The organism is Pantoea sp. V106_11, assembly GCF_029967885.1.
In the GTDB taxonomy this organism is placed as follows: Bacteria; Pseudomonadota; Gammaproteobacteria; order Enterobacterales; family Enterobacteriaceae; genus Pantoea; species Pantoea ananatis.
This window is the reverse complement of sequence record NZ_JASCAK010000037.1, coordinates 114289-575661: the sequence shown is the minus strand read 5'-3', so window position 1 is coordinate 575661 and position 461373 is coordinate 114289. Positions and strand designations below refer to the sequence as shown.

408 protein-coding genes, 5 tRNA genes, 12 pseudogenes and 1 riboswitch (2 of these 426 cut by a window edge) are annotated in these 461373 nt (G+C 53.1%); of the genes and pseudogenes, 181 read left to right on the top strand and 244 right to left on the bottom strand.

Annotated features, from left to right (window positions below; translation table 11 throughout):
* On the top strand, positions 1-292 hold the 3' portion of the coding sequence (locus QLG08_RS21495; protein ID WP_014605970.1) for a DUF6515 family protein. Its footprint begins 107 nt before the window's first position; 292 of the gene's 399 nt are visible here — the last part of the coding sequence; its start codon lies off the left edge, out of view; its stop codon occupies positions 290-292.
* Positions 293-347: 55 nt separating this feature from the next.
* Here QLG08_RS21495 and osmE read toward each other — a convergent pair whose 3' ends face one another.
* Positions 348-683 (bottom strand): osmotically-inducible lipoprotein OsmE, encoded by a 336-nt coding sequence (gene osmE, locus QLG08_RS21490; protein ID WP_013025567.1) that lies wholly within the window; start codon positions 681-683, stop codon positions 348-350.
* A 226-nt stretch (positions 684-909) separates the two neighbouring features.
* Between osmE and QLG08_RS21485 the strand changes: the two genes are divergently transcribed.
* A complete protein-coding gene (locus tag QLG08_RS21485; protein ID WP_105078586.1) occupies positions 910-2112 on the top strand; it encodes a multidrug effflux MFS transporter in 1203 nt (400 codons plus the stop codon).
* Between the two features lie 117 nt (positions 2113-2229).
* Entirely contained in the window at positions 2230-3054 is an 825-nt protein-coding gene (gene nadE, locus QLG08_RS21480; RefSeq protein ID WP_014605972.1) for an ammonia-dependent NAD(+) synthetase, read from the top strand.
* Positions 3055-3130: 76 nt separating this feature from the next.
* Here the strand turns inward: nadE and QLG08_RS21475 are convergent, their stop codons facing one another.
* On the bottom strand, positions 3131-4786 hold the full coding sequence (locus tag QLG08_RS21475) for a methyl-accepting chemotaxis protein (RefSeq protein ID WP_015700432.1): 1656 nt from the start codon (positions 4784-4786) through the stop codon (positions 3131-3133).
* A gap of 536 nt (positions 4787-5322) precedes the next feature.
* On the opposite strand from QLG08_RS21475, the gene yddG reads away from it, so the two are divergent.
* On the top strand, positions 5323-6213 hold the full coding sequence (gene yddG, locus QLG08_RS21470; RefSeq protein ID WP_014605974.1) for an aromatic amino acid DMT transporter YddG: 891 nt from the start codon (positions 5323-5325) through the stop codon (positions 6211-6213).
* Between the two features lie 66 nt (positions 6214-6279).
* The gene (gene cho / locus QLG08_RS21465; protein WP_105088116.1) at positions 6280-7143 is read left to right on the top strand and encodes an excinuclease Cho; all 864 of its coding nucleotides are present in this window, start codon (positions 6280-6282) and stop codon (positions 7141-7143) included.
* An 81-nt stretch (positions 7144-7224) separates the two neighbouring features.
* On the opposite strand, the gene spy is transcribed toward cho, so the two are convergent.
* The 6 genes from spy to QLG08_RS21435 all read right to left on the bottom strand — a co-directional run bounded on the left by spy (position 7225) and on the right by QLG08_RS21435 (position 14080).
* Positions 7225-7716: an ATP-independent periplasmic protein-refolding chaperone Spy gene (gene spy / locus QLG08_RS21460; protein ID WP_019105326.1), complete on the bottom strand. Its 492-nt coding sequence runs from the start codon at positions 7714-7716 to the stop codon at positions 7225-7227.
* A 282-nt stretch (positions 7717-7998) separates the two neighbouring features.
* Entirely contained in the window at positions 7999-8994 is a 996-nt protein-coding gene (gene astE, locus QLG08_RS21455; protein WP_282473169.1) for a succinylglutamate desuccinylase, read from the bottom strand.
* Between the two features lie 49 nt (positions 8995-9043).
* Positions 9044-10369 (bottom strand): N-succinylarginine dihydrolase, encoded by a 1326-nt coding sequence (astB, locus tag QLG08_RS21450; protein WP_042677203.1) that lies wholly within the window; start codon positions 10367-10369, stop codon positions 9044-9046.
* Positions 10369-11835 (bottom strand): succinylglutamate-semialdehyde dehydrogenase, encoded by a 1467-nt coding sequence (gene astD, locus QLG08_RS21445; protein WP_282473168.1) that lies wholly within the window; start codon positions 11833-11835, stop codon positions 10369-10371. The genes astB and astD overlap by 1 nt, the downstream gene beginning before the upstream one ends.
* Positions 11832-12863 (bottom strand): arginine N-succinyltransferase, encoded by a 1032-nt coding sequence (gene astA, locus QLG08_RS21440; protein ID WP_042677204.1) that lies wholly within the window; start codon positions 12861-12863, stop codon positions 11832-11834. Before astA ends, astD begins: the two co-directional genes overlap by 4 nt.
* Positions 12860-14080: an aspartate aminotransferase family protein gene (locus QLG08_RS21435; RefSeq protein WP_013025556.1), complete on the bottom strand. Its 1221-nt coding sequence runs from the start codon at positions 14078-14080 to the stop codon at positions 12860-12862. Before QLG08_RS21435 ends, astA begins: the two co-directional genes overlap by 4 nt.
* A gap of 887 nt (positions 14081-14967) precedes the next feature.
* Between QLG08_RS21435 and QLG08_RS21430 the strand changes: the two genes are divergently transcribed.
* Positions 14968-16047: a porin OmpC gene (locus QLG08_RS21430; protein ID WP_014593579.1), complete on the top strand. Its 1080-nt coding sequence runs from the start codon at positions 14968-14970 to the stop codon at positions 16045-16047.
* A 426-nt stretch (positions 16048-16473) separates the two neighbouring features.
* On the opposite strand, the gene QLG08_RS21425 is transcribed toward QLG08_RS21430, so the two are convergent.
* From QLG08_RS21425 to QLG08_RS21395, 7 genes are all read right to left on the bottom strand, one after another.
* The gene (locus tag QLG08_RS21425; RefSeq protein ID WP_042678173.1) at positions 16474-17946 is read right to left on the bottom strand and encodes a YchO/YchP family invasin; all 1473 of its coding nucleotides are present in this window, start codon (positions 17944-17946) and stop codon (positions 16474-16476) included.
* Between the two features lie 138 nt (positions 17947-18084).
* On the bottom strand, positions 18085-18879 hold the full coding sequence (locus QLG08_RS21420) for a glucose 1-dehydrogenase (RefSeq protein ID WP_013025553.1): 795 nt from the start codon (positions 18877-18879) through the stop codon (positions 18085-18087).
* Positions 18880-18891: 12 nt separating this feature from the next.
* Positions 18892-19959 (bottom strand): ABC transporter permease, encoded by a 1068-nt coding sequence (locus QLG08_RS21415; RefSeq protein ID WP_014593577.1) that lies wholly within the window; start codon positions 19957-19959, stop codon positions 18892-18894.
* Positions 19960-19976: 17 nt separating this feature from the next.
* On the bottom strand, positions 19977-21503 hold the full coding sequence (locus QLG08_RS21410) for a sugar ABC transporter ATP-binding protein (protein WP_019105331.1): 1527 nt from the start codon (positions 21501-21503) through the stop codon (positions 19977-19979).
* A gap of 10 nt (positions 21504-21513) precedes the next feature.
* On the bottom strand, positions 21514-22125 hold the full coding sequence (locus QLG08_RS21405; protein WP_013025550.1) for a DUF2291 domain-containing protein: 612 nt from the start codon (positions 22123-22125) through the stop codon (positions 21514-21516).
* A gap of 45 nt (positions 22126-22170) precedes the next feature.
* Positions 22171-23106, bottom strand: a complete 936-nt coding sequence (locus QLG08_RS21400) for a D-ribose ABC transporter substrate-binding protein (RefSeq protein WP_014593574.1) — start codon at positions 23104-23106, stop codon at positions 22171-22173.
* Positions 23107-23160: 54 nt separating this feature from the next.
* Positions 23161-23955, bottom strand: a complete 795-nt coding sequence (locus QLG08_RS21395) for a GolD/DthD family dehydrogenase (RefSeq protein WP_013025548.1) — start codon at positions 23953-23955, stop codon at positions 23161-23163.
* 342 nt (positions 23956-24297) lie between these two features.
* Here QLG08_RS21395 and QLG08_RS21390 point away from each other — a divergent pair, with 342 nt between their 5' ends.
* Positions 24298-25110, top strand: a complete 813-nt coding sequence (locus tag QLG08_RS21390; protein WP_013025547.1) for a DeoR/GlpR family DNA-binding transcription regulator — start codon at positions 24298-24300, stop codon at positions 25108-25110.
* Between the two features lie 30 nt (positions 25111-25140).
* On the opposite strand, the gene cobA is transcribed toward QLG08_RS21390, so the two are convergent.
* From cobA to QLG08_RS21355, 7 genes are all read right to left on the bottom strand, one after another.
* Positions 25141-25962, bottom strand: a complete 822-nt coding sequence (cobA, locus tag QLG08_RS21385; RefSeq protein WP_028715064.1) for a uroporphyrinogen-III C-methyltransferase — start codon at positions 25960-25962, stop codon at positions 25141-25143.
* On the bottom strand, positions 25959-28580 hold the full coding sequence (locus QLG08_RS21380) for a nitrate reductase (protein ID WP_028715063.1): 2622 nt from the start codon (positions 28578-28580) through the stop codon (positions 25959-25961). Before QLG08_RS21380 ends, cobA begins: the two co-directional genes overlap by 4 nt.
* Complete coding sequence (gene nirB, locus QLG08_RS21375; RefSeq protein ID WP_282473167.1) at positions 28577-32650, bottom strand: nitrite reductase large subunit NirB; 4074 nt, start codon at positions 32648-32650, stop codon at positions 28577-28579. Before nirB ends, QLG08_RS21380 begins: the two co-directional genes overlap by 4 nt.
* A gap of 10 nt (positions 32651-32660) precedes the next feature.
* Complete coding sequence (locus QLG08_RS21370; RefSeq protein WP_072138710.1) at positions 32661-33449, bottom strand: ABC transporter ATP-binding protein; 789 nt, start codon at positions 33447-33449, stop codon at positions 32661-32663.
* Between the two features lie 10 nt (positions 33450-33459).
* Positions 33460-34332, bottom strand: a complete 873-nt coding sequence (gene ntrB / locus QLG08_RS21365; protein WP_014605988.1) for a nitrate ABC transporter permease — start codon at positions 34330-34332, stop codon at positions 33460-33462.
* A gap of 11 nt (positions 34333-34343) precedes the next feature.
* Entirely contained in the window at positions 34344-35594 is a 1251-nt protein-coding gene (locus tag QLG08_RS21360; protein ID WP_015700444.1) for a CmpA/NrtA family ABC transporter substrate-binding protein, read from the bottom strand.
* A 257-nt stretch (positions 35595-35851) separates the two neighbouring features.
* Complete coding sequence (locus QLG08_RS21355) at positions 35852-37075, bottom strand: nitrate regulatory protein (RefSeq protein ID WP_064373651.1); 1224 nt, start codon at positions 37073-37075, stop codon at positions 35852-35854.
* Between the two features lie 487 nt (positions 37076-37562).
* On the opposite strand from QLG08_RS21355, the gene QLG08_RS21350 reads away from it, so the two are divergent.
* The 8 genes from QLG08_RS21350 (at position 37563) to QLG08_RS21315 (ending at position 46512) form a co-directional block, all read left to right on the top strand.
* Positions 37563-38051: an SH3 domain-containing protein gene (locus QLG08_RS21350; RefSeq protein WP_015700446.1), complete on the top strand. Its 489-nt coding sequence runs from the start codon at positions 37563-37565 to the stop codon at positions 38049-38051.
* Positions 38052-38121: 70 nt separating this feature from the next.
* The gene (gene icmH, locus QLG08_RS21345) at positions 38122-39339 is read left to right on the top strand and encodes a type IVB secretion system protein IcmH/DotU (RefSeq protein WP_014593565.1); all 1218 of its coding nucleotides are present in this window, start codon (positions 38122-38124) and stop codon (positions 39337-39339) included.
* Complete coding sequence (tssM, locus tag QLG08_RS21340) at positions 39339-41447, top strand: type VI secretion system membrane subunit TssM (RefSeq protein ID WP_014593564.1); 2109 nt, start codon at positions 39339-39341, stop codon at positions 41445-41447. Before icmH ends, tssM begins: the two co-directional genes overlap by 1 nt.
* A gap of 13 nt (positions 41448-41460) precedes the next feature.
* Positions 41461-42159: a type VI secretion system-associated protein TagF gene (gene tagF / locus QLG08_RS21335; RefSeq protein WP_014593563.1), complete on the top strand. Its 699-nt coding sequence runs from the start codon at positions 41461-41463 to the stop codon at positions 42157-42159.
* A gap of 34 nt (positions 42160-42193) precedes the next feature.
* Entirely contained in the window at positions 42194-43321 is a 1128-nt protein-coding gene (gene tagH, locus QLG08_RS21330) for a type VI secretion system-associated FHA domain protein TagH (RefSeq protein ID WP_013025535.1), read from the top strand.
* Positions 43318-44094, top strand: a complete 777-nt coding sequence (locus tag QLG08_RS21325; protein ID WP_013025534.1) for a PP2C family serine/threonine-protein phosphatase — start codon at positions 43318-43320, stop codon at positions 44092-44094. The genes tagH and QLG08_RS21325 overlap by 4 nt, the downstream gene beginning before the upstream one ends.
* Positions 44095-44107: 13 nt before the next feature.
* Positions 44108-45055 (top strand): hypothetical protein, encoded by a 948-nt coding sequence (locus QLG08_RS21320; RefSeq protein ID WP_014593562.1) that lies wholly within the window; start codon positions 44108-44110, stop codon positions 45053-45055.
* A gap of 44 nt (positions 45056-45099) precedes the next feature.
* Positions 45100-46512 carry a serine/threonine-protein kinase gene (locus tag QLG08_RS21315; RefSeq protein ID WP_013025532.1) on the top strand — a complete coding sequence of 471 codons (1413 nt, stop codon included), beginning with the start codon at positions 45100-45102 and terminating at the stop codon, positions 46510-46512.
* Between the two features lie 60 nt (positions 46513-46572).
* Here QLG08_RS21315 and QLG08_RS21310 read toward each other — a convergent pair whose 3' ends face one another.
* Both QLG08_RS21310 and chaB read right to left on the bottom strand, forming a co-directional pair.
* Positions 46573-47247, bottom strand: coding sequence for a gamma-glutamylcyclotransferase (locus tag QLG08_RS21310; RefSeq protein ID WP_024472169.1), 675 nt, complete (start codon positions 47245-47247; stop codon positions 46573-46575).
* Positions 47248-47699: 452 nt separating this feature from the next.
* Positions 47700-47930: a putative cation transport regulator ChaB gene (gene chaB / locus QLG08_RS21305; RefSeq protein ID WP_014605995.1), complete on the bottom strand. Its 231-nt coding sequence runs from the start codon at positions 47928-47930 to the stop codon at positions 47700-47702.
* A gap of 365 nt (positions 47931-48295) precedes the next feature.
* Between chaB and chaA the strand changes: the two genes are divergently transcribed.
* The gene (chaA, locus tag QLG08_RS21300; RefSeq protein WP_013025529.1) at positions 48296-49387 is read left to right on the top strand and encodes a sodium-potassium/proton antiporter ChaA; all 1092 of its coding nucleotides are present in this window, start codon (positions 48296-48298) and stop codon (positions 49385-49387) included.
* Positions 49388-49453: 66 nt separating this feature from the next.
* On the opposite strand, the gene kdsA is transcribed toward chaA, so the two are convergent.
* From kdsA to hemA, 6 genes are read right to left on the bottom strand one after another with little or no spacing between them, the layout of a single operon-like run.
* The gene (gene kdsA / locus QLG08_RS21295) at positions 49454-50308 is read right to left on the bottom strand and encodes a 3-deoxy-8-phosphooctulonate synthase (RefSeq protein WP_013025528.1); all 855 of its coding nucleotides are present in this window, start codon (positions 50306-50308) and stop codon (positions 49454-49456) included.
* A gap of 25 nt (positions 50309-50333) precedes the next feature.
* On the bottom strand, positions 50334-51143 hold the full coding sequence (gene sirB1 / locus QLG08_RS21290) for an invasion regulator SirB1 (protein WP_014593560.1): 810 nt from the start codon (positions 51141-51143) through the stop codon (positions 50334-50336).
* Complete coding sequence (locus QLG08_RS21285; RefSeq protein ID WP_013025526.1) at positions 51140-51538, bottom strand: SirB2 family protein; 399 nt, start codon at positions 51536-51538, stop codon at positions 51140-51142. The genes sirB1 and QLG08_RS21285 overlap by 4 nt, the downstream gene beginning before the upstream one ends.
* A 41-nt stretch (positions 51539-51579) precedes the next feature.
* Positions 51580-52422 (bottom strand): peptide chain release factor N(5)-glutamine methyltransferase, encoded by an 843-nt coding sequence (gene prmC, locus QLG08_RS21280; protein ID WP_105083108.1) that lies wholly within the window; start codon positions 52420-52422, stop codon positions 51580-51582.
* Positions 52422-53504, bottom strand: coding sequence for a peptide chain release factor 1 (prfA, locus tag QLG08_RS21275; protein WP_013025524.1), 1083 nt, complete (start codon positions 53502-53504; stop codon positions 52422-52424). The genes prmC and prfA overlap by 1 nt, the downstream gene beginning before the upstream one ends.
* Positions 53505-53546: 42 nt before the next feature.
* Positions 53547-54803: a glutamyl-tRNA reductase gene (hemA, locus tag QLG08_RS21270; protein ID WP_014605998.1), complete on the bottom strand. Its 1257-nt coding sequence runs from the start codon at positions 54801-54803 to the stop codon at positions 53547-53549.
* Between the two features lie 217 nt (positions 54804-55020).
* Between hemA and lolB the strand changes: the two genes are divergently transcribed.
* The 4 genes from lolB (at position 55021) to QLG08_RS21250 (ending at position 58957) form a co-directional block, all read left to right on the top strand.
* Positions 55021-55644: a lipoprotein insertase outer membrane protein LolB gene (gene lolB / locus QLG08_RS21265; RefSeq protein ID WP_019105342.1), complete on the top strand. Its 624-nt coding sequence runs from the start codon at positions 55021-55023 to the stop codon at positions 55642-55644.
* Positions 55641-56498 (top strand): 4-(cytidine 5'-diphospho)-2-C-methyl-D-erythritol kinase, encoded by an 858-nt coding sequence (ispE, locus tag QLG08_RS21260; protein WP_013025521.1) that lies wholly within the window; start codon positions 55641-55643, stop codon positions 56496-56498. Before lolB ends, ispE begins: the two co-directional genes overlap by 4 nt.
* A 136-nt stretch (positions 56499-56634) precedes the next feature.
* Positions 56635-57582, top strand: coding sequence for a ribose-phosphate diphosphokinase (gene prs / locus QLG08_RS21255; RefSeq protein ID WP_006118899.1), 948 nt, complete (start codon positions 56635-56637; stop codon positions 57580-57582).
* Between the two features lie 220 nt (positions 57583-57802).
* The gene (locus tag QLG08_RS21250; protein WP_029569919.1) at positions 57803-58957 is read left to right on the top strand and encodes a GGDEF domain-containing protein; all 1155 of its coding nucleotides are present in this window, start codon (positions 57803-57805) and stop codon (positions 58955-58957) included.
* Here the strand turns inward: QLG08_RS21250 and ychH are convergent.
* Entirely contained in the window at positions 58949-59227 is a 279-nt protein-coding gene (gene ychH / locus QLG08_RS21245; RefSeq protein WP_013025519.1) for a stress-induced protein YchH, read from the bottom strand. The genes QLG08_RS21250 and ychH overlap by 9 nt on opposite strands.
* Before the next feature lie 260 nt (positions 59228-59487).
* On the opposite strand from ychH, the gene pth reads away from it, so the two are divergent.
* The 3 genes and pseudogenes from pth to QLG08_RS21230 form a co-directional block, all read left to right on the top strand.
* Entirely contained in the window at positions 59488-60075 is a 588-nt protein-coding gene (pth, locus tag QLG08_RS21240; protein ID WP_014606001.1) for an aminoacyl-tRNA hydrolase, read from the top strand.
* Between the two features lie 106 nt (positions 60076-60181).
* Positions 60182-61273, top strand: coding sequence for a redox-regulated ATPase YchF (ychF, locus tag QLG08_RS21235; RefSeq protein WP_013025517.1), 1092 nt, complete (start codon positions 60182-60184; stop codon positions 61271-61273).
* Positions 61274-61468: 195 nt separating this feature from the next.
* Positions 61469-62519, top strand: a pseudogene (locus QLG08_RS21230) (integrase arm-type DNA-binding domain-containing protein); the annotation flags it as partial.
* A 105-nt stretch (positions 62520-62624) separates the two neighbouring features.
* On the opposite strand, the pseudogene QLG08_RS22730 reads toward QLG08_RS21230, so the two are convergent.
* The 12 genes and pseudogenes from QLG08_RS22730 to QLG08_RS21175 all read right to left on the bottom strand — a co-directional run.
* Positions 62625-62753: pseudogene (locus tag QLG08_RS22730) on the bottom strand (IS3 family transposase); the annotation flags it as partial.
* A gap of 81 nt (positions 62754-62834) precedes the next feature.
* Complete coding sequence (locus QLG08_RS21225) at positions 62835-63983, bottom strand: PD-(D/E)XK nuclease family protein (RefSeq protein ID WP_282473166.1); 1149 nt, start codon at positions 63981-63983, stop codon at positions 62835-62837.
* A 7-nt stretch (positions 63984-63990) separates the two neighbouring features.
* Positions 63991-69939 carry a DEAD/DEAH box helicase gene (locus tag QLG08_RS21220; protein WP_282473165.1) on the bottom strand — a complete coding sequence of 1983 codons (5949 nt, stop codon included), beginning with the start codon at positions 69937-69939 and terminating at the stop codon, positions 63991-63993.
* Positions 69940-69953: 14 nt separating this feature from the next.
* A complete protein-coding gene (locus QLG08_RS21215) occupies positions 69954-72734 on the bottom strand; it encodes a kinetochore protein (protein WP_238493313.1) in 2781 nt (926 codons plus the stop codon).
* Positions 72735-72769: 35 nt separating this feature from the next.
* A complete protein-coding gene (locus QLG08_RS21210) occupies positions 72770-75535 on the bottom strand; it encodes a hypothetical protein (RefSeq protein WP_238493312.1) in 2766 nt (921 codons plus the stop codon).
* A 9-nt stretch (positions 75536-75544) separates the two neighbouring features.
* Complete coding sequence (locus QLG08_RS21205; RefSeq protein WP_257793785.1) at positions 75545-76630, bottom strand: DNA cytosine methyltransferase; 1086 nt, start codon at positions 76628-76630, stop codon at positions 75545-75547.
* Positions 76631-76739: 109 nt separating this feature from the next.
* A pseudogene (locus tag QLG08_RS21200) lies at positions 76740-77132 on the bottom strand (hypothetical protein); the annotation flags it as partial.
* A gap of 89 nt (positions 77133-77221) precedes the next feature.
* Positions 77222-77419, bottom strand: a pseudogene (locus QLG08_RS21195) (integrase core domain-containing protein); the annotation flags it as partial.
* A 37-nt stretch (positions 77420-77456) separates the two neighbouring features.
* Positions 77457-78422, bottom strand: a complete 966-nt coding sequence (locus tag QLG08_RS21190; protein WP_238493310.1) for a hypothetical protein — start codon at positions 78420-78422, stop codon at positions 77457-77459.
* Between the two features lie 3 nt (positions 78423-78425).
* Positions 78426-80003 (bottom strand): AAA family ATPase, encoded by a 1578-nt coding sequence (locus QLG08_RS21185; RefSeq protein ID WP_238493309.1) that lies wholly within the window; start codon positions 80001-80003, stop codon positions 78426-78428.
* 1527 nt (positions 80004-81530) lie between these two features.
* Positions 81531-81920: a hypothetical protein gene (locus QLG08_RS21180; RefSeq protein ID WP_238493308.1), complete on the bottom strand. Its 390-nt coding sequence runs from the start codon at positions 81918-81920 to the stop codon at positions 81531-81533.
* Positions 81921-82049: 129 nt separating this feature from the next.
* The gene (locus tag QLG08_RS21175) at positions 82050-83069 is read right to left on the bottom strand and encodes a magnesium transporter (RefSeq protein WP_105080179.1); all 1020 of its coding nucleotides are present in this window, start codon (positions 83067-83069) and stop codon (positions 82050-82052) included.
* 73 nt (positions 83070-83142) lie between these two features.
* A riboswitch (M-box (ykoK) riboswitch) is annotated at positions 83143-83316 on the bottom strand.
* A 570-nt stretch (positions 83317-83886) separates the two neighbouring features.
* Here QLG08_RS21175 and QLG08_RS21170 point away from each other — a divergent pair.
* Positions 83887-84438: a GNAT family N-acetyltransferase gene (locus QLG08_RS21170; protein ID WP_238493307.1), complete on the top strand. Its 552-nt coding sequence runs from the start codon at positions 83887-83889 to the stop codon at positions 84436-84438.
* 111 nt (positions 84439-84549) lie between these two features.
* Positions 84550-85974 (top strand): trehalose-6-phosphate synthase, encoded by a 1425-nt coding sequence (locus QLG08_RS21165; RefSeq protein WP_238493306.1) that lies wholly within the window; start codon positions 84550-84552, stop codon positions 85972-85974.
* A 173-nt stretch (positions 85975-86147) separates the two neighbouring features.
* Here QLG08_RS21165 and QLG08_RS21160 read toward each other — a convergent pair whose 3' ends face one another.
* Positions 86148-88112 carry a methyl-accepting chemotaxis protein gene (locus QLG08_RS21160; protein WP_238493305.1) on the bottom strand — a complete coding sequence of 655 codons (1965 nt, stop codon included), beginning with the start codon at positions 88110-88112 and terminating at the stop codon, positions 86148-86150.
* 358 nt (positions 88113-88470) lie between these two features.
* On the opposite strand from QLG08_RS21160, the gene QLG08_RS21155 reads away from it, so the two are divergent.
* Positions 88471-88767: a hypothetical protein gene (locus QLG08_RS21155; RefSeq protein WP_041457599.1), complete on the top strand. Its 297-nt coding sequence runs from the start codon at positions 88471-88473 to the stop codon at positions 88765-88767.
* Positions 88768-88962: 195 nt separating this feature from the next.
* Here QLG08_RS21155 and QLG08_RS21150 read toward each other — a convergent pair.
* The 6 genes and pseudogenes from QLG08_RS21150 to QLG08_RS21125 all read right to left on the bottom strand — a co-directional run.
* Positions 88963-89375 (bottom strand): annotated as a pseudogene (locus tag QLG08_RS21150) (IS30 family transposase); the annotation flags it as partial.
* 8 nt (positions 89376-89383) lie between these two features.
* On the bottom strand, positions 89384-90562 hold the full coding sequence (locus QLG08_RS21145) for a Gfo/Idh/MocA family oxidoreductase (RefSeq protein WP_207806308.1): 1179 nt from the start codon (positions 90560-90562) through the stop codon (positions 89384-89386).
* A gap of 14 nt (positions 90563-90576) precedes the next feature.
* Entirely contained in the window at positions 90577-91500 is a 924-nt protein-coding gene (locus QLG08_RS21140) for a TIM barrel protein (protein WP_282473164.1), read from the bottom strand.
* A gap of 18 nt (positions 91501-91518) precedes the next feature.
* On the bottom strand, positions 91519-92964 hold the full coding sequence (locus QLG08_RS21135) for a sugar porter family MFS transporter (protein ID WP_014593545.1): 1446 nt from the start codon (positions 92962-92964) through the stop codon (positions 91519-91521).
* Between the two features lie 195 nt (positions 92965-93159).
* A pseudogene (locus QLG08_RS21130) lies at positions 93160-93595 on the bottom strand (hypothetical protein).
* Between the two features lie 163 nt (positions 93596-93758).
* Positions 93759-93920 (bottom strand): hypothetical protein, encoded by a 162-nt coding sequence (locus tag QLG08_RS21125; protein ID WP_233255847.1) that lies wholly within the window; start codon positions 93918-93920, stop codon positions 93759-93761.
* 403 nt (positions 93921-94323) lie between these two features.
* Here QLG08_RS21125 and QLG08_RS21120 point away from each other — a divergent pair.
* A pseudogene (locus QLG08_RS21120) lies at positions 94324-94506 on the top strand (hypothetical protein); the annotation flags it as partial.
* A 90-nt stretch (positions 94507-94596) separates the two neighbouring features.
* Positions 94597-95775, top strand: a complete 1179-nt coding sequence (locus QLG08_RS21115) for an MFS transporter (RefSeq protein WP_041457594.1) — start codon at positions 94597-94599, stop codon at positions 95773-95775.
* Between the two features lie 200 nt (positions 95776-95975).
* Here the strand turns inward: QLG08_RS21115 and QLG08_RS21110 are convergent, their stop codons facing one another.
* Genes QLG08_RS21110 through QLG08_RS21100 form a run of 3 tightly spaced genes read right to left on the bottom strand, consistent with a single transcriptional unit; the run spans position 95976 to position 98236 of the window.
* Positions 95976-96203 carry a non-oxidative hydroxyarylic acid decarboxylases subunit D gene (locus tag QLG08_RS21110; RefSeq protein WP_013025504.1) on the bottom strand — a complete coding sequence of 76 codons (228 nt, stop codon included), beginning with the start codon at positions 96201-96203 and terminating at the stop codon, positions 95976-95978.
* Between the two features lie 9 nt (positions 96204-96212).
* On the bottom strand, positions 96213-97640 hold the full coding sequence (locus tag QLG08_RS21105) for a non-oxidative hydroxyarylic acid decarboxylases subunit C (RefSeq protein WP_015700477.1): 1428 nt from the start codon (positions 97638-97640) through the stop codon (positions 96213-96215).
* Complete coding sequence (locus tag QLG08_RS21100; protein ID WP_014606031.1) at positions 97640-98236, bottom strand: non-oxidative hydroxyarylic acid decarboxylases subunit B; 597 nt, start codon at positions 98234-98236, stop codon at positions 97640-97642. Before QLG08_RS21100 ends, QLG08_RS21105 begins: the two co-directional genes overlap by 1 nt.
* A 195-nt stretch (positions 98237-98431) precedes the next feature.
* Here QLG08_RS21100 and QLG08_RS21095 point away from each other — a divergent pair, with 195 nt between their 5' ends.
* The 3 genes and pseudogenes from QLG08_RS21095 (at position 98432) to QLG08_RS21085 (ending at position 100053) form a co-directional block, all read left to right on the top strand.
* Positions 98432-98854 carry a MarR family transcriptional regulator gene (locus QLG08_RS21095; RefSeq protein WP_013025501.1) on the top strand — a complete coding sequence of 141 codons (423 nt, stop codon included), beginning with the start codon at positions 98432-98434 and terminating at the stop codon, positions 98852-98854.
* 201 nt (positions 98855-99055) lie between these two features.
* A complete protein-coding gene (locus tag QLG08_RS21090) occupies positions 99056-99538 on the top strand; it encodes a glutathione peroxidase (protein ID WP_028715045.1) in 483 nt (160 codons plus the stop codon).
* A 304-nt stretch (positions 99539-99842) separates the two neighbouring features.
* Positions 99843-100053, top strand: a pseudogene (locus QLG08_RS21085) (DUF6434 domain-containing protein).
* A 228-nt stretch (positions 100054-100281) separates the two neighbouring features.
* Here the strand turns inward: QLG08_RS21085 and QLG08_RS21080 are convergent.
* From QLG08_RS21080 to yajD, 3 genes are all read right to left on the bottom strand, one after another.
* On the bottom strand, positions 100282-101313 hold the full coding sequence (locus tag QLG08_RS21080) for a methionine synthase (protein ID WP_013025498.1): 1032 nt from the start codon (positions 101311-101313) through the stop codon (positions 100282-100284).
* Between the two features lie 25 nt (positions 101314-101338).
* Positions 101339-102322, bottom strand: coding sequence for a DUF1852 domain-containing protein (locus QLG08_RS21075; protein ID WP_013025497.1), 984 nt, complete (start codon positions 102320-102322; stop codon positions 101339-101341).
* A gap of 388 nt (positions 102323-102710) precedes the next feature.
* Positions 102711-103058 carry an HNH nuclease YajD gene (gene yajD / locus QLG08_RS21070; protein WP_013025496.1) on the bottom strand — a complete coding sequence of 116 codons (348 nt, stop codon included), beginning with the start codon at positions 103056-103058 and terminating at the stop codon, positions 102711-102713.
* Positions 103059-103498: 440 nt separating this feature from the next.
* Between yajD and QLG08_RS21065 the strand changes: the two genes are divergently transcribed.
* From QLG08_RS21065 to QLG08_RS21055, 3 genes are all read left to right on the top strand, one after another.
* Positions 103499-103894 (top strand): VOC family protein, encoded by a 396-nt coding sequence (locus QLG08_RS21065; protein ID WP_282473162.1) that lies wholly within the window; start codon positions 103499-103501, stop codon positions 103892-103894.
* Between the two features lie 145 nt (positions 103895-104039).
* Positions 104040-104516, top strand: a complete 477-nt coding sequence (locus QLG08_RS21060) for a bifunctional diaminohydroxyphosphoribosylaminopyrimidine deaminase/5-amino-6-(5-phosphoribosylamino)uracil reductase RibD (RefSeq protein ID WP_015700482.1) — start codon at positions 104040-104042, stop codon at positions 104514-104516.
* Positions 104517-104826: 310 nt separating this feature from the next.
* On the top strand, positions 104827-105075 hold the full coding sequence (locus QLG08_RS21055; protein ID WP_282473161.1) for a DUF2543 family protein: 249 nt from the start codon (positions 104827-104829) through the stop codon (positions 105073-105075).
* Between the two features lie 59 nt (positions 105076-105134).
* Here QLG08_RS21055 and QLG08_RS21050 read toward each other — a convergent pair whose 3' ends face one another.
* The 3 genes from QLG08_RS21050 to QLG08_RS21040 all read right to left on the bottom strand — a co-directional run bounded on the left by QLG08_RS21050 (position 105135) and on the right by QLG08_RS21040 (position 108742).
* Positions 105135-106718 carry an APC family permease gene (locus QLG08_RS21050; RefSeq protein ID WP_282473160.1) on the bottom strand — a complete coding sequence of 528 codons (1584 nt, stop codon included), beginning with the start codon at positions 106716-106718 and terminating at the stop codon, positions 105135-105137.
* Between the two features lie 717 nt (positions 106719-107435).
* A complete protein-coding gene (locus tag QLG08_RS21045) occupies positions 107436-107765 on the bottom strand; it encodes a DHCW motif cupin fold protein (RefSeq protein WP_013025491.1) in 330 nt (109 codons plus the stop codon).
* On the bottom strand, positions 107762-108742 hold the full coding sequence (locus QLG08_RS21040) for a D-2-hydroxyacid dehydrogenase family protein (protein ID WP_282473159.1): 981 nt from the start codon (positions 108740-108742) through the stop codon (positions 107762-107764). The genes QLG08_RS21045 and QLG08_RS21040 overlap by 4 nt, the downstream gene beginning before the upstream one ends.
* Before the next feature lie 297 nt (positions 108743-109039).
* Between QLG08_RS21040 and QLG08_RS21035 the strand changes: the two genes are divergently transcribed.
* Genes QLG08_RS21035 through QLG08_RS21020 form a run of 4 tightly spaced genes read left to right on the top strand, consistent with a single transcriptional unit; the run spans position 109040 to position 111536 of the window.
* A complete protein-coding gene (locus QLG08_RS21035; RefSeq protein ID WP_013025489.1) occupies positions 109040-109618 on the top strand; it encodes a cytochrome b/b6 domain-containing protein in 579 nt (192 codons plus the stop codon).
* Positions 109619-109631: 13 nt separating this feature from the next.
* On the top strand, positions 109632-110183 hold the full coding sequence (locus QLG08_RS21030) for a tetratricopeptide repeat protein (RefSeq protein ID WP_089517411.1): 552 nt from the start codon (positions 109632-109634) through the stop codon (positions 110181-110183).
* The gene (locus QLG08_RS21025; RefSeq protein WP_014606046.1) at positions 110164-110721 is read left to right on the top strand and encodes a sigma-70 family RNA polymerase sigma factor; all 558 of its coding nucleotides are present in this window, start codon (positions 110164-110166) and stop codon (positions 110719-110721) included. The genes QLG08_RS21030 and QLG08_RS21025 overlap by 20 nt, the downstream gene beginning before the upstream one ends.
* Positions 110718-111536, top strand: coding sequence for a membrane protein (locus tag QLG08_RS21020; protein ID WP_015700487.1), 819 nt, complete (start codon positions 110718-110720; stop codon positions 111534-111536). Before QLG08_RS21025 ends, QLG08_RS21020 begins: the two co-directional genes overlap by 4 nt.
* A gap of 15 nt (positions 111537-111551) precedes the next feature.
* Here QLG08_RS21020 and QLG08_RS21015 read toward each other — a convergent pair whose 3' ends face one another.
* Positions 111552-112127, bottom strand: a complete 576-nt coding sequence (locus QLG08_RS21015) for a YceI family protein (RefSeq protein WP_014606048.1) — start codon at positions 112125-112127, stop codon at positions 111552-111554.
* Between the two features lie 549 nt (positions 112128-112676).
* Between QLG08_RS21015 and QLG08_RS21010 the strand changes: the two genes are divergently transcribed.
* Positions 112677-113114: a VOC family protein gene (locus tag QLG08_RS21010; RefSeq protein ID WP_064352626.1), complete on the top strand. Its 438-nt coding sequence runs from the start codon at positions 112677-112679 to the stop codon at positions 113112-113114.
* A gap of 189 nt (positions 113115-113303) precedes the next feature.
* Here the strand turns inward: QLG08_RS21010 and QLG08_RS21005 are convergent, their stop codons facing one another.
* From QLG08_RS21005 to QLG08_RS20980, 6 genes are all read right to left on the bottom strand, one after another.
* Positions 113304-113822, bottom strand: a complete 519-nt coding sequence (locus tag QLG08_RS21005) for a GNAT family N-acetyltransferase (protein ID WP_014606774.1) — start codon at positions 113820-113822, stop codon at positions 113304-113306.
* Between the two features lie 150 nt (positions 113823-113972).
* The gene (locus tag QLG08_RS21000; protein WP_014606775.1) at positions 113973-114266 is read right to left on the bottom strand and encodes a YciI family protein; all 294 of its coding nucleotides are present in this window, start codon (positions 114264-114266) and stop codon (positions 113973-113975) included.
* A 219-nt stretch (positions 114267-114485) separates the two neighbouring features.
* Positions 114486-115169, bottom strand: a complete 684-nt coding sequence (locus QLG08_RS20995; RefSeq protein ID WP_019105809.1) for an O-methyltransferase — start codon at positions 115167-115169, stop codon at positions 114486-114488.
* Positions 115170-115194: 25 nt separating this feature from the next.
* Positions 115195-115935: an SDR family oxidoreductase gene (locus QLG08_RS20990; protein ID WP_026021006.1), complete on the bottom strand. Its 741-nt coding sequence runs from the start codon at positions 115933-115935 to the stop codon at positions 115195-115197.
* 185 nt (positions 115936-116120) lie between these two features.
* Entirely contained in the window at positions 116121-116363 is a 243-nt protein-coding gene (locus tag QLG08_RS20985; protein WP_014606058.1) for a hypothetical protein, read from the bottom strand.
* 312 nt (positions 116364-116675) lie between these two features.
* Positions 116676-117395: a hypothetical protein gene (locus tag QLG08_RS20980; RefSeq protein ID WP_014606059.1), complete on the bottom strand. Its 720-nt coding sequence runs from the start codon at positions 117393-117395 to the stop codon at positions 116676-116678.
* Positions 117396-117731: 336 nt separating this feature from the next.
* Here QLG08_RS20980 and QLG08_RS20975 point away from each other — a divergent pair.
* Positions 117732-117935 (top strand): annotated as a pseudogene (locus QLG08_RS20975) (steryl acetyl hydrolase); the annotation flags it as partial.
* 278 nt (positions 117936-118213) lie between these two features.
* On the opposite strand, the gene QLG08_RS20970 reads toward QLG08_RS20975, so the two are convergent.
* Both QLG08_RS20970 and QLG08_RS20965 read right to left on the bottom strand, forming a co-directional pair.
* Positions 118214-118747, bottom strand: coding sequence for a GNAT family N-acetyltransferase (locus QLG08_RS20970; protein WP_013025476.1), 534 nt, complete (start codon positions 118745-118747; stop codon positions 118214-118216).
* A 199-nt stretch (positions 118748-118946) separates the two neighbouring features.
* Complete coding sequence (locus QLG08_RS20965; protein ID WP_015701127.1) at positions 118947-119549, bottom strand: site-specific integrase; 603 nt, start codon at positions 119547-119549, stop codon at positions 118947-118949.
* A 459-nt stretch (positions 119550-120008) separates the two neighbouring features.
* Here QLG08_RS20965 and QLG08_RS20960 point away from each other — a divergent pair, with 459 nt between their 5' ends.
* From QLG08_RS20960 to QLG08_RS20945, 4 genes are all read left to right on the top strand, one after another.
* Entirely contained in the window at positions 120009-121661 is a 1653-nt protein-coding gene (locus QLG08_RS20960; protein ID WP_014606060.1) for a methyl-accepting chemotaxis protein, read from the top strand.
* A 553-nt stretch (positions 121662-122214) separates the two neighbouring features.
* Positions 122215-122682, top strand: coding sequence for a GNAT family N-acetyltransferase (locus QLG08_RS20955; RefSeq protein WP_015701122.1), 468 nt, complete (start codon positions 122215-122217; stop codon positions 122680-122682).
* Positions 122683-123204: 522 nt separating this feature from the next.
* Positions 123205-125142, top strand: coding sequence for a methyl-accepting chemotaxis protein (locus tag QLG08_RS20950; RefSeq protein WP_015700497.1), 1938 nt, complete (start codon positions 123205-123207; stop codon positions 125140-125142).
* 964 nt (positions 125143-126106) lie between these two features.
* A complete protein-coding gene (locus QLG08_RS20945) occupies positions 126107-126379 on the top strand; it encodes a hypothetical protein (protein ID WP_029568683.1) in 273 nt (90 codons plus the stop codon).
* Positions 126380-126768: 389 nt separating this feature from the next.
* On the opposite strand, the gene QLG08_RS20940 is transcribed toward QLG08_RS20945, so the two are convergent.
* On the bottom strand, positions 126769-127341 hold the full coding sequence (locus QLG08_RS20940; protein WP_105088946.1) for a TetR/AcrR family transcriptional regulator: 573 nt from the start codon (positions 127339-127341) through the stop codon (positions 126769-126771).
* Between the two features lie 128 nt (positions 127342-127469).
* Between QLG08_RS20940 and QLG08_RS20935 the strand changes: the two genes are divergently transcribed.
* From QLG08_RS20935 to QLG08_RS20925, 3 genes are all read left to right on the top strand, one after another.
* The gene (locus QLG08_RS20935) at positions 127470-128879 is read left to right on the top strand and encodes an amidase (RefSeq protein ID WP_013025472.1); all 1410 of its coding nucleotides are present in this window, start codon (positions 127470-127472) and stop codon (positions 128877-128879) included.
* Between the two features lie 438 nt (positions 128880-129317).
* On the top strand, positions 129318-129680 hold the full coding sequence (locus QLG08_RS20930) for a dihydroxy-acid dehydratase (protein WP_348996725.1): 363 nt from the start codon (positions 129318-129320) through the stop codon (positions 129678-129680).
* Positions 129652-129837, top strand: coding sequence for a dihydroxy-acid dehydratase (locus QLG08_RS20925; RefSeq protein ID WP_282473183.1), 186 nt, complete (start codon positions 129652-129654; stop codon positions 129835-129837). The genes QLG08_RS20930 and QLG08_RS20925 overlap by 29 nt, the downstream gene beginning before the upstream one ends.
* Before the next feature lie 138 nt (positions 129838-129975).
* Here QLG08_RS20925 and QLG08_RS20920 read toward each other — a convergent pair whose 3' ends face one another.
* Positions 129976-130356 (bottom strand): hypothetical protein, encoded by a 381-nt coding sequence (locus QLG08_RS20920; RefSeq protein WP_019105370.1) that lies wholly within the window; start codon positions 130354-130356, stop codon positions 129976-129978.
* Positions 130357-130571: 215 nt separating this feature from the next.
* Between QLG08_RS20920 and QLG08_RS20915 the strand changes: the two genes are divergently transcribed.
* Together QLG08_RS20915 and fhuA are read left to right on the top strand one after the other, a co-directional pair.
* Positions 130572-131420 (top strand): helix-turn-helix transcriptional regulator, encoded by an 849-nt coding sequence (locus QLG08_RS20915; protein ID WP_014593501.1) that lies wholly within the window; start codon positions 130572-130574, stop codon positions 131418-131420.
* A gap of 850 nt (positions 131421-132270) precedes the next feature.
* Positions 132271-134445, top strand: a complete 2175-nt coding sequence (gene fhuA, locus QLG08_RS20910) for a ferrichrome porin FhuA (protein WP_282473182.1) — start codon at positions 132271-132273, stop codon at positions 134443-134445.
* A 181-nt stretch (positions 134446-134626) separates the two neighbouring features.
* Here the strand turns inward: fhuA and QLG08_RS20905 are convergent.
* Positions 134627-134746 (bottom strand): annotated as a pseudogene (locus tag QLG08_RS20905) (IS30 family transposase); the annotation flags it as partial.
* A gap of 172 nt (positions 134747-134918) precedes the next feature.
* Here QLG08_RS20905 and QLG08_RS22725 point away from each other — a divergent pair.
* Positions 134919-135222, top strand: a pseudogene (locus QLG08_RS22725) (hypothetical protein); the annotation flags it as partial.
* Positions 135223-136116 (top strand): dihydrodipicolinate synthase family protein, encoded by an 894-nt coding sequence (locus QLG08_RS20900; RefSeq protein ID WP_110287063.1) that lies wholly within the window; start codon positions 135223-135225, stop codon positions 136114-136116.
* A 239-nt stretch (positions 136117-136355) separates the two neighbouring features.
* Here QLG08_RS20900 and QLG08_RS20895 read toward each other — a convergent pair whose 3' ends face one another.
* Complete coding sequence (locus tag QLG08_RS20895) at positions 136356-137051, bottom strand: DJ-1/PfpI family protein (RefSeq protein WP_029569894.1); 696 nt, start codon at positions 137049-137051, stop codon at positions 136356-136358.
* 730 nt (positions 137052-137781) lie between these two features.
* On the opposite strand from QLG08_RS20895, the gene QLG08_RS20890 reads away from it, so the two are divergent.
* The 5 genes from QLG08_RS20890 (at position 137782) to QLG08_RS20870 (ending at position 142362) form a co-directional block, all read left to right on the top strand.
* Positions 137782-138852: an amidohydrolase family protein gene (locus QLG08_RS20890; RefSeq protein WP_105087506.1), complete on the top strand. Its 1071-nt coding sequence runs from the start codon at positions 137782-137784 to the stop codon at positions 138850-138852.
* Complete coding sequence (locus tag QLG08_RS20885) at positions 138827-140101, top strand: MFS transporter (RefSeq protein ID WP_105087505.1); 1275 nt, start codon at positions 138827-138829, stop codon at positions 140099-140101. The genes QLG08_RS20890 and QLG08_RS20885 overlap by 26 nt, the downstream gene beginning before the upstream one ends.
* Before the next feature lie 602 nt (positions 140102-140703).
* Positions 140704-141036: a hypothetical protein gene (locus QLG08_RS20880; RefSeq protein ID WP_282473158.1), complete on the top strand. Its 333-nt coding sequence runs from the start codon at positions 140704-140706 to the stop codon at positions 141034-141036.
* The gene (locus QLG08_RS20875) at positions 141036-141290 is read left to right on the top strand and encodes a hypothetical protein (protein WP_048887481.1); all 255 of its coding nucleotides are present in this window, start codon (positions 141036-141038) and stop codon (positions 141288-141290) included. Before QLG08_RS20880 ends, QLG08_RS20875 begins: the two co-directional genes overlap by 1 nt.
* A gap of 610 nt (positions 141291-141900) precedes the next feature.
* Positions 141901-142362, top strand: coding sequence for a GNAT family N-acetyltransferase (locus QLG08_RS20870; RefSeq protein ID WP_282473157.1), 462 nt, complete (start codon positions 141901-141903; stop codon positions 142360-142362).
* Positions 142363-142443: 81 nt separating this feature from the next.
* Here QLG08_RS20870 and QLG08_RS20865 read toward each other — a convergent pair.
* Positions 142444-143600: pseudogene (locus QLG08_RS20865) on the bottom strand (IS30 family transposase).
* A gap of 231 nt (positions 143601-143831) precedes the next feature.
* Here QLG08_RS20865 and QLG08_RS20860 point away from each other — a divergent pair.
* Entirely contained in the window at positions 143832-145382 is a 1551-nt protein-coding gene (locus QLG08_RS20860; RefSeq protein ID WP_282473156.1) for a hypothetical protein, read from the top strand.
* 258 nt (positions 145383-145640) lie between these two features.
* On the opposite strand, the gene QLG08_RS20855 is transcribed toward QLG08_RS20860, so the two are convergent.
* Complete coding sequence (locus QLG08_RS20855; RefSeq protein WP_282473155.1) at positions 145641-146183, bottom strand: GNAT family N-acetyltransferase; 543 nt, start codon at positions 146181-146183, stop codon at positions 145641-145643.
* Between the two features lie 371 nt (positions 146184-146554).
* Here QLG08_RS20855 and QLG08_RS20850 point away from each other — a divergent pair, with 371 nt between their 5' ends.
* From QLG08_RS20850 to QLG08_RS20830, 5 genes are all read left to right on the top strand, one after another.
* Positions 146555-147085, top strand: coding sequence for a hypothetical protein (locus QLG08_RS20850; RefSeq protein ID WP_282473154.1), 531 nt, complete (start codon positions 146555-146557; stop codon positions 147083-147085).
* Positions 147086-147147: 62 nt separating this feature from the next.
* A complete protein-coding gene (locus QLG08_RS20845; RefSeq protein WP_282473153.1) occupies positions 147148-147645 on the top strand; it encodes a hypothetical protein in 498 nt (165 codons plus the stop codon).
* A gap of 10 nt (positions 147646-147655) precedes the next feature.
* The gene (locus tag QLG08_RS20840; RefSeq protein ID WP_282473152.1) at positions 147656-148942 is read left to right on the top strand and encodes a hypothetical protein; all 1287 of its coding nucleotides are present in this window, start codon (positions 147656-147658) and stop codon (positions 148940-148942) included.
* Positions 148939-149586, top strand: a complete 648-nt coding sequence (locus QLG08_RS20835) for a hypothetical protein (RefSeq protein ID WP_282473151.1) — start codon at positions 148939-148941, stop codon at positions 149584-149586. The genes QLG08_RS20840 and QLG08_RS20835 overlap by 4 nt, the downstream gene beginning before the upstream one ends.
* 254 nt (positions 149587-149840) lie before the next feature.
* Entirely contained in the window at positions 149841-150320 is a 480-nt protein-coding gene (locus tag QLG08_RS20830; RefSeq protein ID WP_014593493.1) for a GNAT family N-acetyltransferase, read from the top strand.
* Positions 150321-150550: 230 nt separating this feature from the next.
* Here the strand turns inward: QLG08_RS20830 and QLG08_RS20825 are convergent, their stop codons facing one another.
* The 4 genes from QLG08_RS20825 to QLG08_RS20810 form a co-directional block, all read right to left on the bottom strand.
* On the bottom strand, positions 150551-150865 hold the full coding sequence (locus QLG08_RS20825) for a helix-turn-helix transcriptional regulator (protein ID WP_014606072.1): 315 nt from the start codon (positions 150863-150865) through the stop codon (positions 150551-150553).
* Positions 150866-150879: 14 nt separating this feature from the next.
* Complete coding sequence (locus tag QLG08_RS20820; RefSeq protein ID WP_110015040.1) at positions 150880-151998, bottom strand: alkene reductase; 1119 nt, start codon at positions 151996-151998, stop codon at positions 150880-150882.
* A gap of 611 nt (positions 151999-152609) precedes the next feature.
* Positions 152610-155147: a DUF2309 domain-containing protein gene (locus tag QLG08_RS20815; RefSeq protein WP_282473150.1), complete on the bottom strand. Its 2538-nt coding sequence runs from the start codon at positions 155145-155147 to the stop codon at positions 152610-152612.
* Positions 155148-155176: 29 nt separating this feature from the next.
* Entirely contained in the window at positions 155177-156742 is a 1566-nt protein-coding gene (locus QLG08_RS20810; RefSeq protein WP_019105063.1) for an NADH-quinone oxidoreductase subunit L, read from the bottom strand.
* Between the two features lie 12 nt (positions 156743-156754).
* Between QLG08_RS20810 and QLG08_RS20805 the strand changes: the two genes are divergently transcribed.
* The 6 genes from QLG08_RS20805 to QLG08_RS20780 all read left to right on the top strand — a co-directional run bounded on the left by QLG08_RS20805 (position 156755) and on the right by QLG08_RS20780 (position 164237).
* A complete protein-coding gene (locus QLG08_RS20805; RefSeq protein WP_019105062.1) occupies positions 156755-157741 on the top strand; it encodes a LysR family transcriptional regulator in 987 nt (328 codons plus the stop codon).
* 354 nt (positions 157742-158095) lie between these two features.
* Positions 158096-158950, top strand: a complete 855-nt coding sequence (locus tag QLG08_RS20800) for a PRD domain-containing protein (protein WP_014593490.1) — start codon at positions 158096-158098, stop codon at positions 158948-158950.
* Between the two features lie 122 nt (positions 158951-159072).
* The gene (locus tag QLG08_RS20795) at positions 159073-160920 is read left to right on the top strand and encodes a beta-glucoside-specific PTS transporter subunit IIABC (protein WP_282473149.1); all 1848 of its coding nucleotides are present in this window, start codon (positions 159073-159075) and stop codon (positions 160918-160920) included.
* A 10-nt stretch (positions 160921-160930) separates the two neighbouring features.
* Positions 160931-162403 carry a glycoside hydrolase family 1 protein gene (locus QLG08_RS20790; RefSeq protein ID WP_014593488.1) on the top strand — a complete coding sequence of 491 codons (1473 nt, stop codon included), beginning with the start codon at positions 160931-160933 and terminating at the stop codon, positions 162401-162403.
* A gap of 124 nt (positions 162404-162527) precedes the next feature.
* The gene (locus QLG08_RS20785; RefSeq protein ID WP_019105060.1) at positions 162528-163490 is read left to right on the top strand and encodes an alpha/beta hydrolase; all 963 of its coding nucleotides are present in this window, start codon (positions 162528-162530) and stop codon (positions 163488-163490) included.
* A 57-nt stretch (positions 163491-163547) separates the two neighbouring features.
* A complete protein-coding gene (locus tag QLG08_RS20780; RefSeq protein ID WP_019105059.1) occupies positions 163548-164237 on the top strand; it encodes a DUF4440 domain-containing protein in 690 nt (229 codons plus the stop codon).
* Positions 164238-164372: 135 nt separating this feature from the next.
* On the opposite strand, the gene QLG08_RS20775 is transcribed toward QLG08_RS20780, so the two are convergent.
* From QLG08_RS20775 to QLG08_RS20765, 3 genes are all read right to left on the bottom strand, one after another.
* Complete coding sequence (locus QLG08_RS20775; RefSeq protein ID WP_014606080.1) at positions 164373-165581, bottom strand: cupin domain-containing protein; 1209 nt, start codon at positions 165579-165581, stop codon at positions 164373-164375.
* Positions 165582-166048: 467 nt separating this feature from the next.
* Positions 166049-166240, bottom strand: coding sequence for a hypothetical protein (locus QLG08_RS20770; protein ID WP_014606081.1), 192 nt, complete (start codon positions 166238-166240; stop codon positions 166049-166051).
* Between the two features lie 176 nt (positions 166241-166416).
* Positions 166417-167937, bottom strand: coding sequence for an aldehyde dehydrogenase family protein (locus QLG08_RS20765; protein WP_014606082.1), 1521 nt, complete (start codon positions 167935-167937; stop codon positions 166417-166419).
* 235 nt (positions 167938-168172) lie between these two features.
* Between QLG08_RS20765 and QLG08_RS20760 the strand changes: the two genes are divergently transcribed.
* Positions 168173-168736 carry a methyltransferase gene (locus tag QLG08_RS20760; protein WP_019105667.1) on the top strand — a complete coding sequence of 188 codons (564 nt, stop codon included), beginning with the start codon at positions 168173-168175 and terminating at the stop codon, positions 168734-168736.
* On the opposite strand, the gene QLG08_RS20755 is transcribed toward QLG08_RS20760, so the two are convergent.
* Entirely contained in the window at positions 168724-169446 is a 723-nt protein-coding gene (locus tag QLG08_RS20755; protein ID WP_014593482.1) for a glutamine amidotransferase, read from the bottom strand. The two genes, QLG08_RS20760 and QLG08_RS20755, sit on opposite strands and share 13 nt — an antisense overlap.
* Before the next feature lie 189 nt (positions 169447-169635).
* Between QLG08_RS20755 and QLG08_RS20750 the strand changes: the two genes are divergently transcribed.
* Positions 169636-170520: an EamA family transporter gene (locus QLG08_RS20750; protein WP_014606084.1), complete on the top strand. Its 885-nt coding sequence runs from the start codon at positions 169636-169638 to the stop codon at positions 170518-170520.
* A gap of 47 nt (positions 170521-170567) precedes the next feature.
* Entirely contained in the window at positions 170568-171929 is a 1362-nt protein-coding gene (locus QLG08_RS20745) for a CoA transferase (RefSeq protein ID WP_019105669.1), read from the top strand.
* A gap of 1 nt (position 171930) precedes the next feature.
* Here QLG08_RS20745 and QLG08_RS20740 read toward each other — a convergent pair whose 3' ends face one another.
* The 3 genes from QLG08_RS20740 to ghrA are packed head-to-tail and all read right to left on the bottom strand — an operon-like array spanning position 171931 to position 174244.
* Positions 171931-172500, bottom strand: a complete 570-nt coding sequence (locus tag QLG08_RS20740) for a molecular chaperone (RefSeq protein WP_013025440.1) — start codon at positions 172498-172500, stop codon at positions 171931-171933.
* Positions 172501-172527: 27 nt separating this feature from the next.
* Entirely contained in the window at positions 172528-173265 is a 738-nt protein-coding gene (locus tag QLG08_RS20735; protein WP_014593478.1) for a phosphatase, read from the bottom strand.
* Positions 173266-173302: 37 nt separating this feature from the next.
* The gene (gene ghrA, locus QLG08_RS20730; RefSeq protein WP_019105670.1) at positions 173303-174244 is read right to left on the bottom strand and encodes a glyoxylate/hydroxypyruvate reductase GhrA; all 942 of its coding nucleotides are present in this window, start codon (positions 174242-174244) and stop codon (positions 173303-173305) included.
* 211 nt (positions 174245-174455) lie between these two features.
* Between ghrA and treA the strand changes: the two genes are divergently transcribed.
* Positions 174456-176141 (top strand): alpha,alpha-trehalase TreA, encoded by a 1686-nt coding sequence (gene treA, locus QLG08_RS20725; protein WP_282473148.1) that lies wholly within the window; start codon positions 174456-174458, stop codon positions 176139-176141.
* A gap of 72 nt (positions 176142-176213) precedes the next feature.
* Here treA and QLG08_RS20720 read toward each other — a convergent pair whose 3' ends face one another.
* Complete coding sequence (locus QLG08_RS20720) at positions 176214-176462, bottom strand: GlsB/YeaQ/YmgE family stress response membrane protein (RefSeq protein WP_013025436.1); 249 nt, start codon at positions 176460-176462, stop codon at positions 176214-176216.
* Between the two features lie 211 nt (positions 176463-176673).
* On the opposite strand from QLG08_RS20720, the gene QLG08_RS20715 reads away from it, so the two are divergent.
* Both QLG08_RS20715 and QLG08_RS20710 read left to right on the top strand, forming a co-directional pair.
* Positions 176674-177408: a flagellar brake protein gene (locus QLG08_RS20715; RefSeq protein ID WP_014606088.1), complete on the top strand. Its 735-nt coding sequence runs from the start codon at positions 176674-176676 to the stop codon at positions 177406-177408.
* 97 nt (positions 177409-177505) lie between these two features.
* Positions 177506-178639 (top strand): mechanosensitive ion channel family protein, encoded by a 1134-nt coding sequence (locus QLG08_RS20710; protein WP_019105673.1) that lies wholly within the window; start codon positions 177506-177508, stop codon positions 178637-178639.
* Between the two features lie 52 nt (positions 178640-178691).
* On the opposite strand, the gene QLG08_RS20705 is transcribed toward QLG08_RS20710, so the two are convergent.
* Genes QLG08_RS20705 through QLG08_RS20695 form a run of 3 tightly spaced genes read right to left on the bottom strand, consistent with a single transcriptional unit; the run spans position 178692 to position 181949 of the window.
* A complete protein-coding gene (locus tag QLG08_RS20705; protein WP_019105674.1) occupies positions 178692-180179 on the bottom strand; it encodes an FGGY family carbohydrate kinase in 1488 nt (495 codons plus the stop codon).
* 2 nt (positions 180180-180181) lie between these two features.
* Positions 180182-181126 carry a transketolase C-terminal domain-containing protein gene (locus QLG08_RS20700; protein ID WP_019106809.1) on the bottom strand — a complete coding sequence of 315 codons (945 nt, stop codon included), beginning with the start codon at positions 181124-181126 and terminating at the stop codon, positions 180182-180184.
* Positions 181119-181949, bottom strand: a complete 831-nt coding sequence (locus QLG08_RS20695) for a transketolase (RefSeq protein ID WP_019105675.1) — start codon at positions 181947-181949, stop codon at positions 181119-181121. Before QLG08_RS20695 ends, QLG08_RS20700 begins: the two co-directional genes overlap by 8 nt.
* Positions 181950-182249: 300 nt before the next feature.
* On the opposite strand from QLG08_RS20695, the gene QLG08_RS20690 reads away from it, so the two are divergent.
* Entirely contained in the window at positions 182250-183197 is a 948-nt protein-coding gene (locus tag QLG08_RS20690) for a sugar-binding transcriptional regulator (protein ID WP_014606091.1), read from the top strand.
* Positions 183198-183247: 50 nt separating this feature from the next.
* Here QLG08_RS20690 and emtA read toward each other — a convergent pair whose 3' ends face one another.
* Positions 183248-183880, bottom strand: coding sequence for a membrane-bound lytic murein transglycosylase EmtA (emtA, locus tag QLG08_RS20685; RefSeq protein ID WP_013025429.1), 633 nt, complete (start codon positions 183878-183880; stop codon positions 183248-183250).
* 155 nt (positions 183881-184035) lie between these two features.
* Here emtA and ldcA point away from each other — a divergent pair, with 155 nt between their 5' ends.
* Both ldcA and QLG08_RS20675 read left to right on the top strand, forming a co-directional pair.
* Positions 184036-184959 carry a muramoyltetrapeptide carboxypeptidase gene (ldcA, locus tag QLG08_RS20680; RefSeq protein ID WP_014593471.1) on the top strand — a complete coding sequence of 308 codons (924 nt, stop codon included), beginning with the start codon at positions 184036-184038 and terminating at the stop codon, positions 184957-184959.
* 22 nt (positions 184960-184981) lie between these two features.
* On the top strand, positions 184982-185641 hold the full coding sequence (locus tag QLG08_RS20675; RefSeq protein WP_013025427.1) for an MBL fold metallo-hydrolase: 660 nt from the start codon (positions 184982-184984) through the stop codon (positions 185639-185641).
* On the opposite strand, the gene QLG08_RS20670 is transcribed toward QLG08_RS20675, so the two are convergent.
* From QLG08_RS20670 to QLG08_RS20660, 3 genes are all read right to left on the bottom strand, one after another.
* Entirely contained in the window at positions 185642-186055 is a 414-nt protein-coding gene (locus tag QLG08_RS20670; RefSeq protein ID WP_019105676.1) for a GNAT family N-acetyltransferase, read from the bottom strand.
* A gap of 22 nt (positions 186056-186077) precedes the next feature.
* Positions 186078-186461, bottom strand: a complete 384-nt coding sequence (locus QLG08_RS20665) for a hypothetical protein (protein WP_014606096.1) — start codon at positions 186459-186461, stop codon at positions 186078-186080.
* A gap of 188 nt (positions 186462-186649) precedes the next feature.
* The gene (locus QLG08_RS20660; protein ID WP_033765874.1) at positions 186650-186829 is read right to left on the bottom strand and encodes a hypothetical protein; all 180 of its coding nucleotides are present in this window, start codon (positions 186827-186829) and stop codon (positions 186650-186652) included.
* Positions 186830-187037: 208 nt separating this feature from the next.
* Here QLG08_RS20660 and QLG08_RS20655 point away from each other — a divergent pair, with 208 nt between their 5' ends.
* The 3 genes from QLG08_RS20655 to QLG08_RS20645 all read left to right on the top strand — a co-directional run bounded on the left by QLG08_RS20655 (position 187038) and on the right by QLG08_RS20645 (position 188475).
* Complete coding sequence (locus QLG08_RS20655; RefSeq protein WP_015700529.1) at positions 187038-187367, top strand: hypothetical protein; 330 nt, start codon at positions 187038-187040, stop codon at positions 187365-187367.
* Between the two features lie 65 nt (positions 187368-187432).
* Positions 187433-187999, top strand: a complete 567-nt coding sequence (locus tag QLG08_RS20650) for a hypothetical protein (protein ID WP_014593469.1) — start codon at positions 187433-187435, stop codon at positions 187997-187999.
* Between the two features lie 227 nt (positions 188000-188226).
* The gene (locus QLG08_RS20645; RefSeq protein WP_013025421.1) at positions 188227-188475 is read left to right on the top strand and encodes a DUF883 family protein; all 249 of its coding nucleotides are present in this window, start codon (positions 188227-188229) and stop codon (positions 188473-188475) included.
* 35 nt (positions 188476-188510) lie between these two features.
* On the opposite strand, the gene QLG08_RS20640 is transcribed toward QLG08_RS20645, so the two are convergent.
* Entirely contained in the window at positions 188511-189797 is a 1287-nt protein-coding gene (locus tag QLG08_RS20640) for an MFS transporter (RefSeq protein ID WP_019105678.1), read from the bottom strand.
* 98 nt (positions 189798-189895) lie between these two features.
* On the opposite strand from QLG08_RS20640, the gene QLG08_RS20635 reads away from it, so the two are divergent.
* Complete coding sequence (locus QLG08_RS20635) at positions 189896-190639, top strand: GntR family transcriptional regulator (RefSeq protein WP_014593467.1); 744 nt, start codon at positions 189896-189898, stop codon at positions 190637-190639.
* On the opposite strand, the gene QLG08_RS20630 is transcribed toward QLG08_RS20635, so the two are convergent.
* Genes QLG08_RS20630 through QLG08_RS20620 form a run of 3 tightly spaced genes read right to left on the bottom strand, consistent with a single transcriptional unit; the run spans position 190626 to position 193900 of the window.
* The gene (locus tag QLG08_RS20630) at positions 190626-191606 is read right to left on the bottom strand and encodes a PfkB family carbohydrate kinase (RefSeq protein ID WP_019105679.1); all 981 of its coding nucleotides are present in this window, start codon (positions 191604-191606) and stop codon (positions 190626-190628) included. The genes QLG08_RS20635 and QLG08_RS20630 overlap by 14 nt on opposite strands.
* Positions 191599-192615: an ADP-ribosylglycohydrolase family protein gene (locus tag QLG08_RS20625; protein ID WP_019105680.1), complete on the bottom strand. Its 1017-nt coding sequence runs from the start codon at positions 192613-192615 to the stop codon at positions 191599-191601. The genes QLG08_RS20630 and QLG08_RS20625 overlap by 8 nt, the downstream gene beginning before the upstream one ends.
* Before the next feature lie 10 nt (positions 192616-192625).
* A complete protein-coding gene (locus QLG08_RS20620; protein WP_019105681.1) occupies positions 192626-193900 on the bottom strand; it encodes a nucleoside permease in 1275 nt (424 codons plus the stop codon).
* A gap of 711 nt (positions 193901-194611) precedes the next feature.
* Between QLG08_RS20620 and QLG08_RS20615 the strand changes: the two genes are divergently transcribed.
* From QLG08_RS20615 to QLG08_RS20600, 4 genes are all read left to right on the top strand, one after another.
* Positions 194612-195760 carry an efflux RND transporter periplasmic adaptor subunit gene (locus QLG08_RS20615; protein ID WP_019105682.1) on the top strand — a complete coding sequence of 383 codons (1149 nt, stop codon included), beginning with the start codon at positions 194612-194614 and terminating at the stop codon, positions 195758-195760.
* A 1-nt stretch (position 195761) separates the two neighbouring features.
* Positions 195762-198923 (top strand): efflux RND transporter permease subunit, encoded by a 3162-nt coding sequence (locus QLG08_RS20610; protein ID WP_019105683.1) that lies wholly within the window; start codon positions 195762-195764, stop codon positions 198921-198923.
* Positions 198923-200362: an efflux transporter outer membrane subunit gene (locus tag QLG08_RS20605; RefSeq protein ID WP_019105684.1), complete on the top strand. Its 1440-nt coding sequence runs from the start codon at positions 198923-198925 to the stop codon at positions 200360-200362. Before QLG08_RS20610 ends, QLG08_RS20605 begins: the two co-directional genes overlap by 1 nt.
* A gap of 217 nt (positions 200363-200579) precedes the next feature.
* Positions 200580-201158 (top strand): TetR/AcrR family transcriptional regulator, encoded by a 579-nt coding sequence (locus QLG08_RS20600; RefSeq protein WP_014606105.1) that lies wholly within the window; start codon positions 200580-200582, stop codon positions 201156-201158.
* Between the two features lie 4 nt (positions 201159-201162).
* Here the strand turns inward: QLG08_RS20600 and QLG08_RS20595 are convergent, their stop codons facing one another.
* The 3 genes from QLG08_RS20595 to QLG08_RS20585 all read right to left on the bottom strand — a co-directional run bounded on the left by QLG08_RS20595 (position 201163) and on the right by QLG08_RS20585 (position 203483).
* Positions 201163-201726, bottom strand: a complete 564-nt coding sequence (locus QLG08_RS20595) for a TetR/AcrR family transcriptional regulator (protein ID WP_013025411.1) — start codon at positions 201724-201726, stop codon at positions 201163-201165.
* Positions 201727-201894: 168 nt separating this feature from the next.
* The gene (locus QLG08_RS20590) at positions 201895-203097 is read right to left on the bottom strand and encodes an FAD-dependent oxidoreductase (protein WP_014593458.1); all 1203 of its coding nucleotides are present in this window, start codon (positions 203095-203097) and stop codon (positions 201895-201897) included.
* 122 nt (positions 203098-203219) lie between these two features.
* A complete protein-coding gene (locus QLG08_RS20585; RefSeq protein ID WP_019105685.1) occupies positions 203220-203483 on the bottom strand; it encodes a hypothetical protein in 264 nt (87 codons plus the stop codon).
* Positions 203484-204142: 659 nt separating this feature from the next.
* On the opposite strand from QLG08_RS20585, the gene QLG08_RS20580 reads away from it, so the two are divergent.
* The 6 genes from QLG08_RS20580 to QLG08_RS20555 are packed head-to-tail and all read left to right on the top strand — an operon-like array spanning position 204143 to position 210907.
* A complete protein-coding gene (locus QLG08_RS20580; protein ID WP_028715019.1) occupies positions 204143-204964 on the top strand; it encodes a hypothetical protein in 822 nt (273 codons plus the stop codon).
* 21 nt (positions 204965-204985) lie between these two features.
* Positions 204986-205528, top strand: coding sequence for a fimbrial protein (locus QLG08_RS20575; RefSeq protein ID WP_014593456.1), 543 nt, complete (start codon positions 204986-204988; stop codon positions 205526-205528).
* 57 nt (positions 205529-205585) lie between these two features.
* Positions 205586-206347, top strand: a complete 762-nt coding sequence (locus QLG08_RS20570; RefSeq protein ID WP_013025406.1) for a fimbria/pilus periplasmic chaperone — start codon at positions 205586-205588, stop codon at positions 206345-206347.
* A complete protein-coding gene (locus QLG08_RS20565) occupies positions 206343-208880 on the top strand; it encodes a fimbrial outer membrane usher protein (protein WP_227008741.1) in 2538 nt (845 codons plus the stop codon). Before QLG08_RS20570 ends, QLG08_RS20565 begins: the two co-directional genes overlap by 5 nt.
* A 37-nt stretch (positions 208881-208917) precedes the next feature.
* Complete coding sequence (gene stbD, locus QLG08_RS20560) at positions 208918-210213, top strand: fimbrial usher protein StbD (protein ID WP_029571410.1); 1296 nt, start codon at positions 208918-208920, stop codon at positions 210211-210213.
* Complete coding sequence (locus tag QLG08_RS20555; RefSeq protein WP_019105689.1) at positions 210179-210907, top strand: fimbrial assembly chaperone; 729 nt, start codon at positions 210179-210181, stop codon at positions 210905-210907. The genes stbD and QLG08_RS20555 overlap by 35 nt, the downstream gene beginning before the upstream one ends.
* 498 nt (positions 210908-211405) lie before the next feature.
* Here the strand turns inward: QLG08_RS20555 and QLG08_RS20550 are convergent, their stop codons facing one another.
* Positions 211406-212485 (bottom strand): glycosyltransferase family 9 protein, encoded by a 1080-nt coding sequence (locus QLG08_RS20550; protein ID WP_019105691.1) that lies wholly within the window; start codon positions 212483-212485, stop codon positions 211406-211408.
* Between the two features lie 698 nt (positions 212486-213183).
* Positions 213184-214434 carry an NADP-dependent isocitrate dehydrogenase gene (icd, locus tag QLG08_RS20545; protein WP_013025401.1) on the bottom strand — a complete coding sequence of 417 codons (1251 nt, stop codon included), beginning with the start codon at positions 214432-214434 and terminating at the stop codon, positions 213184-213186.
* A 110-nt stretch (positions 214435-214544) separates the two neighbouring features.
* On the opposite strand from icd, the gene rluE reads away from it, so the two are divergent.
* The 8 genes from rluE to QLG08_RS20505 all read left to right on the top strand — a co-directional run bounded on the left by rluE (position 214545) and on the right by QLG08_RS20505 (position 222394).
* Positions 214545-215204 (top strand): 23S rRNA pseudouridine(2457) synthase RluE, encoded by a 660-nt coding sequence (gene rluE / locus QLG08_RS20540; protein ID WP_014593450.1) that lies wholly within the window; start codon positions 214545-214547, stop codon positions 215202-215204.
* A 48-nt stretch (positions 215205-215252) separates the two neighbouring features.
* Positions 215253-215726, top strand: coding sequence for an NUDIX hydrolase (locus QLG08_RS20535; protein WP_013025399.1), 474 nt, complete (start codon positions 215253-215255; stop codon positions 215724-215726).
* Positions 215727-215765: 39 nt separating this feature from the next.
* Entirely contained in the window at positions 215766-216878 is a 1113-nt protein-coding gene (gene mnmA / locus QLG08_RS20530) for a tRNA 2-thiouridine(34) synthase MnmA (RefSeq protein ID WP_014606115.1), read from the top strand.
* 34 nt (positions 216879-216912) lie between these two features.
* On the top strand, positions 216913-217554 hold the full coding sequence (gene hflD / locus QLG08_RS20525; protein WP_014606116.1) for a high frequency lysogenization protein HflD: 642 nt from the start codon (positions 216913-216915) through the stop codon (positions 217552-217554).
* 42 nt (positions 217555-217596) lie between these two features.
* Entirely contained in the window at positions 217597-218967 is a 1371-nt protein-coding gene (purB, locus tag QLG08_RS20520; RefSeq protein ID WP_024470961.1) for an adenylosuccinate lyase, read from the top strand.
* Positions 218968-219074: 107 nt separating this feature from the next.
* Positions 219075-219743 (top strand): two-component system response regulator PhoP, encoded by a 669-nt coding sequence (phoP, locus tag QLG08_RS20515; protein ID WP_013025395.1) that lies wholly within the window; start codon positions 219075-219077, stop codon positions 219741-219743.
* Positions 219744-219745: 2 nt separating this feature from the next.
* Positions 219746-221212, top strand: coding sequence for a two-component system sensor histidine kinase PhoQ (phoQ, locus tag QLG08_RS20510; protein ID WP_033765901.1), 1467 nt, complete (start codon positions 219746-219748; stop codon positions 221210-221212).
* Positions 221213-221269: 57 nt separating this feature from the next.
* Positions 221270-222394 carry a cupin domain-containing protein gene (locus QLG08_RS20505; RefSeq protein ID WP_013025393.1) on the top strand — a complete coding sequence of 375 codons (1125 nt, stop codon included), beginning with the start codon at positions 221270-221272 and terminating at the stop codon, positions 222392-222394.
* A gap of 64 nt (positions 222395-222458) precedes the next feature.
* Here QLG08_RS20505 and pepT read toward each other — a convergent pair whose 3' ends face one another.
* From pepT to lolC, 5 genes are all read right to left on the bottom strand, one after another.
* Positions 222459-223688, bottom strand: a complete 1230-nt coding sequence (gene pepT, locus QLG08_RS20500; protein WP_072138680.1) for a peptidase T — start codon at positions 223686-223688, stop codon at positions 222459-222461.
* A 390-nt stretch (positions 223689-224078) separates the two neighbouring features.
* Positions 224079-224912 carry a Sir2 family NAD+-dependent deacetylase gene (gene cobB, locus QLG08_RS20495; RefSeq protein WP_014606118.1) on the bottom strand — a complete coding sequence of 278 codons (834 nt, stop codon included), beginning with the start codon at positions 224910-224912 and terminating at the stop codon, positions 224079-224081.
* 122 nt (positions 224913-225034) lie between these two features.
* Positions 225035-226279 (bottom strand): lipoprotein-releasing ABC transporter permease subunit LolE, encoded by a 1245-nt coding sequence (lolE, locus tag QLG08_RS20490; protein WP_014606119.1) that lies wholly within the window; start codon positions 226277-226279, stop codon positions 225035-225037.
* A complete protein-coding gene (lolD, locus tag QLG08_RS20485) occupies positions 226279-226983 on the bottom strand; it encodes a lipoprotein-releasing ABC transporter ATP-binding protein LolD (RefSeq protein WP_014606120.1) in 705 nt (234 codons plus the stop codon). The genes lolE and lolD overlap by 1 nt, the downstream gene beginning before the upstream one ends.
* Complete coding sequence (gene lolC / locus QLG08_RS20480; protein ID WP_014593442.1) at positions 226976-228175, bottom strand: lipoprotein-releasing ABC transporter permease subunit LolC; 1200 nt, start codon at positions 228173-228175, stop codon at positions 226976-226978. The genes lolD and lolC overlap by 8 nt, the downstream gene beginning before the upstream one ends.
* 217 nt (positions 228176-228392) lie before the next feature.
* Here lolC and QLG08_RS20475 point away from each other — a divergent pair, with 217 nt between their 5' ends.
* Together QLG08_RS20475 and mfd are read left to right on the top strand one after the other, a co-directional pair.
* Positions 228393-228560, top strand: a complete 168-nt coding sequence (locus tag QLG08_RS20475; RefSeq protein ID WP_162471031.1) for a hypothetical protein — start codon at positions 228393-228395, stop codon at positions 228558-228560.
* Between the two features lie 23 nt (positions 228561-228583).
* The gene (gene mfd, locus QLG08_RS20470) at positions 228584-232033 is read left to right on the top strand and encodes a transcription-repair coupling factor (RefSeq protein WP_112900057.1); all 3450 of its coding nucleotides are present in this window, start codon (positions 228584-228586) and stop codon (positions 232031-232033) included.
* A 114-nt stretch (positions 232034-232147) separates the two neighbouring features.
* Here mfd and QLG08_RS20465 read toward each other — a convergent pair whose 3' ends face one another.
* Positions 232148-232615, bottom strand: coding sequence for a carboxymuconolactone decarboxylase family protein (locus QLG08_RS20465; protein WP_041457567.1), 468 nt, complete (start codon positions 232613-232615; stop codon positions 232148-232150).
* Between the two features lie 108 nt (positions 232616-232723).
* Here QLG08_RS20465 and QLG08_RS20460 point away from each other — a divergent pair, with 108 nt between their 5' ends.
* On the top strand, positions 232724-233155 hold the full coding sequence (locus QLG08_RS20460) for a MarR family transcriptional regulator (protein WP_227008725.1): 432 nt from the start codon (positions 232724-232726) through the stop codon (positions 233153-233155).
* A 203-nt stretch (positions 233156-233358) separates the two neighbouring features.
* Here QLG08_RS20460 and QLG08_RS20455 read toward each other — a convergent pair whose 3' ends face one another.
* The 8 genes from QLG08_RS20455 to hinT all read right to left on the bottom strand — a co-directional run bounded on the left by QLG08_RS20455 (position 233359) and on the right by hinT (position 239505).
* Positions 233359-233901 carry a glycine zipper 2TM domain-containing protein gene (locus tag QLG08_RS20455; RefSeq protein WP_013025383.1) on the bottom strand — a complete coding sequence of 181 codons (543 nt, stop codon included), beginning with the start codon at positions 233899-233901 and terminating at the stop codon, positions 233359-233361.
* Positions 233902-234189: 288 nt separating this feature from the next.
* Complete coding sequence (locus tag QLG08_RS20450; protein ID WP_282473147.1) at positions 234190-235494, bottom strand: NAD(P)/FAD-dependent oxidoreductase; 1305 nt, start codon at positions 235492-235494, stop codon at positions 234190-234192.
* A 212-nt stretch (positions 235495-235706) separates the two neighbouring features.
* Positions 235707-236249, bottom strand: coding sequence for an alpha/beta hydrolase YcfP (gene ycfP / locus QLG08_RS20445; RefSeq protein ID WP_014606124.1), 543 nt, complete (start codon positions 236247-236249; stop codon positions 235707-235709).
* 38 nt (positions 236250-236287) lie between these two features.
* Positions 236288-237328, bottom strand: a complete 1041-nt coding sequence (nagZ, locus tag QLG08_RS20440; RefSeq protein WP_014593437.1) for a beta-N-acetylhexosaminidase — start codon at positions 237326-237328, stop codon at positions 236288-236290.
* Positions 237329-237359: 31 nt separating this feature from the next.
* The gene (gene thiK, locus QLG08_RS20435; protein ID WP_028715012.1) at positions 237360-238196 is read right to left on the bottom strand and encodes a thiamine kinase; all 837 of its coding nucleotides are present in this window, start codon (positions 238194-238196) and stop codon (positions 237360-237362) included.
* Positions 238156-238752 carry a penicillin-binding protein activator LpoB gene (gene lpoB / locus QLG08_RS20430; protein ID WP_013025378.1) on the bottom strand — a complete coding sequence of 199 codons (597 nt, stop codon included), beginning with the start codon at positions 238750-238752 and terminating at the stop codon, positions 238156-238158. Before lpoB ends, thiK begins: the two co-directional genes overlap by 41 nt.
* A 10-nt stretch (positions 238753-238762) precedes the next feature.
* Positions 238763-239134, bottom strand: coding sequence for a DUF1425 domain-containing protein (locus tag QLG08_RS20425; protein ID WP_013025377.1), 372 nt, complete (start codon positions 239132-239134; stop codon positions 238763-238765).
* A 20-nt stretch (positions 239135-239154) separates the two neighbouring features.
* Positions 239155-239505, bottom strand: a complete 351-nt coding sequence (gene hinT, locus QLG08_RS20420) for a purine nucleoside phosphoramidase (RefSeq protein ID WP_013025376.1) — start codon at positions 239503-239505, stop codon at positions 239155-239157.
* Positions 239506-239925: 420 nt separating this feature from the next.
* On the opposite strand from hinT, the gene QLG08_RS20415 reads away from it, so the two are divergent.
* Complete coding sequence (locus QLG08_RS20415; protein ID WP_019105705.1) at positions 239926-241500, top strand: methyl-accepting chemotaxis protein; 1575 nt, start codon at positions 239926-239928, stop codon at positions 241498-241500.
* Positions 241501-241603: 103 nt separating this feature from the next.
* Here QLG08_RS20415 and ptsG read toward each other — a convergent pair whose 3' ends face one another.
* From ptsG to yceD, 14 genes are all read right to left on the bottom strand, one after another.
* Positions 241604-243043, bottom strand: coding sequence for a PTS glucose transporter subunit IIBC (ptsG, locus tag QLG08_RS20410; protein WP_013025374.1), 1440 nt, complete (start codon positions 243041-243043; stop codon positions 241604-241606).
* Between the two features lie 289 nt (positions 243044-243332).
* On the bottom strand, positions 243333-244124 hold the full coding sequence (locus tag QLG08_RS20405) for a metal-dependent hydrolase (RefSeq protein WP_026020996.1): 792 nt from the start codon (positions 244122-244124) through the stop codon (positions 243333-243335).
* 15 nt (positions 244125-244139) lie between these two features.
* Positions 244140-245129: a DNA polymerase III subunit delta' gene (gene holB / locus QLG08_RS20400; protein ID WP_013025372.1), complete on the bottom strand. Its 990-nt coding sequence runs from the start codon at positions 245127-245129 to the stop codon at positions 244140-244142.
* A complete protein-coding gene (gene tmk / locus QLG08_RS20395; protein ID WP_014593431.1) occupies positions 245126-245761 on the bottom strand; it encodes a dTMP kinase in 636 nt (211 codons plus the stop codon). The genes holB and tmk overlap by 4 nt, the downstream gene beginning before the upstream one ends.
* Complete coding sequence (gene yceG / locus QLG08_RS20390) at positions 245751-246770, bottom strand: cell division protein YceG (RefSeq protein WP_282473146.1); 1020 nt, start codon at positions 246768-246770, stop codon at positions 245751-245753. The genes tmk and yceG overlap by 11 nt, the downstream gene beginning before the upstream one ends.
* Positions 246767-247582: an aminodeoxychorismate lyase gene (gene pabC / locus QLG08_RS20385; protein WP_282473181.1), complete on the bottom strand. Its 816-nt coding sequence runs from the start codon at positions 247580-247582 to the stop codon at positions 246767-246769. The genes yceG and pabC overlap by 4 nt, the downstream gene beginning before the upstream one ends.
* A 122-nt stretch (positions 247583-247704) precedes the next feature.
* Positions 247705-248946 carry a beta-ketoacyl-ACP synthase II gene (gene fabF / locus QLG08_RS20380; protein ID WP_013025368.1) on the bottom strand — a complete coding sequence of 414 codons (1242 nt, stop codon included), beginning with the start codon at positions 248944-248946 and terminating at the stop codon, positions 247705-247707.
* A gap of 85 nt (positions 248947-249031) precedes the next feature.
* The gene (gene acpP, locus QLG08_RS20375; protein WP_003849865.1) at positions 249032-249268 is read right to left on the bottom strand and encodes an acyl carrier protein; all 237 of its coding nucleotides are present in this window, start codon (positions 249266-249268) and stop codon (positions 249032-249034) included.
* Positions 249269-249421: 153 nt separating this feature from the next.
* Positions 249422-250156 (bottom strand): 3-oxoacyl-ACP reductase FabG, encoded by a 735-nt coding sequence (gene fabG, locus QLG08_RS20370; protein ID WP_014593428.1) that lies wholly within the window; start codon positions 250154-250156, stop codon positions 249422-249424.
* Positions 250157-250166: 10 nt separating this feature from the next.
* Positions 250167-251099 (bottom strand): ACP S-malonyltransferase, encoded by a 933-nt coding sequence (fabD, locus tag QLG08_RS20365; protein ID WP_105079221.1) that lies wholly within the window; start codon positions 251097-251099, stop codon positions 250167-250169.
* 16 nt (positions 251100-251115) lie between these two features.
* Positions 251116-252069 carry a beta-ketoacyl-ACP synthase III gene (locus QLG08_RS20360; protein WP_282473145.1) on the bottom strand — a complete coding sequence of 318 codons (954 nt, stop codon included), beginning with the start codon at positions 252067-252069 and terminating at the stop codon, positions 251116-251118.
* Positions 252070-253110, bottom strand: coding sequence for a phosphate acyltransferase PlsX (gene plsX / locus QLG08_RS20355; protein ID WP_013025363.1), 1041 nt, complete (start codon positions 253108-253110; stop codon positions 252070-252072). It lies immediately after the preceding gene.
* A 25-nt stretch (positions 253111-253135) separates the two neighbouring features.
* Positions 253136-253306 (bottom strand): 50S ribosomal protein L32, encoded by a 171-nt coding sequence (gene rpmF / locus QLG08_RS20350; RefSeq protein WP_013025362.1) that lies wholly within the window; start codon positions 253304-253306, stop codon positions 253136-253138.
* A 14-nt stretch (positions 253307-253320) separates the two neighbouring features.
* Complete coding sequence (yceD, locus tag QLG08_RS20345; protein ID WP_014593425.1) at positions 253321-253842, bottom strand: 23S rRNA accumulation protein YceD; 522 nt, start codon at positions 253840-253842, stop codon at positions 253321-253323.
* A 140-nt stretch (positions 253843-253982) separates the two neighbouring features.
* Between yceD and QLG08_RS20340 the strand changes: the two genes are divergently transcribed.
* Entirely contained in the window at positions 253983-254570 is a 588-nt protein-coding gene (locus QLG08_RS20340; protein ID WP_013025360.1) for a nucleoside triphosphate pyrophosphatase, read from the top strand.
* A gap of 11 nt (positions 254571-254581) precedes the next feature.
* Here QLG08_RS20340 and rluC read toward each other — a convergent pair whose 3' ends face one another.
* A complete protein-coding gene (gene rluC, locus QLG08_RS20335) occupies positions 254582-255538 on the bottom strand; it encodes a 23S rRNA pseudouridine(955/2504/2580) synthase RluC (RefSeq protein ID WP_013025359.1) in 957 nt (318 codons plus the stop codon).
* Between the two features lie 571 nt (positions 255539-256109).
* On the opposite strand from rluC, the gene rne reads away from it, so the two are divergent.
* Positions 256110-259412: a ribonuclease E gene (gene rne, locus QLG08_RS20330; protein ID WP_282473144.1), complete on the top strand. Its 3303-nt coding sequence runs from the start codon at positions 256110-256112 to the stop codon at positions 259410-259412.
* Between the two features lie 282 nt (positions 259413-259694).
* On the opposite strand, the gene flgL is transcribed toward rne, so the two are convergent.
* The 11 genes from flgL to flgB all read right to left on the bottom strand — a co-directional run bounded on the left by flgL (position 259695) and on the right by flgB (position 269627).
* Positions 259695-260657 carry a flagellar hook-associated protein FlgL gene (flgL, locus tag QLG08_RS20325; RefSeq protein ID WP_013025357.1) on the bottom strand — a complete coding sequence of 321 codons (963 nt, stop codon included), beginning with the start codon at positions 260655-260657 and terminating at the stop codon, positions 259695-259697.
* Between the two features lie 14 nt (positions 260658-260671).
* Positions 260672-262312 carry a flagellar hook-associated protein FlgK gene (gene flgK / locus QLG08_RS20320; RefSeq protein ID WP_072136625.1) on the bottom strand — a complete coding sequence of 547 codons (1641 nt, stop codon included), beginning with the start codon at positions 262310-262312 and terminating at the stop codon, positions 260672-260674.
* A 124-nt stretch (positions 262313-262436) separates the two neighbouring features.
* Positions 262437-263381, bottom strand: coding sequence for a flagellar assembly peptidoglycan hydrolase FlgJ (gene flgJ, locus QLG08_RS20315; protein ID WP_013025355.1), 945 nt, complete (start codon positions 263379-263381; stop codon positions 262437-262439).
* Entirely contained in the window at positions 263381-264490 is a 1110-nt protein-coding gene (locus QLG08_RS20310) for a flagellar basal body P-ring protein FlgI (RefSeq protein ID WP_014606133.1), read from the bottom strand. The genes flgJ and QLG08_RS20310 overlap by 1 nt, the downstream gene beginning before the upstream one ends.
* 9 nt (positions 264491-264499) lie before the next feature.
* On the bottom strand, positions 264500-265204 hold the full coding sequence (locus tag QLG08_RS20305; protein ID WP_014593420.1) for a flagellar basal body L-ring protein FlgH: 705 nt from the start codon (positions 265202-265204) through the stop codon (positions 264500-264502).
* 65 nt (positions 265205-265269) lie between these two features.
* Positions 265270-266052, bottom strand: a complete 783-nt coding sequence (gene flgG / locus QLG08_RS20300) for a flagellar basal-body rod protein FlgG (RefSeq protein WP_013025352.1) — start codon at positions 266050-266052, stop codon at positions 265270-265272.
* A gap of 17 nt (positions 266053-266069) precedes the next feature.
* Positions 266070-266828 carry a flagellar basal body rod protein FlgF gene (locus QLG08_RS20295; protein WP_014593419.1) on the bottom strand — a complete coding sequence of 253 codons (759 nt, stop codon included), beginning with the start codon at positions 266826-266828 and terminating at the stop codon, positions 266070-266072.
* A gap of 20 nt (positions 266829-266848) precedes the next feature.
* Entirely contained in the window at positions 266849-268096 is a 1248-nt protein-coding gene (flgE, locus tag QLG08_RS20290; protein ID WP_014606134.1) for a flagellar hook protein FlgE, read from the bottom strand.
* 26 nt (positions 268097-268122) lie between these two features.
* Positions 268123-268794, bottom strand: a complete 672-nt coding sequence (gene flgD, locus QLG08_RS20285; RefSeq protein ID WP_013025349.1) for a flagellar hook assembly protein FlgD — start codon at positions 268792-268794, stop codon at positions 268123-268125.
* A gap of 12 nt (positions 268795-268806) precedes the next feature.
* On the bottom strand, positions 268807-269211 hold the full coding sequence (gene flgC, locus QLG08_RS20280) for a flagellar basal body rod protein FlgC (protein WP_013025348.1): 405 nt from the start codon (positions 269209-269211) through the stop codon (positions 268807-268809).
* A gap of 2 nt (positions 269212-269213) precedes the next feature.
* On the bottom strand, positions 269214-269627 hold the full coding sequence (flgB, locus tag QLG08_RS20275) for a flagellar basal body rod protein FlgB (protein ID WP_015700561.1): 414 nt from the start codon (positions 269625-269627) through the stop codon (positions 269214-269216).
* 153 nt (positions 269628-269780) lie between these two features.
* On the opposite strand from flgB, the gene flgA reads away from it, so the two are divergent.
* From flgA to flgN, 3 genes are all read left to right on the top strand, one after another.
* Entirely contained in the window at positions 269781-270440 is a 660-nt protein-coding gene (gene flgA, locus QLG08_RS20270; RefSeq protein ID WP_013025346.1) for a flagellar basal body P-ring formation chaperone FlgA, read from the top strand.
* 103 nt (positions 270441-270543) lie between these two features.
* Entirely contained in the window at positions 270544-270846 is a 303-nt protein-coding gene (flgM, locus tag QLG08_RS20265; RefSeq protein ID WP_013025345.1) for a flagellar biosynthesis anti-sigma factor FlgM, read from the top strand.
* A gap of 5 nt (positions 270847-270851) precedes the next feature.
* On the top strand, positions 270852-271283 hold the full coding sequence (gene flgN / locus QLG08_RS20260; protein ID WP_013025344.1) for a flagellar export chaperone FlgN: 432 nt from the start codon (positions 270852-270854) through the stop codon (positions 271281-271283).
* Positions 271284-271653: 370 nt separating this feature from the next.
* On the opposite strand, the gene QLG08_RS20255 is transcribed toward flgN, so the two are convergent.
* The 5 genes from QLG08_RS20255 to rimJ all read right to left on the bottom strand — a co-directional run bounded on the left by QLG08_RS20255 (position 271654) and on the right by rimJ (position 277529).
* Complete coding sequence (locus QLG08_RS20255; protein WP_019105711.1) at positions 271654-273345, bottom strand: methyl-accepting chemotaxis protein; 1692 nt, start codon at positions 273343-273345, stop codon at positions 271654-271656.
* Between the two features lie 356 nt (positions 273346-273701).
* Positions 273702-275240: a murein biosynthesis integral membrane protein MurJ gene (murJ, locus tag QLG08_RS20250; protein WP_019105712.1), complete on the bottom strand. Its 1539-nt coding sequence runs from the start codon at positions 275238-275240 to the stop codon at positions 273702-273704.
* Between the two features lie 120 nt (positions 275241-275360).
* Entirely contained in the window at positions 275361-276281 is a 921-nt protein-coding gene (locus QLG08_RS20245) for a Gfo/Idh/MocA family oxidoreductase (protein WP_014606139.1), read from the bottom strand.
* Entirely contained in the window at positions 276282-276923 is a 642-nt protein-coding gene (locus QLG08_RS20240) for a DUF480 domain-containing protein (protein WP_013025340.1), read from the bottom strand.
* A gap of 15 nt (positions 276924-276938) precedes the next feature.
* The gene (gene rimJ / locus QLG08_RS20235) at positions 276939-277529 is read right to left on the bottom strand and encodes a ribosomal protein S5-alanine N-acetyltransferase (RefSeq protein WP_014606141.1); all 591 of its coding nucleotides are present in this window, start codon (positions 277527-277529) and stop codon (positions 276939-276941) included.
* Between the two features lie 432 nt (positions 277530-277961).
* Here rimJ and QLG08_RS20230 point away from each other — a divergent pair, with 432 nt between their 5' ends.
* From QLG08_RS20230 to QLG08_RS20195, 8 genes are all read left to right on the top strand, one after another.
* Positions 277962-278525 carry a lipoprotein gene (locus QLG08_RS20230; RefSeq protein WP_014593411.1) on the top strand — a complete coding sequence of 188 codons (564 nt, stop codon included), beginning with the start codon at positions 277962-277964 and terminating at the stop codon, positions 278523-278525.
* Between the two features lie 156 nt (positions 278526-278681).
* Positions 278682-279725 carry a dihydroorotase gene (pyrC, locus tag QLG08_RS20225; RefSeq protein WP_013025337.1) on the top strand — a complete coding sequence of 348 codons (1044 nt, stop codon included), beginning with the start codon at positions 278682-278684 and terminating at the stop codon, positions 279723-279725.
* Positions 279726-279787: 62 nt separating this feature from the next.
* Complete coding sequence (dinI, locus tag QLG08_RS20220; RefSeq protein ID WP_013025336.1) at positions 279788-280033, top strand: DNA damage-inducible protein I; 246 nt, start codon at positions 279788-279790, stop codon at positions 280031-280033.
* Positions 280034-280178: 145 nt separating this feature from the next.
* Positions 280179-280451 carry a hypothetical protein gene (locus QLG08_RS20215; RefSeq protein ID WP_014606143.1) on the top strand — a complete coding sequence of 91 codons (273 nt, stop codon included), beginning with the start codon at positions 280179-280181 and terminating at the stop codon, positions 280449-280451.
* Between the two features lie 247 nt (positions 280452-280698).
* On the top strand, positions 280699-280953 hold the full coding sequence (bssS, locus tag QLG08_RS20210; protein WP_013025334.1) for a biofilm formation regulator BssS: 255 nt from the start codon (positions 280699-280701) through the stop codon (positions 280951-280953).
* A gap of 96 nt (positions 280954-281049) precedes the next feature.
* Positions 281050-282165: an N-methyl-L-tryptophan oxidase gene (solA, locus tag QLG08_RS20205; protein WP_282473143.1), complete on the top strand. Its 1116-nt coding sequence runs from the start codon at positions 281050-281052 to the stop codon at positions 282163-282165.
* A 295-nt stretch (positions 282166-282460) separates the two neighbouring features.
* Positions 282461-283036 carry a cytochrome b gene (locus QLG08_RS20200; protein ID WP_014593409.1) on the top strand — a complete coding sequence of 192 codons (576 nt, stop codon included), beginning with the start codon at positions 282461-282463 and terminating at the stop codon, positions 283034-283036.
* Between the two features lies 1 nt (position 283037).
* Positions 283038-283613, top strand: coding sequence for a YceI family protein (locus tag QLG08_RS20195; RefSeq protein ID WP_013025331.1), 576 nt, complete (start codon positions 283038-283040; stop codon positions 283611-283613).
* A 38-nt stretch (positions 283614-283651) separates the two neighbouring features.
* On the opposite strand, the gene QLG08_RS20190 is transcribed toward QLG08_RS20195, so the two are convergent.
* A complete protein-coding gene (locus QLG08_RS20190; protein ID WP_028715005.1) occupies positions 283652-284701 on the bottom strand; it encodes a rhodanese-related sulfurtransferase in 1050 nt (349 codons plus the stop codon).
* 260 nt (positions 284702-284961) lie between these two features.
* Here QLG08_RS20190 and QLG08_RS20185 point away from each other — a divergent pair, with 260 nt between their 5' ends.
* Complete coding sequence (locus QLG08_RS20185; protein ID WP_013025329.1) at positions 284962-285885, top strand: Kdo(2)-lipid IV(A) acyltransferase; 924 nt, start codon at positions 284962-284964, stop codon at positions 285883-285885.
* A 26-nt stretch (positions 285886-285911) separates the two neighbouring features.
* On the opposite strand, the gene QLG08_RS20180 is transcribed toward QLG08_RS20185, so the two are convergent.
* Positions 285912-286520 (bottom strand): TetR family transcriptional regulator, encoded by a 609-nt coding sequence (locus QLG08_RS20180; RefSeq protein WP_029569856.1) that lies wholly within the window; start codon positions 286518-286520, stop codon positions 285912-285914.
* 114 nt (positions 286521-286634) lie between these two features.
* Here QLG08_RS20180 and QLG08_RS20175 point away from each other — a divergent pair, with 114 nt between their 5' ends.
* The 3 genes from QLG08_RS20175 (at position 286635) to QLG08_RS20165 (ending at position 289182) form a co-directional block, all read left to right on the top strand.
* The gene (locus QLG08_RS20175; RefSeq protein WP_282473142.1) at positions 286635-288122 is read left to right on the top strand and encodes an MFS transporter; all 1488 of its coding nucleotides are present in this window, start codon (positions 286635-286637) and stop codon (positions 288120-288122) included.
* Positions 288123-288266: 144 nt separating this feature from the next.
* Positions 288267-288617 (top strand): DUF3147 family protein, encoded by a 351-nt coding sequence (locus tag QLG08_RS20170; RefSeq protein WP_013025326.1) that lies wholly within the window; start codon positions 288267-288269, stop codon positions 288615-288617.
* A gap of 163 nt (positions 288618-288780) precedes the next feature.
* A complete protein-coding gene (locus tag QLG08_RS20165; protein WP_013025325.1) occupies positions 288781-289182 on the top strand; it encodes a MysB family protein in 402 nt (133 codons plus the stop codon).
* Here the strand turns inward: QLG08_RS20165 and QLG08_RS20160 are convergent.
* From QLG08_RS20160 to QLG08_RS20150, 3 genes are all read right to left on the bottom strand, one after another.
* Positions 289173-289412 carry a YceK/YidQ family lipoprotein gene (locus QLG08_RS20160; protein ID WP_013025324.1) on the bottom strand — a complete coding sequence of 80 codons (240 nt, stop codon included), beginning with the start codon at positions 289410-289412 and terminating at the stop codon, positions 289173-289175. The genes QLG08_RS20165 and QLG08_RS20160 overlap by 10 nt on opposite strands.
* Before the next feature lie 147 nt (positions 289413-289559).
* Positions 289560-292112 carry a glucans biosynthesis glucosyltransferase MdoH gene (gene mdoH, locus QLG08_RS20155; protein WP_013025323.1) on the bottom strand — a complete coding sequence of 851 codons (2553 nt, stop codon included), beginning with the start codon at positions 292110-292112 and terminating at the stop codon, positions 289560-289562.
* Positions 292105-293643 (bottom strand): glucan biosynthesis protein G, encoded by a 1539-nt coding sequence (locus QLG08_RS20150; RefSeq protein WP_041457564.1) that lies wholly within the window; start codon positions 293641-293643, stop codon positions 292105-292107. Before QLG08_RS20150 ends, mdoH begins: the two co-directional genes overlap by 8 nt.
* A 281-nt stretch (positions 293644-293924) precedes the next feature.
* On the opposite strand from QLG08_RS20150, the gene mdoC reads away from it, so the two are divergent.
* On the top strand, positions 293925-295049 hold the full coding sequence (mdoC, locus tag QLG08_RS20145) for a glucans biosynthesis protein MdoC (RefSeq protein ID WP_014593404.1): 1125 nt from the start codon (positions 293925-293927) through the stop codon (positions 295047-295049).
* A 31-nt stretch (positions 295050-295080) separates the two neighbouring features.
* Here mdoC and QLG08_RS20140 read toward each other — a convergent pair whose 3' ends face one another.
* Complete coding sequence (locus tag QLG08_RS20140) at positions 295081-296541, bottom strand: phospholipase D family protein (RefSeq protein WP_019105718.1); 1461 nt, start codon at positions 296539-296541, stop codon at positions 295081-295083.
* Between the two features lie 156 nt (positions 296542-296697).
* Here QLG08_RS20140 and QLG08_RS20135 point away from each other — a divergent pair, with 156 nt between their 5' ends.
* Positions 296698-297858 carry a beta-glucosidase gene (locus QLG08_RS20135; protein ID WP_105079228.1) on the top strand — a complete coding sequence of 387 codons (1161 nt, stop codon included), beginning with the start codon at positions 296698-296700 and terminating at the stop codon, positions 297856-297858.
* Here QLG08_RS20135 and QLG08_RS20130 read toward each other — a convergent pair.
* The 6 genes from QLG08_RS20130 to QLG08_RS20105 all read right to left on the bottom strand — a co-directional run bounded on the left by QLG08_RS20130 (position 297849) and on the right by QLG08_RS20105 (position 302945).
* Positions 297849-298022, bottom strand: a complete 174-nt coding sequence (locus QLG08_RS20130; RefSeq protein WP_014606151.1) for a hypothetical protein — start codon at positions 298020-298022, stop codon at positions 297849-297851. The genes QLG08_RS20135 and QLG08_RS20130 overlap by 10 nt on opposite strands.
* 32 nt (positions 298023-298054) lie before the next feature.
* The gene (locus QLG08_RS20125; protein ID WP_014606152.1) at positions 298055-298198 is read right to left on the bottom strand and encodes a hypothetical protein; all 144 of its coding nucleotides are present in this window, start codon (positions 298196-298198) and stop codon (positions 298055-298057) included.
* 157 nt (positions 298199-298355) lie between these two features.
* Positions 298356-299735 carry an efflux transporter outer membrane subunit gene (locus QLG08_RS20120; RefSeq protein WP_013025316.1) on the bottom strand — a complete coding sequence of 460 codons (1380 nt, stop codon included), beginning with the start codon at positions 299733-299735 and terminating at the stop codon, positions 298356-298358.
* Positions 299732-300832, bottom strand: a complete 1101-nt coding sequence (locus QLG08_RS20115) for an HlyD family secretion protein (protein WP_013025315.1) — start codon at positions 300830-300832, stop codon at positions 299732-299734. The genes QLG08_RS20120 and QLG08_RS20115 overlap by 4 nt, the downstream gene beginning before the upstream one ends.
* Positions 300829-302514: an MFS transporter gene (locus tag QLG08_RS20110; protein WP_105083382.1), complete on the bottom strand. Its 1686-nt coding sequence runs from the start codon at positions 302512-302514 to the stop codon at positions 300829-300831. Before QLG08_RS20110 ends, QLG08_RS20115 begins: the two co-directional genes overlap by 4 nt.
* A 2-nt stretch (positions 302515-302516) precedes the next feature.
* Positions 302517-302945 carry a MarR family transcriptional regulator gene (locus tag QLG08_RS20105; RefSeq protein ID WP_013025313.1) on the bottom strand — a complete coding sequence of 143 codons (429 nt, stop codon included), beginning with the start codon at positions 302943-302945 and terminating at the stop codon, positions 302517-302519.
* 154 nt (positions 302946-303099) lie between these two features.
* Between QLG08_RS20105 and QLG08_RS20100 the strand changes: the two genes are divergently transcribed.
* From QLG08_RS20100 to QLG08_RS20085, 4 genes are all read left to right on the top strand, one after another.
* Positions 303100-303945, top strand: coding sequence for an AraC family transcriptional regulator (locus QLG08_RS20100; RefSeq protein WP_014606156.1), 846 nt, complete (start codon positions 303100-303102; stop codon positions 303943-303945).
* Between the two features lie 42 nt (positions 303946-303987).
* Positions 303988-304395, top strand: a complete 408-nt coding sequence (locus QLG08_RS20095; protein WP_165836181.1) for a DUF2000 domain-containing protein — start codon at positions 303988-303990, stop codon at positions 304393-304395.
* A gap of 370 nt (positions 304396-304765) precedes the next feature.
* Positions 304766-305026: a biofilm/acid-resistance regulator YmgB/AriR gene (locus tag QLG08_RS20090; protein WP_013025310.1), complete on the top strand. Its 261-nt coding sequence runs from the start codon at positions 304766-304768 to the stop codon at positions 305024-305026.
* 134 nt (positions 305027-305160) lie between these two features.
* Positions 305161-306666, top strand: a complete 1506-nt coding sequence (locus tag QLG08_RS20085; RefSeq protein ID WP_014593397.1) for a SulP family inorganic anion transporter — start codon at positions 305161-305163, stop codon at positions 306664-306666.
* Positions 306667-306702: 36 nt separating this feature from the next.
* Here QLG08_RS20085 and QLG08_RS20080 read toward each other — a convergent pair whose 3' ends face one another.
* The 3 genes from QLG08_RS20080 to QLG08_RS20070 form a co-directional block, all read right to left on the bottom strand.
* Positions 306703-306900 carry a DUF6404 family protein gene (locus QLG08_RS20080; RefSeq protein ID WP_013025308.1) on the bottom strand — a complete coding sequence of 66 codons (198 nt, stop codon included), beginning with the start codon at positions 306898-306900 and terminating at the stop codon, positions 306703-306705.
* Positions 306901-307142: 242 nt separating this feature from the next.
* A complete protein-coding gene (locus QLG08_RS20075; protein ID WP_015700582.1) occupies positions 307143-307322 on the bottom strand; it encodes a hypothetical protein in 180 nt (59 codons plus the stop codon).
* Between the two features lie 109 nt (positions 307323-307431).
* On the bottom strand, positions 307432-307728 hold the full coding sequence (locus QLG08_RS20070) for a YrhK family protein (RefSeq protein ID WP_238493069.1): 297 nt from the start codon (positions 307726-307728) through the stop codon (positions 307432-307434).
* 1620 nt (positions 307729-309348) lie between these two features.
* On the opposite strand from QLG08_RS20070, the gene QLG08_RS20065 reads away from it, so the two are divergent.
* On the top strand, positions 309349-310467 hold the full coding sequence (locus QLG08_RS20065; RefSeq protein WP_064352663.1) for an acyltransferase: 1119 nt from the start codon (positions 309349-309351) through the stop codon (positions 310465-310467).
* A gap of 391 nt (positions 310468-310858) precedes the next feature.
* Here the strand turns inward: QLG08_RS20065 and QLG08_RS20060 are convergent, their stop codons facing one another.
* The 8 genes from QLG08_RS20060 to uvrY all read right to left on the bottom strand — a co-directional run bounded on the left by QLG08_RS20060 (position 310859) and on the right by uvrY (position 316468).
* Positions 310859-311260, bottom strand: a complete 402-nt coding sequence (locus QLG08_RS20060) for a hypothetical protein (RefSeq protein ID WP_014606160.1) — start codon at positions 311258-311260, stop codon at positions 310859-310861.
* A gap of 988 nt (positions 311261-312248) precedes the next feature.
* A complete protein-coding gene (locus QLG08_RS20055; RefSeq protein WP_064373495.1) occupies positions 312249-312455 on the bottom strand; it encodes a hypothetical protein in 207 nt (68 codons plus the stop codon).
* Between the two features lie 433 nt (positions 312456-312888).
* Positions 312889-312975, bottom strand: a tRNA-Leu gene (locus tag QLG08_RS20050).
* Positions 312976-312985: 10 nt separating this feature from the next.
* A tRNA-Cys gene (locus QLG08_RS20045) sits at positions 312986-313059 on the bottom strand.
* A gap of 40 nt (positions 313060-313099) precedes the next feature.
* Positions 313100-313175 (bottom strand) — tRNA-Gly (locus QLG08_RS20040).
* 191 nt (positions 313176-313366) lie between these two features.
* Entirely contained in the window at positions 313367-313915 is a 549-nt protein-coding gene (gene pgsA / locus QLG08_RS20035; protein WP_105087670.1) for a CDP-diacylglycerol--glycerol-3-phosphate 3-phosphatidyltransferase, read from the bottom strand.
* 68 nt (positions 313916-313983) lie between these two features.
* Positions 313984-315816 (bottom strand): excinuclease ABC subunit UvrC, encoded by a 1833-nt coding sequence (gene uvrC, locus QLG08_RS20030; RefSeq protein WP_013025304.1) that lies wholly within the window; start codon positions 315814-315816, stop codon positions 313984-313986.
* On the bottom strand, positions 315809-316468 hold the full coding sequence (uvrY, locus tag QLG08_RS20025; RefSeq protein ID WP_013025303.1) for a UvrY/SirA/GacA family response regulator transcription factor: 660 nt from the start codon (positions 316466-316468) through the stop codon (positions 315809-315811). Before uvrY ends, uvrC begins: the two co-directional genes overlap by 8 nt.
* A 428-nt stretch (positions 316469-316896) precedes the next feature.
* On the opposite strand from uvrY, the gene QLG08_RS20020 reads away from it, so the two are divergent.
* Positions 316897-317121 carry a DUF2594 family protein gene (locus tag QLG08_RS20020; protein WP_013025302.1) on the top strand — a complete coding sequence of 75 codons (225 nt, stop codon included), beginning with the start codon at positions 316897-316899 and terminating at the stop codon, positions 317119-317121.
* Positions 317122-317154: 33 nt separating this feature from the next.
* On the opposite strand, the gene QLG08_RS20015 is transcribed toward QLG08_RS20020, so the two are convergent.
* From QLG08_RS20015 to QLG08_RS20005, 3 genes are all read right to left on the bottom strand, one after another.
* On the bottom strand, positions 317155-317766 hold the full coding sequence (locus tag QLG08_RS20015; RefSeq protein ID WP_019106211.1) for an acyl-homoserine-lactone synthase: 612 nt from the start codon (positions 317764-317766) through the stop codon (positions 317155-317157).
* A gap of 122 nt (positions 317767-317888) precedes the next feature.
* A complete protein-coding gene (gene sdiA / locus QLG08_RS20010; RefSeq protein ID WP_013025300.1) occupies positions 317889-318611 on the bottom strand; it encodes a transcriptional regulator SdiA in 723 nt (240 codons plus the stop codon).
* 922 nt (positions 318612-319533) lie between these two features.
* The gene (locus tag QLG08_RS20005; protein ID WP_014593363.1) at positions 319534-320229 is read right to left on the bottom strand and encodes an extensin family protein; all 696 of its coding nucleotides are present in this window, start codon (positions 320227-320229) and stop codon (positions 319534-319536) included.
* 284 nt (positions 320230-320513) lie between these two features.
* Between QLG08_RS20005 and cycA the strand changes: the two genes are divergently transcribed.
* Positions 320514-321905: a D-serine/D-alanine/glycine transporter gene (cycA, locus tag QLG08_RS20000; protein ID WP_238493071.1), complete on the top strand. Its 1392-nt coding sequence runs from the start codon at positions 320514-320516 to the stop codon at positions 321903-321905.
* A 39-nt stretch (positions 321906-321944) separates the two neighbouring features.
* On the opposite strand, the gene QLG08_RS19995 is transcribed toward cycA, so the two are convergent.
* The 3 genes from QLG08_RS19995 to QLG08_RS19985 all read right to left on the bottom strand — a co-directional run bounded on the left by QLG08_RS19995 (position 321945) and on the right by QLG08_RS19985 (position 324686).
* Positions 321945-322919: a metal-dependent hydrolase gene (locus QLG08_RS19995; RefSeq protein WP_238493072.1), complete on the bottom strand. Its 975-nt coding sequence runs from the start codon at positions 322917-322919 to the stop codon at positions 321945-321947.
* Between the two features lie 47 nt (positions 322920-322966).
* Entirely contained in the window at positions 322967-323602 is a 636-nt protein-coding gene (gene rutR / locus QLG08_RS19990; protein WP_014593360.1) for an HTH-type transcriptional regulator RutR, read from the bottom strand.
* 169 nt (positions 323603-323771) lie between these two features.
* A complete protein-coding gene (locus QLG08_RS19985) occupies positions 323772-324686 on the bottom strand; it encodes a DMT family transporter (protein ID WP_015700632.1) in 915 nt (304 codons plus the stop codon).
* Positions 324687-325231: 545 nt separating this feature from the next.
* Here QLG08_RS19985 and wrbA point away from each other — a divergent pair.
* Genes wrbA through QLG08_RS19970 form a run of 3 tightly spaced genes read left to right on the top strand, consistent with a single transcriptional unit; the run spans position 325232 to position 327520 of the window.
* The gene (gene wrbA / locus QLG08_RS19980; RefSeq protein ID WP_013025294.1) at positions 325232-325831 is read left to right on the top strand and encodes an NAD(P)H:quinone oxidoreductase; all 600 of its coding nucleotides are present in this window, start codon (positions 325232-325234) and stop codon (positions 325829-325831) included.
* 20 nt (positions 325832-325851) lie between these two features.
* Complete coding sequence (locus tag QLG08_RS19975) at positions 325852-326082, top strand: YccJ family protein (RefSeq protein ID WP_013025293.1); 231 nt, start codon at positions 325852-325854, stop codon at positions 326080-326082.
* 55 nt (positions 326083-326137) lie between these two features.
* Positions 326138-327520, top strand: a complete 1383-nt coding sequence (locus QLG08_RS19970) for an NAD-dependent succinate-semialdehyde dehydrogenase (protein ID WP_024470944.1) — start codon at positions 326138-326140, stop codon at positions 327518-327520.
* 60 nt (positions 327521-327580) lie between these two features.
* Here the strand turns inward: QLG08_RS19970 and agp are convergent, their stop codons facing one another.
* The 3 genes from agp to QLG08_RS19955 form a co-directional block, all read right to left on the bottom strand.
* Entirely contained in the window at positions 327581-329218 is a 1638-nt protein-coding gene (gene agp / locus QLG08_RS19965; protein WP_238493074.1) for a bifunctional glucose-1-phosphatase/inositol phosphatase, read from the bottom strand.
* A 263-nt stretch (positions 329219-329481) separates the two neighbouring features.
* A tRNA-Ser gene (locus tag QLG08_RS19960) sits at positions 329482-329569 on the bottom strand.
* Between the two features lie 72 nt (positions 329570-329641).
* Positions 329642-329729: transfer RNA gene (locus tag QLG08_RS19955), tRNA-Ser, on the bottom strand.
* A 221-nt stretch (positions 329730-329950) separates the two neighbouring features.
* Between QLG08_RS19955 and yccA the strand changes: the two genes are divergently transcribed.
* Complete coding sequence (gene yccA / locus QLG08_RS19950) at positions 329951-330607, top strand: FtsH protease modulator YccA (RefSeq protein ID WP_014606165.1); 657 nt, start codon at positions 329951-329953, stop codon at positions 330605-330607.
* A gap of 103 nt (positions 330608-330710) precedes the next feature.
* The gene (tusE, locus tag QLG08_RS19945; RefSeq protein ID WP_013025289.1) at positions 330711-331037 is read left to right on the top strand and encodes a sulfurtransferase TusE; all 327 of its coding nucleotides are present in this window, start codon (positions 330711-330713) and stop codon (positions 331035-331037) included.
* Here tusE and yccX read toward each other — a convergent pair whose 3' ends face one another.
* Complete coding sequence (gene yccX / locus QLG08_RS19940; RefSeq protein WP_013025288.1) at positions 331038-331316, bottom strand: acylphosphatase; 279 nt, start codon at positions 331314-331316, stop codon at positions 331038-331040.
* A gap of 82 nt (positions 331317-331398) precedes the next feature.
* Here yccX and rlmI point away from each other — a divergent pair, with 82 nt between their 5' ends.
* Together rlmI and hspQ are read left to right on the top strand one after the other, a co-directional pair.
* Positions 331399-332589, top strand: a complete 1191-nt coding sequence (gene rlmI, locus QLG08_RS19935; protein WP_013025287.1) for a 23S rRNA (cytosine(1962)-C(5))-methyltransferase RlmI — start codon at positions 331399-331401, stop codon at positions 332587-332589.
* 59 nt (positions 332590-332648) lie between these two features.
* A complete protein-coding gene (gene hspQ, locus QLG08_RS19930; RefSeq protein WP_014606167.1) occupies positions 332649-332966 on the top strand; it encodes a heat shock protein HspQ in 318 nt (105 codons plus the stop codon).
* A 33-nt stretch (positions 332967-332999) separates the two neighbouring features.
* Here hspQ and QLG08_RS19925 read toward each other — a convergent pair whose 3' ends face one another.
* Positions 333000-333413, bottom strand: a complete 414-nt coding sequence (locus QLG08_RS19925; protein ID WP_013025285.1) for a CoA-binding protein — start codon at positions 333411-333413, stop codon at positions 333000-333002.
* A 166-nt stretch (positions 333414-333579) separates the two neighbouring features.
* Here QLG08_RS19925 and QLG08_RS19920 point away from each other — a divergent pair, with 166 nt between their 5' ends.
* Positions 333580-334218, top strand: coding sequence for a DUF2057 family protein (locus tag QLG08_RS19920; protein WP_014593357.1), 639 nt, complete (start codon positions 333580-333582; stop codon positions 334216-334218).
* Positions 334219-334286: 68 nt separating this feature from the next.
* Entirely contained in the window at positions 334287-334745 is a 459-nt protein-coding gene (gene mgsA, locus QLG08_RS19915) for a methylglyoxal synthase (RefSeq protein ID WP_014606169.1), read from the top strand.
* A 1-nt stretch (position 334746) separates the two neighbouring features.
* Here mgsA and helD read toward each other — a convergent pair whose 3' ends face one another.
* Entirely contained in the window at positions 334747-336801 is a 2055-nt protein-coding gene (gene helD / locus QLG08_RS19910) for a DNA helicase IV (RefSeq protein WP_013025282.1), read from the bottom strand.
* Between the two features lie 120 nt (positions 336802-336921).
* Here helD and QLG08_RS19905 point away from each other — a divergent pair, with 120 nt between their 5' ends.
* Positions 336922-337365 (top strand): YccF domain-containing protein, encoded by a 444-nt coding sequence (locus QLG08_RS19905; RefSeq protein WP_014606171.1) that lies wholly within the window; start codon positions 336922-336924, stop codon positions 337363-337365.
* Positions 337346-339493: a YccS family putative transporter gene (gene yccS, locus QLG08_RS19900; protein WP_105087672.1), complete on the top strand. Its 2148-nt coding sequence runs from the start codon at positions 337346-337348 to the stop codon at positions 339491-339493. Before QLG08_RS19905 ends, yccS begins: the two co-directional genes overlap by 20 nt.
* Here the strand turns inward: yccS and QLG08_RS19895 are convergent.
* Positions 339490-340116: a TfoX/Sxy family DNA transformation protein gene (locus tag QLG08_RS19895; RefSeq protein ID WP_014593353.1), complete on the bottom strand. Its 627-nt coding sequence runs from the start codon at positions 340114-340116 to the stop codon at positions 339490-339492. The genes yccS and QLG08_RS19895 overlap by 4 nt on opposite strands.
* Positions 340117-340326: 210 nt before the next feature.
* On the opposite strand from QLG08_RS19895, the gene sulA reads away from it, so the two are divergent.
* On the top strand, positions 340327-340818 hold the full coding sequence (sulA, locus tag QLG08_RS19890; protein ID WP_013025278.1) for an SOS-induced cell division inhibitor SulA: 492 nt from the start codon (positions 340327-340329) through the stop codon (positions 340816-340818).
* Positions 340819-341169: 351 nt separating this feature from the next.
* The gene (ompA, locus tag QLG08_RS19885; RefSeq protein WP_015700636.1) at positions 341170-342243 is read left to right on the top strand and encodes a porin OmpA; all 1074 of its coding nucleotides are present in this window, start codon (positions 341170-341172) and stop codon (positions 342241-342243) included.
* Between the two features lie 110 nt (positions 342244-342353).
* Here ompA and matP read toward each other — a convergent pair whose 3' ends face one another.
* A complete protein-coding gene (gene matP, locus QLG08_RS19880; RefSeq protein ID WP_014606174.1) occupies positions 342354-342824 on the bottom strand; it encodes a macrodomain Ter protein MatP in 471 nt (156 codons plus the stop codon).
* A gap of 95 nt (positions 342825-342919) precedes the next feature.
* Here matP and QLG08_RS19875 point away from each other — a divergent pair, with 95 nt between their 5' ends.
* Both QLG08_RS19875 and fabA read left to right on the top strand, forming a co-directional pair.
* Positions 342920-344746, top strand: coding sequence for a Lon protease family protein (locus QLG08_RS19875; protein WP_013025275.1), 1827 nt, complete (start codon positions 342920-342922; stop codon positions 344744-344746).
* 68 nt (positions 344747-344814) lie between these two features.
* Complete coding sequence (gene fabA, locus QLG08_RS19870; protein WP_008925876.1) at positions 344815-345333, top strand: bifunctional 3-hydroxydecanoyl-ACP dehydratase/trans-2-decenoyl-ACP isomerase; 519 nt, start codon at positions 344815-344817, stop codon at positions 345331-345333.
* A gap of 65 nt (positions 345334-345398) precedes the next feature.
* On the opposite strand, the gene rmf is transcribed toward fabA, so the two are convergent.
* From rmf to rlmKL, 6 genes are all read right to left on the bottom strand, one after another.
* Positions 345399-345566: a ribosome modulation factor gene (gene rmf / locus QLG08_RS19865; protein WP_006118662.1), complete on the bottom strand. Its 168-nt coding sequence runs from the start codon at positions 345564-345566 to the stop codon at positions 345399-345401.
* A gap of 258 nt (positions 345567-345824) precedes the next feature.
* Positions 345825-346409: a membrane integrity-associated transporter subunit PqiC gene (gene pqiC / locus QLG08_RS19860; RefSeq protein ID WP_238493075.1), complete on the bottom strand. Its 585-nt coding sequence runs from the start codon at positions 346407-346409 to the stop codon at positions 345825-345827.
* Positions 346406-348049 carry an intermembrane transport protein PqiB gene (gene pqiB, locus QLG08_RS19855; protein WP_028714997.1) on the bottom strand — a complete coding sequence of 548 codons (1644 nt, stop codon included), beginning with the start codon at positions 348047-348049 and terminating at the stop codon, positions 346406-346408. Before pqiB ends, pqiC begins: the two co-directional genes overlap by 4 nt.
* Positions 348036-349304, bottom strand: a complete 1269-nt coding sequence (gene pqiA, locus QLG08_RS19850) for a membrane integrity-associated transporter subunit PqiA (RefSeq protein ID WP_014593348.1) — start codon at positions 349302-349304, stop codon at positions 348036-348038. Before pqiA ends, pqiB begins: the two co-directional genes overlap by 14 nt.
* Before the next feature lie 16 nt (positions 349305-349320).
* Positions 349321-351240 carry an ABC transporter ATP-binding protein gene (locus QLG08_RS19845; RefSeq protein ID WP_013025271.1) on the bottom strand — a complete coding sequence of 640 codons (1920 nt, stop codon included), beginning with the start codon at positions 351238-351240 and terminating at the stop codon, positions 349321-349323.
* Between the two features lie 5 nt (positions 351241-351245).
* Positions 351246-353360 carry a bifunctional 23S rRNA (guanine(2069)-N(7))-methyltransferase RlmK/23S rRNA (guanine(2445)-N(2))-methyltransferase RlmL gene (gene rlmKL / locus QLG08_RS19840; RefSeq protein ID WP_105077326.1) on the bottom strand — a complete coding sequence of 705 codons (2115 nt, stop codon included), beginning with the start codon at positions 353358-353360 and terminating at the stop codon, positions 351246-351248.
* A gap of 109 nt (positions 353361-353469) precedes the next feature.
* Here rlmKL and QLG08_RS19835 point away from each other — a divergent pair, with 109 nt between their 5' ends.
* The gene (locus tag QLG08_RS19835; protein WP_238493077.1) at positions 353470-354579 is read left to right on the top strand and encodes a YcbX family protein; all 1110 of its coding nucleotides are present in this window, start codon (positions 353470-353472) and stop codon (positions 354577-354579) included.
* A 1-nt stretch (position 354580) separates the two neighbouring features.
* On the opposite strand, the gene QLG08_RS19830 is transcribed toward QLG08_RS19835, so the two are convergent.
* The 4 genes from QLG08_RS19830 to QLG08_RS19815 all read right to left on the bottom strand — a co-directional run bounded on the left by QLG08_RS19830 (position 354581) and on the right by QLG08_RS19815 (position 358775).
* The gene (locus tag QLG08_RS19830; RefSeq protein ID WP_015700640.1) at positions 354581-355123 is read right to left on the bottom strand and encodes a cell division protein ZapC; all 543 of its coding nucleotides are present in this window, start codon (positions 355121-355123) and stop codon (positions 354581-354583) included.
* 141 nt (positions 355124-355264) lie between these two features.
* Positions 355265-356275, bottom strand: coding sequence for a quinone-dependent dihydroorotate dehydrogenase (pyrD, locus tag QLG08_RS19825; RefSeq protein ID WP_013025267.1), 1011 nt, complete (start codon positions 356273-356275; stop codon positions 355265-355267).
* Between the two features lie 134 nt (positions 356276-356409).
* Positions 356410-357711, bottom strand: coding sequence for a flippase (locus QLG08_RS19820; protein WP_013025266.1), 1302 nt, complete (start codon positions 357709-357711; stop codon positions 356410-356412).
* A gap of 83 nt (positions 357712-357794) precedes the next feature.
* On the bottom strand, positions 357795-358775 hold the full coding sequence (locus QLG08_RS19815; RefSeq protein WP_014606180.1) for a glycosyltransferase: 981 nt from the start codon (positions 358773-358775) through the stop codon (positions 357795-357797).
* A 753-nt stretch (positions 358776-359528) separates the two neighbouring features.
* Between QLG08_RS19815 and ssuE the strand changes: the two genes are divergently transcribed.
* From ssuE to ssuB, 5 genes are read left to right on the top strand one after another with little or no spacing between them, the layout of a single operon-like run.
* Positions 359529-360080, top strand: coding sequence for an NADPH-dependent FMN reductase (ssuE, locus tag QLG08_RS19810; protein ID WP_013025264.1), 552 nt, complete (start codon positions 359529-359531; stop codon positions 360078-360080).
* 10 nt (positions 360081-360090) lie between these two features.
* Complete coding sequence (locus QLG08_RS19805; protein WP_014606181.1) at positions 360091-361044, top strand: sulfonate ABC transporter substrate-binding protein; 954 nt, start codon at positions 360091-360093, stop codon at positions 361042-361044.
* 10 nt (positions 361045-361054) lie between these two features.
* Positions 361055-362203 carry an FMNH2-dependent alkanesulfonate monooxygenase gene (gene ssuD, locus QLG08_RS19800; protein ID WP_014593339.1) on the top strand — a complete coding sequence of 383 codons (1149 nt, stop codon included), beginning with the start codon at positions 361055-361057 and terminating at the stop codon, positions 362201-362203.
* A 10-nt stretch (positions 362204-362213) separates the two neighbouring features.
* Positions 362214-363005: an aliphatic sulfonate ABC transporter permease SsuC gene (ssuC, locus tag QLG08_RS19795; protein WP_014606182.1), complete on the top strand. Its 792-nt coding sequence runs from the start codon at positions 362214-362216 to the stop codon at positions 363003-363005.
* Positions 363002-363790, top strand: coding sequence for an aliphatic sulfonates ABC transporter ATP-binding protein (gene ssuB, locus QLG08_RS19790; RefSeq protein ID WP_015700642.1), 789 nt, complete (start codon positions 363002-363004; stop codon positions 363788-363790). Before ssuC ends, ssuB begins: the two co-directional genes overlap by 4 nt.
* A 33-nt stretch (positions 363791-363823) precedes the next feature.
* Here the strand turns inward: ssuB and pepN are convergent, their stop codons facing one another.
* Positions 363824-366439, bottom strand: a complete 2616-nt coding sequence (gene pepN, locus QLG08_RS19785; protein ID WP_014606183.1) for an aminopeptidase N — start codon at positions 366437-366439, stop codon at positions 363824-363826.
* A gap of 284 nt (positions 366440-366723) precedes the next feature.
* On the opposite strand from pepN, the gene pncB reads away from it, so the two are divergent.
* From pncB to QLG08_RS19765, 4 genes are all read left to right on the top strand, one after another.
* Positions 366724-367929 carry a nicotinate phosphoribosyltransferase gene (pncB, locus tag QLG08_RS19780; RefSeq protein WP_024470935.1) on the top strand — a complete coding sequence of 402 codons (1206 nt, stop codon included), beginning with the start codon at positions 366724-366726 and terminating at the stop codon, positions 367927-367929.
* Positions 367930-368085: 156 nt separating this feature from the next.
* Positions 368086-369486: an asparagine--tRNA ligase gene (gene asnS, locus QLG08_RS19775; RefSeq protein WP_072137920.1), complete on the top strand. Its 1401-nt coding sequence runs from the start codon at positions 368086-368088 to the stop codon at positions 369484-369486.
* 300 nt (positions 369487-369786) lie between these two features.
* The gene (gene ompF, locus QLG08_RS19770; protein WP_047715533.1) at positions 369787-370920 is read left to right on the top strand and encodes a porin OmpF; all 1134 of its coding nucleotides are present in this window, start codon (positions 369787-369789) and stop codon (positions 370918-370920) included.
* Between the two features lie 211 nt (positions 370921-371131).
* The gene (locus QLG08_RS19765) at positions 371132-372322 is read left to right on the top strand and encodes an amino acid aminotransferase (protein ID WP_013025256.1); all 1191 of its coding nucleotides are present in this window, start codon (positions 371132-371134) and stop codon (positions 372320-372322) included.
* 42 nt (positions 372323-372364) lie between these two features.
* Here QLG08_RS19765 and QLG08_RS19760 read toward each other — a convergent pair whose 3' ends face one another.
* The 7 genes from QLG08_RS19760 to cmoM all read right to left on the bottom strand — a co-directional run bounded on the left by QLG08_RS19760 (position 372365) and on the right by cmoM (position 383028).
* Positions 372365-372994, bottom strand: coding sequence for an MBL fold metallo-hydrolase (locus tag QLG08_RS19760; protein WP_014593331.1), 630 nt, complete (start codon positions 372992-372994; stop codon positions 372365-372367).
* Positions 372995-373033: 39 nt separating this feature from the next.
* Entirely contained in the window at positions 373034-373582 is a 549-nt protein-coding gene (locus QLG08_RS19755) for a YcbK family protein (protein WP_013025254.1), read from the bottom strand.
* A gap of 185 nt (positions 373583-373767) precedes the next feature.
* Positions 373768-375585, bottom strand: a complete 1818-nt coding sequence (ldtD, locus tag QLG08_RS19750; protein WP_089517458.1) for a L,D-transpeptidase — start codon at positions 375583-375585, stop codon at positions 373768-373770.
* A 169-nt stretch (positions 375586-375754) separates the two neighbouring features.
* Positions 375755-380221 carry a chromosome partition protein MukB gene (mukB, locus tag QLG08_RS19745; RefSeq protein ID WP_022623636.1) on the bottom strand — a complete coding sequence of 1489 codons (4467 nt, stop codon included), beginning with the start codon at positions 380219-380221 and terminating at the stop codon, positions 375755-375757.
* A complete protein-coding gene (mukE, locus tag QLG08_RS19740) occupies positions 380218-380943 on the bottom strand; it encodes a chromosome partition protein MukE (protein ID WP_014606188.1) in 726 nt (241 codons plus the stop codon). Before mukE ends, mukB begins: the two co-directional genes overlap by 4 nt.
* Entirely contained in the window at positions 380924-382246 is a 1323-nt protein-coding gene (mukF, locus tag QLG08_RS19735) for a chromosome partition protein MukF (protein WP_013025250.1), read from the bottom strand. The genes mukE and mukF overlap by 20 nt, the downstream gene beginning before the upstream one ends.
* Positions 382243-383028 carry a tRNA uridine 5-oxyacetic acid(34) methyltransferase CmoM gene (gene cmoM / locus QLG08_RS19730; protein WP_014606189.1) on the bottom strand — a complete coding sequence of 262 codons (786 nt, stop codon included), beginning with the start codon at positions 383026-383028 and terminating at the stop codon, positions 382243-382245. The genes mukF and cmoM overlap by 4 nt, the downstream gene beginning before the upstream one ends.
* 125 nt (positions 383029-383153) lie before the next feature.
* Between cmoM and elyC the strand changes: the two genes are divergently transcribed.
* Positions 383154-383930, top strand: a complete 777-nt coding sequence (gene elyC / locus QLG08_RS19725) for an envelope biogenesis factor ElyC (protein ID WP_072137916.1) — start codon at positions 383154-383156, stop codon at positions 383928-383930.
* 97 nt (positions 383931-384027) lie between these two features.
* On the opposite strand, the gene kdsB is transcribed toward elyC, so the two are convergent.
* The 11 genes from kdsB to serC form a co-directional block, all read right to left on the bottom strand.
* On the bottom strand, positions 384028-384777 hold the full coding sequence (gene kdsB / locus QLG08_RS19720; RefSeq protein WP_013025247.1) for a 3-deoxy-manno-octulosonate cytidylyltransferase: 750 nt from the start codon (positions 384775-384777) through the stop codon (positions 384028-384030).
* Positions 384774-384956 (bottom strand): Trm112 family protein, encoded by a 183-nt coding sequence (locus QLG08_RS19715; RefSeq protein WP_013025246.1) that lies wholly within the window; start codon positions 384954-384956, stop codon positions 384774-384776. Before QLG08_RS19715 ends, kdsB begins: the two co-directional genes overlap by 4 nt.
* Positions 384957-385041: 85 nt before the next feature.
* Complete coding sequence (locus QLG08_RS19710) at positions 385042-386259, bottom strand: winged helix-turn-helix domain-containing protein (RefSeq protein ID WP_210449827.1); 1218 nt, start codon at positions 386257-386259, stop codon at positions 385042-385044.
* 24 nt (positions 386260-386283) lie between these two features.
* Positions 386284-387285 carry a tetraacyldisaccharide 4'-kinase gene (lpxK, locus tag QLG08_RS19705; protein ID WP_028714989.1) on the bottom strand — a complete coding sequence of 334 codons (1002 nt, stop codon included), beginning with the start codon at positions 387283-387285 and terminating at the stop codon, positions 386284-386286.
* Positions 387282-389030, bottom strand: coding sequence for a lipid A ABC transporter ATP-binding protein/permease MsbA (gene msbA / locus QLG08_RS19700; RefSeq protein WP_210449829.1), 1749 nt, complete (start codon positions 389028-389030; stop codon positions 387282-387284). The genes lpxK and msbA overlap by 4 nt, the downstream gene beginning before the upstream one ends.
* A gap of 34 nt (positions 389031-389064) precedes the next feature.
* Positions 389065-391320 (bottom strand): DNA internalization-related competence protein ComEC/Rec2, encoded by a 2256-nt coding sequence (locus QLG08_RS19695; protein ID WP_282473141.1) that lies wholly within the window; start codon positions 391318-391320, stop codon positions 389065-389067.
* Positions 391321-391522: 202 nt separating this feature from the next.
* Positions 391523-391807, bottom strand: a complete 285-nt coding sequence (ihfB, locus tag QLG08_RS19690) for an integration host factor subunit beta (RefSeq protein WP_003849360.1) — start codon at positions 391805-391807, stop codon at positions 391523-391525.
* A gap of 82 nt (positions 391808-391889) precedes the next feature.
* Positions 391890-393563 carry a 30S ribosomal protein S1 gene (gene rpsA, locus QLG08_RS19685; RefSeq protein WP_026021040.1) on the bottom strand — a complete coding sequence of 558 codons (1674 nt, stop codon included), beginning with the start codon at positions 393561-393563 and terminating at the stop codon, positions 391890-391892.
* Between the two features lie 122 nt (positions 393564-393685).
* Complete coding sequence (cmk, locus tag QLG08_RS19680) at positions 393686-394366, bottom strand: (d)CMP kinase (RefSeq protein WP_282473140.1); 681 nt, start codon at positions 394364-394366, stop codon at positions 393686-393688.
* Between the two features lie 191 nt (positions 394367-394557).
* Positions 394558-395844: a 3-phosphoshikimate 1-carboxyvinyltransferase gene (gene aroA / locus QLG08_RS19675; protein WP_238493080.1), complete on the bottom strand. Its 1287-nt coding sequence runs from the start codon at positions 395842-395844 to the stop codon at positions 394558-394560.
* An 81-nt stretch (positions 395845-395925) separates the two neighbouring features.
* Positions 395926-397011 carry a 3-phosphoserine/phosphohydroxythreonine transaminase gene (gene serC, locus QLG08_RS19670; protein WP_015700652.1) on the bottom strand — a complete coding sequence of 362 codons (1086 nt, stop codon included), beginning with the start codon at positions 397009-397011 and terminating at the stop codon, positions 395926-395928.
* Between the two features lie 309 nt (positions 397012-397320).
* On the opposite strand from serC, the gene ycaO reads away from it, so the two are divergent.
* The 4 genes from ycaO (at position 397321) to pflA (ending at position 403586) form a co-directional block, all read left to right on the top strand.
* A complete protein-coding gene (gene ycaO / locus QLG08_RS19665) occupies positions 397321-399084 on the top strand; it encodes a 30S ribosomal protein S12 methylthiotransferase accessory factor YcaO (protein WP_282473139.1) in 1764 nt (587 codons plus the stop codon).
* 378 nt (positions 399085-399462) lie between these two features.
* Positions 399463-400323 (top strand): formate transporter FocA, encoded by an 861-nt coding sequence (gene focA / locus QLG08_RS19660; protein WP_013025235.1) that lies wholly within the window; start codon positions 399463-399465, stop codon positions 400321-400323.
* A 72-nt stretch (positions 400324-400395) separates the two neighbouring features.
* On the top strand, positions 400396-402678 hold the full coding sequence (gene pflB, locus QLG08_RS19655) for a formate C-acetyltransferase (protein ID WP_013025234.1): 2283 nt from the start codon (positions 400396-400398) through the stop codon (positions 402676-402678).
* Between the two features lie 167 nt (positions 402679-402845).
* The gene (gene pflA, locus QLG08_RS19650; RefSeq protein ID WP_014606197.1) at positions 402846-403586 is read left to right on the top strand and encodes a pyruvate formate lyase 1-activating protein; all 741 of its coding nucleotides are present in this window, start codon (positions 402846-402848) and stop codon (positions 403584-403586) included.
* Positions 403587-403687: 101 nt separating this feature from the next.
* Here pflA and QLG08_RS19645 read toward each other — a convergent pair whose 3' ends face one another.
* The 6 genes from QLG08_RS19645 to lrp form a co-directional block, all read right to left on the bottom strand.
* The gene (locus QLG08_RS19645) at positions 403688-404842 is read right to left on the bottom strand and encodes an MFS transporter (RefSeq protein WP_282473138.1); all 1155 of its coding nucleotides are present in this window, start codon (positions 404840-404842) and stop codon (positions 403688-403690) included.
* Positions 404843-405165: 323 nt separating this feature from the next.
* Entirely contained in the window at positions 405166-406458 is a 1293-nt protein-coding gene (gene serS, locus QLG08_RS19640) for a serine--tRNA ligase (protein WP_013025231.1), read from the bottom strand.
* A 90-nt stretch (positions 406459-406548) separates the two neighbouring features.
* Entirely contained in the window at positions 406549-407892 is a 1344-nt protein-coding gene (locus QLG08_RS19635; protein WP_026021039.1) for a replication-associated recombination protein A, read from the bottom strand.
* 7 nt (positions 407893-407899) lie between these two features.
* Entirely contained in the window at positions 407900-408511 is a 612-nt protein-coding gene (gene lolA / locus QLG08_RS19630) for an outer membrane lipoprotein chaperone LolA (protein WP_014593314.1), read from the bottom strand.
* A 182-nt stretch (positions 408512-408693) separates the two neighbouring features.
* On the bottom strand, positions 408694-412143 hold the full coding sequence (locus QLG08_RS19625; protein WP_282473137.1) for a DNA translocase FtsK 4TM domain-containing protein: 3450 nt from the start codon (positions 412141-412143) through the stop codon (positions 408694-408696).
* A gap of 118 nt (positions 412144-412261) precedes the next feature.
* Entirely contained in the window at positions 412262-412756 is a 495-nt protein-coding gene (gene lrp / locus QLG08_RS19620) for a leucine-responsive transcriptional regulator Lrp (RefSeq protein ID WP_006118610.1), read from the bottom strand.
* 525 nt (positions 412757-413281) lie between these two features.
* On the opposite strand from lrp, the gene trxB reads away from it, so the two are divergent.
* The 5 genes from trxB to infA all read left to right on the top strand — a co-directional run bounded on the left by trxB (position 413282) and on the right by infA (position 419170).
* A complete protein-coding gene (trxB, locus tag QLG08_RS19615; RefSeq protein ID WP_014606200.1) occupies positions 413282-414247 on the top strand; it encodes a thioredoxin-disulfide reductase in 966 nt (321 codons plus the stop codon).
* Positions 414248-414383: 136 nt separating this feature from the next.
* Positions 414384-416153, top strand: coding sequence for a cysteine/glutathione ABC transporter permease/ATP-binding protein CydD (gene cydD / locus QLG08_RS19610; RefSeq protein WP_238493082.1), 1770 nt, complete (start codon positions 414384-414386; stop codon positions 416151-416153).
* Positions 416153-417883, top strand: coding sequence for a cysteine/glutathione ABC transporter ATP-binding protein/permease CydC (gene cydC / locus QLG08_RS19605; RefSeq protein ID WP_238493083.1), 1731 nt, complete (start codon positions 416153-416155; stop codon positions 417881-417883). The genes cydD and cydC overlap by 1 nt, the downstream gene beginning before the upstream one ends.
* Before the next feature lie 31 nt (positions 417884-417914).
* Positions 417915-418607, top strand: coding sequence for a leucyl/phenylalanyl-tRNA--protein transferase (aat, locus tag QLG08_RS19600; protein WP_014606203.1), 693 nt, complete (start codon positions 417915-417917; stop codon positions 418605-418607).
* A gap of 344 nt (positions 418608-418951) precedes the next feature.
* Positions 418952-419170, top strand: coding sequence for a translation initiation factor IF-1 (gene infA, locus QLG08_RS19595; protein WP_002211347.1), 219 nt, complete (start codon positions 418952-418954; stop codon positions 419168-419170).
* A 92-nt stretch (positions 419171-419262) separates the two neighbouring features.
* Here the strand turns inward: infA and clpA are convergent, their stop codons facing one another.
* Both clpA and clpS read right to left on the bottom strand, forming a co-directional pair.
* Complete coding sequence (clpA, locus tag QLG08_RS19590; RefSeq protein WP_013025222.1) at positions 419263-421539, bottom strand: ATP-dependent Clp protease ATP-binding subunit ClpA; 2277 nt, start codon at positions 421537-421539, stop codon at positions 419263-419265.
* A gap of 53 nt (positions 421540-421592) precedes the next feature.
* Positions 421593-421913 (bottom strand): ATP-dependent Clp protease adapter ClpS, encoded by a 321-nt coding sequence (clpS, locus tag QLG08_RS19585; protein WP_013025221.1) that lies wholly within the window; start codon positions 421911-421913, stop codon positions 421593-421595.
* Positions 421914-422229: 316 nt separating this feature from the next.
* Here clpS and cspD point away from each other — a divergent pair, with 316 nt between their 5' ends.
* Positions 422230-422454 (top strand): cold shock-like protein CspD, encoded by a 225-nt coding sequence (gene cspD, locus QLG08_RS19580; protein ID WP_006118603.1) that lies wholly within the window; start codon positions 422230-422232, stop codon positions 422452-422454.
* Positions 422455-422525: 71 nt separating this feature from the next.
* Here cspD and QLG08_RS19575 read toward each other — a convergent pair whose 3' ends face one another.
* Entirely contained in the window at positions 422526-424175 is a 1650-nt protein-coding gene (locus QLG08_RS19575) for an ATP-dependent endonuclease (protein WP_282473136.1), read from the bottom strand.
* A 136-nt stretch (positions 424176-424311) separates the two neighbouring features.
* Between QLG08_RS19575 and QLG08_RS19570 the strand changes: the two genes are divergently transcribed.
* From QLG08_RS19570 to ltaE, 3 genes are all read left to right on the top strand, one after another.
* Positions 424312-425211, top strand: a complete 900-nt coding sequence (locus QLG08_RS19570; protein WP_024470921.1) for a lysine exporter LysO family protein — start codon at positions 424312-424314, stop codon at positions 425209-425211.
* A 123-nt stretch (positions 425212-425334) separates the two neighbouring features.
* Entirely contained in the window at positions 425335-427056 is a 1722-nt protein-coding gene (poxB, locus tag QLG08_RS19565; RefSeq protein ID WP_072137911.1) for a ubiquinone-dependent pyruvate dehydrogenase, read from the top strand.
* A 63-nt stretch (positions 427057-427119) separates the two neighbouring features.
* Entirely contained in the window at positions 427120-428181 is a 1062-nt protein-coding gene (gene ltaE, locus QLG08_RS19560) for a low-specificity L-threonine aldolase (protein ID WP_227008653.1), read from the top strand.
* 23 nt (positions 428182-428204) lie between these two features.
* Here the strand turns inward: ltaE and QLG08_RS19555 are convergent, their stop codons facing one another.
* Complete coding sequence (locus QLG08_RS19555; protein ID WP_126843061.1) at positions 428205-429029, bottom strand: N-acetylmuramoyl-L-alanine amidase; 825 nt, start codon at positions 429027-429029, stop codon at positions 428205-428207.
* Positions 429026-429346, bottom strand: coding sequence for a heavy metal-binding domain-containing protein (locus QLG08_RS19550; protein ID WP_013025214.1), 321 nt, complete (start codon positions 429344-429346; stop codon positions 429026-429028). The genes QLG08_RS19555 and QLG08_RS19550 overlap by 4 nt, the downstream gene beginning before the upstream one ends.
* Positions 429347-429451: 105 nt before the next feature.
* Here QLG08_RS19550 and QLG08_RS19545 point away from each other — a divergent pair, with 105 nt between their 5' ends.
* From QLG08_RS19545 to artJ (QLG08_RS19520), 6 genes are all read left to right on the top strand, one after another.
* The gene (locus QLG08_RS19545; RefSeq protein WP_014593303.1) at positions 429452-429991 is read left to right on the top strand and encodes a lipoprotein; all 540 of its coding nucleotides are present in this window, start codon (positions 429452-429454) and stop codon (positions 429989-429991) included.
* A gap of 222 nt (positions 429992-430213) precedes the next feature.
* Positions 430214-430942, top strand: a complete 729-nt coding sequence (gene artP, locus QLG08_RS19540; RefSeq protein WP_014606209.1) for an arginine ABC transporter ATP-binding protein ArtP — start codon at positions 430214-430216, stop codon at positions 430940-430942.
* A 15-nt stretch (positions 430943-430957) separates the two neighbouring features.
* The gene (gene artJ, locus QLG08_RS19535) at positions 430958-431689 is read left to right on the top strand and encodes an arginine ABC transporter substrate-binding protein (RefSeq protein ID WP_014606210.1); all 732 of its coding nucleotides are present in this window, start codon (positions 430958-430960) and stop codon (positions 431687-431689) included.
* Between the two features lie 6 nt (positions 431690-431695).
* A complete protein-coding gene (gene artQ, locus QLG08_RS19530; protein WP_015700667.1) occupies positions 431696-432412 on the top strand; it encodes an arginine ABC transporter permease ArtQ in 717 nt (238 codons plus the stop codon).
* Positions 432412-433080 (top strand): arginine ABC transporter permease ArtM, encoded by a 669-nt coding sequence (gene artM / locus QLG08_RS19525; RefSeq protein ID WP_013025209.1) that lies wholly within the window; start codon positions 432412-432414, stop codon positions 433078-433080. The genes artQ and artM overlap by 1 nt, the downstream gene beginning before the upstream one ends.
* Before the next feature lie 122 nt (positions 433081-433202).
* The gene (gene artJ / locus QLG08_RS19520) at positions 433203-433934 is read left to right on the top strand and encodes an arginine ABC transporter substrate-binding protein (RefSeq protein ID WP_015700668.1); all 732 of its coding nucleotides are present in this window, start codon (positions 433203-433205) and stop codon (positions 433932-433934) included.
* Positions 433935-433996: 62 nt separating this feature from the next.
* Here the strand turns inward: artJ (QLG08_RS19520) and rlmC are convergent, their stop codons facing one another.
* From rlmC to QLG08_RS19470, 10 genes are all read right to left on the bottom strand, one after another.
* Entirely contained in the window at positions 433997-435139 is a 1143-nt protein-coding gene (rlmC, locus tag QLG08_RS19515) for a 23S rRNA (uracil(747)-C(5))-methyltransferase RlmC (RefSeq protein WP_019106178.1), read from the bottom strand.
* 48 nt (positions 435140-435187) lie between these two features.
* The gene (locus QLG08_RS19510) at positions 435188-435655 is read right to left on the bottom strand and encodes a YbjO family protein (RefSeq protein ID WP_014593297.1); all 468 of its coding nucleotides are present in this window, start codon (positions 435653-435655) and stop codon (positions 435188-435190) included.
* Between the two features lie 74 nt (positions 435656-435729).
* A complete protein-coding gene (gene potI / locus QLG08_RS19505; protein WP_013025205.1) occupies positions 435730-436575 on the bottom strand; it encodes a putrescine ABC transporter permease PotI in 846 nt (281 codons plus the stop codon).
* Positions 436572-437534 (bottom strand): putrescine ABC transporter permease PotH, encoded by a 963-nt coding sequence (gene potH, locus QLG08_RS19500; RefSeq protein ID WP_238493084.1) that lies wholly within the window; start codon positions 437532-437534, stop codon positions 436572-436574. The genes potI and potH overlap by 4 nt, the downstream gene beginning before the upstream one ends.
* Before the next feature lie 9 nt (positions 437535-437543).
* Complete coding sequence (gene potG, locus QLG08_RS19495) at positions 437544-438677, bottom strand: putrescine ABC transporter ATP-binding subunit PotG (RefSeq protein WP_014606214.1); 1134 nt, start codon at positions 438675-438677, stop codon at positions 437544-437546.
* A 114-nt stretch (positions 438678-438791) separates the two neighbouring features.
* A complete protein-coding gene (gene potF, locus QLG08_RS19490) occupies positions 438792-439901 on the bottom strand; it encodes a spermidine/putrescine ABC transporter substrate-binding protein PotF (RefSeq protein ID WP_014593294.1) in 1110 nt (369 codons plus the stop codon).
* 493 nt (positions 439902-440394) lie between these two features.
* A complete protein-coding gene (locus tag QLG08_RS19485; RefSeq protein ID WP_014593293.1) occupies positions 440395-440874 on the bottom strand; it encodes a YbjN domain-containing protein in 480 nt (159 codons plus the stop codon).
* A gap of 86 nt (positions 440875-440960) precedes the next feature.
* Complete coding sequence (gene rimK, locus QLG08_RS19480) at positions 440961-441863, bottom strand: 30S ribosomal protein S6--L-glutamate ligase (protein WP_014593292.1); 903 nt, start codon at positions 441861-441863, stop codon at positions 440961-440963.
* A 22-nt stretch (positions 441864-441885) separates the two neighbouring features.
* Positions 441886-442608 carry an oxygen-insensitive NADPH nitroreductase gene (nfsA, locus tag QLG08_RS19475; protein ID WP_029568556.1) on the bottom strand — a complete coding sequence of 241 codons (723 nt, stop codon included), beginning with the start codon at positions 442606-442608 and terminating at the stop codon, positions 441886-441888.
* Between the two features lie 11 nt (positions 442609-442619).
* Entirely contained in the window at positions 442620-442877 is a 258-nt protein-coding gene (locus QLG08_RS19470; RefSeq protein ID WP_014593290.1) for a DUF1418 family protein, read from the bottom strand.
* A gap of 246 nt (positions 442878-443123) precedes the next feature.
* Between QLG08_RS19470 and QLG08_RS19465 the strand changes: the two genes are divergently transcribed.
* A complete protein-coding gene (locus QLG08_RS19465) occupies positions 443124-443387 on the top strand; it encodes a GrxA family glutaredoxin (RefSeq protein WP_013025197.1) in 264 nt (87 codons plus the stop codon).
* A gap of 132 nt (positions 443388-443519) precedes the next feature.
* Here QLG08_RS19465 and ybjM read toward each other — a convergent pair whose 3' ends face one another.
* Positions 443520-443885, bottom strand: a complete 366-nt coding sequence (gene ybjM, locus QLG08_RS19460) for an inner membrane protein YbjM (RefSeq protein ID WP_014606215.1) — start codon at positions 443883-443885, stop codon at positions 443520-443522.
* Between the two features lie 253 nt (positions 443886-444138).
* Between ybjM and QLG08_RS19455 the strand changes: the two genes are divergently transcribed.
* Together QLG08_RS19455 and ybjG are read left to right on the top strand one after the other, a co-directional pair.
* Positions 444139-445827, top strand: a complete 1689-nt coding sequence (locus QLG08_RS19455) for an aspartate:alanine antiporter (protein ID WP_238493147.1) — start codon at positions 444139-444141, stop codon at positions 445825-445827.
* A gap of 369 nt (positions 445828-446196) precedes the next feature.
* Complete coding sequence (gene ybjG / locus QLG08_RS19450) at positions 446197-446802, top strand: undecaprenyl-diphosphate phosphatase (protein WP_013025194.1); 606 nt, start codon at positions 446197-446199, stop codon at positions 446800-446802.
* A 30-nt stretch (positions 446803-446832) separates the two neighbouring features.
* On the opposite strand, the gene QLG08_RS19445 is transcribed toward ybjG, so the two are convergent.
* A complete protein-coding gene (locus QLG08_RS19445; RefSeq protein ID WP_013025193.1) occupies positions 446833-448035 on the bottom strand; it encodes a serine hydrolase in 1203 nt (400 codons plus the stop codon).
* 272 nt (positions 448036-448307) lie between these two features.
* On the opposite strand from QLG08_RS19445, the gene QLG08_RS19440 reads away from it, so the two are divergent.
* On the top strand, positions 448308-448964 hold the full coding sequence (locus tag QLG08_RS19440) for an HAD family hydrolase (RefSeq protein WP_014593287.1): 657 nt from the start codon (positions 448308-448310) through the stop codon (positions 448962-448964).
* A gap of 1 nt (position 448965) precedes the next feature.
* On the opposite strand, the gene QLG08_RS19435 is transcribed toward QLG08_RS19440, so the two are convergent.
* On the bottom strand, positions 448966-450102 hold the full coding sequence (locus QLG08_RS19435; protein WP_013025191.1) for a PQQ-dependent sugar dehydrogenase: 1137 nt from the start codon (positions 450100-450102) through the stop codon (positions 448966-448968).
* A gap of 223 nt (positions 450103-450325) precedes the next feature.
* Positions 450326-450961, bottom strand: a complete 636-nt coding sequence (locus tag QLG08_RS19430) for a carbonic anhydrase (protein WP_013025190.1) — start codon at positions 450959-450961, stop codon at positions 450326-450328.
* 376 nt (positions 450962-451337) lie between these two features.
* On the opposite strand from QLG08_RS19430, the gene rimO reads away from it, so the two are divergent.
* The gene (rimO, locus tag QLG08_RS19425) at positions 451338-452666 is read left to right on the top strand and encodes a 30S ribosomal protein S12 methylthiotransferase RimO (protein ID WP_013025189.1); all 1329 of its coding nucleotides are present in this window, start codon (positions 451338-451340) and stop codon (positions 452664-452666) included.
* Here rimO and QLG08_RS19420 read toward each other — a convergent pair.
* From QLG08_RS19420 to QLG08_RS19395, 6 genes are all read right to left on the bottom strand, one after another.
* A complete protein-coding gene (locus QLG08_RS19420; protein WP_014593286.1) occupies positions 452663-453112 on the bottom strand; it encodes a DUF4385 domain-containing protein in 450 nt (149 codons plus the stop codon). The two genes, rimO and QLG08_RS19420, sit on opposite strands and share 4 nt — an antisense overlap.
* Entirely contained in the window at positions 453109-454014 is a 906-nt protein-coding gene (gsiD, locus tag QLG08_RS19415; protein ID WP_013025187.1) for a glutathione ABC transporter permease GsiD, read from the bottom strand. The genes QLG08_RS19420 and gsiD overlap by 4 nt, the downstream gene beginning before the upstream one ends.
* Positions 454014-454940 carry a glutathione ABC transporter permease GsiC gene (gsiC, locus tag QLG08_RS19410; RefSeq protein WP_014606229.1) on the bottom strand — a complete coding sequence of 309 codons (927 nt, stop codon included), beginning with the start codon at positions 454938-454940 and terminating at the stop codon, positions 454014-454016. The genes gsiD and gsiC overlap by 1 nt, the downstream gene beginning before the upstream one ends.
* A 143-nt stretch (positions 454941-455083) precedes the next feature.
* Positions 455084-456619, bottom strand: a complete 1536-nt coding sequence (gene gsiB, locus QLG08_RS19405; protein ID WP_282473135.1) for a glutathione ABC transporter substrate-binding protein GsiB — start codon at positions 456617-456619, stop codon at positions 455084-455086.
* Between the two features lie 51 nt (positions 456620-456670).
* Positions 456671-458593, bottom strand: a complete 1923-nt coding sequence (locus QLG08_RS19400) for a dipeptide ABC transporter ATP-binding protein (protein ID WP_237734470.1) — start codon at positions 458591-458593, stop codon at positions 456671-456673.
* A complete protein-coding gene (locus QLG08_RS19395; protein ID WP_013025183.1) occupies positions 458544-459503 on the bottom strand; it encodes an isoaspartyl peptidase/L-asparaginase in 960 nt (319 codons plus the stop codon). The genes QLG08_RS19400 and QLG08_RS19395 overlap by 50 nt, the downstream gene beginning before the upstream one ends.
* Before the next feature lie 218 nt (positions 459504-459721).
* On the opposite strand from QLG08_RS19395, the gene moeA reads away from it, so the two are divergent.
* Together moeA and moeB are read left to right on the top strand one after the other, a co-directional pair.
* Positions 459722-460957 (top strand): molybdopterin molybdotransferase MoeA, encoded by a 1236-nt coding sequence (gene moeA / locus QLG08_RS19390; protein ID WP_014606232.1) that lies wholly within the window; start codon positions 459722-459724, stop codon positions 460955-460957.
* Positions 460958-461373, top strand: the 5' portion of a protein-coding gene (moeB, locus tag QLG08_RS19385; RefSeq protein ID WP_013025181.1) for a molybdopterin-synthase adenylyltransferase MoeB. It continues 343 nt past the right edge of the window; 416 of the gene's 759 nt are visible here — the first part of the coding sequence; it begins with the start codon at positions 460958-460960; its stop codon lies off the right edge, out of view.

The following is a 461373-nucleotide window of genomic DNA, read 5'->3' as shown; positions in this document are numbered from 1 at the left end:
AGGTTGGCATGGTCCGGCACCGCGCTGGCACGGCCCCGATCACTTCCATGTTCTGCCGCTGGCCGCAACGGCGGTATTGATTGGCGGATTAACGTATTACCTGCTTAACGGCAGTTATTATCAGCGTCACGGAGAAGAGTACGTGGTGGTTGAGCCGCCTGTGCAAACCTACGAAACGGGCATGAGAGTGCTGGATTTTAACGGCAGGCGCTTTTATGTGCAGGACGGGCACTACTATCAGCGGGAAATTAACGGCAGCTACATTGAAGTGCCCCGACCGGCAGGATTGTAGCTATAAAAAAAACGGCTCACCCAATGGCGAGCCGTTTCTTATTTAAAGCGGCTAATTACTGCTTAACCTGCGGGTCAGTGTCGTATTCAGCACAGCTCTGGAAGCCGTAGTTCATCACGCGGCCTACATCGTTGTAGCTGACGAAATAGGTTTGGGCTTTACCGTCACGCTCGCCGATAACGTAGGTCTGGCAGGTACCACGTGCATGCACCATGGTGATTTCAGTGGAAGCTGGGCCAGCAATCTGGCGTACCTGCTCGCGGGTCATGCCTTTTTTGACGTCCTTAACCACCGGCTTAGTCACGTAGCTTTCGGCACGATCGTAAGTCGTACAACCAGAGAGCGCAGCCAGCGTCAGCGCCGCAGCGATACATCCCATCACTTTATTCATCTTGTTGTTCCTCGTTTTTTGTCCATGTGCTGAAAAGCCTGGAACATAAAACGGTTTTTTTCAAGTTAATGACAGACTTAAACTCAACTCGCTCAGGATGCTTTGATAACATGCCCCGAGATGACCTTTGCGCAGCCGCCAATAAGTGAGACAGCACGCTTGCCGGGCTTGCCCTGGCAACAACCCTTAAAAGTGACAATGTCACATTTTTACTTACAGAGGATACATGAAGCTTTCATCACCAAACCGCCTGGTTTATGCCATTACACTGGGATTGCTCGCCGCACTGGGGCCGTTGTGCATTGACCTGTACCTGCCCGCGCTGCCCCAGTTGGCAACGGATCTTCAGACATCGACCTCAACGGCACAGCTCAGCCTGACGGCCGGGCTGCTCGGTCTGGGAGCCGGGCAGCTGTTTTTCGGGCCGATGAGCGATAAATTTGGCCGCCTGCGCCCACTGACGTTGTCCCTGGTGCTGCTGTTTATTGCCTCGGTGGGCTGCGCGCTGGCGCAGGACATTAACCAGTTGCTACTGGCTCGCCTGTTTCAGGGACTGGCAGGCGCAGGCGGTGCGGTGCTCTCACGGGCAATTGCTCGTGACATGTACAGTGGTCATGAACTTACCCGCTTTTTTGCCCTGTTAATGCTGGTAAACGGCCTGGCACCTGTCGCTGCACCTGTACTGGGCGGCGCACTCATGACCTTTCTGAACTGGCGCGGTATCTTTGTGGTGCTGGGCTGTATCGCGGTTTTACTTATCCTGCTGGCGCGCGGAAAGCTGCATGAAAGTCTGCCCGCCGGGCGACGCAGTCAGGGATCGGTCTTTTCTGCCTATGCGGCGCTGGGCCAGGTTATTACCCATCGCCCTTTTATGGGATTTTGTCTGACGCAGGGGCTGATGATGTCGGGCATGTTTGCCTATATTGGCGCCTCGCCGTTTGTTCTGCAGGAACGTTATGGCCTGTCACCGCAGGCGTTCAGCCTTTGCTTTGCCGCAAACGGTTTCGGGCTAATCATCGCCTCTCAGACCAGCGCCCGGCTCTGTCCACTGTGGGGGGAGTTTCGGGTGCTAAAAGGCGGGCTGACGTTGGCAGGCGTGGCATCCAGCCTGTTGCTGATCGCGGGAATAAGTCATGCTCCCCTGCCGCTGTTACTGCTGGCCCTGTTCTTTACCGTTGCCAGTAACGGCGTGATTTCCACGACGGCGGCCTCACTGGCGATGCAAAGCCAGGGGCAGCGCGCCGGTAGCGCTTCAGCCGTGATTGGCGTGACGATGTTTACCCTGGGGGCCATTGCCATACCGGTGACGGGCATCGGAGGAACATCAGTAATCAGTATGACGCTGACCGTTTTTGGCTGCTACATGCTGGCTATAATGACGTTTATGGCTTTGGCGAAAAAACCGGCATCTGGTGCAAAAACCCTGTGATTCCGCCTGCCCTGATAAAAACAGCTGTCGCTTTGGCTTGTTGTTTACAGGGATGCGCGTTAGCGTTAAAACAGGCGTTGTATTGTGCCAATGAGCGACAGACTTGAGGAGATGTTGATGTCACTGCAGCAGGAAATCATTACCGCACTCGGCGTTAAGCCGACTATCGATCCACAACAGGAAATCCGCACTAGCGTTGATTTCCTAAAAGCGTACTTAACCCGTCACAGCGGCGTTAAGACGTTGGTACTCGGTATCAGCGGCGGACAGGATTCAACCCTGACCGGCAAACTGGCCCAAATGGCAATAACGGAACTTCGGCAAGAAACGGGCGATAAGGACTATACCTTTATCGCGGTGCGCCTGCCTTATGGCGTGCAGGCCGATGAGCAGGACTGTCAGGATGCACTGGCCTTTATCCAGCCGGATCGCTCGCTGGTGGTCAACATTAAAGAAGCGGTGCTGGCCAGCGAGCGGGCGCTGAAAGACGCGGGCATCGTCCTGTCCGATTTTATCCGCGGTAATGAAAAAGCCCGCGAACGTATGAAAGCGCAGTACAGCATTGCCGGCATGACCAAAGGTGTGGTGGTCGGTACCGACCACGGCGCAGAAGCCGTTACCGGTTTCTTCACCAAATATGGCGACGGCGGGAGTGACATCAACCCAATCTTCCGCCTGAATAAACGTCAGGGAAAACAGTTGCTGAAAACCCTGGGCTGTCCCGAGCATCTCTATCTGAAAAAACCCACCGCCGACCTTGAAGACGATCGTCCTGGCCTGCAGGATGAAGTCGCGCTGGGTGTGACATACGACATGATCGATGACTATCTGGAAGGCAAAACCATTGCGCCGGAAAGCGCGAAGATCATTGAAGGCTGGTACCTGAAAACCGAGCACAAGCGTCGTCCGCCTGTGACCGTTTTCGACGATTTCTGGAAATAATCCCCCTCGTCTTTATCCGTTAACATCGCGCCCGGTCAGCTCAGTAGCCGGGCGCTGCCATGTAATAGGTTCCCGATTAAAAACGCTGCCAGTCAGCGTCACCCGCCGCTGCCATCGCGTTGCGGGCAGGAAGTGGCACGCGGTCTGCACGTCCGACCCTGCTGCTTTGGATCGGTGCCTGGCGCTGCGTTTTGGCGAGCGTGAAGGTAGCAACCAGCTGGTTGAGGGTTGAGGCCTGATCCATTAATGAACGGGATGCAGAAGACGCTTCTTCAACCAGAGAGGCATTTTGCTGCGTCACATCATCCATCTGGTTTACGGCCAGGTGCACCTGATTAATCCCTTGAGACTGTTCGTTTGCAGCAACCGAAATCTCATCGACTAAATCGGTCACCTGACGGACCGCGTCTGTCATGCGCGTAATATTGTTACCCACGCCTTCTGCCTGATTCGAGCCGGCTTCCACATGGAGCATAGAAGCTTCAATAAGCGCTTTGATCTCCCTGGCAGAAGAAGACGATCGCTGAGCCAGATTGCGCACTTCCCCTGCCACCACGGCAAAACCACGCCCCTGTTCGCCTGCCCGCGCCGCTTCAACCGCCGCGTTAAGCGCCAGGATATTGGTCTGGAATGCAATACCTTCAATCAACGCGATAATATCGGTAATTTTTGTCGAGCTCGTCCGGATATCGCCCATGGTCATCAGCATCGCCTTCACGCGTGACGCACTGTCTTCAGAGATATCACGCGCGTTTTGGGCAAGCTGGCTGGCAAGTCGTGTATTTTCTGCCGTCTGACGCACTGTTTCACTCAACTCAGACATGCTGGCAGCCGTCTGTTCCAGGGAGGCAGCCTGCTCTTCCGTACGGGAGGAGAGATCTTCGTTGCCCGCAGAAATTTGTGCGGAAGCCGTGCTGACCGACTGCGCCGCGCTTTCTACTGCGCTGAGGGACAGGGCAACGTTTTCCACCAAATGGTTAAATGCCTTTGCCGTCAGGCCGATTTCATCTCTGCGAGCGTCATCTGCACGTAATGTCAGATCCAGATTTTCGCTCGCGGCTTCCATTGTGTGGCGCATCGCGTTGAGCTGACGACGAATAGCAAAAATGGTTTTAAGCGTAAAAAAGCCCAAAAGCAGTATGGCTGAAGCTGAGCCGGCAATCAGAATGAGTAAAGTATGACGATAGGTGCTGTCATTTTCTTTACGGAGTTGATTACCAATATCCACATTGAGTTGCAGCTGTTTCTGATAATCGTTAATCAGCTGTCGGGTTACCGCACCGATACCGCTATTACCCTGCAGCATCGACAAAGAAACCGCATCGTTCTGTGCGCGTGAGGCGGTGAGAAAAGCAGGCAGATCCGCCTCAATTTTTTTAATGGTGACAAATGCCTTTTCGGTCATCTGTCGATCTTCCTCACTGGAAATATCGTTCTTAAGGTAATTCTGGTTGAGCAGCGAAATATGGTTTAAGACACCGTTGATTTCTTTCTCAATCTGCATCTGCTTAGCGGGATCGGTCATGCTCTGATGATGGTAGAGCGCGATGATAATGGCGTTGCTGCCGTCAACCATTTTGGCGATATCAGTAATAGAAGGAAGGGTATTTTCCTGCACATACTGGAAACGGTATTGAAAACCGTCCGCCACAGAAACCGCCACGATAACCATGGTTATCAGCGCCATGCAGAGAAGAGAAAAGGTCAGTAAAAGCCGCTGTGTTATAGTCATATTTTTCACCTGGTTGTAATTAAAACAGTTAATTCGTCTAAAAAATTCAGACGCAGACCTTAACTATCGACATAAAAAGGTGATAACAGCGCCCAAAACAGGCATTGTTTATTAAGCATTTAACGTGGATGAATTATTTGAAAAACAATAAGTTATTATTATGATGACGTATAAAAAAACACATCGTTACGCACTGTAATAAATCCTTAACCAATTCTTAACGCTCCACCCTGTTTTGGCGCTCGCGGACGGAAATCTATGAAACCTAATCCTGTGGTCATCCCCCTTTGCCTGCACGGGGTTGATGCGCTTGCGAGGCTCGTCAATAGAGGGAAAGCCCCAAAGGTTGGATTGCGATCGCGTTATGCAACCTGTTAATCAGGCCATTCATGAAGGGCGTTGAGGGAAAAACGTTGCTCCGCACAGGGCCTGTTACAGGTTCCCCTGGCGGAATACCTGATGGACAGGCTACATGCTTACCGTTAGCATACTTCGCGCTCGCTGCCCGCTGGCGGCTCCTTTAGACGTTGAGTTTTATGCCTGCTAACTTATCACGCGCAACCTTAATCGGTTTGAGTGCGATTCTGCTCTGGAGCACCACCCTTGGCCTGTTGCGCAGCGTCAGTGAGGCGTTTGGCCCGACCGGCGGCGCCGCGCTGATTTATTCCACGACAGCGATTTTACTGTGCCTCACGCGCGGCATCCCCCATCCGCGCTCCCTGCCAGGGCGCTATCTGCTTGTGGGCGGCACCCTGTTTGTCGGCTATGAAATTTGCCTGGCGCTGGCGATTGGTCTCGCCAGCAACCGTCAACAGTCGCTGGAACTGGGGATGATCAACTATCTCTGGCCATGTCTGACCATCCTGCTGGCCATTCCGCTTAATCAACAGCGTTTTCGCCTGTGGCTATGGCCCGGACTGCTGCTTTCCCTGTGCGGAATCATCTGGGTGATGAAGGGCGCCAACGAAGATGTACTGGGCCAGATGACGCAGAATATGACCCGCAATCCCACAGCCTACCTGCTGGCGTTTATTGCGGCATTAACGTGGGCACTCTACAACAACATCACGCGCCGCTTTGCACGTGGCAGCAACGGCGTCACCCTGTTTTTTGTGGTGACGGCTCTGGCGCTGTGGCTCAAATTCGCGTTGTTCACCCCTCAGGAAACCATGCAGTTTAGCCTGACTGCTGCTGCAGAAGTGCTGTTTATGGGCGCATCGACGGCGCTTGCCTATTCGGCCTGGAACTATGGTATCCAGCATGGCAACCTGACGCTGCTGGCGACCGCATCCTACTTCACGCCGGTGCTCTCGGCGCTGCTGGCCTCGCTGTGGCTGGACCTGGTGCCGGCGGTGAGTTTCTGGCAGGGCGTCGCCCTGATTACCGCCGGGTCGCTACTTTGCTGGCTGGCGACCCGACGTTTATAAATCTCAGACTGGCGAACGTTTAACCTGCCTGTTACACTGTATGGACAACCAGTACAGGAGTCCGTTTTGGTAAGACGTGCAGCGACCCATCGCCTCGAATTTGACGCGGCAACCATTTATGAATACCCGGACCATTTGCGTGAATGGCTGGAAGGCCTGCCCAATCAGCCCGGCGTTTATACCTTTCATGGCGACAGCGAGACCTTGCCGTTGTACATCGGCAAAAGTGTGAATCTGCGTTCGCGTGTGATGTCCCATTTTCGTACGCCAGACGAAGCAAAGATGTTGCGACAGTCGCGGCGCGTCAGTTGGATCCCTACGGCGGGCGCTCTCGGTGCGCTGTTGCTGGAAGCGCAGATGATCAAAACGCAGCAGCCCCTGTTTAATAAACGTCTGCGCAAAAACCGCCAGCTCTGTTCGCTGCGCATTACTCCAGAGGGTAAACCGGACGTCGTCTATGCCCGTGACGTCGATTTTAGTCAGTCACCGAATCTGTTTGGGCTTTACCGCAGTCGTTTTGCCGCGCTGGAACGCCTGAAACAGCTCGCCGATGAATATCAGCTCTGCCACGGTTTACTCGGTCTGGAAGCGGTGAGTGCCAGCCGGGGCTGTTTCCGCTCTGCCCTGCGCCGTTGTGCCGGGGCCTGCTGTGGCAAGGAGCCCGTCAGCGATCATCAGGACAGGCTGCTGTCTGCGCTGGAGAGCGTGCGGGTATTCTGCTGGCCGTGGCAGGGTGCCGTGGCGCTGGTGGAGGAAGGCAAACACATGACGCAGATCCACGTTATCGATCACTGGTTTTATCTGGGCTCGGTAAACACGATCGAAGAGGCAAAAGCCCTTAAACGTGGCAAAGGTGGATTCGATCATGACGGCTACAAAATTCTCTGCAGCCCGGTGCTGTCTGGCAACTACCCTGTTATTCCCCTCTAACATAAAAAAACCGCCGACACTGCCCACATCACATGGACAAGGCCGGCGGTCTTCAACCGTGTTTACTGATTAACGTGCAGCTTATTGCGCGGGTGCAGGTGCGGGTGCCATCTTGCCGTGCATCGGACGTTTTTCAGTCAGGTGCTTTTCAAAATTGGCGTTGTACTGTTTTTTCTGCTCCGGCGTCAGCACGTTATACAGCTTATTCTGCGTTTCCATCATGGCAACCGCGTTTGCTTTCGCGTTGGCCGTCATTTTGTCTGCCTGGGCTTCAGCCTGGGCTTTATCAAAGCTGTCAGAGGCGATGATGGCATGGGTTGCACGACGCTCATCCAGTGACGGACGCTGCATTTCACCACGGCGCTCTTTCATAATTTCATGCATTTTGGTTTTTTGATCGGCGGTCAGATTCAGACCGCCGAACATCATATCCATACCGTGCCGCATTGGTTTATGCATCGGCTTTTCCGTGCCTGCCGGTGGCGGTGTCAGATTATCTGCCTCAGCATGAACAACCGATGCCGCGCCAAATGCCAGAGTAGAAGCCAGTAACAGAGAAGTTAATTTACGCATCACAGTGTCCTTTTTATTCACTTGTTCAGTTTAGTAACGACAGCACTCTGTCGCGTCTTCGGAAACAAGCATACGACGCTGAACGTCAATTACTGCGAGCGAGAGTAAAAGCGTGAAAGCGCAAAAGCCACAATTCAGGCAATCATGGAGGGATTAAGAAGAAAGCGGTGAGAAATTGAAAAAGAGTATGAATAATCAGGAGATTTCGGATAAATCGTGGAGAATTGTAATGCCTTTAGCAGTAAAGCGGAAGGTGTCTTCCGCCTTTTTATTTGGATAAGGTCAGAGAGGCAATGCCTGGGTTTGTTCGCTTTCTTCAACCAACATCAGGCCCGCCCGCAGCCCCAGCGCAACACGCGGGTTAGGAAACAATACATACTCCCGCGCCTGCTGCACGAAATAGCGTTTTTCCCCGTCTTCAGCCAGTAAGGCCCCCTGCGGGAAGGCGGTGAAGTTTTTGGTGTCATCACTCATATGAAGCTGAAAGTTCTCGCTGTGGCAGGTGATCTGCTGGCTTACCCGATAGCGGCGCGGAACGGATTGCGCTTCCGGTAAGGTCTCGCCATACAACAATGCTGCCAGAGCCTGGGCAGCCGCGCTAAACTGGGTTAAATCGTTTTCGCCAAAGGGCCGGGCCTGCCCCAACTCCAGCGTACAGCTGGCTGCGCCGAAATGCTCACAGCTGAAATGGGTGAAGGTGCCCGCTGGCGAGCGGTGGAAAACCAGCGCCTCCAGTCCGGCTACCGCCAGCCAGTGCAAAAACGCTGCCGGCCATGGCCGATCGTTTCTGGGCATTACGCCAAAACGCGTGTGATAAGAACCGCGCAGGGCCGTATGCATGTCGAGGTGCCAGCGGGTTTCATCACACTCGCCCAGTTGCCAGAAATTCTCCAGCGTTTGTTCCAGCCGCAGCACTCGCCGCGCCTCATCCCCGTCATCAATCTGCTGCCAGCGTCCGCCGAACAGTCGGTTAATGTCGTAGGCCACATAGCGTTTTCCTGCGCGCAGCGCCGAGGGATTACCCAATACCACCAGCATGCGCTGCTGAAGCGGCTTCTCGCCCTGAAGTAAGGGCGTGATGAGTTGGTTAAGCATTTCTACAGGGGCAGTCTCATTGCCGTGAACCCCTGCAGAAAGCACCAGCGCCTGTTTAACCGGCGTTTTGGGCTCCATGAGAAGAATACCGTGATACAACCACTGCCAGCGAAGATGCGCCGTCTCACCTTTACGCTTACGCGGTGCTTCACCAGACAGCGTCTGCTGTAAAAAGTCCTGCATCGTTCCTCCTTAAAACCGGAAGCGGGCAGCCCTCATGGCAGCGCCTGCTTCACTGCTGAAATGCATACACATTTCCTAAGTCTAGCAGTCTGGTCAATTCATCAAGGGCAACCCGCCCTTCTTGCAGCAATTGCGGATCGGTTAAATCGTCTTGCGTTAGCCTGTCGCGGTAGTGACGGTCGACCCACTGGTTGAGCATGGTGAACAGGCGATCGTTCATCAGTACCGCAGGATTCACCGCCCGTTGCTCATCTGGCGTTAACACCACGCGCAGACGCAGGCAGGCCGGTCCACCGCCATTATGCATGCTTTCCCGCAAATCAAATACCTGTAATGACTGCAACGGTCCATCGCCTTCTACCTGCTCGCTCAGGTAGCGCCATACGCCAGGATGCTGGCGGGACTCTTCGGGCAGCACTAGCATCATGCTGCCGTCGGCACGGGTCAGAAGCTGGCTGTTAAACAGGTAGGTGCTCACCGCATCCTGCACGGAAACCCGGGAGGTTGGCACTTCAAGCGCGACAAACCCCGGAACACATTCGTGCAAACGACGCAGCAAAGCGGGCTGATCGACAAATGCCTGCTGATGGCAGAACAGCATTTGCTGATTGCTGACCGCAATAACATCGTTGTGGAAAACGCCCTGATCGATGACCTCAGGATTTTGCTGAGCAAAGATTACCTTGTCGGAGGCAAGCTGATGAAGACGGGCGACGGCTTCGCTGGCCTCGCGGGTTTGCCGGGCAGGATAACGCTGCGGGGCCGAGCCAGACTGGTTATCACGACCGTAAATAAACAGTTGTACGCCAGCATCACCATAATCGCCCCCCAGACGATTATGGTTGGCGGCGCCTTCATCGCCAAACAGCGCGACCTGAGGCAGCGCATCATGCACGGAAAAATGGGCCGGATCGCGAAATATGGCCCGCAACAGCGCCGCCGTTTCCGGGGCTTCAATCGCGCGATGAAATTTATTATTGAGGTTGGCAACGGTAAAATGCACACGACGATCGGCGCTGTCGGCAGAAGGCGAAACCGTGGCGGCATTTGCCACCCACATCGCCGAGGCTGAACTCGCTGCGGATAGCAGCGCCGGTGCGGTTTTCCCTGCTTTTTCCAGCACCTGTGCGTCGCTGCCGCTAAAGCCCAACTGACGCAGCACGGCGATATTAGGCCGCTCATGGGGCGGTATCACGCCCTGAACGAATCCCATATCGGCCAGGGCTTTCATTTTCAACAAGCCCTGCTTTGCCGCCAGGCGCGGGTTCGACGGCTGTCGCTGGTGACGCGTGGAGGCTTCGTTGCCAAATGACAAGCCCGCATAATGGTGGGTCAGTCCGACCAGACCGTCGAAATTCGCTTCAATGGCTTTCATTAACGGGCTCCTTGCGGCGAAAAGTCGAGGCCCGGCGATAAGGCTTCAGGAAGGCTAAGCTCAGGTGATTCAAGCGAGGCCATCGGCCAGGCACAGTAATCCGCCGCATACCACGCGCTGGCACGGTGGTTGCCTGATGCACCAATACCGCCAAAAGGTGCCGTACTGGCGGCGCCCGTCAGAGGTTTATTCCAGTTCACGATCCCGGCCCGCGCTTCCAGCAGCAGTTGTTCAAACTGTGCACGCGAGGGCGAAATCAAGCCGCATGACAGACCATAGCGCGTCTGGTTGGCCAGACGAATTGCCTGAGGATAATCGTCATAACGGATCACGCCCAGCAGCGGCCCGAACACTTCCTCATCAGGCAGACCGTCCACCGCCGTCAGATCAATAATCCCCGGGGTTAATAATGCCTGTTGGCGATCGGGCCAGCGCATCGTCAGCAGCACCTTGCCGCCCGCCGCGACGCGCTGCTGCCATTCGGCATAAATTTTTTCGGCGGCGGCGCAGGAGATGACGCTGCCCATAAAAGGTTGGGGACTGGCGTTCCAGGCGCCCGGCTGCAGCCTTCCTGCCACCTCGATCAGCCGCTGCAGGAAGGCATCGCCTGCGGCACCGCGCCTGACCAGCAAACGTCGGGCGCATGTACAGCGCTGACCTGCGGTAATAAACGCCGACTGAATCGCAACATGCACCGCGCCCTCAATATCCGCCGGATCTTCAACGATCAGTGCATTGTTACCGCCCATTTCCAACGCCAGCATTTTTTCCGGCTGCCCGGCAAACTGGCGATGTAACTGATAACCGGTATGCGCGCTGCCGGTAAACAGCAGCCCGTCAATCTCCTGTTCCGCCGCCAGCGCCTGACCGGTTTCACGGCCGCCCTGGACCAGCCCGATGACGCCGGCAGGCACGCCCGCCGCCTGCCACAGCTGCACTGTTTTTTCTGCGGTCGCAGGCGTAAGTTCGCTGGGTTTAAACACGACACAGTTTCCCGCCAGCAAGGCCGGCACGATGTGCCCGTTGGGCAAATGTCCCGGAAAGTTATAGGGGCCAAATACCGCCAGCACGCCATGAGGACGATGACACAAGGCGCTGTCGCCCTGCTGCTGTTCCCCGGTGCGCTGATGATAGGCCTTCACTGAAATACCAATTTTATTGATCATTGCGGTGACTTCGGTCAGGGCTTCCCAGCGCGGCTTGCCCGTTTCCTGCGCGATACACTCGGCCAGGGCCGTTTTATGTGCCTCAAGCTCTGCCGCAAAGCGTTCGACCAGGGCCTGACGCGCGGCAAACGGCTGTCTCGCCCATGCCGGAAATGCCGCCCGCGCCGCCTGGCAGGCCGCGCTCACCTGCGCCGTTGAGGCCGCTGAACCTTGCCACAGGATTTCACCGCTGACCGGATCCTGTTTGGAAAAATGCACTGACTCGCCGTTGAGCCAGTGTCCGTTAATCAGGTGCGTCATGCTTTTTTCTCCTCGCTCCACAGCGTCACGACGCGCAGGCTGTCGCCAGGCTGGCAGTGTAACGCCTGCAGCTGTTCATCATTGAGCTGAACACTTTTCGCCATGGGTTCGACAGGTAAAAGTGCAACACGAAACTGGTGATAATTGCTATTCGCGACTAAACAGAGCGGCGCATCCTGTGACGCATCCCCCCGTTGAGCCGTCAGTACCCGGCTTTCGCGCACCGCACGAATGTCATCGATATCGCACTCCAGCGTGGGGCCACCATCGAAGATGTCGATATACTGGCGATAGCGAAAGCCTTCGGCTTCCAGCACCGCACGCGCGGGGGCCGTTTTGGGATGTACCTGACCAATAACGGCCTGCGCTTCTGGCGTCAGATAGTGCAGATAAAGCGGGTGCTTGGGCATCAGTTCGGCGATAAAGGCTTTTTGCCCGGTGCCACTCAGAAAATCGGCTTTGCGAAATTCCATTGAAAAGAAGTGAATGCCCACGCTGTCCCAGAACGGTGAATGCCCCTGCTCATCACTGACGCCGCGCATTTCGGCAACCACCCGCTCCATAAAGTATTCGCGGAAGTTCGCCATAAACAGAAAACGGGATTTCGACAGGAGATAACCGTTCTTGCCATCGCGGTAATCGGCATCGAGGAACAGCGTGCAGAGTTCGCTGCTGCCGGTATGATCGTTACTCAGCGATAAGGTCGGTAAGGCGGCGTAAACGTTCAGCTCTTTCGAGGCGTGCACCTGTGTTCCCACACGAAAGTTATACCAGGGTTCCTGCAGCCCAACCGCAACCTCAATGGCGCAGATCCCCACCGCACGATTATCCTGGCTGTCGGCCAGTACAAACACATAGCCCTGCTCGGCCCGCGGCAAACTGCCCTGCCAGGTTTGCAGCGATCGCTCAATTCGGGCCTGTAAGGTGGCGCTGTCAACCGGCAACGAGGTCAGCCCGCCGCCCGTTTTCGCCGCCAGTTCCATCAGTTGGCTGAGATCGTCCCGTTCGACCGGACGGATCACCATCATGATGTCTTTCCTTGTAGCAGGTGTTCACACGCCTGGGCAAAACGCGCCATGCCGGTCTTCACTTCCTGCTCGCTGATGTTGAGCGCAGGCGCGAAGCGCACCACGTTGGCTCCGGCAATCAGCACCATGACGCCATATTCCGCGGCGATAAGGTTGATCTGTTTCGCCTTGCCCGCAAAGTCGTCGCTGAGCACGGCCCCGATCAGTAACCCCAGCCCGCGCACCTCTTTAAACAGGTGCAGACGCTGATTAAGGTCGTTTAGCGCCGCGACAATCCAGTCATGACGTTGCGTGACACCGGCCATCACTTCAGGCTGGTTAATCAGTTCCATGACTTTTCCGGCCACTGCGCCCGCCAGCGGATTGCCGCCATAGGTCGTGCCGTGGGTACCTACGCCCATGACCTGAGCCAGATCCTCGCGCGTCAGCATCGCCCCTATAGGAAACCCGCCGCCCAGCGCTTTAGCACTGGTTAGCACATCCGGCGTCACGCCATAGTGCATATAAGCGTAAAGCGCGCCGGTCCGGCCCACGCCGCTCTGCACTTCGTCGAAAATTAACAGCGCGTCATGTTTATCGCACAGTTCACGCAGCCCACGCAGGAAGGCGGGTTCGGCGGGCACGACGCCGCCTTCCCCCTGAATGGGCTCGACAATCACGGCGCAGGTGCTGTCGTTAATCAGGTCTGCCGCAGAGGCAAGATCATTAAAGGCGGCGTGCTGAATGTCCGCAGGGAGCGGCGCAAAATCCCGCGAATAGGCGGGCTGGCCACCCGCTGAGACCGTAAACAGCGTACGGCCATGAAAGGCATTCTTAAACGCCACGATGCCGCTTTTATGCTGCCCGACTCTGTCATGGGCCACTTTACGGGCCAGCTTAAGCGCCGCCTCGTTAGCCTCGGCACCGGAGTTACAAAAGAAAACCCGATCGGCAAAGGTGGCATCAATCAACTGCTTCGCCAGGCGTAAAACGGGTTCATTGGTGTAGCCGTTGCCCGTGTGCCAGAGGCGTGAGGCTTGATCCTGAAGTGCCTGCTGGAGAGCGGGATGCGCATGCCCGAGCGCATTAACGGCAATGCCCCCGGCAAAATCGATATAGTCTTTTCCCTGCTGATCCCAGAGGGTTGAACCTTCAGCACGGACGGGTACAAAGCTGGCGGGTGCATAAACGGGCATCATCCATTGATCAAAATCCTGACGCGAAACCTGCAGTGACATAGCCCTTCTCCTGTTCCCCAGCGGGTAACGTATTTGTATGTTAATTGTTAAAAATATAATAAATCTCGCCCTACTCTAGTTTGCAGATAGCGTGCCAGCCAAGGACTAAAATGCATAAAACAAGCTGGATTAAGGAATATCAATAGGTTACGAAAGGTCGCCATTCACTTATTTTGCATAAATAGTGAATAGTTATCTGACAAAGGCGGGATGGCAGAGCTTTTTAAAGCAGAATTATGCATTCGCGGGATGAAATATCGCTTTTGTGATCGCTGATAAACTATCTGCTCAAAATAGTGCAGCAACCGCCTTAAATCAGGGCAGTTGCACGGCTGTCGTGCAGAGGAGGATAAGTATTAGAGATAACGTTAATGCGACAGACATGATTTTTATCGGCGTAATTTAAAAAAGTGATAAAAAAATACTCACCCTCTCAATTTAAATATATTTATATGAAACTGGTAATATTGTTTCGCAGGTTATCATCAGAGCGTTAATAAATTACCGATCGCCGATTTAATTATCACTAAGCAACCTAATGGTTAACCATCAAACCTGTTTTGTTCATTTATTGCACGAGGTGTGTTGATTATTTAGACAGAAAGGCTAGCAATATCATTTTTTTGCCATATTGCATTTCCCCTTTCTATAAAAATCACTAATCATCTGTTTTATATGCTTTTCTTGCATTTACATTGCTGGCAGGGTCATAAGAAAAAGCACTGACAGGTAGCACCATCGCCGCCAGACTGGCTTGATTGGGATTTAGTTCCTTAAAATACACAATTAGTTACACTTATTGCGCTAGGCTGAATTAACAATTTGTGTCATTTTCTTTTCACCCCAACAGAGGGGAAATAATAATATAACCACAGGGTAAATAATAAATGATGAAGCGCACATTAGTGGCGGCATTAATGCCGTTACTGATCGGTCTGTCTACTGCTCAGGCCGCACAGATTTATAATAAAGACGGGAATAAGCTGGATATTCAAGGCAAGGTTAACGTATTGCGTTATTTTTCCGACGATAATAGCAACAACGGTGACGCCAGTTATGCACGTTTAGGTTTTAAAGGTGAAACCGCGATTACCGATCAACTCACTGGTTACGGTTTCTGGCAGTACCAATACAGCCTGAAAAACTCTGAAGGTAGTGATGCTAACAACGGTAACAAAACCCGTCTGGGCTACGCCGGTCTGAAATTCGGCCAACTGGGTTCGGTGGACTACGGCCGTAACTACGGCCTGGTTTATGACGCACTGGGTTATACCGATATGCTGCCTGTGTTTGGCGGTGATTCAGCGAACTCTGATGCGTTTTTAAGCCTGCGTTCGGGCGGCCTGCTGACCTGGCGTAATAAAGACTTCTTTGGTCTGGTTAAAGGCTGGAACGTTGCGGCGCAGTATGAAGGCAAAAACGATCGCACCAGCACCACTGATACAGGCCTGGAAGTGCGTCGCTCTAACGGCGATGGCTTTGCCCTGTCTACGTCCTATGACTTTGATTTTGGCCTGAGCTTTGTGGGCTCCTATGCCAGCCTGAATCGTATTGCGGCGCAAAACACTGCAGCCTTCGGTCGGGGTGATAAAGCACAACTGTGGGCAACAGCAGCCAAATATGACGCCAATCAGATCTATCTGGCAGCCATGTACGGTGAAACCCTCAACGCGACTCCAATTAACGGTGGTTTTGCGAATAAAACGCAAAACATGGAAGTTGTGGCACAGTACCAGTTCCTGAACGGCTTCCGACCCTCTATTGGCTACGTCGCCTCGAAAGCGAAAGATCTTGAAGGAATTGGCGAGGCTGATCTGTACAAGTATACGGCAGTTGGTGCGACCTATTACTTTAATAAAAATATGTCAGTGTATGCTGAGTACAAAATTAACCTGCTGAAGAAAAACAACCCGCTGGGTCTGGCAACAGACGACATTACGGGCGTAGGTATGACCTACCAGTTCTAATCGTTTACCCTCATTGCAAAACGGCCCGGCCTGTGTCTGACGGGCCGTTTTTTCATCCGCCAGCCTAAGCCCGATCTTCCCACTCACACTTCAAACCCCTTTAACAGCGCCAACGCTGGGAGTGAGAAATCACGTCGACGTTCAACAGCCTGCGGGTTCAATAATCACCCGCGCTGTCAGTTCGCGGATAAGATTTTCGATGATGTCAGCGCGTGCACTTCCGTCTGAAGATATCGCCACAATCCCGAACGGGATCGGTAAAAGACACAAAATGTCGCCTCGTGTCTGACCCGAGAAGGTGAATACGTCTGCGCATCCAGGCTGGCAGCAAGAAGAAGCAAAGCAACCCGGTGATCGCCATTTTTAAAAGATCGCAGGCACTTTCCCGCACGACAACATACTCTCTCTCTCGCTCTGTAATCTTGCTTATTCGCTAAAACTCAGGCTGTTACTGGACGAGGGCATCTGGACAGCACCGTCAACCGCGGGCTCATCCATCGACAATGGCGCTTGCACTTTCAGGGTGATCCAGTTTGAAGTGACGCGCTGCTGTTTACTGTCTTCCACCGTGACCGACAGACGGTACTCATTGCTGGCGCCCGGCGTGCTGTCCCAGGGGGGAACAATCACGCTCCAGCCATCAATGGCATTATTGTTCGGCGGTGATGTCAGGCTCAGTGCCTGAGTATCGCCCTGCCAGCTCAGCGCCTTAATGCTATGACTAGCGCGCAGTTGCAGCTTGAGCGGTACGCTCTCACCGGGATTAAGCTGCCACGGCGGCGTCGCCAGGAATACAGATAGCGTTTTACGCTGCCTGTAGGCCATCACCGGGTTTTGGCTGCGCGTCACCGTGTCGTAGCGGCTGCCCCGTAAGGAGCGCGCTTCCGCGACGTTATTGGCATCCAGCTGCTTGCTCAGCGCGACCCCAAAGCGGTAATTGAGTTTGAGGCCAAGCTGATCCTGGCTCTCTCCGGCACTGCTGGTTTTGTGGCTGGCCGAAATGGTCACCAGCGGCACGGGCGTATAAGACAGCCCCAGCGAGAGCGCCGCCGGGTTATGGTAACGGTTGCCGCTGTTAAACAGGTCAACCTTTTCCCCCAGATATTGCTGATAGCTGAATGATACGCCCAGCTGACGATAGAACGGCAAATAGCTTTGGGTGGTGATGTCGTAACCTTCGGCCATGCGGGACTGCTGGCTGTCACCACGATTACGCCATCCGGACAAGGGATGATAGTAGTTAGCAGAAAAGCGCAGATTGTTGCTCCAGGCCTCAGTGCCCACCGAGGCGCGCTGAAGTCCAGTGCGAAAGCTACGATCGATAAAACTGTTGTAACCCAACAGCCAGTTGCCTGCGTCCCAGCGCTGACCCAGCCCGGCATTACCTACCACGCCTTCAACAGAGTCGTGCAGCCCAAGCTGACTGAATGTAAGGTAGCGATTCTCATCAGCCAGCGGGCTGAACAGATTGCCGCCGGTGCCGTCAAAGTTGCCGGCCATGTCCACGTTTAAGTTGAACTCGGCGTTGCCATAAGGCGACAGTAAAGACTGCCCTTCACTCTCAACCCGCGTCGCCACTTCGTCGCGCAGTCGGTCAAAAGCCCACTGCCCGGCCTGCTCGCCCAGGGTCAGATCACTGCTGCTTTCATTGGCTTCCGCAATACTTTTGGCCGCCTTCGCCAGCTTTTTGCTCCAGTCATGGTTATCTTCGACGTTGCCAAGAGAAGGAAGATCGTTCAGTGACTGGCGAAAACGCGTGGGATCGCTAAAAGGGGTTTCCGACACCTGATGATCCGTTTGCAGCGCACCGGCGGGCAGCGCCAGAAGCGCTGTCAGAGCAGCGAGAGAGAAAGTCACAGGTCTAAACATCAAATCATTACGTCCGGGCATAAAAATCATCAGGTGGTTTCTCAACGAGAGTGATAAAACCAGCGCTAATTATTTTAGCATAATGTGACCCAGATTCATGACTTAACTCGATATTTGTGCATCTGCGAGCCGCCTGGCCGCATGTCGCGGCCAGGCAAGCCGCTTGTTTCAGGAAAAAATTAGCCCGCCATCAACATTAACGGTTTGTCCGGTAATGTAGCGCGCATCATCCGATGCCAGAAAGGCGACCAGCCCGGCAACGTCCTGTGGCTGCCCGGCACGTTTAAGGGGAATGTTCTCTACCCATTCCGCCATCAGCTCGCCTTTACCATAGGTTTTTTGTTGCGTGCTCAGAATTTCGCCCCAGACGCGATCGTTGTAATCCCACATTTCGCTTTCGATGATGCCAGGGCAAAACGCATTAACCGTGATATTCCAGCGGGCCAGCTCCAGCGCCAGACTTTGCGTAATGCCAATGACGCCCATTTTGCTGGCAGCATAGTGCGGCGTGTAGATAAATCCTTTACGCCCCTGCCCTGAAGACGTGTTAATCAGGCTGCCGCCGTTTTGCTGCACCATGTATTTAGCGGCTTCACGACAGCACAGCCAGACGCCCGTGGTATTCACCGCCAGCACGCGTTCGAAATCGCTTTTGGGCATATTCCCGAAGGTATCAATCGTGATAATGCCCGCGTTCTGAACCGAAACGTCAATGCGGCCAAAGCGCTCAAATGCCTGCTGATACACCTGCTGCACATCGTTCTCATCGGTTACATCGGCCTGCAGGGCCAGAATCGCGTTGGCGATGGGCCGCAGGCTGTCCGCCGTGGCAAAAACACGTTCAGAATTGGATACCATCACCAGGTTTGCGCCGTCCTGGGCAAACCTGGCGGCAATGCCTGCGCCAATACCGCGACAGGCGCCGGTGATGACGACCGTTTTCCCACTAAAATCCCGGTTCATTGTGTTCTCCTGTTATCCATGACGAATGTCAGCATGGGGCACCGCCGGCGGCTGCTTATCATGGCGGCGCAGTAGTATCACTTTGCTTTGTAAACGCTGCTGGAACTGGTCAATCACCACGGCGGTGACAATCACCACGCCCTTGATCACCATCTGCCAGAAATCACTGACGCCCATCATCACCATGCCATCGGCCAGAAAAACAATCACGAAGGCACCGATAATGGAACCGGACACGCGGCCACGGCCGCCTGCCAACGCCGTGCCACCCAGCACCGTGGCACCGATGGCATCCATCTCAAACATGTTGCCTGTCATGGGGTGCGCGGTCTGCAGCTGAGAAGCCACCACCAGCCCAACTAATCCGGCACACAGCCCGGAAAAAGCGTAAACAAACACTTTGACTTTGATGATGGGCACCCCCGCCAGCCGCGCGGCCGACTCATTGCCGCCGGTGGCATAGATATAGCGCCCAAGCGGCGTTTTCCGTGTCAGGTACAGGCCAAGGAGTAAAAAGCCGATCATCAGCCAGATGGGAATAAAAACCCCCAGTACGGTGCCGGAACCCAGCAGTGCGAAACCGGTATTGCCCAGCGCGGGCATGCCAACCAGATTGGCGTAGGTGGCGCCATCGTTAAACAGCAGCGCTGCGCCACGGGCCACATACATCATGCCCAGCGTACAGATAAAAGGGGCAACGCCGAGGCGAGTAATTATCGTGCCGTTGACGATGCCCACCAGCGTGCCAAACAGCGCGACCGTGAGGATCACCTCCGGCACATTAAGAAACAGTCGCGCGCCATTCCACAGCGGCACGCCCGACGTCAGTAACGCGCCCGCCACCATGCCGCAGATCCCGGCGACGGCACCGACAGACAGATCGATACCTCCGGTCAGGATCACCAGGGTCATGCCGATAGCCAGGAGCCCGGTAATCGCCACGTGCTGGGTCATAATCAGCATGTTCGACGGCGTCAGGAAATTAGGCACCATCACGCTAAAAAAGCCGACCACGATCAGCAGCGCAATAAAGGTACGCGCCTTGAGTAAGTACATGTACAGCAGATATTTTTGATTCATCTTATTCTCCGGCAACCTCAGGCTTGCGGGGTGGATGCACTAATCAGTTTTTCGCGCGTGGCAGCGGCACGGGGCAAATCGGCAGTAATACGGCCATCGGCCATGACCAGAATCCGATCGGCGAGCGCCATGACCTCATCCAGTTCGGACGACGAAAACATCACCGCCAGCCCCTGCTGCGCCAGTTTGCCAATCAGGTGATACACATCGGTTTTGGCCCCGACATCAATGCCGCGGGTGGGCTCATCCAGCAACACCACCGCAGGTCCGGTCATCAGCGCTTTTCCCAGCACCACCTTCTGCTGATTTCCGCCGCTTAATGCGCTGATAGGCAACTCGCTGTCGCTGACTTTAATCGCCAGGTGCTGAATCATTTCATTGACACGCTGCCGTTCTTTGTCAGGGTGCACGATGCCCAGCGCCCGGCGAAAGCCGCGCAGGCTGAGATTCGACAAGGTCATATTGGCGCTAATCGACATCAGCTCGATCACGCCTTCACCTTTACGATCCTCCGGCACCAGCGTGATGCCGCGCTTCAGTCGCTGCTGGAAACTGCAGTTGTCCAGCCGCTGTCCACCTAACTGAATCTCCCCACGCTGACAAGGCAGTAACCCGGTTAATCCCTTAAACAGCTCTGTTCGTCCGGCGCCCAGCAGGCCATAAATACCAATCACTTCGCCTTTGCGCAGGCTGAAACTCACCGCATTGAGCCGGTAGCCACCGTTCTGATGCAGTGCGGTGAGCCCCGCCACCTGCAGCACCGTCTCCCCCTGCGGCGCGGGTTGATAGTCGAAGTGCTTTTTCTTGTCGCCAACCATTTGTTCAATAATCCAGGGCACGCTGACGTCGCGCACCTCACGCGCGGCGATGAAACGCCCGTCCCGGAAAACCGTAATGTGGTCGCCGATCTCCATTAGCTCTTCCAGCCGATGGGAGATATAGATAATGGTGACGCCGCGTCGCTTGAGCTGTTCAATGACGTTGAACAGCACTTTAACTTCCGACTGACTCAGGGCGCTGGTCGGTTCATCCATAATCAGCACGCGCGTATCCTTCGACAGCGCGCGGGCGATCTCGACCAGCTGTTGATGACCAATGCCCAGCGCATCCAGCGCAGCATAGGGATCGACGTCCAGTTCCAGCCGTTCCAGCAGTGCTTTGGCCAGCTGATACTGATACTTTTCGTTGATGACGCCGCGCTGGAAGAACTCATTGGCGATAAAGATGTTGTCCATCACGTTCATATTCGGGAACAGGTTCAGCTCCTGAAAGATAATGCTGATGCCCAATTTTTCGGCCTGTTGGGTGGAGTGAAGCGTCACAGGTTTGCCATCCAGCAGAATCACGCCTGACGATGGGGTTTCCACCCCGGCCAGCATCTTCATCATGGTGGATTTGCCGGCACCGTTTTCCCCGATGAGCACATTGACCTTGTTGCGATAAACCCGGTAGTTAACCTGATCCAGGGCGGTCACGCCGGGATAAACCCGCGACAGGCCGCGCGTCTCAATAATGACGTCGTCTTGCTGTTCAGTAACATGCATGATCACCTCCTCACTGACGCGTGATCTGGGCGGGCGTAATATCGGGTAGCGCGTGGGGAATGTCCCAGCTGCTAAAAACGCCGACCACGTCAACCCGGTCGCCCGGTTTTACGGCGGCGTTATGTATCATGGTGACCGCCTGCTGATTGATGGCTTTACCAAAGTCGCTAAACATCACCTGATCGTTAAAATCCTGATAGCTGGCCCCTTTGTAAGCATCCCGCAGCGCCGTCCCACGAATGATGGGCCCGATCTGAATAGTGACAGTGTCACCTGATGCCGCTTTAACTTTCATTTTGCCGTTGCGTGAGGTGGTATCCAGCGCCGTGACTTCCCCACTCACGCTGACGCTGAATATGCAGGGATTCTCGCTCTGCGCCCGGTAGCCCAGGGCGCGACAGGCGCTGTCCAGATCCTTCTCTGACTGCAGGCGCTGAGTGAGCTCGCCCAACGGCTTTGCCTGCGCCACGATCTGTGGCACCAGCTTCTGCTGCCAGAGTTGCCCGATATTGGCCATGTGAGGATTCGGGGGATTCTTGAGGTCGGCCAGTTCCTGCTGCGACACAATACGACAGCTACCCAGTGCCATCACGATCGGTATCAGCCAGAGTCGGTTGTACATGACATTCTCCCTGGCGCCCGTCAGTACGGGCGCGACAACAATGGATTACGACTTGTAGTTAAAGTCCTGTACGTTTTTTGCATTGTCCGGTGTGATCAAAATGCCGCGAAACATCACGCGCTGCTTCTCAGGCTTCACGCCTTTCTGAATGTAATTATCAAGATCGGTTACGCCCTGAGCGGCAATGGCCTGCGCCTGGAGCATCACGGTGGCTTTTAACGTTCCGGCCTGCACCGCATCGCGTTCATCGTTACTGCCATCAATGCCGACGACCACGACATCATTGCGTCCGGCCGCTTTCAGGGCGGCAATGGCGCCTAACGCCACCGGGCCGTTACCACAGATAACGCCTTTTACATCCGGGTGAGCCTGCAGAATACTGTCCATGATGCGCTTGCCGTCGATCAGCGTGCCTTTGGCATCCTGACGCGCGACGCTTTGCATATCCGGATACTGTTCCAGCACCTGATGGAAGGATTTCGAACGGGTGACGCAGTTATTGTCGGCGAGGTTGCAGGTCAGCTCGGCGTATTTCCCTTTTTCTCCCATTTTCTCAACAAACACGTTGGCCACATCAGAGCCCGCCTGGAAGTTATTGTGGGTAATCTGTTCCAGCGCCACGTCATCTACCGGAATTTCACGGTTGATCAGCACCACCGGAATACCGGCCTGTTTGGCTTTTTGGATGGCCGCCACACTGGCCGTGGAGTCTGCGTTGTCCAGGATAATGCCCTGCACTTTTTTGCCGATAGCCGCATCAATCAGCTCGTTCTGCTTCTTAACGTCTTCACCGTGAGAGAGCACCGAGGTTTTGTAGCCCAGCGCCTGAGCTTTCACGTTGGCGCCCTTGGCCTCCGAGGCGTAATAAGGGTTATCCAGTGAGTTAACCAAAATCATAATGGTGCCTTTTTCAACCGCCAGCGCGGTGTGAGAAAACAAACAGGCGGCAAGCGTGGTGCAGAGCAACGTCGTTTTTTTCATGGTGTGTCTCGCTATTAGGGTGTTGGCAGAGGAAAACGAAGCCTGGCGGTGGCCTTACCAGATGGTAAAGCCACCGTCGATCATCAGGTCGGCCCCGGTAATCATGTCGCTGCCGTTGCTGGCAAAAAACAGCACGGCGGCGGCGATCTCGTCGGTGTAGGCAAAGCGGCCTAACGGGATCAGTTTTTTCATTTCGGTGCCCTTCTCACCGCGCCAGGCTTTTTCCCCCATCGGGGTCAGCACCACAGTGGGCGACAGGGTGTTCACGTTAATGCGGTGCGGAGCAAACTCTTTCGCCATCACTTTGGTCATGCCCAGTAACCCGGCTTTGGCGGAGGTATAAGCAACGTGGTTGTCGATAGCGATGGACGCCGCCTGAGAGGCGATATTGATGATCTTGCCGCCGTTGCCCGCCTTGACCATCTGCTTGCCCGCAGCCTGTGAGCACAGAAAAGGCCCGGTCAGGTTCACGGCGATCTGCTTTTGCCACTCGGCAAAATCGGTTTCCAGCACGGGCTGAAGCATCACGTAGCCGGCACAGTTCACCAGAATGTCGATATGACCGTAGTGATCAACAATGGCGTCGAACGCCTGCTCAACGTCGGCAGGATCGGTTACATCGCAGCAAATAAACTGCACCTGTCCGGCCAGGGCTGCGCGCGCACTGTCGACCTTATCCGCTTCAAAGGGCGGATAAAGCAGCGCCAGGCTCGCCCCTTTCTCCAGCAGCATCTGATTACTGGCCATGGCGATGCCGCCCAGCCCGCCCGTCACCACGGCCACTTTGCCGCTCAGATTCATTGTGGTGTCTACGCCATAGCGCAGGTTAACGTCATATTCACCGCTCATCCGACTGTCCTCTCTGGTATTTTATTTGCCGCATTCATTTTCGAACAAAAATATAAGCTATCGAATTGATGGTTAATGTGGCTAAGATCAAATTTCACAACACTGCGTGCCTGGCGGCGTGATTCGCTTCAAAGCGCGTGATCCCGGTTGCAAACCGCCTGAGTAATATGGATTGTGTTGCTGTCGCGAAGGTGAAAGAGATAAAGCATGGCGCATATTGACTTTCGAACGAAAATAAACATCTTTTCATGCTGACTCGCAAAGGCGAAATCTGCGGGTTAAACTCTGCGACAACGCGTTATCGCTATAAGCCCGATGCGATTAAAAGAGGGAGCGTTTCGATTGAAAAGCAAGACTGAGCAGCTAGCTGAAATGCAGCAGCGTCGTGACAAGATCCTGGAGATGATTCGGGAGGACGGGACGGTGACGGTGAAAGCGCTGACGAAAACGTTCGGGCTGACCGAGGCCACGCTGCGAACCGACCTGCGGATGTTGCAAAAACAGGGTTTCGTGCAGCGCTACCACGGCGGCGCGACCCTGATGACCGGCAAACAGAATACCGGCCTGCTGCAGCTGGAACGTCAGACCCACATGGAAGAAAAAGACGCGATTGGGCGCCTGGCTGCCCAGCATATCGAAAACGGTGATACGGTGATTTTCGATTCTGGCACCACCACCACGGCTATCGCGGATGCCATCAGCCACATCCGGCGTTTATCGGTAGTGACCACCGCCGTGAATATCGCCCTGAAGTTGGGTGGCGAGCCCGGGATCAATGTGCTGCTGACGGGCGGGACCTTTAAATTTCCGACGCTTTCAACGTCCGGAGACAAGGCCGCCAGCTTCTTTGAAAACGTGCTGTCAGAAAAACTGTTTCTCGCCACCGCCTGTATCTCGCCACGGCTCGGCCTGAGCTTTCCCAGCGAAACCGACATCAAAGTAAAAATGGCGATGATCAAATCCGCCAGCACCGTCTACGTCGTGGCCGACTCCAGCAAGATTGATAAGGTCTCGATGTTTGCGCTACCCTGCGACTGGAGCCACATCCACTACCTGATTACCGATAGCGGGATCAGCCAGGCGCACATCTCCGCGTTTGAGGCATTGGGCGTTAAGGTGCTGGTTGCGCCCTTACCCGCTCGCCGCGCCCCCTGATGTTAACGCGTGGCCTTGGCGACATGATTATCACGCCTGGCAAATGGCCGCCTCTGCGCCCAGCCTGACAAGCAGGTCGGCTCGATAGTAGCGAACCACGTCTCCGACGATCAGCAACGACGGCGACACCGGTTTATGCTGCGCGATCGTCTCTGGCAGCCCTGCCAGCGTGGTCACTAACACCCGCTGATCCTGGCGCGTGCCGTTTTCGATAATGGCGACCGGCGTATCCTCCCTGCGGCCATACTCACGCAGACGGCTGCTAATGACGCTGCTCCAGCTCAGCCCCATGTAAAACACCAGCGTCTGATTACTGGCTGCCAGCGCGGCGGCATCCAACTGAGGCTCACCGCTGCGCCCGTGTCCGGTAATAAAGCGCAGGGACTGGGCGCAATCCCGGTGCGTCAGCGGAATCCCGCTTGCGGCGGCACAGCCGACGGCAGCCGTAATGCCGGGCACGACCTCACAGACAATGTCAGCCTGCTGCAGGCTCACCATCTCTTCGCCACCGCGACCAAAGATAAAGGGATCGCCGCCTTTCAGGCGCACGACGTTGCGCCCGCTGAGCGCCAGATCCACCAGCAGTTGATTGATCTGCGCCTGTTTCAGGCCGTGGTGACCGGGCCGTTTACCCACGTCGATGCAGAGCGCGCTGTCCGGCACTTCCGCCATGACCGCCTCACTCACCAGGCGATCGTAAACCACCACTTCAGCGCCGTGCAGTAAACGCAGCGCTTTTATCGTCAGCAGGTCGACATCGCCCGGCCCGGCGCCCACTAACCAGACGCGGCCGGGGCGGGACGCGTTTTCGGGCGCCAGCAGTTTATCTAAGGTGTGAATAGCCAGCGTCATAATTCCTCCGGGACAGAGACGGAAAGCAGAAGGTGTTTTAGCTCCGGCAGGCAGGAGCCACAGTTGGTGCCACATCTGAGCGCTTTGCCCAGTGCCTGGGTGCTGTGGCAGCCCTGACGAATAGCATCAAGAATCGTTTGTTCGCCCACGCCATAGCAACTACAGATAATGCGTCCGGTCGCCGGGGCCTGCGCCGCCTGGCCTGCCAGCAGCGCGTGGCGTTCAGCGGCGTCCGCCGGTGCCTGACGAAAGGCCTGAGCGACCCTGTCGTGCTGGATTTCAGGTAAACGCTGGTCAGCATAAAAGGCCAGCTGCAGTTCACCGTCCCGCCATGCCAGGAGTCGATAGCTGTGGCCGCCATCGCTGGCGGTTTGCAGTTGCAATCCTTCAACGCTGAACTGAGACGCCAGCCAGCGCTGCGGCTGGTCCTCTCCGGCCAGCGCAAAGCGATGCGCGCCCTCATGCGGGGTGCGCGCCCAGTAACGCAGCCCGGCCGGTGGCGCACTGTTTCTCTGCCAGAGCCAGCCCTGCCAGCGGGGTTGTAATAACTGAATTCGCACCGCTGTCTGTTTAAAGGCGGGCTGAGCCGAAACCGGGCAGCGGGTCGCGGCCACTAAACCCCCGACGTTACCCTGCAGGCTGAACTGACGGTTCCAGTGCATCGGCACAAACAGCTCGCCGCGCCGCAGACCGCTGTCCAGCGTCACGCGCACCACCATCCATCCCCATTCAGACTGTACGCGCGCCAGCGCGCCGGCAAACAGGCCATAACGGCGCGCCTCTTCCGGATGCAAGGCGGCAAAAGGCTCGTCACAGTGCTGCATCAGGCGAGGCACCAGGCCGGTGCGCGTCATGGTGTGCCACTGATCGCGTACGCGCCCGCTGTTCATCAGTAAGGGATAACGGGCACTGCGCTCTAAAGGCGGCGGCGTGGCCGGTGGCAGCAGCCGTGCCTTGCCATCCGGATGATAAAAACGCCGGTCGCTGAACAGCCGGGCACAGCCTTGTGGGTGACGGGCATTGACGGGCCACTGAACAGGCGTCAGCGCATCCCACTCGGCATCGCTGAGCTGTGCCAGGCCGCTGATATCAAAAGCGCGTTCGCCCGCGTTCTCAAAGCCGGACAGCGCCGCATGCTCGCGGAAGATCGCCGCCGGATGGGTCCAGTTAAATGCCTGACCGAACCCCAGCCGCTGCGCCACCTGCGCCAGCAGCCACCAGTCGGGTTTGGCTTCCCCGGCGGGCGCAACAAACGCACGCTGACGGGAAATACGGCGTTCAGAATTGGTCACGGTGCCGTTTTTTTCGCCCCAGCCCTGGGCGGGGAGCAGAATATGGGCAAAGGCTGTGGTATCCGTGTGCGCCAGCACGTCGGAGACGATCACCAGCGGACAGTTGGCCAGCGCCCGGGCCACGCGATTGCCTTCCGGCATTGACACAGCCGGATTGGTGCCCATGATCCAGACGGCTTTAACCTCTCCCCGATCGATGGCGTCAAACAGCGCCACGGCGGTTAGTCCGGGCTGGCGGGCAATGGTCGGGCTGTGCCAGAAACGCTGTAAACGATCGCAGTCCGCTTCGTTAAAGCTCATGTGTGCCGCCAGCTGGTTGGCTAAGCCGCCCACTTCACGTCCGCCCATGGCATTGGGCTGGCCGGTGAGTGAAAACGGCCCACAGCCGGGACGGCCTATTTTTCCGCTGAGAAGATGCGCATTAATTATCGCATTATTGTTATCACTGCCGCTCTGTGACTGGTTGATGCCCATGCACCACAAGGTCAGGACCCGATCACGCTGGGCAAACAGCTGATAAAAGGCCACCACCTGCGCATCGCTGAGATCGCAGTGTTCCGCAACTTCAGCTATTCCCCACTGGCTGGCTGCCTGCAGGGTGGCTTCAACGCCGTCCAGGTGCGGCAGCATTGTCGCCTCAATGCCCTGATTCTGGGCCAGCCAGCGCAGCAGGCCTGAAAACAGAGCCGGATCGCTGCCCGGCCGCACCGCCAGGTGGAGATCGGCGATATCACAGCTGGCGGTGCGGCGCGGATCGATCACCACCACCTGCATCTCCGGCCGCTGCTGTTTCGCCTGTCTGAGTCGCTGAAAGATGACCGGATGGGCCCAGGCCGCGTTGGAGCCGACCATCACAATCAGATCCGCCTGCTCCAGATCCTCATAGCAGCAGGGTACCGCATCCGCCCCGAGCGCCCGCTTATAGCCCACCACCGCTGAAGCCATGCAGAGGCGCGAGTTGGTATCGATATTGGCGACGCCAAGAAAGCCTTTCATCAGCTTGTTGGCTACGTAGTAATCCTCCGTGAGCAACTGGCCTGAGCCATAAAAGGCCACGGCCTCAGGGCCGTGCTCTGCGATAATCTTTCGAAGCCCGTCAGCGGCGGCATCCAGCGCCGCCGCCATGCTGACCTGCTGTTGATGAATACAGGGATGCAGCAGGCGTCCCGTCCGGGTCAGTGTTTCCCCCAGCGCGGCCCCTTTAACGCACAGTCGCCCGCCGTTGGCCGGATGCAGCGGATCGCCATTCACCTGTGCAGATTCGCTGTGTTGCAGGGTCACCTCGACGCCACAGCCCACGCCGCAATAGGCACAGGTGGTTTTCATGATGCCTGCGCCATCAGGTTAATCGGACGGTTAGCGACCCAGACCTGGCCATCCTCCAGCTTCACCGGCCAGCAGCGCAGCTGATACTGCGGATCATCCAGACTTTGGCCGTCGCGCAGGCGCACGCGCTGTTTGTAGAGCGGTGAAATAACGACGGGTTCACCGGCCACATCGCCGAGGATGCCTCGCGACAGCACGCTGGCGTCGCTGCCCGGCTCGCGATCTTCCAGTGCATAACAGTCGTCGCCGAAACGGAACAGCGCAATGCGCACGCTGCCGAGGCGCGCACCGATCCCCGCTTCGGCCGGAATGGCATCCAGCGAACAGACTTCGCTCCAGGTTTCGGCGGGCAGGTGCATCAGCGGAATACTGCTGGCGGTGTGCGGCTGACGCTGACCGCGTACGCGCGCATAGTGCAGCGTTTCATCCGGCTGATCGCTGTTCACCGTGGCGGTAAACAGCGCACGGCGCGATGGCTCTGCCAGCGTGGTCTGCCATTCACACTGATACGTTTCCACAACCTGCTGCATTTCCTGCTCCAGCACTGCGGCAATACCGAGGCTGTCATTGATCACGACGTCGCGCAGGTAATCCAGGCCGCCTTCCATGTTATCCATCCAGACGCTGGTGCGCTGTAAGCGCTCCGCCGTGCGCACGTAGAACATCAGAATGCGATCGACATAGCGGATCAGGGTTTCATCATCCAGATCGCTGGCAAACAGCTCGGCATGGCGCGGTTTCATGCCGCCATTGCCGCACACGTACAGGTTCCAGCCCTTTTCTGTGGCGATCACCCCAATATCTTTGCTCTGCGCTTCCGCACATTCGCGGGTACAACCCGAGACGGCCATTTTGATTTTGTGCGGCGCGCGCAGGCCTTTGTAGCGATTCTCCAGATCGATGGCGAAGGCGGTGGAATCCTGCACGCCGTAGCGACACCAGGTCGAGCCCACACAGGATTTCACCGTACGCAGCGACTTTCCGTAGGCATGGCCGGTTTCAAAGCCTGCTGCCAGCAGGGTTTCCCAGATCTCAGGCAGTTGATCCAGCCGTGCGCCAAACAGGTCGATGCGCTGACCGCCGGTAATCTTGGTGTAGAGATCGTAACGTGCTGCCACTTCGCCAATGGCGATCAGCCCCTGCGGCGTGATCTCCCCGCCCGGCACGCGCGGCACGACGGAATAGGTGCCGTCTTTCTGGATATTGGCAAAGTAGCGATCGTTGGTATCCTGAAGCGGCAGATGGGCCGGTTTCAGCAAATAGTCATTCCAGCACGAGGCCAGCAGAGAACCGACCAGCGGTTTACAAATCTCGCAGCCGCAGCCGCGCCCGTGGCGCGCCAGCAGGTCATCAAAAGTTTTGATTTCATGGATGCGAATCAGGTGGTAGAGCGCCTGACGTGAATAGGCAAAATGTTCGCAGATATCTTTTTTCACCTCAACGCCCAGGTTTTCCAACTGACATTCCATCACCTGTTTTACCAGTGCCGAGCAGCCGCCACAGCCCGTCGCGGCTTTGGTGCAGCTTTTAATGCTGGCCATATCGCCACAGCCACTCTGCACCGCCTGGCAGATATCGCCTTTGCTGACGTTGTGGCAGGAGCAGATCTGAGCGCTGTCGGGCAGCATGGCAACGCCCAGACCTTTGGCTGGCGCACCCTGCAGCGCAGGCAGAATCAGCCCTTCCGGCGCCTCGGGCAGCGGCATCGCGTTTAACATCATCTGCAGCAGCGTGGCATAGTCGCTGCTGTCACCGACCAGCACGCCGCCCAGCAACCGCTTACCGTCAGCGCTGACCACAATTTTCTTATAAATGCCTTTCGGACCGTCGGCCCAGAAGTAGCTCAGGCTGCCTGCCGTTTTCGCGTGCGCATCACCAAAAGAGGCCACTTCCACGCCCAGCAGCTTCAGTTTGGTGCTCATATCGGCCCCGCTGAACCGGGCTGGCTCGGCGGCCAGATGCCCGGCCAGCACGCGCGCCATCTGATAGCCCGGCGCCACCAGGCCAAAAATTTGTCCGTTCCACAGGGCACATTCGCCGATAGCGTAGATATCGTCATCGCTGGTCTGGCAGACGTCATTGATCGTAATGCCGCCGCGTGGGCCAACGCTGATATCGGCGGTGCGGGCCAGCTCGTCACGCGGCCGGATGCCCGCAGAGAACAGCACCAGATCGGTGGCCAGTTCGCCACCATCGGCAAAGTGCAGCACCAGGCTTCCGTCTGGCTGGGTCGCAATCTGTTCAGTCTGCCTGGAGGTGTGAACCGTCACGCCCAGTGAATCAATTTTCTGCCGCAGCATCAGCGCGCCGCCTTCGTCCAGTTGCACGGCCATTAGGCGCGGCGCAAACTCAACGACGTGAGTTTCCAACCCCAACTGCTTCAGCGCATTGGCGGCTTCCAGCCCCAACAGGCCACCGCCGATGACCACACCGCGCTGGCTTTTACCGGCACAGGCGGCGATCGCATCCAGATCGTCCAGCGTGCGGTACACAAAGCAGCGTTCGCCCTCATGTCCCGGCACCGGAGGCACAAACGCGCGCGAACCGGTCGCCAGCACCAGTTTATCCCAGCACAGTGCTCTGCCGTCGCTGTCGTGCAGACTACGCTGCTGACGATCGATCGCCTCCACCCGACAGCCGCTGCGCAGTTCAATGCCGTGTTGGGCAAAAAAGTCCTCGCCAACCAGCGAGAGCTGCGCGGCCTCTTTGCCGGTGAAGTACTCAGACAGGTGCACGCGATCGTAGGCCGGATGGCGCTCTTCGCCGTACACCACGACGTGATACTGCTGATGCAGATCACGCGCTACCAGCTGTTCCAGAAAATGGTGGCTGACCATGCCGTGACCCACGACGGCTAATACAGGTTTAGAGTGATTCATCACGGGGTTTCCTGCAGCCTGCGGCTGCGTTTCAGGTTCATCAAGGCCAAACAGCGTATTGACAGAAACCTGCCTGGCGTTATGCAGTTGGTTCAGCAACGCGGCACCCTGCTGGCAGTCGCCATACAGCAGCACACCGTTGAGCCGCCCCTGTTTGAGAAAAAGACGTCGATAGTGACCGGAAAGCGGATCGAAACTGGTGACGGAAGGGGCTTCACGGATATCACCCGCGCTGAACAGCGCGATCCCGCTCACCTTAAGACGCGTGCCGGTGGCTTCACTGTAGAAATCAGCCTGAGGACATCCCGCCAGTTGGGCGGCCAGCACCGCCGCCTGCGCCAGGCAAGGCGCAACCAGGCCAAAGGTTTCTCCGCTGATTTCACAGCATTCGCCGACCGCATAAATCCCGGCTTGGGCGGTGCGTAACTGCCGATCCACCAGAACGCCGCGCTGACAGGGAATGCCTGAGGCCTGGGCCAGGGCGATGTCTGGCTGCACGCCCGTTGCGATAACGACCTGCGCCGCCGCCAGCTGTCGGCCATCGTTGAGAGTCAGTGACTGCGGGCCGATTTCTGCGACGCTGCAATTCAGTTCACAGCGGATACCGCGTGCGCTGAGCTGGGCAAGCAGTAATTCCCCTGCCATGGCGTCCAGTTGCCGGTCCAGTAAGCGCGACTGACGATGTACCAGCGTGACATCGCGCCCTTGCGCCTGAAGGGCTGCCGCGGCCTCAATGCCCAGAAAACCGCCGCCGGCGACCACGACCGGCCCGCTACCGGCCAGCAGTAAATCCACATCCTCCAGCGTGCGGAAAGCCGTTACGTGCGGCAGATCGATGCCTGCCACCTGCGGCATGCGCGGTTGCGATCCGGTCGCCAGAATCAGACGATCCCAGTGCAGCAGGCGCTGGCAGGTGCGCAACGTGCGCGCCGCCACGTCGATCTGCTCAGCCGTTTCCCCGGCCAGCAAGGTGATGCCCTGGCGCGCGTACCAGTCACGATCGTGAATCTGGATTTGCTCCACGGTTTTTTCGCCAGCCAGCAGCGGCGACAACAGCACGCGGTTGTAGTTACCGTGTGGTTCACGGCCAATGACCGTAATGTCATAACGCTCCGGCGCCAGCTGCAACAGCGTTTCCACGGTGTGCATGCCCGCCATCCCGTTACCGACCACCAGCAGCCGTTGTCTCATGGTGTTTTCCTTACGCCGCCGAGGTCTGTTTTTCGTAGAGAAAATGCAGCACTTTTTGGCGCAGCTGGTGATAGCGCGCATCCTCAGCCAGCGCCACGCGCGAACGCGGTCGGGGTAAATCGACGGTAAGTATGTCCCCCACCTGGGCGGCGGGGCCGTTGGTCATCATCAGGACCCGATCAGAAAGCAGCACGGCCTCATCCACGTCGTGGGTGATCAGCACAATGGTGGTATTTAACTCCTGCTGAATACGCATCACGCTGTCCTGCAGGTGCGCGCGGGTTAACGCATCCAGCGCGCCGAACGGCTCGTCGAGCAGTAAAACGCGCGGCTTCATTGCCAGGGCGCGGGCGATGCCGACGCGCTGCTTCATCCCGCCAGAGAGCTCGCCGGGACGCTTGTGCAGGGCATGGCTCATTTGCACCCGGTTGAGGTTGTGCTCGATCCAGTCGTGCATCTCCGCCTTGTTCATCTTGCCTTTAAAAACCTGCTGCACCGCCAGTTCGACATTCTGAAACGCCGTCAGCCACGGCAGCAGAGAGTGGTTTTGAAACACCACCGCCCGCTCAGGGCCGGGACCGGTGACCTCGCGGTTATCGCACAGCAGCACGCCGCTGGTGGGTCGGGTCAGGCCGGCAATCAGGTTAAGCAGCGTGGATTTACCGCAGCCGGAGTGACCGATCAGACTCAGGGTTTCGCCCTGATGAATATCGAAACTGACGTTGTCCAGCGCCAGAAAATCGCCGCCCGAGGTGGTAAAGCGCTGGCTGACCTGTTGTACGCGAATGATAGGTTGCATGATGTTCCCCTTATTTATCCCAGCTAAAACGACGCGCCAGCAGCATCAGTCCCTGCTCAAGCAGCAGGCCGACCACACCAATCAGCAGAATGGCAATCAGGATGTTTTCAACGTTCAGGTTGTTCCATTCGTTCCAGATCCAGAAGCCAATGCCCAGACCGCCCGTCAGCATTTCAGCCGCGACAATCACCAGCCAGGCGATGCCAATCGAGAGGCGCACCCCGGTGAGGACGGCAGGCAGCACGGCGGGAAACAGGATGCGGCGCATAATGGTCCATTCAGAGAGCTGCAGCACGCGCGCCACGTTGAGGTAATCCTGCGGGATGCGCTGCACGCCTTCTGCGGTGTTGATGATCATCGGCCAGATCGAACAGATAAAAATGGTCCAGCTTGAGGCCGGTTCCGCCCGCTGGAACAGCAGCAGACCGATAGGTAACCAGGCCAGCGGACTGACCGGACGCAGCAAGGCGATAATGGGATTGAACATGCGCGCCACAAAGGTGAAACGCCCCAACAGAAAGCCGGCGGGAATACCCACCAGCGCCGCCAGACCGAACCCGATGGCCACGCGCTGCAGCGAGGCCAGAACGTTCCAGCCAATGCCCTGATCGTTAGGGCCGTTGTTATAAAACGGATCGGCAAACAGGACTTTCGCCGCCGCCCAGGTCGCGTAAGGCCCCGGAAAGCCCTGGCTGTACAGCGCCGCGATCTGCCATACCAGAAGCAGGAGCAGGACACCGCACAGCGCCGGAATACAGCGCTGTAGCAGCGGACGCAGGCGCGCAGGCGGGCGCACTTTTTTAGGCGTGACCTGGAGGGAAACCACCGTTGCCTGAGTGGGCGTATTGACCGGCTGCGCCAGTGGACGAGTCTGGGTTTTCATCAGGGCCTCTCTTAACGTTTGATCGCGAAGCTGGCGGCGTAGGCGGCGGGATCGGTGCCATCCCATACTTTGCCGTCCAGTAAAGTGCTGCTGCGCATGTCGCTGCCGGGCAGCGTGACGTTGCCGACCGCGCTGGCAGCCTGTTTGTAGATATCAATACGGTTAATCTGCCTGGCGACTGCCAGATAATCGGGATCGCTGGTGAGCATGCCCCAACGCTTAAGCTGGGTCAGGAACCACATGCCATCGGAGAGATAAGGGAAGCTGACGCTGCCGTCGTGAAAGAAACGCATCGCATGGGGATCCTGCCATTTTTGACCCAGTCCGTTTTCGTACTGGCCCAGCATGCGCCCTTCCAGCGTCTCGGGTTTGGTGTTGATCCAGGCGCGTCCGGACAGTACCTGCGCCGTTTCACGTCGGTTATCGTCTGACGCATCGATCCAGCGCGCGGCTTCCAGCACCGCAGACGTGAGCGCGCGGGCCGTATTCGGGTTCTCTTTGACCCACTCTGCGCGGGTGCCCAGAATTTTTTCCGGATGATCCGGCCAAATCTGCTGGCTGGTGGCGGCGGTGAAACCAATATTGTCGCTGATCGCCCGCTGGTTCCACGGCTCTCCCACGCAGAAGCCGCTCATGTTACCAATCTTCATATTCATCACCATTTGCGGTGGCGGAACCACGACGGTGCGCACGTCCTCAAACGGGTTGATACCAGCGTTAGCCAGCCAGTAATAGAGCCACATGGCATGGGTGCTGGTCGGAAAGGTATGCGCGAAGGTCATGCTGCCCTTCGCCTGGCTGTCGATAGACTTTTTCAGGCTGGCGCCATCGGTCACCTTCTGCGCCTTGAGCTGGTTTGACAGTGAGATGGCCTGACCGTTGTTGTTTAACGTCATCAGGTTCGCCATATCGTGCTGAGGACCGGCGACGCCCAGCTGCAGGCCATAGATCAGGCTGTAAAGTACGTGTGCTGCATCCAGTTCACCCGAGGTGAGTTTATCGCGTACCGCCGCCCAACTTGCTTCTTTGCTGGCCTGCAGCGTCAGGCCGTATTTCTTGTCAAACCCCTTTACCGAGGCCATAACCACCGGCGCGCAGTCGGTCAGTGGAATAAAGCCGACGCGCACGGTCGGTTTTTCTGGCGCGTCGGAACCTGCCGCCCATACCGCGTTGCGCAATCCCGGCAGCAGCCAGAGTCCACCGACGGCGGCGCCGGATAACAGCAGTTGACGACGAGAGAGTGAAACTGGCGATTTGCTCATCTTTACCACCCTGAAGAAATAAAAAAAGGCGTCCTCCCCACTGCTCTCGCAAGGGGACGGACGCCTTTATCCAAAGCACTCGCTCTACCGCCGTTGGCAAAGCAAATACGTACACTCTTTAAGGTAAAGCAAACCGCGTGCCAGAATTATTTGCCGTCACGTCTGCCCTGCGCGGCGAGAGGTGGCGGATTTTTAATCGTTTTTGCACGTTGGTGACGCAGGTCACGCACAAGCGTTGTGCAGCTAACCCTTTCGGGTTAGCGCTTCACTGTGGCCGCGACCGTCACGATCGCCTGGGCGATTTCCGGCAGCCGTTTGTTTTGATCCATCGCGCTTTTGCGCAGCGTCTGCCAGGCCTTTTCTTCGCTCAGGCCATGCTGCTGCATCAGCCAGTTTTTAGCCTGATCGAGCAGCTTGCGCTCTTCGAGCGTGGCGCGCATGGCGGCCAGCTCATTGGCCTGGCGCTGCAGATGCTGAGACTGCTCACCAATCAGCGACAGTAACGATCGCCCCAGCTGTGGGGCGAGGCCTTCGCTGTTAAGCGCGGTGGGCCGGGTAGCCAGCCAGTCTGCGCCAGACACATAGAGCGTGAAGTCACAGCCTGACGGCGTCACGCTCAGGGGCGCGCCAGCCTGATGCTGCGCCAGGGCGATAGCGTCCCGGCAGTGCGCCATCAGCACGGCAGACAGTTGGTCCTCCAGCGACTTCATTTGATCGATGCGCTCAGATAGCAGCGAGAACCAGTGCAGCGCCCCGCTGTCGTCGCGCCTGCCGTCGGTACAGGCGATGCGCCTCAGCCGCTCAATTTCCCGGCTGGGCTGCGCCAGCGGCTGCCAGTTGCGCAGCACGGTCTCATCGGCAAACTGCTGAAAGGTATTAAAGCTCTGTTCCTGCGCCTCAATAAGCGCCACCATCGTGCTACGCTGTTCGGCCGTAAACTCCCCGGCCGCAAATCCGGCCGCGCCCTGGGCCCGCTCCTGTCCCGTCAGCTCTTTGCCCTGCATAAAGCTGAACAGGGCGATAAGTGCCCGGGTAATTTCCGGATGGCTGGCGGTGTCGGCCGCTTCAAACACCAGATTAAGCAGGCTACGAATAATCGCATTGAACGCCGCCATCGCCTGCGCATGTGTGACGTCCTGACGGGCGATCTTCTGGCGCAGAACCGGCAAGTCTGCCAGTGCCTGTAACGCTGTCGCGATCAGGTTGCAAAAACGGCTGTATCCGGGTTGAGCCTCCGCTCTGGGTAATGCCCGGCTGAACGCAAGCTGGCTCCGGCTGACATCCTGCTCACTTGCACTGCGCTCGTCGCCATACAGCCGCCCTTGCGAACAGATCCACAGGTTGCTGGCCCCCCGTTCGCGCTGCAGCTGATGAACCAGCTCGCTGACCGTAGTAATTAATTTACCGGTCTGCCGAAGTCGCTCCAGACTGGCAATATCGCTTTGCCGTGAGGCCTGCAACCAGCTCAGTGCGTCATCCATTGCTCAACCCTCTGAATGCAAAAAAAGAGTCAAGCAAAAGCCGTGCCGCTTCCGATCGCAGGGCCATAAGGATGAGGGTGCCTGAACAATGACCGCCAGGATCGCAGCCCAGGCAATGCGTGCTGTTAAATTGTTATTGGCGCTTAGGCTTTTTTTTGCCTGTCATCTGACTGTGCCACTATCCAGCCCGACGTGTCTGGCTGGCCTCGGCATGTCTGCTTTTCCCTGTGCGCGGCAAGGTGAAACCGACGCGACAACGCGGTGTGAGAAGAAGGTGATGAACGCGCTTTACCATGCTATATCATTGGGTGCAATGGTTTGAATTCTCAAAAGTCTTAGGTAGACTGAGCGCTGTACAGGATAAATGTCATTTACCGCATTATCTTAACGGCTTACCTACCCGACTGCGCTTCCTCCCCAGTGAAGGTGAACAGCCGTGTTCTGATAAACAACATGCAGGTATATTGATAATATCGTGAGGAAAAAGGTGAAAAAAAATTTAGCGTTTATCCTGTTAGCGGGACTTTTATTGTCCGGCTGTAAAACGCCACCGCCTGCGGTGAATGATGACACCCTGGTCACCAGTGATGTGAACGGTGTGAAACTGGTACACCGTCATGCCGTGGCGGCACCAACAACCTTTACGCCCATAAATCAAACCTGGCGCGCCCTGTACAAGGCGTCGGTGATGACCCAACCCGATTACGGCGGCAAGGTTGTTCGTTACCTGGAGGCGGGAAAGTCTTTTGAGGTTCTTGGCAGCGTTGAGAACCACTGGCTGGCCATTGCTGATAAGCCGGATGGCATGTTAACCGGTTACGTGCCGCTGAAGGCGGGCGTAGAAAGTCATCGTTATGATGACACGTTACGCAATGACCGTCCGCGTCCGCGAAAAACTAAACAAGTGTGCGTTGACGTCGGAGGCGACAGCAAAGCCTGTCGTAATACCGCGACGGCGACCTGGATTCTGAACTAATGAAATTAACTACCTGCCGTGCTGGTCACGTTGCCAGAAACGCTATCTGTCGCGGGAAGAACACACAGTAATGAGCGTGGAATCCTCACCGCGAGAGGTCACGACCTCGGGTACCGAAAATCTTTTGCTTAAAGCGGCCGCGCCACTGCTGAATGCGGTGGTGCAGATTCGTCAGGCCGCCACGCACGACGATCCTGCGGGTTTACGTCAGTCACTGATTGATGAAGTGCGCGTCTTTGAACAACGCTGCAAGCAGGCGGGTTTGCCGTTTGAAATGATCATTGGCGCACGTTACTGCGTCTGTAGCGCGCTGGATGAGGCGGCCGCGCAAACGCCCTGGGGCACGCGCGGCGTCTGGTCCGGTAACGGCATGCTGGTCACCTTTCACAATGAAAGCTGGGGCGGTGAAAAATTCTTTCAGCTGCTGTCTCGCATCTCGCAAAGCCCTCAGCAACATCTCTGGCTGCTGGAAATCATCCATTACTGTCTGTTACTGGGTTATGAAGGTCGTTATCGGGGCAGTGAAAAAGGCCGGGCGCAGTGCGACAGCCTGCGGGCACGACTCAAGGCCCTGATTGATGAAACCCGCGCTCAGCAGAGTACCGATTCCGCCCCGCTGGTGCAGGTGCATCCGCTGGTCAGCACGCTCGCGCGGCCGATGGTGCCGCTCTGGGCCTGTGCGATGCTCGTCGCCCTGATCGGCTGTCTGATTTACAGCGGGCTGAACTGGCGACTGGGCAATGCGGCCGAACCGCTGCTGCGCAGCCTCTACAACATGCCGCTGCCGCAAATCACGGTAAATCGCCGCCCTTCCTCGCCGCAGGCCCTGCTGGATTTACGCCAGCGGCTCAATGACGTGATCGCCGCCGGTCAGCTGGAGGTCAGTGATGGCGCGTTTGGCAGCAAGGTGATTATTCCTGCTGACAAGCTGTTTGCCGAGCAGGGAACGGTCATCAACCCGGTTGGACGGGCCATCCTGGCGCGGGTTTCCAGCGCGATGAAAGATGTGAAGGGCACGATTCTGGTGTCGGTGTTTACCGACGACAAGCCCGTGGACGGCAGCCGCTTTGCCTCCAGCTACGAATTTTCTTTTGCCCGGGCGCGTTCCGTCAGCCAACTGCTGCAGGTGCAGCTCGCTGACACCCACGTTATCCGCTCTGAAGGACGCGGTGACAGCGATCCCCTGCTGCCGAACGACAGCAGCGAGAACCGAACCCGCAACCGCCGTGTTGAAATTACGCTGTTCGCCGCACCTGAAACACTGAGCACTCACCAAGGAACACACTGATGCGCGCTTCTTTTCGCTTATTTTTAACGCATCGACTGCTGTGGAGCTTTATCGGTGTAACAGCACTGAGTTGCCTGATGTGGATGCTGGGGCCGCTTATCACCTGGAATGAAACCCGTCCGCTTGAACCCGCCCTGCACCGCGAAATCGCCGTGAGCACGCTTTATCTGCTTTGGATCGTGCTTCAGTTAATCCCTGCGGTTTACCGTGCCTGGTATAACAGTCGTCTGCTGGATCGGCTGCAGGTGGTTGAAAGCGACGATCCCGCCGAGCGTCAGGCGACGGAAGCCCTGCTGAGTCAGCGTTTTAGCGAAGCGGCCATGCGCCTGAAACGCACCCATTTTGGCCGGCGTCAGGGCAGCCTGTGGGCACGCATCAACGCGAATTATCTTTACCAGCTTCCCTGGTACCTGATGATTGGCGCGCCGGGTGCCGGTAAAACCACCGCGTTGCTGAACGCCGGACTGAAGTTTCCCCTTACCGATACTTTTGGTAACGAGGCTGTGCGCGGCGTCGGCGGAACACGCAACTGCGACTGGTGGTTCACCGACAGTGCGGTATTGATCGACACAGCCGGACGTTATGCGTTACAGGAGAGTCAACGCGCCCGTGATGCCAGCGAGTGGCAGAGCTTTATTAATTTGCTGAAGCGCTATCGTGCCCGACAGCCGATCAATGGCGTTATCATGAGCATCAGCGTCGCAGATTTGCTGAGCGACTCGGCCGAGGCGCGTTTTGAGCAGGCTAATGCCCTGCGCGACCGCCTGAACGAACTGCATCAGCACACCGGTATTCACTTCCCCGTGTATATCATGGTGACCAAGACCGACCTGCTGAAAGGCTTTATGAGCTATCACGGCTCGCTGGATAAAGCCCGACGCGATGCCATCTGGGGATTCACCTTTCCCTGGGATGCCGGTAAGCCCAATAAGCAGGACTGGCATCCGCACTTTGACCTGCAGTTTACCCAGTTAGAGCAGAAGCTGCAGCTACAGCTGGCCGATCAGATGACCCACGAGCGCGATCTCAATGAGCGGGCAGAGTGTTTCCTGTTTCCTCAGGAGTTCTCGTCTCTGCGCCCGCTGCTCAGCGAATACCTGGACATTGTGTTTTCACCCCGCGCTGAAACCGTCGCCTGGAATCCGCGCGGGCTGTTCTTTACCAGCGGCACCCAGGAGGGCTTACCTTTCGACAGAGTAATGGGTGAGCTCAGCCGCAAACTGCAACTGCGCCAGGCCGGTTCCCATTCGATTGCAGCCTGGGACCGCGTGAACCGCAGCAGCCCGATTCCCGGAAATAAAGGCCAGAGCTTTTTTATTCGCGATCTGCTGAGCAATCTGGTGTTCAGGGAGAGTGGTCTGGCGGGCAGCAACCGTCGCTGGGAGTACCGCAATCAGCTGCTGCACTGGATTGGCTACGGCATGCTGGCCGGCGCGCTGGTGATCATGAGCGGCTTATGGCTGACGAGTTACTATCAGAACCAACACTATCTGCAGCAGGTTACGGCGCGATTGCCGGTTATCTCACAACAAAGTCAGCAGGTGATACATCAGCCCGCTGATAATATTTTTGATCTGCTACCCTTTCTGAATAACCTGGTGAAGTTACCCGTGTCCGACCAGTTTTCTCTCGATAATCCGCCGCTTACTATGCGAGCCGGTTTATATCGTGGAAACCAGGTCAGCGATGCAGCCTGGGCGCTTTATCAAAATGCGCTTAAGTCTTTATTGCTGCCCCGCGTGGCGCAACAGATCACCAACCTGCTGCGTAATGACCCGGGGGATGATAACGAGTACAGCCGAAATGCGCTGCGTGCTTATCAGATGCTGTATCAGCCGAGAAATTATGATGGGGAATTCCTCCGCGCCTGGCTGCTGCAGAATCTGCAGCATTCGTTACCGGAGAAGGTCAGCGCCCGGGATTTGCAGCAGCTGGACTGGCACCTGAGTCAGTTGCTCGATCAGCAAATTCAGTCGTCACCCTATGCTCGCGACAATGCGCTGATGATGCGCAAGCTGGCTGATAACTTAAATAATGCGGGTCGCGACAGTACCCTGCTGGCCACTGCGCCGCGCAAAGCTCAGCGCCTGACGACGCATAACCCATAATAGCGAGGTGAACATGCCTGTCTCTCTGGCCCCTGGCTGGTACGGTAAATTACCCTCCACGGGGGACTTTTTGCATCATCGGTTAACCGAGCAGCTGATTGCGCCCTGGAACCACTGGTTTCAGCAAGGTCTGGTGCACTGGCATCATCAGGATGATGCGGTGAGCGCCGACTTCCTGCGCGCCCCGGTCTGGAATTTTGTGTTACCGATCACCCCAATACGCAATCAGGTGCAAATGGGTTGCCTGCTGCCCTCCTGCGATCGGGTAGGCCGTGCCTGGCCACTGCTGGCGCTGCTGAGTTTCCCCCTGGCCCAGTGGCATCCGGCACAGTTAACGATTTCGGGCGACTGGTATCGGGATCTGGGCGCGACACTGTTGAACGCCGTGACGCAGCAGCAGAGTCCGGCACAGCTGGAACAGGCGATCCAGACCATGACGCCGCTGATGATCCCGGTACAGCAGCACTCCGATATCATGGATGTAATCGGTTTCCAGGATTTACCTTGCACCCTGAGCTGGCAGGACGTTGCTGAACGTTTCGACCCTCAGCAACATATTAGTTACTGGTGGAGCAATCGCAGTGACGGTTTCGTTCATGCCACGCACAAGCATAGCGGCAACCTCACCCCCGAACTGTTCTCATTACTGTTTAATCCGGCGGCAGGTGCACAGCCGGGTCGCAATGGCCTCTATCCACCGATGTTTGAGTGAGGCGTTGCTACTGTCCTCACTGACGGGATAACTCATGCAATTTACCATCGTTCAATGCACGTCTGATGTTCCGGTGAAAACCGTCACCTTTCATCCTCCCGGCGGCACGATTGGCCGCAGCCAGGATAACGACCTGGTGCTACCGGATGAAGCCCGTTCTATTTCCCGCCTGCAGGCGCTGGTGCACCTGTCAGGCGAAGGCGAATGCCGTCTGACCAATCAGGGCAGCGTCACGCCTGTTGAACATAACGGTGTGGCGCTGAAGCGTGGCGTGCAGGTGCGCCTGAAGCACGGCGACGCCCTGCGCATTGGTGACTACGCCATCGACGTGCGCGATCCGGCAGTTCACGGCGTAAACAGCGATCCCCTGGCGTTTTTTACCGACGCTGCGACGCGAACGAATCCGCTGGATATTCCCGACCATGCCGACGTAGAGGAAGTGGTGGAAGAGCCTGTAGTGAAGCGGCCGGAACGGCGCGGCGACGCGAGGCTGGCCATTGATCCCCAGACCAGCGAAACTTTTCACGTACCCTTCGCCGCTGGAGTGGAGCAGGACAAACTGGTGGCGGCCCTGCTCGACGGCATGGGCCTTAATAACGGCCATAATACGGCTATCAGCGAAGAGCAAATGCGCACCACGGGCAGAATGTTGAGCCTGTTCTCGCAGGGGACGGTTGCCCTGCTGTCATCACGTTCCATTCTGAAACGTGGCGTGAAAGCCGAAATGACGATGATCCTGAACGAGGCAAATAATCCGTTCAAAATCCTGCCTTCAGGCAAAACGGTTCTGATGCAGATGTACCAGAGCCAGATGCCCGGTTTTATGCAGCCCGAGCAGGCCGTGCGCGATGCGCTGGTCGATCTGCAGGCGCACCAGCTGGGCATGATTGCCGGGATCCGCGCGATTATCGCCGCGATGCTGCAGTCGTTTAATCCTCAGGGACTGGAGGAGCAGGCGCGCGCTGACGGTGCCGTATCCAAAACCCCGTTCTCGTCCTTTAAGAAAGCCGCCCTGTGGGACTATTTTACTCGTCGCTACCAGCGCACCGCCGGCGAGATCGAAGACGATTTTCATACGCTCTTTGGGGAAGCCTTCCTGCATGCCTACGACATGGAGGTCAATCAGTATAAAGACTCCCAGACGCGCACGGACGACGCATGAATATTGCCTTTGCCAGTCATTGTCAGCAGGGGCTGCGCGATGAGAATCAGGATCGAACCGGTGTGATACTGGATGCGCGCAAAGCCTGCTTTGTCGTGTGTGACGGCGTGGCTGGCCTGCCCGGCGGCGATCAGGCCGCACAGCTGGTATGCGATGTGCTGATTGAACAATTGCAGGATTGCGAGCAGGTTACCCCCGCCGTGACGCATCAGGCGGTGGAAAAGTGCCGTTCAATACTTGAAATGGCCCAGGGTAATAATCCGAATTTTTCCACCATGTGCACCACGCTTGCGGGCCTGTTTATCGACCGCACCCGACAGCGCGCATGGTGGGCGCACGCAGGTGACAGCAGGGTTTACCACTTTCGTCACGGGGTGCTGAATGAGGTGACCCGCGACCACAGCCTGGCGCAAAAGTTGAGCGATGCGGGCTATGAAAATACCGGAATTAACAGTAATTTACTCTATAATGCGCTCGGCATAGAACCCGCTCATCCTGTGACCTTCGCTGACGAAATTTTGCTGGAAGATGGGGATGCGTTTTTAGTCTGTAGCGACGGTTTCTGGCTGAATCTGACCACCACGGAAATGGAACAGGCTTTGCGCATGGTCAATGACTGTGATGAGTGGCTGACGTTAATGGCGCAGGCGGTGAGCCGCGACGTAAAGAAAGACAACCTTAGCGCCCTGGCGGTGTGGATCGGTGAGCCGCAGGATGCCACCCTGCTCTACACGCTGGCTGACTCAGCACGTTTTCTGCCCTCAGGCTATTGATTAAAGGAACTCTATGAAATTGTGGTTGCCCGCTATAGCCACGTTGTTTATGGCCTTTGCTGCGCAGGCGGAAAATTATCGTGTGGTGTATTCACCCAGTCTTGAACTGGAAGTGTACATTGACAATGTTGCGGGCAAAACGCCTGATGACTGGTGCCAGGAAACGCTACCGATCCGTATCGTATCGGGCAAAGACCAGGATTCAGCGATTTTAAAATCCTTTCTGCCGCGCGTGGGCACGCTATTAGCCAACCAGTGTAACGAGCTGGACGTCTTGCCCTGGCAGATGATGGACGGTGAGGGCAAGGTGCTGGCGACCGGCAGCGCCAGCAAGCTGCAGAACTGGCGAATGATCGTGAATACCGATGCAGCCGCCCCGGCACCACGGGCCAGCGCAGCCAGTCCGTCGCGTCCGGCAGACAACACGCCGCTGCAGCATTTCGCTTTACCGAACGGCTGCCGTTTCCGCACCGCGTGGGACGAGCGTGGACTGTCGATATTTGTGCCCGACAAAGGTAAACAGCAGTGCTCATCGGAGGGCTGGCTGGAAGGCAAAAGTGAAATAACCCTGAGCGGTGGCGCGCAGTCACAGACGGTTGCGGTCAGTTTTTACCAGGGTTATCCCCTTGCCAACCTGACGCTCACCGACCAACGCCTGCAAATTGTGGATGTGAATAAACAGCGTATGATTCTGGCCCGATCCGATGCGCCAGACAGCTGGATTGTATTGCCCTTTGATGAACAGCAGCATCTGTGGCGCTTTGACGGAACCTTATTGATCAAAGCCGATCAGGCGACGACACAGCAGGATACTACCGCGCTGGCCTCGCGCATCAGCACCCTGCGCAGCCGCTGGGCAACCAGTTTTACGTCGTCGCAAAAAGTGAATGTGTTACTTGTCGATGCCTTGCGCGCGGATCGGGTCGATCCTGGCGCAGGTGCATGGCGTAACATCAATTAATTACCGCGTAGCCTGACAAGCAGGCCCCGTTCAGAGAGTCTATTATGTCGGCTAATGACAGTCAGAAAACAATACCGAATGCCTTACCTGACGGATATCGTTTTAACGAGTTCGAAATTAAAGAGGTGATTGGCGGCGGCGGTTTCGGCATTGTCTATCGCGCATGGGATCATCAACTTGAACGCACCATTGCGATCAAAGAGTACATGCCTGTATCGCTGGCGGTCAGAACACAAGACTTATCGCTGGAGCTGCGCGGTGAACGCTTTCAAAAGCTGTTTAACGCCGGTCTGAACAGTTTTATTCAGGAAGCCCGACTGCTGGCGCGCTTTAACCATCCCGGCCTGCTGCACGTTCTGCGTTTCTGGGAACAGAACGGCACCGCCTATATGGGAACGCTCTACTACAACGGCATGACGTTGAAAGAGTGGCAGATCACCAGCCATGAGGCGATTTCAGAAGCCTGGATTCGCCGCCTGCTGCCGCCGCTGTTAGGGGCGATTAACACCATTCATCAGGCTGGCTATCTGCATCGCGATATCTCGCTGGACAACATCCAGATTCAGGAAAATCAGCTGCCGGTCCTGCTCGACTTTGGCTCCGCCCGTAAAGAAATTGGCAACCTGTCCGACGAAACCGAAATCATGCTCAAGCCGGGGTTTGCACCGATTGAGCAGTACAGCGAAGAAGGTGAAAGCGAACAAGGGCCGTGGACGGATATTTATGCCCTGGGCGCCGTATTACATACGCTGATTACAGGTGCCCCGCCGCCGGTCAGCGTGGTGCGCTGCATTGAAGATAACTACCTGCCGCTGGTCACGCGCAAACCGGCAGGTTACTCGCTGCCGCTGCTGCACGCGATTGACTGCGCGCTGATGATGAAGCCCCACGATCGCCCGCAGAATATCGATGAGTTTGCCGCGTTAATTGATTTGCCGGTTAGCGACGTTGAGGCGGTGGTGAACAGCCTGCAACAGCGTAACGACGAGCAGAATAACAGCGAGGCCGCCTCAGCCGATACCGCGCCACCGGTCGTGTTAGCAATGAATCATGGTGCCACGGCGGCAGAACCCGTGACCGGACGTAACGTCCGTCGTCTGTCTCCAGGATTAGTGGCACTGGCCGCTGTGGCGCTGATTGCGGTTGCGGTGGTGGTCTGGATTGAGAATTCGCGCGCGCCTGCGGCGTCCCTCGTCAATAAGGGCCCGTCATCATCGGGCGCCGTAACGGGCACGGTGCCTGCCGGGCTGGCGATGGTTTACCTTAAGCTCACCAACGACGAGCAGGTGGTACTGAACGGCCAGCCCGTTGCAGTACGTGCCAGCAGCAACGGTTTTGCGGTGCTAAACCTGGCCGCCGGGCAGTACCGCATTGACGTACGCGCCGGTAACAGGCTGCGCAGTCAGTCACTGGTGATCGATAAACCCGGCACCTGGCTGATTAATCCCACCAATTAGTGCGCGGCAATACAGGATAAGGGCAGCCTGGCTACCCGTTTTGCTCAAGGATTTACTGTCTCAGGCCTGTTTCAGCCAGTCTTGTTGCAACGCACGTACCTGGTGCGCCAGACGGATCAGGTCTTCCTCCTCCATCCCGCGCCGGGTCAGCTCGGCTTCCAGCGAGAACAAATACTGGGCATTCGACCCCAACGGCCCGGTAGCCGCGGCAATCAATGGCGCAACGGCCTGCGGACAGGTGTCATCCTCATACAGCGGGTGACGCGGATCCATAATAAACACCAGCGCGGTCACGCGGCGGCCGTCTTCCAGTGAAAGTTCACACCAGGTCGGCAGGTAGCAGCCGGTAATCATTTCTCGCTTCCACAGCAGCGCCAGCTCGTCGTGCAGGCGCGCTTCCGGCAGACGAAAGGCCAGCCCTTGGGTCATTCCGCCCTCTTTCAGCGCCAGCATGCGGCCCGGATGTGCAGCCGTGCCGCGTCCTGCGGTGAGGCGTAAACAGAATGCCCGATGCCAGCCGTCCAGTGACGCCGATGCCACCTCGTCTGCCTCAAATACCGGGTTCCACATCAGCGAACCGTAGCCGAAGATCCATACCGGGCTGTGATCGGGCCGACACGCCAGGGTTGCTGCCAGCGATGCTGCACGCTGTTCACAACTCCACAGGAGTGTTTCCTCGATATCACCAAATGACGTTTTACAATCTGCTTTTAATAAGAATTCCCGGGTTAGCAATGCGACCTCCTCAACGTTCACCACATCCTATGCAAGTGGCTCCTCTGCTCTGTGACGTTCAACATTCACTGGTTCACGCTCTGTTCATTTAACTGACATTAATTATTAACACAATGAGTTGCAAGCAAGAGTCGGAGTAGAAAGTAAAAATCTACTTATATTGCGGTATTAAAAGAAAGGTTAATTACATACCAAAATCTTATTTTAAAAAAATGCTAAGATGTAACAGCTCGTTATCGCGGATTATGGACACGATAATAACGGCTTTTTATTAATAACAAATACGAAACAACTGCGACAGGTCGTTAATATCAGATTGGGCGCATGAGGGACAACGGCGGAGGCTGCCGCGCCCGCGTTGGCAGGCGACATCATTATTGGGGCAGGCGTTGAAGCAGAAACACAGCATCCCGTTCGGGGCGGGATGGGTGAGCGCGTCGGCTGAGCGGATGTTATTTTTTAGGATGCCATTTATCATCATCCCCTTTTTGATATTCATGCTTTACCGCTGCCCAGGCCACCTTATGTGCAACCTCTTCACGGGATTCATCCCCACGGCGATCGTCAGGGTCTTTGTACTCTGTCCATGCGTGGTTAAAAGCCTGCTGGTAGATGTCCTGCGCGTGGGCAGGCAGAACACGTTTAACAGGCTCCGGAAGATCGCTTCGCTTATCGTAGGGCATAGCCACTCCTCAGTTAACAGGGGAATGAATAAGCCTGGCGCAGATGGCCATAAATGCAAACCGGGTTTTATTGTGCCTTCCGCGATTTTTCTCTTCAATGGCAGGTTAATGCCCCCCTTTCACTACCTTTTATGGGGCTAAATGCCAGGATAACCCTGGTAATTGCATCTTCTTCCGCCTGATTTCACAGAGGAAACGTGCGATAAGCGAAAGTTATTCGCCCTTCAAACAAAAAAAGCCTGAAAGTAAAAAGCGGTAAATTTTCACATTCATTGTGATTGAAAAGTTAAACTGCGTAACCTATAAGTTTCAATGTAATGATGGGTAAATGAATTACCCCTTTTATTCAGCAGAGAGGATGGTGAATGCCTTCACATGAAAAAACACGTCACAAAGAGTTTTCACTAATACTTCCCCTTATTGCCCTGGGCATACTCTATTTTTTTAGCGCACAAACCTCACTGCCTGTTGTGGTCGGTATTAACTTACTGGCGCTGTTGGCGATCCTCAGCAGCGCCTTCAGCGTCGTGCGCCATGCGGACGTTCTGGCTCACCGTCTGGGTGAACCCTATGGCTCGCTGATTCTCAGTCTTTCTGTGGTGATCCTCGAGGTCAGCCTGATTTCGGCGCTGATGGCCACCGGCGATGCGGCACCGGCGCTGATGCGCGATACGCTTTATTCCATCATCATGATTGTGACCGGCGGTCTGGTGGGCTTCGCGCTGTTGCTGGGTGGAAATAAATTTGCCACTCAGTATGTGAATCTGGCTGGGGTAAAACAGTATCTGATTGCCATTTTCCCGTTGGCGATTCTGGTTCTGGTGTTTCCGAATGCTCTGCCGGGTGGAAACTTCACTACGGCGCAGGCGCTGCTGATCGCTGCGATTTCTGCCGCAATGTATGGCGTTTTCTTGTTGATTCAGACTAAAACGCACCAGAGCCTGTTTATCTACGAGCACGAAGATGAAAGCGATGATGGCGATCCCCATCACGGTAAGCCTTCTGCCCACAGCAGCGTCTGGCACGCTATCTGGCTGATTATCCATCTGATTGCGGTCATTGCCGTAACCAAGATGAATGCCAACCCGCTGGAGCATTTGCTGAGCGAGATGAACGCACCTAAGCAGTTCACCGGTTTCCTGGTAGCCTTATTGATTCTTTCGCCGGAAGGGCTGGGCGCGATAAGGGCTGTATTGATGAATCAGGTTCAGCGCGCCATGAACCTGTTCTTTGGCTCGGTGCTGGCGACCATTTCACTGACGGTGCCCGCCGTCTCCATCATCGCCACCCTGACCGGACAGGAACTGATCTTTGGCCTGGAGCCGCCGCAGATGGTGATTATGATTGCGTCACTGATTCTGTGCCAGATCAGCTTCTCAACCGGCAGGACCAACGTACTGAATGGCGCGGCCCATCTGGCACTGTTTATTGGTTACCTGATGACGATAATGCTGTAATCCGCTGATCCAAGACAAAAAAAAAGAGCGACTATTCGCTCTTTTTTCTTATCGGCAGCCGCTGGCTTAGTTGCTGGTATCCAGCGCCGGGAAGCTTTTGACCAAATCATCAATCGCTTTCATCTGCACCAGGAAAGGCTCCAGCTTGTCCAGTGGCAACGCCGACGGGCCATCGCACTTAGCACTGTTGGGTTCCGGATGCGCTTCGATAAACAGACCCGCAATGCCCACGGCCATACCGGCACGGGCCAGCTCTGCCACCTGAGCACGGCGCCCGCCCGAGGCGGCACCAAAAGGATCGCGGGTTTGCAGCGCGTGCGTCACGTCGAAAATGACCGGAGAGTTATTGGTCACCTTCTTCATCACGTTGAAACCCAGCATATCCACAACCAGGTTATCGTAGCCGAAGTTACTGCCGCGATCGCAGAGAATGACTTTGTCATTTCCGCCTTCGGCAAACTTATCCACGATATTGCCCATCTGGCCGGGGCTGACAAACTGCGGCTTCTTGACGTTAATCACTGCGCCGGTTTTTGCCATCGCTTCGACCAGATCGGTCTGACGCGCCAGGAAAGCCGGCAGCTGAATCACATCCACGACGTCGGCAACCGGCTGGGCCTGGGATGCTTCGTGAACGTCGGTAATGATTTTCACGCCAAACGCCTGCTTCAGCGCCTGAAAAATCTTCATGCCTTCTTCCAGGCCGGGACCACGGTAAGAGTGAATTGAGGAACGGTTGGCTTTGTCAAAAGACGCTTTGAACACGTAAGGAATGCCGAGTTTGTCGGTCACTTTTACATAGTGCTCGCAGATGCGCATGGCGAGATCGTAAGATTCCAGCACGTTCATGCCGCCGAAGAGAACAAATGGCAGATCGTTTGCGACCTTGATATCACCGATACTGACGACTTTCTGTGTCATGCCCTTTCCTTATCTGGGGTGACGCTTAATGCAGCGTCACGCGTTTTTGTTCGATTGCGTGAATCTGAACTTTGATCATCTCGCTGACCGGGTCTTCAGGACACTGTTCAACGAAGTAGGTTAAGTCATTTAACGCGATATGTTCGCACTCAAGCTGAGCGTAAATTAAACCACGATCGCGAATTTCATAGGGATCGTCCGGATCAATTCGCAGAAGTACCTGACTGACGTTCAGGGCCAGCTCCATCTGCTTCTCTTCCATCAGGGCCGCTTTCAGCGTATCCAGCATCTTGCGCATGACGCTCTCGGTTTTGGCTTCGTCCAGATCGTCATCATACAGACGCGCCAGCGGACTGATATTGCCCTTCAGCCACACTTCCAGCGTGTGCGTGTCCAGGGTTTCCCCGTTAAAGGGATTAATCAGCCACTTGTCGCCGTCGAGCCAGTCGGCACGCAGAATCAGCTGCGTCGGGAAAATCACCGGCATCAGGGGTAATTCCAGTTCAGCCGCGATATGCAGCAGGATCACGCCCAGCGACACCGCCGTGCCCTGACGGGTTTTCAACACTTTATCCAGCCAGAGCGCATCTGACAGGTTATAGACGCCGCTGGCACCGCCAAATTTCCACTGCTTGTAAAACAGCTCCAGCAGCTTTTCGAGCTTTAAATCGGCATCCTGTTCATGACTGACGTAGTCACGGGCTTCAGCCACTAACGCAGCTAACTGTTCTTCAACCGACAACGCCGGGAAATCAGTGCGGATGGCCATCGTGGCACCAATCACTGCCTCACACAGCGGTGTCTCACTGTAATCGAGTTGTTCGGTGGAGCTCATACTATCCCCAGTAACGGCATTTTACTCAGTGCCAGCTTAATGATCGTCACCAGCGCAATCAATGCCACGATAAAGGCGATCCAGCGGGTGCGGTCAGAACGTGGGCGGCGGCTTAACGCAACCGACCCAAGGGCAATATAGATAATAACGCCTAACAGCTTCTCAGTCAGCCAGCTTCCCTGAGGCGAAAACGGATAGAAATGGGTGATCATCACCAGCGATGCACCGCTCAGCAGCAACAGCGTGTCATTGACATGAGGCAGGATGCGTACCCAGCGGCGTTGCAGCATCGCAGAGCCTGTGCGCTGCCAGTAAAATCGCAGCAAAAACAGCAAAATAGTTACTGCCACGGTCAGCAGGTGCAGATTCTTGATTAGCGGATAGTAAGCAAACATCGTTCATCCATGTTGTTCTTGAGTATTCTTCAATAGCGCGCTCAGGCCGGGTGCGGGGCTGCCTGCCCAAACGTGACCCGGGGGTTACCACCATAATCATTCGCCGTCGCCACCGACAGGTAATGATGCTGCTGCATCAAGTGGCGCACGGCTTCGTCCTGCTGCCAGCCATGCTCCAGCAGCAGCCAGCCGCCTGGCTGTAACCAGTTTATCGCCTGCTCGATCAGCAGCCGTAAATCCGCCAGGCCCGCCTCTTCCGCCACCAGCGCACTGCGTGGCTCAAAACGCACATCGCCCTCGTTAAGGTGGCGATCGTTCGCGTCGATATAGGGCGGATTACTGACAATCAGGTCGAATCTGGCTGGCGCAATCTGCGCAAACCAGTGGCTTTGTATGAAGGTGGCGTTAGGTATGGCCAGATGCGCGGCGTTGCGCTGAGCCAGCGCGACCGCGGCAGGAATGCGATCGACACCGATGACGTCGCAATCCGGACGTTCGCTGGCAATCGCCAGGGCTATCGCCCCGCTTCCGGTGCCCATATCCAGGACGCGTGCGGGTGACTCAGGCAGATGCGCCAGCGCCTGCTCCACCAGTATTTCGGTGTCAGGACGGGGGATCAGCGTCGCGTCGTTCACCTGCAGCGGCAGCGACCAGAACTCCCGCTCGCCGATCAGATGCGCAACAGGTTCGCCCCGGGCGCGACGCGCCAGCAGCACGTCTAACTGTTGCAGCTGCGCTTCCGTCAGGAGAGTTTCATCAAACGCCACCAGCCAGCTGCGGGATTTGCCGGTCACAAACCCCAGCAAAATCTCTGCGTCTCGTTTCGGACTGTCGCCCCCACACAAGGTGGCGACCGCCTGTTTAAGCCAGTGACGGATATCCATCAATCCTGACCGGCCAGCGCGGCCAGTTGGTCAGCCTGATATTCCTGCACAATAGGTTCAATCAGACTGTCCAGCTTGCCTTCCATGGTTTCATCCAGACGGTAGATCGTCAGGTTGATACGATGGTCGGTGACGCGGCCCTGCGGGAAGTTATAGGTCCGAATACGGTCAGAACGGTCGCCGCTGCCCAGCAGGTTGCGGCGCGTACTGGCCTCAGCTTCGTGGCGTTTTGCCATTTCGGCCGCATGGATACGCGCGCCCAGTACGGACAGGGCTTTGGCTTTGTTTTTGTGCTGAGAACGTTCGTCCTGGCACTCCACCACAATACCGGTTGGCAGGTGGGTAATACGAATCGCAGAGTCGGTGGTGTTGACGTGCTGACCACCGGCCCCTGAGGAGCGGAACGTATCAATTTTCAAATCAGACGGGTTGATTTCCGGCAGCTCGGCCTCCGGCAGTTCCGGCATCACCGCCACCGTACAGGCGGAAGTGTGGATGCGTCCCTGGGATTCGGTTTCTGGCACACGCTGAACGCGATGGCCGCCTGATTCGAATTTAAAGCGGCCGTAGGCGCCTTCACCCATCACGCGGGCGATCACTTCTTTGTAGCCGCCATGTTCGCCCTCGTTGGCGCTGACGATTTCAACGCGCCAGCGACGTGACTCGGCGTAACGGCTGTACATCCGGAACAGATCGCCGGCAAAAATTGCCGCTTCGTCGCCGCCGGTGCCGGCCCGCACTTCCACAAAGCAGTCGCGCTCATCGTCTGGATCTTTCGGCAGCAGTAACAGCTGCAGCTGTTGCTCCAGGGACTCACTTTTTTCCCGTGCTTCCAGAAGCTCTTCCTGCGCCATATCGCGCATCTCAGGATCGTCGAGCAACATTTTGGCGGTTTCGATATCGTCCTGGTTCTGCTGCCAGTCGCGGAAGCAGCGCGTGACATCGGTCAACTGAGCATATTCACGCGACAAAGCACGAAAGCGGTCCTGATCGGCAATCACGCCGGCATCGCCCAGCATCGCTTCCACTTCTTCGTGGCGCTCCTGCAGCGCTTCCAGTTTAGCAACAATAGAGGTTTTCATTTAACTGTGGGATTCCCGTAACAGATGACGACAGCAGTGTGCCTAATCGAGACCCAGGCTGTCGCGTAAAATCTGCAGGCGTTCGCTATCGCCGTCGCGGGCGGCCTGCTGAAGAGATTTGGTTGGAGCATGAATCAAACGGTTGGTCAGCTTATGGGCCAGTTCCTGCATGACTTTCTGCGGATCTGCCCCCTGCTGCAGCGCCTGGAGCGCACGGCCTTCCAGCTCAGCGCGAATATCGTCTGCCTGCGAGCGGTACTCACGAATGGAGTTAACCGCGCCTTGCGAACGCAGCCAGGCCATAAAATCACTGCATTCCTGCACCACAATGCTTTCGGCCTGCACCGCAGCGGCTTTGCGCTGGGCAAGGTTTTGCTCAATGATGGCCTGCAGATCGTCAACGCTGTAAAGATAGGCGTTGGCTAATTTGCCCACTTCCGGCTCCACATCGCGAGGAACCGCAATATCCACCAGCAGCATCGGCTGATTACGACGCGCTTTTAACGCGCGCTCCATCATGCCTTTACCGATGATCGGCAGCGGGCTGGAGGTGGAGGTAATCACGATGTCGGCATCGGCCAGGCGGGAATCAATATCGGCCAGGCTAATCACTTCCGCACCGACTTCGTTAGCCAGCAGTTCCGCACGTTCACGGGTACGGTTCGCAATGATCAGCTTTTTCACCTGATGCTCGCTGAGATGACGGGCCACCAGTTCGATGGTTTCGCCCGCGCCCACCAGCAGCACGTTCACCGTGGACAGCGACTCGAAGATTTGACGAGCCAGCGTACAGGCGGCAAAGGCCACGGAGACAGCATTGGCGCCAATATCGGTTTCGGTACGAACGCGTTTGGCCACCGAGAAGGTTTTCTGGAACATGCGTTCCAGCTCGCTGCTCAGCGCATGACCACGCTGAGAGTCGGCAAAGGCTTTTTTGACCTGCCCCAGAATCTGGGGTTCACCCAACACCAGCGAGTCCAGCCCGCTGGCTACGCGCATCAGGTGGCTGACCGCCTCATTATCCTGATGCCAGTAGAGGCTGTTGCGCACGTCCGCTTCATCAAGCTGATGGTATTCACACAGCCAGCGCACCAGACGTTCCTGAAGATCGACCTGTTGCTCTACACTGAGGTACAGCTCGGTTCGGTTACAGGTAGAGAGCACGACGCCGCTCTGCACCATAGGCTGGGATAACAGGCTGTTTAAGGCCTGCTCCAGCGACTCCGGCCCGAACGCAACGCGTTCGCGCAGAGCAATGGGTGCAGTTTTGTGATTGATTCCGAGTGCGAGCAGCGTCATAGCGTTTTAGGTTGGGTTATCCCAATAAATGTCAGGGTTTTGTGAAGCGCATTCTACAAGATGCAGCAGATCAAGAAAAGCCATACAAAGGCTATGACTGTAATAAGATTAAGCCGATCATAGCGTTTTTGCCGTATAAGAGCATTGACGGTTAAAACGCGGATGGTTAGCGTTACCTGTTATCAATTAAAAATGTGTCCGAGGAGATGACCACTTGATGCTGACTTCTACACGCAACCTGTTGCGCCTTTTACCCCTTGCCAGTGTTCTGCTGGCTGCCTGTAGCATCAATAAACCACAAGGTCCTGGCCCAAGCGTCACCGCGCCACAGTGGCAACAGCATCAGCAAGCCGTCAGCCACGTTACCCAGTATCAGACGCGCGGCGCGTTCGCCTATCTGTCGGATAAACAAAAAGTCTATGCCCGCTTTAACTGGCAGCAGACCGCGGCCGACCGCTATCGCCTGCTGTTAACCAACCCGTTAGGCAGCACCGAGCTTCAGCTGGATGCTCAGGGTTCAGTGGTGCAGATTGTGGACAACAAGGGCAAACGTTATGTCAGCAACGATGCGCAGAAGATGATTTCGCAGCTGACCGGCATGGATATCCCGCTGACCAACCTGCGCCAGTGGATGATGGGCCTGCCGGGCGATGCGACCGATTACCAGCTCAACGATCAGTTCCAGCTAAGCAGCCTGACCTACAAGCATGACGGCCAGACCTGGCAGGTGACCATTGCTGACTATGACAACAAGGTCAATCCACCGCTTCCGGCCAGCCTGGAGTTAAAAGAAGGCGATCAGCGTATTAAATTACGTATGGATAACTGGACGCTGAAATGATGACCACCTGGCCTGCTCCGGCAAAACTGAATCTGTTTTTGTACATCACCGGTCGTCGGCCTGATGGTTACCATAATCTGCAAACCCTGTTTCAGTTTCTTGATTATGGCGACAGCCTGACAATCACGCCCGACACGAGCGATGAGATCAGGCTGTTAACGCCGGTGCCTGGCGTGCCGGATGCGCAAAACCTGATTGTCCGGGCGGCAGAGAGCCTCAAGTCGGCGGCGCGTGAAAACGGCAGCCTGCCTGCCAGGGCCGGTGCGCGCATTGCCATTGAAAAGCGTTTGCCCATGGGCGGCGGGCTGGGCGGCGGCTCGTCGAATGCCGCAACCGTGCTGGTTGCGCTAAACCACCTGTGGCAGACCGGCTTTTCCCCTGAGGCGCTGGCGGAGCTGGGCGTAAAACTGGGTGCCGACGTCCCGGTTTTTGTTAAAGGCTATGCCGCCTTTGCCGAAGGCGTCGGTGAGGTGCTTTCTCCAGCATCGCCTGCAGAAAAATGGTATCTTGTTGCCCATCCAGGCGTCAGCGTGGCCACGCCGGTGGTCTTCAACGATCCGGCGCTTACCCGTGACACGCCCGTGCGCAGTTTATCAGCACTTTTACAGGCTCCGTTCGTCAACGATTGCGAATCAGTAGTAAGAAAACGTTTTCGTGAGGTTGATGAGCTTGTTTCATGGCTGCTAGAATACGCGCCGTCGCGCCTGACGGGGACAGGTGCTTGTGTGTTTGCTGAATTTGACACCGAGCATGCTGCTCGCCAGGTGCTGGAACTTGCCCCACCATGGGTGCGCGGTTTTGTAGCTCGAGGCCTTAACGTCTCGCCGTTACAGCGTACTCTGCAAGGCGATTAGCGATAGCGTGACTGTGTCACCCTGTTCCAGACACAGCACGTTTCGCACTCACATACCCGTGTGAACGTTCACGACAGTATTCGCCGGTTACTGTCATGACGTTCATTCTCTGGACGCAAAGCCTGAGGTTCTTCTCGTGCCTGATATGAAGCTTTTTGCTGGTAACGCCACCCCGGAACTAGCACAACGTATTGCCAACCGCCTTTACACCAGCCTGGGAGACGCCGCCGTTGGCCGTTTCAGTGATGGCGAAGTAAGCGTACAGATTAATGAAAATGTACGCGGTGGTGATATTTTCATCATCCAGTCCACCTGTGCTCCAACCAATGATAATTTGATGGAACTGGTCGTGATGGTCGACGCGCTGCGTCGTGCTTCAGCTGGTCGTATTACCGCTGTTATCCCCTACTTTGGTTATGCCCGCCAGGACCGCCGCGTGCGCTCCGCCCGCGTGCCTATTACGGCTAAAGTAGTGGCTGACTTCCTTTCCAGCGTCGGTGTTGACCGTGTTCTGACGGTTGACCTGCACGCCGAGCAGATCCAGGGCTTCTTTGACGTCCCGGTTGATAACGTATTCGGCAGCCCGATTCTGCTGGAAGATATGTTACAAATCGGTCTGGAAAACCCGATTGTTGTGTCTCCGGACATTGGCGGCGTAGTGCGCGCTCGTGCCATTGCCAAACTGCTGAACGACACCGATATGGCAATCATCGATAAACGTCGCCCACGTGCGAACGTTTCTCAGGTCATGCATATCATTGGTGACGTTGCGGGCCGTGACTGTGTGCTGGTCGACGACATGATCGACACCGGCGGCACACTGTGCAAAGCCGCAGAAGCGTTAAAAGAGCGCGGTGCCAAGCGCGTGTTCGCTTACGCTACGCACCCTATCTTCTCTGGCAATGCGGTGGAAAACCTGCGTAAATCTGTTATCGATCAGGTTATCGTCTGTGACACCATTCCGTTATCAGAAGAGATGAAGTCGCTGCCAAACGTCCGTACCCTGACGCTGTCAGGTATGCTGGCCGAAGCGATTCGCCGCATCAGTAACGAAGAGTCCATTTCGGCAATGTTCGAACATTAATCTTCGCAGGCCGGGCATTATGCCCGGCCTTTTCTTTTGTCTCCTGTTTATTCCCTCCGACAAAGCTGCTTGGTTTTCAGAAATTTTCATTATGAGTGACCTCAGTTATTGTCACGATCACTACGAAAAACTCTTTCGCTGAAATTATGTTATCTGGCCTTTTGCCTTTTTGAGTTGAGTGGTAATTTGCCCGCACTTTTTATTGCGATCGCCGCCCACTATGAACCTCGACGTCTTTACGTTATTTATTTGCGAACTCTACGTACTGGGGTTTATGAGCCTGATTATGATCTTTGCCTGGGTCGGATCTCACTATGACCGCATTTTGGGCTATGTCTGTGTCGCCATCGTGCTCACGCTTGTTGCCTTTTTTCTCAGCAGTTTGCGCAGCAGGGGCGACCAGTTCTTGCCGGTGGCCGTAAGCAACGTATTAGTGATGCTGGCCTACGGGGGGTTATTTAGCGCTTTTCGCACATTCTGTGGTAAATCCCCAGGCATGACCGGCTTAGCAGGGGCGGCACTGTGGTCTCTGCTCTGCCTGTTTCCGACCTTTTATTACAGCTTATCACTGCGTGTTTTGGTGCTCTGCCTGCTTTGCATCGCCTATACCGCCGCACTCATTTATCTGCTCTGGCTGGCACGCCGTGATATGAATACCACCTTTTGGCCCGCACAATTATTGCTCTGGACTCACCTGCTTTTTCACGTCGCCCGGTTATTTCTGGATAACACCCGTCCTGTTGGCATACAGGGGGCGATCAGCGGTTCTGACTTTTCGATCTACGTGATTCTGGAATCCATGCTTTTCGTGATTGGCTTCACCGTCACCATATTAGCTATGGTGAATGAACGCACCCGTAATGCACTTAAGGACGCCTCGCTTCATGACCCGCTAACCAATATCTGGAATCGTCGTGCACTGTTTTCCGGGGCGGACGCTATGATCCGGTTTTGCCTGAAGCAAAACAGAGCGCTGACGGTCGTGTTATTCGACCTTGATCATTTTAAAGGGATCAATGACCGCTACGGGCACCAGCAAGGGGATCGGGTGTTAATTGATTTTTGTAACAGGGTCTCGGGAACGCTGCCACAGGATGGCCGCTTTGCAAGACTGGGCGGTGAGGAGTTTGCAGCACTGCTGCCGCTCCGCTTTGAGCAAGCCCGAGTGTGGTGCGAACAGGTACGCCAGACCGTTCAGCATTCGCGTCCCGGCCAGATCGCCTATTCAGTCAGTATCGGTTTTGCGACTGCAGATAACGGCGAAATAGATTTTGGTCAACTGATGGCTCTGGCGGATAAAGCACTCTATCGCGCCAAAGCCAAGGGCAGAAATCGGACAGAACCTTACCTGGTTATGTCAGAAAATCTAATGTGACGAATGATGGGTGCGGCGACAGCGTTTATCGCCATAATGGCGCACCCAGTAATAGCGATCTTCTACTTTTTCACGACCGCTAATACAGGCGCCTACCAGCCATAACAGTGCGCCAAAGAAAATGCCGAACATCGCGCCCTGAGCCAGCATCTGTGGTAAATCAAGCGAAGGCAGCTGGTTGATAATCGAAAAACCGATGCCGAGAAGCATGGTCACGAGTCCAATTCCCATCAAGGCATTACCTGCCATGCGTGAGTGATGACGTTTCATCTTTCACCTCCTTTATGCGCGGTCGGATGAGCGCACACAATGTTAAACTGATAGTAGTGTAGGCAATGCCCTCAGGCTAATTTGTGCACTAACTCACATAAAGGCCAGATGATTTGTGACCAATACGTTATTCCAGTTTATTGATTTAGATGAAAAATAATTAATCACTGACACTAATAATTTCCCCTGCGCGGTCTTTGTGATCCGCGTCGCGGCACAGTAAACTATCGCCCTTGAGTTATTACAGCAGGATATTCTTTGTGAGCAGCATAAAACTGATTGTGGGCCTGGCGAATCCCGGCGCGGAATATGCCGCCACGCGCCACAATGCGGGTGCCTGGTATCTGGACTTGCTGGCTGAGCGTCACAATCAGTCGTTGAAAGAAGAAGCCAAATTTTATGGCTATACGGCACGACTGGCTTTAGCCGGTGAAGACGTGCGCTTGCTGGTGCCGACCACGTTTATGAACCTCAGCGGCAAAGCCGTGGCAGCCATGGCGACCTTCTATCGCATCGCGCCGGAAGAGATCCTGGTGGCCCATGATGAACTGGACCTTCCCCCTGGCATCGCCAAATTTAAACAAGGCGGCGGACATGGCGGGCATAACGGCCTGAAAGACATTATCAGCAAGCTCGGCAACAACAATAACTTTCACCGCCTGCGGATTGGCATCGGCCATCCCGGCGATCGCAATAAGGTCACCGGCTTTGTTTTAGGCAAGCCCCCAGCCAGCGAGCAAAAACTGATTGATGATGCCATTGATGAGGCGGCGCGCTGCACCGAACTGTGGCTAAAGGAAGACCGCATCAAGGCGATGAACCGCCTGCATGCCTTTAAGCCTGTCTAATCGCCCAGATTGTCGCGAATCTGTGTATAATGCGCGAAAATTATCTTACGTTTCCGGCGGAGCCTGCTAATGGCTCTGCCCATACAGCTATAAAGGGTACTAAACCATGGGATTCAAATGCGGTATCGTGGGCCTGCCAAATGTCGGTAAATCCACTCTTTTTAACGCGCTGACTAAAGCGGGTATTGAAGCGGCTAACTTCCCCTTCTGCACGATTGAACCCAATACTGGCGTCGTCCCTATGCCAGACCTGCGTCTGGATCAGCTGTCTGAGATCGTTAAGCCGCAGCGCGTAGTGCCCACCACCATGGAATTCGTTGATATCGCCGGCCTGGTGAAAGGCGCCTCCAAAGGTGAAGGCCTGGGCAACCAGTTCCTGACCAACATCCGTGAGACCGAAGCGATTGGTCACGTGGTGCGCTGCTTCGAGAACGACAATATCATTCACGTGAATAACAAAGTCGATCCGGCTGATGATATTGAAACCATCAACACCGAGCTGGCGCTGGCGGATCTGGACACCTGTGAACGTGCTCTGCAGCGTGTACAGAAGAAAGCCAAAGGCGGCGATAAAGACGCTAAAGCTGAACAGGCCGCACTGGAAAAATGCCTGCCGCATTTAGAAAATGCGGGCATGCTGCGCGCGCTGGATCTAACGGAAGAAGACAAGGCCGCCCTGCGCTACCTGAGTTTCCTGACGCTGAAGCCCACCATGTACATCGCCAACGTCAACGAAGACGGTTTTGAGAACAACCCCTACCTGGATAAAGTGCGCGAAATCGCGGCCAAAGAAGGTTCTGTTGTGGTGCCCGTCTGCGCCGCCGTTGAGTCCGACATCGCCGAGCTGGAAGATGAAGATCGTGATGAGTTTATGGCCGAGTTGGGCATTGAAGAGCCAGGCCTGAACCGCGTGATCCGCGCCGGTTACTCCCTGCTAAACCTGCAAACCTATTTCACCGCTGGCGTGAAAGAAGTTCGCGCATGGACTATCCCTGTCGGTGCCACCGCGCCACAGGCCGCCGGTAAAATCCATACCGACTTCGAGAAGGGCTTTATCCGTGCACAAACTATCGCGTTTGAAGACTTTATTGCCTATAAGGGCGAGCAAGGCGCGAAAGAAGCCGGAAAAATGCGTTCAGAAGGTAAAGAATACATCGTTAAAGATGGCGACGTGATGAACTTCTTGTTTAACGTCTAAATAAAATGTGTTGTCTCATGAGGTTTCATTGAATCTCATGAGCTTCACAAAAACTGATTAAATCCACGCAGTTGCGTGGATTTTTTCATTTCATAACGTCTCAAATGATTTCGTAGAAGCGCAGTCAAAAATGAGTAGATGGATGAGTACAACATTCTTCCATTTTCCTTTTTAAGTGAATACAGAAACGGTGTAATAAATAAACTAGGCCCCGTTACGCTCACCAATACGCAATGTCGCACTGCCAGGCCGAAAGAAAAACTCTATCGACTTAATGATTTCAACGGTCTCTACCTCGAAGTGAAACCCAATGGCAAAAAGGCATAATGCTATCGGTTTAAACTCAGGGTAAATCAAGCATGTTTGCGTTGGGTGAGTATCTGGCGATAAAGCTCGCCGAAGCTCGCGAGAAATACGAGCAAGCGCGAAAACAGTCGCAGATGGCGTTAGCCCGACACAGGCTCGTTAGTGAGATAAGATCCGCAAGGTCAATGACGCTTCTAATAACTTTGAGCTGATCGCCAAAGAGTGGTTGCAGATGAAAGACTGGGCCGAAATCACCAAAACGCGGCGACTGGATATGCTTGAACGTGTGGTTTTCCCTGCAATCGGTAAGCTCCCAGTCAGAGAGATCACCCCACATCACATTCTGAAAATTCTTCAGGAAACGGCTAAGCGCGGCGCTCCGACCGGTGCCACTGAAGCCCGCCGCACCTTTTCATCCGTTTTTGAGCTGGCGGTGGCGACGCTTAGAGCAGATAGCGATCCTGTCTGGCCGGTGCATAAGGCGATTCCGGCGAATAATACACAGCACAAACAAGCACTGAATCCTAAGCAAATCGGAAAGTTATTAAGCTGTTTTGACAATAGTCGTTGCTCGTATCAGGTCAACTATTGCATGTGGCTTATGTGGTGGACATTGGCGCGTCCTGCAGAAGCCACCGAAGCAGAATGGACAGAATTCGATCTTGATAACGCCCTGTGGACCATTCCAGCAGCGCGAATGAAAGCCCGCAGAGAACATGTTATTCGCCTTCCCTATCAAGCTGTCAACATGCTCAGAACACTACAGGGATTAACCGGGCATCGACAGCCCTTTTCCGGGCAGGGATAATCCGCCAGGTCTAATGACAACGCACTCTCTGCGCCAGCTACTTAAAAGCTGGAACGCACATATAGCCTACATGCAACCCGAACCACAGGAAGTACCCGCTTAAACGAAATGGGCTATCGGCCTGATGCTATTGTGACCTGCTCCCCGTTGAATAACACACCGCGATGTCAGTAATGTCTTTTAATTGACTCTATATGTGCGCTACGTGCCCGTGCCATATGCAGAAATTAAGTATCAATCAAAAAAAAGCAGCTCATGGGCAGAGGCAGCGATACCAATACGCTCAGCCAGTTTCAGGGCTTCATCGAGGAATTAGGGTGTGTACTGCTTATGGGCCATTTTGCTGGTCGATGCTGGTTTTGTCATGAGTAATTACCGCTGGCTGAGCGTCAATATATGACGGGTAAGATCATCGAGCTTTGTTTAAGGTAAGCGTTTTCCCCAGGTCTAATTCTCTCCTTCACTCTGCCAGTGAAACTGAAACGCCGATCTTCTTGTATCCTGCATATTGATGACGTAGAAGTTGCGGGGAAAATACTCTGTTGATGTCTCGCTGAAGGTGTTTAATCCGTATAGTGCGATTTTTTTTCCTGTTATTTCCGTTAGTTCTGGGATGGTGCTGGAAGGCACGCGAAAGACCTTAACAACTGAGCTATTAGGTAGCAGGATCTTCAGCGTAAGAAGATGATCGTCACTTTGCACGTCAAGTAACTGACCGCTGATATCGATTCCGCCATGCTGATGATCAGAATGAGACGGTTGCATCTGCCTGCGTAGCTTTTCTATCCAGGCCGGGCACGAGCAACGGCAGGAACAATGGGAGCAGTGCATGCCAGGACAAGCCAGTTCATATACTGAAAGTGGGATATTCCGTGGCAAAAGTCGATTAATATTTTTGATAATCATAGTGACCCGTTCAATCAGGTCTGCATTTAGTGTCCCTTCCCAGCTATCACGGCTCCCCGTCAAAACTAACCCAATATCCATATCAGGTACCTGCTCTTTTACCATTATGCCATAGGCCGCAACCTGCAACAGGCTTGCTTCTTTCGGCTGGTTTTGTTCGTCTGTTACCTTTCCGGTTTTCAAATCAACTATGTTTAACCGATCGGGCCGCTCCTGATATATGAAGTCGGCTCGCCCATGCATGTCGAAATCACCGCTGACCAACATTACCTCCCGGCCAACGGGTAATGTTTTTTCGTGTGCAGGAACCCCTTTTATGAAAACAGGCGGCTGAAGCGATCTGACGTAGCGGATCTGGGTAACAAGCATTTGGCGCGACACCAGCCCTGCAACGCCGTGACGATCATATATCCAGTTAACCACCGGCCCGGCGCGTCGATTGGCTGTCAACGCGGCCTTAAAATCATTTTCCAATTGCCTGAGGGTATAATTCTCGGGAGCAGCCTCCCGGTGTTTCACTGAATTGACGCGTTGATGTATTACCTGCCCCAGAATCACTCCCGGATGCAGCGGTAAACGTGCGTAAGAATGAGCTTCACTTTCCAGCAGGTATTTCGCCGGACAAACGACGAAGCTCCCCAACAGAGAAGGAAGCACCGGACGAGTACGCGATAGTGCCATTTCATTCATTGCATTATCACTCCTGAGATGAGGACGCATGAGTCCGTAATTTTGCCATTTCAGTCCCCATGCGCCGTGACAATGCAAAAGTATTCGTAGTGTCTACGTCCATCTCATATGAAAATGCCTCAAGTTCCGGGTTTGCAGCAAATGCAGCATCGGGATCCCAAAATGGATGTAATACGGCGGCCCATCGCCCGGCCCCGATGCGTATCAAGGGTATATTCCCCATCACTTTTACGTCACTGTCGCTGTATAGCGAAGCGGCCTCTTTGGCTAATCGTAGGGCATTTACCGGCCAGTCAGCCACACCCGGAGAGGTAAAATCACCGTTCAGCCCGGCGTTATAGGTTTGATCCAGAAGAAGTTGAATAACATCCAGACCTAGACGCCAGTCCAGCAATCCGTGATACGGCTGGTTTCCGTACCTGTGCAGACAGTGATAACACCCCTGAAAGCAGCGTTCGCGATGATCGGGTTGCAGAAACTCAGCTAGTGGGTAGGCCGTTTTGTTATTTAAAATCTTCTTCATGATCTCAAGGATAATGAGAGAACCGGATGATCCCTTCTGCTGTAGCCGTTCACATAACCCTGACCCATTAACCAGACGATCGGCCATTTGCAGAACCGGTACAGACTTACCGTTTTTTAGCATTTGAACGCGGGGTTCCAGAATTTCGATTTCTTCAGGATCAATATCCAGCAGCTCTTTTGATGCATAGTTAACAATGATAAAAGACGCCGAGAGCGCAGCAGCCCTGAATGCCGGGGTTAGCGTGGGATACTGTAGTCGGAGACTCGGCGGGGTTTGGGCAACCCTTAGCGCCAGTAGATCAGTCACTTTAGGCGCGGCAAGATAAAATGTGTTTCGGTTTTCCCCCTGATCGGTAAAACGGTTTTTAACTAACGGATCGGTCTCAATGATTTGACTATCCATCCAAACCCGGTTCGCCCAAAGCGGCTGGTAAGTCCCTTGTTTTATAAAAGGGACCGATAAGCTTCCCTGTGTTGCACTGAAACCACGCCATGTTTTATCGGTATAAATTCCCCGATTCAGGCGGTGCAGACATGTCTGCGGTTGAAGCTGTATCGCCACATTAACGTCAGGCTCTGGCATTGCAGAAAAAGTGTAGGCTTCTGCAATTGATACACGACTGGCCGTAGTCAGGATCTGATCAAAATCCTCTTTGGCCGATTTTGGTTCCAGCGTAGTGATAAATCCATAAGGAACATAGCATTGATAGCGTTCCGCGTTATCCATAACGGCGCCGCAGATAGTACATTCTGTAGCCAGTGTGTTTGCAGGAGCCCAGACGTTGCACACCGGACAGGCGGTCATTGTTCTGAGTTCACCTGGTTCGCAGGCATTTGAATAAAATGATCGTGGATTTTTTCTGCTCTGCTTAAGCATTCCACTATAACCTGCCGTAAAGTAGCGTCGTTTGTCCTGAACCAGAATTTTTCCGGGGGCAAATTCCTGTATCGCAATATCCAGATCGCGATCCATGCTGGCAAATTCGATTTCTTTTTCGCCTGTGCTGACGGGCCTTGTCAGCAACAGGCGTGATCGGGACGGCATGCCATACATTGGAAATTTACCGTGTTCCGCCAGCGCTTCTGCCAGACCTTTCGCCTCCATTGCACTGTCGTTCAGTACGGCGTTAATATCCTGAATCAGTTGTTCCGGCGTCAAAGGCTGAATAATTTTCTGGAATAAATGGTGGTCTTGCTGCGTGCAAGTCCGGGCAAATTCATCGCGTGCCAGGATGGTTGCTTCGATGGCCCGCCGGATTTTTGGCAGCCATTCTGCCTGGTTTTCTTTCAGCCAGTGTACCGGGAAAAACTCACCGTGGTTATCAGGGGTGTATGCGTAGTCGTCAACCGGCCATGGGTGATCTGCTTTTTCCGTTTTCTGCCTTAACCATTTGAATGCCGACACCAGCCAGATTTTTCGTACCAGTCTCTGGCAGATCATCTCCAGCTTTGTGGTCAAAAACGGTGGCGGAGGGAGATCGCCGGTAATTTTTTCCGGATAGCGGAAGTAAAACAGATCGTGACTCTTGCTGCGACACGCGGTTAATACGAATGAAAACGCCTGTCCGCGTCGTCCGGCACGTCCCACACGCTGTTGATAATTAAAGCGTTGTGGAGGCATGTTAGCCTGAAAGACCGCGCGTAAATCACCGATATCCACTCCCACTTCCATGGTTGTAGTTACGGAAAGCACATCGACCACGCGAGCTGCCCGGTCAAGGTCTCGATCGGGCGCAAAATCTTTCATTCCCTCCGGTAAAATATCATCGTCGTCGGCAATCAGAATACCTTTAAACCGGCGTAGCCTTGCCGCCGAGTTTTCGGTCATTCCAGTCAGTTCCTCTGAGCGCATCCGGTGAATACCAGAAGAATGTGAGAGGCGTTTGCCAAGATAATGTTGCATCTGGAGCGTTTTTGCCTCGCTGCACGGCGTTTCTGGTAAAGGAGAGTAGCAGCGAGTACAGATTCCCGCGCCGGTGTGCATGTGTATACGCCCACAACGGGAGCAGCGCCAGACGCGATCGGTAGGTTCCGCCAGGCGAAAGTGCATTTTGCCAATATCAATAATACCGCCCTGATGACCCGCCAGCTCAAGTCGCCGGAGAAAATTATCAATTAAAGATAAAGGCTCGCCTCCTAAACGCTGGCATATCTCCTGCGTAAAGCGGTACAGGCGGTTTCTACGATTGACATCGCGCGCTGAACTCCATGGGGTTTCTGGCTTTGTATATTGTGAAGGGGTAACCCGGTACGCGTCAGCCAACACACGAAACATTGCGTCATAAATCGCGAGATGTTCACGTGAGTCGTTTCCGATAATTGGAAGGCAGGGATAACCCCAACCGGACTCTTCAAGCGCGAAGTAGGTTTTACTGAATACGCTTTCCCCCACCAGCCGTTTCAGATCGCGTGAAATCTCCTTTCGTGCCACAAGCAGGTTGTCTTCATAGGATGGAAGCGCCTTCCAGCACCACGCCCCTTGCGCGTTCTTTTCAAAGAGTTGTTGCCATGCAAAGGTTAGCGTGCCTTCTTCATGTTTTTCAGGATCGGGAACAGGCGCGATGCCAGTACGATCGGAAGGGTGAATACCTGCATCTACCTGCGCCCTTAACAGCAGGCCAAGCGGTTGACCTGCATCCGGTGATTCAGGTTCGAGGATTTCACGCAGAGGTATGCTGTCAGCTTCAGGCTTTGATAATAACCCTCTGATTTTCTTTCGTTCATCAGCAAGATGATCCAATTCATCCTCTTCCTCATCCGACCTTACGTTGAGGTTAATCAGTGTTTTGTTCCGGTTCTCTATCTCTGCCTGGCGTATTTTTAGTTGGTTATGGGACGGTTTATCAGCCGCAATGGACTGTAGCGAATGTACAACAATTTCTCGTCTGACGTCGTCATGATGACCCGATTCCAGATCGAGCGCCGCCCTTGCGGCATCTTGACGACTATCTGAAAACGTTACAAGTTGCTCACGGTTACCCGATCGCTGTAGTTCCGCCATTAGCGAGCTGGTCAGTAGCTGTGTCGTTTTCGAAAAACCGACGCGAAAGCTACGGATTGGGGAAAGCTTACCTTTGCCGTATTTGTAGGATGTACCACATGCCGGACACTGAAAAGGTAGTGCCGTTCCCGGTGACTGGCTGGATGACTGGCCTCTTTCCGGGGTAGAAAATTCACCGGGTTTGACATCATAGAACCAGCCCGCAATATAGTTTTCTGACAACTGTTTTAATAACGGAACAGGATGCTTAATGGTGGCGGTATAGGGATCGTAACTGGCTTTTACCCATGTACCGAAAGTATTGTCATTGTCGCTTTTAAGCTCCTCATTTCCTTTCGGCCAGAAACGTTCGACGACAGGCATAAATAACGCGTATTCTTCAGCAGATCGGCGTTCTACCATGACTGATTTTGCGTGTTCGGGCAGTTGTTCCGTATCCGGGTCGTTGGGTAAAAGTTCAATTCGATTTTCTGCACCAGAAAAGACTGAAGGTTTACCGCCCAAGAAGAGATTGCCGCAGCATTCACAATAAAGTAATTCGACACGTCGCGATTTTTTATCTTTGCCGTAACGTAAGCCGGACTCTATGGTAAGATCGCCAAAATAGCGGTGATTGATTTCTTGCGCAGATGCAGCGCTGGGGACGGAAATTGGCGCGGCATATAACCCTTCTAGTGCACGCAAAAAAGCATGCGCGCGGAAACGCGGCGCACCGATATCTTCAGGAAAGGCATGTGAAAACCATTGCGGCCAGTCTCCCTCAGTCGAGCGTAACCAGATTAATGCCCGGAGCGCTTTTTCACTATTGGGTTGAGTGCTAAATATGCGTGAACTAAGCATTTTAATTGATGTGGCCCTCGGAGAATGATCGTCCGTATAGCAGCCACTTTCAAGCAGGTTGGCTGCCTGTAAGACGACACGTTGCGCCAGTTGTTCTGTAGAGGCTTCACTGGCTGTCATTCCCATGCTGCGGGCGACATTCTGCCAATGTTGTAATGAGGTAAGTGGTGCTTGCTGTAACTTAAGCACTGCGTGACAAAACGCCTCCAGATCCCACTGGAAAAGAGACATATTGCCCGGGGGAAGGGTGTCACCTTTGATAATACATTCTCTCCAGTCGCTGGAAGAGGCGCCTGAAGGTAATCCCCGCTGACCAAACATCCCCCATAAATATTCGACGCTTTGATCACCTTCAGGCCCTTCAACGGGTAAAGAGGCGCTGGAGGCCAGAATACGCAATTTGTGTCGGTGTTTTTCCTGATCCAGCCCTAGCCGATTGATCAAATGTTTAAGCAAGTAGCTAACTTCAGTACCGGCGGTCCCTCGCTGTAGATGAAGTTCGTCAAGAATAAGATAAAAATAGGCATCAGGATCGCGCTCAATCCACTGTCTGGTTTGCTCAAAAATAGTATCGTCCACCTCGCGAACTAGCATCGTTGAGAGCATGCTGGTGTTGGTGATCAGAATATCGGGCGGTGTCTTTTGCATTTCCCAGCGGCTGAGAACCTCTCCGCCAGCGGTTCGGGGGAAATTAAACGATAATTCGTTATCCTTGTCCTGCTGCGCTTGTCGTACCGCCTCCTGATGGGTCTCTTCCGTTAATTGCATATATTCACGCAGCTCAGTGATTTTTTTAGCTACGCGCTTTTTCTCATTTTTTTCTTCACTGAGTCGGGGATGTTTAAGCCAGCCAGTTACTTTAGTTGCGCTGGTATAACGACCAAAGAAGATCCGGTTGCCGCCGAAATGCGTATCCATGACATCATGAGCTTCGCTGGAATCCAGCGCTCGTCGCATACGTACCAGTTGATCTTCTACCAAGGCATTCATCGGGTAGAGGATCAGCGCGCGTACCGCTTTCGGACGAGCAGCGGCTTCATGCTCGCGCATGAAGCTGGGCTGTTTATCCGCTACCTTATGCCACCACGGTTGCCAGCGCTTCAACGCCGGGCTTTGCGGCCAGCCGGTAGCTTCTTTTGCGATCTGTGCTAGGACCGGCAGTAAAAATGATTCGGTTTTACCGGAACCGGTCCCGGAGGTGACAATGCCCGGTTTCCCTGGCTGTACCCCTCTTTTCAGCATGTCCAGTTGATGGGTATAAAGATTAAAACGTCCCTTAGTTGAATCCGTTTTATTGCGTGGCAGAAGTCCACCTAAACAGAGGTCGATGAATGCCGCCCTTTGTTGCGCATTAAACCCTGGCAACCATGTCTGACCATGAGCATCATTTCGTAATTCACTGATAGTTAAGCCATAGTTCTGATATCGGGACATCGGCTCAAGAAATAGATCGGCGCATAATGTCCCTTGCTGTTCCAGTAACGCTCGCCGTTCAGTCTGTATGTCTGATGAACCAATACGGAAGGCCGTTTCAAGGTACGAAATATAAAAATCTCTTATTGATTCAAATGTTTCCAGTGGGTTATTCATTATTAATCCTTTGCTTATAACTGGAAAAGGGTCTCAAGTACGCTTGCAGATTCACCGGTAGTCATTTCCTGAACATATGGCCCTAACTCCGGGGCAAGAGCGTCAATCGTGGTCGCAATATCTTGTGCCGTACTACGGCCTAGGCTATAAGCCAGACGGGCAACAGCTTGTGCTTGTTCATCGGGAAGTAAAGAGAGTAGCGCTGCTTCTAGCACTTCCCTTGGCGCACAAGCTTGGTACTCTGGCTGGGGGTTGTCCACATTGATTGTCTGCCATAGTTCAAGGGTAATACGAGAAGGCGTGATGTCAGTATTTTGCTCAAATAGCCGTTCATCCGACCATATATTTTCTGCAAGAAACAGGGGTAACTGGTAAGCAAGAGGAGCCTGTAATGGAAACGTGCTTTTTCCGGTGGTGAATGTGAGTAAAAAAAGTATCGGGTGTCGGATGGACAAATGTCGTAGAGCCTGCCGCCGATCCGTCCAACTGCATGCGGCAGGATGGCGAGTTCTGAATAAGCACTCTTGGAGTTCAGGGAGCAGCGTTTCTGGAGGAGTGCGGTTAAAACCACGCAATTCAACGATGCTCGCCAGCCCTGCCTCTTGTTGATGGGTCAAAAAATCGCCTAGCGTCATGGTATTAGTATCGCCGGATAAACGGATCAATGTGGGGGAGTTCATTAAATCACTGAAGCTAAAATGATCGCTATGTACCGATACTTCTCCCCAAACATTCCCGGCTAAGAGGTTCGCTAGTGAGGCGATAGTGTCTTTCGTCTGTTTTCCCATCAATCCGACTGCGGGTGTAACACTCGCAGCGGCAATCAGGCTGGATAATAAAGATTCACTTAGTCCCGTCGCCAGAGCCTGTTTTTCGATAGCCGATGATAGTTGATGTTTGCGAGTCAGGGCATTCGTCTCTGCTAATGGAAAATTAGAATTTACTGATTCGGCTACAGATTCTGGTGCTATTTGTCGTTGGGCAGGTTGTTCCTGCACTGTTTCATTTTTAATTATCGCCCGCAGTAACGCTGTCTTGGCCAGCGTTTCAATTCCCGCTTGAGATGCAGCTTCGAAGGTCTTTTTAATCCGTTGTTCCAGTTCATTTTCTTGCTGACGTAGCGCTTTATTAATACGATCGGTCTCTTTTTTCAGTTTTTTCTTCTGGTCGTCGATTTCATTTTCAAGCTGTATTTTCTTTTCAGATAATACTTTTATTGATTGTTTAATCTGGTACTGTTCTTCTTCGTAACGAGTCAGTATTTCTTGTTTCTCAATATTAATTTGCGCTTCAACCTCAGGTAAAGCCAATAACTGTTGAGTCGTATCGTTAAGAAAGGATTTTGTATCTGCTATCTGTTCCAGGTGAGATACAGCACGAAGATAGGATGCCTCATTATCAGACTCATGTTCAGCAATAAAATGGGTTAAATTTTGTAGCTGTCCTTTACTGAATTGAGGGAAATCTTTTGCTGAATCAGTGCGTTTAAGCAGGCGTTTGATCCACGTGCTGGCTTCAGCACAATCATATTTTTTACTCACCTGAGGGAGTTCAGTGATCACCCTGAGGGCATGAGAACCAAGTAGTGTCTGAGAAACCTGACGATAACTCTCTAGCGGCATGTCAAAGTCATATTTTTTAGGATCAGACAAGTCACCCGGTAATCTTAGGGATACGCCATCACTTAGGTGAAAAATGACCGCCGTATCGTTTTGCGGCTGGTAGCGGGTCAGTAACCACTCTCTGACAGCATCAGGCTCATCAGAGGCATGAGGCAGCGCAACGACAGGATAAACGCGCGACAGGTAGTCAGTAATAACATACTGCGCGGGTTTATCAGACGGCTGATATCGGGCTTTCCATATTGCTATTTCACCCCGAGTAATTTTTTTGCTGAAATAGCTTTCAAAACCAATGGCTTCACCTCCATGGGGGAAAAGATCTTTTACCAGTTCCTCCGGGAGGTCTCGTAGGTTGCCATTAATTAACAGACTAATCGGCATAACAAAAAAAGCGCCGGTCGCGGTTAACGCTAACACTTTTCCAATGAACATAACTTCGTCCATCGAACTGTCGATTTCTTTGGAAACAACGGGAGGAGCCTGTATTACACTAGTACCATCTATTGTTTTAAGGTCGTAACTGGCTTCAAACTGATCGATAAGCTCACCCAATTTTCGCGCCATCGGTAAAGAATGTTCTGATAGCTTTTTACGCCATCGATTATCGGCTGTTCGCGTTCCCCTGAGTGCATCAACCAATCCCCCAACAAACAGTGGTATAGTGCGCTCTGGCTTAGGAGTTTCTCTACCCTGACTAATTAAGGCACAATGTTCAATGTCTTCATCCATGAAATTAATTGTGGAAGAGTCAGAAACACCATTTTGGGGTAAATCTATTTCTTCACCATTCAGGAATTTCGTTATGATTTCAGGGCAGTCAGAAGAAATATATAATCCCAGAATAGTGCGCCATAACGGTTTACAGTGTTCAATATCTTCCGCATTACTTTCTGCTTCTAACAGATCTCTAAGAACATTTTGTGGGTCATTTTGTTCAGGAAACGTTAAATTTTCACGAAGCCAATCAGACACAACAAGTTTGGCCTTAGGTGGTAACGTACGGAGAAAATGTAACCTTTTCTCTGGTCCTTTCGGTAAATTATCTGCTTTAGCGCCATTTCTGGTGAGTCTTTGCTTGCACTCTTGTAAGCATCTGATCAATTCATGAGATTCTGTACCGAAGCTGTACATTTGGCCCAGCCGGTCGCTGATAATACTTTTCTTTTTAGCCATGTTAAACGTTCTCCTTACCACCTGATTCTGTAAAATTACTGTAAGGTTCTACGCAGCTTGCGTGTTGTCAGCGCTCTGTCCCGTCGTTCCAACGCGCGTTGGCACGAAGAGGAAACCATTACATTGTCCCAGAGTGGAAATTTCCCCCCTGCAAATAAGTAACCACCATTATCTGTTATCGACAAGCATCCATGGGCAACATGGATCCACCACTCTAAAACGGAGGGCGGTAACGCAAAGATTTTCTTTGACCAGCACCAGTCAGTATCGCCTTTTTGCACGCCAACCGTTTCTCCTGAACATATCATCTGAGTCATTAAAGCCCAGGAGAAGCTATCAGTTTGCCAGTATCCGGTGTTCTGCCGAATAAAATAACGATAACGCTGCTTTTCCTGACACCGTATCAATAGATTATTAGCCGTTTGAGTAAGCCGCTGTTCTTCTGACCATCGGTATTTTTCAGCTTGCCATAGCGACACATTGAGTTCCGGGGGTAAAGCCGGGATAAACTGCATTTGAGACAGTGGTAGCAATACTCCGCTCAAAGCATTTACGGGGAAATCGTCGTGACTAACCAAACGTAACCCAAACTGTTCAATGAAAGCATGAACACGCTCTCTGGCTGATAGATGCAATTCAATACAACCCATTGAACAACCTTTATCCTCAACCAACCGACGCCCTATTCGCTCACCGTTATTAAGTGCTTCTTGGAGAAGATTACGTTCACTTCTTGTAAACATCCCCAGAATCCGGGCAACAATTCCCTGCTCAGTGACATCAACGGAAATGGTTCTTTCAGCCAATGAGACTAACGAATATGGCGCATGGCGTCGTTGTACTACACAAAGCCAGCCAGCAGCAAAGAGCATGCGACGCAATTGCCACTCGGGTATCCTCGTTACCAGTGATACGGGGTCAATATGTTGTTTTAATTCACCAAAAGGCAATGTGCTACGACGTTGAAAACGCAATGCCAGCGCCTCAGCGAGCCAGTCAAATGCTGCGGGTATATTATGTAACTCGGTATATTGGCATGTTACAGGACGGCAATTTTCATACTGCCATAACATCTGAGCACCACTCAATGGTGTTATTTCTTGGCGTTTCAGTGGGGGGATCACTGCCATATCCCCTAACGCCATTAATACTCCCGATGGTCCATCAATAAGCCAATCATGTGGCTCTGTAATTTTACAATAAGTGGCGTAAGGCGCGTGATCTAACACGTGTACATCAAAATTTACTGGGATATCTGAATGCGCTAACGTAAGTTCATAGCGACAAAATGCCTGACCAGATATTTCCATCAACTCCTCTGGTGGAATGAATAATCCTTCAGCTCCCTGAGATAGCGAGCCATGAGTTAATTCTTCTCCGTCTTTATTGCTGATGACATAGCATCCTCTTAGTACTTCAGGCATATGAATTATCGGTGTACTGGCAGGGTTAAGCAGTATAGCCTGTCCAAATCGCGCTGCGCCTGACATACGAGGTCGAGCAGGCTGCCATCCCTGTATTAGAAAACGACGGGCTTCTTCTGGTAACAAACGGGCAATGTTATCCAGCGTTTGCCTGCCAACTTTATCGGAAGAAACTATCGACCATTTGGTAGATTTAATATCCCGACGTTGTACTTTTTCGCCAACCGTCTTCAAGACAGTGAAAATACTGTCTGCATATGTATGATGAAGTATTAAATAGATTGGAGAATTTTCATAATATTCTCCTTCTGAACTAATATGACAAAAATCATCACGAAAAAGCGGTAAACACCCAGACCGCAGCGCGACTCCTACTCGTGATCTATAGAAATAACCCTTCCGTTTTTTTAATAATAAATCCAAGGAACTTAATGTGGTGCCTGTATCTCGTTCGTAATATATATTATTATAGTTCTCTATTTCATTAGGCAAGGAGTAATAATGCTGGATTTCTGAGGCTGTAGCAGCAGCGTCATCCATAAGAAGATAAATCTCCGGATTACCGGAATCATTAAACTCCATTTGAATACAATACTTACCATTCTCTTTGAGTTGTTCTCTCTCTGTATGTACAGTGATATCACGAACAGCGCCCCAAAAAGGAGAGTCATAAGCCTGCTGCATGGCAGCCTTTGAAAGTAATGTTCTGAACTCAATAAACTCTTGGTTAAAAATTTCGCTAAAATAAGATATATATTGATGTACTACCTTATTAACTGATTCAAAAGTTGAATGGTTATCTAATTTATTATCGATGAGAATGTTCCGTAAAAAGACCTCATCTTTGTAGCAGGGAAAAGCAATTCTCTTGGAATATCCAATCAATCTTTCATGCTTTGATGGCCTTGGCAAGATTAAACGGGTACAGTTTTGTCTTACACTACTCCATCTTTCTAACCTTTCCCATAAGTTGGGTAATTCAGTAAAAACAAATTTTTTATTTTTATCAAAGCCAAGCATCACAGAAAATCGAACCCGAAAATCACCTTCGTCATGTGTTTCATCATCAGCACTGGCAGCAAGTAATGTTAAATATAAAACCGCAAAATAAGTAGGATATCCTTTTATTTGCGCTAAAATGTCTAATCGCGACTCATCCCTGAGAGCATCCTGGATTTTAGACGCTTTTTTTCCAAACGAAATCAGGAAACTTCGCTTAGCATCCTCTTTGCTACGTGGACCTGCAAGTTGCTCAAAAATGCGTCCCGTAGTATCAATGCGGCTTAAAGTCGAGCCAGTATGCGTAGACTCAAGAAAAACGATCTTTACTAGTTCAGCATTCCATTCTTCTAAAGTAACCGGGAAAGAATCATCCATAATCACCACCTAATTACCGTTCGCTGTCATCTTTTTCAAACCAGCACCAGAAAATAAATGTCGAAAAAGTACCTCAGCCAGTAGTGGAGGAACAGCATTACCAATTTGGGTAAATTTTGACTCGACGTCTCCTACAGGCTCAAAACCCTGTGGAAAAGTTTGTATTCGTGCACATTCCCGCCATGATAACCGCCTTGCCTGTTCCAGTTTGGGACGAGAAGTATCAACAATTAGATGCTCATATTCATCAGAAAAATCCCAGCGCTGCTTCCAGCCATCCTCCAGGTTTGACCATGTTAACTTCATCACCGGACTGGCAGGATGTAATGTCACATGACGCCAGTTAGCTACGACGGTGTAAGCAGGGCTGTCCCATAGAGCTTTACGATTTCGGGACATGAAATACCATGAGAAATGCCCTTCAGGATCATGTGGTCGTTCGTAAAACTCACCTTCGGGCCATAGTGGTAAATCCCTAATAGCCTCACCATGTGAAACATAGGGTTTTAAATGAGGATTCTTTTTTGTCGCTTTGCCATGTGTTTCAGTAGGAAATTCAAAGTATTGCCCCAAATCGTTTCTAACGCCAATAATAAATAAACGCTTACGTGACTGAGGTACGCCATAGGCCCTTGCGTTTACCATATGATAGCTGACCTGGTACCCAGCAGCTTTGTATTCTGTGAGCTGCTGTTCCAGAAAACTACCTGCCCCCAAATGTTTCAAACCAGAAACATTTTCAGCAACAAAATACTTAGGCCGAGCAGTCTCTAATACCCGTAGAAAATGTTTATAAAGGTTTGTTCTGTCGTCATTACTTGGTTTTCTGTTACCTGCCATTGAAAATGACTGGCAGGGATAGCCACCAACAACAATATCAACATCTGGAAAAAACTGAATTTGAGAGATATCGCCATGCCTAATATCGGTATCAGGGAAATAGCTCCCTAATGTTTTGCAGGCATTCTCAACAACATCGTTGGCAAAGATGATATCTCCACCGGCTGAGGTAATTCCAAAATCCATGCCTCCGCAGCCGGAGAATAGCGAAAGCACTCGGATATTATCGTTGTCTCTCTCGAAAACACTACTCATATGCCCATACCAAATATCTTCTTGTAACAAACCGCGCTTGGTTGTTAATTTTCAATAAAGTCATAGAGAAAAATTATACCCCTGTTTAAAGAATCTTACATCAACATGCTTAGCTTTTGAGGGTTAGCTGGTGTTTTTTTGTCATAGTATTACTAAACGATCTTTTTTCAGATAGCACTTCCACTAAATTCACCAGCGTTTCCATCAACATCATAGAGTTCATCGGTAACGGCTCAAACCCCACCCGCAGGTAAAAATTCCATGTTTCATCCGACACGGCTTGAACCAGCATCCCGCGAATGCCAATAGTCTCTGCCACCTGAATTACCCACAGTCTAACGTCTCGGACGTGCGCACGTCCGCGTCCCTTCCCATCTAATGATTTGTCCATCGCAAAACGTTCCAGCGCCACAACCGGGATCGGGTCAGGTATATTACGGCGGAAATGCACGGGCGCAGTGTTTGTCGCCACAGCGTTGGAAGCCAGCGAGTAGTAAGCCATCGTAAGACCCCATTTTTAACGGCAGTAATAAGTAGATTCAGGTCATACGTGAGTACGCTGCATTGGTGTGAATCCATTTAACGCCATATAGTGGCATAGTCATGAAATTCATCTAGTGATTTAAACAGGTGTTGCCTCAGCCAGTCATAACTTACCGTTCGATTCTATAGCTCAATGTACGCATTCTGCTGGGGTTTGCCCGGCTGAATTAAACTAAGTGTTATTTTCTGCTGAACTGCCCATGACGTCAGTATTTCTCCTGCATGTTCTGGTCCGTTATCACACCGGGTAACACAGATTTTAATAACCTCTGCTATCTTATTTTCATCTATTCGGATATTTTTGGCAATGCTCAATTAAAATATCGGCGAGCTTATCAGTGAAAATACCCAACGCGCGCTGATCACGTTCAGACGGTTCGAAACCACATATAAACTCCTTCATACTAATAATGTCAGGTGTAAATTGGGATGGGAGATCATTATAGCGTATGCAGATTTCAATCTTATCTATCACTTCTTTATCATACCAAGAATAGCGCTCATTTAATTTGAAAAAATTATCGAATGCCTTTGCATAAGGATCACGCCCGGAAAAACCTTTTATACATTCTGCTCTTGTCATTTTTTTCGATAATGGCATGCCGTAAATCCAGTCAATAGAAAAATCAACAAAATCCTGACCAAAAGGATTCGGAACATGGGTAGCAAGAGGGTTTTTAGCTAATTTTATTTTACTATTACACTGATCGCAACTTGGTACCAAATTATACAAAGAGACGGCTAGCCAAGGGTAAACTGATTGAGGATAGAAATGATCAAGTGGCGGACGCATAGTCAGTTTACTATCAATGTGATAATTGACATGGTGTAAATGGCAGTATGGGCAGATACGCTGTGCGTGTTTATTTATTAATTGATACGCGCCATGTTTTGTGCTGTCTCTATTTTTGATAAATGTACTATAGTCGAAAATCGATTGAATAATGGCAAGCATCTTTTCAATGTGCGGATCTCTCGTATTTTTTTTATTTTTCCTAGTATGGTAACGAAGGATTTCTGGGAAATGTGTATCGAATATCGCGATCAACTTCAGCAAATCTTCCGGAGAACCTAGGATAATTGTTCGTAAACATCGTCTAAAAAAACGCATCATAATATTAGCTTTAACCCAACCGGTCTGATTTTTTGCATCGAAACCTGCTGTTTTGATTATTGAGTCGAAGATCCCTTTCCTGATTTTGAAATATGCATCTTCAAAATTTTTATCTAGTTTTTTCATTTTCAGCATGAATTAGCTCTCCTTGCCAAACACTTTTCGTTTGAGCGTTGCCTTTAGGGTGTCATCGGCAAGTGAGTCGATTAAAGTACGCGCCTCCATTATCTCTTCAGGCTTAATCTCTTCAGGCTTAATCTCTTCAGCAATACGTATATAACGCATAATTTTATTGAAAAGACTGGCACTATACTCGCCTGAGAATTCTCCGGCATTATAGACGTCATATAAAATGGACTTTGGTCCCAAACCAAATCCATTGATATTGTGGCCTTTATTCATATCAAACAGACAAAATGGTGGACTGTCAGCGGCGACTATCAAGGAATGTGTGGAGACAAAAAGATGGATACGGTGAGCTATGTTATTTTTATTCTGGCAAAACGCCAACAGTTGAGCAATATATTTTTTTTGCCAAGCCGGATGTAAAAACATTTCACCTTCATCAATCATTATCATAATGGGAGAATTGTCATGTTCTGTATGATTTTTTAGTTCTGCGCCAATAGACAAAAAAAGCTGAAGCAAGGCAATCTCACCGGAGCTGATTTTTGTGAACTCATAACGCAACACGTCTTCTTCTACCATTTCCCGAAGCACATCTTTTTCAAAGTCATTGAGTGCATTAACGAAGGGCAATAAATTCACCTCGGGAATTATTACTTTATTCCTTGTCTTTAATGAAACTACACCTTTGAGGATTGGGCCAACATTTTCCAAACTCAGCTTTGTGCCACTATCCAGCGCCATGATTTTAATAAATGAATAAAAATGAAGTGTATCAATTTCTGGTTTGCTCATCAATAATGCTGAAAGCTCTTCAATGAATTTATTTCTTAGCGGGTTTTCAGGTAAAAGATTTGTGAGCTTTGCAATATATAACCTGGCATTGATTACGCTTTCCGCGTCAGCGTCTTCCTTCAATCTCTGAAAAAGATACCTTAACTTAGTTTTAAAATCCCTTCTTCTTACATCCATGGCTTTACTACTCATGGTAACCAGTAGTGAAAGTATATTTTCTATGGACGTATAAACATCAGGAATCGAATTCTGAATCGATAATTCAATATTTTTATATGCTGCAATATTATGCTTTAACCACCCCATTGTTTCCATTACGAAGACAATATCATATTGCATATTATGGTTGAAACGGGGCGATGTATCGATAACATTTTTCTTATTTAGATAAGACCGTCTCCTGACCATATCAAAAGGTGATGAAGAATAAAAGATTGTATCAATTTTAGTTGGAGGACGCGTTAATTCAACATTACTGCTCCACGACTTCAATACTTTGCCTTTGTAGAGCTGAGGTTGGTTTCCCTCTCTACTTAGCAAGATCCCCATCTTGCATCCGTTATATCCGGAACAGGATTCGGCAAGTTCTAACAGTAGTTGGGTTTTCCCCGAGCCGTTTATACCAAACAATGCCGTAAACGAAGCGACTTGCGGCACGCTGTAAACATTCTGTCTATTTTTGACAATGGTAATCTGTTTTTTTTCTTCATCAATCTGAGCCACATAGCGATGCGTCAGGTTTATCCAGCAAACATTGCTGCCAATAGTGACAAACAGACCTTCAATAACTTCCATAACACATCCTTGCTGAAGTGATTCTTTCGAGAGAGTGCATGGAGAAGAGATCGGCAGATTGTGTCAATTCATTAGTGCGAAATGACCATAAGATCAAACGCGTTTCGTTCTCGCCACGCCCAGCCTTACATAAGTTAAAATAAATATAAATAGTTAATATATCAATAATATGAATGATTGTAGCCCTCTTTTCTTGCAAGACAACTTAAGTAATGTATAACTTTATATGACCATGTGAATGCTATGAAAAATCTAAGCAAAATCGCAGCGCTAATGCAGCTATCCCTCTCCCAGCAACCTTTGTCGCCGCCATGAACAACTATAAAGAAGAGGACATCATTGGTCATTACTTGTCCGTGTACTTTGTTTAATTAAGCTATAGTAGCTATCTGTTTCCACAACATATTACATATAGCTTGCTTCGGCCTTCTTGATCAAGCATGGATTATCATCTAGGCCCTATTCCTTGCTGAGCCTACATTCTCACGGACCGGATGCCCATGGGCTCAACATCGTATGCTCATAAACCACATGTTCTGGGTGCTGTGTTCAGGCACATCATGGCACAATTTTGCTTAGCAATATGGCCTATTAAGGACCATCCTACTCGGTGACATACTCTGCAGCTATTGACTTATTTTAAAGAGGTTACTTTTATCCTTCGATTCATATGGCTTCGTAGACTAGTCGGCTACTGCAATGGACGTTCGCAATGTATAGGCATTCAAATGTGCCGTAGGTACGCCAAGCATCCCGATATAACCGGAGATAATAGCTAGAGTCGCTCTTACGATGGTTTTTTCACCAAAAAGCATCTGGCGGCAAAGAGAATGGTCTGATGTTAAACATAATACTGAGTCCCGCTAAGGCTTACGAAAGCCAATTTGAACAGCGACGGCGATATTAAACGTTCAAAGACCGCCGCCAGTATAAGTGTACCTTTTCACATTCTGAGTGATACCAAAATCCTCAAAGTGCATGTAGTAACCAGCACCATTGGTGCACTGTATGGCGCTGTCGGCCGCTAGTAACACCTGGTCCATATAAAGCAGCCTCGGTGCCAGCAACCACTGTGATTACATAAATGAGTATCCAATCTCTAATGAAAATAAAAAATTTTTAATAACATGGAGATAATTATAAAATCATGACTTAACGTCTAGATAAAATGTGTTGTCTCATGAGGTTTCATTGAATCCTACGATACTCACAAAAACCAATTAAATCCACACACTTGCGTTGATTTTTCATAGTATCTCAAATTGATTTTACAAACGCATGATAAAGAAAAAGCGTAAGTAACTTCCTCCACACGATCTACATCCTCACAAAAGAAACACCGAAACGATAGCGCCCATAGCAAGTTATAAGTAAGCATTTATAGAAATCCTGAAAGGATTTTTTAAGGTGCATAGTTCAATACGGTTGCTCCAATAAGAGAGGTCAGAAGTGGTATTCGGCATGCTGCTATCCTACTACGCTTAACGAATACGACTGTTTCTTCGCATTCGCAACAACCATCTGGCATTACTCAGCCTGGTAAAGACGTCCCTCGCCCGACCTCGCCTTCCGCCACACTTCATCATCCGTCAGTTCAGTCTGGATGAGTTCAATCGGCACGCCAGCATCGTTAATTATCGCAACAAAAAAGCCGTCTATCGGCTCATATGGCCCAAGTATAACCTCCTCATCGCGAATGGCCTCCTGAAGATCGGCCACCTTAAATGCCACATGTGGCACAGTGCGGATCAGATGATGCAAAGGTGAATCGGCTTCAAACCGGTGCCACTGCACCAGGAACTGGCCTGGGTTGTCGGCGGTGTACATGCCGGCACGTTGACTGTAACTGCCGTCTTGCAGGCCATCACTGACTGGAATCCCTAAGTGGTGAAAATCATACTGCAGGTGTTTTTTCAACGTTGTACTCCTGAGGGTTAATGTCTGTCAGACGGATAGGGTAACAAGCCAGTAATGATCAGCTGCATTTTCGCGCCATCAGACTCACCTAATGGCGCGTCAGCCCCGTTTATTGAGGCAGAGCCCGAATCAAATTCCCATCACATACTGCGCGATTTTGAAATAAATGATGAGTCCTGTACCGTCGATGAAGGTGGCGATAAAGGGCGCTGAAACCACCGCCGGATCTACCCCCGCCTTTTTCAGTAACATCGGTATGATTGACGACACAATCGCGCTCCACACAGTAATGGCCACCAGCGAAAGACTGACAACCAGCGTGACCTCTGCGCCAACGCCCATCATCCATGCCCGTATCCATGCCGCAAGGCCGATAGTGGCCGCGATCAGCAGGGACGTGGTGATTTCTTTGCGCAGCACTGCGCCAAGCCTTGCCAGACTAACCTCCCCTAACGCCATGGCCCGCACCAGGGTGGAGGTGATCTGTGTGCCGCTATTGCCGCCGGTGCCAATCAACAGAGGAATAAAAAAGGCGAGCGCAATTGCCGCCTCCAGCTGATCTTCAAAGGCTTTCAGGACATTGCCTGTATAGGCCTCAGCCACAAAAAGCATCAGCAACCAGACGGCTCTTTTTCGCCAGAGCGTCCACGGACTGGTTTCAAGATAAGGTTTGTCCAGCGGCAGACTGGCACCCTGACGCTGTGCATCTGCGGTGTTCTCATCCGCAATCAGGCGTGCAATCTCCCGTTCACCCAGCACACCAACCAGCGTATGGTTGGCGACGACGGGCAGGATATCGATATTCTCCTCCATCAGAATATGGGCAATATCACCGCGACTGTCATCCGGCGTCACTTTCGTGAAAGCATGACGCATCATCACACCAACCTGTTTATCTTCATCATGACATTGCAATAATGTTTTAACCGCAAGCGTGCCGCGTAAATGGTAATCGCGCGCGGTAATAAAGACTAACGAGGGGATCTCATTTGTTTTTAACTGCGACAGAAAATAAAGCTTCGCTTCTTTTACCGTCAGTGTGTAGGGGAGCGTAATAAAATTCGGGTTCATATACTGCGCAACGGAGGCGTCATTTACGCCGTCAGCATTGAGGCGCGAACCGGTAGAAAGATGCTGTATTTTTTGCATTGAAGTGTCCCTATATCGGCTAAAACGTCATCAGCGAATCGTACAGGGGCGTAACCAAAGAGGGAGTGAACGTAGGCTATCTCCGCGTCCAGGTTTTAGCACTATACAACGTATCTGATTCATTAATCAGAAGTTACCTTGGGCTGAACCTTAATCCGATAAAGCCTGTCTTAACCTTGGGCATCTCTCGATGTCGTCAGATCAGTAACCTGTGTTTGTATAGGAGCCTCGCCAAACGAGATACTGTGTACTTAAAACGCGGCTAATATAGAGGGAGAATGCTGATATAAAAAGAAACAATCCATCCTTATTGAGAATACGTTTAAGGAATTACAAAAATATAAATAAAATTACTTTCCATTAATATTCTTGGTGGACAACCATAGAAATCACCCCTTTCTGAATCGTTCAGCGTAATCAGTGACGCTTCCTGTGCCACTTCATTTCCTAACCCAATGAACATTCGTCAATAATCGTTCGTAAAATGTGGGAGCCTGTACCTGTGTTTACCCAGATACTGTATTAGCCGTTTATCGGTGACGTCATTTAACGCATATAAGTCTCCATTCTGCAGGGATGAATCTTTGCTAAAAAGGCTCAGGAGACATTTCAGGTACACAGTCAGCTTTCAGACACAGTCGCTATGTTTAAGACCGCCCCCCTTAACACCTGATAATGGGTACAGCCAGCCCATATCACCGCTTTTCCTTTGCACCCTTTTTACACCTCGCCATTTCTTTTTTACGCCACTTTTACACGCCGGGCGTTTTAATCAACGGCACCGGGTACTCATGGCCCATGCATAAGGAAGTCGTTGATGAAATGCGTTAATGCGCCCTTTTCTCTGCCTGTCAGTGGCAATGCCGCCTTAGTCGAGCTGGCTGAGCAGCAACGTCTTCGGCTGATGTCACCCCGTAAATGGTTCAGAGACGCGATTGAGGTCAACACCGATCCGGCCAGGCTTAACCCCCGGCTGATTGCTCAATGGCTGGGGGCGACGATCCCCGATGCGCGCCTTCTGACGCTGGCGTTGAACAGCAGTCTCTGTTTTGGCGTCTACCGTAATGCACGACAAATCGGCTTTGCACGCGTCATAACCGATATGGCCGAAACCTGGGTAATCCAGGATCTGTTTATTTCGCCAGAATATCGCTTTATCGGTCTGGGATCCTGGCTATTGCGCTGCTGTCTGTCGCATCCAGGTGCCTGCGGCTGCCATCGTATTATCGCCCTGAGTGAATCCGCACCGGAGTTTCTTCAACACAACGGCTTCATCTGTCATCCCGCACTGCCGGGTATTTACGTGACGCCGCCTCAGTATCACGGCGTTGACTACCCAGCAGGCTCCGATATCACACGTAGACATTAAGCGACTATAACGATGAGCAGCCTGCTTCAGTTTCTCATTCGGCCTCAATTATCCAGCTGTTGGTCGTTAAGCAATGCGACTGACGAACCTCTGTCTCACAAGGAAAACACCATGTCAGGTCTTATCCTGGTATCACATAATCATTCTCAACGTTCCACGCTTACTGCGATTTATGAAGGCATTCTCGCCCATCAAGGTGGGCTCTGGGTGAGCTGGGATGGCCAGACCGCAGTTCTGCCATCGGATACGGCAAGACCTCTGTCATCTCAGCAGAAAGATCACTATGAAACCCTGACCTTTCCCCTGACACCCGGCGAGGCGAATGAGGGTTATCACAATTACGTTCATAAAGGACTCTGGCCTGTTTTCCACCAGCGCCCGGATCTGGCCCGTTTTTCCGCTGACGGCTATCGGGAATATAAAAATATTAATGAGGCTTATGCGCGTGCAATTTGTGAGTACGCCCTGCCCGAGGACAGAATCTGGATACAGGATTATCATCTGCTGGGTTGCGCCCGCTATCTTCGCGAAGCCGGTTTGACCAATCCTGTGGGCTTTTTTCTGCATCAGCCTTTCCCATCGGGCAAGATGTTTGAGGCCATTCCCGACTGGCGCTGGCTCACCGAATCCCTGCTGTGCTGTGACGTGATCGGTTTTCAAACGGTACAGGACATGAACAACTTTATTGTCTGGCTGGAAAGTGAATTCCGTACAGAGCATTTGGCTGGCGACAGCTTTCGGGTACAAGGCCGTATTGTCCGGCTCGGCGTCTTTCCTGTGGGGATTGACCTTGACGATGCCCGCTGCCTGCGAGACAGCAATAGCTGTGCCTTCATGGAAATGCAGTGCCGCGAAAACTTGCCAGAAAATACCGTACTGAGTGGTGGCCATCTTGATGACAGTGCCGGGCTGCCTTACCGAATCAGCGCCGTGGAAGTGCTGCTGCGCAAACATGCTGTTTACCAAAAAAATATTACCCTGTTGCAGCTGGCTCCGCCCTCTGCCGGGTATGCACATCGCGCGCCGGAAATCAGTCACACCTTAGAAACCCTGTGCGGCGAGTTTAACGGCGTGCACGGCATGATGAACTGGTATCCGGTGAACTGTCTGACGCATGCTTACAGTCGGGAAGAGCAGGCGGGAATCTATCGCGCTTCCCGTGTTGCGCTGGTGACCCCACTGATGGCGGGCATGAGCCTGATGGCGAAGATGTATGTTGCACTTCAGGATCCCGATAACCCTGGCGTGCTGATCCTGTCGCAGTTTGCAGGCGCAGCAGAGCAGATGGACGGCGCGATAATCGTCAATCCTTACGATCCCGATGCGATGGCCGATGCCATTCATAGCGCACTGCTGATGCCGGTCAGGGAACGGCGTCATCTTCACGCGCGTCTGATGAAGGGATTGCATTTGCACAGTAGTCATCGCTGGTCTCAGGCATTTTTGTCCATGCTGAGCGATCAGCCCGTGATGCCCGGGCCGGTCGTCGCAACCGCCCCCTCTTTGCGTCTGAACAGTAGTCGGGCCCGATACTGACGTTACCGTCCTCAGTAAGCGGCAGGTCTGCATCGCCTCTGCTTTGCGGACCGGGCTTTTAGCTGCAACACAACGATGAAATAGCCTGAAAACGGCTCAGCCCTGAGCCATTTTCATCAAGCTATTGAATCGCAGCCGCTGGTGCAGCGTTGTGATAACGGCTGAGGCGTGCGTTAACGAGAAGCCGAAAGGGTTTGCAGCACTTTCAGCTCGGCCACCGCTTCCTGCATGGCATCCATTCCCGCCGTTAAGGTGCGCAGGCTATCCAACTGTTTTGCCATACCTGCCCGCTCATGGCGGGTGCGGTCGCTCATCGCCGCTATGGCATCGGCTGCGTGGATACTGCGCTCTGCCATGTCCGTGGCAGTTTGCACGGTGTTTGTCGCCACATTGCGAATGCGGGAAATCGTGCTGACCGCATCGTTGATATTGCTTGCCGTGGCTTCCGCCTGCTCTTTGGAGGATTGCGCCAGACGACGCACTTCTCCGGCGACAACCGCAAACCCCCTGCCCGCCTCACCCGCACGGGCGGCTTCAACAGCCGCATTAAGCGCCAGAATATTGGTCTGGAACGCGATATTGCTGATGCCATGCGTAATGACGTTGATGCCATTGGAGATCGACTCCAGATCGTCCAACCCGTCGCCTAAGCGGCCCTGTGCCTGCTGGCTCTCTTTGGCGATATCGCTGATAGCGCGGATGCTGCTCTCGGCCATCGTCAACGCCTCACTCTGGCTCTGGGTTGCCGCCTCAAGCACCGGCAGTGCCTGGACGATGGGCGCTAACTCCTGCTGATAATTCACCACGCGCGCCAGCACACCGGACTGCACCCTGTTCAGCGCCTCCCAGCGACGCAGGGCGCGCTGAGCGTAGTGAGCCGCATAGCTGGCATATTCCACCGGGAATTGCGCCATCGCATTGACGCTGTGATTAAAGAACACCAGCGCAGAGAGCGTCTGGTTGATCGGCACGCCGAGAATCTCACCAAAACTGGAGAAGCCGGCGGCCGGGATCCCTTTAAAGAAATGCGCATCGTGCAGCTTATCGGCATTCCCTACGCGACGCAGTATGCAATCGTTCATCAGAATCGCTGCCGGTTTGCCGTGGCGTTGGGTAAAGGCCTGCCAGTCACGCTGCGTGGCCTGTTTAAAATCGGTTTCACGCATTAAGTAAAGCCGATCGCCAAATTCCAGGTCGCAGAAAAACTGCACGCTCTGGCTGTCCATTTTCGCCACGGAACGAATAAAGAAGGCTTCGCCTACCTTGACGGCAAATGTCAGACCTTTAAGCCGATCGCTGAGCTGCTGTGCGTTGCAGCCAAGATGTTCGGCCAGCGCCTGGGTGAATGGCTGCTGCTGTCCCTGCGCGTTGAACACCGACGTCAACGTACGCTTTACCGGATCGGCCTCTGCAATCAGCCAGCTTTTATTCAGCGGTTCGAAATTCTGGCTTTTGAAGGGTGCGAAGGATTTACCCGCTGCCATTTTGCAGAACACGATAACGGCCTTGCCCTGCAGCACACGACCGCCGACACCCATCCATGTGCCGTCAAAGGTTGCACGTCCTCCTGCGGAGCCACCAATCGCCAGGCACGGAAAGCGCCCGGTGTTATACCAGGCCTGCATCAGAAAGCCTTCTGATGCGGACAGTCCGTCGCAGTAAATCATAGCGAAGGTGCGATCGGCAGAAAGCGGCATGCGCAGCTTCAGTGCGGCCAGTTCATGCTGAATGGCGCTGATGCGATCGGTCGCCGTGTGCGTGTCGTGAAGATGCAGATCGACAATGTGCGTTTCATGCTCCGCTATCAGGTTGCGAGGCAGCCAGAGCCAGCTGCCCTCTTGTCCGTCTCCCTTGCAGTAAGTTGTCTGCTTGCCGCTGGCGCTGAGCGCCCCGTTCGAGGAGAGCGTAATGACGGTCAGATCCGCCGATGTTAAACGTTGCCATGCCTGACTGACCTTCTGAAAATCTGCCTCTGGCGGTACAAACGTCAGCAAAATACCCGCAGCACGTTTGCTAAGGCCTGCAGCAGAGAGCGATGCAGGTAAGCTTTCACAGTGAAAGATCCCGTCGGCGGGCTGAGCTGCCCCTGCAAAACGGGAACCGGTTAAGCTTCTGGTCATTGTCTTAATGACAGACATATTGTTATTTCCATTGTAATTAAAAGGAATGCACGTACTGGTGTTGTAAAAAAGAGGGCCAAATGCTGCGCCGGTATGACCAGAACGCATGAGCCCTCTTCAGCCCCAAAAATGAGCTGAGCATGCGTTATCGACTCACGCGGCCATAGCTTCAGCGATTACCGGGATTATTATTAGCGATGCGTGCGGGTAAGCGTTTGCGTTTGATGTCCGTCAGATATAGAGAAAATTTGCGCCAGTTTAAAAGAATGAACGTCGGCTCAGAGCGAGAAGTGGTCTTTTGTTAATTTTCCAGAAATGAAGTGGGTATGCTTTGACTTTCCGCCTTGATGAACACCTTCACAACAGGATGGACAAGATGAAACAGGTCAGGATTTATACACTCAAAGACAGCCAGTCAGCAGAAATTTATTTTCACAAACACTGGCCCCGACACAGGGTTTCTCTTCCTGCTTTTGATATTTATGTCAATGATGTCTATCTGGGAGAAAACTGTCAGGTCATTGCAACAGTGACCTATCAGGAGGGAGCCGATATACAGGCTATCAATCAGAAATACATGAGCAGCGAGGCGTTCATGTCAGACATGAAAGGTTTCGACATGTCTTCAATCCTCCGGGTGGACGAAATCACCATTAAAGAAACACTTTTCTGACCACGCGACGTTCTCAGTCAGCTGAGGCGTTCCCTTTTTAGCCTCTGAAATTTGTACACCGCAACTCAGTCGCCCTTATTGCGGTGTTCAGACAGAAAGCAATTGATCGGTTCACTTCCGGCTGTGAGTTCAATCAACGGATGAAACACATTGGTCGAAACGCTCTCCGGGGAATTCAGAGCCTGGCGCATTTCCCGGCCTTTCGCTGAGTTGCCTGACAACAGGGCTTAATCTTTACCAGGGGTGAAGCGGTGAACCAATGCGTTGCTTCCTTTTGGAAAATGTTGTCTGAGCGGTCTGTTCGTCATTTCATTTGAGCCACATCGCGCGGGAGCTTAGGGATCACAGACCTAAATCTGGATGTCTGTTTCTACAGTAAATCGGGTATGGCGGGTTGGTTCAGCGCGCCGATCCCGTGTTTATGTTTTATAACGCTCGAAAGCTCATTTCCGGGCTTGTTTGATGAGGGCAGATATCACCGTTAAGGTTTTGTTGTCTCTGATACAGGTGGGGATTACTAAGCGGGAGTGGCGTTATGAGAGGGTAAGGATACTGGTGGTTTTAAGCCCTCACCCATTACCTGGCCACTTGCAGCAGTGGCCAGGTACGTTAATGATTACTTAATATTGAAATCAATCCATTCACCGCCCGCATCAGCAGATTTGACGCAGTGCTCTACCCAGTTCACACCGATCTGACCGGCGTGCACATCGGGATACCAGAATGATTCCAGGAATTTCGCGTCGCCACGATCGGTTGCATCCATTGCAATCGCAAAGCGGCGATAAAGATTAGACCATGCTTCAAACAATCCTTCCGGGTGTCCACCCCCGATGCGATCGTCAGCCAGAGCCTGCGAACTGAGATAAGGCATTCCGCGTTCAAGGATCCGAACAGGCTCCCCCTGGATTTCATAGCGAAGCTGGTTAGGTTGCTCATCCCACCACTCCAGGCTTGCCTTCGAACCCACAACACGAATTTTCTGACCATGCATAGAACCGCAGTTCACCGCTGAGCACCACATAGAACCCACCGCACCGTTGTCATATTCCATCAGCACATAGGCGTTATCTTCCAGCGGTGCGCGGGATTTAACAAAGCTCTGCCGCGAGCACAGCAACCGTGTGATGCTCAATTGAGGCAGCATCGTTTCAGCCAAAAACAGCGGATGGGTAGCCAGATCGCCCAGAACATAACCTGGCCCGACATATTTAGGGTCCACGCGCCAGCGGGTGGAAGGATTGTCCAGTTCTACTGCTTCTGCATGAAAACCGTGTGCGAAGGACATGTTAATGATCCGGATATCACCGAGCAGCCCTTCCTCGATCATCTGCCGCGCCTGCAAAATTAATTGATGCCCTGCATATCCATATGTGACACCGATGATTTTTTTATGGGTTCTGCATAACGCCGCAAGAATGCTTGCTTCCTCGCCGGTAAAACAGAGCGGCTTTTCGCAAATCACATGCAAACCGGCTTCCAGTGCAGCTTTGCATATAGCAAAGTGTGTATTGTTTGGGGTGGCAATTGAGACAGCTTCAATGCCATCTTCACGACTCGCCTCTTCCCGGAACAGGGTTGCATAATCGGGATAGCATCGATCTTCTGCAATACCGAGTTGAACACCAAAGGCTTTACCTCGTTCAGCATCAATATCTAATACGCCTGCCAGTAAAGTGAATGCGTGGTCTCTTAAGGCTGCTGAACGATGAATATAACCAATCTGGCTTGTGCCACCTCCCCCAACCATTCCCCAACGAACAGATCTGTTAAGCGGTTTTAGTCCGTTAATCATAATGTTATCTCCGGTTAGAAGCCGACTGATTTTAGCCACTTAAGACTTTCGGTCACATCGTGTAGACTGCCATCAGCCTGGCGTGGATCGCGTTCCTGCTCAATCGTGATCCAGCCTTGATAATTCAAGTCGTTAAGGAGTTTCTTAATTGCGGGATAATCAATTGCCCCTTTGCCAATGGGGCACATTACGCCTTCTGCGCATGCGGCAAAGAAATCCAGTCCACGCTTGAGTACATCTTTATGGACACTTTCGTTCACATCTTTGAAATGAATATAATCAAGGCGATCGAAATAACTCTCAAGCCAGCTTACAGGGTCCATGCCAGAATAATAAAGGTGCCCTGTATCCAGACATAACCCAGCAACTGAATGTGGTATATCCTCAGCAATTTTGATAATTTCATCTGAGAACTCAATACATCCCCCCGCATGGGGATGAATTACCGGACGAACACCGTATTCATTCCAGGCCAGAGAACTTATTTCTTTAATATGCGAGACCATGCGCTGCCAGTCATCAGCACTCAGGCGAGGTGCTTTATATGAATGTCCGGCATAACGAGCGCGTTCTTCATTACCAAAATCAATAATCACCAAATATGGCGCGGGATAATTAGAACTGTGATCTTTCACCGCAGTGGGTATTTTAGAAAGATTTCGACACAGATTATGCGTCAACTCAATCATGTTATCAAAATTACTGTCACTGACTAAATCATCAAAAATTGTACCCGCCACGATTGAAAGCGAGGCCTTATTTAAGGCTTCCGTCAGTTTGACCGGATCCGTTGGTAAATATGTCCACGGTCCGAGTTCAATACTTTTATAACCCGCCTGATTTGCCTCACTGAGAACTTTTTGCCAGGGCGGCAGAAACGGATTTTTTGGATCATCAACCCCCCAACTGCAAGGTGCATTAGCAATATGAATAGTCATAATTACGTCCTTACTATATTAATGTTTTATATCACTGGTCGTGACGGATACAGAATTTTTATTGATACGGGCATTCATGAGTTCTTCGACTTTCTCGAGTGCCACACCTTTTGTTTCCGGAATGTAGCGTTTTACGAACCACCAGGATATCAGGCAGGATACTGAGAACAGCAGCAGCGGGAATCCACCGTGGAATTTTTCACGCAGCCATGGATTATCATTGATAATCGGGAAAACCTGGCTAATGATAAAGTTGGATACCCACATCGAGGCATAAGCGATCCCCATGCCCATTGCGCGAAGGCGGTTAGGCAGAATTTCGCCCACCACGGTCCAGGCGATTTGCGACCATGTTAAGCCAAAGATGAACATGAAGCCTAACAGGCCGATGATTGAGGCATAGCCTTTAATACCAAAATAGAAAGTCAGGAAGGTAAGCGCCAGACAGATGAAGGTGCCGAAAGAGCCAATCAGCAGTAAAATACGGCGCCCGACACGATCAACAAAGACAATACCGACAAGCACGCCCAGGAACTGCAACGCCGCTAGCCAGGTGACCATAAACATGGCTTCTTCCATGCTGCTTGTGACATTCATCAACAAGGTTGGCCCAAAGTACTGAATAACGTTGATGCCGGTGAACTGGTTGAATACGGCAATCATTGACGCAATGATGATGAACATCTTCGCGTTACGTGTTAACCCCTTTATCGAAGGTACATTTTTTACAGATGTCGTTACTGAATCAGTATTAAAAGATGCTTTAATTTCATTAAATAAATTCGAGGCATGCGTAGGGTTGGAGATGCGAGTCAAGGTTTTCATCGCTTCGGCATCACGATTTTTCATTATATTCCAGCGAGGAGACTCCGGAATAAAAGCCATAAACATTAAATACAGGAAGCAAGGAATAACACCAAATCCAAGCATATAACGCCAGCCAACCGTCACCAGCCAGGTTTCATCTGCTCCTTTGGCGATCAAATAATTGACGATCAGCACCAAAACCTGTCCACCAACGAAAAAGACCATATTCATTGCGACAACGCGGCCGCGATAATCCCTTGGTGCAACTTCCGTCATATAAATAGGTGACACAACCGATGCCAGTCCAATGCCGAATCCGCCCAGAATACGGAAGATAATAAACATCGTAAAGTCGGTGGCTAATGCCATGCCCGCTACAGAAACCAGCATAAAGAATACTGTTATAGTCAGGGCTTTTTTTCTGCCATAATTATCGGCAAGTTTACCGGCGAGCCATGCGCCTAATACGCAGCCGATAACGATACTTGATACCGCCCAACCGGTCTGCGATGGCGTTAAACTAAAATGTCTGTTGAGAGGCTCAATAACACCTGAAATAACGGAAGTATCATACCCTTGTAACAGGCCACCCAATGCTGCCACGGTGCAGATCGCCATAACATAGGCGAGATTATATTTCTTCTCTTTCGTACTCATACGGTTACCTTTGCGTTTAATTCACACAGTTTGACTGAGTGAAGTCATATAATGACTGTTTTGAATTTGCGTAGATAATGGAATAGAAACGTAAAAGACAAACAATGTTAAACTGTCATTCTTAATATGTGGCCTCCAGAAAATCAGGCATGGATACGCCGCACACAAAAAATCCCTCCGGCGCTGATGTCATCTTTATGATTGACCTAAAAGTTCTCTTTCGATAATCCTGCGCGTTTCGACGGCCTGTGAGTTCATTTTTTCCGGATATCATAATAGTGATGCGGTAATAATGGATTCACCGCCGACTTCGAATTTTCGATTTGCAAAATTCATTTCACGTAATACGCGAAAAATCCACTTTACCTTTGCCAATGCCCCTATGCTGGTGAATTATGGCATTAACATCTGGTGGATTAGCGATGAAGGAAGGGAGTTCCACCCCGTACTGATTCAGTGCACGTTTATACTCGCTCATCAACGCTCTGGAAGCTCGGGGATGTTTACAGAACGGGTTGATACGCGGATGCGGGGATTGTTCAATATATTTATAACCCCACTCAGAAACCTGACGAATCATGCCGGTTATTGATAAATGCTTAATGACGTCAACATCAAAAGCGACTTTCATTATCCCTTTCTCCTTCTGAATAAATCAGTAGTGACAGGCCTGGCCATTTCTTTTCGCCAGCATATCGGCAATAGCGCGAATGCTCTCTTTTGCGATACCCGGCTTGGGCACCAGCGACATGCCATCTCCTCTCTTTTCGTGACTGACAGACAGCGATGCCCCCTCACTCTCCTCCAGGCGCCCGACCTGAACCCAACACATATCCCTGCCCAAAAATAGCGAAAATGCCTTTAACGAATGTCTTCGCGTTGCCATCTACTTCAATGTATTGATTATCAATGAGCTGAACGCATGCCTGGGCCATAGTCAATCTGATGGTTTCCATTCGATCCGCCTGCCAGTTTCAAGGTTGTTCACCAGCGAACGCAGGTAAGGAATGGCATGCAGGTAATGGATTAACAGGATTATGAAACAAACAATCGAAACATCAACACATTTAAAATTCATCTTCCATTTTTGGGAAGACGATCTCAAAAAGGAACATTTAAGCCGTAAATGCCCTTTACATGAAATATTTATTTTTCAATCAAAAAAATTACATATGCATGATTTATAATGAATATAAACCAACAAAAAGGCAATCGCAGACGGGTAATGAGTGATTTCAATTACATGCAGCAGTAAAATTTTAAATCCATTTAATTTGAAAATGGAATTTTAAATCTCTAACATTCATGTTGAACATCGTGGTTTATCCCTCTTTTATACACAGTCGAAGGTATCCCGTTATGGTCAGGAGACCAAAAAAATCAGATGTCATTTACCCTGGCCGTATCGCTGTAGATCCCGACGGACAGCTAACTGGCGCTTGTCTGGAAGACATAAGTACATTCTCTAACGCTTCAGGTGGCTCTTCAGGCAACGCCACCTATGGCACAGCGATTCAAGGGCTGCGCTCAGGCATGCTGGCGATCGCCCTGCGACTCACGCGTAAGCCTGTATTTGACCCTGATCTACATTCAGGGCCATTCAGTAAAAAATCATTTTTCTGGTGAATGCCAATGCGTTTATCTACGGCTGTATTCAACGATCGCCAGTCAACCTTGCACGTGTTACGTATCAGTTTCGCCATGTTTTTTGCCTACATGACCATTGGGCTCTCCCTGACGGTCGTTCCTCTCTATGTCCATAATATTCTTGGTTACAGCGACACCCTGGTTGGATTAGTCATGGGATGCCAGTTTGTCGCAACGCTGCTGACGCGCGGGATCGCGGGACGTAATGCAGATGAACGTGGCGCAAAGCAAGTGATGCATATGGGGTTGGCGGTTAGCACACTTTCCGGCCTTATGCTGCTTGTGGCGGACAGGGTCGCTCACTTTCCTTTCCTGACGTTATTCTTCCTTTTTGCCGCCCGGATACTGTTGGGCATCAGTGAAAGCCAGATCCTGACAGGGAACCTGGCATGGGGGCTGGGTTTGAGTGGCGACAAAAAAGGGGGCCGAGTCATGTCATGGAACGGGATAGCCACATATGGTGCTCTGGCAGCAGGCGCGCCTTTTGGCCTTTATCTCTTTCACTATTATGGATTTTGGGCAATTGGCCTTTGTACCGTCATGCTGCCTGTTATTGCCTTTACGCTGAATGCTGCCGTTCCCGCTGTCATCCCCTCACATGGCGTTCGCCTGCCTCTGTGGTCCGTTGTCGGCAAAATCTGGCGTCCAGGGCTGGCTCTTGCACTTCAGGGCATTGGTTTTGCTGTTCTCGGTACGTTTGTCTCCCTTCATTTTAACCAGCAGCACTGGGCGAACGCGGGACTGGCATTAACAGCGTTTGGCGCGATGTTTATCGCTGTACGCCTCATTTTTAGTCATTTCCCGGACCGGTTTGGCGGCAAAACTGTCGCAATTTTTTCGCTTTTAACTGAAAGCCTGGGGTTGCTGACATTGGGTACAGCATCCACACAAATGCTCGCTTTGATTGGAGCAGGCATGACCGGTGCCGGATGCTCTTTAATCTTTCCCTCGCTGGGTGTTATCGCCTTGCGTCATTCTCCTCCGCAAACAAGAGGAACGGCATTAGGTGGCTATGCCGCTTTTCAGGACATCGCCTATGGGCTTAGTGGCCCCCTTGCAGGTTTGATCGCGGTTGCAGCCGGTTATCCGATGGTCTTCCTGTTGGCGGGTGGATGTAGCATTGCGGGCGTCATTTTTGTAGCCCTTTTCATCAAGAATGAATGAGAAGCATGAAAATTTTTCTCATGACAGACCTGCTGTTCAGTAAGCAAAATCCAGGAGATCGGGGCATGTTTAACCTGTGACGCCAGAAAAGGCAGATTAGGTTTGATATTTGGCATCTCAAGGCAGGACGTTAACAATGTGATTTTTTAACGTGGCAAATCATGCATAGCGGGCCTGGCCTGGACCCGCCAGAAAGTAAGTTACTTAGCTAACAGAGGAGGGACAGACGGGACTTCCGGCGCATTATCAATATCACGTTGAGTCATCCGGAAGGCTTCAGGATAATGTTCCCGCTCCGTTCTTCGGGCTGGCTCTGTATTGCGCCATGTGTACAGGCAATGCTGACACTGATGCACCGTCCATATCCCCTCAACTGGGGATGTTGCCATGATTTCAATGTGTTCATCAGCACAACGTGGACAAATCATACTTTCTCCTTAACCGCGATTTGATAACAGGGACGTTAACTTCTCAACCCAGATTGAAGTTTCTGGCAGGTCTTTTACCGGCTGACTGTAGTGGCCGCGGGTATCCGGTGCCACGGGAGTCGTCGCATCGATCACAAGTTTATCCGTGATTCCCGCAGGGCTGGAACCCGGGTCCAGTTCCAGTACGGACATGTTTGGCAGTTGAACGAGATCGCCTTGCGGATTGACCTTTGAAGACAGCGCCCACATCACCTGAGGCAGGTTAAAGGGATCGACATCCTCATCGACCATGATCACCATCTTGACGTAGCCCAGACCATGCGGGGTTGTCATCGCCCGTACGCCTACAGCACGGGCAAATCCACCATAACGTTTCTTTGTAGAAATAATGGCCAGTAATCCGTGTGTATACATTGCATTTACAGCCTGCACCTCAGGGAAATCCGCTTTCAGCTGTTGATACAAAGGGACACAGGTTGCCGGGCCCATCAGATAATCAATTTCGGTCCAGGGCATTCCCAGATACAATGACTCGAATATTGGCTTAGTGCGGTAGGAGACCTTATCAATCCGTACAACGGTCATATTGCGACCGCCGGAATAATGGCCGGTGAATTCGCCAAACGGTCCTTCAATCTCACGTTTGCGCCCTTCTATCACGCCTTCAAGAATGACTTCCGATCCCCACGGCACATCAAAGCCGGTCAGAGGCGCGGAGGCGATGGGGTACGGGCTTTCACGCAGCGCACCTGCCATCTCATATTCTGACTGGTCGTATTTCAGCGGCGTGGCGCCCATCAATGTAATAATGGGGTCATTGCCCAGCGTAATAGCCACTGGCAGATCGTCGCCGCGTTCTTCGGCCTTATGGAGATGAAGTGCAATGTCATGCATCGGCACGGGCTGGAGCCCGAGTTTACGTTTACCTTTCACCTCCATCCGGTAAATGCCGACGTTTTGCTTACCGAAATGTTCTGGATCAAGCGGGTCACGTGATACTACGCAGGCCTTATCAAGATAGAAACCGCCGTCGCCGTCGTTCAGGCGGAACAGGGGAAGGATGTCGAAGAGATTGATCTCTTCACCATCAACGGTATTTTCTGACCAGGGCGCATTGTCGCGCCGCTCTGGTGCCACAGGAAAAGTGTCCCAGCGACGAATGAATTCATCTATCTGCTGTTTCACTGGGGTATTCATTGGGAGGCCCAGTGAAATTGCATGGTTTTGCCAGGAACCAATAGTGTTCATCACAACATGAGCATGATTGAACCCCTTTATTTTTTTGAATGAGATTGCCGGTGCACCTTCACCAATTCGGCCTGTAGCATTAGCGGCCGCGGCAATATCAGGTTCGGGTAAAACCTCTTCATCAATCTCAAGAAGCTGCCCCTGCTCGTCCAGAGCCTTAAGGAAGCTACGTAGGTCATCAAAAGCCATTATTTACTCTCCATACTCAGGGATTTCTTAGAATTGTTCAGGCCTTTCCAGCGATTTGCCTTTGGCGAGGCAATCCCAAACTGGTCGAGAACACGAGAAACGACATGATCGATCACATCATCAATTACTGCGGGGTGGTTATAAAAAGCGGGCATGGGCGGAACCATGGATACGCCAAGACGGGAAAGGGCTAGCATATTTTCCAGGTGAATGGTGCTGAGAGGCGTCTCTCTGGGGACCAGCACAAGTTTTCTGCCTTCTTTAATGACGACATCAGCAGCCCGTCCAATAAGGCCTTCCGCGTATCCCATGCGAATTCCCGCTAAGGTTTTCATACTGCAAGGAATAATGACCATCCCATCGGTGTGAAAAGAACCTGAAGAGAGAGTAGCGGCCTGGTCGGACGGGCCATACACAACATCAGCCATGCTCATCACCTCACGCGATGAAAAAGGCGTTTCGAGTTCAATTGTGGTTTTAGCCCACTTGCTCAAAATCAGATGAGTTTCAACCTCTTTGATTTCCTGCAAAATGCTGAGCAGAGCCACCCCTAAAGGGGCACCTGTTGCTCCCGTCATACCGATTACAATTCTCATCTGACTTCCTTGCAAATAACGTTCGTGTACGAATGAAATTAACGGTAATCTACTCAAACCCATAAAGTCAATTGATTTCCATGGTTACTATTTTCAATGTGACCTTTTGTATCTGGTGATAAAGAATGTTTAACGGTGGGATAATGATTTAACATTAACTAAATACGAGGATGACAGAGCCAGAGAAAAGTTAATATGAACAATGACTTGAGCAACCTTTTCTTCCATTTGACGAGGCAACTTCTACAGGAACATACCGCCCTGTGGCAGGAAGCGATGCCCTTTCTGACAAAGCAGCAGTATGCTGTTCTTTCAGCCGTTCATGCTAAACCGGGAATCGAACAACTGGAATTAACAGAGGCGGCGTTAAGTTCGAAGGCTACGCTGGCAGAATTGCTGGTTCGCATGGAACATAAAGGTCTGATACAACGTGAAGAAGGAAAAAAAGACAAACGTCGTAGATTTGTTACGCTTACCGATCAGGGTGAAGAGATGCTTAACACTGCATCACCGATTGCTGAAAGCGTTGATTCACATTTTCTGAACAGGTTAGAAGACCATGAGCAAAAGGAAATCATAAGCCTTCTTAAAATCATGTTAAAAAAACAGGCTTCCTGAAAGCATCCCGTTATTCTTCAGAAACAGATTTAATGGCAGGGTTGTGCCTTGATCGGGCATGATTCACGCAACGCTGAGTTAATCAAAGGTCGGCGGGTCACTGAAATGACAGAGAAAACAGCGCTGGTTGACGGGGCGAAGCAAGAAACCGTCTGAGTGCTCATCTTTGCCCTGACTAACACGCACTTTAAGGATTTCAGCATGACCACTTTTCATCAACTCAACGCCACCAGCCTGAATGGCCAGCACATCTCGATGGCCGACTATGCTGGCAAGCTGGTTCTGGTGGTGAATACCGCCAGCCATTGTGGATTCACTCCACAATATGCAGGTCTTGAAGCACTCTACAAAAAGTACGCTGCGCAGGGGCTGGTGGTGCTGGGTTTCCCTTGCAACCAGTTCGGTAAGCAGGAACCGGGCAGTGCCGACGACATCGCGCAGACCTGTCACATTCACTACGGTGTGAGCTTCCCCATGTTCGAAAAAGTAGAGGTTAACGGCCCCGGAACGCATCCGCTATTTCGTTACCTGAAAGCGGAGTTACCCGGTGTGCTGGGTGAGCGGATTAAATGGAACTTCACTAAGTTTTTGATCGGACGCGACGGCAAACCACTCAAGCGTTTTGCACCCATCGCTACGCCGGAAAAAATGGAAGCCACCCTCCTGGCGGCACTTGAAAGCTAACCAGGGAGGTCAAATTTATCCTTGGCCATTTTCTATAAACTGATGCTATCCAGACTGGATTACCCTTTACTGATCGCTCGCAACGTCTTTTAACGCTATAACGTTGCTCATTACGCAAAGAGCCGGTCGCTTAATAAAAAGCACGCCCTTCTCTTGGGCAGGGATGGCAGGGATGTTGCTATATCCTGTCCTCAGCGCGCAATACCGGTATCCATTCATTTTTAATGCCACTATCCAGCACTGAAGCGTAATCGGCCAGGCGCGACGATTTTCGCCTTTACCACGTGTTACTTGAGGCAAGCGGATGAACATTGACTGGCACAGCGCAGAACTGACGCGCATGACGATCGTGGATAAAAACTATAAAAATACGCAAAATGTGCGCCGCTTTATGGTTGCACAGTGCGGAGAACGTTTCCGGTTCGATCGGGATTTTATGGCCTGGATACGCAATGACATTCCCGAAAAACCTGGGAGAGGTGGTGGATGAGTGGAAGCGCAGAAAGGCTGGCTGACACTCACAATCTGTTCATCCCCTCTCCTTTTTGCTTTCGGGCATCTGTCCGGGCACCGTTTACGTCCACACCTTATGCCAGCGCGTGAAAATAACGGCCAGCAGGCGTACGCGGCGGTTATTTTATTGCGGCTTTACAGAGCCAAGCCTGACAGGGTGACAAAAAAAGGCCCGATCACCAATCGGGCCTTTGCTGATACACAGGTCATTCACCGAATGTCTGACGCCGTTATTTCGACAGCAGTTCTTTACGGATGATTTCTGCACCGGCGCTGAGGGCACTCAGCTTGCCCCGGGCAACCTGACGGGATAACGGCGTCATGCCACAGTTGGTAGAGGGATAAAGCTTATCGGCATCCACAAACTGAAGGGCTTTACGCAGCGTATCGGCCACTTCTTCAGGGGTTTCGATCGCGTTGGTTGCCACATCAATGGCCCCGACCATCACTTTTTTACCGCGAATCAGTTCGATAAGATCCATCGGCACGCGAGAGTTTTGGCATTCCAGCGAGATGATATCGATGTTCGACTTCTGCAGTTTAGGGAAGACTTCTTCATACTGACGCCATTCGGTTCCGAGCGTCTTTTTCCAGTCGGTGTTGGCTTTGATGCCGTAACCGTAGCAAATGTGCACAGCGGTCTCGCACTTGAGCCCTTCAACGGCGCGTTCCAGGGCGGCAATGCCCCAGTCATTCACCTCATCGAAAAACACGTTAAATGCCGGTTCGTCAAACTGGATAATATCGACACCCGCCGCCTCAAGTTCCTTCGCTTCCTGGTTAAGAATTTTGGCAAATTCCCAGGCCAGTTTTTCGCGGCTCTTGTAATGGTTGTCATACAGCGTATCGATCATGGTCATGGGACCCGGCAGCGCCCATTTGATCTGTTTATTCGTTAGCTGACGTAAAAATTTGGCATCTTCAACGAAGACCGGCTTCTGACGCGCCACTTCACCCACCACACTCGGCACGCTGGCATCATAACGATTACGGATTTTAACGATCTCGCGTTTTTCAAAATCCACACCGCTGAGGTGTTCAATAAAGGTGGTCACAAAGTGTTGGCGCGTTTGCTCACCATCGCTGACGATATCGATACCGGCGCGATCCTGATCGTCCAGAATCAAACGCAGTGCGTCTTTCTTGCCATCGATTAATTCTTCATTTTCCAGTTTCCAGGGCGACCACAGTGTTTCAGGTTGCGCAAGCCAGGACGGTTTTGGCAGGCTTCCCGCCGTGGAAGTCGGTAACAAAGTTTTCATAACAGGTAACCTTATACTGAGTTAATCAAAGAACGTAATTAGCAGACCATTGCTCAAGAACATTTTTGTAGGGTTTGATGAAGTTCTTCTCGGTAAACTTCCCTTGTTCAATAGCCAGATGGCTACGCTCTTCTCGGTCGTAAACAATTTGCGTTAAAGAATAATCCCGATGGCTCAGGCTCGGTTGATATTCAATACCAGCCGGCGAGTTTGCATTATAGATCTCAGGGCGATAAATCTTCTGGAACGTTTCCATCGTACTGATGGTGCTGATGAGTTCGAGATTAGTGTAATCACGCAGCAAATCACCCGTAAAATAGAACGCCAGGGGCGCAACGCTGTTTTCAGGCATAAAATAGCGCGCATGTAATCCCATCTTACTGAAGTATTTATCGGTCAGCGAATATTCATCCTGCTGGTACTCAATGCCCAGTACCGGGTGACGGTTGCCGGTGCGGACATAGGTGTTTTTGCTTGAAACACTCAGGCAGATCACCGGTGACTTGCTAAAATTCGCCTTGTAAGCCTCTGATTGCAGGAAGCATTTGAAGATATTGCCATGCAGCTCGCCAAAGTTTTCCGGGATAGTAAACACTGGATTATTTTTGTTGTGCTCTGACAGCAAGACGCTGAAGTCATAGTCACGCACGTAAGAAGAGAAGTTGTTCCCCACAATGCCTTCAATACGTTCGTCGGTTTTTTTATCGACGATACTGGTTTTCAATATTTCGATAACCGGGAAAGCATCGCGATTATTTTCCACATTGATATTCATCTCAACGGAAATGATCTCAAGCTCGACAGAATAACGGTCCCCTTTCGGGTTATCCCAGTGCGCCAGGGAATTAAAACGATTATCCATCATCACCAGGGCGTTACGCAGGTTTTCCTGGCGGTTCTTGCCACGGGCCAGGTTAGCGAAGTTGGTCGTGATGCGGGTGTTTTCTGACGGATTGTAATTCTCATCAAAAACACTGCTCTTAATCGTAAAGGTGAAATTGTTATTCATCGTGTCTGGATCCTGAATTCTGATGTAAAAACTGCGTTATTTGCCAGACCGGTCTGCTTGTCTCGTCTGCTTCACAGTTTTTAACGCGCCTGCAATCAATAAGCATATTTTATGCCAGAGTCGTAACATGAGTGAAAGCGACTTAATTTCACATTAACATGAGCCTTCTTCATGGTGGTCCTTCCGTTGCTGTACGAACCCATGCCCACACAGTGGCTGGTGGGCATGGGGAGCGCAACGTGCAGAGTAAAATAAGGCCTGCCGGGGCTGACAGAACGCGGCTAACACTCGGCAGGCCGCCTCTCTCCTGCCCTGTTCCAAACGCTGCCAGATGTCAGCACCTGCCATCGTCATGCAGAAAGACAAGACGCAACAGGATGGCCAGCGGTTATTTCTTTTTGGTGAGCATCGACTTTAGATCGGCAAAGGGATTGTAGGTGGCGGCCCCCACATCATCCTGCGCATCCTCGCCAGCCACAACGGAGGTGCCGTACTGATCGGCTTCCGTATATTTTGAGTGTTCATGATCATGGCAGTACAGGCACAGCAGCTCCCAGTTACTGCCGTCTGGTGGATTATTGGTGTGGTCGTGATCGATGTGGTGAACCGTTAATTCCCGCAGGTTTGAATAAACAAACTCCCGCGAGCATCGCCCACAAACCCACGGATAGATTTTTAATGCTTTTTCACGATAGCCACTTTCCAGCCGCGAGTAGTTTTTGGGGATCAGAGCCATGACCGACGTTACCTGTATGATGAGAGTTTTTCACTTGTGATTGCAGCAGGCTAACCTGCTTATCGGATGACTTCAAGTTGTATGCCGGGTCCGTTTTTCGCGCCGCCTACCTGCGCCGTTCAGTGCCAAAGCCAGAAGCTCATTTCCTGTCTTTTTAGCAATGCCAGGGTGCGATAACGTTATGTGTGCTGGATAAAGGGACAGGACCAGAAGCCGGTAACCAGGCCCCCTCATCGGCCTGTTAAAATGCCAAGCCTGCCCTGAATGATTTCACCTGACCCGATACAAAACGTGCATGTTATTCTGCACAGACATGCATTGTAAGCATTTCCCTTAACGTAAGCCTTCCAGCTTTGGAGCGTCCCAGACAGAATAAAAAATTCGTTCATGATTTCAGGCCTTCTCTAAAGCCGTTTTTCCTTTGAATTTATGGAGCAGAAATGAGAACGCAGAAACGTTGCATAGGTTATATCTCCATTGTGGTTGATGACTACGATCGGGCTATTGAGTATTACACTGACAAGCTGGGCTTTATTCTTGTTGAGGACACACCGCAGCCGGGTAAACGTTGGGTGGTCGTCACGCCGAATCCGGAAAGCGATTGTCATCTCCTCCTGGCACGCGCCTCAAATGACCGCCAGGAAAGCTTTATTGGTAATCAATGCGGCGGCAGAGTGTTCCTGTTCCTGCAGAGCAATGATTTCTGGCACGACTACCAAGCCATGAAAGCGAAAGGTGTGACGTTTTGTGAGGAACCACGAGAGGAAGAGTATGGGCTGGTTGTGGTTTTTGAAGACCTCTATGGCAACCGTTGGGATCTTTACCAGAACAGGTAAACCAAAACGACAGGCCTGTAAAACAGGAAACAGAGGTTCACAGATAAGGGCTGCCATCTGACCTTGTGATGTGATTACCCATGCTCAATGCGGTGGTTCAGTTTCCTTAATCGCTGGACATCGATGACAGGGGCCATAAATATGGATGTCTTCCGATCCCAGAGCTTCAGCAGATAAAGGCATTATGGAAGAAAAGCTAAAATTTATGATGTTGGCGCTTGAGTACTCCCGCCAGGCATTACCCGAATGCAGACCCAATCCCCCTGTCGGATGCGTGATCGTTCATGACGGCGAGGTTGTTGCTAAGGGGTTTACACAACCGCCAGGCCAACACCATGCTGAGATCGACGCGATCGCAAAACTTACCTTCCCCATTAGCGAATGTGAAATATATGTCACGCTTGAGCCCTGCTCTTTTCAGGGCAGAACGCCTTCGTGTGCTTTAACAATTGCAGAGCTAAAGCCAAAACATATTTATATTGCCATGGACGATCCGCACCCGAAGAACAGGGGAGCGGGACGCACTATTTTAAAAAAGGCAGGCATCAGCTTTACATCGGGCATCGGAAAGCAGGCGGTCGAGAAATTTCTTTTCCCCTATCTGGACACGTCTTCTTCATAAACATCACTTTTATCGCCGCATTGGGATCTCCGCGGGACGTTATCCCATCATCATCCCGACATTTTCGTCGTGATGGCACTTACCGCCCGGCCAGAACGGCCCGGCTTTGCCAGTAGCCAATAATCTGTTCTGTGGGCACGCGCAGCTCACTCTGGTTAATGCATGAACGGGCAAATAAGCGAATGCCCGCACGCTTGTTAATTTTCCCGCCCCCCGCCGCTGACTGGCAGAAAAATCGCGAGATGAATGTTATGATTAACCCATTCTATTCAGTCACAAAAGACACAGGTGCAAACCCTGAGGGCAAGATATGAACAACGAAGTCTCACTGAAATACTATGACATTGCCGATGAGTATTCGTCAGAAACGGAAACGCCGGTAAGCGAATCCGAGCGTGACGCCCTGGCACACTATTTCCAGTTGCTGATTAGCCGTTTAATGAATAACGAAGAAATCAGTGAAGAAGCGCAGAAAGAGATGGCCGTTGAAGCGGGCATTAATGAACAACGCATTGATGAGATCGCCACCTTCCTGAATCAGTGGGGCAACGAAGACTAATTCCGGTAAACGCTGCCGCTAAAGCACCTGTGCCGGAGCACAGGTGCAGGCGATAAACACTATACCGCGTGTTGGCTAAAGGATGCGGATTCCGCTTCCTCATCGGTAATGTTGGGTTGAGAAAAGCTCGCTTTAACGCCCCAAAAGTAGCAGGCCAGCGACGCGACAATAATGAGGATCATATCGAGTGGTGTGTCAATCATACCGCTTCCGCCGTAGGTACCCAGCATAGAAACCACCATGACCGCGATGTAATAAGCCAGCAGCCACCAGGCGCACTGCAAATCCTGACTGAACTGGTTGCTCTTTTTGCCAAAGATCGCGTAAGCGACCCAGGCAACAATCAGAATCGGAATGAGGATCTCATTAACAGACCAGCCGCTCCAGTAAATCAAAAGCGTACTGGCAACAAACGCCAGCGGGCTGAGAACCGCCGCAACGGGCAGACGAAACGGACGCTGCATATCGGGCAGGTGTTGACGAAAAGCGCCCAGGGTTATCGGGCCGGGCATGTAAGTAAAAACAGTTGCCGACGTCACCGCGCCGATTAAGCCGCCCCAGACCTGAAACTCGGAAGGCAATGTCCAGGCGATGGCCAGCAGCAGCGACAGCCACAATGCACCGCGCGGTACGCCAGATTTTGCATCCACTTTGCCAAACACTTTAAACAGATGGCCATTACGCGCCCAGGCAAACAGCACGCGCGCGGCGCCGGCCAGGTAGATGTTGCCGGTCCCGGCCGGGGAAATCACCGCGTCGATAAGAATCAGGTTAATCAACCAGGTCAGCCCCAGGCTGCGCGCCAGGTCGGCATAGGGAGACTGAAATATCTGCTTCAGCCCTGCCCAGCCATGTTGTGACAGCAAATCGGTCGGTACCGCCCCCATGAACGCATACTGCAGGGCCAGGTAAATCACGAAGCTGACAGCAATGGCAATACCGATTGCCAGCGGCACGTTGCGCTGTGGATTTTTAGCTTCACTGGCAAAATCAACCGCCTGACGAAAGCCAAGATAGGCAAAGACGATCCCTGCCCCCGTCAGTGAGCTGAAAACGCCATGAGCCCCACCCGGCGGTGAAGGTGGAACATCAAGGTTTGGCGCATGGAAGTAAAGCAGAAGTGTCACGATGGTCAGCAACGGCACGATAAATTTGAAGGTGGTGACAATCGTGTTCACCCGCCCAAAGAAGCTGACGCTCCAGTAGTTGAGCAGAAAAAACACCACCAGTAGCCCAATCTGCACGCCAAACCCTAACCCCGTTGGGCTGCCGTCCTCATGCCCGAGTGCGGGCCACCAGTAGATCGCATACTGACGAACGGCCTCAACTTCCACCCCTGCGGTGCTGGTATAGGCCAGCAGCGAGCTGACACCAATCACGAAACCAACGATGTTGCCGTGCGAATAATTGGGATAGCGAACAAAACCGCCGGCGCGCGGTAGCGCTGAGGACAGCTCGGCGTAAACCAGGCCAATCATCAGAACGATCACGGCACCCAGTACCCATGCCCAGCCGGTATGGCTGCCCGCATAGCCGGAACTGTTAAGGGCGGCATATAACCAGCCCGAACCGATCATTGAGCCGATGCCAAGTAATGACAGATCGACCAACCCTAATTTCTTTTTAAGCCCCGTAGATGCCATGCTATGCCCCTGTCTGATTATTGGATGTTGTAGGTGGGAATAAAGCATATTGTGTGCCAGCAATATTTTGCTGTCGTAATAGTTTATGTAAGAAACATTCCAGATCACATAACCTGCCAGATAAGGGTTTCAGGAATCCGTTTCAACAGAAATATAAAATATCCGTCGGCATGAGCAGCGATGTTAAGCATGAGATCAGGGTGCAACGCGCACTGCAATGATCCAGAAAATATATAGCGACGCTATTTGAAACATTCCGTCACCAGTGCAAAAGTTGTGACATATATTCAGGGGACAGGTCGTTAGCATCGCCTTTAGTCAGTTGAATGACGCCACGCAAAATAACGCGACGTGAGTTTCCCCGTCATCCCTTTGCTGTCAGGGCCTGCGTTGCAGTGATGGAGGAGCATCAAGGTGTAAAGCAGACTGCGTAAAAATGCGGATGAGGTTGGCCTTTTTCACCTGACACCCGATATTTCAATGCGTTTTCCCATCGGATGTTTTATGAATAAAAAAAGAAAATTAAAAAGAGAGGGGTCATCAGACATTCAGCGTAATGATGCTGCTGCGCCCTGTGTTAATGATTACGGCAATAAGAAATCATCGTCTGAAAAAGGTGCCCTCTATCTCCTTGCTTTTTTTAGTCCAAGTATCAGCAGAAGCACCCTATATTCAACTTGAGGCTATCCGTTACTGTAAACGCTTTTTATACTGCCATCAGTCCACAATAAACAGCGTCGCCCCTTCTCTGGTGGTTGATCGATGGGCTTCGGCATCGTCGGCAACCTGATAACTCACGCCCGGCGTTAATACAAACGTGCGTCCATCATCCAGCTCTGTGACCATTTCGCCTTTCAGGCACAGAAGAATATGCCCTTTTATACACCAGTGATCGGCCACGTAGCCGGGGGAATAGTCGACCATTCTGACTCTGATATCGCCAAACTTTGCCACGCGCCAGAGCGCAAACCCGCTATCACCCGGATGCCGTTCTGCCTCTATCTGTGCCCAGTCTGTTATCCCGAAAGGGATATTTTCCATTTTCATTTTTCATGCTCCCTAAGAGATTCAGGATTGATTACATGGCTTCGGTCACCGTCGAAAAAGCGCACCACGTTTTCGAACGCGGTGCCGAAATACAGGCTGTAGCTGTCCTTCTCGACATAGCCGATGTGCGGCGTGCAGAGCACGTTGGGCAGTGATAACAGCGGATGCGCGGGATCGTATACCGGCTCCTGCTCGTAAACGTCCAGAGCGGCAAAACCCGGGCGGCCCTGGCGCAGCGCAATCAGCAGCGCATCGGCAGCCACCAGCTCAGCCCGGCTGGTGTTGACGAACAATGCATCGGGCTTCATCTGCACCAGATCGTCGCGCGTGATATTGCCCTCGGTTGCTGCCACTAAGCGCTGATGAACGGTTATCACGTCGCTGGAGGCAAAAAAAACCTCACGGCTGGCAGGCACTATCACTCCCTCCTGCTGCGCTTCCTGCCTGGCGCGATCGCTTCCCCAGACCTGCACCCGCATACCAAATGCCTTTGCATAAGCCGCAATCCGCTTGCCAATTTTGCCGTAGCCCAGGATCCCCAGCGTCTGGTTACTCACGCCCTGCCCCAGTTCTGCCTGCCAGTGACCGGCGCGCATGGCGTTAACGGCCTGAACGAACTTTCTGCGGGCTGCCATAATCAGCAGCCACGTCAGTTCAGCCGGTGCGACGGGCGAGCCGACGCCCTCGACAATCGCCACACCCGCCCGTGAGCAGGCCGCAATATCGATATTGCGGGCGACCTTACCGGTCTGACTGATGAGCTTTAGTTGCGGCGTGCGCTGTAAAAAGGCCTCGTCAATGGTGGTGCGCTCACGGATCAGGATCAAGGCCTGAGCCGTCGCCAGCGCCTGTTCTGCATCAGGATCGAGGCTGATATCCCCAACAGCGGTACAGGTAAATTGGGGATGGCATTGCAGGCAGTCGAGGCCTGCCGTGGCCTGATGATAATCGTCGGGAATACAAACCTGTATTGTCATGGGATCGCGCGCCTTAAGAATGGAGTTGGCTTGTTACCGTCGGCTGAATAACCGCCCTACATCATTAAAACAGCCTCTCGGTTACGTCAATGTCCTTGTGCAGAATGCGCGCCATGCCGCCCGAGGCAGTGCGAAGTGTGCGCCGGACGATGTCATTCGCACCTCAGCGATTGTTCACCCTTTCCCCGTCACTTATCTCGCTCTAAAACATCGCAAAAAAAGTCGAATAAAAAAGTCGAATAAAAATCCGCATACGCACGTTCACTCATCATAAACCTGAAGGAGAGAACGAAAGCCATGATTCACACACAACCCAAGAAACCCCGACAGCGCTACGACGGAATGACCCTGGCGCTGCACTGGATTACCGCGGCCAGCGTCATCTTTTTGTTTGCCAGTGCGCACATCTGGGAATGGCTGGAGCGCGGGACACCGCTCCGGAAAGGCTTACAGTCAGTGCATATTTCCTGCGGGATCGTGCTGGCGCTGGTCATGGTGATCCGTCCGGTCTGGCGGCTAATGAGCCAACGTTCGCCGCGTTACGCGATGCCCGCTGCCGCCGTTTCACGTCCGGCGAAATTCCTTTCTCACTGCGTTCACGGTGCGCTCTATCTGCTGCTGTTCACGCAAATTGTGCTGGGCTTTATGTTTCGCTGGGCGCAGCAGGAACCCTTTGGCTTTTTTGGCCTGTTCGATCTGAGCGGATGGGTGCATGTCGATCCTCTGCTCAAACATGCTCTGGGTGAATTACACAACAATGTCGCCTGGGCGTTAATTATTCTGGCCGCGTTCCATGCTCTGGCCGCCCTGTTCCATCACTATTTTCTCCGCGATAACGTGCTGCGCCGCATGCTGCCCGTTCGCCTCTTTCGTTAACTGGAGCACTACCATGAAAAACACCGCTTCACTGCTGCGTACCCCAGGCCGTAAGCTGCTGGTTCCGGCCCTGCTGTTCGTTATCCACGTTGCCCCGGCACTGGCCGCAGGCGATGACAGCACCAACAGTAAAATTCCGGACTGTCCGCGCGGGCAGGTTTACGACAGCAAGACCAAACAGTGTGTTTCCGACAAAACGGCGCGCCTGAGTGACGAAGACAAGACAAACTATGCCTATCATCTGGCGAAGAAAGGCGACTATCAGGCCGCGCTTACCCTGCTGGATAGTCTGAAACAGCCCGACACCGCAGAAGCCTGGAATTACCGGGGTTATGCCACCCGAAAACTCGGGCGTACCGACGAAGGGATCGGGTATTATCAACGCTCGCTGGCGCTTAACCCGCGCTATGCGAAAGTGCGCGAATACCTGGGCGAAGCGTGGCTGATTAAGGGCCGTCCCGACCTGGCAGAAGCGCAGTTGAAAACCATCGCCAGCCTGTGCGGTACAGGATGCGAAGAGTATCGTGATTTGCAGGCCGCCATTAATGGTCATCCGGAATCCTGATACCTACGATGAGGACAGTCACATCACGACCAGCGAAGTTCGCCAGCAGCTTGCTGCCCATCTGACGCGCCTGTGGCGCTACGGGCTGGTGCTGTCCCGAAACCACGACGTTGCTGAAGAACTCGTGCAGTCTACATGCGTACGCGCGCTCGAAAAGAGCGCGCAGTTTACGCCGGGTACCCGGATAGATCGCTGGCTGTTCTCGATCCTTCACTCTATCTGGATTTCCGACCTGCGCGCCCGCCGCGTGCGGTTAGGACAGGGCTTTGTTGAAAGTGAGGAACTGCTGGCGCCTGACACGCGGGAACGTGATGATGAACGCCTGCATTTTCAGAAAATCATGCAGCGCGTCAGCGCATTGCCAGAAGCCCAGCGCAATACCGTCTTTCTCGTCTATGTTGAAGGATTTACCTATCAGGAAGCCGCAGAGACGCTGGCCGTACCCATCGGCACCATTATGAGCCGGCTGGCAACCGCGCGTTCGGCGCTGGCAAAATCGTTCGATGCTCAGGCTTCTGCGCAGGAGAAACGCTCATGAACACGCTACGCTTTGCGCCCCCCTTCAGCGACGAAGCGCTGGTGGCCTGGCTGGATGGCGAAATGAACCCTGATGACGCACGCAGGCTCGAATTACTGCTGGAAACCGATGCTGAACTGGCTGAACGCATCGATGAACTGATGAAAAGCCAGCTCGACTTTGACACGGCCTTTGCGCCCTTACTGGATAAGGCCCCGGAAGCAAAAATGCAGCGCCGGCTCGACGCGTTGTTAAACGCGCCAGCGCAGGCACCCGCCGCCGATGTTGTCGCTACCGCGACATCGGGCATTAGCCGTCGTTCGCTGATTGCAGCCTCGCTGAGTTTTCTGATGATCGGTTCAGGCCTCGGCTACCTCGCCCGCCCGGCTAAAACCAGGCTGAGTGAGAGCGAGAAGATTCGCGATCTTGAAGCCCAGTACATGTCGCTCTACAGCGCAGAAACGCTGCTGGATGCGGATAACTCCCCTGCCGCGTTACAGCATGGCCTGGCCCGCACCGCGCAGGATATTGGCCTACATCTCAATACGCAGCAGCTTTCCCTGCCGGATGCAGAGCTGAAGATGGTGCGCATGTTGCGCTATGACAGCACATCTATCGCGCAAATTGCGTGGATCCATGCGGAATATGGCCCGATGGCGCTATGCATTTCGCCGGACGCCCAGCCTGCCTCAACCGGGCTTCAGCGCGAACAGCGACATGATATGCGCCTGGTCTGGTGGCACCACGGCGGCTATCAGTTTGTCCTGATTGGCCGCAACCCGGACGAAGCACTGGCAGACAGCGCCAGCGCCCTGAAAAACGCCCTTAGCGCTTAACGGCGTGGGACGCTTTCAAGGCACATGACTGGCCTCTGCCTGAATATCAATCTTGATCGTCACCGTATCATCCACCAACGCGGTGAAGCGATCCATATGGTAGGCCGAGCGGGAAATCGTGGTCATGGCATGTAGCGCGATCCGTTCATCGCGTTGCGCCGTGCGGTCGTGCTCTTCCATCGTGGCTTCCAGAATGACCGGTCGCTGAACGTCTTTTACCGACAATGAGCCAAAAATCCTGAAATTGCCGTTGCCCTGCGCCACGATCCGGCTGCTGGTAAAAACGATATTGGGATAACGGGGAGCATCAAAAAACATGCTGCTTTTTAACTGATACGTCAGCAGGTTGTTGGACGCGATAAGCGTGGTGACCGGAATAGTGACCTTCACACGATTATCCATTTCATTTGCCGGATTCAGCGCAACCTCGCCGGTTACGCCCGTTAATTTCGCATGCGAAATACCGCCAAATGCGTGCCATGACAGCCCTATCGCGGTGTCAGGTGTGGAAATCGTGTAGTAAAGTGAAGCCGCGTGGGATAACGGATTCAGCAGCAACCCAGCAACCAGAATAGATACAGCGCGCGTCATAACGGGATTCTCCAGTAAACAGACAACGCATTAACGCGCCAGGTAGCAACTTTATTCGATTAATACTTACAGTTATATAACATTTGAAAGGATGTGGATCCCGCCTCATCGCTTTGATGTGGAAGCGGGTAGCTTGTGCGGCTCAGACAGACTCGGGATGCCGGGTGCTGATGATGTTTTGCGGGTGCGCCTTGATGACCGGCATTCTGCTTGTAGCGTTCTGGAAAACGGTTTTGTCTGCTGTCAGCCTTGAAATAAGACTGTCTGCTTCTGGCACAAATCAGATGAGCATGTCGGGTCCGCAATAAGTGACAAGCAGACATTCGCCGTTTTTCTACACTAGATACCGGCTTGTACCTGGTCGCGTATTGTTCAACAGGGAGCAGGTAACCTGTACGGCTGTCGCTGTGGATGGCTCATAACGACATGATTCAGACCGCTCTCAGTTGTGCTTTTTCCTTAACAAATTCCATCGCACTTACCGTGAAGAAATAAATCAGCAATTTTAGATAGTTAAGTGCTCAATTTTTGCAACCAGCAGGTGATGTCATGATCTTAAGTGCTAATCACGTCGGTTTTTCAGTCAAAAATATTGAAGACGCATTATTCGTCTGGACCCATATTCTTGGAGGGAAGTTATTACGCGAAGGGAACATGTCTGGACCCATTATTGATGAAGTCACAGGCGCAAGGGGAGCGGATGTACGAATGGCTTTGCTTGAAGTGGCTGGTATGAACATTGAATTACTGCAATACAATAACATTGAACAGCCAGAAGCGCCTTCAGCACCCTATATCCCAGGCTACGCGCACCTGGCGTTTATGGTTAAGGATCTTGATACGCTCCTGAGCAAAGTATCGGACTATGGCTGGAAGACGCCAGGAAAACCCCAGACAGTCTCATCAGGCCCCATGCAGGGAACCAGAGTCATATATTTACAAAGCCCTGATGGTCAGACGCTTGAGTTGATGGAACGCAATCAATGAAGTCTACATGTCATGATCCACTACCTTCTTATCAGAGCGGTGATGTTTGCAACGTGCGCTTGGTGGCACAGAGCGGACTGACCTGCTCCCTGTAAACTAACCTACCATGATGCAAGCAGCGTCCGCTCCTGGCACTAAGCGGACGTTCCGTAGACCCGCTAAAAATTACATTTATGGTTTAATTAATTATTAGCGTACAAGCATGCGTACTTGCTTACCGCGATAGGTAACATAATCTTGAAACTGGAAACCAAAGCGCTCAGCCAGATGATTTGAACGTTTATTTTCTTCGTCAATAATGCAGCACAATGGGGAGGATAATGTCTGATCGGCCCATAGTAAAACTGCGGCCAGTGCTTCAGACGCATAACCTTTGCCTTGAACTTCAGGAATTAATGTCCATCCAGCTTCAGGGTATTTTAACTGAGGTGTGATATCACGATGAACATCCTGGAAACCAAACGAACCAGCATAACGGCCTGTAGTTTTCTCAAACACCGCCCAGTAGCCATACCCTAACGCTTGCCAGTGTCCGATATAACGTAATAAGCGGCTCCAAACACTTTCTGTCGTTGGTTTCTCACCGCCATTAATTTTAATCATTTCAGGCGTGCTCCAGCACGCCATAAGCGCTGGAAAATCGTCGAGCGTAAATTGCTTTAAAATTAGTCGTTCTGTCTCAAGTCGAGGCGCATCCTGAAATGTCATCACTTCTCCTGGTGTTAGCATATTTAAAGCGACTGCTTTACCAAAATGCACAATTCTTCTTTCAGGGACAATAAAATTTTGCCAATGCCCGCTTCTGGCACAAACCGGACAAGGTAACTAAGTTGAAGGTCCGCTATGAGAAAGCATACATTAAGCGTTAAGCATGTCCTCAAAAGCGAGGCTCCACGATAAAACCTCAACCGATGCTCGTAAACCATGGATCCAAAAAGGGTCATCGGAAAATATGGATAAGGCTTCTTCTTCATGCTCAGCCTTAACTACCCATAGAGCTCCGACAGGTTGATCGTTATTTTTTTCACGTAATGAACCAGCAGCAAGAACCACACCTCGTTTTTGCTTTAACCAGTCCAAATGAGGATTAAGATATTGTTTTCTGACATTGTATTCACCTGGGTGATCCGTAAACCTTATTGCGAAAAGCATTCCTTCTCCCATTTTGCAGCATTTTGGATGCCGATTCCTGAATGTTAATAAGCACTAAAGATGACTTTTTATCAAGCGTTGACGTCCGTTTTTGGCACAAAGCGGACATATGCAATAAACAATGTTCGCTTTGTGAGGAATTGAATGTTTTGTGTTTATCATTCAGAAATTGTGAATAAACACTGGAGATAAGTGCGTTTTCCTGAATGATAAATAGCATCATTGGGTTTTAACGATAGCTAGAACGAAACCATCCCATCCCTTTTCACCAACAGTCTGAACTGCCGTCGCTTCAAGGCGCTCATCCTCAGAAATCATTTCTACAAATTTTCGCAGGCCTATAACGTTCGGATCTTCACTACCAGATTCGATGACATTGCCACCGCGCACGGTGTTATCTGCTACGATAACAGTGCCTGGTTTCGACAATCTGATAGCCCATTCAAGGTAGTGGGGGTTATTCACTTTATCGGCATCGATAAAAATCAGGTCAAAAGGCGCATCAAGCGTGGGTAAGACCTCAAGCGCAGCTCCCCTGTGCAACGTGACGCGCTCAGCCAGCCCCGCTTTATTGATGTTCTGACTGGCCACTTCTGCATGATGGTCGTTGAATTCAATTGTCGTTATGCTTCCATGGGGTGGAAGAGCTTTGGCCATCCATATGGTGCTATACCCCCCAAGTGTGCCTATTTCAAGAACACGAACGGCACGTGACATTTGCATGAAAATAGCCAGCATTTTTCCCTGCAAAGAGGATACGTCATGTGTCGGCAAACCTTGAGCTGAGTTATTAGCGAGAGCGTATTTTAAATCTGAATCTTCAGCGGCTAGCTTTTCAGAAAACCAGGCATCTACCTGAGCCCATTTATCGGAATCTTGTGAAGGGTAATCCGGAATGCGCATATGAATTTACTCTCCTTAAAAAACTTCAGTAATGAACCAGCCCACCATCTACAGCATACTGGCTGCCGGTAACATAGGATGCGTCATCGGACAGCAGGAAAAGTGCAACTGCAGCGGCCTCTTCTGCTGTTCCGGCTCGGCCTAAAGGAACCTGGCTTACCACAAAATCTTCAAACTGCTGACGTGACTCTTCTGGCATAAAGTGCCTGAAGTTGGTTTCAATCGGACCCGGCACCAATGTGTTAGCGCGGATACCGCGTTCAGCCAGCGCTGATGCCCAGCTTTTGACCATAGCGATAATGGCACCTTTCGTCGCTGCATACAGACTTGTCATCGCCGCACCTTCATAGACAGAGGAGGAAGAAGTTACCAAAATGGACGCGCCTGAATTGAGCGATTCGGACAGGGCTGCCAGCTGTAGCATCGGGCCTCGCACATTAACGTTCATCATACGATTAAAAGAATCTGCCGTTACAGATTCCGGGGAGCCTACTTCAGCATAACCGCCATTTAGCCATAATCCATCAAGTGAACCCCAGTCGTTAATAGCCTCACCAAGCCCATGTATATCAGCTTCGCTTGCAGCATCGCTTTTCAGAATAAGCGAAGCTGCAGGAAGCAGACTGCGTGCACGCTCCAGTCTTTCTTCATTAAGACCGGTTATGGCTACATGGCCACCTTCCGTGACAATACGCTGAGCGCCTGCCAGCCCCATGCCACTCGTGCCTCCAGTAATTAGTATCCGTTTACCCTTAAATCTGCCCACGCTTACAGCCTTATTTGTCTCTGGAATCAGCATTTAACTTACGTAAAAAAATACTATTCATCATCTGTTTCATTATGCAACGATGACATTGTTGCCTGAAGGTCCGCTTCTGGCACAAAGCGGACGATCTAACTTAGCTGAAGGTCCGCTGAGAGCGAGGAGCGGACATTGATATGTGGTCTGTGCTATGTGGATTGTTCTTGCTTCACTGGCGGGAGAGATATCCTCGCCTCCGAAATCAGTTTTTCCACTGCTTCCAGAGGGATATTCTCTTCGTAGCAGATCAAAAAGAATTCGTGTGTAACATCCGAATAGAAAACTTCAGCAATTTGCCGTAAAGGAGATGTCTCGCGGACAGATAATTCCAGAAACATGCCATCACGTAATATTTCGCTTCCAAAACTCAGTTCAAATTTAATTTGAGACATATTATACGAACTCCTTCTTTTCAATCACGCAAAACATTTTGCGTTAGTGATATCAAAAACAATTTGGTCAGGATACAGCGGAATAATATTTCGATCACGTTAATCTCAACTATAAAGCCATTCTATGAGTAATCCTGAAATCGTCATAACACGCCAACGTCCGCTCCTTGCACAGAGCGGACTGATATCATCTAAATATCCTCTATGAGCGAGAAGGAGACATTAGAATTTATCCCGTCGCAATGAAAATGACTACGAAAGTCTTGGATATTCATATTTCAGATATCTGAAGATGCATATTTCTTACATCTCTCAACGGACACTCTCATCCTTAAATAATCCATTAATTATTATGAATTTCTTGTCATACTCTCTGATTGCTGATGTTGTGCAGTTTTGTTCCTTTACATGAAAATATATTGCAACATCAGCATTATTCTGATTAATAATCCTGGGTTTCGATACATCATATTCAAAAGGTATTTTTTTATTACTGACTTCACTACTGGCAGATTTATCATCAGAAACAGGCTCAGTCGTACCACACAGTCCGGAACTCGGATCTTCATACCAGTCAAATAACGCATAACGGGTGTAGGGTTTTTCACTGTTACCGGCGATCAGACTTAAAATCTCGTACTTCTGATACAAGTCACTGTATCTGAAATTGGTATTTGATGAATATATCAGCGCGTAGTGTTTGTGGTTTCCACCGGTAAACTCCTGTTTGATTTCCGTATACATGCGCAATCCTGGAATATCTTTACCATAGGTGCTTCTTTTAGCATCATAAAAATAAATCCCCTCAGTGTTCTCATTAACTAAAAACTGATAATTGTTTAGTCTGAAACAGGTATCGTTCTTCTCTGGAATAGAGGCTGTCGACCCGCTTCTGGATTCAACATATTTTTTCAATAAGCTGAATCCTGGCTTATCCAACGCTTCAGCGCATGGCAGAAACCAGTTTTCCGCACATGAATATGAGCTGTAAAGACAGCAAAGAGGAAATAAAAGACGTCCTGCAATATTCATAACAGCGATCCTGTAAATGTTCACTCACTAGTGAGTTGCCTGTATCTGCTTTGCTCGTAGCCACCGGCAATATTGTTGCCACCGGGAGTAGCCATGCCGGTTAAAAAACGTCTGACACGGACTGAACCGCTGAACCGCTGAACCGCTGAACCGCTGAACCGCTGAACCGCTGAACCAGAATGAGTACAGCAGTGTCGCTAACCCGATGGAAATTCTTTGATGAAATCATAACTGATTATTTCAGGATAAACACCAGTGTAAGGTGGCCTGTCACACGCATCATTCAGCCCATCCTTTTGTGTTCTGTTGATGTTTACACTCAATGATATAGATGCCAAAAATCTGGTTCTGTTAGGTGATTCAGCGGGTGGTTTGATTGTCGTTACAATGATGCGTAAGGCGCGTGACGCAGTTAATCTGCTCCCCGCTGCGGCAGTGGCTATTTCAACCTGGGCAGATCTTACTCATAGCGGTTTTTCAGCCATTACCCGTGAGTGGATTGATCCTCTTTGTAACGTCGGTTTTCTCAACATATTAGCTGACCTGCTCCCCGTTGCTAAACTCAGACTATTGCTGGTTACTTCAGCTTTTAGTTCATGACGGCATCACGAACAAACCGATGTCCGCTATGAGCGAGGAGCGGCCGTTTGGGGTGTTCACAGCAGGTGGAAATTTTACTTACACAGCCGTGTTGGGGTTAACGGGAACCGATCAAGACATAAAATTGCCCGTTCGTTCCTTACACTAACTGAACAGGTAATCGGTAAGCAGGCCGAAAGCGGTGTCGATTTTAGAGAGAAAAGGCATTGGCTAATTTTTCAGCAAGCAGATACCAGAAGCTGACCGGCATTTTTCCAGCTGATTCTGAATACCGGGGCATGATCTGATGAAGGCATATCGGATAATGTTCTCTCCACAATGGTGCCCCCGAGGCGCTGATAAAAAGCTGTTGCCTGGGTGTTATCTTCAAACACCCATAAATAGAGCGGTGACTCATCATCCCTGCTCTTGACCCATTCGGCTGCGCGACAGAGAAGTTGTTTTCCTACACCGTGACCACGTAGTGAAGAGCTTACATGCAGGCTGTCTATATAACAGCCCCACTGCGCGTCATAGTGGAGCTTAATACATATGAAGCCTTCAACCTTTCCATCATATTCAGCTACAAACACTGTTTCGCTTTCATTGCTCTGATTCAGTGCTGAGCGCCAGTGTGAAAGTCGATCTTTCTGCGCCTGATTTTCAAGGAAATCCGCAGACATCACTTTCGTGTAGGTATCTCTCCATCCGGCGGTGTGTAGATGTGCTATTGCATCGGCATCACTGTGCTGAGCCTGTCTTAAGTGAATCACTGTTACCTCTCACAAACGCAATGGCGTTTCATGTTAGCAAAATCACATTCAGTCGAAAATCAGCTTACCAGGTTCAAACCATACATCACATCTTGCGCAAGGATGAAAATGAATCTGGAAAACTCATGGTGACAGAATGCTTACCTCATACGTAAATGTCCGCTTCTGGCACAGGGCTGCTGTTGCAGCCCTGACAAACTTAGACTTCAATCGATTCAGAAATCTCTAACGCATCATCGACTTCAATACCCAGATAACGGACCGTGCTTTCCAGTTTCTTATGACCTAACAGGAGTTGAATCACACGAAGATTCTTAGTTTTCTTGTAGATCAGGTAAGGTTTTGTTCTTCTCATGGAATGTGTACTGTAAAGAGAATCTTCGAGACCAATTTTTGCTACCCACCCATGAAAAATTCGGTTGTATTGCCGGGGTGATATGTGTTGGTTAATACCGACCCGAGATCGGAACAGGTAGTCTTTACTGCGTAAATTGCCAAGCTTTATCAATGCAGAAACAGCCTCTCTTGTCCCTTTGGTTATCTCAAATTGGACAGGGCTGCCGGTTTTCTGTTGTAGCACCGTAGCTCTGCTTGAAACAGAGCTACCATATGCAACATCAGATACTTTGAGTTTTACCAGATCACAGCCTCGAAGCTTACTATCCAGGGCCATATTGAACAGAGCCAAATCGCGCGTTTTACCTTCCAGTTCAAGCCTGATTCGGATCCCCCAGATATGAGATATCTGAAGTGGTCTTTTTTGGCCGATGATACGGTCTTTGTTCCACGGTGATGTGTTCATACTCAAATCTCCTGAAATGTGGGTGATCTGAGTATGGCTGTCCCTCATGAGCGAGAAACGGTCATTCAGGCTATCCGATCAACGGCCAGAGTTTAGAGCCCATTGCCAAAAATGAGACTTCTCTCTGCAGGTGATCCATTTACGGAAACGCAGGACTTGCACCAATAAAATGAGAGTTGGATCTGAGCTGCCTGTATTATTCTTTCTGAAGTTTCCTTCTTGAGAAGGCTTCTGTTGGAGTGCACAACCCCGTGCTTGCCCTTCGCAATGAGTGGATTGCTTCCTTGATGTACTCATCTGACCTCCACCTTGCCTCATGAACCTTTTCTGAAAATTGCCGATAAAACATTCACCGCAATCAAATCATGCGGCTCTGTACACATTACTTATCTTTTCTTTAAGGGAAGTATATTTCGTCAGCACCATGCATGAATGCTGACGCCTACACCAGGAATAAATATGAACAACATTAGAATCGGAGTGCGTCTCGGTATCACCTTCGGGTTTATGGCGCTCCTTGTTATGTTTATGGTGCTCATCGGCATCGTAAAAATTAATGCTCTCGGTAATGCCAATGATGACATATCAGGAAGTCTTTACACCAAAGCCTCCACTTCTCTGTCGATCCGTTACTACACATCAGATATGAGCCGGCTTGCGCGTAATGCGATTCTCCTTAAAGACGTTGCAAAAAGGGAAAAAGCCATCAGCGATTATCGCGGCGAAAGACATGAAGTTGACAGTCTTCTCAGTCTTATTGGTAAGCAGGTGAATACGCCCCAGGGAAGCGAAATTTTCACCCGCCTCAAGGCCCGTGCAGAACTTTTTCTGCCTTTCATTGATGAGGTGGTGGCACTTGCCCAACAGGGAAAAAGCGATGATGCCACCCAACTCCTGTTTGGCCCCCGTTACCAGACTCAGGGAGACTTTATGGCGTCGCTGAAAGAGATGCAGACCTTCCAGGAGGCCCGAATGAGCTCTGCCGCTGCGCAGGCTCGCGCCGACCGTTCGGGTGCGCTGATGATGTTAGTTGTTGCCGGCGTGGTTGCGCTGTTGCTGGCCGCGGTATCTGCCTGGGTTATCACCCGGAGTATCACGCGGCCACTTAATGTGGCCGTTGAGGCCGCCCGCCGGGTGGCGCGCGGCGACCTTACTGGTACCGTCACTGCAGATCGTAAAGACGAAACAGGCATACTGCTGTCTGCCATCAGTGACATGCAGGCTTCGCTGATTAACACGGTCAGCCTCGTGAGAAGCAATGCAGAAAGCGTGGCATCCGCCAGTACCCAGATTGCCCAGGGCAACACAGACCTGTCGCAGCGTACCGAGGAGCAGGCCAGTGCCCTTGAACAAACATCAGCGACCATGACGCAGCTCGGCGTGACGGTAAAAAACAACGCAGACAATGCCCGTCAGGCCGGCCAGCTTGCTGTAAGCGTTCGGGACGTGGCAAATAAAGGCAACGAGGCCACCACGGCCATTACCGGCACAATGAAATCTATCAGCGAAAGCTCCGGCCGTATCGCTGAAATCACCGCCGTCATTGACGGCATAGCTTTTCAGACCAACATTCTGGCGCTGAACGCCGCAGTGGAAGCGGCCCGTGCCGGCGAGCACGGCCGGGGATTTGCGGTGGTGGCAAGCGAGGTCAGGTCACTGGCACAGAGAAGCGCTTCGGCTGCGGGTGAGATTCGGCAGCTGATTGCAGCCAATGCTGATACTGTGGGACAGGGTAATGCACTGGTGATTCACGCGTCTGAAACGATGTCAGGAATTCTCTCCGCCGTAGGAAAGCTCACAGACACTGTTGAAGAAATCAACTCCGCCAGTGCCGAGCAGGCTCGTGGGATTGAGCAGGTAGGCATTGCCGTTACGGAGATGGACACGACGACACAGCAGAATGCTGCACTGGTTGAAGAGTCGGCCTCCGCTGCTTCAAGCCTCAGGGAGCAGGCGGAACGGCTTCTACAGGCTGTGTCTGTGTTCAGTCTGAGTGGCCCTTCTGCGCTTTCCGTTGCTCATGTGCCCGCCACGGTTGTAAAGCCGGGTTTTAAAACCGCAGCTGTAAAAACCCGCGCGGAAGACGAAGACGGAAGCTGGACGCATTTCTGATCGGTGTACAACGCCTGCTGCTGACGTGATGCAGTTAAGACTGAATGCTTTCGATAAAATGGTTAAATTTCTCCGGCTCGCCGGAGAAATATCAGAGGCATAAAGATGTTAACCGGACAAAATTACACGTCATTAATGCATTCAGATCCCAGCTAAGTCCGCTTCTGGCACAGAGCGGACGCTAACATTTCTTTCTTTGTCCGCTATGAGTGATCTGCGGATATTGTTAACAGCGTTCTGTGTAAGAGCAGGTTATCGCCACCCGCATTGGACAGAAATTGTCCTAAGTGCAGTATGTAAGCAATCAGTATGCGTTCATGTCCCACACTTCCTTAAGACCGTGTGTCACTCACTTTATAAATAAAATTAGGCATATAGTTTACTTATAACCTGATCTGGTACCCGTTGATTCACAGGGGCTGTTATTATCTACTTCCGCCTTTGGCATGGAGAAAACATCCTGGGCAATAAGGACAGAAGCTGTACCGGTGTCATAAGGGGCACCCAGGAAATTCTGTCCAGTCTAAGCAGACTGAAAACACTGGAGTGGCTCATGGATATTCATTTCGCAGAAATCTCCCCGGACAGCTCAGGATTTGTCGAATTGCGAACGCAGAGCATGACTGAAGGATTGAACATGCTGCGTCGGCTAGAAGAAAATTGGCTCAGCGGCTATAACCGTTTTGACAGGCCTGGAGAAAAACTGATTGGGGCTTATGTTGATCGTTTAATTATTGGCGTGTGTGGGCTTAACGTCGATCCTTTTACACAAGAAACTGGTGTCGGTCGTCTACGGCATCTTTATGTAGACACTGAATGGAGAAAAAATCGGATTGGCAGTGCTCTACTCAATGAGATTCTGAAAGATGCTGGCCGCTGGTTTGATTTTATCAACACGAATGCACCTTCATCAGCATTCACTTTCTATGAACGAGCTGGTTTTGTAGCTTTATCAGGTGTAGAAAAAGTTACACATCAGTTATGCCTGAAAAACCCAGCACGGCACTTCATCAGGTACTGAACACAAATCCAACTCTTGTCCAAACATGCTGAGTGGCTGCCGAAACACCTTACGGAGATTAAAGTACCTGACTGGCAGCTATGAGCGAGAAGCGGACATTGCTAATAGCGTTATGAGTGAATCAACGGGGAGCAGGTCACTCGCAGCGATCAAAGCGCCTGCCAGGTCAGATAGTTTTGCTTCACCTTACACCCCCGAGACAACGTCCTTCGGCGACATATTAATAATACATGTGCGCGAACCGCATTTAGTTCAGCCGACTCATTCAAATCTCAGTAAAAATTCTCAGATGAAAATCCAGCAATGGCTAATGCCGCTGCGAACAGAACTTCATCCCGAGAAAAAATGATTATTTAGCTTAAGTGCTTTGTTTAACGTTACTAAAAGTTTATTCCGTAAAGCAGTAAATCAACAATGCGGTATAAAGTTAATGAAGGAATAACCGATAAAAAGGTTAAGGTGCTTTGCAAATGTATCTTTTGCAATTGTCACTATAACGAACTAATTCACCAGGAATTATAAATGAATAAGATTCTAAACAATATAAGTCTTACCGCCAAATTTGCCATTCTGGGCCTGTTTTCCCTTGTTCTGTTCTCAGTTCCTACCATGCTTTTTGTTTCCGAAGGTAATAAATACATTCAGGACAAGCAAAGAGAGCTAACAGGTGTACCCGTAGAAAATAAGATTTTAGCCCTGCTGAATTTGATACAGCGCCATCGTGCAGAAACCGCCCTGGCCATTGCAACTAAAAATCCAGCAACACCGTCCCGCGTTCAGGTCAGAGATGAAATTGAAAACATCACTGACGTTATTACTAAAGATATGGCCAAGACAGAAGGCAGCGCTGCCATAATCAGCAAAATTAATGATGTGCGCACACAGTGGAGCCAGCTACAGCAGAGAATAGATTCTTCACAACTGACTCTGACAGCCAGTCTTGATGCGCATGCCCTCCTCATCCGCAACCTTTTGAACGCGAACCGTGATGTGCTGGATTTTTACGGCCTTTCTCTCGATTCAGATATCAACACGTACCGTTTAATTACGAGTAATTTTTCATCATTGCCTGAATTGACCGAAAGCCTTGGGAAAATACGTGCATTCGGCACTTCCCTTCTTGCCCGAAATGAAAGCATAAGTGAAGCAGACTCTGTCCGTATGGAGTCTTTAATCAGTAATGGTTCGTATAACCTGAATTTATTTGTTCAGGATTCTGAAAAACTATTTTTATCTGATAACACACTTAAGCAAAAGTTCAGTGCAGATGCAGATGCAGCCGTTCAGGAGGCAAACAGTGCTCTCAAAACCGCTGAGGCGATTTTTATTAACCGGAGCATGACGAATCAAAACCCGAAGGACTATGCAGCGCTCTTTACGCACGCTATTAACAAATTCAGCGACTACGCCATTGGTGGAGGTAATGAGCTGAGTGAAATACTGAATGCGCAGATTAAGGAACACCGATATGCACAATATGCACTACTGACCGTTCTTGTTTTTATCGTCCTGTTGGCAGTAATTTTCGCTCTGGTTATCATTCGCTCCGTTACCAGACCTGTCAGTGCAGCATCAAAGCTGGCGCTTGAAGTCGCAGGTGGTGACCTTACGTCAACATTTACGGTGACAGGACGTAATGAAACTGCCGGACTGCTCAAGGCATTACTGCAAATGAGTCAGCGACTTACACTTACGGTTGAAAGCATCAAAAGCAACGCTGTCACTATCGCTACCTCATCTGAAGAAATTGCTCGCGGAAATGGTGATCTTTCTGCGCGAACTGAACAACAGGCAGCCTCTCTGGCTGAGACTGCGGCCAGTATGGAGCAGTTATCGTCAATTATCGGCAATAATGCAGATAACACGCGCCATGCTGCTGAAATGGCCAACTCCGCTACCAGTGCGGCCTTAAGAGGCGGTGAGGCGATGGAGTCAGTGCTGGCTTCAATGGAAAAAATAAGCAACAGTGCGGGGCAGATTAAAGAAATCATCTCCGTTATTGACGGGATAGCGTTTCAGACGAATATTCTTGCTTTAAATGCAGCCGTTGAAGCTGCCCGGGCAGGTGAGCACGGCAAGGGCTTTGCTGTTGTTGCATCTGAAGTCAGGGCACTGGCACAGCGATCGGCTGGAGCGGCGAAGGAGATCAAAGGACTGATTGAGCAGTCAGTTGAGCATGCCGAACAGGGCATTTCGATGGCCCGGGATGCCGGTGAAAAAGTTAAGCAAAGCGTGGAAGCTATTGAGCAAACATCTCAATTAGTCAGAGAGATTTCATCTTCTTCTGAAGAACAAAGTGCGGGCATATCTCAGATAAATATTGCGGTGACACAGATGGATCAGGTTACGCAGCAGAATGCCGTACTGGTTGAAGAGTCTGCATCATCTGCTGATGAACTTGCAAGCCGGGCCGCAAGCCTGAGGGATGCTGTCAGCGTATTCCGCACAAACGCTGTATAATTGGTTCAAATACTTTGGTTGTGTGCCATTTAATGCGGCAACATTTTTACAAAACTGCGTCTGTATTTGCACTTGATAAGCCATCTTCAGGGATGGCTTATCTCATTTAAAACCATGATAAAGTTATACTTTTGCACTTAAAGGCCCGGTGGACTAATTAAACGCCTGTTGAAATATTTGGCATTACCCCCCAATTGCCCATATGAGCTACGCTCATAACATCCGTAATGCAACCTGCAACGCGTTCCTCTTTAAAGTTGTTTCTATTGCAGATGGCCTTCATAATTCCTCTCGTGCCGGACGGCGCGTTACACCTTCCCCCTGGGGCGCTGTTCTGCACTCGCGCCATCCGGCCATTCAGTCAAATCTCTTACTACGCAGTTTCATAAATCAGACTTCAAATTTGAAAATGGCGATATGCAGAAAATCATTAGATGCGGGGTTAGCTGCATAGAGGCGCTGACCTGCTCCCGGTAAACTAACATTCCATGATGCAAGCAACGTCCGCTTTTGGCACAAAGCGGACAGGCTGACTGAGTTTGAGCTGTGAATTCAACCGATGAACGCACACATGCATAACGCCTCTGATGAACAGAGCGCTGAACTGTGCTGAATTTATCAGGGTTCAGGAAGCAGACTGAAGATCACCGAAAAAGAGACGTCATTTTACTAAAAAAAGAGTCATTCGGCCTGCTCTCCCGAACTTAATCCTAATCCTAAATACGAGGTATCACATGTTCGTCAGGACGCCATGCCTTCCGCTTATTAATATTTACTTACCGTAATTAACTAAAGGCGTCATCAAACTGTCATCAAAAAATCTTTGAATAACCGAGGCGCATCTGGGTTTCACCTTCCAGGCAACCCGCTGTGTTCCTACAAGTTTTTGTGATTACGTTTCTCAATTCGCTGAGCGCTGTCAGGGCAATCAGCCTTCTGTTTTCTTAAGCTGAGAGGAATCGTTATGCCTGTATCTGTTATAAAATACGCAGTTAAAACCGCCGCGTTAGCAGCGATCGTACTGGCTGGCCTGCAGGGCGTTTCGTTCGCAAATGATCTGCCTTCTCGCACGACTTTAGGGCCCGATTCAGTTAAAGAAATGTCCGCTCAAAAAGCAGACGCCTCCACTAATGAAAGCGCTATCAAACTGGCCGCGTGGCATCACCATCTGGAGATTAATCCGGGTTGTAATGATCCCTCTTCAGGTCTCGGTTGCACCGACGATGATAATGCATAACGCGTAAAAGCGGCAGGCACCGTTTACAGATTCGGTGTCTGCACTGAGAGGAAGAGATAAAAAGTACCGTCATCCAGACTGCTATTCATTCAGGCACTGGAGCATGAGGCATGTAAAGCCTCTTACAAAGTAAAGGCTGGCGTCGCGTGCTGGTTACTGCCCTGCCGACCCGGCCATTCCTACCGGTTTATTTGCAGGGTCTTGCCAGATACCCGTTTACCTGTAGAGGGTCAGAGGTGTCGTGAGTTTGAACCTCCTCCGTTCACGGGAATTCGCGGATAACAGATAAACCCGATGCGGTGTTATTCCTCTCAATATAAATATCCGGAGCTGCATAAACGAAAGACTGACCTTATTCAATGCGCCAGTCAGTTACGTTTTTTAGAATTTTATCTCTCAGTTGCGGGTAGCAGACCTGCAAGCCTGTATCCCTCAATAAGCTCATCAAAAAGCTGAATATTATTCCGGCTTCTGGCCATTAGCTGTGCGCCGGCGATGGCAGAAAAAATGGCACCGGCACGCATTCTGCTGTCTTCTGACGCAGTGATCCCCGCTTCCAGAAGCTGCCCTGCCAGCCAGTCGATATTGACGTCCGCAAACTTTTGCACCTCAACTTTGACAGGTTCAGGCAGATCATCATATTCCGCCGACATGAAACTTCCCATACAAAGTCGGTTTCCGCTTTCCAGCGAACGGCGAAATATTTGTGGATAGCGGCTCAGACTCCTGAGCGCATCGCCTTCCGCATCCCTCAGTACGTCCAGGTCACGCGCCGTATCCTCCCAATAACGCTGGGCCACCGCCGCACCCAGCTCGGCCTTGCTGGGGAAATGATAGTAAATGCTTGCCGCTTTAATCCCCACTTCATCTGCCAGTCCGCGGATATTCAAACCTGTATAACCATGCGCCTGCGCCGCCAGACGGGCTGCGTTCAGAATTTCGTCGCGGGATGTTTTGCTCATTATGTCACTCCTCCAGAAGCCAGAACCCCAATTCTAACATTTGTTAGGTAGGTATTGACAGCGTCATTTTACAGGACTAGAGTTTACCTACCAACTGTTAGGTAGGCTATTAACCAAGAGGATTTATCATGAGCAAAGAAATTTATTACTCAGACGCGACTCACCTGGCCAGCATGATCCGTAACCGCGACGTTTCTCCCGTTGAGGTGATGCAAGCGCATCTTGATCGGATTGCCGCCACTAACCCGGACGTCAATGCTGTTGTAACAGTGGCAGACGATGCCCTGAAGCAGGCCGCCGCTGCCGAAGCCGCCGTGATGAAGGGTGAGAAACTGGGCCCGCTTCACGGCGTTCCTTTTACCGTAAAGGACTCCATCGATACGGCAGGTGTGCTGACTCAGCGTGGTTCACCTATTTTCAAAGGCCGTCGTCCTGACGAAGACGCAACCAGCGTGGCGCGTCTTAAAAAAGCAGGCGGCATCCTGCTGGCTAAGACGAACCTGCCGGAATTTTCATACTGGATTGAAAGCGACAACCTGCTGTCCGGGCGCTCTAATAACCCATGGGACCTGACCCGGACGCCCGGCGGCTCCAGTGGCGGTGAGTCTGCCGCGATTGCCGCAGGCATGTCTCCGCTGGGACTTGGCACGGATTTGGCCATCTCGGTACGAGGCCCTGCGGCGCAAACCGGCATCACTTCCATGAAAGCCACGCACGGCAGCGTGCCCATGACAGGCATCTGGCCGCGTGCGCCCCGCCGCTTCTGGCATGTTGGCCCTATGGCCCGCTCAGTTCGCGATATTGCCCTGGCATTCTCGCAGCTTTCGGGACCGGATGGTCACGACGCATTCTCCAGCGCTGCGCCCGTTCATTCTGACGGGCTGCCGTTTGTAGCATCGCGTCCGCTGCGAATTGGCTGGATGACCGGCCCGGGCTTTGGTCCGGTTGATCCGGACGTTAACGCCATCGTGAAGGCGGCTGCGGAAGCGCTAAAAGCACCGGGCGTCGTTGTGGAGCATGTCGGCATTCCTGCACTGGAGAAGGACTTTGCGCTGGATGTGTTTAACCGGCTCCACGTCATGGAAATGAAGCCCGCCTTTGCGGCGGCCACTGCCGGTCGCCAGCCTGATGAGATCTACAAAATGGCGAAAACCATGCTGTCGTTACCTGATACACCGATGTCTGCTTATATTGATGCAGAGCAGGCCGCCGAACGATTGCGTGACGGCTTCGCGGAATACTTTTCACGCTACGATGCGCTTATCACGCATGTACTCCCCATCCCGGCGCATAAACACGGCGTGGATAGGTTTGTTATTGACGGTCAGGACGTTGATGCCACTTATCTGCAAGGTGCCACGGTGCCGCTTAACGTCACAGGGTTGCCTGGTGTAGCGTTGCCGTTTGGTAAGAGTCGTGAAGGCTTGCCGGTTAACGTGCAGATCGTCGGCAAATGGCATGATGAGCACGTCATTCTCCATATTGCCTCTCTGCTGGAAGCAGTGAGCCCTGTGAAAGGTTCTCATCCGTCACTGTAACAAGGATCGTGCCCCACGAACCCCGTGGGGCATGTAAGATCGTCGCTCACGTTTCAGCATGGAGCTTAACCCGTTGCTCCACATTTCCTTCATGGCGCACGCAATTACCGCTAATGACCGTCGGCAACCCACCCAGAAGCACTGTCGATCAACCGCTTCAGAGCTGACGAAATGTTCTGCTGATTCCAGGCCAGCCCGGTTTCGAGGTCAGGCGCCTCGCCTTGTAACTGCAGGTAAAGTACGCCGTGACGTTGCAGGTTTCTTAGCGATGCAGTAACCCGCGCTATTCCCATCCCTGCTGAAACGAGGTCTGCATGGTCACTGCCTGACCATCACCGGTCGCAGCCTGGCAGAGGAGCTGGCGGATATTCCAGCACAACCGCAGCCTGATAAGAACGTCATCCTGCCGCTTCAGGCCCCCTCTATAAAGAAGGCCACCTGGCAATACTTAAGGGTAATCTGGCCCCTGACGGGGCGGTCGCAAAAATCAGCGGCCTGAAGATGCCCGCCATCACCGGTCCGGCGCGCGTCGCAAAGCAGGCGATCCTTAAGGATCGGATACAGCCTGGTGATGTGCTGGTGCTGGGATATTTAGGACCCAAAGGGGGGCCGGGGATGCCCGAAATGCTCTCCCCGACAGCGGCCCTGGTGGGCAAAGGATTGGGAGAGAGCGTTGGCCTGATCACTAACGGCCGCTTCTCTGGTGGCACCAAGGAAATGGTGGTCGGTCATGTCACACCGGAAGCTTTTGTAGACAGAACCCTTTGCCTTGGTGGAGGAAGGCGACGTCATCACTATTGATGCCCATCGGCAACTGCTGCAACTGAATTTCGATGAGGCGCTACTGCAGGAAAGAAGAAACCGCTGGAGCCCACCAGCGCCACGTTACACAAGAGGTGTGCTTGCGAAGTTTGCCCAACTGGCGATGCCGGCTTCCAGGGGCGCGTGTAACGGATAAACGTACCGGATAACGCTGTTTACTGACAATGGTCGAGGTATGTCAGTAAGCAGCAGTCTGGGGAGCCCCAGCCAGCCCCTGCTTTGATAGCGATGTTGTCGTCGTGGTCTCTTTTACTGGGATACTTTTCTGCTTTACCTAAAGCAATGTTTTTGCGGTTGCTAAAGCCTCTTCTTTAGAAGCGGCCATCAATAAAGGATAGCCCCAAAATTTTTCATAAATAATGGCGAAAGGTCTGGCTGCAGCCCTTTTTACAGTGTTGGGCTCAATCAGGATTGACGCTTTAACAAAGGTTTTTAATTCATTTTTATGCGCTTTCATCCAGCGGGTTGTCATCTTCATCTCATCGGCGGAATGCTCATGTTTGCTTTCAGTAAAGCCTTCACCGCTAAGCAGTACGAAGGGTGTTTTGCGAGCCAGTAACGCTTCGAATTCACTAAATGCGGGGGCAGCCGAATCCTTTCCAGGAGCATTCATTTTTATCCATACAACGGGAAAATCGGCATCGTCAATTTGCATAGTCATAATCCTGTGAATCGGTTGATTAAGATTTTCAGCCCTCCTGATGCAGCGCTGAAAAATGGCCGCTTCGGTAGCATGACGCGCAACGCACCAGGCAACCTCCACCCCTGTTAAATGAAATTATCTGAATCCCTTTTAGACTGCATTGCGAATGTTGGTCATAATATTATTCAAAATTGCCAAATGCTGCTTTCAAAACCAAGGTTGAATACATGTCCCGGCTATCTTCTCTGAATGCTGTTGCTTTGCCTGATATTGACAGTATCCCTCGCCCCATCTTTGCACTGAGCGCATCCATGATTTCAAATGGCTGGGAACATGAAACACACCAACATCGTAAGTCGCAATTGCTCTATTCAGTACGTGGTGTGCTCAATTGTGAGGTCGACGAGGGGATGTGGATTGTTCCACCTCAATGTGCAGTCTGGATACCGGGCAACATGCCACATTCTGCACGGGGTTCTGGAAATACAGAATGTTACTGTCTGTTTATTGAACCTGAGGCGATACCCGCGCTTCCAAAAACCTGCTGTACACTCTCCGTAAACCCACTCCTGCGCGAGTTGTTGCTTAAAGCTGCGGGTTTACCGCGGCTTTATCCGACAGAGGGACCGGAAAGCCGCTTGATAGCAACCCTTCTTGATGAATTATCAGCGGCACCAGTAGAAGATTTGCATCTGCCAATGCCACGCGATCGAAGGCTGCGACAGCTTGCTGAAAAGCTACTGGCCGAACCTGCTGATAAATCCTCTTTGGGCGAATGGGCCCATCGCATCGGTATGAGTGAAAGAACCATGAGCCGGCTGATGCTGCAGGAGATCGGAATGAGTTTTGGTCATTGGCGTCGGCAGTTACATGTCATCCTTTCACTTCAACGGCTAACCCGTGGGGAGAGTGTTCAGACAGTCGCGCTGGAACTTGGCTATGAGAACGCCAGCGGATTCATCACCATGTTTCGAAAAGCAGTAGGCAAGCCGCCCGCTCGCTACCTTTTCGAAAGAACAGAGAAGGCAACAGGCGGAGCTTCGGGCATTATGCCCGGCAAAATTTATTTGGATTAAAGGCACTGCAGTATCCGTCATCCATTGCACGCTCTGTTCGTCGACGGTAAAGCCGTTACCCTTCTTTCTGCACTGACAGCGCTGCCTTGCGTTAACCGGTCATCCCCTGCGCGATGCTATCGGTATGAGGCGGGCGCTGACGGAAGACGCCGGGCAATAACAATCCATAATGCCAAGAAACATTCCGGCAGCATCTCTGACTTCTTTTTGAACATACCTCCCGTCGCAATTCAAGACAGTGTTGAGGCACCTAAGGGGAACGATCCTGGATGGGTATTGCTTATCATCCGGCAGCACGTAAGACGAAAAAGATTCGCACCGTCAGCGCCATTACCTTACCGACAGTGCGTAAAAGAACCGACTTTTCTGCAGCAACGTTAATATTCCCCCCTTTTAAGCTGCCTGTCTGACAGGCACTCATCCCTTAATTGTCCGAAACGATTGCCCGAGTGCGCCCGCGTTTTCTGTCGTTAAATCTGTCTTTACCCTGATGTAAAGAAAACAGGCAACTTTTGGCTGAAATGAAAAATTTTATGTCTGTGTTTCGCTATCGGAAAAAAAATTTTCGCTGTTAAATGAGAATGATTTTTATTTTTAATTACATGAGTCTTATGTGATTGAAATGTCAAGAGTCAGCGTACTGCAGTGGCAACAGGTGCTGAATTCACTGCAGCGCAGGGTAAGTGGCATTGACTGATAACGAAGTCATGGAAGGCGTGGATACGACCATTCGGGTACGATTTAACGTTATGAAAAGCATACTGATGTTTAAAAAAACATCGTGAGCAACCTGGCTCTTATTCGTTTCAGTGAAATGTATTTTATTAAACCTAGACGAGTACATACAGACATGAAAGTTCGAAGAGCTCTGATTCCACGTTCTTGTGCAGTAATGCTTAGTGCATTAATGAGTTCACTGTCATTCCCTGCACTGTCAGCAGACAGCGCCGTGGCTGCGACTAAACAGAATACCCTCACTGTAACAAGCGAGGGGGAGACTCCCCCGGAAGAAAATGCCTGGGGGCCAGTAGGCTCTGTGGTGGCAAAGCGAAGCGCGACAGCGACTAAAACTGACACGCCACTCCGTAAAACGCCTCAGTCCATTACCGTTGTTACGCGTGAAGAGATGGATTTGCTGGACCCACCGACGCTGAAAGATGCTTTTCGTTACGCTGCAGATGTGATGGTTGACAGTCGGGGATCGGTAAGCGGCTTTAATTCAGTCAATATCCGGGGGTTCAGCCAGATCTCGGATAATATTTATCTGGACGGACTCAAACTTCAGGCCGACAGTTTTACTTCCTTCCAGGTCGATCCTTACATGCTTGAACGTGCTGAATTGCTGCGTGGCCCTGCATCTGTTCTGTATGGTCTGAGTGAGCCTGGCGGTGTTATCGCGCTGGTCAGTAAGCGCCCCACGCCGCAGACCATTCGCGAAGTGCAGTTTAAAACTGGCAACCATAATCTTTTCCAGACGGGCTTTGATTTTGGCGGCGCGGTTGATGATGACGAGAAATTAACCTACCGCCTGACAGGTGTAGCCAGCGATCAGGACCAGCAACAGACGGGTGAAAAAGCAAAGCGTTATTCATTAGCGCCTTCATTCACATGGCGCCCCGATGACAAAACTCAGTTTACTTTTTTAAGCAGTTTCCTCGATGAACCCAATATAGGATGGTTTGGCTATTTACCGAAAGACGGCACGGTAACCAGCGGTGCGGGTGGAAAATTACCCACAAGTTTTAATGATGGGGAACCGGGTTATAACAAAATTTCCCGTAAGCAGAAGTTAGTCGGTTATACCTTTGAGCATCAAATTAATGACAACTGGACTGTGCGTCAGAACTTGCGCTACGGAACGGTAGATATGGATTACCGAACCATCTATGGAAGCAGTGTTTCTCCGTTTGATCCTTCTTTTTTAACCCGGGGTGCACTTGCGGCCAAAGAGCATTTATCGAGCTTCGCGATGGATACTCAGGTGCAAAATAAATTTTCTACAGGTAACACAGACCATACCCTGCTTATGGGCATAGATTACCGGCGCACACGGAATGATGTCTGGCAGGCGCTTGGTCTGGCATCCAGTCTGAACCTGGTTAATCCTGTGTATGGTAATACCGCTGTACAATATTTCGGTAACAGGAGTCAGGTCGATCGTCTTGAACAGACTGGCCTCTATTTGCAGGATCAGGCTGAATGGAATCACTGGCTATTAACATTGGGTGGTCGTTATGACTGGTCTGAAGCAGACAGCGTCAATCGCCTTAATAACAATTCCGCCTCCAAACAGGACGATAATGAATTTACATTGCGAGGAGGTCTGAACTACCTGTTTGATAATGGTCTTTCACCTTTCATTAGCTACAGTGAATCCTTCCTGCCAACAGCAGGAGCGGATTATACAGGGAAAATGTTTCGGGCATCTCGCGCCAAACAGTATGAAGCCGGAATCAAATATATACCTGACGGTAAATTGATTTCCGCCACCTTATCGCTGTTCCAGATAACAAAAGATAAAAATCTGACGTCAGATCCTGAGCATATTTTATATTCAGTGCAAAATGGCGAGTTACGCTCCAGAGGCATAGAGCTGGAGACGAAAGCAGCACTGACAGAAAATGTGGATATTATCGGCAGCTATTCCTACACGGATGCTGAATATACCAAAGACACCTCATACGAAGGTAATCGCCCAGCTGAGATCCCTAAAAATATGGCGGCATTATGGGGAAACTACACTTTTCATGAAACGGCGTTAAGCGGATTGACGTTAGGGCTGGGAAGTCGCTATGTCGGGTCGACGGAAGGTGATAACGCTAACTCCTTTAAAGTGAAGCCCTACACGATCTGGAATGCCGTCATCCAGTACGATCTGAGCAGGTTCAATCTGCCGGGTTCATCAATTGGCTTAAATGTTAACAATCTTTTTGATAAGAACTACGTCGCAGGCTGTTACGCCACGACGGCGTGTTTTTACGGCGCGGAGCGACAAATTACGGCAACGGCTACGCTCAGGTTCTGATAATGCACGTCCTGAAATGAATGTTTCCCAGAATCAGACTGGCTTTTATCCTGCGAGTTCCACCGATGGATGCAACACATTAATTGAATCGCTCTGCGGGTGATTCAGGGTATGGCGGATTTCCCGGCCTCTCGTCGAGCGGCCGGGCTACGCCATAAACGCTTTACTGGCGGTAACCCGGTAAACAAGTGCCTGAGGGAAAATGTTGTCTGAACACGCTGTTCGTATTTTCATTTAAGCCGCATTGCCTGGAAGATTGAGGAGCACAGAAATAAATCCGAATGTCTGTCGCTACAGTAAATTAGGTGTGACTGATCCTTTCACCTCCCCGAATCCATGTTGATATTTTATAACGCTCAGCAGCTCATTCCAGGGCTTATGTGATGAGTGGAGCTATCACCCTTAGGATCTGCTGTCCCAGACTTTAGCCAGCCTAAGCAAGCCGGAATGGCGTTCTGCAGAGTGACGATAACCCCTTTGATACCCTTAAATAAGGGGTCTGACGGTGGAATATCCTTCGCCTGGTAAAGTCGTCTGGTGCGATAATGTCGATTAACCAGCCGTCGCTGCAACGGGCGGCAGGGAATCAGAACGCGCTTAAGCGTTGAAGCTGAACACATGTGGTTTATTCTGGAAAGTCTGCCTCAGATGCCACCTGAGCAGCTTCATGACGCGGGAACGATGCTGACCGAAGGCCTGAAGAAATGGGGCCCGGCTGCAGTGTCACGTCACCCTCATCGGCGAATAACGCCTTCAACTCTGCTCTGGAGAAACTGAATGTTTACCGGTTTGTCTGCTTTCCCGTTAACACCTGTCACGGCGCGTGGTGTCGATGAAGAGGGATTGACTAAGATTCTGGCTCGCCTGACGGCAGCCGGTGTCGATTCGTTGGGTATTCTGGGTTCAACCGGCAGCTATGCCTATTTGAGCAGGGAACAGCGTAAACGCGTCGCAACGCTCGCCCGTCAGATTGCCGGGCAAATCCCCATGATGGTTTGCGTGGGTGCAATGAGCACCGATGCCGTGCTGCAACTGGCTGAAGATGCGCAGTCTGCAGGCGCTGATGCGTTGCTGCTTCCGGCGATGAGCTACCAGCCGCTGCGTAATGAAGAGGTTTATGCGTTTTATGAGACGGTTACCCGACATGTTTCAGTCCCGGTTTGTGTTTATGACAACCCACGGACCACGCATTTCACGTTCACAGATGAACTGCACGGGCAGCTGTCGTCACTGAAGGGCATTCGCTCAGTTAAAATTCCAGGCGTACCGGATAATCCCGTTGCTGCGGCTGAACGGGTCAATGCATTACGACAACATCTTCGTCCTGGCATGACCATTGGCATCAGTGGTGACGCCAGTGCCGGGCTGGGATTAAATGCCGGTTGTGAAGTCTGGTATTCCGTTTGCGGTGGTCTGTTTCCGGAAACCGCCAAACAAATTACGCAGGCCGCCGCAGTTAACGACCATGAACGCGTGACTGCCTTCACTACCCGTCTGGAACCTTTATGGGCGCTGTTTCGTAAACATGGGGGAAGCATCCGTGTAATCGCCGCTGCAGCAGGCATACTCGGGCTTACCGATCCAAACTGTCTGCCTCGTCCCCTGCTGCCGTTGTCGAAAGAAGATATTACCGATGTCGCAGGTGTGATTGCAGATCTGGATCTTAAATAACGCGCCAACAGGATCGGTTATCCGCCGATCCTCAACATATCTGGCTGGAGCATAATCTTAATAATGCGCCTTATCATCATGAGCGCCGTTGGCCGGGCAGGTTTCAAGCACTCGTGCAGAGCGTGAGATCGCGTTGTCCGCTGCCCGGTTTAATGCGGGCGTTGCTGATGGACATGTCCGGTTTGTGCCAGGCGCGGGGAGTGAAAGTCGAAAAGGGAACTCCCCTCTTTCGCTAAGCCTTATTTCTGTAGTCTGGCTGCGGCTTTTAACGTCGCCTGTCGCCTCTTTTCAATAAATGGCGCTGTTTGTTCCCGCGCCTTTTTTAACTGCTCTTCAGATGCAGTTCGGGGCGAGCCACAGGTAAACGGCGGTGCGGGATCATATTCCATATGCAGTTGAATATTTTCAGCAACACTGCTCCCGTGCATTTCTGATACAACGGTGAGCGCAAAATCTATACCTGAAGTGACACCTGCGCCGGTTATACGGTTACGGTCACGGACGACGCGCTCATTAACCGGCTCCGCACCTAACAGAGCGAGTTGGTCCAGAGAAGCCCAGTGCGTCGTTGCTTTATATCCATCCAGAAGTCCTGCTGCGCCCAGAATCAGCGAACCAGTGCATACAGATGTCACTAGCTTTGCTTCTTCACTTTGGAAACGGATAAATGAAAGAACGTCTTCATCATCCATTAGGTTTATCTGACCAGGCCCTCCGGGGATACAAATTACATCCAGTTGTGGGCAGGTGTTAAAAGTGGTCGTTGGCTGTATAGCCATACCACGATCGGAAACAACAAGGTCCAGGTTTTTCCAGATGAGATGAACCTTTGTATTGGGAGCCCTGACGAAAACTTCATATGGAGCGGTAAGATCAAGCTGAGTAAGCGCTGGGAACAGGAGCAGCCCGATTGATTTGCTTGCAGAATCACGCATAGAAAATCCTTTAACCTAAAAAGATATAATGGCTTTTCCTTCAACAAAGGCAACCGTTGCGTAAAAACAGACGCGCGCCGAATGGATGTCATGTCTAACCCAGATTTATTATCGTAGCGTTAAGCAATTTATGACCCGCCCAAACGTCAGGATGATTTATGGGTAAAACATCCGATTCTCGCTCATCGCAGACATCACCTACGCATAGTCGCTTTGTGCCAGGAGCAGACATTGATATTTCAGCATTGCTGTGATTATTGGGGTGCAGGCCAGGTGGCCCCCCATCCCTTCGAGCTGCTGGCCACGCTGAAGCAGCGCGGCGAAAAGGCCGCCCAAAAACGTTATAAATCAAAATACGCAACCTCAGAGCATGCCAATTAGTCTCTGAATTAATGGTATCCATCTAAGCAAGTCAACGTAAAAATCGTAGATATATGAATGGCCAACATCCGCTTTCGCCCATGTTCTACTGATTGATACGTACAGTTTGCACAAGGATGGTCCCTCTGAAACACAACTTTGGTGTTAAAAAAAGCTATTTGTGATTAACACCTTATTTACACGATTAACATTCTCTTTTTACTGGCTTGCCCTCAGGAAATGAATTTATAGTCGATTCATTCTGTAAAACACGGTTTTACCCTGTAAACCCTGCGTTGCATTCAGCCTGGCTTCTGAGCCCTGTAAGCAACGTCAGAACAGACGCGGTTAAAAAGCATAAGGGGAAGCGATGGAGACAGTTAATGCACCGCATTTGCCTGTCAGAGAAAACTGGCTGGCACTGCATCACGAAAAAGCGTTGATGCCCGATCTGGCGATAGTCGATGCTCATCATCACTTATGGGATCGCCAATCAGGACGTTATCTGGTTCCTGATTTCAGCCACGATATTGAGCAGTCCGGACACCGGGTTCTGTCGACGGTTTATGTGCAGTGCCGTTCCATGCTGCGCCGTGACGGACCAGAAACCTTCAGGCCAGTCGGTGAGGTTGAGTTCGCGAGCGGCGCTGCCGCTATGTTTGACAGTGGCCATTATGGCAAGGCATCAGGCTGCGAAGCGATAGTGGGTGGTGTCAGTTTGCTGGCAGGGGATGACCTGCAACCCGTCATTGAACTCATGATGGCGCGCTCTGGTGGACGTTTACGAGGGCTGCGTAATCCGCTTGCCTGGCACAGTGACCCTCGCGTTGTATCAAGCCCTGTCACACCCCCTGCTGGCCTTGCCACCACTACCGCATTTCGCAAAGGCGCAGCCTGCCTTGTCCGGAACGGACTTTCGCTGGATGTCTGGGTTTACCACACCCAGCTTGATGACATTATTGCGCTGGCAGATGCGTTGCCCGATCTTCATATCATTGTGGACCACTGCGGCGGGCCGCTCGGTACGGGGCCTTATGCCAGCAAAAGGGATACCGCCTTTCAGGCGTGGCAAAAATCCATTACCGCTCTGGCTGAACGGCCAAACGTGAGCATGAAGATCAGCGGCTTTGGTATGACTGTCATGGGCTTTCCCTTCGCACAAAGCGCCACCCCGCCAGACTCGCGGGCGCTGTGTCTCGCCTGGCGGCCACTGTTTGAAACGTTGGTCGAAACGTTCGGCGTCAGGCGCTGTATGTTTGCAAGCAATTTTCCGGTCGACAAAGGCATGTTCAGCTATGGCGTTTTCTGGAACGCCTGCAAACGGTTGGCGGAGCACGCGTCCGTCGAGGAAAAAGCACATCTTTTCTGGCGCACCGCAGCGTTAAGCTATCGCTTATCTTCCCTGGAGAATGCTGATGAATATCAAATCAAGACCGCATGAGACTCATCCACTGGAACAGAATGAAGCCAACCTGACACTCTCTCAAACATCGGCAGAAAAACGAACGCTCGCGTTGGGTGGGCTCGGGTGGGCTTTTGAAAGCTATGACTCATTTTTGCTATCGCTTTTATTGCCTGTGCTTGGCGTGGTGTTTGCTGTCAGCAAAACTGAACTGGGTCTGTTTATCAGCACCACGGCTGGCGGACAGATCATTGGCGGCATTCTGTTCGGGATGGTCGCCGACAAAATCGGACGAGTCAGAACCGCTTTCATTTGTATTACGATCTATTCGCTTTTCTCAGGACTCCTGGCCTTTTCTCATCATCAACAAACCTTTGTTTTGTTGCGATTTTGCGGGGCACTGGGAATGGGTGGGATGTGGACCTCTGGCGCAGCACTCATCGCCGAAACATGGCGTCCTGAACGCCGTGCCCGGGGTGGTGCACTGATGCAAATGGGACTGCCGGTGGGGGCCATTTTAGCGATTGGGCTGACGGCACTGGTCACGGCGATGACAGGCAAACTGGAAAACGGCGGCTGGCGATACCTTTTCATGATTGGCGCTTTGCCGGTTTTTATCATGATGGTCATTGCGTATATCACGCCTGAATCGCCAGTGTGGCTGGCACGCCAGCGGGAACGGATTCACAGACCGACCCAAACGGCGCGGTCGGGCAAAACAAACCTCAAAGGACTGTTACTGGCCTTTACCTTTATCTTTTTCATTCAGTATCTGTTCTGGGGGGTTTTCACCTGGACGCCCACCTATCTTCGTGAAGTGAAGCATCTTGATTTCCTGCACAGCCTGAAATTTGTACTGGCCTTACAAACAGGTGCGATTGCCGGCTTCCTTGTGTTTTCACTCCTGGCAGATAAATGGGGACGCAGACCCATGTTTTTGATCTACCTGTTTATCGGCGCTGTGGCAGTCGGCCTGTATCTGGCGACAACTCAGCCATTGATTCTGATGGCCGCCATCTTTATGGCGGGGTTTGGTGTAAACGGCATCTTTGCCGGCTCCGGGCCGTTCCTTGCCGAAATGATTGGCGACACACAGTCACGCGGCTTTTTAATGGGTCTGGCTTATAACGGCGGTCGCTTAGGTGGGTTTATTGCGCCGCTACTCATTGGCTATGTTGCCAGCATAGGAGGATTTACCGCAGGGCTGGCGACTACCGTTGTGGCCTTTATCGCCGCGATGGTTGTCGTGTGGATGGCACCCGAAACGAAAGGCATTAAGCTGCAATAGCCCTTTTCCTTTAGCCTGATAAGGCACGGCTGTTTTGGTCGTGCTTTATTCAGTGGCGCGGAGAGACAACCGATGGTCAGTACAATGCTAACCCTCTTTCCGGGCCCACCGCTTCCGATCAATTCATCACCCTAATGACGTGCGACTCTTGCTGCCACAGGCCGATTGTCGGAAGATCGTTAATTCGGCTTTCGCTTTTTACTTTTCTTGCTGAAAATGATGTCCGCTTTGTGCCAGGAGCGGACCTTGATTTTGGCTGCTACTAAATAACAGTTTTTTTAGATTATCTACGAAGACGTCGTCCAAATGCTTAAGTTTTTCATCGACAGAAATGTCTGATCTAGCTTAAGCTTTACTAATGAGCTTTTGAACAGCGGGCGGCGGGCGCAAAACCGTTCCTGCAACTACCTATTTTGGTAAATGTGTCTAACAGTAGTTGAATGAGCTTAAGTTGAAAGTTTGCTTTCTTTGGGTAAAATTCATGAAAGAAGGCAACAAATATTGCGTCTAACGGTTTTTGCCGTTGAAAATAATGATTATATCAATAGGAGTTCCGTCCATTGAAAGAATTTAGGTTCAAAATTCTCCGAGAGGGAGACTGTTTGTACGGATTAACTGAAAACGAAATCGTTATTGTTTCAGGTGATGGAGACTACCGTATTTATAAAATTTTTGGATTTGACTTTGGGGAGCCTAATTTCTTTAAGGATTTTGAAAAAGTGACTATCCACAAAGAAGTTTCTTTTCCTGAAAAGGTTGGAGTTGTCAAAACCGAAGGTGAATATCGAATATACAAAGTTTCTGAGCTGAGGAACGGCCTTCCTGTGTTTGATGATTCGTTCTGTATTGTATTGAAGCATGGAGTCGGAAAGCTTCAAATTTTTGACGTGGATAGTGAGGTGACGTTTAACCTCCCTGCTAAGGAGGGGAAGTGATGTCAGGTGATAAGAAGTGGGCTGCTAATATTGCGTTTGTAGGAAGCAAGGATAAGGTAAAAAAAATTCTGGAAATGGTTGAGCAATTAGAAGATGCGGGTGAGATTGAAGATTACACTGGGATCGAGGGGCCATATGATTCTTTGCAGCTAATGCTCAAAAGAAGGGTTGAGAATCTTTCCCTGGAAGCAAAAGGTGAACCAGAACCTCCGCAGCAAGACAGTCTTAAAGACGAATCTGACAGCGAAAGCTAGGAGAACGTAATGAGCAGGCCAAGCGACCATCGTAGGTCACAAAACGAGCGCAGATTAAAAGATCTAAAAATGTGTCAGCTCTGCGCCTCAACAAACAGGGTGCAGGCTCACCATATCTTTGAGTATGCAAAGGGAGGCCCTTCAACTGTTGAAGGGATGATAAGCCTCTGTTTGGATTGTCATCAACGTATGATTCACAAAGATAGCGAGATTAGAATAAAGAAGAAGGAAAACCATATCACGACATTTGGGCGTGGTGGAAAATAATATAACGAAGACAAGCGCGCTGAAATATTAATCGCTGCAATCCTAGTTTTCCGGTGTGGGCTCTGTTGATGTCCTAGATTCGCTCAAAACGGATCTTCAGCATCATGCATATGTCCGTTCTTTGAATCGGACATATTTTTATTGACATGCTCCCTATTGATGAATACGCGGCTTCACTAGCAAATTTTTCATCTCCTGCCGGATAACTGCAGATGTCCGTTCCTCGCACAAAGCGGGCATCCAACTCAACCAGCATGTCGGCTTTGTGCCAAAAGCGGACAAATTTACGCCACATAGTGACAAATAATACCACACAGCTATCATGGCCATGCGATGTCAATTTATGGACTATAAAATCATGATTAATATGGAAGTTGGTACCCGAATTCATTACCCTATAATACTGAAAGTCTGGGAATCATCCGTACGTGATACGCATGATTTTTTACAGGAGCAGGATATTCAGGCGCTACGCCCCCTGATACTGCATAAGTATCTTCCTGGCCTGACTATTACGTTCGCTCGTCTTAGCTGTGACAGTTCAATCTTGGGCTTTACTGGGGTAAGCGAAAACCGTATTGAAATGCTCTTTGTGGATGCAGATCAACGCGGTAAAGGCATAGGGAAATTACTTCTGCTACATGCTATTAACGAGCAGGGCGCTGATGAGCTCGACGTAAACGAACAGAATACTCAGGCTATTACCTTTTATAAAAAACATGGTTTTGAAACTGTTGGTCGTTCTGAAGTTGACGGCCAGGACAGGCCATACCCTTTGTTGCATATGAAGCTACGGGGAACATAATCTTCCTATACAAGATCATGTCCGCTTATCGCTCATAGCGGCCCATCGGTTCAGTCGTTTTGTCCGCTTTGTGCTGTGAGTTCAACCGATGGATGCAACACACTGATTGAATCGCTCTGCGGGTGCTTCATAGTTTAGCGTTTTTCTTGGCCTCTCGTTGAGCTGCCTGGCAACACTGTTTAGTCTTTGCTGGCTGTGAACCGATAAGTCAGTTCCTTTTGGGAAATACTGCCTGAGCAATCTGTTCGTATTTTCATTAGAGCCGCGTTGCCAGGGAGATTGAGGATCGCAGAAGTAAACCTGAATATCTGTGCCTACAGTAAATCGGGTATTGCTGGTCATTTCAGCGCCCCGGACCCATGTTAATGTTTTATAAAGCTCAGCAGGTAATTCCCGGGCTTGTCTAATGAGTGCAGATATAGCCGTTATGATCCTGTTGTCTGTGATCTTTGCCAGCATAACAAAACGGGAATGACGTTCTACGAGGGTGATGATAAGGGAGTTTTTTGAGCCCTGAATCAGGTCTTCCCAGTGACCTGGAATGGCTCTGTCAGCGGCCTCTGGTGGCCTTTCGCTGACAGGTATCGTGTACGGGATCGGCCCTAATCGTTTCCCTTTAAGCGATGACGTTCTGGATCTACGCACGACTCTTCCGCTTCTGAGGCATTGCTGCAGCTCTTTTTTTAATGCTCCCCGGGTTTGTATAAAAAGCGTTTTATAAATTGTTTCGTGTGACACATGCATTTCCTGATTATCCGGATAACAGCGTTTCAGCCAACCGGCGATCTGTTCCGGCGACCAGTCCTGATGCATCTTCTCTGCAATAATTTTACACAATGCGGGGCTTTCAATAAGCTTGCAAGGTTTTAGTCTCAGCGCATTTTCCCATGCAGCAGCATCGGTTTTTGCTGCACGGTATTGTTTTGCACCACCGTGCCTCCTGACCTCGCGGCTAATCGTTGAGGGCGCTCTTGATAATTTGGCGGCAATGTCCCTGATGCTGCGTTTTGCTACCAGTCCTCTGGATATCCCCTCTCTTTCATCAAGCGAAAACGCTAACCTGTGCCGCTTTCGCACAGGAGGACGGTAGCCACCTGTCTTGTGGATTGTAGGCATAAGAGAAGGGTGAAATCTGGCGAACATTCTGGCGATATCATGCAGGGAATCACCTTGCTTATATCTGTCCCAGATAATCGCATTTGTTCTGGTGTGTAGTAGATGCGAGTTCTTCGTTTGATGGCAACTTCCCCCTTCGATTAAGGATAGCGTTGCATCGACCTGTTGAACTCACAGCCAAAAGCGGAAGTTGCAACTACCTCAGTGTATTACTTCTTTGGAAATCTACAATTATAAGATAACAGTCTTACTAAATTTTGTTCAGTCGGTAACAGTTATATGGTAATGTGCTTTGATTTCACGAACTTTATAGCATATCACATTTGCATAAATTAAGGGTAATTAAGGCACGTATGAAAATATCAGATATATACTTGGGTACAACTGATGCGAAAAATGAGTTATTAACTAATAGCCCTGACGAGAGGTTAAGATTTAAAAAACTATATGTCGTACCTCCTGCTTTAAATGTAGATAAATACATAAACCACAATAAATACTTCATTACAGGATTGAAAGGAACTGGTAAAACCGCACTATTAAGATACATATCCATTGTCTTGGATGAGCAAAAAAACACAACATCAAAATTCATACTTTTCAAATCAGAAGTTAGTGAGGAGACCAAGAAAGATTTCAGCAAAGCCTCAAGAATTGAAGAGGTGATCGAAAACAGTTCTGACTTTGAAGGAAGTGACTTCGAAAATATTTGGCGTTGGTTTATATATAAAATCATATCTGACATGATAACCCAAAGTGGCATTGACGCCTTTCAGAAAAATGAAAATCTCTCGATATTTCATGCTTTAATGAGATCTGAGAAAGCAGAGGAAAATGAAAGAGGCTTTTTTTCAAAATTGATACCGAGCATTAGAAAAGGTAATATCGAGATCAGCAGAGATCCCAAGTTAAATCTTGATTTTGATTGGGATAACAATGGTGTGGCAAAGATTGCTTTTTATAAATTAATCCAAGAGGCTGATTCTGCATTTGAGTCACTTCTACCTTCAAAAGATGGCGTTAATATTTTCTTTGATGAACTTGAGCTTAATTATACAACCAAAAAACAATATCAGCGTGACTCTAGGTTGTTAAGGGATTTAATTATAACGATTGAAAGAATTAACTCTATATGTAAGAGAAGCGGGTTCAATCTATGCTTGTTCGCAGCCATTCGCTCTGAGGTTTTAAATTCAGTTGATTCTTTAGGGAAGGAAATAAATAAACCGCTTACTGATTTTGGTACTGATATAGTTTGGAACCGTGCTGGCGTTGATTCAATTCAACAGCCATTACTACATATTGTAGAACAGAGGATAAATAACTCTCGAGAGGAATTTGGGTTAGGGGTATTACATCCAGTTGAGCTGTGGAGTACTTACTTCCCTAAGCTTATCCATAATAAAAAACCTCAAACATACCTCCTTCATAATTCTTGGTATCGCCCTCGCGATATTGTCAGGCTGTTACTTTCCGCGCAAGAGAGCTATGGTGAGGAGAGTAGTTTTAGCACTCAGTCTCTGGAAGCGATTAGAAAAAGGTATTCTTCTGCATGTTGGGTTGAACTGACTGAAGAACTTAAAGCAAAATACAAGTCAGAAGAAATAAATGGGATCAAAAATATCCTCTATGGGTATACTCAAATTTCAACCATTCAAGAGATTTCTACACATGCAGAGAACATTGCGCAATCCTACCCTGACACAAAAAAACTTCTTGATAAGAAATCAATAACTGAGATATTAATAGACCTATATAGAATTGGGGTCATTGGTAATTATTCTAGTGAAAGTCAGGCAGGAAAGAAAAGGTTTCGTTTCTCTTTTCGTGGGGATGATGACATTTTACTCGGTCAGAAAATTTATATTCATAACGCACTCAAAGCTCATTTATCAATAGATTGAGTGAGATGTATGCACAATAATAACTACCCCTCTGATTACTCAGGGGGGGTAATGCTTGAAGACTTCTTAATGTATAAATATAAAATATTATTGGCGTTTTATCTTTAATGCGTTATCGATCTATCGCCTTAGAATTGATTCGTAGCCTGATAAGCCTATTACTTCAGTTCTGCTCTCTGTTGATTTGCTCAGAATGCTAATAGCAATGTCCGCAGATCGCTCATAGCGGACATAACATTATAAAGATGTACAAATGCATCAGGCTTCTCGTTTTAACCTTTTCCATTGCTCCATAGTTAGAGTGAAAATCAGGTTAGCCGGTGGGTCATCAGGATTGTCTACTCTTTGGGTAAACAACAGACCTGCTTTTTCAAGAACGCGGCGAGAGGCGATATGATTTTCGAGTGTTACTCCAACAATTTCAGGCAGTTCTAGCTCGTCGAATCCATATATTAAAGCGCGACAGGAAAGCTCGGTTGCATAACCTTTTCCCCATGATTCCGGTTCAAACCGGTAGCCCAGATTATTCGTTTGTCGGCCATTGAACTGGCTGACAAATATGCCTCCAAAGCCAATGATCCTTTCTGAAGACGCCTTTTCAGAGACAGCCCAGTCGTCAAACCCATAACGCTCACGATCTGCGGTTCGCTTAAGGATAACACTACGACTATCCTCGATGTCCCGGTGTGGGCCCCTTGGGTTAAACGCGTGCGTTCTGATGTCACCATAAATGCGAAACAGCGCATCCAGATCGGACATTATTACTGGTCTGTAAAGCAGCCTTTCTGACTCCCAGTACATTAGTCTCTTCATTCCATGTAAGTGATTTGTTTAAACACATTAGTATGTCAGGCATAGTCTGAGAAGCATTTCTTTGAAACCTTTCAGCGCTCATATCAAATGCTGTCTGCCAGTTTCTCTGTAAGAACGGCAGGATGCGGTTGCTGATGTCAGCTTTGTGCCAGGAGCGGACGTAGCTAACCGGATTTTTACTGAAGCATGAGCAGTGATGCTACCTACTGATGCCTATCAGTAATGGGACTCTTGATGATTCAAAAAAAAAATATTAGATTGATTAAGATTGTTCTTATTTGGCTGATCGTTTTGCATATAGACTTGAAAAGCCATGAATCAGATTTTAATTATATAAAACAACGAATTATGGAGGAAGTGTGGGCGGCGAAACTAAAAATATTGATGAGATTGCAGGTATCATTTCCAGTAGAATTTTTTATGAGTTAGGCTGGGAAACCCAAAATACAACGGATATAAGCTGGGATTGTTGTTTAAGATCTCATCTAAACGCGAAACAACTTTTATCTGAAAACCCAAAAAAAACTCACCCTACGGATGTAGTCTTCAAATACAAAGATCCTTATTCAGATATAACTCAGTATATACAAACAGATTTGAAATCTTATTGTGCCAGCACGCTTGACGGTACAAAATCAATATTGAGTACCGTACGAAGTTTATCACAACAGGTATCTTGTGCGCCAAGAAGTCCAGAGTGGCGACGTCTATTTGTTGACAACACAAATGAGCAGTACCAAGTTAACGGTCTACTTTTTATATATAACCATGACAATAAATATGACGCTGATTTAATTGAGAGACTAAATGGAGCAGCCACAGCAATTTATGAATTCCCAGAGAACTCTGTGATTGCAGTGTTTGACCCAACTATGATAAGGTTTTACTAGATGTTACAGAACACATTGAGACTAGAAGAGGAATTACTGACAAAGTAACACAAGAAAAAAATATGTTATGGCAAAAAATTCCTGAAATAGAGAGTTGCACATATTTTTATCCCGACAAACATAATAAAATAGCAACGAAAGGGAAAATACTTCCAGCCACAATTGAAATGATAACATCTGGCATGATTTTTTACTCATATGAACACGAATACATTAGAAATGATGGTGGCGATAGAATAAGAAATAAAATATTGAATATCTTCTGGAAAGAAGAGGTTGATTCCAGCAATCACTTTATATTTCTTTTAGAGTATATATTTAATTATCAATTACTCAATCAATTTGACAAAATATTTATTATAACTCCGTTCTCATCACACTCAAGTATTCATTTGCAATCCGCCATTAATGATTACATAGGTATATATTCTTTCACTCAATCTCATATCGAAACGTTAAGGAACAAAATAGTATCCATTCCTTTTGTTAATCAAAAGCTATCTATATTTGAGTACCAAGTTGCCAGCAAGCAGGTGAATAGAAAATGTCACTTTTCATAAGGAGTATGACATGAATAAATATCAAGCTACGTTATTTTCAAACGAAAGTGACATTTACACCGCCCTCCACTCCAACAGTGCAAAAATAACAGATGTTACATTAAGGAAAATCGCTTTCAATCGAGGGTTGATTTTCCCGTCTAACTTATCAAAAGAGGTATTGATAGAAAAAATATCGGATCTACCATTTTCATATAATCACATCAGAGAAGTACAAGATAAACTGGCTACTAAATCTAGCCAAGACGTCTTTTCAGTAAAACGGATATATGAAGAATTTGATATTGAGAAACTTTACGACGTTGTAAACAAAGTGAAAGAAAATAGACCTAAGTTGCTAGGGCATGAGAAAATTGATCATTACTCAGGGTTGCAAACCTATCACATCTCTATTGATTACACTGAATTTGATTTTAGAAGAGGAAAATTTCAGCAGAAAAAATTGTATAGTGGGAGTATAATTTTTATAGTAAGAAGTGGTTATGTTTCAGTAAGATATAACTACACACCACGCATTTCAGAAATCCTCAACCAAATAATTGATACATATTCATTAACAGTTTGTGAAAATATAATTGTCAACGAAATAGATTTATCAAGCATCATTGATACTGATCTTAGAAATATTTTCTCTGTTCATCTTTATGATTTTGATGGAATTTATAAAAAAACAGGGTTTGAATATGCTGGCCTTGAAAAGGTTAGAGTAAGCAGAATAAAAACACCTTTGGATACTAATGGAGATAATCTCGAAGGAAATGCTAACGAAGAAACACAAGAATTATTAAGCAAGCTTTCAACTTCTACTGAAAATGAAAATGAAAATGAAAATGAAAATGAAAATGAAAATGAAAATGAAAATGATGACATCAATAATCAGGAAATAGCATCTGATGATGATGAAAACCTAACCTTTAACATTAATAATGCCGCGTATGATGGCTTATCCTTAGTGAACGCGCCTCAAATTAAGGAGTTGTGCAGTGATGGGTTTTATCGAAGCTTAATTCGATGGAAATCATTTTCCTCAGCAGTTAAGAACCATACTATAACTTTTGAACTTAGTTTTGATGATAAATATCTTGGAAGAAATATAAAATTCAGAGCGTTATACAAAGAAAGTAACTCTGCATCCGTCGAGAGAGAAAAACTCAGTGACGCAGATTTTGATCAAGTAATGAAACAATTAGAAGAAAAAATATTTTTGATTAATGACTTTATTATCGAAGAGCATAACAAGCGATACCCAGTAACGAAAGCTATGTCTTGCGAGACTTTAAATCAGGAGGCTGGATGATGATAAAGGTAAAAATTTATAAAGCAGAAAAGGACATAACTAAAAGTGAATTATTAAACAAAGTAAATGACAACCTCTATGATGAAGATAAAGGATATGGCTTTAAAATCATTAACAGCTCTGAAGTCCTCGAACTAAGATTTACCATGAGAAGCATTAGCAAGCAAAGCTTAGAATATGCTAATGGCGAACATTCAGAGGTTGAAATAGCAACTTATTTAAATGTGGACTTTGGTGTCAGACAAGGAAAGAAAATTATACTGTATGCCACTAATCCTCCATTAAGTATGAAAGTGCCTTATACTATGGTGCAAAAAATATTTGGCGAAGATAGTGGGTTGAAACCAGTAGAATTTGATCTGAGAAAAGTTGTAAATGGTCTTTCTCAGGGCTTTGATCTCAAGATAAAATCCATGTCTCTATCTAATATTCCAGTTGATCCTTTTACTTTAGCAAAGACAAAAATAGTTAGTTCAAAGAACCTCCAAGAAACTTATCAGAATAAATACATGAATAGTACAGCCGTTTTTGATTCAGTACATTTCTTCGTTAACGGAATTGAAACGGAATTATCTAGGACGGGTAGATTCCGAGTGAGAGAGAGTCAACTTCCAACACTTTTATCCATCTTAGAAACTCTCTGAAATTTGTGAAATATATGAGCAATTCAGGCCTACTTAGTCAGTAGGCCCCTTTTCAGGTTTGTGCCTATCTAGTCATTGTGATCTGCACCCCGTTGATTAGTACACACCAATGTTAGCAATGTCCGTTGTTCGCTCATAGCGGACCTTCAGCTCAGTCAGGCTGTCAAACTGATACGTACCGGATAATAAATCTAATGGAAACGTGAACCTGAAGACGTTATAACAAAATTAAATTGTTGATTATCAGGTCTAAAATGTACATCAAATACCTTATGGATGACCCGGACTATCTTAATCAGACGACGGAGTTACTGTTTGATGAGTGGTCTCACCTGTCTTCATGGTCGGAATCCAGGCAGATACTTACGCGTCTTACCGAGCGTAATAGTTCAGACACAGAGCAGTTTACCCTGGTTGCCCTGGACGCTGAGAATAAGGTGACTGCTACTGGTAGCCTTATCCTTTATGAACTTATAGATAACCCCCAGCGCGTGTACTGGTTAGGCGAGGTTGTTACCCGGTCTACTCATCGTGGCAAGGGGATAGGCTCTGCATTAATAAAACGCATCGTTGAATTAGCTACTGAAAGAAATATTTCTGAACTCTGGCTCTATACGCCTGACAAGCAGGCGCTTTACCGGAATTTAGGCTGGAAAGAACGTGAACAACGTCTCGTAGCGGGTGAATCTGTTACGGTGATGGTTCTCAGCCTGCCCTGCCCGGACGCGGCCTGAAAGCGACAGGCAATATCGCGGGACGGTTAACGTTTTATCTGACCATACATTAAACGTTAACGGCCTGTATCCCCTGCTCTTCCGGCATCCATCCAGTCTACTGTGGGCGCTTTGTGAGCGTTTCTCCACGAGTCTGTGAGCGTTGCGCCGCAAGCGAAGGTGCGCATATGCGGGTGATTTTAATGTCTGATGCACGGCTTTAAGAGGGTCATTCCTCTTTGAGAAGCCGCCTACAGCTGCTGGAGAGACCTGATGATCGCCTCATTCATCTCGCATACCGCCTGTTCGCGTCGGCGATAGTAGGTCCATTTGCCTACCTTACTGGCCTCAAGCAGACCGGCATCATGCAGCGCTTTAAGACACAGTGAGGTAGCGGGCTGTGAAAGGCCCGCTTTGTCCTGAATAAGACTGGCACAGACACCGTACTGATCGAAGGGATAGAGCTGAGAATAATCAGCAAAGGCTTCGTCAGGGCTTTTAAGCCATTTGAGCACCGCAACCCGTGTCGGGTTGGCCAGTAATTTAATGGCATTTTCGGGTGTCATGCCGTCTTCAAACCTCAAGCAGAATAAAAAGGATAGTCAGTATAGCCTTTCTGGCTTCCACCATACAGTGAGGCGCTATCGACGTCGTTCAGCGGATAGCCCATTTTGAAACGCGCCGGTAAATCGGGGTTAGCGATAAACGTGCGCCCGAAGCCAAACAGATCTCCCCATCCCTTTTCCAGCATGCGCTCGGCTTTTTCTTTGGTGTAACGACCCGAATACATAATGGGCGAACGGAAGGCTTCGCGAAGCGCTTTGCGAAAATCTTCAGGCATATCCGGGCTGTTATCCCAGTCAGCTTCGGCGATGGAGAGATATCCCGTTTCGAGCGCGTTCAGCATCTGGGCCGCACGGAGGTAGGTAGCCTGCGGATCGCTCTCCACCAGCCCCAGATAAACGCGCTCTTCCTCTGTGCTTGAGAACAGCGGCGCGAAACGCACGCCGACACGATGACTGCCAAACACCGCACTCACGGCCTCGGTGACTTCACGCAGGAAGCGCAGACGGTTATCAAGCGAACCGCCATATTCATCGGTGCGGAAGTTAGTATGTTCAGAAATAAACTGATTGATCAGATAACCATTGGCAGCATGCAGTTCGATACCGTCAAAGCCCGCTTTTTTGGCATTCTCCGCCGCCGTACGGTACATCGCCACAATCGCTTTCACTTCCGATGTGGTTAACTCGCGCGGCATGCTGGGTTCCGTCAGGATACCGGCACCGGGCCCGGTTTCGATAAATACCCGTACGCCGCTGGCGGCAACGGCTGAAGGTGCAACAGGTGGCTGCTTTCCGGGCTGCAGTTCATTGTGCGATACGCGACCAACGTGCCAGAGCTGGCAAAAGAGGATCCCACCTTCTGCATGAACGGCGTCGGTTACTTTTCGCCAACCCGCGATTTGTGCTTCGCTGTGAATGCCAGGTGTCCAGGCATATCCCTGTCCGCGTGGCTCAATTTGCGTCCCTTCGGTTACCATAAATCCCGCACTGGCACGCTGGCGATAGTAGTCCACCATCATTGTGCCGGGTACGTTGCCCGGCTGCTCACTGCGGCAACGGGTTAGCGGTGGGAGCGCAATACGGTTACGCAAGCTGAGATCACCCAGCGTCAGGGGCGCGAAGAGAGACGACATAACAATTATCCTGTGAGAAGAAAGAAAGACAACATTATATTTACACATTTAAATTTGTAAATGTGTAATTTGTGCGGTCATACCGCCCTGCTCCCTGTTAATGCGTCAGTGAAGACGCCAACAAAACCGCTATCCGCATCAGGAAAACGGTGGATGTCTCCTCCTCGCGCACAGCGAACACGATCCCGCGCGCATTCTTAAGCTGATGTCGTGCGGCGCTGGCGTTGCGCCTGGTGCGAAGTGATCGCCGATGCGGTGGTATCTACGACATCCACAGAAATTAACGCCTCCCTGATGCTGATTATCCCGCACTCACGCAGCGTTGCAGGGCGCGGTTGATCTCTGCCGGGCGACTTAATCCAGCAGCCTGTATTTTTCGGTAAAATTCCTATCTGGGGCAGAAGGTCAGCAAGCCTGGATTGCGCGTCTCAAACACGACAGAGCATTGGGGCCGTTTGTCATCCCCCGTACATCGGCAGTGGCTGAAGATGTGTACCGGCACGGCATCCGTTATCTTCAGGGGCGGTAACAGCCGTTTGCAGAGGCTGCCCTGAACAGGCAGCCGCTCGATTTCGCGCAAACGGCTCGGGGCGAATACGACCTCAGGTACGCTACAGGTCCAACGCGAGCCAGCATCCGCGCGCATAGCGCGCCAAACCTGCCGCCTCAAAGCGCCACAGATGGAGCCAGCCGTTATCCAGCAGTTGCCGGATGACCTCATGCTTTCCGATTACCGCTTCAATGGCCGTTTGCGGTGCGTCGATAACTACTGTCAGGCGCAGCGGCTCGTGCATCCAGCGCTCGCCGTCGTGGAGCGACTGGCGTGACAAGCCGATGCGCAGATCGCCGCCGTTGCCCTCAAAGACGCCGAGGCGTCCACCCACCACGTTATGCAGCACCTTGTTGCCGCTGCCCAGTCGCTGCGGATCGCAAGTGGATGCGTTATACTGCCAGTTGATCCAGTGTGTAACCAGCATCGGCGCGGTCATTAAACCCTCCAGCAGGCTACCGTCAACATCCTGACTGGCGTCGTAATCATGCAGAAAACTGCGCCCGCTCAGTACTGCGCCGCGGCTACGGTGACGCGGTGCGATCAGAAAGGCAGCGTTGCCAGCGAGTCCCCATTCAGGTCGGGTTTGCGCGCCGTCGTTAGCGCGACGGCGTAACTGACCCAGTAACACATCCTCACGTGCTTGCGGGTCCAGTTGCAGGCCGGGCGCTCGCTCACGGCGTACCTGATCGCAGGCTTGATGAAAAATCGGTTGTATCCTTTCACAGCGTGCACGCGCCGCCTGGGGCAGCAGGTCGAGATCGAACCACTCGATTTCATCGGTGGTCGTGTTGTGCAGCGCAGCCACGAAAGCCGTTGAATCAGGAACGTCCACGCCTTGCAGTTTCAGCCCCTGGCGAACCGCCGGTTCATTGAGCAACTGGGCCAGGCTGCGCGCATTCACTTCGCCGGTCTGGCCACAGCAGGCACCACAGTCCAGTGCCGCTGCATGAGCATTGTTAGCTGACTGGCTGCCATGACCGACAAGGAGCACTGTCGGAGTCAGACGTTGCGCCAGGCCCATGGCATGAAGAACTCCCGCCGCCAGCTTAACTTTAGCCTCTGTATTCAGCCCAACCAACTGTGGACGGCAGATCGCGCGGTAACGCGCAGCCAGGCCAGCCAAATCGTCCCTGGCTCGTGCTTTTTTGCCCGGCAGTAACCCCTTCACCAGCTTGACGGAGTAGCCCAGTCCGACCGCTTCCACAAAGGAGAAGGCGGCACCGGGCCAGTGGCTAACGGCATTCCACTGATCGGCCATGGCAAATCGGGCCTGACGCGACCTGCTGGCTGCGTTTTGCAGCGCTGTATCGGCCCGGGATGGCGTCGAATTCGCGCTCACAATACGGTCGTTGACGTCGATGGAAGGCGCAAGTAAACCGGGTAACTGGGGGCGCCGGGCTTGGGTAGCAAGAGGCGTGTACGTAACCGGAAGGCCGAAGAACCCCGCACAGCCGAGCGTCTGAACGCCAGGACTCGCGGCCTCCAGGGCGCGGCGCAACGGTTCACTGCGAACATCAATGCAGAAAGCGGCCTGGACTTCGATCGCCTCAGCGTCCACATCCTGCCCCTTAGCCGTGGCCAGCCGATGCGCCAACTCACGCTGATAGCCAATCTCCAGCGCCAGCTGCCACACTTCGTCAACCCGCATCGCGTATTCGGTCTCCTCCAACACGTGAGGAGCCTGAGCCCAGGCCTGCTGAAGGGAAGCAAATGCTTGCCGGGTGGCGGCATCATCTTTACATTCTAAAAGGATGATGCCCCAGGCCAGACGAATAGCCAGTAACTCACGCAGGTGCGCATCCTTACCGCCCGCCAACCCTGCCTGCCAGCCGAGATACGCGCACCAGGAGGCCCAGCCATTAACGGTAAGCAGCACCGACTCCAGATAATCTGCCCACACGGTTTCAGACAGGCCAAGCCGCTCAATGACCCAGCCTCCAGCGTCCACGGCGTTATCCGGTAACGTCTTGATAGCCTGCCTGATGTTCGGTAAGCCCATTAACAGACCAATGCCATGGTCGTGCTTCAGCGTGTCGAGCCAGAAGGCATATAAGCCCTGATGACGCTCGGGCTGCCAGCTCGCCTGGTGTTCGTCGAAGTAAGCCGCACAGGTTTGGCTAACCTGATGCGTTATGGCTTGCCGCCAGGATAACCTTTTGTGGCGATGGGGATCGTTGTCGAGCACATCGATCAGCAGCGGTAACTGTACTTGCAGGCTACCTGCTTGCAGCGCCTGCGTGCACTGTTCAACCGTCAGGCCGGCCGCTTGCGCCTCAGGTAGCTGGTGCAGCGCCTGGGTGAGATCGGCAACGCTAATACGCCCCTCACGCCAGGCCTGCATCTGCCGATCGCGCGGTGGGAAAACCTGAATACCGCCGAGCGCAGCCATGCGCGCGGCCACCCTGCGCACCGGCATGCCAATACGCGCCCAATGAGGATTGACAGCGATGGCGCGATCCAGTGGCCATGCCGGTGCAATCGCCTGGCAGGCGCGGTGGCAAGCTTGCTCAATGGCGGCCTGCCGTGAATCTGCATTGCGTGCGGATTGCGTCAGGCTCGCCGACACGGATTTCTCTTTGTTGGTCAGTGTATCCATCAGGAAACGCTCCGGGTTGTCAGTGTTATTCAGCGCGGCCTGTCAGCAACAGGTGCATCAGGCATTTCAGGTTTAACGGGCGTGGCATTGCCGGATGCCCAGGTCGTTGGCCACAGGAGCAGCGTCAGGCGCGTATAGGCTTCGTCCAGGTAAAACCCCGCGTAGCTCCAGCGACGCCAGCGCGACAGGCGTTGTGGTTGCTTTTGCAGCAACACCTGGCACAGATACAAGGCCGCCATTCCTGTCAGCGCGATCAGGCCCAGACGTTCATCGGGGGCATCCTGCAGGCCGAGCGGCAGCGCATGCAGAAACAGGGCAATCATCGACAGGCCGATAACAGTGAAGAGCCCGAAAAGAAGCTGTGAGGCAGGTGAAGCGCCGTCGTCTTGCGCATCAGGCAACCACAGCAAGGGCGCCCACGCCATGCCCAACACCCCGCTCCACCACCAGGGCCAGGCGGCCAGATCTGCCAGCCTCAACACCAGAAACACCGCTGAAATCGCCAGCACTGGGGCGAGCATCACACTCACGGTGCCGGGCAACGAGGTCCGGTGCAGCGTCTGCTGGCGAGTTTGTCTTACGCTTTCTGAAGCGGACAGGAAAGCATGGGCTTTGTAGAGCGAATGGCCAATGAGATGCAGAGCTGCCAGGGTGTAAAGGCCAAGCGCGCACTCAAGCAGCATGAAGCCCATCTGCGCGACGGTGGACCAGGCCAGCCGTACTTTTACGCTGATGCGCGTCAACATGACAATGCCTGCCAGTACAGCGGTCGTCAGCGCGAAAATCAGTAACAACACGCGCGCAGCGCCTGCCTGTTCTAACATCGGGGCGAAGCGAATCAGGACAAAGCCGCCAAGATTAACGACGCCTGCATGCAAGAGCGCAGATACCGGCGTCGGGGCTTCCATCACCTGTATCAACCAGCCATGCACCGGCAGCAAGGCCGTGCGAAGAATAACAGCCATCACGAGCAAAACGGCGCTCGCCTGCAAGGGCACGGACGCCCCCTGCTGGGCAATGTGCGCCCACAAAGCTGACAGCGAGAAACTGCCCACTTCCCACCAGGCCAGCGCGGAAGCGCCGAGCAACATCACGTCTGCTATCCGGTCAGCAATATACTTTTTGTGTGCCGCAAACAGGGCAAAGGGGCGATCGGGATAGAAGCAAAGCAGCTGCTGTAGCGCCAGGCCTACAGCGGCCCAGGCGGCAATGAGTAGCAGCCAGTTATCGGCCAGCAGGAGCAGATGAACACTACCCAGTACAGCGGACAGTGCGCCAATGTAGCGCCGCTGGTTCGCTTCGCCTTCAAGGTAACGCACAGAAAATGATGCGATGACTTTGCCAAGCAGTTGTACCAGCAAAGCCAGCACCAGGCCAAACGTCGTTGCTTTTACTAAACCAGGCCATTGCGCCCCGCTGGTGCCCGCGGCGAGGGACACGCCTGCGAAGGCAATGGCGCCATATGACACAATCTGCAGCACACGCCACAGCGCCGTTGTAGACATCCCACTTAAACGTGTCAGCCCTGCTAAGCCCGCCATTAAAACAGCAGGTGCTAAAAAACAAACCAGGTATAAAACTTCAAGGATATTCATCGCATAGCCCTTATGAATGTGACTGAGCCTATGTTCCTTGACGGTTACTATTCTGTAAAATATATTTATTTGAATAAATTGATACCTAAAAAAGAACAAATGAATCTTAATCAGCTGAACTTTCATCACCTTTTCTATTTTTGGCGAGTCGCCAGGCTCGGGCACCTGACGCGGGCGGCCGAAGAGCTGGCGACCTCACAATCAGCCGTTTCGGTGCAAATCCGACAGCTTGAGGACCGGCTGGGAGAAAGTTTGTTAATCCGTAAAGGCCGCCGCCTGATCCTGACGGACACAGGTCAGTTGGTCATGGCTTATGCCGATAACATCTTTGGGCTCAGTCAGGAGATGTTGGGACGCTTAAAAGGCCGGTCTGCCGGTGTTACACGGCTACGCGTGGGCAGCGTGGCAACCCTGTCGCGCAACTATCAGGAAAACTGGATTCGACCTGCACTTGCCGATCCTGGTGTGGTGCTGACGCTGGAGTCCGGATTACTGGAAGGCCTGCTGGTCAGGTTGATGCAACATCAGCTCGATGTGGTGCTGGCCAATGAAACCGTTCCCGTGGATACCGATCGCCCTTTGCACTTCGTGTTTCTGGGCAGTCAGTCCATCTCTTTGGTCGGCCCGGCGAGCAAATGGGCATCGCGCAGTCTGCGCATCCCGGAAGATTTGGATGGCGTGGAGATTGCCCTGCCCGGCCCACGCCATGCCTTGCGCGCGCAGTTTGATGCGCTGTGTTCCACAGCGGGCGTAAGGCCCAGAGTGCGCGCTGAAGTCGATGACATGGCGATGCTGCGTCTGATCGCGCGTGACAGCGGCTGGCTCACCGTATTGCCCGAGGTCGTCGTTCAGGATGAACTGCGTAGCGGATTGCTCGTCACCGTCGGCCAGTCTGCGGATCTGCAGGAGCGCTTCTACGCCATTACGACGCCTCAACGGCATCGTATCGACGTGCTTGAACAACTTCTGACGGGCCAAAAACGCCCGGCGCACGATTAAGCATCACCGCTATCGCTCTTTGCCTGCTAACGGGCAAAGAGCGGGCAAATGCCACGATCGGCAGGTCAGTCTTATCGTATTTCTCTGCTGGCAGTTGTCTGTGTCTGCGTATTTGAAGTGGGATTCCCCGCTTGCGTAACCGTTTCCTGTATTACTTTTCGTAAAGCGGATCACAAATCGGCGCGCCGGATAACCCGCTGCACAATTTCGTATTGAATATCAATTTTCCTGGTGCCAGGATAAAACGGCATCACGCTTGTTACCGATTATCGGGCAAAACCTGAATGCAGGCTGGGGGAATTTCCCTTCAACGCTGTATTTATGTTTTGCCCGATGTTGTTTCAGGAGTGAGCGATGCTGGTCAGACAAATTCTGAATAATAATGTGGTCAGTGCCGTTGATGATAACGGCCTTGAAGTTATTTTAACCGGTCGCGGCCTGGGATTTAATACACACCACGGTGCCCGTATTCACCCCAGCGAAGCAGAAAAGATATTTCGTCTGGAAGATTCGTTGATCTCTGCGCGCTTTAAAGATCTGGTCAGTGAAGTGCCCATCGATATTCTTCAGCTTACCGCCGATATTGTCAGCCTGGCGCGCGAAAAGCTAAACCATAAATTAAGCGAAGGGTTGTATGTGACGCTGGCCGACCATCTTCACTTCGCGCTGCAACGCCATAAAAATAACGCGCCGCTTACTAATCCGCTGGAGTGGGAAGTGCGCCACTTTTATACCGCCGAGTACGCGATTGGCCGTCAGGCGTTGGGCATGGTGGTGGCCCGAACCGGTATGCTCTTACCGGACAGCGAAGCCTGTAGCATTGCGCTGCATATCGTCAACGCCGGGCTTCACGATACGCTGGGAAAAACCGCGAAAATTACCCAACTCCTCTATCAGCTACAGCACATCGTAAAATACTTTTTTACCCTGTCAATGGATGAGCACAGCCTGAATTATCAGCGCCTCATTACGCACCTGAAATTTTTTGCTCAGCGGGTCATCGATGGCGAGGTGTTAAATAACAACGATGAGGAATTTTTTGCGCTGGCGCAGCAGCGTTACGCCCGCACGCTCAAATGCGTTGAGGCCATCAATGAATTTGTCAAAAAGCATTACCACCACAGCATGAGTCATTCTGAAAAACTCTATTTGACAGTACACATCGAGAATATTGTGCAGCGCAGCACGCCCAGCGTTTTACCCCCGTAAAGAGTATTAAAAACAGGTTCCGGCTTGTCACTGTTCAATCAGGCAAACCCCAGAAAACGATCCAGCCGGTTAACGCCGGTCATTGTGGATGACGTCATATTGACTTCAGTCTGGAGGGATTTATGAATTATCACAAAACCGCTCAACGCATTATTACCCTGATTGGCGGAAAAGATAACGTCCTGTCTTTATTTCACTGTATTACCCGCCTGCGTTTTTTACTTAAAGATAACAGCCTGGCTGATCGTGGTGCGCTGGACGCGCTGGAGGGCGTTATTGGCGTAAATCTCTCTGGCGATCAGTTTCAGTTGATCATCGGCAATGAGGTCGAACCCTTGTACAAGGCGCTGATGAGCCAGCTATCGCTAAAAGAAACTCCGCCGCGCCCGACCTCACGCCGCAATCCGGTCTCGGCAGTGCTGGAAGGGTTATCCAGCATCTTTTCGCCCATTATTCCCGCCATTGCAGGCGCAGGGATTCTCAAGGGGATCCTGGCGCTGCTGGTGGCTTTTCAGTGGCTCGAACCACACAATCAGAGCTATCAGATCCTGCTGGCGATTAGCGATGGCGTATTTTACTTCCTGCCGCTGGCGCTGGCGTTCAGTGCGGCAACGCGGTTTGGTGCCAACCCTTACGTTGCCGTCGCGCTGGCGGCCTCGCTGTTTCACCCTGCTCTGCAAACCCTGTTCAACGCCGGTGAGCCGATCCACTTTCTGAGAATACCCGTGCCAGCGGTGAACTATGCCTCAACGGTAATTCCGGTGCTGCTGTCGATATGGCTACTGAGTTACGTGGAACGCCTGATCGATAGCGTGATGCCCGCCTCGCTGAAAACCATGTTTGTTCCTCTTCTGAGCCTGCTGATCGTCACGCCTGTCACGCTTATCGCCATCGGCCCGCTGGGGATCTTTGCCGGTAACGCGCTGACTGGCGGCATTATCTGGCTGGTTGAAAACATGGGGATGGTTGCGGGCATCGTGGTGGGCGGAACCCTGTCGCTGATTATTATTACCGGCATGCACTATGTGCTGGTGCCCGTGATGATCCACAACATCAGCCAGCTGGGTTTCGATCCGTTTAAAATCCTTTTCTATGTTGCGAATCTCGGCCAGGCCGGTGCGGCATTCGGCGTGTTCCTGCGGGCCAGAGAGAAAAAGCTTAAGTCACTGGCGCTCAGCACCAGCTTCAGCGCCGCGATGGGCATTACCGAACCCGCGATGTACGGCATCAACATCCGTTACAAACGCCCGTTTGCCGCCGCTCTGCTCGGCGGGGCCTGCGGCGGCGCATTCGCGATGGCGATGGGGGTAAAAACCTATGCGTTTGCGCTTAGCGGGCTGCCCGGCATCCCCGCGCTGGTCGGCCCGACCTTTATCTATGCCCTGCTCAGTCTGGCGATCGCCTTCAGCAGCGCTGCCCTGCTCACCGTGATGCTGGGCTTTGATGAATCTGCCCACTTGCCCGCCGCCGATGAGGCATCCGCATCCGGCGCCAGGCGCCACGAACCCGAGACGATTTTTGCGCCTGCCAGTGGTGAGATCACACCGCTGAATGCGCTGGCGGACCCGGTATTTGCCGATGAGATATTTGGCAAAGGGCTGGCTATTTATCCCTCTGGTGGCGAGCTACGTTCTCCCGTGGACGGCCACGTCGAGTCGCTGTTTGAAACTCACCATGCGCTGGGGCTCAGAAGCGATACCGGCGTGGAAATCCTGATCCACATTGGCATCGACAGCGTCAAACTCGGCGGCCGCCACTTCACCAGCCATATTCAGCCCGGGCAGTGGATCAGCACGGGCGATCTGTTAGTCACCTTCGATCTGGCCGCGCTTCAGGCGGAGAACATTGATCCGAGCGTGATCGTCATTGTGACCAACAGCGAGCGCTATGACGAGATTCGTCCGGTGAAAGCTACCGGGCATATCGCCAGTCGCGAGGCCTTTCTGACACTCACCGCCGCGGCGGTTTAAGGAGCAAAGCATGACGAGTTCAACGACCTTTCCAGCAGGATTTTTGTGGGGCGGTGCCACCGCCGCGAATCAGCTTGAAGGCGCATGGGATATCGGCGGCAAAGGGTTATCGGTGTCCGATGTTTATACCTTCGACGCGGCCACACCGCCCACGCAGTGGCTGGATCAGTGGCTTAGCATGACGCATGCGCAGGTTGAAGAGGCGCAGAACCCGGACAGTAAAAAGTATTATCCCAAGCGCAAAGGCAACGGCTTTTACACCCATTTCAGGGAGGATATCGCGCTGTTCGCCGGTATGGGATTTAAATGCTTCCGGATGTCGATAGCCTGGACGCGTATCTTTCCGCGCGGCGATGAAGCCGAACCTAACGAGGCAGGCCTGCAGTTTTATGATGAGGTGCTGGATGCGCTGCTAGCGCACGGAATCGAACCCATTGTCTCGCTGTCGCATTACGAGATGCCGCTGGCGTTGGTGACGGATTACGGCGGCTGGCCAAATCGCCAGCTGGTGGATTTCTACGTGCGATTCGCCACCACGGTTTTTACCCGCTATCGCAACAAGGTGAAGTACTGGATGACCTTTAACGAGATTAACTGCGTGAAGCATCATCCTTACGTCAGCGTCGGCGTGATCGAGGAAGGTCATCCTCATCTGGAGCAGGATAAATATCAGGGCGCGCACCATCAGTTTATCGCCAGTGCGCTGGCCACTAAGGCCTGCCACGCGATAATTCCCGGTTCTCAGGTGGGCTGTATGATTAGCTATCAGATCCTCTATCCGCATACCTGTCATCCGGATGACGTACAGGCATGTGAAGAGATGCAGCGCGTTTCGCTGTTTTTTAGCGATGTGCAGGCGCGCGGCTACTATCCGGCTTATGCCCGCAGAATGCTGGCGGAGAAAGGCGTTCAGCTGACCAAAGCCGTGGGTGACGATGAGATCCTGCGGCAACATCCGGTAGACTTCGTTTCCTTCAGCTATTACATGTCCAGCACCGTCAGCGCCCATCCCGAAAAGCTGACCGGCGCGCAGGGCAACCTGATTACCGGCGGAATACGTAACCCGCACCTGGCAACCAGTGAATGGGGCTGGCAAATCGATCCTAAAGGGCTGCGGCTGGCGCTGAACCAGCTTTATGACCGTTATCAGAAGCCACTGTTTATTGCCGAAAACGGTCTGGGCGCGGTGGATACCGTTAAGGCCGACGGCAGCATTGATGATGATTACCGCATCGACTACCTGCGCCAGCATGTCGAACAGATGAAAGAAGCCATTGCCGACGGCGTCGCGCTCTTTGGCTATACCTGGTGGGGGCCGATCGACGTGGTGAGTGCCGGGACCGGTCAAATGTCTAAACGTTACGGTTTTATTTATGTGGATCAGGATGATATGGGCAACGGTAGTCAGAAACGTACCTTGAAAAAGAGCTATCACTGGTATAAAAAACTGATTGCCTCTAATGGCGAAGACCTCCGCCGCTAACCCGGTTAAACGTCACTGAGGTGACCTGCTGACAGGCGCTGTCAGCAGGTCAGTGTATTTCAATCTCTGTCGTCCATCCCGGCAGAGCGGCTCACTGCCACTTAAGCCTCAGGAGAGGAGTGATTTGAACACGCTGCATTTAGTCGATCCCGAGTTACTTCCCATTCTCGCAAACAGCGCGCCGCTGGCACTCACGCCCGAAACGATTGTGGCACTGCGCCAACAGCGTCAGGATGCTGCCGTTAAGCAGGTTCAGTCTTATCGCGACCTTGGGCTTCACATCCATGAGCAGCAGATTGATTTTCCCGATCGTCCCCCCGTCAGAGTCTGTGTGATAACGCCCGTAACCGCCACCGGAAAGCGCATGGGCATTTTGCACATTCATGGCGGCGGTCACCTGTTCGGCAGCCCGGAGCAGTCGCTTTCACTGACCAGTGCCACGGCGCTGCGCCAGAACTGCGTGGTGGTCTCGGTGGACTATCGCCTGGCCCCGGAAACGGTGTTTCCCGGATCGCTGCAGGACGGCTATGCGGTGCTGAACTGGATGGTAAGCCAGGCCGACAGGCTGGGCATCGATCCGGCTCATATCGGCTTAATGGGCGACAGCGCCGGTGCCGGGCTGGCCGCCTCGCTGGCGCTGCTGGCAAGGGATCGCAATGGCCCCAAACTGGCCTTCCAGAATCTGATGTTCCCGATGCTGGACGACCGCACGGTGACGGAAACACATCCCAATCCCGTGACCGGCGAGTTTGTCTGGACGCGAGAATACAATCGTATTGGCTGGACCGCCCTGCTGGGCGAGGAACCCGGCAGCGAAACGATCTCGCCTTATGCCGCACCGGCACGCGCCAGCAACCTTGCCGGGCTTCCCCCTGTCTGGATCGGCGTCGGCACGCTGGACCTGTTTCTGGATGAGAACCTCGATTATGCACAACGGCTGATCCGTGCCGGCGTTGCCGTCGAGCTGCACGTCTGGCCTGGTGCCTTTCATGGCTTCCATGCCAGCGACACGGCCGCCGTTTCCCTGCAGGCCAGGGAACTGCGTCAGTGCTGGCTGTCGCGCTTTAATCCCTGCCCGGCAGGTTGATGGGCGACGCATATCCTGCCAGGGTTGAGCAACGCCGTTAACGCACGGAGCTTCGTGATGCAAACGCTCAACATTGTACCCCGCCTGATGACAGCGCTGCGGGCGGGGGAAAAACGCCATACGATTCGCTGGCAGGAACAGAAGATTACGCCGGGACCACTTTGCTATGTCAGTAACGAGGATCCTGCGACCTGGGTGATCGTTGATGTAGCGCAGGTGGTGACCATGCCGCTGTCATCCGTCGCGCACTATCTGGGCAAAGGTGATGAATGGCCCGATGCGGTCTTGCTGGCCGGAATGCAGGAACATTATCCTGCGATTCAGCTCGATTCACAGGTTGAGGTGATTCACCACTCCGCGCCGCGTCAGGATGAGCGTGCGCTTCACCTCGCATTGCTGGCGGCCCTGACGGTGCTGGAATGCAGCCTGCATCATGAAAAGCGCCACGATCTAGCGTGGCTTGACCAGAGACTGCATCCCGAATTTAAAGAGATCACCCTTTCAGGCACGCTGCTGAACCGTGAGCAAATCATCGCGGCGCTAATGAATGAAGAGAACGCGCAGGCCATTATCAGCAGCGACTTTCAACTGATGGAGGTCGGAACCCAGCATGCCATTTTGCTTTACCGCACCGCGCAGCCAGACGGCAGCCGTGCCGCATTACGTTCGTCCCACTGGGTTTTATCCGCAGCGCATGGCTGGCAGATGATTTTTCATCAGGGCAGCACGGCAGCCGCCGGGTCATAGTCTGGGGTTTGGGGTTTGGGGTTTGGGGTTTGGGGTTTGGGGTTTGGGGTTTGGGGAAAAAGCGTGGGCTGTCCACGCAGCCGTAAAACAGACCCACAAGCTCTGACAATCATGGCCGACATGCGGCCATGAGCGCTATTTCACCACAGGGTTTTTCTGCAGCGACAGCGCATCCATAAAGGCATCATCAAGCTGCAGATGTTCTTTCACCAAATCGCGCGGCGTACCGGCCAGCCACTGATTCAGGGAAATATCAGCATAATAATCACTTTTGAATAACTCCAGGAAACGCAGCGGCCCCTTACCGGTGTTTTCAACGTAGTGGCCCATCGCGAACGGCACATAGCCGACGTCCCCTGCCCGGTAGTCAAAGGTTCTGGCCTGCCCTGACGACGCAAACACGCCCATGCGCCCTTCGCCTTCCAGGTAGTATTGCCACTCGTCGTTGTTCGGATGCCAGTGCAGCTCGCGCAATCCACCAGGTTCGATCTCCACCAGCGCGGCCGCGATGGTCTTTGAAACCTTAAAGGTCGAAGAGTCAGTGATTCTGACCGTGCCGCCCGGCGCCTTGATCGGTTCCTGCGCCAGCATGTGGTGCGTAAAGGTGCGTTTGGCTTGGGTTGCCCCTTTCACCGCCACGGATGAGAGGCTGCCGGGCACCGGCGCGGCGAAGATGTATTCATCTTCAGGCGAGGGCAGTTTGGCAAAGGTTGAGACCGGCACCTTGAAATTTTTGGCCAGAATCTCGGGCGGGATGTGTTTGAACCAGTCGGACAGCAGAAAGGTGCTGTCTTCATCGAATCCGCCGTCATCAAAGGCCAGCAGAAACTCGCAGCCGTCCGGCCCCAGCCCCTGAATAGAGTGCGGAATGCCCGGCGGGAAATACCATAGATCACCCGCACCAATATCGTCCACGAACCAGGTGCCGTCAGTATCGAACGCCGTGACGCGGGCATTGCCATAGGTCATATAGGCCCATTCGCCCTCTTTGTGCCAGTGCAGCTCGCGAATGCCACCGGCATTGAGACGCATATCCACGCCCGCAATGGTGGTGGAGACGCCGAGCTCACGTTGGGTGACCTGACGGGTCCATCCGCCGCTGCTTTTACGCACGTGCGCGTCGCTGAAGGAAAAGCGCAGGTTTGGCAAAGTGCCGCTGTCGGTAGGCGGAGGATTTACGATGTCAGGATTTTCCGCTTCGCGGATGGGATCGTGCGGGCCGGGATCTCTGCCAGCGCCGGAAAAGGACTGAATGCTGTCATGTGCGTGAACCTGCCCGGCCGCCAGGGCGACCGTGCCGCCTGCCGCAAAGGCCATAAAGCTTCTTCGGGTTAATTTACTCATTAATAAAATACCTCGTTCCTTGCTGATAAATTCGACGACATGCGCTGTCATAAGAAATTTATAGCGGGCTAAGTTAAATTTTATTTATGGGATATGTAAATTTTGATGACATCAGCATGGCCGATTGGGTACGGGAATTATCAACCCGTGCTACCTTTTTAGCGGTGATTGAGGAAGCGTTAACTTTTCTTATCGGTTCAATCTCATAACTGGCACGAAAGGATCATTTTCACGCGTAACGGCAATATCAATGCCGATCATACTACGTTACAGGTTCAGGCTAAGGCGTTGTCTGTTGCAAGTCAGAAACAAACCGCTCTGATGAGGATCATTCCATCGCAGCCAGCAGCGTTCGGGGCATGGCGCGGAGCGAGTGAAACGGCAGGGGTTGTGAAGGGAAAGGCCTTAATGCGCACTGTGCGCCCGGCCGGCAAACACTGAGCAGGCCAGACGACAGGGTAATGCCGCTAGAAGAACCTATGCTGACCCGGACTGGCTTCGGCCTGAGGCGCGCGGGCTGAGGCGGCGGCACCTTCAGCCTGCAGCGGACAAAACGGGTAAGCCCGGTGGCGTTCGGGCAAATTAACAATGATGATGCTCTCTTCCGGTCCATCAAGCACATCATCCATCAGACTCAGATATTCATAAGGATTTTGCATAACTTGTCTCTGTTCCGTTATCCATAGTGAAGCAGGTCATACAGTCAACTCAGGTTCGGCATGTTCGCTGCGATAGATCGATAATAGCTGTTAACTAACCTGTCACAAGCAGATTACGCCTATATGACAGCCAACAGACGGAAAATAGCGGCGCGCACAAGGCACGCCGCACAGGGTCAGAAGAAGCCAAGCGGCTGGATGCTGTAGCTTACCAGCAGATTTTTCGTCTGCTGATAGTGATCAAGCATCATCTTGTGCGTCTCGCGACCGATACCTGATTTTTTATAGCCACCGAAGGCCGCGTGAGCGGGGTAAAGGTGATAGCAGTTCGTCCAGACACGTCCGGCTTTGATTGCCCGCCCGACGCGGTAGGCCCGGTTGATATCCCGTGTCCAGACGCCCGCGCCCAGGCCGTAGATGGAGTCGTTGGCAATGGCGATAGCCTCTGCCTCATCCTTGAAGGTGGTGATGCCCACCACCGGGCCAAAGATCTCTTCCTGGAATACCCGCATGCTGTTGTTGCCTTTCAGCAGCGTCGGCTGAATGTAGTAGCCGCTGGCCAGCGTGTCATCAAGCGTCTCAACACCGCCGCCGATCAGCACCTCGGCCCCTTCCTGACGGGCGATCTCCAGATAGGAAAGAATTTTATCGAACTGCTGCTGAGAAGCCTGCGCGCCCACCATCGTTTCCGTATCCATGGGATCGCCGCGCTTGATGGTTTTAATGCGTTTAAGCACTGCCGCCATAAAGGGCTCGTAAATGGACTCCTGCACCAGCGCCCGCGACGGACAGGTACAGACTTCACCCTGATTCAGGAAGCCAAGCACAACCCCTTCCGCCGCTTTTTCAATAAAGCTTTCTTCGGCCTGCATGATATCTTCGAAAAAGATGTTCGGCGATTTCCCGCCCAGTTCGACCGTAGACGGAATCAAGCTTTTCGCCGCCAGTTCCAGGATATGGCCGCCCGTCGCCGTCGATCCCGTAAATGCCACTTTGGCAATGCCCGGATGGGAGGCCAGCGCCTCACCCGCTTCTTTACCATAACCGTGGACCACGTTGACCACGCCGGGCGGCAGCAGATCTTTAATCAGGTCAACAAACAGGGTAATCGACAGCGGTGTTTGCTCCGCGGGCTTGAGCACCACGCAGTTCCCTGCCCCCAGGGCCGGCGCCAGCTTCCATGCCGCCATCAGCAGCGGAAAGTTCCACGGGATGATCTGCGCCACCACGCCCAGGGGTTCATGAAAGTGATAGGCGGCAGTAAATTCGTCGATCTCCGCCGCGCTGCCCTCCTGCGCCCTGACACAACCGGCAAAATAGCGGAAGTGATCCACCGCCAGCGGCATATCGGCGGCCAGCGTTTCACGAACCGGTTTACCGTTGTCCCAGGTTTCATTTACCGCCAGGTATTCCAGCTTCTCTTCCAGCCGATCGGCGATTTTAAGCAGCACCAGGGCGCGCTGCTGAGGCGAGGTTTTTCCCCAGGCATCCGCCGCGGCGGCAGCGGCAGCGACCGCGTTATCGACGTCTGCCTTGTCTGAGCGGGGAAACGCCCCGGCATCTGAACCATTAACGGGCGAGGTATTGGTGAAGTAGTGGCCATTGACCGGCGCAACGAACTCCCCATTGATGAAATTGCCATAGTGCTTTTGCAGCGTGATGAGAGAACCGGATTCTCCTGGAGCAGCATAGCGCATGTTGAATCTCCTTACGCAGTAAGATGTGAAACAACTATGAAACCTATTTTTAACATATTAGATCAGCGCCAGCCTGACAGGTTTGTTGTCCTTAAACTGTGACCGCGACGAAGGAAAATCCCCGTTGGGCCCACTACAGATAATTCCGACTTTTTGCCGCTTCGCCAGTTATCTGGAAACTTTTAGGCACGATGGGGTCAATATGGGGATATGTTTACTCTGGAGGTATGTCAGCATGTTAGCTTCGGCTTTCACCTTAATGCGCGCTAAAGCAGATTTCGTCCACCAGTTCATCCGTAATCCGCGCAAAATGGGCAGCATTACTCCTTCCTCTGATGCGCTGTGTCGCACCATGGTTGACTCGGTGGCGTGGAGCGGTCAGTTGCGGGTTGCCGAACTGGGCGCGGGCGATGGCGTTCTGACGCGTCGTCTGCTGGCGCAGATGGCACCGAACGCGACGCTGGACGTATTTGAAATCAGCAGCGCGCTGGCGCAAAAGTTAAGCGCGCTGAATGACGAGCGAATGACGGTGCGGACCTGTTCGGCCGAGTACCTGAACGGCAGCTACGATGCCATTTTCTCTGGCCTGCCGCTGCTGTCGCTGTCGCCGGAACTGCGGGATGCCATCCTGCAGGCGGTGTACCATGCCCTGGGGCCGAACGGCGTTTTTGTGCAGTTTCAGTACACGTCGCTCACCCAGCCCGATCTGTCTCGTTACTTTACCTGGGAGCGCCAGCGGGTGTTAAAAAACGTTCCGCCGGCCTGGGTTTATCGTTGTACCCGCCACTATGCGCCCTGAGCGCTTTTAACCGCAGGGCGCGTTTGCAACCAGAAATGGTATAAGAGGCTACGCGCCCAGTCCGCCCCCTGCAGTTCCGTCCCATCATTTTCCTCATTTTCTGGCAGGCATGCATCCATAATGCGGCGATCAAACTCCGGGTGAAACTGCACCGACAGCGCGCAGGCTGAATAGCGCAAGACCTGGCAGCCGTCCATGTCCGAAACGGCCAGCACGGTGGCGTGCGCGGGCGGCGTCATCACCGACTGGCGATGCGAAAGCCAGGCCTCGAAGGTTTCCGGCAACGTGGCCAGCAGCGGATCGTGGCGGGCCTGGGAAGTGGTGGTTAACGTCATCAGACCGCGTTCCCAGCCATTAGGGTTGTCGCCTACTTTCCCCCCCAGTGCATAAGCCATCAGCTGGTGGCCGTAGCAGACGCCAAGCAGCGGCAGACGCGCCTCCATCGCTGCCCGAATCCAGGCCGCCGTGCGTTCACTCCAGTCAGCATGATCGGTCACCATTGCCCAGGAACCACTTAACACCGCACCGGAAATATCAGTAAACTGCGGCAGCGTTTCGCCCAGATGGGGACGGACAATAACGTAATCATCAGGCTGTAAATTCAGGGCATCAATAAACCATACCGGTTGTTCACCGATTTTCTCGACCACGTTGGCGGGGGGAACATCTAACTGAATCAAGGCAAGGGGCAATGCAGGCGCAGAAATCATACCGAATCGAATCCTCAAAAGGGTTGGCGTTTCGGAATATCAGTCTGACAGTAACTGTTGTAAATGTCTTATGAATTTTTTGAGCTTTATTTCCTGCTTAACTAAATAAAAAATGTTAATCATTGCCAGAACGTCGTGGGTTCGTGCCATGATTATCAGGTATCGGGTTTATTTTTAAAGGACAACATTGTGGCAGTGCGGCATTTCTTTATGGTTCTGATGGTGGTTTCTATCTGGGCCTTTAATAACGTGGCGGTAAAATGGGGTTTAGTTGAGTTACCGCCTTTGTTTCTTACGTGGATGCGTTTTGCGGTCGTGGCGATTGTGCTGGTGCCGTTTTGCCGCATTAACCGCCAGCAGTTTCCCTGGTTGCTACTGCTGGCCTTCACATTTGGGTTTATGCACTTCTCTCTCCTGTTCGTCGGTATGCGTTTTACCGATGCCGGAACGGGCGCGATTGTCGTGCAGTTGGGTACGCCGATTGCCATGCTGCTGGCGATGGTGGTGCTGAAAGAGAAGCTGCGGTTGATTCAGCTGATCGGCATTATGATCTCGCTAAGTGGTGTAGTGGTGCTGTCTGGTAGCCCCACCATTCCTGCCTGGTGGGTGCTGTGCATCCTGCTGTGCAGCGCCACGGGCTGGGCGATCAGCAACCTGATTGTGAAAAAATCGCCGCCGATTAAACCCCTGACGCTGACCGGCTGGATCGCCTTTCTGGCCCTGCCGATTGTGGGGGCCGCCAGCTTGATGCTGGAGTCTCATCAGCTCTATGCGCTGCAACATGCTGGCTGGCGCGGCTGGTTTGCCATTCTTTACAGTGCCATTGCCTCTTCCGTGGTGGCGTACACCTTATGGTATGCCCTACTGAAGAAATACAACGTCAACCTGATCATGCCCTACTCGCTGCTGACGCCGGTGCTGGCGGTCTTAATGGGAATCGTGGTGCTGGGCGACAGCCTGAACAGTTTCAAAATTATTGGCGCTTCGCTGGTCATTCTGGGCACGACGATTGCGGTGATTAACCTGCGCAATCTGCGCATGCACGCACGCTTTCCTCGCCTGCGACGCCGTTAAGGGCACATGCTATGCTTCAGGCATCGCCCTTATCAGGAGCCTGTTGCATGAATCATCTGGCTAACGCACTTTGGCAGCAGATTTGGCAGGGATTGCACGGCAATCATGCGCCACAAATGCTGCCTGTTTTTACCGATCACGCCACCTTTTCCTCCGCCTATGCCGTCAGTGAACTGGCGGCCACCAGCCTGGGTCTGGCGATGCGGGGCGTGGCCGATCTGCTTAATCGTCCTGCCCGTCCGCAGGTTAACGTCCGACTGGCCTCACGCTGGTTTCAGCACAGTTTTATGCCGCTTAATCGCGCTGCGCCCGCGCTGTGGGATCCCTTTGCCGGCGATTATGCCTGCCGCAACGGCTGGATCCGCCTGCACACCAATGCTCCGCACCATCGGCTGGCAATGGAACGCGTGCTTGGCCGTCACCCGGATCGCGCGGCACTGGCACGGGAAGTGGCGCAGTGGCAAGCCACGGAGCTGGAACAGGCGGTGATTGAGGCAGGCGGCTGCGCGGCAGAGATGCGCAGTGCCGAGGCATGGCAGCAGCATCCACAGGGGATGGCCGTCATACATGAACCGCTCTTCGCGCGACAAACCCTGGCCGACGGCCCCGCAGTCACGTGGGCGTTGCCCGCGGCGCGTCCGTTACTTGGCATCAAGGTTTTGGATCTGACCCGTATCATTGCAGGCCCGGTGGCGACGCGCTTTCTGGCCAGCCTGGGGGCAAACGTTTTACGGATCGATCCGCCCGGCTGGCAGGAACCCGGTGTGGATGAAGAGCTTGCCTGCGGCAAACGCCGTGCCGTGCTGGATTTAACACAGCCAGCCGACCGCGCCCAGTTTATCTGGTTACTGAAACAGGCCGACGTGATGGTGCACGGCTACCGCGCCGACGCACTGGAAAAGCTGGGATTTGATGCGGCATCGCTGCAGGCCCTGAGTCCCGGTCTGGTCGACGTCAGTTTAAATGCCTGGGGCTGGCAGGGACCGTGGCGCAACCGGCGCGGTTTCGACAGTCTGGTGCAGATGAGTTGCGGGATTGCCGAACAGGGAATGCGATGGAAGCAGCATGATGCGCCGGTACCGCTTCCGGTACAGGCGCTGGATCATGCCACTGGCTACCTGATGGCCGCCGCGGTTCTGGCAGGATTGCGTCAGCGCCTGCAGCACGGCTGCGGCAATCAGACGCGGCTGTCGCTGGCGCGTACCGCCTGGCTGCTTGAGCAACACCGTTATGGGTTGAATGAACAGCAGAGCGGCATTACGCCACGGCTCTGCGACAACCAGCCCTGCATTGAGCTTACGCCGTGGGGCATTGGCGTCCGGTTACGATCCGCCGCCTGGCTGCCCGGCACCACATTACAGTGCGCCACGCCCGGCAACCCGCCCGGCACGCATCCGGCGCACTGGTGATTCAGGCGTCGTCGCCCTGCTCGCTGGCGCTTTCCACCAGCTCATCATACATGGCCTGAATCGCCTCACGACTCAGCACCGCCAGCGTACGATAAAACGCCGTGTTGGCATGGGCTTCAACTTTGCCGAGAAACGTGCCGCACCACGGCATCAGGTACACGTCAAACAGCGCCAGCTGCGCGGCGCTTTCATCGGCCGCAGACTGATCTTCCAGCCAGGATGCCGCCAGCAGCAGCCCACCGAAATGGTCGGCAGGCGCCTCGCCCAGCGGCATACCGCGCGCGGTCAAAAAGGCACGAATATCAGCTTCCGGCTTTCCTTCCGGCCAGCGTGACGCAAACGGCGATACCTTGCAGTCACTGCCGACAAACAGCGCATCGTAGTCTGCCGCCAGCGCCTGCGGATCGCTGTTTTGCTGCAGGCGCGTTAACAGCTCATCCTGCTCCAGCGGCCACTGTGCCGCCAGTTTACCTTCACGAATCAGCGTAAACAGCGGGGCCAGCAGCGCATCCTGCGGATGGCGGTTAAACAGCGAGCCAATAATACGGCACAGAATGGAAAACTCATTCATGCGTCAACATTCCTTGAAGGAGATAAATTAAAAGTCAGCCAGCTCGGCGATAGGTTTGCCGGTACGCAGTTCCAGAAAATCGAGCAGGCGACGCGGCGTGACATTTAACACGCGATCCTCGGGAAAATCCACTTCTCTGGCAATCCGCAGGCAGTGCTCGAAGTTGCCAAGGGTGAAAGCGGTGTGAGAATCGGAGCCGAAGGCCAGCCGCCCGCCCGCTTTGCCGACTGCTTCCGCAATCGCCCGGCAGTTGGGTTCACTGCCGGGTCGGGAATGGGTGAAGGAGGAGTTATTCAGCTCCAGCGCCACGTCGTAGTGCGCGGCGGCTTCAGTGATAGCGGGAATATCGACGGGATATTTTGGGTTGCCGGGATGGCTAATGATGTGAACCAGCCCGCCCGCCATGGCGGCAATCATCGCCTCGGTATTCTGTGTCAGATCGCGCGGCGCATAAACCGCTTCGTGAAAGCCCGCCACAATGAGATCCAGCGATTCCAGCATCGGCCCTGAGCAGTCGATTTCGCCCTGCTGGTTTTTAATATTGGCCTCGATACCGCGCAGAATCGCCACGCCATCAATGATCCGTGGCCAGATGCGCATATTAACGAAGTGCCAGTAATGCGGTGCATCGGCCATGTCCGGACCGTGATCGGTGATAGCAAACAGCTTGAGGCCGTTCAGTTTTGCCTGCGCCACATAGTCGTGCAGCGTGCTGTAAGCGTGGGTACTGGCAACCGTGTGCATGTGAAGATCTACCGGATACATTGTCTGCTCCTGCAAAGGCCGGTTAAGGCATCAGTGATTAATAGCCGCGCTGACGATCGACGAGGCCCTGAGGATGTTCACCCCTTTCGAGCTGCCCGATAGCGTGGGCAATAAAGTCCATCGCCTCTTCTTTCAGGGTGACCGCCGCATTGTGAGGGGTAATTGTTACGCGCGGATGGAACCATAAGGGATGATCGGCAGGCAGCGGTTCAGTCTGAAACACATCCAGCGCGGCCCCCTTCAACTGTCCGCGATCAAGGGCAGCGAGTAAATCCGCTTCCACGACCTGATCGCCACGGGCGAGGTTAAGGAAAAAAGCCTCCTGCGGCAACTGCTGCAACAGTTTATGATCAATCAGATTGCGCGTTTCGGGCGTGCTGGGCAGCAGGTTAATCAGCACCCGGGTTTCGCGCAGGAAGTCATTCAGCGCCGCCGCGCCAGCGAAGCTGGTTACGCCGGGAATCTGCTTCGGAGAACGGCTCCAGACGCGCACCGGAAATCCCCGCGCCTTAAGCGTTTCGGCGACCTGCTGCCCGAGTACGCCTGCACCTAAAATGCCGATGTGGAAAGTTTCGCGCGGGTAAGAAGGCAGCGGCTGCCACTGGGCCGACTGCTGCTGCTGGAGATAGTCATCGAAGCGTCGGAACCAGCCCAGGACGCGGCACAGCGCATATTCCTGCATCTGCTGCGCCATGCCTGTGTCTTTCAGGCGATAGAGCGGAACGTTGTCCGTGAGCATATCCGGGTGCTGCGCCAGCTGCCGCAGGATTTCATCCACGCCTGCGCCCAGTGCAAATACGCCTTTTAACGCGTGGCGGCCACGAAGCATGTCAGGCGGTGGCGAACGCACCAGCGCATAGTCTGCGGGCGCGTTGTCGCCCGGTGCCCACGCGCGCACGCGGGCCTGGGGTAAACGCTGCTGCAGGCCATGTATCCAGTCCGTGGCGCTCTGCGACGGATGAAACCATACAATCTCCATACTGCTCTCCTTTTATTCCCGCCTCGGGTAAACGTGCACAAGGGCAAGCGAAGCCCTGAAAAATGCCTTTTTTCTAACATACCGCAAATAAATAATTCATGCCGCTTCACATTTCCGCCGCACTTAAGGGTGAAAATTGTGGTTAAGGTCTAAAGTTGTTGGGTGGTCAATGCGTTACACAGGGCCGCATTTCGGACAAGGAGAAACACCGATGATGAACACTGAGGTAAAAACGAAAAAACGGCCTCAACGCCATGCGCCCATCCTGCTCAGCCTGTTGCTGAGCGCGAGCGTATTCAACAGCTGGGCGGCAGAGGAATCCCGATTACTGAACAATCCACCGCAGCCGCCGGATGTCCGCTTAGGGCCATTGTTTAATGCCGTTCAACAGGCGAAATTTTACCCCGATCAAAAAACGTTTGCCGATGCAGTACCAAAGTACGATCCTTCGTCAATTCTTGCCGACTGGCAGATGCAAAAAAATCAGCGCGGCTTTGATTTAAAACGGTTTGTTGCAGCGAATTTTACCCTGCCTGGCGACGGCGATAAATATGTGCCGCCTGCAGGCCAGAACCTGCGCGACCATATTAACGGCCTGTGGCCGGTGTTAACCCGCACCACCAACAGTGTGGGAAAATACGACTCGCTGCTGCCGCTGCCTAAGCCTTATGTCGTGCCGGGCGGACGTTTCCGTGAGGTTTATTACTGGGACAGCTATTTCACCATGTTGGGGCTGGCAGAGAGCGGCCATTGGGACAAAGTCCAGGACATGGTTGATAACTTTGCTTCTCTGCTGGATCGCTACGGCCACATTCCTAACGGTAACCGCACCTACTACCTGAGCCGGTCACAGCCGCCGTTCTTTAGCCTGATGGTCGATCTGCTGGCAACCCATGAAGGCGACAAAGCCTATACCCGCTATCTGCCGCAGCTGCAAAAAGAATACGACTACTGGATGGCAGACAGCGACAGCGTCGCAGCGGGCAGTGCCAGCAAACGGGTGATCAAGCTGGCCGACGGTACGTTGCTGAATCGCTACTGGGATGCGCGCGACGTGCCGCGGACGGAATCCTGGATGGATGATATTACGACGGCCAGTAAAGCGCCGCAGCGCAACAAGGCCGAGATGTACCGCGAGCTGCGTGCCGGAGCCGCCTCGGGCTGGGACTTCAGTTCGCGCTGGTTCACCGACGCTCATAACCTGGCCACCATCCGTACCACCCAACTGGCCCCGGTGGATCTGAACAGCCTGATGTTCCACCTGGAAAAAACCCTGTCTACCACCTATCGCCTGAACAAACAGGACGATCGGGCAAAGGCCTTTGCAGACCGGGCAAAAAAACGTCAGGCGGCGGTTAACCGTTACCTGTGGGACAGCAAGCAGGGCTGGTACGCGGACTATGACTGGAAGAAACGCCAGATCCATCCGCAGCTCACCGCTGCCACGCTGTTTCCGCTCTATATGCAGATTGCCAGCGACAAACAGGCTGACAGCACCGCCAGCGCGGTGGAAAAACAGCTGCTCAAACCGGGCGGCCTGGTGACCACGACGGTTAACAATGGTCAACAGTGGGACGCGCCTAACGGCTGGGCACCGCTGCAGTGGGTCGCGGTAGAAGGCCTGGAGCACTACAAGAAACCTCAACTGGCGCAGCAGGTGGGCTTACGTTTCCTGCGTAACGTACAGCTGACCTACGACAAGGAGCATAAGCTGGTCGAAAAATATGTGGTGGAAGGTGCGAACCTGGGCGGCGGCGGCGGCGGTGAATACCCGCTGCAGGATGGCTTCGGCTGGACCAACGGCGTGACGCTGAAGCTGCTGGATAAATATTGCCCGAAAGAGAAAACCTGTAACAGCGCGCACGATATTCCCGAGGCGCAGAGCAGCACACAATAACGGCAAGGTCATTGCCGATATAAAAAGGGCCCGCAGTCACCTGCGGGCCCTTTTTTTACATCATGTTCTGCGTTAACTGCGTACTTTGCGGTAGATAAACAGCACGACAAGCGCACCGATGACCGCGACAACGAAGCTACCAAAGTTGAACCCGTCCACACGGCCAAAGCCGAAGAAGGTACTGATCCAACCACCGACTACGGCACCGATAATACCCAGAATCACGGTAATGATGAAACCACCACCATCTTTACCTGGCATGATCCATTTCGCCAGGATACCGGCGATTAAACCAAAGATGATCCATGAAATAATACCCATCCGTTACTCCTTCCTTTTGGTTAGTCAATGGCGATCGCCTGATTAATCAAGCGGTTCACTGCGCCAAGTATAGTCGCGTTTTTCCAAAAATGTAGCGCAAGCAGTTAATGATAGTGGTTATTGTGTTAAAGCTTTATTATTGTGCGCCGATAACGAACGGGTAGTAACAGGATAATTACGTGAAAAAACGTTGCTCATCTGGAGCCAGCAAGTGAAAGAAACCGATAAAGAACAGTATCTGAAACGTGGCACGCTGGCCGTGCTTGGCGTGATGAAGGACCTGCTTCAGTTACAAACACCTTTGCTGGTGAATTTTTCGCGCGGGCAGTTTATTAGCCGTATGCTGGCTGCCGATGAAACGCGCATTGTGTTTGATCTGGGAAGCAATAACCTCGATAACGACTACGCGCTGCACTGCAATGAAATCACGGTCTTCGCCGAAACCCACGGTGCCAAAATCGAATTTGCCCTTGGGGCACTGGAAAAAACCGACTTTGAGGGGTTACCTGCTTTTCAGGCCGCCCTGCCGGACGTACTGTGGCAAATCCAGCGTCGGGAATTTTTCCGCATCAGCGCCCCTATGGAGCCGCAGTTCTGGTGCCATTGCCAGTGGCCTGACGGCACGGCCGCGCGCCTGCGCTTACAGGATCTCTCCCTGGGCGGCATTGGTGTTCTGGTGGAAGAAGCGATGCCGGAAGGGCTGAAAAGCGGGGACGATTTCAACAGCCTGCAGGTCGAACTGGGGGAATTTGGCCAGTTCAACGTCAGCGCTAAGCTTATGCACATTGGCGAACGCAGCATTATCACCAATAAAAATGAGACGAAAGTGACGCCTCGCCTGAGCTTCCGTTTTACCGCACTTGAGCCCCATCAGGAGCGGCAGCTGCAGCAGATTATTTTTGCCTTAGAGCGCCAGGCGCGCGACAAAGCACAACGCTTCCAGTAATCCGCCCTTTATCCTGCGCCGCGCACCGGCGGCGCATCCAGGCTATGCTTTCCCTTGCTTTCACGTTTAACCGGAACCAGCAAGGAGAATCTCCCCAATGGAAAACTGGCTCAGTTCACGTCATTTTCAGTCCATTTTTTTCAATCAAACACTCTGGATCAACAGCGCTATTGTTATCATTGCTACCCTTGTCATTTACTGGCTGCTGCGCAGCCTGATTCGTTTTGCCTCTAACCGCATTGCCCACTACAGCGAAGTTCGCTACGCCCGGTTTACCGGTATTCTGGTCGAGATCTTGCGCAGCACCAGCCAGCTTCTGCTGCTGATTTTTTCCTTTCTTATCGCCCTGCGCTTTATCGATCTCCCTGACGCCTGGCGCGCGACGATCTCGCACAGCTGGTTCCTGACCCTGATTGTGCAGATTACGCTGTGGATCGATGGCGGCATCCGCCTGTGGTTAAAGAGCCTGCTGCGCGATCCGCAGCATGTTCGCAATCCTGTCACCACGGTGATTATGGGCATTTTACTGCGCGTGCTGGTTTGGGTCATGATGCTGCTGGCCATTTTATCGAACATGGGCATCGACATTACGGCGCTGGTTGCCAGCCTGGGCGTGGGCGGTATTGCCATCGCCCTCGCCATTCAGACGGTGCTGAGTGATGTGTTTGCCTCACTGGCGATTGGCTTTGATAAGCCTTTCGAACACGGTGATTTTATTGTCTTTGGCGACATCGCGGGGACCATCGAACATATCGGCCTGAAAACCACGCGCCTGCGCAGCCTGAGTGGTGAACAGATCGTCTGTTCCAACACCATTCTGCTGCAGCAAACGATTCACAACTACAAACGTATGCAGCAGCGCCGTATCGTGTTTAGGTTTGGTATCAGCTATGCCACACCTTCTGAGCAGGTACGCGAGATAAGTGAACAGGTGAAAACCATCATTCAGGGCATCGAGATGACCCGCTTTGACCGCGCCCATTTTCTGGCGTTCGATGATTCGAAGCTGACGTTTGAAGTGGTCTATTTTGTGTTGAGTGCCGACTACAACCAGTACATGGATATTCAACAGGAGATTAACCTGCAGCTGATGGCGGCACTGGAAGAACGCAATATACGCTTTGCCTTCCCGATCCGTCAGGTCGAATTCAGCGGGGGCAGTTTGCCGCCGGTCGATCTTAAGCCGGTTCCCGATGACGACGCGGCCCAGCTACGCCGCGCGAATCGTTAAGCGCCGGGACGAACGGAGGATCGCGGCACGCTGCCCGATCCTCTTGCAGCCCTTATGCGGGCTGATAGCGACAGCGGGCAACGGCGTTCAGCCAGCCCTGATAGCTGTCCTGCATTTTCTGCGCCAGCTGCCTGCGCGGCATCACGACGTTGCCGCCCTGAAGAGCCTGCATATCACTCCCCTGCTGCCACCATCCCAGCTGTTTACCTGCCAGCAGTGCCGCCCCCAGCGCGGAGGCTTCAGCGGTAGGCGCGCAATGCAGCGGGCGCTGCAGGACGTCCGCCTGAAACTGCATCAGCCAGCGATTTTGTGTCGCACTGCCGTCAACGCACAGCGCAGGTAATGTGTCGCCGCTTGCCTGTTCCATAGCGAAAAAGACGTCAGCAATTTGCCAGGTAATCGACTCCAGCGCGACCCGCGCCAGCACCGCCGGGGTGGCCGCATCGGTCAGGCCGCACAGCATGCCGCGGGCTTTTAAATCCCACCAGGGCGCGCCCAGTCCGGACAGGGCCGGGACAAAATAGCAGCCCTGATTGTCATCGCAGCTTTCGGCCATTGCCGTCAGCTGCCGGGGATCGGTGACGCCGAGCATTTTTCCCAGCCAGGCCGCACCTGAACCGGTGTGGGTAATATTGCCTTCAAACGCAAAGCGCGGTTGACCGTCGTGCCACGCCACGGTGGTGCTGAGGCCATTGTCGGTCAGGATCGGCGTTGCCATCGACATCATCAGCGAGGAGCCCGTGCCATAGGTTGCCTTAACCACTTCCGCCTCGTCACGGCGCTGGGCATAAAGCGCCGCATGGGAATCGCCAATGCGTGCCAGGATCGGGGTGCCAGGTGCCAGACCGGCAATATCGGTTAAGGCAACCACGCCCGCACAACCCGCTGAGGCGGTAATCTGCGGCAGCGCGGCGCGCGGCAGGCTGAACAGGGACAGCAGCTCATCATCCCAGTCGTTGGTGTGCAGACTGTAAAGCTGCGTGCGTGCCGCATTGGCATGGTCGGTGACGAAGCACTCTCCCGCCGACAGTTGCCAGGTCAGCCAGCTGTCCACTGTACCAATACATAACTCCCCCGCCGCCGCTCTGGCAACGCCGTCAGGCAGTGACGCGAGCATGCCGGTCAGCTTGGCGGCAGGAAACATAGGATCGACCGCCAGCCCGGTTAGCGCCGTAATCTTCCCGGCCTGTCCAGACAGATGAAGATCGCGGCAAAACGATTCCGAACGGCGGTCCTGCCAGCTCACCAGCGGGGTGAGCGGCATGCCGTCCCGGCGCTGCCATATCAAAACCGATTCACGCTGATTGCTGATCGCAACCGCCGCGACCGGTGCGTCGGCGCACTGGGCAAGACAGTCGGCTATCGCCTGCCTGACGGCCAGCCAGATGGCCATGGGGGCCTGCTCGGCCAGACCGGGTTGCGGATGCTGCAGCGTCAGGCCCTGACTGGCCCGCGCCACCACTTTTCCCTGACGATTTACGGCGACCGCTTTGGCGTTGGTGGTGCCTTCATCAATAGCCAGAATCACAGACTCGTGCATCGTCAGCCTCCTGTGCAAAGGCGCAGCGCCTGGGCCGCCACGCTGCTGGCGTCAATGCCATGACAGGCCCGGGTGGAGGCGCGATCGCCGGCGATGGCGTACTCGCCATCCGCAATGCCCAGACGCAACAGCTTAACCGGCAAGCCGTTCTCGGCCAGGACCTCCGCCACCAGGCTGCCTACGCCACCATTGATGTTGTGCTCTTCAACCGTGATGACGCTACGGTAGTGACTCAGCAGATTATGCAATTGCTGAGTGTTACAGGGACGAAGAGAAGGCACGGCGATTACCGCAGCGGAAACCCCCTGCGTTTCCAGCTGCTCTGAGGCGGTAACGGCCTCATGTACCGTTGAGCCCATGGCAACAAGCGCAATGTCATGGCCTTCGCGCAGCAGATCGATCGCTCCAGGTGTAAAGCGGTATTCGTCGTCATGCAACTGCGGCAACGCTTTGCCATCCAGCCGAATATAAACCGGCCCCACATGATCAAGGGCATAGTCGATGATTTGGCGGCACTCAAGGGGACAGGAAGGCGCGTAGATTTCAATATTGCCAAATCCACGCAGGATGGCGATGTCGTCAATGCTGTGGTGCGTGCTGGCGAGCGGGCCGTAGCTGGCTCCTGCATTCAGCCCAAACAGCTTAACGTTAGTATTGTTATAACAGACGTCGATTTTCACCTGCTCGTTAGCACGGGAGATCAGAAAGGGTGCGGCGTTACAGGTTACAGCCACTTTTCCGCCCAGCGCCAGCCCGGCAGCCGTACCCACCAACGCCTGCTCGGCGATGCCCACGTTAATTAACCGGCCGGGAAACGCCTTAATAAACGGCGCGATTTTAGCGGTTGAGGTGGAGTCAGCCACCACCGGAACCACATCGATACCGCGATCAACCGCCGCCATCAATGCTTCTACCATGACCTCTGCCAGATGTTGTGCCTTACTCATCTTTTAACTCCTCCAGTGCCCGGTCGATTTCTTCACCCTTGGGCACCCGGTGGTGCCATTCCGCTTTGCCCTGGATAAAGGAGATACCAAACCCTTTTTCCGTGTGGGCGATAATTACCCGCGGTTTGCCGCTTACCGGCGGCTGTTCGAGTGCGCTGACCACCGATGCCATGTCATTGCCCTGGCATTCACTCACCGCCAGACCAAAGGCACGCCATTTCTCCTCTAGCGGATCGGTGTTCATAATGTCACGCGTCGATCCCGCCAGTTGGAGTTTGTTTTTGTCGTTAATCACAATCAGGTTATCCAGCCCGTAATGGGCTGCCACCAGCGCCGCTTCCCAATTACTGCCTTCTGCCAGCTCGCCGTCGCCGGTCACGACAAAAATACGCCGCCGACTGTTGCTCTTCTTCGCCGCCAGCGCAATGCCCACCGCCACGGGCAATCCGTGCCCCAGCGCGCCCGTGTTCAGTTCTACGCCCGGCGTCTTTTGCCGCACCGGATGCCCCGGTAAAGCGGAGTGAGCATGCTGATAGGTCGCCAGCCACTCCAGCGGGAAATACCCGGCTTCCGCCAGCACACAGTAATATCCTCCCACGGCATGACCTTTTGACTGGATATAGATATCACGCTCGTCATCTGCCGTCCGGTCGGGCGCACAGTTGAGGATGCGGAAATAGAGCGCAGTCAGGATTTCAACCTGCGACAGGTCCGCGCCGGTGTGCCCTCCCGCCGGGCTGCCCGCGTTAAGCTGAATAATGCGGCGGCGCACTGACCGCGCTCGTTTTTCAAGCTCATTTACAGAAAGCATAAAAGGATTCATAGCTCACCTATTGAATTTTAAGTCCACACTGAATATATATTCAGGCTGGGTGTTATTGCCCCGTGCTGACAGGCAATGCGTGAAAGTCTCACACTTACATGCGCTGCCAGACCAAAGTCCTTTTCCTTTATGAATATATATTCAATAATGATTTTATATTCAAAACCACTATGCGCCTTGCGGGTGACGCCGTCCAGACAGGAAGTGATAAAAAGCGAAAATGATCACAAATTGCCGTGGATTGTGATTTTTACGTGGGTGGTTAACAATGGCAGGCAGAACACGAGAGGAAAAAAACCAATGGCGAAGCAGGATGAACAGCGGCTCATGGTAAAAATTGCCACACTTTACTATGTCGAAGGCAGGAAGCAGTCCGATATTGCACAGCTACTCAAGCTGTCTCAGTCGTTCGTATCGCGCATTCTGAACCGCAGTGTGAAAGAAGGCGTGGTAAAAATCAGCGTGGTGCCGCCTGCTAATGTCTTTCCGGAACTGGAAAAAGCGCTTGAGCAACGCTATCAGCTGCCGCAGGCCATTGTGGTGGATGTGCCAGAACAGGCGTCCGCTGGCGAGATCAAACAGGCGATTGGCTCGGCGGCGGCGCACTATCTGGAAACCCGACTGCGCGCGGACGAACTTATTGGCATCTCCTCCTGGAGCGGCACCATTCGTGCAATGGTGGATGCCCTGCATCCTCTCAATAACGCCTGTAAAGGGGTGATTCAGCTGCTGGGCGGCGTGGGGGCCAACGGAAACGTCCAGGCTACGATACTGACGCAAAATCTTGCCGCGCTGTTGAATTGCCCCGCCTGGCTGCTGCCCTCTCAATCCATTGAACATTCGGTCACGGATCGCCAGCGGCTGGCCGCCAATCCTGACGTCGCCGAAGTGCTGAATAAGTTTAATGAGGTGGACTTAGCCATTGTCGGCATTGGCGATCTTGAACCTTCTGCGCTGCTGCGCAATTCGGGTAACTACTACGACGCAACCATGTTACGCACCCTGGCCGGACGCGGCGCGGTGGGGGATATTTGCCTGCACTATTTTGATGAACAGGGTCAACCCGTGCTGAACGCCGATGAAGATCCGGTCATTGGCATGGAACTGGAACAGGTGCGACAGTGCGCGCAGGTGGTAGCGCTGGCAGGCGGCAAAGAGAAAGCACAGGCGATTCGCGGGGCGCTGCGGGGTGGCTATGTGAATGTGCTGATTGTGGATTATCCCACGGCAAGGCTGCTGACCACTTAACTGTTCTCTCCTCACCTGCCAAAAAGGAAGGTGAGGAGAAAACATGGGGATCAGCTGTTAGCGCGGTAAGCCGTGGTGACTTTCCACAGGTAACGTGGCGCCTGGGCTGCAGGATGTTTGTTTTGTACGTGCTGATAGAACTCGTCCGGCGTCATGGCATTTATCATGGCAATGGCCCGATCGCGATTGCTGGAGAAGGTGCGCAGTAACGCGCCAGCACCGTTTGCATAGGAAACAATGGTGGCGTAACGCAGCGTGAGGGGATCGCGGATGCCCGAAAGCGCAGACTGCTGCAGAATTTTGATGTACGCGGTACCAATATCTATATTTCTGGCCGGATCGCGCAGCTCTGCGTTGCTCGGCTGACCGTGGCGCCCCTGGGTGCGATACACTTCCCGGCCCGCGGTTGAGGCTTTGATCTGCATTAATCCCACCGCATTAGAACGGCTGACCACGCCAGGGTTCCCACCGGACTCCACATTGATAATGGCGCTGATCAGTTTTTCATCCACCCCATACTGGTTGGCGGCCGTTTCGGTAAAGAGTGACCAGGTTCCACTGATGCGTGAAGGCGGTGCCTGAGTTAACGGCGTATTCTTCTCTTTAACGTAAGTATGCGGCGGTTCACTGGCACAGCCCGTCAGCAGCAAGGCTGAAATGACAAAGTAGCGAATTTTTAGCAATTTTTTATCTCGTCGCAGAAGTGGCGGAAGCTATCATACCGAGCCGGCTGAATTGCAAAATTACCGTTTATCCTAATTACAGCAGTCTGATGACTTATTTACGGTTTTTCGTCATTATCGTGAAGTCTGTCACTGACTAATTTCAGGAATTTACTATGACGTCACGTTCCATCCGTCTTATTGCCCCTTCAGGTTATTGCCATAATCAACCTGCGGCCCTGCTCGGGGTTGAACGCCTGCGAGCGGAAGGACATCGCGTGGACAATGACGCCGTCATCGCGCGGCGCTTCCAGCGCTTTGCTGGCACCGACGAGGCGCGCTCAGGCGATATTAATGAACTGGCTGACTTAGCAACCCTACCCGATATTGTGCTGGCGGTGCGCGGCGGTTATGGCGCAACACGGCTGCTGCCGTCGGTGGATTATGCCGGCCTGAAGCGTCGTTTAGCGCACCAGCCGCTGGCCATCTGTGGGCACAGCGACTTCACCGTGTTGCAGTTAGCGCTGCTCCAACATGCCGGTTTGATTAGCTTCAGTGGACCGATGCTGGCGGGCAATTTTGGCGCTGAGGTTTTATCCGAATTTACCCTGCAGCACTTTTGGCATGCGCTGACATCACCTACAGTCATGGTGGCCTGGCAAAGTGAAACACCCGATAACGGCCACTGGCAGGGGACGCTGTGGGGCGGCAACCTGGCGATGCTCTGCTCGCTAATCGGGACGCCATGGCTGCCGCAGATTGAGAACGGCATTCTGGTTATCGAAGATGTTAACGAGCATCCGTTCCGTATTGAACGTATGCTGCTGCAGTTGCACCAATGCGGCGTGCTGGCCAGACAGCAGGCAATTGTCACCGGCAGTTTCACCAGTACCGCTCTGTCGGAGTACGACAACGGATTTGATTTCCCTACGGTCTGGCAGCACATTCGCGAGGTCAGCGGTCTGCCGGTTATCAGCGACCTGGACTTCGGTCACGCTCCGGATACCGTCACCTTACCTCTGGGTGCAACGGCCACGCTGCAGGTGAATCAGGGTAAGGTTGTATTACAGGCGAGCGGACATCCCGTATTGCGCACATAGCTGAAGTTGCAGGAGATCGACATTGAAGCCGCTGTATGACGATTTGTGGATCTCAACGCCGGAGTTTCCGGCCGAAGGTACCGAAGACATTATGATGCATGGTTTTTTGCTGCGTCATCCGCGCGGCAATTTACTGATTGGACGGGTAGAAAACCCGCTGGATCATGAAGTGCTGGCGGATGATAACGGCGTAATCCGGCATTACCTGACCCACTGGCATGAATCCGCGCCCGGCGCGGCGCGTATCCAGCAGCGCTTTAACAGCGCGCTCTACTGCCACAGCCGCTCATTGGGGCAGATCAGCCGCTTTGTCGAACCTGACGATACCTTCACGCAGCAGGAAACGCATTTTGGTGATTTTCACCTGTTGCCGACGCCCGGCCACACGCCCGGCAGCTGCAGCTATCTTTACGCTTCCCCTAACGGCCTGACCTACTTGTTTGTCGGTGATACACTCACGCGTCAGCATGACCGCTGGATAACCGTGCTGGTGCCCGAGAGCAATCCTGCCGAACTGGCCGCTTCGCTGGAGCTCTACCGGACTCTGCGCCCTGACGTGGTGCTGATGAGCACCACGCGCGGCCATCTCTCATGGCAGAAAGTGACCCTGTCCGGCTGGCTGGCCGCTATCGACGAGGCAGAGCTGCACCCGCTGGATCTGCGCCAGCAGGCGGTGCTGTAGTTACAGGATTTTGGTCAGATAATGGCGCTGGTAATGGTGAATATAGTCGCCAAGCGTTAACCGGACGTGATAGCCCAACTTCTCGTAGAAGGGCCGAGCCTGAAAGCTGGCCGTATCGACCTGGGCAAAACGGCATCCTCGCTGGCGCGCCTCTTGTTCTGCCGCCAGCACCAACTGACTTCCCGTGCCCTGCCCCCGGAGCCTGTCGCTGACCCAAAGCAAATCGATGCGTAACCAGTTACCTGTCGTCGTACCGGTTAACCCTGCCAGCTTCTTCCCCTGAAAATCACAGATAAACAGCCCCAGCGGTTTAATCAGGTCCACGTCAAAAAATTTGCTGTTATGCGCATTCAGGCCTAGCCGGAGTTCATCCTGATCTTTACTGGTCACCTTATCAGTGAGGGTAATCTGCATTGGCATTCCTTATCGCGGCAAATCAGGAGTCGTTACGTTGTCTGTCGTCGTAGCGCTCAAGGCTCAGGACGTCCACGTCACGCTTCGCGCTGCGGCTGCAGGGCACCAGCGCGTCGCTGTCATGGTAGACAAAGAAGGTGTCGAGATTGCTTTTGTTGACGATCAGCTGATCGCCGTTGCGGAAGCGGGTAATGGCCACTTTGTCACCGCCCTCAATCTGCGTGTTCAGTTGCCCCGCCGCAATCTGGAAGTGCTGTTTGGGCCAGGAGAGCGTACTCAGGCCATATTCAGCGCGTGAAATGGTCATGGTAGGCCGACCGGGACAATGGATCTGGAATTCGCTTTCGCTCCACGCTGACGCGCTGTAACAGGCCAACAGGCACAGGGCAAGACGGACTGCTTTCATCTGATTTCCTCCGCTGAATACGTCATTTCCCATTGTCAGAGGAGTTTATCACAATAAAAGCCAGGCAGAGCAGGACGGGACAGGTTGCCGCAGGAATTCAGGCGTGCCGGAGAGACAGCCGCTCACCTGCCCTGCGCACCACCAGAAAACCGAACGGGCGAGATGGCATCGGGTAAACCACGGCTCAATTAGTCTGCAGCCACTTCCGCTGCGACCAACATTAACGCCAGGTCGGCGTGTTCGCTGTCGAAGCTGCTCATCACATCGCGAATTTCAGCGGCACAGGCAATGACCTGCTGCCTTTTTTCTGCATCCAGCGATTCGATGGCGTGGCGAATAATCATTAGGCTGGCTTCTTCTTCTTTCATCATTTATCCCTGAATTTGCTTAAGCGATGCGCAAAGATGGCAAGAATAACGTTTATTCCACCTCAAAGTCATCTTTTGCATTTCTGTTGCTTAACCTTTGAGCAAAGCACAAATCAGCCTGTGTCGCAGAACTGCTATGATCATGTTATTTGCGGCGCAACAGGATAGAATCGTTCACCGCTTTCATGGACTTGGGCAGGGACAGGATATGTTGCGATCGGTAGTTTTCATTTTTATGGCACTGCTTGCGGGCTGCTCATCGTCGCCGAAAGGCGTGGAATGCCCGGGCGAGGTCAGCACCCTTTACGGTCAGTCGCTGGGCCAGACCCAGGGGACGATTTTCGATCTGGTCACCTCATTTAGCGTCAGTCGGGACGGCGCAAGCGTGCAGAGCGGTCCGCTGCAGTCGCAGGATCGCTTCCAGTACATTCCTTCCGCCGTCACGCGTGAGGGTTATTATGCGCAACGCCTGTCGGACAAGCAGTTCCGGCTCATCAATCCCTATCAGGATACCCTGATCACCTGGACCTGCCCGTAGAGGGGTGAATCCGGGCGCAGAATGGTATAGTGTCAGGAAACGTCAAGAGACAGGTCATCCTTCACATGGAAAAGCGTCTGGATAACAACGGCTATATCGATTTTCCCTTCCCGGCGACCCGCAATGAAGACGGTACGGTCAATCCCTGCGGCATCGACTTAACGCTGGAAACAGAGCGCCTTGAAGAGGTTGCGGTGCTGCGCCACTCAGCAAACCTGCAGCGTCTGGTGGAAGAGGTGAATCTTCAGGACGGGCTGTTCATGACGCTGGCCTGCGACTGGCAACAGCAGGAAAACGCGGTGTGCGGGTTTATTGATATCGCCTTTCGTCCCGAGTTGCCTGGCCATTCACATGCTGAGACGCTGCAGCTGGAAACCGCGTTTTACACCTATCTCAAAGAGCAGGCCCAACAGCATGGGCTGGCAGCGGATGCGCTGGTCAACTATGCCCGTGCTGTACTCGACTGGGGCTGGTCGCCGCTGCAGCAACGTCAGCGCCGCTATGAAAAAATCACAATTCAGTACTACTGCCCTCAGTCGGAGGATGCGGAATGGTGCTTCGACCATATTCGCCACTTTCTGGTGAGCTGGTACCCTCAGTACGCCGCCGCTCCGGGCAATGCCGTTTTGTGAAACAGCTGGTAATGATTTTTCCCTGCACACATTAGCCACTGGCGAGTTGCCGCGTTTCCCCGCTTCACGCCCCTGCCTGCGCGCCTCTCAGGCCAGCGATATGACGCGGTGGCAGATATTTTCCCCTGACCTTTGCCTCCTGAACAGAAGATTAATGCGCCCTGGGGCAGCACGACGGCTAAGCTTTGCTACGCTTTAGGTGACTGTGATAACCAAGGAGATGAAGCATGTCAGGAAAAATTGAAGATGCAGTGAAAGAAGTCGCCGGTGCCGCAGAGCAACAATGGGGTGAAGTTACCGACTCCCCGCGTCACCGTGCCCGTGGTGCAGCACGCCGCTACACCAATCAGGCATCCTACGCCGCACGTGATGCCGCTGATTGCATCAAGGATCAGGTGCAGTCTAACCCGTTCGCGGGTCTGGCCGTAGCCGCTGGCGTTGGCGTGGTACTTGGCTTCCTGCTGGGCCGCAAATAAGTCTCAAAACGGGAGCGTTGGCTCCCGTTTTACCCTCATACCAGATCGCGCAGATGATCGTCTTTGTTTAACGTCATCAGTGCCGGTATTGTTACCAACGCCGTTGCCATCATGTACCACGCCGGAATATCCAGATTGCCCGTCTGCTTGACCAGCCCTGTAATAATCAACCCCGCACAGCCCGAGAAAACGGCATTCGATAGCGAATACGCCAGTCCCAGTCCGGTGTAGCGAACCCGTGTGGGAAACATTTCGGCCAGCATCGCCGGCCCCGGCCCTGCCAGTAAGCCCACCACACCGCCTGCAATAAACACCACCAGCGCTTTGCTGGGTAACGCCACCGTTTCCGCCTGCAGCACCTTCAGCAGCGGCATCGCCAGTAACAGCAACAGTACGCTGGCCACCACCATCACCCGGCGTCGCCCTATCCTGTCACTGAGTATCCCCGCCGGAATAATGGTCAAGGCAAACCCCAGATTGGAAATCACGGCGATCGCCAGCGCCTGGTGCAGTCCGGTGTGCAGGGCGGACTGAAGGTAGGCTGGCATAATGACCAGACAAGTGTAACCCGCCGCTGACCACAGCATCACGCGCGCCACGGCCAGCAGAATGGTTTTCAACGTCTGGAGCGGTGCGGCTTTGCCCCCCTTCTGCTGCTGTTGCTGACGGACAAAGCCGGGCGTTTCGTCCATTGCCAGCCGCAGCCAGAGCGCCACCATGCCCAGCGGTAATGCCAGGATAAACGGAATGCGCCAGCCCCAGGCCAGCATGGCTGGTGGGCTGAGCGTAAACGACAACAGCGCCACCAGCCCGACGCCAGCCAGCAGGCCCAGCGCCACCGTGAGCGACTGCCACGCGCCATACAGGCCGCGCTTGCCTCGCGGCGCAAATTCCGTCATCAGGGAGACCGCACCGCCGTATTCTCCTCCGGCAAACACCCCCTGCAGGATACGCAGCCCGGTCAGGATTAAGGGTGCTGCGATGCCCACTGAGGCATAGGTCGGCACCAGGCCAATCGCCGTGGTCGCCAGCGTCATGAACACCAGCACCATAATCAGCGTCGGTTTGCGGCCGATGCGATCGCCGATACGGCCAAACACCAGCGCACCCAGTGGCCGAAAGAAAAATGCGACGGCAAAGGAGGCCCAGGTGAGAATCAGCCCACTCAAGGCCGACTCGCCCTGTAACTGGAAAAAGTTCTGCGCAATCAGCGTGGCGAGAAAGCCGTAAATGGCGAACTCATACCACTCAATAAAGTTGCCAACCGAACCCGCAACCAGCGCACGTTTATGTTGCTTTACCTGGGGTGAATAGGTTTCCATTTGACTATCCTCAACTTGCAGCCTGCAAAAGCAGTACGGCGATAAGAGAGATAGTATAGAATTCCAGCAGATAAGGTTATGTATCCCAGACGAGAATAATGACATCACAGCATAATGCCCTTTTCAGTCATCTGAGCAGCGTGCTCAGCGCCGAGAGCAAAACCCCGCTCTATAAACGTTTCGTGCAGGTGATTAAAGACGCCGTGCGCGACGGCGTGCTGCGTCACGAAGAGGTGTTGCCCAGCGAGCGCGAATTTTCTCACTCTCTGGGGATCTCCCGCATCACGGTGCGTAAAGCGATGGATGCGCTCTCTCAGGAAGGGATTGTTCATCGCTCGCGTGGCTATGGCACGCAGATTTGTCGCGCACTGGAATACTCACTGAAAGAGCCGCAGGGATTTTCACAGCAGGTCGTATTACGGGGTAAAAAGCCCGATACGGAATGGCTGCAAAAACATCGTATCCGTTGCGAAGATGACATTGCGCAGAAGCTGCAGCTGCCCCCGGACAGTGAGGTCTATTTGCTGAAGCGCCTGCGTTATGTCGATCAACAGGCCGTGTCCGTGGAAACGTCCTGGGTGCCGTGCGATTTGATCAACGACGCCAGCGACATCGGTATTTCGCTGTACGACTATTTTCGCCGCCACCAGATCCAGCCGGTGAAAACGCAAAGTCGCGTCAGTGCGCAAATGCCAGATGCCGAATTACAGCGCCTCATTGCCCTGCCCGAGCGGATTCCCGTACTGGTGATTAAGCAGTTGGCGCTGGATGCGCGCGATCGTCCTCTGGAATACAGCATCAGCTACTGTCGCAGTGATTTGTACGTGTTTATTGCCGAGTAAGGCACTGCTGCCAGTGGCGAATCAGCGCTGCACGGTCGGGGGCGGTATCGCCTCCACGCTGCGCAACCACGAATGATGCGACGGCATTCCCCAGCGCCACTGCGTTATCAAGTGGCCAGCCAGATGCGAGCGCAGCCAGTAATCCTCCCGTGTGGCTGTCACCGGCCCCAATCGTATCGACCACCGCCGTCTTGAATGCTGCGATCCAGCCGTACTGTCCGTGATGGCTGAAGCCTGCGCCTTCGCTATCCAGCCTGACCACCAGCGGGCTGGCAAAATGTTTTGCCCACTGGGTAATCAGCGCCTGCGCGTTAAAAGACCCGTCCTGCTGCAAACGCTGGTGCCAGACGTGTTCGGCTTCCTGGCGATTAAGCGTAATCAACGGCTGCAGCGCCATCACGCGCTGCCAGTGATCCGGCGCGATCGCAGGCAGACGCGGCCCAAAATCGATCGCCAGCCGCGGCCTGTTTGCCAGCCCTTCCAGCCAGGACAGCAGTGTTTCCGCATTCTTGCCGATGAGCTGATAACCCGACAGATACAGCCAGCCTTCTGCGTGAAGCGGAACAGAGGCCAGCATCGCCTCATCCCACTGGTTCTCCACCCCGGCCACCGACAGGAACGTGCGTTCTCCGTCGGGTTCAACCAGCGCCAGGCACCAGCCGTTGTCGCCCTTGTGGGTTTCCGTGACGCTGGTCAGGCCACAGGCCGTAAGCTTTTGCCGGAGTAGCTCAGCCCAGACGCCCTGGCCGAGCGGTAACGCAGAAACGGCATCCATACCTAAGCGGTGCAGCGCCAGCGCCACGTTCAACGCACAGCCTCCCACGCTGATACTTTGCTGCTGCAGCGCGCTGTCGCCGCCGCGCTGGGGAAGCTGCTCGGCGCGGGCGATGACATCCACGACGGCGGCGCCCAGTACGACGATCGGGGCCCGGTTGCCTAATGTTGCCACGCTCTGGGAATCAACCATGCGCCGCCTCCCGCTTGAGGCGAAAAGCGGTAAACGCCCGGCCGTAGCTTTCAAAGTCCAGTTTATTTACGCTATCCAGCTGCTGTCGGAGCGCAGGGTCAATGGCATCAATACCGTTAAGCGCACCACAAATGGCAACCGCCATCGCACCAATGGTGTCCGTGTCGCCGCCCAGATTGGCGCAAAGAATGGCGCAGCGGTTGGGATCGGTTCCTGCCAGTTCAACCATCGCGATGGCGGCGGGCACGGACTCGATGGTGCTGGTGCCTGTTCCCACCAGGGCATAGATGTTCTCCATAGTGGATTCAACACCGCGCCCCTGTTCAACCACCGAAAATGCCAGCTCGAGGCGCGCAGACATGGCCGCACTAAAGGTGGTTATCTGCCGCTCCTGCGCCGCACGCGCGACGGCCGGCAGCGCGTCACGAATCTGTCTCCAGCCTGCGCCCTCTATCGCCTGGGAAACGGCCCAGGCAATCACGGTTGCCCCGGCAATCGCGACGTCGGCCTTATGGGTGGGGCTGGACGCCAGCGCAACCGCATCAATAAAACTGTGCAAATCTCGCGCGGGTAACAGGCAGCCCAGCGGGGCAATACGCATCGCCGCCCCATTAGTCAGGCCGTTGTTTTCCAGCGCGCTGATCGGCTGGCCGGCCTGTAGTGCGCGCAGCGCGATTTTTGATGTGGGCCCCAGAACATTTTTATTAAACGCGTCAAACCCTTCTGCCCAGCGCAGGATGTTAAGACCAATGGTTTCAGCGACGATCTCTCCGTCATGACGGATGATGGCATCGGCCAGCGCCAGCGCCATCGATGTATCGTCGGTGAACTCGGCGCGGCCGAAATAGCAGGCGGCGTTATTCTCTGCCGGGCCGGGCAGAAAACGATCAATCCAGCCAAAATGTGCTTTCACGCGGCTTCGCGGCCAGAGTTCTGACGGCATGCCCATGGCATCGCCAAGCGCCTGACCATAAAATGCGCCGGTGATCCTTTGTTGTACGGTAATCATCTTCTCTTCCTTATTTTTGGCTTTCCGTCGCGGCGGCAGGCTCAACCACGTTAAGCTCATCGCTGCGTTTTTTCGTATCGCGGAACAGCAGAATAAACGCCACGGTAATCAATATGATCATCACGCTGCCAAACAGCCACATTCCCGCCCAGTTGAACGTCAGGCCGTTGCGCGGTTGACCATAGGCAAACATCTCCTGCATCAGATAGCCCCCCAGGCGATAACCTAACAGGCTGCCGATTCCCTGACAGGCCAGGGTAATTAATCCCTGCGCCGCATTGCGCATGCTCACAGGGGATTTTTTATCGACGTAGATGTAGGCAGTAATGAAGTAAAAGTCATAGCTGACGCCGTGCAGCAGAATGCCCATAAATAACAGGCCATAGGTGAGCAGGTTCTGATCGCTGCCAAAAACAAAAAACAGATAACGCAGCGCGGCCGTCACCAGGCCGAGCAGCAAGACCTTGCCGATACCAAAACGTTTGATAAAGAACGGCAGCGCCAGTAAAAACAGAATTTCGGACATCTGCCCTAACGTCATCCAGCCCGTGGCGTGCGCCAGGCCCACTTCGGTCAGGAAGCCCTCGGCAAAAATGTAATAGAACGCCAGCGGCATACTGAACAGGAAGGAACAGACAAAAAAGACCAGGAAGCTGCGATCTTTTAACAGATCCAGGGCATCCAGGCCCAGCGCGGTTCGCACACTAAAAGCGCCGGTACTTTTAGGCTCCGTGGCGGGCAGCATAAAGGCGAAGATACCCAGCAGCAGCGAGCTGGCGGCGGTAATCAGCAGCGGCACATTGCTGGCGGAGATGTCGCCAAAGCCCAGTAACGACGGCAGAAAACCGCAGACGATACCGGATGCGATCCAGCCGAGCGTACCCAGCACGCGGATACGCGGATAATCACGCTCCACGTCTGCTACATGCGAAAACGCAATGCTGTTGGTGAGGGCAATCGTGGGCATATAGGTCAGCGCATACAGCAGCAACAGGGGAAAGAAACCGCTGAAGTGCGTTTGCTGCGCCGCGAAGTACATCAGCCCGGCGCCCACGATCATCAGCACACCCAGCACTTTCTGGGCCTGAAAAAAGCGGTCTGCCAGCGATCCCACCAGAATGGGCGACAGAATGGCGGCGATGGAGGTACAGGCATAGCACCACGCAATCTCGACGGGCGTGAAACCATTTTTGCTAAGGAAGGCCCAGAGCGGGACAAACCACGCGCCCCAGATAAACCATTCCACAAACATCATCAATGACAGGCTGGCCGTTTTCGTTTTCATTATGGTGTGTTCCCCGGTGTTGGTAAGGCCAATCTAACACCACAAACATAACCTTTATAATACCTTTGGGTGGAATTTTGAGCTACCTCCCATTCTCGGTGAGAACGGTTTTATGCGCGCCACGGGAACCGGTGGCGTCTTCTGTCTGGTCTCACCCGACCGCCGGATGCGAGACGTTGAGCACTTAATGCTCTGGAAAGGCAGCGCGTCTTTGCAGGCGGTTCGGGCTTACAAACACGCCACCGGCCGCAGGCTTTGGGCTTCGGGCTTCGGGCTTTGGGCTTTGGGCTTTGGGCTTCGGGCTTCGGGCTTCGGGCTTCGGGCTTCGGGCTTCGGGCTTCGGGCTTCGGGCTTCAGGCCGCAGGCAACCACAATGCGGCCCGCACGGCATCCTCTAACAACGTATGCGGTTCCTGGCCGAGAAAACTCACCCGTTGAGTATTTTCCATTCGGACAGGCCGCTGCCACAAATAACGCATCTCAAGCATTTCATGTAGCGTGGTATGAAATGGAGCCCGCGCAGAAACACGCCACCAGGCTGTAAGGCGGCGGAATTCGCTCGCCTTCAGGCTCATTCTCCAGGCGCGTCTCTGAACAATGCAGCCGCGCTGCTCATTTCTGGACATCCTTCTTTTCGCTTTGCTGACATACAGATTCTTGTGCATTTATTACACTGCGCGCTGAGAATGAACGTTCATTACAGGGTAATTCATGAAAACTTTTCAGCGCACTATGATCGTCGGGCTGGTCGTGATGATCGCGGGCTGCGATCAAAACAGTCCTCCCGCCGATGCCAACATGACCACCGAAGTCGGGGTAAAAACGTTGCAAAGCGCATCGGTGACACTGGACAGCCAGCTTGCCGGGCGCGTCACCGGCAGTATGACGTCTGATGTCAGGCCGCAGGTGGATGGGATCATTCAGAAACGTCTGTTCACCGAAGGCGATGAGGTGAAAGCCGGACAGGTGCTGTATCAGATCGATCCGGCCAGCTATCAGGCCAGCTACGATCAGGCCGTCGCACAACTTAAGAATGCGCAGGCTCTGGTGAAGAGCAGCAAACTGAAAGCCGAACGCTATGCCGCACTGGTGAAAGATAACGGCGTTTCACGTCAGGATGCGGATGATGCGCAGGCAACGTATCAACAGAACGTTGCTTCCGTGGATCAGTACCGTGCTGCCGTCGAAAGTGCGCGCATCAACCTGAATTACACCCAAATCAAAGCGCCGATTAGCGGTCGCATTGGGATTTCATCGGTTACGCCTGGCGCGCTGGTGACCGCCAGCCAGACCACCGCGCTGGCGACGATTCGCGCACTGGATCCCATCTATGTCGATCTCACGCAATCCAGCGTACAATTGCTCAAACTGAGACGCCAACAGGCGTCACTGCAGCAGAACAAAGATGACGTGCCCGTGACGGTGAAACTGGAAGATGGTACGACCTACGATCATCCCGGCAAGCTGGAACTGACCGAGGTCTCGGTGGATGAGGCGACGGGCACTGTGACGCTGCGTGCGATTTTCCCCAATCCCCAACATGAACTGTTGCCGGGCATGTACGTGCGCGCCAGCGTCACCAACGGCGTGAAAAGCGATGCCATTTTGGCGCCTCAGCAAGGCATCACCCGTGATGCGAAAGGCAATGCTACCGCGCTGGTGGTCGATAAAGAGAACAAAGTCGAAAGTCGCGACGTAGTGACCGACCGCGTAATCGGCAATAACTGGCTGATTACTTCCGGCCTAAACCAGGGTGACAAGCTGATTGTTGAAGGCACCGCAAAAGTTCAGGCGGGCATGCAGGTGAAAGCGGTAGACGTCTCTTCGGGCGATAACGCTCCGACCAGCGAGGGTCACTGATATGTTGGCGCAGTTCTTTATCCGTCGGCCGGTCTTTGCCTGGGTGATCGCCCTTTGCATCATGCTGTTCGGTATCCTGAGTATTCGCAGCCTGCCCGTGGCGCAGTATCCCGATGTGGCACCGCCACAAATCAGTGTTCAGGCCACCTATACGGGCGCATCGGCGGAAACGCTGGAAAGCAGCGTGACCCAGGTTATTGAGCAACAGCTCACCGGACTGGATGGACTGCTCTATTTCAGTTCGACCAGTACCGCATCCACCGGCCAGGTGAAAATCAATGTCACGTTTAAACAGGGCACCGATCCCGATATTGCTCAGGTCCAGGTGCAGAATAAGGTGCAGCAGGCCGAGAGCCGCTTGCCGAGCGCCGTGACCTCACAGGGCGTGACCGTGCAGAAAGCCCAGAGCGACTTTCTGCTGATTTTGGCGGTGTACGATAAAAGCAATAAAAGCAGCTCTTCCGATGTCGCCGACTATATGGTCAGCAACATGGAAGACACGCTGGCGCGCGTGACAGGCGTCGGTAACGTACAGGTTTTTGGCGCCGAGTACGCGATGCGTATCTGGCTCGATCCCAGCAAGCTGGCGTCGTATTCGCTGATGCCTTCTGATGTCACCACCGCTCTTGAGAGTCAAAATACCCAGGTGTCTTCCGGGCAGTTGGGCGCGCAACCGTCCAGCAACACACAACAACTGGTGGCGACGGTACGTTCGCGTTCACGCCTGCAAACCCCTGAGCAGTTCCGCAACATTGTGCTGAAAAGCCAGGCCGATGGTTCTGTGGTCCGTCTGAGCGATGTCGCACGCGTAGAAATGGGCGATGAAGACTACAGTGCCAATGTCATGGCGAACGGCCATCCGGCATCCGGTATGGCTATCCAACTGGCATCTGGCGCTAATGCACTCTCCACCGCCGAAAAGGTGAAATCCACCATTGACGAATTCCGGAGCAGCATGCCGGCGGGCTATGAAATAGCCTATCCGCTCGACAGCACTGACTTCGTTAAAATCTCGATTGAAGAAGTGGTGAAAACGCTGGTCGAAGCGGTCATTTTAGTGGTGATTGTGATGTTTGTGTTCCTGCAAAACATCCGCACCACGCTGATTCCCACGATTGCAGTTCCGGTCGTTCTCCTGGGCACCTTTGGTGTGCTGTCTTTCTTTGGTTATTCGATTAACACGCTTACCATGTTCGGCATGGTGCTCGCCATTGGTTTGCTCGTCGATGATGCCATCGTCGTGGTTGAAAACGTCGAACGCGTGATGCGCGAAGAGGGATTACCCCCGCGAGAAGCAACCGAGAAATCGATGAGGGAGATTACTGGTGCGTTGGTTGGCATCGCGCTGGTGCTCTCTGCCGTGTTCCTGCCGATGACCTTCTTTAGCGGTTCAACAGGCGTGATTTACCGTCAGTTCTCTATCACCATCGTCTCTTCCATGGTGCTGTCGGTGATTGTGGCGCTGACGCTGACGCCCGCCCTCTGTGCCACCTTGCTTAAACCGCACAATCACGACAGCGGTCGCAACGGTTTCTTTGGCTGGTTTAACCAGCGCTATGAAAACGTGCAGGCACGCTATCAACGTGGCGTCGGGAAGGTCATGCACCGTTCCGTGCGCTATCTGCTGCTGTACGGCGTGCTGTTGATCGGCTGTGCCGTGCTCTATATGCGCCTGCCAACCGGCTTTCTGCCGACCGAAGATCAGGGTTACATCATGGTGCAGTATCAGTTGGCACCGGGTGCGACGGAAAATCGCACCCGTGAAGTCCGTCGTCAGGTACAGCAGTATTTCGCCACCCAGGAGAAAGATAACGTTAACGTTAGCATGCTGGTAGACGGCTTCAGTTTTGCCGGTAACGGACAGAATGCGGGGGTCGGCTTTATCTCGCTTAAGAACTGGCGTGACCGTAAAGGCAGTGAGAACAGTGCTGATGCGATTGCAGGCCGCGCCATGGCGGCGCTGTCGCGGATTCGTGATGCCCAGATCTTTGTGCTGTCGCCGCCCGCCGTCTCCGGGCTGGGTCAATCCAACGGCTTCACGTTTGAGCTGCAAGCGCGTGGTGCTACCGCACGCGATCAACTGCTGAAAATGCGCGATCAGCTGATTGCAAAAGCGAATCAGGATACGGATCTCAGCGCTGTACGTGCCAACTCGCTGCCGGACCTGCCGCAACTGGATGTCAGTATCGATGATGCGAAAGCACAGTCACTGGGCCTGACCATCAGCGACATCAATAATACGCTCAGCGCAGCCATTGGCGGCAGTTATGTCAATGACTTCTCCGACCGCGGCCGCGTGAAGAAAGTCTATATGCAGGGCGATCAATCGTTCCGCAGCAAGCCAGAGGATATTGATCAATGGTATGTCCGCGGAACAGACAGCAGCAATAACACCACCATGGTGCCCTTCTCGTCCTTTGCCTCGTCGAAATGGTCCTATGGTCCGGATGTGCTTTCACGTTACAACGGCCTGGCATCCTATGAAATTCAGGGATCGGCCGCCGAAGGGAAAAGCTCCGGGGATGCCATCACCGCAATGGAAAAACTTGCTGCGACCTTGCCTGCGGGCACCACCTTCGCCTGGAGTGGGCTCTCTTATCAGGAAAAACTTTCCGGTAATCAGGCGCTGTCGCTGTATGGCATTTCACTGATTGTGGTGTTCCTGTGCCTGGCCGCCCTGTATGAGAGCTGGGCAGTGCCGCTTTCGGTGATGTTGGTGGTGCCGTTGGGCGTCATCGGCTCACTACTGGCGATTACGCTGCGTGGCCTGGAAAATGACGTTTACTTTCAGGTTGCGCTGCTCACGATCATTGGACTTTCCTCGAAGAATGCCATTCTGATTGTGGAGTTCGCTGAAGAGCACTACCGCAAGGGCGAGAGCCTGATAAACGCGGCGGTTCATGCGGCGACGATGCGCTTACGTCCCATCATCATGACCTCACTGGCCTTTACCGCAGGCGTACTGCCGCTGGCGATCTCCACGGGCGCGGGGGCCAACAGCCGTATCGCCATCGGTACCGGTATTATTGGCGGCACCTTAACCGCCACCCTGCTGGCTATTTTCTTTGTACCGCTGTTTTTTGTGCTGGTCCGCCGGGTCTTTCCGGCACAGCCGCATGACACGGCCCGGCCAACCGACTCAGCAGCGAAGGTGAAGGAATAATGACCATGACTGCAAAACTTTTCACCGTGTTTTTACCCTGCTTCCTTGCGGGCTGCGTGTCGCTGGATCCGCATTATGATCGTCCTGTGGATGCCGTGAAGGCGACAAACCCGACCGGGGAAGCCTACCCTAACCTGCAAGGGACTGCCGTCAATTATCGCGCTATCCGTTGGCAGGATTATGTGCTGGACAGCCAACTCAATCAGGTTGTCGGCATGGCGTTGGACAGTAGCCGCGACTTACGTGAAGCGGTGGCGAGTGTAAAATCCGCGCATGCGCAATACGCTGAGCAACGTGCCGATCTCTTCCCGTCATTGAGCGCCGGTGTCAGCGGGACGCGCTCACGTGCCCTGACGGGCGAAGGCAATCAAACGGCGCTGGGCAATTCTTACTCTGCCGAAGGCAGTGTCAGCGCATTTGAACTGGATTTATTTGGTAAGAATCAAAGCCTGTCGCGCCAGCAGTATGAAACCTACCTTGGTACCCTGGAGGGCGCGCGGAGTACGCGCCTGACGGTGCTGTATAACACCATTGATTACTGGCTTCAGTTGGCGGCGGATCGCAGCAATCTGGCCATTGCGAAAGAGACAGCTGAGAGTGCGCGGCAGTCACTGGACGTGACGCGCAAGCGCATGCAAAACGGTGTGGATTCGATGGTTGATGTGGCGTCTGCGGAAACCACCTATCAGTCTGCGCAGGCGGATGTGGCCAGCTATACTACCAGCGTGGCGCAGGATAAGAATGCGCTGGATCTGGTTGTTGGAAAACCTGTACCCGATACGTTGTTGCCGCAAAATCTTGAATCGATTGGCCATGCGTTGCGCGATGTGCCCGCAGGGATATCGTCGGATGTCCTCAATAATCGTCCTGATGTCTTGCAGGCTGAGCACAACCTGAAGGCGGCGAATGCCAACATCGGGGCAGCGCGGGCCAATTTCTTCCCCAGCATTTCACTGACCGCCAGCGGTGGCGTTGGCAGTGCCGATCTCGCCTCGCTGTTCAAAAACGGCGTGGGAATTTGGTCGTTTTCCCCCAGTATCTCGCTGCCTGTCTTCAAGGGCGGCTACAACGTGGCCTACCTGAATTACACCAAAGCGCAGAAGGAGTACTACGTGGCGGCGTACGAAAAGTCGGTGCAGACCGCTTTCCGCGAAGTCGCGGATGCCCTGGCGCGGCGCGGCACCATCAACGATCAATTGACCAGCCAGCGTAACAATGTGGCAGCCTCACAGATTTACGCGCATCTGGCCGATCTGCGTTATCAAAGCGGCGTGGATACCTGGCTGAATGCGTTAACCGCCCAGCGAACGCTCTACTCCGCCAGAACCCGTCTGGTCAGCGTGGAACAGGCGTACTACCAAAACCTAAATACATTCTACAAGGTGATGGGAGGCGGCTCGGCGCGACAGGCGTCTGAACAAACGGTAGATGTGCGTTGAACGCCCAAATGCGCAGGGATGCGCACCCGACAAACTGCGCGCAATAACATCGCGCGCTGCCCTCAATAGTGGAACAGGGCAAATCCCGATACACGGACATCAGGCCATTCTGTGTCAGAATGTGTGAAGGCGATTCCCTCGCCCCGGAGCCTCGCGTACCATGTCAGAATAAGTCAATAAAAAGGGCCGCATATCGGCCTGTATTCAGGAGAGTTTTTTGAGCAAGCCTGATAATGAAACGTTCTTTAAGCAGCGGCAGCAACTGATCATTTCAGCCGCGAAGAACTGCTTCAGCCGTTCCGGTTTTCACGGTGCAAGTATGGCCGATATCAGTCGTGAATCCGGTTTAGGTGCAGGTCAGCTTTATCGCTACTTTAACAGTAAAGAAGTGATTGTCAGTGAAACCATAAAAAGTATCGCAGAAAACTGGCGGACGTTTTTGCTGCATAGTTTGGCGCACGAAACGCACACCGCCAATATTATTGATACCGACTCGCCCTTTTGGCAGAACTGGTCTCCTGAGGACCGGTGTTTATTACTGGAAATGTATTCCGAAGCCTCACGTCATGAATCAGTGCGCTCAATGCTGGCCCGCGAGGAAGCCTTATTGGTCGCAGATCTGGACAGGCTATTCAGGCAGAAAATGCCGACAGAAAGTCCACTCCAGCGCAGCAACCGTATCCAGTTTTTGCTGATGCTGGTGGATGGCGTCGCCTGTCATGCATATGGAGATAAAAATGTGGATCAGCAGGAACTGAGCCGGATCAATGCTGTACTCGACCGTCACCTGTTTTGATGCGTTACTCAGCATCCGGTTGGTGGATGTCATGGCTAACCGCCTTAAAGAACGGCATAAAGCTGTCTTCTGTCTCGCGGCGTTTCATAAAACGGCGAATGATCATGCCGTCTATTACCAGGGAAACCACATGCAATCGTGCATGGATGATGTTCGCCTCCAGTGCCGGATTGAGCGCCTGTTGCTCAGTAATAAAATTCTTTTTTAAAACCTGCCAGGCATCGTGAAGAATCTGACGAATACGCGCATTACGCGTGGATTCGGATGATATCTCGATGAGCAACACAATGCTTTGTTCGACTTCTGGTGACGCCAAATCTCCCGGCAGATGCGTCACTCTCCCCGCGTTCGCCATTTTCTCGAAGTCGGCTTTCAGTAACACGATCATACGCTGCACCACTTTCGTGACCAGTGCTTCAACGATCGCTTCCTTATTTTTATAATATTTATAAATCAGCCCGATGCTGACATTTGCCTGACTGGCGATACTCTGAATGGAGGTTTGATAAAACCCTTTTTGTCGCATGCAGTATTCGGCTGCATCAAGAATTTCTTCGCTGCGATTCATCAGGATACTCAGAAGATAAAAGAAATGACTTTAGTGTCTGTCATTACCAATAGCTATGGCAAGTGGGTAAGGCATTTCACGTCCTGTCGTATTCGGCGTGATGAAACCACCCCCTTTCCTGCGTCCGTTTGCCTGACGGTTGTCTTCCATCAGGCGAACGGGCGTTGCTCAACGAACTGCGCGTGGCTTTTCCATACGAAATCCCATGCCGATGAGTCGGCCAAAAATAAAGCGTAAAAAGGGATATTTACGGATGATGCCGGGCATTTTGCTTTTGCCTTCCCCACCCGGTTTCTTTTTACTGCTCATTTTTATTTGCAGGAACTGCGTCGCAACGGTGGGAAACTGACGGCGCTGCTGTACTTTTTTCAGATCCCTGAACGTGACCTTCCTCTTTAACAAAGGCCGGGTAAGCAGATTCGCCGTGGCCACCGCATCCTGGATGGCAAGATTAACCCCCACTCCGCCAATGGGTGACATCGCATGAGCCGCATCACCGATGCAGAGCACGCCCGGTTTTGCCCACTGATTCAACCTGTCGATACGGATTGACAGCAGTTTGAAACTCTCCCAGCTGTCAATTTCCGCCAGCCGTTCGACGCTAAAAGGGGAGACGGTGGCAATGTTGTGTTTCATCGCGTCAAGCCCACGGGCCTGAATCGCATCAAACTGCCCTTTTTCAATCGTCAGTCCACACTGCCAGTAATCGCCCCTGTCGATCACGATAACGTTATTTCGCGGGCCGGTGTGACCCATCCCTGACTGCGGATCCTCTGGCTGTTTGTTCAGGCGAAACCACAAAACGTCGCGTGGTGAGCCAAAATGCTGGCTCACCAGTCCGGCCTGTGCGCGAACGGCAGAGTTGCGCCCGTCTGCCCCCACCACCAGGCGGGAACGTATCTCAACGGGCTGACCCGACTGTAAGGCCAGAACACCCCGAACCTCACCCTCTTCGATGATCAACTGGCTTAACGAGGTGGATTTTAGCAGGGTGAAGCCGGGAAACTGCGCGCTCTGTTCCGCCAGAAAATTCAGGAAATCCCACTGCGGCATGAAGGCGATAAAACGGCACTGCAGCGGCAAGCGCGAGAAATCGGCCATCGTGACCTCCTCGCCCCCCATTTCCGCCTGCAGCTTTTCCGCACGCTGATGAGGAAGTTTCAGCAGATCGTCCAGCAGGCCCAGCTGATGCATGACCTCCAGCGTAGAAGGATGGATCGTGTCACCACGAAAATCGCGGAGAAAATCGGCATGTTTTTCCAGCACGACAACCTGTAAACCGGCGCGGGCCAGTAGATAGCCCAGCATCAAACCGGCCGGGCCGCCGCCGACGATACAGCAGTCAGAGATAACGTGTTCAGTGGATGGCATAGCTTACCCCTCATAATATGCGTGGTAAGTGTATGCCACTGCGGATGATTTAAGTACCGAGGAACGACAGGGATAAGCGTTGTTGTCCCGGCCAGACCAGGTGCACCAGTGCAACAGCGTGGTCATCTGGCGTTCTCTTCTTTTATCTCTACCAGCACCAGCGGACATTTTCTGACCTGGCAGGCGTGATGATAGGCCATGGAGCATACTGAGCAATAATCGGCAGAATCTGACTGATACTCGTACTCCTGAAAATAGCGGAAGCCGCCGCTGTCAGCATCGGCGCGCGCGCTGTAGAAAGCATGGTCAGCAAGCTGCTCGTCCAGCTGCATGAACGTAAGTGCGGAGGGGTTGTGATAACCCACTTTAATGCGATATGTGGTCATAGTGACGAGTATTGCTATGCAAAGCTGCATTAGCCAGACATTTTGGGTGTTGACTGTGATAGTTAAAAATTATCAAAAACGTTGCTGACCTTAGTAAACCTCAGCGTCACTAAACCTTTCCTGCGCAAATAGGCATCGGTCTTTTTTTAAGCATGAGACACCTCTTTTGCCCGCTTGTCTGCACATATTCAGGCGCCTGGCGGGCGTTAAATCCTGTTCAGCCACCCTTTCTCTGAGTGCGTAATCGCCGACATAAAAAAGCCAGGCCGCTATATTTATACTATTTAACATCACCGTGATGATTCCCTGTGAAAACGTCGCTGGAAGACAAACAAATAAAATTGTCAAAACACTTAAACAACTATCATTTAACTGTAAAGGTACACTTTAGGATAAATATAAAAAATCAACTTTAGGTACTCTACATGTTGCACAATAAGGCACCGAAAACTCTACGCAAGGTAAAAAACAGCAGACTCAATTTAACAAAGAATTGTAATAATTTAATAAACATACCGAACAGAGCGTTTAGTTTTGCACAACGATAAACCTTAACTTTTTAATAAATGACGCAGAATTTATCATTTTGTGCTGTTTTTTTATTGATCCTTTTCCCTTGAGAACGGGAATAATCCTGGGCGACCGTAAATATTCTTAATATGGAAACTGTACAAAATAATCATTTAATCATCGTAATTTTAACATTCTCAGGAAAATTACCGCTTAATGAAGCATCACAATTGTGCGTAACCGACATCAGAATTTTCTTGGTTAAAGAAGCCGATCTTTCTTTTAACCCGTTGAAGGAAAAGGAAACCCACTGTTATGATAGGTCAACTTTCTTAACAAGCGGTAGAAATCGGCTGATGAGAAGGATAACCAAAGAGGATGTTCGCTGCTCAAGTTGTAAATATTGTTGCCAACTGACGAGCAATACCCAGGAAGAGATATTGCGATGCCCAATTCAAAAGATTGCCGTATGGCCAGGCAACAATCATTTTTTGATAAAAGGCGTTTTGTCGTTGGTCGCCGGAAGATACGAAAGCCTGTTCTGCAGAGGATGTATATTTGTTGACTTTTCGATTCATAACCTCCGTTATTTTACCAGCAAAAACTGGATGGATTATCTGCGAGGGACCGGCCTTGCCATTATTATCATCAGCGATCGCCGAATGGAATCTCTGGCGTCATTTTGGCGGAGACAGGAGCCCACGATAAATACTGTGATTTATGCGGACGGTAAAATTGAGGATATTAAAAAAGCGGTTAATGCCTGTTATTACGGATTAAAAGGAGGTGAAAGGAAACGCGTCAACGCCTTGACGCTGGAAGAAGTTAAATTTTTGGACCTTGCCAATTATGGCCATTCGCTGGGTGAAATTTCCAGCGAAATGAAACTTGGCGTTAAGAAGGTTTACATCATTAAAGACGCTGTCAGAAGGAAAACTGGAATCAATCTTAATCAGTTACTTTCCAGTTAATTGATCATAAAGGAAGATAAAATGACTTATCACACCAATAAATTTAGTTTGTCTCTGATTGTGAGTGCCTTTCTGCTGTCAGGATATGCACAAGCAGATTCTGCTAATACCATTAATTTTCAGGGCGAAGTCTCTGATGAAACCTGTTCAGTTGCCATTAACGGCAATGAGAGTTCACCCGTTGTACTGCTTCCTACCGTAAGTAAAGCGGATTTAGATACCAGTGGTAAGACGGCAGGTAAAACTGACTTTACCGTCGGTCTGACAGGCTGCAGCGGTTCAGCGACCACCACCCAAATCTCAACGGTATTCGTGGGCAATAACGTGAGCGCAGCAGGTAACCTGACGAACACCGGGTCGGCTGAAAATGTTGAGATTCAGATGCTGGATACGGCGGGTACGGTAATCAACCTGACGGGGGGCTTTACCGGTAGCGGCGACTTAAGTTTATCCGCGAATGAGACTGAAAAGTCAGCGACCTATGGCGCGCAATACTTTTCAACCGGGGTGGCAACATCCGGTACGGTCGCTGCCTCCATTCAGTATGCCATAACTTACCGTTAGTTCTGTTCGGGTGCGCCACGGTTATTATGGGGCGCACGTTTTTTTGAGGAATCAAATATGGAAAACCGCTGGCTGGTGTTTGCGCTAAAATTATTTTTCATTACTTTCCTGTTCTTACTTGCAGTAAATAACGCCAGAGCGAACGTGACTATTCTGGGTAGCCGTGTCATTTACCCTGCCAGTGCCAAAACCGTTGATGTGCAGTTAAAAAACAACGGTGATATCCCCTATGTTATTCAGGCCTGGTTTGATAACGGCGATGCCAATTCTCAACCTGAGCAAAGCAGTCAAACGCCCTTTATTGTGACACCACCCGTTTTTCGTATACAGCCCAAGACGGGCCAAATTGCACGAATTATATTCAACGGTAGCCTGCCTCTCCCTCAGGATCGGGAGTCTGTCTTTTGGTTTAACACATTGCAGATCCCCCCTGCGAATCTGAAAAATGAAAATAATCAAAATGCCATGATGGTCATGTTACGAAACCGCCTTAAAATCTTTTACCGTCCTGTTTCAGTGGGAAACCCGAATAACATATTAAAGAATATCTCGCTTAAATTCGTTCACGATAATCATAAAGGGCTAGGCATTGAAATCAATAACCCTCAACCCTGGCATGCTTCATTACTCGACATTTCATTTAAGGTGGCAAATCAAGACCTGCATTCCGATGCTGATATGATTCCGCCTTTTAGCAAAAAAACCTTTTGGTTCAGTGCGGATAAAAAACGTTTACAGGGCGTAAACATTGTCTCCGTTGCTGCAGTTAACGACCAGGGAGCCAGAATAAGTGAAAACTATAAGGTTGAAATTAATTAACTCAAAATTAATTGCATTCACCATTTCGATTTCCTTTTCTCAGCATGCTTACTGCGAAGATTATTATTTTGACTCAAGCCTGTTTAAAGGCTCGGCATTTGGACAGAACATTGAACAATTTAATCAGAACGCCACGCCTGCTGGCAATTATCTGGTCGATATTTATCTCAATAATAAACGGGTTACATCCGGTGTCAAAATCGCGTTTATCCAGTCTGACCTCCAACAGGATGCGGAACCTTGCCTTCCGTCAAAGGTTGTTGCCTTGCTGCAGCTAAAAGTGCCACCCACGCCTGAACCTGAAGAGCAGTGTCATCCACTGGGTTACTGGTCATCAGACAGTCATTGGCAATTTGATCCGGCATCACTGCAATTACAGCTCACGATCCCAAACTCAAGCCTCGATAAGAAGCCGAGAGGTTACATCCCTACATCTGAATGGGAAGAAGGTATTAGTGCAGTATTTTTACGGCACAACACCAATTACACCTGGACCGAAAACCGTACGTCTGATTATCGCTATCAATATTTATGGAGTGGGATCACCGCGGGTACCAATCTGATGAAGTGGCAGTTCCGTCATCAGGGTAATGCGCGCTATCTCAATGACAGTGCAGGCGGCAGTCGATACCGTTACAACACCGTGAAAAGCTGGGTACAACGCCCGCTGGAACAGCTTAACAGCATACTGTCTTTAGGTGACAATGCCACCGACAGTTCCCTGTTTGGCAGCCTGGCTTTTAACGGGATTAAATTGTCTACCGACCCACGGATGTGGCCACAAGGCAGGCGGGGTTATGCCCCTGAAGTCAGGGGCGTGGCAACCTCCAGCGCGCGGGTTGTCATTAAACAACTGGATAAAGTGATCTATGAAACCACAGTGCCACCAGGCCCTTTTGTCATTGATGACTTGTACAACACGCGCAATCAGGGTGACCTCGCTGTTGAGGTCATTGAAGCTAACGGTAAGCGTTCGACCTTTACCGTTCCTTATGCTTCCGTTCCAGACTCTGTGCGCCCGGGCAACTGGCAGTACTCGCTGGCGCTGGGACGGGTTCGCCAATATTACCGTGTCAATAACACCTTTTTTGAGGGCATTCTGCAACGGGGCATCAGTAATCGCCTGACGGCGACGGCGGGTACCCGGCAGGCAAACGATTATCAGGCGTGGCTGTTAGGTGGCGTGCTGGCAACAGAGATCGGCGCACTGGGAATGAACAGCACCTTTTCACATGCGCGGGTTGAACAGAACAAAACAGCGTCAGGCTGGCGCGCGGAGATCAACTACAGCAAGACGTTTGACACAGGCACCAACCTGGTTCTGGCTGCCTACCGGTATTCAACGAGTGGGTTCCGTGATTTGCAGGATGTTCTGGGCGTGAGACGTCAGCAAGACGCAGGCATTCAGTATTATTCTGATTCATTAAATCAGCGTAACCGTTTGACTGCCACACTGAGTCAGTCCATGGACAGATTCGGTTTGATCAGTTTGAGTGCCAGTACTGCTGATTATTACAATAACCAGTCGCGCATCACGCAATTGCAACTTGGCTATAGCAACACCTGGAAAACTATCAGCTACGGTATCAACATAGGTCGTCAGCGTACGGTCTGGTATAACAACCGCTATGATTCAGGTTTTTCCCTACAGCAGGATGACAGCCGCCAGCAAAAATACACCGAAAATACCTTTTCACTCAACGTATCCATTCCGCTTGACTGGGGTAAAAGCCTCTCGTCAGTCGCTTATAACGTTAACCAGTCCAGTCAAAATCGCAACACATCCCTGTCGCTGTCGGGAACGGCAGGCGATAACCGTGACTTATCTTATTCACTCTACTCTGGCCTCGATCAGAACCGGGATGGGCAGCGCAATCGTGCCCTGAGTTTCGGTGGCAATCTGCAACAAAATACCCGACTGGGTGCGGTACGCGCCAGTTATGGGCAGGCCGAGAGTTATCGCCAGGTCGGATTAGGCTCGTCAGGCACCCTGGTTGTGCATCGCGGTGGGGTGACGGTGGGCCCCTATACCAGTGATACGTTTGCGTTAATAAAAGCCGAGGGCGCGCAAGGCGCGACAGTGCGTAATGGTCAGGGTGCTGTTGTGGATGCGTTCGGCTATGCCATCTTACCTTCTCTGACCTCCTATCGTGAAAACACCGTCAGTCTGGACACGCTTAACATGCAGGCTGATGCGGAACTGAGCGGTGGAAGTCAACGCGTGGTGCCTTATGCCGGTGCGGTGGTGCAGGTGCATTTCGCCACGCTCAAAGGCAAAGCGGTCCTCATCAATCTGAAGACAGCCAACGGTGAGATGCCGCCCATGGGCGCTGAGGTCCGTGACGCAGAGAATACGGTAATCGGCGTGGTTGGCCAGGGGGGGCAGCTATATGCGCGCGTGCCTCATGACTCGGGGGTGCTGCGCGTAAGCTGGAATAACAACGGGCCGCAGCGCTGCCGGGTTAATTATCAGATTACCGGCCAGTTTGACAGCCAAATCATCCACCTCGACAGCCTGTGTAGCAAGGAGTGATGCAGTGTCTTTACATCGATCTTTTTTCTTCATCGCAATGCTGTGCGCAACGCCGCTGCCGCTGCTGGCAAACTGCAGCAAGGTAACGAGCGCATCTTCACTTTCAACGGAGGCGAAGGAGGCAGGTTATACGGCAAGTTCGTGGTCAGGTGCCTGCGATACCTGCTCAGGCAATGTGGGCCTGCCGTCGATCATCAGCATCAACTCGGGTAATACATTTCAACCCTCAGGTACGCTGCTGGCGAGTTCAGTGGGTAATTTTCTGACAGCATCCACTAACAAAGCCTACACGCCGAATCAGATTCTTTATCGGTGCGCGCAGGCCGATGCCGATAAGCTGTATGAAATGTACGCCACTAACGGTGATTCACCTTTTGCCGGGAAAAACAGCACCAGCGAAGTCGACGGTGCTTATTATGACTATGTGAAAAATGTTGCCGTTCGCCTGACTAATCTTGCCACAGGAGAATATTACAGCCGTTACTGGAAGAGCCGTAAACTTACCGCTGATGACTGGTATTCCGATGGACAGTATATTTATATCCCCGCCAGCGCTTTCAGTAATGTGCTTTATGAGATGTTTAAAATTGACTCTACCAGCTATTACGTAAACAGCGCTAATCGTTACGTCGATGGCCATGCACAACCACGGGGATATATCGCTTTTAAAGGACCAGGGTTAGATACAAATAACCTTGATGAAGGCAAAGACAGTAGCACTGTCTGGAATGGATTTTACAACAACTGGCCTGGCGGCTGGAGCACATATAAAAACGTCACCTATGTCCGCGGTGCAATCTGTGAAGTGAAAGATTACCCTTCCGTCGTATTGCTTCCTACCGTCAGCACCGCCACGCTGGCCGCAGGCGGTAGCAGCCAGGCGCCCTTTTCTGTCGCGCTTCAGTGCGAATCGGGCGCGATTTCCAGCATCAACGCGTCAACCAGCAGCGCAGCGAATGTCGCCATGGGCTTTCTGGTCAATCAACCCAATGCCGTGGCAAAGGCGAACAGCCTTGGCCTGACGACCAGCGGCGGCGGCTTAACCTGGCTACTGGACACCCGGTATGGCAATAGCGACGTTGCGTCAGGAGTGGGAATTAAAATCTACAACAGCAATGGAACAGCCATGAATTTATTACCGGATTTTACCAGCACCGGCTCAGGAAACAGTCGTGGATGGTATGCCTATAAAGACTTAACCTCACTGGTTTCCTCAAGTCATGGTGAAACCTATCAAGGAGACTTCACCGCCTCGCTTGAAGCCATTCCCGGACAGATCACTACTGCAGGAACCGTCAATGCTCAGTTACAGGTCGTTGTTAGTTTTCAGTAGATTCATGCTGCTGTTGATGTTTATGCTACCGGGCGTCAATCAGGCCGCCGTGAATATCGATAAAACACGGATTGTTTTTAACGCTGGGGACACTGCACAATCCGTCAACCTGATAAACAAGGCAGAAAGCCCTGCCATTGTGCAAATCTGGACGGATGAAGGTGATATCCATCTGTCGCCCGATAAAAGTAAAACACCTGTGATGGCTATGCCGCCGATATTTAACATGCAGCCCGGCGAAGTCCGTTCGGTGAAACTGATGCTGACCACACGTTCTGCGCTCGCCCCGGATAAAGAAACCTTATACTGGCTAAACCTTTATCAGATACCGGCGATCAAAAAATCCGATGGTCAGAACCCACGGAAGCTGATATTGCCACTGCGCCTGCGTTTGAAAGTGTTCGTACGGCCAACAGGGTTAAGAGCGCCTCAGCCAGAGGATGCAAAGAAGCTGAACTTTATCCTAAAGGGACAAGAGCTAAAAATAACAAATCCAACGCCCTGGTATATGAGCCTGAATGCGAAAGTGGATAATGCTGTGCTGAGGGATATTATGGTGCAACCGCATTCTTATGTTCTGCTTTCCCCTTCCACATCGCTTAATCCTGGCTCCATCGTGTCCTATGAAGTCATTAATCAGAATGGTAATGCTGAGAAGTATCACGGTACGCTTCTCGATACCGTCGTTCACTAGCTGAATGGAGCATATTCGGAACAGTGGATAAAATGCCCTCGCGCTGGAGTGTAGTAAATCTTCAATAAGGCGTTGAACATTGATGCCTCATCAATGATCTTCTGTTCAGACAGTAGAAAATTAACGCTTTCTGCTTTCGGCATTGTGAGAAGATGCAACATGACATATCAGATAACAGAAACAGAAACAGAAACAGAAACAGAAACAGAAACAGAAACAGAAACAGAAACAGAAACAGAAACAGAAACAGATAAATTATAAAACACGCAGAGTTAGCAGCCAAAAAAAAAAATTCAAAACACTATTTTTTCTTAGGCGATATTATATCAGCATTATAAACCCATTGTTTCAAGCCAAACAAAAATGAGAAGCCATAGAAAGATTATTTATAAAAATCCATTGAATTTATTTTTTATTTTCATGACGAGCTTACATTAGCTCCATTAAGTAAAAAATCGATAAAAGGAGGACGGCTTACCCCTTCCTCCTGAGATATTTTCAAGACAGATTTCGCGCTACCGCATCATATACATGAGTCCAGTTGATTCCACGCAATCCATTTTTTTCATCATCTGGATGTAAAACCTGATGGATACCTTTGTCTTGAAGGGGCGCGCCACCGTCTATCGTGCTCTGGTTAGGAAACAAGGCAACTGTCGGTGTCTTTACCGCGATAGCAAGATGTAAAGGGCCTGTATCTCCAACAATTAACGTCGTGAAACCACTTATTTTCTCAGCCAGTTGTATCAAATTTGTACTTCCTGCAACGTTGATCACCCTGTCACTTTGCGATTCCATTCCCTCAATGATGCGTTGATTTAGGGCTTTTTCTCCAGGAGCACCGATGAGTTCAATAACCAAATCGCTATACTCATTAATTAATTTACTGATTAACAGTGAGAAAGCAGATTCAGGCCAGCATCTTTCTGTACTGGATGCCCCAGCATGTATGCCAATAACTGTCTTATCATAGCGCTGAGGTTTATAGGGTGCGGGAATAAACATTGATTCAGACTTTACCATAATGCCTACTGATTCAAGCATTTCAGTTTTTTGGCGAATAAAGTGGATATTCCCTTTTTTTCTGTTATCGTAAAACGAAGACAAGCATGTTTTCAGAATAAAGTCTTTTCTGCCCTGATAATCAGTATAATAAACATCTTTAAAAATATAACGAGAACCTGCTAACGAAGCGGTAAGGATATCATAAGGCGTTCGCGAATGAAGGATGAACGTTGCCTCAACCTGATTTTTTCTTAATGATTTTATCAAAGAGAGCATACCTGAAACTTTTCCTCCCCAATATAAAACCTCATCAAAAATATTACTCCCTTCTACCAGGGGATGATTTCTCTTTAAGATGACCAGCGTAATTTTGGCATTTGGCCAGCGTTCTTTTATTGCACGAATAGAAGGCGTGTTAAATAAAAAATCACCCAAGGCCGTATTTGAAATAATAGCAATGCTTTTAAGATTATCATTTTCAGAAAAACGGGCAATTTTTCTTACGCGATAGCCGGTTACTTTCCACATGGAAAGAAATAATTTTGCAGCGAATTGTTTTGTGATTTTACTCATTTAAATTGTCCCGACTCAAGCCTTAACATCCTAAGGGTCTAACCATAAATAGCATTGCCGATGCAATTAATCTGCCAGACGCATCTTATGCACATTAACATTACGCCATCACTCAGGCCACAGTATATATTATAAATTATCCGGGACGAAGAAGTCGTTTACTCTGTTTAGATACACACTATGATGGTGAGACCATGACGCACTGTTCGGGTTCAGTCTTGTTCATTTTTAATCATTTTTCTTCGTTAAAAACAAAACCGTCAATGTCAAACCAATATCATCCTCCGGCCTGCTTCGCCAGAATACAGGGTTTGCCTGAGTCCTTTGTTCACTTTTTGCTCACCGCCACGTTACTGATGCAGCAAACTTCGGATGATATACAAAGAATATGTTGAAAACGTCAGAAATCATACCGACCTTTTTTGGCCAATTCAGAAAGCTCCGCATTTCGTGGGCAACGTTCACTTTTCGAAAAGTCTTACAAGGCTAATGGATTTAATACATAGAAATAAATCGATCACGCTTCACCTCCCTAGACGTCAAAATACCAAGATGATCGTGGAAAAGACTGGACGATTGTAGCCGCCTGAGCAGCATGTTTTACAATCAGTTTTGGGGAGGATTCGGGGAAAGGATTGGAGAAAAGAAAAGCCAGCATAAATTGAGATCTATGCTGGCTGGATCAGGCAAGGCTGGTGTTACATATTCGCGATAATCGCGTCACCAAACTCTGAGCATTTCAGCAGTTTAGCGCCATCCATCAGACGTTCGAAGTCATAGGTCACGGTCTTGGCAGCGATTGCGCCTTCCATGCCTTTAACAATCAGGTCTGCGGCTTCGAACCATTCCATATGACGCAGCATCATTTCAGCTGACAGGATGACGGAACCTGGGTTCACTTTATCCTGACCCGCATACTTCGGTGCTGTACCGTGGGTTGCTTCGAACAGGGCACATTCGTCACCGATGTTTGCGCCTGGTGCGATACCAATTCCGCCAACCTGCGCCGCAAGGGCGTCGGAGATGTAGTCGCCGTTCAGGTTCATACAGGCAATAACGTCGTATTCAGCCGGACGCAGCAGGATTTGCTGCAGGAAGGCATCCGCGATCACGTCTTTCACAACGATCTCTTTGCCGGTGTTTGGATTTTTAAACTTCATCCATGGACCACCATCGATCAGCTCGCCGCCGAACTCTTCTTTCACTAACTGGTAACCCCAGTCTTTGAATGAGCCTTCGGTGAACTTCATGATGTTGCCTTTGTGAACCAGAGTCAGTGAATCACGATCGTTAGTGATGGTGTATTCCACTGCCGCACGCACCAGGCGCTTGGTCCCCTCTTCCGAACAAGGCTTAACGCCGATGCCGCAGTTCTGTGGGAAGCGAATTTTCTTCACGCCCATTTCTTCGCGCAGGAATTTGATCACTTTGTCGGCTTCTGCCGTGCCCGCTTTCCACTCGATACCGGCATAGATATCTTCTGAGTTTTCACGGAAGATCACCATATCGGTATCTTCAGGACGTTTAACCGGGCTTGGTGTGCCGGTGTAGTAACGAACCGGACGCAGACAAACGTACAGATCAAGTTCCTGACGCAGCGCAACGTTCAGAGAACGGATGCCGCCGCCGACTGGCGTGGTCAGTGGACCTTTAATCGCTACGCGGTATTCTTTGATTAAATCGAGGGTTTCTTGCGGCAGCCAGACATCCTGACCGTAGAGTTCAACCGATTTTTCGCCGGTATAAATCTCCATCCAGGAGATTTTACGCTCGCCGTTGTAGGCTTTTTTCACAGCGGCATCAACCACTTTCAGCATCACTGGTGAAACATCAACACCGATACCATCCCCTTCGATATAAGGGATAACCGGGTTGTTTGGCACAACCAGTTTGCCTTGATTCAGGGTGATTTTCTGACCTTCCGCCGGAACAACTACTTTGCTTTCCATTAACCTCTCCTTCGAGCGATTTTTTGTTAATGATTTGTAAGATGCGCGTCAATACTACTTGAATATTGACGCCACGCCAATCACCGCAATTTCGCGTTATAATGCGCTGAATGTTTCAGACTGCAAAGCTTATGCGAAAAACTAATCAGACTTCTCAACCAAATAAACGATTCAGCCGACAAACTCGCCACGCACAACGTAAAGCGATAGCGCCGCCTGCCGTCAGGCGCGTGCTCCTGTTCAATAAACCCTTTGATGTGTTACCGCAGTTTACGGACGAAGCCGGCCGCCGGACGCTTAAAGATTTTATTGATGTGAGCGAGGTTTATGCCGCGGGTCGTCTTGACCGCGACAGTGAAGGACTGATGGTGCTGACCAACGATGGAGCCTTGCAGGCCGCGCTCACCCAGCCCGGCAAGCGTACCGGCAAGATTTATTATGTTCAGGTTGAAGGCGCGCCAGAAGAGCGCGATCTGCAGCCCCTACGGGATGGGGTTAATCTGAAAGACGGCCTTACTCTGCCAGCCGGTATCGAAAAAGTAGCAGAACCCGAATGGTTGTGGGCACGTCAGCCGCCCATTCGTGAGCGAAAAGCGATACCCACGCAGTGGCTGAAAATCACCCTGTATGAAGGACGCAACCGCCAGGTCAGACGCATGACCGCCCATATTGGCTTCCCGACATTGCGCCTGGTGCGCTATGCGATGGGTGACTTTGAGCTGGATAATCTGGCCCCCGGCGAATGGCGGGATATCAGCACCTTAGTCTGAATGCTGTTATCATTTCCATAACTTCAAGTTAACAATTCCGGAGGATCGATGTTTAAACCGCATGTCACCGTGGCGTGCCTGGTACAGGCACAGGGAAAACTTCTGGTCGTGGAAGAACAGGTGAACGGTGTGGCAACCTGGAACCAGCCCGCCGGTCATCTTGAAGCCGACGAAACGCTTCATGAAGCCGCGCAGCGTGAACTGATTGAAGAGACCGGTATTGACGCCGCGGTGCAGTATTTTATTGGAATCAACCAGTGGATAGCCCCCGATAATACGCCTTTTGTGCGGTTTCTGTTTGGTCTGGATCTGGATGCGCCACTGCCCACCGCTCCGCAGGACAGCGACATTGACCGCTGCTGGTGGCTGCCGCCAGAGCAGATACTGACGGCATCTAACCTGCGTTCGCCGCTGGTGGCAGAAAGCGTACGTCGATGGCAACAGGGGGTTCGCTACCCGTTAGACCTGATTAGCCCGTTCAACTGGCCGTTTCATGCAGGTGCGCACCCGACTTCAGCGTGATAGAATGCGCCGCCTGTTTTATTGTTTTGCGAGCTTGTGATGTCTGATAACTGCCAGAAAAAAGTGATCGTCGGGATGTCCGGCGGCGTCGATTCTTCCGTTTCCGCCTGGTTACTGCAACAGCAGGGCTATCAGGTTGAAGGCCTGTTCATGAAGAACTGGGAGGAAGACGATGGCGAGGAGTATTGTACCGCCGCTGACGATCTGGCGGATGCGCAAGCCGTTTGCGACAAACTGGGTATTAAACTGCACAAAGTGAATTTTGCGGCGGAATACTGGGATAACGTCTTTGAGCACTTCCTTGAAGAGTACAAGGCCGGTCGCACACCGAATCCCGATATCCTGTGTAATAAAGAAATTAAGTTCAAAGCGTTTCTGGAGTTTGCCGCTGAAGATCTGGGCGCAGACTTTATCGCAACCGGTCACTATGTCCGTCGTCAGGACAGTGACGGCCGCAGCCATCTGCTGCGCGGACGGGATGGAAACAAAGACCAGAGCTACTTCCTTTATACGCTCAGCCATGAACAAATTGCCCAGAGCCTGTTTCCGGTCGGCGAGCTGGAAAAACCAGAAGTCCGCCGCATCGCTGAAGAGCTTGAATTAATCACGGCTAAGAAAAAAGATTCCACCGGCATTTGTTTCATCGGTGAACGCAAGTTCCGTGAATTCCTGGCACGCTACCTGCCCGCTCAGCCCGGTGAAATCGAAACCGTTGATGGCCAGGTTGTCGGTGAGCATCAGGGGCTGATGTACCATACGCTGGGCCAGCGCAAAGGGCTGGGCATCGGCGGTATGAAAGAAAGCAAAGACGATCCCTGGTATGTGGTAGATAAAGACGTGGCGCGTAACCGTTTGATCGTGGCGCAGGGTGGCGATCACCCGCGTCTGATGTCGGTCGGCCTCATCGCCCAGCAACTGCACTGGGTCGATCGTCAGCCGCTCCGCGCCCCGCTGCGCTGTACGGTGAAAACCCGCTATCGCCAGACCGATATCCCCTGCGAAATCATTCCGCAAGGCGATGACAAAATTGAAGTCCGGTTCGACGAACCGGTTGCCGCGGTCACCCCGGGGCAGTCTGCGGTGTTCTACCTTGGCGATGTTTGCCTGGGTGGCGGCATCATTGAAGAGCGTTTGCCTTGGGTTGCCGCATAATACCGGCGCTAATAACGCGTAAACAGGAGTGACCGTGGCAAAAAACTATCAGGAAATCACCCTCGCGCTGGCGGGCATTTGCCAGGCTGCCCATCTGGTGCAGCAGTTAGCCAATCAGGGTCACTGTCAGCCTGAAGCGCTGACGGTATCTCTGCGCAGCGTGCTGGATCTCAACCCCACCTCCACGCTGGCGGTATTCGGCAACAATGAAGCCAACCTGCGCCTTGGGCTTGAAACCCTGATGGCGGTGCTGAACAGCAGCAACCGTAAAGGCGCCAGCGCAGAGCTGACCCGCTATACGCTGAGTCTGATGGTGCTGGAGCGCAAACTGAATGCTAACAAGCAGGCCATGAATACGCTGGCCCAGCGCATCAGCCAGCTCGATCGCCAACTGGCGCACTACGAACTGGAATCGGACACGATTCTGAGCGCCATGGCCGGTATTTATGTGGATGTCATCAGCCCGCTCGGGCCGCGCATTCAGGTTACCGGTTCCCCGGCTGTCCTGCAGAATGCCCTGTTACAAAGTAAAGTTCGCGCCACGTTGCTGGCCGGTATTCGTGCCGCCGTACTCTGGCAGCAGGTCGGCGGAGGCCGACTGCAGCTGATGTTTTCGCGCCAGCGCCTGCTGCGCGAAGCCAAAGCCCTTTTATCCCGCCTGCCACTGGCTTACTGAGTCAGTGGGGCAAACACCGTAAATGAATCAGGAGTTGCACTGATGGAATTATCCTCTCTGACCGCCGTCTCACCTGTCGATGGTCGTTACGGCGATAAAGTCAGCCCACTGCGCGCAATCTTCAGCGAATTTGGTTTGCTGAAGTTCCGCGTTGAGGTTGAAGTTCGCTGGTTACAAAAACTGGCTGCGACCGCAGAGATCAAGGAAGTTCCTGCATTTGATGCTGACGCAAACGCTTTCCTTGATAGGATTGTCACCAGTTTCAATGAAACGGACGCCGCGCGCATCAAAACGATTGAGCGCACCACTAACCATGACGTGAAAGCGGTTGAGTATTTCCTGAAAGAAAAAGTGGCTGACGTGCCTTCGCTGCACGCGGTGTCTGAGTTTATTCACTTCGCCTGTACCTCTGAAGACATCAATAACCTGTCTCACGCGTTAATGCTGGAAACGGCGCGTCGCGATGTCATTCTGCCTTACTGGCAGCAGCTGATTGCCGCGGTAAAAGGACTGGCGCAGGAATACCGTGACATTCCTCTGCTGTCACGTACTCACGGTCAGCCCGCAACGCCGTCCACCATGGGTAAAGAGATGGCCAACGTGGCCTACCGCATGGAACGTCAGCTACGCCAGCTGTCGCAGATTGAAGTGCTGGGCAAAATCAACGGTGCCGTGGGCAACTATAACGCGCACATTGCCGCTTACCCGGAAGCCGACTGGCACCAGTTAAGCGAAGAATTTGTGACCTCTCTGGGCATTACCTGGAATCCCTACACCACCCAGATCGAGCCACACGACTATATTGCTGAGCTGTTCGACTGCATCGCCCGCTTTAATACCATCCTGATCGATTTCGATCGCGATATCTGGGGCTATGTGGCGCTCAACCACTTCAAACAAAAAACCATCGCGGGCGAAATCGGCTCTTCCACCATGCCGCATAAAGTAAACCCGATTGACTTCGAAAACTCAGAAGGCAATCTGGGCTTGGCAAACGCGGTGATGCAGCACCTGGCCAGCAAACTGCCGGTTTCCCGCTGGCAGCGCGATCTGACCGACTCTACCGTGCTGCGTAACCTTGGCGTGGGCGTGGGTTATGCGCTGATCGCTTATCAGGCTACACTGAAAGGCATTTCCAAGCTGGAAGTGAACCGGGATCGTCTGCTTGACGAACTGGATCATAACTGGGAAGTGCTGGCAGAGCCGATCCAGACCGTTATGCGTCGCTACGGTATTGAAAAACCTTATGAGAAGTTGAAAGAACTGACCCGTGGCAAGCGCGTTGATGCGGCCGGTATGCAGGCCTTTATCGACAGCCTGGCGCTGCCGGAAGACGAAAAAGTTCGCTTAAAACAGATGACCCCGGCAAATTATATTGGTCGCGCGGTTCAGATGGTTGATGACCTGAAATAAAATCCTGCCCGCAGACCGGTTGCCGCCGGTCTGCGTTAACCTGCTGTTTAGTTCATTTCGCTTATACTTGTTTAAATTCGTTTCGATCTGATGCTAAAGGAAATCCTATGCGTGTTCTGGTTGTGGAAGATAATGCCCTGCTGCGCCACCATCTTTCAGTACAACTGCGAGAAATGGGTCATCAGGTTGATGCTGCCGAAGATGCCAAAGAAGCCGATTATTTTCTCCAGGAACATCTGCCCGACATTGCGTTGGTCGATCTGGGATTACCGGACGAAGATGGCATGTCGTTAATTCGTCGCTGGCGTAATGACGCCGTGCGTCAGCCTATTTTGGTCCTGACCGCACGCGAAGGCTGGCAGGCGAAAGTCGAAGCTCTGGAAGCCGGTGCGGATGATTATGTGACGAAGCCTTTTCATATTGAGGAAGTCGCCGCACGCCTGCAGGCATTAATGCGCCGTAACAGCGGTCATGCGTCGCAGATTATTGCCATGGCCCCCTTTCAGGTGGATTTATCCCGTCGCGAACTCACGATTCACGACCAGCCCGTTAAGCTGACCGCATTTGAATACACGATTGTGGAAACCCTTATTCGCAACGCTGGCAAAGTGGTGAGTAAAGACTCCTTAATGCTGCAGCTTTATCCCGATGCAGAGTTACGTGAAAGTCACACGATCGATGTTTTAATGGGACGTCTGCGTAAAAAGATTCTTGCGCTGCATTCTGACGAAGTCATCGCTACCGTTCGCGGCCAGGGCTACCGCTTTGATCTCTGATGATGTCCTGGTTTAAACGCTATCGCCCTATTTCGCTGCGGACGCGCTTCTTACTGGCTTCCGCCGCCATTGTATTAATTCTTTCCCTTTCTTATGGCATGGTTGCGGTCATTGGCTATGTGGTAAGTTTTGATAAAAATACCTATCGCGTGATGCGGGGAGAAAGTAATTTATTTTTCACCCTGGCACAGTGGAAAGATAATAAGCTCACCATCGCCCAGCCTGAGCGCACGATGCTCAATTTCCCAACGCTGGTATTTATTTATGATGAACACGGCAAACTGCTCTGGCAGCAGCGCGACGTGCCGGAAATTCGTGAAAAGATCCAACCTGAATGGCTGTTGAAGCCGGACTTCTATGAGATAGATACCAACAACAGCACCAGCCGGGCTGCGATGGGCGATAACCTTACCGCTCAGCAGCAGCTCCACGCCTGGGATAATGACGATGACGATCAGGATACCTTTACCCACTCGGTAGCGGTAAACCGCTATGACGCCACAACCAATCTGCCCGCACTGACCATTGTCGTGGTCGACACGATTCCGCAGGAGCTTCAGCATTCCGATGTGGTCTGGTCATGGTTCAGCTATGTGCTGGCGGCCAACCTGATTTTAATCGTTCCCTTGCTCTGGCTGGCGGCCCACTGGAGCCTGCGTCCAATCGGGCATTTAACGCTTCAGGTGCGCGAGCTGGAAACCGGACAGCGTGAAAACCTGGATGACAATCCGCCGCAGGAGTTACGCTCGCTGGTGCGTAACCTTAATCTGCTGCTGACCAACGAACGTCAGCGGTATACCCGCTACCGCACCACGCTTGCTGACCTGACCCATAGCCTGAAAACGCCGCTGGCGGTGCTGCAAACTACCCTGCGCTCTCTGCGCGGCGGTAAAGAGCTGACGGTGGAACAGGCCGAACCGATTATGCTGGAGCAGATCAGCCGCATTTCGCAGCAGGTGGGATATTACCTGCACCGCGCCAGCATGCAGGCCGATCACAATCCGCTGCAGCGCGATCTGCATTCAGTGTCCGGTTTGCTGGACAGCTTGTGTTCAGCGCTGAATAAGGTTTATCAGCGCAAAGGCGTCGAAATCACGCTGGATATCTCACCGGAAACCACCTTCTTCGGCGATCAGAATGACTTTATGGAAGTGCTGGGTAACGTCCTGGATAACGCCTGCAAGTACTGTCTGGAATTTATTGAAGTCAGCGCCCATCAGACCGACCATGCCTTGCATCTTTATATTGATGATGACGGTCCGGGCATTCCTGAAAGCAAACGCGATATGATATTTGTGCGTGGGCAGCGCGCCGATACCTTACGTCCCGGTCAGGGGCTGGGGCTGGCGGTAGTTCGCGATATTCTCGAACAATATGCCGGTAAGGTGATTGCCTCCAGTAGCCCGTTAGGCGGTGCGCGCATGGAAGTGGTGTTTGAGCGGCAGGAAATGGAACATCGCCGCGAGTAGTTCACGCCGCGGGCTGTTATACTTGCGGGTATTTACAGCCCTTAGCGGAATCTCTCTATGGATTATCAGCTCGATCTCAACTGGCCCGATTTTATTCAGCGTTACTGGCAAAAGCGCCCGGTGGTGCTGAAGCGTGGCTTCAAGAACTTTATCGATCCCATCTCGCCTGATGAACTGGCGGGATTAGCTATGGAAAATGAGGTCGACAGCCGTCTGGTCAGCCAGCAAAACGAAAAGTGGCAGGTCAGCCACGGTCCGTTTGAAAGTTATGACCACCTGGGTGAGAACAACTGGTCACTGCTGGTGCAGGCGGTGAACCACTGGCATGAGCCTTCCGCCGCGCTGATGCGCCCTTTCCGCTTTCTGCCGGACTGGCGCTTAGATGACCTGATGATCTCCTTTTCCGTACCCGGCGGAGGCGTTGGCCCGCACTTTGACCAGTATGATGTGTTTATCATTCAGGGCACCGGCCGTCGTCGCTGGCGCGTCGGAGAAAAAGTACCGCTGAAACAGCATTGTCCTCATCCTGACCTGCTTCAGGTCGAACCTTTCGATGCCATCATTGATGAAGAGATGGAGCCGGGCGATATTCTGTATATTCCACCCGGATTTCCGCACGAAGGATACTCGCTGGAAAATGCTCTGAACTATTCTGTGGGCTTCCGCGCGCCCAGCGGGCGTGAGCTGATTAGCGGCTTTGCCGATTACGCGCTGGCGAATGAGCTGGGTAGCCTGCGTTACAGCGATCCGGACGTGCCCGCGCGTGACTGCCCGTCGCTGATCCTGCCGCAGGAGGTCGAAGGCTTGCGCAAGGTGATGCTGGATGTGGTGAATCAGCCAGCGCATTTTGAACAGTGGCTGGGTGAGTTTATCTCGCAGTCCCGACATGAACTCGACGTCGCGCCGCCGGAGCCGCCTTATCAGCCCGATGAAATCTACGATGCGCTGCAGCAGGGCGATGTGCTGTCGCGCCTTGGCGGCTTACGCGTCCTGACGCTGGGCAATGCCGTCTATATCAACGGCGAACGCGTTGAATGCGCGCACCCGGCGGTCATGGCTGTGCTGGCGCACAATCACGAAATCGCGCTTGAGGATTTGGGTGATGCGCTGGACGATCCCGCGGTACTGGCGCAGATTGCCGGGCTGGTCAACGCCGGTTACTGGTACTTTAGCGCGGAATAACGCCTTGCCGTTGCCACGGTTTTAACGGCCGCGTTGCCCTGTCGGGCAACGCGGCCTTTTATATTCAGGCTTTTCTCTGCCCCGCCAGCGCCGCCAGACGGATGATAACCTCAACCGATTGCGCCATAATATTCAGCGACGCAAATTCATGTTTGCCGTGATAGTTATAGCCACCGGTAAACAGGTTAGGACAAGGTAGCCCTTTCCATGACAGCGACGAACCGTCCGTGCCGCCACGAATTGGTTTCACCACCGGCTCGATGCCGCAGTCGCGCATCGCCTGCAGCGCCAGGTCGATAATGTGCGGGAAAGGTTCGACTTTCTCACGCATGTTGCGATAGCTGTTGCTGATCTCCACGGTAACAGAGCAGTCCGGATGCAATCCCTTGTTGATCTCCTCCGCCACCTGCAGCAGCGTATTTTTCCGCTGTTCAAAGGCTGCCGTATCGAAATCACGGATGATGTAGTGCATCTCCGCATTTTCAACCGTGCCCTTCATCTGGTGAAGATGGAAGAAGCCTTCATAGCCGTCAGTGCACTCTGGTTTCTCTCCGGCAGGCAGCGCGGCGTTAAAGCGGGTGGCCAGTTCCAGCGCATTCACCATCACGTTTTTCGCGGAGCCAGGGTGAACGTTGTTACCCACCACCTTCACCAGCGCCGAAGCCGCATTGAAGTTTTCGTATTCGAATTCGCCCACATCGCTACCGTCAACGGTATAAGCCCAGTCGGCCGCAAAACCTTCAACATCGAAATGCGATGTGCCGCGGCCAATCTCTTCATCCGGGGTGAAGGCAACGCGAATCGCGCCGTGCGGAATATCGCCCTCTGCCAGCCGCGCCATCGCCGTCATGATTTCTGCTATACCGGCTTTGTCATCAGCACCCAGCAGGGTTTTTCCGTCGGTGGTAATCAGCGTGTGCCCCGTCAGCTTATGGAGCACTGGAAACATCACCGGTGACAGCACTTCATCCCCATTTCCCAGCGCAATATCTCCGCCCCGGTAGTTTTCGATGATCTGCGGATTGACATTTTTCGCAGTAAAATCCGGCGAGGTATCCATATGAGAAATAAAGCCAATAACCGGCGTTGGCCAGTCAACATTTGCCGGTAACGTGCCCATCACACAGCAGTGATCGCTGAGGCTGACATCAACAAAGCCCAACGCCAGTAGCTCTTCCTGCAGCTGGCGGGCCAGAATCCACTGCCCTTCACTGCTTGGCACCTGACGTGCCTGAGGTTTTGCCTGAGTTTCCACTGCCACATAACGCAAAAAGCGTTCGAGTAATTGCTTCATATGCCATCCTTAAAATTTGCCGCCCGTTATTATTAACAGACGAGCAAGCGGTCGCGTTGCGTCAAATCATTATCCTTCAGGTTAGTCCCTGTGCGGCAAATTAAGAATGGCGGATTGCATTAAAAAGCATGCAACTGCTGTTTTTTGCGGCGATTTTCGCACGCTTTTCACGGCCGTCGCCCGCAGCGTTAAAGCTGGGCCTGTTTTTGACCGCTGTGCGGGTCTGCGTGGGGCAGCTGGCAGCCTGCGGACAGGCGACACATAATGGTTATTGGGCGGAAAAAATGGTGCGGCGATCTTGCTGAAACGAAGGAGGACAGAAGGACGCTGGAAACGTGTCTGGATGAACAGCGGGCGAGTAGCCCGCGATTCATCCGGTGGCACAAGGCGTTATTTGTGTAGCGCGTGCAGCAGCTTATGCACAAAAGCAGGCACCACCTCGCTGGCCAGTCCATAGTGGCTTTCGGCAAACTCGTTACCGACCTGGCTCGGTTCAAGGTTCAGCTCTACCGTATGCGCCCCCTGCAGTTTTGCCTCATGGACGAATCCGGCGGCCGGATAAACATGGCCCGAGGTGCCAATGGCGATAAACAGATTCGCCTGCTCCAGCGCCTGGTAGATCTCTTCCATGCCGAGCGGCATTTCGCCGAACCAGACGACGTGCGGACGCAGCACCGAGGGGAACTGACAGCAGGTACAGCGATCTTCTGGCGTGACATCTTCATGCCAGTCGATAACCTGGCCGCTGTTGGCGCAGCGCACTTTTAACAGCTCGCCGTGCATGTGCAGCACGCGGCTGTTGCCCGCGCGTTCATGCAAATTATCGATATTCTGCGTGACCAACAGAAAGTTATCGCCCAATACCTGTTCCAGCTCCGCCAGGGCAAGATGTGCCGCGTTGGGCTGGATCTCCGGCTGCTGTAGCTGCTGGCGACGGGCGTTATAAAAACGCTGAACCAGCGCCGGGTCACGTCTGAAACCTTCTGGCGTCGCGACATCTTCTACCCGGTGCTCTTCCCATAATCCGTCAGCGGCACGAAAGGTGTTAATTCCCGATTCTGCGGATATCCCCGCACCCGTTAAGACAACGATTCTCGGCAACGGGTGCGCCGCCAGTTCGGCCTGACGATCGCGTTCGAAAATACGCTGGCGAAAGCGCTGATGCACTTTTCTGCGCGTTTTCTTCAGGCGGGCAAGTCGTAAACGGCGACGAGGTGTACGCATAAAGTCTCCTGGTGCGGTAGCGAAAGGCAGCTACCGCGGTTCAATATAAAGCGGGCGATGAGGCCCGGTGGTCGGTTTAAGGTTTACATCATCCTGCTGTCAGGCGCGGGCGCCTGAGCTGATTACTGGCCGCTCAGCACGCGAGCCGGATCGATACGACTGGCGCGCCGCGCCGGATACCAACTTGCCAGCAGGCTTAGCACAATAGCGGTAATCAATACCGAAAACACGTCCAGCCAGTGTAATTCAGACGGCAGGAAGTCAATGAAATAGATATCGCCCGCTAATAAATGGTGACCGGTCAGGGATTCCAGCCCTTTCATCAGCGAAGTGAGGTTGAGCGCCACCAGCACCCCAACCACTACGCCGCTGACGCTGCCCAGTAAGCCCGCCAGCAGGCCATACCAGATAAAGATGGCGCGGATCAGCCCGTCTTTCGCCCCCAGCGTGCGCAGTACCGCAATATCACTGCTCTTGTCTTTCACGGCCATCACCAGCGTGGAAACGATGTTGAAACAGGCCACGCCAATAACCAGCACCATCGCCAGATACATGATGGCGCGGATCATTTGAATATCGCGGTACATATAGCCGTAGGTGCCGATCCAGCTTTTGATATAGACGTAAGCGTGCGTGACTTCTCCGGCCGCCCGCACCAGTTTAGCTGCCTGGAACGGATCGTTCATTTTCAGCGCGATACCGGTGACGTTGTCGCCCATATCCAGATATTGCTGCGCATCCGCAAGCGGCACCAGCGCCAGGCTGTGATCCAGCATGCCGCTCAACTGAAGAATGCCGCTCACCTGCAAACGAATGCGTTTAGGTTGCAGTAGCTTATTTTCGCCATCATTGTTAGGGATCATGATGGTGATCCAGTCGCCCTGCTTCACGTTCAGCGCCTGAGCAATGCCGCCGCCGAGGATGATCTGACTTTTACCCGGCGCAAAGCTTGCCCAGGCGTTGTCTGTGACAAACTGCGGCAGCGCGCTTAAACGCGGTTCCTGCGCCGGATCCACGCCTTTAACCTGCAGCGCTTCCATCTTTGTGCCGCTTTCAATCAGTCCGGTAAAATTGATATAGGGAGCCGCAGCGGCGATACCCGGTACCTGCTCAATCGGCGCGATCATGGACTGCCAGTGCTGAAACGGCGGATTAACCGCTTCAATCTCCCCGTGCGGCACCACGGCCAGGATGCGCTTGTTCAGCTCACGTTCAAATCCGTTCATTGCGCTGAGGCCAATGATTAATACCGCCACGCCCAGGGCGATACCGATCGTGGAAATAACGGAGATCAGCGAAACCATTCCCCCCCGACGGCGACCGCGGCTAAAACGCAGCCCCAACAGCAGCGATAACGACGATCCCATCAGACCGCTCCCGCAAGAACGATGCGATCGCTTAACTGGCCGTCACGCATTTCCATCTGCCGCGACATGCGCTTCGCCAGATGCAGGTCGTGTGTCACCACCAGAAACGCGGTGCCCTGACGCACATTCAGTTCACCCAACAGTTCGAAAATCGCGTCGGCGTTGCGCGCATCCAGGTTACCCGTTGGCTCATCGGCCATGACCAGGCGCGGGCGGTTAACCAGCGCACGGGCGATAGCCACACGTTGACGTTCACCGCCAGAGAGTTCCGAGGGACGATGCGCCGCACGGTGTTCCAGCCCGACCGCCGCCAGCATTTCGCGCGCGCGGGTCTGCGCTTCGCCTTTAGCCACTTTGCCGATCAGTAACGGCATGGCGACATTTTCCAGCGCGGTGAAATCAGGCAGCAGATGGTGAAACTGATAGATAAAGCCGAGCTCACGATTACGTAACTCCGCTTTAGCAGAGGATGACATCCCGTTTAGCGAACGGCCGTCAAACACCACTTCTCCCGAGGTGGGCGCATCCAGCCCGCCCAGCAGGTGCAACAGGGTACTTTTACCTGAACCCGAACTGCCAACAATCGCCATCAGTTCACCAGGTTGCACATCAAAGGTCACATTGCGCAGTACGTCGGTCTGGACGCTGCCTTCCTGATAGCGTTTGCACAGGTCACGGCACTGCAACAAAGGAGAGTTACTCATAGCGTAAAGCCTCAGCGGGTTGTACGGCGGCAGCGCGCCATGAAGGGTAAAGCGTGGAAAGCAGCGCAATAATCATTGCGCTGAAGGCGATAGTCACCACCTGCCACATATTAATATCGACGGGCAGCGCCGCGCCATCCAGGAACAGGCCGATAACCGGCATCAGGTTGTTAAGCTGGCTGGCTAACAGCACGCCCAGCAGTGCACCGAGCAGCGTGCCGATGATGCCGGCACTGGCGCCCTGTACCATAAAGACGGCGACAATCTGACGGCGGGTTAATCCCTGGGTTTGCAGAATAGCCACTTCGCCCTGCTTCTCCATGATCAACAGGCCCAGCGAGGTGATGATATTAAAGGCAGCGACGGCAATAATCAGGCTCAGCAGCAGCCCCATCATGTTCTTCTCCATGCGCACGGCCTGGAACAGGTCCCCTTTACGCTCGCGCCAGTCCTTCCATACCATCCCCGCCGGTAAGCGTTGCTGAGTGACGGTATCTACCTGCAGCGGTTTATCCAGCCACAGACGCCAGCCGGTGATATTCCCTGCCGGATAGCGCATTATCCGTGAGGCATCCTGTTGATTGACCAGGATCTGGTAGCCGTCCACCTCGCTGTTAGCCGCATAGGTTCCGGCGACGGTAAACAGGCGCTGACTCGGTACGCGGCCCATCGGGGTGAACTGGCTCACCGACGGCACCATTAATCGCAGCGTATCTCCGCGTTTGACGCCGAGTTGCGAGGCCAGTTGTTCACCCAGGATAACGTTGTACTGTCCCGGCTGCAGCACAGTCTGCTGGGTGTTAACGAGGTAGGGCGTAAGCGGGTCTTTTTCATCCGGCTGAATGCCTAACATCACCCCAACCGAAACGCTGTGTGGGCTTTGCAGCACGACGTTCGCGGTGGTTAACGGCGCAATGCGGTTAACGCCGTTCAGCTTAAGAGCGGATGCCGGGAATTGTTGAGGATTGATGCTGCCTTTGTCGCTGGTGACCAGCGCCTGCGGCATCAGGCCCAGGATGTTGCCCTCAAGCTCTCGCTCGAAACCATTCATCACAGACAGCACAGTAATCATTGCCAGCACGCCAAGCGTGATACCAATGGTGGAGAGCCAGGAGACAAAGCGACCGAAACGGTCTGCGGCTCTTCCGCGCATGTAGCGCAGACCGATAAATAGCGCGACAGGTTGATACATGGAATCCAATGTGCAGTTGCTGGAAAATAAGTAGAGAGGATGATAAAGGAGCGGCCCACTTTATGAAACCACTAACCCTCTGAGTCTGCTGCAAAGTTGTATCAGAATAGGTTAGGAAAGTGTTCGATGCACAGGATTAGGCTACAAAGAGGGGGTTAATCGTACGATTATTCAGCGCGGAAGCCGATATACTCCGTATCCTAAAGTGATGACGGCAATGAACGTCGCGCTGATGTACCCGTTTGACTTTCCTGCGGACCTTGTTCGCAAAAAAGATTTACACACAGCAACCCTTCAGTCACGCCTGCCCAAAGGCGAAGCGGTAGAAAAATTTACCGCAGAGGTGATCCCCATGGCGTATTATGGAATGATTACGCCCTGGTAAAAATGGAGCAACCTCGAGATCACATGTCCGAACCGACTCGCTATACCCTGCCCGTGAAATCTGGCGATCAACGCCAGCTCGGCCAGCTGACTGGCGCTGCGCACGCGGTTGAGTGTGCCAGCATTACCGAGCGTCATGCTGGTCCGGTGTTAATGATTACACCCGATACGCAAACCGCCCTGCGGCTGCTGGACGAGATTCGTCAGTTTACCGATTTGCCTGTCACGCATCTCGCAGACTGGGAGACGCTGCCTTATGACAGTTTCTCACCGCATCAGGACATTATTTCGGCCCGTCTTTCCACCCTGTATCAACTGCCTACCTTGCAGCGCGGCATGCTGATTATGCCGGTCAACACGCTGATGCAGCGCGTTTGCCCGCACAGCTTCCTGCACGGCCATGCGCTGGTGATGCAGCAGGGTCAGAAACTGTCACGCGATCGCCTGCGCGATCAGCTTGAACAGGCGGGCTACCGCCATGTGGACCAGGTGATGGAGCACGGGGAATACGCGACCCGCGGCGCTCTGCTCGACCTGTTCCCGATGGGCAGCGAGCAACCTTACCGTATTGATTTTTTTGATGACGAGATCGACAGCCTGCGCCTGTTTGACGTCGACAGCCAGCGCACGCTGGAAGCCGTTCCCGCCATCAATCTGCTGCCGGCCCACGAGTTTCCCAGCGATAAAGCCGCTATAGAGCTCTTCCGCAGCCGCTGGCGTGAAATTTTTGATGTTCGCCGTGAAGCCGAGCATGTTTATCAGCAGGTGAGCAAAGGCACCCTGCCCGCCGGTATTGAATACTGGCAACCCTTGTTCTTTGAACAGCCGTTACCCTCGCTGTTCAGCTATCTGCCTGATAATACGCTGATTGTTAACTGCGGCGATCTGGAAGGCGGCGCAGACCGATTCTGGAATGATGCCAACGCGCGCTACGAAAATCGCCGTGTTGACCCGATGCGTCCGCTGCTTGAGCCCGCCACGCTGTGGCTGAGGCCGGATGCGTTGATGAGCGAGCTGAAAGCCTGGCCGCGCATCCGTATGTCCCATGACGTTTTGCCTGCCAAAGCGGCCAACACCAACCTGGGTTATGAATCTCTGCCGGACTTATCGGTTCAGGCCCAGGCGAAAGCCCCGCTGGATAACCTGCGTCAGTTTCTGGAGCAGTTCAGCGGCGGCGTCGTGTTCTCCGTGGAGAGCGAAGGCCGCCGTGAAAGCCTGCAAGAGCTGCTGGCGCGCATTAAAATTCGCCCTAAGGCTATTCATCATCTGCGCGAAGTCAGCGCCGGAGAGCATGCGCTAATGATCGGCGCCAGCGAGCGTGGCTTTGTGGATACGCAAGGCCATCGTGCGCTGATCTGTGAAAGCGATCTGCTGGGCGAGCGCATCAGCCGTCGCCGCCAGGATACGCGCCGTACCATTAATCCGGACATTCTTATCCGCAACCTGGCGGAATTGCATCCGGGGCAGCCGGTCGTGCATCTTGAACATGGTGTGGGCCGCTATATCGGCCTGACCACGCTTGAAGCCGGCGGCATCCAGGCCGAGTATCTGATGCTCTCTTATGCCAACGATGCCAAGCTGTACGTGCCGGTTTCCTCGCTTCATCTGATCAGCCGCTATGCGGGTGGCGCCGATGAAAACGCGCCGCTGCACAAGCTGGGCAGCGATGCCTGGTCACGCGCCCGTCAGAAAGCGGCCGAGAAAGTGCGCGACGTCGCCGCCGAGCTGCTGGATATCTATGCGCAGCGCGCGGCAAAAAGCGGCTATGCCTTTAAACACGACCGCGAGCAGTATCAGCTCTTCTGCGAAAGCTTCCCGTTTGAAACCACACCCGATCAGGCTCAGGCTATCAATGCCGTGTTAAGCGATATGTGTCAGCCGCTGGCGATGGATCGTCTGGTCTGTGGCGATGTGGGCTTCGGTAAAACAGAAGTGGCGATGCGTGCCGCCTTCCTGGCGGTGGAAAACAATAAGCAGGTGGCGGTGCTGGTGCCGACCACGCTGCTGGCACAGCAGCACTATGATAACTTCCGCGATCGTTTCGCTAACTGGCCCGTGCGCATCGAAATGCTGTCCCGCTTCCGCAGCGCCAGGGAGCAAAACCAGATACTACAGGAAGCCAGCGAAGGCAAAATCGACATTCTGATTGGTACGCATAAGCTGTTGATGAGCGATATCAAATGGCACGATCTGGGCTTGCTGATTGTGGATGAAGAGCACCGGTTTGGCGTGCGTCATAAAGAGCGCATCAAAGCGATGCGTGCCGATGTCGATATTCTGACGCTGACCGCTACGCCGATCCCCCGCACCCTGAATATGGCCATGAGCGGAATGCGCGATCTCTCCATCATCGCCACGCCACCAGCGCGTCGACTCGCGGTAAAAACCTTTGTTCGGGAATTTGACGATCTGGTGATCCGCGAAGCGATTCTGCGCGAAATCCTGCGTGGGGGTCAGGTTTATTACCTGTACAACGATGTTGAGAACATTGATAAAGCCGCTCAGCGCCTGACGGAACTGGTGCCAGAGGCGCGCGTCGCCATCGGCCACGGGCAAATGCGCGAGCGCGACCTTGAGCGGGTGATGAATGACTTCCATCATCAGCGTTTCAACGTTCTGGTCTGCACCACCATTATTGAAACCGGCATTGATATCCCAACGGCCAATACCATTATTATTGAGCGCGCCGACCACTTCGGGCTGGCGCAGCTGCACCAGCTGCGCGGACGCGTAGGCCGATCGCACCACCAGGCTTATGCCTGGCTGCTGACGCCACACCCGAAAGCCATGACGACCGACGCGCAAAAACGCCTGGAAGCGATCGCCTCGCTGGAAGATCTGGGCGCAGGCTTTGCCCTGGCGACGCACGATCTGGAGATTCGTGGCGCGGGCGAACTGCTGGGTGAAGAACAAAGTGGTCAGATGGAAACGCTGGGCTTTTCACTCTACATGGAACTGCTGGAAAATGCGGTCGATGCCCTGAAAGCCGGTCGGGAACCTTCCCTCGAAGATCTCACCAGCAATCAAACTGAAGTCGAGTTACGTATGCCCGCCCTGCTGCCTGAGGCGTTTATTCCGGACGTGAATACGCGCCTGTCGCTGTATAAACGCATCGCCAGTGCCGAAGCAGAAGACGAGTTGCAGGAGCTGAAGGTGGAAATGATCGACCGCTTCGGTCTGCTACCCGATCCGGCCCGTAACCTGCTGGACATTGCCCTGTTGAGGATGAAGGCCAGAGCACTTGGCGTGCGTAAAATCGAAGCCAGCGATAAAGGTGGCTATTTTGATTTCGCGCCGCAAAACAGTGTGGATCCTGCCTGGCTAATCGGCCTGCTGCAAAAAGATGCGAAGCAGTGGAAGCTTGAAGGCCCGACGCGCCTGCGCTTTACCCGTGAACTGGCGGAAAGGAAGGTGCGTATGGAATGGGTGCAGTCGTTTATGGCGCAGCTCATGGAAAACCGGGTCGCCTCTTAACCCGCTCACCACCAGCATCAAGCGAAGCCGCCCCGCTCAGGGCGGCTTTTTTTATGCCTGCCTTCCGACGGCCTCGTGAGCAAACAGGCTTATCCGGAACGGCGTGCCCTGTACTTATCTGGGCAGCGGCGGAGCAAACTGCAACGCACCTGCAATTCGGTTCCAGGCGTTGATCGCCCCAATTGCCGAGGTCAGGAAAATCATCTCCTGCGACGTAAACAGGGTACTGACCTCATCATATAGCCCATCCGGAATCGGCTGCTGTGCCATCAGCGTAAGCGCCTCCGTCCATGCCAGAGCGGCCGCTTCACGCCCGGAATAAATGCCCGCGTCGCGCCAGGTCGCGACTAAATCGATTTTCGCTGAAGCCAGCCCGGCTTTACGCGCCACATTAAGATGAAACTGAAGGCAAAATGCACAGCCATTCAACTGCGATGCCCGGAGTTTGATCAGTTCGGTCAATGTTTTATCCAGGCCTGCGTGGTCAACCGCCTTGCCCAGCATGCCCAGCGCTGCAACGACCTCGGGCGCTGCCTGTTCAAATGTGGACCAGTCGCTTCGGTGGTGAGAATACGATGCCATAATCAATCCTGCCTGTTAATATAAGAACACGAACAACAATATAAGAGTTCTTACATTATGCGCAAGTCAGGATCGCACAATCTGTCGCTGCCCGGCCCTGGAGAAGGCATGCGCGGCACAAAAGGCCACATTGGCTATCTGCTTCGTCAGGCGCATGCCGTTCATAAGATGCGGATGGAACATGCCCTGAAAGCCACGGGCCTGACTCTGCCCCAGTTTTCCGTGCTGACGATGCTGGCAGCCTACCCTGGTGCATCGGGTGCCGAACTGGCCCGGCTCTCCTTGCTGACGCCACAAACCATGAGCGTGATTGTCAGCAACCTTGAGCGGGCAAGCCTGATCCACCGTCGCCCTCACGAGGAGCATGGTCGAATTCAGATTATTGGCCTGACGGATGAAGGACAGCAGGTTCTGACCCGGAGCAAAGCGGCCGTTAAGGCGGCCGAAGCGGGTCTGCTTGCCGATCTGTCTTCTGAGGATGAAGGCGCTGTGCGGCGATGGCTGGTGAAGGTGGCGACCTTACCGACTGACCCGGTCTGAGGGCGATGTTGTCTGGCGCGCACCGCTTTACCGCTCAGCAGAATAAGGTTTATCGCTGTGTTCGGCTCGCCCGGCGGCTTCATCGGGTCACGCAGGTTGGTAAAGCCTTCATGGTGACCCATAAAAAAAGCGCATCCGGAGATGCGCTTTCGTGTTTCATGGTGTGCTGTGTGACCGCAATGCGGCAAGCTTTGCCCTGGATCTTATGCTTTATCGCCGTTCAGGATTAACTGTCCGTTACGGTCAACCGGGATACGGGTACCGGGATCGTTTTCCATGCGGATTTTACCCTGCTGGTCGCCGATCTTATAGGTGACGTCATAACCCAGCATTTTTTCCTGCTTGTCGTACACGGTTTTACAACGCTGTTCAGAGGTGGTGTAGGTATCGCGATCCTGCATACCGCCCTGAACCTGGTTGCCCGCATAACCGCCCGCCAGCGCACCGGCTACCGTTGCGACGTCGCGTCCACGACCGCCGCCAAACTGGTGGCCGAGAACACCACCGGCTACCGCACCCAGTACTGAACCGGCGATACGGTTTTCATCCTGAACCGGACGACGGTGCGTCAGCGTCACGTTACGACACTCCTGACGCGGTTGTTTAATCGATTCTTTAATTGGGGTTGCTGACAGCACCTGTGCATATTGTGGACCGCGATCAAACACGTTAATGCTTGCTACGGCGGCTACACCCAGTGCCGCTGCCACGCCAATACCGATACCCGCTAACATTGATTTATTCACAGGAAGTTCCTCCTGAAAGTGTTACCGCGCATTCCTGCCGCTGGGAAATCCCTTACAGCTCTGGCAGAACCGACGTGCGCGACTCGCCGTTTGGTTGAGATAAGTTTTACAGATGTAAAGCTTTTGCAATATCAGACAATGGGAAGAAAAGCGTGCCTGAAGCGTTAGTGCCACGTTTTCGGAGAGTTCTGAGCGACGATGAGGGGGCCGGATACCGCGCTGACTTCACGGCATAACAGACAAGTTAGCAATGAAATCAGCGGGTTAAAACAAAATCAGATGATGCGATTAGTGAAGCTTCAGACGGGGGCGGATGACCCGGTTGAGACTGCCCACGATCATCATTAGCCCGGTCTTAACATAACCGTGCAACGCGACCTGATGCATACGATACAGTGATATATAGACAAATCGGGCAATGCGCCCTTCTATCATCATCGATCCGCGCATCAGATTGCCCATCAGGCTTCCTACGGTGCTGAAGCGTGACAGAGAAACCAGTGAACCGTGGTCTTTATAAACATAGACTTTGAGCGGCTTGCCCTGGTATTGCAACAGGATGTTATCCAGCGCACAGGATGCCATCTGGTGTGCGGACTGCGCGCGCGGGGGCACAAATCCACCGCCGGGTAAGGCGCAGGACGCGCAATCACCGATGGCATAGATGTCGTCATCCAGCGTGGTCTGGAGTGTCTCTTTCACCACCAGTTGGTTGATGCGATTGGTTTCCAGCCCGCCGATCGCTTTCATAAAGTCAGGCGCTTTAATCCCTGCCGCCCAGACCATTAAGTCGGCTTCAATAAACTCGCCACTTTTGGTATGCAGGCCCAGCTTGTCTGCGCTGGTCACCATCGTTTGTGTCAGAACGCGTACGCCAAGCTTGCTAAGCTCCTGATGGGCCGCAGAGGAGATACGTGGTGGTAGCGCAGGCAGAATACGTTCGCCCGCCTCCACCAGCGTGACGTTGAGTGCCTCGCTGCCCAGTGCTTTATACCCGTAGCTGTGTAGCTGCTTAACTGCATTGTGCAGTTCTGCCGACAGCTCAACACCCGTTGCACCGCCGCCGACGATAGCAATGTTCACCTTCTCCACCGCCCCTTCGCTGGCAGAGAATTTCAGGAACAGATTCAGCATTTCATTATGGAAACGACGCGCCTGCTGCGGATTGTCGAGGAAAATACAGTGATCTTTAACGCCTGGCGTGCCGAAATCGTTTGAGGTACTGCCCAGCGCCATGACCAGCGTGTCATAAGCCAGCTCGCGCTCGGGAACCAATACCTCCCCCTGCGAATTCACGACTTCAGCCAGTTGGATGACTTTTTTCTCACGGTTGATGTTCGTCAACGAGCCCAGCTGGAACTGAAAACCGTGGTTGCGGGCATGCGCCAGATAGCTGAGAGCGTCAATGCCTTCATCCATGGAGCCGGTGGCCACTTCATGCAGCAACGGCTTCCACAGATGGCTGTGGTTGCGGTCAACCAGGATAATCTCGGCTTTCTTCTTGCGACCCAGCTTATGGCCTAACTGCGTTGCCATCTCCAGCCCACCGGCGCCACCGCCGACGATGACAATTTTCTTAACAGATGTAGTCAACAAAAACCCCCTCAAATTGTGAACCAAAAGTTAATCAATGGTTAAATTAAACCTTAATAAACATAGGGTTGGCGACATAATTTCGCTATCTGGGGGCAGAATAGCATGGCGGGAAGCGATGGGCCTCAGAAAATTGATGTACATCAAATTTAGCAGACAGTTCCTGGCAACGCCGACAACACAATCGGGCACCGCATGGGCGCCCGGTTGCGTCAATCTGCCGTTTTAAAGGCGTTCAGTCGGTGAAGATGGGGGGAAAGATTGCGGAACTTGTGGCTTTCGCTTTCGTCCCAGACGATCGGGTAGTAGGGATCCAGCAGTGCGGCGCTGCGCTGGCTGTCGAGAATCTCATCGTGGCGGGATAAAAGGGTCAGGCAGCGGCCGCGGTTACGTTCGCGAAAATCGCTGACGCACTTGGTGGCAATGTCCAGGTACTCTTCAGGTCGATCTATCTTGCCTTCCATATTTTCGTACGGAAACAGGTTGGGATTGAAAATCGCCTGGCGGATCGCGCACAAGAAACCAATACGTTCTGACCAGTACCCGCCCAGCCCTACGCCGCAGATCAGCGGATGCGGATCGTCGCTCAGACTGAGCATTTTATCGGTTTCTTTGAGCAGAAACTGCATGTCATGTTTGGGATGGCGCGTGCTGTAGCTGATGAGCCTGACGTCAGGATCGATAAACTGCAGTTGCAGCACTTTTTCGTGGTTGCCCGGACTGGATGAATCGAAACCGTGAAGATAAATAATCATGTTTATCCTTGAAGATCATCACACCGGGCAACCCGTGATTACCACGTCGCTTTATGCGCCAGCCAGCGTTCCTGCAGCGCGCTTAACTGCTGCGCATTCTGTTTCCAGCGGCGACTGGCCTTCAGGCTGTCCCGGCTAAAGGTTCCCCGATGGTACAACTGCACCACCGGCTCTGCCTCGATCACGGTCAAATTATCGATCACGCTTACCGCGCCCTGACGGTCGTTACAGACCAGAATCATGTCGCATCCGGCAGACAGAGACTGTTGCGCACGCTCGGCATAGCTGCCCATCACCGCCGCGCCTTCCATTGAAAGATCGTCCGAGAAAATCACGCCCTTGAAACCCAGCTCCTGGCGTAACACCGTTTTCAGCCAGTAAGGCGAACCGCTGGCGGGGAGCGGATCGGCTTCCGTATAGATCACGTGTGCGGGCATAATAGCGTCGAGCGCCTGCTCGCCGATCAGCGTGCGGAATATCGCCATATCATGCTCGCGCAGTTCGGCTTCGCTGCGGCCATCACGCGGTGTCTCTTTGTGGGAATCTGCACTGACCGCGCCGTGACCGGGGAAATGCTTACCGGTGGTTTTCATTCCGGCCTCATGCATGCCGGCAATAAAACGCCGCGCCATCGCCAGGGCAATCGCAGGGTCCTCATGGAACGCGCGATCGCCAATGGCCGCACTGATATGGCCGATATCCAGCACCGGCGCAAAGCTGATATCGATATCCAGCGCGATCATTTCGGCCGCCATCTGCCAGCCAGCCTGCTGTGCCAGCTCGCCTGCCGTTGTCATATCGTTGAGCGCGGCAAAAGACTGCATAGCGGGCAAATTCGTAAAGCCATCACGAAAACGCTGTACTCGCCCGCCCTCCTGATCCACCGCCACCACCAGGCGCGTAGGCGAGGCGGCACGAATCTGACGCACCAGCTCGGCCAGTTGAGCGGGGTCATGATAGTTGCGGGCGAAAAGGATTAATCCACCCACCAGCGGATGGCGCAGTATCTCACGCTCTTCCGCATCCAGTTCGAAACCTTCGACGTCCAGCATCAAGGGGCCGGGGAAACCTGTTGTCATAGCCTGAATCCTGTTTCACGGCACAAAGCCGTTAAATCTGCTGCCAGCTCTGTTGAGCCAGCTGTTGTAAATGCGCATCGCCGCTCTGTTCGGCGCGCAGTTGATACCAACTGGCGACTAACAGATGCAGCCAGGGCTGCCAGCGCGAAACCTGGTGTTGCAATGATGTCAGCGGGATCTGCATGAGCGCGGCATAGTCACCTAGCCACTGCTCTTGCTGAGTGGGATCGGATAAACAGACGGCCGCCAGCTCAAGCGCCACGTCGCCGTCTGCGGCATATTCCCAGTCAATAAGGTGCAGCCCCTGTTCAGACTGAATCAGATTAGCGGGATGCACGTCCATATGCAGCGGCGCAAGGCGTAACGGCCGCGGCTCGCCCTGTCTGGTTAGTCGTTGCAGCTGCTGCAACCAGCGGTGCTGTCGCTGCTGGCAACGCTGCCAGTACTGCCACAGCAGGGGCAAAAGGGATAAACGGTAACCGGTGAGCGGCTGCTGGTGTAGCCGTTGCAATAGCGCAAGTACCTGAGGCCGTGCAGCACGGAATCCGGCATCGCTCATCACCTCACCGTCCTGCCAGGGCAGGATAATGCCGTGCCGGTTACCCGCCAGCGGGCGCTGCACCAGGCCGCTCAGCCGCAATTTACGCAGCACGCGCCCTTCGCGCTGGCGATTGACGAAAGGTATCGCTGACTGTGGCGCCGGGCGGAGGAGAAGCCGTTCGTTTTGTGTGACGATCTGACAGCTCTGCCCGGTTAATCCTGCCAACGGTGTTACCGTTACCCGATGCCCGCCCGTTGTTGCCTTGATCAGTTGCAGAAGCGCCGCATTAATTTTGGGCGACACCGTTTCCAGACCAGATAATTTCACCCGTCTGCACCAGCATCAGCTGCATTTGTAAGGTCGGTGATTTTACATCGCCTTTGGCCGTGCTGTAGAGCACGTACTGCGCGTTGAGATTACGCGCCAGGCCAATCGCCTTGCTGCGCGAGTTCAGGCTGTCGTCTGGCGAAAGACCAAGTGTTTGTTTCGCCTGCGCCAGCTGTTCTGACGACACCAGAGTGAACTTACCGTTGTTATTCAACGCGTTCTGAATAGCACTGGTCGCCTTTTCACCCTGTAGTGCGCCGTTAGTGCTGTTTTTAATGCGATCGACCAGCAACACGCTTCCCGGCGTCACCGTGGCGGCGCGCACCATTTGTGCGACCAAGGGTTCCACGCTGGCATCCCAGTTAATCGTCACCAGCTTAGGCGGTTGCGGAACAGGTTGAGGCTGGGGGATCGGTTGCTCTGGCTGAGGAACAGGCTGAACCGGCTCCACAGGCTGAGTCGGTTCGACCGGTGCTGGCTGCTGCTGTTTCATCACGCAGCCAGAAAGAATAAGCGCCATCATTAGCGCGCCAGTACGGTTAACACTGCGAATCACGTAACAGTCCTCAGAGATAGATATAGAGACGAACCTTGCTGGCCGTCAGATTACCCAGTTGCGACACCGCAGCGACGCTTCCGTTGGGGGGAACCGTGACAACCTGAGCCGGTTCACGCGGCGTTATTTCAAGCCCTTTGTCGTCGTACCAGTAGTAACGATAGTGCACAACCACCGGCGTTTCACGCTGATTGTAAAGTATGCTGCTGGCACGTTTCTGGCCGTCATGGTCATCCAGCGTTGGCTCGTCGGTAATAATACCCGCCGAGAGGACAGACGACTCCATGACCAGTGACTGCGATGTATTAATCATCGGTTTGTCGCTGCTGCAACCAGTAAGGCTCAGCAACGCCACGGGCAGACATATCAACCATGAACGCATAGCAAGGTTCCCTTCAGGGATCAGTGTGACAGCATCGGGCCAAGCGGCTTGCCGCCCACCAGATGCATATGGATATGATAAACTTCCTGACCGCCATGTTTATTGCAGTTAACAATCAGGCGATAGCCGTCTTCGTCAATGCCTTCTTCCCGCGCAATCTTTGCGGCGGCGGTGAACATCCGACCCAGCGCCTGCTCGTGCGCCGCCTCGACGTCATTGGCGGTTGGGATCAGGATATTGGGGATAATCAAAATATGCGTTGGCGCCTGGGGTGAAATATCGCGAAAAGCCGTTACCAGTTCGTCCTGATACACCACGTCGGCGGGGATCTCCCGACGGAGAATTTTACTGAAAATAGTTTCTTCAGCCATAAAGCAATTCCTTGAGCCTGAGGTAATACCTCAGTATGCGGGAGAAATTCGTTTTCTTTCAACCTCAGGCGACTTTTTCTTGTTATGACCGGCGGCGTTTAACGCATTTAACAGCACCCGTATGCGAAAAACCGCCTTTCCTGTTTCTGCCCCCTCTGCACTCGTCGCCCCCTTTATGTTGCCTGCGGCCAGACCTGACACGCGCGCTCGCAGGGCTGTCCGACGGGAACGTGCACAAAGCCCCGCTCCATTTGTTTCTACGGGAGACACCTGGACAAAAGTTGCAACAATTGATCAATAAACCACCAATGCTACCTGCCGAAACTATCAACAGCGTGTCGGGTTAACCTGCTTTCAGTGATGCGCGACGCCTGACAGTCAAGAAAACGATTACATCAACGATTAAACAGGATGTTGAATATGAGCATTTTACAACGTGTCAAATTGTCACATCGCCTGATTTTTCTCATCGCTTTTTTCCTTCTCGCCATGGTTGTTATCGCTGTGATCTCTCTTCACTCACTTCGGTCGCTGGCTGCGTCAGAACAGCAGCTCTACGCTTCCCGGCTGGAGCCTGTGCAGATAATGAACGTTGCCGCCCGGGAGATGGCCACGCATTTTCGCCGTTCCTATGCTTACGTCTTTCCGGTTAGCTCCGCTACGCCCGTTGAATCACGCCAAACCACCTCTAAATTTAACCAGAAGTCTCAGCAAGCTGTGCAAAATGCGATTGATTTTCTTAAGCAATCTCAGGATCCGGCGCTGGTTGCTATCACGCAGAAAGTGTTGCAGGCCTGGCCTGACTACCTGGCGTCCATGCAACGCGTCTACGCCCTTGCCAACGAAAACAATGTGGCAGGAGCGCTAAAGGAAATCGCAACGACGACAGATCGTTTACATGTCGCGGTCCGGGATCCCCTGTTAGAAGCCGTAAAGATCTACAATGCGTCCGTCAGCCAGATCATTGACGACAACGTTTCCCATATTGACCGAACCTCCTTGATGTTGATTCTGTTAATTAGCCTGACCTTTATCGCCGGTGGCGCACTGGGCACGCTGATATTTTTTTCCGTTATGAAGCAACTGGGTGCCGAGCCTGACGTTGCCGTCAGAGTGGCGGGCCTGATCGCCGACGGTCATCTTTATGAGCACAACGCCATTAAAGCCGGGGATACCTCCAGCCTGATTTACCAGTTATCCGTGATGCGCCAGCACATCCGCGACCTGATCAGTGAGGTCCAGGAAGCGGCGGAACAGGTAGCCAAATCCTCGACGGAAATCGCCCAGGGTACCCGCGATCTGTCACAACGAACGGAATCACAGGCTTCAGCGCTGGAAGAAACCAGTGCTTCGATGGAGCAGCTGTCCTCAGCCGTACAAAGCAATGCAGACAACGCCAGGATCGCGAACGACGTGGTCAGCAACGCCTTCCAGAAGGTGGCCAGCGGCGGTCAGTCAGTGTCTGACGTTGAGCAGACGATGCGCGCCATTCAGGACAGCAGTAGCAAAATCGGCGAAATCATCAGCGTCATTGACAGCATTGCTTTTCAAACCAATATTCTGGCGCTTAACGCGGCGGTGGAAGCGGCACGTGCCGGGGATGAAGGTCGGGGGTTTGCTGTGGTCGCGGGCGAAGTCAGAAACCTGGCGCAGCGCAGCGCCGTGGCAGCCCAGGAAATTAAAACGCTGATTACAGAAAGTCATTCACGTGTCGAAACCGGCGTGACCAATGTCAGCGTGGCAGGCGAAACCATGAAGGCGGTCATTAAAGAGATTCATCGCGTCAACGACCTGGTGGCTGAGATCAGCACGGGAAGTCATGAGCAAAGCACCGGTGTGAAACAGATCGGTATTGCCGTGGCGCAAATGGATACCGACACGCAGCAGAATGCAGCGCTGGTAGAAGAAACGGCGACCGCAACGGCACAGTTGCAACGGTTATCCGATCGACTGTTGCAGACCACCTCAAAATTTTTGACTCGCGAAGCAAACTGACAGGCTAAAGCGCGATGCCCTGTCAGCCTTAACTTCGGGCAAAAAAAACAGCGTTGAGCCGAGACTCAACGCTGTTTTCGCCGTGCCAGAACGGCATCAGACCTTATGACTTGTTACGGATGTAGTCATCCATATCTGTTTTCAGGTTATCGGATTTGGTGCCGAAAATCGCCTGAACGCCTGAACCGGCCACCACGACGCCACGTGCGCCCAGGTTTTTCAGTTCAGTTTGATCCACTTTGCTTACATCGGCCACGCTGACGCGCAGACGCGTGATACAGGCATCCAGGTTAGTGATGTTTTCTTTGCCACCAAATGCAGACACCAGTTTGCCCGCCATTTCACCGCCGGTCGCGGAAGAAGACTGTTCACTTGCGCTGTCTTCACGCCCAGGGGTTTTCAGATCCAGCTTCACGATCAGGACGCGGAAAACGGTGTAGTAAACCGCGGCGTAGATCATACCGATAATCGGGAACAACCAGATTTTGCTGCTGTTACCACTCAGGACGATAAAGTCGATCAGGCCATGGGAGAAACTGGTACCGTCACGCATGCCCAGCAGGATACAGATTGGGAAAGCCAGACCGGCCAGAATGGCATGGATGACATACAGGATTGGCGCAACAAACATGAACGAGAACTCGATCGGCTCGGTAATACCGGTCAGGAACGAGGTCAACGCCGCAGAGATCATGATACCGCCCACTTTGGCACGGTTTTCAGGTTTTGCCGAATGCCAGATGGCAATGGCCGCGGCAGGCAGGCCATACATTTTGAACAGGAAGCCGCCAGAAAGTTTACCTGCGGTTGGGTCACCCGCCATGTAGCGAGGGATATCGCCGTGGAATACCTGACCTGCGGCATTGGTGTACTCACCAATCTGCATCTGGAAAGGAACGTTCCAGATGTGGTGCAGACCAAATGGCACCAGCGCACGTTCAACGACGCCGTAGATACCAAACGCCACCACCGGGTTTTGGTAGGCCGCCCACTGAGAGAAGTCCTGAATCGCTGAACCGACCGGTGGCCAGATAAACGACAGCACCAGCCCCATCGCGATAGCCGCCAGACCCGAGATAATCGGCACAAAGCGTTTACCGGCAAAGAAGCCCAGATATTCGGGCAGCTTAATGCGATAGAAGCGGTTAAACATATACGCGGCGATGGAGCCGGCAATAATACCGCCCAGCACCCCGGTATCGGCAAGGTGTTTTGCCTCAATTTCCGCTGCCGGCAGATGCAGGACTAAAGGAGCGACCACCGCCATGGTTTTCACCATGATGCCGTAAGCCACGACCGCTGCCAGTGCGGAAACACCGTCGTTATTGGTAAAGCCGAGTGCCACGCCAATGGCAAAAATCAGCGGCATATTGGCAAAGACCGATCCACCCGCTTCCGCCATTACATGCGATACCACCGCAGGTAACCAGCTAAAGTTCGCTGAACCAACACCTAATAAAATACCGGCAATCGGAAGAACCGATACCGGCAGCATGAGCGATTTACCAACCTTTTGTAAGTTGGCAAAAGCATTTTTGAACATAGCGTGAAACTCCTGAGTATGAGTGCGTTTTTCGCGCAGTGCGCGTGGTAAAGAGGGAGGTTCTTTACCGGTTGGCGTTATCCGCCTTTTTGATTTATTACGAAGGGTAAAATAAATTACCCTTCGTTACTTTGACGGCTATCACGTTTCGTCAATCACACGCCAGCAGCCGGCCACAACGGCGGTTTTTTTGCTTATTTTTCAGCCAATAAAAGTTGACCCTGTCGAATCACAACAGGGTCAACGAACATAATCTCGTATTTATTACAACGTCTGAAATAACTCTGAATCAGGCACCAAGACGGCTCATCGGCACATGAAACAGCGTAGAAAAGTTTTTTGTGGTGGCGGCGGCCAGCGTCTCAATATCTACGCCTTTCAGCACCGCAAGATAATCGGCAACGTCACGCGTGTAAGCAGGCTGGTTCTCTTTGCCCCGGTAAGGAACAGGCGCCAGATAAGGGGAGTCGGTTTCGACCAGAATGCGATCCAGCGGGACGTAGCGCGCCGCGTCACGAATCTGCTCTGCATTGCGGAAGGTGACGATGCCCGAGAATGAGATATAGAACCCCATATCCAGCAGTTTTGCTGCCGTCGCCTGATCTTCTGTAAAGCAGTGCAGTACGCCGCCACAGCGTTCAACCTGCTCTTCCTTGAGAATGGCCAGCGTGTCTTCACGTGCATCACGCGTATGCACGATAATCGGCTTATTCAGCGCAATTCCGCTACGGATATGTTCACGAAAAGAGTCCTGCTGCTGAGCTTTGGTTTCCTGCTGATAGTAGTAATCCAGCCCGGTCTCGCCCAACGCGATCACCTGAGGATCGGCGGCCAGGCGGCGGAATAACTCAACATCATACGGCGCCTCCTGATTCAGCGGATGCACGCCACAGGAGAGCGCAATATTTTCACGATCGCCCACCAGCGCTTTCAGCGTACTAAAGCCGGGTAAGGTCGTGGCGATAGCCAGCATGAACCGGACGTCGCGCGCTGCCGCTTTGGCAATCACATCATCAAGATCGTGATGATTTTTCTCATAATCCAGGCCATCAAGATGGCAATGGGAATCAACAATAAACATATTTTTCTCAGTCATTTAGCCGGGTAACCTGGGCTTCAGGTTATCTGCCCAACTCAGTAATCTGTCAGTCAGGAGGAGTTCACGATTCACTGCCGCAACCTGTAATAACGATTCACGGCAGCGCATCCAGTCTTGAGCGCTGTTATTGAGCGCCGTTTGCGAGAAGTGCTGCGCCAGCATGGCGACCACGTCCTGACGATCGACGTTAGTCAGCCACTGGGTTGCGCCCTGCTGCCATTTCATCGCATCCAGTATGAATGATAACAGCCAGCCAATCCGTGCCGCGCTGTTATCTGCGTTCAGCACGGGCAGGAGTTGCAGGATGTCCTGTTGCAACGCACCCGGCAGGGAATCGCACAGTTTTTGCCGGGCCTGCCACAGGCCATCATCCAACAGCGTCAGCGCCGCACCGGGCGCACCGGCACTGAGCCGCAGCGCGGCCAGTAGCGGGGCCTCATCATGTTGCCCCTGCTTTCTCAGCCAGGCCAGACTGTGATTTTCATCTGGTGGAGGTAACGTCAGCACCATGCAGCGACTACGCAGCGTTGCCAGCAGGCGGGAGGGCTCGCGACAGCTTAAAAAGAACCAACTGTTGGCTGGCGGCTCTTCCAGCGTTTTCAGTAAGGCGTTAGCCGCCGCCTCGCTGAGCTGAGCCGCATCTGGCAGCCAGACCACCTTGGCACCGCCCTGCTGCGCATAGTGATACATTTTTTCCGTAACCTGACGCACGGCATCAATGCCCAGCGTCGTTTTGCCTTTTTCGGCTTCAAGCCGGTACCAGTCAGGGTGCGTATTTGCCTGCATCAGCTGGCAGCCATGGCAGTGACCACAGCTTTTTAATCCGTCGCGTTGCAGGCACATCAGCCAGCGGCTGATCCCCCACACCAGCGCATCATCGCCCATGCCGTCAAGAGAGGTGATCAACAACGCATGATGGGCACGGCCATCCTGATGCTGACCAATCACCTGGCGGTAAGGTTGATTGAGCCAGGGATACCAGTTCATGCGCGCTGTTCCGCCAGCCAGGCCGTCAGGGTGGCGTGCAGCGCGCTTGTAACCTGCTCAAGCGGCTGAGTGGCATCTATCGTCAGGATACTGTCATCGGCGGCAGCCAGCGCCAGATATCGCTCACGCGTGCGTTCAAAAAAGCGCAGCGACTCCTGCTCAATGCGGTCTAATTCTCCGCGGGCGCGGGCACGCTGTAACCCGGTTTCAGGCGTAACATCGAGGTACAGCGTCAGGTCAGGACGAAAGTCGCCCAGTACCGTATCCCGTAAGGTGCGCATCAGTTCGGCGTCCAGCCCGCGACCGCCGCCCTGATATGCCTGGGAGGAGAGATCGTGACGATCGCCTATCACCCAGGCCCCCCGCGCCAGCGCAGGCTTGATCACCGTTTCCACCAGTTGGACGCGCGCGGCATACAGCATTAACAGTTCCGCTTTATCGGTTACCTGCTCGCCCTCAATGCCCTGCTTGACCAGCACGCGGAGCTGCTCAGCCAGCGGTGTGCCGCCGGGTTCGCGGGTAAAGACAATATCGTCGATTCCACTGGCCCGCAGTGTTGCAACGACCGCATCGCGCGCCGTGGTTTTTCCTGCGCCTTCCAGGCCTTCAATAACAATAAACTTACTGTCCATTTTTTTCCTTTAACACCAGCCGGTAAGCCTGCACGGCCTTGTTGTGGCTGGCAAGATTGGTGGTGAAGGTATGTCCACCTTTGCCATCCGCCACGAAGTAGAGATAGTCGGTTTTTTCCGGATGCGCGGCCGCAATCAGTGAGGCTTTGCTCGGCATCGCAATTGGCCCCGGCGGCAGGCCGCTGATGATATAGGTATTATACGGCGACGGCGTTTCCAGATCTTTACGCGTCAGCGTGCCAGTATAGGCGTTACCCATGCCGTAGATCACGGTAGGATCGGTTTGCAGACGCATCCCCACGCGCAGGCGATTAATAAACACGGAAGCCACCTTAGCCCGCTCTTCACTCACACCGGTTTCTTTTTCGATGATCGACGCCATCGTGACCATTTCCTGCGGATCTTTATAGGGCAGGTTATCCATCCTGCCCTGCCAGACTTCATCGATGGTCTTTTTCATCCGCTGATGCGCGCGTTCCAGCAACGCGACATCGGTGGTGTTTGCGGTGTACAGATAAGTATCCGGAAAGAAACTGCCTTCCAGCGCCTTTTCGTCCAGCTTCAGCGTGCTGGCGACGGTCGCATAGCTGTCATCCGGCAGCGTATGTTTCACGTAGGGCGCTTTACGTAATTCGCTAAGCCACTCTTGCAGGCGTTGTCCTTCCACAAACCGCAGCGGGAATTGCGCCTCTTTGCCGCTGGCGAGCAATTCCAGCAAACTGCGGACCGTCATTGTCGGTTCAAGGCGATAGGTTCCGGCTTTGAATTTGGCCAGCTCAGGCTCCAGTTTAAGCAATGCGCCAAACCAGATGCTGTGAGGGATAATCTTTTGACTTTCCAACTGCACTTCCAGTGCAACGCGACCGGTTCCTGCCGGCAGCGTGTAGATCGTTTCCTGGGAAAGGGTCAACCGGGTTGCTGCAAGTTGTTTAACCTGCCAGTAACTCACGGCTGCCGCGATGAGCAGGATGACCACAACGCTCACCCCTATTTTTTTGATTCGGCTCATGATGCTTCCATTATCTTTCTACAGCTCGCCTGTAGCTGGTTAAACAAGGTGCGCTGTTCAAACGACAGCGCATCAAGTTGTCGAACGGGTAATACGGGCATCAGCGCGTTGCATACCACAATCTCATCGGCTGCCTGGAGTTGCGCCAGTCCCGCCTGAACCACCTGACAAATCTGACCTGCGGCGCGCATTTCCGCTATCAGACTGCGCCGCATAATGCCGTCAACGCCCGCCTGATCCAGCGCCGGGGTAAAAACCGTGCCGCCGCTTCGCCAGAATAAATTAGCCGCACAGCATTCCACCACCCAACCGTCAGTGTCAAGCACCAGCGCCTCATCGGCGTCGGTCTGCTCAAGGTGGGCACGAATCATCACCTGTTCCAGCCGGTTCAGGTGCTTAAGGCCGGCAAACTGAGGCTGGCGCGCCAGGCGGACCGGGCTCACGGCCAGCCTGACGCCGGTTTGCTGTAGCGCCGCATAATGCGCAGGCCAGGGGGATACCGAAACGATTCGTGTGGGGCCGCTACAACTGCTGCGGCTGTAGCCCCGCCCGCCGCTGCCCGCGCTGATAATGACTTTAAGCACTGCCTTGTGATGTCCGCTGGCCGCGTGTTGCATCTCCTGCGCCAGCGCGGGCCAGTCAACGCCATTCAGCCACAGCCGTTCACAGCTTTGCTGCAATCGCTGCATGTGCCTGTCTAACAGCAGGATTTTGCCGTTGCCGATCGCGGCGGTCGTAAAGCAGCCATCGCCAAACTGTACGGCACGATCGGTGGCCGCCAGCTGGGATTGCTTAGTGCCGTTTATCCACATTGCCGTTTCTCCGGTATCAGAACGTTGCTCGACGATAGTCATGATTTTATCGGTTTCTTCGCGCCGCTGGATAGAAAAAAGGCCCGCATTGCGGGCCTTTACAGCAATCATAAACGGAATTTTTAGATTTTACGGAAAATCAGCGAGCCGTTGGTACCGCCGAAGCCGAAGGAGTTACACAGCGTGTATTCCAGCCCCGAAACCTGACGAGCGGTGTGCGGAACGAAATCAAGATCGCAACCTTCATCAGGATTATCCAGGTTCAGCGTCGGTGGAATCGCCTGGTCGCGCAGGGCCAGAATCGAATAGATCGACTCAACCGCGCCCGCCGCACCCAACAGATGGCCGGTCATGGATTTGGTGGAGCTGACCATTACCGTACTGGCTGCTGCACCAAAAACGGATTTCACCGCCTGGGCTTCCGCTTTATCGCCGGCTGGGGTTGAGGTACCGTGCGCATTGACGTAACCAATCTTATCTGGCGTCATCTGCGCATCACGCAGCGCGTTGATCATCGCAGCGGCTGCACCTGAACCGTCTTCCGGCGGTGAGGTCATGTGATAAGCATCGCTGCTCATCCCAAAGCCCACAATTTCCGCATAGATTTTTGCGCCACGTTTCTTAGCATGCTCATACTCTTCCAGTACGATAATGCCAGCGCCGTCGCCCAGTACAAATCCATCACGGTCTTTATCCCATGGACGGCTTGCCGCCTGGGGATTTTCGTTACGCGTCGACAGCGCACGTGCCGCGCCGAATCCGCCAACGCCAAGTGGCGTACTGGCTTTTTCCGCACCGCCCGCCAGCATCACGTCGGCATCGTTATAGGCGATGATACGTGCAGCATGACCGATATTGTGCACGCCAGACGTACAGGCGGTCGCAATGGAGATGCTGGGGCCTTTCAGGCCATACATGATGGTGAGATGCCCCGCCACCATATTGACGATTGTGGAAGGCACAAAGAATGGGCTAATTTTACGCGGGCCACCGTTCACCAGAGAGGTATGGTTGTCTTCAATAAGACCCAAGCCCCCGATGCCCGAACCAATTGCTGCGCCAACCCGGCCTGCATTTTCGTCGGTCACAACCAGACCGCTGTCCTGCATGGCCTGAATGCCTGCCACGATGCCGTACTGAATGAAGTCATCCATCTTGCGTTGATCTTTACGAGAGATAAAGTCATCGCAATTAAAATCTCTTACCAGACCTGCAAAACGTGTTGCATAGGCGCTGGTATCAAAATGGTCGATCAGGTTAATGCCGCTCTGACCGGCAAGGAGAGCACTCCAGGTAGACTCTACGGTATTGCCGACAGGAGACAACATGCCAAGACCAGTCACAACTACACGACGCTTAGACACGTTCGTCCTCCAGGGAGGGATAAAAATGACTATTGTGGGGCAAACATAAAACTCAGGCGGTCATATGACCGCCTGAAGATATTCATTAGCCTTTATGGCTATTGATATAGTCGATCGCTGCCTGAACGGTAGTGATTTTCTCAGCTTCTTCGTCTGGAATTTCAGTATCAAACTCTTCTTCCAGAGCCATTACCAGCTCAACGGTATCAAGAGAATCGGCACCCAGGTCTTCTACGAAAGATGCAGAGTTGGTCACTTCTTCCTCTTTCACACCCAGCTGCTCACTGATGATTTTCTTAACGCGTTGTTCGATATCGCTCATACTATTTAATTTCCTATCAAAACTCGCTTTCGCGATGGTTTTCGTAGTGTATAAAATGTTGAAAAAGATGCAACAAAATCCCGGCTGGTCGAACCACGATTTTACGCTATTGTGCGGTTTTATCCGCAAATAATGCAAATGATTTCGTGATTATCAGACCATATACATGCCGCCATTGACGTGCAGCGTCTCACCCGTGATGTAGGCTGCTTCGTCAGAGGCTAAGAATGCAACGGCATTAGCAATTTCCTGCGCTTCGCCTAAACGACCCGCTGGGACCTCCGCCAGAATACCGGAACGTTGATCTTCGTTCAGTGCCCGCGTCATGTCAGTCTCTATGAAGCCCGGAGCCACGACGTTGACGGTAATGCCACGTGACGCGATTTCGCGCGCCAGTGATTTGCTAAAGCCAATCAAACCTGCTTTTGCTGCAGCGTAGTTTGCCTGACCCGCATTGCCCATGGTTCCAACAACAGAACCGATGGTGATGATACGACCCATGCGCTTTTTCATCATGGCACGCATCACCGCCTTCGAAAGACGGAAAACCGATGTGAGGTTGGTATCCAGGATATCCTGCCACTCATCGTCCTTCATACGCATCAGTAGATTATCACGCGTAATGCCTGCATTATTGACTAAAATGTCCACTTCGCCAAATTCAGCGCGAATTTTCTCTAAAACGCTGTTTACAGAAGCGGCATCCGTCACGTTTAACAGCAGACCTTGTCCTTTATCGCCAAGGTAATCACTGATAGCATCGGCGCCACTTTGGCTGGTTGCAGTACCTACCACTTTCGCACCGCGTGCGGCCAGGGTTTCTGCAATCGCACGGCCGATGCCGCGGCTTGCGCCAGTTACCAGCGCTACTTTACCTTCAAAGCTCATGATTTTCCTCTTATTCCTGTGCAAGCGCCGCAGTCAATGACGCAGTATCGTTCACCGCTGCTGCGGACAGGCCGTCTACAATGCGTTTTGTCAGACCGGTAAGGACTTTACCCGGTCCCATTTCAATAAGTTGCGTGACGCCCTGCGCGGCCATAGCCTCAACGCTCTCGGTCCAGCGGACCGGGCTGTAAAGCTGACGAATCAGCGCATGTCGAATCGCGTCGGCGTCCGTTTCGGCTTTGACATCCACGTTGTTAATGACCGGCACAGCTGGCGCATTAAACGTGATGTTTTCCAGTGTTAATGCCAGCTTATCGGCAGCCGGTTTCATCAGCGCGCAGTGTGAAGGGACGCTTACCGGCAGCGGTAGCGCACGTTTTGCGCCTGCCGCTTTGCAGGCTGCACCCGCACGTTCAACCGCCTCTTTATTGCCGGCGATAACCACCTGGCCTGGCGAGTTGAAGTTAACCGGCGAAACCACTTGGCCCTGCGCACTTTCTTCACAGGCTTTAGCAATCGCAGCGTCATCAAGGCCGATAATTGCCTGCATCGCACCCGTGCCCTCAGGCACGGCTTCCTGCATCAGCTTACCGCGCAGTTCAACCAGCTTGATCGCGTCCGCAAAATTCAGCACACCTGCGCAGACCAGCGCGGAGTATTCTCCCAGGCTATGACCTGCCATCAGGGCGGGTAGTTGACCGCCCTGCTGCTGCCAGACACGATAGATGGCTACCGAGGCAGCCAGCAAAGCAGGCTGCGTCTGCCAGGTTTTATTCAGCTCTTCAGCCGGCCCCTGGCTGACTAACTGCCACAGATCGTAACCGAGAACATCAGAAGCTTCACGAAACGTCGCTTCAACCGCCGGATAAGCAGCGGCCAGATCCGCTAACATGCCCACAGTCTGTGAACCCTGACCTGGGAAAACAAAAGCAAATTGCGTCATTTTCAATTCCTGTCAATCAAAAGCGAACCAGCGCAGAACCCCAGGTGAATCCACCACCAAAGGCTTCCAGCAAAATAAGTTGTCCGGGTTTGATGCGGCCATCGCGCACCGCCTCATCCAGCGCACTTGGCACGGATGCGGCAGAGGTATTTCCATGGCGATCCAGCGTCACGACCACTTTCTCCATGGTCATACCCAGTTTTTTCGCCGTGGCGCTGATAATACGCAGGTTAGCCTGATGCGGCACCAGCCAGTCCAGCTCTTCACGCGCAATGTTATTTGCCTGCAAGGTTTCGTCCACAATGTGGGCTAACTCGGTGACCGCCACTTTGAAGACTTCATTGCCTGCCATTGTCAAATAAGCGGGCTGATCCTGATTTTCGCGATCCTGATACGGCAGCGTCAACAGTTTCGCATAGCGACCGTCAGCGTGCAGGTGGGTTGAAATGATCCCCTGCTCTTCGCTCTGGCCCAGCACAACAGCGCCGGCACCATCACCAAACAGGATGATCGTCCCACGATCGTCTGGATTGAGCGTACGCGCGAGGACATCGGCACCGATGATTAACGCATGTTTAACGGCACCGTTTTTAATATATTGATCGGCCACGCTTAACGCATAGGTAAAGCCGGCACAGGCTGCTGCGAGGTCAAACGCCGCACAGTCTTTGATGTCAAGCATCTGCTGAATCAGGCAGGCAGAGCTTGGAAAGGCGTGACTGGACGAGGTGGTCGCAACGATGATCAGACCGATATCATTGGCGTCAACGCCTGCCATTTCCAGTGCACGTTGTGCAGCCTGATGTCCCATACTTGCGACAGTCTCATCCGGCGCAGCAATACGGCGCTCACGAATGCCGGTACGGGTAACAATCCACTCGTCCGAAGTCTCCACCATTTTTTCCAGATCGGCATTGGTGCGGATCTGGCTGGGCAAATAACTGCCCGTACCGATAATTTTGGTAAACATCTAGGCTTTGTCACTCCTGGCTAATACAGCGTCCAGACGGGCGGCAATGCGTTCAGGCACCTGCCGCCTCACCGTCTGCTCGGCCTGATTGATCGCCACGGCAAAAGCATGTTGATTTGCTGCACCATGGCTCTTTATCACTGTCCCGCGTAATCCTAACAGACAAGCGCCATTATACTGGTCGGGGTTGAGATGCCCGAAGCGCCTGACCAAACGCTTTTTCATCCAGCGCCCCAGCAACGTCAGCCACCACGACCGCTTCTTACCTTCCTCTGATGACTTGAACAGAGAAAGAAACATTCTTACTACGCCTTCCATTGTCTTCAGAGTGATGTTTCCTGCGAAACCATCACAGACCAGCACATCCGTTTTGCCAGTCAGTAAATCATTACCTTCAAGGTAACCAATGTAGTTAATCTGCGGCAATGCCTTGAGACTTAACGCCGCATCGCGGATGCTTTCAAGCCCTTTATGCTCTTCATGACCAATATTGAGAAGTGCCACACGGGGATTCGCAATCCCCAACACTTCTTCCGCCATCACTGAGCCCATTACCGCAAACTGCACCAGCATCGCACTGTCTGAGTCGACATTGGCACCTAAATCTAAAATGACCGTTTTTCCCTTCTGCTGATGGGGTAAAACGGTCATAAGCGCCGGACGTTTAATCCCGTCCAGCGGCTTCAGTAATAATGTCGCCAGCCCCATCAGCGCGCCCGTGTTGCCGCTGCTGACGCAGGCCTGAGCCCGCCCTTCTTTAACCAACTCTAACGCCACTCGCATAGAACTGCCGCGGCTGTTACGGATGGCTTGTGCGGGTCGCGCATCACTTGCAATAACTGATTCGGCAGGCACAACCTGCAGTCGCTCCAGCAAGGAGGAATCTGCTTTGGCAAGCAATGGCGTGAGAATGTCGGGATCTCCGACAAGAAGAAGGATAATTTCCGAATGAGAGGCCAGTGCCTGCAATGCTGCAGGCACCGTCACGCAGGGACCGAAGTCCCCGCCCATGGCATCGATAGCCAGGGTCAAACGTGCCAAGGTATCGCCTTGCTAAGCAAAGAACTTACTTAACGATAACCTTGCGACCGCGGTAGTAACCGTCCGCAGTGATGTGGTGACGCAGATGAGTTTCACCAGAAACTTTATCTACTGACAGAGTGGCAGTGGTCAGCGCATCGTGCGAACGACGCATACCACGCTTAGAACGGGTGGGTTTATTCTGTTGTACGGCCATGGACCTTACTCCTATTACTTACGCTTTAAACTGGCTAATACGGCAAATGGGTTTGGTTTTTCTGCCTCTGCAGGCAACTGACCAAAGACCATGTCCGCCTCGGACACTTCACAGTGTTCAGAATCGTGCACCGGAACCACAGGCAGCGCGAGAATAACTTCATCCTCGATAACTGCCAGCAGGTCGATCTCACCAAACTCGTTGACATCAACCGGCTCGTACGCTTCCGGCAACGCTTCGGCCTGCTCGTCAGACGACACAGGACTGAAGCAATAGCTTACGTGTACATGATGTGGAAAAACCTGGTTGCAGCGCTGACAACGTAGCGTAACCTGTACATCAGCAGTACCCGTCAGTACTGCCAGACGCTGGTTGTCAACCGCAAACGACATGACACAATCTACATCACTGTCCACACTGACGACCGACTCAGCAACACGCTCAACCTGTTGAGAGGTATAAACACCTTGATAATCCAGGCGTTTTTGAGCGGTGCGGACTGGGTCCAGCGTCAGGGGTAATTTTACCTTTTGCATAGGGCGCGCATATTAACTTTGTAATCACATAGAGTCAAAGAAAAAGGCCGTTTACCAGCATCTTTCAACCACTATTCGCATCCAGTGCGGCGCACAGTTTAAAATGACTGCCACCAATTCGCTATCAATATTGAAAAAAAATGACAGCATCGATTCTTTTAGCATCAACGTCGCCCTTTCGTCAGGCACTGTTAGCGCGGCTGGGCCTGCCTTTCACGGTCGATTCGCCGCAGACAGATGAAACGCCGTTAGCGCATGAAAGCGCGGAAGCGCTGGTCACCCGATTAGCCATCGCCAAGGCGCAGGCGCTGGCCCAACGTTATCCTGACCACTGGATTATTGGTTCTGACCAGGTCTGCGTGCTGAATGGCGTGATAACCGGGAAACCCCATACGGTTGAAAACGCGGAAGCACAGTTGCGGGCCGCCAGCGGCCAGCGCGTAACGTTTTATACCGGGCTGGCGCTATACCACCCTGCCAGCCAGCGCTTAATGCAATGCTGTGAGCCGTTTAGCGTCCATTTCCGCACGCTAACCGACGCCGAGATCCGTGCCTATATAAAGAAAGAGCAACCGCTGCAGTGCGCAGGGAGCTTTAAAAGCGAAGGGTTGGGGATTTGTTTATTCGATCGTCTTGAGGGACGCGATCCGAATACGCTGGTCGGTTTACCGCTTATCGCGCTCAGCAATATGCTGCGAGAAGCAGGCATCAACCCCCTGTCGGATTGATGCCCGGCGCGTCAGCTTTTCTGCTGGCGCAGCATCGTCAGGCAATGCTGCAACTTGTCATCCAGTGGCGCTTCCATGCGGAGCGTCTCACCCGTGTTGGGATGCGTAAAGGTCAGCGCGGCCGCATGCAGGAACAAGCGGTTAAGCCCCGTAGAGGACAGCTGGCTGTCAAACGCGCGATCGCCGTAGCGGTCGTCGAATGCAATAGGATGACCGGCATGCAGCGTATGCACACGAATCTGGTGGGTACGTCCGGTAACCGGGCTGGCTTTTACAAGGGTGGCGAAGTCGAAGCGCTCTTCCACTTTAAACCGGGTTTCTGAAGGCTTGCCGTCGCTGCTCACGCGTACCATGCGCTCACCGCTTTGCAGAATGTTTTTCAGCAATGGTGCCTGAACCACTTTCAGATGCGATGGCCAGTTACCCTGAACCAGCGCCAGATAGTCTTTCTGCATGCCTTTCTCACGCAGTTGTTCATGCAGCGAGCGCAAGGCTGAACGCTTTTTGGCCACCAGCAGGACGCCAGAGGTGTCACGATCCAGACGGTGCACCAGCTCCAGGAAGCGAGCCTCAGGACGCAGGGCGCGCAAGCCTTCTATCACGCCAAAGCTCAGGCCGCTGCCACCGTGTACCGCTGTACCGGACGGCTTATTCAGCACCAGCAGGTGATCGTCTTCAAAGAGAATGGCATTGGCTAAAGAAGCCACTTTGGCCAGCTTGGGCGAAACGGCCTCTTCGTCCCGTTCGGCTACCCGGACGGGCGGGATACGCACCTCATCGCCCTCTTCCAGCTTATATTCTGGCTTGATGCGTTTCTTGTTAACCCGCACCTCGCCTTTACGCACGATGCGATAAATCATGCTTTTCGGCACGCCCTTTAACTGGGTGCGCAAAAAGTTGTCAATGCGTTGTCCGGCATTTTCAGCCGTGATGGCGACAAAGTGTACGCCTGGATTCTCTGTTTTCATGGCGGCGATTCTAAATAGTGTCCCCTGATAGCGCCACCCCTTTTTCTGTGCTTAACTCTTTGCGTCTCGTCAGGAAGCGTAATGTGATTGCTGTGATTTTCAGCATCGCGGGTGCACTTCTTGTCGTAGGGTTCTTAAAATGTAAAGAAAATTGATCAGTGAGTTAAAGTCACCTTGCTATATGAAGGTTAGCAGTGGAATAATGCTTGGGTTTCTTAGCTGAAGATTCAGATAAGAAAAAAAACGAAATTAGTTATTTTGTCGGATTGAGCAGACACGCAGCAATGGCGTAAGACGTAATGCGAAATCAGACACTTAGCGGGCTGCGGGTTGCGGCCTGGACATGAGATGGAGTGCACGGGTTTACTGAATTATCTCTCGCATTTCCACTATCTGGTGCTGTTGTTCCTTATGAAAAACAGGCCACCGACGTTATTTGCGCCCCTCGCGCGGTCGATAACCGTGAGGTTGACGACATTGCACTAAGTCACGGGGCCATCGGTTGATACTCGTCCAGGGTAACTATGCCCGCAGCTTTAATCACTCATGAAAGAATAACGAGTACGTTACGATGAAAAGAATGTTAATCAACGCAACTCAGCAGGAGGAGTTGCGCGTTGCCCTGGTTGATGGTCAACGTCTGTACGATCTGGATATCGAAAGCCCAGGACACGAACAGAAAAAAGCCAATATCTACAAAGGTAAAATCACCCGTATCGAACCCAGCCTTGAAGCGGCTTTTGTCGATTACGGTGCAGAACGTCACGGTTTCCTCCCTCTGAAAGAAATTTCCCGCGAATACTTCCCTGCTAATTACAACTCACACGGTCGTCCGAACATTAAAGACGTGCTGCGTGAAGGTCAGGAAGTCATTGTTCAGATTGATAAAGAAGAACGCGGCAACAAAGGCGCTGCGCTCACTACCTTTATCTCTCTGGCAGGCAGCTATCTGGTATTGATGCCAAATAACCCGCGCGCGGGTGGGATTTCACGTCGGATTGAAGGCGATGACCGTACCGAACTGAAAGAGGCGCTATCGGCGCTGGAACTCCCTGACGGGATGGGGCTGATTGTTCGCACGGCGGGCGTCGGTAAATCAGCCGAATCGCTGCAGTGGGACCTTAGCTTCCGTCTGAAGCATTGGGAAGCCATCAAAAAAGCGGCTGACAGCCGCGCGGCCCCGTTCCTGATCCATCAGGAAAGCAACGTGATCGTACGCGCCTTCCGCGACTATCTGCGTCAGGATATCGGTGAGATTCTTATCGATAACCCGAAAGTGCTGGAGCTGGCACGTCAGCATATCGCCGCGCTGGGCCGTCCGGACTTTAGCAGCAAAATTAAGCTCTACACCGGTGAGATTCCGCTGTTCAGCCATTACCAAATCGAATCGCAAATCGAATCCGCTTTCCAGCGTGAAGTTCGCTTGCCTTCAGGCGGCTCAATCGTTATCGACAGTACCGAAGCGCTTACCGCCATCGATATCAACTCCGCCCGTGCCACGCGCGGTGGCGATATTGAAGAAACCGCCTTTAATACCAACCTGGAAGCGGCCGACGAAATTGCTCGCCAGCTGCGTCTGCGCGACCTGGGCGGCCTGATCGTTATCGACTTCATCGATATGACACCGGTTCGTCACCAGCGCGCGGTTGAAAACCGTCTGCGTGAAGCCGTCCGTCAGGATCGCGCCCGAATTCAAATCAGCCATATTTCACGTTTTGGCCTGCTGGAGATGTCCCGCCAGCGCCTCAGCCCGTCCCTGGGCGAGTCCAGCCACCACGTCTGTCCACGTTGTAGCGGCACCGGCACTATTCGTGATAACGAATCTCTGTCGCTGTCCATTCTGCGCCTGATTGAAGAAGAAGCGCTGAAAGACAACACCAAAGAAGTGCATGCTATCGTGCCGGTCCCGGTTGCCTCTTACCTGCTGAATGAAAAACGTGAAGCGGTAAATGCTATCGAGAAACGTCAGGGCGGCGTACGTGCGGTCATCGTGCCGGACGACCGGATGGAAACCCCGCACTACTCCGTTCTGCGCGTGCGCAAAGGCGAAGAAACGCAAACGCTGAGCTATCACCTGCCGAAACTGCATGAAGCCGAGATGGCGATGCCATCTGAAGAGGAGCATGCTGAGCGCCGCCGTCCAGAGCAGCCTGCTCTCGCAGCCTTTGTGATGCCCGATGCGCCGCCAGCACCGGCCGAAGCCTCACTGGAAGTGGCCACACCTTCAGCGACTGTGACGCAACCCGCACCAGCGGCCGCGCCGGCCAGTGAAGGTTTTGTCAGCCGTCTGCTGAGCGGATTGAAAAAACTGTTTGCTGGCGAACCTGCTCCGGCGGCTGTCGAGCCGGTTGCCGAGGTGACGGCCCCGCAGAAAACCAGCGAGGACGAGAACGGCAACCCGCGTGGCGATCGTCGTAATAATCGTCGCAACAACAACCGTCGCGAACGTACCCCGCGCAACGGTGATAACGCACAACAGCGCGAATCTCGCGATAACCGTGACTCTCGTGATAACCGTGATAACCGTGATAACCGTGGTGAGTCTCGAGATAATCGCGAGCCGCGTGAAGACAATCGTCGTAACAAGCGTCAGGCCCAGCCTAATGAGGCGCGTGACGATCGTCCGGTACTGAGCGATGAAGCGCGCCAGCAGCGTGATGAGCAGCAGCAACAGCGCCGCGAACAACGTGCTGAACGTCAGCGTCGTCGTCAGGAAGAGAAACGTGCTCAGCAGGACGCTAACAGCGCGGTGGAACAAACCGCCGAAGCGGTCGCGCCTGCTGCTGTGGATGCGCAGGAAGACGAGCGCGTTCAGGTGATGCCACGCCGTAAACCGCGTCAGCTGACGCAGAAAGTCCGCGTTGGTGATAACAATGACCAGCCGCAGGCCGCCGCCGTTGAATCAGCCGAATCGGCTGACGTTCAAAAGGTGCAGCCTGTTGTCGAAACGTCGCAGGTTGAAGAGACGGAGGAGAACGAAGGTCGCGATAATGCCAATATGCCACGTCGTTCACGCCGTTCACCTCGCCATCTGCGCGTAAGTGGTCAGCGTCGCCGTCGTTACCGTGATGAACGTTATCCGACTCAGTCCGCGATGCCTTTAGACGCCGCTGCGGCTTCGCCTGAAATGGCGTCCGGCAAAGTCTGGATTCGCTACCCGGTCGCGCAAGCGAATGAAGAGCAAATCGTTCAGGATGCGCCTCAATCGACACCGGACTACAGCCGTGAAGAGACTGCACCTGCTGTTGCCCTGCCTGTCGCCACTGAGGAAGCGCCGGCTTCACAGGCTGCGCCAGTACAAATCGCAGAGCCGCAGGCTGACGCCCCGGTTACCGTGGTGAATACTGACGATACTCAGGCCATTGAAGCCCCGGTTCATCATGAACCTTCGGTGATTCCAGCCGCCGCTGAAGCCGGTGCTGAAGCGATCGCGCAACAGGCTCAGCCTGCTGACGCTGTCGAAGCGCCGGAAGTGAGCGTGCCGGAGGTGAACGTGCCGGTTGTCGCAGAATCCGCGCCTGAAGAAACGGCGGATGAGCATGCGGGCACTGAAGTCAGCGCTGCGACCGAAGCGCAGGTGGAAGAGGTTTTACACGCGCCGGTTGCCGCTGAGGAAGCCATTACGCCGGTTAGTGAACCTCATGCACCTGTTGCCGCACGCGACATCCCTGTTGAGGCATTAAAAGCCAACGCCGAAACGCGCTGGAAGCACTTTGCTTCTGCACCGATGACCAAGGCACCTGCGCCAGTGTGGCAACCCGAGCCTGCCCGTCAAAGTGACTGGCAACGTCCGGCCTTTAAATTTGAGGGCAGAGGTTCTGCTGGCGGCCACAGCGCTACCCATCAGGCTACTGCACCTGCCACCAAGCCGTAAGGCGCGCTAGCAGCACACATGAACCCGGCTCCGGCCGGGTTTTTTATTGCTTGCACGGCGTAACAGGTGATGGTTCGGGGACACGCAGCCCTTAACTGAATGCGGCTCTCAGGCAGGGCAGCGTTACAGGGATAAAACCGCGCGCGGGAGTCACGCGTTAACGCATGCTTTTCAGAGTGGCCTCGTGGCAACGCACAGGCTGCAGGCAAAAAAAATCCCACCGTCCCTTATCAGGACGGTGGGAAAAACTAAGCGCACCCGGTTAAAGTACGCCCAAATTTTTTATGAATTTAACTGAAACAGCGACATCTGAGACATATCGGTAAAGGTCTTGTATGAAGCCTGCAGCGCCTGCTGTTGCATGGTGTAGCTGGAGATCGCCTGGGTGTAATCAACGTCCACCAGGCTGCTCATCTGGGAATCATAAATGACCTTGCGATCGTCCCCCTGCGCATTCAACGTATCTAACTCTTTCAACTGAGTACCGATCTCGGAACGGACGCTGAGCACGTTGTTCAACGAGTTGCTCAAACCACGGCTGGTTTTATCCATTGCCGCAGAAAACGTGGCTTTCGTCGCATCGTCCGCGCCGTTTTGCGGCACTTTCAGCGCACTGATGGCGCTGTCCAGCATGTTAAACAAGTTCGTTTCACTGGTACCGCCGTTAGGCTCTTTCACCGCATTGCTGGTGATAGACATCACGATGCTGTTACCAGTATGACCGATGGTCATGGTACGGTCAGTGTCCACTTTTTGCGTAATGGCGTCGGTTCCGCCCTGATAAGTCACTCCGCCCGCACCGTCCACAAACGGAGGGCTATCGGTTTTGTAACCCGCGAAAATATAGCGACCGTTGGCGTCTTTGCTGTTGACCTGGTTCAGTAACTGCGCACGCACGCCTTCCAGCTGAGTCGCATAGGAGGCGCGGTCATCATCGCTTAAGGAACCGTTTGCCGCGGCCACGATCATCGACTGCGCACTCATGATGCTGTTCGTGACGCCGTTAAGGGTGTTTTCTTCCAGCGATAATCCCTGGTCGGCAAAGGTACGCGCAACAGAATACTGGCTTGCCTGCGCCTGCGTTTGCGACAGCACGACCGCACGCGAAGCGGCAATCGGGTCGTCTGAAGGATTAGACACTCTGAGTCCGGTGGAAAGCTGTTTTCCCGCGTTTAACCAGGAGGATTGCGCATCGCTAACGCCGCGAACCTGCTGGTCAAAAATCATATTTGTACTGAGTCGCATGATGTCCTCTGCTTTTAGTTGATGCTAAGCAGGGCGTCAAAAACGGTGCTGGCCGTTTTTAAAACCTGCGCATTCGCCATGTAATATTGTTGGTATTTCGTCAGGTTCGCGTACTCTTCATCCAGGTTCACGCCAGAAACAGACTGCTGGCGGTTGGTTAGCTGCGTCACCACGTTCTGCTGTGTCGTGCTGGCGGTTTTGAGTGCCTGGGTTTTGTTGCCAACGGTACTCACCATCGCGCCATAAGCCTGGGAAATCGTCGCGTTGCCGTTAACAATTTTGGCATCCTGCAACGCCAGCAGCTTTTGCGCATTGCGGTTATCACTTTCACCGCCGGTCGCGGCCGCAGCGGCGATTTGCGATCCGCTGGTAATAGCAACCGACATGCCGTTAACCACGTTCTGAACCGGTTTCACCAGGAAACTGTCTTTGGCGTTTGGCGTGCCGTTGACCGTCAGGCTCATCCCATCCAGATTAAGCGTCGTAACGCCGCCCGAGGTCGTGGGTGTAAGCGTGGTTTTGCTGTTATCTGACAAACGTGTCGCTGACCAGTTTGTCCCGTCATAGCTGACGGTATAGTTTGATGCCTGCAGGGCACTGGTGTTAGTCCACGCTGCCGTCAGGGTGGCAGAAGAGGTATTTTTGCTGTCCCCCTGCGCCGTAGGAGTGCCGATATTAAAGAAGTCGACGCCCTGATTACCGTTGCTGTCGAAGCCTTGCTTATGCACGGCGTTAAAACTGGTTGTAAAGGCCGCCGCTAACTGGCCCAGTTGGTTTTGTGCCAGGTCCAGATCCTGCGAACGAAAGCTCAGCATACCGCCCAGCGAACCCGTAGTTATGGATGATTCGGGAAGCTGCACGTTGCCAGCTTGTGGGTCAACATAACCCACTGTGGTGCGGGTCAGGTCACTGCTGGAGGGCATAGCCACCAGTTTGGTGGACTGAAAACCATTCACCAGCGAAAGGCCGTTAGCCATGGAAACGGTATAGCTTCCATCTTGTTGTGACACTGTCACACCAACGATATTATTCAGACCATTTACTAACTGATCGCGCTGATCCAGCAAATCATTCGGTGTTGCACCGTTAGCCGTGCTGAGTTTGGCAATTTGCTGGTTAAGATTCGAGATCTGCGTGGTGAAGGTATTAATCTGATCAACATTAGAGGCAATGTTGGTGTTGACGCTGTTTTGCATGTTGGTCAGGTACTGCGCCTGGGTCTGAAACTGGTTAACCAGCCCCTGCGAGTTGCTGAGCATCGACTGACGCGCCGCCGGATCGTTGGCGTTACTGACCACGTTCTGCATGTTGCTGAAGAAGCCCTGAATCGCCGTCGACAGGTTAGTGGTCGAGGTCGACATCAGATCGTCAATGTTCGATACCTGCGAATACTGTGTATTCGCTGCATTATAGGTGGCTGACGAACCGCGCAGCTGAGCCGCGATAAAACTATCATATTCACGCTGAACGCCAGTGACGTTAACGCCGTTGCCGTAATAGCTTTTCCCCTGCAGGGTACTGTTTGCTTCGGCCAGAATGGTGGTCTGACGTGAGTAACCCGCGACAGTGTAGTTACTGATATTGTTACTGGTCGTGCTTAAGGCGGCCTGTGCGGCACTGAGCCCGCTCATTGCGGAGTTAATTATGCTGGACATCTCGGTTCCTTACATTCCCCCGTTAACCGGGTTGCTGTCATCAGTGTGGTCGCCAACATGCGCTGGCGCGCCTGGCTCTTGCTGTTATTATCGGCATGCTTAAGTGAAACTTGAGGCGGAATAATCAGAACAGCGTACTTAAATCCTGGCTATAGGCTTTAACGACTTTCTCGCCCATGCTCTTGAATTGCTGGATCATTCCTACCAGTTTTTGTGCGTATTTAGGATCGGTCGCATAACCCGCGGCCTGTAATGCCTGCGCGCCCTGCTCGGCACTTTGCGCATTGGCCACGGCCGCATAACGCGGATTATTCGAAATCAGTTTGACGTAGTCGTTTAACGCTTCGAAATAGGAGCCATAGACCCGGAATGTCGCGCGCACTTTTTTCGCTTCGCCATGCTCATATTCGGTGGTCATGATATCGGTTGTTTCGCCCTTCCAGTTGCCGCTGGCTTTAATGCCGAAGACGTTGTAGCTCGGCTTGCCGTCACGGGTCAGGATTTGACGCTGCCCCCAGCCGGACTCCAGCGCGGCCTGCGCCAGAATCAGGTGGTGAGGAATACCGCTTTGCTGGCTGGCAGCCTGAGCAGGCTGCGTCAGTTGCGCAATAAAATCGCGGCTGTCGCTGGGCAGACCGGTCGGAGATGGCGCGGGCAGGCGCGGCATCGCTTTACGTACCATCTGCTCCAGCGGCGTTGCCCCTATGCTGCTCATGATAAAGCTGTTATCCAGCTTCATCGGTACGGTTCCGGCGGTTTCGTCCGGTGCTTTGGCGGGTTCCATCTGTTTAACGATGATATCCGCCAGGCCCAGGCCACGTTTACCAATATCCTGCGCAATCTGCTGATCGTACATTGACGTGAAAAGTTTGGTCTGTTCATTGCTGAGTATGCCGTCCTGCGGTAGCGCCTCGCGCATACTCTTCAGCATCATCTGAACAAACATCCCTTCGACCTGCTGTGCCACCTGTAGCGCTTTTCCTTTCGGATCAACAGTCACCTGGCGTTTAAGGTCATTCAGTGAGCGGCTGTCGAAAGCCGCATTCATCAGCGATTGCGCATCGTTCATCAGATAATTTCCAGTTTAGCGCGCAGGCAACCCGCGCTTTGCATTGACTGCAAAATAGACATCAGTTCGATAGGCGATGCCCCCAGGGCATTGAGCGCGCGCACGACACTGTTCAGGTTGGCGCTGGAGTTAACCCGTTGGAGAGCGCCGCCGCTCTGACGCAGATCGATCTGCGTATTGGTGGTGGCCACGGTTTGTCCACCCGCCAGTGGCGTATCAGGCTGGCTCACGTTTTGCTGCTGATTGACCGTGACTGACAGGTTGCCCTGCGCGACGGCACAGGTATTCAGTTTCACTTCACGGTTCATGACGACAGAGCCGGTACGTGAGTTGATGATCACCTTGGCATCTTCTACAGGGACAGACACATCGATATTCTGTATCTCAGCCAGTAAGCGAACCTGTGCACCGTTATTCGGCGATACGCGGACCTGCACAGTGCGCGCATCCAGCGGCTGAGCAGAACCGTATCCGCCACGGGCGTTGATGGCATCCGCAATACGCTGCGCCATAGAGAAATCTTCGGTGTTGAGCTGCAGGTTGATGGTGTTCTGCGAGCCAAAGTTGCTCTGCAGCTCACGTTCAACCGTGGCACCATCGGTAATACGTCCCCCGTTAAGCTGGTTGACCTGCACGCTGCTGCCGCCTGCTGCGGCACCCGCGCCGCCGACCAGGATGTTGCCCTGAGCCAGCGCATAGACCTGGTTATCGACACCTTTCATCGGCGTCATTAACAGCGTACCGCCGCGCAGACTTTTCGCATTACCCATGGACGAGACAACCACGTCCAGCGTCTGTCCCTGGCGGGCAAACGAAGGCAGTTTTGCCGTCACCATAACCGCCGCCACGTTTTTGAGCTGCATGTTGGTGCCTGGCGGGACGGTAATGCCCAGCTGCGACAGCATGTTACTCACGGTCTGCGTGGTAAAAGGCGTCTGGGTGGTCTGGTCACCGGTACCGTCAAGGCCAACCACCAGTCCGTAGCCCAGCAGTTGGTTATCACGCACGCCCTGGACGGTGGTTAAATCGCGAATCAGATCGGCACGGGCCATCAGGCTTACGCCTAACAGTAACCCCAGACCGACACGCCATAATGCTAACTTTTTCATTGCAACCTCTTAGAACGGCGAGATATTCAGGAAGAAGCGCTGCAACCAGCCCATATTCTGCGCTTCATTGATATAACCATTTCCGACGTACTCAATACGTGCATCGGCGACGGCCGTTGATAACACCGCGTTGCTGGCGCTGATGGTGCGTGGGTTAACCACGCCCGAGAAGCGAATAAACTCGGTGCCCTGGTTGATCTCAATCTGTTTTTCCCCGACCACGTGCAGGTTGCCATTCGACAGAACCTGATCCACCGTGACGGTGATGGTGCCGGTAAAGGTGTTATTGGCAGAAGCCCCGCCTTTACCTGCGAAATCATTTTTGCCACCCGCCGCAAAGTTGGCTTTCTCGCCCGATGCGCCGGCTAAACCGGCTAAACCGGTAGGAACGGCCGTGATGCCCAGACTGCCGCTGCCGTTACGGCTGGCATTCGAAGTTGAACTTTTGCTGGCGCTGACGTTTTCCTGCAAGGTGATGGTCAGCGTATCGCCGATATTACGTGGACGACGATCCTCAAACAGCGGCTGATAACCGTAGTTAAGCGGCGCGACGCCCTGAAAAATTGAACCGTTCACCACCGGTGGTGCAGATGGCAACGGCTGAGCCGTGGTCGCCCCTTGCACCAACGGCGTGCGCGGTACCAGTGCACAACCGTTAAGAGTGAGTAGCAGGCTTGCTACTAACCAATGTCCAGGCTTGAGAATATGTTGCATCGCCACGGAGTCACGACCTTATAAATGACTGTTCTTCAGGCCAGCCTGAGCCGGCCCTGTTCGTATTACAGCTGAGTTAACTTCGCCAGCATTTGATCGGAGGTGCTGATCGCTTTGCTGTTAATTTCATACGCGCGCTGCGTCTGGATCATGGTGACCAGCTCTTCCGCAACGTTAACGTTGGAGGTTTCGGCATAGCCCTGATACAGCAAACCTGCACCGTTCTGGCCCGGCGTACTGTCAGTCGGGGCACCGGATGCCTGGGTTTCTTTGTAGAGGTTTTCACCCACGCTATCGAGACCGGCATTGTTCATAAAGGTGCTCAGCGTTAACTGACCAACCTGGGCGGCCTGTGTCTGCCCCTGCTGGGTAACGCTCACCACACCATCGCGCGACACGGTAATGCTGGTGGCGTTAGCGGGAATCGTGATGCCAGGCTGAACCGGGAAACCGGAGTTGGTCACTAACTGACCATTCTGATCGACCTGAAACGAACCATCACGGGTGTAAGCAGACGTACCATCTGGCATCTGGATTTGGAAAAAACCCTGTCCGTTAATGGCGATATCTTTTGAGTTATTGGTCTGCGACAGGTTGCCCTGGGTATGCAGACGTTCGGTCGTCACCGGACGTACACCGGTACCAATTTGCAAACCTGACGGCAGCGTGGTTTGCTCAGATGACTGGGTACCCGGCTGGCGCATCGTCTGGTACATCAGGTCTTCAAATACCGCACGTGAACGTTTAAAGCCATTGGTACTGACGTTTGCCAGGTTGTTGGCGATAACGTCCATGTTCATCTGCTGGGCATCAAGACCGGTTTTCGCGATCCATAAAGAACGAATCATGTATTTATCCTCGTGCCTTAGCTGCCGATGCTCAGCAACTGATTGGCTTTCTGTTCGTTTTCGTTGACGTTTGAAATGACTTTCATCTGCATCTCAAAACGTCGGGCATTGGCGATCATATCGACCATGGTCTCAACCGGTTTGACGTTACTGCCTTCCAGAACGCCGGGCATCACCTGCATGTTCGGATCGGCCTGCAGTGCGGCACCGCGAGTCGCCTGCGTTGCGGCGGTCGGACGGAACATGCCATCATCACCGCGCTGTAACTCTTTACCTGTTGCCTGAACCAGCTTCAGACGACCCAGTTGCACGGTGGCATTGGGTGAGTCGCCAGCGTTCAGTCCGGTAATCGAACCGTCAGCCGCAATCGTGATCTCTGAACCTTGTGGGATCACAATCGGGCCGCCCTCGCCCATGACGGGATTGCCCTGCACCGTCAGCGTGCCGTCCGAACGGATTTGCATGTTGCCGTTGCGGGTATAGGCTTCGCTGCCGTCTGCAGTACGCACTGCAAGCCAGCCATCCTGCTGCATCGCCACGTCCAGCGGACGTTCGGTGTAATCCATTGCACCCTGACTCATATCGGCACCCGGCGTGGATGCCGTTACCAGCGTACGCGTGGGCAGTGACCAGCCGTTAACCGGTACAGCACGCAACGCGTTCAACTGCGCCCGGAAACCGGGCGTTGAGGCGTTGGCGAGGTTGCTGGCGGTAACCGCCTGCTGATCCAGTGTCTGACTGGCCGCGCCCATCGCGGTATATATCGCGTGATCCATAGAGCAATCCCGTTAGCGAATTAACGTAAGTTGACCAGGGTGTTAAGGATCTGGTCCTGCGTTTTGATGGTCTGCGCGTTCGCCTGATAGTTGCGTTGCGCGACGATCATGTTGACCAGCTCTTTACTCATATCGACGTTCGAAGACTCCAGCGCACCTGCGGTCAGTGAACCAAATGTTCCGGTGTTCGCCAGGCCAACAGCGGCCTGTCCAGACGCATTCGTTTCTGCCCAGACGTTGTCGCCCTGAGATTTCAGACCTTCCGGGTTAGAGAAGCTGGCCAGTACGATCTGTCCCAGCAGCTGAGTACGTTGGTTGGAGTAACTGCCGGTGATGGTACCGTCATTGTTGATGGCGTAGCTGGTCAGGTCGCCAGGCGCGTAGCCGTTTTGTGTGGCGTTACCAAACGTGGTGGCACCGGTGTTTTGCTGCAGGCTGCCCACAAAGTTCAAGGCGACGGTGGTACCGTTTGCGCCATTCACACCGGGAATGGTCACAGTAGCGGTGCTGGCCGTGGTTGAGCCCGCGACGACGTTGCCGGTCGCATCCAGTGAAGAAACGCCCGTCAGCTGACCGTTGGCATTGTAGCTCATCTGGTAATTACCCACGTTTGAGCCCGCAGTGGAGTCAATGCCGTGAATTTTCCAGGTGTTGTCTGCAGTTTTAACGAAGTACAGATCAAGCGAGTGCGAGTTACCCTGAGTGTCGTACATAGTGATGGTGTTTTTGGCGCTGTACGTCGTTGGGTCAGTCGCCGAGAACTTGGTGTCATCCAGTGCTGCAGACGTGGAGTTCAGCTTCGCAACCTGATTCGCCGTGGTGGTGGCATTCGCCGGCATTTGCGTGGTAGGGATTTTAATCGCAACCGGGCTCGCACCGGTCTGGATTGTGGGTGGCACGCCTGACGCCGGATAGCCGGTCACATTCAGACCCTGGGTATTCACCAGGTTACGGTTCTGATCCAGCGTAAACTGGCCGTTACGGGAATAGGAAACCGCGCCCGCCGAGTTGGTCAGACGGAAAAAACCGTTGCCGCTCAGCGCAACATCCAGCCCACGGCTGGTGGTGGTGGTAGAGCCATCGTTGAAGTTCTGGATAACGGCCGCAACTTTTGTACCCAAACCCACGTTAGAGCCGGCAAACATATCGGCAAACGCGATGGTACTGGATTTGAAGCCCGCTGTGGCGGAGTTAGCGATGTTGTTACCGATAACGTCCAGGTTACTTGAGGCAGCGCCGAGACCGCTGACCGCTTGTGAAAATGACATTTAAACCTCTCCTGTCTACAGGTGAATCAGAGAATCTGACGTACGTCGTCAAGGGTGGCGGAGCCCATGGTGCCGAGATCCAGTTTTGCGGTATTACCCGCCGTGCTTACGCCATTGACGTAGGCATAATTAAGTGGCTGAGCCACCTGTTGACCGCTGCTGTTACTGGCAGCAATCGCAACCTTGTATTTCCCGTCTGGCGCCACGCTGCCATCCGGTAATTTGCCGTCCCATGAGAACGTATGGACGCCGGCGCTCAGTGCGCCCAGATCCTGAGTGCTCACCACGTTGCCTTGCGCGTCGCTAATCGTCGCCGTGGCGGTAGTGGCCGCGTTGGTCAGCTCAACGCCGAATGGCGTCGTGGTGCCTTTGCCGACCAGAATCTGAGAGCCATTCACCATCACGCCATGCCCAATCAGCGTGGAGCTCTGCAGAGACTGGCTGGTGCTGATCTGGCCGGAAATGGATCCCAGCGTGGTATTGAGTTTTTCAATGCCGCTCAGGGTGTTGATCTGTGCCAGCTGCGTTGTCAGCTGGCTGTTATCCATCGGATTGGTCGGATCCTGGTTTTGCAGCTGCGTGACCAGCATGGTCAGGAACTGGTTTTGCAGGTCCTGAGAGCTGTTCCCCGTTCCGGTACTGGATGAACTCAGTACCGTGGGGTCCAGCTTCTCGTTAACGCCTACCGAAATAGCCATTATTTTTCTCCGTTACTGACCCATCGTCAGCGTTTTCATCATCATCGACTTCACGGTATTCAGCACCTCGACGTTAGCCTGGTAGCTGCGTGACGCCGACATGGTGTTAACCGTTTCGGCTACCACGTCCACGTTAGGCATCTTCACGTACCCTTTGGCATCGGCCATGGGATTACCTGGGTCATACACCAGTTTTGCCGGGGTCGGATCGTCCACCACCTGCGCCACTTTCACGCCCCCCGTTGCGGCGCCAGCGGCGGCATCGGTCTGAAAAACGACCTGTTTTGCCACGTAAGGCTGTCCGTCCGGACCGGTTACGCTGTCGGCGTTTGCCAGGTTACTGGCGCTGACGTTTAATCGCTGTGATTGCGCGGTCATCGCTGAACCGGCAATGTCAAAAATATTAAGCAAGGCCATAATTATTGCCCTTGTAACACGCTCATCATGCCCTTGATCTGGCTACTGATAAGCGTGAGGTCGGTTTGATATTTCAGGCTGTTATCCGCGAACTGCGTACGTTCACGGTCCATATCCACGGTGTTACCGTCGGCTGATGGCTGATCCGGAATGCGATACAGCAAGTCCATTGACGGTGCCGAATTCGTCTGCGCTTCAATGTGGCGCGCCGACGTGACTTTAAGCGCCAGGCTACTGCCTTCAGCACGTCCATTCGCCATTGCCCGATTCAGCTCGCTGGCAAAGTCGATATCCCTGGCCTGATAGCCCGGGGTGTCGGCGTTGGCAATGTTTGATGCCAGAATCTCCTGACGTTGAGCTCGCAGGTTAAGGGCTTCGGTACCGAAATGTAGCGCCGCATCGAGTTTGTCGAGCATGCTTCCTCCGCAAATGAGAATTTCGAGCTGGCAGCTTAATCGGGAAAAAGCAAGAGTCATCGTCTGAATAACGCCTCAAATCGTCGCTATTTTTGCTCTTGAGTTTTTTTTTATGCGCGTACACTCGTTGGCATCATCAGTGAGGAAAAGCACATGCGTGGATATTCAGCCCTGTTAGCAAGCCTGCTGGCCCTGATTGCCCTACCCGTAATGGCAGGCGATTTCAGCGCCCAACTGAGCCAGTTTTTTAAGGCACGCGATCCCCAGCACGCGGCCGGAATGAATGTGGTGATTCGTACGCCGCAGGCCCAGTGGCCAGAATGTGAGGCCCCGCAGTTTACCCTGCCGGGCAACAGCCGGGCCTGGGGCAACATGAGCGTGGCGGCTAACTGTGGTGAGAACCGTCGTTATATTCAGGTCCAGGTTCAGGTAACCGGTGACTATCTGGTCGCAACAAAATTAATTGCCCGTGGCAGCACCGTCAGTAAAGAGGATTTCCGTATTGAAAACGGACGTCTTGATAACCTGCCCCCGCGCACACTGTTCACCGATGAGTCCGTAGCGGATTCGGTGGTCCTGCGTGACATCCAGCCGGGACAACCCGTGAGTCAGTCCATGCTACGCCAGCCGTGGCGCGTCAAAGCGGGTCAGGACGTGATGGTGGTGGCCAGCGGAGACGGATTTGACGCCAGCGGCGAAGGCAAAGCGTTAAACAACGGTACGATTTCACAGTGGGTTCGGGTGCGTATGGGAAATGGCCAGGTTGTAAGTGGCCGGGTGAGCGATGATGGGAAAATTCTTATAACACTATAAAACATTAAAGAAGCCTGTTTATCTGCCGATAGAAGAATCAGCTAAGCGATTACGCTATTATGATTCAGGTGGCAGACTCCCCTGACTTTACAGGAGCCCGAATATGAGCATCGACAGAACACAACCGACAAAGCCCGCCAGCACTGTGCAAACACGTGACAGCAGCGAGCAACAAACTACCCGCGTGCGTCAGAGCAGCACCACGACTGCTACAACGCCTGCGGCCGCTCAGGTCAGCCTGAGCAGCGCACAAGCACAGCTGATGCAGCCCGGCAGCCAGGACATTAACGTCCAGCGCGTAGAACAATTAAAAACCGCCATTCGCAATGGCGAGTTGAAGATGGATACCGGCAAAATCGCTGATGCGCTGATTGCCGACACTAAGGCGTATTTAGAGGGTAAATAATCCCCATGAGTAATTTGCTGACCACGTTAGATAAGATGCAGGAAGTGCTGGTGTCTCTGGCCATCGTTCTGGATGAAGAGCAACAGCAGCTGTCGTCTGGAATGATCAACAGCAACAACCTGCAGCGTATTACGGAAGACAAGAGCGCGCTGCTGAGTACGTTGAATTATTTAGACGAGATGCGTCGCAGCAACGAGAAAAGTCTGGGTACATCTGCACCTTATCGTGGTCAAAGTGACATGGCGCGCCGCTGGGAAGGTATTCAGCAGCATACGCGTCGGTTACATAACGCAAATACGCACAATGGTATTCTGTTGCAGCATCAAATTACCTTTACCCATGACGCGTTAGACATTTTGAAGCCGCATCAGACGCAGGCGTTTTATGGTCCGGATGGTAAAGGACAGGGCCAGGCAACATTAAGTCGTAAAGTCTGACCTGTTTTCCTCCCTCCTGGTATCGCGGGCTGCCTCAGCGAATCTGATGCAGGCGTGACCCGGGCAGGCGTAAAAAGCCGTCATCTCGCTGAGAAGATGGCTTTTTTTGTATCCGCTCGCCGAAATTTCCCCTCCTCTGCGCCCTGCGTAACCCTTCTTCTCTCTGCTTCGCGCCTGACGGAATGACGCAATGCACTCACGGGTACGCCAGGCGCATCCCGCGATATTCTCCGCAAGACAGGCGATTCAGCCTGTTCGCCCAAAGGCCTACGGTTGAACGTCTCAGTTATTGCTGTACGACGCTGTGCAGAGTGCCGCCGGACGCGCGTTCACCAGACAGGTAAAACGCGCGCCTTAATCCTTTCCCGGCTTAAAATGCCTCCCAGTTTTCATGTCCACGTTCAGACGGAATGACGGGCGCCACAGCCGCTTTCAGGGTCGCAGGGAGAGTGGCGTTCGCATGTTTCAAAGGCGGGCTTTCAAGTTTGAAAACCGAAACGGCCTGGGTCAGTTTGTCAGCCTGCTCTTCAAGCGAGGCGGCTGCAGCCGAGGCCTGCTCAACCAACGACGCGTTCTGCTGTGTCACATCATCCATCTCGGTAACGGCCAGGCTGACCTGCTGAATGCCCCGGCTCTGCTCATCGGAAGCCGCCGCGATCTCCGAAATGATGTCATTTACCCGACGGAAAGCTTCTACCGTTTCCATCATGGTGCTACCCGCATTGCTGACAAGCGTGGTGCCGCCGTTGATGAGCCCGACCGAAGCAGAAATGAGCCCTTCGATCTCTTTGGCCGCCTGCGCGCTTCGCTGCGCCAGACTGCGCACTTCGCTGGCAACCACGGCGAATCCGCGGCCCTGTTCTCCTGCCCGCGCGGCTTCCACCGCCGCATTTAGCGCAAGAATGTTGGTCTGGAAGGCAATGCTGTTGATGACGCTGGTGATCTCGGCAATCTTTTTCGAACTGCCGGAGATATCGTCCATGGTTTTCACCACGCGATTAACGATGTTCCCGCCCGTATGGGCTTTGTCAGAAGCGTCAGAGGCCAGCTGACAGGCATGGTGAGCATTGTCAGCGTTCTGTTTCACCGTGGCGGTCAGTTGCTCCATGCTTGCCGCTGTCTGTTCCAGTGACGCCGCCTGTTGTTCTGTTCTTGACGAGAGATCGGTATTCCCGGAAGAAATTTCTCCCGCGCTCTGAAGAATGGCAATGGCACCATCGCGCACGGTTCCAACCGTACTCGACAGCGAGGACTGCATCAGTTGAAGACGCGAGAGCAGCAGGCCTGGCTCGTTTCGGCCACAAACGTCAGGCGGTAGCGTCAAGTCACCATGTGCAATCAGGTCGATACGCGAGAGGGATTGCCGTAACGGGGTGATAATGACCTTTTTCAACAGAACAAAAGCCAGGAGTACGATCGTCACCGATGCCACAAAAGCCGCCAGCATCGTGATATAGCCCGTATTCACCTGATCCACCGCATCCTGTTTTATCGCCTGCGACCGCTGATTGCGCATATCAATCGCTTTCATCAACACATCTTTATAAGCTTTATCGAGTCTGTCGGCTTCCGTTTCATCGGCGATGATTTCTTCAAAGCTTCCCTGTTTCGCCGCGTCAATCATCGGCAGCAAACCTTTACGAAGATAATCGCTGAAACGTGCCTGAAGCTGTGTATCAATATCCGCGCCTTCGGGCGATTTGACGGCGCGATGCAGATAAATGTTAAGCCCTTTCTCTGCCTTCTTTAGGCTGACATCTGTTGCAAGTAAATGCGCTTTATAGTTATCCGTGTCCGCAATGCGCGCGGCGGCACCCGCCTGAATAATTTGCAGCCGCGCCGAACGCATATGTGTCGAACTGTCGAGCAGCCCCTGCCGAACCGCAATCTCGTCAGTCGAATCATCCAGCGAGTGTTTGCTCTGCGCAAGAAACCAGGCCGAAAGGCCTATGCCAGAGACGAATAACAGTAAGATGCAGCCAAATACCAGGCTGAATAAAGGAACAAGCTTAAGGTTATGCCAGAGACTCAGCTTGACGTTGTCATTGGCTGTGATGTGCATTTTCGTCCTCTCCTTATGTGATGAACTGTTTATAGTCATCGGCAGGAAAAGGGCAGTTTTTACGATGAAATTGACCTCAGAATCAATTCCTTACAACATGTCATCATTCTCACGTGATGTTTTTAATAAAGCTAAATATCACGTCAACAGACCTGTTTTTTTAACGATTTTTTAGGAAAAAACATCTTACTGTCACAAAGACGTTCAACGTGAATATCAGGCTGAGCGCGATATTCACGCGGCAGCTTATGACGTTCACTGTCGCCTTGGGTTAAACAACAAAAAGGCCGCAACGTGCGCCGTTGCGGCCTTGCTTACAGGTGACGCGCCGAATGAGGTTCAGCGCAGGTTGATATTCAGACGGTTGTGCGCCGTGCGTAATCCCGCAGGCGAAAACCCATCAGCCCCAGGGCCAGGAAGTAGGCTCCCCCGCCTACCGCACAGACTAATGCGAGTCGCAGCAGGCGCCAGAGCATATTCCCTTGTTCCCAGACGGGCATCCAGTACAGCATGCCAAACAGCGCGGCTGCCATTATCGCGACGGCCACCAGTAAGCGCAGCAGGAAACCCAGCCAGCCCGGCTGCGGCTGGAAGATCGCCTTTTTGCGCAACTGCCAGTAAAGCAGTGCAGCATTGAGGCAGGCCCCCAGACCAATCGAGAGCGCGAGGCCAGCATGCTTAAGGGGGCCGATAAAGGCCAGGTTCATGAGCTGAGTCACGATCAGCGTGATAATGGCAATTTTGACCGGGGTTTTAATGTCCTGGCGCGAATAAAATCCCGGTGCCAGGACTTTCACGACAATCAGCCCCATCAGCCCGACCGAATAGGCAACAAGCGCGCGCTGGGTCATGGCGGCATCGAACGCGGTGAATTTACCATACTGGAACAGCGCGACAGTCAGGGGACCGGATAACATTCCCAAGGCTACCGCGCTGGGTAACGCCAGCAAAAAGCACAAACGCAGGCCCCAGTCCATTAAGCGTGAATACTCATCGTGATTGCCGCTGGAGAAGCTTTTCGCCAGCGACGGCAACAAGATGGTGCCCAGCGCCACGCCCAACACGCCGGAAGGAAACTCCATCAGACGATCGGCATAGTACATCCAGGAGACAGAGCCCGATACCAGGAAAGAGGCAAAAATAGTGTTGATAATCAGCGAGATTTGACTGACGGAGACGCCCAGGATGGCGGGCCCCATCTGACGCATAACGCGCCACACACCTGCATCACGCAGGTTAAGACGCGGCAGTACCAGCATGCCGAGTTTCTTGAGGTGCGGTAACTGATAGCCTAACTGCAGCAGTCCACCCACGACGACGGCCCACGCCAGCGCCATCACTGGCGGATGGAAATGCGGCGCCGCAAACAGGGCAAAACCAATCATGCTGACGTTCAGCAGCGTGGGCGCAAAAGCCGGTACGGAAAAACGGTTCCAGGTGTTAAGTATTGCCCCGGCCAGGGAGGCAAGGGAGATCAACAGAATATAGGGAAAGGTGACGCGCAGCAGCGCGCTGGTCAGGGCGAATTTATCCGCCGTATCCGCGAATCCCGGCGCAGTGACCAGAATGACCCAAGGCGCGGCAACCATTCCCGCAACCGTCACAACAGCCAATGCCAGCGTCAGCAGCCCCGATACGTAGGCAACAAACAACCGCGTCGCCTCTTCTCCCTGCTTGCTCTTGTACTCGGCTAAAATAGGCACAAAAGCCTGCGAGAATGCGCCTTCCGCAAAAATGCGTCGCAGCAGATTCGGCAGTTTAAAGGCAACAAAGAAGGCATCGGTAGCCATACCGGCCCCGAATACGCGCGCCACTATGGCATCACGGGCGAAGCCCAGCACGCGGGAAAACAGCGTCATGGAACTGACCGCTGCCAGCGATTTCAACAAATTCATAATTGACGGGGCATCCTGAAAAAAATCGGCAAATGCGTGACTTAGCACGGGTTATGTCACATCTCGGCCGATAGTCTACTGCCATCGCGCGAAATGACCAGTGCTGAGTGTTACAAGGCGTTATTCCCGTTCGGCATCGCGCCACATTGATTCGACCACGCGTTGCGCCAGCAGGGCCTGCTCGCCACTGGTCTCCGGCTTTGTCTGATTTTCGACACACTGGATAAAATGCTCTGCGGCCCCGACGAATCCGCGCTGGGCCAGATGGCTCTGCCAGGAGGGAGAAGGCGTGATCACCACCCCCGCCCCTCGCTCCACTTGCCCGTCGCGCATATCATGAATATCAATGCATTGGCCATCGCCTATGGCGCTGACGCGTTCGCGCTGGCTTCCTGCCCGACGATGCATGCTGGTCGTGACCTGCAACTGTCCGGCATTGAAATGGTGCTCCGCATACAGCATCTGTCCCTGCTCATTGGTCAAGATGTGCCCCTGACGCGGAAGCGAACGTCCCCCGGCCAGCCACAAGGCGGTGTCGACAACATGGAGATAATCATCCAGTAACGTGAAGCGCAGATCCTGTGGACCCACGCTGTCGCTGCGGTGTTTCTCAACACGCAGCGAAGCAACCGATGCCATCTCGTCTTTGAGCTGCTGATAGGCGGGCGCAAAACGGCGATTAAAGGCCACCATCAGTCGGCGCTGTTTCTTTTCGGCCAGCGTAACAAGCGCCTCGGCCTGACTCAGGTTTTCTGCCAGCGGCTTATCGACACAGACGTCTTTTCCCGCCTGCAGCAGTGCATGCACGACCTCGTAATGACTGGCCGTACTGGTATGAACAAACACGGCATCACAGGCGGCCGCCAGGGCATTCAGCGTGCTGAAACAGGGGATCCGGTAACGTTCGCACACGACCTGCGCGTTCGCCTGGTTCGGCGAAAATGCCCCCACTAACTGCCAGGCACGTGCCTGCGATAATACGGGCAGCCAGGCCTTTTGCGCGATGCCGCCTAAGCCGACAACACCAATACGAATCGTCATTTAGTGTTCTCTTTCCTGTAGCAGCGCCAGCTGCGCCTGTAAGTCTGCCACCTGCTGCTCCAGCGCGACGACGCGTTCCAGTAGGGCGACATCATGTGTGACTGCGTCAACCTGCGTCGGTGCGGGCGCTACCTCGCCGGCCAACAAGTGCATAAAGCGGCTTTCACGCTTGCCGGGCTCACGGGCCAGCCGTACAACCATCGGGCCGTCATCGCGTGACGCCAGCCCTTCCAGGGTCTGTTCGACTTCAGCCACGTCGGCAAACTCGTGCAGGCGTCCGCTTCGCGTGCGCAGTTCACCCGGCGTCTGCGCGCCGCGCAGGAACAGAAGCGTCAGAACGGCTACTTCTGCACGGCTGAGCTGCAGATGTCCAAATGCCGAATTGCAGAAGCGCTGCTCATATTTAACGACCCGCTGGCCGAAGCCACTGTTCGCCGTCACCAGGTGTTTTTTAACCAGCTGGTCGAGCTCATTCTGGACATCGCTTTCGCTCAGTTCCATCACCGGCTCGCGGTTTGACTTCTGATTGCAGGCGTTAACCACCGCGTTCAACGAAAGCGGGTACTGTTCCGGCGTGGTCACCTGTTTTTCCAGCAGGCAACCTAACACGCGCAGAGCCTGCACCGACAAGGCTATCTTCATTTACCCCTCCTCGGGTTATCCACGACGGTTGGGCGTCCATTCTTTGCAGGTCAACGCCGTCAGGACATGATCCTGCCACTCGCCATTAATCATTAAATAATTTTTAGCATATCCCTCTTTTTCAAACCCGAGGCGCGCCAGCAGATCGCCACTACGCTGGTTGTGCGGCATATAGTTAGCCATGATGCGATGAATATACTGTTGCCGCTGCATATAACGAATCGCCGACTGCAGCGCCTCAAACATCATGCCCTGCCCCTGCCATTTTTCGCCGAGGGAATACCCAAGGTAACAGGCATGAAAGGCCCCGCGCAGGACATTGCTGAAGTTAGCCACGCCGCGTACCTCGGTTTCGTTGCTGTCCATCAACACAAAGTAGAAAGCCGATCCCTGTTTATGCATATCCGCAATCAGGCCGAGCCGCGCCTGCCAGCCAGAGGGATAACAATGGCTGTCATCGCGAACCGGTTCCCACGGCCTGAGAAAATCGCGATTTTCCGCATAGTAATCCGCTAACCGCCACGCATCGCGTTCGTGAACCAGTCTTACCACCAGCCGCTCGGTCGTGAGTCTCACCCTCAGCGCGGCAGAACGATAGCCAAACATCATCTCTCCTGAAATCCATGGCGGGAAGGAAATGCCAGTCTTTGATAACGTTCACTATAACCGTCGCCAGGTCTGCGGTAAAACGTTACGCGCGCAATCACAGACGGGCTGACCGTTTATGCTCCTGTGCGCTGACAGTGAAACCGCTCTTAACTGTTTCACTGCAGTCTGCGCGACACAAAAGATGCGTCGCGTCCCCTGTCCTGCACGTGAACAGTTGCCCTTGCTGGCATGGGTGGGTTAGCCGTCACTGATCACGATGCCTGACCTGCTGGACGGGGCCTGGCTGACCCGGTGATCGCCGGCGAAGGGCTGCCAGCCTGCAGCGAAAGGCACGTTCGGTTACCCTAACTCAGCCCATTCCTGATGACAGACTGCACGCATTAGGGCAGGCTATGCCCTGATCTACTTTTTCATTTAAACGAGGGAATTATGAAGAAGGCTTTTCACGGGCTGATTGCCCTGTTTTTCGCGGTATTGCTGAGCGGCTGTAATCAGTTAACCCAGTACACCATCAGCGAGCAGGAGGTCAATCAGGCGCTGCAAAAACACAATAATTTCGAAAAAGACGTTGGCGTCTCAGGGCTGGTGAATGCCCATATTGTCCTGAATAACCTGACCAGTCAGATTGGTCGCGAAGAGCCGGGTAAAGTAACGTTATCGGGTAATGCGAAAATCAACGTGTCTTCGCTGTTTGGTCCACAACAGGCCGATATGCAGCTGAAGATGCGTGCGCAACCGGTGTTCGACAAACAGCAGGGTGCGATTTATCTGCGCGATATGGAAATTGTGGATGCACAGGTTCAGCCAGACAAGATGGCGTCCATCATGAAAACGCTGACGCCCTACCTGAATCAATCGCTGAAAAGCTATTTTGACCAGCAGCCTGCCTATGTGCTGAGTGCCGATCGCAGTAAAGCTGAATCGCTGGCGAAGAAATTTGCTAAAGGGTTGGAAGTGAAGCCAGGCGAGCTGGTGATCCCGTTCACCGATTAGCGCATTCCGACAAATTTATCGCCTGCCTGATCCGCGCCTTTCGGCGCGGATTGCTTATCAGATGCAAAAACAGGTGCAAACGGTTGCCTGAGTCCTTATGCTTATAACCCGGCCTAAACACGCCATTCGTTTATCCTTCATGCCGGAGCCGTATTAATGACCGCACAACCTCAGCAACTTACTATCCGCCGCCCAGATGACTGGCATATCCATCTTCGTGATGACGAGATGCTTAAAACGGTGCTGCCCTACACCAGCGCGGTGAACGGTCGGGCTATCGTGATGCCCAACCTGGTTCCGCCGGTGGTCAGCGTCGCGGCGGGCGAAGCCTATCGCGACCGCATTCTGGCCGCGTTGCCTGACGGTCATGACTTTACCCCGCTGATGACCTGCTACCTGACCGACTCGTTAGACGCCGAAGAACTGGCGCGCGGTTACCACTCCGGCTTGTTCACTGCGGCCAAGCTCTATCCTGCCCATGCGACAACCAACTCCAGCCACGGCGTGACCAACATTGCGTCAATCGCGTCGGTGCTGGAGCGGATGCAAACGCTGGGCATGCCGCTGTTAGTGCATGGCGAGGTGACTGATTCACATATTGATATCTTTGACCGTGAAGCCCGCTTTATTGAAACGGTGATGGAACCGCTGCGTAAGCAATTCCCTGCGCTGAAAGTCGTGATGGAGCATATTACGACCAAAGATGCCGCAGACTATGTGGAAAGCGCCAATGAAAACCTGGCCGCTACCCTTACCCCCCAGCACCTGATGTTTAACCGCAACCATATGCTGGTGGGCGGAATTCGTCCGCACCTTTACTGTCTGCCCATTCTGAAGCGCAATACGCATCAGCAGGCGTTGCGCAAAGTGGTGGCCAGCGGTCATCCACGTTTCTTCCTGGGTACCGACACCGCGCCTCACCTGAGCCATCTGAAAGAGAGCAGCTGCGGCTGTGCTGGCGTATTCAATGCGCCTACCTCCCTGCCCGCTTATGCCACGGTGTTTGAGGAGATCGGTGCGCTGGCGCATTTTGAAGCGTTCTGTTCCGAGAACGGTCCACGCTTCTATGGTCTGCCGCTGAACGAAGGCACCATCACGCTGGTGCGTGAGCCCTGGACAGTCGCAGAAACAATTGAAATGGGCTCACATCAGCTGGTGCCTTTCCTGGCCGGTGAAACGCTGAACTGGCGTGTAAAATAATTTCACTTGCCTCCGGCATATTTATACTGTAGTTATATACAGTATCTTATACGGAGGCTTTTATGCGTGTTGAAATTACCGTTGCCAAGACCCAACCTCTACCCGCTGGTGCGATAGAAGCCCTGAGCCAGGAACTGTCGCGCCGTATCGATGAACAATTCCCGCAATTCACCAATCACGTCAAAGTGCGTTACGCCACGGCTAACCAGCTCAGCGTGATGGGCGGAGATAAAGAGACGCGTGAACAAATCAGCGAAATCCTGCAACAAACGTGGGAAAGCGCTGACGACTGGTTCATTACCGATTAACCGCCACTGTGCTGTTTTTTGCCGGGTTTCGCCACCCGGTTTTTTTATCTTCATTTAAAGTCTGCCTAACCCCTCTCCCCATCTGGACTCTGAATGATCAATGTCCTATGCTGGCGCTGATCATGCATAAAAGGAGTTGCATCCCATGACTACAGATAAACCCGAAGAAGCGATGACCTTTGGCGAGTTGTTAACGCTGATTGGTGAACAGCAGCGTCGTTTAACGGTGCTGGAAAATGCGTTCTCCAGCCTGATTTTCTGTCTTGATGACCGGGCCAGTCAGTTACTGGTGCATAATCTTTCTCTTGAAGCCCAGAATCAAAACCATGATGAGCAACTGCAGCAGCAGTTTGCGCGCCTGGCCGAAACGTTACAGAAGCGCAGTGGGACAACCGGCGCGGAGACCGCCCTAATCTGACGTGCGGTTAACGCCAGTGATGAACAACTTTTACTGTTTAAATAGGACGATTACCTACCTGTCATTCTGGTATTATATCTTCTCAGCTTTACCGTTTTAGAGACAAACATTCTGCTTTCAGGCGTTCCGTGATACGTTTTAATCAGTAAATCGCTATATTGCTGTTATAATTGTTTCGCAGTGGAAATAAAAAAGCCGCATTGAACCTCATCATGCACTTCGTTTAACGAGTAATAAGGAGGTTATAATGGACAGTCGCAAAGATGTAATTCAGACCCATCCACTGGTGGGCTGGGATATCAGTACTGTTGACAGCTATGATGCGATGATGATCCGCCTGCACTCCCTTTCGTCGCAAGATCAAACAGAAGAAGACGCAGACGTTGGCCCGACTTACTGGCTGACGACTGATGTAGCAAAGCAGTTCATCTCCATTCTTGAAGCCGGTATCGCCAAGATTGAATCTGCCGAGCAAGTAGAACGACTACTAAAGAAGCATTAATACTGCTGCATCAGCAAGGCACCCTTCAGGGTGCCTTTTTTATTGGGCTTTCTGGTATGCTGTTGATTATGTAACCCTTTCAGGAGTTCCATTTTCATGATTTACGATCTTATTGTGGTCGGGAGCGGCTCAGTCGGCGCAGCAGCAGGCTATTACGCCACGCAGGCCGGCCTCTCCGTACTGATGATTGACAGCGCCCATCCGCCTCATACTCAGGGCACCCACCACGGCGAAAGCCGCCTGATTCGTCATGCTTACGGAGAAGGCGAGCGCTATGTGCCGCTGGTATTGCGTGCGCAGACGTTATGGGATGCGCTTGAGCAGCAGGCTGGCGAGCGCATTATGCACCGGTGCGGCGTCCTGAATATCGCCCCTGCTCACTCCGTGTTTATTCAAAACGTCATCAACAGCGCAAAAGCCTGGCAGCTTCCCGTCGAGATATTACAGGCCGCGGAGGTCAGAAAACGCTGGCCGCAGTTTAACGTCCCCGATGAGTACCTGGGCGTATTTGAGCCACAGTCCGGTTTTTTAAAAAGTGAACAGGCGGTGCGGAGCTGGATTCAGCTGGCGGAAAAACAGGGCTGCGCGCAGCTGTTTAACTGCCCCGTCACGCAAATCAGTCGTGAAGGCGATTTACAGCAGGTCACCACGATTGACGGCATTTACCGTGGGCGAAAAATGCTGGTGAGCGCCGGGACATGGGTCAGCAAACTGGTGCCGGATTTGCCAGTGGCACCAACGCGTAAGGTCTTTGCCTGGTATCAGGCTGATGGTCGTTACAGTGAAAACAATGCCTTTCCCGGATTCACCTGCGAAATGGCCGATGGCAGCCAGTATTATGGTTTCCCTGCCGATAACAACGCCCTGAAGTTAGGCCGCCATGATGGGGGCCAGTTGATGACCCAACCCGAAGATCGTAAACCCTTCGGTAGCCTGGCCGCCGATGGCAGCGAAACATTCCGCTTTTTGCGCCAGTTTTTACCCGGCGTTGGCGTGTGTTTGCACGGGGAAGCCTGTAGTTATGATGTCAGCCCCGATGAAGACTTTATTATCGATACCGTGCCGGGCGATCCTGACCGTCTGGTGATAACGGGCTTAAGCGGACACGGTTTCAAATTTGCCAGCGTTTTAGGCGAGCTTGCCAGTCAGTTTGCGCAGAATCAGCCTTTCAGTTTTGATCTCACACCGTTCAGGCTGTCACGCTTTCAGTAAATAGGGTGCGGCGGCCCGGTTTTACGCGGCGCCGCACTGACATATATTTACATTCCGTTTTTTTCTGACGCCCTTCCTGCTGTTATATCCACGTAAACAGGCCCGTTTATCCACTTTTCCACGTCTCAGCGCCCGCGTAAAAAAGCCTTGTTCAATAATATTGTGCTTACGCGCACCGCTACGCGAGCCGATTTCATTAGTACAGGAGATATTTATAGAAAAGTAAGCATTATTGCTTTTGTGTTTCATTCTGTAGATTCTTATTTCTACATATTCTTAAGATACCGCTGCAAAAATGTTGCTAAGAAATTCACCCGGTCGTTATGGATGGCTCTCCATTTTCCTACACTGGTCAATGGCATTGGTTATCTATGCCATGTTCGCCCTGGGATTATGGATGGTTGGGCTGAGCTATTACGATACCTGGTATCACAATGCGCCAGAGATTCATAAGAGCATCGGGGTCATTCTGATGCTGGCCCTGATTATTCGCCTGATATGGCGCGTGGTTTCGCCGCCGCCTAAACCCCTGAGCAGTTATTCCCCTCTTGTGCGCATCACGGCTGTCGTGGCGCACGGATTACTCTATGGCCTGCTGATCGCCATCCTCTTCAGTGGCTATTTAATCTCTACCGCCGACGGCAAACCGGTTTCGGTGTTTGGCTGGTTCTCTCTGCCTGCTGTACTGACCGGCGCGGGCGAACAGGCAGATTTAGCGGGAGATATTCATTTATGGCTGGCCTGGAGCATCGTGATCCTGTCGGTATTACATGGTCTGGCCGCACTAAAGCACCACTTTATCGATCGCGATATCACCCTGAAAAGGATGCTGGGTCTGGGCATCCGTTCACCCTCTGAAAAGGAAAAATAATATGTTCAAAAAAACGCTTCTGGCCATCACAGGTGCCGGCCTGCTGCTGGGTTCACTGACCGCCAGTGCCGCTGATTACAAAATTGATAAAGAGGGCCAGCACGCCTTTGTACAGTTTCGTATCAAGCACTTAGGCTACAGCTGGCTGTACGGCACCTTTAAAGATTTCGACGGTTCGTTCAGCTTCGATGCCAGTAATCCTTCAGCCGATAAAGTGGATGTGACCATCAACACCAACAGCGTGGACACCAACCATGCCGAGCGTGACAAACATATTCGCGGTCCTGAATTCCTGAATGTGGCCAAACATCCCACTGCAACCTTTAAATCAACCTCAGTGAAGAAAGACGGCGATAAACTGGCCGTTACAGGGGATTTAACGCTGAATGGCGTGACGAAACCTGTGACGCTGGAAGCCAAAATGATGGGTGAAGGTAAGGATCCGTGGGGCGGCTATCGTGCCGGTTTTGAAGCGGAAGGCGAGATTGCGCTGAAAGACTTTAATATTACTCAGGATCTTGGGCCAGCCTCTCAGAACGTTGAGTTAATCATCTCAGTAGAAGGCGTACGTCAGTAATCTTAAGCCGCCTGAAGCCAGGCTTCAGGCGGCTCCGGCTATTTGCGGGTTGGCGCAGGAATGGTCATGTTCAGCAAGCCACGCGACTTGTTGAAAATTTTATTGCCATTCTCACGTCCTGCCCGGCGAGCGCGTTGCTCTTCGGGTGACAGGCGGGCTTCCTCCTGACAGAGCGGGCTACAGCAGTGCTCGTACTTTTCGGCACAACGTTCACACTGGATAAACAGCAGGTGACAGCCGTCATTAACGCAGTTTACGTGGGTGTCACACGGCGTCCCGCACTGGTGGCAGTGGGATAACACATCATCCGAAATACGCTCGCCCATGCGTTCATCAAAAACAAAGTTCTTGCCTTTGAAACGCACCGGAAGATTTTGTTCCCGTGCGCGGCGCGCATACTCAATAATGCCGCCTTCGACGTGATAAACATCTTCGAACCCGTTATGGCGCATCCAGGCGCTGGCTTTTTCACAGCGAATCCCCCCGGTGCAGTACATGACGATTTTTTTATCCTTCTTATCCTTCAGCATGTCCACCGCCATCGGCAACTGGTCACGGAAGGTATCGGCAGGCACCTCAAGCGCATTATCAAAGCGCCCGACTTCATACTCGTAATGATTTCGCATATCCACGAATACCGCATCGGGATCGTCAAGCATAGCGTTCACTTCCGCCGCTTTCAGATAGTTGCCAACGTCGCTGGCATCAAAAGTTTCATCGTCGATGCCGTCCGCGACAATGCGGTCACGTACTTTCAGACGCAATACCCAAAACGATTTGCCATCGTCGTCGAGCGCGATATTCATACGCAGATGATTTAACGCCGGATCAAAACCGTATAAATAGGCCTTCATCGCCTCGTACTGGCTGGCGGGCACGCTCAGTTGTGCGTTGATGCCTTCGTGCGCAACGTAAATACGCCCAAACACCTTCAATGCGGTTAACCCGAGATAGAGTTCGTCGCGAAACGCTTTTGGATCGGCAATAGTGAAATACTTGTAAAAAGAGACTGTGGTGCGCGGCTCGGTTTCCGCCAGCATGCGCGCCTTCAGCTCTTTATTGGAAACAAGGTTGTGTAACACTGGCATGGTGTTCGTTCCTGTTATCAATAGAAGAAATTTAGCGCGCACATGATACCTGAATTGAAAAAAATGCGAAGCGTATAAGAAAAATTGATAGTTTAACCTGTACATTTTCGCCGGTCCGGGTATTCATACTTCTCTTTTTGCTCCCGACAACAACCTGCGAAATGCTGTAACATTTCAGCAGTGGGAAAAAAATGGCACAATAACCGCAACTGACGAAAAACAGCACCGCTGGTGCACGACGCAGGATAATAATATTTAAGATGACCCAATTGCCCCAATTTTCACGCGCGCTTTTGCATCCCCGCTATTGGTTAACCTGGCTGGGCATAATTCTGTTGTATATCCTGGTATTGCTGCCCTATCCACTACTCTATGCACTTGGTTGCCGTATTGGTCGCCTTGGTATGCGCTTCATGAAGCGACGCGTGGCCATTGCGCGCCGTAATCTGGAGCTCAGCTTTCCCGAGATGCCGGAAGTCGATCGCGAAGCCATGATTAAGCATAACTTTGAATCGGTAGGGATGGGGCTGATTGAAACCGGCATGGCCTGGTTCTGGCCCGACTGGCGCATCCACAAATGGCACAAACCTTCTGGTCTGGAACATATTCAGCAGGCCCATGATAGCCAGCGCGGCGTACTGTTAATTGGCATGCATTTCTTAACGCTGGAGATCGGTGCTCGCATGTTTGGCATCCATAATCCCGGCATTGGCGTCTACCGGCCTAACGACAATAAATTAATCGACTGGCTGCAGACGCGCGGTCGTATGCGCTCAAACAAAGGGATGTTAGATCGTAAAGATCTCAAAGGCATGATTCGGGCGTTAAAGCGCGGCGATATCATCTGGTACGCGCCCGACCATGATTATGGCCCGCGCAGCAGCGTATTTGTGCCCTTCTTTGGCGTGGAAAAGGCGGCAACAACCGTGGGTACGCATATGCTGATCCGCACCGGTAAACCCGCCGTCATCCCCTTTGTTCCACGTCGCCTGCCCGAAGGACGCGGCTACGAACTGATTATTCTGCCTGACGTCAGCGCGAATTTTCCCCTGACCAGCGACGAAGACACGGCTCTGCGCATGAACAAGGTGGTTGAAGAAGGCGTGCTCATCGCCCCTGAACAGTACATGTGGCTGCACCGCCGTTTCAAAACCCGGCCAGAAGGTGAGCCTTCACGCTATTAGGTCCGCTGCTCAGCCGCTGTTCGCGCTTACTGCGAGCAGCGGCTGCCGGGCGATAACGGACTGAACAGTTCCAACGTAATCAGGCGATGAATATGATTATCCGAGGCGGCGATGTCCAGCCCTGGCATATTGAGTATGCAAAGCCCGTCGAGCCCACAGACCAGACTAATTAGCCGCCAGGCAATATTTTCCGCTTTATCAAGTAGCCTGAACTCACCGGCTTCCTCCCCCGCCTTGATGACGGCGACGGTTTCCTGCTGCCACATCTCCATTGCAACGATATAGGCGCCACGCATTTCTGCATCGCGTCCTGCCAGGATCTGGGCTTCGCGCCACAACCGAATGTAGGGCTCAAACCGGCCATCATCGCTACCCAGCATGGAGAAGAGTCGCTCACGCCAGCTGGCGTTTTCCGTTACGGTTTCGGTGTCCAGTATTCTTCGGCTCAGGCGAATAAACGCCTGGGACTTAAGCTCGCCAATACCCGAGAAGTGATGATGCACCTGACCGACGGCAACCTGCGCCTCTGCGGCGATACGTCTTACCGTCATGGCCGCATAGCCTTCCTGAAGGGCAACGGTCATTGCGGCCTGCAGTATGCCTTCCCGGCGCTCATCGCGACTTAAATAGTTCATCTCAACCTACCTGAAACGGTAAAGCAACGAGTCTAACAAAAAGCTGGACAAGCGTTCAACATTAAGTAGGATCCGTTTTGGACATGTGTTCAACTTTATTTCAAAGGGATCGTAATGCTTCGTCAGTGGGTCGCGTTGGTGATTATCGTCATGCTGTATATCCCGGTCGCAATCGATGCCACGGTGCTGCATGTTGCCGTACCGACGCTGAGCATGGCGCTAAACGCCAGTGGCAACCAGCTGCTGTGGATCATTGATATCTACTCACTGGTCATGGCCGGTATGGTGTTACCTATGGGTGCACTGGGCGATCGTATCGGATTTAAACGCCTGCTGATAACGGGTAGCCTGCTGTTTGGCCTGTCATCGCTGGCGGCGGCGCTGGCCCCTTCGGCTGCGTGGCTGATAGCAACCCGCGCGTCACTGGCCATCGGGGCAGCCATGATAATCCCGGCAACGCTTGCCGGGATCCGGACACTGTTTGTTGAAGCGCGCGATCGCAATATTGCGCTGGGCGTCTGGGCCGCCGTCGGTTCCGGTGGCGCCGCGTTTGGCCCGCTGATTGGCGGTGCCGTACTGGAACATTATGACTGGGGGGCGATTTTTTTCATTAACGTCCCGCTTGTCGTGGTGATAGTTGCGCTCGCCGTCTGGCTGATTCCGGGACAGCCGGGGCGACCGGAGCAAAAACTGAATCTGCCCCATGCGCTGCTGTTGATCGTCGCCATACTGCTGTTGGTCTACAGCGCCAAAACGGCGCTCAAGGGTGATGTATCGCCGTCGCAGGTCACGGCAGCCCTGATCGCAGGCGCCGCGATGCTTGCCTTGTTTATCCGTCTTCAACGGCGAGCGGAACAGCCGATGATCGATTTGCAGCTGTTTTGCCATCGCATAATTTTAAGTGGTGTGGTGATGGCCCTGACCGCGATGATCGCGCTGGTGGGTTTTGAACTGCTTATGGCGCAGGAGCTGCAGTTTGTTCATGGCTTCACGCCCTTCGAAGCCGGAAAATTTATGTTGCCGGTCATGATTGCCAGCGGCTTCAGCGGCCCCATCGCAGGGATCCTGGTCGGCAAGCTGGGTCTGAGGCCGGTCGCAGTTGGCGGCATGGGATTCAGCGGTATCAGCTTTCTGGGGCTGTCGATGCTGGACTTCAGTACCCAGCAGTGGCAGGCCTGGAGCCTGATGGTGCTGCTGGGCTTTAGCGCATCCAGTGCCCTGCTGGCGTCGACCTCTGCCATTATGGCGGCCACGCCAAAAGAAAAAGCCGCCGCAGCCGGCGCCATTGAAACCATGTCCTATGAGCTGGGTGCCGGACTGGGCATTGCCCTCTTTGGTCTGCTGCTGACCCGTAGCTTTACCGCTTCGATTGTGCTGCCGTCGGTACTGGATCCTGGGCTTGCAGAAAAAGCCTCATCCTCCATCGGTGAGGCCATTAAAGTGGCACAGACGCTGGAGCCTGCACTCGCCGGGGCAACGATTCAGGCGGCAAAAGCGGCCTTTATCACCTCTCACAGCGTGGCGCTGGTCAGCGCGGCTGTGCTGTTACTCCTGCTGGCTACCGGTATTGGATTTAGCCTGACAAAGAGCGCACAGAAGTAACCGATGCGTTGCCGCGAACCGGCGCTGCAACGGGAGAACGATCCCGCAGTAACGATCGTGATAATATTCGCGATCGTTACTGCCTGAAGCCCTGTGATCAGGCTGGCGATAGCGCCGCTGAGCGGCTCAACAACGGAAAAATCTATGCTCTGGCTTATCTCTAAATATGCGATAACTGCCCTGATGGTGGTGATTATTTCTGAAGCGGCTAAACGTAGCGATCGCCTGGGTGGGCTCCTGGCCGCCCTGCCGCTTGTCACCATCCTGGTGTTGATCTGGATGAAACTTGAAGGACAGAGCCAGACGAAGATCGCCGCTCATGCCTGGTATACTTTCTGGTATGTGGTACCGACCCTGCCGATGTTTATCCTCTTCCCGTTTTTGTACCAACGTACCGGCTTCTGGCTCACGCTGGGGCTGAGTTGCCTGATCACGATCGTCCTGTTCATGCTGTGGGCAGGTTTTCTGAAAAGGTTTGGTATTGACCTGTTGTAGGCCAGCAGGTGTTCACACAACACCGAGCTAGAGCAGCTAACGGATGCGATTCAGGACTGGCTGTATGTGCAGAACGTTTGTCCTCTAAAGTGGCCCGACTTTCCCTCCTGAGATTTTCGTCTATTCTTCACTGAAATCACGTTAATCAGGCAAGGAGAGAAGCATGAGTATGTTCACTACACTGGAAGAAGCGATTGATGCTGCGCGTGAAGAGTTTCTCGCCAGCCATCCGGATATTGAGCAAGACGATGCGGCCATCAACCAGTTTGGCCTGCAAAAATATGTGATGCAGGACGGTGACATCATGTGGCAGGCAGAGTTCTTCGAAGACGAAGGGGATTCGGGCGAGTGTTTGCCTGTGCGCAGCAATGAAGCCGCTCAGGCTATCTTTGACGGCGATTTTGATGAGATTGAACTGCGTCAGGAGTGGTTAGCAGAAAATACGCTGCACGAGTGGGATGACGGTGAGTTTCAACTTGAACCTCCGCTGGACAGTGAAGAAGGTAAAGCCGCGGCGCAGGAATGGGAAGACGATAACAGCGACTCTGACCGCAGTTACTCGTAAGGGCCATGGCTGGCATCTACCGGAATCAGCAGCGTGTCGACCACCAGTGACAGCGGCAGGTCGAGAATGGTGATAACCCGCCATGCGCCATCACGGATATCCCACTTTACGCCGGGGTAAAACTGATTACCGTGTCCCTGCCCGGGCACGGTGCGGCTGATGATACTGCCACAGCCGCTCAGCGTAACGACGGCGAGGGATAACAGGATGACTTTAGCGAATGTATTCACAATAGCGACTCAGGTTAAACAGGCGCTATTTTAATCATGAGTTGAGCCGGGTTGCCATCCCCATTCGTGCAAAGTGCAAAATAATGTTGCCGTCTGTAACCGGCGACGGGCGTAAAAAAAGCGGCATTTCTGCCGCTTTCTTCGTTGCTACGCCTGATGCGGTAAGGCATCGGGGTTGAGAGGCATTTTTTGATAGCTCTCTACCCACTGATGATACTTTTCACCACTTTCCCACAGGCGAGTATGTACACGCGCCAGCACCACCGGATCGCTGATCAGCTGCAAGCGCTGCTCTCGATTCAGTTTTTCCGGCGCATCGCTCAGTGCCTGATCGACGCGGCGATCGCGCGCATGATCAAGTAACTGACTCTGCTTGTGGCGTGAGGTCGCAAGCGCGGTCGCCAGGGCGTTAAACGCAGGATGGAACAGCGCATGCATAAAGCCATTTTTCAGCACGCGCTGACGGTTGAGTTCCACATAGCGATCGGTATCCACCAGCTCTTTCGGCGGATCGTACTCTTCCGGGATCAGGAACAGCTTCGCTTTCTTACTCTTGATGCCGAGGCCAGAGCGGCTCGACATCACCGATACAAACGGCGACAGAATAAGCGAGAACACGATTGGCGCCAGCCACCACAGGAAGTTGAGATCCAGCCATCCCATCCCGGCAGCCCAGACAATGCCCAGGGCCATCTGCGAACCGTGACGCTTGAAGGCTTCGCTCCAGGGTGTGGCATCATCGTCACGCTGCGGTGAGTTCCAGACCACTTCCCAGCCCAGGAACGCGCTTACCACAAATACGGTGTGGAACAGCATACGCACCGGTGCCAGCAGCACCGAGAACAGCATCTCCAGCAGCAGCGAGACGAACAGACGTAGCGCACCGCCGTAGGGTTTCGCCCCCTTACACCAGATCAGCACGACGCTGAGCAGTTTCGGCAGGAACAGCAGCACCAGCGTGGTCGAGAACAGCGCAATCGCCAGCTCAGGACGCCACTGGGGCCAGACCGGGAACAGCTGCCTTGGCTGCAGGAAGTAGGTGGGCTCCATGAGCGTATGCACCACCTGTAACGCGGTGGACAGTGCCAGGAACAGGAACCACAGCGGTGCCGACAGATAAGACATCACGCCCGTCAGGAAGACGGCACGGTGCACCGGGTGCATCCCTTTCACCAGAAACAGGCGGAAGTTCATCAGGTTACCGTGACACCAGCGGCGATCGCGCTTAAGTTCGTCCAGCAGGTTTGGCGGGAGCTCCTCATAGGAACCCGGCAAATCATAGGCGATCCATACGCCCCAGCCAGCACGGCGCATCAGTGCCGCTTCCACGAAGTCATGCGACAGGATGGAACCGGCAAACGAGCCTTCACCCGGCAGCGGTGCCAGTGCGCAGTGCTCGATAAACGGCTTCACACGAATGATGGCGTTATGGCCCCAGTAGTGCGACTCACCCAACTGCCAGAAGTGCAGACCGGCGGTAAACAACGGGCCGTAAACGCGGGTCGCAAACTGCTGACAACGCGCATAAAGCGTGTCCATGCCCGAGGCTTTTGGCGAAGACTGGATGATACCGGCATTAGGGTTAGCATCCATCATGCGCACCAGGCCCGTCAGACATTCACCGCTCATGACGCTGTCGGCGTCCAGCACCACCATGTAGCTATAGTTGCTGCCCCAGCGACGGCAGAAGTCATCGATGTTGCCGCTTTTACGCTTCACACGGCGACGACGACGGCGATAGAATATCTTGCCCGCGCCACCGACGTCACGTACCAGCTCCATCCAGGCTTTCTGCTCAGCGATAGCGATATCGGCATCGTAACTGTCACTCAGGATGTAAACATCAAAGTGCTCAGCATTGCCGGTACGCACCACTGATTCCCAGGTCGCCCGTAAACCAGCAAAAACGCGTCCTACATCTTCATTACAGATCGGCATGATCAGCGCGGTACGGTGCGCGGGATTAAGGGGTTCATCGCCGACGGTAGAATAGGAAATACTGTATTTATCCCGACCAATCAGCAGTTGCAGGAAGCCCATCAACGCCGTCCAGAAACCCGCCGACACCCAGCAGAACAGGATCGCAAACAGGAACAGAATCCCGGTCTGCAACACATAAGGCAGAATCTGCATAACAGACTGCTGCCAGTTCTGGTTGATCATGTCCATGGGATCCAGCAGCGTCCAGCCCTGGTAAGGCAAAATGGTTTTCATGTACCACGTCGCCACCACGGTCTGCATAATCGTAAGGATCAACAGAATATAACGACGAATGGATCCCACATGGCGCCACTTCTCTTCCGCGCGCTGCTCTTCGGCCGAAGCATAACGGGGAACAGACTTGTGTCCCCGTAGCGAGTCCCAGGCGCGAGCCAGCGGGTTAGTGCGCCAGGCTTCCGGGAACATCAATGAACGCTTCACTTTTGGCATCGCCTTTAACGTGGTGCGATCAAGATAGTCCTTGCCTAGCTGCTGTCCCCCGGCAAGTGAATCGGGCCAGGCCATTTCCACTCGCGACGACACCGATTTTAAAGGTGCATCCTCAGGGCGATCGCTGGCAGCCACATCCTGGCCCAGCGATTCGTGTAACTGGTGAAACGTCTGCGCATTTTGCAACGAAGCGGCCAGACGCGTTTTTCCTGCCGCATCCAGCGGCAGGGCTTCTACATAGCGTTGAGGTGTAAAAGTCAAATTATTCATTGGCAGGTAACTGATAGCTCCAGGTTTCCGTCAATGTCTTGTCACCGCTGACCAGCGCTGCACGCATCTCTGTCGCCTGCTTGTTATCTTTCACGCGCAGACGCAATACCAGACGCCAGCCTTTGGTGACCGGATTGTAGCGAACGCTTTGTTCGACCACTTCGGCGTTCTTGCCTACGCTGACCTGCGGCGCAACCTGACTGTCGGCAGGCATTTCACTCATGTCTTTGCCGACGAAATCGATGGTGAAGGCAACAGTGCCATCCGGTTGACGGACTAAATTCGACTGCTTCACATCGCCCGCTGAACGCAGCGTATCTTTCACCCAGGCAACATCGTCAGAATGCAGTTTGTTTTCATTACGGCCAAAGTGCAGACGGTATTTGAAATCCATCGCTTTACCCGGTTCCGGCAGGTTTTCCGGTGTCCAGAACGTCACGATGTTATCGTTCGTCTCATCTGCGGTAGGAATCTCAACCAGCTCAACGCGCCCTTTACCCCAGTCGCCGATTGGCTCAACCCAGCCGCTTGGGCGCAGGTCGTAACGGTCATCCAGGTCCTGATAGTTATTGAAATCACGTCCGCGCTGTAACAGCCCGAAGCCTTTTGGATTTTCAATGGTATAGGTGCTGACGGCCAGGTGACGCGGGTTATTCAGCGGACGCCAAATCCACTCACCGTTGCCGCTGTGAATCGACAGACCGTCTGAATCATGCAGTTCAGGACGGAAATTAGACACTGGCGACGGCTGATTGCGGCCAAACAGGAACATGCTGGTTAACGGTGCAATACCCAGTTTACCTACGTTGTCGCGTAAATAGACTTTGGTCTGCACATCAACCGTGGATTCCTGGCCTGGATGGATGGTAAAGCGATAAGCACCGGTCGCGCGTGGAGAATCCAGCAGTGCGTAGATCACCAACTGCTTGTCCTGCGGTTTGGGTCGTTCAATCCAGAACTCTTTAAAACGCGGGAACTCTTCGCCTGATGGCAGCGCGGTGTCGATAGCCAGACCACGGGCAGACAGGCCATAAACCTGACCGGCACCAATCACGCGGAAATAGCTGGCGCCGAGGAAGCTGGCGATTTCGTCATCTTTCTTGTTCTTGCTGTTCAACGGATACAGCACTTTAAAACCCGCAAAGCCGAGGTTTTTCACCGCATCGGCATCGTGTTTCACATTGCCGAAGTTGAAATAATCAGGACTGTATTTGATTTCGCGTACGGTATTGGCGGTGATCTCGTTAATTTTCACCGGCAGATCAAAGTACATCCCCTGATGGTAGAATTCGAGTTTGAACGGCGTACGCAGTTTGCCCCAATACGCTTTATCGTGGTTGAACTGAATCTGCTGGTAGTCAGCAAATTTCATATCACGAAATTGAGAGGGTAAATTGCTTTTTGGCGCTTCGAAGCTTTTTCCGGACAGATCTTTGGCTTGTTTTGCCACATCATCAAAATTAAACGCCCAACTATTGTTGGCATACAAAGCCAGCAGGACTGCCGCGCCAATCCAGCGCATTTTCGTCAGCCCAACATTATTTTTTTCTTTAGTCAGCACATCCCCCCCTTTCGTGTGCTTAATACAAACCCGCTTATCTTAATGGATAATTCGGCTTTCCGACAGCACATGCACAACAATGTTCCCGATAATCCTCTGCTCGAGGGGTGATTTTAGGACAATTAAACGTTACGGGCTCAACTGAGATTCAACTGATAGTATACTCTGTTATCTGCAGCTAGAATTTCCTTCCGACATAATACGGTTTCAGGGCGAAACCGGCTAAAAACGTACTAACGAACTGGAACTTTATGAGTACAACAAAAACTGAGCGTGAGTATTTTCTCGACTCGATCCGGGCCTGTTTGATGTTATTGGGCGTGCCGTTTCACGTTTCCCTGATCTATTCGTCGCAGAAATGGGCCGTCAACAGCAGCGACGCTTCGCTATGGCTTACGACCCTGAATGATTTTATTCATGCGTTCCGCATGCAGGTGTTTTTTGTCATCTCCGGCTACTTCTCTTACATGCTCTATCTGCGCTATCAGCCCCGACGCTTTCTGAAAGTTCGTCTGGAGCGGGTCGGCATTCCGATGCTGACGGCGGTGCCCTTAATTACGCTGCCACAGTTCTTTATGCTGAAGGCATGGACAAGCAAATACGCGGACTGGAGCGCCCTGCCGCCCTACGCGAAATTCAACAACCTGATGTGGGAGCTGATCTCCCACCTGTGGTTTTTACTGGTGCTGTTAATTCTTACCACACTCGGCATGATCACGTTCCGCTGGTTGCGGGATCAAAAGCGTAACATTGATTATCAACGCGTGGGCTGGGGGAAACTGGCGCTTGGCCTGTTGATCTGGGGCCTGATGTGGGGCGCTTTTCGACGTGTTGTCTTTTACACGAATCCAACCCTGTTAAGCGATGCGCTGTTTAATTTCGTGGTGATGCAGTCCCTGTTCTACCTGCCCTTTTTTATGTTGGGCGCACTCAGTTGGAAACATCAGGCGCTGAAACAGCTGTTCGTGCGGGTGAATCCCGTGCTGTTCATTGGCGCAGTGCTGCTGCTGGTGGCATATATTGTCAATCAACGCACAAGCAGTGGTGAAGGCTGGTTGTATGAGCTGGACGCGTTAATCAGCAGCATGATGGGACTTTGCATGCTGAACGTCTGTTACAGTCTGGGACATAAACTGCTTAACTCACATTCGCCAGGCATTATGTATCTGGTTAACGCCTCGCTGTTTATTTATCTGGTGCACCATCCCCTGACGCTGTTGTACGGCATTTATGTGACGCCTGTACTGCATAACAATACGTTGGGCTTCCTGCTGGGTCTGGTCATGGTATTTGGCGTGTCATTCACGTTGTATGAGTTGCACCTGCGTATTCCTCTTCTGCGTTTTCTGTTTTCCGGTAAGCCGCAGAAGCGCTAATGATAAGGCGATCGCTGCCGATCGCCTTGCTTCAAAGCAGCCACTCAATAGGTAATCGCCACACCAGTCGAACCTGCAGACGCTGCCACCAGCTGCAGCCGGGTTCATGCTTGTGAACAACCTGCTGCGCCTCGCCGGGATACTCCAGCCAGTTTACTCTTCCCCACTTGTCCAGCCGCAACGTCCAGGCCCGATCGCGCATTGAGTCGCTAAAACGCTGATGGGTTTCGGCGGCCAGTTTTTCACTTTCAATGACCAGCCCCATTTCGGTGTTGAGCACCGCCGAGCGTGGATCGAAGTTAAATGAGCCGATAAACAGGATTTTTTCATCCACTGAAAAGGTTTTCGCGTGCAAACTTGAGCCTGAATTACCGGTCAAGCCGCGATCGTGCGGCGTGTCATTCAGGCCGGCCTGGGGTTTTAATTCGAAAAGCGAAATGCCGTGCCGCAACAGTTTTTTCCGCCATTTTGCATAGCCCGCATGCACAATGGACACATCGTTTGCCGCCAGCGAGTTCGTTAACACGGCGATCTTCACCCCTTTGCGCTTCATCGCCAGCAGTTGGGCAACGCCCGCGCGGGTCGGCACAAAGTAAGCGGAAATGATGTCGAACTGATGCTGAGGCGCGCCGATCACTTCCATCATACGCTGAGGCAGAAGTGACTTGCGTCGGGCTTTTCCCAATCCCTTGCGCGGATCGTCACTCAACAGGCGCGTTTTGGCCCAGACAAAAGGCAGATCGTCCTGAGTCAGTTGATCGATCAGCGAGGACTTATTCAGGCGCTGAAGATAATGCTGTACGGTCTCGCTTTCACGCCACTCCGGCGGTAACACCACATCCGGATGCGCCGACATCGGCTGATCCAGCACCTCGCTTAGCGGCGAAACGGGTTTACTGTTCCAGTAGCGTTCAAAATCTTCGGCCACTTCGTTGACCACCGAGCCGATAGCCAGCACGTCGAGATCGGCAAACAGGGGTTCGTTGCCCGTACCAAAATATTCGTCGCCAATGTTACGTCCACCGACTACCGTCGTGACGCCATCCGCCGTGAAGCTCTTATTATGCATCCGCCGGTTGAGGCGGGCGAAGTCGGTGAGATAGCCCAGCGCGCGCAGGGTACGAAAGGAGAACGGATTGAACAGCCTGACGGTAATGTTGGGATGGTGATTCAGCTGCGCCAGCGTATCATCCAGCCCTGGCGTATTGTTATCGTCCAGCAGCAGCCGTACGATCACCCCGCGATTGGCGGCCTCCAACATGGCACTGAACAGCAACCTGCCCGACATATCGTTTTGCCAGATATAGTATTGTATATCCAGCGTCTTCGCGGCTTTCTCCATCAGCAGGTAACGTGCGGCAAAAGCATCCAGCCCGTCACTGAGTGGATGAATGCCGCTCAACCCCGGATGGTGCAAACAAAGCGGAACCAGCCGCTCTTCAAGCCAGCTCTGCCGTGATGGGCTCTGGGGCAAATCAAACGCTTCGGTCATGAATATTCCCTGAATCATACTGTCATTTATTATTATTCCTCCGGGCGCCAGAGTATGCCAGCGCCGGTTGCACATCAGCCATGCTGATGGCACCGTTTTTTAGTCTAGACTTAGTCGAACGATCTGTGACTGTCATTTGCCCGGCAGGAGAGGAATATGAGTCAATCGCCCTTAACTGACGACCGTTTACGCCATCATCCCCGCCTGTTTCAGAGCTTTTTTCAGGGCAGCTTCCCCTGTTCCACCGCCTGCCGCACGCCGGGCAAACGGCTGGATATGGTGATCAGCAGCGGGCACGATATGCTGCTTAAAAAAGACTATGCGGCACTGGTCGATCTGCATCTGTTGACCGCGCGGGATGGTGCACGCTGGCACCTGATTGAAAAAACGCCTAACCAGTACGACTGGAGCAGTTTCCTGCCAATGGTCGAAGCGGCACGGGATAACCAGTTGCAGATCATCTGGGAACTGGCCCACTTTGGCTATCCCGATCATATTTCTGTCTGGAAAGCCGGGTTCGTCGACCACTTCGAACGTTATGCCCGGGAAATGGCGCGCATTATCCGCGATCAGGGCATTCAGCAGGCTTTTTTCACGCCCGTAAACCAGATCTCATTCTGGTCCTGGGCAGGCGCCGACGTGGCCTGGTTTAATCCCCATGCCAGTCAGCGTGGTAAAGAGTTTAAGCGGCAACTGGTTCGTGCTTCTCTGGCTGCCATGCAGGCAATTCGTGAGGTGATACCTGACGCCCGTTTTGTGCTGACCGATCCTTTGGTGCAGATTGCCCATCATCCCGATAACCCCGACAGTAAACCCGGGGCTGATGCACAGCATCAGGCGCAGTTTGAAGCCTGGGATATGTTAGCCGGACGTGTCGATAAAGAACTGGGCGGGCACGAAGATTTTCTGGATATTCTGGGCCTGAACTACTATCCGGATAACCACTGGTTCTTCCCCGATCGGCCAATGGACAGAGACGACCCGGTACGCGCCCCGCTCCATATTCTGCTGGCGCAATACTGGCAGCGTTATCAACGTCCTATGCTGATAGCCGAAACCGGTGCCGAAGGCGAAGCTCGCGCGCCCTGGCTACAGGAGGTCAGTGAAAACGTTGCCGTTGCCCTGGATCAGGGCATTGCGATGGAGGGCATTTCGCTCTATCCCGTGGTGGAGTATCCGGCATGGGCAGACGACAGGCGTTCTCCAGGGTCACTGCTGGGCCTCGCCGATCCCAATGGCAACCGCACCGTGCATGAGGACCTGGCACTGGTGCTGCGCAGTCAGCAGATAAAGTTCACTAAGCGCGATCAGAGCTGACGCGAGGGCGGTTTGGGATAACAGGTTTGCGTATCAAGGCGCTCCGGCGGCGAGGCAAGGCGGCTGTCGTTTAGCCACGTCACCACAAACAAGAAAGTGACACCGATCAGGCAAGCGGTCAGCAGGCCAATAATCGCAATCAGTTTATCATCTCTCGATTCCATCCCTCACTCCTTTCAGGTCCGGTTGATAAACACTAACTCATCCAAAGCGTGACGATCAAAACGAAAATAATCAGCGTGACCGAGGTTACTGCCAGCACCACAATCGCAAAGTGAGCATCGGCAAGGGGCTGAACCACAGGTTCATCGTGCTCTTCTGGTGGGCTGGGTAAAAGCATGCTCTTCCTGGTTAACGCGTGGCTCAAAGGTGCATTTGCGGGCTACAGTGTAGAGCAATCTTATTCAGGAATCCGTTATTTTACAAACCCGCCCTGATGGCGCGGCACGACCGGGATGTGCCGCCCTTCAGCCCCTGCCATACCGGATAGTGCGACGCTATTTCCCGGCAGACCAGCCGCCGCCCAGCGCGCGATACAGCTCAATTTGCGCCTGCAGTAGATTATTTTTGACCGTCACCAGGTTCAGTTGAGTCGCAAACAGGGTGCGCTGTGCATCCAGCTCGTCCAGATAAGAGGCATAACCGTTTTGGTAGCGTTCGGTCGCGATGCGCAACGCGTCGGCGACAAACTGTTCCTGTTGACGAAGCGCTTCCTGTTGCGCCTCGCCCTGGCGAATCGCATCCAGTGCATTATTCACCTCTGAAAAGGCGTTTCGCACCACTTTCTCATAGCTGTACAAAGCCTGATTACGCGAAGCCATGGAGACATCCACCTGCGCGGTTAACGCTTCGCGGTTGAGTAAGGGGGCCAGAATACTGCCGCCGACGCTCCACAGGCGGAAAGGATCGTCCACCAGCTGATGCAACACGGAACTCTGAAGCGTGCCTGAGGCAGTGAGGTTAATTCCCGGCAGCAGCTTCGCTTTGGATGACGCCAGCGTGGCATCGGCGGCCAGCAGTTGACGCTGTGCCTGCACGATATCAGGACGACGATTCAGCAGTGCAGACGGCAGCACGCCCGGCATAACCTGCGGCATGATGGCCGTGAACGCCCGATGGCGTGCGATTTCACGTGGATTCATCCCTACCAGGATGCTGAGCGCATTTTCCTGTTGCGCAATTTGATGCTGGAGTTGCGGAACCTGAGCTTTAGCGGACTGATACTCAGATGAAGCCTGCATCCACTCCAGCCGGGAGGTATATCCCGTTTCGAACTGGCGCTGCGCCAGTTTGAGCGAGTTGTGCCGCGTTGCCAGCGTAGCCTCGGTAACGCGCAGTTGCTCATCCAGCGCGCACAGCGTCATATAACCGGATGCCACCGAACTGGCGATGGTCAGCTCGGCTGCCGAGGCGGCGGCCTGCTGTGCCTCCAGCGTCGCCTGCGCCGCATCGATCGAACGGCTGCGCGCGCCCCACAAATCCACATTGTAGCTGGCCTGTAGCTGTCCCTGAAAAACAGAGGTGTCATTAGGCTGTCCCGTCGCCGCGGATAATGCGCGCTGACGCGTCGCCGCGACGCCGCCGCTGAGCGTCGGAAAATTGTCCCCTTCCGTTGCACGTAGCTGGGCCCGATACTGATCAACCCGTGAACGGGCGATCAGGATATCCGGATTATTACGCAACGCCTGATCCACCAGGCGATTCAGATCGGCGTCGCCGAAGGCCTGCCACCATGCGGCTTCCGGTGGCGCAGAAGGCCCTACCCGATCGCGCCACTGTGGGGGAATGGGCAAGGCGGACGGGGCTTTGTCGACCTGGGTGCTGCACCCTGCCAGCACGACCGCCAGCAGGGCAGCGGCTATACGCAAGCCCTTCATGGCGTTTTCTCTCCCTCTCCGTCCACGTGTGCGGCCGTGTCAATGCTGACCTCAACCGACATCCCGGGACGCAGCTGTTGCTGGACCTCTGGCGCCACATCAATACGTACCGGAATACGCTGAGCGATTTTAACGAAGTTGCCGGTCGCATTGTCCGGCGATATGGCACTGAATTCTGAACCTGCAGCAGGTGAAAGATATTCAACGCGACCCTGGAAGGTTTTACCGTCCAGCGCATCCACACGAATCGTTACCGGCAGCCCCGGACGAATATGCGCCAGCTGCGTTTCTTTGTAGTTCGCGATAATCCACTTATGGTTGGGCACCACCGACGTCAGGCGCGTACCGGCCGTCACGTAGGCGCCTTTACGCACGGATAGCTGTCCGAGTTGCCCTTCGTCAGGTGAGGTAATGCGCGTGTTGGCCAGATCGATTTCCGCCAGCTCCAGAGCGGCCTTCGCACTGGCCACGTCCCCTTCAAGCGAGGCACGGTTAACAATGACCGTTTGCAAGTTTTGCTGGGCCACCGCAACCTGCGCTTCCGCCTGATGCAGCTGAGCCAGCCCCTGCGCATTCGCCGCGCGCGCCGCATCGCGTTCGCGCACCGAGAGCGAACCGTCTGCGGCCAGATTTTCAACACGTTTTAGATCCAGACCGCTTTTCACCGCCTGGGCTTTGGCGTTTTCCAGCGCCGCTTTATTACTCTGAATCGTGGCCTGCGCGCTGAGGCGCTGCTGCTGATTATTATTGAGTGCAGCCTGCTTCATGGCCAGCTGCGCCTGCGCCTGGTGCACGCGCTGACGATAGATACGATCGTCAATGGTCATCAGTAACTGACCTTTTTTAACCGGCTGTAGGTCAACCACATCCACCTGGGTCAGATAACCATTTACCTGCGGACTGATAAACGTGACCTGCCCGCGGACATAGGCATTTTCCGTGCTCTGAACGGAACTGGTGAAAGGCCAAAGCTGCCAGGCATACAGAATAACCAGCACGCCTGTCACCACAATACCGCTGCCTAAAGCAATCGAGAGAATACGACGGCGGTTGGCCCGATCGCGTTCTGCTGCCTGAAGTTCATCCTGTTGACTCATTGTTGCTCCGTTCGTTCTTGTGCGGCGGCAAGCTGACGCTGCTCTGCCAGATTGAAGGTGGCCTGTCGCCAGTCGAGATAGCGCCGACGCGTTAAGCGCCACAGCACCCACATCAGGGTAATCAGCGCCAGAGCCGCCGTCAGCAGATAGGTATCGTTATAGGCCAGTACGTTGGCCTGCAAGGTTGCGACTGACTGAAGCTGGCTGGTGCTTTGTGCACTAAGCAGGGCGCTGTCGCTGATCTGACTGGTAAACAGGGCGCCATATTGGCTAAGCCGTTCACTGATGTTGGGATCCAGTAACGATAATTGATCGCCAAGAAGACTGGAGTGATATTTTTCACGCCAGGTTTGAAAGGTGCCCAGAATCGCCGAGCCGATTAAGCCGCCCAGATTTTGGCTCATGCCAAACAACACCACAAAACTGACCAGATTTTTCGGCTGGGTCACCACGCTACCAATGCCCATCAGCATGGCGGGCGCCATAAAAAAGGCGCTGCCGAATCCCAGTAAAAACTGGCTTAAGTACATGTTGTTCGCACGAGTAACCGGGCTGGATTGCGCGTCCATCAGTGAGGCGATGATCATCACGATGAGTGACACCACAATCGGCCAGTTGAGATGCGTTGGCTTAATGGTTAGCGCACTGGCTGCAATGCCGGCAATCACCCCGGCGATGATCGCCCAGGCTAAGCCGTGCAGCTGATCGTTTTGTAGGCCAATTTGCTGCAAAAAACCTATCGCACCGGTATTCTGCTCCGCCAGCACGATACGAATCATGATCATCACGATGCCCAGACGCACGATCATCCCGTTGCTGAGCCAGCGCGTATTGATCAGCGGATTGCGGCGGTTATGCTCGATCACGAAAGCCGTGACGATCAGCACCAACGCCAGCGCAGCACAAACGCCGAGCCAGGGCGTGCTAAACCACCATTCAATTCGGCCGAGTGACAGTACGCCGCACAGCAGTGCCATGCCCGGTGCCAGCAGCATAAAGGTGACGAAATCCATCTTCTCAAACGCCTTAATACGATCGCCCGGCGGCAGCTTAACCACTAACACCGCGCCCAACGCAATCAGCGCTAATCCCAGCTCAAACAGATAAAGCCCGCGCCACTCCTCAAGCTGGAGCAACTCGCTGGAAAAGAGTCGGGCCAGCGGAATCGCCAACTGCGAAACGGTCAGGCCAATAACCAGGGCCTTCAGGCGATGTTTCGCCGGCCACGCCTGCACCTGATAATAGATCCCTAGCGAGCTCAGGGCAGCGCCCACCATGCCATGGGCGGTGCGTACGATAATCGCCGAACTGAGATCGTTGGCAAAGAGATGGAAAAAGGCGACTAAGACATAAAGCACCAGAAAGGCTTCGGTGAAAACCCGCAGTCCAAACTGCTGACGAAATTTCACCAGCAGCAGGTTGATGGAGATATTCCCCATCACATATACCGCCGGTAGCCAGGCGATTTCATTGGAGTAAGCGGCAAAGGTTCCTTGCAGATTCGTGAGGTTCGCACTGACCAGCGCGTTGCTCAGTGCACCGGTCAGGGAGATCAGCAGGCCAATCAGCCCAAACGCAATGCGTTTAGGCGTTGAGTGCAGCGGCGTCGAAGGCGACCCCGGCAGCATAGGTTTTTCATGTGGCAACCATTCACGCGCAGCGTAGGGATTGCGCCGGGCCATAATTACATCGTTCCCATTCGGGTCAGCAGTGTCTCTAAAATTCGCTCAACCACCGCGAGCTCCTGAGGATCGATATCAGCCAGCAGCTCAGCACGTAAGGCATCCGCGTGGGTTTTAACGTTGGCGAACGCGTCATTCCCTTTTTCGGTCAGCACCAGGTGACGTTTGCGGCGGTCTTCGGCTGGCTGCACGCGCGTCAGTAAATCCTGCTTCACCAGACGATCCACCAGCGGCACCATACTGGCATCCTCCAGCCCCATCCGTTGCGCCAACTCCGTTTGCGTAAGCCGCTGAGGTTCGCTGGCAATAAGCCCAATCGCCATCCAACTGCTGGTACTTAAGCCACTGTCTTTCAAATGACGATCGACGGCCAGACGCCAGGCATGAGCAGTAAGATGGAGCAAGTGCGTAAAGGTACGGGTAGATGACATTTAAATAGCAACCTAATGATTAGAGTTCTAATTAGTTGAATAAGTTATTATACGCAAAGCAAATTGCGAATGAAAAGTATCTGCTCTGTTAAATACTGGATAATCGCGGCAGAATGTCCAGGTTGATACTGTCGTAAAAGTTTCGTGGAGTAAAATGCGTGTGAAAGACTCAACAGACAGCTGGGTGGATTTGCGTCGCGACCCAAACAGCGGTATTGAATCTCTGCGGGCGCATTTTACCGGTCATGCCTACGATCCTCACTGGCATGACAGCTATTTAATTGGCGTGACTGAGCAAGGCGTACAGCAGTTCCATTCCCGACGCCAGCGTCATCACAGCCGCCCCGGCACCGTCTTCATGTTAGAACCTGAAGAACTGCATGACGGCGATGCCGTTGATGCCCAGGGTTTTACCTACCGTATGCTGTATCTTTCGCCTCACCAGCTACATCAGCAGCTTGCGCCAGCCTGTCTTGATGGACTCCCCTGCGGAGACCTACGCTTTGCCAGCACGCTGAAAGACGATGGTCAACTCTCCTGGGCGGTCTGGCACGCGTTTGACGCTTTCTGGCACGATCATCCCCGGCTCATTAAAGATGCAGCGCTGGATCGCTTATTCCAGCAACTCCGTTATTCTCCCGTCTTGCGCGGCGCCCGGGCAGAGACAGCACCGTCGCTGGCGCATCAGGCGCGCGACTGGTTGATGGCTTATCATGCGGAAAATCCCGGCATTGCCGAGCTGGCGCAGGCGCTCAACGTCGATCGGTTTCGCCTCTCCCGGCTGTTTCAAAAACAATGGGGCCTGCCGCCGCACGCCTGGCTAGTGCAGTGGCGCCTGAGCCAGGCGCGCCGTCGGCTGGCCATCGGTGAATCGCCCGCACAGGTTGCAGCCGAGCTGGGTTTCGCCGACCAGAGCCATCTGGGGCGCTGGTTCAAACGCGCCTGCCAACTGACGCCCGCGCGTTACCAGCAACTGTGCACAAATCTTCCAGACGCCTGAGCTGAGCCTTGCCACAATGGCTTTTTGCCTCAGGAGATGAAAATGACAGAACCACGATGTGTAATGATATTGAACAGCGCGTTACCCGCTGGCAAAGCAACCAATGCCGCAGCCGTTATCGCCCTGACCGTGGGTCAGCGGCACCCTTCCCTTGCAGGCGAAGCCCTTGAGGATGCCGCCACCCGGCGCTTTCCCGGCCTGATTCCGGTAGGCATCCCCGTGCTGGCCGCTGATGCACAGCAGCTCAGCGCATTATGGCCGCAGGCTGAGCAGGCGGAATGCGATATTGTGGTGTTTCCGGAAGAAGGTCAGTCGACGACAGACTATGGAGTCTTTACCGCCGCCATGAAGACACAACCGGCAGCGGAATGGCGTCTGCTGGGCATGGCTATCGTCGGAGACAAGAAGAAGGTCCGTAAACTCACCGCGAAGCTTCCCCTCTTTGCTTAACCTGCTGTGAATCGTGCTGCTCACGCGCCGATTTTTCAACTTGTACACATTTCCCTGTACAGATTAACGGCAAATAATTTACCTAAAATGCTGATTGTTAACCATTAGCATTTTTTGCTTAATAATTTACTTGTACAATCAAAGTTACATTGTATAACTTTACAGCCAACGAGTTGTGATCACGACTCTGTAACGAATGATGCATCTGCGTCGCCTCTGAAGGTGTAATGGATTTCCACCCTCAGAGGTTTCTTTTTTGATTATCTCGACCTGTTTACGGCGTTGGGTTCCATTGTATTTTATGCGATGGCTTTTAGGTCTGTTTGTCCTGCTGTCCGCCCGGGTAGCTGGCTATTTGAAAGGCTAACACATGCAAAACACACTGCCCCAAACTGATAAAGAGATTGCTGACTACTTTACCGTTGCTGGTAACAAGCCTGACAGTGATATGGAAATTCTTGGACTGGTGGTTGCAGAAATTCTGCAGTCAGGCATGGCTGTGAATAACAAAGCGATAATTTCTAAGCTGATTCATCGTCTTGAACTGGAAAGTGACGAAGTTTCACTGGATGTTTATCGTCACCTGCTGGAGATGGTGGTGTACAAAACCCCTGACGACTTAACGGTATAGTCCTTTCTCCATGGATGGAGTCATTTCGCTTTCTCTGGCTTCTTCGTTTATCCATCGGTAACATCTGCCCCTCACCATATCCTGTCCTCCTTGCCTTTCGCGCAAGATATGAATAAAAGAGCCTGCACAACATTATGATTCAACAAAACGATGTCGCCACGACCGCCGTTGTGGAAAACGATATCAGTGTGGGGCGCGTACTGCGCTCGCCTGCACTGCTTACCCGAGAATGTCTGGCTGGCGTCATTACGGCCCTGGCACTGATTCCTGAAGTGATCTCTTTCTCTGTTATCGCAGGCGTCGATCCCAAAGTCAGCCTGGTCGCCTCTGTTGTACTTTGCCTGACGCTGTCCATTCTTGGCGGACGGCCGGCCATGGTGACGGCGGCGGCGGGTTCGGTGGCGCTGGTGATTGGCCCGATGGTACATGCCCATGGCGTGGCCTACATTCTGCCTGCGGTCGTGATGGCCGGACTGATTCAGATTCTGTTTGGTGTCACCGGGATGTCACGGGCGATGCGCTATATCCCACGTTCGGTGATGATCGGCTTTGTGAATGCGCTTGGCGTGTTGATTTTCTTTGCTCAGGTTCCCCATGTCTGGGGTCAGTCGCCTGTAGTATGGGCTCTGTTCGCACTCACTCTGGCGATTGTGCTGCTGTTGCCCCGAGTGCTTAAAAGTGTTCCTTCCCCTCTGGTCGCCATTATCGTTGTGACCGGCGTGGCGCTGCTGATGGGTTACCGGGTACCGGATGTGGGGGATGAAGGCCCGATGAGTGCCGGCTTACCTGACTTTACGACCTTAGCCGTACCGCTCGATCGCCACACGCTGCAAATCGTCTGGCCCACGGCGCTCAGCATTGCGTTTGTCGGGCTGATGGAATCGCTGCTGACCGCCAAATTAGTTGATGATCTTACGGACACGCCTTCCAGCAAACGGCGCGAATCCTGGGGGCTGGGCATAGGCAATATTTTTGCTGGCTTTTACGGCGGCATCGCCGGCTGCGCCATGATTGGCCAGACCATTGTTAACGTAGAACTCGGCAAAGCGCGCAGTCGGGTATCAACGATTGCGGCGGGCCTGGTCCTGCTGCTTCTCGTCACCGGCCTGAGCCACATTATGGCGAAGATCCCTATGGTTGTTCTGGCCGGAATCATGATGGTGGTCGCCGTCAAGACGGTAAACTGGCACAGCCTGCAACCGGCAACCCTGAAACGGATGCCCTGGTCAGAAACGCTGGTGATGGTGCTGACGGTAGGCATTACGGTACTCACCGGTAATCTCGCGCTTGGGGTACTGTCCGGGGTTATCGTTGCGATGATGTTATTTGCACGCCGCGTTGCGCATGTCATTCATGCCGAAAGGCAGCTAAGTGAAGACGGGCAGTCGGTGCGTTACACCGTGCGCGGGCCGCTGTTTTTTGCCAGCAGCAACGATTTGTTTGAGCACTTTGATTACGCACAGGATCCGAAATCCGTCATTATCGACCTCACCCACGCGCAAATCTGGGATGCCTCCAGCGTCGCCGCGCTGGATGGAATCGAATATCGCTACCAGCGCTATGGCACGCACGTGACCATAGAAGGGCTGGATCTGCGCAGCAGTGATTTCCATCGCCGCTTGACCGGTAATCTGAGCTGAGTCACTGGCCTGCTGCCTGAGCGCAGCAGGCCGCAGTCAGGCTTGCTGGCGGCGGGCTTTGTAGCGGGCCACCATGGTGATGAGTGCCTGGTATAGCAACCCGGCATACAGGCTCATTAAAATGGCCAGTCCAATCTCTTTGCCCTGCGCCTGCCATGACATAAACCACATGAAGACGCCCCACAGAACCGAAAAAATCAGCCAGCCGCGGACGAATTTCAAAATGCCATTCATAACATTACTCCTCTACATTGATGCGCTACCTTAACCGGAGTGAAGACAAAAAGCCGAATCATCATCGTGAGATGAGAAGTATCTCAAAAAACAAACAAATGGCCTTCCTCGCTTCGCTTTTCCCCTTCGCCACCCTATTTTTAGTTACGGGTGTCTACAATTAGCTTACTGTTAATTTCATAAGGGAAATAGAATGAATCGTCGTCTGACCTTTTTAGCCGCTGCTTTTGTCGTTTCCACGCTCAGCGCCTGCGCACCGCCGCCGCCAGGTCCGGGTTGCGGCGCGCCACCGCCGCCGCACGATCGTCGTCCACCACCACCGCCTCCACCGCCAGGACAGGCTTTAGCGCCTCCACCTCCTCGGGCTGACGCCCCTCCTCCGCCCCCTCCACCCGCAACCGGCGAACAACCGCCTCCGCCACCGGCTCGCACCTGGTAACGTTTTAGCAGCGATGTTAAGTCTGACCGCCTTACAGCCGGGCCGCAGAATAGCGGCCGGGCTGACTCATCTGAACCACCTGTCTCAGGCTGTCACCGCGAAGTGGCAGGGCGAGAGCGATAAACACGTTTGACATGAATAAGCTCTGCCAGGGTTATCGCCGGGCGTAACAGAAGTTGAAGGCTGCCGACCACAAATAACCAGGTACCGCCGGTCATTAGCGAGTCGAAGAAAAAAAGAACGCTTCCTGTCAAAAACCATATCGCGATAAAGAGATCGTTCAGTGCCCCAAGGGCCCGGTAGCGGCGCGCTATGATGATGTGGTCTGAACCGAAATCGATTTCTGCTTGATTTGTATCAACATTTTCACTCAAGTCATGCTTTGACAAAACAAATTTCCTTTCAATCAATATTTGGCATGTTTTAAAACATTGAGGAGATTATTTCCGGCTAAAGACACAAATACTCTTTTTTTTAATTTGAAATCATATCCTTATGAATCACCCCATATGTAATCCACTCATAATCAGGAATATCTGGCTGCAAATTAGGTCAAACGGCAGATTTTTTGGCAAATTCGTAAGGTGTCATCCAGCCCAGTGCATAATGGGGGTGACATTGATTAAAGTGTATGCACCAGGTCTCGATTTTCACTGTGCATCTTCCAGAGATACGAACCCGTTCTCGTTCAGACATCCCTGCCACAACCTGCTGTTAAACGACTAAAGCTTAGCGTTGTCTATCAGTGTTTCCGGGAGTGAGAATTCGATCCTAATCCCTCTTTCCTACACCAATCCGTCCATAACTTTCCCATTAAATTCAAAATATTAGCGGTTTTCAGTCAATGAGGTAAAGGACCCTTGATCGCTATGTTGTTCAGCATTTAGGCTACATCTGTCAGACGCAGATTCTGCCGCACGCAGATCCCAGCGGGTGTAAAAATCGATAACCGTAAGCAGGCGCAATCGTCGCCTGTCAAGCAGCGCGTCCGAGACAAAATCCATGCCCCAGACGTGATTCGAATATAAGCCCTGAACCTGCGGCGGTGTTCGCAGGGCAGATTTATTGCGACGTGGCCGTCTGGGTCGTAGAGACAGCCCCTGTTCACAGTAGAGGCGGAAGACCGGTTTGTGCTTGTCGCACCAGCCCTCACGCCGGAGCATTGCGTGTACGCTGCTGTATCTGTAATGAATGGGCGTTTTGGTGAATTCATGGACGAGCAGGCCCAGTGCGCTGTCATCGGCAGCAACAAAATAATACCTGAACGAATTGCGGCTGAGCCATAACGCAAATAGATTTGTCTTTCGCTGGCACCGTATCGGGCCTGTTAATTCCCGTTCTAATCCCGGAGTCATAACAATGTCAGCTCTTTTTTGCCAGAACATCCTGTTGCATCGCCTTGTCGAGGCCGAGATCGGCAACCAGCCTCTTAAGCAACAGGTTTTCTTCTTGGCGTTGCCGCATATGATTGAGTTTAGAAGGGTAAGTTTCGCCGTATCTCTTACACCAAGCCTAAAAGGTGGCATCGGAAATACCCAGCTTGCAATAAACATCCGGCACGGACATATCCGATTCGGCCTGTTTCGAGGCAAAGATAATCTGCTCTTCGGGGAGTCGTGACTTTTTCATTGGCACCTCCGCTCAAGGGAATGTTTAACATGCCGGGATTTTGATTCTTAATGGAACATGATTTCAGCCAGGACCACTTACCTTGTCTAGACAATTCACTTTTATGCATGGACTACTTAAAGCGGGTTTTAACATTGAAATCACTAAATGTGCCAAATTTACGATAAATTAGTCAAATGCACTTCCATCGCGCATGAAACAAAGCTTACTCCTCCTTTTGTAAGTTCACAGAAATTACTCATAACCCATTGTACTTATTGACTTTCCCCACCCCCGCAAAACTTCCTTGATAAAGTTGGAATGATGTTTTGTGAAAAAAAGCACCAACCTCATAAATGTTACGTTACAATGCGTTTTTAATAATTTCACAAGTAATCAATATGCCACTTCAACTTACTCTGCTTTTATGGATGCTAGCGCTTCTATTTATAACGGGTATTCTGTTTAGTACAAAACTTTTTTCCTTTATGGATAAGGATACCTCTGGTCGCATTCACAGAATTGACGGATTGAGATTTTTCCTCGCATTCATGGTTGCCTTTCATCACTTTGTGCTAAGTTATGAATATTTTCATGGTCATCCATGGCTTCTTAGCTCATTAAATGATTATCCGGTGAATCAAAAAATTGGCTCTTTTGGCGTTGCACTATTTTTTATGGTGTCCGGTTACGTTTTTGCCCACACAAACGTAAAATCATGGTTCCACTTCTACAAAAAAAGAGTCTTGCGTATCGCTCCACTTTTTATGCTTTCTTCAACTCTCTGTCTCGCTATTGCCTTCTGGATTCAGCGACATGAAATTAGTACAAATGATTTATTATCAAAATTTTATTTTTGGTTCGATGCCGGGTTAACAGGAAAGAAACCCGATGTTTTTGGGATGCATGACACTCAGTTTATTAACGCAGGCGTAACATGGACACTTTTTTGGGAATGGGCTTTTTATTTCTCACTCCCTGTAGCCTACGTATTACGTGACAAAATTGGTTTGATACCTGTTGCATCGGCAATCATTTTCGCTTCCGTATACTTTGTATCTACACAAAATCCAGCACTTGCTTCATATGCCTCATTCTTTGCAATTGGTGCTATAGGAAAAGAACTTACAACAACATCTGCGCAAAGCAAAACGTTTTATAATATCGGTGCATCACTATCTTTTGCAGTTGTGATACTTATTTCCGACAGCAGTTTCAACATTTACTTTATGCCTGCAGTAGCATCAACTTTCTTTTTCATAGCCATCGGTGGTAATCTTTTTGGTCTTTTAAACATTAAAGGCTTTATTAGATTAGGCGATGCGAGCTATAGCATCTATATGCTGCACGGCATAGCCTGGTTTTGCATGAATAGATTCATTCAATCTCATAATTTCCACTTAGATCAGATGCAGTATATGGTTGTATCGGGCACTGTTTTTTTGTTCTTCTTAATAGCCTGTTCATTAAGTTACAAATTTGTCGAACTCCCCTTTATTAATCTTGGCAAGAAATCATGAAATTACCTATACTTTAAAAGTAGATTAGACAATTGGAGAGCTCGCCATATCCGATTAAGGAATGGCGAGATACATATCATAATATCCTGATTATGTTATATATCTGGAAAAGCCTCTCTACGTCGCATTGATAAAATCCACTATCAGCCTTCAACAAAAAAGTAGGCATCGGCAGTAATTTTTTATTATCTACGCACCATGTTTAAGGACTAAAGTTTTAATCAAAGTACTGTTAGTTGCAGAACCCCCCCAGACTGCGCTACTTTGAAATTGATATGACACTTACCGCTCCCTCTTTCATATCTAAGTAATGCCTACCAACTGATAAAACATTATCAGACGCATTCGAAAATGCGTCTTGTGATAGTCTTAGTGAAACGAACGTGCTTGTTTACTGGACCTTATCTGCCTGAATGGTCACAGAACCTGTATTGTCTGCGCAGTTGTCATCACCAATGTAAGCGATAAGATAATAATTGCTTCCAGCCACATTAATCTGTTGTGGTGTACTGCTGATTGCAGACCCCCATCTTGCCGTACTCATTCCACCAGCCATAACAACCCGATCAATCTGACATGAACTTCCTGTGACGCAGTTGGCGCTATTCGACGTCAGGTAAATATTATATGTACCCGCATCGAGGTTGAATTTCAGAGGCGAACCACTTTGAACCTTACTGTTAACGGCCTGAGGATCAAAGCAGTTATTTTTGGCATCGACGACAAAAGATGCAGCCTGACTACCAAACGACAGTGATACTAAACTCAATGCGATGAACGATTTTAATTTCATTATGGTGACTCCCGTTTAATTTGATCTAATTGACTGAGCGCGTTCCGGCCTTCACGGCACAGCCCTTGCGCTCGATTTCATTCTGTACTGAGGCTTGTGAGAGTACTACGGACATGCGTCCGGCTATCGATGGCACGTCAACAGAAGAGAACAGCCGTCATAAAGCCTGGCAATCAGAATTTTCAAGATATGTCGTTGCGGCTTTTAACTGCCTCAGGTTGAGACAGACAGTGACGGGATTACAAATGGAAAAACGGTATGAGGAATAACCATCTCAAAATATCTTTTGTGAGAGCGCGATTGATCACTATGTCCAGTTGAGCCTGAATACAGGGTATGTGAAAAATTGCGGGTATGAAACAATCGCACTGAGCCTGTGCCAACCACAGTCCTGGCAGCAGGTGTTCCAGACCGCTAAAAGTCGAGTGCTTACCCTCGCGCCGGTTTAGCTACGTCTTTCATCTCAGCGGAAAACTTCCGCAGCTTATGAGTGAAAGTCACAAGCATTAACCCAAGATAAACCGTGCCTGCCTATACAAGCTCGTAGCGTGATACCCGACGATAGAGCGTTAAGGACAGGGATATACATTGGAAAAAGATGTCTCGCGATAAGAAAAGAGGCCAATCAGGGTCATTAATTTTATGAAGGATATCTGAGGAAAGTTAAAGACCGGCAAACCATTGAAGTATAAGAATAAAAAAACAAATGATCGTTGTCGTTTTTATCCAAATTTAGATCTGAAGGTTTCTGCTTCCCAGCCGATAATCAAAATGTAATCGATAGTACCTTATCTTTATAGCCCTGTTCGCTATGCCCACATCCGAGTGGGCTTTTTTCTATCTGACACAGGCATATCGTGCCTTTTATCGATCAAATCTCATTCAGTTGTATCTAAAAAGCACGATCACTGTATGCTTCCACAGTCAGTCAAAATTGACTGCTGGATTTTCCCTTGTAACAGTTTCTGCCTGTGTAACGCAGGCCTTTTTAATTTACTGCCTTCCCTGCCCTGACAAACTCCGCCGCCATTCTGTAAACCTCCGCCTGAAGTGGATTCGTCTCCTCTTTCCTCCAGTCTTCAAGTATTTCAGCAAGCTCTAAATCAAAAAAACCTTCTTTTACATCAAGCAGTTCCAGCACGGCTTTACCGATTGCGGTAAAGATAATATAGGGCCGTTCATCATCGTCGTCCATGTGAGCCTAAGTTGTGAAACGGAAATTCAGCATAGCACATAAAATGAGCAATTAATTTTATTCCTGCGGTTGAAGGCTTCCCTGCTCTTTTGGCTGTTGCCCATCAAGCTCAAACGCTAGCGCTGATGCCGCTGACTACAGCCTGCACGCATCTGTTTTCCTCTTTAGTTTGTGAACGACCTGGCCTTGAGTTTTCGACGCGGGCCTGAAGCTGAGGGATGCCAAAATGCAGGTTTATGCAAGTCAGGAGAGTACGAGGATAAGGATGGGCTGACGGTCCGTGATGAAAGGTGGCAGCAAAAAATGTCATCGCCAATTCATCGCCATTCCATCGCCATTCCATCGCCACTACCGAATTTCAGACACAAAAAAACCGCCCAAAGAGGCGGCTTAAACGACATTGCTACTACTTGATTTTATTGGTGTTTCAATATGGTGCCCGGGGCGGGACTTGAACCCGCACGACCTTGCGATCGAGGGATTTTAAATCCCTTGTGTCTACCGATTTCACCACCCGGGCGAGGTATAACTGGAGGCGCGTCCCGGAGTCGAACCGAGGTACACGGATTTGCAATCCGCTGCATAGCCACTCTGCCAACGCGCCTTAAACTTGTCTGCTGCCAGGTTATCCTGGCCTGCTAATTTGGAGCGGGAAACGAGACTCGAACTCGCGACCCCGACCTTGGCAAGGTCGTGCTCTACCAACTGAGCTATTCCCGCATCATCTTACCGTTCAGTTCACTGCCTGCTGAAAGGCTCGATATTTAATGCACTTCATCGAACTTACTGATTTTTCTTAGCTTCTGCAGCTGTGCAGCCGTTCGATGCGATGCATTCTACTGAGATGACGCGATGAGTCAATAAAATTATCCCCACATTGCGTCCGTTTGCTGCTTTTTAAATCGTATCGATCACGGTTCGAGCAAATCCCCGCGCGCCGCGCTCAGATACTGAAACATCGACCAGAAAGTCAGCACTGCCGCAATGTATAACGCAACGACACCCACACCGACAACCATGCTGTCCGGACGCCACAACAAGGCAAAAAGTGAGAACATCTGTGCCGTTGTTTTTACCTTACCAATCCAGGAAACGGCAACGCTGCTGCGTTTGCCGATTTCAGCCATCCATTCGCGCAGCGCGGAGATAATAATTTCTCGTGCAATCATCGTTGCGGCTGGCAGCGTGATCCACCAGGCATGAAAGTACTCCGCAACCAATACCAGGGCAATTGCCACCATGACTTTATCGGCAACAGGATCGAGGAAAGCGCCAAAGCGGGTTGTCTGCTTCCAGCGACGCGCCAGAAAGCCGTCGAACCAGTCGGTTACGGCTGCCACAACAAAGATCAACGCGGTAACCAATGGCGCCCAGTGGAACGGCAGATAGAAAGCCAGCACAAAGAACGGAATAAGAACGACGCGAAACAGGGTAAGACAGGTCGGAATGTTAAATTGCATATGCTGGTAACTGTCTGGATTGGGTGGTGTTTAACGTATGTTCCTACATTGCCCACCCTGTTTCAATGCTAGTGTTTCAACGAGTAGTAGATTTTTTCCGCCAAAGCATGGGATATGCCAGGGACATTCGCGATCTCTTCCACCGATGCATTCATCAGCGGTTGCAGGCCTCCCATGTACTTAAGCAGCTGCTGGCGTCGTTTTGGCCCCACACCTTCAATGCTTTCCAGAGCACTGGTATTTTTCACTTTAGCCCGTTTTTTACGGTGCCCTGAAATAGCATGATTGTGAGCATCATCACGAATATGCTGAATCACGTGCAGCGCTGGTGCATCAGGCGACAGGGAAATCCCCTCGCCTTCCGCCTCAAAAAACAGCGTTTCAAGACCGGCTTTGCGATCGGTGCCTTTTGCCACGCCCAGTAAAATGGGACGTGATTTATCCCAGCTCACGTCCAGTTCGGCAAAAACCTGCTTTGCCTGAGCCAGTTGGCCTTTACCGCCGTCGATCAAAATGACATCGGGGATCTTCTCTTCCTCAATCGCTTTTCCATAACGGCGACGCAACACCTGATTCATCGCTGCATAATCATCACCAGGCGTGATGCCGGCAATGTTATAGCGGCGATAATCGGCACGGAGGGGACCGTTTTGATCGAACACGACACAGGACGCGATGGTCTGCTCTCCCATGGTATGGCTGATATCAAAACACTCCATCCGGGTGATTTTATCCAACTCCAGAAACTCGGCTAACGCAGTGAGACGCTGATGAATGGTCGAGTGCTGAGACAGACGGGTTTTTAATGCCGAACCGGCATTGGTTCGTGCCAGTTTGAGATAGCGCGCGCGATCACCACGAGGTTTACTTTGAATATTCACCCGACGCCCGGCTAATTCGGTCAGCGACTCAGACAGCAGTTCGCGCTCAGGTAAGGTGAAATCCAGCAAAATTTCACCGGGCAGCGTCCGCATTTCGCTACCCTGCAAATAAAACTGCCCCACAAAGGTTTGCACGACTTCCGCCAGATCGGTATCGGCGGGCACCTTTGGAAAATAGCTTCGGCTTCCCAACACTTTACCCTGACGGATAAACAGCACGTGTAAACAGGCCATACCGGCATCGTAGGCCACGCCAATCACATCCAGGTCGTCGCCCTGATTAGACACAAACTGTTTTTCGGTGACGCGCCTGACGGCCTGGATCTGGTCGCGCAGGCGTGCCGCTTCTTCAAACCGCAGGGCATGACTTGCATCTTCCATACGGCGGACCAGTAAATTCAGCACCTGATCATCCTTACCCGCCAGAAACAGCCGCACGTAATCCGTTTGCTGTGCGTACTCTTCCTCACTCACCAGCCCGGCAACACAGGGACCAAGGCAGCGGCCAATCTGGTATTGCAGGCAGGGGCGCGTACGGTTGCGATACACGCTGTTCTCGCATTGACGGATAGGAAACACTTTTTGCAGCAGCGCCAGCGTTTCTCGTACCGCGTAGCCATTGGGGAACGGGCCGAAATATTCGCCTTTCGCGTGTTTCGCGCCCCGATGCATCGCCAGGCGAGGATGAACATCGCTGCTGAGAAAAATGTAGGGGTAGGATTTATCGTCGCGCAACAGAACGTTGTAGCGCGGTTGATAAAGCTTGATGTAATTGTGCTCAAGCAACAACGCTTCGGTTTCAGTATGGGTTACGGTGACATCGATGTGATGGATGTTACTCACCAGCGCTTCGGTTTTTCGGCTGCCAACGTTCGTACGAAAATAGCTCGTAAGCCGCTTTTTCAGATCTTTGGCTTTGCCGACATAGATAACCGTTCCGGAAGCGTCATACATCCGGTATACGCCGGGTTCACTGGTGACCGTACTCAGAAAGATTTTGGGATTAAAGAGGTCACTCACTACTTATTAACGGCTCCGCATTATACAGGCCATGTCTGATGGCCAGATGCGTTAACTCTACATCGCCACTGATATTCAGTTTGCTGAACATCCGGTAACGGTAGCTGTTAACGGTTTTAGGACTGAGATTAAGCTGCTCGGAAATTTCCGTCACCTTTTGCCCCTTGGTGATCATCAGCATAATCTGCAATTCCCTTTCCGACAAACAGCTGAAGGGAGATTCGGCTTTTTGTGGCTCAATCTGGCTAAGAGCCATTTGTTGAGCGATGTCCGATGCAATGTAGCGCTGCCCGGCGTTGACCGAGCGAATCGCGTTTACCACTTCCTGTGGCGCTGCGCCCTTACTGAGATAACCTGCGGCACCAGCCTGCATGACTTTTGCCGGCAGGGGGTTTTCAGTATGGATAGTCAGCATGATGATTTTGATATCAGGGTTGTAGCGCACGATTTTTCGCGTCGCCTCCAGCCCGCCGATGCCCGGCATGTTCATATCCATTAAAATGACATCAACCTGATTAGCACGGCACCACTTAACGGCATCTTCACCACAACAGGCTTCGCCAGCGATCACCAGACCTTTAATATCTTCGAGAATACGGCGGATACCGGCACGTACCAGTTCATGGTCATCGACAAGAAGGACAGTGATCAACGCGAAGCACTCCGCAGCTAATAAGAGGTAGCATTTAACGATTGCAAGCGGCAATCATACCCTTTTTTGCATTAAAAGCACATATACAAAGTCGTGGGAGGAGAGCTTTCAATGATTTATATCAATGCAAATCCTGGGTTATTGGAAAGCGCATCCCAAAAAACAGCTACTGCAATGGGATTTTTAAAAAAATAGTCTTTTCATGAAGTTAAAAAAAATATTACGTCTCAATTAATCATCTTCCTGACATTGCTGTCTGTTTTTTTTACCTGACCATTCCTGCACGTGATTAATAAATTTAACTGAACAAAGTCAGGCGGGAACGCCTGCTGTCGTGATGCACTCAGCAAGCGTAATCCCCTGTGGTATACTCTCGGATTGCTGTGCGTACCGAATAAGAGACGACGTTAACCACCAAGGAGAAATTCATGAGCGATGAAGATTTCGCGACCTCGCAGGAAACGCAAAAATTATCTGATGAAGTGGCTTGCCTGAAGATGATGATTACACTGATTCTGAAAGGAATGGGCCAGGCCGATGCGGGCAAAGTGATCATTAACATGGAACGCTACGTCAAAACCCTGGGCGACATGCCGCAGGCGGAAGTGTTCAGCAACACGATCAAGCAAATCAAAGCGGCTTATCGTCAGTAACGCGAAGATGCCCCCGTCACCGGGGGCATAAACTCAACCGTGCGGGTGCCAGTTAACCGAGACGCCCAACGAAGGCAGAACCTCCTCCGGGCTGAAGCGCCGTGCACCACGGTATTTTTCTGCCAGTGCTGGCTGGCTGACGGGAATACGGATGGCAAACAGGTTATCTTCCGACTGAATCAGTCCGGGCGTTAAGGGCTGATAGACGACCTGATGCTGCTCGAACATCTTTTCCAGCATCGGCGTGGCCGAGCTGATAATAAATTCAATACCGCTAATTTCGGCCAGTTGAACAGCATGCCAGAGAATCGTAAGTGGCAACTCAGCATCGACCTCCAGCCGCGCTGAGAAACGCGACATTTCCCAGACTTTTTCGTGGTTGAACGGTAAAACGATACCTTCCGTTTGCTCGGGTTCAGTCCAGGGCATTAATCGCGCACAGCCACTGATACCATTGCGTACACTCCATGCGATCAACCAGGTTACATCAGAGCGATCAAAACGATCGTACTCTTGCCCAGGCGTGCTCAGACGCGGCGGAATCGACCAACCTTCACCCCGTGCAAACACGCTATAACGGTAACTGCCAAGCTCGGCAAGCAAGGAAGATGGCATATCCTTTAACTGCGTTTGAACTATTTTCATCATGCGCCTCTGACATCCCCATGTTTGCAATGATTTCTTTGCGCCTGCCCAGGAGCGCATTAGCGCAGGGTAGACAAGTGACCTCAACGAGGGAACTACTAAAGTTGGCAGTTGCTTTTCATTTAAATCAGTCCAATTGCTGCGGCGTAGCATGCAATTTGAGTTTTATTAGAAACATTAAAACGTTTTTTCATATTTTTTTGGTAAAAATTTACGGTGTGCTCAGAAATCGACAAAATAAGTGAAATTTCTTGTGACGTTTTGCCTTCAGCAGTCCATCTCAAAATTTCGAGCTCACGCTGACTAAAATCATTTCCCTGGACCATCAGTGCTTCATCATTCAGGCGTTCGAGTAAGGACAGGCTTTGCTCAGCCAAAAAATGCAGCTTTACCTCGAGCTCAACTCGCCGGCTGCCAGTAATAAAGGGACGCTTTGATCCTATAGATAATATACCAACGGCGCGATTTGATGCCATTGCAGAACACGAAAATCCGCTCAGGAGCCCAAAATTACACGCATCCTGCCACATTTCTTTTGCCGAGCTAAACAGCTCAGGCGTCCACTCAACCCCTTTTCCTGAGCGCAGGCAAAGCTGCAACACGGGATCGATCGCATAATAATTCTGCTCTTTATAACGTTTAATCCATAATTTAGGATAAGTGTCATGTAAATAAACACGTGGTCGGGTAAAAGGAACGCGGTGCTGGATAAAAAAAGCGAAATAATCGAAACCCAGTGACTGGATATAATCCTGCAGGAGCCCCTTTAATTGTTGGGTCGTCGCCAGTGCCTGAAAATGATTTTCAGTCTCAGTCCGCCAGGAAAAATAATCTTCACTTGTCATATTGCCTCAACTTCCACTACGTGCTTGATATCTTTGCATCAGAAATGAATTTACCCTGTGTCAGCACATCAAAAAAAGCTTTATTTTCATTTGGTTTTCAGGACCCGTTACGGGCAAAATGCCAAAACCAGGGATAAAAGAATGCTGCTGGCAATTCAGGCAACGCGTGATGGGCAGAATAATAGGATTTTTCTTATATTTTTTCAATCTTTAAACGCAGCCAGCATTGAAAAATAATACTAAAGAAGTTGCGGTCCGCAACTTATTATTTTCCTGGATGACCCATTTGATACCCGCAACGGGTCAATGTACACCTTTTATGCATCATCATTGCTGATTAAACGTTCAAGGCAAAGCCTAAAAAAGAACATGCTGCAGTATCGCTGACATCAAATGTGGCGTTATTCAAACCTCCGGGTAACATGATCTCTGCCGAAAACGCGTCCCTTACCGCGCCTGGCGCCCTACTCTTTTGGCTCTGCTCAAGCGTGATGCACGACCTTAAGTGAAACGCGTGACGCAAAGAGAATGTCTTTTCCCTGATAAGAAAGAAGCTGTTCATATTGTTGCCCCAGGATAAAATATCAGACATGAATTAACTTAACATATTGTCTGAGCGGGGGTAAAATACAGCCTGTAAAAAACAATCAATAACGTATTTAATAAGAAAAAAATATCACAATAAAATATCGGAATGTTAATAAAATTAAAACACGGCAACGACCTCATAATTCATTATCCCACATGCATTAAATAACGTCTATTCGCTGAAAGGCACAACGCCACACATAAAAAAGGTTGCATACCCGGATATAATGTTAATAAAAAAAGCGAAGCCTGAAAAACCGAAATAGTCGCATATTTTTTATGCTGGATAATAAGAAATAAAAACCCCGTAATTACCCTCAGCGCTATCCTGTTACTATCTGCAATAACCTGCCCCACGCATGCCAAAATGAAAATGTGTTGCATGCGCAGTATTATAATCCGGCCCAAGCGCATTACCAAAAAAGTGACAACCTGTTCGCCACAATCCGTGAAGTAATAGCGCTTTCTCTTCAGGTTGCTGCCAGTGTTGACTGACCACCAGCCGCTGACCATTGGCCAGACGATAGGCCGTTATATCCCAGGCGTCAGCAGTGGCATGTTCGCTTAGTCGCCCCTGAGTTCGGTGATAGATATTACGACAGGCATAACTGCCAACATGCTCAATGCCCACCAGCCGGGTGCCCGACTGCTGAAGAATCTGCTGACTGCTGTGAACCACATACAGGGTGGCCGCAACGGCCATGGGACAGCTGGCCAGAAAGCTGCTGCTGAGTGATACTGCGCCCATTTTTTGCACTCTCAGCGGCTGAGCTAGCGGACACTGGCCGGCGATGGCTGGTTGCTGGCTGAAACTCACCCGTCCCGCCTGCTCTGCCCGACGCATGACGTCAAGACAGGCGGCAGGATCATTTTGCAGACGCTTGATTTTCAGCCGCGTCATCCAGCCTGGCGGATCGGTCACCGACAGAGGCGTGAACGGATTAAACTGCGGGGGTAAGTGCTGTTTCAGCCAGGGCAAACTCATCCACCCCAGTCCGGTCATGATAATAAGCAGGACAAGCGTGCGCATAATGCCTCTGATGTGAAACAACCAATAATGAGGAAGTGTAGAAGCGCCGTGCGTTGTCTGCCCCGGAGATAACACAAGGTGATGAAATATTACCTAATCTGACGTAAAAACCGCCTGCTGGAAGCAAAAATGCTCTTTTGATGAGTATGTTGTCTGATATTGTTAAAAAATGATTACCGTTTTTATCCTTACTTCCTCTATCTTATGCCCAATTGTTTCAGACACTCAGTCATCCTCAACAGCCATCAGAGCTGACACAACATCAAGACAGGAAAGACAATTTCATGGTTGATCACTCTCACCACACGCAGAGCCCGCAAGGCTCAGACACATTGCGGCGTAATCTGCATAACCGGCATATCCAGCTCATCGCTATCGGCGGCGCTATCGGAACGGGTCTGTTTATGGGCTCGGGAAAAACCATTAGTCTGGCCGGCCCGTCCATCATTTTCGTCTATATGATCATCGGCTTTATGCTGTTTTTCGTCATGCGCGCAATGGGCGAATTGCTGCTGTCGAATCTGGAATACAAATCCTTTAGCGATTTTGCGGCCGACTTACTTGGGCCGTGGGCGGGCTACTTCACCGGTTGGACATACTGGTTCTGTTGGGTGGTCACCGGTATCGCCGACGTGGTGGCTATCAGCGCCTACTTCCAGCTCTGGTTTCCCGGGTTCTCCATCTGGATGAGTGCGCTGTTGTGCGTCTTTGTCTTTTTGTCGTTGAATATCGCCACGGTGAAGATGTTCGGTGAGATGGAATTCTGGTTCGCCATCATCAAAATTGTGGCGATTGTCGCCTTAATTGTGACCGGAATCGTGTTGGTTTCACTCCACTATCCTTCTCCCGGTGGCGGTACCGCAGCCCTGAGTAATATCTGGGATCACGGCGGTATGTTTCCCAAAGGACTGAGCGGATTTTTTGCCGGGTTTCAGATCGCTGTGTTTGCCTTTGTCGGCATTGAGCTGGTCGGTACGGCCGCCGCCGAAACACAGGATCCGCACAAGGTCTTACCGCGCGCCATTAACGCGATTCCCTTGCGCGTCATTATGTTTTATGTCCTGGCCCTGATGGTAATCATGTCTGTCACGCCCTGGACAGAAGTGATGGCCGATCGCAGTCCGTTCGTTGAGATGTTTGTTTTAATTGGTCTTCCGGCGGCGGCAAGTATCGTGAACTTCGTGGTATTAACATCTGCCGCCTCATCGGCTAACAGCGGCATTTTCTCGACCAGTCGCATGCTGTATGGCTTATCACAGCAGGGCGTTGCCAGTCGGGCTTTTGGGCGGTTATCTGCGCGCGCCGTTCCCACGACCGGCCTGTTCTTCTCCTGCTTCTGTTTGCTGTGCGGCGTAGCGCTGATTTATCTGATTCCGGATGTGATGACCGTCTTTACTCTGGTCACCACGGTTTCGGCCATTCTGTTTATGTTCGTCTGGACCATCATCCTGTGCAGCTATCTGGCCTATCGCAAAAAATTTCCGGAACGCCATGCGGCATCTAACTTTAAAATGCCGTTGGGTAAATTCATGTGTTGGGTTTGTATGGCCTTCTTCGTGTTTATCCTCGTCCTGCTCACGCTACAGGAGGATACACGTCAGGCATTAATGGTGACGCCATTATGGTTTATCCTGCTGGCCATCGGCTGGCAGCTGCGTAAACGCACGCGCCGTTAACCCCCAGCAGAAGAAAGCCCGACAAAAGTCGGGCTTTTTTTATAACTGCTCAGCAATATGGCTGAACGTGCGCTTCAACGTGCGCCCGGCGGACGGGAGGCGCTGCGGCCGGGCATCCGGACGCTGTGCCGTTCCCAAACCAAAGGTGAAGGTGTAGCGGTCATCGTCGCCCATACGCAAATCGGCGATGGTGATCTGTCCATCGCGCTCACTCATGGCATAAAAGCCGTGGCTGAACCACGCAATGCGCTCTGCAAACCAGTTCCCCTTGAATGATGCAAATAATTCAGGATGACGGGGCCGCCAGGTCACCGTAACGGGACGCCGCGGCGACAGCAAAGACCAGTAAGCTTCCCCATAACGATCGGGCGTGATAATGACGCTACGCCAGACAAGGGTATTTAGCGCCGTGGGCGTGACCAGCACCTTGTTTGTTGCAATGCCCTGCTGTTCAAGTGACTGTTTGATCTGCCCGTCCGCGACCTGCTGAATCAGCACGCTCCAGACGAGATAGGCCGAGCTCAATGCCAGTCCCGCGCGGTTCCAGCGCAATCCCCGATCGCTGCGACGCCACAACGCCACCGCTAAGCCAACGAGCAGCGGTAAGGTATAAAGCGGATCGACAATATATATGCTGCCGATCGCGTAAGGATGATCGGTAAGCGGTAATCCCAGTTGCGTGCCATATACCGTCATCAGATCGAGAAGAGGATGGGTGATCAGCGCCAGCCAGATGGCGGGCCACCAGGCCGTCCATGCTGGCCCGGCACGACAAAGCAGTGCAACCAGCCAGGCCACTAAGGGGGAAAGCAGCGTCAGATAAAGCAGCGCATGGCTTTCGGTTCGGTGCAGCGTCATATTGCGGATAGCATCACCGTGATCGAGAAAGACATCAAGATCCGGCAACGTTCCGCAGGCCGCGCCGATAATGGCGGCCTGCCAGGCCGGAACACGGCGGCCCATCACCGCCAGGGTTACTGACGCGCCCAGTACGCATTGTGAAACAGAATCCATCAGCCCGCTCCAGTGTTTATTCCTGTATTCAGTATGGCCTTGTTCTTTTAACGCACCCGAATACCTTCAATAATAATGCGCTGAACGTTCTCTACCGTTTCTTCAAAAAACAGCGGATTAGTGAGCCTGTTTCCCGTAATGGCTTCAACCTGACTGGCAAAATCGGCGTAGTGCTGCGTGGTTGCCCAGAGCATAAAAATCAGGTGTTGGGGCTGAATACCCGCCAGCCTTCCTTCGGCTATCCAGCGCTGTATAATCGCTGTTTTATCATCCATAAGTTGTTTTAAATCCCCCGCCAGTTCACCTTTCAACAGGGGCGCCCCCTGGAGCATTTCCAGGCAAAACAGCCTTGATGCCTGCGGATGGTCCCGGGAGACTTCAAGTTTTAGGCGGATATAGTGCCGAATGGCTCTCAAAGGATCCTGATCGTGGCTCAGTGCACGCAGGGGCGCCAGCCAGACATCCAGGATCTCTTTCAACACGGCAATATAGAGCGCTTCTTTGGAAGGATAGTAGTACAGCAAATTCGTTTTAGAGACACCGGCGCGGTCAGCGACTTTTTCCAGTCGCGTACCGTGGATGCCAAACTGGGAAAAAAAGCTCAGCGCGGCCTCCAGAATAGCCGCCCGTTTGGCAGCGACGGCCACTGAGCGGCGCGTGGGCACTGATTGTTCCTTTTTCATAGGGTTCCCCTCGCCTGACACTGTGTATCACAGCAAGCTCATGAATTTGCCACGTGATAACAGTGAAGGTTTAAACGCTGCGGTAATGTCAGTAACACGCACAACGACAACATCTCTCTCAGAACAGGCGCAATAACCGACTCGCGCTTTCGCGTCATCCTTTTGACCTTCATTCGTCCCGCGAAGAGGCTGAGGGTATCGCTTTGCGGCGCTTCAGACGCAGTTCACTGATAATCACGCCGCAGACGATAAAAGCGCCACCAAGTATCGCGGCTGCCGGCAAACGTTCGCCGGCGATGCGCCCGACCACGCCCGCCCATACCGGCTCTCCGGCGTAAATAACCGTTGCCCGCGTGGGCGACACGCTGCGTTGTGCCCAGTTCATCGTCACCTGGATAAGCGCACTGGCGGCACCCAGACCTAATGCGCTGAGCAATAACGGCGTCGACAGGGCAGGCAACGTTTCCCCGTTGGGAAGCATAAAGCAGAAGGCACAGAGTGAAGCGACGGTAAGCTGTATAAAGGTCACACGACGAACATCAACATGACCGGCAAATCGGCTGATAAGAATAATTTCGCCCGCAATCGCCAGGGTACTGATCAGCGTGGCAATCTCACCCTGATTGAGCACCACCCTTCCGTCCTGCGGCCCCGCAACCAGTATTAAGCCGCAAAACGCCAGTAAGATACCCAGCCATGCCATTAACGGAGGTGGACGCCGTAGGAACAGCCATTGTAAAAGCGGCACAACCGGAACATATAAGGCGGTCAGAAAGGCCGACTGGCTGCTGGAGATGGTCTGCATTCCCCATGTCTGCAGACCGTAACCCGCGGCAATGGTCAGGCCGATAAGCGTTCCCGCCTTTATTTCAGTCCAGCTGATTGCGGCAAGGTAACGGCGAAAAAAGAGCGCCAGCAGGATGGCCGCAGTGGCAAACCGCAACCCAACAAAGAAAAACGGGCCTGAGTGCTGCATCGCCCGATGTACCACTAAAAACGTCCCGCCCCAGATCATCGTAATGAAAATAAGTACCCATTCCTGACGCGTTATACGCACGGTCAGTCTGCGCGTCGTAGTCGACATAGTTCACCTGCCTGATTGATTCAGGCGCTATTGTGATCGGCGATGCCGGGTAATGCAATGTCACTCGCCGACGCGCTGACCCTGAAGACGAATAAAACGCGCTGCCGCCATCGGTAATGGGCCACTTTACCTTTCCGCACGAGATGAATCCGGTCAGGCGCGGCATCATGTCTTACCGCTTCTGTTGCACGCCGTAGCATCTTTCATTGCGCCGCCTTTATAAACGGACAGGCTTTGATGAGTCATATTCCGAGTTTGATGAGTCATATTCCGAGAAGGATGCGCGACGACATGTTGCAACCCCCCGAATTAGATGACCTTCAGGCTTTCAGGGCTTTCAGGGCTTTCAGGGCTTTCAGGGCTTTCAGGCAGAAATTTACATTTAGAAACATAGCAAACGCTAAGAATCGCCCTGGAATTAGAATATTAACCCCAACAAAACCCCATTTTCAGCGTTTTTTAAGCCGTTAGGCCGAGTGCGTGCCAGCAGTTGTTCAAAGCTCTTCTATACTTTTGGGTGTGTTGAATAACCCCCGGAGAGACCAATGGCCAAGATTCTGGTGCTGTACTATTCAATGTATGGACATGTTGAAACCATGGCTAACGCCGTGGCAGAGGGCGCCCGCAAGGTACCGGGTGCGCAGGTAGACGTGATGCGCATTCCTGAGACTATGGACGCTGACCGCTTTGCAGACGTTGGCGGTAAAACGCAACAGTCCGCGCCTGAAGCCACGCCTGAGATATTGCCGCAATACGACGCCATTATTGTCGGCACACCTACCCGTTTCGGTAATATGTCCGGTCAGATGCGTACGTTTTGGGACCGCACAGGCGGCCTGTGGGCATCCGGCGCGCTGTACGGCAAAATCGCCAGCGTCTTTGCCTCAACGGGTACAGGCGGCGGCCAGGAGCAAACCATTACCTCCGTCTGGACCACCCTCGCCCATCACGGCATGGTTATCGTTCCGATCGGCTACGGCACGAAAGAGATGTTTGACATTTCTCAGGTGCGGGGCGGCACGCCTTATGGCGCAACCACGCTGGCAGGAGGAGATGGCTCACGTCAGCCTACGGAAGAAGAATTGATCATCGCCCGTTTTCAGGGTGAACACGTTGCCGGACTGGCAGCAAAACTTAAGGATTAAACGCCCGGAAGGAGATCGTTATGTCGAATAGTCAGGCAAAAGCCCACCATGTTGGCGAATGGGCCAGCTTACGTCACACCTCACCTGAAATTGCCGAGGCCATTTTCGAAGTCGCCAATTATGACGAACGCCTTGCTGAAGAAATCTGGCGGCAACAGGGCAGTGACGACGTATTAATCCGTGCATTTGAAAAAACCAACCAGGATGTCCTTACCTGGGACGACAAAACGGTAGAACGAAAGAACGTTTAGCAGCATGGCGGGCTATCCCGCCATGCTTTTTTTATCGCTGACCAAGGAGCACTCTATGTCTTCCTATCAAAGCATCAACCCTGCAAACAACCAGTTAATGAAAAGCTGGCCTTCCCACGACAGCGCGGCGGTAAGTCATGCGCTGGAAACGGCCGACCGCCTCTATCATTCAGACTGGAGTAAAGGCGACATCCAGCCACGCCTCCAGGTGCTGAAAAAACTGGCTGATCTGATTGATGACCGTGCGGAAGAACTGGCTGCCATTGCCAGTAAAGAAATGGGCAAGCTAATAGGCCAAAGCCGCGGTGAAGTGCAGATCTGTTCCCAGATTGCGCGGTACTATGCCGAGCATGCGGAGCGCATTCTTAAGCCACAACCTTATGACAGTGAACTGGGCGAAGCCTGGGTTGAATATCATCCTATCGGTGTGCTGGTGGCGGTTGAGCCCTGGAACTTCCCGTATTATCAGCTAATGCGCGTGCTGGCACCCAACCTGGCGCTGGGAAACCCTGTACTGGCCAAGCATGCCAACATTGTCCCGCATTGTGCTGACGTATTCGAGAAGTTGGTCAGGGAAGCCGGCGCACCCGAAGGGGCCTGGACTAACCTGTTCATTTCTACCGATCAGGTGGCGGAACTGATTGCCGACGATCGTGTTCAGGGCGTAGCACTGACCGGATCCGAACGTGCCGGAAGTGCTGTCGCAGAACAGGCTGGTAAACATCTGAAAAAATCGACGCTGGAACTGGGCGGCAACGATGTCTTCGTGGTAACTGAGGACGCCGACCTGGATGAAGCCGTACGCCAGGGCGTGCAGGCGCGTCTGAGCAACTGCGGTCAGGTTTGTACGGCCGCTAAGCGCTTTATCCTGAATGAGAAAATTGCGGATACCTTTATCGATAAGTTCAGCGCGGCAATGAATGCCGCAACGTTGGGCGATCCGCTGGATGAAAAAACCACGCTCGGTCCCCTTTCCTCCGCCGACGCACGCGATCGTCTGGTAAAACAGGTTGATGAGGCAGTGGCGAAAGGTGCCCGTCTGATCACCGGCGGTAAAGCCGTGGCAGGCGTGGGCTGCTTCTATCAGCCCACGGTCCTGACCCACATCACGCGCGACAATCCTGCTTACTTTGAGGAGTTCTTTGGCCCCGTCGCGCAAATGTACGTGGTAGCTAACGACGCAGAAGCGGTGGCGCTGGCCAATGATTCGCACTATGGGCTAGGCGGTTCGGTGTGGACACAGGACATTGCGCGTGGCCGCAAGCTGGCATCGGCGATCGAAACCGGCATGGTCTTTATTAACTCGCAAAGCGATACCTCGGCTGAGCTGCCGTTTGGCGGCGTTAAACGTTCGGGCTATGGACGTGAACTGTCCGATCTCGGCATTAAAGAGTTTGCTAACCAGAAGCTGGTGGTCGTTGCAGGCCAGGCCGGTTGATTCCGGCAATAAAAAAACCCCGTCTCGACGGGGTTTTTTCTTTTCGGGTACTGTGCAGGATCAGTTGGCGGTAGCGGGTTGCTTCGCCTCACCGGTTTCAGCTTTGGTCTGCGCATTACTGCCAGGCGCATTGCTGCTGCCAGCCGGGGCCGCACTGCTGTCGGCCTTAGCCTTCTCATCAGCCGCTTTTTGCGCGGCAGCCTTATCTGCTTTGGCCTTTTCGTCTGCGGCTTTCTGCGCAGCCGCCTTGTCAGCATTAGCCTTTTCTTCAGCCGCTTTATCCGCTTTAGCCTTCTCATCAGCCGCTTTCTGCGCGGCGGCTTTGTCGGCGGCCGCCTTATCAGCATCCGCCTTTTGCGCCGCATCGCCCGCCGTGGCCGCTTTCGCATCCTCAGGTTTCGCCGCAGTCGCAGGCTGTGCCGGCTGGGCTTCCGCAGCAGGTTGCAGCGCCGTACCCTGTAGTGCGCTGTTCAGCACCTGGGCAAACTGATCCCAGCTGCAGTATCCGTTAGCGTCTGTCGGGCAACCCGCCAGTTGAAGCGTAACGCGCTTAGGCGGCTTCTTAAGGCTCAGAACCTCTGCATCGCGCAGTTGATCGGCGGTCTGATAAACGTATTCGATTTTAAGCAGATCTTTATTGTTTTTCGCATCGTGCCAGCGTTCAAACACCACCTGACCGCCGATTGGCGTTTTTTCGTAGGTCTCAGTTAAGTCATAAGGCTTAACCTGTAACGCACTCAGCAGTGACGCAATGTTGGAGTCATGCCCGACCATCAGCGTAACTTTAGGTGAGTCTGACTTTTCCTGATCGATCAGCTGGCTGCGAATGTAGTCCACCAGTGGCGCGGCAACATCGCGTGCAACCTCAGGCGTGGTAAACAGCGTGTCCTGATAGCCATTTTTAATGGCGGATAGTGCCTGCCACTGTTCAGGGGTTTTGATTTGTCCCCAGGCGACCTGATCCAGCGGGAAGCCTTCATAATATTGCAGCGTAAAGGCATCCATTAGCGAATTGCCCACTTTTAGTGGCCCGTTCACGCCGGGTTCTTTACCGTTTTCAACGATAAAGGTGTTCTGGCCATTGCTCAGATCGCACTGCTTTTTGTTATTACAGGCAGGAGAGGATTTGTAGTCAACAATCTTCTCGAGCCGCTGAAAAGCGGGTTTCAGTGACAGCTTTTCGTTGGCAGCGGTCATTCCGGCCAGCGCTTTCTTGATGAATTCTTCGTTCCCGTCTGTAATAACCGGATTAAATACCGGATCCATGCTGCCCATTTCATCCTGGTGAGTCACAGCAATGTCACAGCCCGGGAAGGCACCATTTACGAAGAACTGAGCCGTTGCCACGGTACGCTGCAGGCTGTTGGCGTAGACAAAGACGCTGTTGCTGTCCGGACAAACGCCATTTTTTACCAGCCCCTGCTGAGCAAGCCACTGACGGGTATAGTTACCCATGTACACTTCCAGCACGCCGCCTTTAGTGGTCAGCTGTCCACCCGGCACATCCCACTCCGGCCAGGTTTTTTTGGTGGATTGCGCCAGCACGCTGCCGTTATCCGCAAGCGGTGCACGCAGGTTATGGCGGCTGAACATTAACACCTGCTGTAACTGCATATCGTTGTCAGCGGCCTGTGCCAGCGTTCCAATCGGTAATGCAGCAAGTACCGACAATGCGCAAAGACTCAGTTTCTTGATCATTGTGCCTATTCCATTCATTCAGTAAAAAAACACTCTGGCTATCAACCGATTAGCTCGCATCAGAGCGACGTGGCGAATAGTGTAACTCAGCTTGCCCCTGAAAAGCGCCAGGCAACAGCAAAAACAATTAATGGACTATAGCAGAGATGCCAGATGCCGTTCAAAACCGCGCAGTCCGCTGAAAAGCAGGAAGAATTTTAAACGGGCGTGAGAAGAGAAAACAAAACGAAACAGGCCAGCACACTGTGCTGGCCTGTAAAATGTGGCGGAGGAAGAGAGATTCGAACTCTCGGATGGTTTCCCATCGGCGGTTTTCAAGACCGCTGCCTTAAGCCGCTCGGCCATCCCTCCGGGTTGTAACACTACTGCAAAGGCAAGATGATATTATGCTGTCTTGCCTCTTCATGCCTGGTGGCAATGAAGTGGCGGAGGAGGAGAGATTCGAACTCTCGGATGGTTTCCCATCGGCGGTTTTCAAGACCGCTGCCTTAAGCCGCTCGGCCACCCCTCCGCAATGACGCGCACTATAAACATCCCCTCTGGAGATGTAAAGCCTGCGATAATCCGTTCGCGTGAAAAACAGCCAAATTCGCGTTATTCGTTGGCTAAATCGCCATTCTGCTCAAAGAATTAACACCTTAACGCGTAAAGAAGGGTAAAACGGCTTTTCCCTCTTTATAGGGCTGCGTATTCTCAGAGCATATTTGGTGTTCTGCCTTACAGGAGCGCAACATGGACAGAATAGTTTCTTCATCATCGCGACAGTCATTACTCAGCACGCACAAAGTGCTGCGTAACACCTATTTTCTGCTGGGCCTGACGCTCGCCTTCTCAGCGGTGACCGCCACGGCAAGTACACTTCTGGCATTACCGGCACCCGGTTTAATTTTGATGCTGGTGGGCTTCTACGGTCTGATGTTTCTGACCTATCGCCTGGCTGACAGCCCAATGGGGATTTTAGCCGCCTTCGCCTTTACGGGCTTTTTGGGTTACTGCCTGGGGCCAATCTTAAGTTCTTTCCTGACGGCAGGAATGGGCGATGTGATCGCGCTGGCGTTAGGCGGTACAGCGCTGGTGTTCTTCTGCTGCTCCGCCTATGTGCTGACAACAGGTCGTGACATGTCATTCCTGGGCGGCATGATGATGGCGGGCTTCGTGGTGTTACTGGTGGCCGTTGTGGCTAACCTGTTCCTGCAGTTGCCTGCTCTTCACCTGGCGATTAGCGCCCTGTTTATCCTGTTCTCTGCTGGCGCCATTCTGTGGGAAACCAGCAACATTATTCATGGCGGCGAAACTAACTATATTCGTGCCACAGTAAGCCTGTATGTTTCCCTGTATAACATCTTTGTTAGCCTGTTAAGCATCCTGGGTTTTTCCCGCAGTAATTAATCGACGCCGCTGGCGCGATACGAACCCCGCTCAGGCGGGGTTTTTGCTTTTTCTGCGGTGCCATTTTGCTAAACTGCAGCCCGAATGATAATGAGGACGCGTTATGAACTATAAGGGTGACGAAATAGCTGTGGATGCCGAAGGCTATTTGAAAAACCACCAGGACTGGAGCGAGGAGCTGGCACAGCAGATTGCTGACAACGAGGCCATCGTAATGACGGAAGCCCACTGGGAAGTCGTGCGCTTTGTCCGTGACTTTTACCTGGAATTTAATACTTCTCCCGCCGTACGTATGCTGGTGAAGGCGATGGCGAAAAAGTATGGCGAAGAGAAAGGTAACAGCCGCTACCTGTTTCGGCTGTTTCCTGAAGGGCCCGCCAAACAGGCGACAAAAATTGCTGGCCTGCCCAAGCCTGCCAAATGTCTTTAATTAACCGGTGGTAAAGCTGCGGGGGAAGTCGCCGGGCTGATGCGGCTCCAGCAGCACCTTTTCCACATGGGCCGTGCGCGGCCCACCGGCTTTTAACCATGCGATTAACGCCTCGACCTGCTCTGCCTCACCGCAGGCGAGCACCTCAACCCGGCCATCATCAAGATTACGCGCATAACCCTGCACACCGAGCGCGTTGGCTTTCGCCTGTGTGCTGTAGCGAAAACCCACGCCCTGCACGGTGCCCTGCACCCAGGCTTTGTAACACATGCTCGCCATGGTTCTCTCCCGCTGTTCGTTGCAATTTGCCGTTATCCACTGGACAATAGCGCCTCATTTTTTCAGGTAAGCATAGCAAACTATGACAGTTCGATTGATTCTCGCCAAGGGACGTGAAAAGTCCCTGCTCCGTCGTCATCCCTGGGTTTTCTCTGGGGCCGTCGCCCGCCTTGAAGGGAAAGCCCAACAAGGGGAAACCATTGATGTTTGTGACAGCAACGGTAAATGGCTGGCGCGTGCCGCTTATTCACCTCAGTCACAAATTCGCGCTCGCGTCTGGAGCTGGCAGCAGGACGAATCTGTCGATATCGCTTTTTTTGTCCGCCGTTTTCAGCAGGCACAAATCTGGCGCGACTGGCTGGCTGCACGCGACGGCCTGGACAGCTATCGTCTGATTGCCGGGGAGTCCGACGGCCTGCCAGGCGTGACTATCGATCGCTTTGGTCAGTTTCTGGTGCTGCAACTGCTATCTGCCGGCGCGGAGTATCAGCGGCCCGCCATTATCTCCGCCTTGCAGCAGTGTTTTCCGGATTGCGCTATCTACGATCGCTCAGATGTCGCAGTACGTAAAAAAGAAGGTCTGGAACTGACCCAGGGAACCGTAACCGGTGAACAGCCTCCCGCGCTATTGCCGATCACAGAGCACGATATGAAGCTGCTGGTAGATATCCAGGGCGGACATAAAACGGGCTACTACCTTGATCAGCGAGACAGCCGCTATGCCACACGCCGCTATGCCAAAGACGCGCGCGTGCTGAACTGCTTTTCTTATACCGGAGGCTTTGCCGTTTCGGCATTGATCGGCGGCTGTAAAGAAGTGATTAGCGTTGATACGTCGCAGGATGCCCTGGATGTGGCACGTCAAAACGTCGAACTGAACGGTTTAGATCTGTCCCGTGCCCGGTTCCAGCGCGATGACGTCTTTAAGCTACTCCGCCGCTACCGCGATGAGGGTGAGAAATTCGATCTGATCATTATGGATCCGCCCAAATTTGTTGAGAACAAAAGCCAGCTGATGGGCGCCTGCCGTGGCTATAAAGACATTAACATGCTGGCCATTCAGTTGCTGAATCCAGGCGGGATGTTACTGACCTTCTCCTGTTCAGGCTTGATGGCAACAGACCTGTTCCAGAAAATTATTGCGGATGCCGCGCTGGATGCAGGCCGTGACGTCCAGTTCGTTGAGCAATTCCGCCAGGCTGCCGATCATCCTGTGATCGCCACCTACCCCGAAGGTCTTTACCTGAAAGGTTTTGCCTGTCGCGTCATGTAACTTGAAAAAACTGTCTTTGCCCCCATCTCTTATGCAGGACAGTTTTTTCGGAGGTCATCATGATTGCCAGTAAATTTGGTATTGGTCAGCAGGTTCGTCATCGGTTATCCGGCGTGCTGGGTGTGATTGTCGATGTCGATCCTGAATATGCGTTAGATGAGCCACAGCTGGACGAGATCGGGGCAACTGACACGTTGCGCAGCGCGCCCTGGTATCACGTGGTCATGGAAGATGAAGAAGGCAGTCAGGTCCATACCTACGTCGCCGAAATTCAACTTGCCGGTGAAACCAGCCCTGAACATCCAGAGCAACCCTCTATGGATGAACTGGCCGCATCGGTACGTCAGCAGCTCCAGGCACCGCATTTGCGTCACTAACAGTGGGCGGCAATCTGTTTGCCGCCGTTATTGTTATTGCCCCATTCCCAGTCGCGGGATTTCAATTTTCGGGCAGCGATCCATCACGACCGTCATGCCCGCATCCTGCGCCAGCACGGCAGCCTGCTCATTAATCACGCCCAACTGTAACCAGAGCGTATCCGCACCGACCGCAATGGCTTCCTGCGCGACGCCCCATGCCGCTTCCGAATTGCGGAACACATCGACCATGTCAATTTTTCCGGGGACTTCTGCCAGCGAACCATACGCGGTTTGTCCCAGCAGAGTCTGACCTGCAAGCTTAGGACTGACCGGAATCACTTCATAACCCTGATCGAGCAAATACTTCATTACCCCATAGCTGGGGCGTTCGGGGCGATCGCTGGCGCCTACCAACGCAATACGTTTTGTGCGGGTCAATACGTCGCGAATAGTCTGATCATTCATGGGCTTCTCCTTTCTGTCTGCTCTTCATTGTAGTTGAGCCTTTACACACTCGCGGGGCGTTGCAAATACATATTGTGCCGCTTCGCTGGAATAAATATGTATAATTGTAAACTTAATGCCATAATGTAAGAATTTGCTACATCCATTCATTTTAACCGGAGTCGAAATGAAGCTGTCAATGGCTGTAACGGGGTTCATTGCTCTCCTCGTTTCGGCATCCTGCTCTGCTATTACCCTGAAGCTTGATCCTCAAATCACGTTGCTGGTTTTGGACGGTCGCAAGATCTCCGGCTCACTGCTGAAAGGGGCTGACAGTTTAGAGCTGGATCGGGGTCAACATCAGTTCCTGTTTCGGGTGGAACAACCGCCTGGTGACAGCAAAACTCCTTCTCAGTACTATCAGTCTGTGCCGATGATCGTGACATTCACCGCCGAAGCCAGGAGCATCGCTATCCGCCTGCCTCCGCTCAGCAATTCACGAGAAAGACATAACTTTGACCGTTCACTGGCGTTCAGGCTGGTTGATGAAAAGGGTAAAGAGGTCTTTAGCGTGCGCGATCGCCTGCCGGTTACGGCTGGTGCGGATGTTGAAAAAGCGATGGTCAGTTACAATCGTATGGGCTTAGCGGCTTCGGTGCCTCAGTTCGCCAATCTCACCACCCCTTCCCCATCAGCACAACTTACTGCCGATCTTGCCTGGTCGGTTGAAACTACTACGCCGTCAATTCAGCACTGGTTTCAGCGTTTCGATGAGGCCACTCGTCAACAGTTCATCAATCTGGTCAAAATGCTGCGGGCAAGTTGATAGTGTGAAATGGCGCAGGGTAAACTGCTGCAACGGGCGTTTTTGCTCCTTTGCATCAGGATGCTGTTATGGAATACACCTTACGTACGCTTGGAAAACAAAAACATATCGCGCTGGTCGCTCATGACCACTGCAAAGACTCTCTGCTGGATTGGGTGACGCGTAATCAACCCGCGCTGGAATCTCATATTCTTTATGCGACAGGCACGACAGGCAATCTCATCAATCGTCACACCGGCCTGAACGTAAATGCAATGCTGAGTGGCCCAATGGGCGGAGACCAACAGGTTGGTGCATTTATTGCCGAGGGCAAAATTGATGCGCTAATCTTTTTTTGGGATCCGCTAAATGCGGTTCCTCATGATCCTGACGTCAAAGCGCTGCTTCGTCTGGCGACGGTCTGGAATATCCCGGTCGCCACCAACCGGGCGACCGCCGATTTTATCATTCAGTCGCCGCTGTTTGATCAGCCCGTCGATGTCCGTATTCCGGATTATGCACGTTATCTTGCCGATCGCCTGAAATAACTCAGGCTTTACGCAGCACCGGCACGTCCAGCTCGCGGAAGGTCTCGACAAAGACCGAAGGTTGCTGCTTATCAAACAGCAACCAGACCTGCTGGCGCGCACGGGTTAACGCAACATAGGCCAGTCGCCGCTCTTCCGCATCCGGAAACGCTTCGGGCTGAGGCAGCAAGCCTTCCTCAATGATGGACTCGCGCTGCGCCGCCGGAAAGCCTTCTTTACCTTGCTGAAGCCCCAGCAGAATGACGTAATCTGCCTGCTGGCCCTTACTGGCATGAATGGTCAGAAAATCGATGTTTAATTTTGGCCAGCGGGTTTTGGCTTTATCCAGCACGTCAGGACGCAGATAGTGGTAACGTGCCAGTATCAGCACCCGCTCGTGGGGCTTTGCGTAGCCACTCAGCTTATTCAGCAACGGCTCCAACTGATCCTGCGGTAACAGGGCAATGGATTTTTTATTGCCCTTAACCAGGCTGTTTAAGGGTTTGCGCAGCTGATGCGGATTCTGCTGGATGAAGCGATTTGCGACTTCACCAATCCGATCGTTAAAGCGATAGGTCGTGTCCAGCACGCAGCGATCGCCCTCACCAAAATAGTGATGAAATGCCGTTGTGAGGCTCATTTCAGCCCCGCTGAAGCGGTAGATCGCCTGCCAGTCATCGCCAACAGCAAACAGCGTAGTGCGCTTGTTTTGCTGGCGCAGGGCGCTGAGCAAGGCTGCACGCTGGGGCGAAATATCCTGAAATTCATCGACCAGAATATGCTTCCATGGGCTGATAAAACGCCCCTTTTCCAGGATCGCTACGGCCTGATGAATCAGCCCTGAAAAATCGACGGCGCCCTCTTCCTTGAGTGCGCTTTTCCAGGCCTTCAGCAGCGGTGCCATCAGCTTGATGCGTTTACTGAACAGCTCCCGTAGCGCCTCAGGAACGCCGTCGATCATGGCGGCCTGTGCACCACCGTGCATGCGCATCAGGCTTAACCAGCGTTCGAGCCGCGGTGCCAGACGCTCAGCCAGGCGATCGTCCTGCCAGAAAGGCCCCTCGCCGACCTCCCACGCCAGTTCATCACGCAGCCATTGCCGCCAGCCATTCGCCTGGGCTTTCTTTTCATGGCATTGCTGACGCCAGATGTCGATCAATAATGCCCGGCGCGCGGCGGCGTCGCTTTCCAGTTTACTGATGACAGGCTGTTTATTACTGCCTTCGCGGATAATGTGCAGGGCCAGAGAATGAAAAGTACGTGCCTGCATATCCGTTGCCTGTAGCCTGCTTTGGATGCGGTCGTTCATCTCTTCAGCAGCATGACGGCCAAAGGCTAACAGCAGAATCTGATCGGCGCCGGCGAGTCGGCGTTGTAATAACCAGCCCGCCCGGGCAACCAGCACAGAGGTTTTGCCACTGCCCGCGCCCGCCAGTACCAGCACCGCATCCTCACCGTTTACCACGGCTTCAGCCTGAGATCCGTTAAGCGGCGTGGACTCAACCGTGGCGAAGAAATCCTGATAACGCGTGAGCATCGCAGCCGTCCAGTCGCGGTTACGCTGACGGATTGCGGCCTCGCCCTGTTGCAGCCAGTGTTGGCAAAATGCCCAATTTTCCCGACAGGACTCAAAATCGTTGATGCGTGACAGCGGGAGTGGCAAGGCATCAAACTGCTTGAGAATTTGATCGTTAATCGCCTGCAGCTCACTGCGTTTTAACCAGCGGTCCTGCTCACTGAACCCGTTAATTTCAGCACGAAGGCCCTGCAGAACCGAGGCACACACGTCACTCATCTCATGGCTCCAGTCCTGCCATGCCTGCATCAGATAATGATAGAAACGTTGTGTCTCCTGCCATTCAGTGCCGTGCAAACGCACAACCTTATTGTCCGCCAGCAGAAACTCAAGCTCTCCCCAGACCATGCCACGCTTACAGGTAATGTCCGACAACTGGTTAAAGGGAATCAGATATTCGTGTTTATCACCACTGACTTCAACACCAGCGGTCAACAGGCGAACACGATTGTAAGGATGCTGGGCAAGCCGTTTGCCCATGGATGTTGCTTTAAGTTCCACGCCGACACCAACGACCGAGATAAAGAGTAATCGGAGTTTACCTGTCAGACTCTTGACGCTCCAGCCTTAAAACACGCTAAACTGCGACATATCTTGCGGAGTGCAAAAGGAAAAGCGGTTATGCGCACTGTTTTAAATATTCTTAATTTTGTATTGGGTGGCTTCTTCACCACGCTCAGTTGGCTGTTCGCGACACTGATCAGCATTGTGCTGATCTTTACCCTGCCGTTGACGCGTTCATGCTGGGAAATCACCAAACTCTCGTTTCTTCCGTTCGGCAATGAGGCGGTGCACGTGGATGTGCTGCGTCCCGACAGCAAAAGTCACATCATGAACACCGGCGGTACCTTCCTGAATATTTTCTGGCTGATTTTCTTCGGCTGGTGGCTCTGCCTGTCCCACATCTCTGTCGGTATTGTGCAGTGTGTCAGCATCATTGGTATTCCGGTGGGAATCGCGAATTTCAAGATTGCGGCTATTGCACTGTGGCCGGTCGGCCGTCGGGTTGTCTCTGTGGAAGAGGCGCGTGCCGCGCGTGATGCCAATGCCCGCCGCCGCTATTAGTATTCTGTCCGGATGGCGTAAGTATCTTTTTAACAGCACCTGGCGTTACCTGCTGCGGATTCTGTTCGCCTTAACCGGCTGTGCAGCAGTGCCCTGGGTGCTGCAGCAGATTGAATGGACCATTCCCCTCACGCTTGGGGTGGTCGCCGCCGCGCTGGCCGATCTGGATGATCGACTGGCGGGACGTTTAAAAAATCTGCTGATTACCCTGTTGTGCTTTTGCGTTGCGTCGGTTTCAGTGGAACTGCTCTTTCCCCATCCGCTGGCCTTTATTATCGGTTTGGCGATCTCCACCTGGGGTTTTATTTTGCTGGGCGCCCTCGGGCAGCGCTATGCGACCATTGCTTTCGGCGCCTTGCTGATTGCCGTTTACACCATGTTGGGCATCGGACTGTTTTCCCAGTGGTATCTGCAGCCCATCCTGCTGCTGGTCGGCGCGCTCTGGTATAATCTGTTGACGCTGTTGGGCCACGTCATGTTTCCCGTTCGCCCGGTTCAGGAGCAGCTGGCAGCCAGTTTCTCGCAGTTAGCGCAATACCTGGACGCCAAAGCTAACCTGTTTGATCCGGACGCCGATGCGCAGGATGATGCCACGTTTGTTGAGGCGGCGATGGTGAACAGCCAGCTGGTCGCCCAGCTTAATCTGACCAAAACCACACTGCAAAGCCGCTTACGCGGCGACAGGGGCTCACGTGGTACCCGACGCAGTCTGCACTACTATTTTGTTGCTCAGGATATCCACGAACGCGCCAGCTCTTCTCATCTCCAGTATCATTTACTGCGCGGCAACTGGCGCTATAACGAAATTCTGTTCCGCTTTCAGCGCCTGCTGAATATGCAGGCTCAGGCCTGTCGGCAACTGGCCCGGTCTGTTTTACTGCGCGAACGCTGGGAACATGACAGTCGTTTTGAGCGTGTTTTTGAACGCTTACATAATGCGATTCAACGCCTTGAAGATAGCCATCCGGATGCCACGCATACCCGGGCCCTGTTTTGGTTATTACGTAATCTGCAGGCGATTGATGCGCAACTGGCTTCTCTCGAATCTGAGCAGGCACTGGCCGACGATCCGCAGCACAGCGACAACATGCTGTCACGTGAAGAGATCAGCGGCTGGAGCGACATCAAGCTGCGCTTCAGCCGCCACCTGACGCCCTCTTCGGCCCTGTTCCGTCATGCTGTCAGAATGTCAGTGGTAATGTGCACCGGGTACGGATTCATTCAGGTTACCGGTCTGGAACGAGGCTACTGGATTCTGTTAACCAGCCTGTTCGTTTGCCAGCCCAACTACAGCGCGACCCAGCGCAGGCTGGCACTGCGCATCGGCGGCACGCTGGCTGGCATTGCCATTGGGTTGCCATTGCTCTGGCTGGTGCCCTCAGTAGAAGGCCAGCTGTTTCTGATTGTCGTGACGGGCGTACTCTTCTTTGCTTTCCGCCAGGTGCAATACGCGCATGCCACCTTGTTTATCACCCTGCTGGTTCTGCTCTGTTTTAATCTGCTGGGTGAGGGATTTGAGGTCGCGCTGCCGCGGGTAGTGGACACCTTACTGGGCTGTGCGCTGGCCTGGCTCGCCGTGAGCTTTATCTGGCCTGACTGGCGTTTTCGTCAGCTTCCGGCCGTTGCCACTCGCACGCTTAATGCCAACTGCCGTTATCTTGATGCGATCATGGAGCAGTACCATCAGGGCAAAGACAATCGTCTTGCTTATCGTATTGCGCGACGTGACGCCCACAACGCCGATGCTGAGCTGGCATCGGTGGTATCAAATATGAGCAGCGAACCCCGTACCAGCACTAAGCTCAGGGAGTCGGCATTTCAGTTACTCTGCCTGAATCACTCCTTCCTGAGCTATATCTCCGCTCTGGGCGCTCATCGCGACAAAGTGACCCAACCAGCCCTGCTGGCCCTGCTCGACGACACAGTATGTTATGTTGAAGATGTGCTGCAGACGGATGTCGTCAGCGACAGCCGGGCAGAGAAAATGCGTATGGAGCTGGTGCAGCGCATCGCGCAACTGACCGCCGAGCCCGATCCGCGTGCGCCGCTGGTTTTGCAACAGTTGGGCTTGCTGGTTGCCCTGATGCCCGACATTGCGCGCCTGCGACGCTCGCTGGACAGGCGCTAACGGCCTTTTTCTTTACATTCCGGCGTACTGAGTGCGGCCTGATACCATTCGCCTAACTCGGTTTTAATGGTTTGTGGCAGCGCCGCATGATGATGGCCGGAAATCGCCCCTTCAAGCGCTAATAAGGTTTTAAGGCCGAGGTGTTGATTATTGCGCCGCAGCCTTAACCAGCACTGCCTGGCCCCCGTTTCACGCAGATGTTTGACGGTACAAATACCTATCTCATGCAGCATCATTTCCAGTCGCAGGCTGACGTTTGGTAAGTCTTTTAACCGCACCTTACCCAGCCGCTCATTGTGCTCACGTTGGGCGGTCTGCAGAGACGCAGCAGAAAGGCGAACCAGATGCTCCGGATGCGCCCACAGGCGATCGTCTACCTTAAAATAGTTGAGGCTTACCGCAATACCCCGCTTATGGAATGTCAAGGGTTCCAGCGGCTGCTTTGCCCCATATTCCCGTAATGCTTCACTGGCACGTAAGTAGAGTTCGTCTTCTTTTACCAGCGCAAAAACCACGCGCTCAACAGCCAGTGCGTAGCCACCGAACTGGGTACGGGATTCAATTTTGCCCAGCGGTGCCAACTGCTGTATTGAGCGTAAAATTATCCGCTTCTGTTTCTTCATTTCATCACCTCCTTGTAACAAAAGCCTGCTAAAAATCTTACTATTCAGGAAGTTAGAAGATAATTAAATTCAGTTAGAGGTTCAATGAATAAATCCGTTTAAAGACAAGCTGATGCAAATTTTGCGAGGCGTTTTCAGAAATTCAGGTTGATCTTTATCCAGGATGCCATTACTGTACATCCATACAGTCAACTGCTGAGTGATTAATTTATGCGCACCCAACATACCAGTAATGTATGCTCTGCTCACCGTTACGCTTCGTCCTCTGTTCCGGCTACTCATAAAGGCTGGATTACTGAATTACGCTATAGCGAACAACCCGGAATGATGCAGATGCTGCTGTTACCACTGCTTCAGCAATTAAGCCAGCAGTCTCGCTGGCAGCTGTGGTTAACCCCCGCGCACAAGTTGAGCCGGGTCTGGATGCAGGAAGCCGGTTTGCCACTTGAGAAAAGTATGCATATCGCCGATGCTGAACGTTACAATGCCGTTGAAGCGATGATCAAAGCGCTGCGCACAGGAAATTACAGCGTGGTTTTGGCCTGGATTCCTTATGAATTAGACGTGGACGAACGTCGTGAACTTGAACGTGCAGCAGCGGAAGGAAAGGCGTTGGGACTGATTTTACGCTCGGGTGAAACCCTCAAAACGGCAGTAAGACCAGAAAACTCGCTAAAAATTCAGTCTGATTTGTTTCATTAAGTAAAAAATGAGATTTATCTCAAGCAGTTTTTTATCTCGCTCAAGGCTAAGGCACTGATTCTGCTCCCCCCAGCAATGACAACGGCTTAGCCCCCATTTTGTGGGGTAAGCGCCTCACAGAAGTTCAGGGTAAATTGTTAGAATTTATGTATAAAACACTGTTTTTTTACATAAGTGCCTCACATCACACTTGTAAGTTTCCAATCTCGTTGTAGACTTTATCTCGCCAGGGTGCTCAATAACCTCCGTTTTTTGCGGTAGAGTCATAAGCGAGCGTTTTGACCCGGCGAAGGATTAAACCAAGAGCAACCTTTATGCTCATTGCCTATTTGGATGATAACGAGGCGCAAAATGAAAAAGACAGCTATCGCAATTGCAGTGGCACTGGCTGGCTTCGCTACCGTAGCGCAGGCCGCCCCAAAAGATAACACCTGGTACACCGGTGCTAAACTGGGCTGGTCTCAGTATCACGACACTGGCTACTACGGTCACGGTTACCAAAACAACGACGGTCCAACTCATGAAAGCCAACTGGGCGCAGGCGCGTTCGCTGGTTACCAGGCTAACCCATACCTGGGTTTCGAACTGGGCTATGACTGGTTAGGCCGTATGCCTAATAAAGGCAACCAGGTAAATGGCGCATTCAAAGCACAGGGCATCCAGCTGGCTGCTAAACTGAGCTACCCAATCGCAGACGATCTGGACATCTATACCCGCCTGGGTGGCATGGTATGGCGTGCAGACTCTACTCAGCAGAACCTGGCTACTGGCACTCGCATCAGCGACCACGACACCGGTGTTTCTCCACTGGCAGCCGTTGGTGTTGAATATGCTCTGACCAAAAACTGGGCAACCCGTCTGGATTACCAGTGGGTTAACAACATCGGTGATGCACAGACCGTTGGTGCTCGTCCAGACAACGGCATGCTGAGCCTGGGTGTTTCTTACCGCTTCGGTCAGGATGATGTTGCTGCGCCAGCTCCGGCTCCAGCACCAGCTCCAGCGCCAGTGGTACAGACCAAGCGTTTCACTCTGAAATCAGACGTTCTGTTCACCTTCAACAAATCAACCCTGAAGCCAGAAGGTCAGCAGGCTCTGGATCAGCTGTACAGCCAGCTGAGCTCCATGGATCCTAAAGACGGTTCAGTTGTTGTTCTGGGCTTCACCGATCGCATCGGTTCAGAGCAGTACAACCAGAAACTGTCTGAGAAACGTGCTCAGTCAGTAGTGGATTACCTGGTATCTAAAGGTATCCCTGCTAACAAGATCTCTGCTCGCGGCATGGGTGAATCTAACCCAGTAACTGGCAACACCTGTGACAGCGTGAAAGGTCGTAAGGCCCTGATCGACTGCCTGGCGCCAGACCGTCGTGTAGAAATCGACGTTAAAGGCATCAAAGACGTGGTAACTCAGCCACAGGCTTAAGTTATCCGTTATGAAAAAACCCCGCTTATGCGGGGTTTTTTTTGGCCTGAATTTGTCAATGCTGCTCATCCCGTATCGCGAAGTCTGAATCCGTAATCTATCGCGTGAACTCAGGACTCTTTTTCAGACCCTGGATGACCTAATATTGCCTGCAGATCCTGCTTTAACGTTGACATCTGACTGGCATACTTCTCTTTACGTTCGGCATCTTCAATAAGCTGTACGATGGTTTCAGACAGCGTATTGTTACGACGTTGCGCCAGCCCTGCCAGTCGCTGCCAGACCAGATATTCCAGATCGATTGATTTTTTTCGGGTGTGCTGGTGCTCAGCATTGAAGTGACGTTTACGCCGGGCGCGGATAGTTTGCTTAAGCCGGTTATCGAGGTCGGGGTGAATATGCTGGCTGATCCAGTTGTTTATCTCTACCGGATTATTTTCCATCACCAGTAATTTATCCACCGCGGCCTGCGCAGCGCTAAGTTCAAGGTGACGCGTGATCAGTTCACCCTCCCGATGTTTTTTCACCAGGTATTTCCACTTCCATCCACTTTCAAGATTTTCGAGCTGCTGGTATTTCATCGGAATCTCATCGTGATCGCGTAACAAACTAAGAATAACAGCTTTTTTACCGGATGCAGCAACGAAAAACATGCTGCCAGCGTCACAACATCTGAATGAACTCTGCAGTGCTTAAGCAGGGTGAATCCTGTATAATCTCGCTTTTCTCAAAACAGACAAATGCGATTATTTTGACCAGCACTCAACTTACGTGGCAAACCTTACAGCCGGATAGCACGCAATATCAATCCGTTTTCTCCCGAATCGCTGATGAAGAGACCGATGCCCTGGCAACGGTACAGCCCCGACTGCTGAACGCGCTGGCCCACTTACATCATCAAAGTCAGGGTCTTCCCCTGCTGCTGGTTCGCAGCCAGGAAAACCGTGAATACCTTGCGCTGATAGCAGAGGCGGCTCAACGCGTTATGGGTGAGTCATCAACCCTGTCAGGCGGTGACTACCATATTCTGGCCGACAACGTCACGTTGCAACCGCCTACCGACAGCCAGCGCCCTTTTACCAGCCAGGGCGGGATTCACTATGCTGACTGGATCGAGCAGGAGCAGCTGTTTGGCTGCGTGCGGATGCACAAAGATCGGATCCAACTTGAGCCAGGGCTGATCCATCGCGCCAATGGCGGAACGTTAGTCCTTTCACTTCGTGCTTTACTCACTCAGCCGCTGCTGTGGCTGCGTCTGAAAAAGAGCATTGAGCAAGGCTACATCGAGTGGCAATCCCAGGACGAACGTCGTCCCCTGCCGGTTTCCGTGCCTCCGCTCCCGCTCAAGCTTAATCTGGTGCTCTGTGGCGAGCGCGATACGCTGGCCGATTTTCAGGAGCTGGATGCTGAAGCGCATGAAATGGCGATCTACACCGAATTTGAAGAAAATATTCAGATTGTGGATGAAGACGACATGCTCGCATGGTGTCGCTGGACGGTCGATCTGGCCGGGCAGGCTGATATTGCTGCACCCGACGAAGACTTCTGGCCCGAACTCATCAAAGAAGGTGTACGTTACAGCGGCGATCAGGATACGCTTCCGCTCTGCCCTCGCTGGCTGCTGCGCCAACTGCGCGAGACCGCGTTGATGGGAGAGACGCTCAGTGCTGAAGCGCTGCGTGACGCCCTGGAAGCGCGCCTGTGGCGTGAAAACTACCTTAATGAACGTATGCGTGATGAAATCCTGCTACGACAGATTTTGGTTGAAACGGAAGGTGAGGTCGTCGGCCAGATAAACGGCCTGTCGGTTGTGGAATATCCCGGTCATCCGCGCGCCTGGGGCGATCCCTGCCGTATTACCTGTGTGGTGCATCCTGGCGACGGTGAATTCACCGACGTCGAACGCAAAGCGGAGTTAGGCGGCAATATTCATGCGAAAGGCATGATGATTATGCAGGCCTATTTAATTGCTGAACTGGAGCTGGATCAGCAACTGCCCTTTTCCGCTTCGCTGGTATTTGAACAATCCTATTCCGAAGTTGACGGCGACAGTGCATCGCTGGCAGAACTGTGCGCATTAATCAGCGCCCTTGCCGGTGCGCCACTGAATCAGCAGATTGCGGTTACGGGCTCGGTGGATCAGTTTGGTAATGTGCAACCGGTTGGTGGGCTGAATGAGAAGATTGAAGGATTCTTTGATATCTGCCATCAGCGCGAGTTAACCGGTCAGCAGGGAGTCATTATTCCCGCCTGTAACGTTCGTCACCTTAGCCTGAACCAACAGGTGGTGAGCGCGGTGGAAGAAGGACGCTTCCATATCTGGGCGATCGACAGTGCGGATGAAGCGCTGCCGCTGCTTACGGGGAAAATATGGAATACGGAAGACGGCGAAGGCGAATGCCTGCTGCGCACCATTCAGGAGCGCATCAGTCAGATGAATCAGCCTGAGCCCTCACCGCGATCCTGGCCGCTGCGCTGGCTTAACTGGTTTAACCACCGCTAATCCTGTTTGCTCAGCGTACAACTGTTCGCTAATATTCGTGATTCACTAAAAGAAGGCATATTAAGAACATGGTAGATAAACGCGAATCCTATACCAAAGAAGACCTGATTCTGTCCGGTCGCGGTGAACTGTTCGGCGAAAATGGTCCACCGCTTCCATCCGGCAATATGCTGATGATGGACCGCGTGGTCAAAATGACCGAAGACGGTGGTAAATACGATAAAGGCTTCGTAGAAGCTGAACTGGATATCAATCCGGACCTGTGGTTCTTTGGTTGCCACTTTATTGGCGATCCGGTGATGCCCGGCTGCCTGGGTCTTGATGCAATGTGGCAGTTGGTTGGCTTCTATCTCGGCTGGTTGGGCGGCGAAGGCAAAGGCCGTGCGCTGGGTGTGGGCGAGGTTAAATTCACTGGCCAGGTTCTGCCAGAGGCGAAAAAAGTCACCTACCGTATTCACTTCAAGCGTGTGATCAACCGTAAACTGGTGATGGGCGTTGCAGATGGTGAAGTGCTGGTTGATGGTAATCTGATTTACACCGCCAGCGATTTAAAAGTCGGTCTGTTTAAAGATACCGCAGCGTTCTAATCGTTCCCCAGAAACGAAAACCTCCGCTTAGTGCGGAGGTTATATCCCTTTTCAGTGACATCCGGCTAAGCAGCAGCCGACCTGTCCTCCATGGCTTGTCGCCAACCTCCCAACCAGTGAGACTTAGCATCTATCATTTGATACGGACACATCTCTTTAGAGCGTCCTGTAATACCTGCTTGATAACCACGTGAATGGGCGCGCTCAAGGCGGTCTCGTTTCTGTCTCTTCATACTCCGTGTCCCTCATGTAAGGTCTGTGGAATCTGGTGGAAAGAAAAAGGTGACTAATAAATGTTCAGCCACCCTTTTGTTTTACTCGCTCTGTATGAAAAGATCAATGCGCAATATTCACGCCAATGTCACAAATGTGACCTGAAGTGGACATGAATTTTCTGTTTCGTGATGTAAGCCTATTGCTTTATCCACATGATTTATATAGAAACCCGATGTTATGTCAGAAAATAAGCTCTAACCGAAACAACAGGTTAACTACAAGCGCGTTCCTGTCGAATTCTCAGAGGCCACATTGCGGGCAATCTGTTGCGCAATTTGCTGCCAGCCCTGAGCAAGGGTTTTGACAAGGGCATCATAGCCATCTTCCTGCTGTGGCAACACCAGGTTGAAAGCCTGCTTTGTGAAGCGTCCCTGATGTTCCAGCGTCCACTGCCCGCTAATGACCGCTTTGCCGTCATAGCGTCCCTGGAAATCGTTGACCGTAATGTTCAGGGTGTCATGTTCCTGCCCCATTAACGTCTGAGTCACCAGCCGACCCGGTAACGCTTTGGTGAGATTGGTTATCATCGTTTGCTGTAGCTGCTGATCGAGCGGGCTGGCCCACAAATTATTGGCGGCGATAACGTATTTAACATCGCTGGTTTGATATACCAGCCCATTACCCGCCAGATAGTCCGGAACCACAACCTGCTGTACCCATAAGGTCGGCTGTGCATTTGCCTCACTGCCGATCACCTGCATCAAGGCTGCCCCTGAGGGCAGCTGATAGTAAGTGGTATTCACCGTGCTGCTACAGGCACTCAGTGCGAGAGCGGCCAAAAAAACGAGTCCTTTTTTCATTGTTTCGCCCTCTTCGGCTGGGGATCCTGTCCCGGTTTTGCTTCAAACACTAACGCATTACTTTTGGCATTTAGCGTCTTCAGCACTGGCTGCAGTTCGCGCAGCACCTGATCAAGCCGTTGCATATCGCCCACCAGCTTGCTGTAGGCCGGTGAGCCAGGCTGCAGGCCTTTCATACTGCGGTTGAGCTCACGTAGCGTTTGCTGCGTCTCTTCCGGCAGCGTTTTCATCGCCGGACTGCTGGTTACGACGTTAATGTTGTCGATGGTACGTTGCAGATCGCGCAGGGTTTTCTGGCTCTCCTTCAGCGTTCCGGTGGCTTCCGACACCATATTGTTGAGCGGTAGACCGTTAATTTTATCCAGCGCAGCCATCAGTTTCTGCTGAATCTGGCTCAGGCCACCACTCACCGTCGGGATCACTTCATAACCCGCGACTTTATCTGGCCCTTTATAGGCAGGGGCATTGTCATAGAAGTCGATATCGACAAACAGCGCGCCAGACAACAGGTTGCCGGTTTTCAACGTTCCGCGCAGGCCACGTTTCTTACCGTCCTGCAGATGCTGCTCAAGATCGAAGTTTTCACCCAGACGGCTAATAAAGCGATCGGGTTCAATGCGAATCAACACCGGCACGCGGTAGTCATTATTCAGCGCCTGCGCAGTGCCCGCATTCATGAACGGCACCTCCGCAACGGTACCCAGACGAATGCCGCGAAATTCAACCGGCGCGCCCACCTGCAATCCACGAATCGAATCAGAGAAGAACATCAGATAGTCGATATGATTGGTATACAGTGAATCCTGAATACTGCGCTGATCGTCAAACAGGTGATATTCAGCCTGATTCTGCGCCGCCTTACCTAAATCCCAGCCGTCAGGCACGTCAAAGCTGACCCCGCCGCTAAACAGCGTGGTGAGCGACCCCATTTCAACCCGCATGCCTGATGCCGACATATCCACCGCGATGCCGCTGTCTTTCCAGAAACGCACATTCGTCGTCACCAGACGATCGTAGGGGGCGGCGACAAACAGCTGATAGGTCATCATGCGCTTATCGGTGTCGAAGCTGCTGGTTTCAACGGTGCCGACACGGTAGCCGCGAAACAGCACCGGATCGCCAGCGTTAAGCTGCCCCGCTTTTTTGCTGTCGAGTGTAATACGAATGCCCTTCGCATCAGGCGGCGCTAACGGCGGCGCATCCAGCAAGGTGTACTGATCCAGGGGAGCTTTTTTGGTACCAGGCTGCAGCTCGATATACGCACCAGACAGCAGCGTTCCTAAGCCCGTAATGCCTTCGCGACCGACCTGCGGCTTAACGACCCAAAATACGCTGTCGCTGTGCAACAGCTTTTCCATACCTGAATTCAGTCGGGCTTTAATCTCAACGTGATGGAGATCGTCTGTGAGGACGGCACTCTCGACCACACCGACATTGACGCTGCGGCTTTTGATGGTGGTTTTACCCGCTTCAATTCCCTCTGCGCTCTCGGTGATCAGCGTCACTTCCGGTCCCTGATGGCTAAAATGATAAAACAGAATCCAGCCGCCAATTAACAGCGTGACAATAGGGACGATCCATACCGGTGACCAGCGCTTAATCTGATCCACTTTGGCATGGCCGTGATTATTTTCCGTCAAGATGCGGCTCCTTCATATTTTTCTCACCAGCACGATCCCAAGTTAAGCGCGGGTCAAACGTCATTGCTGCAATCATGGTCAATATCACCACCAGCGCAAACAACACCGCTCCCCATGCCGGATACACTTTCATTAACTGTCCCATACGCACCAGCGCGGAGAGCACGGCAATCACAAAGACGTCGATCATTGACCAACGCCCAACAAACTCAACCACCTCATAGATCAGGTGCATTTTATGGCTGTCGCGCTGCCCGCGTCCGCTGGCATCCCAGCACAGCCAGCCAATCGCCAGCATCTTCAGAGACGGAACCATAATACTGGCGATAAAAATCACCAGCGCGACCGGATAAGATCCATCGCCCCAAAGTAAAATTACCCCGGCCATGATGTTCGAGGGCATCGCCGATCCCAGCGTTTCGGTAATCATAATCGGCAGCAGATTGGCGGGCACATAAAGCATAACGGAGGTTATCAGCAGCGCCAGTGTCCACTGCAGGCTGTGTTTACGGCGGGCATCGGCAACCACGCCGCAGCGCGGACATTCCCGCTGTGTCACAGGTAACACCGCAGTGCAGCACGGACAGGAGCGCAGGCCCTGGCTTAATCCGCTTACGCCTGCCTGGGGCGCATGGGGTAAAGACGGCATCGCTTCAATACGATCCCACAGCCAGCGGCGATCCAGGCACTGAAATGCGCGCAGTTGCAAAAGGCAAAACAGACACCAGGGCCAGAAGCTGGTTTCGAGGCCAATTTCGCCATAGGCCATGAGCTTGACGAAACTGACCAGCACCCCGGCCATGAAGATTTCTGCCATTCCCCAGTTGCGCATATGAAAAAGGATACGCGCCAGGCCCAGTTTCAGGCTGACGGGCATTTTCACCTGATTGACCAGCAGGACAATGGTGATCATACAAAAGGCGGGAATTCCCTGGACAAACAACAGGAACAGTGTGGCCAGGCTGGCGTAATCGTCGGCCACCATCACCCTGGGGATTTGCATCAGGCTGATCTGACTGGACAGCCCGGCGACTTTCATGGTGATAAACGGAAACAGATTGGCAAGCACCAGCATAAACAGCGCGGCCAGCGCGTAACCGGTCGGACGCTTACGCGGCTCCGACCAGTTGACGGTCAGGGAGGTATGGCAGCGCGGACAGGACGCTCGGCTGCCAACGGGAATGGCCGGCAGTTTTACCATTAAGTCGCACTGTGGACAGAGCATCCACGCGTTCGTTTTCTCTGCTGAACACATCCCCGCCCCTTAATGACTATGCGCCGTTTCTCATTGATTCCAGCTCTTCCCAACGCGCAAAGGCGGTTTCCAGCTGCTGTTCGACGTCAGCCAGTTCATCAAGCACCGGCTGCGTTTTATCGTGTGGCTGACTGAAAAAATCCGGATGACTCATTTTGGCCTGAAGCTCGCCAATACGCGCCTCTAACTGTTCCAGCTTTTGCGGTAACTGTTCCAGTTCACGCGTCAGGTTATAGCTTAGTTTGTTCGCGTTACGTTTGGCAGCGTCATTTTTCGCATCGGCAGGCTTGAGGGCACTATTTGTCCCCTTTGCTGAGCCCTGCACCTTTTGCTGTTTGTACGCTGCGCGCTGCTGCTGCGCATCGTGATAGCCGCCGACAAAGGTCCCTATCTCGCCGTTGCCTTCAAAAATCCAGCATTCGGTTACGGTGTTGTCAACGAACTGACGATCGTGACTGACCAGCAGCACGGTGCCCTGGTAACCGTCGATGAGCTCTTCCAGCAGCTCCAGCGTTTCCACATCAAGGTCATTGGTCGGTTCATCAAGGATCATCAGGTTACTGGGACGCAGGAACAGACGCGCCAGCAGCAGGCGGTTACGTTCCCCACCCGACAGCGCCCGGACCGGCGTCATCGCGCGTTTAGGATGGAACAGGAAATCCTGCAGATAGCCCAGCACGTGACGCGGTTTACCATTGACCAGCACCTCTTGTTTGCCTTCCGCCAGGTTGTCCATCACGGTCCGATCGGGATCGAGTTCCGCACGGTGCTGATCGAAATAGGCCACTTCAAGTTTGGTCCCGGAGTGCACACGACCGTGATCGGCCTTCAGCTGTTGCAGCATCAGACGCAGTAACGTGGTTTTACCACAGCCGTTCGGCCCAATCAGGGCGATCTTGTCCCCGCGCTGCACCTGGGCTGAGAAATCTTTCACCAGCTGCTTGCCGTCTACCGCGTAGTCCACGTTTTCCAGTTCAAAGACAATTTTGCCGGAGCGTGATGCTTCACCGACCTGCATATTGGCTTTGCCCATGACTTCACGGCGTTCTGAACGCTCGCGACGTAAGGCTTTTAACGCCCGAACGCGGCCTTCATTACGGGTTCGACGTGCTTTGATGCCCTGACGGATCCAGACTTCTTCCTGTGCCAGCTTGCGGTCAAACTCAGCATTTTGCATCTCTTCAACGCGCAGGGCTTCTTCTTTGCCTTCCAGATACGCGTCGTAGTTACCCGGCCAGGAAACCAGCTTGCCGCGGTCCAGATCCACAATACGGGTGGCCATATTACGGATAAAAGAACGGTCGTGAGAGATAAAGACGATACTGCCGCTGAAGCTTTTCAGGAAGGTCTCCAACCAGTCAATCGTTTCAATATCAAGGTGGTTGGTGGGCTCGTCCAGCATCAGTACGCGAGGATTACTGACCAGCGCACGCCCCAGCGCGGCTTTACGCAACCAGCCACCGGACAGAGACGACAGTTCTGTGTCCGGCGACAGACCAATCTGCTGCAGCACGTCCATGATACGACTTTCCAACTGCCACAAATTGTGATGATCCAGGATGCCCTGCAGACGCGCCATCTCATTGAGATTTTTATCACTGGGATCGTCCATCACCTGGTGCGAGATCGCATGGTAGGCTTTAAGATGCTCCGCCTGCTCTTCGACGCCCTCTGCCACAAAATCATAAACTGATCCGGTGATATTGCGCGGCGGATCCTGCTGGAGCCGCGCCACGACCAGATCGGTTTCATAAATGATGCGTCCGTCATCCAGCGGCTGCTCGCCGTTGATGATTTTCATCAGTGTGGATTTGCCCGCCCCGTTTCGGCCAACCAGACACACGCGCTCATTTTCTTCGATATGCAGTTCGGTATTGTCTAACAGAGGCGCATCGCTAAAAGACAGATAAGCGCCGTGGATACTAATCAATGACATGAAACTTATTCCTTACCAGCATGAGTGATCAGCCAGCAGTTATGAATTTGGCGATTACGCGCAAAATCCTGTGACAGGGTTTTCTGAGTGATGTCCTGAGCCTGGAGCCCCAATGCGTTAAGGCCATCCAGATCCATTTTGAAACCACGTTTATTATTCGAGAACATGATAGTACCGCCTTTACGCAACAGCCGTTTCAGGTTACGCATCAGCATCATATGATCGCGCTGCACATCAAAACTCTCTTCCATACGTTTTGAGTTAGAGAACGTGGGCGGATCGATAAAGATCAGGTCGAAATTTTCGTCGCTCTCGTTCAGCCAGCTCAGGCAGTCGGCATGCAGCAGGCGATGCTGACGACCGGTGAGGCCGTTCAGCCGCAGGTTACGCTCTGCCCACTCCAGATAGGTACGCGACATATCCACGGTGGTGGTAGAGCGTGCGCCGCCCAGACCCGCATGCACGCTGGCAGAGCCGGTGTAAGCAAACAGGTTCAGGAAATCCTTGCCCTGACTCATCTGACCCAGCATCTTGCGGGCAATACGGTGATCGAGGAACAATCCCGTATCCAGATAGTCAGTCAGGTTCACCAGGAAACGGGCGTTAAATTCCTGCACTTCAAAATAGTCGCCCTTCTCACTCAGCTTTTGATACTGCGCTTTGCCCTTCTGACGTTCGCGCGTCTTGAGGATTAAGCGGTTTGACGGCAGCTCCAGCACGCTCAGCGTGGCACTAATCACGTCAAACAGGCGCTGACGGGCTTTATTCGCGTCGATGGTTTTGGGTGGCGCATATTCCTGCACCACCACCCAGTCCGCATAGCGATCCACGGCCACATTATAGTCCGGCAGATCGGCGTCATAAATGCGGTAGCACTCGATACCTTCCTGGCGCGCCCACTTATCCAGCTTCTTGAGGTTTTTGCGCAAGCGGTTCGCGTAATCTTCAGCAATCTGATTACCGCGCTCAGCGCTGTTGGCCGACAGCTGATAGTTTTTCTGCACACAGTCCAGCGGGCCATTTTTGGCTTTGAACTGACGGTCGGCACGCAGTTGCAGACAGCTCAGTAGTTCGGGCGATGCGCTAAACAGCGACAGATTCCAGCCGGCGAAGTGCTGCTTCATCAACCGGCCAAGCTGGCTGTGCAGCGCAATAAGCGCAGGCTCACTTTCAAGACGTTCACCGTAAGGTGGGTTACTGAGCACCGTTCCCGTCACCTCAGTCTGAAGAGGATTCTGCAGCTTCAGCAAATCCTGTTGGCCAAAGGTGAACAGTTCAAAAACGCCGGCACGACGTGCATTCGCTTTTGCCCATTCCAGCACCCGTCCATTATTGTCATAACCAAAAAAGCGCGCCTGGCACGCCGCCGTCCCGGCACGGGCACGGGCCTGAGCATCGCTCCTGACCTCGCGCCACAGGCTTTCGTTAAAACCGGCCCATGCCGTGAAGCCCCATTGGTTACGCAGTAAACCCGGCGCCCGGTCGCAGGCCATCAGCGCAGCTTCGATCAGTAACGTGCCTGAACCACACATCGGATCGATGAGCGGCGTGGACGGCTGCCAGCCTGAACGCATCACAATCGCTGCGGCCAGGTTTTCTTTCAGCGGCGCCTGACCCGTTTGCTGACGATAGCCGCGCTGATGCAGGGCACTGCCGCTTAAGTCCAGAGCTATACTGGCGCGGTCGTCATCAAGCCAGACGTTAATACGAATATCGGCCTGTTCACGATCGACGTCCGGGCGTGCCAGGTTACGACGGGTAAAACTGTCGACAATCGCATCTTTGACGCGCAGCGCGCCAAACTGGCTGTTACGGATCTCATCGTTGGTGCCATTAAAGTGCACCACGAAGGTTTTGTCGCTACCGAACATGGCGGGCCAGTCAATGCCCTGCACGCCCAGATAGAGATCGAGATCGCTGTAAACGCCGACCTCAGTCAGAGGCAGCAAAATACGCGAAGCCAGACGACTCCACATCAGGCTTTGGTACATTACGCGGTCATCGGCCTTGAAGTGAACGCCTCCCTGTACCACTTGCAAATCCTGCGCGCCCAGCGCGTCCAGCTCATTTTTTAACAGCTCTTCGAGCCCACGCGCCGTGCTGGCAAACAGAGAATTCATATCGTCACTTTTTTACTCTTGAGAAAATTGTTGCGCATTATAGCGAATCGCAGACCTATGTCATAAAGTTAGCTTCTTTTGTCTTGCGCGCCCGCTTCTGGAGACTTTCATGATCACGCTTTCCCGCTTATTTATCCATCCCGTAAAATCCATGCGCGGGTTGCAGGTCTCACATGCCTGGGCTGCCAGTAGCGGGTTAACCTATGACCGTATTTTTATGGTGACCGAACCTGACGGAACCTTTATTACGGCGCGTCAGTTTCCGGAGATGGTGCAGTTCACGCCGGCGATTACGCCAGACGGTCTGTTCTTACAGGCCCCCGACGGGAGCCAGTCACTCATTCGTTTTGCCGACTTTACCCATGCTGAGCAGCCCACGGAGGTCTGGGGCAATACGTTTACCTCACGAATCGCCCCCGAGACGATCAACCAGTGGCTGAGTGCGTTCTTTCCACGACCGGTGCAGCTACGCTGGGTCGGACCGCAGCCTTCACGCCGCGTCAAACGTTTTACCGATGTGCCACTGGGCTTTGCCGATGGATATCCCTACCTGCTCGTGAACAGTGCTTCGCTGCAGGATTTACAGCAGCGCTGTCCCGCCAGCGTGCGAATCGAACAATTCAGGCCAAACCTGGTCGTGAGTGGCGCACCTGCGTGGGATGAAGACAGCTGGGCGGAGATCGCTATCGGTCAGGTTAATTTCGCCGTTCCAAAACCCTGTAGCCGCTGTGTTTTTACCACGATTGGCGTGGAAAGTGGTCAGAAGCATCCTGAGGGGCAACCTTTGACCACGCTGCAGGGCTTTCGGACAGCGCAGGACGGCAGCGGGGACATTGATTTTGGCATGAATCTGATCGCGCTCAACAGCGGTATTATTCGCGCTGGCGACGCCGTCAGGATACTGAAACGCCAGTCGCCGCGCGCCTATGGTCCAGGAGAGGTGACTGAAACACTGAAACCGCAACGGCAACCCGCCGCGCAGGTAACCATCACCTGGCAGGGCCAGCGTTTCAGCGGTGATAATCAGCAGGTCTTACTTGAGCAGCTTGAAGCCCAGGGCTTTCGCATCCCCTATTCGTGTCGGGCGGGTCTGTGCGGCAGTTGTAAAATAACGCTGGTTGCGGGAAAGGTGAACGCCTTAAAGCAAAGCGCCATCCGTCACGATGGCACTATATTGAGTTGCAGCTGTATTCCTGCAAGCGATATCGAGGTGCTCTGAATTACACCGCGCGCGCATAGCGCGTGGTTTTTTCCTGCTGGTGCGGTTGTAGCCGATCGTTCATCACTTTAATCGCATCGCCGAGCACCATCCCCTTGCCCGCCAGCGTCAGAGCGGGCTGTGCCAGTAAGCAGAGTGCGGCATTATCACCGTTTTCAACCACCAGCAGACGCGCCTGCTCGCCGCTGTCCGCCAGCGTCACCGCCACCATCTCACCCACCGCAGGCTGCATAGGCTGGCGGTGCGCGGAGAAATGCCAGCTTTTCGGCATCAGTGGCTTGAGGAAACGTGCGGCAACCAGCGCATTTAAAACCAGCTCGGCACGCTGGTCGCTGCTTAGCGGGCTTTGACGACACTTCTCTTCGAACGTGAAATAAAGAGCCGCATCGTCAACACAGAATCCGGATTCGGTGAAAGCATCAGGGGTTAGCATTTTACGTGCATAGCGGGAACGAAAAAGCATACCGTCAGCCAGATCGAGCATCATACGGTCGTGCTCTGCGTCGTAGAACCAACGCCATTTGTCATCGGGTTTAATTTTCATCATGTGCCCTGTATTTACCGCTGCGCTAAAGCTAAAAATCCATAAAATAAAAATGCATGCTGAAAAATCGTGCAACAGGACAAAATATAAACGAGCCGGAGGGATAAATAAACCCCCCAGCGCATTATTATGGCGAATGTCTTAGATATGGGTCACGATATCTTTAATTAAACTGGGCCCTTTATAAATAAAGCCAGAATAAATTTGAACCAACGTCGCGCCCGCTGCTATTTTTTCACGCGCAGCAGTAAGCGAATCAATACCGCCTACGCCAATAATGGGCAATCTTCCCTGTAACTCCTGCGACAGTCGCTGGATGACGGCGGTACTGCGCGACTGTACCGGACGACCACTTAATCCACCGATTTCTTCGCCATATTTCAGGCCCTTTACCAGAGAACGATCGAGCGTGGTATTGGTCGCAATGACACCATCAATTTGGTGACGTATTAAACTGTCGGCAACCTGGATCAATTCGTCTTCAGAAAGATCCGGCGCGATCTTAACAGCCACCGGCACATATTTGAGATGCCGTTTTTCCAGATCTTTCTGTTTGGCTTTTATGGAAATGAGCAGATCGTCCAGCGCCTCACCATATTGTAACGAGCGTAAACCCGGCGTATTGGGTGATGAAATATTGATCGCAATATAACCGGCGTGCGCGTACACCTTCTCCATACAGATCAGATAATCGTCTTTTCCCTGCTCCACGGGTGTGTCTTTATTTTTGCCAATATTGATCCCGAGCACGCCTTTAAAGCGGGATTTTTTTACGTTTTCAACCAGGTTATCAACGCCGAGATTATTAAATCCCATGCGGTTAATAATCCCTTCGGCTTCCACTAAGCGAAACATGCGTGGCTTGTCATTGCCCGCCTGCGCGCGCGGCGTGACTGTTCCGACCTCCACAAAGCCGAACCCCATTGCCCCAAATGCATCAATACACTCGGCGTTTTTATCCAGGCCCGCCGCCAGGCCAAGAGCATTGTCGAAGGTCAGCCCCATGCAGGTAACCGGACGCGAGGGTAAATGCTGGCGAATGATCATTTCCAGCGGCGTGCCGCTCATAAAGCGTAATTGCTGAAAGGTGAGATGGTGCGCACGTTCAGGATCGAGCCTGAACAACGCCGGTCGGACAATTGAGTAAAACATGCACTCTCCTGGAAGACGGAAGCGATGGTGAAAATCAGTGCACGGGAAATTGTGCGCCAGAATGGTAAGGTGCTCTGGCGCAAAAGTAAATCGCGGGGCGCTAAGTCGGGAGACTGTTTAAAGTTGTTTTGATCTTACACAACGGAATCGTTTGCTGTACGGGAATTCAGCCTGTCCGGGAAAGCATAGTCGCGCCAGATGTTATGCCGCACCATAATGCCGAAGATACCAATACAGACCAGCACCTCGGCCAGCACCATCGACCAGGCCGCACCGATGGCCCCAAACTTCCATGCCAGCAGACAGCACACCGGGACGTTAACCACCCCCGCAACCATCATTACCATCATACGTTGCCGCGCCAGTCCATGCGGAATCAAAATCTGCAGGCCCGCCGGATAGGCAATATTGCCAAACAGGAAGCAGAGTACAAAGACGCGCAGCACATCCGCTGACGGCAGGAAGTCTTTCCCTAACAGCAGTGCGACAACCTCATCGGCAAACAGCCAGGTGAAGATCACGATAGACAGGCTCAACGCAAACGACAGCATCAGGCTTTTGCGCGTCGCCGCCACTGCAGCGGCTTTATCACGCCCAAATAAGTGGCTTACGCGGGGGAAAAACGCGCTACCAATCTGCTCCGGCACCGAGTTGGCGGCCTTGCGCAGCCTGTCCGCACCGTTATAGATCCCCACCATATAGTGCGAGGTAAACGACGCCAGAATCACGACGTTTACGCTGTTAAACAGATTGGCACCTGCGATGGCAATAAAGACATCGGCACTGTCGGTAATGCGCTGTTTGATTTCGCGTGGTTCAAAGCGATACGCGCCAATCACCTTCATTTCCAGCACAAACTTCAGCGTAATGATGGCATTGATGATCGATACCGCGCCCGGTATCAACGCAGCCAGCCAGGTATCGTCCGGCGTTTTAACCAGTAGGAACGTGAGCGGAATGGCACAAAAGTTACCAAAAGTGGCAATCACTGCGGTTTTGCCCAGCTTTTCGAAGCCCTGCATTAACCAACCAAACGAAAACAGTGAGCCGATTAAGGTGGTGCAGTTGGCCAGAATAATAAAGAACAGCGAATGCCAGGACGGATTAAACCACGTCGCAGTGAGTAACGTACCGCTGGTAACCAGTAACAGCATCAGCTTGGCGTTAAAGGTGGACCAAAAAAGCTGGGTAACACGTGCCTTATCGTCACGGTGATGGGCAATGTCCTTAGTGGTAAAAACATTGAATCCCCAGTCGGAGATGGTACTGCAGTAAAGGACGCAGGCAATCGCCAGCGCCAGAATCCCCATATGGTCCACCCCCAGCACGCGCGCCAGATAGGGGAGCGTCGCCAGCGGAAACAGGAACGAGGCTCCCCGGTACGCCAGCAAAGATAAGATATTCACTACTAAACTTTTATCGAGCACTTTTGCCATGTCGCAACAACCTTATACACATTGCATGTCTCACCTTCTCATTTCGCTCAGGTGCAAACAACATCAGGTCCCATTTTTAGGAATTACGGAACGCGTTTGAGTTCTTTCTTCACTTTATGGCTTTGCAATAAAATGAAGGTTTCCGGACGGTTAAGCAGCAGCCATTCTTTGAGGCTGCCGGCTTTAATTCGGCGCCCCAGATATCGAATCGCATTGAGCACATATTCCGGTACAGGCGTTTGATTGTAGAGCGACAGATAGATCATTAAACGGAAGGAGTGAATAAGGTAAGCTTTTTCCAGCGCCTTTTTTAATTCACTTTGGGTCTGCGCACAACATAAGGTGTCATAGGTGGCAATAAACGCATTGTAACGTTGGGCGAAAAAGGATGGACTTTTACTGCTGTTAGTCAGTGATCCAACGCGGATACGCTGTTTGTAATACGTCTGGCGAGTGACCCATGCCTGTTGGCAATGCATAAATACCGATAAGGTAAATTTGTGATCTTCATGCACGCGATCGACGAAGCGCAAATGATGCTGCTGGATAACGGTTTTTCTTACCACATAATTCCAGGCCGCCGACGTATAGGAGCCATTATGCAGCAAACTTAGCAGGACATCCTGTGGCTTCTGAATGCCGGTCAGGTTATGCCTGACTTTAGGCCACGTCACGTCCGGTTTGTCTTCGCGGTAAGCGCTGGAATTAAAACAAAATAAATCGGTATCGGGATAATTGTCGACAACCTGGGCCAGTTCATTGACGAATCCTTCCACCACCACATCATCCGGGTCGCAAAAGAAAACGAACTGCCCTTCAGCGACCTCAACGCCTTTATCACGCGCATTACCTGCGCCACCGTTGGCAATAGTGATCAGTTTCACCTGAGGAAGATGGCCATAGTGCTGTTCAATTAATGCCACGGTTCCATCGGTAGAACTGTCGTTAACAATGATAATTTCGTTTGGCGCGCTAATTTGTCTTAATAATGAATCCACACATTCGACAATATATTTTTCAACATTGTAAGTGGGAATAATGACCGATAACAGGATGTCAGACATACAGGTTTTCTCTGCTGTTAGAAAAGGACAAATAAATCCACCAGCCCGAGACAGGCACTGACCAAAGGCGAATAGTAATTTTAAAATAACAGGCGCTTACATTGAGCAGAGACATTTTACTGCCTGAATGACTAAAATGCCTGCCTCAATCTCAACAGGGTCCGAATGTGACAAAAACCATGGTTAGAAAATCTGAAGAATAGCTCGCTGATAATCATCTCCCCGTTGAGGAACCATTTAGGCACGGCCGTCTGTTCAGGGGGGTTTCAGGCCGGACATCTGTAACTAAAAATGAATTGTTGTTAAAAACTTCGCCAGACTGCTGCGCTTAACACGCACTGCCTGATGCAACTATTCCTAATCCCCTCTCGCCATCGCGTTAAATAACGTTGAATTTTAATTCTTTTTTCTTTTTCCTTCCTCCTGTGAATTTAAAAAAGCGAAAGGCGTGTTTTTCGTTTTACCTGAATGTTTCACTTTTCTGATACTCAAGTAACCAAATGTACGGATTTCCGGGTTTAAACGAATTTTATTCATCCGGATTAATGTATCGACTCGCCCGTCCTGACGTTTTTAAGATTTGTCGCATCAGGTCTTTCTCAGAGACGCGGCGGTCTCGCTTCAGGCCTTTTGCCGGTTTTCACCTTTAGATTGTCAGAAAAATCATTTAAGCCGTGCCGTCGCCTCTGCCAGGATGAAAGCATCAGTTCTCAACAAAAGATAATCAATAACTTTCAGTTATAAGGAGTCGTAATGAGAGTGCTCACCCTGGCAGGTAGTCCGAGATTTCCTTCACGGTCCACATCGTTATTAGCGCTGTGCCAGCGCAAACTGGAAGCATCCGGTGTTGAGGTTATTCCCTGGAATATTCATAACTTTCAGCCGGAGGATCTGATCAACGCCCGCTTCGATTCCCCGGCTATTCTCGCCCTGAGCGAAGACCTGGCTCAGGCTGATGGCCTGGTCATTGCCACACCGGTTTATAAGGCGTCTTTCTCGGGCGCGCTAAAAACCGTTTTAGATCTGTTACCTGAACGCGCGCTGGCCCACAAAGTGGTGCTGCCGTTAGCCAGCGGGGGCAGCGCTGGCCATATGCTGGCCCTGGATTACGCACTCAAACCCGTATTAAACGCCCTGAAAGCCGAAGAAGTGCTTCATGGTGTTTACGCCGAAGATAAACAAATTCATCACTATGATCGCCAGCCGGAACTGGATCCGGTACTGGCTACCCGTCTGGAGGAAGCGGTGCACACGTTCTGGCTGGCGCTGTCCCGACGTCATCAGCCCGTTGCCCTGGCTGTGTAAGGAAACAATGATGAAACGAATAATCAGCGCGTGGTTAATGGCAGGGATGTTCGTGGCAGGCGCACAGGTGAATGCCGCAGAACCCGCCCCTGCACAGGTTCGCATCGGCTATCAAAAAGGATCGGTCAGTATGGTGCTGGCCAAGGAGCATCAGCTGCTGGAGAAGCGTTTCCCTGCTACCCGTATTCAATGGATCGAATTCCCGGCCGGACCGCAAATGCTGGAAGCGCTGAACGTTAACAGTATTGATATTGGCAGCACCGGTGATATTCCGCCTATTTTCGCCCAGGCAGCCGGGGCGGATTTGCTGTATATCGGCTCAGAGCCGCCTAAGCCGAAAGCTGAGGTCATCCTGGTCAGCCAGAACAGTCCGTTGAAGTCGGTTGCCGATCTCAAAGGCAAAAAGGTGGCGTTCCAAAAGGGTTCCAGCTCGCACAATCTGCTGTTGCGTGCGCTGGAAGAAGCGGGTCTCAGTATCAAAGATATCCAGCCGGTTTATCTGACGCCAGCCGATGCGCGCGCCGCTTTCCAGCAGGGTAACGTGGACGCCTGGGCAATATGGGACCCCTACTATTCTGCCGTACTGCTTCAGGGCAATGTCCGCGTGTTGAAAGACGGCACCACGCTGAACCAGACGGGACCGTTCTACCTTGCAACCCGCCATTTTGCGCAGGAACACAATGACTTCGTCTTAGCGACGTTAAAAGCCTTTAGTGATGCCGAAGCCCTGACGCGTAGCGAACGTGACCAGAGTATTCATCTGCTTTCGACATCGATCGGTCTGCCTGAGGCCGTCATTGCCAGCAACCTGGACCACCGTCCACCCAGCCCGGTCAGTCCGGTCAGTGCGCGCACGGTTGCTATGCAGCAGAAAACCGCCGATCTGTTTTATGCCAATCATCTGATTCCCGTAAAAGTATCGATTGCCGAGCGCATCTGGCATCCCCAGGCCGTGACGCAATAAGGAGAGAAAAATGAGTGTTTCTGTATTCTGGTTCCTTCCAACCCATGGTGACGGCCATTATCTTGGCACGGCTGAGGGCGCGCGTCCGGTTGATCATGCCTATTTACAACAGGTTGCCCAGGCTGCCGACCGTCTGGGATTTGGCGGCGTACTGATCCCTACCGGGCGTTCCTGCGAGGATGCCTGGCTGGTGGCGGCATCGCTGATCCCCGTTACGCAGCGTCTGCGCTTCCTTGTCGCCCTGCGTCCTGGCGTGATTTCCCCCACCCAGGCGGCGCGCCAGGCTGCAACGCTCGATCGTCTTTCCAACGGACGCGCGTTGTTCAACCTGGTGACCGGGGGCGATCCCGAGGAACTGGCCGGTGATGGCGTCTTTCTTGACCACCGTGAGCGCTATGCAGAATCGGCCGAATTTACCCGCGTCTGGCGCCGCGTGCTGGAAGGCGAAACGGTGGATTACGAAGGCAAGCACGTGCATGTACGAGGTGCGCGTCTGATGTTTAAGCCGGTACAGCAGCCTCGTCCGCCGCTGTGGTTCGGGGGTTCGTCAGAGCCCGCTCAGGATCTGGCTGCCGAACAGGTCGATGTTTATCTGACATGGGGCGAACCCCCTGCACTGGTGAAAGAAAAAATTGAGCAGGTGCGGGCGAAAGCCGCAGCACAGGGCCGAAAAGTCCGGTTTGGCATCCGGCTGCATGTCATCGTGCGAGAAACCAATGAGGAAGCCTGGCAGGCAGCCGATAAGCTGATCGCGAATGTGGATGATGCCACCATCGCCAAAGCGCAAAGTGCCTTTCAGCGCACCGACTCGGTAGGCCAACAGCGCATGGCCGCCCTGCACGGCGGACGCCGCGATAAACTGGAAATCAGCCCCAACCTTTGGGCTGGCGTTGGGCTGGTGCGCAGCGGGGCAGGCACCGCGCTGGTTGGCGATGCGCCTACCGTAGCGGCTCGCATGAAAGAGTACGAAGCCCTGGGCATTGAAACCTTTATTCTCTCTGGTTATCCGCATCTGGAAGAGGCTTATCGCGTCGGCGAGCTGCTGTTCCCCCATCTGGATCTGGCTATTCCCCAGATTCCCCAGCCTCGTGTTGTTCAGGCGCACGGTGAAGCGGTCGCCAATGATTTTACGCCAGAGAAAAAAGCCGCGCGGGCCTGAGGAGATAACAATGACCAGACTACGTCAATCCTTCTCAGCGGCGCTGGTGCCCTGGCTGCTGCCGGTGTTACTGGTGGTGGTCTGGCAAGTTGCGTCACAGACCGGCTGGTTGTCCAGCCGTATCCTGCCAGCGCCGGAAAAGATTGTGACGACCTTTTGGCAGTTGGCTGTCAGCGGAGAGCTATGGCAGCATCTCGCCATCAGCAGCTGGCGAGCGTTACTTGGCTTCAGCATTGGCGGATCGCTCGGCCTGGTACTGGGATTAATTACCGGCACTTCGCGACTGGGTGAGCGTTTGCTGGATACCTCGCTGCAAATGTTACGTAACGTGCCCCATCTTGCGCTGATCCCATTGGTCATTCTGTGGTTTGGCATTGATGAGTCAGCCAAAATTTTTCTGGTGGCGCTGGGTACGCTGTTTCCCATCTACCTGAATACCTATCACGGTATTCGTAATGTGGATCGTGGGCTGGTTGAGATGGCCCGTAGCTACGGCTTATCCGGCTGGAGCCTGTTTGTTCAGGTGATCTTACCGGGTGCGTTACCGAGCATCATGGTGGGCGTCCGCTTTGCTTTGGGGTTGATGTGGCTGACCCTGATCGTCGCCGAGACAATTTCGGCTAACGCAGGGATTGGCTATCTGGCCATGAATGCCCGTGAATTTCTGCAAACCGATGTGGTGATGGTCGCCATTATTCTTTATGCCCTGCTGGGAAAACTGGCTGATGTCAGCGCACTGCTGCTGGAACGTGTCTGGTTACGCTGGCATCCGGCCTATCAACGTCAGGAGAAAACAGCATGATAAACTCCGCCAGCCCGGCGCGTCTGAATGCGGGTACCCCCGTAGGTGTGAAGGGCGTCAGTAAAAAATACGGTGAACGCACCATTCTGAATCATATCGATCTGCATATTCCTTCCGGCCAGTTTGTTGCCGTAGTCGGCCGCAGCGGCTGCGGTAAAAGCACCCTGCTGCGTCTGCTGGCCGGTCTGGAAAGCACGACCCAGGGCGAGCTGCTGGCAGGCAATGCGCCGCTGCAGACCGCACGTGAAGAAACCCGGTTAATGTTCCAGGATGCGCGACTGCTGCCGTGGAAAAAAGTGATTGATAACGTCGCTCTCGGCCTGCGTGGCAAGGCATGGCGTAAAGCCGCCCTGGAGGCGCTGGAAGCGGTAGGCCTGGCGGACAGAGCGCAAGACTGGCCTGCCGCTTTATCCGGTGGGCAGAAACAGCGCGTGGCACTGGCCCGGGCGTTAATTCACCGTCCCGGCCTGCTGCTGCTGGATGAGCCTCTGGGTGCGCTGGACGCCTTAACGCGAATCGAGATGCAGGAGCTCATCGAATCGCTGTGGCAACAGTACCACTTCACGGTTCTGTTGGTCACGCACGATGTCAGTGAAGCGGTCGCGATGGCTGATCGGGTATTACTGATAGAGGAAGGCCAGATAGGACTGGATTTGCAGGTCGATTTGCCCCGGCCACGGCGACGAGGATCGGCGCGTCTGGCAGAGCTGGAAGCCGAAGTGCTGGATCGGGTGATGCGCCGCGGCGCGGCAGAAAAGCCCCCCCGCTACGCGCAACAGCGTTAAAGAAACGGCGGGCATTTTGCCCGCCGTTTCTTATCAGGCATTCAGTGCCTTGGTGATTTTCTCGTACAGATCGCCTGACAGTTTATCCAGTCCTTGTAACTGTTCCAGCGCCTGGCGCATCAGCGCCTGACGGTGGGCATCGTAACGTTTCAGACGAATTAATGGCTCAATCATACGCGAAGCCACCTGCGGATTGCGGGTGTTCAGATCCGTCAGCATCTCCACCAGGAAACGATATCCGCTGCCGTCTTCGGCGTGGAAGGCGGAAGGATTACCCGAAGCAAAAGCGCCAATAAGTGAACGGATGCGATTCGGGTTACCCATACTGAAGGAACGATGTGACAGTAAACGGCGCACGTTGAGTAAGGCATTCTGCGCCGGGCTGGTAGCCTGCAACATAAACCATTTGTCCATGACCAGGCCATCCTTGTGCCAGCGCTCATCATAGTCGGCTAACAGCGCATCACGGCAGGGTAACTGTGCCGCCACCGCAGCGGAGAGTGCCGCCAGGGAATCCGTCATGTTATTGGCATGGTGGTATTGCGCCTGCACCAGTTTATCCGCCAGATCCATATCACCAAACGCCAGATAGTACAGACAGATGTTCTTCAGCGAACGTTTGCCGATTTCCGCATGATCAACGTGGTACTCCGCCTGCTGATTGGCGTTATAAACGGCAAAGAATTCATCTGCCAGTTCCCGCGCCAGGGTACGAACCAGAGCTTCGCGCACCAGTGCAATTGCCTGAGGATCGATAATCTCAAACAGTTCGGCGATTTCGTTTTCGCCAGGCAGCGACAGAATCAGAGCGGTCAGCGCCGGATCGCTGTTGGCATCCAGCAGCACCGTGCGGAAGGCATCAGCGACATGCAACGGCAGCGACAGATGCTGGCCCTGCTGATGGCGCGCGACATTGAGGCGCAGGTAGGTTGCCAACAGACTTTGCGCCGCGTCCCAACGTGAAAAATCGTTGCTTGCATGACGCATCAGGAACGTCAGCTGCGCGTCGCTCCACTTGTAGTCGAGCTTCACCGGCGCGGAAAACTCACGCAGCAGCGATGGCACCGGCTGGAAGTAAACGTTGTCAAAAATAAAGGTCTGGAACTCTTCCGTTACGTTCAACACGTTATGCACCGGATGACCGTTGTGCTGCAACGGAATGACCTTACCCTGTCCGTCATACAGTTCGATGTCCAGCGGGATATGCAGAGGCAGTTTCTCTTTCTGCTCGGCCGTCGGCGGCGTGTGCTGCGTCACGTGAAGCGTGTACTGCTCCAGTTCCGGATTGTAGTCATCACGTACCGAGAGCGTAGGTGTACCTGACTGACTGTACCAGCGACGGAACTGGGAAAGATCAACGTTAGACGCGTCTTCCATGGCCTGAACGAAATCATCACAGGTCGCCGCGCTACCGTCATGACGTTCGAAATAGAGCTGCATGCCCTTCTGGAAATTCGCTTCGCCCAGCAAGGTGTGCATCATACGGATCACTTCTGATCCCTTTTCATACACCGTCAAGGTGTAGAAGTTGTTCATCTCAATAACCTGATCCGGGCGGATAGGGTGCGCCATCGGGCTGGCGTCCTCGGCAAACTGCGCGCCGCGCATAATACGCACATTATCGATTCGGTTTACCGCACGCGATCCCAGGTCGGAACTGAACTCCTGATCGCGAAACACGGTCAGCCCCTCTTTCAGGCTCAGCTGGAACCAGTCGCGACAGGTCACACGGTTACCGGTCCAGTTGTGGAAATATTCATGACCGATGACCGCCTCAATCCCCAGATAATCTTTATCGGTGGCGGTTTCGGCTTTGGCCAGCACGTATTTGGAGTTGAAAACGTTAAGCCCTTTATTCTCCATGGCCCCCATGTTGAAGAAGTCCACCGCAACAATCATAAAGATGTCGAGGTCATACTCCAGGCCGAAACGCTCCTCATCCCACTTCATGCTGTTCTTTAATGACGTCATCGCCCAGTCGGCACGATCCAGATTGCCGCGATCGACGAAGATCTCCAACGCCACATTCCGACCCGAACGCGTAGTAAAGCTGTCACGCAGCACGTCAAAATCGCCCGCGACCAGCGCAAACAAATAACAGGGCTTAGGAAACGGATCCTGCCACTTCACCCAGTTACGGCCCTTGTCGTCCTGACCGCTATCAATGCGATTTCCGTTAGACAGCAGGAAAGGATAACGGCTGCCGTCGGCAATGACGGTGGTCGTGAAGCGTGCCAGCACGTCGGGGCGATCTAAATACCAAGTAATATGCCGAAAGCCTTCGGCTTCACACTGGGTACAGAGCGCTTCACCCGATTTGTATAAGCCTTCAAGGGCACTGTTACGATCGGGATGAATGTCATTGACGATTTTCAGCGTAAAGCTGTCCGGTAACTGGCTGAGCACCAGGCAACCCGCCTCTTCACGCCAGGCCGTCCAGGCCTGTCCATCCACTTCCAGCGAGATCAGCGTCAGATCTTCGCCGTCCAGACGCAGTTCAGCCTGGCTGTCTCCCTGACGCTTAACCTGACTCACCGCCGTCACCCGCGTGGTGCTTTCATCGAGTTCAAAGGTTAAATCGATATCGGTGATGGTGTAGTCTGGTGCACGATAATCGTGTCGATATTTTATTTGTGGCTGCTGCGTCATATTCCGTCCCGCATTAAGTAGTTATTCATCAACGTCTTTGTATTATTCACTCAAGTATAAGCCTTACGCGTCAAACGTCTAAGCATGATGCGCCGAGCTTAGCATGCACAACGTGCACATCAGGTAAAATGGCTACAATTTGTTAACAATGACACATTTCGTCCTCGACTCGCTATCCTGAAATATGCTGTGATCGCTGTCTCTTAGTGATTTATACTTTTGCGTCTTTTACGACGTTTAATACACCGGGCTCTGCGCCACCGAACAGGATGCCGAAACGCGCCATGACAGGACATGCTTCCCCGATACTGACTTCGCTGCTGGATACGGATGCTTATAAGCTCCATATGCAGCAAGCCGTATTCCACCGTTACCATGATGTCACGGTGGCCGCGGAGTTTCGCTGCCGTAGCGACGAATTGCTGGGTTTTTATGCTGACGAGATCCGTACAGCCATTGACGCCATGCAGGCACTGGCGCTGACCGATGCTGAATATGCCTGGTTATCTGATCTGCCCTTCTTTGCTGATGACTACCTTAACTGGCTGCGAAATTTTCGCTACGACCCGCAGCAGGTAGAAGTTCGCAATCATCATGGCAAGCTGGCTATTCGTATCCAGGGCCCCTGGCGGGAAGTGATCATGTGGGAAGTCCCCCTGTTGGCCTTGATCAGTGAAGTGGTCCATCGCCACCGTACACCGGCCATCAGCAGCCAGCAGGCCGTGGATTTTCTGCATCAGAAACTCGCTACCTTTAAGACTCAGGTTGCCGACACTGACATGTCACGTTTTCGCCTGATGGATTTTGGTACCCGCCGCCGCTATTCCCAGGATGTGCAGGAATCGATCGTCAGCACGCTGAAACAGGATTTTCCCTGGCTGATGGGCACCAGTAACTACGACCTGGCCCGTCGCCTCGCACTCACGCCAGTGGGTACCCAGGCCCACGAGTGGTTCCAGGCTTTTCAGCAAATCAGTCCGGTACTGGCGAACAGTCAGCGCGCTGCCTTACAGGCCTGGCTGGATGAATATGACGACAAGCTGGGCATTGCACTCACGGACTGTATCGCCATGGATGCCTTCCTGCGCGATTTCGGCCCGGTGTTCGCCCGCCGTTACCAGGGGCTGCGCCACGATTCAGGTGACCCGGTTGAGTGGGGCGAAAAAGCGCTGGCCCATTATCAGAAGTTAGGTATTGATCCGCTCACGAAAATGCTGGTGTTCTCAGATAACCTCAATCTGGATAAATCGCTGGCGCTGTATCGCCACTTTGGTCAGCGTACCAACGTCGTCTTCGGCATCGGCACGCGCCTGACTTGTGATATTCCTGGCGTTACGCCGCTCAATATCGTGATTAAGCTGGTGCAATGTAATGGTAAGCCGGTCGCCAAGCTTTCCGACAGCCCAGGTAAAACCATTTGTCAGGATAAAGCGTTCGTTAAGGCCCTGAGAAAAGCCTTTGATCTGCCACTAGTTAAAAAAGCCAGCTAGCGTCTTTGTTATCGGGGCGTTATCGCGCCCCGCCTTCCTGCAATAAATCGGTTATTCCCCTGAATTTTGCTTGTTTCCTGTTGACTCACAAGTAACATAGCTACACCCCAGTCTGGGGAATTCATTCACACACTTCTTCTATATAGAGAGATATTTATGAGCGTAGTGCCTGTAGCGGATGTACTGCACGGTCGCGTCGCGGTTGACAGTGAAGTCACCGTACGTGGTTGGGTGCGTACCCGAAGAGATTCCAAAGCCGGTCTTTCCTTTATCGCTGTCTATGACGGCTCCTGCTTTAATCCCGTTCAGGCTGTCGTCAATAATTCTCTGAATAATTATCAGGACGAAGTGCTGCACCTGACCACCGGCTGTTCCGTCATCGTCACCGGTAAGGTCGTTGCATCTCCGGGTCAGGGTCAGGCATTCGAAATTCAGGCGACAAAGCTGGAGGTCGTGGGCTGGGTAGAAGATCCCGACAGCTACCCAATGGCGGCAAAACGTCACAGTATCGAATACCTGCGTGAGGTGGCCCACCTGCGTCCGCGTACCAACCTGATTGGCGCCGTGGCGCGCGTTCGTCATACCCTGGCCCAGGCGCTGCACCGCTTCTTCCATGAGAACGGCTACTTTTGGGTTTCCACGCCGCTGATCACCGCCTCTGACACTGAAGGGGCCGGTGAGATGTTCCGTGTTTCGACGCTGGACATGGAAAACCTGCCGCGCAACGAGCAGGGCAAAGTCGACTATTCGGAGGATTTCTTCGGGAAAGAGGCCTTCCTGACGGTTTCAGGGCAGTTGAACGGTGAAACCTACGCCAGCGCCTTGTCGAAAATCTACACCTTCGGCCCCACGTTCCGTGCGGAAAACTCCAATACCAGCCGCCATCTGGCAGAGTTCTGGATGCTGGAACCGGAAATCGCTTTCGCCTCATTAGACGATGCGGCAGCCCTGGCGGAAGCCATGCTCAAGTATGTCTTCAAAGCCGTGCTGGATGAGCGTGCAGACGATATGGCATTTTTTGCCGAGCGCGTAGACAACGATGCGATTAATCGCCTGGAGCGTTTTGTTACCACCGATTTCGCCCAGGTCGATTATACCGATGCCGTCGATATCCTGATGAACTGCGGGCAGACCTTTGAGAACCCGGTGTCGTGGGGCATCGATCTGTCCTCTGAACACGAACGTTATCTTGCCGAGAAGCATTTCAAAGCGCCTGTGGTAGTGAAAAACTATCCCAAGGACATTAAGGCGTTCTACATGCGCCTTAACGACGACGGGAAAACCGTGGCCGCGATGGATGTGTTAGCGCCGGGTATTGGTGAAATTATTGGCGGTTCTCAGCGTGAGGAACGTCTGGATGTGCTGGATGCGCGTCTGGAAGAGATGGGGCTGAAAAAAGAAGATTACTGGTGGTACCGCGATCTGCGTCGCTATGGCACCGTGCCACATTCAGGGTTTGGATTAGGTTTCGAACGTTTAATCGCCTATGTCACCGGCGTACAAAATGTAAGAGATGTTATCCCCTTCCCACGGACGCCACGCAACGCGAGCTTCTGATTTTCAGCATTAAATATAAGAAATTCATATATATATAGAGGTCGGCATCGCCGGCCTTTTTTTATTTTTGTAAATTTTGATATGACTCACAAAGTTCCGTTATTTTTACATCTTGTAATACATTTTTTATATTTGAAACAAGATTACGACTTTTGTAGCATTTTCGCAGTAGAATTACCCGATGGGGGATGGAAAGATGCGTGCAGACACAGGAGACACCAAACTTCTTTCAAGGTTCACGTAAAGTTTTCTTGACAGCAGTGGCAGGTGTCCAAATAACTCCAATGAGGGTAATAAATAATGATGAAGCGCAACATTCTGGCAGTGGTTATCCCTGCTCTGCTCGCCGCCGGCGCAGCCAACGCAGCAGAAGTTTATAACAAAGACGGCAACAAGCTGGACCTGTACGGTAAAGCTGATGCACGTCATACTTTTTCTGATAACGCTGGCGACGATGGCGATCAGACTTATGTTCGCTTCGGTTTCAAAGGTGAAACCCAGATTAATGACCAGATGACCGGTTACGGTCAGTGGGAATACAACGTTCAGGCGAACAATTCTGAAGGTTCTGATGCTCAGAGCGGCAACAAAACCCGTCTGGGCTTCGCTGGTCTGAAATTCGGTGATGCAGGTTCAATCGACTACGGCCGTAACTACGGTGTGGTTTATGATGCAATCGGCTGGACCGATATGCTGCCCGTATTCGGTGGTGACTCAGGTTATTCTGATAACTTCATGAACGGTCGTAGCACCGGTCTGCTGACCTACCGCAACACCAACTTTTTTGGTCTGGTGGATGGTTGGAACTTTGCGCTTCAGTATCAGGGCAAAAATGACCGCACTGATACCCGCCGTGCAAACGGTGATGGCTACGGTATTTCAACCTCTTACACCTCTCCAATCGGTGTAGGTATCGTTGGTGCTTACAGCAGCAGCGATCGTACTAATACCCAGTCAGACGGTTCCGTAAGTAACAACAACGCTGTCACCGCTCGTGGCGCAGGCGTTGGTGCTGGTAAGCATGCAGAAAACTGGGCAACGGCTCTGAAATATGACGCTAACAACGTTTACCTGGCAGCAATGTACGGTGAAACCCGTAACTCTACGCCAATTACCGGTGTGTTCAACGTTAATGGTCAAACATTTAGCGGTGATGCATTCGCTAACAAAACACAAGAAATTGAACTGGTCGCACAGTATCAATTCGACTTCGGTCTGCGTCCATCTCTGGCCTACGTTCAGTCTAAAGGCAAAGACATCGAAGGTATCGGTGATGCTGATATCTACAAATACTTCGATGTGGGCGCAACCTACTACTTCAACAAAAACATGGCCACCTACGTTGATTACAAAATCAACCAGCTGGACAAAAACAACCCACTCGGCATTCCTAACGATGACGTAGTTGGTGTTGGTCTGGTTTACCAGTTCTAAGTTTTGTTGCTACAGTACAAAAAACGGAGCCTCGGCTCCGTTTTTTATTGCCCTTTCCTAGCGCTCAGCCCCGCGCTATCCCACTGTTAACATAAGAACGGGTAATTCTGTCGCACAGACGATGAATTTTATCGCAAACGGTTGGCATTTCGCCGTGCTGACGTTAACCTGATGGTTCATTTGCTAAAGTTCACGCTACTGGACCCGACTCATGTTTGAATCGATCTCTGCTGCACCCGCTGACCCCATTCTTGGCCTGGCCGATCTCTTTCGCGCCGACGACCGCCCCAATAAAATCAATCTCGGTATTGGTGTTTACAAAGATGAAACCGGAAAAACCCCGGTGCTCACCAGCGTTAAGAAAGCAGAACAGTACCTGCTTGAACACGAAACCAGCAAAAATTACCTGAGCATTGACGGTCTGCCAGATTTCGCGCACTGCACGCAGGAATTGTTATTTGGTCAAGGCAATGCCCTGATCGCGGCGGGCAGAGCCCGCACGGCACAGACGCCGGGCGGTACAGGCGCACTGCGCGTCGCCGCGGATTTCCTGTCTACTCAGACGTCCGTTAAGCGCGTGTGGGTGAGCAACCCGAGCTGGCCGAACCACAAAAACGTGTTTAATGCCGCCGGGCTTGAGGTATGCGAATACCAGTACTATGACGCAGCAAACCATACCCTGGATTTTGACGGCATGCTGGCCTCACTGAAAGAGGTGAAAGCCGGTGATGTGGTGCTGTTCCATGGCTGCTGCCATAACCCGACCGGTATCGATCCTACTGCAGAGCAGTGGCAACAGCTGGCACAGCTCTCTCTGGCTAACGGCTGGCTGCCCCTGTTTGACTTTGCCTACCAGGGCTTTGCCCGTGGTCTGGAAGAGGATGCTGAAGGTCTGCGCATTTTTGCGGCCAGCCATCAGGAACTGATTGTCGCCAGTTCTTATTCCAAGAACTTCGGCCTGTATAACGAACGTGTGGGTGCGATTACGCTGGTTGCGGGCGATGCCGCGACGGCCGACACCGCATTCAGCCAGGTGAAATACACCATCCGCGCCAACTATTCTAACCCGCCGTCACACGGTGCGGCCGTGGTGGCCACGATTCTGGGCAACGACGCGCTCCGCACTATCTGGCAGCAAGAGCTGTCTGATATGCGTCAGCGTATCCAGCGCATGCGCCAACTGTTTGTGAACACCCTGGCGGATAAAGGTGCGCAGCAGGACTTCAGCTTTATCATCAAGCAGAATGGCATGTTCTCGTTCAGTGGGCTGACCAAAGATCAGGTCATTCGCCTGCGCGAGGAGTTTGGGGTTTATGCGGTTAATTCAGGCCGCGTAAACGTTGCCGGTATGACACCAGATAATATGTCTGCACTGTGCGAGGCGATTGTCGCCGTACTCTAAGCGCATCGCGTATAAAAAAATGGGCCACTCTGGCCCATTTTTTTATTGCAGGAAAGGATTGGTCAGACGTTCACGGCCCAGCGTTGACACAGGCCCGTGACCGGGTAAAAACGTCACATCGTCGCCGAGCGGCAGCAGCTTATTATTTATCGCATCGATGAGATGTTGATGATTACCCTGCGGGAAGTCGGTACGCCCGACGCCGCCGCTAAAGATCACATCACCTGAGACCAGTAAGCGGCCTTTGGCATCAAAAAATACAATGTGCCCCGGCGTATGTCCGGGACAGTGCAGCACATCAAGCGTGACCTGACCAACCTGAACGGTATCCCCCTCCTCCAGCCAGCGATCCGGCGTCAACGGGGCACAATATTCCAGCCCAAACATTTGGCTTTGAGTAGGTAAGGATTCCAGCCAGAAAGCATCCTGCTTTTGCGGGCCGACCAGCGGCACCTGCCAGAATGCAGCCAGTTCTGCCGCTGCCCCAACATGATCGAGGTGACCATGCGTAAGCAGAATCTGTGCAGGCTTCAAATCAAGCTGCGCCAGCGTTTGCCTGATGGTATCGGCATCGCCACCCGGGTCCACCAGGGCCGATTCACGCGTGGTTTCGCACCAGATAACCGAACAGTTCTGGGCGAAGGCGGTGACGGGGATAATGTGATAATTCATAACGCTCCATGGTCGGCACCCGCAGCGTTGCCGACGTTACTACCAGTGCCTGACGGGACCGGTATCAATATGTACAAAGTTGCTGCTGGGATAATATCCTACACCACCGGCACGCATTTTTAATGCGGCTTTGCGAACATTCGCCAGCGTCACCCCTTCAATGTGGAAATCCATCGCCTGGCCTTTGGTGTGATAACTGTGTTTTGCCACACCGGGCCCGGATTCCCGCAGCATATTGTTCGTCGCCAGTGAGCGATAGCCGGAGACGAGCTGGACGGGTTTGCGCGTTTCTAACAGCGCCTGAAGGCGATAGAGCTGGTCAAATAAGTGGGGATCGATACTTTTGGTTTTATTGGCACGGTAGTCGCGGAAAAAGTGGTTCAGGCGTGACAATTCACTTTTGTCGTAACTTTTACCGTTAAAGAATTCCGTTTTAAGGGTTTCACCAGTGTGAAGATTATTGAGCGTTAATATCCGCGGGCGTGAAGTGGAGAGTGATGCCATCGCGGTCTCTGGCAGTAAGGCCAGGCCGGCAGCGGCACTTCCGCAAAGCAGCAGTTTGCGACGTAAAGAATCGATTGTAGACATGGAGCGGTTTACCTGAAAGCAGAGTCAAAGACATGTGCAAAAAACGTACTGGCGAACCATAACTTTATGGCGGTAGCACGTCAACCCATTATGGGCAAGTTTGGAAGGCGGCTCCGGATAAAGCCGCCTGAATGACAGGACTGAATAACGGACATACCGTACGACTAACGATTGAAAATCAACTATTAGAGTAATAACTGCTGCGCACGGCTTAAGACCTGGCTCGCCGAACGCGCCGTATTATCATAATTGTAAATATCTGTACGGAACTGCGTTTTGCCGTCATCCGCAACCCAGGCCGTTAAATAATACAAGTTAACCGGGATGCGATGCCGAATGGGTACATAGCGCGTATCGCCCTGCTTGAGCGTGTCAGAGATACGCGCGTCATTCCAGCCGACATCCTGCAACAAAATACCGGCCAGTTCCGAAGCTTTATTCACGCGCACGCAGCCCGAGCTGAGCGCACGAATATCGCGCTGAAACAGATTGTGGTTCGGCGTGTCATGCAGATAAATCGCATCCGAGCTTGGCATATTAAACTTATAGCGACCGAGTGAATTGGTTTGCCCCGGTGCCTGACGTATGCGGTAAGGGAAGGATGAGGCTGACACCATACTCCAGTCAATCATGCTGGGATCGATGACTTCGGAATCGGCGCTCCAGCCAGACAGCAGCGTGTATCCATGTTTATACAGATAGGTTGGGTCCTGTTTCACCTTAGGAATAATGTCCTGACGCACCAGATTGGTCGGCACATTCCAGGGCGGATTCAACACCACATTATTTAGTGCGCTTCGCATCAACGGCGTTTTACGATCTGGTCGTCCCACGATGACCCGGGAGGACAGCACTTTAGTGCCGTTGTTGTAATAATTCAGCGAATAGTTGGGGATGTTCACCATAATGCCGTTGTGCATATCATCCGGCAGCAAACGCAGCCGCTGGATATTCAGCGCCAGCAAGGCCGCACGCTGTTGAGGAGAGACATTCAGCCATTCCCGTGTACGCAGGCCAATCGCCCCATCGGCGTCCAGCCCCTGCCACTGTTGAAAGCGTTTTACCGCCGCGACCAGCTCATCGTTATAAACATTCACACTGCCGGGCGCAGCGGGAGCATTCTGGACGTTACCCTGAACACCGGGTGCCGCAGCAGGTATATCGTTAACCGTGACTGCCGAAGGGCTGACGGCGACAGGCTGCTCGCTGTGGCTGACGGCAACGGGTGCGGTGGGAACGACATCCTCATTGGGCGCGGGTGCGGTTACCTGTGCACTCAGCATGCCGCTGCGGCGAAGAATTTCCCGCAACGCCGGCACATCGTCACTGACCTGTCCAGGTCGTAACGTGTCGCGATTTTTAATTTGTGGCCAGGGTTGTTTATCTTCAAGCAGGCTTTTCAGGGCCTTATGCATGAGTGGATACTGCGGATGCTGCGGCACCAGTGAATTAACAAACGCCGCCGAACTGCCCGCATTGACGGCATTTTGCCAGGCATTGATCACGGATACAGAAGGCACAGCCAGCTTGTAGGGCGTGGTGCTGTACAGCCAGATTTCTCCCTGAGCAGGCACCGAGGAGACAAACTGCAAATAGCCCAGCATCGCATCAGACAACGTGACATCACGGGCAAAGCCTGTGATGTCAGGATCGGTCAGGCGATCGACCCAGCGGGTAAACTGCGGCTGCACCCCGGAGAGGGCAACCTCCGCCAGCTGCTGCTGAAATTTCTGTACGGCTTCATGATCCTGCCAGATCGGCTGCATGTTACGCGCGGCGTAGAGCGCGGCCAGAGAAGCACCGTAAAAAGGCTGGCTGTCGCCTGAAAACGCCTGGCGAATCTTCTGCTGACTCTCACTGACGGATGTGGTGGCGTACGCCGCGTGCGTACCGGGCATCGCGGCGATGATCGCAGCCTGAGCCATTGCACAGGGAATGAGCGTGAGCGCTAGCGTCAGCCACGAACTAACCTGATGAATTTTGAAGCGTTTATACAGTAACATCCCTGCCCCCTTCATTGATCTACCGCGCAGCCTGTCAGGAAACAACTGCGATCGGGCTGTTACTCATATTATTGAGTATACAAATAAAAACGGCATTTGCCTCCTGTGACAAATGCCGTTACCAGATTAACTAATGGCGCTGTTTTTGACTATCTCTGCATCGTGAATATTATGTCGTGGTTTCACTCGCCGGATCGGCTTCGCTGCTGCGTTTCACGGGCAGTGGATCGGCCGCGAAGCCCCGCAATCCTACCACGTGAACGTGCTCGGTGTTGTTAAACACTTTACGCATCAGTTTATAGGTGGTGCCCTTCTCCGGACTGATATTTTCTGGCGCCGCGATCACCAGCTGCATCTCCAGTCGCTCACAGAGTTCAAACAGGGTCGCGATTGAGCGCGCATCCAGACGTGCGGCTTCATCCAGGAACAGCAGACGGCAAGGCGAAATATCTTTACCGCGCAGGCGACGTGATTCCTCTTCCCAGCTCTGCACCACCATGACAAGAATTGACATCCCCGTACCAATGGCCTCACCGGTGGAAAGCGCGCCACTTTCGGCACGCAACCAGCCATCTGAACCCCGGTTGACCTCGACTTCCATCTCAAGGTAGTTACGGTAATCCAGTAGCTCTTCACCGATGGTTTGTGGTGTACGCTGCCCCATATCAATATGCGGATTCAGACGCTGGTAGAGTTTAGCCAGCGCTTCCGAGAACGTGAGTCGGTTGCTGTTAAACAGATCCTGATGCTGTTCGTGCTCTTCAGACAAGGTGTCCAGCAGCATGGCATGCGTTTCGCGCACGTTGACGTTTAGCCGGACGCTGCGCACCTGACCAAAGCTCACGGTTTGCAGCCCCTGATTCAGTTGGCGGATACGGTTCTGTTCACGCTGAATCGTTTTACGAATAATATTCGCGACGCTGCGTGAACTGATAGCCAGGGTCTGCTCGCGGGCCGTCAGCTCTTCCGTCAGTCGATTGAGTTCAATCTCCATCTGCTCGATGGCTTCAACCGGATCGTCCGTGCGAATGATATCCTGGCGGATACGTTCGCGCAGATGTTGATACACGGCGATGAAAAACTGAATCTTACGTTCCGGGCGTTTCGGATCTTCAGACAAACGCAGCACATCGCGCAGATGTTCGTTATCGGCCACCGCCAGGCGCAGTGCGCCCAGTGCCTTATCCGACATGGAACGCAGTTCATCGCCACTGAGATAAGCCAGTTCACGACGATGCAGACGACGTTCAACACCATTATCTTTCACCAGACGCAGCACCAGGCACCAGCCCGCCTTAGCACTCACCACCTGTTCACGGTTCTGGTAATAATTACGTTCAAGCTGGCGCAGTTTTTTCTGCAGGTTGTCCATTTCTGCTTCGCAGAAAGTGAGCTGTTTCTCCAGCTGATTACGGCGGGCGCGGTTGTGACTTAACGCCGTATAAAGTTCATCGCGGCGGATACGCGCGCGTTCTTCCGCGCTGGCATCGGCCTGAACACCGATATCCTGCATTTCCTGCTGCAGCTCTTTCAGCATATCGCGCTTGGCATCATAGGCGCTTTTAAGCGATGCCAGCACCTGAGAATATTGCGTCAGCTGCGACTGATGGGCGCGCAAACGCTCACGACAGCGGCTGCGCTCGGCTTCTGCCTGCTCCAGCCTTTGACGCAGTTTGTCGCTGAGATCGTTGTTGCCGCCCAGCATGCTGGCAGAGTCGTCATAGCCGAAATGCGCACGGCGCTGCACCACTTCGGTCAGGGCAAACGCCTGCTGACGCGCGTTACGTTGCTGTTGCTGCGCCTGCTGGTAATCCGCCTGCAACTGCTCATGCTGTTCAGGATCGCTTTGCAGTACCGCAAGCATCGGCTCCAGTCTGGCCAGTTTTGCGCCATGTAAATGGAGGAAACGCGCGGCCTCCTGTGCCTCTTCAACCTGCTCGCGAATCTCCTCACAGCGATCCGCCAGCGTCTCATCCCGCAGCAGACTGATGCGCGGCAGCAGGCGATTAAGCTGTGCAACGCCCTCTTTGGCCAGTTCATACTGTTGACGCTGTTGCTGATTATTACTTTCATGCTGATTGAGCGCACGTTCCAGCTCACCGCGACGGGCGCCGAGCTGACGGATTTGCGCTTCTGGGTCATCATCAAAGGCCACCGCAAGATGGCTGCCGATAAAGCGACTAAATGACTGATGCAGACGTTGCGTCTTTTGTACGTCAAACGACAAGGTGGCGTAACGTTCCGCCAGCCGGTCGCGCTCGTTATTGAGTAATTCAAGCTGGTTTTCGCGCGCCGCCCGACCAAACAGCGGGATTTTCGGGAAGCGGGAATAGCGCCACTGACGCTCGGCGACTTTTACCACGACGGCGTTCTGTAGCTCGTCTACGCTAAACACGCTGTCATCAAACGACTGCGGATCCCCTTCGATCAGGTACAGATCTTCCGGACACTCTTCTAAGCCATCGAGTTGCTCGCGCACCAGCGACAGATCGGGTACGACAATGGCGTGGCGCGATGGGCCGTACAAGGCAGAAAAGTAAGGCGCATCGTCCAGCGTTACGTCATCATAAATTTCCGACAACAGTACGCCGCCAAATCGCTCAGCCAGCTGATTCAGGCGAGGATCTTCGGCACCGCCCGGTTGGCTGAGGCGTTCAATCTGCTGCTCAATTTCACGCTTGCGGGCTGCGACTTCGTCACGCTCAACGGTGGTTTCACGCTCGCGCTCCAGCAGCTGCTGCATGTATTCCGTCACATCCTGACTGTTGGCCAGGTCCTGACCGGTTTGCTCACTGAGCTGAGTCAGGATTTCTTGCGCGGCCAGCCAGTGCGGCGCGCGCGCGGTCAGCGCGGTGATACGTTCGCGCAGTTGCTCAAGTTCCTGACGCATCATCATGCGCTGTTCGCCCGCGTCTGCCACGCTGCTGTTCAGCTGCTCGATTTGCGCTTCAAGCTCACGCTGAAGGCCTTCCAGCGCGTCAGGATCGTAGTGCTGCCCCTGACGTTTACAGAACTCTGCCAGCAGACGCTCGGCTTCCTGCTGCTCACGCAGGCGCTGTTCGAGTTCATTCAGGCGCAGGCGCAGGGAGGAAAGCTGATCGGCATGGTGACGTTGATTGCTGGCATCGCGCAGCAGATCGCGCCCGACCTGCCAGGCTTCTTTGCGGCTAACCTCACCGGCAATGCTGGTGACCAGTGATAACGCCTGTTCAAACTGGCTGTGGGCGGCTTCTGCTACGCTCAGCTTCTGCTCCAGATTCAGCAGTTGCCCGGTGGCTTCTTCTTCTTTGGCCTGGAAACTGGCCTGCCATTCGGCGGCATTATCGATGGTTAAGTCTGGCAACTGACAAAGCGTGCGGGCGCGTTCCAGCGCCTGTAATGCCTGTTGATACTGAATAGCACGGGTTTGCTGCACATCCAGCGCCTGCTGAAAATCGGCCAACTGGCTCTTCAGCTCATCCACTTCCAGTTCTGCGGCTTCGGCACGGGCCTCATTTTCTTCCTGGATTTCGCGCGCTTCAGCAACGACTTCGCTCTGCTCTTCCAGACGGATCGTAAGATCTTCAATATCGCTGTCATAGCGCGTAATTTTTTCCTGCTGGCGCATCGCCGTCTGCACCAGATTCAGGTGATCGCTCGCCGCCTGATAATCGACTTCGAGATCGTTTTCCGCCCCGCTATGTTCGGCCAGCTCGCGCGCCATCTCTACATGGCGGTACTGTTCAGAAGCCAGCTGTTTGCGACCGCTGAGCAGCTCATTGCGCAGCTGTAAGGCGCTGTCGAGGTGGATGCGTCGCTCGTTGGCATGACGCATATAATCCGCCGACACATAGCTGGTGGCCTCAGAAATAAGGTGCTTAAACAGGTCACGATCCGACTGGGTGACGCGGATCGCTTCCAGCGTCATACGGTTCTCGCGCAGCGCCGCTTCCATGTCCTGAAAGGCTTTACGCACGCCGCTGTTTTCCGGCAACAGATAATCACGTAGCGAGCGGGTAATCGCACTGGAGATACCGCCGTAAAGAGAGGCTTCAATCAGGCGGTAAAACTTGCTGCGATCGCTGGCCGAACGCAGACGACGCGGGACAACGCCGAGATCAAACATCATGGCGTGATAGTCGGTGACCGAGCTGTACTGACGGAACTGCACGCCTTCCAGCGCCTCAACGCGTTCTTTTACCTCATTAAGCGGTAACACGCGCGCCTGACGGCTGTTGAGGATTTCCGTCAGCATATCAGTAGGCAGCGTATCTGTAGGTAAACCATGAATACTGAAAGGTTTGATATCGACTTTCTTATCGCGTCCGGCGATCTGCTGCAGTCTGACGCCCGCCACCACGCGTTGGTGACGTGAATTGACGACGTCCAGCATGGCATAGCAAACACCGGCACGGAGTTTACCGTGCAGGCCTTTATCACGTGAGCCTGAGGTCGCACCCGCTTCGGTCGTGTTACGGAAGTGCAGCAGCGTTAAGTCAGGGATCAGCGCCGTTACAAAGGCCGCCATGGTGGTTGACTTGCCTGCCCCGTTACCGCCCGACAGCGTGGTGACCAGTTCATCGAGATCAAAGGTTCGGGCAAAAAAACCGTTCCAGTTGATCAGCGTTAGCGAACGAAATTTGCCGCGTTCAATCATGCCTGTTCTTCCTCCGCGATATCACCCGCATCGCTGTCATTCTCATCACTGTCATCAGCCTCAGTCGTGGCCGTGGCGTTATCCAGCAACATTGCCTCACCGTCACGAATCAGGCGCAGCTGCGCTTCCCGCGGATCGTCACCGCTGCGCACATCGGCGCCGAAGCGAAAAACGGACTCGATAATACGGAACTTGCTGCTGTCGTTGCCAAAAAACCACACCATGCCAAGACGGCGCAGGCGGCTTAAAGACGCACGCATTTTTTCCTGCAGCTTGGCGCGATCGAGATCTGAGCCGGTTGAGCGCTGATTAACCAGTTTCAGCAGTTTACTTTCATCCGCCAGAGACAGCAGCTCGTCATAAAGTTCCTGCTGGGTAAAAATGCCTTCATTCGCCAGGCGTTCCGGGCTGAGATAGAGATAGCAAAGGATTTTACCGACCATCATATCCAGCTCAGACAGGACAGAACGGGGAATGAGCGTGGTTGAACGCGGACGCAGATAGAAGAATCCCTCTGGCGCGCGAATCAGCTCAACGTTGTAGCGGGTGTAAAACTCTTCCAGATACTGCTGGTAATCCATCAGAAAAGCATGATTGTCCAGCTCTTCGATACCAATGTGGCGTCCGGCGCGTAACTGGCTGTCCAGCGCCGGAAAAATCGGATTTGCCAGTGCCTGTGCCAGTTTAACCGGCATCACTTGTTCAATATTTGTCGATGACATGTGCCTGCACCTTGGCTCCGTAATCATTAATGGCTTGCCATTCCACAGGCAAACCGGCTAAATCGGCTTCCGCTACGCCGAGCCGCACGGCCTGATCCACCACAATACGCGCCAGGTCAAAGTGACGCGCGCGTGGATATTGAGCCAGATAGTCGCGCATCACAGCGGCGAGGTTGAGCGGTTTTTGCTGCGTTTTATAAATCTCTAAGGCTTCTTCAATCATGGCCGCCAGCTGCTCGCGAATTTCATTGAATTCTTCAAACTCCAGCTCGGCCGGCAATTCGCCCATAACTTCGTCATTGCGCAGCGTCAGTTCGTCGTCACGCATATCGTACAGACGTTCGGCGTTGGCATAGGTGAGCGCCCAGGGCGCATCAAAATAGTTCTGCACAGAAACACGCAAACGCTGGGCGAAAACGCGGTTTTTGTCCATATCGATGGCGGTACGAATGAATTTGTGCACGTGGCGATCGTAGCCAATCCAGAGATCGATGGCCTGTTGCCCCCAACTGGTAATGCGATCGAGTTTGCTTTGCAAATCGAAAACCAGTTTGTCGACAAAACCCAGATCCGGGCTGTCCAGCGTGGCATCCTGAATGCGCAGCAGATTTTCCTGCAGCTTATCGCCCGCCGCCTCCAGCGTATCCTGCAGTTCACGCAGCGTACCTGAGGTTTCCGACAGCAACATTTCACAGCTCGAAATCGCGGCTCGCCAGTCTTTGTTCAGCAGTTCGGCAATATCCGTCTTAACCGCCTGCTGTTGCTCATCCATCAGGCGCTGCGTCATATCGATACTGTCGAAAATTTCGGCCACCGAATATTTCAGCGGCGCGAACACGTTGCGGTGCCAGTGAAATTCATCGCCGTTTTCCTGAGCCGCATCCGCGGCGCGCTTCAGCTCCGCCGCCACGATAGAAAGCTGCATTGACAGGCGCAGCGTGGAGAATTCCCTCTGGCGAATATAGTAATCAGTGATGCCAATGGCCAACGGGGTCAGGCGATAAATCGCATTGCCCTCGGTTAACTCACTGGTAAAGCGGTTTAACAGGCGCTGGCGCACCATATCGTTGATGGCGTTGTTGGCGCGTACCAACACCGTTTCACTGGTTTGCTCAAAGGCTTTGCTGACGTGACGAAACGCATCAATCAGGTCACCTTCGCTCATTTCACCGTCCATGCGTTCGCCATTTAGCGTGGCGATGGCCAGCAAAAAAGCCAGACGTTCAACTGGCAGCGCAAGCGAGAAGTCATTCTTGCGCGCCCAGGATACCAGCTCCGGTACCGTCTGGGAAAATTCACTCATAATTCGTCCTTCTGCCCGGGTTTGCGCGCGGTCACGTGGATGTAACGCCCTAAGCTTAAAAAGGGTTCCTGGCGGCAAAAGCGCCGCTCCATCTCAATAATTTCGTCGTCGCTCTTTGGCTCGCCTTTAGGCGGCTTCATATAATCGCTGAATACGCGAATCCCGGCACGCCGTTCAATCTGAAAACCACAGTTCTCCAGCCAACGATACACGTCATCGGGATCGCGGGGATAGTCCGGTGACAGCGTGCGCTTCTTGCGTTTGGTCAAGTTAGTGCGCAGATAACCAAAGTTGCCCAGCGTCAGGGTGCGTAATGTTAACCCATGCAGGTTGTAAAACATCAACGACAGCACGCCGCCGGGGCGCAGTGTATCAAACAAGGCTTTTAACACCGCTTCAGGTTCCGCAACCCACTCAAGCACAGCGTGAAACAATACCAGATCCACCGGCTTATCCAAATGTTCACCGACCTGCTGCGCGCTAATTTGTTTGAATTGCATGTTGTGGCTCACACCCAGCGCATCCGCATTTTCCTGGGCACGGCGTAACATCTCTCCGGAAAGATCGCACAGCAGTATCTGGTGGCCCCGCCCAGCCAGCCCGCTGGACATCTGACCGATGCCGCCGCCCGCATCCAGTACGTTCAGCGCGGAGGATGACAGGCTGGGAAGAATCGTTTCCAGCTCATCCCATAAGATGGCCTGACGCACCAGGCCTTTGGTTGTGCCGTAAATGTTTTGCGAAAATTTATCCGCGAGATCGTCAAAGTTACGATCCTGCATGGCGTGGGCTCCGGTATGCTGCGGTGAAACATATGCTATTTTGTCACAGGTACGGTAAGAATGAAGCTTTGATACCATTCTTGCGCTCTGGCTGCTGTTTTTTCGGACAACAAGAGGTTTTTTACATGGTTTTTATGCTGAAAAAGGCCGTCGGTAACCTGTTGCTGCCCTTGCCTTTTCTGCTTTTACTGATGGCGGCAGGCATTTTACTGCTTTGGTTCAGCCGCTGGCAGAAAAGCGGCAAAATACTCATCTCGGTGAGCTGGCTGATAATATTACTGATTAGCCTACAGCCTGTGGCAGACCGCCTGTTATTGCCGGTGGAGTCGCACTATTCAACATGGAATGGTAGCCAGAAAGTGGATTACATCGTGGTACTGGGTGGAGGCTATACCTACAATCCTGCCTGGGCACCCAGCTCAAACTTGTTGAATAACAGTTTGCCTCGCGTGACAGAGGGCGTGCGTCAGTGGCTGCGTAACCCGCAGGCAACGATGGTCTTTACCGGTGCTGCTGCAGGGCACAATCCCAAAAGTAATGCGTGGGTGGCCGCACAGGTCGCCGAAAGCCTTGGCGTACCTGACGCTCATATTCATATTCTGGATCAACCCAAGGATACTGAGCAGGAAGCGCGGGCGGTCAGCGCAGTGATCGGGCATCATTCCTTTTTGCTGGTCACATCAGCGAATCATATGCCGCGTGCCATGCGTTTCTTCCAGCAGGCAGGGCTTAACCCGATTGCCGCACCGTCGAACCAGTTGGCAATTACCTCCCCGCTCAACTGGTGGGAGCGGGCTTTTCCTTCTCCGCTGTGGATGGGCCACAGCGAACGCGCCATCTATGAAACGCTCGGCAGTGTATTGCAACGCATTAATCCCCCCGCCGAAACACCCGCTTCGTAGAAGCGTTGGAGGATGCGCACGACGCCGCGCGCATCCTTCAATCGGGTAATCAGAAGAGCGGAGAGCCGTAGTCATGCCCTGAAGCTGACGGATGACCTCAGCCGCGCATGGCAGCACGCACACGAATCAAGTCCTCTGGCGTATCGACCCCAACGCCCGGCACCGTTTTTGCTACCGCCACGTGAATCTTTTCGCCGTACCACAGCACCCGGAGCTGCTCGAGTAATTCAATCTGCTCAAGGGGACAAGGTGCCCAGTCGATGTAACGGCGAATAAAGCCTGCCCGGTAGGCGTAAATGCCAATGTGCCGGAGCAGCGTATCGCCGATGCGATCGCGTGATTCCGCATAGCGCTCGCGGTCCCAGGGAATGGTCGCACGAGAAAAATACAGCGCATAGCCTTTGGCATCCATAACGACTTTCACGGCGTTAGGATTAAAGGCTTCTTCTGCATCGGTAATGGGCACGGCCAGCGTCGCCATACCGGCCTCAGACTGCGCCAGATTATTCGCCACCTGGTGCACGATTTCGGCCGGGATCATAGGCTCATCGCCCTGAACATTGACGATAATTTGATCGTCTGCGAACTGATACTTCTCAATCACTTCGGCAAGGCGTTCTGTGCCTGAATGATGATCGGCGCGCGTCATGCAAACTTCGCCTCCCGACGCTTCCACTGCGCTGGCCACATCCGGGTGATCGGTCGCCACGATAACCCGGCTGGCACCGGATTCGCGCGCGCGCTCCATCACATGTACCACCATCGGCTTGCCATGAATATCGACCAAGGGTTTACCGGGTAGACGGGTTGAGGCATAACGAGCAGGAATGATGGCGATAAAACTCATGGATGGATCTCTTCAACCGACAACGTACGGGCTTCGTTTTCCAACAGGACCGGAATGCCATCGCGCACCGGAAAAGCCAGTGCATCGGGCTTGCAGATCAGTTCTTGCTGTTCGTTGTTGTAATACAGCTTGCCATTGCAAACCGGGCAGGCAACGATTTCGAGTAAACGGTGATCCATATATCCTCCATCACGGACCGATAGCGTAAGCGCTAAAGCATATCACAGCGTTGATAAGAGCGGGTAAACCACACCGGTTGTGGCATCACGAATTATCCAGAGACCATAACCGCGACCAGTGTGCCAGTAACGCCGGAGGAGCCTGCTGTAACACGACCGTCTCTGCACCCTGCCAGCGCGCGAAACGGGTAATTGCCCGTTGTGCATCCTGGAGAAAGGAGGTGGTGATAGAGACGTCGTGCTCCAGCCAGATATTTTTGATCTCCAACTGACGTGACGCGCGAATCATTCGTGCATCCAGCCGGGCTTTAAGCTGACCACGATGCAGCAAAGGTAAAACGAAGTAACCGTACCTGCGCTTTTCGGCAGGCGTGTAGCATTCGATACGGTAGTCAAAGTCAAACAGTTCTCGCGCCCGCTTTCGATCCCAGACTACGGGATCAAATGGGGATAACAGCGCGGTATGCGTCGCTTTCAAAGGCGTCGTTAATCCGGGCAGCGCGCTCTGGTGCAGCCACATCGCGCCCATTTCCTTGACCTCGACCGGAATAATGTCTCCCGCAGCCTGCGCCGATTGGATAAAGGCTTTGATCGGTGCCTGTTTCAGTCGGTAATAATCGGCCAGCCATTCACTGCGAAAAATCCCCAGGCTGCGCGCACTGTTCATCAACATCAATCGGATCGCTTCATCCTCGCCGATCGCGTGGATCGCATCCTGCCAGTCCGGCATCACCCGGGCGCGTAAATCGTAGACTCGCTGAAAATTTCGGCGCTCTGCTACCATCAATTCACCTGCGCTAAACAGATTTTCGAGATGCCGCTTGTACGGTTTCCACGCCCACCATCCCGGTTTATGATTTTTTTCGGTGGCAAAATCGGCCGATCTGACGGGGCCGTTATCGCGGATGTAGGTCAGTAAATCGGCCATCTCCTGCTGATACTCGGCAGCCCATTGCGCACTGTATTTCCAGCCCAGGCGTTCGGGCGAGAGCATGCGATGTCGCAGTAATTTGTAATCGTTGCGCGGAATAAAGCAGGCTTCGTGGGCCCAGTACTCAAAAATGTCCCCCTGAGCCAGGGATGTATCCAGCCAGGATTGAGGGTAATCCCCTAAACGACTAAACAGCACCAGATAAGGGCTTCGGGCAACCACATTGATGGTGTCGATTTGTAGTAAGGCCATTCGGGTAATACAGTCTGGAATGTCCTGCTGACGCGCCCGGCGGGCTGCCGGACGGAGCAGCCCCTGAGCTGCGAGGTGGATGTTACGTGCCTGCTGTCGCGAAAGTGAATGTATGCTCATTCTCTTCCTTATCAGATGGGGAGGTTAGTACTTTGCCCGGTGTGCAGACGTACGGCAAAGGTTTTCTATATCCTCTAACAGCAAGGTGGCTGCCTCGGCGTGCAGTTGTGCATCAACCGGCAGATACCACCACGAGGGTTGTGCGAATGCCCGGCACTTTACCGCATCTTTTTCGGTCATCAACAGCATCTGCTCAGGCTGCAGCAGACGTGAAAGTTCTTCTTCGCTGTAAGCATGGTGGTCGGCAAAAGCGATTTCCGCTACAGGCGTTAACCCCTGCTGCTTTAAGGTATTAAAGAAGCGTGGCGGATGACCAATTCCCGCCATAGCAACAACGTTATGAAAGGTGCTGAGCGGGCGTTGTTCGCCGCTTAGCAGATGCGTCGCCTTGCCCGGGCGCAGTTGCATCGCAATTTCACCTGCCTGCGGTTCGCCGCCGTTGACGATAACGGCATCCACCGTTTTGAGACGTGAAGCGCGTTCGCGCATTGGGCCAGCAGGTAACCACCAGCCGTTGCCGAAACGGCGCACGCCATCCACCACGACAATCTCCCGATCGCGCTGCAAGGCGTAATGCTGCAGACCATCGTCAGTCACAATCAGATCCAGCTCGTGATGCTTCAGGAGAAGGTCAATGGCCTCACGGCGGCGCGGCGCAACGGCCACGGGCGCAGCCGTGCGCTGGGCGATCAGAACGGGTTCGTCACCCGCCTGTTCAGTGGCGGTTGCGGCAGTGACCTGCAATGGATAATGGTCTGCTTTACCGCCATAGCCTCGTGAAATCACGCCAACACGCAGGCCGCGTTGTTGCAGGGCCTCTACCAGCCAAATCACCACCGGCGTTTTGCCGTTCCCGCCTGCGGTTAAATTCCCGACCACCACGACAGGCACGGGCGCACGCCAGCTTTTGCGCCAGCCGCGTTGAAAACTGAAGCGGATCAATGCCGTAATCGCCCCGTATAGCACACTAAGTGGCCATAACAGTACCCATAAAGGCGATCGCCCGCTCCAGATGCGCTCAATCATTGGCCAAATTGCATTTTATGAAGTTGGGCATAGGCGCCTTTTTCCGCAAGGAGCACAGCATGCGTGCCGCGCTCGATAATTTTGCCCTCTTCCACGACCACAATTTCATCCGCTTTTTCGATAGTCGACAGGCGGTGTGCAATCACCAGGGAAGTACGGTTTTTCTGCAACTCATCCAGGGCTGACTGAATAGCACGTTCAGATTCCGTATCCAGCGCCGAAGTGGCCTCGTCAAGAATCAGGATAGGACAGTCGCGCAGTAACGCACGCGCAATGGCGATACGTTGACGCTGACCGCCAGACAACAGGACGCCGTTTTCGCCGATAACCGTATCCAGCCCTTTATCCATTTTATTGATAAAATCCATGGCATGAGCCATGGTCGCCGCTTTTTCAATCTCCTCACGGCTGTACTGCTCGCTGCGCGCATAGGCAATGTTATTGGCGACAGTATCATTAAACAGGTGCACATTTTGCGACACCAGCGCGACCTGATTACGCAATGACGATAAGGTGTACTCGCGCAAATCGTAGCCATCCAGCAAAATGTTGCCCTGCTGAATATCATAAAAACGGGTCAGCAGGCTTGCCATGGTCGATTTACCCGAGCCTGAACGCCCCACCAGGGCTACCGTTTTGCCTGCCGGCAGCGCCAGATTAATGTCTTTCAAGGCAGGCGTTTCACGGCCCGGATAGGTAAATGTCACATTACGGAACTCGACATCCCCTTTTGCGCGGGTAATTTCACGCTTACCGTTGTCAATTTCCTGCTCGCTGTCCAGAATGGAAAACAGCGTCTGGCAGGCCGCCATACCACGCTGGAACTGAGCATTCACGTTGGTCAGTGACTTCAGCGGGCGCATCAGCGCAATCATGGATGAGAACACCACAGTGATCGTACCGGCGGTCAAGGTATCCATCACGCTGGGGAAACTCGCCGCATAAAGCACAAACGCCAGCGCCAGCGAGGCAATCAGCTGAATAACCGGATCGGAGATCGAGGACGCTGACACCAGCTTCATACCCTGCTGGCGCATACGGTTGCTGACCTTGGCAAAACGCGCCGATTCGATTTCCTGTCCGCCAAAAATCAGCACTTCTTTATGCCCTTTCAGCATCTGCTCAGCGCTGGTTGTCACCTGCCCCATGGTGTTTTGCATGGATTTGCTGATGTTGCGGAAGCGCTTCGACACCATACGAATGGCAAAGGAAACAATCGGGGCGAGCACGATGAGAATCAGCGACAGCTGCCAGCTGTAATAGAACATCATGATAAACAGGCCAATGATGGACGCGCCTTCGCGCACGACCGTGACCAGTGCGCCTGATGAAGACGATGCAACCTGCTCCGAGTCATAGGTGATACGCGAGAGGAGCGTACCCGTAGACTGCTGATCGAAGAAGGCCACCGGCATGCCCATCATATGACTGAACAGACGCCGGCGCATATTCATGACCACGTTCCCGGATACCCAGGAAATGCAGTAGCTGGAAATATAGCTACTTACGCCGCGAACCAGCATCAAGCCAATAACTGCCAACGGCATCCACAGCATCACGGACCTGTCCGCTTTACCAAAGCCGTCATCCAGCAAAGGCTTCAACAGGGAGAGCATTAACGTATCGCCTGCGGCATTAATAATCAGGGCCGTAGCCGCCACAATTAAGCCAGCTTTGTTGGGTGCGATCATCGGCCAGAGTCGACGGAATGTCTGCCACGTTGAGAGATCTTTATCTAGATGCATTATTTATTCACGTTGTTGGAAATAGCCGGCCATTCTACCTGGATTCGCGTTTGACGCCAAACCACTGATGATACCAACGGGGCATTAATTGTTCTCTGAGGGTAAAAACCTGCATTTTACCTTTACCAACTCTGATGCTTATCTGTCCAGATTGCCCTGTATCGAGCCAGTTATAGCCATATTCGTGGTAATTACGTAATACAGGTTTAGCCGGCATTCGCCATGCATTATAGCGCGCCAGAGAGGCAATCGCGGTGTGTCCGGCCACGCTACGAAGCAGTAATCGAGAGGATGACGTGCGGCTGCCATGATGGGGAACCTGCAAAATATCGGCTTTTAGCTGCTGCTTCTCCAGCCTGACCAACTGCTGCTCAGCCAGTTTTTCCAGATCGCCGGTCAGCAACAGCCGGACATTTCCGTCATCAACGCTCACCACGCAGGAGTCGTTATTTTCACCTTTATTGGGTGAACTGAGTGGCCAGAGCACGCTGAAATTTAGCTGCTTCCAACGCCATGTCGCTCCCCGAACGCAGGCCAAATGGTGCGTTCCCTCCAGGCTGCTGCGCACCTTTATCCCAGGCCAGCGTTGCAGAATGGCAGCGAGCCCGCCGGTATGATCGAGATGTCTGTGGCTCAGAATAACCTCCTGCAGTACAAGACCTTTATGTTGTAACCAGGGCGTAATCACGCGTGTTCCTGCATCACTGTGTTGCCAGCGTGGCCCCGTATCGTACAACACGGCCTCACGGCCCTGACTGATGACCACGCTCAAGCCATGCCCGACATCCAGCATATCAATGCGCCATTCCCTTTCCGGTTTATAGTGGCGGGAAAACACCATGGCCAGTGCGATAGCGCTGCAGCTCCACGGCAGGCTGAACAGTGCACCAGTGCGCCAGACCAGCAAGCCGCCCCACACCATGAGCATAAAAAAGGCTGCCCCCTGCAATGGCCACCAGCCCGGCGGCAACAGCGCCAGGCTGGTTAACAGAAAACGAAGAGAGCCATCTGCCGCCAGCCAAAACCAGGTGGAGAGTGCCGGCACCGGTAGCAGCATCGCAACCAGTATTAACGGCACCGTGACAAATGACACCACCGGGATGGCCAGCAGATTGGCTATCAGCGCCGTTATACTGATGCCGTTGAACAAGCCCGCCTGTAACGGCAGCATCAAAATCATCATCCCCAACTGCAGGTGGAGAAGCTGTATCGGTAACCAGCGGCGTGCGTGCCGAAAGCGCGCCGCCAGTGGGAACCAGTGATACCAGGTCAACAGCATGCCCACCGCCAACACAGAAAGCCAGAAGCTGTCAGAGAGTACCGTAAGCGGATCGACGGCAAGCAGTAAACCCACACACAGCGTCCAGACTTGCCAGCTACTCAACTGTACGCCAACGAAACGTGTTACAGCCCAGAGTGTCAGTGCCAGTAATGCCCGCTGCGCAGGTGCATGCGCCCCGGAAAGCCAGGTATACAGCGCGGCAAAAAGCCAGCCCATAATGACAGGATACAGATAGCTGACAGTGCGGGCCGGAAACAGAATCTGGCTTCCTCGTGCCAGTAACCACCCTGTCCCTGCTGCCAAAGCAATGTGCATGCCTGAAATTGCCATAAGGTGCGCGGTACCGGTATCCCTTAACAGCTGTCGGATCGCCTCGCTGAGGTTGTCCCGGATGCCAAAGGCTAACGCTTCAAGCGTGGCTGAGGCAGGCAAGTGGCCGTTTTGCTGACGATGGTGAGTGATAAATCGCCAGCGCACGCTGCAGGAGGCGTGCGTGATGGTCTGGGAAACAATACGGCCCTGCACGGGTGCATGATTCGCCATGGCGAAGCGCTGCGCATCAAACGCCCCTTCGTTGAGCCTGGCATGCACCGCTCTCAGCCTGAGCATCATCTTTCCACGCTGACCGGGGCAATACTCACTGGCTTTATCCGGCAACGAAAGCCACGCAAAGCGCGGCGGGAAGAGAATGTGATCGTCCACTTTTAGCAATCTGACTCTGATGCGCGAATGCGCCTGATGGACGTCCTCAATTTGCACATCAAACTTCCCCGGGGCAGCAATCATCATTTCGGTGTCTTTTACCAGTGATTGTGCATTAAAAAGCCCCCAGGCCGTGAACAGGAGCGCCACGCCGGCGATGCGGATCCTGCGATGAGACAAGGCAAGCAGGCAGACACCACTCAACAGCAGCACCAATATGGTGAAAGGGGAAGGAAGCCCGGGTAACACCAGTAAGGGTAACGTCGTGATCGCGGCGATTCTTGCCAGTAAAATCCATGTCAACATAATGCATCCCGCTCCTGTCGTGCCACAAGTATGCCGCACGACTTCTCAGGATAAAGCGCATTCGTTGTTCACCAGGTAAAGGATCGCAGTAAAAATCGGCCGTTGCAGCGAAGAGACATTTTTCTGGAAGAGAGATCCATCGCAGGTGACAGGCAAAAAAAAACGACATCCGGAGATGTCGTTTAGGCGGTTCGGTATCGGCTTAGCCGTAAATGTTTGCACGGTCACGCAGTTCTTTGCCCGGCTTGAAGTGGGGAACGTATTTACCTTCCAGATCCACTTTGTCACCCGTTTTCGGGTTACGACCGGTGCGCGGAGCGCGATAATGCAACGAAAAGCTGCCGAATCCCCGGATTTCAATGCGTTCGCCCTGTGCCAGCGTCGTGGCCATGTGCTCCAGCATTTCTTTGACTGCATCCTCAACGACTTTCGCCGGTATATGAGTATGCTGTCCCGCCAGCCTTTCAATCAGTTCTGACTTGGTCATGTAACCTCCGGTTAATCCCTACAGGAATGTATGACAGCTTTTACCGAAACCGGGCGAATAAATCCGCCCGGTGCAAGGTCGATTACTCGCCTTTAGCCGCTTTGAACGCTTCAGCCATAGCGCTAGAGAAGTTGCCTTCTTCCTGTTTGGTGTTAACAGTATTGATGGCTTCTTTCTCGTCAGCCTGGTCTTTCGCACGAACAGACAGGCTAACAACGCGGTTTTTACGGTCAACGCCGGTGAATTTAGCTTCAACGTCGTCGCCTACGTTCAGAACCAGCGTAGCGTCTTCGATGCGGTCCAGTGAAGCTTCAGAAGCGCGCAGGTAACCTTCAACGCCGTCTGCTAATTCAACTGTAGCACCTTTAGCATCAACTGCAGTCACTTTACCGGTGACGATGGCACCTTTCTTGTTCAAAGTGATGTAGTTGTTGAACGGATCTTCTGCCAGCTGTTTAACGCCCAGAGAGATACGCTCGCGCTCTGCATCAACCTGCAGTACAACGGCAGCGATTTCGTCACCTTTTTTGTACTCACGAACGGCTTCTTCGCCAGTCGCGTTCCAGGAGATGTCAGACAGGTGAACCAGACCGTCGATGCCGCCGTCCAGGCCGATGAAGATACCGAAGTCAGTGATTGACTTGATTTTACCTTCAACGCGATCGCCTTTATTGTGAGTCTCGGCGAACTGCTGCCATGGGTTAGATTTGCACTGCTTCAGACCCAGGGAGATACGACGACGCTCTTCATCGATGTCCAGAACCATTACTTCAACCACATCGCCTACGTTGACAACTTTAGACGGATGGATGTTTTTGTTGGTCCAGTCCATTTCTGAAACGTGTACCAGACCTTCAACGCCTTCTTCGATTTCTACGAAGCAGCCGTAATCAGTCAGGTTGGTCACACGACCAGTCAGCTTGGTGCCTTCTGGATAGCGCTTAGCGATAGCCACCCATGGATCTTCGCCCAGTTGCTTCAGACCCAGAGATACACGGGTACGCTCGCGGTCGAATTTCAGGACTTTAACGTTGATTTCATCGCCAACATTCACGATCTCGCTTGGATGCTTAACGCGCTTCCAGGCCATATCAGTGATGTGCAGCAGGCCGTCAACGCCGCCCAGATCAACGAACGCACCGTAGTCAGTCAGGTTCTTAACGATACCTTTGACTTCCATGCCTTCCTGCAGGTTTTCCAGCAGCTGATCGCGCTCTGCACTGTTCTCAGATTCGATAACCGCACGACGTGAAACCACGACGTTGTTGCGTTTCTGATCCAGCTTGATCACTTTGAATTCAAGCTCTTTGCCTTCCAGGTGCAGCGTGTCACGCACTGGACGCACATCTACCAGTGAACCTGGCAGGAACGCACGGATACCGTTCAGCTCAACTGTGAAGCCACCTTTGACTTTGCCGTTGATAATACCGGTAACAGTTTCAGCTTCTTCGTAAGCTTTTTCCAGCGTGATCCAAGCTTCATGACGCTTAGCTTTCTCACGGGACAGCAGAGTTTCACCGAAGCCGTCTTCCACTGCGTCCAGAGCAACGTCAACTTCGTCACCAACCTGGATTTCCAGTTCGCCGGCTGCGTTTTTGAACTGCTCTGCAGGAATTGCAGATTCAGATTTCAGGCCCGCATCAACCAGAACAACGTCTTTGTCGATAGAGACAACGACGCCACGAACGATGGAACCCGGGCGGGTTTCGATTTCTTTCAGGGATTCTTCAAATAGTTGAGCAAAAGATTCAGTCATATTGATAATCTTAGGATTCTTCAATTTAACGTCCATCTGACTTCATGTCGGATGGGGTTGTTTCACATGCCCTGCACCGGATCCCTGGCACAGGGTTAATACAATTCGTTTAAACCAAAATGTTAAATGCCCAGCGTTTTGCGGGCATAATCTAGCGCTTTATCAATAACTTGCTCGATAGACATCTGTGTTGAATCCAACACTAACGCGTCTTCAGCAGGCACTAATGGCGCTATAGCGCGGTTACGATCGCGGTCGTCGCGCTCTTTTATCTCGGCTAAAAGGCGATCAAAGTTAACATTAAAGCCCTTGTCCTGCAACTGTAGCATACGTCGTTCTGCACGGACTTCCGGGCTGGCATCAAGGAAAATCTTCGCAGGCGCGTCGGGGAAAACAACGGTTCCCATATCACGCCCATCGGCAATCAGGCCGGGAGCCTCGCGAAAGGCGCGCTGGCGGCGTAACAGGGCTTCACGCACGCGAGGAAATGCCGCAACGCGCGACGCGGTATTGCTCACTTCCTGGGTGCGAATTTCGCTGGTGACTTCTTCGCCTTCAAGGATGACCTGCATCTCACCGTTCTGTGAGATGAAGCGCACATCAAGGTGAGCGGCAATCGGCACCAGTCCTTCTTCAGATTCGATATCAACCTGGTGATGTAATGCAGCTAACGCCAGAACACGGTAAATCGCGCCAGAGTCCAGTAAATGCCACTGCAATGCTTCCGCCATCGCTTTGCACAGGGTGCCCTTTCCCGCACCACTTGGCCCATCAATAGTTATGACCGGGGCAGTTGCTGTCATTATTCCCTCCTGTTGCTGCGCGCATTTTGGCCAGTTGGCCATCACAAATGTCGGGCATTATACGCTGCCCTGCGACACGGCGTTACCCTTAAGAGAGAAGGTTAGGCGAAATTTCGTCTGAAAAAGGGCTTTTTGACGCGAGAAATGAGACAGGGAAAACGGCCCGGTGAAATACTCACCGGGCACAGGACTCAGGCGTTATGGCTAATTTTTGCCAGTTGCTCAAAATAGTCAGGGAAGGTTTTAGCAGTACAGCCCGGGTCAAGAATTGTTACGGGCGTATCTGATAACGCCACCAGCGAAAAACACATAGCCATACGATGGTCGTTATAGGTTCCGATGTCAGCATGCATCAGCTTAGCCGGCGGGGTAACACGGATAAAGTCGTGCCCTTCTTCGACGTCAGCCCCGACCTTACGGAGTTCTGTTGCCATCGCCGTCAGGCGGTCGGTTTCTTTAACCCGCCAGTTGTAGATATTGCGCAGTTGGGTCGTGCCTTCAGCAAACAGCGCGGCAGTGGCAATTGTCATCGCGGCATCGGGAATATGGTTCATATCCATATCAATAGCCTGCAGCTTGCCCGCCGTACAGGCAATGAAATCGTCACCCCACTCGATGGTGGCACCCATTTTTTCCAGCACGTCGGCAAAACGAATATCGCCTTGCACGCTATGACGACCGATACCGGTCACGCGCACAGTGCCGCCTTTAATCGCGGCCGCCGCCAGGAAATAGGACGCAGAAGACGCATCGCCCTCCACCAGATACTCCCCCGGTGACTGATACTGCTGTTTTCCCTGGATCAGGAAATGCTGGTAGTGCTGATTTTCAACCTCCACGCCAAAACAGCGCATCAGGTGCAGGGTAATGTCGATGTAGGGTTTCGAGACCAGATCGCCTTTAATCGTGATTCGCGTGTCTTCTTGAGCTAACGGCGCCATCATCAGCAACGCGGTCAAAAACTGACTGGATACGCTACCGTCAACGGTGACCTCTCCGCCCGTAAAGCCGCCACGCAGACGAACAGGTGGATAATCCGTATTCTCAAGGTAATCGATTTGGGCGCCGCCCTGACGTAGCGCGTCAACCAGATGCCCTATCGGCCGCTCTTTCATCCGCGGTTCGCCCGTCAGCACCACATCCTGCTCGCCAAGGCACAGCGCCGCAGCCAGCGGACGCATAGCCGTACCCGCATTGCCCAGGAAGAGTTCAACGGGTTGTGACGCCTGAAGCGGTCCGCCCTTTCCGGTAACGTCGCAAACGGTACGATCGCTGGAAAGCGTGAAATCGACGCCCAGAGCCTTAAGCGCATTAAGCATGTGCTTAACATCATCACTGTCCAGCAGATTAGTGAGTCGGGTTTTGCCGTTCGCCAATGCGGCCAGCAGCAGCGCGCGGTTTGAAACACTCTTGGAGCCGGGCAAATTAACCGTGCCATTTACGCGAGCAATGGGCTGAAGGGTCAGGGAATCTTGCATGTGAAACTCTATCCTCAAAAAAACGACAACTCCGCCGTATGGCGGAGTCAGGTGTCAGCAATCCCACTGACTGGGGAATAATCAGCCGTGGCGGCGTTCGAAATCGATCATGAAGTCTGTGAGGGCTTTAACACCTTCCAGCGGCATCGCATTGTAGATGGATGCACGCATGCCGCCAACAACGCGATGGCCTTTCAAGGCATGCAAACCTGCTTTAAATGACTCTTCCAGGAACAGGCTGTCGAGTGACGCATCCGCCAGTTGGAAAGGAATATTCATTCGCGAACGGTTCAGCAGAGCGACATCGTTACGGTAGAAATCACTCTTATCGATGAGGTCGTAAAGCAAGCCGGCTTTTGCCTGATTAATTTTTTCAATTTCACCGACGCCGCCTTTCTGCTTCAGCCACTTGAATACCAGACCGCTCAGGTACCAGGCGAACGTTGGCGGCGTGTTGAACATGGAGTCGTTTTCCGCCAGAACACTGTAATCCAGAATGGAAGGCACACTTTGATGCGCTTTACCTAACAGATCGTCCCGGACGATGACCAGGGTAATGCCCGCCGGACCAATATTTTTCTGGGCGCCTGCATAAATCACGCCATAGCGGCTGACATCAATAGAGCGGGATAAAATCGTGGAAGAGAGATCGGCAACGACGACCTTGTCGCCAAAATCAGGTTCTTCATCAATGGCAACGCCGTCAATGGTTTCATTCGGGCAGAAGTGCAAATAGGCTGCCGCATCGCTGACGTCCCACTCACGCATAGGCAGAATGGCGCGTTTTCCCTCAAGGGTCGTTTTGACATCCAGCGTGCGGGGCGAACAATATTTTGCCGCTTCTTTAATGGCGCTGTGCGCCCAGTAGCCGCCGTCGGCATAATCCGCACTGGTGGCGCTGCCCAGCAGGTTACCCGGTACCGCAGCAAACTGCGCACGTGCGCCGCCGTGGCAGAATAAAACTTTGTAATTAGAGGGGATTTTTAGCAGATCACGGAAGTCCGCTTCCGCTTCCTCGGCCACCTGAATAAACTCTTTACTGCGGTGACTGATCTCCATTACTGAAGTCCCCAGACCATGCCAGTTTGTCAATTCTTGTTCTGCACGGCGGAGCACTTCGCTCGGCAGCATCGCTGGCCCAGAGCTAAAATTATAAATTTGCGTCATTTCCCTCACCACTGTCATATCGAACGGTTATGAATAACGATTCGGTTTTATCACTGCATTCTGGTGGCTGCAATCATAAATCTAACACCGGTCACATTTTTTCAGCACGGCGCACCGGAGGTTATGTTACCAATGCAAGCCAACACAAAATATTGTGAGGGACGTTCCTTTCACTCGCTGCCGGTATTGGCAGACAAACCCTGACATGAGAAAACGTCCAGTAAAATTGCAGCGACTTGATAGCGAACAGGCGGTAAAAAACGTATCATTGCGCGCTTTAGGCACCCTATTCACAGAGAGAGCGGCACCATGACGCAAACTTTTATCCCGGGCAAAGATGCCGCCCTGGAAGACTCCATTACGCGTTTCCAGACCAAACTGCAGGATCTGGGCTTTAATATAGAAGAAGCTTCCTGGCTTAATCCCGTTCCACACGTCTGGTCTGTGCATATTCGCGACCGCGACTGTCCACTCTGCTTTACCAATGGCAAAGGTGCCAGCAAGAAAGCCGCCCTGGCTTCCGCATTGGGTGAATATTTTGAGCGCCTGTCCACGAACTACTTTTTTGCCGATTTCTGGCTGGGTAACCGCATCGCTCAAGGCGATTTTGTTCATTACCCCAATGAAAAATGGTTTGCGCTTCCGGAAGATGACAGCCTGCCAGAGGGGATCCTGGACTCACGCCTGCGTGCCTTTTACGATCCTGAAAATGCGGTGGCCGCATCAGACCTGATCGATCTCCAGTCGGGTAACAGCGAGCGCGGTATTTGCGCCCTGCCTTTTACCCGCCAGTCCGATCAGCAAACCGTCTATATCCCGATGAACATCATTGGCAACCTTTACGTATCGAACGGCATGTCGGCCGGCAATACGGCCAATGAAGCGCGGGTGCAGGGATTATCCGAGGTCTTTGAGCGCTACATTAAGAACCGTATCATTGCCGAATCGATCAGCCTCCCAGCCATCCCTGAGTCAGTGATGGCGCGCTACCCTTCCGTGGTCGAGGCCATTGCGCGCCTGGAAGCTGAAGGCTTCCCAATCTTTGCGTATGACGCGTCGCTGGGCGGTAAATATCCGGTTATCTGTGTGGTCCTGTTTAACCCTGCCAATGGCACCTGTTTCGCGTCCTTCGGTGCGCATCCGGACTTTGGCGTTGCGCTGGAGCGCACCGTTACTGAACTGCTCCAGGGCCGCAGCCTCAAGGATTTGGACGTCTTTACCCCACCCACCTTTGATGATGAAGAAGTGGCAGAGCACGCCAATCTGGAAACCCACTTTATTGATTCAAGCGGCCTGATTTCCTGGGATATGTTTAAAGAAACGGCCGATTATCCGTTTGTTGACTGGACGTTTGCTGGCACTACCGAGCAAGAGTTCAGCACGCTGATGGCCATTTTTGCTGCCGAAGATCAGGAAGTTTATATCGCGGACTACGAGCACTTAGGCGTTTATGCCTGCCGCATTATTGTGCCGGGCATGTCCGATATCTATCCGGCCGAAGACCTGTTGCTGGCAAATAACAGCATGGGCGCAGGCATTCGTGACACGCTGCTTGCCCTGCCCGGCAGCAACTGGAATCCAGAAGAGTACCTTGATCTCATTTCGCAGTTGGATGAAGAAGGTTTTGATGACTTCACTCGCGTCCGTGAGTTACTTGGCCTGGCAACGGGTAAAGATAATGGCTGGTATACCTTACGCATCGGGGAGCTTAAAGCCATGCTTGCGCTGGCCGGCGGCGATCTGGATCAGGCATTGATCTGGACAGAATGGACCATGGAATTCAACGGCTCCGTGTTCAGCCCAGCGCGGGCAAATTATTATCGTTGCCTGCAAACTCTGCTACTTCTGGCCATGGAAGACGAGCGTAATCCACTGGAATATCACGCCGCCTTTGTCCGTATGTATGGCGCAGAGGCGGTAGAAGCGGCATCCGCAGCCATCAGTGGTGAAGCAGCCTTCAACGGTCTTCAGTCGGTAGACAGCGACCTGACCGCTTTCTCTGCTCATCAGGCGCTACTGGCGGCTTATGAAAAATTGCAGCGTGCCAAACGCCGCTACTGGGAAAATGCCTAAGCTGGCGTTGAACATTCACGCGGGTTAGCCTGACAATCATGCCTGAGGCACTGAACCTGTTCAGTGCCTTTTTATTAATCCTTATGTATTCCTGCCATTAATAGATTAATGTCATTATTTTTCTGCTAAATAGCGACACCGACAACCTATCTTATTAACAAATCTACAATATTTCAGCCTTGATTACGCCCTCTCGTTAAACAAAACCTGTATTATTTAAAATAAATTTATTCATTATTTTTCATGACGTTAGTTCCAAAAACCACCTTTCTTGTTAAACCTTTACCGTTGTTGCTCTGCTGGACATGATCTATATCAACTTTAATCACAGGTGCATTTGTTATTATTTTTTTCAGACAACTTTTGGAGTGAGTTAGTGTGAAAGCTGACAATCCTTTTAATCTGTTATTACCCGCCGCGATGGCAAAAGTGGCTGAAGACGCTGGCGTCTACAAAGCCACCAAGCATCCGCTGACGACAACCTTTCTCGCGTTTACCGCAGGCATGTTTATCTCCATCGCTTTCGTGTTTTACATCACAGCCACCACCGGCAGCGGTGAAATGGCTTACGGCATGGCTAAGCTCGTCGGGGGGATATGTTTCTCACTCGGGTTGATACTCGTTGTGGTATGTGGTGCCGACCTGTTTACCTCCACCGTGCTGATCGTCGTTGCGAAAGCGAGTGGCCGCATCACCTGGGGGCAACTGGCACGTAACTGGATCAACGTTTATGTTGGTAATCTGGTCGGTGCGCTGTTTTTTGTCGCGCTGATGTGGTTTTCCGGTGAGCATACGGTGGCCAACGGCGCATGGGGTTTAAACGTGTTGCAGACTGCCGACCATAAAATGCATCACACGTTTGTTGAAGCGGTCTCTCTGGGTATTCTGGCTAATTTGATGGTCTGTCTGGCGGTCTGGATGAGCTATTCAGGACGGACCTTAATGGATAAAAGCCTGATTATGATTTTGCCGGTGGCGATGTTTGTTGCCTGTGGTTTTGAACACAGTATCGCAAATATGTTTTTAATTCCTTTCGCCATCGTCATTCGCGATTTTTCTGGCCCGGAATTTTGGCATGCTGCGGGCGCGACGGCAGCACAGTTTCCGGCCCTTTCTGTGAAAAACTTTATTTTCGACAATCTGATTCCAGTCACGCTCGGCAACATTATCGGCGGTGGAGTGCTGGTCGGATTGACCTACTGGGTAATTTACTTACGCGGTGGACACGAAGCGCACTAATCCAGCCTCGAGGGTTCATCCCAACCGGATCGACCCAAGAGCAAAAGTCTCCTTAAATAAGGCAGGTATAATATGACCGAACTTAACGCAAAACTGGCCTCAGCCTGGCAGGGTTTTACTGAAGGCGAATGGCAGAACAGCGTCAACGTACGCGACTTCATCCAGAAAAACTATACGCCGTATGAAGGCGATGAATCTTTCCTCGCTGGCGCCACCGAAGCCACCACTAAACTGTGGGAAAGCGTGCTGGAAGGCATTAAAGTTGAAAACCGTACCCACGCACCCGTCGATTTTGATACCGATCTTGCTTCTACCATCACCTCGCACGATGCCGGCTATATCAATAAATCGCTGGAAAAAGTTGTTGGCCTGCAAACGGAAGCGCCGCTGAAACGCGCCATTATTCCTTTTGGCGGCATTAAGATGGTCGAGGGTTCATGCAAAGTTTACGGGCGCGAACTCGATGCTTCACTGAAAAAAATCTTCACCGACTATCGTAAAACGCACAATCAGGGCGTGTTTGATGTTTATACCCCTGACATTTTACGCTGCCGTAAATCAGGTATATTAACCGGCCTGCCTGATGCCTATGGTCGTGGACGCATCATCGGTGACTACCGTCGTATCGCCTTATACGGCATTGACTACCTGATGGCCGATAAGTTTGCTCAGTTTGCGTCTCTGCAAAGCGATCTGGAAAATGGCGTCAACCTGGAAGCCACCATTCGTCTACGCGAAGAAATTGCTGACCAGCATCGGGCGCTTGGACAAATCAAAGAGATGGCAGCCAAATATGGTCACGATATCTCAGGTCCGGCGACCAATGCAGTCGAAGCCGTTCAGTGGACCTATTACGGCTATCTTGCCGCAGTAAAATCACAGAACGGTGCAGCCATGTCCTTTGGCCGTGTTTCAACCTTCCTGGACGTGTTCATTGAGCGCGATCTCAACGCCGGTAAGCTGAACGAAGCGCAGGCGCAGGAACTAATTGACCACCTGGTGATGAAACTGCGCATGGTCCGCTTCCTGCGCACGCCTGAGTACGATGAACTGTTCTCTGGCGACCCCATCTGGGCAACGGAATCGCTGGCCGGTATGGGCGTTGATGGACGTACGCTGGTGAGTAAAACCACCTTCCGTTTCCTCAATACACTGTACACCATGGGCCCTTCACCTGAGCCTAATATGACCATTCTGTGGTCTGAGAAGCTGCCGGTTAACTTTAAAAAGTATGCGGCGAAAGTGTCTATTGATACGTCATCATTGCAGTATGAAAACGACGACCTGATGCGTCCCGATTTCGACAACGATGACTATGCAATTGCCTGCTGCGTCAGCCCAATGATCGTCGGTAAGCAAATGCAGTTCTTCGGTGCCCGCGCCAACCTGGCGAAAACCCTGCTCTACGCAATCAATGGCGGCGTGGACGAAAAACTGAAAATGCAGGTCGGACCAAAAGAAGCCAAGATTACCGATGAGGTGCTTGATTTTGACGTGGTAATGGCGCGTCTGGATCACTTTATGGACTGGCTGGCGAAACAGTACGTCACTGCACTGAACATCATCCACTTCATGCACGATAAATACAGCTATGAAGCCGCGCTGATGGCACTGCACGATCGTGACGTTTACCGCACCATGGCATGCGGTATTGCCGGACTCTCTGTCGCGGCCGACTCGCTGTCTGCCATCAAATACGCGAAGGTGAAACCGGTGCGTGATGAAGATGGCCTGGCCATCGATTTCGACATCGAAGGAGAGTATCCGCAGTTCGGGAATAACGATCCCCGCGTTGACGATCTGGCCTGCGACCTTGTTGAACGCTTTATGAAAAAGATTCAGCAACTCGAAACCTATCGCAACGCTGTACCGACCCAGTCTGTGCTGACCATTACCTCTAACGTGGTTTACGGCAAGAAAACCGGTAATACGCCAGACGGTCGCCGTGCAGGCGCGCCTTTTGGTCCGGGCGCTAACCCGATGCACGGTCGCGATCAGAAAGGTGCCGTAGCCTCGCTGACCTCGGTGGCGAAACTGCCCTTTGCTTACGCAAAAGACGGTATCTCCTACACTTTCTCTATCGTGCCTAATGCGTTAGGCAAAGATGACAACGTGCGTAAAACCAATCTGGCAGGCTTGATGGACGGTTACTTCCATCATGAGACCAGTATTGAAGGCGGTCAGCATCTTAATGTGAACGTCATGAATCGGGAGATGTTAATGGACGCGATGGATAATCCTGAAAAATATCCTCAGTTAACCATTCGCGTCTCCGGCTACGCCGTTCGCTTTAATTCGCTGACAAAAGAGCAGCAGCAGGACGTGATCACCCGTACCTTTACACAATCGCTGTAAGCGCTGTCGCCATCAGCCCTTTCTGAGGCTCCTTCATGGAGCCTCATATTCAAAGTCTGCTTTGGTCGTTGTCTGAGATACGGATAACCACCAAAATTGATTTCCTGTTCAGAGCACACCAGAGAGTGTGCCACCTGCTCCGCAGGCTTACCTGGAGAAACATCGCAATGTCAGCCATAGGTCGCATCCACTCATTCGAATCATGCGGAACCGTAGACGGTCCCGGCATCCGGTTTATTACCTTTTTCCAGGGTTGCCTGATGCGTTGCCTTTACTGCCACAACCGCGATACCTGGGACACGCACGCCGGTAAAGAAATCACCGTTGAGGCGCTGATGGCGGACGTTCTGTCCTACCGTCACTTTATGAATGCCTCTGGCGGTGGCGTCACCGCATCGGGTGGCGAAGCCATTCTTCAGGCTGAGTTTGTGCGTGACTGGTTTCGTGCCTGCAAGGCAGAAGGCATACATACCTGTCTGGATACCAATGGTTTTGTTCGCCGCTACGATCCGGTCATTGATGAGCTACTGGACGCAACAGATTTAGTGATGCTGGACCTTAAACAGATGAATGACGAGGTTCACCAGATTCTGGTTGGCGTATCTAACCATCGCACGCTTGATTTCGCTCGCTACCTACAGAAAAAAGGCAAACGGACATGGATCCGTTTTGTCGTCGTGCCTGGCTACTCAGATGACGACGATACCGTTCATCGCCTGGGAGCGTTTACCCAGGATATGGCGAACGTTGAAAAGATCGAGCTTCTGCCTTATCACGAACTGGGTAAACATAAGTGGATCGCGATGGGCGAAGAGTACAAGCTTGATGGCGTGAAACCGCCCACTAAAGAGACGATGGAGCGGGTAAAAAACATTCTTCTCCGCTACGGACATGAAGTCATGTATTGAAAACGGGGCGGAGATCTCTACCGCCCCGCAGGAACCTTTCAGGAAGGCGCACTGACCACCATGCAACAACGAGGCACAGTGCTGCCCTCTGCAGAAGGCATTCAGGCATGCGCCACGGGCGTGGCATGATGATCGGCTTTACGCAACAGCATCACCAGGTAAACCAGCGCCACTGCCGCAATCATAACGAACAGTAAACGGTCTGAGTAACTCTGCATCAGCATTGCTGTCATGCTCGGCCCCGCCAGACTGCCCAGCGTATAGCTCAGTAACAGCGCCTGATTCATGGCCACCAGTTCGTGATGCGCCACGGTTTCGCAGGCCCACGACATCGCCACAGGGTAAAGCGTAAAACCCGCCAGCCCCAGAACAAACAAGGCAGGTGCCATCGCGGCATTGGTTAGCATCGCAATCGCGCCCAGGATTACCACAAATACCTGCACACGCAACACCATCATGCGGCCAAAGCGATCGGCAAGGCGCCCAATCGGCCACTGCCCGACAATACCTGAACTAACGAGTAAAGCCATCCAGTAACCTACGTTTGCATCGCTCATGCCCTGATGGGAAAGATAGAGCGGCATCAAGCCATATAACGAACCTAAAACAATCCCGGAGATGATGCAGCCGTTGATGCCCAGGCGCGAACTGCGGCGGCGTAGCATGGGTAAGATACGGCCACCCGGCAAGGCTTCAGCCGGCTCACGGCTGGCAGCAACCTGTGTGAAGATCAGCGGTAAAATGGCACAAATCACCGTCGCGGTTACCCAGGGGATCACACTCAACAGCTCTGTGGAAAGTTTGCTCACCAGTAGCTGCCCGGCAACCGTTCCCAGATAATAGACAATCATATAGGCAGCCAGGAGCTGCCCACGGTTACGCACCGTGCCGCTGCACAATAAAGCGCTTTCAACCACGACCCAGACTAAGGCGCAGCCGACACCCGCGCTAAAACGCAACAGCGTCCATGACCAGAAGCCTGCCAGCACCATCATACACAGGGTTGCCACCGCAAACAGGCCGGTTGCCAGATAATAACTACGGTTAAATCCATACTGTTTAATCAGCCAGCCCGCCAGCAACGTGCCAAGCAGATTGCCGGTGTAATACGACGAACTCACCACGCCCACCTGCCAGGTAGCCAGAGCATCATGCGTCAGCCAGAGAGGCACTAACGTATTCAGCACAGCAATTGAAACTGTCATTAACAGCAGGCCGCAAAGCAGCAGTATCACAGGACGTGACCAGGTCGACATAGGGAATTAAAACCAAAAGGAATGAAGGAAATTGCGCGCAGTTTGCCACTGCGTTATTTAAAGTCAACGGGGCCAAACGCACCGCAGCACATTTTGCTGCCCGACAATTTAATTTATTTATCTTCAGTAAGTTAGCGGCATATTTTACGTCAGGGGAAATAAAGCTATCTTACTGATAATGTAGATTTTTACGCTTTCGGCATCGGGATATATCGATAACGTTTATTTGTGATAAATTCTGATACCGTCCTTTGGCATCGATCCGTCTTTCGGACCAAAAAAAAACCCAGCAGCCGCTGGGTTTTTCAGAGAATAACGGGCGATTAACCAATAAATTCCAGGCCCTTCATATAAGGACGTAACACTTCAGGCACGGCGATGCGGCCATCCTGCTGCTGGTAGTTTTCCAGCACCGCCACCAAGGTGCGGCCCACGGCCAGGCCAGAACCATTTAATGTATGGACCAGACGCGGCTTTTTATCCTGCTTACTGCGGGTCCTTGCCTGCATACGGCGAGCCTGGAAATCACCCATGTTTGAACAAGAGGAGATTTCACGGTACGTATTCTGCGCCGGTAACCACACTTCTAAATCGTAGGTTTTGGTCGCACCAAAGCCCATATCGCCGGTGCACAACAGCACTTTACGATAAGGCAGATTCAGCAGCTGTAAGACTTTTTCGGCGTGGCCGACCAGCTCTTCCAGGGCATCCATTGAGGTTTCAGGCGCCACTATCTGTACCATCTCGACTTTATCGAACTGGTGCATACGGATAAGCCCGCGCGTGTCACGGCCATAGGAACCCGCTTCAGAGCGGAAGCATGGCGTGTGAGCCGTCAGCTTAAGCGGCAGGTTTTCTTCCTCGACGATTTCATCGCGTACCAGATTGGTCAGCGGCACTTCGGCAGTAGGAATCAACGCATAGTGGCTGCTTTCTGACTCTTCTTCCAGCGGCCGGGTGTGAAACAGATCTTCACCAAACTTTGGCAACTGTCCTGTTCCGTACAGGGTCGCATGGTTGACCAGATAAGGCACATAGGTTTCCAGATAGCCATGCTGCTCGGTATGCAAGTCAATCATAAACTGGCTGAGCGCCCGGTGCAGGCGGGCAATCTGGCCCTGCATCACGACAAAGCGTGAACCGGTGAGTTTGACCGCCGCAGCAAAATCCAGGCCTTTCGCGGCTTCGCCCAGCTCAACATGATCTTTCACCTGAAAATCAAACTGACGCGGCTCACCCCAGCGGCTGATTTCCAGGTTCTCGGTATCGTCTTTACCCAGCGGTACAACATCTGCAGGCAGATTCGGCAACGCCAGGCTGAAGTCACGAATCTGATTTTGCAGTTCATCCAGTTCTGCTTTGGCAGCATCCAGGCGTTCGCCCAGGCTGTTCACTTCCTGACGCAGTGGCTCGATGTCTTCCCCACGTGCTTTGGCCTGACCGATGGATTTGGATCGGGAGTTACGCTCGGCCTGCAGATTTTCAGTTTCTACCTGCAAGACTTTGCGACGCTCTTCGAGCGAACGCAGCATTTCCACATCCAGTTTGAATCCTCGGCGTGCCAGTTTTTCTGCGACTGCGTCTGGCTCATTACGCAGCAGATTGGGATCGAGCATGCTTATCCTGTGTATTTATGAGTTGAAAGAAGGGACGCATTCCAGCTGGAATGCGTTGAAAACATTGACCACATTACCGCAACGTCTGTTTTAGCGGTAGCGTTTTGTCTGGCTATTTTGATCGAGTTCAGTAAGCCAGGCCAGCTTTTCGCCAATTTTGCCTTCAAGACCGCGTTGGGTGGGATGATAGTAACGTGTTTGTGCCATTTCCGGAGGGAAATAGACCTCACCAGCCGCATAGGCGTTGGCTTCATCATGGGCATAGCGATAGCTTTCACCCAGGCCCATTTCTTTCATCAGCTTAGTGGGGGCATTGCGCAGATGATCGGGAACATCAAAATCAGGGTGGTCGCGCGCATCGCGCATCGCCGCTTTAAAGGCGGTATAAACGGCATTACTTTTTGGCGCACAGGCGAGATAGACGATGGCCTGAGCAATCGCCCGCTCCCCTTCTGCCGGACCCACGCGGGTGAAACAGTCCCACGCCGATATCGCCACCTGCATGCCGCGCGGATCGGCATTGCCCACGTCTTCAGAGGCAATGGCCAACAGACGACGCGCGACATACAGCGGATCGCCCCCTGCGGTAATAATCCGCGCGTACCAGTAAAGGGCAGCATCGGGTGCTGAACCGCGAACAGACTTATGTAACGCAGAAATAAGGTCGTAAAAGCGGTCACCCTTGTTATCAAACCGTGCAGATCGCTCCCCGGCAACTTCAGTCAGCAGTTGTGGCGTCAGTTCTCTTTTGCCTTGCGCGTTGGTTTCGGCCATATCGGCCATCATTTCCAGCGTGTTAAGCGCACGGCGCGCATCGCCGCTCACCAGCTCAGCGATCATGCGGCGCGTATTATTCGGTAACAGGATATCGCTGTTGCCATAGCCGCGATCGGCATCTTGCATGGCCTGGTCAAGCACCTGCTCAATGTCTTCTGTGGTCAGGGACTTCAGTAGATAAACGCGGGCGCGTGACAGCAGTGCGGAATTAAGCTCGAAACTGGGATTTTCAGTGGTGGCGCCAATGAAGGTAATGGTGCCGTCTTCTATATGGGGCAAGAAGGCATCCTGCTGACTTTTATTGAAACGGTGCACCTCGTCCACGAAAAGGATGGTGCGACGGCCGGCCTGCTTGCTCAAGCGCGCACGCTCTATCGCTTCACGAATTTCTTTGACGCCGGAGGTGACGGCAGAGATGCGTTCAACGTCCGCGTTACCGTAGTGCGCGATAATTTCGGCCAGTGTGGTTTTGCCTGTTCCCGGCGGTCCCCAGAGAATCATTGAATGCAAATGGCCAGCCTCAATGGCGCGCGGCAGCGGTTTCCCCGCAGCCAGCAGGTGCTGCTGACCAATATAGTGCTTCAGGGTTTCTGGCCGCATACGCGCGGCCAGAGGTTTAAAATCTTCGCTGGAGAAATCCAGAGACAGGTTGCCCACTACCACCTCACTGACGTTGATCATCCACCGTGACGCCTTTCGGCGGGGTGAAAGTGAATTTATCCGGACTGATAGGGCCGTTTTTCTGGCTCTTCAGCTGGTAGTTACTGCGCTGTCCATCCTGCTCTACGGCGCTGAACTGATTAATCGTGCCATCTGGCGTTACGTCGATAGTGAACTGCTTGAGGTTGCCGTCGCTTTTCTTCGGGGTCAGTTCAAATTTATCGCCCTGCTGCTTAACGTTGTATTGCTGCCAGTCGCTGGACTGATTGCGGGCAATTAACATAAACGGCGTATTGCTGGTAGCATTCTTTAACAGACTTACCGTAGCCTGCTCTACAAACGGGTTGTAGAACCATAACGATTTTCCGTCAGAGACAATGACGCTCTCGTCAGGCGCGGTCATGTGCCAGTTAAACAGGCTTGGGCGCTTGACCCAAAGTTCACCTTCTCCATCCTGCACGTTAGCACCGCTGCCATCGGTCACCTTTTGCGTAAAGCTGGCGTGGAAGCTGTTTACTTTATTCAAACGCTGTTGCAGGTCACTTGATGCATCAGCGAAAGCGCTGGCTGAACCCAAAGCGGCCAACAGGCCTAAGGCAATTACGCGTAATTTCATCTGCTTAAATCCTTATTAAATCGTTTCCCGTTGATAACGCTACTAAGCCTGGTCGCTGTCCTGCGTTTAATACAGGAGAAAAAACCGAAAGCCTAATCAACTATGGGGGTAAACGGCTAAAAAACAATGAGCCAGCAAGAACTGGCTCATTGATTTATGTTTCAAAGCTTATCGTTCAGGCTCTACATATCGTGGGGAGGCGGTGACAGCACTTCGCGGTTACCGTTATGTCCCGGTGCCGAAACGATGCCCTGGGCTTCCATCTGCTCAATGATGCGCGCGGCGCGGTTATAGCCAATACGGAACTGACGCTGAACGCCTGAAATCGAGGCGCGGCGCTTGTCCACCACGAAACCCACCGCCTGATCGAACAACGGATCCAGTTCTTCATCGCTGTCGATGCCGCCCGCACCCTCGCTCTCTTCGCCCGCTGTAATGCTCTCAATGTATTGCGGACGTCCACGCGCTTTCCAGTCCTGGACCACCGCATGCACTTCCTGATCGCGTACAAAGGCACCGTGAACACGAACCGGCATGGAGGAGTTTGGCGGCATATAGAGCATGTCACCCATGCCCAGCAACGACTCCGCGCCGCCCTGGTCGAGGATGGTGCGCGAGTCAATTTTGCTCGACACGGTAAAGGCGATACGGGTTGGAATGTTGGCCTTGATCAGGCCGGTAATCACATCCACCGAGGGACGCTGGGTGGCCAGCACCAGGTGGATACCGGCCGCACGTGCTTTCTGCGCCAGGCGGGCAATCAGCTCTTCCACTTTTTTACCCACGGCCATCATCAGGTCGGCGAACTCATCCACCATCACCACAATGTAAGGCAGTTTTTCCAGCACCGGCGGCGTCATGTCCATACTGTCGCCCGGTTTCCAGAACGGATCGGGGATTGGACGGCCCATCGCCTCAGCCTGCTCAACTTTCTCGTTGTAGCCCGCAAGATTACGCACGCCAAGTGCCGACATCAGTTTATAGCGGCGCTCCATCTCACCGACGCTCCAGCGCAGCGCATTCGCCGCATCTTTCATATCGGTGACGACTTCGGTGAGTAGATGCGGAATGCCTTCATAGACCGACAGCTCAAGCATTTTCGGGTCGATCATAATAAAGCGCACTTCTTCCGGCGTGGCTTTATACAACATGCTGAGAATCATGGCGTTCACACCGACTGACTTACCCGAACCGGTGGTACCCGCTACCAGTAAGTGTGGCATCTTCGCCAAATCGGCCACTACCGGCTGACCAGCAATGTCTTTACCCAGTACCACGGCCAGAGGTGAAGGATTGTCACGGAATTTTGGACAATCCAGCACTTCACGTAAGTAAACGGTCTGACGATGCTTATTCGGTAATTCCAGTCCGACATAGGGCTTACCCGGAATCACTTCAACAACGCGCACCGCCGTGGTGGACAGTGAACGGGCCAGATCGCGCGACAGGTTAGAAATACGCGCCGCTTTCACGCCCGGTGCCAGATCCAGTTCAAAGCGGGTAATGACCGGGCCGGGAGAGATGCCGACGACCTCAGCCTTAACACGATAATCGCCGAGGCGTGATTCAACCAGGCGCGCCGTCTGCTCAAGGGCAAACATGTCAACCGGCTCTTCTTCTGCAGGCGGTGCGGTTAACAGATCCAGAGAAGGCAACGGCGTAGAGGGTTTTTCCAGCGGCTGTTCATGACGCATCAGGAAAGGATGAATCAGGCTGTCATGCAACGACGGCTTCGCCTCTTCCACAGGTTCGGGCTGCTCGACAGGTGCCGCGAAGGTATCCGACGCAACGTTCTGCGTCGGCATGCTTCTCTGCGCGGCCGCATGCGTCGGCGCAGCCTGTACTTGCTGCCACGGCTCATGTTTTGCCGCGACCTCATCCGTTTCCGGCGTAGCCGCAATGGTGAACAGCGGCTCAACCGGGCCGTCGTCAACCAGATCTTTCATCGGTGAGAAATCAAAGGCCGCAGACGTGTCCAGGTTGAATACCGGCGCATTGTTGGCAGGTTCGGTCTCATAACGCTGTTGCTGCTGCTCGGCGAACTGACGGGCCAGGGATGCCTGCTCTAGAGCCTGTTCATCGTCTTCACTCTGTTCATCCTGTTGCCAGCTCTCGCCATAACGCTGTTGCTGCTCAGACTGAAACGCCTGACGTAACTCAGCCTGTTGCAGAGCATCCTGCTCCTCCGCTGACCAGTCTGGATTATGCGGCTGATCGGCAGCCTGTGGAGCCGCCGGGGCTTCAGACAGTCTGGCTTTCTCTTCTGCCATGCGCTGGGAAGGAAGTTTAATTCCGTAAGAAGCCAGTTCGCGTCGGGTCGGTAATTTAACCGGGTTTGGCCGCGGTAACGCCGGACCTATCCCCTGCTTCACCTGTGGATTCGCCTGATTTTCAGGCACCGGTTCAAACAGCGGCGACATCGAGGCCGCGGCTTTGCCTGCCGCGCCTGCCGTTACCGCACTGCTCAGGGTTGCGGCAGAGGCTGCCTCGCGCCAGTTGCCCATCTTCGGCGCATCATCCTCATAGGCCGTAAAGGGTGCTGAGGATGCGGGTGTTTCATCCGGCATTTCAAAACGGTACAGAGGCGGTTCACTGACCGGTTTATCCTGCGGAACAGGATCACGCGGTGCAAAATGACGCTCTGGAGCAGGATGAGGTACAGCCGCTTCCTGGGCGGGCGCGGCGACAGTATTCACGGGCGCAACCGCAGGCTGGGCTGCAGATGGGGCTGACGGCGGCACGGTAGCCGTGGTAAAGGTTGACGCCACGCTGGCTGCAGCAGGTTGCTGGACGGGTGCCACCGGCATTTCAGCAGCGTCGGTGGTTGCCGCGACGGCAGCTCGAGTCGCTGTTGCGGCCTTAGCCAGCAGCGGATCGTGCTCGTCCAGATCGGGCTGCGCCTTACGGGGCGCAGAAAGCAGAACGTCATCGTCGTCATGGGGCTGCGCGTGAAGAACAGGCACATCATCTTCATGATGTTCGCCCTCGTCCTCTTCCTGCCAGGGTTCGTCGTGACGTGAACGGTTGCTGGCAAATGTCAGCACGCCCATGACCACGCCACCGATTCGTTCTGCAATGGTCAACCACGACCAACCGGTATACAGCGTAATGCCCGCTGCCCAGATGCAAAGCAGAGTGAGGGTGCCACCAGCAGGACTAAACCAGGGTGAAATCGCATTGCTGACGAGGCTGCCGATCACGCCGCCTGAAGCAAAGTACCAGATGTCGTCAGCATTCAGTGCAGCCATGCCGCAGGTTGTCACGACCAGGGCCAGTACGCCAATTAACCGCAAACCTACGGCGAAATAGTCGAAGTAGTCCTGATTATCGCGCTGGCGAAAGGCTATCCAGCACAATCCAAGGATCACCGGTGGAATGGCGTAAGCCATCACGCCAAAGATGAACAACAGCGTGTCAGCCAGCCATGCCCCTACCGTACCGCCGATATTATGGATAGGCTCGTGCCAGGCCGTCTGCGACCAGCTCGGGTCGGAAGGATTAAAACTGACCAGGGAAACCATCAGGTAGACGGCAAACAACGCCACCAGAATGAGCAACGCTTCCAGCAGACGGCGTCCACTGCTCAGCGACTGTAACGAAACGTCTTTATCTTCTGTGTATTCCTGGCTCAAGAGAACTCTCCAGGTGCCTGTAAAGTAAGAAACAACAGCGTCGGGCTCACCCGACGCTGGTCCTGTATGTATTCACAGGAGTGTACCGAAATTTCACAGGCTTTGCACCTGCCACGCATCAGCGCGTTTTGATCACCAGACGGTTACTCTGTTTGACCTCTTCCATCACCACGTAAGTACGCGTGTCGTTTACACCCGGCAGGCGCAGCAGGGTTTCCCCCAGCAGCTTGCGGTAGGCGGACATATCGGGCACGCGTGTTTTCAGCAGGTAGTCGAAATCACCAGAAACCAGGTGACACTCTTGAGTTTCCTCAAGTTTTTGCACAGCGGCGTTAAATTGCTCAAACACATCTGGTGCGCCACGATTCAGAGTAATCTCAACGAATACCAGTAATGAGGCGTCCAGGTAGTGAGGGTTAAGTTGCGCAGTGTAACCAAGGATGAATCCCTGGCGTTCAAGACGACGTACACGCTCAAGACAAGGTGTAGGCGATAATCCTACACGTTTGGAAAGTTCCACGTTTGAGATACGACCGTCTTTCTGCAATTCATTCAGAATATTTCTGTCGATCCTGTCGAGGTCTTTACCGGGGCGTTTCTTATTATCTACCATTATTATTGTCTCTCTTAATTCCTTCCCTTTACCTGCCATCCCCTGAAAACGCTCATTGTTCGGGGCATTTTTTGAAGTGAAATAACGGCGTCTCAGTGCGGTCGCACCTATGTGTATGACGCATGTTGTCTGTCCACATCATGCGTCATGACTCATATCAGACGACAAAATTCGTTCGGCACATTGCCCAAAACCCGGCGGCAAAACCCGTTTTGTTCCGAAGATGTCATTCGCTTCTCACACTGTTTTCGCAAATGCGCAGGCGATTGTCAAAGTAAAATGTCTAAATTCAGGACAAGATGCCAGACACATCGCTGGGTCACTGTTTTTAAATGAGTATTTTCGGGCGATAAGGTGCAACAACGTGAATTTTTGCCCCCTTTTGGCGCAAACCGCAGGCAAAAAGTGCAATCATCGTCTACGCCGTTTGCAGTAATCGTTAACAAACGCGCGCAAGTGTTGTCAATGACACGGCTTATTCCCTACAATCGCAGGCTATGTCAGGCGAATGAAACTGAGGAACGCATGAGTACGGCTAAACACAGTAAGTTGCTCATTCTGGGCTCTGGTCCAGCAGGTTATACCGCAGCCGTTTATGCTGCACGCGCGAATCTGAATCCGGTGTTGATTACCGGTCTGGAAAAAGGCGGACAGCTGACGACCACGACGGAAGTGGAAAACTGGCCGGGCGACCCGCACGATCTGACAGGTCCATCGTTAATGGAACGCATGCATGAGCATGCCGAGAAATTTAACACTGAGATCATTTTTGACCACATCCATTCCGTGGATCTGCAGAATCGTCCGTTCCGTTTAACCGGTGACAGCGGCGAATACACCGCAGATGCCCTGATTATTGCCACAGGTGCATCGGCACGCTACCTCGGCCTGCCGTCAGAAGACGCGTTTAAAGGCAAAGGCGTTTCGGCCTGCGCTACCTGTGATGGTTTCTTTTACCGTAATCAGAAAGTCGCCGTGATCGGGGGCGGTAATACGGCGGTAGAAGAAGCACTTTATCTGGCCAATATCGCCGCTGAAGTGCATTTAATTCACCGTCGCGACAGCTTCCGCGCCGAGAAAATTTTGATCGATCGCCTGATGGAAAAAGTCAGCAACGGCAACATTGTGCTGCATACCCACCGTACGCTGGAAGAAGTGGTTGGCGATCAGATGGGCGTGACCGGACTGACGCTGCGTTCAACGCTGGACGACAAAACCGAGTCGCTGGAAGTCGCTGGCCTGTTTGTGGCGATTGGCCACAGCCCAAACACAGCGATTTTCGACGGCCAGTTAGCGCTGGAAAATGGCTATATCAAGGTTCAGTCTGGCCTGCACGGCAATGCAACCCAGACCAGCATTCCGGGTGTGTTTGCTGCAGGTGATGTGATGGACCATATCTATCGCCAGGCCATTACCTCTGCGGGCACCGGCTGCATGGCTGCTCTGGATGCAGAACGTTATCTTGATGGTCTGGTTAAGAACGATAAGTAAGTTGTTAATAACCTGATCTTAATTGTTTGAGGCGACTGTTTTTCAGTCGCCTTTTTTATTATCACCATGCTAAATTCATGCGCCAGGCGGGAGGGGCTCGCCTCTTTTCCTTTGTCTTCGCCACTGTGGGTTTCGCATGAACAAATCGCGGCAGCAGCACCTTACCCGTTGGCTTCGTCAACAGCGGCATCATGCCGGTCCCTGGTTACGGCTCGCCTCACTGTCGGGTTCCGCCAGTGCGTTGCTGATTATCCTGCAGGCCTGGCTGCTGGCGTCGTTGCTTCAGGCGTTGATTGTGGCGCATCAATCGCCCCCGTCTCTTCTTTCACAGTTTATGTTACTGCTGCTGTGCTTCGTGCTGCGGGCGATGCTGAACTATGCGCGCGAGCAGGCAGGATTCCGTGCCGGACAGGCTATTCGCCAGGCGCTGCGCAAACAGATTCTGGACCGTTTATCCGCGCTGGGCCCCGCCTGGATTCAGGGCAAACCGGCCGGCAGTTGGGCAACCTTGCTGCTGGAACAGACAGAAGATATGCAGGCGTACTATGCGCGCTACCTGCCGCAGATGACGCTGGCGACCGTCATCCCCTGCGCCATTTTGATTGCGCTGTTTCCTTTAAACTGGGCCGCCGGATTGATTCTGCTGGCTACGGCACCGTTGATTCCGCTGTTTATGGCGCTGGTGGGCATGGGCGCGGCCGATGCCAATCGGCGCAATTTTCTGGCCCTGGCGCGCCTGAGTGGTGACTTTCTTGATCGCCTGCGCGGCCGGGAGACGCTGAGGCTGTTTCATCGGGCCGAAGCAGAAAAACAGGCCATTGCCGCCACCACGACGGACTTTCGTCAACGCACCATGGACGTCTTACGGCTGGCTTTTCTCTCCTCCTCCGTTCTGGAGTTTTTTGCGTCATTAGCTATTGCTGTGGTCGCGGTATATTTTGGTTTTTCCTACCTGGGTGAGTTGCACTTTGGCGATTATGGCAAGGGCGTTACGCTGTTTGCCGGTTTTCTGGTGTTGATTCTGGCCCCGGAATTCTTTCAGCCTTTGCGCGATCTCGGCACCTTCTACCATGCTAAAGCGCAGGCCATCGGCGGCGCCGATGCCATTGAGCGCTTTATGCAGGCGACGCCACAGTCAGAAGCGCGCAACGGCACTATCCCGTTTGCCGCCGCCGCACCACTGGAGCTGGTTGCTGACAACCTGGTGGTCTGCGCGCCCGGCGGTAAAATCCTGTGTGGTCCTTTACATTTCACTCTGCGCTCGGGCGGACGCATCGCGCTGGTCGGTAAAAGCGGCGCAGGCAAAACCGCGCTGTTGAATGCGCTGCTGGGATTTTTACCTTATCAGGGCTCGCTTAAAGCCAATGGGATTGAGTTACGCGATTTGGTTCAACGCGACTGGCATCGGCATCTTGCCTGGGTCGGACAAAATCCCCAGTTACCGGCAGAAACCTTACGTGAAAATATCCTGATGGGCGCGCCCCTCGACGCCGCACGTCTGGATGCCTTAATCGCGGCTTGTGGCATCCACGAGTTTCTCTCACGACTGCCTGAAGGGTTGAATACCGCACCGGGCGATGCCAGCAGCGCGCTGTCCGTTGGTCAGGCACAGCGCATTGCGGTTGCGCGGGCGCTGTACAAACCGGCTCAGCTATTGCTCCTTGATGAGCCTGCAGCCAGCCTGGATGCGCTGAGTGAACATCATGTCATGCAGGCACTTCATCAGGCCGCGCGACAGCAAACCACCCTGATGATTACGCATCAGATCGATTCGCTGCGCGACTGGGATGAAATCTGGCTCATGGAGGCGGGAAAACTGGTACAGCAAGGCAGTTGGCAGGCACTGACGGCCCAGCCCGGCCCTTTCCGTGCACTGCTGCAACATCGTCAACAGGAGTGCATCTGATGTCTGCTCTGCGTCCTTTTCTGCGGCTGTGGCTGCGTCATCCCTTTCGGCTGGTGCTGGGGATTATACTGGCGATAGTCACGTTGCTGGCCAGTATTGGCCTACTCACCCTGTCTGGCTGGTTTCTGGCGGCATCGTCCGTTGTTGGCGTCGCGGGTCTGTACAGTTTTAACTATATGCTCCCGGCCGCCGGCGTGCGTGGCGCGGCCATTATACGTACCGCGGCACGTTACTTCGAACGGCTGGTCACGCACGATGCCACGTTCCGGGTGCTGCAGCATTTGCGCGTTTTCACCTTCAGCCGTCTGATTTCACTGGCACCGGGTCAGCTTGCGGCCTTTCGCCAGGCGGATCTGTTAAACCGTTTTGTTGGGGATGTGGATACGCTGGATCACCTCTACCTGCGGGTAATATCGCCGCTGCTGGGCGCATTTATCGTTATTGTGGTGGTGACAGCCGGTTTAAGCCTGATTGATCCGCAGCTGGCACTACTGCTGGGCGGTACCCTGCTTGCCCTGCTCTGTCTTTTTCCTCCCCTGTTTTATCACCTGGGCGCCCCGGCGGGCGTGGCGATAACCCGGCAGCGTTCGCACTGGCGCGTGCAGTTAATGCACTGGCTGGCGGGCCAGGCTGAACTGACGCTGTACGGTAACGCCTCCGCCTGGCGCGCGCGGCTGGACAGCAGCGAACAACAGTGGCAGAACGCGCAGCGCCAGCAGGCACGTTTAGAGGCACTGGCGCAGAGTCTGTTGCTGATGTGCAGCGGTATCACGGTGACCGCCCTGCTCTGGCTTAGCGCCGACAGCATTGCGCAGCAGCATCTTCCCGGTCCCTTTATTGCGCTGGTGGTGTTTTGTGCCCTGGCCGCTTTTGAAGCGCTGGCCCCGGTCGCGGGTGCCTTTCTGCCCCTGTCTCAGGTGATCACCGCCGCCCAGCGCGTCAATGACATCATCGAGCAAACGCCAGCGATCGTTTTCCCCTCCGCAGCCGCTGTCCCGCCCGGCGCGCTCAGCATGAGCGTGCAGGCGCTTGAATTCAGCTATCCCGGTAGGCCGGAAAACGTGTTAAACCAGTTTTCCCTGCACATTAAGGCGGGTGAACATGTCGCGCTACTCGGGCCTACCGGCTGCGGAAAATCCACCCTACTTGGCCTCCTGACGCGCGCCTGGGATGTTGAGCATGGCGAGATAGCGCTGAACAACGTCCCGCTTGCCGAATGGGATGAAGCGCAACTCCGTCAGCGCATCAGCGTTGTCACCCAGCGCGTTCATCTTTTCAGCCAGACCCTGCGTGATAATTTATTGCTGGCCTGCCCCGATGCCAGTGATGAAACCCTTACCGTGGCGTTAATGCAGACCGGCCTGCAGAGTCTGCTGGATAATGAAGAAGGATTAAATGCCTGGCTGGGCGAAGGCGGCCGGCCGCTGTCGGGTGGCGAATTGCGACGCCTGGCGATTGCCCGTGCGCTGCTGCACAACGGCGACCTGTGGTTACTGGATGAGCCGACGGAAGGGCTGGATGCCGCGACCGAGCAGCATATTCTGTTCCTGTTGCAGCAGCTGACAGCGGGCAAGACCGTGATTATGGTTACCCATCGTCTGACCGGACTGGCGCAGATGGATAAAATTTGTGTTATGGACGGCGGGAAGATCATTGAGCAGGGAAATCATTCCGAATTAGTCGCAAAAGGTGGACGTTACTGGCGTTTCCAGCAACGCTTTGCGTTATAGTTTTGTAAAAGCTGATGGATAACTTAACGCGATGAGACTGGTTCAACTGTCACGGGAATCGTTGCTGTTTCCTCCTCCGGACACGGCGCTGCGTGAGCCCAATGGCCTGCTGGCTATGGGCGGTGATCTCTCGCCTGCTCGCCTGCTCAACGCCTATCAGCAGGGGATTTTCCCCTGGTTTTCCCCTGGCGATCCGATTCTGTGGTGGTCACCCGACCCTCGCGCGGTGTTACTCCCAGACCGTTTTCACCTCAGCCGCAGTATGAAGCGCTTCCACCAGCAATCACCTTATCGGGTTACGATGAATGAAGCCTTTTCCGACGTGGTCGAAGGCTGTGCGGCCGGTCGGGAAGAAGGGACATGGATTACTTTTGAAGTCAAACGCGCATGGCTGAAGCTTTATGAGCTTGGTCATGCCCATTCCATTGAAGTCTGGCGCGAGCAAGACCTGGTGGGCGGCATGTATGGTCTGGCGCTGGGCCAGATATTTTGTGGCGAATCCATGTTCAGCCTGCAGACCAACGCCTCGAAAACCGCACTTTGGGTTTTCTGTCAGCATTTTATTAAGCACAAAGGACGCCTGGTGGATTGCCAGATACTGAATCCCCATACGGCTTCACTCGGCGCGGTCGATATTCCCCGCGAAGCTTACCTGGATGCGGTAAAAAACCTGTCCTCGCAGCCCGTTGACAGCGGCTGCTGGCGGAATCAAACCCTTTTTTAATCCGCGCGCAGATGTTTTGCACACATAAACCCGGTTAAGTGATATAATAGCGGCGTTTGGTATGTCGTCCGCGCTTGATTTTCAAGCCGGAATTGCCAGGCTGGGAATCTCATCGCACTCTCGGAACTGTTTCAATCGTGCGCGTGTTACCGGTTGATTCAGATTCTTAGCCCGCTAATCCCCCGCAGACGTCACATAAACACCCGAATTTAACCGACATGCTCGCGTTATAACGCGAAGCACGGCGATGCGTTGGCTTTATTGCCGACGGTTCTTTACATAACTTGTTGAATTGGGCATTATCTTGCCGGTTCAACTGAAAGGTAGTACACCCAGAGGATTCGATGGCCAAAGAAGACAATATTGAAATGCAAGGTACCGTACTGGATACGTTACCTAACACCATGTTCCGCGTAGAACTTGAGAACGGACACGTGGTTACCGCTCATATCTCCGGTAAAATGCGTAAAAACTACATCCGCATCCTGACGGGCGACAAAGTGACTGTCGAGCTGACCCCGTACGACCTGAGCAAAGGCCGCATTGTCTTCCGTAGTCGCTGAGTTGCGTTGATGCCGTTGCCTGCGCCTCGTGTGCGGGCAAACAAAAAAAGGCCGGATATTATCCGGCCTTTTCTCTTTCTGTCATACCGCGCTTAGTGCACGGTGCCTTCCGTTTTACGTTTTTGCGCACTCAGGAAGTGATAGGTCAGTTGCCCCTTCTCTTTATCCAGCGCAACAGAGACCGATCCACCGTCAACCAGCGAACCAAACAGCAGTTCGTTCGCCAGCGGTTTCTTCAGGCTCTCCTGAACGGTACGCGCCATCGGACGAGCGCCCATCGCTTTGTCATAGCCCTTCTCTGCCAGCCAGTCACGCGCTTCGTCACTGACCTCCAGTGAAACACCTTTCGCATCCAGCTGTGCCTGCAGTTCAACAATAAACTTGTCTACGACCTGATGAATAACGTCCGTTGACAGGTGGCTGAACCAGATAATGTTGTCCAGGCGGTTACGGAATTCAGGGGTAAAGATTTTCTTAATCTCTTCCATGGCATCCGTACTGTTGTCCTGATGGATCAGGCCAATGGATTTACGCTCGGTTTCACGCACGCCGGCGTTGGTGGTCATCACCAGCACCACGTTACGGAAGTCGGCCTTGCGGCCGTTGTTATCGGTCAGCATACCGTTGTCCATCACCTGCAGCAGCAGGTTGAACACATCCGGGTGCGCTTTCTCAATCTCATCCAGCAGCACAACGGCGTGAGGATGCTTGATTACCGCATCGGTCAGCAGGCCGCCCTGATCGAAACCCACATAGCCCGGAGGCGCACCGATCAAACGACTGACGGTATGGCGCTCCATGTACTCAGACATGTCGAAGCGCAGCAGCTCAATTCCCAGCGCTTTCGCCAGCTGAACGGTAACTTCGGTTTTACCGACGCCCGTTGGACCAGCAAACAGGAACGATCCCACCGGCTTGCGATCCTGCCCCAGCCCTGCACGGCTCATCTTGATGGCTTCGGTCAGCGCTTCAATGGCGTTATCCTGACCAAACACCAGCATTTTCAGACGGTCGCCCAGGTTCTTGAGCGTATCGCGATCGGTTGCTGAAACACTCTGCTCTGGAATACGGGCAATACGCGCCACCACGGTTTCGATATCAGCCACGTTAACGGTTTTCTTACGTTTGCTCGCGGGCATCAGACGCGCACGGGCACCGGCCTCATCGATCACGTCGATGGCTTTATCCGGCAGATGGCGATCGTTAATGTATTTCACCGCCAGCTCAACGGCCGCACGCACGGCTTTGGCCGTATAGCGAACGTCATGGTGCGCTTCGTATTTGGTTTTCAGGCCGTTAAGAATCTGCACCGTTTCTTCCACCGACGGCTCGGTGATATCGATTTTCTGGAAACGACGCGCCAGCGCACGATCTTTTTCAAAGATGTTGCTGAATTCCTGATAGGTGGTAGAGCCCATCACGCGGATCTTACCGCTGGAGAGCAGCGGTTTGATCAGGTTTGCCGCATCGACCTGCCCACCCGATGCCGCACCCGCACCGATAATGGTATGAATCTCGTCAATAAACAGGATGCTGCTGTTATCCTGCTCCAGCTGTTTTAACAGCGCTTTGAAACGTTTCTCAAAGTCACCCCGGTATTTGGTGCCCGCCAGCAACGAGCCGATATCGAGAGAGTAAATCGTGCAGTCTTTCATCACTTCAGGCACGTCACCCTGCACAATGCGCCAGGCTAAGCCTTCCGCAATGGCGGTTTTCCCGACGCCGGATTCACCCACCAGCAGGGGATTGTTTTTACGGCGACGACACAGGACCTGAATAGTTCGTTCCAGCTCTTTGTCGCGACCGATCAGCGGGTCAATTCCGCCGACGCGAGCAAGCTGATTGAGATTGGTGGTGAAGTTTTCCATACGTTCCTCCCCGCCTGCTTGCTCTTCGTTAACCGGATTTTCAGCACCAGGTGCCTGGCCGGGTTCGTCTTTACGCGTGCCATGAGAGATGAAATTCACCACATCAAGGCGGCTGACTTCGTGTTTGCGCAGCAGATAAGCCGCCTGCGACTCTTGCTCGCTAAAGATGGCAACCAGCACGTTAGCGCCGGTAACTTCACTGCGTCCGGATGACTGAACATGGAAAACCGCACGCTGCAATACACGCTGGAAACTGAGCGTAGGTTGTGTGTCACGCTCTTCTTCGCTGGCTGGCAGCACAGGCGTGGTCTGTTCAATGAAGGCTTCGAGTTCCTGCCTTAGAGCCACAATGTCCACCGTACAGGCTTCCAGTGCCTCTCTGGCCGACGGGTTACTGAGCAACGCCAGTAACAGATGCTCGACGGTCATAAACTCATGACGGTGCTCACGCGCTCTGGCGAAAGCCATGTTTAAACTGAGTTCCAGTTCTTGATTGAGCATTAGGCACCTCCTCCAGTTAATCGCTCTGACCTGCTTCCTGTATGGAGAGAGGCTCAGGCTTTTTCAAGCGTACACAGCAACGGATGATGATTGTCCCGCGCGTAATTATTCACCTGCGCCGCTTTGGTCTCAGCGACCTCTGCGGTAAATACACCACAGATTGCTTTACCGTGGTAGTGAACTTTCAGCATCAGTTGCGTTGCACGTTCAATATCATAAGAAAAGAACTTTTGCAGAACGTCAATAACAAATTCCATAGGTGTATAATCGTCATTATTCAGAATGACTTTATACATGGAAGGCGGCTTTAACCCTTCGCGTACTTTATCGTCAGCTAATTGTTCAAAATTTAGCCAGTCATTTGTGTTTGCCATAGTGTTCCGTTGTGATTCTGTACATCTTCATAAACCCGGTTCATCTGTAGAGTTTAACACGTGTGTCAAGTGCACAGTCGCTAATGAATCATTCCGCTAAAAATGCCACACGCGACCTGTATCACAAAATTTCAAATAGCGTTAACTACCTCAAATTTTGATGATTTTTTCCCCGCCTTGCCCGGTGGTTTGCTTGACGACCACGCCAGTTTCTCTACATTCTACCTTCACAAGCTGATTGAGTTTTAATCAAACCCGACTCACGGCTTCAGTGACCTCACCTACTTATAAAATGTCTTGCGAGGGAAGTAAAAGCATGGAGACAGGTACCGTTAAATGGTTCAATAACGCCAAAGGTTTCGGCTTTATCTGTCCAATCGGGGGCGGAGAAGATATCTTCGCACACTACTCAACGATACAGATGGATGGTTACAGAACGCTAAAGGCGGGCCAGCAGGTCCATTTTGACGTTCATCAGGGCCCTAAGGGCAACCATGCCAGTCTGATAGTACCCGTTGAAGCGCAACAGGCTGTCGCCTGAGATCACCCCAACGTTGGACCGCTCCGTTGAAAATGCCAGCCTGCCGTGCTGGCATTTTTACTTGCGAATCGCTAACCCGCTTTACCCTGCGCCAGTCTGATAACGCGTGCAAACATGTCCCGCAGGCGTTCCGGTATGGCCTCGGTGCCGCGTTCAGCTGCCGCCATCGCGACCATAATGGCCAGTTCAGGTTTAGATGCACGATGAATCGCTTTGGTAATAATACGCCTGGGTTTCATCGGCACGTTTAACGGCAGGTGCGCTGCTTGTTGATAAATATCGCTAAAGCCATGCTGATAAAGGAAGTGCTCTATATCCGCCGCCGGTAGCGCCGTTAAGTGATGCTTCTCAACGTCAGGCGGCAGGAGCTGACTGCGCGCCGTGGCCGCGTATTTTTTCCCTGCCATATCGCCGTCAGTCAGCACATGCCAGGCAATGCCCATACGCCGGGCAAATTTCAACAGCGGTTTTAATCCTGACTGGGCGAATTCAATCACCTTTATGCCTTCCGCGGCAAAGTGAAAGCCGCATTGTCGCGCCATCTCGTTAATGATCCAGACTTCGGTTTCGCCTTCAACCAGGAGCCAGCAGCGGGCAAACAGGGCCGAAGGCCGGTTAACTTTAATGTGGAAGCCGATTCGCCGGCTCTCTTCAGCACTCAGCCCTTCGGGACCGACGCGCCATGCGGCCACGCGCGCGGGCTCGCGAACCAGCCGGCAAACATGCTCGATCGCGACCTGAGAAAGCAGCTCTCCGGAATTGGTTGTCGCGATCTTCTGCAGCGGCAGCAGCGTCAGCAGATTCCACGCCACGGACAGCATAATGGGATGCAGGCGGGTCTCCGGATCCTCAATCAGCAGCAGCGGCCGTGCGCCCGGCGCCAGAGGTTCGCTTCCCCGTGCCTGCACCAGCAGGGTAAACATGCGCAATAAAATAAGCTGACGGCTGCGAACGTCGGTGGCAGCAATCAGATGATTGAGCTGATCCAGCGAATGCCAGCCCCGGGCACCTTCACGGGACTGCGGCTCAACGCGGTGCGGCTCGCTACCCCGCTCAGGATGCTGGATCAGGAAATAGTGTTCTACGAGCTGCTGCATCGTCTGCAATCCTTGCCGCAGCATGGCATTACTCATCTGCTGCGGGTGCTGCTCCAGATCTCGCGTGAGGGTATCCAGCTCTTTCGCCAGTTGGTTTAAGGTAGAGAGGCGGGCATCAATACCGCTCTCAACCGGTCGGATGCGGCGGCTGAAGCGGGCATCGCGCAGCCGTAATACCGGGTTCCTGCGCAGCAGGTAATCTATCGCCGCCGCGCTTCCCGCTTCCGGTAATACCTGCCCATTCCCGTCGATAAAGCGGCGCGTCGAGGTAATCTGATCGTCACGCCGTCTGGCCTGCACGCTATAGCTCAGGCGGCGCTTTCCCTGCTCGCCGGGTTGCCAGAATGGCTGCAGCAGCTCGCTGGTGTCCGCTTCGTCATCCGCAAAGTGGAAAACAACCGACAACCGATGCACCCGATCCTTAACCTCACCCGGCGTAAAATGAAAATCATCAAGGGAGAACGCATAGTCGCGCGTGCGGGGAGAGAGCAGCAGGCTGAGCGCGTCGAGCAGGCTGGATTTCCCCCAGGCGTTTTCACCAATCAACAGGTTGATGCGCGTCAGCGGTAAAGAGAGTTGATTGATGCCGCGGAATCCCCGGATATCGATATGTTCCAGAATCATAGCGTTTTTATCCTCTTTGCTTTCCGAAGAATGGAGCGGCTTCATCAGGGGGTCAAGAGACTTTATGACAAAGGTTTACTCCCCTACGCTTTTTCGCTAGCGTGTCGTGACTTTCGACATGGACGAACCTTTCATTATGTATTCCGGACTCTTAATTATTCTTCTGCCTCTGCTGGCAGGCTGGCTGTTACCGCTTCGGCACGTTGCGTTCCTGAAGGCCGTAAACCGGCTGCTGGGTTGGATGGTCTACGTCATCCTGTTTTTTATGGGCATCAGCCTGGCCTTTCTCGATAATCTCAGCAGCAATCTGGTGACGGTGTTTTATACCGCCGCCGTGGCAACGGCTTGCATTCTACTGTGTAACCTGCTGGCGCTACGCTGGCTGGAACATCGCCTGCCCTGGCAGCACAGTCACAAACAACAAAAGCTGCCCTCACGTTTGCATATGGCGCTGGAATCGCTGACGTTATGCGGCGTCGTGATCGCCGGCTTTGTGCTGGGCCTGACCCAGTGGCCCTGGCTGCATCATGCGTCAGCCGCCAGTGAATATGCATTACTCTTTTTGCTTCTGCTGGTGGGGATTCAGCTGCGCGGCAGTGGGATGACGCTGCGGCAGATTGTGTTAAACCGCCGTGGCATGATGGTGGCGGGCGCGGTGCTATTGAGCGCGCTGCTGGGCGGAATGATCGCGGCGCTGATACTGGGGCTGCCGCTGAAAACCGGTCTGGCCTTAGCCAGCGGCTTCGGCTGGTACTCGCTTTCGGGGATTCTGATGACGGAAGCCTTTGGTCCGGTGATCGGCAGCGCGGCATTCTTTAACGATCTGTTGCGAGAGCTTATCGCCATCATGCTGGTGCCCGCGCTGATTGCCCGCCACCGCAGCACAGCGCTGGGCTTATGCGGCGCCACCTCGATGGATTTTACCTTACCGGTATTGCAACGGGCGGGCGGTTCAGAAATCGTTCCGGCTGCGATTGTGCACGGTTTTGTCATGAGCCTGCTTGCGCCGGTCTTGATCGCGCTGTTCTCTGCCTGATGGCTGAATTCAACTTTTGATGCAATTTTTTACGGTTGAGTTGAATCAGCGTCGTCTACGCTTCTTGTGAGCTGTTTGATTCTGCTATCCGGTGGATGGCGACGGATGACCAAGGAGAAGAAGATGAAACAAACCGTAGCGGCGCTGGTGGCCAAAACGCTGGAAAACGCCGGTGTAAAACGTATTTGGGGCGTCACGGGTGACTCATTAAACGGTCTGAGCGACAGCCTGAACCGAATGGGCACCATTGAGTGGATGCCCACCCGCCATGAAGAAGTGGCCGCCTTTTCTGCTGGTGCAGAAGCGCATGTCAGTGGGGAACTGGCAGTATGTGCGGGTTCATGCGGCCCCGGTAACCTGCACTTGATTAACGGCCTTTTTGACTGCCATCGCAATCGCGTGCCGGTCCTGGCGATTGCGGCCCATATTCCTTCCAGCGAAATCGGCAGTGGTTACTTTCAGGAAACCCATCCTCAGGAGCTGTTCCGCGAATGCAGCCACTACTGTGAGCTGGTATCGAACCCCGAGCAGTTGCCGCAGGTGCTGGGCATTGCGATGCGTAAAGCCATCCTGAATCGTGGCGTATCGGTGGTTGTCCTGCCGGGCGATGTCGCGCTGCAGGCCGCACCGGAATCCGCCCGCGCTGACTGGTATCCACCGCAGTTGCCGCTGGTGCTGCCGTCCGCCGATGAGCTGACTACCCTGGCGCAAACCCTGAACGACGCGAAAAATATTACGCTGATGTGCGGCAGCGGCTGCGCAGACGCGCACCGGGAAGTCGTGGAGCTGGCGGCGACGCTGAAAGCGCCGGTGGTCCATGCCCTGCGCGGCAAAGAGCACATTGAATACGATAACCCGTACGATGTGGGCATGACCGGACTGATCGGTTTTTCCTCGGGCTATCATGCCATGATGAATGCCGACACCCTGGTCCTGCTTGGCACCCAGTTCCCCTATCGCGCCTTCTACCCGGAAAAAGCGAAAATTATCCAACTCGACATTAATCCGGGCAGCCTGGGCTCGCACTGCCATGTAGATCAGGCTTATATCGGCGATGTCAAAACCACGCTGCGCGCGCTGCTGCCAAAGCTGCAGGTCAAAACCGAGCAGCGTCACCTGGACAGCGCACTGAAGCATTATGCCGAGGCGCGTAAAGATCTGGATTCGCTGGCAACCGCCAATGATAACCAGCCGATTCATCCGCAATATGTGGCCCAGCAAATCAGTCAACTTGCCGACGACGACGCGATCTTTACCTGCGACGTGGGCACGCCAACCGTCTGGGCGGCTCGCTACCTGAAAATGAACGGTAAACGCCGCCTGCTTGGCTCCTTTAACCACGGTTCAATGGCGAACGCGATGCCGCAGGCCATGGGCGCGCAATCACTCAACCGTGACCGTCAGGTCGTGGCGCTATGCGGCGACGGCGGATTCAGTATGCTGATGGGCGATTTCCTGACCGTCGCCCAGTTGAAGCTGCCGGTAAAACTGGTGATTTTCAACAACAGCTCGCTGGGCTTTGTTGCCATGGAGATGAAGGCCGGCGGTTATCTCACCGACGGCACCGATCTGCACAATCCTGATTTTGCCGCCATTGCTCAGGCCTGTGGTGTTAAAGGCATTCGCGTTGAGAAAGCCTCTGAACTGAATGGCGCGCTGGAACAGGCCTTTGCCCATGATGGCCCGGTCCTGGTCGATGTGATTACCGCAAAAGAAGAACTGGCGATGCCGCCGGAAATTAAGCTGGAACAGGCCAAAGGCTTTAGCCTCTATATGCTACGCGCCGTTATTAACGGCCGCGGTGATGAAGTGCTTGAACTGGCAAAAACCAACTGGCTGCGGTAAAACAGACGGATGTTACAGGCGGGTTCTCCGCCCGCCTGGCATTTTGCTGCCCAGGAGCACAATGTGATTGATCTACGCAGTGATACCGTGACCCGTCCCAGTGCCGCCATGCTACAGGCGATGATGGCTGCTGAAACCGGGGATGATGTTTATCGGGACGATCCTACCGTTAACGCACTGGAAGCCGAAGCGGCGAGGCTGAGTGGTAAAGCCGCTGCGCTGTTTCTGCCCACTGGCACCCAGGCCAATCTGGTGGCGTTGCTGAGCCACTGTCAGCGTGGTGAAGAGTACATTGTGGGCCAGCAGGCGCATAACTATAAGTACGAAGCAGGCGGCGCGGCGGTACTGGGGAGCATCCAACCCCAGCCGATTCTGGCGGCGGCCGACGGCAGCCTGCCGCTGGATGTGGTGGCCGACTTCATCAAACCTGACGATATTCATTTCGCCCCGACCCGGCTCCTGAGCCTGGAGAATACCCATCATGGCAAAGTCCTGCCCGCGGGCTATCTGGAGCAGGCGTGGCATTTTACCCGCAAGCATAAGCTGGCGCTGCACATTGACGGCGCACGTATTTTTAATGCCGTCGTGGCGCAGCAAACCACGCTGGAAAACCTTGCCCGTTATTGCGATACCTTAACTATCTGCTTGTCAAAAGGACTGGGCGCGCCCGTGGGTTCACTGCTCTGCGGCGATACAGATTATATTGAACGCGCGCGTCGCTGGCGCAAGATGACTGGCGGCGGTATGCGTCAGGCGGGGGTGCTGGCAGCGGCGGGGCTGTATGCGTTGCAACACAACGTCGCACGGTTACAGACCGATCACGAGAATGCAGCCTGGCTAGGAGAGGCGCTGCAGAAGATCGGCATTGAGGTCACGGAGCAGCAGACGAATATGCTGTTTGTGCGCGTCCCGGCAGACCAGGTTGACGCGCTGGGTCAGTGGATGAGATCCCATGATGTGCTGATGAGCGTGGGTCCCGTGACCCGAATCGTCACCCATCTGGATGCTGAGCGCCCGGCGCTGGAAAAGGTGCTGTCGCACTGGCGGGCGTTTTTGGCACAGCATCGTCCCGGAGCTCCCGTCACGCCGTCTTCCCTTGCCGCGTCACCTTACGCGAGTCGCTAGATGTTGAGCGCGGTAACCACCGGTTATTGCGCTTCCCCGTATTTTTCCAGCAGCGCCTCTGCAATCGCCAGGGTTTCAGCATCCGCTAAACCCTGATAATTCGCTGGACGGAAATGCATCTGAAACGCCGCAATCAAATTCCGTTGCTGGTTCGCGCTCATCCCTTCCGTGACCTCATAGCCGTAGCGCTGCAGGCGATCAAGCACTGTGGCAACCGGTACGGCGGCATCTCGATGCTGCCCGGCTAAGTAAAAAGCGACGCGCTGCGGATCGGGCCAGGCGCCAATGCCCTGCTCAGCCAGCTGCCGCCACGGGAACCGCGGGCCAGGATCCTGTTTACGCTGAGGGGCGATATCGCCGTGGCCCACGATATTTTCCGGCGCGATACCATACCGGCGGGCGATATCCTTGATGAGGGCGCCGAGCACACGGATTTGTTCGGGAGGAAAAGGCTGCCATTCCAGGCCGGTCAGGGTACGGCGATAGCCGTTGTTCACCAGCTCAATGCCGACTGACGTATCGTTGATACGGGTTGCGCCGCGCCAGAAGCTCGGCCCGGCATGCCAGGCCAGATCCTGCTCCGGTACCAGTTGCAAGATAATGCCCTGCCCCTTGCGCTGCGGCGGCTGGCGAGGAATAAGATAATGGACGCTGACGTCACGATCGGTCAACGTGGCCAGGGAAGAGGAAAAGTCTTCTGCGGTATAGTGAATCACCACCACTTTTACGCGCGGTCGCGCGCCCTGAGCGGGATGACGCAGATCGACCCAATAACCCGGTCGTGATTCTATGCCCGACTGGCAGCCCACCAGCACCCAGAGCGCCAACAGCAGCAGAATACGTTTCAACGAATCACAACCGCCGTGCCGGTCACGCTCACCATCAGCATGCTGCTGTCTTTACCCACGGTTTCGTAATCGATATCAATGCCGACGACCGCATTGGCACCCAGCGCGCTGGCCTGCTCTTCCAGCTCTTTAAAGGCAATCTCGCGCGCTTTGCGCAGTTCCTTTTCATACGCGCCCGAGCGGCCACCGACAATATCGCGAATGCCGGCGAAAAAATCGCGGAAGATGTTGGCACCGAGAATGGCTTCCCCGGTGACCACGCCACAGTAATCCGTAATACTGTGTCCTTCCAGGGTTGGCGTCGTCGAAAATTTCATCGTTTTCTCCTGTTACGTAAACCGGCCAAAGGCTCTTTCACCTAAAAGCAGAACTATACTCTATGTTAAAAAGGCACCTTGCCAGAGAACAATAAGGAAATCGAGATGAGAAACAAAGGTTTTGCGCTTTTGCTCCCGGCCGCGCTACTGCTGAGTGCCTGTACGACAGTAGAGCCGGTAATTAAGGATAACGGCCCACGACTCGCCCCTTGCGTTGAAGGCGGCCCCGACACCGTGGCACAAAAGTTCTACGATATGCGGATCGCACATCCCACCGCCGGTCTGCCTGACACCACCACACTGGCAAACTATCGTCCTTACCTGAGCGAAGGCCTCTATCACGCCCTTCAGGAAGCAAGCCAAAGCCAGAACGCAACACAATGGCACAGCGGCGATCTGTTCTCCAGCCTGGCACAGGGGCCAACTCAGGCTGATGTTGCTGATGCGTCGACCATTCCAAACCGGGATGCCCGCAATATCCCGCTGCGGGTAAACATGAGCCGTGACGATAAGCAGTGGCAGGATGAAGTGTTGATGATCCATCAGGGCAGTTGCTGGGTGGTGGACGATGTCCGCTACGTCGCAGACGTGCCTCACCCGGCAGGCGGTTCTCTGAGCCAGATGCTTGAAAAGGCGAAAAAATAAATAATCTTTACCTCCACGTCTGAACGCGCGGGCTTAACCGCCGGACGCGTTCAGACGGCATTCAGCCTGCCTTTCCAGAAATGCCCGCCGTTCGCCTCACAACATCTTGTGCTAATCTTTTGGGTGTTTACCGCTTATTCGTAAATTTTAAGCCACCTTAATTGCATAACTATTTTGGTGACGTTAAAATCCGCAAAACTAATAGCTATTCAAAATTGGCGCATGAGTATTCAACTAAACGCGATTAACTGTTTCTACGGTGCTCATCAGGCGCTGTTTGACATTAACCTGGAATGTCCGCAAGGCGAAACCCTGGTGCTGCTTGGCCCAAGCGGTGCAGGGAAAAGCTCGCTGTTGCGTGTGCTGAATCTGCTTGAGCACCCGCGCTCTGGTCAGTTGCACATTGCAGGTCACGATTTCGACTTCAGCAAAACGCCTTCGACGGCAGCAATACGCGAGCTGCGCCAAAACGTAGGCATGGTTTTTCAGCAGTACAATCTCTGGCCCCATCTGACGGTACTGCAAAACCTGATGGAAGCGCCCTGCCGTGTACTGGGCTTAAGCAAAGCCGATGCCCGGGCCCGAGCCGACAAGCTGCTCGATCGTCTGCGTCTCACCAGCTACAGCGACCGCTTTCCCCTGCACCTCTCTGGCGGACAGCAGCAACGTGTTGCGATTGCCCGCGCGCTGATGATGGAGCCGCAGATCCTGTTATTTGATGAACCGACCGCCGCGCTCGACCCCGAAATCACCGCCCAGATTGTCAGTATCATTCGCGAACTGGCCCAGACCCAGATTACCCAGGTGATCGTGACCCATGAGGTGGAAGTGGCGCGTAAAACGGCCAGCCGTGTGGTGTACATGGAAAACGGTCATATTGTGGAACAGGGCGATGCCAGCCGCTTTACACAGCCGCAAACCGAGGCGTTTGCACATTATCTTTCGCACTAAGTCAGGATGCTAAAAATGAAAAAAGTCGTACTTGCTGCACTGCTTGCCGGATTAAGTCTGAGCGCTTCCGCTGCCGAAACCATTCGTATTGCTACTGAGGCTTCCTATCCTCCTTTTGAATTTGTTGATGCGAATAACAAAATTCAGGGCTTTGATGTCGATCTGGCTAATGCGCTGTGTAAAGAGATGGATGCGACCTGTACATTCACCAACCAGGCCTTTGACAGCCTGATCCCCAGCCTGAAATTCCGCCGCTTTGATGCGGTGATGGCAGGCATGGACATCACCCCTGAACGTGAAAAGCAGGTCCTGTTCAGCAAACCTTACTATGACAACTCGGCGATCTTCGTTGCTCAGAAAGGCAAAGTGGCGAGCGTAGAGGCGCTGAAAGGCAAGCGCGTCGGCGTGCAGAATGGCACCACGCATCAAAAATACCTGACGGACAAGCACGCGGATATTACCGTGGTGCCTTACGACAGCTACCAGAATGCGGTACTGGATCTGAAAAATGGCCGCATCGATGCCGTCTTTGGTGACAGCGCCGTAGTCAACGAGTGGCTGAAGCAGAACGCTAACCTGGCCCCGGTGGGTGAGAAAGTAACGGATAAAGCGTATTTCGGTACCGGTCTGGGCATTGCTGTGCGTCAGGGAAATACCGAGCTGCAAAGCAAATTCAACACGGCACTGGACAAAATCAAAGCCGATGGCACCTACAAAACCATCTACAGCAAATGGTTCCAGCAGTAATTTCTGATGAATGAAATAATCCCGCTTGCAAGCGCCGCCGGCATGACCGTCGGCCTTGCTGTTTGTGCCCTCATCGCTGGCCTGGTGCTGGCGATGATCTTTGCCGGCTGGGAGTCACTGCGACTGAAACCGCTGGCGTGGATCGGAACCACGCTCGTCACGCTGATTCGCGGCCTGCCGGAAATCCTGGTCGTGCTGTTTATCTACTTCGGCGCATCACAGCTGCTGCTGACCTTATCCGACGGCTTTACGCTGAACTTCGGCCTGTTTACGCTGCCGGTTCAGATGCACATTGAAAACTTTGACGTTAGCCCGTTCCTCTGTGGTGTTATTGCTCTGGCCATGCTTTATGCGGCCTATGCTTCTCAAACCCTGCGCGGCGCGCTGAAAGCCGTCCCGATTGGACAGTGGGAATCCGGCCAGGCGCTCGGCATGAAAAAGTCAGCGATTTTTTTCCGTCTGATTATGCCGCAAATGTGGCGCCATGCCTTGCCAGGCCTGGGAAACCAGTGGCTGGTTTTGCTAAAGGATACGGCGCTGGTGTCGCTGATTAGCGTTAACGATCTTATGTTGCAGACGAAAAGTATCGCGACCCGCACCCAGGAGCCTTTCACCTGGTTTTTAGTGGCGGCGGCCATTTATCTGGCGATCACGCTTTTCAGTCAGGCCGTACTGCGCCGAATTGAACTGCGCACCACGCGTTTTGAGCGGGGGAACAGCTGATGCTGAGCTATCTACCCGAACTGCTTAAAGGGCTTAACACCAGCCTGAGCCTGACCGCGGCCTCGCTCGTAACCGCGCTGCTGCTGTCGCTGCTCTTTACCATTGTACTGGCCTTGAAAACCCCGCTGTTTTCTCCGCTGGTAAAAGGCTTTATTACCCTGTTTACCGGCACGCCGCTGCTGGTGCAGATCTTCCTGATCTACTACGGGCCGGGCCAGTTTCCCAGCCTGCAAACGCTGCCCTGGTTATGGCATCTGTTATCACAGCCCTGGCTCTGCGCCATGCTGGCCCTGTCGCTTAACAGCGCGGCCTACACGACTCAGCTGTTTTACGGCGCCGTTCGTGCCATTCCCGCTGGTCAGTGGCAGTCCTGTGAAGCCCTGGGCATGACGCCCCGGCAAACCCTGCGTATTTTGCTGCCTTATGCGTTTAAGCGCGCCCTGTCTTCTTACTCCAACGAAGTGGTGCTGGTGTTTAAGGGCACATCCCTGGCGTTTACCATTACGCTGATGGAGGTCATGGGCCATGGTCAACTGCTGTATGGCCGGACCTATGATGTCACGGTCTACGCGGCTGCCGGGCTGATTTACCTCTGTGTCAACGGGCTGCTCACCATTATGATGCGCCTGATCGAGAAACGCGCCCTGGCGTTCGAACGGCGAAATTAACCCGCAGGCAGGGCAACCTGCCTGATTAATTTTATAATCATATTTATTGCATAAAAATTCATTTACTGGCATCGTGTGGCGCATTCGCTTGCTGTGTTATTGATGGCTAACGGGAGCCTGTAATGAAAAAATGGATGATTGCCGCTGCACTGGTAAGCCTGGCCGTAAGCGCTCAGGCTGCTGAGAAAATTCGCTTCGCGACCTCTGCCACCTACCCACCTTTCGAATCGCTGAACAGCGATAATCAGATTGTCGGTTTCGACATCGATCTGGCGAAAGCGCTGTGCGAACAGATGAAAGCGGAATGCTCGTTTACCAACACGGCCTTTGACAGCCTGATCCCCTCACTTAAGTTCCGCCGCTATGACGCCGTGATTGCCGGTATGGATATCACCGCTGAACGCAGTAAGCAGGTTGACTTCACTCAGCCCTATTACGCGAACTCCGCCATTGTGATTGCGCCTAAAGGGAAATTTACCGCTATTGATGCGCTGAAAGGCAAACGTATCGGCGTTGAGAACGGTACAACGCACCAGAAATATCTGCAGGACAAGCATCCGGAAATCAACGTCGTCGCGTATGACAGCTATCAGAATGCGATTCTGGACATGAAAAACGGACGTCTTGACGGCGTATTTGGCGACAGCGCAGTTGTCAATCAGTGGTTAAAAACCAACAACGATCTGGCCAGCGTCGGTGAACACGTTACGGACCCGGCGTACTTTGGTACCGGCCTGGGGATTGCGGTGCGCAAAGGTAACGCCCCACTGCGGGATAAATTTAATCAGGCGCTGGCGGCCCTGAAAGCCAACGGCAGCTGGCAGAAAATCAATCAGAAATGGTTCCCTGAATAACGCTCATGGGCCAGCGGCGTTTCTGCTGATCGGTTCTGCACTCTTCTCCGTTCAGCAGAGGATCAGGCTGGCCCGCCTGACCGTTGACGCGTCAGTAGCGTCAGCACTTCAAAATGCGCCGTGTGCGGAAACATATCGAACAGCTGTACCTGGGTAACCTCGTAATCCTTCAGCCGGGCAATATCCTGTGCCATGGTCTGCGGATTGCAGCTTGAATAGAGCACATAGTCAGGCGCCATGGCGCTCAGATAATCACACAGCGCTTCCCCAATCCCGCGACGCGGCGGATTCACCAGCACCAGCTGTGGCACCCTATCCCGCTCAGTGGCAAACGCGGTGGAATCCAGTGCGGCAAAACTGACGTTGTTCAGACCCAGCATCTGCGCAGAGCGCTGCGCGCACTGGATGGCTTCGGGACTGATCTCAATACCGGTAAGCGCTAACGTGGGTGAGGCACAATGCAGGCCAAATCCGCCCACGCCGCAAAACAGATCCCACATGCTGGTCACCGGCAGTTGACGTACCCAGTCGCGCGCCGTCGCGTACAGCGCACTGGCGACCTGAGGATTGGTCTGGAAAAAGCTTTGTGGCCGAATCCACAACGGCACGCCGTTAAACTCGTCCGCCAGCGCCTGAGTGGATGTCAATGCGACCTCCTCGTCCCCTTCCAGAATAGCCATATGCACCGGCTGTATGTTGGCTGAAATGACCTTTAGCTGTGGGAGTTGCTGCTGTAGCCACGGCAGGGCGTTACGCAGCTGTGTCAGTTTGGTGTGCGACCGCAGGACAAAACGCAGCATCATGCCGCCCTGGGTACTTTCGGTGAGCAGCAAATACTTCAGTTCACCGCGCTGACGTTCAATGTTATACGGCGTTAAACCGGCACGCGCGATAAAGGGTTTTAAGGTCGCCAGTACCGGGGAAAAGCTGTCGGGATAAAGCGGACATGCGCAAAGATCTGTCGCCTCGCCGTTGCGCTGCACTATGCCGAAAACCGGACGCTCAACGCTGCCGCTTACCACCATCTTTGCTTTATTGCGGAACCCTTGCTGCGCTGAGGTTACCGGCGGCAGCCACTGTTTAACCGGAAACGCGGCCAGCAGTTGGTTCAGCCGGGCCCCTTTATCATCAAGCTGCTGGGGATAGGGTTTTTCAAGCCACTGGCAAGAGCGGCAACGGTGAGCGTCATAGAGCGCGCAGTGCATGGTAAAGCCTGTATTAACTGTCGGGAAGGTTGGCGGAGCGCGATTGTATCACCGCTTGCGGAAAAATGCGCGGCTGCTGGCGGGCAGAAAAAGCAGTAATAACACCATCAGATCGGGCAGTTTTTGCAGCAGCGTGCGGTGAATAATCTGCAGATTATTTTCACCTGCAATACTGTAGATTTCCGGATAGATCCCGCCTGTGGAGGCCATCAACATATATAACAGCACCACAATTTGCGCCGCCACGAATCCCCAGCGTCCCCGGTTGCTTCCGCGCATCAGCGTAAAGGCACAGCGCAATTCAAATAAGAAAATGACCTGGCTGGCGATGAAGATCAGCGTGGAATCCCATGACTGCGCACTGCGATGGACAAAGTTGGCCAGCTCGGTATAACCCAGTTCATTCGCCAGCATCAACACGCTCAGGCAGCGCGTCGCGATAATCGCCACGCCCGCCACCGTGACGGGGACCGGGGCAGCCGGTAAAACAGCGCCGTGTTTAAGCATTTCCGACATGTCTTTCACTCCACCATGACGATAAAAAGGCTGGATTAACCAGCCCTTCTATAGAATGGCAAAAGTCGGGGATTTCAGCCACGTTTCGCTTTCTGAATATCGCTTAAACGCTGTTTTTCTTCATGTGCCATGACGCGCCAGGCAATAAAGCCCACGATGCCCACAACGAACAGGATCAGGGAAGCCAGCGCGTTGATCTCCGGATTAACGCCACGTCGTACCGTGGCAAAAATCGCCATCGGTAAGGTGGTGGCACCCGGGCCGGTCACAAAGCTGGCAATCACCAGGTCATCCAGTGACAGGGTAAAGGCCAGCAGCCAGCCGGTCACGATGGCCGGCGCAATCATCGGCACCGTGATCACAAAGAAGACCTTCAACGGCGTCGCGCCAAGATCCATTGCGGCTTCCTCAATTGACCGGTCCAACTCGCGCAGGCGCGAATTGATCACCACCGCCACGTAAGCGGTACAGAAGGTCACGTGCGCCAGCCAGATGGTGAGCGTACCGCGTTCTGTCGGCCAGCCCAGCGCATTGCCGAGCCCGACAAACAGCAACAGCAGCGACAGGCCGGTAATCACATCGGGCATGACCAGCGGTGCAGTGAGCATAAAGGCAAAGCCGTTATGGCCGCGAAAACGCCCAAACCGCACGATGATCACCGCCGCCATGGTACCCAGCACCACCGCCATGGTGGCGGAAAGCGCGGCAATGGTGAGGCTCAGCAGCACCGCATCGATCATGGCATCGTCCTGAAACAGCACCTGATACCAGTGAAATGAAAACCCTTCCCAGACCGTAACCAGCTGGGAACTGTTAAAGGAGTAAACCACCAGCAGCAGCATGGGCGCGTACAGAAACATAAAGCAGCAGGCCAAAATCGCCGTGCGCCAGGGAGAGCGGATCGTTGGCAGATTATTCATCCCTTCTCTCCCATTGCTCGGTTTTGATGTTTATGGAACCAGATAATCGGCAGAATCAAAATCAGCAAAATGATCACCGCCAGCGCGGAGGCCACCGGCCAGTCGCGGTTGTTAAAGAACTCCTGCCAGAGAATACGACCAATCATGATGCTGTCCGGTCCGCCCAGCAGTTCGGGAATCACGTACTCGCCGACCGCCGGGATAAACACCAGCATGGAACCGGCAATGATGCCGCCTTTGGTCAGAGGCACGATCACGCTGAAGAAGGTTTTCAGCGGGCGCGCGCCCAGGTCCAGCGAGGCTTCCACCAGCGAGTAATCGATACGCGTCAGCGCGGTATAGATGGGCAAGACCATAAACGGCAGATAGCAGTACACAATCCCGATATAGACCGCCGTATTGGTGTAGAGGATCACCAGTGGATGATCGATCACGCCTGTCCACATCAGAAAACGATTAAGAATACCGTTATTGTTCAGCAGCCCCATCCAGGCGTAAACCCGCACCAGGAACGACGTCCACGACGGCAATATGACCAGCAGCAGCAGGACAGACCGCATCGAGGGCTTACTGTGCGCGACGGCCCAGGCCAGCGGATAACCAATCAGCAGACAGATGACAGTGGAGATCGCGGCCACTTTTAACGACTGCAAATAGGCGTCGATATACAGCGGATCCTCACTGAGCGTGACATAGTTGCCCAGATTCAACACCAGACTCAGTTGATCGTCAGCCCAGGTGACCAACTCGGTGTAAGGCGGAATGGCACGGGCAATATCCGCAAAGCTGATTTTTAAAACAATCAGGAACGGCAACAGAAAAAACAGAATCAGCCACAGGTAAGGCAATGCAATGACGAGCTTGCGCCCGTGCTGCATTTTTATGCGCGTTGCCCAGCGCTGCAAGGGTGTACCGAGCAGCTTAGCCGGGGCTTTCGTGCGTTGAAAAATCTGGCTCATCGCGCCTCCTTAAACTGTCAAAACCACGCAGCTGTCACTGTCCCAGCACAGGCGCACCTGGTCGCCCCAGGTCGGCATACCTTTGCGGTAGCGATGTTCATTTTGCAGCTGGGCACTGAGCATCTGACCGCTGTGCAGGCGAACATGGTAAATGGAGAGATCGCCCAGATACGCGATGTGTACCACCTCACCGTCCGCGACGTTACAGCCATCGGCAGGGATCTCTTCACACAGCATCACCTTTTCCGGGCGCAGGGCAACGTGAACCGGCACGTTATCGACGACCGACACATCGGAATCCACTTTCAGAGGATGCTTGAGGCCCGGACTGTCAATCACCAGGCCGTCTTCCTGACGTTCACGCAGCAGACCGTCGAACACGTTAACTGAACCGATAAACTCGGCGCTGTAGCGGCTGGTAGGATGCTCGTAAATCTCTTCCGGCTCACCAATTTGCACGAATTTGCCCCGGTTCATGATGGCAATTCGCCCCGCCATCGTCATGGCCTCTTCCTGATCGTGCGTCACCATCACGCAGGTCGCCCCGACCCGCTCCAGAATATCGACCACTTCCAGTTGCATACGGTCGCGTAACTTTTTGTCCAGCGCCCCCATGGGTTCATCCAGCAGCAGCAGTTTAGGCCGCTTTGCCAGGCTACGCGCCAGCGCCACGCGCTGCCGTTGTCCCCCTGAAAGCTGGTGCGGCTTACGTTTGGCAAATTCCTGCATGTGCACCAGTGACAGCATTTCTTCCACGCGGCTGGCGATTTCGCCCTTTGCCAGTTTATCTTGCTTTAGGCCAAAGGCGATGTTCTGCTCCACCGTCATATGGGGGAACAGCGCATAGCTCTGAAACATCATATTGATCGGCCGCTGATAGGGCGCGACATGGGAGAGATCGTGCCCATCCAGCACAATCTGGCCGCTGGTGGGCTGTTCAAAACCCGCCAGCATGCGTAACAGGGTAGATTTGCCACAGCCGGACGCGCCGAGCAGAGCGAAAATCTCCCCTTTGTAAATGGTCAGGCTGACATCATCCACGGCATGCTGGCCGTCAAACGATTTGGTCAGGTTGCGAATTTCCAGCAGCGGCGTTAACGCTTTTGCGGTTTTATTTTGCGGGCGAGGGATGGCATCGTTCACGAATGTAGTTCTCCGGAGCCAGGCGGAACAACGCGGCAAACAGTGCCGCTAAAAATGGCACAACAGAGGCCTGCACTGCGCCTCTGTTGCTGTCACAAAACATATGCTGTCGAATTACTTACCGCTTTTAACCTTAGTCCATGCACGCGTACGCACACGATCCAGTTTTGGATCCTGGACCTTCAGCACAAACAGTTTGGCCATGGCATCCGGCGTCGGGTAAATACCCGGGTTATTACGGATATCGGCATTAATCAGCGGCAGTGACGCTTTATTGCCGTTGGCGTAATTCATTTTATTGGAGATGTCAGCAATCACTTTCGGATCCATGATGTAGTTCAGCCAGGTGTAAGCGGCATCCACATCTTTCGCGTCTTTTGGAATCGCCATCATATCGAAGAAGGCCAGTGCGCCCTCTTTCGGTACGCTGTAACCAATGTTGACGCCATTCTTTGCTTTCTCCGCACGGTTTTTCGCCTGAAGAATATCGCCTGACCAGCCAATAGCCACACAGATATTGCCGTTCGCCAGATCGTTAATATATTGCGAAGAGTGGAAGTAACGAATATTCGGACGCAGCTTAAGTAGCAGATCCGTCGCGGCGCCAGAATAATCTTTTGCATCGCTGCTGTTAGGATCTTTGCCCAAATAATTAAGTACGGTTGCGAAGATCTCTTCAGGCGCATCCAGGAAAGACACGCCACAGCTTTTCAGTTTTTCCAGGTTTTCCGGCTTCAAGACCAGATCCCAACTGTTTACCGGCGCATCCGCGCCCAGCGCAGCTTTCACTTTTTCGACGTTATAGCCAATGCCGGTGGTGCCCCACAAATAAGGAATCGCATATTTGTTACCCGGATCGTGTTGCGCCACTTTCGCCATTAACGCGGGATCCAGATTTTTATAGTTTGGCAGTTTGCTTTTATCCAGCGGCTGAAACACGCCGGACTGAAGCTGACGCGCCAGGAAACTGGAAGAAGGCACCACGACATCGTAACCCGTACTGCCGGCCATCAGTTTGCCTTCCAGCACTTCGTTGGAATCAAACACGTCGTAGACGACTTTAATGCCGGTCTGCTTTTCGAAATTAGGCACGGTATCTGGCGAAATATAATCCGACCAGTTATAAACGTGCAGCGTCTTATCTTCCGCCATGGTACTGGCTGAAGCAGCCATCAGCACCCCAGCAACCACACCTGACAACCATTTTTGACGTTGGTTGAACATGCTTTTAATCCTCCTGAGCGGGTTATAACAACGCTGCACATCAGTGATTCAGTTTTGCGTTTTGTGATTAAAATTCAGTGACACAATGAATCATTATTCAGTGGACGTTTAATAGTAAAAACCTATACCTGCGCGGCAATCTAAGGCCTGTCGCCGCCCCGCAAGCATAGCCCCCCCGTTGAGGGTTCACCAGACCTCAGCGTAAAAAACGCCTGAACTCAATATTTTAGGCATGTTTAAGCTATGAGGTTCGGCTTTTATGGCATAAAGAACGTCATAAATCTGGCAATTAAGGGCTTAATGCAGAATAAAACATTACGGTTATAAATTAATCTATGTCGTTCACAATTGATAACATTAAGAATTACGCGTGCCGGAGACAGGGATCTTTGCGGCTGCATCGGCGGGGCGGGAAATAGCGCGGGTCAGCAAGTAGACATTCGCCGGGAATAAAAAAAGCCGTCACGGGTGACGGCTTAATCAGATCCTGTTCTTAGTGCAGAACAGAATGGATGCTGCTGCTTGAGACGTGCTCTTCGTCTTCACCTATCATCAGCAGATTATTGGCAAAGGCTTCCATAATGACCATGGAAATTTCTTCTTCGCTCTGCTTCATAAAATGTGCAAACTGCCCGAAGGTTAACCCGGCAGTGGTCATCATTGACTGACAAACAATAAGCTTAGGCAGGTTGTCATCCTGTATATCGATGAACGCCTTCACCGTGAGCGAACTGGCGTTAATTTGCGATAAGTCACCCACCAGCGGAATAAGCGCAGTCGGTTTTACTTCGGCCAGTGCCGAAAACAGAATGACGTTATCGACCAGGTCGATTTTAGCGTCAAACACCCCGTCGAAGTTTTGCATGTGCGGCAAATGAAGTGCCTGACAAGCATCACATTCAAACCAAGTGATATTTTGCTGATCCAGCCAACGACGCAGCAGGTCGATATCCGGAACGACAAGAGAATCCATTGTAAAATCCCATGGGGTGATAAATAAGCGACCTAGCTTACGGAAAAACGTGGTGAGATTCCACGAAAACCACTGAAAAGCGCGGGTCAACCCGTGGTTTTAGGACGGAGCCCGGGGGTAGCATGCCGTTCAATGTGGTCAATCATCATGCCTGCGATGTCAAGACCGCTTGTGGTTTCAATCCCTTCCAGGCCTGGTGAAGCATTCACCTCCATCACCAGCGGGCCGCGCGCCGAGCGCAGAATATCCACCCCCGCGACGTCCAGCCCCAGTACCGCGGCGGCTTTGACGGCCATCTCGCGCTCCTGCTCGCTAATGTCAACCGTGCAGGCTTTGCCGCCGCGATGTAAATTCGAGCGAAAATCGCCCTCTTTCGCCTGGCGCTCAATGGCCGCCACGACCCGATCGCCAATGACCAGACAGCGCACATCGCGTCCGCGTGCTTCCTGAATAAACTCCTGCACTAAAATGTGTGCATTCAGCCCACGAAAGGCATCGATAACGCTTTCTGCCGCCTGGCGCGTCTCTGCCAACACCACGCCGATCCCCTGCGTGCCTTCGACCAGTTTCACCACCAGCGGCGCGCCGCCTACCATGGCGATCAGATCCTGCGTGTCGTCAGGAGAAGAAGCAAATCCCGTTACCGGCATATCAATCCCGTCCCGTGCCAGCAGCTGCAGGGAACGCAATTTGTCACGCGCGCGGGTCACGGCGGCGGATTCATTTAAAGGATAACTGCCGCACATTTCGAACTGGCGTAGCACCGCCGTGCCGTAGAAGGTAATCCCGGTGCCAATGCGCGGAATAACGGCATCGAAGTGCCCCAGCGGCTCGCCACGGTAGTGAATACCGGGCGAGGCGGGGTTGATGTTCATGTAACACGAGAGCGGATCGATGATTTGAACAAAATGACCGCGCTGTTCGGCGACGTCACGTAAACGGCGACAGGAATAGAGCGTTCCATCGCGCGACAGAATGGCCATTTTCATCAATCAAAATCCTTGCGTTAAATTAGCGTGTTGCCCAGCCCTGCTGATGCAGGTAATCCAGCATAAACGGGCGCGTCTCTTTGATGATCAGGCGCTGAATCAACTGGCTCCAGGTTTCGCTACGCTGGTTGCTGTCGCGTTGTTCATAGTAGATCGCCGTGCGGCTATCGTAATCAGCCAGCACCGCAGGATCCACTGGTTGATAACGATTTTCGTGCACCAGCATCGACTGCGGGATGCGCGGTTTAACATCCGGTATGGATTCAGGATAGCCAAGACAGAAACCAAACAGCGGCAGCACAAATTTTGGCAGGCCCAGCAGTTCGGTAACCTGAGCGATATTATTACGAATGCCGCCAATAAAGACGCCGCCCAGCCCCAGGGATTCCGCTGCCACCATGGCATTCTGCGCCATCAGCGCCGTATCCACACAGCCCAGCAGCAGCTGTTCTGCCCGGCCTAACTGGGCATCAGAGCAGATTTGCAGGTGACGATTAAAGTCAGCGCAAAATACCCAAAACTCCGCCGCCTCGGCCACCCATGTCTGACCGCCCGTCAGGGTAACCAGTTGGTCACGTAACGCCGGATCGGTGATGCGTACAATAGATGAGCACTGCAAAAAGCTGGATGTGGACGCCGATTGCGCCGCAGCAATAATCGCCTCACGCTGTTCAGCACTCACCTTTTGATCCGTAAAAGAACGGATGGAACGGTGGCTGCATAATAAATCGATAGTCGGTGTCATAAAATCTCCAGCTAATTATCTTTTTTTTCAGAAAGGTTGAACAACTGCGGCGCAAGTGCTTTGGCACAGCGCCACATCAATAGCCAGGCGGCAGGTAACATCAGCAGAATGCCAATAATAAACAGTGCGGTCGCCAGGCGCGTGCTCCCGGCACCGGCAGGCAGTGCGGGTAACCACTGGTTAACGACCAGCAGCGCGCTCGCGATAAGTACGCCGCCCAGCGCCTCCATTGCCAGTATGGTCTTGGGCAATTTTGCGACATTCCGCATGGTTTCCTCCTGCCTCAGGGCTGACTGAGTCTCAATTATGGATAAGATCCCTAAAATTGCCCATCAGCAGTTTCGGAGAGTGCCATTGCAGAGCACCGGGCCCGGCTTTGCGACGTCATAGGATGCGGGCATCAGACTAACAGGTAAATCCTGCTTTCTTTAAGCACGACGAGCGGGCATCATTACCGGCTTTCCAGACTTTGTCGTGTGATCGTCATCACACACTGACCTCGCAAGGAGTTCTCAATGATTGCTGTTATTTTTGGTCGTCCCGGCTGCCCTTACTGTGTTCGGGCGAAAGAACTGGCGGATAAGCTGCAGGCCGGGCGTGACGATTTCAATTACCAGTATGTTGATATTCAGGCGGAAGGCATCACAAAAGCCGATCTGGAAGCCAGTGCAGGTAAACCTGTCAGCACCGTACCGCAGATTTTTCTGGATGAGCAGCATATTGGTGGCTACACCGAATTCGCCGCCTGGACAAAAGAGAATCTGGGATTTGTTGCCTGAGCAACGGATGTATCAGAACTGACGTCCTGAAAAGTGCGCGCTGGCGTGATGCCAGCCGCGCCTTGATGATCGGTTAAGCCAGCCCCGCGTGCGATAACGCGACAACGGCAGGATGCAGCTCAACACAGTAGCCTAACGCTTTGACGCCGCGATCAGTCGCAGCAACCGCACCAGCAATGCCCCGCATCCCGCCCAGAACATACCGCTCATGCTCCAGACAGCAATATAATTCCAGCTGGCACTCCCGGCAAACACGCTATGTAGCAGCAGCGCAGCCAGCACCGTTCCAGTAAACGCCATCACCAGCGTGCTTTTTAGCGGCGCCTCCCGCTGCATGAGCGCCATGACGGCACCCGGCAGTAAAAAAAGCAGCAATTCAGGCTGGCTGTGTAGCGTCTGCGTGCCTGACAGCCGGAAATCCTGGGTAAACATAAACACGACACAATAAAACACGCCACCTGATACGCAGGTTGCCCAGAAATAATAACGCTGCGGCATAACTCCCCACTCATTAAAAACACGCCAAAACTTCGCCTTTGACCTTGCCGAGCCTGGTGGAAATAAAAAGAAACAGTCGTTTTGAGAACGAATGAAAGTCGCCAATGGCTGAGAATGATTTTTCTGATTAGAATATTGGCCGCGTTACCTTTTCAGACATCAGTGATAGCTGGAGGTAATCTTACGGCCTGCTCAAGATAGCGAAAAACAGGCCTCTCTTCAATAGGTTACAAGTAAACAAGAAGTTAAAATGTTGAATGTTAACATCGCAGAATTGTTAAGAGGTAATGACATTCTGTTATTATTTTTCGTACTGGCACTGGGACTTTGCCTGGGAAAATTACGTTTTGGCTCGATACAACTCGGAAATTCCATTGGCGTATTAGTGGTTTCATTATTATTAGGTCAGCAACACTTCTCGATGAATACGGATGCCCTGAGCCTGGGTTTCATGTTGTTTATTTTCTGCGTCGGCATTGAAGCAGGCCCCAACTTTTTTTCCATTTTCTTTCGGGATGGCAAAAATTATTTCATGCTCGCCATTGTGATGGTGGTCAGCGCCCTGCTGCTGGCCCTGGGATTCGGCAAGCTCTTTGGCTGGGACATCGGCCTGACCGCAGGCGTATTGGCCGGCTCCATGACGTCCACGCCGGTCCTGGTTGGCGCGGGTGATACGCTGCGCCAGAGCATCAGCGATCCCAGACAGCTGAGCATCATGCAGGATCAACTCAGCCTGGGTTATGCCGTAACCTATCTTGTCGGGTTAGTCAGCCTGATTTTCGGCGCACGCTATCTGCCCCGTTTACAACATCAGGACTTACCCACCTGCGCCCAGCAGATTGCGCGCGAACGCGGTCTTGACGCTGACAGCCAGCGCAAAGTGTTTCTGCCGGTGATTCGCGCTTACCGCGTCGGCCCGGAACTGGTGGCGTGGAGCGGCGGCAAAAACTTGCGTGAGCTCGGTATTTACCGGCAGACCGGCTGCTATATCGAACGAATTCGCCGCAATGGCATCCTTGCCAGCCCGGATGGTGATGCGGTGCTGCAACTGGGGGACGATATTTCCCTGGTGGGCTATCCGGATGCCCACGCGCGCCTGGATGCCAGCTTTCGTAACGGCAAAGAAGTTTTTGACCGCGATCTGCTGGATATGCGGATTGTGACGGAAGAGATCGTGGTGAAAAACCACAATGCCGTCAACAAACGGCTAAGCAAACTCAACCTTACCGATCACGGCTGCTTTCTCAACCGCGTGATTCGCAGCCAGATCGAGATGCCTATTGATGACAACATCATGCTGAACAAAGGTGATGTGTTGCAGATCAGCGGCGAGGCGCGACGGGTGAAGAGTGTAGCGGATCGCATCGGCTTTGTGGCGATTCACAGTCAGATGACCGACCTGCTGGCATTCTGTGCTTTTTTTATCATCGGTCTGATGGTCGGGTTAATTACGTTCCAGTTCAGCAACTTTAGCTTTGGCATCGGTAATGCCGCAGGGTTGTTGTTTGCCGGCATTATGCTGGGCTTCCTGCGCGCTAACCATCCTACCTTTGGCTATATTCCGCAGGGTGCGCTGACGATGGTGAAAGAGTTCGGGCTGATGGTATTCATGGCGGGCGTCGGGCTGAGCGCCGGCAGCGGTATCGACCACGGTATATCGGGTAACGGCGCACTGATGCTCTTGTGCGGCCTGCTGGTCAGCCTGTTACCGGTGGTGATTTGCTACCTGTTTGGCGCCTATGTTCTGCGCATGAACCGCGCGCTGCTGTTTGGCGCCATTATGGGTGCACGCACCTGCGCGCCAGCCATGGAGATAATCAGCGACACGGCTCGCAGTAACATCCCGGCACTCGGCTACGCCGGGACCTATGCTATCGCGAACGTTTTGCTAACGCTGGCGGGAACATTAATCGTTATTATCTGGCCGTTATTGCCCTTATAAAATTTTTTTACTGACGTCCAGAACTTTTTTTCCCGACCACAGTCTGAATAAGTGCCACTGCTTTTCTTTGAAATCCCCAAATTGTGGAGCCCGCTGGTCTTTTTCCCAGCGGGTTTTTTTATGCCTTTCTCCTGCCCGCCCTGCCTGGACACTAAAACATCATTAAACTTAAACCGTTTTGCAACCTTAACGCAGATTAAGAACCTTGTGATGGACTCTCTGACCGTCTGCACGCAGGATAGGCAGCTTATTTTGTTAGCAGTATGTGCTAGCAGATGCGACAGACTCAATCCGGTTTCGCTCGTTGGCTTAAGCCCTTTTTCCCGGATTGAGAGAATCTGAACATCAGTAAGAGGAACCGATCCCGTAATGGAAGAATTGAACCGCACCCTGTTTATGGCAATTAACGCAACACCGGATTCGCCTCACTGGTTATTGCAGCTTGCCATCTTCATCGCCAGAGACTTAATCGCCATCGTTCCGCTGCTGATTGTGGCACTGTGGCTGTGGGGACCGCGCGATCGGGTTGCCTCACAACGTGTGCTGGTATTAAAAACCGGCATTGCGCTGCTGTACGCGCTCGCCATCTCCTGGTGCGTTGGGCAGCTGTTACCGCATCCGCGCCCTTTCGCGATCAATTTTGGTCATCAGTTTCTTGCGCACGCGGCCGATGACTCCTATCCCAGCGATCACGGCACCACGATTTTCACCTTTGCGCTGGCTTTCCTGTTCTGGCATCGGCTCTGGTCGGGCATCATTCTGATGGTGGTCGCCACCGCAATCGCCTGGTCCCGTGTTTACCTTGGGGTTCACTGGCCAATGGATATGCTGGGCGGTTTTCTGGTGGGAATGCTGGGTTGCCTGGCGTCACACCTTGCCTGGCAACTGTATGGCGAACGCCTGCTCAATATCATCAACCCGCTCTATCGGGCGCTGTTCGCTTTACCGATTCGTAAAGGCTGGACACAAGGTTAAAAACAGGGGACGCCGCGGCGTCCCCTGTTTTTAGCTGAACCACTTTCCGAACCAGCCATTAAACTTCATCATCACAAAATCAATGATGCGGCTGAAGAAGCCGCCTTCCGGCACATCCTGCAACACCACCAGCGGACGCTGTTCGATCGTTTTACCGTCCAGTTGAAAATCAATAGTGCCCACGACCTGGTTTTTCTTCAACGGCGCCTCAAGCTGCGGCGATGTCAGGCTGTAGCTGGCTTTGAGGTTTTTCATCTGCCCTTTAGGAATGGTCAGTGCCGCGTCTTTTTCCACACCCAGGTTGACCTGATTATGTTCGCCAAACCAGACGCGCTGCTGGGCAAAAGGCGCACCCGCTTTAATTGGGGTCACGGTTTCAAAGAAGCGGAAGCCCCACGTCAGTAATTTTTCACTTTCCCGGAAGCGAATGGCATCGCTGGCGGTGCCCAGCACAACCGAGATCAGTCGCATATCGCCTTCGGTGGCTGAAGCGACCAGGTTATTTCCCGCGCCAGAAGTGTGGCCGGTTTTAATCCCATCCACCTTCAGATTGCTGCTCCAGAGCAGACGGTTGCGGTTCATCTGACGAATATTGTTAAAGGTAAACTCTTTTTCCTTGTTCAGGGCGTACTCTTCCGGCACATCCCGAATCAGCGCCTGGCCAATCAGCGCCATGTCCCGCGCGGTGCTGTACTGTCCGTCGGCATCCAGACCATGCACCGTCATAAAGTGGGTGTTTTTCAGGCCAAGCGCTTTCACATAGTTATTCATCAGACCGATAAAGGAATCCTGACTGCCGGCAACATAGTCCGCCAGCGCGATGCAGGCATCGTTCCCGGACTGGATCACAATCCCTTTGTTCAGCTCATGCACCGGGATACGATCGCCGGGCTTCAGAAACATCAGAGAAGAGCCCCGCAGTTTAGGATTGCCGGTAGCCCAGGCATCCTGCCCCACTGTTACCATATCGTCAGGTTTAATTTTGCCGGATTTGATTGCCTGGCCAACCACATAGCTGGTCATCATTTTTGTCAGGCTGGCAGGATCGAGTCGCTGATCGGCATTGGATTCGGTCAGCACTTTGCCGCTGGCGTAGTCAATTAAAATCCAGGCTTTGGCGTCAATTTGAGGGGCGGCCGGTGCCTGTTCCGCGAAAACAGCCATTGGCGCAACGAGTAGCAAAGAGGTTGCAGCAATACGCCGCAGGTGAGATGAAAAGCAAGTATTTGTCATGGGCTTGGCCGGATTGTCCTTAGTAAAACGAGAGTCAAAGGCTTAACACCTTCTGTAAGAACGCTACCCGCTGGCGTCAATGAAAAAAACCGCTTAATCGTAAAGTTTTATAGATTTTAGTAGATTAACCCTGGCAAGCGTGCCTCGCGCGTGCCATTTTCCCTCACGAATGTCGCACATAAAAATGCGCTAAATTCTGATTTTTTAATCAGAAAGTTAAGGCCGTCACAAAACTGGGTTACCCTGACTTTATTCAATTGAGGAGAACCCCTATGGATCTAGCCCTGTTTGATCTGGACGAAACGCTGATTAGTGAGGACAGTACCGGCCTGTGGCTACGCTGGCTGGTCTCACAAGGCTTTGCCTCTAGTGACCTGATTGATGAAGAACAGGAATTAATGCGTCAATATTATGCCGGGACGCTGTCGATTGATGAGTACATGCATAAAACCCTTTCCCCGCTGACCGGCATGGCGACGATGACGGTGGAAGGATGGGTTCGACGCTTTATCCACCGTGATATCATGCCGCGCGTTTACCCGGAAGCCCGGGCGCGGCTTGACTGGCATCAGGCGCGCGGTGACAGAATTATCGTGATCTCCGCCAGCGGCGAACATCTGGTGAATCCTATCGCCAGCCAGCTCGGTGCCTGCGGGGCCCTGGCCATTGGTGTCGAAGTGGTGGACGAACGTTACAGCGGCAACACCTACGGCACCCTGACGTTTCAGCATGGCAAAGTGAAGCGGGTAGAAGAATGGAAAGCCGCGCGCCCTGCCGAAACCTACGCGCACACCTGGGCTTACAGTGATTCCATGAACGACCTGCCCATGCTGGCGCAGGCCGACTATGCACACGTAATTAATCCGGCGGAACCGCTGTTACAGGAAGCCGAAAAGCGCGGCTGGCAGGTCTGCCACTGGGCTCGCTGAGTTAACCGCGGGACGCGCTGGCGTCCTGCGTCAACCCAACCCTGAGCAATTTACCGTTAGCCTCATCCGTCAGTAAATAGAGATAGCCATCGGGCCCCTGACGGACATCGCGGATCCGCTCATTGCGCCCGTCCAGCAACCGTTGTTCTTCGACGACCTTCTCGCCGTTGATATGCAACCGAATCAGGTTCTTCTCTTTCAGCGCGCCAATAAACAGCGAATTTTTCCACTGTGGAAAACGTGCGCTGTTATAAAACGCCATACCGCTGATCGCTGGCGAGACTTTCCAGTAAAACGCCGGCTGTTCCGTGCCTGCCACATGCGTGCCTTTGGATTCCGGCACCTTACTGCCGTTGTAATCAATGCCGTAGGTTGCCAGCGGCCAGCCATAATTTTTGCCCTTCTGAATAATATTTACCTCATCGCCACCGCGGGGACCATGCTCACTTTCCCACATCACCTGAGTCCAGGGATTCAGTGCCAGCCCCTGAGGATTGCGTAAACCATAGGCCCAGATTTCGGGGCGCGCGCCGGGTTTATTGACGAAGGGATTATCGTTTGGCACGCTGCCGTCCGCGTTCAGGCGCAGCAGCTTGCCCTGAAGTTTATCGAGGTCCTGTGCGGCACTGCTGACAAAGTTGTCGCCAAAGGCAATCCATAAAAAGCCCTGACGATCGAAGGCCAGCCGGGTGCCGATATTGTTACCGCTAGAGAGGCGCGGCGTTTGCTGAATCACCTCATGAAAATCGGTTAACTGGCGGTTATCAGGGCTGAGTTTGCCGTAGCCCACCACGGCGCCGGCCTTGCCGTTGCTGTCCGCTTCGGTATAGCTGAGCCAGACGCGGCGGCTCTGGGCAAAATCGGGGGCCAGCACCACGTCCAGCAGTCCGCTCTGACGCTGCGCCCAGACCTTTGGCACGCCCTGAATCGGTTCGGACAAGCCGCTGTCAGGCCGCCAGCTGCGCAGTTGGCCGGATCGTTCAGTAATCAGCAACGTCTGATTATCGGGCAAAAACGCCACAGACCAGGGGTGATCCAGCTTATCCTGAAGCACCTCAACCTTAAGGTCACTCGCCCACAGCGGGCTGGAAAAGAGTAATGCGCCACTCAATAACAACGGGGTCGGAATACGAACCATAGTCTTCTCCTGACAGCGTGCAGTGCTGTTAAGCGTAGTCAGACCGTCTGGAATGCAGTAAAGGATTTACAAAAGATTAAACAAGGCGTTGGCAGCAGGATGGGCAATGGCATGCGCTGGGAAAACCGACCGAAAAGGGATCGTGAAGAGAAAAGAAGAGACCGCCCGAAAAGTGATCGTGAAGAGAAGAGACCGCCCGCAGTAAGATAGCGGGCGGAAGCGGTTATTCGAAACAGGTATCGGGATTTTCCGCCAGTGAGATAAACTCTTTACCGCCTGGCGTCAGCGCCAGAATCGTACCGCTCTCAATATCGTACACCCAGCCGTGCAGGCGCAGCTTGCCCTGACGTAACCCGACCGAAACTGACGGGTGGGTTTTCATGTTGTTCAGCTGGGCAATCACGTTTTCCTGCACCATTTCGTTGAGCTTCTTCTCAGGCGAATCGTATTCACGCTGCTCAACCACCGCTTTTGCCGCATCGGCATAACGCAGCCAGTGCTCGACGGCTGGCATAGAATCCATACAGGCACAGGAGGCGATAGCGTTCATCGCGCCACAGTTTGAGTGACCACAGATAATGATGTCAGAAACCCCCAGCGCCATTACGGCATACTCAATTGTCGCTGACACGCCGCCCGGTTCCGGACCAAAAGAGGGCACAATGTTGCCCGCATTACGGATGACGAACAGCTGTCCGGGTTCCTGCTGAGTAACGAGTTCCGGCACCAGACGGCTGTCTGAGCAAGAGATAAACAGCGCTTTTGGATTCTGATTAGATGCCAGACTTTTAAAAAGCGCCTTTCTTTCGGGAAAGACTGTCTGCTGAAAACTCAGAAACCCGTTGATGATCTCTTTCATTATTTTGCTCTCACATTGTCCACGTCATGATCTGAAGAAACGACGCCTTCAGTACTGGTTAAGCGATTCATTATTAATGAAAACAAGCAAATATCAACTTAGAATGTGACCAAAATCGCTGTCGTAAAGTTAAAGATGTTTAATATTTATCCACCTGATTATTCGGTGTTTATTAGAAATTCTTTTACACAACGGTGAGTTACTGACTTTCGGTTGCCCTCGTGTTCTGCCGTCCGACCCCGGGCGATGGGTGCAGACCTTTACGGGTTTTTGCGTTACTTTACGCTTAACTAATCCCTTACAGATAACGCTACAATTTTCATCACAACACAGGTAAAATCGCGCGCCATTGCTGTGCTGAACCGGAAACCACCTTATGTCCACTACCAATACACTGCCGCCGCGCGTCGGATTTGTCTCGCTCGGCTGTCCAAAAAACCTTGTCGACTCAGAGCGCATCCTGACGGAACTGCGCACCGAGGGTTATGAGGTGGTACCACGCTATGACGATGCTGAAATCGTTATTGTTAACACCTGCGGATTTATCGACAGCGCCGTCCAGGAATCTCTGGAAGCGATCGGTGAAGCCCTGAACGAAAACGGTAAGGTCATCGTGACCGGCTGTCTGGGCGCCAAAGTCGATCAAATTCGTGAGGTGCATCCGAAGGTGCTGGAGATTACAGGTCCACACAGCTATGAACAGGTGCTGTCGCATGTGCATCGCTACGTGCCTAAGCCGCAGCACAACCCGTTCCTGAGCCTGGTGCCGGAACAGGGCGTGAAGCTGACGCCGCGCCATTACGCCTACCTGAAGATTTCTGAAGGCTGTAACCATCGCTGCACCTTCTGCATTATTCCTTCGATGCGTGGCGATCTCGACAGCCGTGCCATTGGTGAAGTACTGGATGAAGCGAAACGTCTGGTTGAAGCCGGTGTGAAAGAGTTGCTGGTGATTTCACAGGATACCTCGGCCTACGGCGTGGACGTGAAGCACCGGACGGGCTTCTGGAACGGTGCGCCGGTAAAAACCAGCATGGTCAGCCTGTGTGAGCAGTTAGCCAAACTCGGCGTCTGGGTCCGCCTGCATTACGTCTATCCGTATCCCCACGTTGATGACGTTATTCCGCTGATGGCTGAAGGCAAAATTCTGCCGTATCTCGATATTCCGTTACAGCATGCCAGCCCACGCATTCTTAAACTGATGAAACGTCCTGGCGCAGTAGAACGGACGCTGGAGCGCATTAAGCGCTGGCGTGAAATCTGCCCTGAGTTAACCCTGCGCTCAACCTTTATCGTTGGCTTCCCCGGTGAAACCGAAGAAGACTTCCAGATGCTGCTGGACTTCATTAAAGAAGCCCGTCTGGATCGCGTAGGCTGTTTCCAGTACAGCCCGGTCGAAGGCGCAACGGCGAACCAGTTGCCCGATCCGGTTGATGAAGCTGTTAAGCAAGAGCGTTACGACCGCTTTATGCAGTTGCAGCAGCAGATCTCTGCTGAACGCCTGCAGGAAAAAGTGGGACGCGAGATTATGGTCATCATTGATGAGGTCGATGAAGAAGGTGCGATTGGTCGTAGCATGGCTGATGCGCCAGAAATCGACGGCGCCGTTTACCTGAACGGCGAGAGCAACGTTAAGCCGGGTGATGTCCTGCGCGTGAAGGTGGAACACGCAGACGAATACGATTTGTGGGCCAGCCGCGCTTAACCGTACTTCTGCTGGTGCGCTTTTTTGCGCGCCAGGTAGTCATCATCAGCACGTAGCTTGTCCCAGTATGCTTTGAAAATGGCCGCCGCAGCGGCCTTTTCTTCGTCCCTGCCCCAGGGCAATTCCTTCCCCTGGGCATCGTATTTCCGTCCGCCCTTGTGGTTGCTGTAGCGACGCGCGCGGGTATAACCCATCTGGATAAATTTGCGTGCCATGTCCATGCCGACAAAATCATCCTGCTGGCGATAGGCTTCGAACAGCGCCATGATTTCTTCTGCCGAAGCTTTGGCAACCTCAACGGTACGAAAACGCCAGTGCGGTAAGATCTCGCCCTTATAAGGCTGGACCATGAGCACGCCCTGCTCTCCGCGCCCCACCTGATAACGCTCAGGCTGCTTGCGAAAATCGATGGTGCTGAAGTCCTGGTCATAATCAAAAGGTTTCATGTCTTAAGTTTAGGATCAAGTGCGTCACGTAGCCCGTCGCCAAGTAAATTAAAGGCTAAAACCGTAAAAAAAATGGCCAGCGCCGGAAAAATCGCCACATGCGGCGCAATGACCATATCGGCCCGCGCTTCGTTGAGCATGGCACCCCACTCCGGCGTGGGCGGTTGCGCGCCCAGTCCCAAAAATGACAGGCTTGCCGCCGTGATAATCGAGGTACCGATGCGCATAGTGAAGTACACCACAATGGACGATACCGTCCCTGGCAACAGGTGGCGCAGGATAATCGTCCAGTCGGATGCCCCGATGCTGCGTGCAGACTCGATATAGGTTTGATGTTTCAGCACCAGCGTATTGCCGCGCACCAGACGGGCAAACGCTGGAATACTGAAGATCGCCACGGCGATAATCACGTTGCTGATACCGGTGCCCATAATGGCCACCACGGCAATGGCGAGCAGAATACCGGGAAAGGCAAACAGTACGTCACAAACGCGCATGGTTATCCTGTCCCACCAGCCTTCGTAGTAGCCCGCCAGCAGGCCCGCCAGGGTGCCGATAAACGCGCCTATTGCCACGGAGACAAAACCGGCAATCAGCGAAATTCGGGTGCCCACGAGTACGCGGCTGAAAATATCGCGGCCCAGTGAGTCCACGCCAAACCAGTGCATCAGGGAAGGCCCGTCATTCAGGCGGTCATAGTCAAAATAATTTTCAGCGTCGAACGGCGCAATGGCCGGTGCCGTGAATGCCAACACAATCAGCACCAGCACGAAGAGACCGGCCAGCAACGCCACGGGCTGATGGCGAAAGCGCCGCCAGAACTCGCGCCACGGTGTTCTCACCCGGTTGCCGTTTAACAGCGGCATACTTTTTAATGCCGCTTCCCGTCGCCAGTTTTTCATCAGGTGTCCTTAAAGCGAATCGCCGGGTTAATGACGGCATACAACATATCGACAAACAGGTTAATCAGGATAAACTCCAGCGAAAACAGCAGCACCTCCGCCTGAATGACCGGATAGTCACGCATCTGCACTGAATCCACCAGCAGACGCCCCAACCCCGGCCAGTTGAACACCACCTCCACCACAATCGACCCGCCCAGCAGGAAACCAAACTGCAGGCCCATCATGGTCACTACCGGAATCATGGCATTCCGTAATCCGTGTTTAATCACCACGCCGGATTCACGCACCCCTTTCGCGCGCGCGGTGCGCATGTAATCTTCCTGCATCACCTCAACAAAAGAGGCCCGGGTAAAACGCGCCATGACGGCGGCGACGGCCGCCCCCAGGGTAACGGAAGGCAAAATGTAGTGCTGCCAGCTATCGGCTCCCACCGTGGGAAGCCAGCCCAGTTGGACAGAAAACACCTGCATCAGCAGCATGCCAAGGGCAAACGCCGGAAAGGAAATGCCCGAAACCGCCAGCGTCATGCCCAGGCGGTCCGGCCAGCGATTACGCCACACCGCAGAAACAATGCCAATCGCCATTCCCAGGATCACCGCCCATACCATACTAACTAAGGTCAGCCATAAGGTTGGCATAAAGCGGGTGGCGATTTCCTGTGAAACCGGCCGCCTCGACACCAGCGACTGGCCAAAATCCCCCTGTAGGGCATTGACGACAAAGTGCCAGAACTGCAGTGGCAGCGGTTGATCCAGCCCCAACTCCTGGCGTACCAGCGCGACGACGGAGGCATCGGCTTCCTGGCCGGCAATCAGGCGTGCGGGATCCCCTGGCAGTAAGTGCACAAACATAAACACCAGCACCGCCACGATAAACAGCGTGGGAATCAGGCCCAGCAGTCGTTTCAGAAAATAGTTAAACATGTCAGATCCTACACAGCCGCCAGCCGTCGCGGCTGGCCTGCCCGCCCGCTTCAGCACACACGGCAAAAGCGGGCATTACACGGCCCGCTCAGGTTTGGCTGTGGGCCGTGCCCCCTCGCGTCAACCTGAACGGGTCCGCCGGGTTACTTCAGCTCGGCATCGTCAAAACTAAATGAGGTATCCGGCATCATATAAAAGCCACTCAGGTTTTTGCTGTGGGCTGAAACCAACTGCTCCACCACCAGTGGAATCCAGGGATGATCGTTCCAGATCGTATCCTGCGCATCTTTGTAGAGTTTGGCTTTTTGCTTGCTGTCGGTGGTTTTCAACGCATCGGCCAGATCCTTATCGACTTTCGGATTGCTGTAGAAGGCAGTATTAAAGATCGCTGGCGGCCAGGCGGTGGTGGCAAACAGCGGCGTTAATGCCCAGTCAGCTTCCCCGGTGGAGGCAGACCAGCCGGTATAAAACATGCGTACGCCGCTCTCTTTCTGACCTTTGCCTTCCACTTCCGCCGCGCGCTGTCCCGCATCCATGGCGGTAACCTTCACCTTAACGCCCACCTGTGCCAGCTGCTGCTGCACAAACTGCAGAACTTTCTGTGCCGTACTGTGGTTGTGAGAGGACCAGAGCGTGGTTTCAAACCCGTTCGGATAGCCGGCTTCTTTCAGCAACGCTTTTGCTTTGGCAGGATCATAGGGAATGGGCGGATAGGTTTGAGCGTACTCAATCGATGGCGGCACAATACCCGTAGCCGGTGTGGCATAACCGGCAAACGCGACTTTGACCAGGGCCTGACGATTAATCGCGTATTCCAGCGCCTCACGCACCTTGGGATTATCGAAAGGCTTTTGTGTCACGTTCAGGCTGATATAGCGCTGCATGATCGAGGGCGAGACCACCACGTCAAGCTTGCTGTTTTTCTCCAGCAGTTTGGCCTGCTCGTAGGGCACCGGGAATGCAAAGTTCGCCTCGCCCGTTTGCAGCATGGCCGCACGGGTGTTGTTATCCACCACCGGACGCCACGTGATACTGTCGAGTTTTGGATAGCCCTTCTTCCAGTAGCCATCCCATTTTTTTACCTTAACAAAGTCGGTCTGGTTCCAGGTGACGAATTCAAACGGCCCGGTTCCCACCGGATGGAACCCAATCTCCTTACCATATTTTTTCAACGCAGCGGGCGAGATCATCGCGGCGGCCGGGTGCGCCAGAATATTGATAAAGGCCGAGAAAGGCTGTTTGAGCGTGATTTTTACCGTCACAGGATCGACGGCTTCCGTGCTGGCGATATATTTGAACAGGTTATAGCGTTTCAGATGATTATCGGGATTACTGGCACGGTCGAGGTTGGCCTTCACCGCCTCGGCATTAAAGTCGGTGCCATCCTGAAACTTCACGCCGGAGTGCAGTTTAATCGTATAGGTCAGACCATCCTCGCTCACCTGGTAGCTGTCCGCCAGAACGTTGATGCGCTTCATGTCTTTATCAAAGCCGAACAGCCCCTGATAGAACGACTTTGCGACCGCCTGCGACAGCGTATCGTTAGCGTCGTAGGGATCGAGGGTGGTGAAATTAGAGGCCACGGCAATGACCGCATCCTGTGCGGCCCAAGCGGGTAACGCCATTGCACTGCTGAGTACGCCCGCTGCCAGTAAGCCTTTTCGCATCGTTATCTGCATTGTCTTCTCCTTGTTATCCCTGTCTGATTTGTCGCCGTAGCGACGGCTTAGTTATTCAGGTCGCGCGCTGGCGTGACGTGCCACGAAATGGCCGGGCGCGACTTCCATCAGCGAAACCGTTTCGGGTTCGTCGCCCAATGAACGAATTGGGCTGGGGATCTCATCGACCAATAAACTGCGCTCGCGCTGCCGCTGCGACGGATCGGCAATCGGCACGGCGGCCATAAGCTTTTTGGTGTAAGGATGCTGCGGGCGTTCAAACACCGCCTGACGCGGCCCCATCTCGACGATTTGTCCAAGATACATCACCGCAACACGATGGCTGATGCGCTCAACGACCGCCATGTCATGGGAAATAAACAAAAATGCGATGCCAAACTCGCGCTGTAAATCCAGCATCAGGTTAATAATCTGTGCCTGAATAGACACATCCAGCGCCGAAACCGACTCATCGGCAATCACCACTTTCGGGTTCAGCGCCAGCGCCCGCGCAATGCAAATACGCTGCCGCTGGCCGCCGGAGAACTCATGGGGATAGCGCCTTGCATGCTCCGGCAATAACCCGACCTTTTCCAGCAACCACGCGACGCGCTGCTCTGCTTCATGGCGCGGCATCACCTTGTGGACCAGCAGTGGCTCCATAACAGAGAAGCCGACGGTCAGGCGAGGATCCAGCGACGCATAGGGATCCTGAAAAATAAACTGAATATCGCGCCGCAGATGGGCCAGAGCAGGACCGGAGAGATCGTTTATGCGCTGACCGTTAAAGGTGATACTGCCGCCCTGGCTGGCAACCAGCTTTAGCAGGGAGCGTCCGGTGGTGGATTTTCCGCATCCGGACTCCCCTACCAGCGCCAGCGTTTCACCTGCGTAGAGATCAAAACTGACATTCTCGACCGCGTGTACCCGACTTTTCACCCGGTTAAATAACCCTGAGCGGATATCAAACCGCGTGACCAGATTGCGTACCTGTAAAATCGGTGGCCGATCGTGGCGTACGGTATTCTGTGGTACTGCCGGTTCGTCATCGCTGCCAATCAGCGGGAACCTGGCGGGCAGCGGCTGGCCCCGCATGGCACCCAGCGCCGGTACGGCGGCCAGTAGGGCGCGCGTGTAAGCCTGGCAGGGCGCACTGAACAGCTGAGCCGTTTCGGCATTTTCCACCACTTCGCCACGGTACATCACCTGTACCCGGTCAGCCATTTCAGCCACTACGCCCATATCGTGAGTGATAAAAATCACCCCCATCCGCATCTCTTTTTGCAGTTCGCGAATCAGTTGCAGAATCTGCGCCTGAATCGTCACGTCAAGCGCGGTGGTGGGTTCATCTGCAATCAGCAGCGCAGGTTGACATGACAGCGCCATGGCAATCATTACGCGCTGACGCATGCCGCCCGAGAGCTGGTGGGGAAAGCGGCGCAGAATCTTTTGCGCATCGGGAATACGTACCCTGTCGAGCATGCGACGCGCTTCTGCCAGCGCCCCGGCGTGGGATTGGCCCTGATGAAGACGAATGGATTCGGCAATCTGCTCACCAACAGAGAACACCGGATTAAGCGACGTCATGGGTTCCTGGAAGATCATCGCCATATCGGCACCGCGCACCTGCCGCATCTGACCGCGCGGCATGCGCATCAGATCCCGTACCTCGCCGTTACGACCGCGCAACAGGATCTCGCCGCTGACGTCTCCGCCGGCCTGCTCAATCAGGCGCATCAACGCCAGCGAGGTCACTGACTTGCCCGAACCAGATTCGCCCACCAGGGCCAGGGTTTTACCCCGGTAGACGTCAAGGGAAAGATGGCGTACAGCCTGGGTGACTACGCCATCGTTTTCAAAACGCACGTTGAGATCGCGTACGGCCAGCACCTGCTCGTCGGTCAATACTGTTGTGCCAGACAGGCTGTTGTGGAGGGCCTCACGATTAGCTTTCACGGTAAATTGCCACCTCTGCGGCCTCATCTGTGCGGGCATAAGCCCGGTACATGCCTTCGCTGTTGAAAGGCAGCGCGACGTTGCCCTCACGATCAACTGCAATCAGCCCGCCGCTGCCGCCTAACTCCAGCACGCTGTCGTGAATAACATTCACGCTGGCCTGTTGTAACGTGCGTCCACCGTAGCGCATCTGCGCCGCCACATCGTAAGCGGCCAGCGTGCGGATAAACACTTCTCCGGTGCCGGTACAGGACACCGCAACGCTGTCGTTGCTGGCATAGCAACCCGCACCGGGTAAGGGCGAGTCGCCAATGCGGCCAACCTGTTTATTGGTCATCCCGCCGGTAGAGGTGGCGGCGGCGAGATTGCCGTCGTTGTCCAGCGCAACCGCGCCCACCGTGCCGAACTTACGGTCCGGATCAAGGGGATCGCCGCCCTGGGCCGCACCATCATGGTCCAACAGCGCGGTATCGCTGCCGAGCGCGCGCTGCAGTTGCTCCCAACGTTCAGGCGTAGAAAAGAAATCAGGTTCAACCTGCTCAAGGCCTTGTGCCCGGGCAAACGCTTCAGCGCCCTCGCCCGCCAACAACACGTGCGGGCTGTTTTCCAACAGCGCGCGGGCCGCCAGCACCGGATTGCGTATACGCGATACGCCCGCCACTGCGCCGGCCTGTAACGTCCGGCCATCCATGATGCAGGCATCCAGTTCATGGGTGCCCTGCCGCGTAAACACCGCGCCTTTACCTGCATTGAATAACGGGCACTCCTCAAGCCTGCGCACCGCCTCAGTCACCGTATCCAGCGCAGAAGCCCCCTGAGCCAGCATGCTCTGCCCGTGCGTCACAATGTCGTAAAGCGCCTGTCGGTATGCCTGCTCTTTTTCTGCGCTCATGGCGGCACGGGTAATTGCCCCCGCACCGCCATGAATGGCGATCGCTGCTTTAGCCATACTGCGTTACCCTGTGGTTGCATCAGAAGGAAAAACACTGATTTTGAATGGTTTTAACTCGGTTTGGACCATTTTTGAATATAGAAAGCCCGCTATAGGTTGTAAAGCGGAAACTGACAATGCGCTAATAACCTTTCGTTGTGCCTTATGCCGATGTGACTCTGAAGGGAAAAGTCACCATAATAGACAGCCCTTGCAACAGACAAGCTGAGAATAGAATGGAAAGCTTTACTGCCGGACTGATTTCCCTTGAGGACGCGCAACAAAAGATGCTGGCGTCGCTAACGCCCATCACAGACTCGCTTGAGCTGAGCCTGCCAGACGCGGCCGGGCGCATTACTGCCTGCGCGGTCACGTCACCGATCGATGTTCCCCCTTTCAACAACTCGGCGATGGATGGTTACGCCGTCAGGCTGGCTGATATTGAGAGTAACCAGCCTCTACCGGTTGCAGGTAAAGCCTTTGCCGGGGCCCCGTTTAGCGGTGAATGGCCCGCGGGTAGCGTGATCAGAATAATGACGGGTGCCCCTGTACCTGCCGGTTGTGACGCGGTCGTTATGCAGGAGGAAACCCGTCTGCAGGATGAGAAGGTGATTATCACCGCCCCGGTCAACGCCGGACAAAATATCCGGCTGACGGGTGACGATATTCGGGCTGGCCATCAGGTGCTGGCGGCGGGCGTGCGTCTGGGTGCTGCCGAACTGCCCTTACTGGCCTCGCTGGGGATCGCGACCGTGCGGGTGCTGCGTAAACTGCGCGTCGCGATTTTTTCCACCGGCGACGAACTTCAGCCTGTGGGCCAGCCGTTAGCGGCGGGGCAAATCTATGACACCAACCGTTTTGCGATTTCGCTGATGCTGCACAAGCTGGGATGCGAGGTTATCGATCTGGGCATTATCAAAGACGATCCTGCTGCACTGCGTGCGGCCTTTACCGAAGCCGATCGCCAGGCTGATGTGGTCATCAGTACCGGCGGCGTTTCGGTGGGCGAAGCCGATTTCACCAAAACGATGCTGGAAGAACTCGGCGTGATTCGCTTCTGGAAGCTGGCGATGAAACCCGGTAAACCTTTTGCTTTTGGTCGTCTGGCGAACAGCTGGTTCTGCGGCTTACCCGGAAATCCGGTTTCTGCCGTAGTGACCTTCTATCAACTGGTGCAGCCGCTGCTGTCCACCCTGACGGGACAAACGGCTGCCGCGCTGCCGCCCCGCCAGCGCGTACGCACGGCAACCGCGTTGAAAAAATCGCCTGGCCGGCTGGATTTCCAGCGTGGCGTTCTGCGGCAAAACAGCCAGGGTGAACCAGAGGTTGTCAGCACCGGCGCGCAGGGCTCCCATGTCTACAGCTCTTTTTCTCAGGCCAACTGCTTTATTGTGCTGGAACGCGATCGCGGCCCTGTTGAAGCAGGTGAATGGGTGGATGTCGAACCCTTTAATACGCTGCTGGAGGGGTAAATGCTGCCCGAACTGAGCCACGAAGAGATGCTGCGCTACAACCGACAGATTGTATTGCGTGGTTTTGACTTTGACGGTCAGGAACGATTAAAAGCCAGTCATGTGCTGATTGTCGGGCTGGGCGGTTTAGGCTGTGCGGCCTCGCCCTATCTGGCAGCAGCGGGCGTGGGCAATCTTACGCTAGTGGACTTTGATACGGTCTCACTTTCTAATCTGCAGCGACAGATTTTGCATTACGATGCCGATATTGGCCGCGCCAAGGTGGAATCCGCCCGGGAAACGCTGGCCGCCATTAATCCTCACTGCCAGTTACAGGCTGTGCAGGGTCAACTGGACGATGAGGCGCTCAACGCCCTGATTGCCCGGCAGCAGGTGGTGGTGGACTGCACGGACAATGTGGCGGTGCGCGAGCAAAT

Excerpts from the sequence above, each read along its gene's own strand:
- QLG08_RS21190 (WP_238493310.1), bottom strand. The coding sequence starts at position 78,422 with ATGCTGAAAATGAAAAAACTAGATAAAAATTTTGAAGATGCATATTTC.
- QLG08_RS21075 (WP_013025497.1), bottom strand. The coding sequence starts at position 102,322 with ATGAATAACAATTTCACCTTTACGATTAAGAGCAGTGTTTTTGATGAG.
- mukE (WP_014606188.1), bottom strand. The coding sequence starts at position 380,943 with ATGTCATCGACAAATATTGAACAAGTGATGCCGGTTAAACTGGCACAG.
- QLG08_RS20065 (WP_064352663.1), top strand. The coding sequence starts at position 309,349 with ATGCCACTTCAACTTACTCTGCTTTTATGGATGCTAGCGCTTCTATTT.
- QLG08_RS19765 (WP_013025256.1), top strand. The coding sequence starts at position 371,132 with ATGTTTGAATCGATCTCTGCTGCACCCGCTGACCCCATTCTTGGCCTG.
- QLG08_RS21050 (WP_282473160.1), bottom strand. The coding sequence starts at position 106,718 with ATGGCATCTACGGGGCTTAAAAAGAAATTAGGGTTGGTCGATCTGTCA.
- QLG08_RS21370 (WP_072138710.1), bottom strand. The coding sequence starts at position 33,449 with ATGCAACCTATCATTCGCGTACAACAGGTCAGCCAGCGCTTTACCACC.
- hspQ (WP_014606167.1), top strand. The coding sequence starts at position 332,649 with ATGATTGCCAGTAAATTTGGTATTGGTCAGCAGGTTCGTCATCGGTTA.
- QLG08_RS20360 (WP_282473145.1), bottom strand. The coding sequence starts at position 252,069 with ATGTTTACCAAAATTATCGGTACGGGCAGTTATTTGCCCAGCCAGATC.
- artJ (WP_014606210.1), top strand. The coding sequence starts at position 430,958 with ATGAAAAAAGTCGTACTTGCTGCACTGCTTGCCGGATTAAGTCTGAGC.
- QLG08_RS21000 (WP_014606775.1), bottom strand. The coding sequence starts at position 114,266 with ATGCTTTTCGCAATAAGGTTTACGGATCACCCAGGTGAATACAATGTC.
- QLG08_RS20955 (WP_015701122.1), top strand. The coding sequence starts at position 122,215 with ATGGATATTCATTTCGCAGAAATCTCCCCGGACAGCTCAGGATTTGTC.
- QLG08_RS20770 (WP_014606081.1), bottom strand. The coding sequence starts at position 166,240 with ATGCAAAATCCTTATGAATATCTGAGTCTGATGGATGATGTGCTTGAT.
- QLG08_RS20135 (WP_105079228.1), top strand. The coding sequence starts at position 296,698 with ATGAGTCAATCGCCCTTAACTGACGACCGTTTACGCCATCATCCCCGC.
- QLG08_RS20625 (WP_019105680.1), bottom strand. The coding sequence starts at position 192,615 with ATGATTACCGTACAACAAAGGATCACCGGCGCATTTTATGGTCAGGCG.
- ycaO (WP_282473139.1), top strand. The coding sequence starts at position 397,321 with ATGACGCAAACTTTTATCCCGGGCAAAGATGCCGCCCTGGAAGACTCC.
- QLG08_RS20650 (WP_014593469.1), top strand. The coding sequence starts at position 187,433 with ATGGAAAAGCGTCTGGATAACAACGGCTATATCGATTTTCCCTTCCCG.
- prmC (WP_105083108.1), bottom strand. The coding sequence starts at position 52,422 with ATGGATATCCGTCACTGGCTTAAACAGGCGGTCGCCACCTTGTGTGGG.
- QLG08_RS20940 (WP_105088946.1), bottom strand. The coding sequence starts at position 127,341 with ATGAGCAAAACATCCCGCGACGAAATTCTGAACGCAGCCCGTCTGGCG.
- QLG08_RS19995 (WP_238493072.1), bottom strand. The coding sequence starts at position 322,919 with ATGGATTCTGTTTCACAATGCGTACTGGGCGCGTCAGTAACCCTGGCG.
- QLG08_RS20535 (WP_013025399.1), top strand. The coding sequence starts at position 215,253 with ATGTTTAAACCGCATGTCACCGTGGCGTGCCTGGTACAGGCACAGGGA.
- clpS (WP_013025221.1), bottom strand. The coding sequence starts at position 421,913 with ATGGCAAACACAAATGACTGGCTAAATTTTGAACAATTAGCTGACGAT.
- nirB (WP_282473167.1), bottom strand. The coding sequence starts at position 32,650 with ATGAGACAACGGCTGCTGGTGGTCGGTAACGGGATGGCGGGCATGCAC.
- QLG08_RS20255 (WP_019105711.1), bottom strand. The coding sequence starts at position 273,345 with ATGCACATCACAGCCAATGACAACGTCAAGCTGAGTCTCTGGCATAAC.
- QLG08_RS19395 (WP_013025183.1), bottom strand. The coding sequence starts at position 459,503 with ATGGCTAAAGCAGCGATCGCCATTCATGGCGGTGCGGGGGCAATTACC.
- potH (WP_238493084.1), bottom strand. The coding sequence starts at position 437,534 with ATGAGCCAGATTTTTCAACGCACGAAAGCCCCGGCTAAGCTGCTCGGT.
- QLG08_RS20590 (WP_014593458.1), bottom strand. The coding sequence starts at position 203,097 with ATGCCATCCACTGAACACGTTATCTCTGACTGCTGTATCGTCGGCGGC.
- QLG08_RS19920 (WP_014593357.1), top strand. The coding sequence starts at position 333,580 with ATGAAGCTGTCAATGGCTGTAACGGGGTTCATTGCTCTCCTCGTTTCG.
- ispE (WP_013025521.1), top strand. The coding sequence starts at position 55,641 with ATGATGACCACCTGGCCTGCTCCGGCAAAACTGAATCTGTTTTTGTAC.
- QLG08_RS19875 (WP_013025275.1), top strand. The coding sequence starts at position 342,920 with ATGAACTCTGCAGTGCTTAAGCAGGGTGAATCCTGTATAATCTCGCTT.
- QLG08_RS19445 (WP_013025193.1), bottom strand. The coding sequence starts at position 448,035 with ATGACAAATACTTGCTTTTCATCTCACCTGCGGCGTATTGCTGCAACC.
- QLG08_RS21355 (WP_064373651.1), bottom strand. The coding sequence starts at position 37,075 with ATGGATGACGCACTGAGCTGGTTGCAGGCCTCACGGCAAAGCGATATT.
- QLG08_RS19465 (WP_013025197.1), top strand. The coding sequence starts at position 443,124 with ATGATTGCTGTTATTTTTGGTCGTCCCGGCTGCCCTTACTGTGTTCGG.
- hinT (WP_013025376.1), bottom strand. The coding sequence starts at position 239,505 with ATGGCTGAAGAAACTATTTTCAGTAAAATTCTCCGTCGGGAGATCCCC.
- QLG08_RS19510 (WP_014593297.1), bottom strand. The coding sequence starts at position 435,655 with ATGTCGGAAATGCTTAAACACGGCGCTGTTTTACCGGCTGCCCCGGTC.
- QLG08_RS20425 (WP_013025377.1), bottom strand. The coding sequence starts at position 239,134 with ATGCGTTCATGGTTGATATGTCTGCCCGTGGCGTTGCTGAGCCTTACT.
- QLG08_RS19575 (WP_282473136.1), bottom strand. The coding sequence starts at position 424,175 with ATGATTCTGGAACATATCGATATCCGGGGATTCCGCGGCATCAATCAA.
- QLG08_RS20945 (WP_029568683.1), top strand. The coding sequence starts at position 126,107 with ATGCCTGTATCTGTTATAAAATACGCAGTTAAAACCGCCGCGTTAGCA.
- mukB (WP_022623636.1), bottom strand. The coding sequence starts at position 380,221 with ATGATTGAACGCGGCAAATTTCGTTCGCTAACGCTGATCAACTGGAAC.
- QLG08_RS19925 (WP_013025285.1), bottom strand. The coding sequence starts at position 333,413 with ATGAATGATCAGACTATTCGCGACGTATTGACCCGCACAAAACGTATT.
- phoP (WP_013025395.1), top strand. The coding sequence starts at position 219,075 with ATGCGTGTTCTGGTTGTGGAAGATAATGCCCTGCTGCGCCACCATCTT.
- QLG08_RS21285 (WP_013025526.1), bottom strand. The coding sequence starts at position 51,538 with ATGTTTGCTTACTATCCGCTAATCAAGAATCTGCACCTGCTGACCGTG.
- QLG08_RS20465 (WP_041457567.1), bottom strand. The coding sequence starts at position 232,615 with ATGGCATCGTATTCTCACCACCGAAGCGACTGGTCCACATTTGAACAG.
- QLG08_RS20115 (WP_013025315.1), bottom strand. The coding sequence starts at position 300,832 with ATGAGTCAACAGGATGAACTTCAGGCAGCAGAACGCGATCGGGCCAAC.
- QLG08_RS21475 (WP_015700432.1), bottom strand. The coding sequence starts at position 4,786 with ATGACTATAACACAGCGGCTTTTACTGACCTTTTCTCTTCTCTGCATG.
- pqiC (WP_238493075.1), bottom strand. The coding sequence starts at position 346,409 with ATGAAAAAAGGACTCGTTTTTTTGGCCGCTCTCGCACTGAGTGCCTGT.
- QLG08_RS21165 (WP_238493306.1), top strand. The coding sequence starts at position 84,550 with ATGTCAGGTCTTATCCTGGTATCACATAATCATTCTCAACGTTCCACG.
- aat (WP_014606203.1), top strand. The coding sequence starts at position 417,915 with ATGAGACTGGTTCAACTGTCACGGGAATCGTTGCTGTTTCCTCCTCCG.
- QLG08_RS20080 (WP_013025308.1), bottom strand. The coding sequence starts at position 306,900 with ATGAATGGCATTTTGAAATTCGTCCGCGGCTGGCTGATTTTTTCGGTT.
- QLG08_RS20195 (WP_013025331.1), top strand. The coding sequence starts at position 283,038 with ATGTTCAAAAAAACGCTTCTGGCCATCACAGGTGCCGGCCTGCTGCTG.
- QLG08_RS20165 (WP_013025325.1), top strand. The coding sequence starts at position 288,781 with ATGAGTATGTTCACTACACTGGAAGAAGCGATTGATGCTGCGCGTGAA.
- ybjG (WP_013025194.1), top strand. The coding sequence starts at position 446,197 with ATGGAAGAATTGAACCGCACCCTGTTTATGGCAATTAACGCAACACCG.
- ycfP (WP_014606124.1), bottom strand. The coding sequence starts at position 236,249 with ATGATTATTTATCTTCACGGTTTCGATTCATCCAGTCCGGGCAACCAC.
- lpxK (WP_028714989.1), bottom strand. The coding sequence starts at position 387,285 with ATGATTGAGCGCATCTGGAGCGGGCGATCGCCTTTATGGGTACTGTTA.
- QLG08_RS20130 (WP_014606151.1), bottom strand. The coding sequence starts at position 298,022 with ATGGAATCGAGAGATGATAAACTGATTGCGATTATTGGCCTGCTGACC.
- QLG08_RS21145 (WP_207806308.1), bottom strand. The coding sequence starts at position 90,562 with ATGATTAACGGACTAAAACCGCTTAACAGATCTGTTCGTTGGGGAATG.
- QLG08_RS21080 (WP_013025498.1), bottom strand. The coding sequence starts at position 101,313 with ATGAAAACTTTGTTACCGACTTCCACGGCGGGAAGCCTGCCAAAACCG.
- cydD (WP_238493082.1), top strand. The coding sequence starts at position 414,384 with ATGAACAAATCGCGGCAGCAGCACCTTACCCGTTGGCTTCGTCAACAG.
- QLG08_RS21210 (WP_238493312.1), bottom strand. The coding sequence starts at position 75,535 with ATGGATGATTCTTTCCCGGTTACTTTAGAAGAATGGAATGCTGAACTA.
- QLG08_RS20885 (WP_105087505.1), top strand. The coding sequence starts at position 138,827 with ATGAATATCAAATCAAGACCGCATGAGACTCATCCACTGGAACAGAAT.
- QLG08_RS20615 (WP_019105682.1), top strand. The coding sequence starts at position 194,612 with ATGAAAACTTTTCAGCGCACTATGATCGTCGGGCTGGTCGTGATGATC.
- pqiA (WP_014593348.1), bottom strand. The coding sequence starts at position 349,304 with ATGTGTTCAGCAGAGAAAACGAACGCGTGGATGCTCTGTCCACAGTGC.
- cobA (WP_028715064.1), bottom strand. The coding sequence starts at position 25,962 with ATGACGCTGGCTATTCACACCTTAGATAAACTGCTGGCGCCCGAAAAC.
- rimJ (WP_014606141.1), bottom strand. The coding sequence starts at position 277,529 with ATGTTTGGCTATCGTTCTGCCGCGCTGAGGGTGAGACTCACGACCGAG.
- QLG08_RS21485 (WP_105078586.1), top strand. The coding sequence starts at position 910 with ATGAAGCTTTCATCACCAAACCGCCTGGTTTATGCCATTACACTGGGA.
- QLG08_RS20965 (WP_015701127.1), bottom strand. The coding sequence starts at position 119,549 with ATGAACACATCACCGTGGAACAAAGACCGTATCATCGGCCAAAAAAGA.
- QLG08_RS21140 (WP_282473164.1), bottom strand. The coding sequence starts at position 91,500 with ATGACTATTCATATTGCTAATGCACCTTGCAGTTGGGGGGTTGATGAT.
- QLG08_RS21065 (WP_282473162.1), top strand. The coding sequence starts at position 103,499 with ATGAGAACGCAGAAACGTTGCATAGGTTATATCTCCATTGTGGTTGAT.
- ssuE (WP_013025264.1), top strand. The coding sequence starts at position 359,529 with ATGAGAGTGCTCACCCTGGCAGGTAGTCCGAGATTTCCTTCACGGTCC.
- artM (WP_013025209.1), top strand. The coding sequence starts at position 432,412 with ATGCTGAGCTATCTACCCGAACTGCTTAAAGGGCTTAACACCAGCCTG.
- QLG08_RS21045 (WP_013025491.1), bottom strand. The coding sequence starts at position 107,765 with ATGAAAATGGAAAATATCCCTTTCGGGATAACAGACTGGGCACAGATA.
- serS (WP_013025231.1), bottom strand. The coding sequence starts at position 406,458 with ATGCTCGATCCCAATCTGCTGCGTAATGAGCCAGACGCAGTCGCAGAA.
- rimO (WP_013025189.1), top strand. The coding sequence starts at position 451,338 with ATGTCCACTACCAATACACTGCCGCCGCGCGTCGGATTTGTCTCGCTC.
- QLG08_RS20855 (WP_282473155.1), bottom strand. The coding sequence starts at position 146,183 with ATGTACTGGGAGTCAGAAAGGCTGCTTTACAGACCAGTAATAATGTCC.
- sdiA (WP_013025300.1), bottom strand. The coding sequence starts at position 318,611 with ATGACAAGTGAAGATTATTTTTCCTGGCGGACTGAGACTGAAAATCAT.
- cmoM (WP_014606189.1), bottom strand. The coding sequence starts at position 383,028 with ATGCAGGATCGTAACTTTGACGATCTCGCGGATAAATTTTCGCAAAAC.
- tmk (WP_014593431.1), bottom strand. The coding sequence starts at position 245,761 with ATGGACAGTAAGTTTATTGTTATTGAAGGCCTGGAAGGCGCAGGAAAA.
- QLG08_RS19760 (WP_014593331.1), bottom strand. The coding sequence starts at position 372,994 with ATGAATTATCACATTATCCCCGTCACCGCCTTCGCCCAGAACTGTTCG.
- fabD (WP_105079221.1), bottom strand. The coding sequence starts at position 251,099 with ATGACGCAATTTGCTTTTGTTTTCCCAGGTCAGGGTTCACAGACTGTG.
- QLG08_RS21420 (WP_013025553.1), bottom strand. The coding sequence starts at position 18,879 with ATGAACCGGGATTTTAGTGGGAAAACGGTCGTCATCACCGGCGCCTGT.
- QLG08_RS21415 (WP_014593577.1), bottom strand. The coding sequence starts at position 19,959 with ATGAATCAAAAATATCTGCTGTACATGTACTTACTCAAGGCGCGTACC.
- QLG08_RS19905 (WP_014606171.1), top strand. The coding sequence starts at position 336,922 with ATGCGCACTGTTTTAAATATTCTTAATTTTGTATTGGGTGGCTTCTTC.
- QLG08_RS20060 (WP_014606160.1), bottom strand. The coding sequence starts at position 311,260 with ATGAAATTAAAATCGTTCATCGCATTGAGTTTAGTATCACTGTCGTTT.
- QLG08_RS19815 (WP_014606180.1), bottom strand. The coding sequence starts at position 358,775 with ATGTCTGACATCCTGTTATCGGTCATTATTCCCACTTACAATGTTGAA.
- QLG08_RS20705 (WP_019105674.1), bottom strand. The coding sequence starts at position 180,179 with ATGCACGAGTCTGTGATTCTGGCTATTGATGAAGGCACCACCAACGCC.
- QLG08_RS20340 (WP_013025360.1), top strand. The coding sequence starts at position 253,983 with ATGACAGCATCGATTCTTTTAGCATCAACGTCGCCCTTTCGTCAGGCA.
- ghrA (WP_019105670.1), bottom strand. The coding sequence starts at position 174,244 with ATGGAGATTGTATGGTTTCATCCGTCGCAGAGCGCCACGGACTGGATA.
- ldcA (WP_014593471.1), top strand. The coding sequence starts at position 184,036 with ATGACGTCACGTTCCATCCGTCTTATTGCCCCTTCAGGTTATTGCCAT.
- QLG08_RS20745 (WP_019105669.1), top strand. The coding sequence starts at position 170,568 with ATGAATCATCTGGCTAACGCACTTTGGCAGCAGATTTGGCAGGGATTG.
- rluE (WP_014593450.1), top strand. The coding sequence starts at position 214,545 with ATGTTTCAGACTGCAAAGCTTATGCGAAAAACTAATCAGACTTCTCAA.
- QLG08_RS20505 (WP_013025393.1), top strand. The coding sequence starts at position 221,270 with ATGGATTATCAGCTCGATCTCAACTGGCCCGATTTTATTCAGCGTTAC.
- QLG08_RS20915 (WP_014593501.1), top strand. The coding sequence starts at position 130,572 with ATGTCCCGGCTATCTTCTCTGAATGCTGTTGCTTTGCCTGATATTGAC.
- yddG (WP_014605974.1), top strand. The coding sequence starts at position 5,323 with ATGCCTGCTAACTTATCACGCGCAACCTTAATCGGTTTGAGTGCGATT.
- QLG08_RS20180 (WP_029569856.1), bottom strand. The coding sequence starts at position 286,520 with ATGAACTATTTAAGTCGCGATGAGCGCCGGGAAGGCATACTGCAGGCC.
- QLG08_RS19845 (WP_013025271.1), bottom strand. The coding sequence starts at position 351,240 with ATGTCATTGATTAGTATCCACGGCGCTTATCTGTCTTTTAGCGATGCG.
- QLG08_RS20190 (WP_028715005.1), bottom strand. The coding sequence starts at position 284,701 with ATGCCAGTGTTACACAACCTTGTTTCCAATAAAGAGCTGAAGGCGCGC.
- QLG08_RS20170 (WP_013025326.1), top strand. The coding sequence starts at position 288,267 with ATGCTCTGGCTTATCTCTAAATATGCGATAACTGCCCTGATGGTGGTG.
- ssuC (WP_014606182.1), top strand. The coding sequence starts at position 362,214 with ATGACCAGACTACGTCAATCCTTCTCAGCGGCGCTGGTGCCCTGGCTG.
- QLG08_RS20605 (WP_019105684.1), top strand. The coding sequence starts at position 198,923 with ATGACCATGACTGCAAAACTTTTCACCGTGTTTTTACCCTGCTTCCTT.
- QLG08_RS20800 (WP_014593490.1), top strand. The coding sequence starts at position 158,096 with ATGCTGGTCAGACAAATTCTGAATAATAATGTGGTCAGTGCCGTTGAT.
- QLG08_RS21425 (WP_042678173.1), bottom strand. The coding sequence starts at position 17,946 with ATGATTTTTATGCCCGGACGTAATGATTTGATGTTTAGACCTGTGACT.
- artJ (WP_015700668.1), top strand. The coding sequence starts at position 433,203 with ATGAAAAAATGGATGATTGCCGCTGCACTGGTAAGCCTGGCCGTAAGC.
- QLG08_RS19545 (WP_014593303.1), top strand. The coding sequence starts at position 429,452 with ATGAGAAACAAAGGTTTTGCGCTTTTGCTCCCGGCCGCGCTACTGCTG.
- rlmKL (WP_105077326.1), bottom strand. The coding sequence starts at position 353,360 with ATGAATTCTCTGTTTGCCAGCACGGCGCGTGGGCTCGAAGAGCTGTTA.
- lolC (WP_014593442.1), bottom strand. The coding sequence starts at position 228,175 with ATGTATCAACCTGTCGCGCTATTTATCGGTCTGCGCTACATGCGCGGA.
- flgL (WP_013025357.1), bottom strand. The coding sequence starts at position 260,657 with ATGCGACTCAGTACAAATATGATTTTTGACCAGCAGGTTCGCGGCGTT.
- QLG08_RS19975 (WP_013025293.1), top strand. The coding sequence starts at position 325,852 with ATGTCGAATAGTCAGGCAAAAGCCCACCATGTTGGCGAATGGGCCAGC.
- QLG08_RS20415 (WP_019105705.1), top strand. The coding sequence starts at position 239,926 with ATGAGCATTTTACAACGTGTCAAATTGTCACATCGCCTGATTTTTCTC.
- infA (WP_002211347.1), top strand. The coding sequence starts at position 418,952 with ATGGCCAAAGAAGACAATATTGAAATGCAAGGTACCGTACTGGATACG.
- ihfB (WP_003849360.1), bottom strand. The coding sequence starts at position 391,807 with ATGACCAAGTCAGAACTGATTGAAAGGCTGGCGGGACAGCATACTCAT.
- QLG08_RS20185 (WP_013025329.1), top strand. The coding sequence starts at position 284,962 with ATGACCCAATTGCCCCAATTTTCACGCGCGCTTTTGCATCCCCGCTAT.
- QLG08_RS21315 (WP_013025532.1), top strand. The coding sequence starts at position 45,100 with ATGTCGGCTAATGACAGTCAGAAAACAATACCGAATGCCTTACCTGAC.
- yccA (WP_014606165.1), top strand. The coding sequence starts at position 329,951 with ATGGACAGAATAGTTTCTTCATCATCGCGACAGTCATTACTCAGCACG.
- hemA (WP_014605998.1), bottom strand. The coding sequence starts at position 54,803 with ATGACGCTGCTCGCACTCGGAATCAATCACAAAACTGCACCCATTGCT.
- QLG08_RS20610 (WP_019105683.1), top strand. The coding sequence starts at position 195,762 with ATGTTGGCGCAGTTCTTTATCCGTCGGCCGGTCTTTGCCTGGGTGATC.
- QLG08_RS20870 (WP_282473157.1), top strand. The coding sequence starts at position 141,901 with ATGGACTATAAAATCATGATTAATATGGAAGTTGGTACCCGAATTCAT.
- potF (WP_014593294.1), bottom strand. The coding sequence starts at position 439,901 with ATGTTCAACCAACGTCAAAAATGGTTGTCAGGTGTGGTTGCTGGGGTG.
- QLG08_RS21135 (WP_014593545.1), bottom strand. The coding sequence starts at position 92,964 with ATGAGTACGAAAGAGAAGAAATATAATCTCGCCTATGTTATGGCGATC.
- QLG08_RS20575 (WP_014593456.1), top strand. The coding sequence starts at position 204,986 with ATGACTTATCACACCAATAAATTTAGTTTGTCTCTGATTGTGAGTGCC.
- cobB (WP_014606118.1), bottom strand. The coding sequence starts at position 224,912 with ATGCGTACACCTCGTCGCCGTTTACGACTTGCCCGCCTGAAGAAAACG.
- QLG08_RS20695 (WP_019105675.1), bottom strand. The coding sequence starts at position 181,949 with ATGAATCCTTTTATGCTTTCTGTAAATGAGCTTGAAAAACGAGCGCGG.
- QLG08_RS21400 (WP_014593574.1), bottom strand. The coding sequence starts at position 23,106 with ATGAAAAAAACGACGTTGCTCTGCACCACGCTTGCCGCCTGTTTGTTT.
- QLG08_RS20765 (WP_014606082.1), bottom strand. The coding sequence starts at position 167,937 with ATGCGCTATGCTGCTCCAGGAGAATCCGGTTCTCTCATCACGCTGCAA.
- rluC (WP_013025359.1), bottom strand. The coding sequence starts at position 255,538 with ATGAAAACAGAGAATCCAGGCGTACACTTTGTCGCCATCACGGCTGAA.
- QLG08_RS20085 (WP_014593397.1), top strand. The coding sequence starts at position 305,161 with ATGATTCAACAAAACGATGTCGCCACGACCGCCGTTGTGGAAAACGAT.
- QLG08_RS19485 (WP_014593293.1), bottom strand. The coding sequence starts at position 440,874 with ATGGATTCTCTTGTCGTTCCGGATATCGACCTGCTGCGTCGTTGGCTG.
- solA (WP_282473143.1), top strand. The coding sequence starts at position 281,050 with ATGATTTACGATCTTATTGTGGTCGGGAGCGGCTCAGTCGGCGCAGCA.
- QLG08_RS19435 (WP_013025191.1), bottom strand. The coding sequence starts at position 450,102 with ATGGTTCGTATTCCGACCCCGTTGTTATTGAGTGGCGCATTACTCTTT.
- yceG (WP_282473146.1), bottom strand. The coding sequence starts at position 246,770 with ATGAGCCGAATCAAAAAAATAGGGGTGAGCGTTGTGGTCATCCTGCTC.
- mfd (WP_112900057.1), top strand. The coding sequence starts at position 228,584 with ATGTCCGAACCGACTCGCTATACCCTGCCCGTGAAATCTGGCGATCAA.
- pflA (WP_014606197.1), top strand. The coding sequence starts at position 402,846 with ATGTCAGCCATAGGTCGCATCCACTCATTCGAATCATGCGGAACCGTA.
- QLG08_RS20090 (WP_013025310.1), top strand. The coding sequence starts at position 304,766 with ATGCAAAACACACTGCCCCAAACTGATAAAGAGATTGCTGACTACTTT.
- lolD (WP_014606120.1), bottom strand. The coding sequence starts at position 226,983 with ATGAGTAACTCTCCTTTGTTGCAGTGCCGTGACCTGTGCAAACGCTAT.
- poxB (WP_072137911.1), top strand. The coding sequence starts at position 425,335 with ATGAAACAAACCGTAGCGGCGCTGGTGGCCAAAACGCTGGAAAACGCC.
- gsiC (WP_014606229.1), bottom strand. The coding sequence starts at position 454,940 with ATGTTTAACTATTTTCTGAAACGACTGCTGGGCCTGATTCCCACGCTG.
- ompA (WP_015700636.1), top strand. The coding sequence starts at position 341,170 with ATGAAAAAGACAGCTATCGCAATTGCAGTGGCACTGGCTGGCTTCGCT.
- ssuB (WP_015700642.1), top strand. The coding sequence starts at position 363,002 with ATGATAAACTCCGCCAGCCCGGCGCGTCTGAATGCGGGTACCCCCGTA.
- astB (WP_042677203.1), bottom strand. The coding sequence starts at position 10,369 with ATGAAAGCCATTGAAGCGAATTTCGACGGTCTGGTCGGACTGACCCAC.
- flgC (WP_013025348.1), bottom strand. The coding sequence starts at position 269,211 with ATGGCCTTGCTTAATATTTTTGACATTGCCGGTTCAGCGATGACCGCG.
- rutR (WP_014593360.1), bottom strand. The coding sequence starts at position 323,602 with ATGAAAAAGGAACAATCAGTGCCCACGCGCCGCTCAGTGGCCGTCGCT.
- flgB (WP_015700561.1), bottom strand. The coding sequence starts at position 269,627 with ATGCTCGACAAACTCGATGCGGCGCTACATTTCGGTACCGAAGCCCTT.
- QLG08_RS20740 (WP_013025440.1), bottom strand. The coding sequence starts at position 172,500 with ATGAATGAGTTTTCCATTCTGTGCCGTATTATTGGCTCGCTGTTTAAC.
- QLG08_RS21040 (WP_282473159.1), bottom strand. The coding sequence starts at position 108,742 with ATGACAATACAGGTTTGTATTCCCGACGATTATCATCAGGCCACGGCA.
- acpP (WP_003849865.1), bottom strand. The coding sequence starts at position 249,268 with ATGAGCGATATCGAACAACGCGTTAAGAAAATCATCAGTGAGCAGCTG.
- QLG08_RS21410 (WP_019105331.1), bottom strand. The coding sequence starts at position 21,503 with ATGCATGTTACTGAACAGCAAGACGACGTCATTATTGAGACGCGCGGC.
- spy (WP_019105326.1), bottom strand. The coding sequence starts at position 7,716 with ATGCGTAAATTAACTTCTCTGTTACTGGCTTCTACTCTGGCATTTGGC.
- QLG08_RS20860 (WP_282473156.1), top strand. The coding sequence starts at position 143,832 with ATGAAAATATCAGATATATACTTGGGTACAACTGATGCGAAAAATGAG.
- pyrC (WP_013025337.1), top strand. The coding sequence starts at position 278,682 with ATGACCGCACAACCTCAGCAACTTACTATCCGCCGCCCAGATGACTGG.
- yajD (WP_013025496.1), bottom strand. The coding sequence starts at position 103,058 with ATGGCTCTGATCCCCAAAAACTACTCGCGGCTGGAAAGTGGCTATCGT.
- rpsA (WP_026021040.1), bottom strand. The coding sequence starts at position 393,563 with ATGACTGAATCTTTTGCTCAACTATTTGAAGAATCCCTGAAAGAAATC.
- ptsG (WP_013025374.1), bottom strand. The coding sequence starts at position 243,043 with ATGTTCAAAAATGCTTTTGCCAACTTACAAAAGGTTGGTAAATCGCTC.
- kdsA (WP_013025528.1), bottom strand. The coding sequence starts at position 50,308 with ATGACACAGAAAGTCGTCAGTATCGGTGATATCAAGGTCGCAAACGAT.
- QLG08_RS20960 (WP_014606060.1), top strand. The coding sequence starts at position 120,009 with ATGAACAACATTAGAATCGGAGTGCGTCTCGGTATCACCTTCGGGTTT.
- QLG08_RS20110 (WP_105083382.1), bottom strand. The coding sequence starts at position 302,514 with ATGGCCCGGCGCAATCCCTACGCTGCGCGTGAATGGTTGCCACATGAA.
- ybjM (WP_014606215.1), bottom strand. The coding sequence starts at position 443,885 with ATGCCGCAGCGTTATTATTTCTGGGCAACCTGCGTATCAGGTGGCGTG.
- chaB (WP_014605995.1), bottom strand. The coding sequence starts at position 47,930 with ATGCCCTACGATAAGCGAAGCGATCTTCCGGAGCCTGTTAAACGTGTT.
- serC (WP_015700652.1), bottom strand. The coding sequence starts at position 397,011 with ATGACGCAAATTTATAATTTTAGCTCTGGGCCAGCGATGCTGCCGAGC.
- QLG08_RS20720 (WP_013025436.1), bottom strand. The coding sequence starts at position 176,462 with ATGGGTATTATTTCATGGATCATCTTTGGTTTAATCGCCGGTATCCTG.
- QLG08_RS21125 (WP_233255847.1), bottom strand. The coding sequence starts at position 93,920 with ATGGAAACCATCAGATTGACTATGGCCCAGGCATGCGTTCAGCTCATT.
- QLG08_RS20825 (WP_014606072.1), bottom strand. The coding sequence starts at position 150,865 with ATGACACCCGAAAATGCCATTAAATTACTGGCCAACCCGACACGGGTT.
- QLG08_RS20900 (WP_110287063.1), top strand. The coding sequence starts at position 135,223 with ATGTTTACCGGTTTGTCTGCTTTCCCGTTAACACCTGTCACGGCGCGT.
- QLG08_RS20795 (WP_282473149.1), top strand. The coding sequence starts at position 159,073 with ATGAATTATCACAAAACCGCTCAACGCATTATTACCCTGATTGGCGGA.
- prfA (WP_013025524.1), bottom strand. The coding sequence starts at position 53,504 with ATGAAAACCTCTATTGTTGCTAAACTGGAAGCGCTGCAGGAGCGCCAC.
- QLG08_RS21395 (WP_013025548.1), bottom strand. The coding sequence starts at position 23,955 with ATGAGCGGTGAATATGACGTTAACCTGCGCTATGGCGTAGACACCACA.
- ssuD (WP_014593339.1), top strand. The coding sequence starts at position 361,055 with ATGAGTGTTTCTGTATTCTGGTTCCTTCCAACCCATGGTGACGGCCAT.
- QLG08_RS21010 (WP_064352626.1), top strand. The coding sequence starts at position 112,677 with ATGATCTTAAGTGCTAATCACGTCGGTTTTTCAGTCAAAAATATTGAA.
- wrbA (WP_013025294.1), top strand. The coding sequence starts at position 325,232 with ATGGCCAAGATTCTGGTGCTGTACTATTCAATGTATGGACATGTTGAA.
- astD (WP_282473168.1), bottom strand. The coding sequence starts at position 11,835 with ATGACGCACCTGATTAACGGACACTGGCTCAACGGCGAGTCAGTGCAT.
- QLG08_RS20020 (WP_013025302.1), top strand. The coding sequence starts at position 316,897 with ATGAGCGATGAAGATTTCGCGACCTCGCAGGAAACGCAAAAATTATCT.
- QLG08_RS21225 (WP_282473166.1), bottom strand. The coding sequence starts at position 63,983 with ATGAATGAAATGGCACTATCGCGTACTCGTCCGGTGCTTCCTTCTCTG.
- ompF (WP_047715533.1), top strand. The coding sequence starts at position 369,787 with ATGATGAAGCGCAACATTCTGGCAGTGGTTATCCCTGCTCTGCTCGCC.
- QLG08_RS20755 (WP_014593482.1), bottom strand. The coding sequence starts at position 169,446 with ATGATTTCTGCGCCTGCATTGCCCCTTGCCTTGATTCAGTTAGATGTT.
- QLG08_RS20100 (WP_014606156.1), top strand. The coding sequence starts at position 303,100 with ATGCGTGTGAAAGACTCAACAGACAGCTGGGTGGATTTGCGTCGCGAC.
- gsiD (WP_013025187.1), bottom strand. The coding sequence starts at position 454,014 with ATGAAAAACTGGCGACGGGAAGCGGCATTAAAAAGTATGCCGCTGTTA.
- QLG08_RS20475 (WP_162471031.1), top strand. The coding sequence starts at position 228,393 with ATGAACGTCGCGCTGATGTACCCGTTTGACTTTCCTGCGGACCTTGTT.
- dinI (WP_013025336.1), top strand. The coding sequence starts at position 279,788 with ATGCGTGTTGAAATTACCGTTGCCAAGACCCAACCTCTACCCGCTGGT.
- nfsA (WP_029568556.1), bottom strand. The coding sequence starts at position 442,608 with ATGACACCGACTATCGATTTATTATGCAGCCACCGTTCCATCCGTTCT.
- QLG08_RS20835 (WP_282473151.1), top strand. The coding sequence starts at position 148,939 with ATGATGATAAAGGTAAAAATTTATAAAGCAGAAAAGGACATAACTAAA.
- ntrB (WP_014605988.1), bottom strand. The coding sequence starts at position 34,332 with ATGAAAACCCAGACTCGTCCACTGGCGCAGCCGGTCAATACGCCCACT.
- QLG08_RS20125 (WP_014606152.1), bottom strand. The coding sequence starts at position 298,198 with ATGCTTTTACCCAGCCCACCAGAAGAGCACGATGAACCTGTGGTTCAG.
- QLG08_RS20405 (WP_026020996.1), bottom strand. The coding sequence starts at position 244,124 with ATGTTTATTGTTGATTCCCATTGCCATCTTGATGGCCTGGATTATGAG.
- rlmI (WP_013025287.1), top strand. The coding sequence starts at position 331,399 with ATGACAGTTCGATTGATTCTCGCCAAGGGACGTGAAAAGTCCCTGCTC.
- QLG08_RS20620 (WP_019105681.1), bottom strand. The coding sequence starts at position 193,900 with ATGAAAACGAAAACGGCCAGCCTGTCATTGATGATGTTTGTGGAATGG.
- QLG08_RS20055 (WP_064373495.1), bottom strand. The coding sequence starts at position 312,455 with ATGGACGACGATGATGAACGGCCCTATATTATCTTTACCGCAATCGGT.
- rne (WP_282473144.1), top strand. The coding sequence starts at position 256,110 with ATGAAAAGAATGTTAATCAACGCAACTCAGCAGGAGGAGTTGCGCGTT.
- fabG (WP_014593428.1), bottom strand. The coding sequence starts at position 250,156 with ATGAGCTTTGAAGGTAAAGTAGCGCTGGTAACTGGCGCAAGCCGCGGC.
- QLG08_RS21380 (WP_028715063.1), bottom strand. The coding sequence starts at position 28,580 with ATGAAAACCACCTGTGCCTATTGCGGCGTGGGCTGTGGCGTCGAGGTG.
- artP (WP_014606209.1), top strand. The coding sequence starts at position 430,214 with ATGAGTATTCAACTAAACGCGATTAACTGTTTCTACGGTGCTCATCAG.
- QLG08_RS21205 (WP_257793785.1), bottom strand. The coding sequence starts at position 76,630 with ATGAGTAGTGTTTTCGAGAGAGACAACGATAATATCCGAGTGCTTTCG.
- QLG08_RS20105 (WP_013025313.1), bottom strand. The coding sequence starts at position 302,945 with ATGTCATCTACCCGTACCTTTACGCACTTGCTCCATCTTACTGCTCAT.
- QLG08_RS20845 (WP_282473153.1), top strand. The coding sequence starts at position 147,148 with ATGTTATGGCAAAAAATTCCTGAAATAGAGAGTTGCACATATTTTTAT.
- QLG08_RS20645 (WP_013025421.1), top strand. The coding sequence starts at position 188,227 with ATGTCAGGAAAAATTGAAGATGCAGTGAAAGAAGTCGCCGGTGCCGCA.
- QLG08_RS21170 (WP_238493307.1), top strand. The coding sequence starts at position 83,887 with ATGAAATGCGTTAATGCGCCCTTTTCTCTGCCTGTCAGTGGCAATGCC.
- QLG08_RS20660 (WP_033765874.1), bottom strand. The coding sequence starts at position 186,829 with ATGAAAGAAGAAGAAGCCAGCCTAATGATTATTCGCCACGCCATCGAA.
- QLG08_RS21090 (WP_028715045.1), top strand. The coding sequence starts at position 99,056 with ATGACCACTTTTCATCAACTCAACGCCACCAGCCTGAATGGCCAGCAC.
- treA (WP_282473148.1), top strand. The coding sequence starts at position 174,456 with ATGATGAACACTGAGGTAAAAACGAAAAAACGGCCTCAACGCCATGCG.
- QLG08_RS21015 (WP_014606048.1), bottom strand. The coding sequence starts at position 112,127 with ATGACGCGCGCTGTATCTATTCTGGTTGCTGGGTTGCTGCTGAATCCG.
- QLG08_RS21110 (WP_013025504.1), bottom strand. The coding sequence starts at position 96,203 with ATGATTTGTCCACGTTGTGCTGATGAACACATTGAAATCATGGCAACA.
- artQ (WP_015700667.1), top strand. The coding sequence starts at position 431,696 with ATGAATGAAATAATCCCGCTTGCAAGCGCCGCCGGCATGACCGTCGGC.
- QLG08_RS20230 (WP_014593411.1), top strand. The coding sequence starts at position 277,962 with ATGAAGAAGGCTTTTCACGGGCTGATTGCCCTGTTTTTCGCGGTATTG.
- QLG08_RS21320 (WP_014593562.1), top strand. The coding sequence starts at position 44,108 with ATGAAATTGTGGTTGCCCGCTATAGCCACGTTGTTTATGGCCTTTGCT.
- mukF (WP_013025250.1), bottom strand. The coding sequence starts at position 382,246 with ATGAGTGAATTTTCCCAGACGGTACCGGAGCTGGTATCCTGGGCGCGC.
- flgE (WP_014606134.1), bottom strand. The coding sequence starts at position 268,096 with ATGTCATTTTCACAAGCGGTCAGCGGTCTCGGCGCTGCCTCAAGTAAC.
- QLG08_RS20630 (WP_019105679.1), bottom strand. The coding sequence starts at position 191,606 with ATGGTTGATTCCCAGAGCGTGGCAACATTAGGCAACCGGGCCCCGATC.
- QLG08_RS19430 (WP_013025190.1), bottom strand. The coding sequence starts at position 450,961 with ATGAAAGAGATCATCAACGGGTTTCTGAGTTTTCAGCAGACAGTCTTT.
- flgG (WP_013025352.1), bottom strand. The coding sequence starts at position 266,052 with ATGATTCGTTCTTTATGGATCGCGAAAACCGGTCTTGATGCCCAGCAG.
- QLG08_RS21185 (WP_238493309.1), bottom strand. The coding sequence starts at position 80,003 with ATGGAAGTTATTGAAGGTCTGTTTGTCACTATTGGCAGCAATGTTTGC.
- pflB (WP_013025234.1), top strand. The coding sequence starts at position 400,396 with ATGACCGAACTTAACGCAAAACTGGCCTCAGCCTGGCAGGGTTTTACT.
- icd (WP_013025401.1), bottom strand. The coding sequence starts at position 214,434 with ATGGAAAGCAAAGTAGTTGTTCCGGCGGAAGGTCAGAAAATCACCCTG.
- mdoC (WP_014593404.1), top strand. The coding sequence starts at position 293,925 with ATGAGTACAACAAAAACTGAGCGTGAGTATTTTCTCGACTCGATCCGG.
- QLG08_RS21115 (WP_041457594.1), top strand. The coding sequence starts at position 94,597 with ATGCGTTTATCTACGGCTGTATTCAACGATCGCCAGTCAACCTTGCAC.
- QLG08_RS20240 (WP_013025340.1), bottom strand. The coding sequence starts at position 276,923 with ATGAAGATAGCCTTGTCGGTGCAGGCTCTGCGCGTGTTAGGTTGCCTG.
- QLG08_RS19440 (WP_014593287.1), top strand. The coding sequence starts at position 448,308 with ATGGATCTAGCCCTGTTTGATCTGGACGAAACGCTGATTAGTGAGGAC.
- tusE (WP_013025289.1), top strand. The coding sequence starts at position 330,711 with ATGAACTATAAGGGTGACGAAATAGCTGTGGATGCCGAAGGCTATTTG.
- QLG08_RS19420 (WP_014593286.1), bottom strand. The coding sequence starts at position 453,112 with ATGAAACCTTTTGATTATGACCAGGACTTCAGCACCATCGATTTTCGC.
- QLG08_RS20710 (WP_019105673.1), top strand. The coding sequence starts at position 177,506 with ATGGAAAACTGGCTCAGTTCACGTCATTTTCAGTCCATTTTTTTCAAT.
- QLG08_RS19715 (WP_013025246.1), bottom strand. The coding sequence starts at position 384,956 with ATGGATCACCGTTTACTCGAAATCGTTGCCTGCCCGGTTTGCAATGGC.
- tagF (WP_014593563.1), top strand. The coding sequence starts at position 41,461 with ATGCCTGTCTCTCTGGCCCCTGGCTGGTACGGTAAATTACCCTCCACG.
- QLG08_RS20790 (WP_014593488.1), top strand. The coding sequence starts at position 160,931 with ATGACGAGTTCAACGACCTTTCCAGCAGGATTTTTGTGGGGCGGTGCC.
- QLG08_RS20980 (WP_014606059.1), bottom strand. The coding sequence starts at position 117,395 with ATGAATATTGCAGGACGTCTTTTATTTCCTCTTTGCTGTCTTTACAGC.
- QLG08_RS20775 (WP_014606080.1), bottom strand. The coding sequence starts at position 165,581 with ATGAGTAAATTAACCCGAAGAAGCTTTATGGCCTTTGCGGCAGGCGGC.
- icmH (WP_014593565.1), top strand. The coding sequence starts at position 38,122 with ATGAGCGTGGAATCCTCACCGCGAGAGGTCACGACCTCGGGTACCGAA.
- QLG08_RS19830 (WP_015700640.1), bottom strand. The coding sequence starts at position 355,123 with ATGAAAATTAAACCCGATGACAAATGGCGTTGGTTCTACGACGCAGAG.
- murJ (WP_019105712.1), bottom strand. The coding sequence starts at position 275,240 with ATGAATTTGTTGAAATCGCTGGCAGCGGTCAGTTCCATGACGCTGTTT.
- QLG08_RS20640 (WP_019105678.1), bottom strand. The coding sequence starts at position 189,797 with ATGGAAACCTATTCACCCCAGGTAAAGCAACATAAACGTGCGCTGGTT.
- QLG08_RS20175 (WP_282473142.1), top strand. The coding sequence starts at position 286,635 with ATGCTTCGTCAGTGGGTCGCGTTGGTGATTATCGTCATGCTGTATATC.
- sirB1 (WP_014593560.1), bottom strand. The coding sequence starts at position 51,143 with ATGAGCTCCACCGAACAACTCGATTACAGTGAGACACCGCTGTGTGAG.
- QLG08_RS20995 (WP_019105809.1), bottom strand. The coding sequence starts at position 115,169 with ATGCGCATTCCGGATTACCCTTCACAAGATTCCGATAAATGGGCTCAG.
- QLG08_RS20815 (WP_282473150.1), bottom strand. The coding sequence starts at position 155,147 with ATGGATACACTGACCAACAAAGAGAAATCCGTGTCGGCGAGCCTGACG.
- astE (WP_282473169.1), bottom strand. The coding sequence starts at position 8,994 with ATGCAGGACTTTTTACAGCAGACGCTGTCTGGTGAAGCACCGCGTAAG.
- mnmA (WP_014606115.1), top strand. The coding sequence starts at position 215,766 with ATGTCTGATAACTGCCAGAAAAAAGTGATCGTCGGGATGTCCGGCGGC.
- QLG08_RS20305 (WP_014593420.1), bottom strand. The coding sequence starts at position 265,204 with ATGCAACATATTCTCAAGCCTGGACATTGGTTAGTAGCAAGCCTGCTA.
- phoQ (WP_033765901.1), top strand. The coding sequence starts at position 219,746 with ATGTCCTGGTTTAAACGCTATCGCCCTATTTCGCTGCGGACGCGCTTC.
- QLG08_RS19645 (WP_282473138.1), bottom strand. The coding sequence starts at position 404,842 with ATGTCGACCTGGTCACGTCCTGTGATACTGCTGCTTTGCGGCCTGCTG.
- QLG08_RS20690 (WP_014606091.1), top strand. The coding sequence starts at position 182,250 with ATGGCGAAGCAGGATGAACAGCGGCTCATGGTAAAAATTGCCACACTT.
- QLG08_RS20140 (WP_019105718.1), bottom strand. The coding sequence starts at position 296,541 with ATGACCGAAGCGTTTGATTTGCCCCAGAGCCCATCACGGCAGAGCTGG.
- bssS (WP_013025334.1), top strand. The coding sequence starts at position 280,699 with ATGGACAGTCGCAAAGATGTAATTCAGACCCATCCACTGGTGGGCTGG.
- QLG08_RS20215 (WP_014606143.1), top strand. The coding sequence starts at position 280,179 with ATGACTACAGATAAACCCGAAGAAGCGATGACCTTTGGCGAGTTGTTA.
- lrp (WP_006118610.1), bottom strand. The coding sequence starts at position 412,756 with ATGGTAGATAATAAGAAACGCCCCGGTAAAGACCTCGACAGGATCGAC.
- QLG08_RS20095 (WP_165836181.1), top strand. The coding sequence starts at position 303,988 with ATGACAGAACCACGATGTGTAATGATATTGAACAGCGCGTTACCCGCT.
- purB (WP_024470961.1), top strand. The coding sequence starts at position 217,597 with ATGGAATTATCCTCTCTGACCGCCGTCTCACCTGTCGATGGTCGTTAC.
- agp (WP_238493074.1), bottom strand. The coding sequence starts at position 329,218 with ATGATCAAGAAACTGAGTCTTTGCGCATTGTCGGTACTTGCTGCATTA.
- QLG08_RS21220 (WP_282473165.1), bottom strand. The coding sequence starts at position 69,939 with ATGAATAACCCACTGGAAACATTTGAATCAATAAGAGATTTTTATATT.
- pepT (WP_072138680.1), bottom strand. The coding sequence starts at position 223,688 with ATGAAGCAATTACTCGAACGCTTTTTGCGTTATGTGGCAGTGGAAACT.
- QLG08_RS19400 (WP_237734470.1), bottom strand. The coding sequence starts at position 458,593 with ATGCCCGCACAGATGAGGCCGCAGAGGTGGCAATTTACCGTGAAAGCT.
- kdsB (WP_013025247.1), bottom strand. The coding sequence starts at position 384,777 with ATGAGTTTTATCGCCATCATTCCTGCTCGTTATGCCTCAACCCGTCTA.
- QLG08_RS20580 (WP_028715019.1), top strand. The coding sequence starts at position 204,143 with ATGGAAACTGTACAAAATAATCATTTAATCATCGTAATTTTAACATTC.
- QLG08_RS21430 (WP_014593579.1), top strand. The coding sequence starts at position 14,968 with ATGATGAAGCGCACATTAGTGGCGGCATTAATGCCGTTACTGATCGGT.
- QLG08_RS20735 (WP_014593478.1), bottom strand. The coding sequence starts at position 173,265 with ATGTATCCGGTAGATCTTCACATGCACACGGTTGCCAGTACCCACGCT.
- flgA (WP_013025346.1), top strand. The coding sequence starts at position 269,781 with ATGCGTGGATATTCAGCCCTGTTAGCAAGCCTGCTGGCCCTGATTGCC.
- yccX (WP_013025288.1), bottom strand. The coding sequence starts at position 331,316 with ATGGCGAGCATGTGTTACAAAGCCTGGGTGCAGGGCACCGTGCAGGGC.
- QLG08_RS21030 (WP_089517411.1), top strand. The coding sequence starts at position 109,632 with ATGAAAAACACCGCTTCACTGCTGCGTACCCCAGGCCGTAAGCTGCTG.
- ychH (WP_013025519.1), bottom strand. The coding sequence starts at position 59,227 with ATGAAACGTCATCACTCACGCATGGCAGGTAATGCCTTGATGGGAATT.
- flgD (WP_013025349.1), bottom strand. The coding sequence starts at position 268,794 with ATGGCTATTTCGGTAGGCGTTAACGAGAAGCTGGACCCCACGGTACTG.
- QLG08_RS21155 (WP_041457599.1), top strand. The coding sequence starts at position 88,471 with ATGAAACAGGTCAGGATTTATACACTCAAAGACAGCCAGTCAGCAGAA.
- QLG08_RS19570 (WP_024470921.1), top strand. The coding sequence starts at position 424,312 with ATGTATTCCGGACTCTTAATTATTCTTCTGCCTCTGCTGGCAGGCTGG.
- QLG08_RS21215 (WP_238493313.1), bottom strand. The coding sequence starts at position 72,734 with ATGGCTAAAAAGAAAAGTATTATCAGCGACCGGCTGGGCCAAATGTAC.
- lolE (WP_014606119.1), bottom strand. The coding sequence starts at position 226,279 with ATGGGATCGTCGTTATCGCTGCTGTTGGGGCTGCGTTTTAGCCGCGGT.
- QLG08_RS21060 (WP_015700482.1), top strand. The coding sequence starts at position 104,040 with ATGTCTTCCGATCCCAGAGCTTCAGCAGATAAAGGCATTATGGAAGAA.
- lolA (WP_014593314.1), bottom strand. The coding sequence starts at position 408,511 with ATGAAATTACGCGTAATTGCCTTAGGCCTGTTGGCCGCTTTGGGTTCA.
- QLG08_RS20595 (WP_013025411.1), bottom strand. The coding sequence starts at position 201,726 with ATGAATCGCAGCGAAGAAATTCTTGATGCAGCCGAATACTGCATGCGA.
- QLG08_RS20840 (WP_282473152.1), top strand. The coding sequence starts at position 147,656 with ATGAATAAATATCAAGCTACGTTATTTTCAAACGAAAGTGACATTTAC.
- potI (WP_013025205.1), bottom strand. The coding sequence starts at position 436,575 with ATGAATAATCTGCCAACGATCCGCTCTCCCTGGCGCACGGCGATTTTG.
- flgJ (WP_013025355.1), bottom strand. The coding sequence starts at position 263,381 with ATGAACGATGCGCAATCGCTGATGAATGCGGCTTTCGACAGCCGCTCA.
- QLG08_RS20810 (WP_019105063.1), bottom strand. The coding sequence starts at position 156,742 with ATGAATATCCTTGAAGTTTTATACCTGGTTTGTTTTTTAGCACCTGCT.
- cmk (WP_282473140.1), bottom strand. The coding sequence starts at position 394,366 with ATGACAGCAACTGCCCCGGTCATAACTATTGATGGGCCAAGTGGTGCG.
- ychF (WP_013025517.1), top strand. The coding sequence starts at position 60,182 with ATGGGATTCAAATGCGGTATCGTGGGCCTGCCAAATGTCGGTAAATCC.
- QLG08_RS20310 (WP_014606133.1), bottom strand. The coding sequence starts at position 264,490 with ATGAAAAAGTTAGCATTATGGCGTGTCGGTCTGGGGTTACTGTTAGGC.
- ldtD (WP_089517458.1), bottom strand. The coding sequence starts at position 375,585 with ATGTTACTGTATAAACGCTTCAAAATTCATCAGGTTAGTTCGTGGCTG.
- QLG08_RS20670 (WP_019105676.1), bottom strand. The coding sequence starts at position 186,055 with ATGCAGATTACCCTCACTGATAAGGTGACCAGTAAAGATCAGGATGAA.
- pgsA (WP_105087670.1), bottom strand. The coding sequence starts at position 313,915 with ATGCAATTTAACATTCCGACCTGTCTTACCCTGTTTCGCGTCGTTCTT.
- QLG08_RS20245 (WP_014606139.1), bottom strand. The coding sequence starts at position 276,281 with ATGACGATTCGTATTGGTGTTGTCGGCTTAGGCGGCATCGCGCAAAAG.
- QLG08_RS21405 (WP_013025550.1), bottom strand. The coding sequence starts at position 22,125 with ATGTACAACCGACTCTGGCTGATACCGATCGTGATGGCACTGGGTAGC.
- aroA (WP_238493080.1), bottom strand. The coding sequence starts at position 395,844 with ATGCAAGATTCCCTGACCCTTCAGCCCATTGCTCGCGTAAATGGCACG.
- lolB (WP_019105342.1), top strand. The coding sequence starts at position 55,021 with ATGCTGACTTCTACACGCAACCTGTTGCGCCTTTTACCCCTTGCCAGT.
- pncB (WP_024470935.1), top strand. The coding sequence starts at position 366,724 with ATGACAGGACATGCTTCCCCGATACTGACTTCGCTGCTGGATACGGAT.
- tssM (WP_014593564.1), top strand. The coding sequence starts at position 39,339 with ATGCGCGCTTCTTTTCGCTTATTTTTAACGCATCGACTGCTGTGGAGC.
- flgK (WP_072136625.1), bottom strand. The coding sequence starts at position 262,312 with ATGTCCAGCATAATTAACTCCGCAATGAGCGGGCTCAGTGCCGCACAG.
- QLG08_RS19470 (WP_014593290.1), bottom strand. The coding sequence starts at position 442,877 with ATGCGGAATGTCGCAAAATTGCCCAAGACCATACTGGCAATGGAGGCG.
- QLG08_RS21325 (WP_013025534.1), top strand. The coding sequence starts at position 43,318 with ATGAATATTGCCTTTGCCAGTCATTGTCAGCAGGGGCTGCGCGATGAG.
- QLG08_RS20005 (WP_014593363.1), bottom strand. The coding sequence starts at position 320,229 with ATGCGCACGCTTGTCCTGCTTATTATCATGACCGGACTGGGGTGGATG.
- QLG08_RS19895 (WP_014593353.1), bottom strand. The coding sequence starts at position 340,116 with ATGAAGAAACAGAAGCGGATAATTTTACGCTCAATACAGCAGTTGGCA.
- moeA (WP_014606232.1), top strand. The coding sequence starts at position 459,722 with ATGGAAAGCTTTACTGCCGGACTGATTTCCCTTGAGGACGCGCAACAA.
- matP (WP_014606174.1), bottom strand. The coding sequence starts at position 342,824 with ATGAAATACCAGCAGCTCGAAAATCTTGAAAGTGGATGGAAGTGGAAA.
- nagZ (WP_014593437.1), bottom strand. The coding sequence starts at position 237,328 with ATGACAACAGGTTTCCCCGGCCCCTTGATGCTGGACGTCGAAGGTTTC.
- QLG08_RS20200 (WP_014593409.1), top strand. The coding sequence starts at position 282,461 with ATGTTGCTAAGAAATTCACCCGGTCGTTATGGATGGCTCTCCATTTTC.
- QLG08_RS20460 (WP_227008725.1), top strand. The coding sequence starts at position 232,724 with ATGCGCGGCACAAAAGGCCACATTGGCTATCTGCTTCGTCAGGCGCAT.
- pyrD (WP_013025267.1), bottom strand. The coding sequence starts at position 356,275 with ATGTTTTACTCAATTGTCCGACCGGCGTTGTTCAGGCTCGATCCTGAA.
- QLG08_RS19970 (WP_024470944.1), top strand. The coding sequence starts at position 326,138 with ATGTCTTCCTATCAAAGCATCAACCCTGCAAACAACCAGTTAATGAAA.
- QLG08_RS20550 (WP_019105691.1), bottom strand. The coding sequence starts at position 212,485 with ATGAGTAAAATCACAAAACAATTCGCTGCAAAATTATTTCTTTCCATG.
- QLG08_RS21055 (WP_282473161.1), top strand. The coding sequence starts at position 104,827 with ATGAACAACGAAGTCTCACTGAAATACTATGACATTGCCGATGAGTAT.
- tagH (WP_013025535.1), top strand. The coding sequence starts at position 42,194 with ATGCAATTTACCATCGTTCAATGCACGTCTGATGTTCCGGTGAAAACC.
- fhuA (WP_282473182.1), top strand. The coding sequence starts at position 132,271 with ATGAAAGTTCGAAGAGCTCTGATTCCACGTTCTTGTGCAGTAATGCTT.
- QLG08_RS21005 (WP_014606774.1), bottom strand. The coding sequence starts at position 113,822 with ATGACATTTCAGGATGCGCCTCGACTTGAGACAGAACGACTAATTTTA.
- QLG08_RS20295 (WP_014593419.1), bottom strand. The coding sequence starts at position 266,828 with ATGGATCACGCGATATATACCGCGATGGGCGCGGCCAGTCAGACACTG.
- rlmC (WP_019106178.1), bottom strand. The coding sequence starts at position 435,139 with ATGCACTGCGCGCTCTATGACGCTCACCGTTGCCGCTCTTGCCAGTGG.
- QLG08_RS21105 (WP_015700477.1), bottom strand. The coding sequence starts at position 97,640 with ATGGCTTTTGATGACCTACGTAGCTTCCTTAAGGCTCTGGACGAGCAG.
- flgM (WP_013025345.1), top strand. The coding sequence starts at position 270,544 with ATGAGCATCGACAGAACACAACCGACAAAGCCCGCCAGCACTGTGCAA.
- QLG08_RS20635 (WP_014593467.1), top strand. The coding sequence starts at position 189,896 with ATGACATCACAGCATAATGCCCTTTTCAGTCATCTGAGCAGCGTGCTC.
- chaA (WP_013025529.1), top strand. The coding sequence starts at position 48,296 with ATGCCTTCACATGAAAAAACACGTCACAAAGAGTTTTCACTAATACTT.
- trxB (WP_014606200.1), top strand. The coding sequence starts at position 413,282 with ATGAGTACGGCTAAACACAGTAAGTTGCTCATTCTGGGCTCTGGTCCA.
- pabC (WP_282473181.1), bottom strand. The coding sequence starts at position 247,582 with ATGTGGATAAACGGCACTAAGCAATCCCAGCTGGCGGCCACCGATCGT.
- fabA (WP_008925876.1), top strand. The coding sequence starts at position 344,815 with ATGGTAGATAAACGCGAATCCTATACCAAAGAAGACCTGATTCTGTCC.
- QLG08_RS21095 (WP_013025501.1), top strand. The coding sequence starts at position 98,432 with ATGAACAATGACTTGAGCAACCTTTTCTTCCATTTGACGAGGCAACTT.
- QLG08_RS20935 (WP_013025472.1), top strand. The coding sequence starts at position 127,470 with ATGAGCAAAGAAATTTATTACTCAGACGCGACTCACCTGGCCAGCATG.
- rmf (WP_006118662.1), bottom strand. The coding sequence starts at position 345,566 with ATGAAGAGACAGAAACGAGACCGCCTTGAGCGCGCCCATTCACGTGGT.
- QLG08_RS19985 (WP_015700632.1), bottom strand. The coding sequence starts at position 324,686 with ATGTCGACTACGACGCGCAGACTGACCGTGCGTATAACGCGTCAGGAA.
- QLG08_RS20120 (WP_013025316.1), bottom strand. The coding sequence starts at position 299,735 with ATGAAGGGCTTGCGTATAGCCGCTGCCCTGCTGGCGGTCGTGCTGGCA.
- QLG08_RS20950 (WP_015700497.1), top strand. The coding sequence starts at position 123,205 with ATGAATAAGATTCTAAACAATATAAGTCTTACCGCCAAATTTGCCATT.
- asnS (WP_072137920.1), top strand. The coding sequence starts at position 368,086 with ATGAGCGTAGTGCCTGTAGCGGATGTACTGCACGGTCGCGTCGCGGTT.
- astA (WP_042677204.1), bottom strand. The coding sequence starts at position 12,863 with ATGATGGTGATCCGTCCGGTCGAACGGGACGATCTCAGCCAACTGATG.
- QLG08_RS21435 (WP_013025556.1), bottom strand. The coding sequence starts at position 14,080 with ATGTCACTGCAGGTTTCGCGTCAGGATTTTGATCAATGGATGATGCCC.
- QLG08_RS21025 (WP_014606046.1), top strand. The coding sequence starts at position 110,164 with ATGGTCATCCGGAATCCTGATACCTACGATGAGGACAGTCACATCACG.
- sulA (WP_013025278.1), top strand. The coding sequence starts at position 340,327 with ATGCGCACCCAACATACCAGTAATGTATGCTCTGCTCACCGTTACGCT.
- QLG08_RS19755 (WP_013025254.1), bottom strand. The coding sequence starts at position 373,582 with ATGTCTACAATCGATTCTTTACGTCGCAAACTGCTGCTTTGCGGAAGT.
- QLG08_RS21035 (WP_013025489.1), top strand. The coding sequence starts at position 109,040 with ATGATTCACACACAACCCAAGAAACCCCGACAGCGCTACGACGGAATG.
- QLG08_RS20895 (WP_029569894.1), bottom strand. The coding sequence starts at position 137,051 with ATGCGTGATTCTGCAAGCAAATCAATCGGGCTGCTCCTGTTCCCAGCG.
- QLG08_RS19710 (WP_210449827.1), bottom strand. The coding sequence starts at position 386,259 with ATGAGCATACATTCACTTTCGCGACAGCAGGCACGTAACATCCACCTC.
- msbA (WP_210449829.1), bottom strand. The coding sequence starts at position 389,030 with ATGCATCTAGATAAAGATCTCTCAACGTGGCAGACATTCCGTCGACTC.
- cydC (WP_238493083.1), top strand. The coding sequence starts at position 416,153 with ATGTCTGCTCTGCGTCCTTTTCTGCGGCTGTGGCTGCGTCATCCCTTT.
- QLG08_RS20655 (WP_015700529.1), top strand. The coding sequence starts at position 187,038 with ATGTTGCGATCGGTAGTTTTCATTTTTATGGCACTGCTTGCGGGCTGC.
- QLG08_RS21020 (WP_015700487.1), top strand. The coding sequence starts at position 110,718 with ATGAACACGCTACGCTTTGCGCCCCCCTTCAGCGACGAAGCGCTGGTG.
- QLG08_RS21175 (WP_105080179.1), bottom strand. The coding sequence starts at position 83,069 with ATGCAAAAAATACAGCATCTTTCTACCGGTTCGCGCCTCAATGCTGAC.
- cspD (WP_006118603.1), top strand. The coding sequence starts at position 422,230 with ATGGAGACAGGTACCGTTAAATGGTTCAATAACGCCAAAGGTTTCGGC.
- QLG08_RS20875 (WP_048887481.1), top strand. The coding sequence starts at position 141,036 with ATGTCAGGTGATAAGAAGTGGGCTGCTAATATTGCGTTTGTAGGAAGC.
- QLG08_RS20555 (WP_019105689.1), top strand. The coding sequence starts at position 210,179 with ATGCTCAGTTACAGGTCGTTGTTAGTTTTCAGTAGATTCATGCTGCTG.
- QLG08_RS21160 (WP_238493305.1), bottom strand. The coding sequence starts at position 88,112 with ATGTCTGTCATTAAGACAATGACCAGAAGCTTAACCGGTTCCCGTTTT.
- mdoH (WP_013025323.1), bottom strand. The coding sequence starts at position 292,112 with ATGAATAATTTGACTTTTACACCTCAACGCTATGTAGAAGCCCTGCCG.
- rpmF (WP_013025362.1), bottom strand. The coding sequence starts at position 253,306 with ATGGCCGTACAACAGAATAAACCCACCCGTTCTAAGCGTGGTATGCGT.
- QLG08_RS20585 (WP_019105685.1), bottom strand. The coding sequence starts at position 203,483 with ATGACCACATATCGCATTAAAGTGGGTTATCACAACCCCTCCGCACTT.
- yceD (WP_014593425.1), bottom strand. The coding sequence starts at position 253,842 with ATGCAAAAGGTAAAATTACCCCTGACGCTGGACCCAGTCCGCACCGCT.
- holB (WP_013025372.1), bottom strand. The coding sequence starts at position 245,129 with ATGAACTGGTATCCCTGGCTCAATCAACCTTACCGCCAGGTGATTGGT.
- QLG08_RS20665 (WP_014606096.1), bottom strand. The coding sequence starts at position 186,461 with ATGAAAGCAGTCCGTCTTGCCCTGTGCCTGTTGGCCTGTTACAGCGCG.
- cycA (WP_238493071.1), top strand. The coding sequence starts at position 320,514 with ATGGTTGATCACTCTCACCACACGCAGAGCCCGCAAGGCTCAGACACA.
- QLG08_RS20805 (WP_019105062.1), top strand. The coding sequence starts at position 156,755 with ATGAATGTGACTGAGCCTATGTTCCTTGACGGTTACTATTCTGTAAAA.
- gsiB (WP_282473135.1), bottom strand. The coding sequence starts at position 456,619 with ATGCAGATAACGATGCGAAAAGGCTTACTGGCAGCGGGCGTACTCAGC.
- flgN (WP_013025344.1), top strand. The coding sequence starts at position 270,852 with ATGAGTAATTTGCTGACCACGTTAGATAAGATGCAGGAAGTGCTGGTG.
- QLG08_RS20830 (WP_014593493.1), top strand. The coding sequence starts at position 149,841 with ATGTACATCAAATACCTTATGGATGACCCGGACTATCTTAATCAGACG.
- QLG08_RS19835 (WP_238493077.1), top strand. The coding sequence starts at position 353,470 with ATGATCACGCTTTCCCGCTTATTTATCCATCCCGTAAAATCCATGCGC.
- QLG08_RS21100 (WP_014606031.1), bottom strand. The coding sequence starts at position 98,236 with ATGAGAATTGTAATCGGTATGACGGGAGCAACAGGTGCCCCTTTAGGG.
- rimK (WP_014593292.1), bottom strand. The coding sequence starts at position 441,863 with ATGAAAATGGCCATTCTGTCGCGCGATGGAACGCTCTATTCCTGTCGC.
- nadE (WP_014605972.1), top strand. The coding sequence starts at position 2,230 with ATGTCACTGCAGCAGGAAATCATTACCGCACTCGGCGTTAAGCCGACT.
- QLG08_RS20015 (WP_019106211.1), bottom strand. The coding sequence starts at position 317,766 with ATGAAAATAGTTCAAACGCAGTTAAAGGATATGCCATCTTCCTTGCTT.
- QLG08_RS19550 (WP_013025214.1), bottom strand. The coding sequence starts at position 429,346 with ATGAAATTTTCGACGACGCCAACCCTGGAAGGACACAGTATTACGGAT.
- stbD (WP_029571410.1), top strand. The coding sequence starts at position 208,918 with ATGCTGTGCGCAACGCCGCTGCCGCTGCTGGCAAACTGCAGCAAGGTA.
- mgsA (WP_014606169.1), top strand. The coding sequence starts at position 334,287 with ATGGAATACACCTTACGTACGCTTGGAAAACAAAAACATATCGCGCTG.
- elyC (WP_072137916.1), top strand. The coding sequence starts at position 383,154 with ATGGTTTTTATGCTGAAAAAGGCCGTCGGTAACCTGTTGCTGCCCTTG.
- QLG08_RS21360 (WP_015700444.1), bottom strand. The coding sequence starts at position 35,594 with ATGAGCAAATCGCCAGTTTCACTCTCTCGTCGTCAACTGCTGTTATCC.
- QLG08_RS19805 (WP_014606181.1), top strand. The coding sequence starts at position 360,091 with ATGAAACGAATAATCAGCGCGTGGTTAATGGCAGGGATGTTCGTGGCA.
- QLG08_RS20760 (WP_019105667.1), top strand. The coding sequence starts at position 168,173 with ATGTTAGCTTCGGCTTTCACCTTAATGCGCGCTAAAGCAGATTTCGTC.
- QLG08_RS20780 (WP_019105059.1), top strand. The coding sequence starts at position 163,548 with ATGCAAACGCTCAACATTGTACCCCGCCTGATGACAGCGCTGCGGGCG.
- clpA (WP_013025222.1), bottom strand. The coding sequence starts at position 421,539 with ATGCTCAATCAAGAACTGGAACTCAGTTTAAACATGGCTTTCGCCAGA.
- QLG08_RS20890 (WP_105087506.1), top strand. The coding sequence starts at position 137,782 with ATGGAGACAGTTAATGCACCGCATTTGCCTGTCAGAGAAAACTGGCTG.
- yccS (WP_105087672.1), top strand. The coding sequence starts at position 337,346 with ATGCCCGCCGCCGCTATTAGTATTCTGTCCGGATGGCGTAAGTATCTT.
- QLG08_RS19820 (WP_013025266.1), bottom strand. The coding sequence starts at position 357,711 with ATGGCAAAAGTGCTCGATAAAAGTTTAGTAGTGAATATCTTATCTTTG.
- osmE (WP_013025567.1), bottom strand. The coding sequence starts at position 683 with ATGAATAAAGTGATGGGATGTATCGCTGCGGCGCTGACGCTGGCTGCG.
- QLG08_RS20920 (WP_019105370.1), bottom strand. The coding sequence starts at position 130,356 with ATGCAAATTGACGATGCCGATTTTCCCGTTGTATGGATAAAAATGAAT.
- QLG08_RS20700 (WP_019106809.1), bottom strand. The coding sequence starts at position 181,126 with ATGAGTAAGGCACAACATCTGGCAGAGGTCATGGTAGAAGCATTGATG.
- QLG08_RS20820 (WP_110015040.1), bottom strand. The coding sequence starts at position 151,998 with ATGTCGTCTCTCTTCGCGCCCCTGACGCTGGGTGATCTCAGCTTGCGT.
- QLG08_RS20985 (WP_014606058.1), bottom strand. The coding sequence starts at position 116,363 with ATGTCTCAAATTAAATTTGAACTGAGTTTTGGAAGCGAAATATTACGT.
- pepN (WP_014606183.1), bottom strand. The coding sequence starts at position 366,439 with ATGACGCAGCAGCCACAAATAAAATATCGACACGATTATCGTGCACCA.
- QLG08_RS19695 (WP_282473141.1), bottom strand. The coding sequence starts at position 391,320 with ATGTTGACATGGATTTTACTGGCAAGAATCGCCGCGATCACGACGTTA.
- QLG08_RS21250 (WP_029569919.1), top strand. The coding sequence starts at position 57,803 with ATGAACCTCGACGTCTTTACGTTATTTATTTGCGAACTCTACGTACTG.
- QLG08_RS20570 (WP_013025406.1), top strand. The coding sequence starts at position 205,586 with ATGGAAAACCGCTGGCTGGTGTTTGCGCTAAAATTATTTTTCATTACT.